At 46.5% G+C, this 461,373-nt stretch carries 377 protein-coding genes, 4 tRNA genes and 3 pseudogenes; 180 read left to right on the plus strand and 204 right to left on the minus strand.

What is annotated here, in order from left to right; all coding sequences use genetic code 11:
- Positions 1-432: 432 nt before the first annotated feature.
- Entirely contained in the window at positions 433-978 is a 546-nt protein-coding gene (locus tag ACO08K_RS20505; protein WP_421798334.1) for a hypothetical protein, read from the minus strand.
- A gap of 149 nt (positions 979-1,127) precedes the next feature.
- Here ACO08K_RS20505 and ACO08K_RS20510 point away from each other — a divergent pair, with 149 nt between their 5' ends.
- Entirely contained in the window at positions 1,128-1,478 is a 351-nt protein-coding gene (locus ACO08K_RS20510) for a HesB/IscA family protein (protein ID WP_421798335.1), read from the plus strand.
- A 135-nt stretch (positions 1,479-1,613) separates the two neighbouring features.
- On the opposite strand, the gene ACO08K_RS20515 is transcribed toward ACO08K_RS20510, so the two are convergent.
- The 3 genes from ACO08K_RS20515 to ACO08K_RS20525 all read right to left on the minus strand — a co-directional run bounded on the left by ACO08K_RS20515 (position 1,614) and on the right by ACO08K_RS20525 (position 4,317).
- Positions 1,614-2,498: a hypothetical protein gene (locus tag ACO08K_RS20515; protein WP_421798336.1), complete on the minus strand. Its 885-nt coding sequence runs from the start codon at positions 2,496-2,498 to the stop codon at positions 1,614-1,616.
- Positions 2,499-2,545: 47 nt separating this feature from the next.
- The gene (locus ACO08K_RS20520) at positions 2,546-2,983 is read right to left on the minus strand and encodes a MarR family winged helix-turn-helix transcriptional regulator (RefSeq protein WP_421798337.1); all 438 of its coding nucleotides are present in this window, start codon (positions 2,981-2,983) and stop codon (positions 2,546-2,548) included.
- A 68-nt stretch (positions 2,984-3,051) separates the two neighbouring features.
- Positions 3,052-4,317: a YeiH family protein gene (locus ACO08K_RS20525; protein WP_421798338.1), complete on the minus strand. Its 1,266-nt coding sequence runs from the start codon at positions 4,315-4,317 to the stop codon at positions 3,052-3,054.
- 254 nt (positions 4,318-4,571) lie between these two features.
- Between ACO08K_RS20525 and ACO08K_RS20530 the strand changes: the two genes are divergently transcribed.
- Positions 4,572-5,090 (plus strand): hypothetical protein, encoded by a 519-nt coding sequence (locus ACO08K_RS20530; RefSeq protein WP_421798339.1) that lies wholly within the window; start codon positions 4,572-4,574, stop codon positions 5,088-5,090.
- A 236-nt stretch (positions 5,091-5,326) separates the two neighbouring features.
- On the opposite strand, the gene ACO08K_RS20535 is transcribed toward ACO08K_RS20530, so the two are convergent.
- From ACO08K_RS20535 to ACO08K_RS20570, 8 genes are all read right to left on the minus strand, one after another.
- Positions 5,327-8,422, minus strand: a complete 3,096-nt coding sequence (locus ACO08K_RS20535; RefSeq protein WP_421798340.1) for a VPS10 domain-containing protein — start codon at positions 8,420-8,422, stop codon at positions 5,327-5,329.
- A gap of 113 nt (positions 8,423-8,535) precedes the next feature.
- Entirely contained in the window at positions 8,536-9,888 is a 1,353-nt protein-coding gene (locus tag ACO08K_RS20540) for a flavin monoamine oxidase family protein (RefSeq protein ID WP_421798341.1), read from the minus strand.
- A 35-nt stretch (positions 9,889-9,923) separates the two neighbouring features.
- Positions 9,924-10,373: a nucleoside deaminase gene (locus ACO08K_RS20545; RefSeq protein WP_421798342.1), complete on the minus strand. Its 450-nt coding sequence runs from the start codon at positions 10,371-10,373 to the stop codon at positions 9,924-9,926.
- A 257-nt stretch (positions 10,374-10,630) separates the two neighbouring features.
- Positions 10,631-11,755, minus strand: a complete 1,125-nt coding sequence (locus tag ACO08K_RS20550) for an aminotransferase class I/II-fold pyridoxal phosphate-dependent enzyme (RefSeq protein WP_421798343.1) — start codon at positions 11,753-11,755, stop codon at positions 10,631-10,633.
- Between the two features lie 9 nt (positions 11,756-11,764).
- On the minus strand, positions 11,765-15,031 hold the full coding sequence (locus ACO08K_RS20555; RefSeq protein ID WP_421798344.1) for a S41 family peptidase: 3,267 nt from the start codon (positions 15,029-15,031) through the stop codon (positions 11,765-11,767).
- A 125-nt stretch (positions 15,032-15,156) separates the two neighbouring features.
- The gene (locus ACO08K_RS20560) at positions 15,157-16,125 is read right to left on the minus strand and encodes an alpha/beta hydrolase family esterase (protein WP_421798345.1); all 969 of its coding nucleotides are present in this window, start codon (positions 16,123-16,125) and stop codon (positions 15,157-15,159) included.
- A gap of 166 nt (positions 16,126-16,291) precedes the next feature.
- Positions 16,292-17,188 (minus strand): alpha/beta fold hydrolase, encoded by an 897-nt coding sequence (locus ACO08K_RS20565; RefSeq protein ID WP_421798346.1) that lies wholly within the window; start codon positions 17,186-17,188, stop codon positions 16,292-16,294.
- A 144-nt stretch (positions 17,189-17,332) separates the two neighbouring features.
- Complete coding sequence (locus ACO08K_RS20570; protein ID WP_421798347.1) at positions 17,333-19,441, minus strand: T9SS type A sorting domain-containing protein; 2,109 nt, start codon at positions 19,439-19,441, stop codon at positions 17,333-17,335.
- Positions 19,442-19,764: 323 nt separating this feature from the next.
- Here ACO08K_RS20570 and tyrS point away from each other — a divergent pair, with 323 nt between their 5' ends.
- Positions 19,765-21,060 carry a tyrosine--tRNA ligase gene (tyrS, locus tag ACO08K_RS20575; protein ID WP_421798348.1) on the plus strand — a complete coding sequence of 432 codons (1,296 nt, stop codon included), beginning with the start codon at positions 19,765-19,767 and terminating at the stop codon, positions 21,058-21,060.
- A gap of 243 nt (positions 21,061-21,303) precedes the next feature.
- Here tyrS and ACO08K_RS20580 read toward each other — a convergent pair whose 3' ends face one another.
- Positions 21,304-22,941 carry an aspartate:alanine exchanger family transporter gene (locus tag ACO08K_RS20580; protein WP_421798349.1) on the minus strand — a complete coding sequence of 546 codons (1,638 nt, stop codon included), beginning with the start codon at positions 22,939-22,941 and terminating at the stop codon, positions 21,304-21,306.
- Between the two features lie 640 nt (positions 22,942-23,581).
- Between ACO08K_RS20580 and ACO08K_RS20585 the strand changes: the two genes are divergently transcribed.
- A complete protein-coding gene (locus ACO08K_RS20585) occupies positions 23,582-25,081 on the plus strand; it encodes an MFS transporter (protein ID WP_421798350.1) in 1,500 nt (499 codons plus the stop codon).
- A gap of 170 nt (positions 25,082-25,251) precedes the next feature.
- Positions 25,252-28,047 carry an outer membrane beta-barrel protein gene (locus tag ACO08K_RS20590; protein WP_421798351.1) on the plus strand — a complete coding sequence of 932 codons (2,796 nt, stop codon included), beginning with the start codon at positions 25,252-25,254 and terminating at the stop codon, positions 28,045-28,047.
- A gap of 78 nt (positions 28,048-28,125) precedes the next feature.
- Here the strand turns inward: ACO08K_RS20590 and ACO08K_RS20595 are convergent, their stop codons facing one another.
- Positions 28,126-28,917, minus strand: coding sequence for an alpha/beta hydrolase (locus ACO08K_RS20595; protein WP_421798352.1), 792 nt, complete (start codon positions 28,915-28,917; stop codon positions 28,126-28,128).
- 73 nt (positions 28,918-28,990) lie between these two features.
- On the opposite strand from ACO08K_RS20595, the gene ACO08K_RS20600 reads away from it, so the two are divergent.
- The 5 genes from ACO08K_RS20600 (at position 28,991) to ACO08K_RS20620 (ending at position 34,278) form a co-directional block, all read left to right on the plus strand.
- On the plus strand, positions 28,991-29,695 hold the full coding sequence (locus ACO08K_RS20600) for an esterase family protein (RefSeq protein WP_421798353.1): 705 nt from the start codon (positions 28,991-28,993) through the stop codon (positions 29,693-29,695).
- Positions 29,696-29,750: 55 nt separating this feature from the next.
- Positions 29,751-30,770, plus strand: coding sequence for an ATP-grasp domain-containing protein (locus ACO08K_RS20605; RefSeq protein ID WP_421798354.1), 1,020 nt, complete (start codon positions 29,751-29,753; stop codon positions 30,768-30,770).
- Positions 30,771-31,069: 299 nt separating this feature from the next.
- The gene (locus ACO08K_RS20610) at positions 31,070-32,176 is read left to right on the plus strand and encodes a carboxylate-amine ligase (RefSeq protein ID WP_421798355.1); all 1,107 of its coding nucleotides are present in this window, start codon (positions 31,070-31,072) and stop codon (positions 32,174-32,176) included.
- A gap of 64 nt (positions 32,177-32,240) precedes the next feature.
- The gene (locus tag ACO08K_RS20615) at positions 32,241-33,077 is read left to right on the plus strand and encodes a type 1 glutamine amidotransferase (RefSeq protein ID WP_421798356.1); all 837 of its coding nucleotides are present in this window, start codon (positions 32,241-32,243) and stop codon (positions 33,075-33,077) included.
- Positions 33,078-33,087: 10 nt separating this feature from the next.
- Positions 33,088-34,278: a hypothetical protein gene (locus ACO08K_RS20620; protein WP_421798358.1), complete on the plus strand. Its 1,191-nt coding sequence runs from the start codon at positions 33,088-33,090 to the stop codon at positions 34,276-34,278.
- 124 nt (positions 34,279-34,402) lie between these two features.
- Here ACO08K_RS20620 and ACO08K_RS20625 read toward each other — a convergent pair whose 3' ends face one another.
- The 7 genes from ACO08K_RS20625 to ACO08K_RS20655 all read right to left on the minus strand — a co-directional run bounded on the left by ACO08K_RS20625 (position 34,403) and on the right by ACO08K_RS20655 (position 44,265).
- Entirely contained in the window at positions 34,403-35,650 is a 1,248-nt protein-coding gene (locus ACO08K_RS20625; protein ID WP_421798359.1) for a hypothetical protein, read from the minus strand.
- A 160-nt stretch (positions 35,651-35,810) separates the two neighbouring features.
- Positions 35,811-36,041 carry a hypothetical protein gene (locus tag ACO08K_RS20630; protein WP_421798360.1) on the minus strand — a complete coding sequence of 77 codons (231 nt, stop codon included), beginning with the start codon at positions 36,039-36,041 and terminating at the stop codon, positions 35,811-35,813.
- Positions 36,042-36,104: 63 nt separating this feature from the next.
- Positions 36,105-37,376, minus strand: a complete 1,272-nt coding sequence (locus ACO08K_RS20635; RefSeq protein ID WP_421798361.1) for a tetratricopeptide repeat protein — start codon at positions 37,374-37,376, stop codon at positions 36,105-36,107.
- A gap of 142 nt (positions 37,377-37,518) precedes the next feature.
- On the minus strand, positions 37,519-38,862 hold the full coding sequence (locus tag ACO08K_RS20640; protein ID WP_421798362.1) for an AAA family ATPase: 1,344 nt from the start codon (positions 38,860-38,862) through the stop codon (positions 37,519-37,521).
- A gap of 145 nt (positions 38,863-39,007) precedes the next feature.
- Positions 39,008-40,219, minus strand: a complete 1,212-nt coding sequence (locus ACO08K_RS20645) for a tetratricopeptide repeat protein (protein WP_421798363.1) — start codon at positions 40,217-40,219, stop codon at positions 39,008-39,010.
- A gap of 111 nt (positions 40,220-40,330) precedes the next feature.
- Positions 40,331-42,376: a DUF4331 family protein gene (locus tag ACO08K_RS20650; protein WP_421798364.1), complete on the minus strand. Its 2,046-nt coding sequence runs from the start codon at positions 42,374-42,376 to the stop codon at positions 40,331-40,333.
- A gap of 179 nt (positions 42,377-42,555) precedes the next feature.
- A complete protein-coding gene (locus ACO08K_RS20655; protein ID WP_421798365.1) occupies positions 42,556-44,265 on the minus strand; it encodes a DUF4331 domain-containing protein in 1,710 nt (569 codons plus the stop codon).
- A gap of 484 nt (positions 44,266-44,749) precedes the next feature.
- Between ACO08K_RS20655 and ACO08K_RS20660 the strand changes: the two genes are divergently transcribed.
- Complete coding sequence (locus ACO08K_RS20660; RefSeq protein ID WP_421798366.1) at positions 44,750-45,769, plus strand: acyl-CoA thioester hydrolase/BAAT C-terminal domain-containing protein; 1,020 nt, start codon at positions 44,750-44,752, stop codon at positions 45,767-45,769.
- Positions 45,770-45,778: 9 nt separating this feature from the next.
- Here ACO08K_RS20660 and ACO08K_RS20665 read toward each other — a convergent pair whose 3' ends face one another.
- Genes ACO08K_RS20665 through ACO08K_RS20675 form a run of 3 tightly spaced genes read right to left on the minus strand, consistent with a single transcriptional unit; the run spans position 45,779 to position 47,128 of the window.
- Positions 45,779-46,441 carry a hypothetical protein gene (locus ACO08K_RS20665; protein WP_421798367.1) on the minus strand — a complete coding sequence of 221 codons (663 nt, stop codon included), beginning with the start codon at positions 46,439-46,441 and terminating at the stop codon, positions 45,779-45,781.
- Positions 46,431-46,952 (minus strand): RNA polymerase sigma factor, encoded by a 522-nt coding sequence (locus ACO08K_RS20670; RefSeq protein ID WP_421798368.1) that lies wholly within the window; start codon positions 46,950-46,952, stop codon positions 46,431-46,433. Before ACO08K_RS20670 ends, ACO08K_RS20665 begins: the two co-directional genes overlap by 11 nt.
- The gene (locus ACO08K_RS20675) at positions 46,940-47,128 is read right to left on the minus strand and encodes a hypothetical protein (RefSeq protein WP_421798369.1); all 189 of its coding nucleotides are present in this window, start codon (positions 47,126-47,128) and stop codon (positions 46,940-46,942) included. The genes ACO08K_RS20670 and ACO08K_RS20675 overlap by 13 nt, the downstream gene beginning before the upstream one ends.
- A gap of 185 nt (positions 47,129-47,313) precedes the next feature.
- Here ACO08K_RS20675 and ACO08K_RS20680 point away from each other — a divergent pair, with 185 nt between their 5' ends.
- Both ACO08K_RS20680 and ACO08K_RS20685 read left to right on the plus strand, forming a co-directional pair.
- Positions 47,314-48,732, plus strand: a complete 1,419-nt coding sequence (locus ACO08K_RS20680; protein WP_421798370.1) for a CotH kinase family protein — start codon at positions 47,314-47,316, stop codon at positions 48,730-48,732.
- A gap of 371 nt (positions 48,733-49,103) precedes the next feature.
- On the plus strand, positions 49,104-50,624 hold the full coding sequence (locus ACO08K_RS20685; RefSeq protein WP_421798371.1) for a DUF1593 domain-containing protein: 1,521 nt from the start codon (positions 49,104-49,106) through the stop codon (positions 50,622-50,624).
- A 122-nt stretch (positions 50,625-50,746) separates the two neighbouring features.
- Here ACO08K_RS20685 and ACO08K_RS20690 read toward each other — a convergent pair whose 3' ends face one another.
- On the minus strand, positions 50,747-53,962 hold the full coding sequence (locus ACO08K_RS20690; RefSeq protein WP_421798372.1) for a glycoside hydrolase family 3 N-terminal domain-containing protein: 3,216 nt from the start codon (positions 53,960-53,962) through the stop codon (positions 50,747-50,749).
- 266 nt (positions 53,963-54,228) lie between these two features.
- On the opposite strand from ACO08K_RS20690, the gene ACO08K_RS20695 reads away from it, so the two are divergent.
- The 3 genes from ACO08K_RS20695 to ACO08K_RS20705 are packed head-to-tail and all read left to right on the plus strand — an operon-like array spanning position 54,229 to position 55,643.
- Complete coding sequence (locus ACO08K_RS20695; RefSeq protein WP_421798373.1) at positions 54,229-54,522, plus strand: hypothetical protein; 294 nt, start codon at positions 54,229-54,231, stop codon at positions 54,520-54,522.
- Between the two features lie 10 nt (positions 54,523-54,532).
- A complete protein-coding gene (locus ACO08K_RS20700; RefSeq protein ID WP_421798374.1) occupies positions 54,533-54,895 on the plus strand; it encodes a hypothetical protein in 363 nt (120 codons plus the stop codon).
- Between the two features lies 1 nt (position 54,896).
- The gene (locus ACO08K_RS20705; protein ID WP_421798375.1) at positions 54,897-55,643 is read left to right on the plus strand and encodes a hypothetical protein; all 747 of its coding nucleotides are present in this window, start codon (positions 54,897-54,899) and stop codon (positions 55,641-55,643) included.
- A 376-nt stretch (positions 55,644-56,019) separates the two neighbouring features.
- On the opposite strand, the gene ACO08K_RS20710 is transcribed toward ACO08K_RS20705, so the two are convergent.
- Positions 56,020-56,916 carry an IS630 family transposase gene (locus ACO08K_RS20710; RefSeq protein WP_421798283.1) on the minus strand — a complete coding sequence of 299 codons (897 nt, stop codon included), beginning with the start codon at positions 56,914-56,916 and terminating at the stop codon, positions 56,020-56,022.
- 4 nt (positions 56,917-56,920) lie between these two features.
- Positions 56,921-57,220, minus strand: coding sequence for a hypothetical protein (locus tag ACO08K_RS20715; protein ID WP_421795433.1), 300 nt, complete (start codon positions 57,218-57,220; stop codon positions 56,921-56,923).
- A 735-nt stretch (positions 57,221-57,955) separates the two neighbouring features.
- Here ACO08K_RS20715 and ACO08K_RS20720 point away from each other — a divergent pair.
- The 4 genes from ACO08K_RS20720 (at position 57,956) to ACO08K_RS20735 (ending at position 62,778) form a co-directional block, all read left to right on the plus strand.
- Positions 57,956-60,112, plus strand: a complete 2,157-nt coding sequence (locus ACO08K_RS20720; protein ID WP_421798376.1) for a TonB-dependent receptor — start codon at positions 57,956-57,958, stop codon at positions 60,110-60,112.
- Positions 60,113-60,170: 58 nt separating this feature from the next.
- A complete protein-coding gene (locus tag ACO08K_RS20725; RefSeq protein WP_421798377.1) occupies positions 60,171-60,821 on the plus strand; it encodes a hypothetical protein in 651 nt (216 codons plus the stop codon).
- 149 nt (positions 60,822-60,970) lie between these two features.
- The gene (locus ACO08K_RS20730) at positions 60,971-61,996 is read left to right on the plus strand and encodes a sensor histidine kinase (protein WP_421798378.1); all 1,026 of its coding nucleotides are present in this window, start codon (positions 60,971-60,973) and stop codon (positions 61,994-61,996) included.
- On the plus strand, positions 61,993-62,778 hold the full coding sequence (locus ACO08K_RS20735; protein ID WP_421798379.1) for a LytR/AlgR family response regulator transcription factor: 786 nt from the start codon (positions 61,993-61,995) through the stop codon (positions 62,776-62,778). The genes ACO08K_RS20730 and ACO08K_RS20735 overlap by 4 nt, the downstream gene beginning before the upstream one ends.
- A 93-nt stretch (positions 62,779-62,871) precedes the next feature.
- Here ACO08K_RS20735 and ACO08K_RS20740 read toward each other — a convergent pair whose 3' ends face one another.
- The 3 genes from ACO08K_RS20740 to gyrA all read right to left on the minus strand — a co-directional run bounded on the left by ACO08K_RS20740 (position 62,872) and on the right by gyrA (position 68,862).
- On the minus strand, positions 62,872-64,677 hold the full coding sequence (locus ACO08K_RS20740; protein WP_421798380.1) for a serine hydrolase: 1,806 nt from the start codon (positions 64,675-64,677) through the stop codon (positions 62,872-62,874).
- A 189-nt stretch (positions 64,678-64,866) separates the two neighbouring features.
- Complete coding sequence (locus ACO08K_RS20745) at positions 64,867-66,183, minus strand: hypothetical protein (RefSeq protein ID WP_421798381.1); 1,317 nt, start codon at positions 66,181-66,183, stop codon at positions 64,867-64,869.
- A gap of 177 nt (positions 66,184-66,360) precedes the next feature.
- Complete coding sequence (gene gyrA / locus ACO08K_RS20750; RefSeq protein WP_421798382.1) at positions 66,361-68,862, minus strand: DNA gyrase subunit A; 2,502 nt, start codon at positions 68,860-68,862, stop codon at positions 66,361-66,363.
- A 204-nt stretch (positions 68,863-69,066) separates the two neighbouring features.
- Between gyrA and ACO08K_RS20755 the strand changes: the two genes are divergently transcribed.
- From ACO08K_RS20755 to ACO08K_RS20775, 5 genes are all read left to right on the plus strand, one after another.
- Positions 69,067-70,233, plus strand: coding sequence for an AAA family ATPase (locus ACO08K_RS20755; protein ID WP_421798383.1), 1,167 nt, complete (start codon positions 69,067-69,069; stop codon positions 70,231-70,233).
- The gene (locus ACO08K_RS20760; protein ID WP_421798384.1) at positions 70,220-71,461 is read left to right on the plus strand and encodes a DUF2201 family putative metallopeptidase; all 1,242 of its coding nucleotides are present in this window, start codon (positions 70,220-70,222) and stop codon (positions 71,459-71,461) included. The genes ACO08K_RS20755 and ACO08K_RS20760 overlap by 14 nt, the downstream gene beginning before the upstream one ends.
- 5 nt (positions 71,462-71,466) lie before the next feature.
- Complete coding sequence (locus ACO08K_RS20765) at positions 71,467-73,185, plus strand: hypothetical protein (RefSeq protein ID WP_421798385.1); 1,719 nt, start codon at positions 71,467-71,469, stop codon at positions 73,183-73,185.
- A complete protein-coding gene (locus ACO08K_RS20770) occupies positions 73,182-74,966 on the plus strand; it encodes a HEAT repeat domain-containing protein (RefSeq protein WP_421798386.1) in 1,785 nt (594 codons plus the stop codon). Before ACO08K_RS20765 ends, ACO08K_RS20770 begins: the two co-directional genes overlap by 4 nt.
- 206 nt (positions 74,967-75,172) lie before the next feature.
- Positions 75,173-76,717: a DEAD/DEAH box helicase gene (locus ACO08K_RS20775; protein ID WP_421798387.1), complete on the plus strand. Its 1,545-nt coding sequence runs from the start codon at positions 75,173-75,175 to the stop codon at positions 76,715-76,717.
- Positions 76,718-76,839: 122 nt separating this feature from the next.
- On the opposite strand, the gene ACO08K_RS20780 is transcribed toward ACO08K_RS20775, so the two are convergent.
- Positions 76,840-78,036 (minus strand): carboxypeptidase-like regulatory domain-containing protein, encoded by a 1,197-nt coding sequence (locus tag ACO08K_RS20780; protein WP_421798388.1) that lies wholly within the window; start codon positions 78,034-78,036, stop codon positions 76,840-76,842.
- Positions 78,037-78,215: 179 nt separating this feature from the next.
- Positions 78,216-78,845, minus strand: a complete 630-nt coding sequence (locus tag ACO08K_RS20785; RefSeq protein WP_421798389.1) for a hypothetical protein — start codon at positions 78,843-78,845, stop codon at positions 78,216-78,218.
- Positions 78,846-79,018: 173 nt separating this feature from the next.
- Between ACO08K_RS20785 and ACO08K_RS20790 the strand changes: the two genes are divergently transcribed.
- From ACO08K_RS20790 to ACO08K_RS20800, 3 genes are all read left to right on the plus strand, one after another.
- On the plus strand, positions 79,019-79,420 hold the full coding sequence (locus ACO08K_RS20790; RefSeq protein ID WP_421798390.1) for a BlaI/MecI/CopY family transcriptional regulator: 402 nt from the start codon (positions 79,019-79,021) through the stop codon (positions 79,418-79,420).
- Positions 79,417-82,152 carry an ankyrin repeat domain-containing protein gene (locus tag ACO08K_RS20795; RefSeq protein WP_421798391.1) on the plus strand — a complete coding sequence of 912 codons (2,736 nt, stop codon included), beginning with the start codon at positions 79,417-79,419 and terminating at the stop codon, positions 82,150-82,152. Before ACO08K_RS20790 ends, ACO08K_RS20795 begins: the two co-directional genes overlap by 4 nt.
- A 185-nt stretch (positions 82,153-82,337) precedes the next feature.
- Positions 82,338-83,459, plus strand: a complete 1,122-nt coding sequence (locus tag ACO08K_RS20800; protein WP_421798392.1) for an amidohydrolase family protein — start codon at positions 82,338-82,340, stop codon at positions 83,457-83,459.
- A 193-nt stretch (positions 83,460-83,652) separates the two neighbouring features.
- Here ACO08K_RS20800 and ACO08K_RS20805 read toward each other — a convergent pair whose 3' ends face one another.
- A complete protein-coding gene (locus tag ACO08K_RS20805; protein WP_421798393.1) occupies positions 83,653-85,818 on the minus strand; it encodes a DPP IV N-terminal domain-containing protein in 2,166 nt (721 codons plus the stop codon).
- A gap of 309 nt (positions 85,819-86,127) precedes the next feature.
- Here ACO08K_RS20805 and ACO08K_RS20810 point away from each other — a divergent pair, with 309 nt between their 5' ends.
- The 4 genes from ACO08K_RS20810 to ACO08K_RS20825 all read left to right on the plus strand — a co-directional run bounded on the left by ACO08K_RS20810 (position 86,128) and on the right by ACO08K_RS20825 (position 88,936).
- Entirely contained in the window at positions 86,128-86,610 is a 483-nt protein-coding gene (locus tag ACO08K_RS20810) for a PA2169 family four-helix-bundle protein (protein WP_421798394.1), read from the plus strand.
- A gap of 19 nt (positions 86,611-86,629) precedes the next feature.
- Positions 86,630-87,334, plus strand: coding sequence for an OmpA family protein (locus ACO08K_RS20815; RefSeq protein ID WP_421798395.1), 705 nt, complete (start codon positions 86,630-86,632; stop codon positions 87,332-87,334).
- Between the two features lie 99 nt (positions 87,335-87,433).
- Positions 87,434-88,030: a porin family protein gene (locus ACO08K_RS20820; protein WP_421798396.1), complete on the plus strand. Its 597-nt coding sequence runs from the start codon at positions 87,434-87,436 to the stop codon at positions 88,028-88,030.
- A gap of 48 nt (positions 88,031-88,078) precedes the next feature.
- Positions 88,079-88,936, plus strand: a complete 858-nt coding sequence (locus tag ACO08K_RS20825) for a universal stress protein (protein ID WP_421798397.1) — start codon at positions 88,079-88,081, stop codon at positions 88,934-88,936.
- Between the two features lie 164 nt (positions 88,937-89,100).
- Here the strand turns inward: ACO08K_RS20825 and ACO08K_RS20830 are convergent, their stop codons facing one another.
- Positions 89,101-89,256 carry a lmo0937 family membrane protein gene (locus tag ACO08K_RS20830; protein ID WP_421798398.1) on the minus strand — a complete coding sequence of 52 codons (156 nt, stop codon included), beginning with the start codon at positions 89,254-89,256 and terminating at the stop codon, positions 89,101-89,103.
- Between the two features lie 245 nt (positions 89,257-89,501).
- Here ACO08K_RS20830 and ACO08K_RS20835 point away from each other — a divergent pair, with 245 nt between their 5' ends.
- The 28 genes and pseudogenes from ACO08K_RS20835 to ACO08K_RS20970 all read left to right on the plus strand — a co-directional run bounded on the left by ACO08K_RS20835 (position 89,502) and on the right by ACO08K_RS20970 (position 119,430).
- Entirely contained in the window at positions 89,502-90,173 is a 672-nt protein-coding gene (locus tag ACO08K_RS20835) for a porin family protein (protein ID WP_421798399.1), read from the plus strand.
- A 10-nt stretch (positions 90,174-90,183) separates the two neighbouring features.
- The gene (locus tag ACO08K_RS20840) at positions 90,184-90,597 is read left to right on the plus strand and encodes a hypothetical protein (protein WP_421798401.1); all 414 of its coding nucleotides are present in this window, start codon (positions 90,184-90,186) and stop codon (positions 90,595-90,597) included.
- Positions 90,598-90,673: 76 nt separating this feature from the next.
- A complete protein-coding gene (locus ACO08K_RS20845; protein WP_421798402.1) occupies positions 90,674-91,780 on the plus strand; it encodes an AI-2E family transporter in 1,107 nt (368 codons plus the stop codon).
- A gap of 93 nt (positions 91,781-91,873) precedes the next feature.
- The gene (locus tag ACO08K_RS20850; RefSeq protein WP_421798403.1) at positions 91,874-92,281 is read left to right on the plus strand and encodes an Ig-like domain-containing protein; all 408 of its coding nucleotides are present in this window, start codon (positions 91,874-91,876) and stop codon (positions 92,279-92,281) included.
- Positions 92,282-92,311: 30 nt separating this feature from the next.
- Positions 92,312-94,369 (plus strand): OmpA family protein, encoded by a 2,058-nt coding sequence (locus ACO08K_RS20855; RefSeq protein WP_421798404.1) that lies wholly within the window; start codon positions 92,312-92,314, stop codon positions 94,367-94,369.
- 84 nt (positions 94,370-94,453) lie between these two features.
- Positions 94,454-96,076 (plus strand): Na+/H+ antiporter, encoded by a 1,623-nt coding sequence (locus ACO08K_RS20860; RefSeq protein ID WP_421798405.1) that lies wholly within the window; start codon positions 94,454-94,456, stop codon positions 96,074-96,076.
- Positions 96,077-96,178: 102 nt separating this feature from the next.
- On the plus strand, positions 96,179-99,409 hold the full coding sequence (locus ACO08K_RS20865) for a T9SS type A sorting domain-containing protein (RefSeq protein WP_421798406.1): 3,231 nt from the start codon (positions 96,179-96,181) through the stop codon (positions 99,407-99,409).
- A gap of 202 nt (positions 99,410-99,611) precedes the next feature.
- On the plus strand, positions 99,612-105,206 hold the full coding sequence (locus ACO08K_RS20870) for an ice-binding family protein (protein WP_421798407.1): 5,595 nt from the start codon (positions 99,612-99,614) through the stop codon (positions 105,204-105,206).
- Positions 105,207-105,381: 175 nt separating this feature from the next.
- Complete coding sequence (locus tag ACO08K_RS20875; protein WP_421798408.1) at positions 105,382-105,672, plus strand: YtxH domain-containing protein; 291 nt, start codon at positions 105,382-105,384, stop codon at positions 105,670-105,672.
- An 81-nt stretch (positions 105,673-105,753) separates the two neighbouring features.
- Positions 105,754-106,095: a hypothetical protein gene (locus tag ACO08K_RS20880; protein WP_421798409.1), complete on the plus strand. Its 342-nt coding sequence runs from the start codon at positions 105,754-105,756 to the stop codon at positions 106,093-106,095.
- Positions 106,096-106,103: 8 nt separating this feature from the next.
- On the plus strand, positions 106,104-106,511 hold the full coding sequence (locus ACO08K_RS20885; RefSeq protein ID WP_421798410.1) for a hypothetical protein: 408 nt from the start codon (positions 106,104-106,106) through the stop codon (positions 106,509-106,511).
- A gap of 36 nt (positions 106,512-106,547) precedes the next feature.
- A complete protein-coding gene (locus tag ACO08K_RS20890; protein WP_421798411.1) occupies positions 106,548-107,210 on the plus strand; it encodes a PIG-L deacetylase family protein in 663 nt (220 codons plus the stop codon).
- A complete protein-coding gene (locus ACO08K_RS20895) occupies positions 107,188-107,316 on the plus strand; it encodes a hypothetical protein (RefSeq protein WP_421798412.1) in 129 nt (42 codons plus the stop codon). The genes ACO08K_RS20890 and ACO08K_RS20895 overlap by 23 nt, the downstream gene beginning before the upstream one ends.
- A 19-nt stretch (positions 107,317-107,335) precedes the next feature.
- Positions 107,336-108,532 carry a glycoside hydrolase 100 family protein gene (locus ACO08K_RS20900; protein WP_421798413.1) on the plus strand — a complete coding sequence of 399 codons (1,197 nt, stop codon included), beginning with the start codon at positions 107,336-107,338 and terminating at the stop codon, positions 108,530-108,532.
- Between the two features lie 33 nt (positions 108,533-108,565).
- On the plus strand, positions 108,566-109,366 hold the full coding sequence (locus ACO08K_RS20905) for a DUF305 domain-containing protein (protein ID WP_421798414.1): 801 nt from the start codon (positions 108,566-108,568) through the stop codon (positions 109,364-109,366).
- Positions 109,363-109,546, plus strand: a pseudogene (locus tag ACO08K_RS20910) (Thivi_2564 family membrane protein). The gene ACO08K_RS20905 and the pseudogene ACO08K_RS20910 overlap by 4 nt, the downstream one beginning before the upstream one ends.
- A gap of 105 nt (positions 109,547-109,651) precedes the next feature.
- Positions 109,652-110,296, plus strand: a complete 645-nt coding sequence (locus tag ACO08K_RS20915) for an OmpA family protein (RefSeq protein WP_421798415.1) — start codon at positions 109,652-109,654, stop codon at positions 110,294-110,296.
- Positions 110,297-110,479: 183 nt separating this feature from the next.
- The gene (locus ACO08K_RS20920; protein ID WP_421800573.1) at positions 110,480-111,016 is read left to right on the plus strand and encodes a porin family protein; all 537 of its coding nucleotides are present in this window, start codon (positions 110,480-110,482) and stop codon (positions 111,014-111,016) included.
- A 15-nt stretch (positions 111,017-111,031) separates the two neighbouring features.
- A complete protein-coding gene (locus ACO08K_RS20925) occupies positions 111,032-111,886 on the plus strand; it encodes a universal stress protein (protein WP_421798416.1) in 855 nt (284 codons plus the stop codon).
- A 36-nt stretch (positions 111,887-111,922) separates the two neighbouring features.
- Positions 111,923-112,447, plus strand: a complete 525-nt coding sequence (locus ACO08K_RS20930) for a ferritin-like domain-containing protein (RefSeq protein ID WP_421798417.1) — start codon at positions 111,923-111,925, stop codon at positions 112,445-112,447.
- A gap of 22 nt (positions 112,448-112,469) precedes the next feature.
- On the plus strand, positions 112,470-112,937 hold the full coding sequence (locus tag ACO08K_RS20935; RefSeq protein WP_421798418.1) for a PA2169 family four-helix-bundle protein: 468 nt from the start codon (positions 112,470-112,472) through the stop codon (positions 112,935-112,937).
- 214 nt (positions 112,938-113,151) lie between these two features.
- On the plus strand, positions 113,152-113,715 hold the full coding sequence (locus ACO08K_RS20940; protein WP_421798419.1) for a helix-turn-helix domain-containing protein: 564 nt from the start codon (positions 113,152-113,154) through the stop codon (positions 113,713-113,715).
- Between the two features lie 91 nt (positions 113,716-113,806).
- Entirely contained in the window at positions 113,807-114,274 is a 468-nt protein-coding gene (locus ACO08K_RS20945) for a hypothetical protein (RefSeq protein ID WP_421798420.1), read from the plus strand.
- 146 nt (positions 114,275-114,420) lie between these two features.
- Positions 114,421-114,942, plus strand: coding sequence for a cupin domain-containing protein (locus tag ACO08K_RS20950; RefSeq protein WP_421798421.1), 522 nt, complete (start codon positions 114,421-114,423; stop codon positions 114,940-114,942).
- 168 nt (positions 114,943-115,110) lie between these two features.
- The gene (locus ACO08K_RS20955; RefSeq protein WP_421798422.1) at positions 115,111-115,284 is read left to right on the plus strand and encodes a hypothetical protein; all 174 of its coding nucleotides are present in this window, start codon (positions 115,111-115,113) and stop codon (positions 115,282-115,284) included.
- A 313-nt stretch (positions 115,285-115,597) separates the two neighbouring features.
- On the plus strand, positions 115,598-116,641 hold the full coding sequence (locus ACO08K_RS20960; protein ID WP_421798423.1) for a pesticidal protein Cry7Aa: 1,044 nt from the start codon (positions 115,598-115,600) through the stop codon (positions 116,639-116,641).
- Entirely contained in the window at positions 116,634-119,000 is a 2,367-nt protein-coding gene (locus ACO08K_RS20965) for a glycosyltransferase (protein WP_421798424.1), read from the plus strand. Before ACO08K_RS20960 ends, ACO08K_RS20965 begins: the two co-directional genes overlap by 8 nt.
- A gap of 4 nt (positions 119,001-119,004) precedes the next feature.
- The gene (locus ACO08K_RS20970; protein ID WP_421798425.1) at positions 119,005-119,430 is read left to right on the plus strand and encodes a hypothetical protein; all 426 of its coding nucleotides are present in this window, start codon (positions 119,005-119,007) and stop codon (positions 119,428-119,430) included.
- Positions 119,431-119,441: 11 nt separating this feature from the next.
- Here ACO08K_RS20970 and ACO08K_RS20975 read toward each other — a convergent pair whose 3' ends face one another.
- The gene (locus ACO08K_RS20975) at positions 119,442-120,002 is read right to left on the minus strand and encodes a helix-turn-helix domain-containing protein (protein ID WP_421798426.1); all 561 of its coding nucleotides are present in this window, start codon (positions 120,000-120,002) and stop codon (positions 119,442-119,444) included.
- Between the two features lie 120 nt (positions 120,003-120,122).
- On the opposite strand from ACO08K_RS20975, the gene ACO08K_RS20980 reads away from it, so the two are divergent.
- The 3 genes from ACO08K_RS20980 (at position 120,123) to ACO08K_RS20990 (ending at position 125,562) form a co-directional block, all read left to right on the plus strand.
- On the plus strand, positions 120,123-122,270 hold the full coding sequence (locus ACO08K_RS20980; protein ID WP_421798427.1) for a prolyl oligopeptidase family serine peptidase: 2,148 nt from the start codon (positions 120,123-120,125) through the stop codon (positions 122,268-122,270).
- 229 nt (positions 122,271-122,499) lie between these two features.
- A complete protein-coding gene (locus tag ACO08K_RS20985; RefSeq protein ID WP_421798428.1) occupies positions 122,500-123,000 on the plus strand; it encodes a dihydrofolate reductase in 501 nt (166 codons plus the stop codon).
- Positions 123,001-123,123: 123 nt separating this feature from the next.
- On the plus strand, positions 123,124-125,562 hold the full coding sequence (locus ACO08K_RS20990; protein ID WP_421798429.1) for an outer membrane beta-barrel protein: 2,439 nt from the start codon (positions 123,124-123,126) through the stop codon (positions 125,560-125,562).
- Positions 125,563-125,685: 123 nt separating this feature from the next.
- Here the strand turns inward: ACO08K_RS20990 and ACO08K_RS20995 are convergent, their stop codons facing one another.
- Positions 125,686-126,231 carry a hypothetical protein gene (locus ACO08K_RS20995; protein WP_421798430.1) on the minus strand — a complete coding sequence of 182 codons (546 nt, stop codon included), beginning with the start codon at positions 126,229-126,231 and terminating at the stop codon, positions 125,686-125,688.
- Positions 126,232-128,014: 1,783 nt separating this feature from the next.
- Between ACO08K_RS20995 and ACO08K_RS21000 the strand changes: the two genes are divergently transcribed.
- Both ACO08K_RS21000 and ACO08K_RS21005 read left to right on the plus strand, forming a co-directional pair.
- Positions 128,015-128,734 (plus strand): sensor histidine kinase, encoded by a 720-nt coding sequence (locus ACO08K_RS21000; RefSeq protein ID WP_421798431.1) that lies wholly within the window; start codon positions 128,015-128,017, stop codon positions 128,732-128,734.
- 48 nt (positions 128,735-128,782) lie between these two features.
- Positions 128,783-129,421: a response regulator gene (locus tag ACO08K_RS21005; RefSeq protein WP_421798432.1), complete on the plus strand. Its 639-nt coding sequence runs from the start codon at positions 128,783-128,785 to the stop codon at positions 129,419-129,421.
- A 748-nt stretch (positions 129,422-130,169) separates the two neighbouring features.
- On the opposite strand, the gene ACO08K_RS21010 is transcribed toward ACO08K_RS21005, so the two are convergent.
- Positions 130,170-132,068, minus strand: coding sequence for a KUP/HAK/KT family potassium transporter (locus ACO08K_RS21010; RefSeq protein WP_421798433.1), 1,899 nt, complete (start codon positions 132,066-132,068; stop codon positions 130,170-130,172).
- A 190-nt stretch (positions 132,069-132,258) separates the two neighbouring features.
- The gene (locus ACO08K_RS21015) at positions 132,259-133,566 is read right to left on the minus strand and encodes an NAD(P)/FAD-dependent oxidoreductase (protein ID WP_421798434.1); all 1,308 of its coding nucleotides are present in this window, start codon (positions 133,564-133,566) and stop codon (positions 132,259-132,261) included.
- Positions 133,567-133,994: 428 nt separating this feature from the next.
- Between ACO08K_RS21015 and folE the strand changes: the two genes are divergently transcribed.
- From folE to ACO08K_RS21050, 7 genes are all read left to right on the plus strand, one after another.
- On the plus strand, positions 133,995-134,675 hold the full coding sequence (gene folE / locus ACO08K_RS21020) for a GTP cyclohydrolase I FolE (protein ID WP_421800574.1): 681 nt from the start codon (positions 133,995-133,997) through the stop codon (positions 134,673-134,675).
- Between the two features lie 113 nt (positions 134,676-134,788).
- On the plus strand, positions 134,789-135,442 hold the full coding sequence (locus ACO08K_RS21025; RefSeq protein ID WP_421798435.1) for an ABC transporter ATP-binding protein: 654 nt from the start codon (positions 134,789-134,791) through the stop codon (positions 135,440-135,442).
- Positions 135,443-135,536: 94 nt separating this feature from the next.
- Positions 135,537-136,154, plus strand: a complete 618-nt coding sequence (locus tag ACO08K_RS21030) for a tRNA-(ms[2]io[6]A)-hydroxylase (RefSeq protein ID WP_421798436.1) — start codon at positions 135,537-135,539, stop codon at positions 136,152-136,154.
- A gap of 10 nt (positions 136,155-136,164) precedes the next feature.
- Positions 136,165-137,700 carry a sulfatase gene (locus ACO08K_RS21035; RefSeq protein WP_421798437.1) on the plus strand — a complete coding sequence of 512 codons (1,536 nt, stop codon included), beginning with the start codon at positions 136,165-136,167 and terminating at the stop codon, positions 137,698-137,700.
- 158 nt (positions 137,701-137,858) lie between these two features.
- Positions 137,859-139,748, plus strand: a complete 1,890-nt coding sequence (gene yidC / locus ACO08K_RS21040) for a membrane protein insertase YidC (protein ID WP_421798438.1) — start codon at positions 137,859-137,861, stop codon at positions 139,746-139,748.
- A 101-nt stretch (positions 139,749-139,849) separates the two neighbouring features.
- The gene (yajC, locus tag ACO08K_RS21045) at positions 139,850-140,194 is read left to right on the plus strand and encodes a preprotein translocase subunit YajC (RefSeq protein WP_421798439.1); all 345 of its coding nucleotides are present in this window, start codon (positions 139,850-139,852) and stop codon (positions 140,192-140,194) included.
- A complete protein-coding gene (locus ACO08K_RS21050) occupies positions 140,148-141,128 on the plus strand; it encodes a hypothetical protein (protein ID WP_421798440.1) in 981 nt (326 codons plus the stop codon). Before yajC ends, ACO08K_RS21050 begins: the two co-directional genes overlap by 47 nt.
- Here the strand turns inward: ACO08K_RS21050 and ACO08K_RS21055 are convergent.
- The 5 genes from ACO08K_RS21055 to ACO08K_RS21075 all read right to left on the minus strand — a co-directional run bounded on the left by ACO08K_RS21055 (position 141,121) and on the right by ACO08K_RS21075 (position 147,480).
- A complete protein-coding gene (locus ACO08K_RS21055) occupies positions 141,121-141,549 on the minus strand; it encodes a hypothetical protein (protein WP_421798441.1) in 429 nt (142 codons plus the stop codon). The genes ACO08K_RS21050 and ACO08K_RS21055 overlap by 8 nt on opposite strands.
- Before the next feature lie 170 nt (positions 141,550-141,719).
- Positions 141,720-143,165 (minus strand): thioredoxin-like domain-containing protein, encoded by a 1,446-nt coding sequence (locus ACO08K_RS21060; protein WP_421798442.1) that lies wholly within the window; start codon positions 143,163-143,165, stop codon positions 141,720-141,722.
- 60 nt (positions 143,166-143,225) lie between these two features.
- On the minus strand, positions 143,226-144,641 hold the full coding sequence (locus ACO08K_RS21065; RefSeq protein WP_421798443.1) for a redoxin family protein: 1,416 nt from the start codon (positions 144,639-144,641) through the stop codon (positions 143,226-143,228).
- Positions 144,642-144,781: 140 nt separating this feature from the next.
- Complete coding sequence (locus ACO08K_RS21070; RefSeq protein WP_421798444.1) at positions 144,782-146,785, minus strand: tetratricopeptide repeat-containing sensor histidine kinase; 2,004 nt, start codon at positions 146,783-146,785, stop codon at positions 144,782-144,784.
- On the minus strand, positions 146,782-147,480 hold the full coding sequence (locus tag ACO08K_RS21075) for a LytR/AlgR family response regulator transcription factor (protein ID WP_421798445.1): 699 nt from the start codon (positions 147,478-147,480) through the stop codon (positions 146,782-146,784). The genes ACO08K_RS21070 and ACO08K_RS21075 overlap by 4 nt, the downstream gene beginning before the upstream one ends.
- A 180-nt stretch (positions 147,481-147,660) precedes the next feature.
- On the opposite strand from ACO08K_RS21075, the gene ACO08K_RS21080 reads away from it, so the two are divergent.
- Genes ACO08K_RS21080 through ACO08K_RS21105 form a run of 6 tightly spaced genes read left to right on the plus strand, consistent with a single transcriptional unit; the run spans position 147,661 to position 154,897 of the window.
- On the plus strand, positions 147,661-148,689 hold the full coding sequence (locus ACO08K_RS21080) for a cupin domain-containing protein (protein WP_421798446.1): 1,029 nt from the start codon (positions 147,661-147,663) through the stop codon (positions 148,687-148,689).
- 32 nt (positions 148,690-148,721) lie between these two features.
- Entirely contained in the window at positions 148,722-149,261 is a 540-nt protein-coding gene (locus ACO08K_RS21085) for a hypothetical protein (protein WP_421798447.1), read from the plus strand.
- Positions 149,262-149,303: 42 nt separating this feature from the next.
- Positions 149,304-150,935 (plus strand): right-handed parallel beta-helix repeat-containing protein, encoded by a 1,632-nt coding sequence (locus ACO08K_RS21090; RefSeq protein ID WP_421798448.1) that lies wholly within the window; start codon positions 149,304-149,306, stop codon positions 150,933-150,935.
- Between the two features lie 27 nt (positions 150,936-150,962).
- Positions 150,963-153,167 carry an RICIN domain-containing protein gene (locus tag ACO08K_RS21095; protein ID WP_421798449.1) on the plus strand — a complete coding sequence of 735 codons (2,205 nt, stop codon included), beginning with the start codon at positions 150,963-150,965 and terminating at the stop codon, positions 153,165-153,167.
- Positions 153,168-153,170: 3 nt separating this feature from the next.
- Entirely contained in the window at positions 153,171-154,229 is a 1,059-nt protein-coding gene (locus ACO08K_RS21100) for a hypothetical protein (protein ID WP_421798450.1), read from the plus strand.
- Between the two features lie 50 nt (positions 154,230-154,279).
- Positions 154,280-154,897, plus strand: a complete 618-nt coding sequence (locus ACO08K_RS21105) for a hypothetical protein (RefSeq protein ID WP_421798451.1) — start codon at positions 154,280-154,282, stop codon at positions 154,895-154,897.
- Between the two features lie 144 nt (positions 154,898-155,041).
- Here ACO08K_RS21105 and ACO08K_RS21110 read toward each other — a convergent pair whose 3' ends face one another.
- Positions 155,042-158,311, minus strand: a complete 3,270-nt coding sequence (locus ACO08K_RS21110; RefSeq protein WP_421798452.1) for an AAA family ATPase — start codon at positions 158,309-158,311, stop codon at positions 155,042-155,044.
- Between the two features lie 246 nt (positions 158,312-158,557).
- On the opposite strand from ACO08K_RS21110, the gene ACO08K_RS21115 reads away from it, so the two are divergent.
- Positions 158,558-161,194 carry an AAA family ATPase gene (locus ACO08K_RS21115; protein ID WP_421798453.1) on the plus strand — a complete coding sequence of 879 codons (2,637 nt, stop codon included), beginning with the start codon at positions 158,558-158,560 and terminating at the stop codon, positions 161,192-161,194.
- 504 nt (positions 161,195-161,698) lie between these two features.
- Positions 161,699-162,013, plus strand: coding sequence for a hypothetical protein (locus tag ACO08K_RS21120; RefSeq protein ID WP_421798454.1), 315 nt, complete (start codon positions 161,699-161,701; stop codon positions 162,011-162,013).
- Positions 162,014-162,094: 81 nt separating this feature from the next.
- On the opposite strand, the gene ACO08K_RS21125 is transcribed toward ACO08K_RS21120, so the two are convergent.
- Complete coding sequence (locus ACO08K_RS21125; protein WP_421798455.1) at positions 162,095-162,691, minus strand: tetratricopeptide repeat protein; 597 nt, start codon at positions 162,689-162,691, stop codon at positions 162,095-162,097.
- A 135-nt stretch (positions 162,692-162,826) separates the two neighbouring features.
- Here ACO08K_RS21125 and ACO08K_RS21130 point away from each other — a divergent pair, with 135 nt between their 5' ends.
- From ACO08K_RS21130 to ACO08K_RS21145, 4 genes are all read left to right on the plus strand, one after another.
- Complete coding sequence (locus ACO08K_RS21130; RefSeq protein WP_421798456.1) at positions 162,827-166,078, plus strand: amidohydrolase family protein; 3,252 nt, start codon at positions 162,827-162,829, stop codon at positions 166,076-166,078.
- 127 nt (positions 166,079-166,205) lie between these two features.
- Entirely contained in the window at positions 166,206-166,640 is a 435-nt protein-coding gene (locus ACO08K_RS21135) for an aspartyl protease family protein (protein WP_421798457.1), read from the plus strand.
- A 21-nt stretch (positions 166,641-166,661) separates the two neighbouring features.
- The gene (locus tag ACO08K_RS21140) at positions 166,662-168,314 is read left to right on the plus strand and encodes an endonuclease NucS domain-containing protein (protein WP_421798458.1); all 1,653 of its coding nucleotides are present in this window, start codon (positions 166,662-166,664) and stop codon (positions 168,312-168,314) included.
- Positions 168,315-168,420: 106 nt separating this feature from the next.
- The gene (locus tag ACO08K_RS21145) at positions 168,421-168,813 is read left to right on the plus strand and encodes a DUF4260 domain-containing protein (RefSeq protein ID WP_421798459.1); all 393 of its coding nucleotides are present in this window, start codon (positions 168,421-168,423) and stop codon (positions 168,811-168,813) included.
- On the opposite strand, the gene ACO08K_RS21150 is transcribed toward ACO08K_RS21145, so the two are convergent.
- The 3 genes from ACO08K_RS21150 to ACO08K_RS21160 form a co-directional block, all read right to left on the minus strand.
- Complete coding sequence (locus ACO08K_RS21150) at positions 168,805-169,329, minus strand: hypothetical protein (protein ID WP_421798460.1); 525 nt, start codon at positions 169,327-169,329, stop codon at positions 168,805-168,807. The two genes, ACO08K_RS21145 and ACO08K_RS21150, sit on opposite strands and share 9 nt — an antisense overlap.
- Positions 169,330-169,341: 12 nt before the next feature.
- Positions 169,342-170,559, minus strand: a complete 1,218-nt coding sequence (locus tag ACO08K_RS21155; protein ID WP_421798461.1) for a saccharopine dehydrogenase family protein — start codon at positions 170,557-170,559, stop codon at positions 169,342-169,344.
- 103 nt (positions 170,560-170,662) lie between these two features.
- The gene (locus tag ACO08K_RS21160) at positions 170,663-172,801 is read right to left on the minus strand and encodes an alpha-amylase family glycosyl hydrolase (RefSeq protein WP_421798462.1); all 2,139 of its coding nucleotides are present in this window, start codon (positions 172,799-172,801) and stop codon (positions 170,663-170,665) included.
- A 172-nt stretch (positions 172,802-172,973) separates the two neighbouring features.
- Here ACO08K_RS21160 and ACO08K_RS21165 point away from each other — a divergent pair, with 172 nt between their 5' ends.
- Complete coding sequence (locus ACO08K_RS21165) at positions 172,974-173,987, plus strand: agmatine deiminase family protein (protein ID WP_421798463.1); 1,014 nt, start codon at positions 172,974-172,976, stop codon at positions 173,985-173,987.
- Positions 173,988-174,024: 37 nt separating this feature from the next.
- On the opposite strand, the gene ACO08K_RS21170 is transcribed toward ACO08K_RS21165, so the two are convergent.
- Positions 174,025-174,990, minus strand: coding sequence for an FISUMP domain-containing protein (locus ACO08K_RS21170; RefSeq protein ID WP_421798464.1), 966 nt, complete (start codon positions 174,988-174,990; stop codon positions 174,025-174,027).
- A gap of 135 nt (positions 174,991-175,125) precedes the next feature.
- Between ACO08K_RS21170 and ACO08K_RS21175 the strand changes: the two genes are divergently transcribed.
- A tRNA-Ser gene (locus ACO08K_RS21175) sits at positions 175,126-175,212 on the plus strand.
- A 96-nt stretch (positions 175,213-175,308) separates the two neighbouring features.
- Positions 175,309-176,358 (plus strand): tyrosine-type recombinase/integrase, encoded by a 1,050-nt coding sequence (locus tag ACO08K_RS21180; RefSeq protein WP_421798465.1) that lies wholly within the window; start codon positions 175,309-175,311, stop codon positions 176,356-176,358.
- Positions 176,359-177,098: 740 nt separating this feature from the next.
- On the opposite strand, the gene ACO08K_RS21185 is transcribed toward ACO08K_RS21180, so the two are convergent.
- The 23 genes from ACO08K_RS21185 to ACO08K_RS21295 form a co-directional block, all read right to left on the minus strand.
- A complete protein-coding gene (locus ACO08K_RS21185; RefSeq protein ID WP_421798466.1) occupies positions 177,099-177,758 on the minus strand; it encodes a hypothetical protein in 660 nt (219 codons plus the stop codon).
- Between the two features lie 9 nt (positions 177,759-177,767).
- Positions 177,768-179,381, minus strand: coding sequence for a S8 family peptidase (locus tag ACO08K_RS21190; protein WP_421798467.1), 1,614 nt, complete (start codon positions 179,379-179,381; stop codon positions 177,768-177,770).
- A complete protein-coding gene (locus tag ACO08K_RS21195; protein ID WP_421798468.1) occupies positions 179,378-179,632 on the minus strand; it encodes a hypothetical protein in 255 nt (84 codons plus the stop codon). Before ACO08K_RS21195 ends, ACO08K_RS21190 begins: the two co-directional genes overlap by 4 nt.
- A gap of 51 nt (positions 179,633-179,683) precedes the next feature.
- Positions 179,684-180,247, minus strand: a complete 564-nt coding sequence (locus tag ACO08K_RS21200; RefSeq protein ID WP_421798469.1) for a hypothetical protein — start codon at positions 180,245-180,247, stop codon at positions 179,684-179,686.
- Between the two features lies 1 nt (position 180,248).
- Positions 180,249-181,724, minus strand: a complete 1,476-nt coding sequence (locus ACO08K_RS21205) for a hypothetical protein (RefSeq protein ID WP_421798470.1) — start codon at positions 181,722-181,724, stop codon at positions 180,249-180,251.
- 3 nt (positions 181,725-181,727) lie between these two features.
- The gene (locus tag ACO08K_RS21210) at positions 181,728-182,258 is read right to left on the minus strand and encodes a hypothetical protein (RefSeq protein ID WP_421798471.1); all 531 of its coding nucleotides are present in this window, start codon (positions 182,256-182,258) and stop codon (positions 181,728-181,730) included.
- Positions 182,259-182,260: 2 nt separating this feature from the next.
- Entirely contained in the window at positions 182,261-182,875 is a 615-nt protein-coding gene (locus ACO08K_RS21215; RefSeq protein ID WP_421798472.1) for a hypothetical protein, read from the minus strand.
- A 3-nt stretch (positions 182,876-182,878) separates the two neighbouring features.
- Positions 182,879-183,412 carry a hypothetical protein gene (locus ACO08K_RS21220; RefSeq protein ID WP_421798473.1) on the minus strand — a complete coding sequence of 178 codons (534 nt, stop codon included), beginning with the start codon at positions 183,410-183,412 and terminating at the stop codon, positions 182,879-182,881.
- A 2-nt stretch (positions 183,413-183,414) separates the two neighbouring features.
- The gene (locus ACO08K_RS21225; RefSeq protein ID WP_421798474.1) at positions 183,415-183,885 is read right to left on the minus strand and encodes a hypothetical protein; all 471 of its coding nucleotides are present in this window, start codon (positions 183,883-183,885) and stop codon (positions 183,415-183,417) included.
- Between the two features lie 6 nt (positions 183,886-183,891).
- Positions 183,892-184,107, minus strand: a complete 216-nt coding sequence (locus ACO08K_RS21230; RefSeq protein ID WP_421798475.1) for a hypothetical protein — start codon at positions 184,105-184,107, stop codon at positions 183,892-183,894.
- Position 184,108: 1 nt separating this feature from the next.
- Positions 184,109-184,459, minus strand: coding sequence for a hypothetical protein (locus ACO08K_RS21235; protein ID WP_421798476.1), 351 nt, complete (start codon positions 184,457-184,459; stop codon positions 184,109-184,111).
- The gene (locus ACO08K_RS21240) at positions 184,456-185,022 is read right to left on the minus strand and encodes a peptidoglycan DD-metalloendopeptidase family protein (protein WP_421798477.1); all 567 of its coding nucleotides are present in this window, start codon (positions 185,020-185,022) and stop codon (positions 184,456-184,458) included. The genes ACO08K_RS21235 and ACO08K_RS21240 overlap by 4 nt, the downstream gene beginning before the upstream one ends.
- Complete coding sequence (locus tag ACO08K_RS21245; protein ID WP_421798478.1) at positions 184,994-185,119, minus strand: hypothetical protein; 126 nt, start codon at positions 185,117-185,119, stop codon at positions 184,994-184,996. Before ACO08K_RS21245 ends, ACO08K_RS21240 begins: the two co-directional genes overlap by 29 nt.
- Positions 185,120-185,130: 11 nt before the next feature.
- Complete coding sequence (locus ACO08K_RS21250; RefSeq protein ID WP_421798479.1) at positions 185,131-185,460, minus strand: hypothetical protein; 330 nt, start codon at positions 185,458-185,460, stop codon at positions 185,131-185,133.
- A gap of 3 nt (positions 185,461-185,463) precedes the next feature.
- Complete coding sequence (locus ACO08K_RS21255; protein ID WP_421798480.1) at positions 185,464-185,634, minus strand: hypothetical protein; 171 nt, start codon at positions 185,632-185,634, stop codon at positions 185,464-185,466.
- Positions 185,635-185,656: 22 nt separating this feature from the next.
- Positions 185,657-185,791 carry a hypothetical protein gene (locus ACO08K_RS21260; protein ID WP_421798481.1) on the minus strand — a complete coding sequence of 45 codons (135 nt, stop codon included), beginning with the start codon at positions 185,789-185,791 and terminating at the stop codon, positions 185,657-185,659.
- Complete coding sequence (locus ACO08K_RS21265; RefSeq protein WP_421798482.1) at positions 185,784-185,912, minus strand: hypothetical protein; 129 nt, start codon at positions 185,910-185,912, stop codon at positions 185,784-185,786. Before ACO08K_RS21265 ends, ACO08K_RS21260 begins: the two co-directional genes overlap by 8 nt.
- Before the next feature lie 27 nt (positions 185,913-185,939).
- On the minus strand, positions 185,940-186,071 hold the full coding sequence (locus ACO08K_RS21270; RefSeq protein ID WP_421798483.1) for a hypothetical protein: 132 nt from the start codon (positions 186,069-186,071) through the stop codon (positions 185,940-185,942).
- 4 nt (positions 186,072-186,075) lie between these two features.
- Entirely contained in the window at positions 186,076-186,315 is a 240-nt protein-coding gene (locus ACO08K_RS21275; protein ID WP_421798484.1) for a hypothetical protein, read from the minus strand.
- Between the two features lie 20 nt (positions 186,316-186,335).
- Entirely contained in the window at positions 186,336-186,647 is a 312-nt protein-coding gene (locus tag ACO08K_RS21280; RefSeq protein WP_421798485.1) for a hypothetical protein, read from the minus strand.
- A 9-nt stretch (positions 186,648-186,656) separates the two neighbouring features.
- Positions 186,657-187,244 (minus strand): hypothetical protein, encoded by a 588-nt coding sequence (locus ACO08K_RS21285; protein ID WP_421798486.1) that lies wholly within the window; start codon positions 187,242-187,244, stop codon positions 186,657-186,659.
- A gap of 213 nt (positions 187,245-187,457) precedes the next feature.
- Positions 187,458-187,886, minus strand: coding sequence for a hypothetical protein (locus ACO08K_RS21290; protein ID WP_421798487.1), 429 nt, complete (start codon positions 187,884-187,886; stop codon positions 187,458-187,460).
- On the minus strand, positions 187,883-188,164 hold the full coding sequence (locus ACO08K_RS21295) for a hypothetical protein (RefSeq protein WP_421798488.1): 282 nt from the start codon (positions 188,162-188,164) through the stop codon (positions 187,883-187,885). The genes ACO08K_RS21290 and ACO08K_RS21295 overlap by 4 nt, the downstream gene beginning before the upstream one ends.
- Positions 188,165-188,221: 57 nt before the next feature.
- Here ACO08K_RS21295 and ACO08K_RS21300 point away from each other — a divergent pair, with 57 nt between their 5' ends.
- From ACO08K_RS21300 to ACO08K_RS21315, 4 genes are read left to right on the plus strand one after another with little or no spacing between them, the layout of a single operon-like run.
- The gene (locus ACO08K_RS21300) at positions 188,222-188,503 is read left to right on the plus strand and encodes a hypothetical protein (protein WP_421798489.1); all 282 of its coding nucleotides are present in this window, start codon (positions 188,222-188,224) and stop codon (positions 188,501-188,503) included.
- Positions 188,493-188,729: a hypothetical protein gene (locus tag ACO08K_RS21305; protein ID WP_421798490.1), complete on the plus strand. Its 237-nt coding sequence runs from the start codon at positions 188,493-188,495 to the stop codon at positions 188,727-188,729. Before ACO08K_RS21300 ends, ACO08K_RS21305 begins: the two co-directional genes overlap by 11 nt.
- Position 188,730: 1 nt before the next feature.
- Positions 188,731-189,258, plus strand: coding sequence for a hypothetical protein (locus ACO08K_RS21310; protein WP_421798491.1), 528 nt, complete (start codon positions 188,731-188,733; stop codon positions 189,256-189,258).
- The gene (locus ACO08K_RS21315) at positions 189,258-189,872 is read left to right on the plus strand and encodes a hypothetical protein (protein WP_421798492.1); all 615 of its coding nucleotides are present in this window, start codon (positions 189,258-189,260) and stop codon (positions 189,870-189,872) included. Before ACO08K_RS21310 ends, ACO08K_RS21315 begins: the two co-directional genes overlap by 1 nt.
- 306 nt (positions 189,873-190,178) lie before the next feature.
- On the opposite strand, the gene ACO08K_RS21320 is transcribed toward ACO08K_RS21315, so the two are convergent.
- The 11 genes from ACO08K_RS21320 to ACO08K_RS21370 form a co-directional block, all read right to left on the minus strand.
- Positions 190,179-191,120: a S1 family peptidase gene (locus ACO08K_RS21320; protein WP_421798493.1), complete on the minus strand. Its 942-nt coding sequence runs from the start codon at positions 191,118-191,120 to the stop codon at positions 190,179-190,181.
- Between the two features lie 175 nt (positions 191,121-191,295).
- The gene (locus tag ACO08K_RS21325) at positions 191,296-191,895 is read right to left on the minus strand and encodes a hypothetical protein (RefSeq protein WP_421798494.1); all 600 of its coding nucleotides are present in this window, start codon (positions 191,893-191,895) and stop codon (positions 191,296-191,298) included.
- Between the two features lie 262 nt (positions 191,896-192,157).
- Positions 192,158-192,853, minus strand: a complete 696-nt coding sequence (locus tag ACO08K_RS21330; protein ID WP_421798495.1) for a DNA cytosine methyltransferase — start codon at positions 192,851-192,853, stop codon at positions 192,158-192,160.
- Positions 192,850-193,266 (minus strand): hypothetical protein, encoded by a 417-nt coding sequence (locus tag ACO08K_RS21335; protein ID WP_421798496.1) that lies wholly within the window; start codon positions 193,264-193,266, stop codon positions 192,850-192,852. Before ACO08K_RS21335 ends, ACO08K_RS21330 begins: the two co-directional genes overlap by 4 nt.
- A gap of 420 nt (positions 193,267-193,686) precedes the next feature.
- The gene (locus ACO08K_RS21340) at positions 193,687-194,415 is read right to left on the minus strand and encodes a hypothetical protein (protein WP_421798497.1); all 729 of its coding nucleotides are present in this window, start codon (positions 194,413-194,415) and stop codon (positions 193,687-193,689) included.
- 75 nt (positions 194,416-194,490) lie between these two features.
- Entirely contained in the window at positions 194,491-195,966 is a 1,476-nt protein-coding gene (locus ACO08K_RS21345; RefSeq protein ID WP_421798498.1) for a DUF3987 domain-containing protein, read from the minus strand.
- Between the two features lie 25 nt (positions 195,967-195,991).
- Positions 195,992-196,345 (minus strand): hypothetical protein, encoded by a 354-nt coding sequence (locus ACO08K_RS21350; protein WP_421798499.1) that lies wholly within the window; start codon positions 196,343-196,345, stop codon positions 195,992-195,994.
- A gap of 488 nt (positions 196,346-196,833) precedes the next feature.
- Positions 196,834-196,906 (minus strand) — tRNA-Thr (locus ACO08K_RS21355).
- Positions 196,907-197,117: 211 nt separating this feature from the next.
- A complete protein-coding gene (locus ACO08K_RS21360; protein ID WP_421798500.1) occupies positions 197,118-197,435 on the minus strand; it encodes a hypothetical protein in 318 nt (105 codons plus the stop codon).
- A complete protein-coding gene (locus ACO08K_RS21365) occupies positions 197,432-197,659 on the minus strand; it encodes a hypothetical protein (protein ID WP_421798501.1) in 228 nt (75 codons plus the stop codon). Before ACO08K_RS21365 ends, ACO08K_RS21360 begins: the two co-directional genes overlap by 4 nt.
- A gap of 20 nt (positions 197,660-197,679) precedes the next feature.
- Positions 197,680-197,964 (minus strand): hypothetical protein, encoded by a 285-nt coding sequence (locus ACO08K_RS21370; protein WP_421798502.1) that lies wholly within the window; start codon positions 197,962-197,964, stop codon positions 197,680-197,682.
- Between the two features lie 59 nt (positions 197,965-198,023).
- On the opposite strand from ACO08K_RS21370, the gene ACO08K_RS21375 reads away from it, so the two are divergent.
- The 5 genes from ACO08K_RS21375 (at position 198,024) to ACO08K_RS21395 (ending at position 200,800) form a co-directional block, all read left to right on the plus strand.
- A complete protein-coding gene (locus ACO08K_RS21375; protein ID WP_421798503.1) occupies positions 198,024-198,521 on the plus strand; it encodes a helix-turn-helix domain-containing protein in 498 nt (165 codons plus the stop codon).
- Positions 198,522-198,565: 44 nt separating this feature from the next.
- Positions 198,566-199,294, plus strand: a complete 729-nt coding sequence (locus tag ACO08K_RS21380) for a hypothetical protein (RefSeq protein ID WP_421798504.1) — start codon at positions 198,566-198,568, stop codon at positions 199,292-199,294.
- Position 199,295: 1 nt separating this feature from the next.
- Positions 199,296-199,562, plus strand: a complete 267-nt coding sequence (locus ACO08K_RS21385) for a Txe/YoeB family addiction module toxin (protein ID WP_421798505.1) — start codon at positions 199,296-199,298, stop codon at positions 199,560-199,562.
- 260 nt (positions 199,563-199,822) lie between these two features.
- Positions 199,823-200,023 (plus strand): hypothetical protein, encoded by a 201-nt coding sequence (locus ACO08K_RS21390; protein WP_421798506.1) that lies wholly within the window; start codon positions 199,823-199,825, stop codon positions 200,021-200,023.
- Between the two features lie 213 nt (positions 200,024-200,236).
- Entirely contained in the window at positions 200,237-200,800 is a 564-nt protein-coding gene (locus ACO08K_RS21395) for a hypothetical protein (RefSeq protein WP_421798507.1), read from the plus strand.
- Positions 200,801-200,829: 29 nt separating this feature from the next.
- On the opposite strand, the gene ACO08K_RS21400 is transcribed toward ACO08K_RS21395, so the two are convergent.
- Positions 200,830-201,060, minus strand: coding sequence for a hypothetical protein (locus ACO08K_RS21400; RefSeq protein WP_421798508.1), 231 nt, complete (start codon positions 201,058-201,060; stop codon positions 200,830-200,832).
- A 141-nt stretch (positions 201,061-201,201) separates the two neighbouring features.
- Here ACO08K_RS21400 and ACO08K_RS21405 point away from each other — a divergent pair, with 141 nt between their 5' ends.
- A complete protein-coding gene (locus ACO08K_RS21405) occupies positions 201,202-202,560 on the plus strand; it encodes an amidohydrolase family protein (protein WP_421798509.1) in 1,359 nt (452 codons plus the stop codon).
- A 94-nt stretch (positions 202,561-202,654) separates the two neighbouring features.
- On the opposite strand, the gene def is transcribed toward ACO08K_RS21405, so the two are convergent.
- Together def and ruvX are read right to left on the minus strand one after the other, a co-directional pair.
- Positions 202,655-203,206: a peptide deformylase gene (gene def, locus ACO08K_RS21410; RefSeq protein WP_421798510.1), complete on the minus strand. Its 552-nt coding sequence runs from the start codon at positions 203,204-203,206 to the stop codon at positions 202,655-202,657.
- 110 nt (positions 203,207-203,316) lie between these two features.
- Entirely contained in the window at positions 203,317-203,736 is a 420-nt protein-coding gene (gene ruvX / locus ACO08K_RS21415) for a Holliday junction resolvase RuvX (protein ID WP_421798511.1), read from the minus strand.
- A gap of 272 nt (positions 203,737-204,008) precedes the next feature.
- On the opposite strand from ruvX, the gene ACO08K_RS21420 reads away from it, so the two are divergent.
- The 6 genes from ACO08K_RS21420 (at position 204,009) to ACO08K_RS21445 (ending at position 209,556) form a co-directional block, all read left to right on the plus strand.
- Positions 204,009-204,809 carry a class I SAM-dependent methyltransferase gene (locus ACO08K_RS21420; protein WP_421798512.1) on the plus strand — a complete coding sequence of 267 codons (801 nt, stop codon included), beginning with the start codon at positions 204,009-204,011 and terminating at the stop codon, positions 204,807-204,809.
- A complete protein-coding gene (gene manA / locus ACO08K_RS21425; protein WP_421798513.1) occupies positions 204,806-206,011 on the plus strand; it encodes a mannose-6-phosphate isomerase, class I in 1,206 nt (401 codons plus the stop codon). Before ACO08K_RS21420 ends, manA begins: the two co-directional genes overlap by 4 nt.
- Before the next feature lie 9 nt (positions 206,012-206,020).
- Positions 206,021-206,509, plus strand: a complete 489-nt coding sequence (locus ACO08K_RS21430; RefSeq protein ID WP_421798514.1) for a TlpA disulfide reductase family protein — start codon at positions 206,021-206,023, stop codon at positions 206,507-206,509.
- A 54-nt stretch (positions 206,510-206,563) separates the two neighbouring features.
- Positions 206,564-207,181 (plus strand): thioredoxin family protein, encoded by a 618-nt coding sequence (locus tag ACO08K_RS21435; protein WP_421798515.1) that lies wholly within the window; start codon positions 206,564-206,566, stop codon positions 207,179-207,181.
- 84 nt (positions 207,182-207,265) lie between these two features.
- The gene (locus ACO08K_RS21440; protein ID WP_421798516.1) at positions 207,266-207,985 is read left to right on the plus strand and encodes a pseudouridine synthase; all 720 of its coding nucleotides are present in this window, start codon (positions 207,266-207,268) and stop codon (positions 207,983-207,985) included.
- 38 nt (positions 207,986-208,023) lie between these two features.
- Positions 208,024-209,556, plus strand: coding sequence for a hypothetical protein (locus ACO08K_RS21445; RefSeq protein WP_421798517.1), 1,533 nt, complete (start codon positions 208,024-208,026; stop codon positions 209,554-209,556).
- Positions 209,557-209,609: 53 nt separating this feature from the next.
- On the opposite strand, the gene ACO08K_RS21450 is transcribed toward ACO08K_RS21445, so the two are convergent.
- Together ACO08K_RS21450 and ACO08K_RS21455 are read right to left on the minus strand one after the other, a co-directional pair.
- Positions 209,610-209,768, minus strand: a complete 159-nt coding sequence (locus tag ACO08K_RS21450; protein ID WP_421798518.1) for a hypothetical protein — start codon at positions 209,766-209,768, stop codon at positions 209,610-209,612.
- A gap of 94 nt (positions 209,769-209,862) precedes the next feature.
- The gene (locus tag ACO08K_RS21455; RefSeq protein ID WP_421798519.1) at positions 209,863-213,021 is read right to left on the minus strand and encodes a WD40/YVTN/BNR-like repeat-containing protein; all 3,159 of its coding nucleotides are present in this window, start codon (positions 213,019-213,021) and stop codon (positions 209,863-209,865) included.
- A 544-nt stretch (positions 213,022-213,565) separates the two neighbouring features.
- Here ACO08K_RS21455 and ACO08K_RS21460 point away from each other — a divergent pair.
- Both ACO08K_RS21460 and ACO08K_RS21465 read left to right on the plus strand, forming a co-directional pair.
- Entirely contained in the window at positions 213,566-215,713 is a 2,148-nt protein-coding gene (locus ACO08K_RS21460; protein WP_421798520.1) for a sensor histidine kinase, read from the plus strand.
- Complete coding sequence (locus tag ACO08K_RS21465; protein WP_421798521.1) at positions 215,710-216,327, plus strand: response regulator transcription factor; 618 nt, start codon at positions 215,710-215,712, stop codon at positions 216,325-216,327. Before ACO08K_RS21460 ends, ACO08K_RS21465 begins: the two co-directional genes overlap by 4 nt.
- A 65-nt stretch (positions 216,328-216,392) precedes the next feature.
- Here ACO08K_RS21465 and ACO08K_RS21470 read toward each other — a convergent pair whose 3' ends face one another.
- Both ACO08K_RS21470 and ACO08K_RS21475 read right to left on the minus strand, forming a co-directional pair.
- Positions 216,393-218,306: a DUF5689 domain-containing protein gene (locus ACO08K_RS21470; RefSeq protein WP_421798522.1), complete on the minus strand. Its 1,914-nt coding sequence runs from the start codon at positions 218,304-218,306 to the stop codon at positions 216,393-216,395.
- A gap of 150 nt (positions 218,307-218,456) precedes the next feature.
- Entirely contained in the window at positions 218,457-221,279 is a 2,823-nt protein-coding gene (locus ACO08K_RS21475) for a TonB-dependent receptor plug domain-containing protein (RefSeq protein ID WP_421798523.1), read from the minus strand.
- Between the two features lie 92 nt (positions 221,280-221,371).
- Here ACO08K_RS21475 and ACO08K_RS21480 point away from each other — a divergent pair, with 92 nt between their 5' ends.
- The 3 genes from ACO08K_RS21480 (at position 221,372) to ACO08K_RS21490 (ending at position 236,934) form a co-directional block, all read left to right on the plus strand.
- Positions 221,372-222,430, plus strand: coding sequence for an endonuclease/exonuclease/phosphatase family protein (locus ACO08K_RS21480; RefSeq protein WP_421798524.1), 1,059 nt, complete (start codon positions 221,372-221,374; stop codon positions 222,428-222,430).
- Positions 222,431-222,599: 169 nt separating this feature from the next.
- Positions 222,600-232,730, plus strand: a complete 10,131-nt coding sequence (locus tag ACO08K_RS21485) for a T9SS type A sorting domain-containing protein (protein WP_421798525.1) — start codon at positions 222,600-222,602, stop codon at positions 232,728-232,730.
- A gap of 217 nt (positions 232,731-232,947) precedes the next feature.
- Positions 232,948-236,934: a T9SS type A sorting domain-containing protein gene (locus ACO08K_RS21490; protein WP_421798526.1), complete on the plus strand. Its 3,987-nt coding sequence runs from the start codon at positions 232,948-232,950 to the stop codon at positions 236,932-236,934.
- Positions 236,935-237,008: 74 nt separating this feature from the next.
- Here the strand turns inward: ACO08K_RS21490 and infC are convergent, their stop codons facing one another.
- The 3 genes from infC to ACO08K_RS21505 all read right to left on the minus strand — a co-directional run bounded on the left by infC (position 237,009) and on the right by ACO08K_RS21505 (position 240,803).
- Positions 237,009-237,674 (minus strand): translation initiation factor IF-3, encoded by a 666-nt coding sequence (gene infC, locus ACO08K_RS21495; RefSeq protein ID WP_421798527.1) that lies wholly within the window; start codon positions 237,672-237,674, stop codon positions 237,009-237,011.
- Between the two features lie 121 nt (positions 237,675-237,795).
- Entirely contained in the window at positions 237,796-238,125 is a 330-nt protein-coding gene (locus tag ACO08K_RS21500; RefSeq protein WP_421798528.1) for a hypothetical protein, read from the minus strand.
- Between the two features lie 77 nt (positions 238,126-238,202).
- Positions 238,203-240,803 carry an ATP-dependent Clp protease ATP-binding subunit gene (locus ACO08K_RS21505; RefSeq protein WP_421798529.1) on the minus strand — a complete coding sequence of 867 codons (2,601 nt, stop codon included), beginning with the start codon at positions 240,801-240,803 and terminating at the stop codon, positions 238,203-238,205.
- A gap of 393 nt (positions 240,804-241,196) precedes the next feature.
- Here ACO08K_RS21505 and ACO08K_RS21510 point away from each other — a divergent pair, with 393 nt between their 5' ends.
- Complete coding sequence (locus ACO08K_RS21510) at positions 241,197-241,601, plus strand: STAS domain-containing protein (RefSeq protein WP_421798530.1); 405 nt, start codon at positions 241,197-241,199, stop codon at positions 241,599-241,601.
- Positions 241,602-241,686: 85 nt separating this feature from the next.
- Here the strand turns inward: ACO08K_RS21510 and ACO08K_RS21515 are convergent, their stop codons facing one another.
- Both ACO08K_RS21515 and ACO08K_RS21520 read right to left on the minus strand, forming a co-directional pair.
- Positions 241,687-242,376 (minus strand): Crp/Fnr family transcriptional regulator, encoded by a 690-nt coding sequence (locus ACO08K_RS21515; protein WP_421798531.1) that lies wholly within the window; start codon positions 242,374-242,376, stop codon positions 241,687-241,689.
- A gap of 168 nt (positions 242,377-242,544) precedes the next feature.
- Positions 242,545-244,896: a TonB-dependent receptor gene (locus ACO08K_RS21520; RefSeq protein ID WP_421798532.1), complete on the minus strand. Its 2,352-nt coding sequence runs from the start codon at positions 244,894-244,896 to the stop codon at positions 242,545-242,547.
- A 456-nt stretch (positions 244,897-245,352) separates the two neighbouring features.
- Here ACO08K_RS21520 and ACO08K_RS21525 point away from each other — a divergent pair, with 456 nt between their 5' ends.
- The 7 genes and pseudogenes from ACO08K_RS21525 to ACO08K_RS21555 all read left to right on the plus strand — a co-directional run bounded on the left by ACO08K_RS21525 (position 245,353) and on the right by ACO08K_RS21555 (position 254,383).
- Positions 245,353-247,491 (plus strand): sigma 54-interacting transcriptional regulator, encoded by a 2,139-nt coding sequence (locus ACO08K_RS21525; protein ID WP_421798533.1) that lies wholly within the window; start codon positions 245,353-245,355, stop codon positions 247,489-247,491.
- A gap of 942 nt (positions 247,492-248,433) precedes the next feature.
- A pseudogene (locus tag ACO08K_RS21530) lies at positions 248,434-248,628 on the plus strand (GntR family transcriptional regulator); the annotation flags it as partial.
- An 81-nt stretch (positions 248,629-248,709) separates the two neighbouring features.
- Positions 248,710-249,162, plus strand: a complete 453-nt coding sequence (locus ACO08K_RS21535) for a UTRA domain-containing protein (protein WP_421800575.1) — start codon at positions 248,710-248,712, stop codon at positions 249,160-249,162.
- On the plus strand, positions 249,159-250,634 hold the full coding sequence (locus tag ACO08K_RS21540) for a CoA-acylating methylmalonate-semialdehyde dehydrogenase (protein WP_421798534.1): 1,476 nt from the start codon (positions 249,159-249,161) through the stop codon (positions 250,632-250,634). Before ACO08K_RS21535 ends, ACO08K_RS21540 begins: the two co-directional genes overlap by 4 nt.
- Positions 250,635-250,837: 203 nt before the next feature.
- Positions 250,838-251,884 carry an alcohol dehydrogenase catalytic domain-containing protein gene (locus ACO08K_RS21545; RefSeq protein ID WP_421798535.1) on the plus strand — a complete coding sequence of 349 codons (1,047 nt, stop codon included), beginning with the start codon at positions 250,838-250,840 and terminating at the stop codon, positions 251,882-251,884.
- A 4-nt stretch (positions 251,885-251,888) separates the two neighbouring features.
- Entirely contained in the window at positions 251,889-253,358 is a 1,470-nt protein-coding gene (locus ACO08K_RS21550; RefSeq protein WP_421798536.1) for an aldehyde dehydrogenase family protein, read from the plus strand.
- A gap of 26 nt (positions 253,359-253,384) precedes the next feature.
- Complete coding sequence (locus ACO08K_RS21555) at positions 253,385-254,383, plus strand: class II fructose-bisphosphate aldolase (RefSeq protein ID WP_421798537.1); 999 nt, start codon at positions 253,385-253,387, stop codon at positions 254,381-254,383.
- Positions 254,384-254,400: 17 nt separating this feature from the next.
- On the opposite strand, the gene ACO08K_RS21560 is transcribed toward ACO08K_RS21555, so the two are convergent.
- The 5 genes from ACO08K_RS21560 to ACO08K_RS21580 form a co-directional block, all read right to left on the minus strand.
- Positions 254,401-255,978: a DHA2 family efflux MFS transporter permease subunit gene (locus ACO08K_RS21560; RefSeq protein WP_421798538.1), complete on the minus strand. Its 1,578-nt coding sequence runs from the start codon at positions 255,976-255,978 to the stop codon at positions 254,401-254,403.
- A gap of 22 nt (positions 255,979-256,000) precedes the next feature.
- Positions 256,001-257,152 (minus strand): HlyD family secretion protein, encoded by a 1,152-nt coding sequence (locus tag ACO08K_RS21565; protein ID WP_421798539.1) that lies wholly within the window; start codon positions 257,150-257,152, stop codon positions 256,001-256,003.
- 155 nt (positions 257,153-257,307) lie between these two features.
- Positions 257,308-258,645 (minus strand): TolC family protein, encoded by a 1,338-nt coding sequence (locus ACO08K_RS21570; protein WP_421798540.1) that lies wholly within the window; start codon positions 258,643-258,645, stop codon positions 257,308-257,310.
- Between the two features lie 66 nt (positions 258,646-258,711).
- On the minus strand, positions 258,712-259,377 hold the full coding sequence (locus ACO08K_RS21575; protein WP_421798541.1) for a TetR/AcrR family transcriptional regulator: 666 nt from the start codon (positions 259,375-259,377) through the stop codon (positions 258,712-258,714).
- 128 nt (positions 259,378-259,505) lie between these two features.
- Positions 259,506-261,011, minus strand: a complete 1,506-nt coding sequence (locus ACO08K_RS21580; protein ID WP_421798542.1) for a sodium:solute symporter family transporter — start codon at positions 261,009-261,011, stop codon at positions 259,506-259,508.
- Positions 261,012-261,309: 298 nt separating this feature from the next.
- Between ACO08K_RS21580 and ACO08K_RS21585 the strand changes: the two genes are divergently transcribed.
- Both ACO08K_RS21585 and rbsK read left to right on the plus strand, forming a co-directional pair.
- On the plus strand, positions 261,310-262,305 hold the full coding sequence (locus ACO08K_RS21585; RefSeq protein ID WP_421798543.1) for a GRP family sugar transporter: 996 nt from the start codon (positions 261,310-261,312) through the stop codon (positions 262,303-262,305).
- A 12-nt stretch (positions 262,306-262,317) separates the two neighbouring features.
- Entirely contained in the window at positions 262,318-263,217 is a 900-nt protein-coding gene (gene rbsK, locus ACO08K_RS21590) for a ribokinase (protein WP_421798544.1), read from the plus strand.
- 149 nt (positions 263,218-263,366) lie between these two features.
- Here the strand turns inward: rbsK and ACO08K_RS21595 are convergent, their stop codons facing one another.
- From ACO08K_RS21595 to ACO08K_RS21630, 8 genes are all read right to left on the minus strand, one after another.
- Positions 263,367-263,819: a 3-oxoacyl-ACP synthase gene (locus ACO08K_RS21595; RefSeq protein WP_421798545.1), complete on the minus strand. Its 453-nt coding sequence runs from the start codon at positions 263,817-263,819 to the stop codon at positions 263,367-263,369.
- 20 nt (positions 263,820-263,839) lie between these two features.
- Positions 263,840-265,057: a proline dehydrogenase family protein gene (locus ACO08K_RS21600; RefSeq protein ID WP_421798546.1), complete on the minus strand. Its 1,218-nt coding sequence runs from the start codon at positions 265,055-265,057 to the stop codon at positions 263,840-263,842.
- Between the two features lie 5 nt (positions 265,058-265,062).
- Positions 265,063-265,860 (minus strand): shikimate dehydrogenase family protein, encoded by a 798-nt coding sequence (locus ACO08K_RS21605; RefSeq protein WP_421798547.1) that lies wholly within the window; start codon positions 265,858-265,860, stop codon positions 265,063-265,065.
- A 61-nt stretch (positions 265,861-265,921) separates the two neighbouring features.
- Positions 265,922-267,109 (minus strand): nitric oxide synthase oxygenase, encoded by a 1,188-nt coding sequence (locus ACO08K_RS21610; protein WP_421800576.1) that lies wholly within the window; start codon positions 267,107-267,109, stop codon positions 265,922-265,924.
- 75 nt (positions 267,110-267,184) lie between these two features.
- The gene (locus tag ACO08K_RS21615) at positions 267,185-267,883 is read right to left on the minus strand and encodes a 3-keto-disaccharide hydrolase (RefSeq protein ID WP_421798548.1); all 699 of its coding nucleotides are present in this window, start codon (positions 267,881-267,883) and stop codon (positions 267,185-267,187) included.
- Between the two features lie 30 nt (positions 267,884-267,913).
- Positions 267,914-268,810, minus strand: coding sequence for a hypothetical protein (locus ACO08K_RS21620; protein ID WP_421798549.1), 897 nt, complete (start codon positions 268,808-268,810; stop codon positions 267,914-267,916).
- Between the two features lie 42 nt (positions 268,811-268,852).
- On the minus strand, positions 268,853-269,464 hold the full coding sequence (locus tag ACO08K_RS21625) for a hypothetical protein (RefSeq protein WP_421798550.1): 612 nt from the start codon (positions 269,462-269,464) through the stop codon (positions 268,853-268,855).
- 2 nt (positions 269,465-269,466) lie between these two features.
- Positions 269,467-269,997, minus strand: coding sequence for an RNA polymerase sigma factor (locus ACO08K_RS21630; RefSeq protein WP_421798551.1), 531 nt, complete (start codon positions 269,995-269,997; stop codon positions 269,467-269,469).
- Positions 269,998-270,298: 301 nt separating this feature from the next.
- On the opposite strand from ACO08K_RS21630, the gene ACO08K_RS21635 reads away from it, so the two are divergent.
- Positions 270,299-272,224 carry a carboxypeptidase regulatory-like domain-containing protein gene (locus ACO08K_RS21635; protein ID WP_421798552.1) on the plus strand — a complete coding sequence of 642 codons (1,926 nt, stop codon included), beginning with the start codon at positions 270,299-270,301 and terminating at the stop codon, positions 272,222-272,224.
- 71 nt (positions 272,225-272,295) lie between these two features.
- On the opposite strand, the gene ACO08K_RS21640 is transcribed toward ACO08K_RS21635, so the two are convergent.
- On the minus strand, positions 272,296-273,954 hold the full coding sequence (locus ACO08K_RS21640; protein ID WP_421798553.1) for a choice-of-anchor B family protein: 1,659 nt from the start codon (positions 273,952-273,954) through the stop codon (positions 272,296-272,298).
- A gap of 5 nt (positions 273,955-273,959) precedes the next feature.
- Entirely contained in the window at positions 273,960-274,607 is a 648-nt protein-coding gene (locus ACO08K_RS21645) for an IMPACT family protein (RefSeq protein WP_421798554.1), read from the minus strand.
- Positions 274,608-274,824: 217 nt separating this feature from the next.
- Between ACO08K_RS21645 and ACO08K_RS21650 the strand changes: the two genes are divergently transcribed.
- Positions 274,825-275,370 (plus strand): DUF1599 domain-containing protein, encoded by a 546-nt coding sequence (locus ACO08K_RS21650; protein WP_421798555.1) that lies wholly within the window; start codon positions 274,825-274,827, stop codon positions 275,368-275,370.
- A gap of 96 nt (positions 275,371-275,466) precedes the next feature.
- The gene (locus ACO08K_RS21655; RefSeq protein ID WP_421798556.1) at positions 275,467-276,924 is read left to right on the plus strand and encodes a MauE/DoxX family redox-associated membrane protein; all 1,458 of its coding nucleotides are present in this window, start codon (positions 275,467-275,469) and stop codon (positions 276,922-276,924) included.
- An 81-nt stretch (positions 276,925-277,005) separates the two neighbouring features.
- On the opposite strand, the gene ACO08K_RS21660 is transcribed toward ACO08K_RS21655, so the two are convergent.
- From ACO08K_RS21660 to ACO08K_RS21670, 3 genes are read right to left on the minus strand one after another with little or no spacing between them, the layout of a single operon-like run.
- Positions 277,006-279,930, minus strand: coding sequence for an SDR family NAD(P)-dependent oxidoreductase (locus tag ACO08K_RS21660; RefSeq protein WP_421798557.1), 2,925 nt, complete (start codon positions 279,928-279,930; stop codon positions 277,006-277,008).
- Between the two features lie 59 nt (positions 279,931-279,989).
- A complete protein-coding gene (locus ACO08K_RS21665) occupies positions 279,990-281,336 on the minus strand; it encodes a TlpA disulfide reductase family protein (RefSeq protein ID WP_421798558.1) in 1,347 nt (448 codons plus the stop codon).
- Between the two features lie 2 nt (positions 281,337-281,338).
- Positions 281,339-281,872, minus strand: a complete 534-nt coding sequence (locus ACO08K_RS21670; RefSeq protein ID WP_320030418.1) for a hypothetical protein — start codon at positions 281,870-281,872, stop codon at positions 281,339-281,341.
- Between the two features lie 179 nt (positions 281,873-282,051).
- Between ACO08K_RS21670 and ACO08K_RS21675 the strand changes: the two genes are divergently transcribed.
- Positions 282,052-282,414, plus strand: coding sequence for a hypothetical protein (locus ACO08K_RS21675; protein ID WP_421798559.1), 363 nt, complete (start codon positions 282,052-282,054; stop codon positions 282,412-282,414).
- Positions 282,415-282,618: 204 nt separating this feature from the next.
- Here ACO08K_RS21675 and ACO08K_RS21680 read toward each other — a convergent pair whose 3' ends face one another.
- From ACO08K_RS21680 to ACO08K_RS21695, 4 genes are all read right to left on the minus strand, one after another.
- Positions 282,619-284,199 (minus strand): protein adenylyltransferase SelO, encoded by a 1,581-nt coding sequence (locus ACO08K_RS21680; RefSeq protein WP_421798560.1) that lies wholly within the window; start codon positions 284,197-284,199, stop codon positions 282,619-282,621.
- A 332-nt stretch (positions 284,200-284,531) separates the two neighbouring features.
- Entirely contained in the window at positions 284,532-285,410 is an 879-nt protein-coding gene (locus tag ACO08K_RS21685; protein WP_421798561.1) for a glycoside hydrolase family 16 protein, read from the minus strand.
- 21 nt (positions 285,411-285,431) lie between these two features.
- Entirely contained in the window at positions 285,432-288,575 is a 3,144-nt protein-coding gene (locus tag ACO08K_RS21690; RefSeq protein ID WP_421798562.1) for a glycoside hydrolase family 2 TIM barrel-domain containing protein, read from the minus strand.
- Between the two features lie 48 nt (positions 288,576-288,623).
- The gene (locus ACO08K_RS21695; RefSeq protein WP_421798563.1) at positions 288,624-289,895 is read right to left on the minus strand and encodes a DUF2264 domain-containing protein; all 1,272 of its coding nucleotides are present in this window, start codon (positions 289,893-289,895) and stop codon (positions 288,624-288,626) included.
- A gap of 143 nt (positions 289,896-290,038) precedes the next feature.
- Between ACO08K_RS21695 and ACO08K_RS21700 the strand changes: the two genes are divergently transcribed.
- Positions 290,039-290,728 carry a hypothetical protein gene (locus tag ACO08K_RS21700; protein WP_421798564.1) on the plus strand — a complete coding sequence of 230 codons (690 nt, stop codon included), beginning with the start codon at positions 290,039-290,041 and terminating at the stop codon, positions 290,726-290,728.
- Here ACO08K_RS21700 and ACO08K_RS21705 read toward each other — a convergent pair.
- The gene (locus tag ACO08K_RS21705; RefSeq protein WP_421798565.1) at positions 290,725-291,609 is read right to left on the minus strand and encodes a nucleoside phosphorylase; all 885 of its coding nucleotides are present in this window, start codon (positions 291,607-291,609) and stop codon (positions 290,725-290,727) included. The genes ACO08K_RS21700 and ACO08K_RS21705 overlap by 4 nt on opposite strands.
- Positions 291,610-291,842: 233 nt before the next feature.
- Here ACO08K_RS21705 and hemF point away from each other — a divergent pair, with 233 nt between their 5' ends.
- From hemF to selD, 3 genes are read left to right on the plus strand one after another with little or no spacing between them, the layout of a single operon-like run.
- The gene (hemF, locus tag ACO08K_RS21710) at positions 291,843-292,766 is read left to right on the plus strand and encodes an oxygen-dependent coproporphyrinogen oxidase (protein ID WP_421798566.1); all 924 of its coding nucleotides are present in this window, start codon (positions 291,843-291,845) and stop codon (positions 292,764-292,766) included.
- 10 nt (positions 292,767-292,776) lie between these two features.
- The gene (gene mnmH / locus ACO08K_RS21715) at positions 292,777-293,808 is read left to right on the plus strand and encodes a tRNA 2-selenouridine(34) synthase MnmH (RefSeq protein ID WP_421798567.1); all 1,032 of its coding nucleotides are present in this window, start codon (positions 292,777-292,779) and stop codon (positions 293,806-293,808) included.
- Entirely contained in the window at positions 293,792-294,838 is a 1,047-nt protein-coding gene (gene selD / locus ACO08K_RS21720; protein ID WP_421798568.1) for a selenide, water dikinase SelD, read from the plus strand. Before mnmH ends, selD begins: the two co-directional genes overlap by 17 nt.
- A gap of 51 nt (positions 294,839-294,889) precedes the next feature.
- Here selD and ACO08K_RS21725 read toward each other — a convergent pair whose 3' ends face one another.
- The 8 genes from ACO08K_RS21725 to trxA form a co-directional block, all read right to left on the minus strand.
- Entirely contained in the window at positions 294,890-295,549 is a 660-nt protein-coding gene (locus ACO08K_RS21725; protein ID WP_421798569.1) for a hypothetical protein, read from the minus strand.
- 270 nt (positions 295,550-295,819) lie between these two features.
- Positions 295,820-296,311, minus strand: coding sequence for a nuclear transport factor 2 family protein (locus tag ACO08K_RS21730; RefSeq protein ID WP_421798570.1), 492 nt, complete (start codon positions 296,309-296,311; stop codon positions 295,820-295,822).
- 73 nt (positions 296,312-296,384) lie between these two features.
- Positions 296,385-296,774: a nuclear transport factor 2 family protein gene (locus ACO08K_RS21735; protein ID WP_421798571.1), complete on the minus strand. Its 390-nt coding sequence runs from the start codon at positions 296,772-296,774 to the stop codon at positions 296,385-296,387.
- A 139-nt stretch (positions 296,775-296,913) separates the two neighbouring features.
- The gene (locus ACO08K_RS21740) at positions 296,914-297,327 is read right to left on the minus strand and encodes an RNA-binding S4 domain-containing protein (protein WP_421798572.1); all 414 of its coding nucleotides are present in this window, start codon (positions 297,325-297,327) and stop codon (positions 296,914-296,916) included.
- Positions 297,328-297,330: 3 nt separating this feature from the next.
- Positions 297,331-298,068: a PPK2 family polyphosphate kinase gene (locus ACO08K_RS21745; protein ID WP_421798573.1), complete on the minus strand. Its 738-nt coding sequence runs from the start codon at positions 298,066-298,068 to the stop codon at positions 297,331-297,333.
- A 92-nt stretch (positions 298,069-298,160) separates the two neighbouring features.
- Complete coding sequence (locus ACO08K_RS21750) at positions 298,161-298,646, minus strand: cytochrome P460 family protein (RefSeq protein WP_421798574.1); 486 nt, start codon at positions 298,644-298,646, stop codon at positions 298,161-298,163.
- A gap of 97 nt (positions 298,647-298,743) precedes the next feature.
- Positions 298,744-299,670 carry a DUF58 domain-containing protein gene (locus tag ACO08K_RS21755; RefSeq protein WP_421798575.1) on the minus strand — a complete coding sequence of 309 codons (927 nt, stop codon included), beginning with the start codon at positions 299,668-299,670 and terminating at the stop codon, positions 298,744-298,746.
- A 154-nt stretch (positions 299,671-299,824) separates the two neighbouring features.
- Entirely contained in the window at positions 299,825-300,151 is a 327-nt protein-coding gene (gene trxA, locus ACO08K_RS21760; RefSeq protein WP_421798576.1) for a thioredoxin, read from the minus strand.
- A 175-nt stretch (positions 300,152-300,326) separates the two neighbouring features.
- On the opposite strand from trxA, the gene ACO08K_RS21765 reads away from it, so the two are divergent.
- A complete protein-coding gene (locus ACO08K_RS21765; protein ID WP_421798577.1) occupies positions 300,327-301,397 on the plus strand; it encodes a DUF3810 domain-containing protein in 1,071 nt (356 codons plus the stop codon).
- A gap of 106 nt (positions 301,398-301,503) precedes the next feature.
- Here ACO08K_RS21765 and ACO08K_RS21770 read toward each other — a convergent pair whose 3' ends face one another.
- Together ACO08K_RS21770 and miaA are read right to left on the minus strand one after the other, a co-directional pair.
- Positions 301,504-301,863: a translation initiation factor gene (locus ACO08K_RS21770; RefSeq protein WP_421798578.1), complete on the minus strand. Its 360-nt coding sequence runs from the start codon at positions 301,861-301,863 to the stop codon at positions 301,504-301,506.
- A gap of 65 nt (positions 301,864-301,928) precedes the next feature.
- Positions 301,929-302,867 carry a tRNA (adenosine(37)-N6)-dimethylallyltransferase MiaA gene (gene miaA, locus ACO08K_RS21775; protein ID WP_421798579.1) on the minus strand — a complete coding sequence of 313 codons (939 nt, stop codon included), beginning with the start codon at positions 302,865-302,867 and terminating at the stop codon, positions 301,929-301,931.
- Between the two features lie 102 nt (positions 302,868-302,969).
- On the opposite strand from miaA, the gene ACO08K_RS21780 reads away from it, so the two are divergent.
- Entirely contained in the window at positions 302,970-304,244 is a 1,275-nt protein-coding gene (locus ACO08K_RS21780; RefSeq protein WP_421798580.1) for a 1-acyl-sn-glycerol-3-phosphate acyltransferase, read from the plus strand.
- On the opposite strand, the gene ACO08K_RS21785 is transcribed toward ACO08K_RS21780, so the two are convergent.
- The 5 genes from ACO08K_RS21785 to rseP all read right to left on the minus strand — a co-directional run bounded on the left by ACO08K_RS21785 (position 304,218) and on the right by rseP (position 308,330).
- Positions 304,218-306,011 carry a S46 family peptidase gene (locus tag ACO08K_RS21785; RefSeq protein WP_421798581.1) on the minus strand — a complete coding sequence of 598 codons (1,794 nt, stop codon included), beginning with the start codon at positions 306,009-306,011 and terminating at the stop codon, positions 304,218-304,220. The genes ACO08K_RS21780 and ACO08K_RS21785 overlap by 27 nt on opposite strands.
- 101 nt (positions 306,012-306,112) lie before the next feature.
- A tRNA-Leu gene (locus ACO08K_RS21790) sits at positions 306,113-306,194 on the minus strand.
- Between the two features lies 1 nt (position 306,195).
- Positions 306,196-306,282: transfer RNA gene (locus ACO08K_RS21795), tRNA-Leu, on the minus strand.
- Between the two features lie 56 nt (positions 306,283-306,338).
- The gene (gene hscB / locus ACO08K_RS21800) at positions 306,339-306,860 is read right to left on the minus strand and encodes a Fe-S protein assembly co-chaperone HscB (protein ID WP_421798582.1); all 522 of its coding nucleotides are present in this window, start codon (positions 306,858-306,860) and stop codon (positions 306,339-306,341) included.
- Positions 306,861-306,995: 135 nt separating this feature from the next.
- Positions 306,996-308,330: an RIP metalloprotease RseP gene (rseP, locus tag ACO08K_RS21805; protein ID WP_421798583.1), complete on the minus strand. Its 1,335-nt coding sequence runs from the start codon at positions 308,328-308,330 to the stop codon at positions 306,996-306,998.
- 219 nt (positions 308,331-308,549) lie between these two features.
- Here rseP and ACO08K_RS21810 point away from each other — a divergent pair, with 219 nt between their 5' ends.
- Both ACO08K_RS21810 and ACO08K_RS21815 read left to right on the plus strand, forming a co-directional pair.
- The gene (locus ACO08K_RS21810; protein ID WP_421798584.1) at positions 308,550-309,263 is read left to right on the plus strand and encodes a 16S rRNA (uracil(1498)-N(3))-methyltransferase; all 714 of its coding nucleotides are present in this window, start codon (positions 308,550-308,552) and stop codon (positions 309,261-309,263) included.
- Between the two features lie 10 nt (positions 309,264-309,273).
- Positions 309,274-309,927, plus strand: a complete 654-nt coding sequence (locus ACO08K_RS21815) for a DUF4159 domain-containing protein (RefSeq protein ID WP_421798585.1) — start codon at positions 309,274-309,276, stop codon at positions 309,925-309,927.
- Positions 309,928-309,975: 48 nt separating this feature from the next.
- Here the strand turns inward: ACO08K_RS21815 and ACO08K_RS21820 are convergent, their stop codons facing one another.
- Positions 309,976-310,689 carry a hypothetical protein gene (locus ACO08K_RS21820; protein WP_421798586.1) on the minus strand — a complete coding sequence of 238 codons (714 nt, stop codon included), beginning with the start codon at positions 310,687-310,689 and terminating at the stop codon, positions 309,976-309,978.
- A 101-nt stretch (positions 310,690-310,790) separates the two neighbouring features.
- Here ACO08K_RS21820 and ACO08K_RS21825 point away from each other — a divergent pair, with 101 nt between their 5' ends.
- The 7 genes from ACO08K_RS21825 to ACO08K_RS21855 all read left to right on the plus strand — a co-directional run bounded on the left by ACO08K_RS21825 (position 310,791) and on the right by ACO08K_RS21855 (position 324,148).
- Positions 310,791-312,581, plus strand: coding sequence for an SGNH/GDSL hydrolase family protein (locus ACO08K_RS21825; protein ID WP_421798587.1), 1,791 nt, complete (start codon positions 310,791-310,793; stop codon positions 312,579-312,581).
- Positions 312,578-315,610, plus strand: a complete 3,033-nt coding sequence (locus ACO08K_RS21830) for an exo-alpha-sialidase (RefSeq protein WP_421798588.1) — start codon at positions 312,578-312,580, stop codon at positions 315,608-315,610. Before ACO08K_RS21825 ends, ACO08K_RS21830 begins: the two co-directional genes overlap by 4 nt.
- 25 nt (positions 315,611-315,635) lie before the next feature.
- Positions 315,636-317,153 (plus strand): sulfatase, encoded by a 1,518-nt coding sequence (locus ACO08K_RS21835; protein WP_421798589.1) that lies wholly within the window; start codon positions 315,636-315,638, stop codon positions 317,151-317,153.
- A 157-nt stretch (positions 317,154-317,310) separates the two neighbouring features.
- Complete coding sequence (locus tag ACO08K_RS21840) at positions 317,311-318,780, plus strand: sulfatase (protein ID WP_421798590.1); 1,470 nt, start codon at positions 317,311-317,313, stop codon at positions 318,778-318,780.
- Positions 318,781-318,886: 106 nt separating this feature from the next.
- Positions 318,887-319,966, plus strand: coding sequence for a Gfo/Idh/MocA family protein (locus tag ACO08K_RS21845; RefSeq protein WP_421798591.1), 1,080 nt, complete (start codon positions 318,887-318,889; stop codon positions 319,964-319,966).
- A 127-nt stretch (positions 319,967-320,093) separates the two neighbouring features.
- On the plus strand, positions 320,094-321,557 hold the full coding sequence (locus ACO08K_RS21850; RefSeq protein WP_421798592.1) for an adenosine deaminase: 1,464 nt from the start codon (positions 320,094-320,096) through the stop codon (positions 321,555-321,557).
- Positions 321,554-324,148 carry a glycoside hydrolase family 95 protein gene (locus ACO08K_RS21855; RefSeq protein ID WP_421798593.1) on the plus strand — a complete coding sequence of 865 codons (2,595 nt, stop codon included), beginning with the start codon at positions 321,554-321,556 and terminating at the stop codon, positions 324,146-324,148. The genes ACO08K_RS21850 and ACO08K_RS21855 overlap by 4 nt, the downstream gene beginning before the upstream one ends.
- Before the next feature lie 141 nt (positions 324,149-324,289).
- On the opposite strand, the gene ACO08K_RS21860 is transcribed toward ACO08K_RS21855, so the two are convergent.
- The 4 genes from ACO08K_RS21860 to ACO08K_RS21875 form a co-directional block, all read right to left on the minus strand.
- Positions 324,290-325,579, minus strand: a complete 1,290-nt coding sequence (locus tag ACO08K_RS21860; RefSeq protein WP_421798594.1) for a phospholipase D-like domain-containing protein — start codon at positions 325,577-325,579, stop codon at positions 324,290-324,292.
- 64 nt (positions 325,580-325,643) lie between these two features.
- A complete protein-coding gene (locus ACO08K_RS21865) occupies positions 325,644-325,991 on the minus strand; it encodes a XisI protein (protein ID WP_421798595.1) in 348 nt (115 codons plus the stop codon).
- A complete protein-coding gene (locus tag ACO08K_RS21870; protein WP_421798596.1) occupies positions 325,979-326,392 on the minus strand; it encodes an element excision factor XisH family protein in 414 nt (137 codons plus the stop codon). The genes ACO08K_RS21865 and ACO08K_RS21870 overlap by 13 nt, the downstream gene beginning before the upstream one ends.
- An 86-nt stretch (positions 326,393-326,478) precedes the next feature.
- Complete coding sequence (locus ACO08K_RS21875) at positions 326,479-327,297, minus strand: S41 family peptidase (RefSeq protein WP_421798597.1); 819 nt, start codon at positions 327,295-327,297, stop codon at positions 326,479-326,481.
- A 401-nt stretch (positions 327,298-327,698) separates the two neighbouring features.
- On the opposite strand from ACO08K_RS21875, the gene ACO08K_RS21880 reads away from it, so the two are divergent.
- Genes ACO08K_RS21880 through ACO08K_RS21890 form a run of 3 tightly spaced genes read left to right on the plus strand, consistent with a single transcriptional unit; the run spans position 327,699 to position 330,074 of the window.
- Positions 327,699-328,973, plus strand: coding sequence for a hypothetical protein (locus ACO08K_RS21880; protein ID WP_421798598.1), 1,275 nt, complete (start codon positions 327,699-327,701; stop codon positions 328,971-328,973).
- Positions 328,974-328,978: 5 nt separating this feature from the next.
- Positions 328,979-329,467: a TFIIB-type zinc ribbon-containing protein gene (locus ACO08K_RS21885; protein ID WP_421798599.1), complete on the plus strand. Its 489-nt coding sequence runs from the start codon at positions 328,979-328,981 to the stop codon at positions 329,465-329,467.
- Positions 329,468-329,507: 40 nt separating this feature from the next.
- A complete protein-coding gene (locus ACO08K_RS21890; RefSeq protein WP_421798600.1) occupies positions 329,508-330,074 on the plus strand; it encodes a MarC family protein in 567 nt (188 codons plus the stop codon).
- A 9-nt stretch (positions 330,075-330,083) separates the two neighbouring features.
- Here ACO08K_RS21890 and ACO08K_RS21895 read toward each other — a convergent pair whose 3' ends face one another.
- The gene (locus tag ACO08K_RS21895; protein WP_421798601.1) at positions 330,084-330,662 is read right to left on the minus strand and encodes a LytTR family transcriptional regulator DNA-binding domain-containing protein; all 579 of its coding nucleotides are present in this window, start codon (positions 330,660-330,662) and stop codon (positions 330,084-330,086) included.
- A 183-nt stretch (positions 330,663-330,845) separates the two neighbouring features.
- Complete coding sequence (locus ACO08K_RS21900; protein WP_421798602.1) at positions 330,846-333,056, minus strand: S46 family peptidase; 2,211 nt, start codon at positions 333,054-333,056, stop codon at positions 330,846-330,848.
- Positions 333,057-333,128: 72 nt separating this feature from the next.
- Between ACO08K_RS21900 and ACO08K_RS21905 the strand changes: the two genes are divergently transcribed.
- A complete protein-coding gene (locus ACO08K_RS21905) occupies positions 333,129-333,659 on the plus strand; it encodes a DinB family protein (RefSeq protein ID WP_421798603.1) in 531 nt (176 codons plus the stop codon).
- Between the two features lie 99 nt (positions 333,660-333,758).
- Here the strand turns inward: ACO08K_RS21905 and ACO08K_RS21910 are convergent, their stop codons facing one another.
- Positions 333,759-334,994: a DUF418 domain-containing protein gene (locus tag ACO08K_RS21910; protein ID WP_421798604.1), complete on the minus strand. Its 1,236-nt coding sequence runs from the start codon at positions 334,992-334,994 to the stop codon at positions 333,759-333,761.
- Between the two features lie 126 nt (positions 334,995-335,120).
- The gene (locus tag ACO08K_RS21915; RefSeq protein WP_421798605.1) at positions 335,121-335,969 is read right to left on the minus strand and encodes an aminotransferase class IV; all 849 of its coding nucleotides are present in this window, start codon (positions 335,967-335,969) and stop codon (positions 335,121-335,123) included.
- Between the two features lie 148 nt (positions 335,970-336,117).
- Between ACO08K_RS21915 and ACO08K_RS21920 the strand changes: the two genes are divergently transcribed.
- From ACO08K_RS21920 to ACO08K_RS21930, 3 genes are all read left to right on the plus strand, one after another.
- Complete coding sequence (locus tag ACO08K_RS21920; RefSeq protein WP_421798606.1) at positions 336,118-336,846, plus strand: DUF697 domain-containing protein; 729 nt, start codon at positions 336,118-336,120, stop codon at positions 336,844-336,846.
- Positions 336,847-336,996: 150 nt separating this feature from the next.
- Positions 336,997-337,863, plus strand: coding sequence for an acetyl-CoA carboxylase, carboxyltransferase subunit beta (accD, locus tag ACO08K_RS21925; protein ID WP_421798607.1), 867 nt, complete (start codon positions 336,997-336,999; stop codon positions 337,861-337,863).
- Positions 337,864-337,986: 123 nt separating this feature from the next.
- Positions 337,987-339,006 carry an XdhC family protein gene (locus ACO08K_RS21930; RefSeq protein ID WP_421798608.1) on the plus strand — a complete coding sequence of 340 codons (1,020 nt, stop codon included), beginning with the start codon at positions 337,987-337,989 and terminating at the stop codon, positions 339,004-339,006.
- Positions 339,007-339,090: 84 nt separating this feature from the next.
- On the opposite strand, the gene ACO08K_RS21935 is transcribed toward ACO08K_RS21930, so the two are convergent.
- From ACO08K_RS21935 to ACO08K_RS21955, 5 genes are all read right to left on the minus strand, one after another.
- Positions 339,091-340,137, minus strand: coding sequence for an isoaspartyl peptidase/L-asparaginase family protein (locus ACO08K_RS21935; RefSeq protein WP_421798609.1), 1,047 nt, complete (start codon positions 340,135-340,137; stop codon positions 339,091-339,093).
- 33 nt (positions 340,138-340,170) lie between these two features.
- Positions 340,171-341,607, minus strand: coding sequence for an alpha-L-fucosidase (locus tag ACO08K_RS21940; RefSeq protein ID WP_421798610.1), 1,437 nt, complete (start codon positions 341,605-341,607; stop codon positions 340,171-340,173).
- Between the two features lie 146 nt (positions 341,608-341,753).
- A complete protein-coding gene (locus ACO08K_RS21945; RefSeq protein WP_421798611.1) occupies positions 341,754-342,254 on the minus strand; it encodes a hypothetical protein in 501 nt (166 codons plus the stop codon).
- A 112-nt stretch (positions 342,255-342,366) separates the two neighbouring features.
- Positions 342,367-342,930, minus strand: a complete 564-nt coding sequence (locus ACO08K_RS21950; RefSeq protein WP_421798612.1) for an HD domain-containing protein — start codon at positions 342,928-342,930, stop codon at positions 342,367-342,369.
- A gap of 608 nt (positions 342,931-343,538) precedes the next feature.
- Positions 343,539-345,068, minus strand: a complete 1,530-nt coding sequence (locus tag ACO08K_RS21955; protein WP_421798613.1) for a TROVE domain-containing protein — start codon at positions 345,066-345,068, stop codon at positions 343,539-343,541.
- 180 nt (positions 345,069-345,248) lie between these two features.
- On the opposite strand from ACO08K_RS21955, the gene ACO08K_RS21960 reads away from it, so the two are divergent.
- Positions 345,249-346,277 (plus strand): helix-turn-helix transcriptional regulator, encoded by a 1,029-nt coding sequence (locus ACO08K_RS21960; protein WP_421798614.1) that lies wholly within the window; start codon positions 345,249-345,251, stop codon positions 346,275-346,277.
- Here ACO08K_RS21960 and ACO08K_RS21965 read toward each other — a convergent pair.
- From ACO08K_RS21965 to ACO08K_RS21990, 6 genes are all read right to left on the minus strand, one after another.
- On the minus strand, positions 346,267-346,812 hold the full coding sequence (locus tag ACO08K_RS21965; protein ID WP_421798615.1) for an NADPH-dependent FMN reductase: 546 nt from the start codon (positions 346,810-346,812) through the stop codon (positions 346,267-346,269). The genes ACO08K_RS21960 and ACO08K_RS21965 overlap by 11 nt on opposite strands.
- Before the next feature lie 28 nt (positions 346,813-346,840).
- Positions 346,841-347,098, minus strand: a complete 258-nt coding sequence (locus ACO08K_RS21970; RefSeq protein ID WP_421798616.1) for a hypothetical protein — start codon at positions 347,096-347,098, stop codon at positions 346,841-346,843.
- Between the two features lie 52 nt (positions 347,099-347,150).
- On the minus strand, positions 347,151-349,685 hold the full coding sequence (locus ACO08K_RS21975) for a DUF5686 family protein (RefSeq protein WP_421798617.1): 2,535 nt from the start codon (positions 349,683-349,685) through the stop codon (positions 347,151-347,153).
- 90 nt (positions 349,686-349,775) lie between these two features.
- Positions 349,776-352,985, minus strand: coding sequence for an AAA family ATPase (locus ACO08K_RS21980; protein WP_421798618.1), 3,210 nt, complete (start codon positions 352,983-352,985; stop codon positions 349,776-349,778).
- A 108-nt stretch (positions 352,986-353,093) separates the two neighbouring features.
- Positions 353,094-354,425 (minus strand): Gfo/Idh/MocA family protein, encoded by a 1,332-nt coding sequence (locus ACO08K_RS21985; protein WP_421798619.1) that lies wholly within the window; start codon positions 354,423-354,425, stop codon positions 353,094-353,096.
- A 128-nt stretch (positions 354,426-354,553) separates the two neighbouring features.
- Positions 354,554-355,498, minus strand: coding sequence for a formylglycine-generating enzyme family protein (locus tag ACO08K_RS21990; RefSeq protein ID WP_421798620.1), 945 nt, complete (start codon positions 355,496-355,498; stop codon positions 354,554-354,556).
- 260 nt (positions 355,499-355,758) lie between these two features.
- Between ACO08K_RS21990 and ACO08K_RS21995 the strand changes: the two genes are divergently transcribed.
- The 6 genes from ACO08K_RS21995 to dnaK all read left to right on the plus strand — a co-directional run bounded on the left by ACO08K_RS21995 (position 355,759) and on the right by dnaK (position 363,869).
- On the plus strand, positions 355,759-357,381 hold the full coding sequence (locus ACO08K_RS21995) for a CotH kinase family protein (protein ID WP_421798621.1): 1,623 nt from the start codon (positions 355,759-355,761) through the stop codon (positions 357,379-357,381).
- Between the two features lies 1 nt (position 357,382).
- Entirely contained in the window at positions 357,383-358,933 is a 1,551-nt protein-coding gene (locus ACO08K_RS22000) for a CotH kinase family protein (protein ID WP_421798622.1), read from the plus strand.
- A gap of 219 nt (positions 358,934-359,152) precedes the next feature.
- Complete coding sequence (locus ACO08K_RS22005; protein WP_421798623.1) at positions 359,153-359,980, plus strand: LexA family transcriptional regulator; 828 nt, start codon at positions 359,153-359,155, stop codon at positions 359,978-359,980.
- A 3-nt stretch (positions 359,981-359,983) separates the two neighbouring features.
- On the plus strand, positions 359,984-360,214 hold the full coding sequence (locus tag ACO08K_RS22010) for a hypothetical protein (protein ID WP_421798625.1): 231 nt from the start codon (positions 359,984-359,986) through the stop codon (positions 360,212-360,214).
- Positions 360,215-360,431: 217 nt separating this feature from the next.
- Positions 360,432-361,652, plus strand: a complete 1,221-nt coding sequence (locus tag ACO08K_RS22015; protein WP_421798626.1) for a pyridoxal phosphate-dependent aminotransferase — start codon at positions 360,432-360,434, stop codon at positions 361,650-361,652.
- A 300-nt stretch (positions 361,653-361,952) separates the two neighbouring features.
- Positions 361,953-363,869: a molecular chaperone DnaK gene (gene dnaK, locus ACO08K_RS22020; protein WP_421798627.1), complete on the plus strand. Its 1,917-nt coding sequence runs from the start codon at positions 361,953-361,955 to the stop codon at positions 363,867-363,869.
- A 116-nt stretch (positions 363,870-363,985) separates the two neighbouring features.
- On the opposite strand, the gene ACO08K_RS22025 is transcribed toward dnaK, so the two are convergent.
- From ACO08K_RS22025 to purL, 15 genes are all read right to left on the minus strand, one after another.
- Positions 363,986-364,699 (minus strand): polyprenol monophosphomannose synthase, encoded by a 714-nt coding sequence (locus tag ACO08K_RS22025; RefSeq protein ID WP_421798628.1) that lies wholly within the window; start codon positions 364,697-364,699, stop codon positions 363,986-363,988.
- A 169-nt stretch (positions 364,700-364,868) separates the two neighbouring features.
- Positions 364,869-365,279 carry a 2TM domain-containing protein gene (locus tag ACO08K_RS22030; protein WP_421798629.1) on the minus strand — a complete coding sequence of 137 codons (411 nt, stop codon included), beginning with the start codon at positions 365,277-365,279 and terminating at the stop codon, positions 364,869-364,871.
- Positions 365,280-365,384: 105 nt separating this feature from the next.
- Complete coding sequence (locus ACO08K_RS22035; protein WP_421798630.1) at positions 365,385-365,756, minus strand: 2TM domain-containing protein; 372 nt, start codon at positions 365,754-365,756, stop codon at positions 365,385-365,387.
- A gap of 104 nt (positions 365,757-365,860) precedes the next feature.
- Positions 365,861-367,150, minus strand: a complete 1,290-nt coding sequence (locus ACO08K_RS22040; RefSeq protein WP_421798631.1) for a serine hydrolase — start codon at positions 367,148-367,150, stop codon at positions 365,861-365,863.
- A gap of 83 nt (positions 367,151-367,233) precedes the next feature.
- Positions 367,234-367,812: an NAD(P)H-dependent oxidoreductase gene (locus ACO08K_RS22045; RefSeq protein ID WP_421798632.1), complete on the minus strand. Its 579-nt coding sequence runs from the start codon at positions 367,810-367,812 to the stop codon at positions 367,234-367,236.
- A gap of 69 nt (positions 367,813-367,881) precedes the next feature.
- The gene (locus tag ACO08K_RS22050; RefSeq protein WP_421798633.1) at positions 367,882-368,454 is read right to left on the minus strand and encodes a Crp/Fnr family transcriptional regulator; all 573 of its coding nucleotides are present in this window, start codon (positions 368,452-368,454) and stop codon (positions 367,882-367,884) included.
- 46 nt (positions 368,455-368,500) lie between these two features.
- Positions 368,501-368,848 carry a hypothetical protein gene (locus ACO08K_RS22055; RefSeq protein ID WP_421798634.1) on the minus strand — a complete coding sequence of 116 codons (348 nt, stop codon included), beginning with the start codon at positions 368,846-368,848 and terminating at the stop codon, positions 368,501-368,503.
- Between the two features lie 24 nt (positions 368,849-368,872).
- Positions 368,873-371,320, minus strand: a complete 2,448-nt coding sequence (locus ACO08K_RS22060) for a penicillin acylase family protein (protein WP_421798635.1) — start codon at positions 371,318-371,320, stop codon at positions 368,873-368,875.
- Positions 371,321-371,824: 504 nt separating this feature from the next.
- Entirely contained in the window at positions 371,825-372,256 is a 432-nt protein-coding gene (locus tag ACO08K_RS22065) for a DUF1573 domain-containing protein (RefSeq protein ID WP_421798636.1), read from the minus strand.
- A 129-nt stretch (positions 372,257-372,385) separates the two neighbouring features.
- Positions 372,386-373,168 (minus strand): polysaccharide deacetylase family protein, encoded by a 783-nt coding sequence (locus tag ACO08K_RS22070; protein WP_421798637.1) that lies wholly within the window; start codon positions 373,166-373,168, stop codon positions 372,386-372,388.
- Positions 373,169-373,252: 84 nt separating this feature from the next.
- Complete coding sequence (locus ACO08K_RS22075) at positions 373,253-374,464, minus strand: MFS transporter (protein WP_421798638.1); 1,212 nt, start codon at positions 374,462-374,464, stop codon at positions 373,253-373,255.
- A gap of 29 nt (positions 374,465-374,493) precedes the next feature.
- Positions 374,494-375,513, minus strand: a complete 1,020-nt coding sequence (locus ACO08K_RS22080) for a zinc-dependent alcohol dehydrogenase (protein WP_421798640.1) — start codon at positions 375,511-375,513, stop codon at positions 374,494-374,496.
- Positions 375,510-376,832 (minus strand): MFS transporter, encoded by a 1,323-nt coding sequence (locus tag ACO08K_RS22085; protein WP_421798641.1) that lies wholly within the window; start codon positions 376,830-376,832, stop codon positions 375,510-375,512. Before ACO08K_RS22085 ends, ACO08K_RS22080 begins: the two co-directional genes overlap by 4 nt.
- Before the next feature lie 346 nt (positions 376,833-377,178).
- Positions 377,179-378,300, minus strand: coding sequence for a peroxiredoxin family protein (locus tag ACO08K_RS22090; RefSeq protein ID WP_421798642.1), 1,122 nt, complete (start codon positions 378,298-378,300; stop codon positions 377,179-377,181).
- A gap of 6 nt (positions 378,301-378,306) precedes the next feature.
- Complete coding sequence (gene purL / locus ACO08K_RS22095) at positions 378,307-380,550, minus strand: phosphoribosylformylglycinamidine synthase subunit PurL (RefSeq protein WP_421798643.1); 2,244 nt, start codon at positions 380,548-380,550, stop codon at positions 378,307-378,309.
- 241 nt (positions 380,551-380,791) lie between these two features.
- Here purL and ACO08K_RS22100 point away from each other — a divergent pair, with 241 nt between their 5' ends.
- On the plus strand, positions 380,792-381,325 hold the full coding sequence (locus ACO08K_RS22100; protein ID WP_421798644.1) for an SRPBCC family protein: 534 nt from the start codon (positions 380,792-380,794) through the stop codon (positions 381,323-381,325).
- 125 nt (positions 381,326-381,450) lie between these two features.
- Here ACO08K_RS22100 and ACO08K_RS22105 read toward each other — a convergent pair whose 3' ends face one another.
- A complete protein-coding gene (locus ACO08K_RS22105) occupies positions 381,451-382,581 on the minus strand; it encodes a Gfo/Idh/MocA family protein (RefSeq protein WP_421798645.1) in 1,131 nt (376 codons plus the stop codon).
- 147 nt (positions 382,582-382,728) lie between these two features.
- On the opposite strand from ACO08K_RS22105, the gene ACO08K_RS22110 reads away from it, so the two are divergent.
- A complete protein-coding gene (locus ACO08K_RS22110) occupies positions 382,729-385,110 on the plus strand; it encodes a LamG-like jellyroll fold domain-containing protein (RefSeq protein ID WP_421798646.1) in 2,382 nt (793 codons plus the stop codon).
- 82 nt (positions 385,111-385,192) lie between these two features.
- On the opposite strand, the gene ACO08K_RS22115 is transcribed toward ACO08K_RS22110, so the two are convergent.
- The 11 genes from ACO08K_RS22115 to ACO08K_RS22165 form a co-directional block, all read right to left on the minus strand.
- Positions 385,193-386,662, minus strand: a complete 1,470-nt coding sequence (locus ACO08K_RS22115; protein ID WP_421798647.1) for an acetyl-CoA carboxylase biotin carboxylase subunit — start codon at positions 386,660-386,662, stop codon at positions 385,193-385,195.
- Between the two features lie 360 nt (positions 386,663-387,022).
- Positions 387,023-387,892 (minus strand): amidohydrolase family protein, encoded by an 870-nt coding sequence (locus ACO08K_RS22120; protein WP_421798648.1) that lies wholly within the window; start codon positions 387,890-387,892, stop codon positions 387,023-387,025.
- 82 nt (positions 387,893-387,974) lie between these two features.
- A complete protein-coding gene (locus ACO08K_RS22125) occupies positions 387,975-389,792 on the minus strand; it encodes a feruloyl-CoA synthase (RefSeq protein WP_421798649.1) in 1,818 nt (605 codons plus the stop codon).
- Positions 389,789-390,559, minus strand: coding sequence for a crotonase/enoyl-CoA hydratase family protein (locus tag ACO08K_RS22130; RefSeq protein WP_421798650.1), 771 nt, complete (start codon positions 390,557-390,559; stop codon positions 389,789-389,791). Before ACO08K_RS22130 ends, ACO08K_RS22125 begins: the two co-directional genes overlap by 4 nt.
- 5 nt (positions 390,560-390,564) lie before the next feature.
- On the minus strand, positions 390,565-391,332 hold the full coding sequence (locus ACO08K_RS22135; protein ID WP_421798651.1) for a 3-hydroxyacyl-CoA dehydrogenase: 768 nt from the start codon (positions 391,330-391,332) through the stop codon (positions 390,565-390,567).
- Between the two features lie 17 nt (positions 391,333-391,349).
- On the minus strand, positions 391,350-392,666 hold the full coding sequence (locus ACO08K_RS22140) for a spinster family MFS transporter (RefSeq protein WP_421798652.1): 1,317 nt from the start codon (positions 392,664-392,666) through the stop codon (positions 391,350-391,352).
- Between the two features lie 314 nt (positions 392,667-392,980).
- Positions 392,981-394,009 carry an alpha/beta hydrolase gene (locus tag ACO08K_RS22145; protein WP_421798653.1) on the minus strand — a complete coding sequence of 343 codons (1,029 nt, stop codon included), beginning with the start codon at positions 394,007-394,009 and terminating at the stop codon, positions 392,981-392,983.
- A gap of 134 nt (positions 394,010-394,143) precedes the next feature.
- The gene (locus ACO08K_RS22150) at positions 394,144-395,145 is read right to left on the minus strand and encodes a sugar phosphate isomerase/epimerase family protein (RefSeq protein WP_421798654.1); all 1,002 of its coding nucleotides are present in this window, start codon (positions 395,143-395,145) and stop codon (positions 394,144-394,146) included.
- Between the two features lie 56 nt (positions 395,146-395,201).
- Entirely contained in the window at positions 395,202-395,735 is a 534-nt protein-coding gene (locus tag ACO08K_RS22155; protein ID WP_421798655.1) for a DUF3237 domain-containing protein, read from the minus strand.
- 5 nt (positions 395,736-395,740) lie between these two features.
- A complete protein-coding gene (locus ACO08K_RS22160) occupies positions 395,741-396,979 on the minus strand; it encodes a flavin-dependent oxidoreductase (RefSeq protein ID WP_421798656.1) in 1,239 nt (412 codons plus the stop codon).
- A gap of 5 nt (positions 396,980-396,984) precedes the next feature.
- Positions 396,985-398,799 carry an acyl-CoA dehydrogenase gene (locus ACO08K_RS22165; RefSeq protein WP_421798657.1) on the minus strand — a complete coding sequence of 605 codons (1,815 nt, stop codon included), beginning with the start codon at positions 398,797-398,799 and terminating at the stop codon, positions 396,985-396,987.
- Positions 398,800-398,971: 172 nt separating this feature from the next.
- Between ACO08K_RS22165 and ACO08K_RS22170 the strand changes: the two genes are divergently transcribed.
- Together ACO08K_RS22170 and ACO08K_RS22175 are read left to right on the plus strand one after the other, a co-directional pair.
- A complete protein-coding gene (locus ACO08K_RS22170; protein WP_421798658.1) occupies positions 398,972-399,421 on the plus strand; it encodes a MarR family winged helix-turn-helix transcriptional regulator in 450 nt (149 codons plus the stop codon).
- Positions 399,422-399,425: 4 nt separating this feature from the next.
- Positions 399,426-400,379: an alpha/beta hydrolase fold domain-containing protein gene (locus tag ACO08K_RS22175; protein WP_421798659.1), complete on the plus strand. Its 954-nt coding sequence runs from the start codon at positions 399,426-399,428 to the stop codon at positions 400,377-400,379.
- A gap of 210 nt (positions 400,380-400,589) precedes the next feature.
- Here ACO08K_RS22175 and ACO08K_RS22180 read toward each other — a convergent pair whose 3' ends face one another.
- Positions 400,590-401,714, minus strand: coding sequence for an alpha/beta hydrolase (locus tag ACO08K_RS22180; protein ID WP_421798660.1), 1,125 nt, complete (start codon positions 401,712-401,714; stop codon positions 400,590-400,592).
- Positions 401,715-401,735: 21 nt separating this feature from the next.
- Positions 401,736-402,845, minus strand: coding sequence for a 5-methyltetrahydropteroyltriglutamate--homocysteine S-methyltransferase (locus tag ACO08K_RS22185; protein WP_421798661.1), 1,110 nt, complete (start codon positions 402,843-402,845; stop codon positions 401,736-401,738).
- A gap of 174 nt (positions 402,846-403,019) precedes the next feature.
- Here ACO08K_RS22185 and ACO08K_RS22190 point away from each other — a divergent pair, with 174 nt between their 5' ends.
- Positions 403,020-404,021: a S1 family peptidase gene (locus ACO08K_RS22190; protein ID WP_421798662.1), complete on the plus strand. Its 1,002-nt coding sequence runs from the start codon at positions 403,020-403,022 to the stop codon at positions 404,019-404,021.
- Positions 404,022-404,036: 15 nt separating this feature from the next.
- On the opposite strand, the gene ACO08K_RS22195 is transcribed toward ACO08K_RS22190, so the two are convergent.
- The 11 genes from ACO08K_RS22195 to ACO08K_RS22245 all read right to left on the minus strand — a co-directional run bounded on the left by ACO08K_RS22195 (position 404,037) and on the right by ACO08K_RS22245 (position 417,829).
- Positions 404,037-405,398, minus strand: coding sequence for a methyltransferase RsmF C-terminal domain-like protein (locus tag ACO08K_RS22195; RefSeq protein ID WP_421798663.1), 1,362 nt, complete (start codon positions 405,396-405,398; stop codon positions 404,037-404,039).
- A gap of 2 nt (positions 405,399-405,400) precedes the next feature.
- Entirely contained in the window at positions 405,401-405,994 is a 594-nt protein-coding gene (locus tag ACO08K_RS22200) for a D-sedoheptulose-7-phosphate isomerase (RefSeq protein WP_421798664.1), read from the minus strand.
- Positions 405,995-407,263: a glycosyltransferase gene (locus ACO08K_RS22205; RefSeq protein WP_421798665.1), complete on the minus strand. Its 1,269-nt coding sequence runs from the start codon at positions 407,261-407,263 to the stop codon at positions 405,995-405,997.
- Between the two features lie 114 nt (positions 407,264-407,377).
- Positions 407,378-408,415: an NAD-dependent epimerase/dehydratase family protein gene (locus tag ACO08K_RS22210; RefSeq protein WP_421798666.1), complete on the minus strand. Its 1,038-nt coding sequence runs from the start codon at positions 408,413-408,415 to the stop codon at positions 407,378-407,380.
- A 14-nt stretch (positions 408,416-408,429) separates the two neighbouring features.
- Positions 408,430-409,401 carry a glycosyltransferase family 2 protein gene (locus tag ACO08K_RS22215; RefSeq protein WP_421798667.1) on the minus strand — a complete coding sequence of 324 codons (972 nt, stop codon included), beginning with the start codon at positions 409,399-409,401 and terminating at the stop codon, positions 408,430-408,432.
- 24 nt (positions 409,402-409,425) lie between these two features.
- The gene (locus ACO08K_RS22220; protein ID WP_421798668.1) at positions 409,426-409,935 is read right to left on the minus strand and encodes a DUF4199 domain-containing protein; all 510 of its coding nucleotides are present in this window, start codon (positions 409,933-409,935) and stop codon (positions 409,426-409,428) included.
- Positions 409,936-410,027: 92 nt separating this feature from the next.
- The gene (locus tag ACO08K_RS22225; RefSeq protein ID WP_421798669.1) at positions 410,028-410,594 is read right to left on the minus strand and encodes a DUF4199 domain-containing protein; all 567 of its coding nucleotides are present in this window, start codon (positions 410,592-410,594) and stop codon (positions 410,028-410,030) included.
- Positions 410,595-410,604: 10 nt separating this feature from the next.
- Complete coding sequence (locus ACO08K_RS22230) at positions 410,605-411,876, minus strand: dihydroorotase (protein WP_421798670.1); 1,272 nt, start codon at positions 411,874-411,876, stop codon at positions 410,605-410,607.
- A gap of 8 nt (positions 411,877-411,884) precedes the next feature.
- Complete coding sequence (locus ACO08K_RS22235; RefSeq protein WP_421798671.1) at positions 411,885-413,915, minus strand: BatA domain-containing protein; 2,031 nt, start codon at positions 413,913-413,915, stop codon at positions 411,885-411,887.
- A 256-nt stretch (positions 413,916-414,171) separates the two neighbouring features.
- Entirely contained in the window at positions 414,172-416,721 is a 2,550-nt protein-coding gene (locus ACO08K_RS22240) for a YfhO family protein (RefSeq protein ID WP_421798672.1), read from the minus strand.
- A 67-nt stretch (positions 416,722-416,788) separates the two neighbouring features.
- The gene (locus tag ACO08K_RS22245) at positions 416,789-417,829 is read right to left on the minus strand and encodes an NAD(P)H-dependent glycerol-3-phosphate dehydrogenase (RefSeq protein WP_421798673.1); all 1,041 of its coding nucleotides are present in this window, start codon (positions 417,827-417,829) and stop codon (positions 416,789-416,791) included.
- Between the two features lie 162 nt (positions 417,830-417,991).
- Here ACO08K_RS22245 and ACO08K_RS22250 point away from each other — a divergent pair, with 162 nt between their 5' ends.
- From ACO08K_RS22250 to ACO08K_RS22265, 4 genes are all read left to right on the plus strand, one after another.
- A complete protein-coding gene (locus tag ACO08K_RS22250; RefSeq protein WP_421798674.1) occupies positions 417,992-418,507 on the plus strand; it encodes a hypothetical protein in 516 nt (171 codons plus the stop codon).
- Positions 418,508-418,628: 121 nt separating this feature from the next.
- Entirely contained in the window at positions 418,629-419,687 is a 1,059-nt protein-coding gene (locus ACO08K_RS22255) for an alpha/beta hydrolase (protein ID WP_421798675.1), read from the plus strand.
- A gap of 148 nt (positions 419,688-419,835) precedes the next feature.
- Positions 419,836-420,597 carry a hypothetical protein gene (locus tag ACO08K_RS22260; RefSeq protein ID WP_421798676.1) on the plus strand — a complete coding sequence of 254 codons (762 nt, stop codon included), beginning with the start codon at positions 419,836-419,838 and terminating at the stop codon, positions 420,595-420,597.
- Positions 420,598-420,603: 6 nt separating this feature from the next.
- Positions 420,604-421,710, plus strand: a complete 1,107-nt coding sequence (locus ACO08K_RS22265; protein WP_421798677.1) for a hypothetical protein — start codon at positions 420,604-420,606, stop codon at positions 421,708-421,710.
- A gap of 6 nt (positions 421,711-421,716) precedes the next feature.
- Here ACO08K_RS22265 and ACO08K_RS22270 read toward each other — a convergent pair whose 3' ends face one another.
- Positions 421,717-422,586 carry a helix-turn-helix domain-containing protein gene (locus ACO08K_RS22270; RefSeq protein ID WP_421798678.1) on the minus strand — a complete coding sequence of 290 codons (870 nt, stop codon included), beginning with the start codon at positions 422,584-422,586 and terminating at the stop codon, positions 421,717-421,719.
- 163 nt (positions 422,587-422,749) lie between these two features.
- Here ACO08K_RS22270 and ACO08K_RS22275 point away from each other — a divergent pair, with 163 nt between their 5' ends.
- The 9 genes from ACO08K_RS22275 (at position 422,750) to pcaB (ending at position 432,652) form a co-directional block, all read left to right on the plus strand.
- A complete protein-coding gene (locus ACO08K_RS22275) occupies positions 422,750-423,928 on the plus strand; it encodes a 4-hydroxybenzoate 3-monooxygenase (RefSeq protein ID WP_421798679.1) in 1,179 nt (392 codons plus the stop codon).
- 14 nt (positions 423,929-423,942) lie between these two features.
- Positions 423,943-425,103 (plus strand): 3-oxoadipate enol-lactonase, encoded by a 1,161-nt coding sequence (gene pcaD / locus ACO08K_RS22280; protein WP_421798680.1) that lies wholly within the window; start codon positions 423,943-423,945, stop codon positions 425,101-425,103.
- A 70-nt stretch (positions 425,104-425,173) separates the two neighbouring features.
- Entirely contained in the window at positions 425,174-425,869 is a 696-nt protein-coding gene (gene pcaH, locus ACO08K_RS22285; protein ID WP_421798681.1) for a protocatechuate 3,4-dioxygenase subunit beta, read from the plus strand.
- A gap of 2 nt (positions 425,870-425,871) precedes the next feature.
- The gene (locus ACO08K_RS22290) at positions 425,872-426,405 is read left to right on the plus strand and encodes a protocatechuate 3,4-dioxygenase subunit alpha (RefSeq protein WP_421798682.1); all 534 of its coding nucleotides are present in this window, start codon (positions 425,872-425,874) and stop codon (positions 426,403-426,405) included.
- Positions 426,406-426,487: 82 nt separating this feature from the next.
- Positions 426,488-427,834, plus strand: a complete 1,347-nt coding sequence (locus tag ACO08K_RS22295) for a 3-oxoacid CoA-transferase (RefSeq protein WP_421798683.1) — start codon at positions 426,488-426,490, stop codon at positions 427,832-427,834.
- Between the two features lie 99 nt (positions 427,835-427,933).
- Complete coding sequence (locus tag ACO08K_RS22300; protein ID WP_421798684.1) at positions 427,934-429,316, plus strand: AAA family ATPase; 1,383 nt, start codon at positions 427,934-427,936, stop codon at positions 429,314-429,316.
- Positions 429,303-430,004: an RloB family protein gene (locus ACO08K_RS22305; protein ID WP_421798685.1), complete on the plus strand. Its 702-nt coding sequence runs from the start codon at positions 429,303-429,305 to the stop codon at positions 430,002-430,004. Before ACO08K_RS22300 ends, ACO08K_RS22305 begins: the two co-directional genes overlap by 14 nt.
- Before the next feature lie 7 nt (positions 430,005-430,011).
- Complete coding sequence (locus tag ACO08K_RS22310; RefSeq protein ID WP_421798686.1) at positions 430,012-431,217, plus strand: acetyl-CoA C-acyltransferase; 1,206 nt, start codon at positions 430,012-430,014, stop codon at positions 431,215-431,217.
- 88 nt (positions 431,218-431,305) lie between these two features.
- Positions 431,306-432,652, plus strand: a complete 1,347-nt coding sequence (gene pcaB / locus ACO08K_RS22315; RefSeq protein ID WP_421798687.1) for a 3-carboxy-cis,cis-muconate cycloisomerase — start codon at positions 431,306-431,308, stop codon at positions 432,650-432,652.
- 19 nt (positions 432,653-432,671) lie between these two features.
- On the opposite strand, the pseudogene ACO08K_RS22320 reads toward pcaB, so the two are convergent.
- Positions 432,672-433,041 (minus strand): annotated as a pseudogene (locus ACO08K_RS22320) (DMT family protein).
- A gap of 48 nt (positions 433,042-433,089) precedes the next feature.
- On the opposite strand from ACO08K_RS22320, the gene ACO08K_RS22325 reads away from it, so the two are divergent.
- A complete protein-coding gene (locus tag ACO08K_RS22325) occupies positions 433,090-433,557 on the plus strand; it encodes a GNAT family N-acetyltransferase (protein WP_421798688.1) in 468 nt (155 codons plus the stop codon).
- Here the strand turns inward: ACO08K_RS22325 and ACO08K_RS22330 are convergent.
- Entirely contained in the window at positions 433,554-435,008 is a 1,455-nt protein-coding gene (locus tag ACO08K_RS22330) for a hypothetical protein (RefSeq protein ID WP_421798689.1), read from the minus strand. The two genes, ACO08K_RS22325 and ACO08K_RS22330, sit on opposite strands and share 4 nt — an antisense overlap.
- 186 nt (positions 435,009-435,194) lie before the next feature.
- Here ACO08K_RS22330 and ACO08K_RS22335 point away from each other — a divergent pair, with 186 nt between their 5' ends.
- Together ACO08K_RS22335 and ACO08K_RS22340 are read left to right on the plus strand one after the other, a co-directional pair.
- Positions 435,195-440,543, plus strand: coding sequence for a T9SS type A sorting domain-containing protein (locus ACO08K_RS22335; RefSeq protein WP_421798690.1), 5,349 nt, complete (start codon positions 435,195-435,197; stop codon positions 440,541-440,543).
- 384 nt (positions 440,544-440,927) lie between these two features.
- Positions 440,928-442,298 carry an AGE family epimerase/isomerase gene (locus tag ACO08K_RS22340; RefSeq protein ID WP_421798691.1) on the plus strand — a complete coding sequence of 457 codons (1,371 nt, stop codon included), beginning with the start codon at positions 440,928-440,930 and terminating at the stop codon, positions 442,296-442,298.
- A 111-nt stretch (positions 442,299-442,409) separates the two neighbouring features.
- On the opposite strand, the gene ACO08K_RS22345 is transcribed toward ACO08K_RS22340, so the two are convergent.
- From ACO08K_RS22345 to ACO08K_RS22355, 3 genes are all read right to left on the minus strand, one after another.
- Positions 442,410-443,279: an inositol oxygenase family protein gene (locus ACO08K_RS22345; protein ID WP_421798692.1), complete on the minus strand. Its 870-nt coding sequence runs from the start codon at positions 443,277-443,279 to the stop codon at positions 442,410-442,412.
- A 41-nt stretch (positions 443,280-443,320) separates the two neighbouring features.
- Positions 443,321-444,934 carry a sodium/sugar symporter gene (locus ACO08K_RS22350; RefSeq protein WP_421798693.1) on the minus strand — a complete coding sequence of 538 codons (1,614 nt, stop codon included), beginning with the start codon at positions 444,932-444,934 and terminating at the stop codon, positions 443,321-443,323.
- A gap of 123 nt (positions 444,935-445,057) precedes the next feature.
- Positions 445,058-446,266: an aminotransferase class V-fold PLP-dependent enzyme gene (locus ACO08K_RS22355; RefSeq protein ID WP_421798694.1), complete on the minus strand. Its 1,209-nt coding sequence runs from the start codon at positions 446,264-446,266 to the stop codon at positions 445,058-445,060.
- 260 nt (positions 446,267-446,526) lie between these two features.
- On the opposite strand from ACO08K_RS22355, the gene ACO08K_RS22360 reads away from it, so the two are divergent.
- Complete coding sequence (locus ACO08K_RS22360; protein ID WP_421798695.1) at positions 446,527-447,723, plus strand: molybdopterin molybdotransferase MoeA; 1,197 nt, start codon at positions 446,527-446,529, stop codon at positions 447,721-447,723.
- Positions 447,724-447,751: 28 nt separating this feature from the next.
- Positions 447,752-448,177: a Fe-S cluster assembly sulfur transfer protein SufU gene (gene sufU, locus ACO08K_RS22365; protein WP_421798696.1), complete on the plus strand. Its 426-nt coding sequence runs from the start codon at positions 447,752-447,754 to the stop codon at positions 448,175-448,177.
- Between the two features lie 6 nt (positions 448,178-448,183).
- Here sufU and ACO08K_RS22370 read toward each other — a convergent pair whose 3' ends face one another.
- From ACO08K_RS22370 to yihA, 5 genes are all read right to left on the minus strand, one after another.
- Positions 448,184-448,783 (minus strand): zeta toxin family protein, encoded by a 600-nt coding sequence (locus ACO08K_RS22370; RefSeq protein ID WP_421798697.1) that lies wholly within the window; start codon positions 448,781-448,783, stop codon positions 448,184-448,186.
- Positions 448,770-448,967 carry a hypothetical protein gene (locus ACO08K_RS22375; RefSeq protein WP_421798698.1) on the minus strand — a complete coding sequence of 66 codons (198 nt, stop codon included), beginning with the start codon at positions 448,965-448,967 and terminating at the stop codon, positions 448,770-448,772. The genes ACO08K_RS22370 and ACO08K_RS22375 overlap by 14 nt, the downstream gene beginning before the upstream one ends.
- 53 nt (positions 448,968-449,020) lie before the next feature.
- Entirely contained in the window at positions 449,021-449,563 is a 543-nt protein-coding gene (locus ACO08K_RS22380) for an exonuclease domain-containing protein (RefSeq protein WP_421798699.1), read from the minus strand.
- 168 nt (positions 449,564-449,731) lie between these two features.
- Complete coding sequence (locus ACO08K_RS22385) at positions 449,732-451,444, minus strand: 1-acyl-sn-glycerol-3-phosphate acyltransferase (RefSeq protein WP_421798700.1); 1,713 nt, start codon at positions 451,442-451,444, stop codon at positions 449,732-449,734.
- A 124-nt stretch (positions 451,445-451,568) separates the two neighbouring features.
- A complete protein-coding gene (gene yihA, locus ACO08K_RS22390; protein WP_421798701.1) occupies positions 451,569-452,192 on the minus strand; it encodes a ribosome biogenesis GTP-binding protein YihA/YsxC in 624 nt (207 codons plus the stop codon).
- 246 nt (positions 452,193-452,438) lie between these two features.
- Between yihA and ACO08K_RS22395 the strand changes: the two genes are divergently transcribed.
- The 6 genes from ACO08K_RS22395 (at position 452,439) to ACO08K_RS22420 (ending at position 461,242) form a co-directional block, all read left to right on the plus strand.
- Positions 452,439-453,086 (plus strand): porin family protein, encoded by a 648-nt coding sequence (locus ACO08K_RS22395; protein ID WP_421798702.1) that lies wholly within the window; start codon positions 452,439-452,441, stop codon positions 453,084-453,086.
- A gap of 177 nt (positions 453,087-453,263) precedes the next feature.
- Positions 453,264-456,449 (plus strand): AsmA-like C-terminal region-containing protein, encoded by a 3,186-nt coding sequence (locus tag ACO08K_RS22400; protein ID WP_421798703.1) that lies wholly within the window; start codon positions 453,264-453,266, stop codon positions 456,447-456,449.
- Between the two features lie 151 nt (positions 456,450-456,600).
- The gene (locus tag ACO08K_RS22405) at positions 456,601-458,202 is read left to right on the plus strand and encodes an OmpA family protein (RefSeq protein WP_421798704.1); all 1,602 of its coding nucleotides are present in this window, start codon (positions 456,601-456,603) and stop codon (positions 458,200-458,202) included.
- Between the two features lie 80 nt (positions 458,203-458,282).
- The gene (locus ACO08K_RS22410; RefSeq protein ID WP_421798705.1) at positions 458,283-458,954 is read left to right on the plus strand and encodes a hypothetical protein; all 672 of its coding nucleotides are present in this window, start codon (positions 458,283-458,285) and stop codon (positions 458,952-458,954) included.
- Positions 458,955-459,095: 141 nt separating this feature from the next.
- Positions 459,096-460,520, plus strand: coding sequence for an alginate export family protein (locus tag ACO08K_RS22415; protein ID WP_421798706.1), 1,425 nt, complete (start codon positions 459,096-459,098; stop codon positions 460,518-460,520).
- Positions 460,521-460,822: 302 nt separating this feature from the next.
- Entirely contained in the window at positions 460,823-461,242 is a 420-nt protein-coding gene (locus ACO08K_RS22420; RefSeq protein ID WP_421798707.1) for a TIGR03067 domain-containing protein, read from the plus strand.
- Positions 461,243-461,373: the final 131 nt, after the last annotated feature.

Raw genomic sequence — 461,373 nt, forward strand, 5'->3', positions numbered from 1 at the left:
CTTTGTTTGCAACTTCGTTGCCAAAGGAACCAGACGCAATTTGTAAAATGGCACTCGCTCGCTCTCGAAGATAGGGCTTGGGTGAACGTTTCAAGAGGCCTTCCAAGGCTTCTTTTTCCCCTTCGCTCAAGGTTAGATAGATTCTCATCTCTCCTCTTTTTGATGCTAAGTTACCAATATTTCAAAGATCGTTTTTTACGAAAAACTTCATAAGCCCAAAACTAGAGTTCGCTGCTTATCCACCAGCTAAAGCTGGAGGCAATTCATGCGCTTCGAACCTAAGATTGGAGAACGGTTATTTCAAAAAACTTCATAAGCCCAAATTCTAGCGATTCCTATACCCCCAGGCTGAAGCCAGGGGCAATTGATGTCCTCCGAGCAAAATGTCCAGTAATATGGGGCTACCTTAAAATTCGTCATTCGTCATTCATTTTATCCCAAAAAGCTAGCCACCTCGGTTTTCAGAGCTTGCAAAGCTTTTTCAGAAGCACCACCACCACGTTGGGACGAAATACTGATGATGTTGTCGTGCAATTGGCGTGCATCAGCTTTGTTGTCCAAACCTTCGGATGCATGGGCAATTACATTTAAGGTATCATCCCCAGCCATTTTGATGATTTGCCACAATTGTGGCGAGAGGTAAATTTGCTGGGTGACATTGTGCTCGTATTCCTGCCGAATGTTCAACATCAACGCCAATTTGTACTCGGCAACGTTTACGCCGTCAGGGCGAAGGCGCATCAGCAGGTTTTCGGGGGCAATGCGTTCGCAATAAAGGGCCATGCGTTCATAAGCTTGTAAACGTATGGTAAGCAGGTTATCATTGATGGGAAGTGCTGCTGGAGTTTGTTGAACGGGGAGGGGTAGTGCTGCCTTGGATTCAAAGTAACTTTTTAATAAATCTTTGAAAATGGCGTACACAATCAAGGCTGCAATGGCAAATTTCAAAACCTCAAGCAAAGCGGGCATCAAATCCATGGTGGTATTTTTTCTGATAAAAACGGATACAAAGGTAGCGGCTTCAAACGATTTTCCTGAAATTTTTCTTGTACACACAACCAAAAAAGCAATGCTGGTGTTTCAAAAATTGTATCTTTGCACGTAGATTCAATCTAAATAACTACAGCATGAGCGAAGTTTTGACTGAAGCAAAACCGATTACCCTAACCGCTGGCGCCGTTAAACAACTACAACGCATCAAAGCGGAACAAAATATTCCTGATCACTACGCCCTACGCATTGGCGTAAAAGGTGGAGGCTGCTCAGGTTTTTCCTATATGTTGGGATTCGATGAACCCAAAGACAACGATTCCACTTACGAGATCGCAGGCATCACCGTATTGATGCAAAAAAGCCACGCCATTTACCTGCTGGGAATGGAAATTGACTGGCTGGATGGTTTGCAAAACCGTGGCTTTGCCTTCAATAATCCAAATGCCAAGGAAACTTGTGGCTGTGGAACTTCGTTCTCGGCATAAGGGGAACACTAAGTATTTAAGCACAAAGGACACAAAGGCAGCACAAGGAACACAAAGTTAGACGTTGACGACGCTTTGCTTTGTGTTCCTTGTGCTGCCTTTGTGTCCTTTGTGCTTAAAAGTGTCGCTTTTGATTCATTCAGATTCATTGTGTCTTTTCAAAGCCTTCCCCAAAAGTACCCACCCCACCAAAAATCCCCAAACAAAAGTAGAACTCGCCGTTTCCAACAAATGTGGGTAGCGAATCTCTTCAGGCATATAAGGATTGGGCAGCAACAATTGTGCGCAATGTAAAACGCTGAACAATGCTCCTAGTATCAGCCCGCCTTGCAAGTGGCTTCCTCTAAAATAGAATAAAAAAGGCCAGGCCAAGAGAAACCACAAAAAGCCTCTTCCCACTTGAAGAAAATACAATCCATATTTAAAAAATCCTAAAAAACCTGCTGCAATGCCCTCGTTGCTGGCCGCACCTGTATAATAGTGACGAATGGACTGGAACTGCCAGGCAATAAAATAACCGGCCAACCAATAGAGCAGGGGATATACCGCCACAACCAGAAGCAAAACTTTAGCTACATTAAGATGGATCAAAGACCCATTTGAAGCTGCCTGAACTTGACCCTTTTGAGTAAATACCAACAGGGCTGAAAGCTGCAATGCAAACAAAAAACCACCCACCACCGTTTGTGCCATCTCTTTTGAGCTCATTCCAACGGCTGACTGAAATGCCCAGGCTTCAATTTGACTCATCACAAACTGGGTCCCAAACAACAAACTGAAAATTGTCAAAAACCGCTGAACTTTATTGCCCTCCACTGAGCGAATTGCCCAAAGTAATACCCCAGTTTCAAAGAGCAACATCACTAATAAAAGACCCAGTGTTTTACTGGGATCTTCTCCCGTATCAGGAAGCGGAGCTTTAAATAATGCCTGACTCAGGCCAAAACCCAGAATCCAGCACAGCATAGCACCGATGCTCATCAGTAGCCAGCGGCCTATCCTTGATAATAATGTTTTCATGTTTGCAAAATATTTAGTTGTATATGCAACTGTTGTGGTAAATTTTTTTAAACCTGTTTGAGCATTTGAGCCAGGGTATTGCAAGCCAATTGCACTTGCTCCGTTGGAATGTCCGCCAAAATTTCAAAATACAAGGCTCCTGAAATTTGGACCATTTCTTCTTGCTTCTGTTTGCCCAAGGCAGTAAGGGCTACCCTTTTGCTTCGTTTGTCCAGGGCATCATCAGCTCGTTCTAGCAGCAATTCTCTTTCCATAATGTGCAAAATGCGGGTGATGGTCGCCTTGTCGCGTCCCAGTGCTTCGGCAATTTCCTGCTGGGTCAAGCCATCCTGGTAGTAGAGTAGAGCGAGTACGCTGAATTGCTCGACGGTGACACCCACCTTGGCTTTACGAAATGCATGGGTAAGTCGCTTGTGGAAGCGATGGGTCAATTCACCAGCGAGGTACAAGGGGTTCTCAGAAAGGCTGTTTGGGTTTTGCAGCATAAATAGTTGTATATGCAACCAAAATTAAGGTATTGTTTTTGCAAATGCAAATCGTATTTTTACATTTTCTACCGAAACAAGAGATAAGCCAAAATCAGGGTAACTATAATGTTGAAGAATTGAGCGATCAAAAAGGCCCAAAACGGCTTCCTAAACCCATCCTTAAACAAGTCCGAAAACTTCGTTTCCAAACCAATACTCGTAAAAGCCAAACCAAACCACAAAGTTTGTATATTCTTTAAATGACCTTTTACTTCCTTGACCGTATCGGGCTCCAACAGGAAAGAAAAGACCATAGAGGCTACCAGAAAACCCAATACAAACTTGGGGAAACGATCCCAAATTACCTTAACAGTAGGCTTCTCAACTGCCATGCCTTCGGATTGTTTGCCCGTCAAAGTCCAGTACAAGCTGATGAAAAAGGCGGCAATACCCAGCAATACGTTTTGTGAAAACTTCACGATGGTACTTACCTCCAGCGCTTTTTCACCGACCATGGTGCCCGAAGCAACCACTGCACCCGAGGTGTCAATGGTACCGCCCAACCAGGCCCCGGTGATTTCTTGCGACAACTGCATGTAATTGGCCAACATCGGCATAAAAATCATCATGGGGATGGCTACAATGAGTACTACCGACACCACGAAGGACAGTTTCTTGCTGTCGCCATTGATGGCACCCGCCGTAGCAATAGCAGCTGACACTCCACAGATGGACACCGCACTCGACAACATAAAGGACATTTCTTCATCAATTTTCCAACGGCGGCACAACCAATATGAAAAGTACCATACGCTAAAAACCACTACCAGCGACTGGATCAAGCCCAGGGTACCGTTTTTGAGGATATCAGAAAAAATGACACTACAACCCAAAAGCACCAAACCGATTTTGACAAATAGTTCCGTAGTTAGTGCTGCACTGAACCAGGCTGGTAATTCAAAAACCTGCCGAATGATCAAGCCTAGGAGCAAACTAAAAATCACGGCCTCCAAATTGAGGGATTTGATAAAACCATTGCCCGCAAGGACTTGCGCAACCAGGGTCAGTAAAAATAAAAGTGGAAATCCCTTCAAAAATGCGCTCAACTTCCCGCCGGTCAGCAACACGCCAAGCATTCCTCCAACATAGACGAATAAAAACTGGGCAGCTATTTTGCCCAAATTGGCTCCCGAAAAAACTCCAGTGAACAATTCTGACCCAGTTTTCCAGCCATATTCTGGTGCGGGTAGAACAAACAAACCTATGGCCAGTGCTATAATGGTGAATCCGATGGCGACAGAGGCCCAATCTTCGTGGAGAATTACCCGTTTCGGAGCGCTAGAAACTTCCATTGAACTTTTTTTGTGAAGGATTGATAGATTACGATTTGACAGATAAAGCTTTGACAAATGCTAAGTTCAAAGCTAGTTTATTTTTTGAAGGCAGGAAATTAATGTAGAAAATATTTGGATCAGGCGCTTGATTTCCCACTTTGGGCAAAAAAAGCCCCAATCTGGCAGGTAAAAAACCTTATTGCTGCCGGAATGGGCCATAATTACCCTGGAACAACATTGGATGTGGTGTCATAAACCAAAAAGCACTACTTATGAAAAATTTACTTTTGGGATTGCTGGCAAGCATGGTGATTTGTGGCAATTTATCCGGGCAGACAGATGAAATCAATAAAAATAACTCCTGGCTGAAATTTGGTGTTAACCTTGGTGCCCCTACTGGTTCAATTTCCAACATTAGCAATTTTGTAGGCGGACTTGATCTAAAAGCCCAATTTATGGAAACCGACCACGTGGGGATTGGTTTTGGCTTAGGGTACAACCACTTTTTTGGCAAGGGCGTTTTAAATGATTTCGGCACCGTTCCACTCGGGGTATTTCTCCGTTTGTATCCCGACCGGGAAGGCTTTTTTGTAGGAGCGGATGCTGGTCACAGTTTTGTTACTGGCGCGGGTAACTCAGAAGGAGGCTTTTTTATCAAACCACAGTTGGGGTATCACAACTACGATTGGAACCTCTTCGCTTTTTACAATGAGGTATTCCGCAAGCCGCTCAATGGTGGGAATATCCCACATGTAGGGCTTGGAGCTACCTATAATATTCACTTCAAATAAGAGTGAATAGTGGTTTCTTCGAATGTTACCACTAAGGACAAAAATTAGCACAAAGAAAAAAAGAGGACACAAAGAATACAAAGTGAAGCGTCGTCAACGTCTAACTTTGTGTCCATTGTGTCCTCTTTTTTTTCTTTGTGCTTAAAAAATACCGCTTTGGTTAATTCCTGAAAAACAGGGGATTTAGTGTCGAAATTAAGACGATTTCCCCAGGTTTCCCCACTTTGAGCAACTGTTTATTTTTCAGCTTTATCCTTGATCTCCTTCAATTGCAAAGCGGTCAACTGCTTATTCAAGCCCGGTAGCGCTCCCGAAATGGTAGTCTCCAATTTACTTAGATGCCCCTCTAGTTCTTTGCTCAATTCTGCAAAAACCTTGTGAACACCCGCGGTTGGTTTGGCATCTCCAGATTCCAGGCTACGGCGCACTGCTGAGATGCGGTTGCCCAACTTGATTGGGAAGTTCAGGGGATCTTGCCCGCTCTGGTTTTTGGTTTGATACAAATCCTCCTCAATGACGGTGAGTTTGGCATTCAAATCCTTGGCAGCAGCTGTAAAATTGGCATCAGTCGTTTCCTTCATCCGCGCTTCCATTTGTTTGCGCAAGTTGCGGATGCGGATCACTGCTTCGTTGCCTGCACTTTCCTTGTCCCGAATTTTCATGGCTACCTCAAACTGCTCCTGCAAATCCGCTGCAGTGATGCCTTTCAGGTTCGGGTTCATCAGGATTTGGAAAGGGTAAGTCTGGCTGTAAGTGCCAGCGGTGAATTGCACCTGGTACTGACCCAATGGTGCTTTAGGCCCATTTTGTGGGCGTGCTCCCCAGAGGATCATACCTTCAAAGACAGTAGCCCCCGGGTAACGCAGGTTCCAGGAAAAAGTGTTGAGCCCGGCTTCAATACCCGGCTTTTGGCCAGTGCCAGGGCCTCCACCACTACCTCTTGGAGCATTGTCTCCTTTGAATGCCTGGATCAATTTCCCTTGCGCATCCAGGATTTCAATTTTCACAGAGTCCATTTTTTCCTGCAAGTAATATTGGAATACGGCAGGAGTTACTCCCCGCATGGCATCGGCTGGTTTGAACAATATTGCTGCCTGCTTGCGGTTCTCGGGCGTCAGTTGGCGGAAAGGATGGATGTCGTCCAGAATCCAGAATCCGCGTCCATGGGTACCCAGTACCACGTCATTGTCCTTAATCACCAAATCGCGAATGGGTGTATCAGGCAAGTTCAATTGCAAGGGTTGCCAGTGATCGCCAGCATCAAAGGATACATACACACCGTGCTCAGTGCCCAAAAACAATAGCCCTGGCCGCACATGATCTTCCCGTACCGCCCGGGCAAAGTGCCCATCGGCGATGCCGGTGACGATTTTGGTCCAGGTTTTGCCGAAGTCGCGGGTGCGGAACACGTAAGGCTGGCGGTCGTCTACCTGATAGCGGAAGGCGGCTACATAAGCGGTACCTGGCTGGTGTTTGGATTCGTCAATGATGGCCACAACGGAATTTTTGGGCAAATCCTTTGGTGTGATATCCTGCCAGGACTTACCTCCGTCGCGGGTGATGTGGATTTTGCCATCATCAGAACCAGCCCAAATGGTGCTGATGTCGTGGTTGGAAGGGGCCAGGGCAAATACGGTAGCGTAAATCTCTGGCCCATTCATGTCCTTGGTGATTTCACCACCAGTTGGCCCTAGGGTTTCCGGGTCGGCGTAGGTCAGGTCAGGACTGATTTTTTCCCAACTTTGCCCGTCATCTTTGGTGCGCCACACGTGCTGAGAGCAAGTGTAAAGCACGTTAGGATCTTTGGGTGAAAAAACGATGGGGTAAGTCCATTGCCAACGCTCAGGCAATGCACTGGCTGGTTCGCCAGAAAAAAAGCGAGGGTAGACTTGAATGTCCCGAACTTGCCCGTTGCTGCGGTCGTAGCGGGTGAGTAGTGCCCCTTGGCTACCCGCATAAAACAGATCTTTGTTGGTTGGGTGAGGTGCGATGTAACCACTTTCGCCTCCACCTACTTCATAATACCAGCCGTGATTGGGCCCTCCCCCTTGCATAAAATCCCAGCCGTCGCTGGGCATGGCCAGGGTACTGTTGTCCTGCTGCGCCCCGGTTACATGGTAGGGAATGTCGTTGGTAACGGCCACGTGGTAAAACTGGGTGGTACAATAGTCTTGTTCCGTCCAGCTTTCGCCCCCATTGACAGAAACTACACCTCCGCCGTCGTCGGAGATGATCATGCGCATGGGATTATTGGGGTCAATCCACAGGTCGTGATGGTCCCCGTGTTGGGTGTTGATTTGTTTGTCAAATTTGACCCCACCATCGGTGGATTTGAAAAAATCAACGTTGAGGCAATAAACGCCATCCTTATCAAATGGGTCGGCATAGATGCGGGAATAATAAAAGGCACGTTGGCGCAGTTTGCGTTCATCGTTGACCTTTTTCCAGGACCAGCCTGCATCGTCGGAGCGGTAAACGCCACCATCATTGGCTTCGACGATGGCCCAAAGGCGGTTGTTGTCTACGGGAGACACCGTAATGCCGATTTTGCCCAAGGTTCCTGTAGGCATACCCGGGTTGCGGCTCAGGTCAATCCAGGTATCGCCACCGTCGACCGATTTCCAGAGTTTGCAGTCGGGCCCGCCGCCCCACATTTTCCAGGTTTTGCGGTATACTTGCCAGGTTGTGGCATAAATGATTTTTGGGTTTTTGCGATCGATGATGAGGTCGGCTACCCCGGCTTTTGGACTGACGTAAAGGATCTTTTTCCAGGTATTGCCTCCGTCCATGGAGCGGAACAAGCCCCGTTCTTCATTGTCGCCATAGGGGTGGCCTAGTGCGCCCACGTACACGATGTCGGGATTGGTGGGGTGGACCCGAATGCGGGAAATGGCCTGGGTTTCTTTCAAACCCAAATGCCGCCAGTTTTTACCACCGTCGGTGGATTTGTAAACCCCGTCGCCCTGGGTGATGCTACCCCGCAACTGGGTTTCGCCGCCTCCAATGTACACCACATCGGGATTGGTTTCGGCTACGGCCACCGCGCCGATTGAGGAGCAAGTGATTTTTCCATCGGTAACAGGGGCCCATTCCTGGCCGCCATCGGTGGTTTTCCACAAACCGCCGCCTGTAGCGCCAAAATAGTACTCATTGGGTCGCCCGGGACTTCCGGTACAACCCAGGGAGCGCCCGCCACGTAGGGGGCCAATGTTGCGCCATTTGAATTTTTCGAAGTATTTGGCTTCGTAAGGATTGGAATACGTACTTGGATTTTGAGCCTGAAGGCTATTGCACAGCACCAGGACAAAAATCACCCACAACAGTTTTTTCATACTAAAATGGTTAGGATAGAGGTGAGTTTCAAAACTAGCAGGATTTTTTGGATTGGCAAAAAAGGGGAGGATTGTCTTTGTCGAATGTTTGCGGTATTTTTAATCATAAGGATTCACTGCAAATCAATGATATTACCCGCCTCCCTCAATCCACTCAAATAAGCACCGTGTACCGTTGAAAAATAATCAACTTCGGTGTGCTCGCCTGCAAAGAACAACTTGTCGTCCAAAGAAGCAGCCAAATCTTCAAAATGGCGCATTTCAGTGCCAACAGCGGTGAAAGAATAGGCACCGTAGGTGTTTTCGTTGCTGTTCCATTTGGTGCGCAAGAGATTGGTCGGATTGGGTATAGCGCTGCCGTACATGTCCTTCAAATGGGCCATGATGGCTTCCGTAACCTGTGCATCCGTCATGGTTTCGGTTTGCCTTCCGTAATCAGCATAAGCAAAGGTCATCAAGGCATTGCTGGCAGGATGAAACTTTTTGACATTTACGAAATAGTTGAATTTGTCGGTAGCTTCAGGCGTATAAGACAGGTATTGGACATCGTCCCAAAAGGCAGTTTGCCAGGTCAGCAAAAACTTGTTGACACAGCTCATTCCAATCTTCTGGATGGCGTTTTGTTTGGCGCTGGGCAAATTAGGCACAAATTGGATCACTCCTTTTTTTAATACACCCAGGGGTACGGTCAGGATCACGTAATCGGCGGTACTGGTTTGGCCATTGTGCGTTACCTGGACTTTGGTGCCAGTGTAATCAATCTTGGTAACCCGTTGATTCAGTTGTACACTCAGACCACGGGCTAAATAATTGGCGATGGTATCGTACCCATTGGTCGCTATTTTTTCAATGCCTTTGAATTCTTCACCTTCGTTGTAAAGCAAAGACGACAATTGATTCAGGTCTCCGGTATCGAAAGTAAGGTAAGTGGACAAAAAGAACCTCCAAAGGCGGTCTTTGGCCTGTGTGGGGTATTGGGCATTAAATACCGTTTGAAAACTTTGGGTGGCGCTGCCTTTTTTCATCAGGGTATCGAGCATGTCGTAGAATTCATCTTCCACTTGGTCATACACAGTAGTTTTGCGCAATACGCCGCCAACATCGTAGGACTTCCGACTCGAATCATCGGTATAAAAAGACTGCATTCCCGCCTTTTCGGCCAGATCTGTAATTGGATTTTTGGTGATGCCATGAATCCAACTCGCTCCCTCATCGAAGGCGATGCCCAGGCTTCGGTTGCTCCGCAATCGTCCACCCACTTTTTCTTGTGCTTCCAGAAGGGTTACAGTAAAGCCCTTGCTTTTGAGTTGTTGGGCAGCGGCCAGTCCTGCGATTCCCGCTCCAACCACAATTACCGTTTTATTGATGCTCGTTTCTTCCTTTTTGCAAGAGGAAAGAATGGACGGAGTTGTCCAGAGTACTGGTACAGTTTGTAGGGATTTTTTCAAAAACTTCCGGCGCTTCATTTTTTTACTTTCGATTTTAGCAAAACTTCGCAAAGTTAGAATAATGCTCGGCACTCCTCCTCCAAAATCCCTTCAATAATCTTCGGGGGCTCAGCCCATTTGCTGATGCTTTTGTCCAATAACAAGGGTAGCGCTGAGCTATAACCCCCAATTTCTCCCGTGCTTAATCCCACAATGATCAGTTGTATTTTATGGTGCCGGATGAGATAGGAGCACATGATACAAGGTTCGTGGGTGGTCACCAAAATACAGTCGGATAGGTCGGTTTTTCCTAAATTAGTCCGCGCATTGCGGATGGCTTCAATCTCAGCGTGAAAAGTGATGTCACGATGGGTCTTTCCACCTTCAATGCCTTCACCTACTATTTTTCCGTTTTGCACCAAAATGGAACCAACCGGGCTGTCTCCTCTGGCCTTGGCAATTTGGGCAAGTGCGAGGCATTTTCGCATGTAGGCTTCGTAGGCGGCTTGTTCCGCTTTACTCATGTCGGGAGTTATTTATTAGCTTGGAAACAATTGGTTATCAATAAGTTAAAAGCTTGGGGGCAACGACCAGCGGCAGAGCCGCCAAAACGTCTGTAGCATTTAGACCGTGCAATGCTTTTAAGGTGCAGAGCACCGAAACAAATGGCAACAGTTGCGGTACTACGTACCTTAAAATATATCTTCGTTCCTTGAGCTACAGACGTTTTGGCGGCTCTGCCGCTGGTCGTTGTGCCTAAGATTAACCAATTGCTTGGTAATCAAATCGCCTCAAGCCTATTGATGTATTGCTCTAAAATACCCAGAATTTCCGCAAAAGTTTCCCGTCCAAAACCAATTCGGGTATGTTTGCTGCCAAAGTCAAAGGTTTCTGAAGGCAAGATCATGATACCGGTTTCTTGAACCAATTTTTCCGCAAAGTCCATCGCTGTCTCCTTTATTTTCAACTCTACAAAAGCGGTTGAACCAGAGTTGGGCATTGGGAGTTCGAGGAAATGGGCATTCCTTGTGCAGAAGCTTTTGAAAAGCTCCAGGTTTTTGCTTATTTTCTGGATATTGGACTCGACGAATTTAGCTTGGTTGTTCAGTGCAATGGTTGCCAATACCTCACTTGGCGCATTGTTGCAAATGGACAGATAATCCTTAAAGGCTTCGACTTTGCTGAGGATCTCGGTATTGCGGCTGGTCAACCAACCCAATCTTAAGCCAGCCAGGCCAAAGGTTTTGGCCGTTCCCCACAAACTGATGGCGTTTTCATACAAATCACAAGCAGAACGGGTGTCGTTGCCGGGATCGTGGATGAGAAAACGATACATTTCATCCGAAAACAAGGCGATGCCATGTTTCCTGGCAATGCCGATGATGGCGTCCCAATCCTCAACACTTGGGGAATAGCCCGTTGGATTGTGTGGAAAATTGGTAATGATCAATTTCGTTTTGGCCGTGACCAGACTTTCCAATAGAGAAGGATCAAAATACCATTGCTTGTTCTGGTTTTCCGCTTTCCAAAAAACCAGCTTACACCCAATACTTATGGCCACTTGGTACAAAGATTGGTACATGGGTGACATACAAATCACCTCGTCACCTTTTTCTAGCAAGACATTCATCAATGCAAAATTGGCCTCACCGGGAGAACTAACCACTACATTGTCAACCGTAATGTGCTGATAATGCTGCGTGATGGCCTTCCTCAATGGCAGGCTACCCCGGGTTTCAGTATAGCCCAATTTTAAGGTCTCCCAGCTTTTTCGTTCTTCATCTGAGGCCAAATCGAGGACATACTGCATGGGGAACCCATCACAATCCGAACTCGATAAAAGGTACTTTGCCGTAAATTCATATTTGGCAAAGTACCTTTCGATAGAAAAATCTTTAATGTTCATCGTTTTCTGTCAATGCTTGGCAGGCGTGGAATAAGGAGGTACCGTCACCTTGATTGGCCCTTGTTGTTTGAGCAAATCCAGGACTTCTTTCACTGCCCTTTCCAATTGCAAATCACGCCCCTCCGCAGTAGATTTTGCGGTGATTTTTACCTCAATATCCGGGGCAACGCCTTCGTTTTCGGCAATCCAGCGCTTGGCATTGGGGTCAAAGATGCCATTGTCGGGAGCGGTTACCCGGCCACCATCGATCAAGGCATAATGCACCGAAGATTTTACCAATCCGCCCCAAGTGCGTACTCCGATGAGCGGCCCGGCTTGCTGGTGCCGGAAAACCCACGGAAAAAAGTCCCCGCCAGAGCCAGCCAATTCATTGATGAGTAGTGCTTTGGGGCCGAGGATGCCCGCTGGCAAACGACCTGGAGCGCCATTCGGCACTTCATTCGTATAAGCTGCCCGCAGTTTGCGGGTCATCAGGTCTACCATGTAGTCATCGAGCAAACCACCACCATTGAAGCGTTCATCAATGACCGCTCCTTCCTTGTCTTGCTGCGCAAAAAAGTACCGATTGAAGGAGACCAGACCTGGTTCACCTGTGTTCGGAATCCAGATGTAGGCCAGTTTCCCGCCGGATAGTTCATCTACCTTTCTGCGGTTGTCTTCCACCCAAGCGCGTTGCCGCAAGGCATTTTCGTTGGCGATGGGTTCGACAATCTCTTTCCAGGCCCCATCCATGGAGGGGCGGTCGTTGATTTGGAGGACGGTTTGCCGGCCAGCAGTGCCATCCAACCAGCGGTAGGGATCATCGGCAGCGGTGAGGGGTATCCCATCGACTCCCATTAGATAATGCCCTTCCTGCACCTTGAGGTTGGGGCGATCGAGTGGTGCACGGAGCCCCGGGTTCCAGCTTTCTGCCGTGTATATCCGTTTGATGCGCCAAAAACCATTCTCGGCAACCAAATCCGCACCTAGAAGTCCAACCCGAACGGTATCCACTGCCGGAAAATCGCCACCAGAGACAAAACTATGGCCAACCGACAACTCTCCATTCACCTGATCCAACACATAATTCAGGTCGCTGCGGTGCCGGATGTAGGGAATGAGCGGCGCATAACGGGCCTTGACCTGCTGCCAATCCCGCCCGTGCATATTCGGATCGTAGAAATAGTCGCGTTCGTAGCGCCAGGTTTCGTTGAACATTTGTTGCCACTCGGCCACCCGATCCAGTTGCATGCGCAAGGTAATGGCCAGGCCACCTTCGCCAGGGGTAGGGGCTTTGGCCGTGCCAACCACCCGCCAGGAACCACCCGATTGCAGGAGGATCTTTTCACCATCCGCGGACACGGAGAGCCTTTGCACGCCACGCGCAAACTCGCTGGCTTTTCGGTCTTCTATTGAAAATTTATGCAACAGCATGCCTGAAGAATTGGGTATCTCCTCACCGATGAACACGGAGCCTTTAGGTCCAGCCTGGACGGCACCGTAATTGCGTACCGGCATGGGCAAAGCGAGGATGCGGCGGTCGATTTTTTCCCAATCAATGCGTACCAATTCAACCGAATCTTTGCTGGGTTTTTTCTCCGGTTTTACTGCTTTTTTTTCAGCACCAGTGGTGTCAGGTTCTTCGTCACTTTTTAGGGGAAAAGGAGAAGGATCGTCCTTGCGCAAAACAACGACATAGGCACCGTAGGCCGGATTGGACTGGGTGGAGCTGGTATTGGCCCAACCCGAACCCAGCGCAACTTCGGTGCTCGCTAAAAAGTACAGGTAGCGACCCCCACGATCCCAGGCTGGTGCAAAACCATCGGCAAGGGGATCGGTCAGCGGGCGGCTGGTGCCAGTAGCCACCGACCACAGCATGATGCGCCGGAAATTGTTGGCTGCTGTTTTGGCATAGGCCAGCCATTTGGAATCAGGCGACCAATTGAGGCCCAGGGAGCCACGCTCAATGTTGAGCCCACCTATGTCGGCGGTAATGATTTTTCCAGATTCTACTTCCACTACCCGAATGCGCACATCGTCATCACAAAAAGCGATGCGTTTGCCATCGGGCGACCAAGTGGGTTCCCAGGCCATTTTTGATTCCCCAATCGAAATGCTGCGCGGAGCAGACAGGCCATCCTGATTGGCAATGAGCAGTGCATAACCCTCGCCACTGGCGTCTGAAAACCAGGCAACCCGATTGCCATCGGGCGACCAGATTGGTGCACGATCGGCCACCGCAGTGCTGCGCGTGAGGTTGCGGGCGTCGCCATTGGCCACGGGGACGGTGAAGATTTCGCCGCGGGCTTCCATGGCTACTCTTTTACCCGTTGGAGAAAGGGCCGCATTACTGACCCGTTTGTTGACGTTTTCCCAGCGGGTTTCCGCCCAGGGGAAATCGCCGCACACGGTGATCTCCAGTTGTTTAGGGCTTCCTGAGGAGGCGTCCAGGGTGTGTAGGTAGCCATCCCGTTCAAAAATCAGGGTGCCCTTATCACCCGAGAGCCACTTTACATTGCTACCCGTGAACTTGGTTTTTTGAACCAAAGCACCTGTACTGGGGGTGTAAGCCCAAATGTTGACAGTCCAGTCACGGTCTGACAAAAAGTAGATGGTATTGCCGAGCCACAAAGGTTGGGTATCGGTGCTGCGCTCACAAGGAATGGGTGTCTCACTCAGATCATCCAGATTCAGGATGGATAAGGATGTGTTTTGACCGCCGCGGTATTCGCGCCATTCTACGTCCCAGCGGCTCATGCGATCCACCACAATGCGGTTTTGATTGGGGGCATAGGAGCCATCAAAGCCCCAGGGCGCAGGGATTAGGGTAGAGGGGCCACCCTGAGTTGCAACGGTCCAAAGGCGGTTATATGCGCTGGGGGCGGTTTCGCGGGAAGAGGCGTAGAGTACCCGTTTTCCATCATTGGTCCAGCCTCGGGCAAAAGCAGCGGATGGATGCCAGGTCAGACGGGTAGGAGTGCCACCATCGATGGAGACGATGTACACTGAATTTGAGCCAGTACGATCAGAAGTAAAAGCGATCCAGCGACCGTCGGGAGAAAAGTGAGGGTCACTTTCTACCGCCGCGGTACTGGTCAAGCGGCGGGCTTCACCTCCCGTGCGGTCGGTTATCCATAGGTCGCCGCCATAAACAAAGGTTATGTGTTTTTCGCTAAGGCTGGGTTGGCGCAAGAGGCGGGTGCCCTGAGCATGACTATTGTTGAGGAAAAATCCGGCCAGTAGGAAACAAACTAGCCAGCGAAAATGCTTCAGGTGTCGAGGAAAAACAGGACTCATTTTGAACTTGGTTTTATGGTTTGGTGCATTGAAGGCCTACAAGTATAGGAATGGAACGATGAAATACCAAATTGTAGCTTGGCTTTGTTGCATTTCACCCCAATCCTCAACGCGCCTCCATAAAACTAAGGCAAGCTGAATTGTTTGAACCAGGCCCAATGGAAAACGGCAGCTTTCATTGGGTGGTTAATCCCATTCGGGTATTCATGTTCTAATCCTTTAACTTCAACCATTTTAAAGACATGGTCTGCTCGACCGGACAAGCCTTGGTAATCTGCAACTACCACAGAATTTGGGTCGCCACTAGTGGTATAACTGGATTCCTTGAGTTTAAACGTATTGATATAGGGTTTAGGCTGGACTGCATAGAGGTAGGGATAATCTTTGTACAATTGGGTAAAGCCCATCGGTACCGCGCTCCCTGCCGGTAACCCCACTCCTTTGATCATTTTTCCGTCCATATTGCCAAAAAACAACATCGTTGGCAGCAAACGCACTGGGGTATAAACAGAATCTCGGGGCAAGGCGCCACCACCTCCACAGGATATCGCTGCGGCAATGAGGTCGGAAAGTTTAACGGCGCAGGTCGCGCTGAACTGGCCACCACTGGAAAACCCTACGGTGTAAATGCGTTTGGCGTCTACTTTGAATTTGGCACCCAAATCGGCAAACATGGCCCGCATAAATTTGAGGTCATCTTTGAGTACCGCATTGGGGCAAAAATCGGCCCCGCCGGGCAATGAATTCCATTTGCTGATGGTCTGAGTGACTCCATCTTCTGTAACGCAATAGACTAGTGCAGAGGGGTAAACCGTAAGAATGTTTTCGGATTCGCCCACTTCCTTCCAGCCTGAAATGTTGTAAAACTGTTCTCCACTTTGGTTGCTTCCGTGAAACATGATGACGACCGGAGTGGCACTCGTTCCGGTGTAGCCCTTCGGAACGTGGACATAATATTCACGTTCTACACCATCCGCAATAAGGGTGAAGCGGTTTTTTCCGGTTTTGAAGCTTTGGGTAGAGGTTCCCTCTTCTTTTTGGCAGGAAAATAGCAGGGACAGGCTTAGCATTAAAAGAAAACTAGACAATTTCATGATTTGTAGCATTTTAGGTGAATGCTACAAATATGCAGGGGCTTGGCCCCAATGGTGTAGAACCAGAGGGTGATTTTGGGCTTAAACCAAAAGGAAGAATTTGAAAATGAGTAAAACGAGATCTATACTACAGTTTTGGGATTACGTTTTTCCTAAATCGCAGGGGTCAGCTAAAAATAAAGTTGTTCAAAATTGTATTAAACTCAGCGTAATTCTCCATCCAGGCAAAGTGAGAGCTTTTGGCATTTGTAAAGAGATGAATTTGACTTTTTTTATAAAACTGTTGTTGAAAAAATACCGATTGGTAAGGAACTACACTGTTTTGTCCACAAAATAAATAGGTTGGAATGTCGATTTGGTGGTTGAGTAATTTGTAAATCCAATTGTTGGTTTGGTTTGAAAACAGGATTTGGGCCGTAGATGTCAAACTATACCGGTTGACTTTTTCGAAAATCAAGTCAATGATACCTGGCTGTTCTGTATGAAATTCATCTGAAAACTGGAGCTTGATTTGTTCTTCCCTAAACTGCTGAGAAAAATAATCCCCCTTGATCAGTTTGTTGTACGCATCGAATAAACCATTTAAAGGTACGATGGAGCCATAGTCAAGGTTTTGATCAGGAGTGTTAGTGGGATTTTGCAGCAAAACCGTCATCTCGTCGATTAAGACAAATTTTGAAATCCTGCTTTGCCCGTAAATCAACATGTATTGCCACCATATGGCTACACCAATAGAATGGCCCATCGCGATGAAATTCCCAATTTTACAATGGTTGATGAATTCCTGTAAATCAACAGCACACCTGTCTACAGAATTTCCATAAGTAGAATTTGTTTGATACCCACGGACGATAAAGATGTACACATTGTAATATCGCTTGATCAATGCATTGGTCAAAAGCAATGGTGAACATACATCGGGCGACATGTTCCATGCCAAAGTTATGACAACTGATCCCTTAGGCTCAGTTGCGGGTTGATGGTGATAAAAAAGGGTTGCGTTGTCGGAGCTGGTGAATTCGGAGAGTACTAAACTGCTCCAGGGGAACGCATTTTCTGCCATGATGGTAATAATTTTAAATACCATCAAATATAATAATCTCCCTTCATTTTGAGAGATGAAAGGCACCCATCAGCATCGTTTTTATTGTCAGTTTTTAACAATGAAAACCAATAGGCCTTTCATCTCTCATTTTACAATTCTCTCTTAAAACCTCAACATCTTCTTTGTTTCTCTACCACTCGCCGTCTGTAACGTGTAGTAGAACAAACCTTTCACATTTCCCAGAGCTTGTGCATCAAGTGAAATTTGATGACTGCCTTCCGCCAAAACAGCGGACTGTTTATGGATCAATTTGCCTTGTAGGTCCCAAACGGTAAGGGTGATCGGGCCAGTTGCGGGAAGCGAAAAGTTGATGAGGGTCTCTTCGTGGAAGGGGTTGGGCTGGTTTTGTTCCAGTGTCAAACCACTTCTCAGTTGTTGATCAGCACTGAGATTCAAACCACTCAAGTTCGCCAACTGGCCATCTTCCTGGAATTGACTGGCGGTAGGGACATAACTTCCATCCAGGTCACCCAATTTGATGGCTACGAAGTCGGCAATCACCCCGGTTTCCAACTTGTTGATGGCCACTGAATCGGGATATTTACCGGGCTTCAAGGAGCGGGGCACGGTGTATCGGGCATCAACAAAACGCCAGCAATTGCCCTGAGGGAAAGAGTCCCGTTGGAAAATGATTTGCCTCAATTTGGCAAAGTCTTCGGTGTTGATTTCTCCATTTTGGTCGATGTCAGCGGCCAGGATTTGGTAAGGGCTGAACTTGTCCAGTTTGTTTTGCAACATCTCCAACATGACGTTTAAGTCGCGGGTGTTTACCCCGTTGGCGTCGCCTGCCTTCATTTTGGGACGAACCACGTAACTTTCACCTTCAGGCAACTCTTTGAAGCGGTAAAAGCCGTCCTTGTCCGTTTTGGTTTGATAGGCTGCTATATCCTGGACTGCATCCAGCGGAATATTGCGCATCCGGGTTCCCTGTGCCGTAGCAATCGTACCCGTGATACCAGGTAAAACTGGGCAAATCCCCCGATTGTCCTGTACCAAAAGGTAAGTAACACAATAGCCATGGTTGCCCAGGTTGTCCCAGGCGTGCAATTCGATGTCTACTTTTTGACCCGCCTCAGCACAAGTGAAAGTCAATGAAGTGCTGTCGATATGAGCCTTTTGGCCGACTCGATTGATGGAATAACGCGTGATTTTTTTCAAACCATTCTTATCCACCTCGGGTCCTTGACCATTGCAATCGTACGCCGGGCTGGCTACATAATCGCTGGCCCACACCGTATTCATCGCTTCTCCGAGCCCGTCGGGCATGAGTGCCATAGCCAAACCTTGCTTGCAGGTTGGAGCAGGGGCACTACAATCGCGCACTTCAAAGGGTATGCGGGTCGGCAAGGATAAGTTACCGCACTGATCCCGTACCACCACAATCAGATCGTGTTTGCCTTCAGGCAGGTTGGCGATTTTGATGGTGAAAGTCCCGTTTTTATTGTCTTTTGTGCTCCATCGGGTGTCGAAATTGACAGGCATCCGCATGTTGCTAAGGCTTTGGAATGGGGCGATCATGATGGACGGGATTTCCAGACTTACCGTTTCGGAGCAGTTGTCACTCGCTCCAAAAGTCACTTCGATGGCGCCTTTGCAGGTGTTCAAATCCGTCTGGAATTTTGGCAAAACGGGTACCGTAACCACTGGCCGAACGTCGTCATACACCTTGATCACCTGGGTGTACATAAAAGCGCGGTAGTGAAAGCCGCCATTGTCCAGGCAGATGGGGCTAAGTTCAATTTTGCGGTCGTCGGATGAGATCACCCGGTCGTGGCTGAGGTAAGCGGTATTGTTGCGCACCAACACACAAACTCCTTCGCCATAAACCCCGTCAAAATCTGGGGCATCCCGATCAATGACTACGGGATTGGACATGGGGTCGAGTTGGCACCTTTCATTGTACAACTCCCAGTTCATTACGGTATAGGTCCGGAAAATCTTGTAGCAGGCGTCCGCATCAGTGCGGTAAATTTTGTCGGTTATATTGACGGCCAGTTTGTCGTCGCCTAATTCAATCATTTGTACACCAGGAATATTGCTAGGCGTCTTGCAGGTATTGCTGGATACATCCGCCGGGAAACAAATGTCGTAGTTGTGTACTTTAGGGGGCGGCATTTTGGGCCACCAGCCCGGCATGTAGCCACCTTGGGCGTTTAATAAGGATAGTTGGCCCAGGCAGAGTGCCAAAAACAGGTAATACTTAAAGTTCATGGTTCTCCGTCTACGCAATGACGGTTGGGTCGAATTGAGCATAACTCGATTGGGTTACTGATTAATTAAATAGCCTGATACCGGGCGGGAGGATGTATAAACCTGAAGGAAATGAGGGACAAAAACGGAACACATTCAGCTCAGGGAACCCACGAATTTATTGGTAGGTTATCAGCTACAATACATGACATAAAATTCAGCATTGTGGTTGGAAAAACCCAGCTAAATTTTTCGCAATATACAAGGTTTTTTTGATTCAGGGCACAATTCTTTTGCACACTATGCGACTAGCGTCTATTTTTGCGCCGATTTAATCCAACACGATGAAGAACTTTTTGGAAGAACTGGAATGGCGCGGCATGCTGCATTCCAAAATTGACGGGATAGAAGAGAAACTAAATACCGGAAAAGTGGTCGGCTACATTGGCTTTGACCCCACGGCACCCTCGATAACCATTGGCAACTATGTGCAAATCATGTTGCTCAAGTTGTTTCAACTCAGCGGTCACCAACCGATCGTATTGATGGGTGGTGCAACCGGGCGCATTGGTGACCCTTCGGGCAAAGACAAAGAGCGTGAGCTCAAAACCACCGACGAGCTGGACAACAACCTGGCCCATCAAACCACCCAGTTCAGAGGTTTGTTGAACTTTGATGAGGGCGAAAATGCCGCCATCCTGGTCAATAACCTGGATTTTTACAAAGACATGAACGTGTTGGATTTTTTGCGCGTAGTGGGTAAAACCCTGACGGTGAACTACATGTTGCAGAAAGATTCCGTACAGAACCGCCTGGAAGGGGGGATTTCTTTCACTGAGTTCAGCTACCAATTGCTGCAAGGTTACGATTACCAGTGTTTGTTCAATCAATATGGTTGTATCCTGCAAATGGGCGGCTCCGATCAGTGGGGCAACATCACTTCGGGTACGGAATTCATTCGTCGGAACTTGGGAGAGAAGGCTTATGCCATCACCACCCCTTTGTTGACCAAGGCGGATGGCACCAAGTTTGGTAAATCTACTGCGGGTAATATTTGGCTGGATGCCAAAATGACCTCACCCTATAAGTTTTACCAGTTTTGGATCAATGCGGATGATGCGGATATTCCCAAGTTTACGCGTTATTTCACCCTTCATTCCAAGGAAGAGATTGAGGCGCGCGAGCAAGAATTTGCCAGTGACCCACGCGAACTCAAGCGCTTGTTGGCCGAGGAGTTGACCAAACGTATCCATGGCGAAGCTGCGTACCAGAGTGTACTCAAAGTATCCGAATTGTTGTTTGGTCGCAATGCGGATCGGGAGATGCTGTTGAGCTTGAGTGGGGAGGAACTGGAAACAGTGGCGAACGAAATTCCTACTTTTCAGGTGAAAAAGGAGTTGTTTGAAGAAGGGATCAATATTGCAGACCTCCTGGCGCAACATACGCAGATTTTGGCTTCTAAAAGTGAGGTGCGCAAGGCGATTCAGAATAATGCCATTACGGTGAACAAGGAAAAAATTACTACGCATGAAGCGGTGGTTTCTGCCGAAGCCTTATTGCATGGGCAATATGTGATGGTGGAGAACGGCAGGAAGAATAAATTTATTCTAGTAGCGGCAGAGGAAGCCAACGCATTATGATGATCAATCTTAATCGAACCTCGAAGAGGTGACATGATTATAGAATTTAGGATTGCGTCTATTATTCAAAGAGAAACCCCGGAGGGGGTGGCATTATTTCAACTTCAGATAATGCCACCCCTCCGGGGTTTCTCTTTGAATAATACCCTGGGATACAATTCTATAATCATGTCACCCCTTCGGGGTTTTGCTTTGGAAAACTTTCCGGGATACAATGCTATAATCATATCACCCCTTCGGGGTTTATTTCAATAAGAGGTACAACAACTGTGCATACACAATCTTCACCACAATCGACATCGGCGTCATCAAGGAATACCCTACATTTGGCAACTTATTCTTACTCCGGCGAATGTTGAAATCCAGGATCGCCGGGTGATTGGAAACCAGCCCAATCAAAATGCTGAAGGGTATTTTCAAAATTTTATACCCCACCAATAAAGTAGCACATACCGTAAGAATACTGATCAGCGCACTGCTGGTAAACACCCACAGGCCAATTCCTCCGCCCGTAATGGTTTTGACAAATTGGTGCCCTGAGTTGACGCCCACTCCGGCGAGCAGAAAAATCAAACCGATTTGGCGCAAAATTAAGTTAGCACTATAAGGCAAAGACCAGTTGATCGGTCCACTGCGGCGCAAACCGCCCAAAATCAGCCCAACAATAATCGGTCCTCCGGCGAAACCCAATTTAAAGTCAATGCCTCCGGGCAACTGGAAAGTTACCATTCCCAAAATCATCCCCATCGCCATCCCCAAGCCAAAGGACAACAAATCGATTTGGCTCAGTTCTTCGTAGGAATCGCCAAAAAACTTGGCGATCTCCGCCATGTCTTTTCTTCTGCCGATTACCCGCACCCGATCACCCAATTCCAGCACGGTGTCTGCATTGGCCATCATGTCGACATCGCCTCGGCGTACTCGTGAGATCAGCACGGCGTATTTCTCACTCAAATTCAGGGCTGCAAGTTTTAGGCCAGCTACTTTGGAGTTGGATACAAACATTCGGCGGGTTTCGTATTCGGTTTGGTCGAAGGAGAGCTGATGGGGGAGGATGGTACCAATTTCCTGGGCTACCTGTTCTACTTCTTCCCGGTCTCCAACCAGAGCTACTTTGTCGCCTAGCTGAAATTCGGTGTCCCAAGAACTGAGGTGCATGCGGTCACCTCTTTCGTAGCGCCCGAATAAAACGGTCCAGGTCCTTTCTTGACGCAAATCGCGGATGGATTTGTTGATGACCTCTTCGTGATTGACTTCAACGGTGAGCGTGAGGATGTCCTGGCGCACCGGGTAATCCTTGCGGAGTTCCCGTTCCTCTTTTGGAAAATCAATTTTGAGCAATTTTTGCATCAAAATAACCGCCAGCATGGGGCCTAAAATTCCCATAGGGTAGGAGAGAGAATAGCCAATGACGCTGTTTTCGGCATCCAGCTTACTGATGTTTTCATCCAGTCCCATGTTGCGAATCAAATCCAATAAACCCGCCAGAGCAGGCGTGTTGGTGGTGCTACCAACAAACAAACCCGCTGTAATGCTGCCTTCAAATCCAAGCAAATAATGCAGCCCAACCGCCACACTTGCCGAAAAACTGAGCATCACAAAAACAAAGATCAGGTCTTGCCAACCCCTGCGTTTGAAGGTGCTGAAAAAACTGGGCCCGCTGCCCAAACCCACTGTATAGACAAAGATGGATAGCCCCAGAAAAGTAATGATTTCGGGAATGCGCAGGTCTGGGCTGAAACTGCCAATGAACAAACCCACAAACAATACGGCAGCCACGCCCAAACTATTGCCTTTAATGCTGATGCTCCCCACCCCGTAGCCTAAGCCGGCGACAATGAAAAGCAAAAGAATCGGATTTTCGGTTAATGCCTCGACCATATTGATTGTATTTTGTGCACGAAAAGTACAACTTCGATGAGAAATGTAGAGGATAAAAAAGATCATGGGACTGCATTACAATTGTCAGTGCAATCACAAGTGTTAACACCAGCCAAATTATAATTGGTGGAAAGGGGGTAGAACAAAAAAATCACCCTTTAGCTAAAATTTTTAGTAAAATTTTGTGAGTATTCATAAATTGCCCTATATTGCCCTCAGATTTAAGGTTTCCTTAACAAAGTTGTTAATTTTATTAACGACTTACAACTTGCTTTTTAGATCCTTCATAATAACAGTCGGGTGATTTCTTACAAGAGCGGAGCAGTGGTGCTTGCGCTCTTTTTTTTTATGCCCAGGCATAAAAAACCCACGGCTAAAGCCATGGGTTGGTTTTTTGGAGTGGCCTCCCACGGATAAATCCATGGGTTGGCGATGGGCTTGGAGGAATGAAAAACGGCCCTATCAAACCTTCATTCGACAAGGGCAGCCACATAGGACTGCCCCAACACTTCTTTATTCTCTCCGAACTATTTTTTTCTTTCGGAAAAAAATAAATATCATTACAAAAATTTTTTGAACTACTTAGATTAGCAAATAACGCTTGTTTGGGAAACGCCAGCAGGTGTTCAAAACGATTACTGTGAAGAACAAACCGGATCTTTCTTTTTGGCAAATCTGGAACATGAGTTTCGGGTTTTTGGGCATCCAATATGGCTTTGGTTTACAACAAGCCAACATGAGTCCAATTTATCGCTATTTGGGTGCTGAGGAAAGCAGCATTCCAGGACTTTGGCTGGCTGGGCCGCTCACGGGGCTGTTGTTGCAACCGATCATAGGTACTTTGTCCGACCGGAGTTGGTCGAATACCTGGGGGCGACGCCGTCCTTACATCTTTATTGGCGCCATAGTAGGTAGTATTGCCATGATTTTGATGCCCAACTCTAAATCAGTTTTTATGGCAGCTTGCCTGATGTGGTTGCTGGATGCAGGGTTGAATTCCTCAATGGAGCCATTCCGGGCCTTTGTAGGTGATTTGTTGAATTCAAAACAACGCCCAACCGGGTTTGCGGTACAATCTTTTATGGTCGGTTTTGGCCAAACCTTATCCAACTTAATGCCACTTATTTTGCCGATCATTGGCATGTCCATGGCAATCGGTGGCGACTTTAGCAATGGCATTCCAGATTCGGTACGTATTCCATTTTACATTGGAGCAGCTGCTATTTTGCTGACGGTATTTTGGACAATGTATACCACCAAGGAATATCCACCTGAGAATGAAGACTATAAAATCAAGCCAACTTTTAGTGATGAACAAAAGAAAAGTATCTCCTTTTGGCATTTGGCACTCACCATCGGTGCTGCCTTGATTGGTGGCATGTTTGCCATCCGTTTGGGTGGGCTCACCAACGGACTGATCTGGGCTGGAGGGATAGCAGTAGGTTTGTATTTGATTTTGATGTTGCCAGTGTTTAAAGAAATTTTGGCTTCGCTGTCAGAAATGCCAGTGGTCATGCGCCAATTGTGGTGGGTGAAATTTTTTACCTGGTACGGCCTGCCTCTGATGTGGCAATATCTATCTCTTGCTGCCGCAAAATATGCTTTTAACGCCCCAAGTCCTGCTGCTAACCCTGAAGGATTTGAAGCTGGGAAAAACTGGGGTAGCTTGTGTTTTGCCATGTTCAGCATCTCCTGCTTTGTGATTTCGATCTTTTTGCCTGCCATCGCCAAACGGATGGGGAGCCGTAGAGCAACCCACGCCTTGTTTTTGACAATCGGGGCACTGGGCTTCTTCAGCGTGATCCTGAGCAATGACAAATGGATTTATTTCACAGGAATGACTTTGATCGGCCTGGCTTGGGGTTCTATAATGTCCATGCCTTATTTGATGTTGGCCAACGCTGTTTCCTCTTCCCGGATGGGGGTCTACATGGGGATCTTTAACGGGTTCATTTGTGTGCCACAATTCATCGGTATGTTGACCGTTCCGCTGTATTACAAACCATTGTTGGGCGATGATCCCCGCAATGCTTTGATTTTGGCCGGATTTTGTATGCTTTGCGCTGCTGCCTCCTGTTTCCTGGTGAAGGAAATTAAAGGAAATGACGAAGCGCCCGCACAAATGTCGGCGGGGCATTAGAAGGTAAAAAAACGTAGTAAAAATGGGGTTCGGAGCGCTTGCTGCGAGCCCCATTTGTATTAAAATAGCTTTGTTAACAATTTTTAACCTTATATCAAGACAGATTAACCTCTTTCCAAAAAATGCTCAGGTATCTTTGTAGCAAGAAATAACCCGATTAACTTTTTATTATGAAGCATATTTTTACCCTCGTCTGTGCACTCTTCCTGACCTACGCAAGTACACAAGCACAAACGAAAATTTTTGGAACCGTTGCGGATACTACCGGGCAAACGCTCACAGGTGCAACGGTGATGGTCCTGCAAGCAAAAGATTCACTCTTAAGTGGTTTTGCACTCGTTGATCCGAAAGGTGCCTTTGAAGTTGTTGGGGTTAAGCCCGGCGATTACATCGTGCAATTGAGCTTTTTAGGCTACGGGGTCAAAAAAATTCCAATTACCCTGGCGGGTGAGAAGGAAAAAGACCTTGGCAAAATCATCATGAAGGAGCAATCCGAAATGTTGAATGTGTATGTGGTGGAAGGGGAAAGATCACCCATGACCATCAAAAAAGATACCGTCGAGTTCAATGCAGCAGCATTCAAAACTCAACCCAACGCTACCGTTGAAGAATTGCTGAAACGCCTGCCTGGGGTGGAAGTAGAAAAAGACGGCAACGTAAAAGCGCAAGGGGAAAATGTAACCCGGGTATTGGTCAATGGCAAGGAGTTTTTTGGCCGTGACCCCAAAACTGCAACCCGCAACCTACCTGCTGATGCAATTGACAAGATACAAGTGTTTGATAAAATGACTGACGTAGCCGAGTTCACCGGTGTGGACGATGGTCAACGCGAAAAAACCATCAACTTGACTTTGCGCCCAGACCGGCAGAACGGCGTTTTTGGCAATTTCCGCGTAGGTGGAGGTGGCCCGGAACAATTTGACCTGGGTGGCAACATCAACCGTTTTTCCAAAACCGGTCAATTGTCTTTCATCGGCTCAGCCAACAACGTCAACCGCAACGGCTTTTCGATGAACGAATACCTTGACTTTTCTGGCGGCGGCGGTGGCGGCATGAATTTTGGTGGTGGCGGCGGCGGTGGCCAAGGCGGCGGCGGCAGTGATATTCCGATCAACTTTGGTCGCAACTACGGATTTACCACTTTTTATTCTTCTGGTTTGAACTTCAGCAAAGATTTTGGCAAAAAAACCAAGATCAATGGCAGCTACCTGTATAGTGGTTTCAAAAAAGAAACCGACCAAAAGAGCCGTACCGAAAATTTCCTGCAAAATTCTGCTTTCATCAAAAGTGATACTTCTGAGCAAGACGAGCGCAGCGATGTACACCGCCTGAACTTTACCTTGGATCACAACCTGGATTCTACCCAATCCATTCGTGTAGTAGGCCGTTTGTCTTTGAGTGCCAATGGTAACGATGTTTTGTCTCGTTCATTTTCAACCAATGAGGTGTTTGTACCACGCAACTCCAGTAACATAACTAGTGCTTCGGATGGTGACAATACCAATTTGAACACCACCATGTTGTACCGCAAACGTTTTAGCCGTCGCGGCCGTAGTTTGAGTACAACCTTTACCTTGAACAATGTGGATGGAAATACCGATGGAACAAACTTGTCTCGGAACCTGTTTTTTGGTACCGATGGCTCCATCCTCAATACCCAAAATTACGATCAACAGACCAATAACCTTAGCGACCGGATGAGCTACAATGCTCGTTTGTCCTATACTGAACCATTGGCCAGAGGCAAGTTTTTGGAACTCAATTACTCTTACAACCACCGGGGCAACGACAACAACCGCGAGGTGTACGATGTAACGCCAACAGGGCAGTTGGTACTCAACTCACAACTAACCAACCGCACCCTTAGCGATTTTAACTTCCACAATGGGGGCTTCAATTTCCGGATTTCCAATCCTAAGTTGAATTTCTCTACTGGTTTGGCTGTACAGCAAGCAGTGTTGGAAGGAGACATTCGGTCAAGTGAGCAAAAGGTAAGACAGGAGTTTTTGAATTATTTGCCTAGTCTGCGGGTACGCTACAATTTCACTCAAATGCGTAGCTTCAACTTTGACTATAGCACTGACATCAACGAGCCTTCAATTACCCAATTGCAACCAGTTCGTGACATCAGCAACCCACTGAACATTTACGTTGGTAACCCGAATCTGAAGCCGGAATACAGTAACCGTTTCACCATGCGTTACAACCACTTCAACCAGTTCAACTTCACCAATTTCTTTGCGTTCACCAACTTTACCTATACCCACAACCGTATTCAAACTGCACAAACCATCAATGAAGAAACCCTGGTCACCGAGCGTACGCCCATCAACGTAGCCGATGATTACCGCTTCTTGAGCCGCTTGAACTATGGTGGTCGGTTTAAAGGTCTAAAAATGCGGTATAGCTTGTCGGCAGGCTTCAATTACAACCGTGGAATCACTTATGTAAACGCGGTTCGTAACTACACCAATACGACCAATCCAACGGTAGGGATCACTTTCGAAAACCAGAAAAAGGAGAAATGGGACTGGAATTTGGGCTATACCCTTAACTATTCCAACACTGCTTACTCTCTGAATAGCGAGCGCAACCAGGATTACAACACCTATACTTACTCTGCTGGTTTGAGAAAATTCTTCTTCAAGGATAAATTGAACATCGAAACGGACCTGGATTACAGCCAATTCCGTGGCTTGGGTGAGGAGTTTGATCAGGATATTCCAATCTGGAATGCTGCGGTTTCCGCTTTCTTCCTGAAAGGCAACAAAGGCCAGCTGAAATTTGGGGTTTATGATATTTTGAATCAAAACCAGGGCATCAGCCGGACCGTTCAGTTGAACTACTTCCAGGACCAAGATGTCAACTCTCTGGCACGTTATTTCATGTTCAGCTTCATCTACTCCATGAAAGGTTTCCAGAAAGGAAATGCCAATGGAGGGAATCAGATTCGGATGATGCGATAACAGCATAGTGATAAGTGATGAATGATAAATGATGAATTGCTACCGCAGAGGCATTGACAATTCATCGCTTATCATTCATCACTCTTTAAAAGCCCACTCCAAAAACTCCCCCATCACCCTTCCCCAGGTCGTCTGATCGTGGCGGCCTCCTTTCACCTCACGGTACACAATATCTTCATTGAGGCGATAGCCTTTCAGTTTTAACTCTTCAATCAAGCCGAGGGTGTCGTCGATGGAATCGATGATACCATTGTTGTTTCGGTCGGATACCTCATCTTCAGTTCCCGTTTGGAGCCAGAATTTGATACTCGGTTTATCGGGGGTTTCGCGCACGAGGGCGTGCATGATGCGGTCTGTAGCTTCGTTATAACCTTGGTCCAATGCCTTGGAGCGCCACCAGAAGGACCCGGAAAAAACGCCCACTTTGGAAAAAATATCGGAATGGTGCCACACGATATCTATGGCGGACAAGCCACCCAGGGAAAACCCTGCATAAAAATTATCTTGAGGCTGAGTCTTGGCGCGGTAATGGCGCTCGATGTATGGCTTGAGCTCATCGATTACGAAATGGGTGAAATGTTTGGCTTTACTGCCTCTGCCTGCGTAATCCGCCTGATTTGCAGTGCCGTACTCCTGGATACGTTGCTCATTGGCATGAATCCCTACCACGATGAAAGGGCGAAGATCATGCTCGGTAAACAAGGTGTGCAAGGTTTCTTCCATCCGCAAACTCGGTAAATCCTGGCCATCGTTGAGGTACAAAACGGGATAATGCCGAAAGCTAAACGCGTAATGTGGGGGTAAAATGAGCGTCACCTTAACCTTACGTCCCAGATGAATGGAGGATAAAACGAGTTCTTTTTTGTGCATATCGAGAATAATGTTATTTTAGTCGCAGGCAAAAGTAATTATTTTGCGATATTACCATTAAAACCAAATAAACTTGCAAGAGACTTACCACAAATTCTGGTCACATAGTTTGGGAAGAGACATTGAAATGTTGACTTTTGGGAATTGGGGCTACCCAATCCTGCTTTTTCCCACCTCCATGGGGCGCTACTACGAAAACAAGGATTTTAAACTCATCGAATCCGCGCGTGGGTTCATTGAGTCAGGCAAAATCAAAGTCTACTGCATCGATAGCATCGACAGTGATAGTTGGTACGCCAAACACCTGCACCCTGCTACCAGAGTGTACAACCATACCTGCTACGACCGAATGTTGAATGATGAATTGGTTCCCTCCATTCGGCAGGAATGTAATGTAGATAAAATTGGGGTCGCGGGTTGTAGCTTTGGCGGGTACCACGCCTTGAATTTCGCCTTCAAACACCCGGATAAAGTAGCTTACATGTTCAGTATGGGTGGCGCTTTTGACATCAAACAGCATTTGGGCGGCTACTACGATGACAACGTGTTTTTTAACAATCCACCTGACTTTATTCCCGACGCACAGAACAACCATTTCTATGATATGAAGATTGTGCTCGGTACTTCCGAACACGATTTTTGCAAGGGAGAAAATGAGTGGATGTCACAAATTTTGCAACGCAAGGGCATCAATCATTGGTTGGATATCCGGCCCTTTGCCAATCACGATTGGCCGATCTGGCGGGATATGTTCCCCGATTATTTGTCTAAAATTTAATCTGATTTAATTGAATGGCTATTGCCACCATTCACGAACAAGAAAACGTTTACATATGAAAAAAATCGGTATTTTATTCGGAAAAGAGAACACTTTCCCCTGGGCATTCATTGAGCGGGTCAATCAAAAAGAAGGCAAGGACATCATTGCCGAGCCTGTTTCGATTGACAAAGTGACTCAGGGTGGCGATAGTGGTTACGCGGTGATCATTGACCGCATTTCTCAGGACGTCCCTTTTTATCGGGCATTTCTCAAGAACGCAGCACTTTGTGGCACTGCAGTAGTCAACAACCCATTTTGGTGGAGTGCAGATGAGAAATTTTTCAACAACTGCCTGGCCTTACAAGTTGGCGTACCGGTGCCGAATACGGCTCTGATTCCCTCCTTTGAACTGCCAACTGATACCAGTGGGGAGTCCTTTCGGAACCTGAAAATGCCCCTGGATTGGAATGCCATTTTTGATTATGTCAAATTTCCGGCTTATATGAAACCACACGCAGGTGGTGGCTGGAAAAGTGTCTATCGGGTGGAGGATGCAGAAGATTTGTGGAAAAAACACGCGGAAACCGAGCAATTGGTGATGCTGCTACAAGAAGAAATCGTCTTTGACGACTATTTCCGTTGTTATTGCATTGGGCAAAAACATGTGCGCATCATGCCTTACGAGCCCCGCAATCCGCACCATTTGCGCTACGATTCTCAAATCAAGGCACAAGGGCCCGCAGCGAAAAAATTGCTGGAAACGGTTCACGATTACGTCATGCGTTTGAACCTGGCCTTGGGCTATGATTTCAACACCGTTGAATTTGCAGTGCGCGATGGCATTCCATACGCCATCGACTTCTGCAATCCAGCACCTGATGCCGATGTGAATTCAGTCGGTCAAGATAACTTTGACTGGGTCGTAGAAGCCGCTGCAACCATGGCAATCGAGCGTGCCAAAGCCGCCAAACCTGGGCAAACCAACCTCACTTGGGGAACTTTTGTCGGTGCAGGCGTGAACGACAACATGGCTGCCTTGACCGGACTTGCAGGCAAAAAGCCCGCTGCGAAAAAGACAACAAAAACGAAGTAAACATAAGTTATCCCGAATTTTTGAAAAGCCAAAATCGGGCTAAAATCTAATCGCGGAGCGATTGAATTTTGAATAGCCCCGGTCGTCTGGGGTAAATAGTAGGCCAAATTGCTTGCAACCACGGCAGTGGTTGAACTCAATTGAGTAATAAATTCAACCGTGTCCGCGGTTGTGAAACATTTTGGTGCCGAAATGACCCCGGACAACCGGGGCTATTCAAAATTCAACCGCATCCGCGGTTCGTTTTTCCAAAAAATCGGGATGACGAATGTTGGGAACCCATAAAAAACCTTCAACCTATGGATCTTTCTGGTTTTACCCTTGGCATAGAAGAAGAGTTTCAAACCATCGACCCCGTAACACGGGAGTTGCGTTCGCACATGTCGCGGATAGTAGATGAGGGGCAAGTAAAGCTCCAGGAACAAGTGAAAGCCGAAATGCACCAGGCTGTAGTGGAAGTCGGTACAGTCATCTGCAAAAACATCCATGAAGCGCGTGAAGATGTGATCAACCTGCGCAAGTACGTGATGGAGATTGCCGATAAGGTGGATTTAAAAATTGCCTCATCAGGCACCCACCCTTTTTCGCATTGGGCCGATCAACCGATCACACCCAATCCGCGTTATGACCAGATCGTAGAAGAATTGCAGGAAGCTGCCCGCTCCAACCTCATTTTTGGCTTGCACGTACACGTGGGCATTCCCAGCCGGGAAGTCGGGGTACAAATCATTAATGTAGCACGGTATTTTTTGCCGCACATTTTTGCGCTTTCCACCAATTCTCCTTTTTGGGAAGGCCGCAATACGGGCTACAAGTCCTTCCGAACCAAGGTTTTTGACAAATTTCCCCGCACAGGTTTGCCCGAATCCTTCACCAGTGCCAGCGAATACGAGCAATACCTGGATTTGTTGATCAAAACGGGTTGCATCGACAATGGCAAAAAAATCTGGTGGGACATGCGCCTGCACCCATTCTTTGAAACCGTAGAATTCAGGATTTGTGATGTCCAAATGCGCGCTGAAGAAACCATCGCCCTGGCCGCAGTGATGCAAGCCGTGGTGGTCAAATTGTACAAATTGATGAGCAGTAACCTGAGTTTCCGCATGTACGGCAAACCACTCATCAACGAAAACAAATGGCGGGCGGCCCGTTATGGCATCGATGGCAAGTTGATTGATTTCGGAAAACAGGAAGAAGTTCCTACTAAAGCTTTGATCTTAGAGCTGCTTGATTTTGTTGATGATGTAGTAGATCAATTGGGAAGCCGGGAGGAAGTTGAGTACATCATCAAAATGATGGAAAATGGCACTGGGGCTGATCGTCAACTCAAAGTATACAACGAAACCAAGGACTTTAAGGCGGTTGTAGACTTCATTATTGGTGAAACCGCCTACGGACTTTGGTAAATCCGGCTACATTGACTAATTTTAACGCTTTTTAATCAAAGCAATGGTTTAAATTTTTACTGTGATGAAAACGGACGAAACGATCAAGATTGCGGTACTGGACATGTACGACAACTGGGCCAATGAAGGCATGCGTTGTATTCGGCAAATAGTAGCCCGCTTCTTGGAACAAGATGGGATGGGGGGAAGTTTTGAAGTGTTCAACGTGCGTGCAAACAACGAAATTCCAGACCTGGAAGCCTTCGATATTTTTATCTCCAGTGGTGGCCCTGGTAGCCCACTAGCGGCCAATACCCAATGGGAAAAGGATTATTTTGCCTTTGTAGATGCCCTTTTTGCTTACAATCGCCGAAATGCCCGCAAGAAGTTTATGTTCCTCATCTGCCATTCTTTTCAAATGGTCTGCCGCCATTTGGGACTGGCCGAAGTGACCAGAAGACAGTCTACTTCCTTTGGGGTAATGCCGATCCACCGCATGGGCGATGGTTATGCCGAGTTTTTATTCCGCGGATTGCCTGAACCTTTCTACGCCGTTGATTCACGCGATTATCAGGTGACTCAGGTCAATGAGACCAGGATGTGTGAATTTGGAGCACAAGCCCTGTGCCTGGAAAAAGAACGCCCCCACATTCCGCTGGAGCGTGCCGTAATGGCGATTCGTTTTTCACCAGAAGTTTTTGGTACCCAGTTTCACCCCGAAGCAGACTCACGGGGGATGCTGCGTTATTACCTGATGGACGACAAGCGCAAATGGGTCATCGAAACCCATGGCGAGGCCAAATATTTCGAAATGATTGATCGACTTGATGATCCCGATAAAATCATGTTGACCGAAGCGGTGATCATTCCTTCATTTTTACACCACGCTGCCGAACAGCTCCAGGGAGTGATGGTAGCTTGATCCTGAACTTATGTTGCCAGAAATACGCCAACGATACAATGCCTCTTTTACTGAAGAGACTTACCAGGCCTTTGTAGCGCAAATCAAAGAGGATTTCCCGAATACCCTGGAGTTTCGCATTGCGGAAACCCCTGCTTTCATACCCAAAGCCTTGACGCAAAGATTGGTTCAAGCCGGAGAGGACATCATTGACGTGATGATCCAACCTGACTTCAAAGCCAAAACCGAGCGGGCCATTCCCGCCGATCAGCGGGTGCCCAACGAGCCGGATACTTGCACGTTATTGACTTTGGATTTTGCAGTCTGTAAGGATGAGCAGGGCGAATATACGCCGCAATTGATTGAAATGCAGGGTTTTGCTACCTTGTATGGCTACCAGGCGTACATCGGTGACATGTACAAGCGTTTTTTTTATTGCCCTAAAGGCTTTACTGAATACTTCAATGGCCTGGATCGGGATGGGTACATCGCAGAGCTGCACCGCTTATTTATTGGCGAAGGCAACGCTGAAAACACCATCCTGCTGGAGATTTACCCCGAGATTCAAAAAACCAGAATTGATTTTGCGGTAACCAAAGACCTCCTGGGCATCGAATCTGTGTGTCTCACCAAGGTGCGCAAGGACGGCCGGAAATTGTACTACGAAAAAGATGGCCGCCGCATCGATATTCAGCGCATTTACAACCGGGTGATTTTTGATGATTTACAAAACTACCCGGATCTGGTGACGGAGTTCAAACTCACCGATAACGTGGACGTGGAATGGATTGCCCATCCCAATTGGTTTTATCGTGCCAGCAAGTTCACCTTGCCCTTATTGAACAGCCCTTTTGTGCCCAAAAGTTATTTCTTGCACGAATTGGTGGAATATCCGGCGGATTTGGAAAATTATGTACTGAAGCCACTGTTTTCCTTCGCGGGTTCTGGGGTGAAGCTGCACATCACCAGGGAAGATCTAGACGCTATCTCTGATAAAGAAAATTTTCTCCTACAACGCAAGGTCAATTACGAACCTGTAGTTGAATCGCCTACGGGTGGGGTTAAATTGGAAATTCGTTTGATGTACTTATGGCATGAAGGGGAGGCCCGACCCAAGTTGATCACCAATCTTTCGCGCATGAGCAAGGGGGAAATGATCGGGGTAAGGTTTAACAAGAATTTCGATTGGGTAGGGGGGAATATTTGTTTTTTTGAGGAGTAAACTTAGGTGTATCTTAAGTGCCTTAGGTTTCTTAGGTGGTGAAAAAGAAAAAGCCTGCGTAGCAGGCAGCGTATTTTCACCACCTAAGAAACCTAAGGCACTCAAGGTTCACTTAAGCAGGTTTTTACTGGCACATCGTCCCCGCCTGCACAAAATACCGCTTTCCATTCAACAAGATCTCATTTCCTGCTTTCCCTGGGCTCATGGGAAACTCCCAAACTCGTCCATCATTAAAGCGCAGAATCAAAGTTGGCTGAGCACCCTTGGCTACTACCTGCCACTTGCCTGCATCCGCGCCTGCACTCGCGTAGGAAAAATCAGTATAAGCATTATTTGAGCTGTAAGAATTGTCGTTTTTGTACACAAAAGTACCTTCCGAACAGATGTGGATGATGTAATGGTCGGCCATTCCATTGCCGGTGTAATAATAATCCAGTCTCTTTCCTTTGATCTTTTGTTTCCATTGTTCAGCCAGGCTGGAGGTTTGGGGTTTGCTGAATTGGACACTATTGGCCATGGATTTGATCAGCGTGGTATATTCTGCACCGTATTGATCTTTCACCCCTGTGGCGGCTACGGTCACGCCACCACCGTTTGGCGACAGCAAGCTGATCATTTCGATGACTACCGCTTTTCCTTGGGCTGTTCCATCAAAGCGGATGAATAAACCATTGCTGCCGTATTCCTTGGTTTGGGCTTTGAGGTAGGTATTGCTGGCTGGGTCGTTGGCATCGAGCACTTGGGCGCGCATTTCGGCCAGGGTCTTGTACTCATGCGGGCTTACACTCATCGATACCTGAGTGCCTACTTTGCTCAATACAAAACCTCCTCCTTGTTCCTGGCTATTCCAGGCGGCCGGCGTTTGGAATGAATAACCGATATAAGGGTCTGCAATTCGGGTACCGGTGGCTGCGGGAGCAGTTGTTGTTGCTTTGGTTCCCGTCCCGCTGGAAATGGTAGTTGGGCTCGTAGCGGTATTGGTTTTTGAGGAGTTGCCCGTATTCGCCGTTGATTTGGTAGCTGCCACTGGTTGATTGGCGGTTTTTACCACGGGGATACTTACACCCTCACTGGTTACGTAGTATTCTCCGATCAAACGAGAGAGGGAAAACGCAAAAGCCTGGCCATTGTATTGGTACTCTGCATTGATCATACCCAGAAGCTTGGTCCCTTTGCTAAAGGCGTATTGTTGACCCTGCAATTGAAAAAACCCTTGGTAAGTGCCGTCAGCAGCCTTATCCATTGACAAAACCAGACCCGATTGGCTATTGCTGAAGGTGCCCACGTAGTGGTCTTCGCTGTTACTTTGCCCACTCAGGGTTTGGAAAAGTGCCATCGCAGTAAAAAGTGCCATAATCATGTGCGTCTTCATGGTTTTGAATGTTGTGCGTGAACAATCAAGTTGATGACTCAAAGATCAGGCTTTCTACCTTTTAATACTTCACCATTGCAGAGGATTTGAAAAATCTCCCCATTTATGAGGAGAAAAGGATGGGAATAGCAAAATGGAGAAGGCTAAATCCAAGTCCTAACTAATCGCTAGAAAGCATACTGAGCACAGCCGATGTTATTCTTGCCCGCTCAATGCCAGCAGTTCCATGATCAATGGTACCCAAACGTTCCTGCCTTTCCAATCCATTTAATCGACTTTGTAACAAAATTACATCATTTTGCAGGTGCTCTGCAACAACTCCAGGCAGCCCTTTGATGGCTTCACCCAAATTACCATTGGCAATAAGGTCAATAATTTCTTTTTTAGTCATTGTCAACAATCTTTACCTCAAATATAAATTTCTTTCTTGATTTTTAAAGTCGGGATCAACTGATTAAAATCTTCTAGCTGCCCGATGTAAGATGTAGTTCGCCACAAAAGCATACAAAAAAATCCCGATCCCATATACATAGATCATCATAAATGCTATAGGGAATAACACAGGAACCAGGCCAAAAATACCCAGAACAATAGCATACCAGGCCAATTGTTTGCGGGCTTGACTGCCCTCGGGAGCCAGGAAGGACCCACTTACTGGAATCAGCATAGTGCCAACTACCAGGACGGCAAAAAGCAGTCGGTCTTTGGTCCAGCCAATCCAACCAGCCTCAGGAGCCAACCAATACAAGACTGCTACGCCCAGCAAAGCCAGCAATTGAATACCTACCCAATTGGCAGCCCGATTTTCATCCGCACTCAAAGCGTGTTTTCCGAGCGGGTGGAAGCGTAGGAAAAAATTGGAAACGGGTTGCCCAATCCAGGTGGAATAAGCAAAAAGAATGTACATGACAATCAAAGGGGTGAGCAAAAAACTCAGCGCTGGAAAGTTTTTGTTCAAACTCAACACGATGCGGTACACAAAATACAGACCAATGATGAACCACCACTGTTTGTCACTTTGCAACTTGCTCATCCACAGGAAATAGTTCAAAATCCAGCGATACAAGGGATTTTTGGCCTTAATGGCCTCTTTTAAACCTGCTCGGGCATGTCCATTTTGAGGATTAAGTCGTAATGCTTCTTTAAAAGCAGCAATGGCCGGCTCAAAATTGTTCTGGTGCACGGCTACCCAACCCTGATTGGCGTGGGACATGGAATTGTGCGGGTCGGTATACAGGGCATAATCCATGGTGGCTTCTGCCTCGGCGGTACGATTGAGTTTGAGTAAGGCCCGGGCGCGCAGGTTGACCAACTCGGTATCTTCAGGGTCGATTTCCAATCCTTTTTCGGCCTGATAAAGGGCTTCTTCCCACTGGTCTTCCTGCATGGCAATCTCCCCAGCCAATTCGAACATCGAGGGCATGTAGGGATTGAGGTTCAAACCACTACGAATCAAGTCTTTTGCTTGCTGATTCTGGTTGTTGTAGAAATTTGCTACTGCCAGAATGTAGTGATTACCGGGGTCATCTGGATCGATGGCCAGGGCTTGCTGTGCAGGAGACAAGGCGGCAGGGTAGTTTCTGCCCATTACTTTGCACAGGGCCAACAAACGGAAGGCAAGTCCATTATCGGGAGACTCCTGCAAGGCAAGTGCTAGTTCTTTTTCAGCATCAGCAATGCGCCGTTGTTCCATGAGGAGTTGGGCGCGTTCAAGGTGGCGTGACATGGAGATAAGTTGCGTTGAGGAAGGTTGAGAAAGTTGAGGAAGGTTGAGGCTACCGCAGCGACTTGCACACTTTCACACGCACACATCACACTCAAACCCATTCTTGCGGTAGCCTCAACTCCTCAACCTCTCAACTCCTCAATTATTTTTTTACATTCAAGTACTTCAAAATTTCATCATACTGCCCGCTTTCATTTGAAAACAGGGCGTAGTTTTTGGCGGTGCTGAACCATTCGCTGGTCGTTGCCCGGTGTTGATTCAATGCCTTGAGCAAGTCAGCAGTGTCAAGTGGAAGCGGAACCCCTTTGCGCATACTTTCCTCCAGCTTGTTTTCAATGGCAATATCGATCACTGCTTCGAGGTCGGCACCTGAAAAGCCGTTGGTTTTTTGGGCGATTTTGGCGAAATCAATGTTCGAAACCGGTTTGTCGCGCAAGTGAATTTCCAAAATGGCTGCCCGGCCGGCTTCATCTGGCGGGGGTACAAAAATGATGCGGTCAAAACGACCGGGGCGGCGGAAGGCGGGATCGAGGTGCCAGGGGGCATTGGTGGCGGCCAGGATCAAAACCCCATCGTTGGACTGCTCAATGCCATCAAGTTCGTTGAGGAATTGGTTGATCAGGTGCCGTCCTGCGCTCATGCGCATGTCGCTGCGATTGGCACCCAGTGCGTCAACTTCGTCAAAAAACAGCACACAAGGCTTGATTTGCCGGGCTTTTTGGAAGATGGCATGCAGGTTTTTTTCACTCTGTCCCAGCCACATGTCCAGGATTTCGTTGATGCCCACCGCCATAAAATTGCTCTTGATTTGGCCTGCCGTAGCCCGGGCTAAATGAGTTTTGCCGCAACCGGGAGGGCCATAAAGCAGGATTCCACCACCGATTTTTTTCCCATAAGCCTTGTAGATTTCGGGATGTTCCAGGGGGTGGATGATTTTCATCCGAATTTCCTCCTTTACTTTTTCCATGCCTCCTACATCGTTGAAACTCACCTTAGGTCGCTCAAATTCTAGGATGCGTTCTTCTTCTCCTTCTTCTTCGCCAAATCCGCCCAGGCGTACTTTGCTTGGCTCGGGTGTTTGGTCGAGTTTTTGATTGATTTCGCTGTTCAGATAGGCATCGGCCAGATTGGGATCGAGCGTGATGGCATTGTCGTAGGCCTCTTGAGCTTGTTGGGCTTGGCCAGCCTTCAACAACAGGCGCGCCTGAATGATCCAGGCCTGCGGTGGTGGCGTATCATGCGACAAGATATCTTCCATGATGACCATCGCCATGGCGGTTTTACCCTGCTCCAAAAAAGCAGTAGACAGACCCATTTGTAGGTTCAAATCTTCCGGTGCCATGCGCAAGGCTGCTTTGTACTCTACTTCGGCTTCTTCAAAACGGCGGTTTTTCAATAGCGCCGAAGCCAGTAGTTTACGCAATGGCAGGTTGTCGGGTGAAGCTTTTACGGCTTCCAATAAAAAATCAAGATCGTTCAATTCCATTTGCCTGGGTATTACATCCATAGTAGCGGGGCAAAATGAATACTTACTTTTTTATCGCCCCAATGGGCCAAATGTAACAATAAAAAAAAAGCAGTTGAGCGAAAACTGCTCAACTGCCTGGTATAGCTCAAAAAAAAAATGTACTCTATCCTTTTATAGCCAGTTGTTTCAATTCTGGGTGTTTGGAATTGGTTTTGGCCGCTTTGGTCATGTGTTCCAAGGCTTTGGAGCTATTGCCCATATCCTGATAGATCAGTGCCAATTTGCGGTTAACGTCTATGTTCTCGGGGCGGATTTCGTATTCTTTTAGTGCATATTTCAGCGCTTTATTCAAATCGCCAACGATGTCGGCATAAATGCTGGCATATTCCAGGTTCATGTTGTGGCCATGGGCTTCGTCATCAGCGAGCATGGGCCAGATTTCATTCAGGGTTTTTTTACAAGCTTCATCATTGCCTTGAGCTTTGTACAACCTGGCGAGTTCTTCATAAAAGCCTACTTCAGGGATGATGTTGGCCGCATCTTTAAACAGTTTTTCAGCTTCTCCGTATTTCTTGCGTTCCACGGCAATTTCAGCCAGCGCAGCAACTGCAAATGGATATTTAGGGCGTTCTTTTAAAATGGTGTTGTATTCTCCTTCCGCTGCATCTAGGTTGCCGTACTGTTTGTACAAATTGCCTAGGGTAAGTCTGGCCCAACAGGTTTGTTCCTGTCCCGGAAAACCTGCCTCTACCGCCATTTTCATGGCTTCAATGGCACCATCTACATCTCCGTGAATTTCACGCAGGTAGGAAACCCGGGCATAAGAACGCAGGTCAGGGCGAATTGAAACCATTTTATCCGCCATCTTGACGGCTTCATCATAATTGCCCAATTCAACGTTGGCATCCACCAATACCCCATAATTCTGGGCGTTGTAGGGATTAAGGTTCATGGCTTCGGTGCCGGTTTTGAGGGCATTTTTGAAGTCGTGCAGGGATAATTGTACACCCGCTTTGGCGGCCAGAGCACGAAATTGGAGGTCTTTTTCCAGTTCTGGTTTTTGTAAAATGTAATCACTCATTTTCAGTGCAGCCGGGTAGTAATGTCCGTGCTCGCCGGTGATACGGGCTTCGTTGACAAATACGTAAACCAGTTTGAGGGCTGCTTCGTAGTCTTTGGGATTATCCAGGAGCGCCTGGCGTGAAGTACCGTAATAACTTTGGACGTCCGACCATTCCTGGCCGTTTTGGATGGCTTCGTTGCGGTCAAGCAGCAATGGAATGTCTTTGACCGTCAGGGTAGCTGACTCAGTTTGCTTCTTGGCACAAGCAAAAGTGAAAGCAAGGATAAGGATAAGGATGGAAATGCGGTGCATGGCTATTTTGTTGAGGAGTTGAGGAGTTGAGAAGTTGAGAAGTTGAGGCTACCGCAGCGATTTTGACAGTGGCGACCTCAACTTCTCAACCTCTCAACTCCTCAACTACGTTTAGTTGACTTTTACTATTTTCACATTCTGCAATACGGCACCATTCTTGTCGATGATCCGTGCGAAGTAGTTGCCTTTGGCCAGGCCTACCGGAAGTTTCGCCTGAATGGCGTTTTCGCCTTCGAATACCGTAGTGGAGATGATGCTGTTCAGTTTGCGGCCATTCAAGTCGTACAGATCGATTTGAATTTGGTTCTCACCCTGAGACCGTACATTGAAGTTGATCTCGTCCCGTACTGGGTTTGGATAAACCGCTGCAACAACTTTTGGGGCTTTCAACAAGCTACTTTCTGCTGCTGCACTTGCAATGGCTGCCGTCGCTGGGCTGCTCACCTCTACACCACCACATTTGCCGTCACCAGCCCATGGTAATGCTACATATGGGAAGCTTAGTCCAAATTTTGCATCATTTTTTTCTACCCCGGTGGTGTAAGACAATACATCGATCAAATCCGTACTGACTGGATTTTTACCATCAAAATCGTCATACCACAACCCAACGGCAGCCAAAACCACACCAGCTACTGCTTGTAACTCAATCCGGGTAACGTCATCCTCTAAGCGGCGACCATTCGGGAAACCATCCATATTCGGGATGAACTCCAAGCTGCGGTTGCCTTTGTATTTTGGATGCGTCAAACCCATCACTGCGGCTTGAACCAAGCCCAGTGAGCTGAAGTTAGGATCGCTACGGCGGGTAGCAGGAACGGCCATGTTCAAACGCAACATGTCGCCACCGTTGGGGAGGAAGTTGTGGATGAAAGGCTTACCTGGCGCCAGGGGATTTCCACCTTTGCCCGTTGCCAATTGGTAAGGGGGAAGGTTTGGGGCACCCGTGTGGAAGATCGGCCAAAGATCTACAGAGCGAGCCTTCCCTGGGCCAGGAAGCAATAATGTACCAAACACCTTATCATCAAGCGCTGTTCCATTCAGCGCAGGATTCCCTTTAAGTGGATACAAGCCATCTTTTCCATAACCGAAGTCAAATGAACCCAATGACTTGCGTTGAATACGCAACTGCTTGAAAGCTGGTACAGCAGTACCGAACTGAGAATCGTCCATGTACAAGGCCAATTCTGGGTTGTAGAAGAAATTGTCCAAAATGGTGTCGCTGATTTCAGCGTAAGGACTGAGTGCATTCCAATAGTCTTTGTAGCCAATTGGAATTACCGCTTCGTTGGTCAAGGGCATACCTAGGCGAGATACCTGAACCCAATCGCCAGAGTGGGTTTCTTTTCCTTTGGACAAAGTACGGATGGCACGACGGCTGGAAGAAGCCCATACCCCAATCACGTAATCTGGGTCCAAAATGCTCTTGGGTAAATAGAATGCTCCCTTTTTCAACAAGGTGCGAATCGGTACTTGAATGGCAATGGTGCTTACATTCAAACACTTGACGCCATCGCGGGCCTTGCCACTTTGACGAGGTGAATCACCCAGGTCAAAAATACCACCCAGGTCTACAAAGAAAGGATCATCGGCTGGGCCGCAAAATACCTTTTCACCAGTAGAAGAAGTGGTGATGGAGTTTTTTACCAAATCGGCATAACGGGTATCCAAACCTACGCCACTGGTAATCGAACGGGTTCCCACATTGGTAGGGGGTACGATCCCATTTCTGATCACCATCTGGAAACTTTTACCTCCATCGATGCTGCGTTCGAGGGTGTAAGTGGCTTTCAGGTTTTGTTTGCCCAAGCGGATGTTGAAGAAAGTAGTAGGATCTTCATTCACCAGTTTGAACGTAAAGCGGAAGGTGATTTCATCGCCAGGTTTGGAGGCATCGTTGTCGATGTGGATCTCGTAGCGGATGTTTTCACCAAAGTTGTAATAGTTCGGTCCACCTTGTGGCAATTGGAAGGGAATGAAGTTGGCGATGATGGTGATCATGCCAGGTTCATCCGGGCTGCGGAAGGCGTACAAATCGGTGTTGTCCGCCAAGGGGTCGTCCGCAATCAGCGGTGCTTCCCGGTGACTGGAGGCAAACAGCGAGGCGCTGATGGCCAACAGACTTAGACAGAGTATGGTTTTAAAAAAGTTTTTCATGTTTGTGCTTTGTGCTACAAGGTTGTAGCTTGATGATGATATATAGTCCCACGAATCTTCCATGGGACGTCCCACGAATAAATTCGTGGGGTAGGGCTTGGTTGTAGCCTCCCACGGATAAATCCGTGGGTTGGCGGGGATTGTGCAGGAATGAAAGTCCAACACACCCACACTCAAACCTAGTTCGTTTCAGTGCCTGCCCAAGGAGCCGCCACGTAAGGGAAGCTTGCCTGGAAGGCTTTGTCGTTTTGCTCTACACCAGTGCTGTAGGTCAAGACGTCCAACAATTGTTTGGTTACTGGGCTGCCGCCAGTTTTGAAGTCATCGTACCACAGACCCACTGCGGCCAGAACGATACCAGAAACTGCTTGCAATTCGATACGGGTTACATCATCCTCCAGGCGACGACCATTAGGGAAGCCATCCATGTTGGGGATGAATTGCAGGTTGGCATTGCCAGCGTAAGTAGGATCCGTCAGACCCAATACTGCGGCTTGTACCAAACCAAGTGGACTGAAATCTGCACTGTTGCGGCTGGTGACTGGCACTGCCATGTTCAAGCGCAACATATCACCACCATTAGGCAGGAAGTTGTGGATGAATGGTTTGCCAACTGCCAATGGGTTGCCGTTTTTGCCGGTAGCCAATTGGTAAGGTGGCATGTTGGGTGCACCTGTATGGAAAATTGGCCAAAGGTCAACAGAACGAGCCTTACCTGGGCCAGGCAACAACAAGGTGCCAAACACTGCATCGTCCAGAGCGGTACCAGCGAGTGCTGCATTACCTTTCAGGCCGTAAAGACCGTCGCGGCCATAACCGAAGTCAAATGCGCCCAATGATTTGCGTTGAATGCGCAGTTTTTTGAAGGCAGGAACTGCACCACCAAAACGGGAATCGTCCATGTACAGGGCCAATTCTGGATTGTAGAAAGACTCATCCAGGGTTACATCAGCCAATTCTTCGTACGGAGTCAAAGAGTTCCAGTAGTCTTTCATTCCGATTGGAATTACTGCTTCGTTGGTCAGTGGCATACCCAAACGAGATACCTGAATCCATTCTCCATCCTCAGCAGGGGCAGAGCCATCTGCTTTCAGGGTGCGCATGGTGCGGCGGCTTGCCGAAGCCCAAACACCAATTACATAGTCTGCATCCAGGATGTTGCGAGGCTCGGCAGGAGCACCTGCCTTTAGCAAAGTAGCAATCGGAACCTGAATGGCAATGCTGTGTACGTTGGTCATGCCTACACCGTCACGGATTTTTTGACCACCTTGACGTGGCAAGTTGCCAAGATCAAATACTCCGCCCAAATCCACAAAGAAAGGATCGTCAACGGGGCCACAGAACACGGTTTCGCCGGAGCTGCTGGTCATTACTGCTTTCTGCATCAGTGCAGCATAAGTAGTGTTCAAGCCCGCAGCGCCACCAATTGAACGAGGGCCGATGTTGGCGGGTGGCACATAGCCGTTGCTCAACACAACCTGGAAAGATTTGCCACCATCGATGCTGCGCTCCAGCGTGTAGGTAGTTTTGAGGTTTTGTTTACCCAAACGAATGTTGAAGAAGGTGGTAGGGTCTTCATTCACACGCTTGAAGGTAAAGCGGTACACGAGCTCGTCGCCGGGTTTTGAGGCGTCGTTATCGATGTGGATCTCGTAGCGGATATTTTCCCCAAAGGTGTTGTAGTTGGGACCACCGTGAGGCAATTCCGCAGGAATGTAGTTGGCGATAATGGTGATGGTGTTAGGCTTGTCCGGGCTACGGAAAGCGTACACATCCGTGTTATCCGCCAGCGGATCGTTGGCGATCAATGGTGCTTCGCGGTGGCTGGAAGCCTGCGCGAACCACGACGCCAAAACGAATAGTAGTGATAAAATGGAATAACGTCGCATAATAGGTTATGATTAAATGAAAAAACTCAGTTGCGATTTTCCTGGACAAAGCATTGGCTAGTAGCAACATGTCGTGCATGTGCCCTGGTGAGAATGCTAAATCGAAGGATGGGAGGTAATTAAGTGAAAAGTGGTAAGCCAGAGGCTGTTAAGATTTTAACCGCCTTCAATGGATCTGTTGTAAGCTGCCAGTTTAAACACAAAAACAAAAGAGGTTGGAAGTAATGATAGTTTCATGGTGGTGTTGGTTGTTGGTGCAAAGGTTCGAGAGTAATTACGAGGTGGGTGGAAAATCGGATTGGATATAGGTGGTTTTTTTTTGAGATGAAAATTTGAAAAAAGATAAGTTGCTGAAAATTTGCTGTTTATAAAATAAATTTTGTTGTTTTGTTTTTGAAAAATTTTATTGATGTTCCTTGTAAAGGAGCTGAACAGTGCAACCCATTGCATATCGCTTTGTCCTTAAGGGTCTGAATCCAAGACCATGAAACCATACATTACCTTTACTCTATTTGTGTTGTGCAGTATTTTGGCGCAAGCTCAAAGCTACCGGGACACGCTATTCCAACACCATACCCTGACCCACCCAAAACTTAAAACCTTTGAAATTCACGTAACCAAATCCAGTTCAGCCAAAAAAAGACCACTCATCCTTTATCTGGACGGCTCGGGCACTTATCCCATTTTTTACCAAAATAAAGCTGGGCGTTTCTCCACTTCGGTGCCCCTTGATGTTCGACGTTATTCCAAAGATTATTATGTTGCATTGATCAGCAAACCGGGCACTCCCTTCAAGGACAGTTTGCGTTATACCACCTCTGGTCGGGCTTATTACCCAGAAAGCGAGCTGTACAAAACCCTCTACAGCTTGGATTGGCGGGCGGAAGCGGCCTCTGAGGCTATTGATTATTTGCTCAAAAAACTACCCATTGATGTCGATAAAATCATCGTGATGGGCTACTCCGAAGGTGCTCAAGTGGCACCCAAAGTCGCAGTGTTGAACAAAAAAGTAACCCATGTAGTGTCTTTGGTGGGCAATGCTTTAAATCATCTTTTCGATTTTATTCTGGAAGCAAGATTAAAAGCCGAACGACAACAAATCTCTCCTGAAGAAAGCCAGGCTATTGTAGATTCTTTGTACCGGGAATACGCAAAAATTTACCAGAACCCTCAGGCCATTGATCAATCCTGGTACGGTGCAACCTATTTAAAGTGGAGCAGTTTTAGCAAAACCACCCCACTAGAAAACATGTTAAAACTGGATATTCCCATCTTGTATGTTGCCGGAGGAAAGGACAACAACCAAACCATTCTCGGGATGGACTATGCCAAACTGGAATTTTTAAGGCAAGGCAAAAACAACCTTACCTATAAAGTGTACCCCAGGTGCAATCACTTTTTTCAGGAAGAAAACGATGTTGACGGCAACATCAAAAGGATCGATCGCATTGATGAGGTGCATCAGTTTGCGATTGAGTGGATTAATGGTGTTTCAAAGAAATAGGTATTGTCCTTAAACATATTCCTCCTCAAGCTCTTCACGTCGAAATCCACGAATTTCAGCCAATAATTCCATTGCCTTCAGCACTGGCGTCCATTCTCGGCCTTCAAAAATGAGGCGAAACCATTTTTTGTCGCGATTTTCGTACTTGATGTTGAAAAAGAGCCAAAAGGCCAAAAAACTGAAGCTGGCCGTGATAACGATTTGTACAAACAAGCCGGGGCCAGGTTGGAGCATATTGGGGTGCACAAAAAAGGTAGTCCAAACGGGAAATTGTAAAAACATCAGGCGAGCGCACCACAAGGTGGAAGCTTTTAGGGCAGCAATCTTTTCCTGGATTTCCAATACTGAGCCGCTAATGTCCATTTGCCCAATCAGGATTAGTTGGTAGAGGTAAATGCCAATGGCTAACTTGGTCAAAATTACCTGAATCAAAGCCGAAATCAGGAAAAACCAGGTAGCGTATGGCCACAAACCAATGATCAATGAATCCACAAATACCACCCAAAGTATCCCTATCACAATGGTGAAAATTTTGGAGGGGCGCATCGAAGCCAGCGTTGACTTTATTTTGAGCTGACTGATGGCTTCGGCATTTTTGCGCTGCAGCACGAGGCTTTCGTCCAGTTTTTCTTCAAAGCGTTGCCAGAGGGCTTTTAAATCTTTATCTTCCATTGGATTGATTTTGATGTTGTGAAAAACGTTGTTTGAGTTTGTCTTTAATGCGGCCAACTTTAGTGGCTACATTGCTGATGGAAATGCCTAAAATTTCCGCGATTTCCGCATGGTTGCGATCTTCAAGGTAGAGCACCATGAGCGCTCGATCCAGCTCTTTTAATTCGCTGATGAATTGCTCGAGGAGGCGAAACTGTCGTTCTTTTTCGCTGGAATCTGCCTCTACTCCCTGTAGTGCTTTTGCATCGAGTGCTTGTTGTCGGCGTTGCTGCGTGGTTGTTTTGCGGTAGTAAGAAATGGCTACATTGAGGGCAATGCGGTAAATCCAGGTCGAACTTTTGTACTGCGCGTTGTAACGCGGCAAAGCCTGCCAAATCTGGATCATCATTTCCTGGATCAGGTCTTGTCGTTCTTCCTCCAAAGAGCAATAAGCTCGGGCTACCTTGTACAAAATGCCCCGGTGTTGTTCGATGAGTTCCTGAAAAGCCGCACTGTTTCCTATTCCAGACATAACGCAATCGCTTTACACAACAGCTGACAGTAGATGACTCGAATCAATTGCTGTATTTCATCCTGGATGAGCCCTGGATAATTTTTGTAAAAATTGAGCAGGTTTTGTGGTTGCACATTGCTCAACACATCCAGTAGCAGGATAAAGATGCTTAGAAAAAACTTCGGTGTGTACATGCTGCGAATGATTTGTGTGAAATGCTTTTATAGATTATTCGCAGTGGAGAGGAAAAAATCACAGGCAGGAAATAAAAACACCCAAGTCTTTCGATTTTTCAATTTTTTAACACCAACTGAGTACAATACCCGGCACCCCGGCTTATCTATAAAATCATTCGTATACCATCTCAAGCTCGCAACCTATGAAGTACTCAGCATTTGCAACAGCCCTCTTTTTCGGCATACTCTTTCTGAACTCCTGTTCCAAAGACGCAGCCATTGACAACCCCGATCCTGATGTCGTCGAAGTAAACCCACAATCCTACAACGCTGATTGGACGGAGCTGACCCACGGAAATGTTACACCCGATTATGCCACCGCTTTTCCCCAATCCTCCGTCAACCAAATTGAAATCACCCTCGGGACCGATAAGTGGACGGCCATCCGCAACAACATGAAAGCGATTTACGGCTTCGACTTCGGTGCTAGGGCCAATGCGGGCGGAGGCATGGTGAATAGCGAATCGGAATATGTGGATGCAACCCTGAAATTCAACAACAAGACATGGAAAAACGTCGGTTTCCGCCTGAAAGGCAATTCTACCCTGAACCAGGCTTGGGGACAAGGCAACTACAAATTACCCTTCAGGTTGAATTTTGATAAATTCGAAGACGCCTACCCGGGCATCAAAAACCAACATTTTTACGGCTTTGAAGAGCTTACTTTTTCGCCAGGAGCCAAGGATCAATCCCTGATTCGGGAAAAAGTAGCGGCGGATATCTTTCGTTTGGCAGGGGTACCTGCGGCTCAGACCGCTTTTTACCGGGTCTACATCGACTTTGGCGCGGGTTTGAAATATTGTGGGGTGTATACTGCGGTGGAAATTCCCGAAGACAACATGGTCAAAAGCCAATACGGCGAGGAAAAAGGGAACGTGTACAAGCCGGAATCCCGTTTGGCTACTTTTATCCAGTCGGAATTTGAAAAGAAGAACAACGAAGAAACTCCAGACTATTCCGATGTGCAGGCCTTCATTTCTGCCTTAAACAACGGTTTGCGTACCAGCAACCCCGCGCAATGGCGGAGTGCCTTGGAACAAACCTTTAATGTGGACCAATACCTGAAATTCCTTGCCGTAAACAATGCCATTGTCAATTGGGATGCTTACGGAGCTATCGCGCACAACTACTATTTGTACAACCACACGACAAAAAAACTTTGCTGGATTCCCTGGGATCACAACGAAGCTTTGACGGGCAGTCCGGGGATTTCGGGTTCTTCCGGGACCACCAATGGAATGGGACGAAATGCCGTGTCTTTGAGCATGAGCGAGGTCGGTAGTACCTGGCCATTGTTGAAATTCGTTGCTGAAGATGCGACCTACATGGCCACCTACAAAATTTACCTTAAATCATTCAAAGACAACGTCTTTACGGAAAGTGCCATGAATGCCCTGTTTGACAAATACCACAACCTGATTTCTCCTTTTGTAGTAGGTGCCAATGGCGAACAGGGTGGCTATACCTATCTTACCAGCAGCACTTCTTTTACCAATGCATTGTCGGATTTAAAAACCCACGTGAGCAATCGCCGGACCTTGATCAGCACTTACGTACCATGAATCCTATTTTTAACTTCAATCAAACCGCTATGAAAAAGACTCCCAGCGTCGCGCTGCAAAAAATAAACCCGGAAGTGGTGTTGACCATTACTTTCCTTTTGATGATCTTGATTTTTATTGTAACCTTTTGACTGATAAATGTTTAAATGTTGTTTCATCGTTTTGTTTCAGGAGGGTCGCTAGGGATTAGCGACCCTTTTTTATTATCTATCAACTTGAACATTCAAGAACCCGGACATTCCATTGCTTTAAGGATGTACACTCGGTCATCTTTTCTTTTTGCTCAAGTTGTACCCATTGTGGGCCACGGCGAAAATTAATTGCTTTTGTATAGTTTTGTGAAGGTATATTTTTAACTATATCAGGCAAAAATGAAAACGAAGACATTATTGGGGCTTTTGATTGCACTGTTTTTGATTTTTGGAAATCAGCGTGCATTTGCACAAGTCAAATCCAGCACAAACAAAGTTCGTACCGTAGTAACCACCGATGGGGAAGTAGACGATATGGATTCATTCGTCCGGCTCTTGTTGTATGCCAATGAATTTAAGCTGGAGGGCTTGGTGTACAGCAGTTCCCAATGGCATTACAAAGGGGATGGCAAAGGCACCAAGTTTACCTCCGAGCTGGAAATGACTGCTAAACTCTACGGAGAAAGAACCGATTTGCGTTGGGTGGGCACCGACTGGATTCAAAAATTCCTGGATGATTACGAAAAAGTGCAGCCCAATTTGTCCAAACATGCAGCAGGTTATCCCTCAGCATCTGAACTGCGAAAATTGGTGAAAGTTGGCAATATCAATTTTGAAGGGGATATGGCTGAAGCTACCGAAGGATCCAATTGGATCAAAAACCTCCTGCTCGACAATAACCCACAACCCATTTACTTGCAAATCTGGGGTGGTGCCAACACAGTTGCCCGTGCGCTCAAATCCATCGAGGAAGAAAACAAAGGCAAAGCCAACTGGCCGGAGATTTATCAAAAGGTTTCGCAAAAAGCCATTTTATACAACATCCTCGATCAGGATGGGACCTACCAAAAATACATTAAGCCCAATTGGCCAGATATCCGCATGTACAACAATTTTAAACAGTTCTGGTGCCTGGCTTACCCCTGGCCACGGGTGGTACCTGCTGAGTTGCAGCCTTATTTGCGTGGTGAGTTCATGTACAAAAACATCATCCACAACCACGGCCCCCTTACTGCCAATTATTATTCCTGGGGTGACGGCAAACGGATAGCAGCAGACTCCGACCACATTCAAGGTACTCAGGAGGAAATGGCGAAACAAAAGATGACCCAATACGACTTTATCTCAGAGGGGGATTCGCCATCCTATTTCCAGTTGATTGATGTGGGTTTGATGAACCTGGACCATCCTGAATATGGAGGCTGGGGAGGCCGAATGGTGGTTTCAAAAAATAACCCCAAACATTGGGAAGATGGCAATGATGTCAAAGATTTTAACCCATTTACCCAAAAAGACGATACGGCTTTCCCGCAAACCCGCTGGATTGATGCCCTACAACTGGATTTCGCCGCCAGAGCAGGTTGGTGTGTGAAATCTTATGCTGATGCCAATCATCCGCCAGTAATCAGTGTCAAAGGAGGCAATTTCCTGAAGGTCAAGCCTGGGGCAAGCATCAAATTGAAGGCCATGGCCAGTGACCCTGATAAAGATGCTGTGCAATTCAAATTCTGGAATTACCTGGAAGCTGGAACCTGCCCGGATCGGGCCAATGTTGTTGAACAAGAGAAGGGAAATGCTACGGTTGTGGTGCCTTCAACTGCCAAAAAAGGAGATACGATTCATATTATTGTGGAAGGAAAAGATGGGGGTAGCCCAGCCTTGATTCGCTACCAACGCGTGATCCTGGAGGTTCAACCCTAAGGTGTTTCTCAAGTGCCTAAGGTTTCTGAGGTGGTGAAGAAAAATGTGCTCTTCGCGCTTGCGCGCAAGAGCTTTTATTGAACCACCTCAGAAACTTTAGGCACCTTAGAGTCACCTTAGGATTACTTAATGCTTTTGTAAATCGCATCTCCGATTCCCGTCCGAATGTTCAAACTACTCACCTTTCCATTGTCCCGGGTTGGATATACCCGGTTGCACAAGAACACATACACCGTTTGTGTCTTCGGGTCGATCCAGGTAAATGGCCCAGTAAAACCGGAATGCCCATAACTATCAGGTGATGCCAAACGTGGCCCATTGCTGACGCTGGGATTCAAATCCAGTTTGTCAAAAGCAATGCCCCGGCGGTTGTTCAATTCCGGGAACTGGTAGCGAGTGCAGGAATCCACCACTTCGGGCTTTATGAATTGTTTACCGCCGTAATACCCTTTTTGCAGGTACAGTTGCATCAGTTTCATCAAGTCGTTGGCAGAGCCGAACAAACCCGCATGCCCGGATACCCCATTCAACTGTGCGGCAGCCTCATCGTGTACGCGCCCATGTACGAGGGTATTGCGGAAAAGGGAATCAACCTCGGTAGGTGCAATGCGGCTTTTGTCGTAAAAACGCAGCGGATTGTAAGTCAGGGTATTGGCACCAATTTCGTGATAGGTCTGTTTCAGGAAGCTTTCCCACTCCATACCTGCAATCCGCCCCATCATGGTGGGGTAAAGCATGTAGTGCAAATCGCTGTACACATAGCCCTGTTCGGGTTTGATGGGCGATTTTTTGATGGCCTCAAAAATGCTTTGCTCGTAGTCTTTGCGCAGGTAGAGGTTTTCGGTGAGTTGGATGGGGTATTCCTCTGAGTGTGTTTCGGAATAAATGCCTGGTTTCCAGGTTTTGGAGGAGGCATTGAAGCATTCTTTCCACATGCCCTTGTCCGTCCGGATGGCGGTAAGAATTTTTCGATCCAGTTTCTTTTTGCCACCAAACAGGCGTTGGAAAAAGTTCAGGCGCAGTTGTGCCGCATATTTGTCCCGGTAAGCCTGGCTGTTTTTGACCGTTTGCACCGAATCAATGTCGGAAGTCCAAAAAGGAATAAAAGCACGAAGCCCAGCCCGATGGGTCAACATATTGCGGAAGGTCAAGTTGGCCTTGTTGGAGTTGGCAAATTCAGGGTAATAATCCGCAAAGGTTTTGTCCAGGTCAAATTTGCCAGCACTCATCAACTCCATTACGGCCAAAGCGGAGGTACTGATTTTGGTGACGGAGGCCAGGTCGTAAAGGTCATTGAGTTGCACTTCCCCATTGCTGGCCCCTTTGCCATTGGAAAGGACGGAACCAGTATTGTTGTTGAGCAGCACCTTTTCGTCCATCACATCGTTTTTGTTGCTGGCCTGAAAACTAATACCCTGAGTGATGGTACTACGGGCTTTGGTGGCGTCTTCGTAAGTATGGAAGCCGTAATTTTTCTGGTAAATGACCCGGCCTTCTTTGGCAATTTGCACCACTGCACCGGGGTAAGCTTTTTCGCGGAGCCCCAGGTTGATGATTGAGTCAACCCGGCCAATCAATTCCTTGCTGCTGATCCCAACCATTTCCGGGATGCCATAAGACAAACGCCCAAGGGCTTGGCTGGAAAGGCCCATGGCCAGGGGGAATTTTTCATTGACCGTCACGGGCAATTTACCCTTGAATGGGATGGCTCCAAACACTGCCTGTGCCGCTGCTTCTTCCAGGTAATTGGTGAATTGGTAAGCCATGACCACTGCCCTGGCGTTGTCCAATGCCGGGATTTTATCCAAAGTATAAGGGTTGCCAAAAAGTACAACGATGCCCTTGCCACTCCCGCACAAAACGTTCAAGGCTTTAAGGTTGCTCTCGGTGATGCCGTACTTGGCCCCCGGGCGGATGTTTTGCAGGTGCACCCCAATTACCAGGAGATCGTGGTTTTGGGTCGCTTTTTGTACGTTTAAAATGCTGGTATCGTTCGCATTGATGGGGATCAAAAAATGGTCGACGTTGGTGTAGTTGCTTGCCATTTTTTGGAAAGCCGTGGTTTGGCTGGCGTCGATGGAGACCACCGCAATTTTTTGGGTCAAATCGCGGATGGGCAGGGCCTCGTTTTGGTTTTTGATCAAAGTCAGGGCTGCTTCGGCCATTTGCCGGTTCAACAGATCAGATTCGATGGTATTCAGGTCCTGGATCAGGTTTTTGAGCTGGATGGGTCGGTATTTGTCGAGCCCAACCCAGGACTTGGCCATCAAAATGCGGCGTACCCTTTGGTTCAGGTCAGCCTCTTTCAACAATCCATCAGCAATGGCTTTTTTGATGGCCCTAAAAGCATTGGGCACATCTTCAAAAGTCTCGATCAGCTCATTTCCGGCCAATACCGCTTTCACCAGCGCTTCCCCATTGGGGTAATACTTCACTGCCCCCTGCATGTCCATGGCATCGGTGAACACCAGACCCTGGAAGCCGAGGTCTTTTCGCAGCAAGTCCGTCACAATGCGGGAGGATAGGGTAGAAGCCAGATTTTTGGTGGAATCCAGCGCTGGAATGCTCAGGTGGGCGGTCATGACGCCGGAAAGGCCATTGTTGATCAGTTCCCGGTAGGGGTAAAGCTCCAACTCCTGCAATTGTTGTTTGTTTTTGCTGATCAGGGGCAAGTCGTAGTGGGAGTCTACTCCGGTATCCCCGTGACCAGGGAAGTGTTTGGCGCTGGCCAAAATGCGTTGGCTTTGCATGCCGCGCATGTAGGCAAGGGCCTTGCGGGTTACATTGTATTTGTCTTCGCCAAAGGAGCGGAAATTGATGACCGGGTTGTTGGGGTTGTTGTTGATGTCCACTACGGGGGCGTAGTTGACGTGGACGCCCATCCGTTTGCACTGGCGGCCAATCTCGCGACCCATGGCTTCAACGAGTGCTTCATTGTACTCCATGGCACCCAGCGTCATTTGGTAAGGAAAACGCACGGTGCTGTCCAGACGCATGGCCAGGCCCCATTCCAGGTCCTCGCCGATCAACATGGGGATTTTGGAGGCGGCCTGGAGCTCGTTGGTGATGCGGGCTTGTACGCTGGGTTGTCCGGCAAAAAATACGATGCCACCCAGGTGGTATTCCTTTACCCAGTTCATCAGCTTTTGAGGGTCATAACCCCTGCCGCTGGTATTGCCGCGGGGCATGAACAATTGACCGATTTTTTGGTCGAGGCTCATGGTAGCAAGGGTGCTATCCACCCAGCGGGCATTGTGGACGCTAAGGAATTCGGGGGCTTTTTGGGCGAAAAGTACGCTAGCCAGCAACAGGCAGCCAATGCTCAGGATAATGCGCATGATGGATGAGTGATTTGGTTTTCAAAAATGGTGGGGTGGTCTTTTGTAGAGATAACTATTTGCTGGCGATAAATTATATGATCTCGGCCAAAACTAGTGATTTTTTATGATTTGACCTTAAAACTTTATGATTGGCCACTATGATAAAACCAGCGACTTTTTGCCTACTTGAGGCACAAAAAAGTGTCTGAATACATATCAAGAGGCGATGAGAAAGGGTACCTTTGTTCGCCGGATTGTTTTTACCTAAAACCAAACAAATAGCCATGTCCAGAAGGATCAAATGCCCCGCATGCCAGACCTGGAATGAAGATCGGGACTATTGCAGCAACTGCAATGAGCTACTCAGCCACGAACTGAAAATGGAACAAGCGCGTGAAAAACTGCGCGAGGAAGAAAAGCAGCGCCCATTGACCCAATTCAACAATTACCTGAAGCGATTGAAGGACTCCGACGCACCGATCGACAAGGTGAAATTTACCATCTTGAACTCTGCCTGGTGGATTTTTTTAATCGTTGTTACGGCTATGATTGCCTTGGTGGCACTTGCACCGGGGTAATGGGCTAGATATGATGCGACGTTATCCCTTGTTGCGCTTTTTGCTGGCTTTATACGTGGTGCACCTGGTTTTGAAGTTTGGCCAGGTGCCTGTGCCCTTGTTTTTTAGCCATTATTTTGCCGATTTGTTGTGTATGCCGCTATTGCTTTCCAGTGCTGTGTTGTTTATGCGTTGGCTCAAAGCAGATGCGGGCTTGTACCTGAGTGGGGCGATGATTTTGGTTGCGACCTTGTATGTAAGTTTGGTTTTTGAATACGTACTTCCATTGTTTTTTCAACGTTATACAGCTGATGTTTGGGATGTGGGCATGTATGGAGTAGGAGGGGGGCTGTTTTTTGTTTTTCAGAAATATTTTTTACCAAGAGATTTATAAGATGCACAAAATATACATCCTGGCTGAAGACCAAGATTTCCCATTGCTTAGCCAGCTAAAATTGGCCTTGGTACAAATAGAAGGTGGTAGAATAGACGCTGACTCAAATTTTGTTTATCGGGGCAAAAATTATGGCTTCTGTTTTGCCCAAGATCTTCACCAGAGATTTATTCACGTCGAATTAAGTACGCATGAAAGCCATGAAGACCTCTGTGCGATTGCCTGGCAGATTTATGTGCATTTAACTCGTGCAAAAATTGGGGTTGAAAGTGGTTATTGGTACTATACAATGCTCAATGAAGATGGATTTAACGCTTATTCCAGGTTGTTTGAAAAAAGAGCTTTTTCCAAACTTGATTTCTCTAGTTTTATTGAAAAACCATTTGTTCTCAAGCCTTTTTACCTTAATTATGACCCTTTAAATAGTTATGGATCATATGCGCTGCGGGCAAAAAAAGGGCAATTTGATGGTGCGCTTGATTTTTGGGTTAATGCAATTAAAAAGGCTTTAGCTGATCGAAAAGATTTAAATGCTGACCTGTCTGGCGGGAGTTATAATCCAGTTGACTTCGAATTATTAGAAACCCTAAGTGTTGCCGCGTGTTGCCCAATTTCTTCAGTTCTGGAGCCAACAACCTTTATTTCTGCAATGGAAATGAGTCATGAAATTAGAGAGAAGAGCTGGTCCAATTGGTTTTTTGTGGAAACTACGAATGAATACCTTTTAGTCGATTTATGTTGCCCGTGACGGGAAATGAGTACAAAAGAGGCGAAATTGCATATCCAGTTTTTGCTCAAAACGAAATTTGATTCCGATTTAATGTACTTCTCGCCATGCATGCCACTGTACATTTTTGTTTTTCAGACGCGGAGGGTTTGAATAGCCCCAGGCTGATGAAGTTTTTAAAATAAAGCGTTCCTAAATGAGCCGAAAATTGAGAAAAGCTGGCAGCTACAAAAGATGGTTTATTTCCAAGGTTCCGATCTGACAATTTAAAACCTCCAGGCTTCAGCCTGCAAGGGATTGAATAGCCCCAGGCTTCAGCCTGCAAGGGATTGAATAGCCCCAGGCTTCAGCCTGGGGATTACGGTAATCGCTCTCTTTTGGGCTTATGAAGTTTTCTTTAAAAAGCGTTCTTTGACATATTGGAACTAACATCAGCGAAAGGGCGATAAAAAGGCGACTGTAAAGCCCTTAGGCCCACATATTGAAGCAAAGGCTGGTTTTGATGACCAGGTTGTGCAAACCATTGTTCGACTTTAATTTTCAATGCATCCCATTGATCGACCAGGCGATGATTGTGCAAAAGATCTTGCTTGAGCCATCGCCACATTTTTTCAATGGGATTGAGCCAAGAAGCATAAGTGGGCAAAAACAACAATTGAACGGGTAAATTTTTACCCTTGAACTTTGCTTTAGGCTTGAGATGTTGCCATGATTTGGGTAAAATTATGGGGAATGGAGATTGCTGAGGAGCTAAAGCAGCAAGGACGTCGGGGTGAAAATGAACCGGCCAATTATCCAGGATGACCCAAATGGTTTTTTGAGGATGCTTCAGGGTGAGTTCCTCAAAAAATTGAATGATGGTGGGTACCTTGATTTTATGACGAATCAAATAGTGGGTTTGGCCCGTTAGTCCATTTAAAGCGCCACAGATTCTGAACGTTTTATTGGAATAATGACCTAATCTACACAAGGGTTGCTTTTGCGAAGCTGGACTCCAGTCATAGCCAATCGTGGGCTGGAGATATACGGTGAGCTGATCCAAGAAATAAATTTCCTGCTCTCCAGGATTATGGCTTCGGATTTGCTGTAGCAGGTACTCTACTTTGGCCTGATAAGCTGGATCAGGGCTATGTACATATTGGCGTGCTCGTAAATGGCGAACCCCAATTTTTTTGAGTACTTGCCACACTCCACCCAGGGAGTAGTCCTTAAATGCCTCGATCTTTTCCCTCAATGCCTTTAGCGTCCACCGACTTTGATCTAAACCAAAGTTAGTTGGACTTTGACCTACCACCAACTCAACCTGGGTTTGTAGTTGTGGGGGGCTTAGAGGGGGAAAACCCAGGCTTACGACCGCGGCCTGCCTTTTGTTCTAAGCCTTTGATGCCTCCTGCTTTGTAGCGAACCACCCAGTCATAGACCGTGTTCTTGCGCCGACGTCGCAGTAAGCCTTTGTTTGCAACTTCGTTGCCAAAGGAACCAGACGCAATTTGTAAAATGGCACTCGCTCGCTCTCGAAGATAGGGCTTGGGTGAACGTTTCAAGAGGCCTTCCAAGGCTTCTTTTTCCCCTTCGCTCAAGGTTAGATAGATTCTCATCTCTCCTCTTTTTGATGCTAAGTTACCAATATTTCAAAGATCGTTTTTTACGAAAAACTTCATTAGCCCAACTCTTTAAATGCCTTATGAATATTGGGCTAAAGCCCAGATCGGGGGGCATTACGCCAACCCCAGGCTAAAGCCAGGGGCTATTCAATCATTATTCAGGCTGAAGCCTGGAGGTTTTCGATTATTTTCAATGCTGATGGAGTTTTTGAAATATAGCGTTCCTAAATGAGCCAGAAATTGAGAAAAGCTGGCAGTTCCAAAAGACCGTTTATTTCTAAAAACTCCATTAGCCTGGGGACTATGGCAATCGCTCTCTTGTGGGCTTTAGCCCAAGATTTTGGCTTTATGAATATTGGGCTAAAGCCCGAATTTGATGGCATTCCTCTAACCCCAGGCTAAAGCCAGGGGCTATTCAACCATTATTCAGGCTAAAGCCTGGAGGTTTTCGATTATCTTTCAAGCTGATGAAGTTTTTAAAATAAAGCGTCCCTAAATGAGCCTGAAATTGAAAAATGCTGGCAGCTACAAAAGATCGTTTATTTCAAAAAACTTCATTAGCCAGGGGCAATTTATGTCCTATGTGCAAAATTCCGACTAGTATTGCTTCACTCCCGAGTTCCCACAGCTCAGTTGACTCCTTCTACACTTCAGTTCATTATTTTTTCAAGATAACAGCTCACCCTGCATCTTTGTAGCGTTCAACCCAAGTTCGTTGAACCTACTGCCATGAAAAAGGGATTACTCAGTGTCGTATTTGGTCTATTTTGTTTGTTGGTGCAAGCTCAAAGTATCACCATCAAGGGCTCCGTTAAAAGCAGCACGGGTGAAAACATCATCGGTGCCAACATTGTCCTGCTGGGCACTTACGATGGCGCTTCTTCCGATCTTGATGGCCAATTCAGTTTCAGCACTGAGGAAAAGGGGAAACAGGTTTTACAAATCACTTACATCGGTTTTGATACCCTCAGTATGCCACTGGAGTTGAATGGTCAAAATCTGGAGTTCAACCTCAAACTCAAAGAAACCGTCAACGAACTCAATGCGGTGACCATCGTAGCAGGGGTATTTGAAGCCAGCGATACCAAAAAAAGTGTCGTCCTCAAATCGGTCGACATTGCCCTGACCGCGGGCGCAGTGGCCGACATCACCGGAGCGATGCTGACCTTGCCCGGAACAGTGCGCAATCAGGAAAGTGGACAACTCTTGGTGCGGGGTGGCGCGGCCTATGAAACCCGCACCCTGATTGACGGCCTATATGTCCAAAACGCCTACAACAGCACCACTGGAAACCTACCTGCCCGCAATCGTTTTTCGCCCTTTATGTTCAAGGGCATGATGTTCAGTTCGGGGGGCTATTCGGCGGAATACGGCCAGGCTTTGTCTTCGGCCCTGATACTCAACAGCAGCGATGTAGCAACTCAAAACACCACCGGAATTCAATTGCTGTCAGTGGGCGGCGGCCTATCCCAACAAAAAAGCTGGGGCAAAAGCTCTTTGAGTGCCAGCGGTACCTATAGCAACCTCAGTCCCTATTTTAAACTGATCAAACAGAATTTCGACTGGAAACAAGCACCAGAATCGGGTAATGTCGAACTCAATTTTAAAACCAAAACCAGTTCAACGGGCATCTTCAAATTTTACGCCACCGGGTTGAGCAATGGCTTCAACATGAACGTGGCGGTGGACGGTGATGAAAAGCAAAAAATGCCCCTCAAACTGAGCAGCGAAAACCTGTACCTCAACACCTCTTACCGCGATGTGGTATTTAAAGATTGGACACTCTTTGTTGGTAGCGCCTATACCTGGAACCGCGATAAAATCCGCCAAAACTTTCAACTCAGTACTCTGCAACAATCAGCTCAAACCCGCTTCACCTTAACCAAATCCTACAGCGAAGCGGTTAAACTCAAATTTGGCGCCGAACACATTTGGAGCGTTTTTGATGAAAATTACACCTCAGGCGAAACCTTCAAAACCCTGCATAAGGACAATTACCTGGCCGCTTTTGCTGAAAGTGACCTCAAGTTTAGCGAAAAATGGCTGGCCAGAGTGGGCGTTCGGGCAGAACATTCCAGCCTGCTGGGGCGAGGCAATGTGGCCCCCCGCTTGTCCACTGCCTACATTTTAGGCAAAGGAGAACAATTGGCTTTTTCCTTTGGCCAGTTTTACCAAACTCCCGAGCATACTCAAATGCGCCGTAGCACCGCGGTAGGATTTGAACAGGCCGACCACTACATATTGACCTATCAAAAACAGGTGGAAGGCTACGTGTTTCGGGTGGAAGGCTATTACAAAAACTACCACAATTTGCTCAAAACAACTGCGGAATTGCCCCAAAATACAGGCTACGGCTATGCCCGGGGCATCGATTTGTTTTGGCGGGACTCCAAAAGCATCAAAAATGGCGATTATTACGTGTCGTATAGTTTTTTGGATACGGAGCGCAATTACCGGGATTTTCCGGTACAGGCCACGCCTTATTTTGCGGCCAAGCACAATTTTGCGGTAGTTTACAAACATTGGATCCATGAGTTGAACACCATGTTGAGCACTACATACGCCTTCCAATCGGGGCGACCTTACAATGATCCGAATAACTCGGTGTTCAATGGTAGCCGAACACCGGTATTTCAGGACTTGAGTGTGACCGTGTCTTACATCACCAATTTCAAGGACAATTTCACTGTGGTTTACCTGGCCGCCAATAATGTTCCCGGTTTTCGGCAGGTATCGGGTTATCGTTTTGCCAGTACGCCGGATGAGCAGGGGCGTTTTTCGGGTTCGCCGGTTTTACCCCCAGCCAAACGATTCATTTTCCTGGGTTTGATCATGACCATTGGGGAAAAATTCGTGAAAAACCAGGGCAATAATGATGACCTGTAGGGGCAACCCTATGTGGGTGCCCTTGAAAAAAATCAATCAATTGAAAAACCATATCACCATGAAAAATCTCGCATTTTTTCTAATCACCTTTTCCCTTTGCATCACTAGCCTGAGCGGCCAAAACGAAAAATTCCAAATGGCCATGGGTAAAGCGCTTGGCCAGATGTCGGCAGCCAAAGGGCCTGAAGACCTAAAAAACACCGCCAATACCTTTTCCCGCATTGCCAGCGCCGAGGCAGCCGAGTGGTTGCCCCAATACTACGCTGCACTCACCCACCTGTGGGCTGGATACAGCATCATGGAAAGCAACATGGCCGAGGCGCAGGCATTGGCCAAAACGGCCTTGAGTGAAATCCAGGCCGGTCAAAAAATTGCTCCAAACGAATCAGAATTGGTAGCCCTGGAAGCCTTTGCCTATCAGCTCCAATTGTTGGAAGACCCCATGACCAAAGGGGCTGAAATGAGCGGGAAAATTTTTGCCACCCTGGGAAAAGCCGAGTCTTTAAATCCCGCCAATCCCAGAGTTTATTATCTTCGGGGCAATTTCACGCTCAATATGCCCGAGTTTTTTGGTGGCGGCCCGGCCAAGGCTTCGCCCGATTTACAAAAGGCAGTAGCGGCTTATGCAGCGTTTAAACCAGCGTCTCCATTCCATCCGACCTGGGGTGCGGAAGAGGCTGGGGAACTGGCGGAGAAAGTGAAAAGATAAATTAGGAGTTGAGAAGTTGAGAAGTTGAGAAGTTGAGGCTACCGCAGCGACTTAGATGTCAACACTGTCTAAGTCGCTGCGGTAGCCTCAACTTCTCAACTCCTCAACTCCTCAACTTCTCAACTCCTCAACTTCTCAACTCCTCAATCGTGAAATACCTCAAAGAATTCATCTTGGTCTTCATCATCCTTGGCGGCTTCCTCAGCGGCCTGGAATTACTTTTTGACGATGAAAGGAGCCTGTGGGTTTTTTTTCGGCAATGGATCATGAACGGCACGGGAAGCGTATTGATGTGGAGTGGAAACTCCTATTTGGCCGATGCCCTGAGTATTCATTTTCCCTGGACAAAAAATTCCACAACACGCTTGATCGTCACGGTGCTGGCTACAATTGTTTACACTTTTGTAGCCTGGCTGATTTTGGTGTGGCTATCCAGCGTGTTGTACCCCTGGGTGTTCAGCTGGGATGGACTCAAGCATGAAATTGTACACGGATCATTTTTCGTCACATTGATCATCACCGTCCTGGTCTCAGCTTTTATGCACGGACGAGGCTTTTTGTTGGCCTGGAAAGAAACCCTGATTGAGGCAGAACAGCTGAAAAAAGAACAAATGGCGGCGCGTTACGAAGCCCTTAAGAACCAGGTCAATCCCCATTTTTTATTCAACAATTTCAATGTACTGGCTACTTTGGTACACAAAGACGCAGACCTGGCTGAACGTTTCATCAAACAATTGGCCAATGTATATCGCTACGTACTCGACAGCCGGGAAAAGGAAGTGGTCTCCCTGGAAGAAGAGTTGAAACAGCTGGAAGCTTATGTATTTTTGATGAAAATTCGCTTTGGAGAGAGTTTGAAGATTGAGATTGATCCGGCATTGAGCCAAATTGAGGGTAAAAAATTGGCACCACTGACTTTACAAATGTTGGTTGAGAATGCTTTGAAACACAATGAAGCTTCCAAATCCCATCCATTGTCGATTGAAGTCTTTTTGGAAAATGAGGACTATGTGGTAGTGCGCAACAAATTGCAAGCCAAATTGAACGTGGGAGAATCCACCGGTGTAGGCTTGGAGAACATCAGTGCACGCTACAAGTTTTTGAGTGATCACCCTGTAATTACCACCGAAGAAGCTGGTCTTTTTACCGTTAAAATCCCTTTGATCCACGCATGAGAGTAGTAATTGTTGAAGACGAAGAGCTGGCTGCCGAAGGATTGATCCAGGCTTTGCAACGCATTGAAAAAGATGTGGAGGTACTGGCCGTTTTGGACTCGGTGCGGGAAGCAGTAAGTTGGTTCAGCGAAAATGACCGCCCTGATCTAGCTTTTTTCGACATTCAATTGGCAGATGGACTGAGTTTTTCCATTTTTGAACAATGTACCATCACTTGTCCGATCATTTTCACTACTGCCTACGATGAGTATGCCCTACGCGCCTTTAAAGTCAACAGCATTGATTATTTGCTGAAACCTTTTGAGCTGACCGACCTGCAAAAGGCGCTGGAAAAATGGCGTTTGTTAAAGGCTGATTCCCCATCGATTGTGCCAATTCCCGATGCTGAAATGATGCGCTTACTGATGCAACAAATGAGCAGCCAAATCCGTCAGCCAACCTATAAAACCCGCTTCATGGTTAAAATAGGGGATCACTTGCACAGCATCAATAGCGCTGAAATCGACTACTTGTACAGCGAAAACAAAATTGTCTGGCTGCGGCATCAGAATGGCCGCAAATACCTGATTGACTATACCTTGGAGCAATTGGAAGATGTACTCGATCCAACCAATTTTTACCGCATCAACCGCAAGTACATCATCTCGATTGGGGCCATTAAATCGGTGGCTAGCTACACCAATAGTCGACTGAAAGTACTGCTGAATGAGCCCCCGGACAAGGAGGATGTGTTGATCAGTCGGGAAAAGGTGGAGGCGTTTAAGGGATGGTTGGGACGATAGGCAGGTGCTTTTTTTAGCCACAAAGGCACCAAGACACGAAGCGAGTTTCTCTTTTCTCCTTTGTGTCTTGGTGCCTTCGTGGCCAAAAAACAACTACTTCCGCTTTGCCGTAAACTTCCCATTCGGCTGATCAAAAGTAGCACTTACAATTTTACCATTTTCCTCCGCAAAAACAAGTTGGTAACCTTTGGCGATTTTCAGATCGAATTTGAGGGGGGCAACTGGCACTAGTTCGTAATCAGTTTGCCCAGGCACATTGACATATAAAACATCGCCTTTCAGGAAGCATTTTATCGGAGTACCCATCAAATCATATTCTCCAACAAATTTTTGCAAGTCATTTTGGGTCGTTTTTAAAGCTTCATTGAACCTTTCGAAACGGATGGGTTTCACCCCTGCCTGTAACTCAATCTCCAGCGCTTCAACGTCGCCCCGCAAATTGCTCAATACGGCAAAATTGATGGATTGATCGTTGGCCTTTTCCAATGTCGCTGAAAAAATGTCGTAGTGGTAGTGGCTGATTCCAAGCTCAATTTCATTGAATTTTCCAGTTAAAGTATCCCCACTGGCAATGATTTCAAAAATGCCGTAAGCTTCATTTTTGTATTTGCCAACGTAATCAGCCATTGGGTGGCTGGGTTTGGTGCCTTTTTTGCGGCTGTCTTGAACTTTTTGGGCGGCTTCTTCACCTGCTTTAAGCGCTTTTTTGAGGGCAGTCAGTTGTTTGTCGCTCCAATCCACCATGGATAAGCCCAGCAACTTGTCGGCAACATAATTGCGCACCACTCCGGGTAGCCCCGTTCCATTCATGTTGGTCAAAACGATGATGCCCAAAGAATCCCGCGGATAAAGCGCTACGTTAGCTGAAAAACCATCGATATTCCCACCGTGTTCATGGCGAAGGTGCCCCCGGTAATCCGTGATGAACCAACCCATACCGTATAAATTGTGAAAAGAGTAATAGCTGGAATCCAGTTCAGTGGAGACAATGCTGCGCGGTTTAAACAACTCCTTGTGCAGCTCTGGCGACAATAAGGTTTGCCCTTCATACTTGCCATTACGCAGCAACATGGTCACCCATTTGGCCATTTCATTGGGGCTGGAATTGATGGAACCTGCTGGGCCCATGGCATCGATGTTGCGGAAATCCAGTTTTTTAACCTTGCCCATCGGTTTGTCTTCCCAACCATAGGGTAGGGCATAGTCGGCGCTTTTTTGCATGTCCTTCACCGAAAAATTACTTTCCTTCATGCCCAAAGGGCCCAGTATTTTGGCTTTGGTATAAGCCTCCCAGGGTTGACCCGACAATTTTTCGATCAAATAACCGGCAGTCATGAACATAAAGTTGTTGTACTGCCACTGTTGCCGAAAACTCACCGTGGGTTCAAACAAACGAATGGCTTGATACAATTCCTCCCGGTTGCGGGTCGAACCATACCAGACCAAATCATGGCGAGGCAAGCCCGATACATGGCTGAGCATATCAATGGGCGTCAACTTTTCACCTGCATATTCGTCTTGAAGTTTGAAGTCGGGGAGATAAGTCTTAAGTGGGCTGCCCAAATTCAATTTGCCATCCTGAGCCAATTGGCACACACCGAAGGAGGTAAACGCTTTGGTGCAAGAGCCGATTGCAAACTGTGTGTTAGCAGAAACCGGTGTTTTTTGCGCTACATCTTTATACCCAAAACCCTTAGCGTAAATGACCTGACCATTGCGTACCACAGCTAACCCAATTCCTGGAACCTGCCAGTCATTGCGGGCTTTTTCTATGTAGGTTTCAATGTCCTTGAAGGGATCTGTAACGACGGCTACTTTTGCCTTTTTTTGTGCGAATACCGCAGAAGGTGTAAAGGCCAGATTGCAAAAAAGAAGGAGAATAAAGGAGAGGGCTTTCATACAATACATTTTGGTTTAGGCTAAATAAGCAAGAATGCACTTATTCAACAAATATAATCCCAAAAAGTATTGCAGAAAAAATAGAGAGAGGATGGAGAAGCAGAGGCAAAAAGAAATGAAAATCAGGGGTGAGTGTTTGAGGTTTTCGGAATCCCACCCTTTTTCAGGCAGGATTCCGAAAATCGTTGCTTACTGCTGGTAGTAAGATTTTTCATTCTTACCTCCGCCTTGGATTACATCCAGACGACGCTTAAACTCTTTGGAAGCCTCCAAATCGTTTTTCTTAGCGTGGATTTCTTTCAAGGCAATCAAGGTGTTGGTATCGTTTGGATCCAGTGCTTCAGCGCGTTTGAAAAATGGCAGTGCCTTTTCAAACTGGGCAAACACTTCATCCTTCATTTCCTTGTATTTCTTCAAACCTTCTTTGGAATAATCGTTTTCCAAAGTGTTCATTTTTTGCGTGGTTACCGCAGCTTTGTTGTAGTACAATGCACCCACACTGTATACCGCATCAACGTTTTTAGGGTCTTTTGCCAAAGCCTGGTTGTAATAATCCAGCGCTGCGTTGAAGTATTCTTCTCCTTTTGCTTTATCACCACCTGCATCCATTTTTTGGTACAGGTTGTCAAAAACACTGCCCAAAACGGTGTACAAAGAAACGTTGTTTGGTTCTTTGGCAATGGCTGCTTTCAGTTTGTCAATCAACACATCTAGTTTACCCAATTTCAGGTGGTGGTTGATGTCGGCGAAAAGCAGGCTGATTTCGTCAGGGTAGCGTTGGCGACCTTCTTCGAGGTATTTGTAGGCTGCATTTACGTCTTTTTCGGCGTTCAGCGTATACAAACTTTCGTAAATGGCTGCCTTGTCGTATTTGGCTGCATACAATTTCTCCAACAATGGCTTGGCTACATCATTTTTCTCTGCCAACTGTGCAGCAGTTGCAGTCAGGAAAACGGCGTAGTTGTATGAATCTTCAGTTTCCAGAATACTTTTGGTTGCATTCTTTTTCAGGTCCTCATGAGAGGCGAGCAGGTAGTTGAAGTTTTCATAAGCCAGTTTGTACTTTTGATCTTCAAAAGCCATCCGACCAAAGTTGTCCAAATTACCCTGTACGGCTTGTAAGCCTGCAAGAATATCTTTGGTTTCAAACTTTTTGGTCACCAATGGTAAGGCTTTGGTGTAAGCAGTGTAGGCCTCAATTGCTGGAGCTTCAGCCTGAGGCAGTTCTTCCAGTTTACCCAAACCAGTGGATTTGATTTGGAGCACTTGGGAAGCAATTTCATTGTAAATTTTGCCTTTGGTTACCCAGGCATCCAAAATGGCCTGGTTTTCGGCAGTACCCATTGCTTTGTCGATGGCTTCTTTGGCTTCTTTCAGTTTGGGCTTGTTGTTAAAAGCATCCAGCGTGAAAGTATTGTAAGCTTTTTTTGCATCTTTATAGTCCTGTGCATTTACCGTAGAGAGGACCAGTAGGAATGACAGAGCCAGGAAAAACTGTTTTTTCATGTTAAAGATGATTTTGATTGAATAAAGTCACTGTTATGACGCAAATGTTCCCCCATGGAACGGTTGATTGAGCTAATGTAGGGATATTTAACAAAAACTTAAAGGTATTTCCATGGTTTCAGGATTCCAGAGTTCCAGTATTTACTGACTAATACCCTGAAATCCCACCATTGGAGCTTATTCGGTTACTACGGTTTCAAGCACTTCACCTTCTTCACCTTCTTCGCCGTTTTCATGTTTGACCACAGTTACATCTGCAATGTCGTCGTCGTCGTCCAAACGGATGACCCTTACACCTTGAGTGGCGCGGCCCATTACCCGCATTTCGTTAACAGCCATCCGAATGATGATGCCAGAGCGATTGGTGATCATGAGGTCATCTTCGTCCTTTACAGACTTGATCGCCACCAGATTTCCGGTTTTATCTGTAACCTGCATGGTTTTAACCCCTTTGCCACCCCGGTTGGTCAGGCGGTATTCATCCACTTCGGAACGTTTGCCATTGCCTTTTTCGGATACCACCAGAATGGTCGATTCCTTGTCATCGGGAGCGATACAAACCATACCTACTACGGCATCCTGATCCTCATCGGATAAAGTCATGCCCCGTACCCCGGCAGCACTACGGCCCATGGAGCGTACGGCAGATTCGTTGAAGCGTACGGCATAACCCCGGCGACTGGCCAGGAATACTTCGTGGCTGCCACTGGTCAGGCGGGCTTCCAGCAAATGGTCACCTTCGTTGATCGTGATGGCATTGATGCCTCCGGCGCGTGGGCGGGAGAAAGCTTCGACCGGTGTTTTTTTGATTACCCCGTGTTCAGTACAGAACATAATGAAGTGGTTGTCCACAAACTCCTTGTCTACCAAACTTTCAATGATGATGAAGGCTTTGACCTTATCTTCTTTCGGGATCGCCAAAATATTCTGGATGGCTCGACCCGTCGCATTTTTCGCTGCTTCGGGAATTTCGTAACCTTTTAACCAATAGCAACGTCCTGCGGAAGTAAACAACAGCAGGTAGTGGTGAGTATTTGTCACGAACATGTGCTCGATGAAGTCTTCGTCACGGGTTTTACTACCCCGTGAGCCTCTTCCACCACGGCTTTGCTGACGGAATTCAGAAACGGGAGTACGTTTGATGTAACCAAGGTGGGAAATGGTGATCACCACTTCTTCTTCCTTGATCATGTCCTCCATGTTGATTTCGCCGTCGGCAGCTTCAATGGCCGTACGGCGGGCGTCGCCAAAGTTAGCTTTGATTTCGGTCAGCTCCTCCTTAATGATCGAACGACGCAGTTCATCGCTGTCCAAGATCGAATTCAAATAATCGATCAGCTTTTTAATCTCCTCGTATTCGTTGCGCACTTTATCGCGTTCCAGGCCAGTCAGACGCTGCAAACGCATGTCGAGAATGGCCTTGGACTGAATTTCGGAGAGCCCAAAACTGCTCATTAAGCCATCCCGTGCTTCATCCACTGTACGTGATGCGCGAATCAGGGCGATGACTGCATCCAGGTGATCCAAGGCAATCAGCAGACCTTCCAGGATATGGGCGCGTTCTTCCGCTTTGCGCAAATCAAAACGGGTGCGGCGAATCACCACTTCCAAACGGAACTTGATGAACTCCTCAATCATGTCCTTGATGTTGAGCGTATAAGGACGCCCATCCACCAGAGCCACGTTGTTGATGCCGTAAGAACTTTGCAGCGGAGTGTATTTGTAGAGTTGGCTGAGCACCACCTTGGCGATGGCGTCGCGTTTAACCTCCACTACAACCCGAATCCCCTCACGGTTGGATTCATTGGAAATAGCGGAAATGCCGTCGATGCGCTTGTCATTGACCAGCTCGGCAATTTTTTCTTCGAGGGAAGAAATATTGACCTGATAAGGTACTTCAGTAATGATGATCTGCTCTTTGCCGGTGCGGGTGGTTTCAATTTCCACCTTACCCCGTAAAACAACCCGGCCACGACCAGTACGGAAACCATCCCGAATGCCCGACATGCCATAAATGATGCCCCCAGTAGGGAAATCGGGTGCCAGGATGTACTTCATCAGGTCATCAATAGTGATCTCTGGATCGTCAATGGTAGCAATGACCCCGTCGATGACTTCGCTGAGGTTGTGTGGCATCATGTTGGTGGCCATCCCGACCGCAATACCCGTAGCACCGTTCACCAAAAGATTGGGGAAACGAGTCGGCATCACGGTGGGTTCCTGAAGGGTATCGTCAAAGTTGTTGGCAAAATCTACGGTTTCCTTGTCAATGTCCGCCAACATCTCATCCGTGATCTTCCGCATCCGGGCTTCGGTATAACGCATGGCCGCTGGGCCATCACCGTCAATGTTGCCAAAGTTCCCCTGGGGGTCGATCAAAGGGTAACGCAAGGACCAATCCTGGGCCATCCGCACCATGGTATCGTACACAGAAGTGTCACCGTGGGGGTGGTACTTACCGAGTACTTCCCCTACAATACGGGCTGATTTTTTGTGCGCTTTGTTGTAGGTGACACCCAGTTCGGACATCCCGTACATGACCCGGCGTTGCACGGGTTTAAGGCCATCCCGAACATCTGGCAAAGCACGTGAAACGATCACCGACATCGAATAATCGATGTAGGCAGACTTCATTTCGTCTTCAATGTTTACGGGAATTATGCGCTGATCTAGAGGCATGCAAAATGTGATTTTAAAAAATGCTTTTGAGCAAAAAAAAATGGTAGGCAAAGATACGGTTTTTTTTGAGACCAAGACGCTTTAAGGACATAAAAGAAATGCAAAAACGAGGATAAAAGCTTATTTTTTTCAGTATTTAACAAACACAATGCTACCAGCTTCTTCATTCGTTTTTCTACCTTTAGCGCGCTAAATTTTTGTTTTATGACAACTTTGCCTAGTGGAGCTCAATCCCTTTTAATTGCCTTGAATACGCCTGGACCAAAAGGTTTGATTGGTATCCCGGTTTTGCTTTGGGGGCGGCCTGGAGTTGGCAAGTCCAGCTTTATTGAGGGTTTGGCCTCGGATGATTGGAAAGTATTGACCATCATTGCCTCCATTCATGATCCTACAGATTTTTCGGGTCTGCCTATTTATGAACAAGGTGGAGTTCATTATGTGGCACCTTCCTGGATCGATTCTTTCGTGGATCACCCAAATGGGATTTTGTTCCTTGATGAACTCAGTACTTGTCCACCTTCGGTACAAGCGGCTTTGTTAAGGGTGATTTTTGAACGCCGGGTTGGATTTAAACCATTGCCTGAGCATGTTCGTATTGTGGCAGCAGCCAACCCACCGGACTTGATGGTGGGAGGTTGGGAATTGAGCCCTCCGATGCGCAACCGCTTCGTTCATCTGGATTGGGATATTGCTGCTGATTTATTTGTTCGGGCCTTGGCTGAAGGGTGGCAAAATGCAGTGCTTCCAGAGGTAGACCCCGTTTTACATCAAAAAGTATTACCTGCCTGGAAAGATAAAATAGCTGCTTTTTTGAAAATTTCGCCCGACGCCCTTCACGGTGATCCCGGTAAAGAAAATCGAGGTTACGCCAGTCCGCGTAGTTGGGAGTATGTCATTCATTTATTGGCAAGTTGTGAAGTATTGGGCCTGCCACCCAACCTGGAACTGATGATGGGCTGCCTGGGTGAAGGCATTGCAATCGCCCTGGCGGAGTACCTTAATTCCTTGAAACAACCCGACCCAAAAGCTGTATTGAGCAAACAAATCCAGATTAAATTGAGTGAATTTAACGATGGCGAAATATTTGTGCTTTTTAATGGCATGGAAAGGGTGCTGCAAGACCCTGGAGAAAAGGCCAATTTTTTAACTTATGCCGATACTTTTTTGAACCTGACTCAACAACTAACACGAGATGGCAAGCGTGATGTCGTTTTTGTCAGTTTACAACGCTTGGCAAAAGCAGGTTTTTTAACCAAAGTCATCACCCAGGCACGCATAGAAGCGCCCAACCGATACACTGATTACATGAACAAAATTACCCAACTCTTTACGGATGAGGGTTTAGTAGAATTCATCGATGTCCTCACCTAAAGTAACACAAGTAGAGGCCGATTTGCGGCTGGCCAGAGCCTATGCAGTTAAACACCTGCCCTGGTTTGCTCCTGCTTTATTTCGGTGCAGGATGATCGTGACGCCCCTGGTGCCGGTCGCAGCCATCGATATTCACTACAATGTTTATTGGAATCCAGATGCTGTACAACTTATGCTCAACAGTACCAGCGAGCGCAAACGGGCCTTGGAGGAGTTGGCCTTTATTTGGATTCATGAAATCTGCCATGTTTTGCGGGACCATTCAGCTCGAGCCTCCAACCTTGGGGCAGAGCCTGTTCGCTGGAATTGTGCAGCTGACCTGGAAATCAACGACAGCGATTGGCCAGGAACCCGACATCCCACTTTATTCCCACCCTTGTTACCTCAAGATTATCAATTGCCAGTAGGTAAAACTGCGGAGTGGTATTACAAACAAGAGGCAATGGAAAAAGAAATGAGCGAAAGTTGGGATGATGGGAGTGCTGTGCACGGGCATTCCCGCCCCTGGGAAGGTTTGGATGCTGGGAGGCAGACGATACCAGAAATAGGCAGGACCATTATTAAACGGGACGTAGCCCGACAAATGAGGCAACACATGCCAGGCCGTTTGCCAGGAGGCTGGGAAATGTGGGTAGAGCACACCTTGGAGCCAAAAGTGGATTGGCGACAAATTTTACGCAAACGACTCGCGACTGCCATAGCGGTGGGCATGGGTAGCCGCATCGACTATTCCTACCTTCAGCCCAATCGTCGTGCCAGTATTTTTGCACCGATTGTATTGCCAAGTCTGACTGGTTCCCAGAGCCATCAGCTCGCTGTAGTGGTAGATACCTCCGGGAGTATGTCCGGCCAGCCATTGGAGCAAGCTGTCGCTGAATTGTATGGTATCTTGCGACAGGTACACCAACAGGTTAATCTTATTCCTTGTGATGCTGAAAGTTTCGAACCCATTCTTTTGCGCTCAGCAGCGGACTTGCGCAGGTTGTTGCAGCTGCCTGGAGGGGGCGGAACCAATATGATCCGGGGCATAGAAGCATCCCTTGGCCTGAATCCCAGTCCAGATGCCATTCTGGTATTGACCGATGGATATACACCCTATCCATACGAACGTTATGCGATTCCGGTGGTATTTGGTATCATTGGGTATGATGTTTTGCAATCATCCTGTAGGCCACCGAACCCACCCTGGGGAGGGGATGCAGTTGTGTTTATTGATCTGAATCATTGAAGATTATGATTGCCGCCAGCAATTTCAAGCCATTCCAATTCCCCGTTCAAGTCACCATTGATGGTCGAACGTTGGACTATTTGCTTACTGTGGATGAAATGGGCCAGGTGTTTGATGCTATTCCTACTGTTTTTGAGCTGCCATTGACGGCTCAAAAATTGATATTGGGTGAAACGGATGGGCAGTTGGAGCGAAAAATACGGGCTTATGCGGGTTTGCTCAAATACCTTGTGCCGCTTGTATTGGCGGGTAAACTACCTGATTACCAAGAGCAATTGCATCCTCTGGTTGAAGAAATAAAACAACGGTTAAAAAACAGAGGCTTGCAGTGGGCCGAATTGCCCCTACAGTCAGTTCCCTTTTCATTGACCAGAGAAATATTAGAGGTGTATGGGAAAGGCACTGCATCTTCAGCATTGAAAGCACGTTGGGAGAAATTGGTGTTCATTATTGAAAACCAAGACGGACGGCCTCAGGACGAAGTCCGATTTCTTGGGCTCCACCATGTTAAACTGGCGGCCGATTTTTTTCCAGCTATTACCCCTTTTTTCCAACTTGGTTTTCAGAATGAATTTTATGCCAATTTACGGCATGTCCAATCTGAATCACTAAAAAACTACTTGTTGAAAGAGCTTAATGAACCTTTCAGTAATCCTTATGCAAGTAGCATCATATTTACTTTAGAAAAATACGATCCAGCAGATTTATCCATTTATGAGGCAGTATTAAATTTTTACAAACGAATTGAAAAAAATTTTGGAGAAGGTAGCAATTCTTGGTCCGTTTTGAGCTTCCTCAAACATTATCCACTTCCGCGAACCAAAGAAATATGTTATAACATCCTTCATTTAAACCAATGGCAATCTTCGGTCGACGCAGCGGAAATATTGATGGCCATGGGGGTAAAACAAGAAGAAATTGTAGCACTGCTACTGCCAAATTTTCAATCCGGAAACCCAGATCTTTCTCGTGTAGCCTTTGCCATTTTTGAGGAGCACATTGCTAGTGAATATTTGCCCAGTGCCACTGAAGTACTAGACGTATATGTGAAGGAACTCAGCGCTTATGAGAAATCGTATAGTGTTAACCATATGCCAGCCATCGCCGCCAAAACCGGGGTTCATTTCATAAGCAATCGTTTGTATGACTTGTTAGAACATGAAAACCAACATGTCCGCTTTGGCATCCTTGGCATCATCAATGGTTATTTCGACAAAAGCAATGACCATTTTTTCGATTTTTTGGCACCCCATATGATCGATCGATATTGGAATTTAACTGCTGATCCCGAGGGGAATGTAGCGTGGAGAGCGATAACTTTAGTAGGTAAAATCGGGTTTATGCACAAAAGGGCGGATTACATTGATTATTTGCTAGATATTGGCCTTAATACTGATGACAACAATATCAAAATTACCGTAATAGAGGCCATTAATTTAATATTGAATCGTATTCCTTATCCACACCAGATCGAACCCTTTTATTTGGATGTATTGGAAAACAGTGATTATTATGATTGGGGTTATGCGCTCATTGGGCTGCGGTTTTCGCCTAATCGGGCCTTAAAAACAGACTTATGGAGTAAATACAAAGATCATTCATATCATCACGTTCGCAAAGCTGCGGCAGATTTACGCAGAAGACCCCTGCGTGGGTTACGTTTGCTATTGCGTAGGATTATAATCACCATTAGTAGAATCTGGAGGCCAAATCCTCCTAAATGAATACTTTTCTCATGCAAACCCTTGATTCATTTATTCCTTTCCAATACCCCGTTCAAGTCACCATTGACGGTCGAACGCTGGACTATTTGCTTACTGTGGATGAGACAGGGCACGTGTTCCAAGCTGTACCTGTAGTTTATGATTTACCTCCCGTTGCGCAGAAACTGATTCTGGGAGATTCTCGTGATCTGCTCAACAGGAAGATTCGGGCATATGTCCGTTTGTTTAAGTATCTGGTGCCGCTGTATTTGGCACATAAATTAAGTTTACCGGAAGTAGATATGCTTCCTTTGGCCACTGAGATTCAGCAGCGTTTGCAGGCCAAGAGTTTGACTTGGGCAACTTTGCCCTATGACCCATCAATTTATAATCCTGCAATGAAGGCCATTAGTGTCTTCGGAACCAACAAAAACAATGCGCAGTCATCTTACTGGATTGATGCGTGGGAGGCCATAATCCAGATTTTTAAAAACCTCAACTCAAGGGATAATGACGAATACTTAAGTAGTTTTGGGACTAGGTTTTTTGATGTTGCCAGTGACTTTTTACCAGCAATCACTCCCTTGTTGAATAAAGACGCCCAATACGGTATTTTCAACCAAATTGCATACAAACGTATACGGACCAGCATGATCAAGGAATTTTTGCTGGAAGAACTTGATAACCCTGCTTGCTTCGAATACCTGGATGGCATTCTTAGTGCATTGGCTATTTTTGGATCTGGTGATAAAGATATTTTTGAGGCAGTAGTAAAATTCTATGAACAAAAAAAGGGAGTGATGGGTAGTGCTTCAGATCGCCTGATGGAAGTGCTTATGCATCACCCTTGTGTGCGTACAACAGAAATCGGCTTTGAGATCATTCATCAAAACCATAGCCAGCATGCCTATTACGCAGCGAGAATTCTGATTGAAATGGGGGTTAAACAAGGCGAGATATTAAAGATCATGATGCCTCATTTTGTGGCAGCGGAGCCTGATTCCGCATCTGCAGTATTTTATGTTTTGCGCAATTGTATTACCCCAGAACTCCTTCCAGACTCGGAAGATCTCCTGGATGTTGCTGTACGCATTTTATCTAAGCAAAGAGTAAGTAGTGTTGTTCACAGTGTACCTATAATAGCTAGACAAAATGAAACTTATTTAAAAGTTGATGAATTGTATCAGTTATTAAATCATGAGGCTACCGGGGTCCGGGAAATGGCATTGTTGACCATCCAAGAATTTCACCAAAGGTTAAAGATTGAATTTTATGGAGAAGCGAGATATCTGAATAAGCGAACAAAAATTGATTTCAAACCGTTCACCACACCCCGCTTCACTGAGTGTTATTGGAAACTGGCCCAAGACTCGGATCGAGAAGTAGCCAGAGCCGCCATTCGGGTCCTGGGTATGGTTGGATTTGAACAAAAGCGCAAGGATTACATTGATCTTCTCTTAGGTTTGGCTAAACCAGATTCCAGAAAAGACATTCAGGAGGTAGCAATTGGAGCCATCAACTTCATATTGGAACGTATTCCTTATGCTGCACAAATAGAACCACTTTATCTGTCGATATTGGAAAGTAATCTATATTATGTCAGATCGAGTACGATCTATGGGCTGAGATTTTCACCTGATTTGAACTTTAAAAATGCGCTGTGGATGAAGTACAGAGATGATCAGAATACCAGTGTCCAAAGTGCAATAAAAAATGATCTTTTTAGGGTCCCCAAAAGGAGTTTTCAGGTGAGATTTTACAACATTATCAATTTACTAACCCAATCAAAGACCAGAAAGTAAATAAAAAAGAATTTTGAAAAAATAAATTTGCAAATCCAAAAAACAGTTGTACTTTTGCGCCGCCTTTAGGGCTTAGTGTAACTTTTTGTCTCCTGTACAATTAGCCTACCAATAGCCTGCAAATTCAACAGGCATAATATGTCCAATGGGTCGCGCGACAACTTAGAGAATCACGGATAGTGCGCCCCGGACAGTAACACAACTTAATGAAACAATTGAATTTTTCTGAACTGGCACTGAGCCAGGAAGTGCAAAGCGCGATCAATGACATGGGCTTTGCTACGGCTACGCCTATCCAATCTGAAGCCATTCCTCACTTGCTCAATGGGAAAGACCTGATTGGTCAGGCTCAAACGGGTACGGGCAAAACCGCAGCCTTTGGTATTCCTCTTTTGGAATCCATCGATTGTAGCTCTCGTGAGGTAGCCGCAATTGTATTGTGCCCAACCCGCGAATTGGCGGTACAAGTAGCTGAAGAGCTGCGCAAATTGGCCAAGTACAAAAAAGGTTTGTTCATCTCCACAATCTATGGCGGTGATTCAATCCAGCGCCAATTGAAAGAGCTGAAAAGTGGCCCACAGGTAGTAGTTGGTACACCTGGCCGGGTGATGGATCACTTGAAGCGCAAAACTTTGCGCCTGGAAACCATCGAAATGGTGGTACTGGACGAAGCCGATGAAATGTTGAACATGGGTTTCCGCGAAGACATCGAAAGCATTCTGGCTCAAATGCCAGTAAGCCGCCAAACGGTGTTGTTTTCAGCGACCATGCCTAAACCAATCATGGACATCGCGCGCCGTTTCCAAAACAGCCCGGTGCACATCAAAGTGGTGAAGGAAGAACTGACCAACGCCTCGATTGACCAAATTTACTACGATATTCCTGTTCAGGCGAAAGAACCAGTGATTGCTCGTTTGATCGAATACTACGATTTGCAGCGCGTGATCGTTTTCGCCAACATGAAAAAAACGGTTGACGATCTGACCGAAGGGCTCAACGTACTAGGCATCAGTGCCAAGGCGATCCACGGCGATTTGAACCAAAACCAACGCAACGCGGTATTGACTGCTTTCCGGGCTGGTTCCGTAAATGTACTGGTTGCTACCGATGTAGCTGCCCGTGGCATCGACGTGAGTGCAGTAGATGGGGTGTTCAACTACGACCTACCTTACGACGCTGAGTACTATGTACACCGCATTGGCCGTACTGGTCGTGCTGGAAAATTGGGCAAATCTTTCAGTTTCGTGACTGGCCGCAACGACCGTTACCGCCTGCGCGACATCGAAGATTTCAGCAAAGTACGCATCGAACGCCGCAACGTACCTACGGTACAGGATTTGGCAAAGCAACAGCAAGCCAAATTGTGGGAAAAAGTACTCGAAACGATTGCTGAAGGTGATCTGGAGTCTTATGAAATCATGGCCCGCGATTTCTGCAAAGCCAATGGTTTGGACAGCCGCCAGTTGGCGATGGCCCTGGTGAAAATGGCCATGCCAAACGTAAACGCAGTTGAAATCCCCAACCTGAACGCTGAACGTGAAAGACGCCCAGCCAGAGAAGGTGGCGAACAACGTGAGTTCCGCGGTGGCAATGGTGGTGGCTACAATGGCCCAAGAGGCAACAACAACAACGGTGGCGGTGGCTACAAATCGGGCCCACCAAGAAAAAAAGAATACGGCTCCCCAAAGGGAGATAGTTATGCAGGTAAAAAGCCAGGCGGGAGAAAAAAGTACTCTCGTGAAATGGTGTAAGCCTTAGTGCATACAGAATAAAAGAACAGAGCGGCATTTAACTACGGTTGGGTGCCGCTCTTGTTTTTTAGGAAATCTAAACAATGACACAATAGCAGATTCATTACTTCATGCTCGGGTCACTAGGGAATAAAAGGTACATAGTCGAACGGCAACATGTCACCTAAAAGCTGGGAAGCCCAGTAGCCCTCAAAGTGTACGTGCCCAGGTTCCAGGATAAGCCCAATATGATCCAGTTTTGCCTCTGGTTCTAGCAGCTGCACATAAGTATTCACTGTAACTTTCTGCTCGGCCCGATAGGGATGTGCTTTTTCAAAAGACACCATTAGATAGTCCTTAAAGCGCAAGGATAATTTTGAGGAGCTGGGACTTGTATAAGCCTTTAGGGGCAGTAAGGCCGGCTCAATTTTTTCAATATACTGATCCCGCTCAGCCCGCATCAACAGGCGTTGATGTGGACTGTTTTTATTAACTGCCTGGTAATAGGGCATTCGTTTGAGCGCATTGCGCGCAGTAATTATTTTCTCTTCATCCTGATAGGTAGTGTCAGGCAGCCGTTTGACGCTGCGCACTTCAAATACAGCACGAGCCAGGCTATCCTGATGTAAGGTGCGGATAAAATGCAGCAAGGAGCCTTCGTAGGCCATCCGACGGTTCCTGTCCCAGCGTATATGCTTAGCTCGGGTACCTATCATTGGCGTAAAATAAGGATATCCACTGATGATGAATTCGCGGTTAAGTACATTGTAGCGATACTCAATCAGGGCATAAGTGATCATGTAGCCAAAGGCCTTGTTTTCAATTTTGAGCAAATCGCTGGCACGGGCGCTCATGACCAAGGTGGTGGTGTCGTAAAAAAATTGCAGAACTTCTGGATTCAAAATTTCGCAATCTTCCGCAAAATGGCTGCCCCCAATGACATGACTGATAAACATGTCCAGATTCTTGTACCAGGTTTCACTACGAGGGGCACTTATAGCGAATTCCTTAATGTTTTTGACGATTGGAGACAATTTAAACAGCAAAGTCCGATCGTCTAAAGCCTGGGTGATCGGATATTTCAAGGTTTCATAGCCTACATAAGAAACCACGAGTTCAACATTCAGCCCCAAAAAAGGCAAACTAAAGTAGCCGTTTACATCACTCTGAGATCCCATCGTGGAGTTGTTGTAATACACACTGGCAAAGGGAAGTGGCTCATTGGTTTTTTCATCAACGATACGACCTTGTAAAACTTGATTTTGGGCTTGGGCAGATTCCGGGGTAAACCAACAGATAAGGAGTATAAACAGTAAGAAGGAGTGATGTTTGGTTTTCATAATTAGAAGTTTAAATGTATTCTATTTCAACTCCTAACTATGGGTGACTGTTCGTGTTTTTTAAAAATGGATCGAGGAAATGTAGATTAAAAACCAAAACAACCTGGGGTGCAGAAGTTTGAATGGGACGAAAATAAAAACGAGTCAAATCAGCGAAAGCATAAAATTTCTTTTGACCTTCACTTTTTCATTTCCTTGGCCCCCCTCAAGACATTGTCATCCAGCTTTTCAAAATTTTCCAAAAGGAAAGTTTTTTTATTTTTCTGGTCGTAAACCAGCAAATCACTGTCTGACCAAGAGCTGGTGGTGTATTCATCGACTCTATTCCCTTCATAATACATGTAATACTTGTTGCCTCTTTGCTTCCAGTAAGCTTTTTCCAGCCCCAGGTCTTTCGCAAGCCTTAACTTGTTGTCGTTTCGATTTTCAAAATCTTCAAAAAGGTAAGTTCTTTTAGTTTTTTGATCGAAAACCAGCAAATCCTTACCCGACCAGGCGCTATTGGTGAATTCATCTATTCTCTTGCCCTCATGGTACATAAAGTAATGGCCCTCTTTCTGCTTCCAAAAGACTTCATTGCCAGAGGATGCAGTGTCGGTTTGGCTTACCTCTTCAGTAGAACTTAGAGGGACTTTACTGGTAGAACTGAGATCCGGTTGTCCATCCGGTATTTCTTTCGTTGAGGTTTCCTTTTGTACACCCAATCTATTGATCAGATAAAGCCCTCCAAGGGTTGAAAATGCACCAATTACTGCAGCGATTACAACAGCAATAATGAGGTATCTTCGAAAGATATTAGAGTGGGCCATTTTGATTTCATTTAAGTACGCCTACAAATATATCCTGCAAAGATTAAAATGACAAGTTCAAGTAAGAGTACAACATGGCCAGGCAAAAAAAATATTACGATTGTAATCGTAGTAGCTCTTGCATTATTACGATTGTAATCGTACATTTGCTACGATTACAATCGTAATATCTTATGAGTTTAGAAAATCCACTACCACATCCATCTCAACTTGCTGTTTTACAGTTGCTTTGGGAGAGAGGGCCTCTGACGGTTAAAGAGGTACACGAAGCGCTGACTGCAAACAGCGAAGAACCCATCATTTATACCACTGTCCTTAAAACGATGCAGGTCATGCTCGAAAAGGGCATGGTAGAAAGACAATCATCGCTAGGACGAAAGCACATTTATGCGGCGATCCTAAGCCAGGAAAGTACCCAGGACAAACTGTTGGACAGCTTTCTACAACGTTTTGGTGGTTCTGCCAAAAGCCTGGTAATGCGTGCCCTTGGTAACCTTACAACAACCAAGGAAGACATCGACGAACTAAAGAACCTTATCCAAACGATTGAAAACAATCAAAAAACCGAGGAATGATCGAGCACATCTTCTCTCCCGAAATGATTTACGCCCTGGGCTGGACGCTCATTCATACGCTGTGGCAGGGAGCATTATTTGCCTGTTTGCTGGCGGTTACTTTGATCGCCTTGCGGCGTTACAGTGCAGAAGCACGGTATGTAGTAGCCGTTGGTTTGTTGTTCGGATTTTTTATAACCACGGTTTTTACCTTCGTCAATTTGTACAGAAGTAGCACCAGTCCAGAGTTGGCCATACTCCATTTTCAAAAGCAGGTTGAACCTAAAAACAATATTGGTAAAGATCTAGCGGCTAAAGTGCAAACTGAACTAGCCCAGGAGCAAGGAGACAGCAGAATAACAATTTCCTTCCAGGAGCGCATGGTTAACTACTACAATGAAAATCTACCCTTGATTGTGACCCTTTGGTTGCTGGGCGTGATGGTCTTGTTTTTGAGATTGTTGGGGCAATTGGCCTACGTGCAACGCCTGAAGGTATACGGAGTTGCACATTTTCCGGCCAGTTGGCAAGACAAATTGCGGGAATTGGAACAACAGCTGGACTTGCACCGGGTCGTACAATATTTTTTATCCTATCGTGTCGATTCTCCCATGGCCTTTGGCTGGTTGCGCCCGGTGGTGCTTTTCCCAGCTGGCCTTTTTAAAACCCTTGATGATACCCAAATTTATGCCATTCTCGCGCATGAGCTTGCCCACGTAAAGCGGAACGATTTTTTGGCCAATTTGCTGCAACGCCTCTTGCTTACCTTATTCTTTTATCATCCTGGACTGTGGTGGATGTCGGCTCGAATCGAGGAAGAACGAGAACACAGTTGTGATGATTTAGCTGTTCGGATGACCAAACAGCCCATCGGATATGCCAAAACATTACTTCACCTAACTGAAACACAAATGAATAAATCATCCGTAGCGATGGGGTATCAAGGAGCGAACCCATCGAATCGCAAAAGTTTTAAAGCCAGGATCACCCGGCTGTTGTCCAATTCTCTAACCAAAGCTTCCTTTAGTGAAGGGATTACAACTGCCTCTATTTTGGGACTGACACTGGTCATTGCCGTAATTGCCAGCGCCTATTCTCCGTATACTTCCAATTGGATAAAAGTAGATATCAATGGCCGTGAGAGCAAAGTTGCCAGTACTGAAAACTTTGATCAAAAGCCAAAATCAGGCCAATCTACAGTGATAGCAGATCAAAAAAACCGAAGTACGTCGGCGGCTGATCCAGAATTTGAATTATTCATGGAAGCCATCAACGACGGCAATTTAAAGCTGGTCAAGCATTTTTTGGAAAAAGGCGCGGATGTGAATGGATTGGATGATAACGGCTTTACACCACTAATGATGGCCGCCAGCGAAGACCAACCCGAAATAGCTCAGTTGCTCATTGACAAAGGTGCGAAGGTCAATTTTGTGAACGCACAAGGTTGGACCGCCCTGACTGAAGCCGCCGATGAAGGGGCTTACGCTACGGCCAAAGTGCTGCTCAATGCCGGTGCAGATGCCCATTTAAAAATCAACAATGGAGTCTCACCCCTTAAAATGGCCGCTTCAGAAGGCCATGCTCAAATCCTGCAATTGCTCATCGACAAAGGGGCAAAACTCTCAACCATTACCGAGGGGCAGCCTCCCTTGCATGCAGCTGCCGAAGAAGGTCAACTCGAAGTGGTAAAAATGCTGCTGGGCATGAATGCGGACCTTGGCCAGGTGGATGAACACGGTCGTACTCCCTTGATGTACGCGGCAGAAGAAGGCCAATTGAGTGTGGTTCAGTTCCTGGTAGAAAAAGGTGCTAAAGTCAATCAACAAGATAAACAAGGCCGCACAGCACTTTCCTACGCTGCAGGTGAGCGCCAAACCGAGGTCGTACGCTTTTTACTGGGAAAAGGGGCAGATTTGGCTTTGTTGGATGAAAATGGAAATTCTGCCTTGGATTTCGCCGCCCGGGAAAATGCGGGAGAAGTGGTGAAAATCCTGTTGAACACCAAAGAAGGCGCCAAACAACTAAATGGGAACGCGAGCATCCTGGTAAATGCCAGTGAAGAAGGAGCCTTGCCCGTAGTGCGCCAATTGAAAGACGCAGGAGCAAATGTAAATGCTCCTGATGAAAATGGAACGACGCCTCTCATGGCAGCGTCTGAGGAAGGGCAGGAACAGGTGGTACAATACCTGCTGAGCGTAGGTGCTGAGGTCAATGCAAAAAACAAGGAAGGATGGACTGCACTTGCGTTTGCAGCCAGAGAAAACCAACCTGAAGTGATTCAGTTTTTATTGGCAAAAAAAGCCGACCTTGAAGCTCATTGCACCTATCGCTCTATAAGCTCCTACGGCAACCGCAACAAACCGACCAACCTTACCTTTTATCAAGGCTCCACACCTTTGATGATTGCCGTAGAGGAAAATGCTGCGGAAAGCGTCAGAATTTTACTGGAAAACCGGGCCAACGCCAATATAACCATTGGCAAGGCGAAATTGGAAATTCCAGCCAATTATGATTGGAAAGCTGCCTACGCCATTAACCCTAACGACCCCAACTCGGTACTAAAGCCCGAGTACAATACCCAGGGCTGGACGCCACTTATGGAAGCGGCAGAGCGGGGTAATGAAACGATCATTAAACTATTACTGGCAGCAGGAGCGGACGCCAATGCCAAAACCAGCACCGGTATGACAGCTGCTTCGGTGGCTCAAAAGGCGGGCAATGCGGCGATTGTTCAATTGTTGCAGAAACGTTGATACAAACTACACTATTGGGCATTTTGCTTCTAGAAAACAAAAATTTCCTGTAGGGTGAATAAAAACTTATTTCAATGCCACTAAAAACAGCATCCTTAACCACTGCATTCATTTTACTTTTACTTGTAGTAGCAAATGCTCAAAATCAAAAACCCACAAACAGAATCGCTGTAACTGCAAAAAGGATGATTGACGTCCGTTCCGGCCAGGAAATTCCAGATGTAGTTGTATTTATTGAAAAAAATAAAATTACCGGAGTAGGCTCCAGGCTCAAAATCTCAGACACGGTACAAGTTATTGCTCTGGGCGATGTCACCCTTTTGCCAGGTCTAATTGATGCGCATACCCACCTGTTGCACCAATATTACACCAGATATGGCGACGACAACTCGAACAGGCTACTGGAAATGATTCAGCTCGGGCCGGCCAAAAGAGCATTATTGGGGGTAAGGTTAGCCCGAGAAATGTTGGAAGCTGGCTTTACCACTGTACGCGATTTGGGAAATTCCAGCATCAACGCCGACATCGCCTTGAGAGATGCCATTAACAATGGTGATGTGCCTGGGCCACGAATGTTTGTTTCCACCAGGGCGATTTCTCCGGTGGGTGGTCAATTCCAGGCGGTGACACCAGAGGCTCAACAGTTGTTAAACCAGGAGTATGTGCAAATAAGTGGTGTAGAAGAAGCCCGGAAGGCTGTACGACAGGCGATTTATGATGGTGCCGATTGTATAAAGGTTATCGCCAATTCGGGTTCCCGCAGACTGTCCTTAGAGGAAATGAAAGTGATTGTAGAGGAGGCGAAACGGGCCAACTTGCCCGTAGCCGTGCATGCCACGGATGGGGATGGCCCTGCAATGACCGCGGTTGAGGCTGGAGTGAGTTCTATTGAACACGCCTATACCGTTTCGGAAACGGTCCTAAACCTAATGGCCAAAAAGAATATTTTTTTGGTTCCAACTGATGCAGCTGGTGTGCCAAAATATCAGGAAAGAATCAAAAGAGCCCTCAAAGCTGGGGTGCGGATCGCCATTGGTTCAGATCTGTATTATGAATATCCAAGCAAGACCCGGGGTCAAATGAGTGCCGGAATGTATAAAACATATGTAGCCTCTGGAATGAGTGCTATTGAAGTATTGCGTGCTGCAACCCTTAACCCTGCTGAGTTAATTGGCAACAGCTTCATAGGAGCCATTGAAGTGGGGCGTTTTGCAGATATAATTGCAGTGAAGGGAAACCCAATCACGGACATCAGCGAGTTGGAAGAGGTGGTTTTTGTGATGAAGGATGGAAAGGTGTATAAGTAATCAGGTATTAGTCGCTTTGGAAGAATGGAAATAAGAAATAAAAATGAGCATATGCACGATCTCAAACCCCTCCCCGAAAGTTTTAGACTTTCGGGGAGGTAGAGCAATGTAACGCTGCTTGACCTCTCCGAAAGTCTAAAACTTTCGGAGAGGGGCTCTATGATTGTGCGCAAATCCTTGATTTTCAAATCACCTACTCCACCCTAATCTTAAACTCCTTCGGAGGCTCCGCCCCCAGCAAATGTTTCACAAAATAATCCCAACGCTTCCGCATCATGTAAAAGCTATCCGCTCCATAACCATGCCGGGCATTTGGGAAAATCACTAGGTCAAAATCCTTATTCGCTTTGACCAGAGCATCCACCACCAGGTAGGTATTGTATGGCGGCACGTTGTCGTCCATACCCCCGTGGGCCAGCATCAGCTTGCCTTTGAGATTGGCTGCAAAATTTTGATTGGCTTGGTTGTCGTAATTGGTTTTGCCTTGGGCATCCTTCACCAAAAGGCCGATGTAGCGTTCGCCCCAGTCGTCTTCATAGTTGCGGTTTTCGTGGTTGCCCGATTCTGAGATACCTACTTTGTAAAAATCTGGATAACGGAATAGTGCGGCAGCTGTAGCATATCCACCGCCCGAATGCCCCCACATGCCTACCCGGTCCAGGTCCAGGAATGGATGTTTGGCGGCCAATTGTTTGAGCCCGGAAATTTGGTCTTCCAAGGTGTTGTCGCCCATATTGCCATAACACACATCGTGAAAAGATTTGGAGCGGCCGGGGTTACAAGTGCCATCAATCACCACCACCACAAAGCCCAACTCTGCCAGAGCTTGGTGATCACTGCGGGAAGCACTGAAAGAACGGCTACCTACACCACCACCTTGGGGGCCAGGATAGATGTAATTGATGATCGGGTACTTTTTGCTTTTATCCAGGGTAGTTGGCGTAAACATCAAACCGTACAAGTCCCACTTGCCATCGCGGGATTTTACCGTGATGGGTTCAGGCGCTTTCCAGCCGCTGGCCACCAACTTGGAGAGGTCGGTTTTTTCCAGGGTAGCAATCAAGGCTCCGCTCATGTCTCTCAACACACTCACTGGCGCGACATCCGGTTTGGAATAATTGTCGGTAAAGTATTTGCCATCGGGCGATAAAGTGACGTTGTGGTTGCCATCTTCGGGAGTCAGCAAGTGGACAGTTTTACCTCCAAAATCAACCTTGTAAAAATGGCTGAAATAAGGATCTCGACCTTTCTCCCGGCCATTGGCCAAAAAGTAGAGCATCCGGTTTTTTTCATCCACTTTCAACAAACGGGTAATCACAAATTCCCCTTTGGTGATTTGTTGCTTCAGTTTTCCGGTAGTGGCGTCGTAGAGGTACAAATGGCCCCAGTCATCCCTTTCGGAATACCAAAGGATTTCATTGGAGGCAGGCAGAAAACGCCAGTTCACGCTTCCCTGACCACTTTCAAATTGGGTGGCTACTTTTTCTTCAAAAATGGTTTTTACCTCGCCAGTTGTGGCGTCGGCAATGCGCAAGATTGCTTCCTTATGGTCGCGAGAGCTGGATACAAAAGCCAATTTGCTCCCATCCGGGCTCCATTCGTTGTCATCAAAAGAACCAGAGCAAGCAATGTCATCACAGAGGGTGCCTCTGCGTGCATCCGCAGGCATTTGTAAGCGAATGATTTTGCGATTGTCCACTTCAATGATGACCCGCTGAATTCTGATGATGTCTTTATCCACCGGAAGGGGGTATTTCCAGGCCTCCAGTTTTGGCGTACCCACATTGGTAGACACCAAATACATGTCGCTGACATGCCGCTGATCCTGCTGGAAAGTGGCTATTTTTTTGGAATCGGGCGACCACAATACCACAGGGCGCTCACTGTGCCGCCATCCAGCGTTGTCGGTGGCATAGCCAAAATCTTTGATGCCATCGGTGGTGAGCTGGGTTTCTTGCTTGGTAGCAACGTCTTTGACCCACAAATTCCAGTCTTTGATAAAAACGGCTTTTTTCCCATCTGGTGAAAGTACTTCCGGGCCTCCACCTCTACGGCCCATACCCATGGGGCGTTCGGTGGCATCAGGCACCAAGGACTTCAAATCAGCGGCAGTTTTTCGGCTGCCATCAGCAGGGTTGATCAGCACGTACTGATTGCCACTTGCGGTATTTGTGGAGTACCACAATTTGCCATCGGGCAACCAATTCGGGTTCACATTGCTGTTGTAAACCAATTTGGAGGTGTTACCCGCTAAAAATTTGACGGCCTGCTCGTAGTTGGCCGCGGTTACATTCTGCTGGGCAAATCCGGCTATTGCTATAAAGCTCAGGATTGCCGTAGCAAATAGACTTTTGTTCATTGTTATAGCTGGTTTTATTCTGTTTGAGGCGAACTGCTTTAAAAGGTAAGGGCAGATCGGGCGTGAATTTAGTGATTTTTATTAGTGAGGTAAATTTAGCGTCAAGGTTTGACCGTGATCTGCCATTTAAAAATAGGTCAATTGTGCTGTTTTTGCTCCATAATTCCCCAAAATGGGGAAAAGCTTCCCGCCCTTTGCCTGAAATCCCCTCTTTTCCACCCTGGCTTCATTTTTTTACTTTCCTCATCGAAGCGTGTAATGCGTGAATGTTTAACGGGCTGGGAAAGACCCAAGCAAAAACTAAACACGATGAGGCAAAAAAGGAACTGGATTGATGCGCTGAATGAATTGGTTCGCGTCAATTACGATCGGGTATCTGAATATGAAAAGGCTATTCAGGATGTTGAAAACGAAGATGAACGATTGGTGACCCTCTTCAATCATCACGCCAGTATGAGCCGCCTCAATGTGCACGGATTGCGCCAACTTATTTTTTCATTTGGTGGGGAACCCATTATGGACCCAATCATGCGTGGCAAGTTGCTGCGGGTTTGGATGGACTTCAAAGCTTCCTTGTTTGGCAAAGACCGAAAAGTGGTTTTGGCCAACCTGGAAACCAAAGAACTGAAAGTACAACAAGCTTACGATGATACCCTGGAGCAACACCCTGAGTTCCCTTACCGGATTCGCCTTGAATTGCTCAAACAACGGCAATTGTTGAGAAGCGCCTGGTTCAGTATTCTAGACGCTTCATTGGCACAAACCGATGTTGAAGAAATAATCCATCATTAAACCAAAATACCCTTGTGTGATGAAAAAAACGATCTTTTCTGTAGTGCTTGCAGGTGTACTATTGGCGGGATGCAGTAGTGCGCAAAAGGCACAAACCACGCAGAATCAAAAATCCAAAATGAATAAAACTGAAAAAGGCGCCGTCATTGGTGCTTCTTCAGGAGCAGTAGTTGGAGCCATCATTGGCAATCGCAGCAGAAATACAGTAATGGGCGCCATCCTGGGAGCTGCCGCCGGAGGTGCAGTAGGCGCGATCATTGGCAACAAAATGGACAAACAGGCCGAAAAAATGAAGCAAGCCCTGGGCAATACTGCTACCGTTGAACGGGTTGGTGAAGGCATCAAATTGACCTTCAACAATCAAATCTTGTTCGATTTTGGCAAAGATGACCTCAAAGCAGCCAATAAAGACAACTTGAGGGAATTTGCCGAAACCTTGCAAGCCAACCCAGGTACCGACCTGCTCATCGTAGGCCATACCGACAATGTTGGTTCGGACTCCTACAATCAGGCCCTATCAGAAAAACGCGCCGCCGCAGTTTCCAATTTCCTCGCTTACCAAGGTGTGAAAAACAATCGCCTCAGCATCATGGGTCAAGGTGAAAACCAACCCGTAGTGGCCAATGACACGGAAGCCAATCGGGCCAGAAATCGTCGCGTGGAAATTGCCATCGTTGCCAATGAGCAAATGAAAGAAGAGGCGAAAAATGAGATACGGCAATAATTACCAAGGTTTTACGCCTTGTCTAGATAGATTTTATAGGTATAGGTTTCCTTTTAAACTAGACCCCACCTTTTTTTTAACCCACTAAAACCAACAAACATGCAAACAGCAGCAAAAAATATCCTGTTGAGCCTGACTTTGGGCTTGATGGTTTTCACAGCAGTGAATTTAGGTGCACAAAGTACCTTCGGTATTCGTGGTGGTTTAAACGCGAGCAACATTTCCTTCGACAAATTGTCAGAAAGAGGCGAACGTCTTGGTTTTCATGTAGGTGTATTTGCGGATGTACCCGTAGTACCCGATTTCTTTTCCTTACAACCTGAATTGAGCTATTCGACCAAAGGAACAGCCTACGATGTGTTGAATGAGCGCCAGTCCCTGAACATGAGCTATGTCGATTTTCACTTACCCGTAGCATTCAAATTGTCTACCGTCGATTTGCAGGTGGGACCATTTGCTTCTTACCTCATTTCCAAGCCCGATTTTACCGTATTTGATGAAAATAGGGTAGTGGTCGATGCTTTTAATGCCTTTGATGCCGGACTTACTGCTGGACTCAGTTTTAACTTCAACAAGGTACTGTTGGGGATTCGGTACAACCAGGGTTTTGTAAATGTGAGCAAAGACAATGCCGAGACATTGTTGGGCAAAGGCAAAAACGCGGTTGGCCAAGTGTCTTTGGGCTATCGGTTTTAATGCATTGGACTACATGTATACCATTTTTCTTCACCAAAAATTGCCAGCATGAAAAAGATCAGAAATATCCTGGTGCCAACCGATTTTTCGGTCAGTGCACGCAATGCTTTCCACTATGCCCAAGGCCTGGCGGAAGCACTGGACGCCCAACTCACGGTGGTGCACGTCAAGGAATATTTTCTTCCTACATCTGAATTGAGTATAACGCCTCTTTTTGAACTCGAAGAGGAAAAAATACTCGCGGAGGCCATTGATAGCTTCATTAGTGAAGAAAACACCCCGGAGGATGCGGAGGTTATGACCGCTACAAAGGTTCAAACTCGAATTTTGAGGGGTGATCCGGTGACCCGCTTGATTGAATTGTCGGAGGAAGAAGACTGCGATTTGATGGTTGTTGGCACTAGCGGGGAACACGATTTTTTTTCAAAAATCTTTGGTACCACTTCGCTTAGCCTCGTCAATAAAGCCCATTGTCCGGTTATTCTGGTACCTGTCGACGCAGCATGGACACCGATCAAACGCCTGATGTACGTCAGCAATTACGACGCGATGACTCCGGAAATGATTCGGGATGCAGCCACTTTTGCCCTGGGGGTCAAGGCCATGATTCACTTTGTGCATGTGCCGGATTCGGGTTCAGAACAAGAAAGTAATGCTGCCCAAATTCTCTGGGAACAACTGTTTACTTTAACCGGGCCAAACATGCCTTATCAGGCTACTTGTGTGTTTGGACAAAATCTTGTTGCTGAATTGGCCAGTTACAGTGAACGGCAAGGGATAGATTTGATGGTTTTTGTGAGCAAGCAGCGCAGTTTTTGGGAAGCTCTTTTGAGCAAAGATATGGCTCAAAACATGGCGCTGGCCACGCATACACCCATGATGGTGATGCATTTGAGTGAGAAGTAAGCAAAAAAATAGGAATAGGAAGTAAACTAAGTGTTCAACATTGGAGGCCAATCAATAGAATTGTTACAACGAAAGACAACCGTATGCAAAAACAGTGCTCAATTAGGAACCCCCTCCTTCTGTCTTCAATTCGGTCGCTTCCATTGCAACAATTCTATTGGTCTTTATATCGCTTTATTGCCACTGATGAGTCGCAGGATTATTGCAATCACTGCAATCACCAACAGTACATGGATCAGACCCCCGGCGTTAAAACCGATGAACCCAACCAACCAGGCAATGACTAAAATTATCGCTACAGTATAAAGTAGGTTTCCCATGATCTTGGCACATTTAATGATGTGTTGAGAAAAAGATTACGCTGCAAAGTTGGGGCTTATTGAATTCCGATGCATTACACAATTCTCGGTATTAGTTACATAATTCACAGAGTATCAAAACCAAAAAAGTAAGCAATGCCAACCAAAATGTGTGAAAGATGTAACACTCCATCACCATTGTGTAACACATAAAGCCTAAAAACAGCCCACCTTTGTATTATAAACTCACCATAAAATTTATGAACATGAATAACTTAAGTAAAAAAATTGCAACAGTAGTGATTGCCCTACTGCTATTGATTTTTAGCAAGCTTGAGGCTCAAAAAATGGAATTTGGTTTGCGTTTTATGCCCACTTTCTCTTCTTTCGAGGTCTTTACGCCGGGCAATGGCCGACAAGTTGGAGATTACACCAATGGCTATGGATTTGGTGCCATTCTGGGCTACAATTTCACGGATCATGTCGGTATTCAGGGAGAATTGATTTACAGTGCTATTGGCCAGAAATACACCGAGGTTGATGTAGAACGGAAGATCAACCTGAGATACGTCAACATCCCTCTTTTGCTTTCAATCAATACCGGGAAATCAAAGGTGGTCAATTTTAACCTGGTCGGAGGCCCACAGATCGGAATCAGTGTTGGAAGCGGCATTTTTACCTCCAATGATGGTGTTGACAATTCGGACGCAGTACTGGCGGTAAAAAAAGGGGACCTGGGAGTTGCCTATGGAGCAGGCCTGGATTTTGGGGTAAACTCGGAGCGTACCATCCGGATAGGTTTAGGATTCCGGGGTGTTCAAGGTTTGTTTGACATCAGTGACAACAACGCTACCCTTTCAACGAATGGGTACTACCTGCTGGATCGCTCTAAAGTAAAAACATATGCTGTATATGCGGGGCTTTCCCTGTTGTTTTAAAGGCATAAACATGGGACAATCACCTCCTTCAGTGCACAAACTATACCAGGACTACGGCGTAAGGCTTTATGTCGTAGCCCTGGAAATTGCACCGGATCAAGCCGCTGCAGAAAAAATACTCACTGAGACCTTTGTCAAAATCCACGAACAGCAATTGGTACAGCTGAACGAACACCCACCTCCCATTTATATCACGTTGATCAAGTTGCTTTTACAAATCGCACACCAGCACCTTTACACCGATCAAACGAAGTGCAGTTTTAAACTAAAACAGTTTGAACATACCCCCTTGTTGCAAAAATTGATAGGTGAGCAAATCAGCCTGGAAAACTATTGTCAAGAAAACCAACTCAGCCGAGCAGAAGCTGCCAAAGAGATACGTAAGGAAATGCTGTCAATACGTAAAGTAAAAAGTGAAAAGTAAAATGCATACTTCGCAAGAGCACCAATAAATCCATAAAATAGGAACCTGCTCAACTCAACTACTACTCAAAATGGAAATGAATACCTTGATTAGATTGCCTTTTTATGCGAAGGCTTCTTTGCTTTTGATCGGTTTGTACCTTTTTACCAGCATTCTTTTTATTGCACAAGACATTATTCTCCCCCTAGTTTATGCCACCATTATTGCCATCTCGATTAGCCCAGGCGTCAATTTTTTGGCCAGAAAAAAAGTCAATCGAACCCTGGCTATTTTTGTCGTGCTGATTGTGGCAATGCTGCTGATCGTTGCATTGATCCTATTAATCGTCACTCAAGCCAGTCTGATGGGGCAAGCCTGGCCCCAATTGTTGGATAAATTTGAATCCTTACTCAATCAAGGCATTGCCTGGGCTTCAGGCTTTTTTGACATCAGCATTCAACAAATCAATGCCAGGATTGCCAAATCAAAAGCAGAACTTTTGAACAACAGCGGTGCGGCAATTGGACTTACCCTAACCACCATGAGTGGGGTATTGGCTTCCATTTTTTTGACCCCGGTGTACATCTTCATGATTTTGTATTACCAGCCCCATTTGATCGAGTTTATCCATCGCTTATTTGGCGTAGACCACGACAATAAAGTGAGCGAAATCCTGAGCGAAACCAAGGGTATTATCCAGGGTTATCTCGTGGGGCTTTTTGCCGAATTTGCCATAATTGCGGTGCTCAACACCTTGGGATTGCTGGTGCTTGGGATGCAATATGCCATTTTATTGGGCATTCTTGGTGCTCTGCTCAATGTCATTCCCTACCTCGGTGGGATCATTGCCATGGCGCTCTTTGCGGCAATTGCCCTGGTGACCAAATCTCCGGTGTATGTGTTGTATGTCATCCTCCTTTATACGCTGATCCAATTAATCGACAACAATTACATCGTTCCCAAGATAGTAGGCTCAAAGGTCAAACTCAATGCCCTGATTTCGATCATTGTTGTCATTGCCGGAGCTGCCCTTTGGGGGATTCCGGGCATGTTTCTTTCGATTCCACTAACCGCGGTTGTCAAATTGATCCTGGACCGGATTGAACCCTGGAAGCCCTGGGGGTTTTTACTGGGCGATACCATGCCTCCCTTGGTCAAATTGGATTTGAAATTTAAAAAAAAGGCAGCCAAAATGCGTGAATGATGTAACTCTTGTAAGGATTTGTGTAAGGTGTTTTAACTGAAAATCAATGATATTTGTATTGTGAAAATTCTTTCACTATTAAAGTTTATGAAATTGAAAAAGAGAAAACTACTGACCATTTTAGGCATAGTTTCGGTTTTTTTATTTGTGGGTTGCCAAAAAGATGATTTTGAAGAAATCGTCGGACTATGCCCAAGCATCACGACTAGCAACCCTCTGGCGGGTGCCGTTGATGTGCCACTGGACAACAGCATCACAGTGAAATTCAACGAAAGAATGGACCCCAGCACCATCAACACTTCCTCATTCACTTTGCTGCAAACCTTAAGCCCGGTGGCTGGAACGGTGACCTACACAGATTCCACGGCAACATTTAATCCCTCCAGCAGCTTATTGGCGAATAACAGTTATACTGCGCGCTTGACCACGGCAGTTAAGTCGCTTAAGGGCAATGCCTTACAAAGTGATTATGTGTGGAGTTTCAGAACGGGTGTTTTGTAGACCAGTGTACCCTAAACCAAAAAAATGCAAATGAAAACGAACAATAAAAAGAGAGGCTGCAAGTCAGCGTTAGACCAAAGGCTGAGTATAAAAGAGTTGATCTTTAGCACGGTTTTATGGATTGCCATACCCATGCTGGTGCAGGCTCAAGAAACAAGCACCTTTTCACCATCCCCAGTGCGGATCGGGATAGCAGCAGGCGCCAATTTTAATTTTTACCGGGGCTCGACCCAAATGTTGAATCCAAATTTTACGGCACCAGTTGCTTTTAATTATGCGGATGGAGTTGGCTTTTTCATCGCCCCTTTGATCGAATATGTGCACCCAACCAGTGGTTTGGGCGTTGCGCTACAAGTCGGTTTTGATGGCCGTCAAAGTGCGTTTAACGAGGAGATTACCCCCTGTAATTGCCCGGCTGGTCTGACCACCAAGTTGAATTATGTGACAGTGGAACCCACTTTGCGGGTTGCCCCATTCGCTTCTAATTTTTACTTGTTCGGCGGCCCCCGCATGGCTTTCAATGTGGACAAGTCTTTTACTTACAAGTTGGGGAAAAATCCAGCTTTTCCCGATCAGGCCCCAACACCAGATGTAAAAGGAGATTTGAGCGATGTTACGCCTACCCTGGTGTCGATGCAAGTAGGTGCAGGCTACGACATTCCGCTCTCTGCTGCTGAACACCCCATGCAAGCTTTCCTATCTCCCTTTGTTTCGTTCCAACCTTATTTTGGTCAAAAGCCACGCTCAGTCGAAACCTGGAACATCACCACCTTGCGGGTAGGCGCAGCCCTGAAATTTGGCCACGGCACCAGGAACCCAAGTTCTACTACTACCATTACCTCGCCTCTGCCTGCTACGGAAAATGTGGTCGCGGTTGCGGACCCACAGATTCAGTTTTTTGTGAATTCACCCAAAAATATACCCGTAGAACGCCGGGTGAGAGAAACCTTTCCCCTGCGTAACTATGTGTTTTTTGATTTGGGTTCAACCGAGATTCCTGACCGCTACATGTTGATCCGGAAGGACCAGGTCAAAGACTTTAAGGAAGATCAATTGGAAGTTTTTACCCCTAAAACGCTGGACGGCCGTTCTGCTCGTGGCATGGCGGTGTATTACAATCTTTTGAACATCCTGGGTGACCGGATGGGCAAAAATCCAGGTTCCGCGATTACGTTGGTCGGTTCCTCAGAAAAAGGCCCGGAAGATGCCCGAATGATGGCAGAATCGGTTCAACGCTATCTGGCTGATGTATTCAACATCAACAATTCCAGAATTGGCATCGAAGGCCGGAGCAAACCCAGCATCCCCTCCGAACAACCTGGTGGTACACTGGAGCTCGAATTGCTCCGGGCAGGTGACCGCAGGGTCTCCATCGTGAGTACCTCACCAGCGTTGCTGATGGAATTCCAAACCGGACCAGAAGTTTTTTTGAAGCCAGTGGAATACACCGCAGTTCAGGAAGCCCCCTACGACAGCTACGTTACCTTTTATGTGATGGGTGGCAATGAGGCTTTGAATTCCTGGTCGATGGACATCAAAGATGACAACAATAGGGTGCAAAGTTTTGGCCCTTATACCCGTGAAAATGTAAGTTTACCCGGGAAAACCATTCTGGGTACTCGCCCCAGTGGTCACTTCAACGTTACCATGACCGGGAAAACCAAAACGGGCAAAACCGTCACCAAAGAGTCCGCGGTAGACATCGCACTTTGGACTCCCCCTACCAATGAAGAAGGCATGCGCTTCAGCGTCATTTACGAATTCAATGAATCAAAAGCCATCTCCATTTATGAAAAATACCTCAATGACGTAGTCATTCCCAGAATACCCCAGAATGGAATGGTGATCATTCACGGCCATACCGACATCATTGGTGACGATGCTTACAACCAAAAATTGTCCATGGCCCGCGCCAACAATGTCAAAAGTATCCTTGAAAGTGGTTTGCTGAGAGCAGGCAGGAACGATGTAAAGTTCCAAACCTCTGGCTCTGGCGAGGACGAAAGTTTGTCCCCATTTGCAAACAAATACCCCGAAGAACGCTTTTACAACCGCACCGTAATCATTGACATCATTCCCCGGAACTAGAAGCTATCCTTGGAGTTTTGAGATAGCTTCTTGTCAATTGATGAAAATGCCTATACCAGGAGGTTGTCTACAATTTAGGTGTAGATGGCCTCCTTATTTTTTAACTATGTTATGCTGTTGAATAACTTACTGCTCATTATTGTGCTGTTGATGGTGGTTTCTCTCTTTTCCATGTTGAGCGAGAAATTGCGGATTTCCTATCCCATTTTTTTAGTGATTTGTGGTTTGTGTATCGGGTTTATCCCCAAAGTATTAGACATTGCCCTGGAACCAGAGCTGGTGTTCCTCATTTTTTTACCTCCACTACTTTACGCTGCTGCCTGGAACACCTCCTGGAAAGATTTTTGGGCCTTGCGCAGGCCCATTGGCTTATTGGCCTTGGGCCTGGTGATTTTTACTTCCTGTGCAGTCGCCGTTGTAGCTCATCTTTTGATTCCTGGTTTTTCCTTAGCCTTGGGCTTTTTATTGGGCGGCATTATTTCACCACCGGATGCGATTGCCGCGACCTCAGTGCTGGAGAAATTAAGCATTCCCCGGCGAGTAGTCAATATTTTGGAAGGAGAAAGTTTGGTCAACGATGCGGCGAGTTTAATTGTGTTCCGCTTTGCTTTGGCGGCTGTATTGACGCATAAATTTGTTTTACTCGAGGCTGGGCTTGATTTTGTAATTGTGGTCATCGCCGGGATTTTGGTCGGCTTGGCCATCGCCATATTCATATATGCAGTCCACCGTTTTTTACCTACCACCGCAAGCATCGACACGGCCATTACCCTGATTACCCCTTACCTGATGTACGTTACAGCTGAGCATTTTCATTTTTCGGGCGTATTGGCGGTGGTCAGTGGCGGCCTTTTTCTCAGTGCACGTTCCACCGAAGTGTTTTCATTCAGCACCCGACTACAATCACAAGGGGTATGGGACACCCTGGTCTTCTTGCTCAATGGGGTAGTTTTTGTACTGATTGGCCTTCAGCTTCCCTTAATTTTAAAGAGCCTGGACCCAGCCACCATACATCATGCCATTTATTACGGTGTCACCATCAGTATCGTGACCATATTCGTGCGCATCATCTGGGTTTTTCCAGCTGCTTATTTGCCCCGATTGTTGAGCAAAAAAACTAGGGCAAAGGAGGCCGCCCCCGACTGGAAACCAGTTTTTATCATTGCCTGGAGTGGGATGCGTGGCGTGGTATCCCTAGCTGCGGCTTTATCGATACCGCTTACCCTGAGTTCTGGCCTCGCTTTTCCCCAACGCGACCTGATTCTCTTCATTTCCTTTATTGTCATCCTTTGCACTTTGGTATTACAAGGTCTGAGCTTGCCACTTTTAGTCCATGCATTTGGCATGGAAAGCAATGACGATAAAACCGAGCAGGAATTGGAAATTCAAATGCACCTGGTATCCAGTGTTTTGGCATACATCAAAACCCGCTATAGTGAAGAAATTGAAACAGATCATGCTTTTGGCGTGCTGAAAAGGCGCTATGAACACTTAATGAAAACCCAACAAAAACAATTGTCGGTGGAGGAAGATATGCCCTCTTACATATTTGCCTATCGGGCTGCGCTGTTGGAATTAATCGAAGTTCGCCGAAAAGCTTTGGAAGAAATGAGTGCTGATAAAAAGTACCCCGACGAGCTGATCCGCAACATTGAAAAGAGAATTGACCACGAAGAAGCGAGCTTAAGTATCGCTTTAGAAAAATAAGTGGGATATATATAACTCTTCTCTTGGATAGTGTAATGCTTTCGGTTTCTAATTCACTCACCTTTGGGGACAAGAATAACTCACATTGTAAAATTTAAAAATTTGAAAACTTCACTACCCAATGCACTAACTGTTATTGCATTATTGTTAATCCCCCTTCTTAGCTTTGGGCAGGCACCAAACCTGAGGGCCTCTTCCAGTTTTGCCCATTTCACCGCAGCTGATAATGCGTTGATTTCTGGAAGCATTGAAGGTACTGAGAGCCTTCAAGACACCTGCCTCATCAAGGGCAATTCCTTCATTTGCCCGGGGCGTCCAGTTCAACTTTGTGCACCCGCACTTGCAGATGCTTATTCGTGGAGTAATGGAGATACCACCAGATGTACCTACGTAAGTTTACCTGGTACCTATTCGGTTACCGTCACTTTTGTTGGCGGCACGGTCAGCACTTGCAGCAAAACCGTCACTTTAACCGAGGAAACCACTTGTGAGATCACCGGTAACACGGCGATTTGTCAAGGACAAACAACCAAGCTCTGTGCCGCGGTTGATGGCGCAGTTGACTATTGGTGGAGCACAGGTGAACAAACCCAATGTATTAACGTGACTGCTCCCGGTACCTATTCGCTTACTGTCACTACTGAGGGTGGCTGTACTAGTGTTTGTAGTAAAACGGTTACGCTCAGCCCGGCATCTTGTGAGATCACCGCGAGCAATAGCTCGCCGTGTGTTGGACAAAGCACCGATATTTGTGTGCCCACTGGCGCGTTGAGTTACCGCTGGAATACGGGTGCGACGACGAATTGCATAACGGCAAACACCTCCGGTAACTATTCCGTAACCGTTACCTATGCAGCTGGTTGCACCAGCGTTTGTAGTAAGACGGTCACCATTGGCCAGGTAGCCACCTGCCTGATTACCGGCCCTGACGTCATCTGCCCAGGCCAAACTGCAAAACTTTGTGTACCCGCAGGTGCTAGTGACTATTGGTGGATCACGGGGGCACAAACCCAGTGTATCGATGTGACCACCGCGGGTACCTATTCGGTGACCATCACCGACGCCAATGGCTGCAAAAGTGAATGCACCAAAATCGTCACACTGAGTGGACCAGATACCTGTTTGATCACTGAAACGGTCATTTGCCCAGGCCAAAGCACCCGCCTTTGTGTACCACTGGCGGGCGCAAGTGACTACTGGTGGATCACCGGAGCACAAACCCAGTGTATCGATGTGACTACGTCAGGCACCTATTCAGTAACCGTGACAGACGCCAATGGCTGCAAGAGCGAATGCACCAAGATTGTGACCATGGGTGAAACAGCCAACTGCCAGATCACTGAAACCGTCATCTGCCCTGGCCAAACGACCAAGCTTTGTGCAGACCTGGCGGGTGCTACAGATTACTGGTGGATCACCGGAGCACAAACGCAGTGCATTGACGTGACGACAGCTGGCACCTATTCGGTAACCATCACCGACGCCAATGGCTGTAAGAGTGAATGTACCAAAATCGTGACGATGGGTGAAACAGCCAATTGCCAGATCACTGAAACGGTCGTCTGCCCTGGCCAAACGACCAAGCTTTGTGCAGACCTGGCGGGTGCTACAGATTACTGGTGGATCACCGGAGCGCAAACCCAATGTATCGACGTGACCACAGCGGGCACTTATTCGGTAACCATCACCGACGCCAATGGCTGCAAGAGCGAATGCACCAAGATCGTGACGATGGGTGAAATAGCCAACTGCCAGATCACTGAAACCGTCATCTGTCCTGGCCAAACGACCAAGCTTTGTGCAGACCTGGCGGGTGCTACAGATTACTGGTGGATCACCGGAGCGCAAACGCAGTGCATTGACGTGACCACAGCGGGCACCTATTCGGTAACCATCACCGACGCCAATGGCTGCAAGAGTGAATGCACCAAGATCGTGACGATGGGCGAAACAGCCAACTGCCAGATCACTGAAACTGTGATTTGTCCCGGCAAAACGACCAAGCTTTGTGCCGACTTGGCGGGCGCTAGCGACTACTGGTGGATCACCGGAGCGCAAACCCAATGTATCGACGTGACTACAGCAGGCACCTATTCGGTAACCATCACCGATGCCAATGGCTGCAAGAGCGAATGTACCAAGATTGTGACGATGGGTGAAACCGCTAATTGCCAGATCACAGGAGCGGATGTTATCTGTCCCGGCCAAACAACCAAGCTTTGTGCCGACCTGGCGGGTGCTAGTGACTACTGGTGGATCACGGGTGCACAAACGCAGTGCATCGACGTTACTACGGCGGGCACCTATTCGATAACCATAACCGATGCCAATGGCTGCAAGAGTGAATGCACCAAAATTGTCACCATGAGTGAAGGCGCCACTTGCGTGATCACTGGTGATGAAGTCATCAGCCCAGGGCAAAGTACTCAACTTTGTGTAGCAAGCGGGGCTTTGACTTATCGGTGGAGCACAGGCGCAACTACGAATTGCATCACCGTAAATGCAACAGGAACATATAGCGTGACCGTCACCTATGCAGGAGGCTGCACCAGCGTTTGTAGCAAGACAATTGCAATGGTTTCAGGGATTAATTGCATCATCACGGGCAATGATTTTATTTGTCCAGGTCGATTGGCTCAACTTTGTGCACCAGCTCTTGCTGAAGCTTATTTGTGGAGCAATGGAGACACAACCAGGTGTACTTACGTAAGTGCTGCTGGTACCTATTCGGTTACCGTCACTTATGTGGGAGGCATGGTCCGGACTTGTTTCAAAACCATCGGTGTAAACGAAAATACCACTTGTGAAATCACGGGTGATACCATCTTTTGCCCAGGCAAAACTACTCGCCTTTGTGCAGCAGTTGATGGCGCAATTGACTACTGGTGGAGCACCGGAGAACAAACCCAGTGTATTAACGTCACTGCTCCAGGTACCTATGGGCTTACCATCACCACCGAGGGGGGCTGCATGAGCTTCTGTAGTAAAACAGTTACACGGTGCCCCGATCCCATTAATTTTACAGAAAAATCCATTGTAGAGAAGCAAGTTAATCAAAGCGATGGCAACATTCGGGTGAGAATATACCCTAACCCAATTTATGCCAAAACAATGATTGAATTTCAAAACACGGATTCAGATGCCGATGTCCTGATCGATATTTATTCCTCAACCGGAAGTAAAGTCGCCACTGTGTTTAATGGCGAGGTTGAAAAGAATGTACAGTACAATACTGAATGGAATGGTGAAAGTCTGGTCGGTGGAATTTACTATTGCCGAATTGTCAATGGCCGCCAAATTACCTACAAAAAGCTGATTCTAATCAAGCAATAATTGTTTTCTTTTCTCTTCTTAGGGTTGGAGCCAAACGAGGTTCCAACCCTAATTATCAAAAAAAGGTCAATGATTTAACTTCTATCTTTAGAAAGAATAAGTGTGATATATGTAACTCTTTCCTGGAATAGTGTAACGCTTTCAATTTCAGATTTATAAATCTTTGGAACTAATAATAGTTCACTTTGTAAAATTTTTAAACTTGAAAACTATACTACCCAATGCATTAACAGTTATCGCGCTATTGTTAATCCCACTTCTTACCTTTGCGCAGGCACCAAATCTGGGTGCTTCCTCCAGTTTTGCACTTTTCAGTGCTGCTGGATCCTTTACCAACGATGGAGCTACCGTAGTTACAGGCAATATTGGCACCAATGTTGGCGCATTTTCTGGCTTTCCGCCTGGAATTGTGATCGGTGGCATTCATGTAGCCGACGCGCTTACTGCACAGGCAGCTGCTGATCTAGCCACTGCATATGGTGAATTAAGTACCGTACTTTGTGGGCAAGTGATCGGAACTACACTGGGTAGCGGGCAAATCCTTACCCCGAACGTGTACTGTCTGGGAGGTGCCTCATCCTTGAACGGCGAGTTGATCCTGGATGCGCAAGGAGACCCAGGCGCCATCTTCATTTTTAAAATAGATGGTGCCTTATCCACCACGACATTGTCAAGGATAACCTTAATCAATGGTGCCTCGGTTTGTAATGTCTATTGGCAAATAAATGGAGCAGTTGAATTGGGACCAGGGTCCAGTTTTGCGGGTACCATTCTTGCCGCAGGAGCGATCAGTTTTTTGGAAGGCGCATCATTTACTGGCAGAGGCCTTACCACCGAAGGTGCGATTTCATTGCATAATAACATGATTACTGGATTGTCACCAGTCGCTTCAATCATTACCAGCAGTGGAGCAATCACATTCTGTGCAGGAGGTAGTGTAACCCTTTCAGGAAACATTGGCGGTATCTGGAGTACGGGTGCGACGACACCTTCGATCACAGTGACTACAAGTGGGGACTACTATGTGACCAATAGTGCTCCTTGTGGCTCTGTACAATCCAACCACATAGTGGTTATGGTTAATCCCCTGCCTAGTTGCACCATTTCAGGCAGCGATGTCATCTGTGGCGGTCAACCTACGGAATTATGTGCACCAGCTGGTGCCGCAAGCTATTTATGGAACACGGGCGCAAGTACCCGTTGTATCACTGTAACTACGGCCGGGACTTATTCGATAACGGTTACCAGTGCAAGCGGCTGTGTAAACATTTGCAGCAAAATTTTGGTCGACAGCCCTTTGCCGATTTGTGCCATCACGGGCAATGCCGCGATTTGTACAGGCCAGTCCACCCAACTCTGTGCCAGCGGTGGTACCGGTTATTTGTGGAGCACGGGTGCCAGTACGACTTGTATTGATGTAAGTGCGGCAGGTACCTATACGGTTACGGTGACCAATGCCAATGGTTGTAGCAGCACTTGTAGCCAGGTCGTCACCGTCAACCCTCTGCCGATTTGTGCGATTACGGGCAATGCCACGATTTGCGCAGGCCAGTCCACCCAACTCTGTGCCAGTGGCGGTGCCAGTTATTTGTGGAGCACGGGTGCCAATACCAGTTGTATTGATGTAAATGCGGCTGGTACCTATACGGTTACGGTAACCAATGCGAGTGGCTGTAGCAGCACTTGTAGCCAGGTCGTCACCGTCAACCCAGTGCCGATTTGTGCCATCGCAGGCAATGCGGTGATTTGTGCGGGCCAATCCACCCAACTCTGTGCCAGTGACGGCACCAGCTATTTGTGGAGCACGGGCGCAAGTACCAGTTGTATCGATGTAAGTGCAGCTGGAACATATACGGTTACGGTGACCAATACTAGTGGCTGTAGCAGCACTTGTAGCCAGGTCGTCACCGTCAATCCCTTACCCATTTGCCTGATTACGGGCAATGACGCGATTTGCCAGGCAGGGCAATCCAGCGAACTGTGTGCCAGTGGAGGTGCCAGCTATTTGTGGAGTACCGGAGCAAGTACCAGTTGTATCACCATCAATGCCGCCGGAACCTACAGCGTTACAGTGACCAATGCAAGTGGTTGCAGCAGTACTTGTAGCAAAACCATCACCATTAATCCACAGCCAGTTTGTACGATTGCGGGCAATGACGCGATTTGTGCCGGCCAATCTGCTCAGCTCTGTGCAACTGGAGGTGCCAGCTATTTGTGGAGTACCGGAGCAATTACCAGTTGCATCACGATCAATGCCGCCGGAACCTACGGGGTGACGGTGACCAATGCCGATGGTTGCATTAGCACTTGTAGCAAAATCATCACGATCAACCCGCTACCCGTTTGCCTGATCACGGGCAATGACGCGGTTTGTGTAGGTCAATCGATCCAGCTGTGTGCCAGTGGCGGTACCACTTATTTGTGGAGCACTGGTGCGAGTACGAGTTGCATCAACGTAAGTACCGCCGGAACGTACAGTGTTACAGTGACCGATGCGAACGGCTGTAGCAGTACTTGTAGCAAAATCATCACCTCCAACCCGCTGCCCATTTGCCTGATCACGGGCAATGATGCGATTTGTATAGGCCAATCCACCCAACTCTGTGCCAGTGGCGGCACCAGCTATTTGTGGAGTACTGGCGCGAGTACCAGTTGTATCAACGTAAATGCGGCTGGAACCTACAGCGTTACAGTGACCGATGCGAATGGCTGTAGCAGCACTTGTAGCAAAATTATCACAGTTAATCTGCTGCCCATTTGCCTGATTACGGGCAATGATGCGATTTGTGCCGGCCAGTCCATCCAACTATGTGCCAGTGGAGGTACCGGTTATTTGTGGAGCACTGGTGCAAGTACCAGTTGCATCAATGTCAATGCTGCTGGAACGTATACTGTTACGGTGACTAGCGCTAGTGGTTGTATTAGTATTTGTAGCAAAACCATCAATGCCAGCCCATTGCCCATCTGTGCAATTACGGTTAATAATTTAGGTTGTGAGGGTCAATCCACCCAATTGTGTGCTAGCGGCGGTACCAGTTACCTGTGGAGCACGGGCGAGACTACGAGTTGTATCAACGTAAATGCCAGCGGAACCTATACCGTTACGGTGACCAATGCCAGTGGCTGTTTTAGTAGTTGTAGTGAAACCATCACGATTACCCCGCTGCCAGTTTGCCTGATCACTGGCAACGATGCCATTTGTGTCGGCCAATCGACCCAACTATGTGCCAGCGGCGGTACCAGTTATTTGTGGAGCACGGGCGCGAGTACGAGTTGCATCATTGTAAATGCCGCCGGAAATTATTCGGTCACCATAACGGATGTAAATGGTTGTACCAGTACTTGTAGCAAGTTGGTCACCGTCAGTCAGGTGGCTTCTTGTTTGATCACCGGTCAAGACGCGATCTGCGTTGGACAAAGCACTCAGCTTTGTGTGCCCCCGGGTGCGACGAGCTACCTGTGGAGCACCGGTGCGACCACGAATTGCATTACTGTCAATGAGGTTGGTACCTACAGTGTTACCGTGACCAATGTAGGAGAATGTACGAGTGTTTGTAGCAAAGAAATCAGACGCAGTCAATCAAGCACTTGTCTGATTACTGGTGAAGACCTGATTTGCGTTGGCCAAAGCACTCAGCTTTGTGTGCCAAGCGGCGCAGTGCGCTATCTCTGGAGTACGGGAGCGACTACGAACTGCATCACTGTCAATGCGGTGGGTACTTATAGCGTGACCGTTACCGAGGCAGAAGGTTGCACAAGCGTTTGCAGCAAAACAATCAAACTAAGTCAAGAAACCAATTGCCTCATCACCGGCTACAATACAGTTTGTGATGGCCAAAGCACTCAACTTTGTGTGCCAACAGGCGCATTGAGTTACCTCTGGAGTACAGGAGCGACCACGAATTGCATCAGCGTAAATGCTGCTGGAACTTATAGTGTAACCCTTACCTATGCGGGGGGCTGTTTCAGTACTTGTAGCAAAACAATTACGCTTAGTCCAGCCGTCAGCTGCGTAATTACTGGCAATTCATTCATTTGCGAAGGGCGTATAACTCAGCTTTGTGCACCTGCGCTTGCGGATGCTTATTTATGGAGCAATGGTGCTACGACCAGATGTCTCTATGTAAGTTTACCCGGTACGTATTCGGTTACCGTCACTTATGTCGGAGGCTGTGTCAGTACTTGTAGCAAAACCATTACTTTGAGCGAACAAACCACCTGTGAGATCACTGGCAACACGGTGCTTTGTCAAGGACAAAGCACCAAACTCTGTGCAGCAGTCAATGGCGCAATTGACTATTGGTGGAGCACTGGAGAACAAACCCAATGTATTAACGTGACCACTCCTGGCACCTATTCGCTTACCATTACTACTGCGGGTGGCTGTATGAGTTTTTGCAGTAAAACCGTTACACTTAGTCCGGCATCCTGTGAGATCACGGGCAATAGCGCCTTGTGCGTGGGACAAAGTACCGAGCTTTGTGTGCCAACAGGCGCATTGAGTTACCGTTGGAATACGGGTGCAACCACGAATTGCAACACCGTGAATACTGCGGGCAACTATTCCGTAACTGTTACCTATGCGGCTGGTTGTACCAGCGTTTGTAGCAAGAGGGTTACCATAGGCCAAGTAGATACCTGCCTGATCACCGGCCCCGACGTCATTTGTCCAGGCCAAACCGTTCGGCTTTGTGTACCACTGGCGGGAGCGATTGACTATTGGTGGATCACCGGAGCACAAACCCAGTGCATCGACATAACCACAGCGGGCACCTATTCGGTGACCGTAACCGACGCCAATGGCTGCAAGAGTGAATGCACCAAAATCGTCACGATGCGTGAAGGCACTCCTTGCCTGATCACCGGAGCAGATGTCATTCGCCCAGGTGAAAGCGCACAACTTTGTGCAGCAAGCGGGGCTTTGGCGTATCGCTGGAATACCGGCGCGACTACGAATTGCATCACCGTAAATGCGACAGGTACTTATAGTGTAACCCTGACTTATGCGGGAGGCTGCACCAGCGTTTGCAGCAAGACAGTTGGAATGCTTTTAGGGATTAACTGCATCATTACGGGCAATGCATTTATTTGTCCAGGGCGATTGGCTCAGCTTTGTGCACCTGCACTTGCTAAAGCTTATTTGTGGAGCACAGGAGACACAACCAGGTGTATCTACGTAAGTTCCGCTGGTACCTATTCGCTTACCGTCACTTATGTCGGAGGCATGATCCGTACTTGTTCCAAAACAATTGGGGTAAACGAAGATACTACTTGTGAGATCACTGGTGATAGCCTGCTTTGCCTGGGCAAAACTACCCGACTCTGTGCCCCTGAAGGTGCGATCGATTATTGGTGGAGCACTGGAGAACAAACCCGTTGTATAGACGTGGTTTCTCCGGGGACCTATTCACTTACCCTTACTACTTCGGGTGGTTGTGTCAGCTACTGCAGTAAAACAGTTACACGTTGTCCCAATCTCCTTAATTTTTCAGAAAAATCCATTGTGGAGAAAGGAATTCAAAGTGACGGCAATGTACTGGTAAGGATCTATCCTAACCCACTGTATGCCAAGACGATGATTGAATTTCAAAATACGGATTCAGACTCCCATGTGTTGATCGATATTTATACCTCGACAGGCAGTAAAGTCGCCACTGTATTTAATGGTGATGTTGAAAAAAATGTACAGTACAATACCGAATGGAATGCAGAAAGTCTGGCCAGTGGAATTTACTATTGCCGAATTGTCAATGGCCGCCAGATTACCTACAAAAAACTAATTCTGATCAAGCAATAATCATTAGGGTTGGAGGCAGATCTGTCTCCAACCCTTACCTACCAAAAACCAATCAGTGAATGATGTAACTCTTGCGAAGAATTGTGTAATGCTTTCCCAAGAGGAATACTGCACCTTTGTAGAGAGAAGTTAGTTCACTTCTAACACGTTTATAATCAATTTAAAAACGAAAAGCATGAGTATAGGTAAAGTTTTGATGGGTGTAATGGCTGGAGTTGCAGTTGGTACCGCCATTGGTGTTTTGTACGCACCTGACAAGGGCTCTTCTACCCGGCAGAAAATTTCTAAAAAAGGGAATAAGTATGCTGAAGATCTGGGCAATAAGTTCAACGCGTTTGTAGAAAGTGTCAACAAAAAAATTGAGACCGTCAACAACGAAGTGCTGCGGATGACCCAAAACGGCAAAGCCAAATTGGAAGAAGCTGAAAATGACTTGCTTGCTAATTCCAGCAGACAAGCGAAATAAACCAACCCAATCAACAAAATCCAATAGGCGCCTAGTGGTGCTTATTGCTTTTTGTTGGAGCCACACCAAACACAAGCAAGTATGGAAACACCAATCGACTCAGTAGAACTGCTTTTTGAAAGTTTGGAAACCTATAGTAAAACAACTTTTGAGCTTGCCAAACTCAAAGCATTGGAATCCTTTAGCAAAGGTATTGCGGCATTATTTGCCAAAATAGGAGTAGTGATTATGCTTTTACTGTTTGGGGTGCTTTTGAGCATTGGTGCATCATTGATGTTGGGAGAGTTACTGGGGAAAACCTACTACGGTTTTTTCGTCGTGGCAGGTTTTTACCTCATTTTGGGGCTCCTGGCTCATTTTTTCCTATACCATTGGATCAAAGGTCCAATCGGCAATACCTTGATTAACCAAGTCTTTCAATAAAACCAGTGATGCAAAAAATAGATTCAACAAGTTCGCTGAGTGAGAATATCCTCGAATTGGAAGCCCGTCGGGCTGAAGAAGGAAAGATGTTGAAGGAGCACGCAAATCAAGCTTACGAAAACATCAAACCCATCAACCTCATCAAAAATACTTTTAAAGAGGCCCTTGCCGCGCAGGATTTGCGGACGGACATCATCAATCTGTCGCTTGGTTTGATTGCTGGTTACGTATCCAAACGGGTGTTTTCTGGCCTGGAGGACAGCCCTTTGAAAAAATTACTGGGTACTTCCTTGCAATTTGGCATTACGCTATTCATTCTCAAAAACCCAGAAACCATTCAGGCGATTGGCAATGGGATTGTAAATTTTTTCAGTGGTGATCAAGACCAGGATCAGCAGATTGAGGCTGGTGATTGAGGATTTAGTTCCAAAATTTGACCACAACTTTTATCCATGATCCAAGTACCCCGAAAACGGGTCGCTCTTATTGTTGCGCATCCAGACGATGAAACTTTATGGGCGGGCGGAACCATCCTTACTCACCCCAACTGGGAATGTTTTATTGTGTGCCTTTGTCGAGGTAGTGATCCCAAACGGGCACCCAGATTTGAACAAACCCTGGTTTTGCTCCGGGCAGAGGGAATTATGGGTGACCTGGATGATGGGCCTGAACAAATACCGATCCCCGATTTTGACCTTCAACAAGCTATACTTCAGCTCTTACCTGCCATCCATTTTGACCTGATCATCACCCATCATCCTGCTGGGGAATACACCAGACATCTTCGGCACGAAGAAACCAGCAAGGCCGTAATTGAACTTTGGTATGCGGGCAAAATAATGGCTACTACACTTTGGTTTTTTGCTTTTGAGGATGGAGCCAAAGCCTATTATCCCAAAGCAGTCCCGAATACCTCGATCTGCCACCGACTATCACGCCTGATTTGGCTCAAAAAATACCGCCTGATTACCAAAACCTACGGGTTTGATCCCAAGAGTTGGGAAGCCTTAACCACCCCTTCTACAGAATCATTTTGGCAGTTTTCTGATCCAAAACGGGCTGTACATTGGCTCAACAACAAAGGTGTTCACTATGAAAGTACTCTTACTGTATGAATACCCCCCTTCGCCAGGTGGGCTGGCTACGCCAGGTGACCTCCTTTACCGGGTAGTTGCCCGGCGCTTTGTACAAATCATGCAGGACAGACTAGGTATTGCTTAAACCCGGCTTAATATAAAACATGCAAACAATCAATTGGCAAACGATCGAACTAGCAAAAAAGGCCGCACTGGAAGTGCTGCTTTACAATGCCAAGGGACCCCACTTTGGTTTGCCACGTACGGCTGCCTGGGGTTTTCCCGAACCCTATACCCGGGATTTGATGATTTCGATTTTGGGCATAGCGGTATCCAAGAATGACCAATTGTTTGAAAGCATCCGCAGCGTATTGCACGCCTTGGCCCTGAACCAGAGCGATCGAGGGCATATTTCTTCTTTGGTTCACAATCCCGACGATAGGGGCTCAAGTGACACAACCCCCTTGTTTTTAATCGGGGTAGCGGTGTTCCGAAAAATGACCGGGGAGCACGAGTTTTTGCATGAAGCAACTCAGAAAGCCCTAACCTGGATGGAGTACCAAAGCCCTTCTGATTTTTACCTTGTTGCTCAGCAACCCACCAGCGATTGGCGCGATGAGCAATGGGTACTTGGCCACGGGCTATTTGTCAATACCCTCGTGTACACTTACCTGCGCCTCTTGGGGCAACCCGAAAGAGCCGAGCACTTGCGCGAGGAAATGCGGCATTTTGCCATCCGTGAAGCACCCTGCCATCAACACGTCCATGAAAGGCTGGTTTTAACCAATAAGCCTTACTACGCTTTGTGGTCTTTCAAAATTCTTAGCAGTGAACGTTTCGATCTACTGGGCAATAGCCTGGCGATTCTTTCGGGCATCGCTTCGCCCTCAAGGGCCTGGGAGATCATCTCCTGGATTGAGAGCGAGTGCATCGGGATGCAACACCGCGGTGAACTAGCCTTGAATTTGCCGCCCAACTTTTTCCCTTTTGTTCAACCCGAAGATCCCGATTGGAATTGGCGTTACCCCGAGTTTAACCAACCTGGGAACTACCACAATGGCGGCATTTGGCCATTTGTTTGTGGTTTTTACATTGCTGCCTTGGTTGCGGCCAAAAAATACGAATTGGCCGAGGAAAAACTAATGGCACTGACCGAGAGTATCAAACTGGCCCATACCGCCAATGTAGACCATGGTTTTAATGAATGGATCAAAGCCCAGGATGGCCAACCCATGGGACAAGACTGGCAGACCTGGAGCGCCGCCATGTATCTCTATGCGGCCCATTGTGTGGAGCATAGAACAACCCCATTTTTTGAAGAAATGCGGCAGGAAACTGCCATTGAAGCAACTACCTATTGATTTACCGCCAAGCGGTTTATAAAAAAATACAACATGAATACGAAAATATCTATCCCGGCAATTGTACTGCTCCCCATTTTTTTGCTGTACGCTTGTGTGAACAACAATTCAAATGCAAGTGAAGTGGACGCCACTACACAGCCCGAGGCACCCAAAGATTCACTGGGCAACCCCAAAATGATCATGGACAATGACCTGATGCATGCACTGAGCGGCACTATGGCAAAAATGAACCAACTGGAGATGAGCGGAATTTTTGATCTCGACTTTGCCAACATGATGATCTTGCACCATCAGGCGGCCATTGACATGAGCAAAATAGAAATTGCTCAGGGCCGTGACGAACAAATCATCGAAATGGCGCAAAATATCCAGACCCTTCAAAGCGCTCAGATTGGACAAATGGAGCAGTTCATCGCCAACTACAAAATGCCCGTTACAAAGACGGGAACTACTGGAAACCAGCCGATCCTGGTTTTGATCATGAAAAGTATGATGAACAAAATGAACAACATGGCCATGACCGGCCATACCGATCAGGATTTTATCGCCATGATGATTCCCCATCACCGGTCAGCGGTTACGATGGCTGAAAATGAACTGAGGCACGGAAAGAGCCCGGAATTGAAAAAAACTTGCCCAACAAATGATCCAGGATCAAAAACGGTGAAATCGAAGAGTTCAAAGCCTGGCTCATCAACCATAAATAGCCCAATTTACCCAATTCTATCCCCTCAATCTGTGAATGATGTAACTTATTCCAACTACAGTGTAACGTGTAGGATACCTAACAGCCCTACCTTTGTGTACATCCTTTCAAAATCTTCATTATGACTCTCTTGAATATTATAATTGTCCTGGTTGTTGTTGGTCTGGTGCTTTGGTTGATCAATAACTACATTCCTATGGATCGTAAAATCAAAAGCATCCTCAATGTGGTGGTTTTTGATCGCAGTGGTGATTTGGTTATTACAGGCATTTGGGTTGCTAGGCGCCCTGAATGTCAAAATCTAATACCATTACACTGTGTAAAAATATTGTAGAGACGCACAGCCGTGCGTCTCTTGTCTTTGGTTTGAAGACCCACTCTGTGCGTCTCTACCTCAAATCTGAATTGTTATGAAAAAGATACTCCTATTCTTGATGTTGTTGAGCGTGTTTTTTGTGGGCTGCAAAAGTGCCCAAAAGGCCCAGACGACCGGAAAAACCAAATCCGGCATGAACAAAACCACCAAAGGTGCCGTCATTGGTGCTGCTTCTGGTGGGGTCATTGGCGCCATCATTGGCAACAAAAGTAAAAACACCGCCATTGGTGCCATTATTGGTGCTGCCGCGGGTGGTGCTGTTGGCGCAGTGATTGGTAGCAAAATGGACAAACAAGCCAAAAAGCTGGAAGAAGAACTGGGCAACGCCGCCACGGTAGAGCGGGTAGGAGAGGGGATCAAGCTGACTTTTAACAGCCAGCTCCTGTTTGACTTTGGCAAAGCCAATTTACTGGAGGCCAACAAACAAACCCTACAAACTTTTGCCACCACCCTGAATCAAAACCCCGACACTGATGTGCTCATCATAGGGCACACCGATAACGTAGGCTCCAATGCCTTCAATCAGAGCCTCTCGGAAAACCGCGCTGCTATGGTTTCCAACTATTTGATTTCCAATGGTGTGAGCACTTCCCGCTTGCGCACCCAGGGCTTGGGCGAAAACCAGCCTATTGCGGCGAATGATACTGAAGGGAAACCGTGCCCAAAATCGTCGGGTTGAAATTGCCATTTCAGCCAATGAAAAAATGAAGGCAGAAGCCAAACAAGAAGTTGGACAATAATTACCGGCGATTAGACTAGATCACAGTTAATGAATTTAAACCACTCAAAATAAAGTTTATGCAAATCTTGAAACTAAAAATCACCCTCATATTGGGCATCGGATTTATCCTCCTGATTCCCGCTGCTTCCTCAGCTCAAGTTAAATTTTGGTGTCCGCGCTGGCTTAAATGCCAGCAATGTTGCCTTTGGAGAGCTACCTGATCGCCGCGAGCGCTTTGGTTTACACGCAGGTGTGTTTGCCGACGTTCCGGTAGTATCAACTTTTATGTCGATACAGCCCGAATTGAGTTATTCCATCAAAGGCGCTGCTTTTGAATACCTGGGCAATAAGCAGAACCTGAAAATGGATTATGTGGATTTTTTGCTCCCCCTTGCCTTTAAACTAGGTGCAGTGGACATCCAGGTTGGCCCATTTGCTTCCTATTTGCTGTCTAAGCCAAATTATACCTCTTACACCGACAATGCACTTATAACCGATGCTTTTAACAAAATTGACGCGGGTCTTACTGCCGGTTTCAGCTTTAATTTTGACAAACTATTGTTGGGTATCCGCTACAACCAAGGCTTTGCCAATGTAAGCCAGGAAAATGCGCAACTCCTTTTGGGCAAAGGCAAAAACGCAGTAGGGCAAGTTTCTCTTGGTTATCGGTTCCAGTGAACAAGCAAAACATCCATGAAAAAGATCAAAAACATCATTGTTCCCACTGATTTTTCAATCACTGCCCGCAATGCATTCCAATACGCGCAAGGCCTGGCCGAAGCGCTTGATGCTACCTTGACCATCGTGCATGCCAAGGAGTATTTTTTTCCTACCTCGGAAGAGAACTTTGAGCCCTTCGCTGCATCGGAAGAAACCCAACTGGATGAGGCCTTTGCCATCTTCATCAAAGATAATGACACCATCGGCGCTGGGGTCATGACCAAAAATAAAGTAAAAACCCAAATTCTGCGGGGCAACGCAGTGGATAGTTTATTGGAATTGTCGGGCCAGGAAGATACCGATTTGATCGTGATTGGTACCACCGGACTACAGGATTTTTTATCCAGAATTTCTGGGTCTACTTCCCTCAAGGTGGCTACCAAAGCGCATTGCCCGGTTATCCTGGTACCCCGCGAAGCATCCTGGATGGGCATCGAGCGGATCATGTACACCAGCAACTACCGCTCGATGACCGCCAGTATGATTGGCGAGGCCACTGATTTTGCCCTTCAAGTTGAGGCAGCTACGCATTTTGTGCACATTGATAGCGCTGGTTATGAAGGTGATAGCAGTGTGGAAGCAATTCATTGGGACAAGCTTTTTTCCTCAATCAGCCCTCACTTGTCTTACCAAACGCATTCCCTGTACGGTACAGACATCATCAAAGAATTGGAAAAATACAGCAATGCGCATCGAATCAATCTGACGGTGTTCGTCAGCAAATACCGTGGCTTTTGGGAAAGTTTACTTTACAAAAGTGTCATTCAAAACATGGCCATTTCTACCGATATCCCCATGATGGTTCTCCATTTGGAGGACCAATGGTAGTAACATTCTATTCTTCATTCCCAATAAAAATTAACCATGCAGGATTCAAAAAATGCTAAAACGAAGTCGGCTAATGGTCTACGGACTTTGTTGATCGATCAACTGAAAGACATTTATTGGGCTGAGCAAGCGCTTACCAAGGCTCTTCCCAAAATGATCAAACATGCCAGCGATGAAAAACTGGTGAAAGCGCTAACCAAACACCTCGGGGAAACCGAAGGACAAGTAGTGAGGCTTGAAGCTGTTTTTTCTTCCATTGGTGAAAAACCAGAAGCTAAAAAGTGTGAAGCCATGTCTGGCCTCATCAAAGAAGCCGAAGAAATAATGAATAGCACCGAAGCGGGAGTAGTGCGCGATGCAGGGATCATTTTAGCTGGCCAAAAAGTCGAACATTACGAAATTGCCACCTACGGTACCCTTTGCGCCTTTGCCCAAACCCTTGGGGAGAAAAAAGCCTGTGCGCTCTTGCAAGAAACCCTGGACCAGGAAAAAGCCGCCGATGCCACCCTTTCTGCCATTGCTGAATCCTCCATCAACGCCGAAGCGGTCATGGTAGATTAGTTAACCACTTTAAATCCACAAAATGAAGCAAGATAAAGCGGTTGAGGTGTTTAACGCACTCATCAAGATCAACAACAACCGGATGGAAGGATATGAAACAGCCTCCAAAGAGACCACTGATGCTGATTTAAAATCCCTGTTTTTTCACCTGGCCCAGGCCAGCCTCAAATGCAAACGGGAACTCATTTACGACATTCGCAAGATGGGGGGAGAACCCCTTGAAGGCGAGGGCACTTTCAGCAATACTTTCTCCCAGGTCTGGAAGGACATCAAAGGTGTTTTTACCCAAAATGACCGCATCAGTCTCCTCAATTCCTGTGAATACGACGAAAATATTGCTGTAGATGCCTATTACGAAGCATTGAACAACAACCTCGAAATTCTGGGCTCAGAGCAACAAACGCTATTGAACAAGCAATACTTGTCGATCAGTGCCGGGCTCAGCAAGATCAGAACATTACGTGACAGTTTGGTAGAAGTACATAGCTGATTAGCTTAGAAATTGTTTTTAACAAGGTGTGATTTCGCGATTCATTGTGTGGGCGATTTCTTGCTTGCACAATGAATTTCATTTGAGTAAATGAATGACTAAACCCGGGCAACACAAAAAATGGTGGATGATTCCGGGTAGAGACGCACGGCCGTGCGTCTCTACTGAATGTTGAGGTAGGCTCCGAATTTGTAATGAAAAACCAACTAATAGCATGACTATCTACATCCAATATATGGTATCTACCCGCTGCAAAATGTTGGTGAAATCCGAACTAGACAACCTCGGCATTCCGTACAGCAAAGTGGATTACGGGGAGATAGAAATGCAGGAGAACCTTAGCACCGAACAATACGCTAAACTGGATCGAGCGCTCTTAAAATCTGGCCTGGCCTTGATCGATGACAAAAAAAACATCCTGATTGAAAAAATCAAACTCTGTGTCATGGATAGGATTCATCATTCTGAGGAGCCCCTCCTGATCAATTTTTCGGATTACCTCAGCGGTGAACTGCACTACAATTTCAATTACCTCTCCAAATTGTTTGCCGAGGTAAAGGGGACTACCATTGAGCAATACATCATTTTGCACAAAATAGAACGGATCAAAGAACTACTGCTGTACGATGAATTGAGTTTGAAAGAAATTGCCAATTTATTGAATTACAGCAGTGTAGCTCATTTATCTGGACAGTTCAAAAAAATGACCGGGCTCACCCCAATGGATTTTAAAAAAATGCGAGCATTTAAAAAACGCATCGCTTTGGAAAATGTGTGAATCGTGTAACTCTCTTCGGGAATTGTGTAACGCCTTATCTATTGAATAACTGCACCTTTGTACAGTGATAAAATTCAAACAACAACCTACTATGAAAAAACCAATTTTTAACCTCGCTATAGTAAGCGCCCTGATGCTCGGGCTCGTTTTTACGGGCTGCCAGACGCCAGAACAAAAAGCAGACGCAGCAGAAACCAATGTAGAAGAGGCAAAAAAAGACCTGGCCGAGGCCAAGGAAGATAAAATGACTGCCGATCAAAACGCAGTAGATGCAGCAGAATGGCAAAAATTCCGTACGGATACCGAAGCCAAAATCAAAGCCAATGAAGTCCGCATCGTTGAACTCCGCGAGAAGAAAAAAACCTCAGGCCAAAAGATGGATGTGGTTTATAGCCAGCGCATTGATACCCTGGAGCAAAAAAACATCGGCATGCGCACCTGGATGAACGATTACGAGAACTCCAATACTGACTGGGCTTTGTTCAAACGAGAATTCAATCACGATATGGATGAACTCGGCAAAGCCTTGAGAGACCTTGCGGTTGACAACAAGAACTAGGTCCAAGGTTATAAACATGAGTCATCCCAAATTTTTGGGATGACAAACCGCGGATGCGGTTGAATTTATCATAGCCCCGGTCGTCCGGGGTCATTTGGGTAGCAAAAGGTTTCGCAACCGCGGATGCGGTTGAATTTTTTGCTCAATTGAGTTCAACCACTGCCGTGGTTGCTGCCAATTTGACCCAACTATTTACCCCGGACGACCGGGGCTATGATAAATTCAATCGCTCCGCGATTAGGTTTATGCCCGACTTTGACTTTTCAAAAATTCGGGATGACTCATGTTTCACCTGGCTGAAAACCAATTGGGCCTTAAAAAGTAAAACTATGGACGCTCCTGAAATTGAAAAATCAAAAGTATTCATTACCGTGGAAATCATCGAATACGTCGCCAATGCCGTAGTCATCAAAACGGTACTCAAAAAATCAACAGGGAACATCAGCGTGATGTCGTTTGACAGTGGAGAAGGTTTGACGGAAAAGACCACGGCCTTTGATACTTTCGTACAAATCATCGATGGAACCGCCGAAATTGTCATTCGAGGTACGTCCCATTTTTTGACCACCGGACAGTCCATCGTTATCCCGGCCCATGCTCCCAACTATGTAAAGCCCAATGGTCGCTTCAAAATGATCTTAACCGTCATTAAAAGTGGCTATGAATAGCCCATAGAGAAAAAACAAATCTGTGAATAATGTAACTTATTGCCGGATTTATGTAATACTTTCTCCATACAAACCCCGTACTTTTGATTATCCCCAAGGGGCAAAGCCACAGGCCAGGCCCCGAATCAAGGACCCCAGTATTCACATACCAACCAAACACGAACCGAGATGAGTAAAGATAAAGGAAGTAAGAACCATAAAAAGAAACCAGCGGATAAGTCTGCTGGAAAAACAAAAGCCGGGTCTGATTACAAGTCGGAAGGCAGTAAGGAAAAAGACCCCAAGCTTGACGTATTTATTCCCAAACCCAATCCTAAGACCGGGAATAGCCCTAAGTCTTAAGTAAGCTCCCAAGGCTTGTTTGTTCTAGAGTGTTTTAGTGTCAGTGTGTCAGGTGTCTTGATCCGATGAGCTAGAAATAATGTGTGGCTGCACTGCACTGGTCTTTCGAAGCTAGGAAGATCAAGACCTGACCATTTTAAGCGCTGTTCGAAATTACCCCAAATTACCAACTGGTCACCCTATGTCCAATGTGGTGACGCAGTATAACCTTTGTAATCCCAATCATTACAGCACTCGGCCCAAGACTATCAAACTAGCCATTTGGTAGCCTTGGCTGTTTGTTGCTCCCTTTCCTTTTTCCAATCCAGTACCCATGGTAAACGTGATTAAACACGGAGTGATTCTGAGTAAAACTGAGCACACATTTGAAAATGAAGGGGTCCTGAACCCCGCCGCCATCCGCGAAGGCATCTTTGTTCACCTGTTTTACCGCGCTGTTAGCAAAGGCAACCACTCCAGCATCGGGTATTGTAAATTGGAAGGGCCAACAACCCTGATAGAAAGATGGGAAACCCCAGTGCTTAGCCCTGAATTTGATTATGAATCACATGGAGTTGAAGATCCCCGGATTGTCAAAATTGAAGAATTGTATTACCTTACTTATACGGCTTACAATGGTACCAATGCATTGGGTGCCTTGGCGATTTCCCGCGATTTGCAACATTTTGAAAAGCGGGGTTTGATCGCACCGAAACTCAGCTACCCTGAATTTAAACTCCTTGCAGAAGACAAGGGGCGAATCAACAAAAAATACCTTCGCTACAACGAACACCTGCATACCTCCGAAAATCAGGCGGATGAAGCATATCTGTGGATTAAGAATCTGATTTTTTTTCCTAGAAAAATCAACAACAAATTCTGCTTTTTGCACCGCATCAAACCTGAAGTACAAATTGTAGCAGGAGTTGAGGACTTGGCTGAACTCACTCCAGAATTCTGGCACAATTACTTTTTGAATTTTGATGAAGGCATCGTGCTCACCCCCAAATACGCCCACGAAGTCAGTTACATCGGTGGCGGATGCCCGCCCATTGAAACCGAGCAGGGTTGGTTGTTGATTTACCATGGAGTCCATGATACCCTGAAGGGATACGTGTACTCGGCCTGTGCTGCATTACTTGATCTGGAGGACCCACGCAAAGAAATTGCCCGCTTGCCCTACCCCTTGTTTGTACCTGCATACGCATGGGAGCTCAAAGGGGAAGTAAACAACGTGTGTTTCCCTACTGGAGCCGCATTATTCGAAGATACTTTATACATCTATTACGGAGCCGCCGACGAGCGTATAGCCTGCGCCTCGGTTTCTTTAACCGAGCTCTTGCAAGAGTTGTCGCTCAACTTAACTAAACATGAGTAATGAAATCGTTTTTGATGTTCAGGAGGAATTAACCAATACTTTATTGCCCACTTTTACGCCAAAAATAGCTGCAGAAATCCTGCTTCCAAAGGTGAAAATACCCGAAATTTTATTCATCACGACCTACCCTCCGCTGGAGTGTGGCATTGCCACTTATTCACAAGATCTCTTAAAAGCCCTGAAAAACCAATACCAACAGTCTTTTTCAATTAAGGTGTGTGCCCTGGAACCCGGTGCAGACATCCACGATTATCCCAAAGAGGTCAAATTTGTACTCGATACCAGCAACCCTGCGCAATACCTGGAAATGGCCCACGCCATCAATATTGACATGCAGATCGATCTGGTATTGGTGCAACACGAATTTGGCCTTTTTCAAGGCAAGGGAGAAGCCGCATTTTTGCAATTTTTATTTTGGTTGACCAAACCCGCTATTGTGGTTTTTCACACCGTATTGCCTCAGCCCGATGCCAACTTTAAAGGAAAAGTACAAAAAATAGCCAATGCCTGTGCCGCAATGATTGTCATGACCCAAAATGCCGCACATATTTTGATTGAGGATTATGGCATCGCTGCCGAAAAAATTGAAGTGATTCCCCATGGTACCCATTTGGTGCCCCACCGGGACAAAACCCTGCTGAAAGAAAAATATGGCCTCTCCAACCGCAAAGTGCTGTCCACCTTTGGCCTGCTCAATTCAGGGAAAGGCATCGAAACCACCCTCAGTGCCCTGCCCGCCATCATTGCTTTAAATCCTGAGATCGTTTTTCTGGTCATTGGCATCACCCATCCGGGTGTGATCAAAAGTGAAGGCGAGAAATACCGCAACATGCTGGTTGACAAAGTGCGGGAATTGGATCTTGCTGACCACGTCATCTTCATCAATCGCTACCTTCCTTTGGCGGATTTATTGGAGTATTTACAATTGACCGACGTTTATTTGTTTACCTCCAAAGACCCCAAACAGGCGGTGAGTGGAACTTTTTCTTACGCCATGAGCTGTGGTTGTCCGATCATTTCCACCCCAATTCCTCATGCCTTAGAGCTGCTGCGTGAAGACACCGGCATCATCATCGATTTCCAAAACCCGGTTCAATTGGCCGCGGGTGTGAATCGTTTGATGGGGGATGAAAATTTGCGTTTGGCCTTCCGTTCCAATGCCCTGCAACGCATTGTGCCTACCGCCTGGGCGAACTCAGCGATTGCCCATGCCCTCTTGTTGCAAAAAGTAGCCGGCCCTATGAATGGCATCAACCAACTCATCAAAGCACATCTGCATACCCCCCATCAAACCAACAAAATCGTTTTGAACAATCGTCTACCCCCAATCAACCTGGAACACATCCAAAAAATGACCACGGATTTTGGCATGATCCAGTTTTCCAAAATCAACCAACCCGATTTGGAATCGGGTTACACGATTGATGACAATGCCCGGGCGATGATTGCCCTGTGTATGCACTTTGAAGCTACTGGTGAAGTGTCGGATTTAAGCTATCTACAAACCTATTTGAATTTTATCCAGTTTTGCCAGCAGCCGGAAGGGGACTTTTTGAATTACGTGGACAAAGATTATCATTTTACGGCCCAAAACAGTGCCACCAACCTGGCGGATGCCAATGGTCGGGCCATTTGGGCTTTGGGTTACCTGATTTCACGGCGGGGCCTTCTGCCCGTAGCTTTGGTGGCTCAAGCTGAGGGGATTTTACAGCGCGCACTGCTGCAGGTGGAAGGAATGCACTCCACGCGGGCCATGGCTTTTGTGATCAAAGGTTTGTATTACAGCAACCTGCAAAAAAAATCCCTCCGCCACACCCGTTTGATCAAAACCCTGGCCAACCGCCTGGTGCAAATGTACCGCCATGAATCCGAACAACACTGGCAATGGTACGAAGGCTATTTGACCTACGCCAACAGCATTTTGCCCGAGGCCATGCTTTGTGCCTGGATGGCAACAGGTGGGCAGGTGTACAAGGAAACCGCCCAGGCCTCTTTTAATTTTTTGTTGTCGCGCACCTTTACCCCAACCGGCATCAAGGTGATTTCCAACCAAAGCTGGTTGTTCAAAGGTCAGGAAGCCGCCGTATACGGAGAACAACCCATCGATGTAGCCTATACCATTTTTACCCTCAGCAAATTTTACACAGTATTTAATGACGAAAATTATTTGCAAAAAATGCAAAGTGCTTTTGATTGGTTCCTGGGCAACAACCACCTGCATCAGGTTATCTACAACCCCTGCACCGGGGGCTGTTACGATGGCCTGGAAGAAACCCAGGTGAACCTCAATCAAGGGGCAGAATCTACCCTGAGTTACTTGATGGCCAGACTCACTATTGAAAAATACCTTAACCCATAGGCAAATGATCCGTTCAAAAAAAAACCGCAGCGACCGGTTTGATGAAATCCAATCGGAAAAACTCAACACCGCCAATCTGTTAGAAAATAATTTTGAGGACATCGAAATGTATTCCAAAACAGAAAAAATACTGCCTCCGATGATGCCTTTTTACATGGGGCAAACGCCGTACATTTCCCTGGGTAGTCTGCACAAAACCCACAAAATAACCGACCTGGGGCAAAAGGAATTACTCAATGAAATCATTGAAGTGACCGAAACCATCCGCGAAACCTTTGTAGAATTTTATGAACTGCTGAGTGAAACCCCCTTGTTTGTTGATCAGCAAAATAGAAACATCAATACTTTAGATTTTGAGCAATACCTCGAATCCTTAAAAACCCAATTGGATCATTTAAAGCGCATTCCAGCGCTTAAGCCGATAGTTTAAGAAGCTAAATTTTACAAATTTTCCAGATTCCCCTGGCGCTTTTGCTTCAGTTGTTTGTAAAAGGAAGGGGAGAGCCCCGTCACCTTTTTGAATTGATTGGACAAGTGGGCCACGCTGCTGTAGTGTAGTTTGTAGGAAATCTCAGTCAGGTTGAGCTCGTCATAAAGCAGCAACTCTTTTACCTTTTCAATTTTATGGTTGATGATGAATTGTTGGATGGTGATGCCTTTCACCTCTGAAAAAATATTGGACAAATAAGTATAGTCGTAATCCAGCTTTTCACTGATGTACTCCGAATAATTGGTGGTGGGCAACTCATCGCTATAGTGAATCATCTCAATGATCACATTTTTGATTTTTTCAATCAAAATGGCTCTTTTATCATCCAACAGCTCCAGTCCCGAGCGCAAGAGGTTTTTTTTCAACACATCGTGCTGCTCTGGGGTCATCTCTTCCATGATTTCCACCATGCCTAGGTCGACCGACACGTAGTGCAGGCCCATATTTTTCAGTTCTTCTTTCACCATCATTTTGCAGCGTAAACTGACCATGTATTTTACGTACAGGTTCATTGTGTTGTGTTTAATGAGGTTGAGTAAGCGTGTAGGGAAGTAAAATGCTTCGTGAATTCAAAAAATTATTATTTTAGGACTTTTCAGAAAAACTCAATTTACAAAAAAATCGCCACGACTATGAAACCAATTTCATTCTTAGCTATTTTATTACTGACCTTGAGCGCTTGTGGCGCCAAAAAAGAAAAAACTACCATGGAAGAACAGATCAAAGTCACTTATCCAGTGACCGATACCGTAGCGCAAGTAGATGATTACCACGGTAATAAAGTGGAGGATCCCTACCGTTGGTTGGAAGCAGACACGGCGGAAAACGTGAAAAAGTGGGTGCAGTCTCAAAATGCGGTGACTACCGATTACCTGGAAAAAATTCCTTATCGCAAAGCAATTGCGGATCGATATACCGAATTGTACAATTTTCCCAAGGTAAGTGCACCAAGCAAGGTTGGCGACTACTACTTCTTCACCAAAAACGATGGCCTGCAAAATCAGTCAGTGATCTATCTTCAAAAAGGACTGAACGGAGACCCCGAAGTATTCATCGATCCCAATCTGCTCTCCAAAGATGGCACCGTCACAGTTGGGTTGCTCGAAGCAGACCCCAGCAACAAGTACATGGCCATTGCCCGCAATCAGGCCGGTTCGGATTGGCAGGAAATCCGTGTAGTGGACATTGCCACCAAAAAAGAGTTGAAAGATGTGCTAAAATGGGTGAAATTCTCCGGCGCTTCCTGGTACAAAAATGGCTTCTTTTACAGCAGGTACCCCGAACCAGCCAAAGGGCAGGAACTCTCCGGTAACAACCAGTTCCATTCGGTGTATTACCACCAACTAGGCGATGACCAATCCAAAGACAAACTGATCTACGAAGACCGCAAAAACCCCAATATTTACCACAATGCCGGGGTGACTGAAGATTACAAATACCTGATTTTGTACGCGGCTCCCGGCACGGATGGCTATGCCACCTACATCAAAGACTTGGAAAAAGACGGCCCATTTCAAGCGCTTTTTCCGGGCTATACCAACAAAAGTGGCGTCATCCAACACCTCGGCAATGGGCGCTTTTTGGCCCTAACCGACATCGATGCGCCGAATTACCGGGTGATTGAGATTGATGCCGCCAAACCTGACAAAAAGAACTGGAAAGTCATTATCCCCGAATCGGAAAACCTGCTGCAAAGTGCCAGTACAGTGGGCAAAAAACTCTTTGCGGATTACCTGCAAAACGCCACCACTCGGTACTACCAAATGGACTACGACGGCAAAAACAAAAAGGAAATCAAGTTGCCTGGTGTGGGTTCGGCTGGTGGTTTTTATGGCAAAGAAGGCGACGACCTTACCTTTTATACCTTTACTTCCTTCATTTACCCCAGCGTCATCTTCAAATACGACCTCAAAACGGGCAAATCAGAGCAGTTTTTCAAAACGCCCCTGAAGTTCAATCCAGAGGATTACGAGGAAAAACAGGTTTTTTATCCCAGCAAGGACGGCACCAAGGTATCCATGTTTGTGGTGCACAAAAAAGGCCTCAAACTGGATGGCACAAACCCAACTTACCTTTATGGATATGGTGGATTCAACATTAGTTTGACTCCCAGCTTCAGCACCGCGCGTTTGATTCTGCTCGAAAATGGTGGGGTATACGCCATGCCAAACCTGCGGGGTGGGGGAGAATACGGCGAAAAATGGCACCAGGCCGGGATGTTGCTCAAGAAACAAAATGTCTTTGATGACTTCATCTCCGCCGCAGAATACCTGATCAAGGAAGGCTATACTTCCAAGGAGAAACTGGCCATTGCGGGTGGCTCCAATGGTGGTCTTTTGGTGGGGGCTGCCATGACGCAACGCCCCGACTTGTTCGCGGTTGCTTTTCCGGCGGTGGGCGTAATGGACATGCTGCGCTACCACAAATTCACCGTTGGTAAGGGCTGGATTCCCGAATACGGTTCAGCAGATGACCCCAAGTATTTCAATTACCTGAAGTCTTACTCGCCACTGCACAACCTCAAGCCTGGCGTGGAGTACCCCGCTACCATGGTCACTACTGCTGACCACGATGACCGGGTAGTGCCTGCACACTCCTTCAAGTTTGCGGCTCAATTGCAAAAAAGCCACAAGGGTGATAATCCTGTTCTGATTCGCATCGAAACCGACGCGGGCCACGGAGCTGGAAAACCAACCTCAAAAGTCATTGAAGAACAGGCTGATATGTGGTCGTTTTTCTTTTACAACACCAAGTCGCCAGTGAAATACTTTAAGAATTAAACAAGGTGCATCTTTTGGTGTTTTCTGCCTTTGCTTAGGTGAATCTATGGTTTCTGAGGTTTCTTAGGTGGTAAAAAGAAAAATCTGCGTAGCAGGGCACTCTTTCACCACCCAAGAAACCTCAGAAACCATAGATTCACCTAAGCCAATAAATGCAAAAAACGGGATGACTCATATTTGGTTGTACTTTAATGAACCTAGGATAACTCAATACGGAAACGTGTAACCCATGCAAAAAACCATCATCGCCGCAAAATCCGACAACCACGTCATTGGAAACCAACAGAAATTGCCCTGGCACATGCCCGCCGACCTGGCTTTTTTTATGGAGCAAATCCAAAATGGCTACCTGCTCACGGGGCGAAACTCTTACGGAACCCCCGAGGGAATGGGGGTTTTTGCCAATCGCCAGGATGTGATTCTGATCACCCGCCAAAAGGATTACGCACCCAAGGGAATCTATGTCGCCCATTCCATTGCCGAAGCTTTTGAGCTGGCTGAAAAACTAGAGGTCCAACAATTGAATATTCTAGGCGGGGCAGAAATTTATGCCCAAACCATGCACCTCGCCGATGAACTCATCATCACAGAGATACATGCGACTTTTGAGGGAGATGCCTTTTTCCCCACCATTGACCCTACTCTCTGGAAAGAAGTGAAAAGAGAGGATCATCCGGCCGATGCAGAGAATCCACATGCTTATTCCTTCGTTTGGTATGCCCACATTTAATCCGTTTATTTTTAATGCTCAGCGAAAAAAAATGGGTCTTGGTCGGGTAAAGCCTTTTTGCTTGTAACTTCCTTCCGCCCCTTGCTCGTCCTTTCGGCATCAATCACCGAAAATGATGTTGTTATGAGCAAGCCGACAAAAATTCTCTCTTTTTCTTTGTTTCTCTTGTTGGGGGCATTTCAAGTATTAAATGCCCAAACCCTCCTAAAAGGCCGGGTATTGGATGAACAGCAAAAACCATTGCCCTACGCCAATGTACTGTTGCTGAAAGCACAAGACTCCTCGCTGGTCAAAGGTGCAGTTACCGATGATGCTGGCCTTTTTGCCATTGAGGCAGTTGCTGAAGGGCAATACCTGATCTCCGGAAGTATGATCGGGTACGCGCCCCACTTTTCCCAAACGGTGCAAATCAAAGCTGGGCAAGCAGATTATCAATTTGGAGACATCCTGATGCAATCCGCCTCGGTGAAATTGGGTGAAGTGACCGTAAAAGGCCAAAAACCTTTCATCGAATTGCAGCAAGACAAAATGATTGTCAACGTAGACGCCAGCCCGGTTGCAGCCGGCAACAATGCCCTGGAATTACTGGCCAAAAGCCCCGGTGTGATGGTTGATCACAACAGCACCATTAGCCTCAAAGGCCGTTCCGGCGTTATGGTGATGATCAACGGCAAACAAACCTACATGTCGGCTGAAGAAGTGACCCGCCTCCTCGAAAACACCCCCGCCACTAGCATTGAAGCCATTGAAATCATCAGCAACCCTTCCGCCAAATACGACGCTGCTGGCACTTCCGGCATCATCAACATCCGGATGAAAAAGGAAAAGGGCCTGGGTACCAATGGCAACTTGACCCTGGGCGCTGGTTATGGAGAAAACCCACGTGGTAGTGCTGAATTGCGCATGAACAACCGCAGCAAAAAAGTCAATGTTTTTGGCTCTTATGGCAATTTTTACAACAAACGTTTCCAAAACATCGACATCTCTCGCCGCATTCCCTTCGAAAATACCTTTACCGAAATGAACCAATACGACCGCAAAATCATGTGGTCGGACAACAACCGCATCAATGCTGGCGCAGACTGGTTTTTGAGCAAAAAGACCACCCTCGGCGTTTTGGCCAACGCCTCAATCGGCGAGTGGGTGCCCCAATCTAGCGGTCGCAACCTGCTGAGTGGTGCCCTGCCCGGGGATTTCAACGAAGTGCGCAGCGACAACACCGGCGGCGACAACTGGCGGGATTACACCACCAATTTCAACATGAAACATGCTTTTGACAACAAAGGCCATGAGTTGAGCTTCGACGCCGATTATTCCACCAATAGCGCGGACAAGTTGCAAACCAACTCCAACCGTTTTTTCAATACCGCTGGACAGGAAATAGACGTACCAAACATCGTCCGGACCAATGCTGGCTTACAAGTCGATATTCTGGCTTTTAAGATGGACTATTCCCGTCCATTGGGTGAAAAATCACGCATTGATGCGGGCTGGAAAAGTAGCTTTGTAGATACAGACAATGATTTGTTGGTAGAGACCTTTACCGAAAACGTGTGGCAAAATGACCCTCGGCGCAGCAACCGTTTCATGTACGGCGAAAACATCCACGCGGGCTACCTCAATTTTAGTACTCAACTCAAAAAAGTGAGCATTCAGATGGGCTTGCGTGGAGAATTGACCGACGCCCTTGGCCAATCGCCTACCTTGTCGGAGCGTTTCACCCGCAATTACTTCAACTTTTTCCCAAGTTTGAGTATTTCTCACCCGCTTGGTAAAGACAATAGCTTGAGTTACAACTACAGCCGCCGCATCAACCGGCCTTCTTACGACGACCTCAATCCTTTTGTCTATTTTATTGACCAGTATACTTTTGGCAAAGGAAACCCTTACCTGACCCCTGAGTTTACGAACACCTTGGGTTTGAATTTTTCGCTGAAAAACAAATACGTTCTCAGCCTTAACTACAGCCATACCACCGACAAAATCACCCAGATCCTGGAGCAGGACGATGCGCTGCGCCAAACCTATCAAACCACGGCCAACCTGAGCACCTTCAAAAACTATAGCGCGACCATCTCAGCGCCCTTTGAATTGGCCAAATGGTGGAATTCTCGGGTGAACGTAGTTGGTTACATCAATGACATTGATTCGCCATTCAACAATGGCACCATCAACCAGAGCCAGTTTACTGCCCAGTTTATGAACATGAACACCTTCAACTTGCCAGGAAAGATAAAGGCTGAAATGACGGTGTTTTACCAAACCAAAATGCTGGATGGTATCTTCCAAATTGACCCACTGTGGGGCATGGATATTGGTGCTTCTAAGCCCATCTGGAAAGGAAAGGGCAACCTAAAATTGAACCTGAGCGACGTGTTTTTTAGCCGCCGCCCCCACATCATCGTCAAACAAGGCACCGTGGATGTCGTGGTGGATCCAACCAACGAAAGCCGCCGCTTGAACGCAACGTTGACCTATAAATTTGGGAAAAACGATGTAAAACCTTCGCGGAGACGTAGTACGGCGACGGAGGATGAATTGGAGCGGGTTTCACGGCAGTAATTCATGATCACCAAAGCGGCATATTTTTAAACACAAAGGAAAAAAAGAGGGCACCAAGAACACAAAGTTAGGCGTTGACGACGCTTCGCTTCGTGTCCTTGGTGTCCTCTTTTTTTCTTTATGCTAACATTTCTTTAATGCTAAACTGTGTGCTTTGATTGGCAGAATAAATTTTTTTGATATGCTCCAATCAGCTTGGTAGACAAGTGTTTTTTCCTTTCTAAGCGTAAAACATGCAGATTTAGGCGCAAAAAACATCAAGTATGTAGGTGCAAATGAACCTATCGTGTAGTGAACGAGAGTAGAATCCGTGTTTGTTTTTTTATTTGAGAATTGAAGTAATTTCGTCTTGTAATAATTAGGAATTAGTTCGTACCCAGTTTTGAAAGATAGTGATTCCAATCGACGAGGGACTATCATACACATTAGGCAATTCACCCAATTTCTTTTTGCTAAAGCCATCAATAGAACAATGAACACTATATTGTAATTTTTGCTTTTAAGTTTGCCCAAGTTTCCCATCATGTTATCCATGAATTTATTCCTGTCCAAGCCAAATCCTGATGGATTTGGTTTGGCTGGAATATTGTTGAGTCTTTTTGCACCAACCTGCTTGAAATAAATGCCAGAGGGTGTCCTTCGAGGCTGCTTTGATTTATTAAGGTGCATTACTGGAAAAGTTGAATCCGACTTAGAATAAGCAATTGGCCAAAGAAGGTTACGCGTAGGCCATTCAATTGGCGCCAGAGTTTTTAATGGGTAAAAAACTGGCGGACCTCATCTCCAAATTTTTATCCTTGTTGCACTAAAATCAATTGTTCACATTTCGTAGCAAAAAGCATGTAGTTATTGTTTGCGGTTCATGTCGTAGCTTAAGCTTTGGCATGTAAAATTTTATTATTCAAATTTAGGGGCATATTATTGTAAATCGAAATGATAATCAGCAATTGTTTTATTCAATCGATTTTGTTTCGAGGATTCAATGCCACTTTGTTGTGGTGTTCAGTGGATTCAAAAAGCTGCCAAGCCCCAGAAAGAGAAAGTGATTATGATTCATATGGGAGAGTTGTCTTCGTGAGGAGGCAGCTCCTTTTTTATTTTTATGTTCATAAAAAAATATATTAATTCTTTAAACATTGATCGAAAACCTCTTCCTTTATAATTGGCCTAAAATCACAGCTGTCCGGTATAATTAAAAATCGTAAGCGAACGTTGGTCAAAACTCAAATTTGGGTTGCGGTATGTCGCTACCTGATGGTCAAAATTTTGGAGGAAAAATTGCAAATTCCCAAAACCATGAATGAAATTTTCCAAATTTTAAGTGTGTCAATTTTGGATGAAATGACTGTTTGCCAGTTACTTGGAGTGTAAGAAATTGAAAATATTGACACCTGCTGACTCTAAATAGTTGAATATTTGTTGATTAGAACCGGACACTAATGGCTTAAAATAGAAAAAAGGTGAAGAATAGAATTACCCTTCACCGAATTAATATCTCATGAAAAAAAAAACAATTCTTTTTTGAGGCATGGTCGATCTTCTTGAACTTTGAATTGATTACGCTAGCTCTCAAAATGGTTTTACAAAAATAACGCGACCAACATTCTTTAAATAGTATTCGGGGAATTGTAGAAACAGACTACATCTAGGATAGAGAGGGTTTGCGTTTTTGAAATTCATACTACATTAAATATGTCTTTATGGTGAAAAATGATTGTGCTTTGGAAAAATTATGCAACATCTATTGCTTTATGTTGTTACATTTGCGCTGAAAATTTATAAACAGGACGCTCTGATAAACTCCTGGCTTTTAGCGAAAATTCGCAATGAGGTTGGTTCAGTAAAGCTTTCCCACCCTTCTATTCCCCAGTTGACTCGACTACATTCATACCACTAATCACTTTTATTTCTTTTTAGGGCCTTGAAGACAGCTTGCAGAGCTCTCATCTCTGCGAGCTTCAACAGCGTTCTATGTCCTGACTTAGTTCCTATTCCTAAGTTAAATTAATCTTCTTCAAAAAAGATTGAAAAAAAACTTATGTGTATTTCTAGTTCTGGGGCCTGGTTGAACCTGTTTTGTATCATTGGATGTTTGGTTTGCCTCGATTCATCACTGGCCCAACGCCCAACTGATAGGTTAGCGTACAATAAAAATGGACAGAAACTGCTTGGGCAGTATGATTTCCAGGGGCATTTATGCTACTATCTTTCACATGCGGATCATTCTCCGGAGAACCCAAATCAACATAATTCTTGTGCGTCCGACAATCATACGGACAATACTGGAAGTACTTCTCGGCAAGTTGCCATCAAGCGTATAAGTCCTGCGGATAAATGCCTGTTTTTATACCGGGTAAATGTTCCTCCATATAGACAGAATTCTCCATTCAATCAGCCAGCCAGGCTCAACAACATAATGCACCGAGAGTACAGCCTTAATCTAAATTTCAGGTTGCTTGATTTACTGGTTTTGTGGTTGCCCGTTTGTTTAGGTATTATAGCACTTCTGGCCTATGGTATTTTCCAATCCCGCAAGGCATCAAGGCTACGGGAATACAATTTTCGCGCGCAAGTGGTATCTGATTTACACGATAATCTTAGTAGTCGGCTTTATGCCCTTAAAATACTGTCTGATCAGTTGACTACCCCTGACAAATGCCCCGAAAGGCAGGCACAACGCAGTGTTCGATTGAGTGAATTGGCCTTGGACTGTATGCAGGTTATCGGCAACATCATTTGGGCTTTTGACCCCAGCCACAACAATGTAGATACCCTCTTTGCCAAAGTCCAAAATTTTACTCAAAAGGCCATCAGTCCGCTTGTGCCTTTTGAGCTAAACATCCTAGATCGGAAACGCTGGCCGCATCAGGTCATCAATCCTCAAACCAACCACCTGGTGCTGATGATTTTTCAGGAACTTCTGACCAATATGATCAAGCATACCTCTTCAGAAAAGATTCAGGTCGACATCTTTTGGAAGGACTCGCGTCTGATCTTCAATATTCACAACTTTTTTTCAAAAACCCCAACTACCTCGATCTCCAAACCTGAGGATGCCGATGACCACTATGGGCTTGACAATATTTCGAGCCGCTTACTCAAAATTAAGGGTGAGTTGGATTTTAACCAGGACTCTAATTCTCAGCATGTTCATTTGGTTGTTCCTTTTTAAGCAGAATTGATTAGTTGATTATTTCCACCAAACTTATATCTCCTCGTTATGTACAATATTGCCATTATTGAAGATTGCCCGGTGTTGCGCAAGGAGTTTTCAGAATTTTTTCAATATTCTGAAAAGATCGACTGCGTGTTAGCTGTAGACACGGTCGAGAAATTTGTTAAATTTCACCGCGATTTTTTGAAAATCGATCTTGTTTTGCTGGATATTATCCTGTACGATAAGTCAGGCATAGACGGGATTCCGCTGATTCGACAGCGCATACCCGAATCAAAAATCATCATTTTTTCGGTGCTGGATGATGAAGAAGCACTTCTTCAGGCGCTAAGTTATGGGGTGACCGGATTCTTGAACAAAAACATCTCTCCGGCTGAACTGGAAACCAAACTGGTGTTTGCGTTGGAAAACAATGAAAATCCGCTGAGTCCGGTAGCCGCTCGTCATTTGGTGAACTATTTTCAGCCTACTGCAATAACCTCACAGTGGGATCTCAGTACCCAGGAACACAGCATCATGCGGATGATTGCGGATGGAATGAGCTATCAAGCCATAGCAGATTTATTGTCAATGAGTATCAATGGAGTACGATACCACGTGAAAAACATTTATAAACAATTGAAAATCAATAGTCGTCAACAGCTGAAACGCTTCCTCAATCAACGCAAGAGTCAAGAAAATTGAATGGTTTCTCGTTTTGGAGATACCACATGGATTCCCTAAAACGAAGAACAAAACCAGATTTCAACCCGTTCTGCTTTAGGTACAATGGGGTAATCCTCTAAGTTCAATTGTCAAACTTTTCATGTTTAAAGCTTGACAGATCTTCCTAGTGGCACTCCTGGGCTCCTCTAAACGGAAGAAGCCATTATTAAAGCAATGCTTCCAGGTCGGATCGGTAATGGCAGATTTGTGTAAGCTCAAAACAAGCAAGCGTTTTTCAGGGTCATGAATAGACTGGCCCAATGCACTGTGTGCAGATGAACAGATCTGTAGGGTATATGACGCTTACATATACTCTACAGATTCCTTGTTCTGTATATTTAGGATTTATCGTGCCAAGAACTACTTCTGCTGCTAATGCCCTTATTTCGTCGCGGTGATAATGCCTTGATCATCGAATAATCGCTTACTTATTGTAGCCATCTTGTTCAGTTGAAAACGAGATAATGCACGTATTTTTCACTAAGCTATTTTCACCAAAATAAAGTTTACCTCAACATTGCAGCGCTTGTCTCAAGTTGGCTGCTGATAGAAGACTGATAGACGGGCATCTGATTTGAACATATTCCTAACGGCGCTATTTTTCCTTTCAGCAGCACCCCGTAAAGAAGTGAGGCGCTGTTGAAAAGAAAATAGCTACTTTTATGGTCGGTGCTCCCAAGTGCTTCTGGCCGAAAATTTTTTTTCCCCTTTGTGCTAATTTTTTTCGTTAATCATTCACAATCACCTGTTCCTTCACCCAGGTCCCGGGTTCCAGTACAAAGTGAGACTCCGCCGAAACCCCGATTTTTTTCAGCAACAAATACCCCTTAAGCAAGAGCTGTTCGCGAATTGGCATCACCGGTGAAATCAGGAAAGCCGTATCCAGTAGCACAAAACGGAAGTCCGGCCCCACGTTGTGCTCTTGCAGAGTAGGGTAGTGGTTTTTCAATTGAATTTTGCCCTGTGCCGCCAATTCATTCACTGCTCGTGGGAAAAACTCACTGACATCCGGGTGGATTTTATAGCCCAGGTGAAAATCGAGCCGATAAATCAAACCCGCTTCCAACTCGGTGAACTTGTAATAATTGGTATACGGCTCATCCTCTTCTGAAAAGTGCAGGAGCCAGTACACATCCGCACGTTTGGGCTGGCCTTGGTAGATGGATTGTGGAATGGCTTCTTCGATCAGGTCTTTTTTGCGGGTTGAAGTCAGAAACACCAGATGAGAAGAGAACAAGGGAATCCCTTCATCCTGGCTTACCGCTCTAATGGTCGGCAATACCCGGGAAAGCATGATCACATTTCGCTTTTGTTTGGTGATGAGTTTGGCGTTGTAAACCGTAAACATCACGAGGAAGAACACCCCACCCAGAATCAGTGCAAATTCGGCACCATGCCCGATTTTTTGAATGTTGGCGCTGAAGAAAACCCCTTCAATGGCCAAAAACAGTAAAATGAGCAGGTAGATAGCTGGTTGGGGCATGGCCTTGCGGCTAGTCAGGTAGAAATACAAGAGTAAGGTAGTGGACAACATGGCAATGGTGATCGCGATGCCATAAGCCGCTTCCATGGCTGCTGACTTTTTAAAAAAGATTACCACAAATACACAGCCAGCAAACAACAACCAGTTCACAAAGGGGATGTACATCTGTGAACGGTGTTTGGAGGGGTGGTACACCACAATCCGAAACCAGGTTTTGATGCGCAATGCCTCATGTATCAGGGAGAAAGACCCCGTAATCAAAGCCTGACTGGCAATGATAGCTGCTATTGTGGAAATGGCCGATCCAAAAGGGACAAACCACTGGGGCATGATGCCCGCAAAGGGGTTGGCATGAAGCTTTTGGCCCAAATGATCCATCATCCAGGCCCCTTGGCCCAGGTAATTCAGCATCAGCGCTACTTTGACGAAAATCCATGAAATCTGAATGTTGCGTTTGCCTACGTGGCCCAAGTCCGAATACAACGCCTCCGCCCCGGTTACGCAAAGGAAAACAGCACCCACTACCCACCAGGCATTGTGGTGGTTCTGGAACAATTTGACCGCGTAATAAGGATTTAAGGCAAAAAATATTTCGGGATGCCCAACGATTGCGCCAACTCCCAACACAATCAGCATGGTAAACCAGATTAACATCAAAGGACCGAAAAACTTGCCAATGGTATCGGTTCCAAACTGCTGAAACATAAAAATGGCAATCAAAATGGCAATGACTCCAGGGACAATTGGTAGTGAGGGCAATGCCTTTTGGGCGACCTCCAACGATGAGGTCAACGAAATGGCCGGGGTAATCATCCCGTCGGCAATCAAGGCGGCACAACCAATCATGGCCACATAAATCGTCCACTTCGGCGCACGCCTACGGACAAGCGAATACAAGGCAAAAATACCACCTTCCCCGTTGTTGTCAGCATTTAGCGTAATGAAGATGTACTTAAAGGTAGCTTGTAAGGTAAGGGTCCAAAAGATCAGCGAAATCCCCCCGTAGATGAGCTCTTTTGTCAAAACATCATGACCAGCAATGGCATTAAAAACATAGAGAGGAGAGGTTCCGATATCGCCGTAAACAATGCCTAATGTTACGATAAGACTGGCAAAAGTTACTTTGTGTTGTTGTTCTTTCACGGGTTTTTCTACTTGGTTTACAAAATACTTTGTGAGTGAGGCAAAGGTAAACCAAATGAGATATTCACCTAAAAAATTGCTGGAAATAAAATAAAGGGTTGAGAGGAGTTGAGGCTACCGCAGCGACTTAGACAAGGACGTGTCTAAGTCGCTGCGGTAGCCTCAACCTCTCAACCTCTCAACTCAAAACTTAAACTTCCCCATAAACCTTAGGACGATTGCTCTTGGCAAAAGGCCGGATAATCAGCCGCAGCGCCCGGTCATAAGTCACGTAATTGTATACCCAACCCCAGAGGGTAGTAATTTTGTTGCGGAAGCCCACCAGATACATGATGTGAACGAACATCCACATCAACCAGGCGACGATGCCGTGAAAGGTTTGGCCCAAAAAGTTGACTACGGCTTTGTTGCGGCCAATGGTGGCCATGGTGCCTTTGTCAAAGTATTTAAAGGGTTTCCAATCCTGGCCTTTTTTTAGCCGAATCAGGTTAGCCCCCAATTGTTCTCCTTGTTGGATAGCTACCGGAGCCATCATAGGGTATCCACGAGGTGTTTCGGGCGTAATCATGGCCGCTGCATCGCCCAGTACGTACAGGCCATCGTAGCCCAAAACCCGGTTGAAAGCATCCACTTGTACCCGATTGCCACCTACAATTTTGTCACTGGAAATGCCTTCCGGAAACTGACCTTTCACGCCGGCTGCCCAAATCAGGGTTTCGGTAGGCAATTTGAAACCATCTTCAGTGATCAGCACCGCCCCATCGTAGAAGGATACTTTGGCATCCAAATTGACCTCTACATCCAAGGCTTGCAGGTCTTTTAAGGCCCGGGCACTGGCGCTTTCGCTCATGCCACCCAGGAGTTTAGGGCCTGCTTCGAGCAATACAATCCGCATGCGGCTCATGTCCAGATCGGGGTAGTCTTTTGGGAAGACGAATTTTTTCATTTCTCCCAGTGCACCCGCCAGTTCCACCCCGGTGGGGCCTCCACCAACGATGGCGATGTTGATCAAGGAATCCTGAGCCAGGCCATCGGGTATAACACTGGCCTTTTCAAAGTTTTGCAGAATAAAACTCCGCAAATTCAGGGCTTCCGGAACTGATTTCAGGCCCATCATGTGTTCTTCCTGTTGGGCAAAGCCAAAGAAATTTGTCTGGCTGCCAGTGGCTACCACCAAATGATCGTAGCTGATGTCACCGATATTGGTTTCTACTTTTTTCTGCTCAGGGACAATCCGCTCAACTTCGGCCATGCGAAAGGAGAGTTTAGGGTTGCCCTGGAATATTTTGCGGATGGGGTAAGCAATGCTGTCGGGTTCGAGGCCTCCCGTAGCCACCTGGTACAACAAAGGTTGGAAAGTATGGTAGTTGTTGCGGTCCAACATGACAACCTGGAATTGTTGCTTGCGCAGCTTTTTTGCCAGTGCCAATCCTGCAAAACCGCCACCAACGATGACTACTCTGGGGTGGTCGGGGATGATGGGAAGGTTAGCGTCCATATGATGATGTTTTCTTTGTTTGGATTTAAAACTAAGTCAAAGGTAGGCCAAATGCTCGTACAAGTCAACCAATATTTTCAATATTTTCAATTTGAATTGAAAATAGATTGAATCAACGGATTTTGACTAAAACTGTACAATTCTGTTGCTTTCACGCCCAAACCAACCAACTTATATTGCTCCATCGACGCTAAAATGGATATAACAGATTGTACCAAGCAGAAAAATTTTACTATTATTGTTTTATTTGGCGAATTGACAAACCAATTTGATTCTATTTTTGTTAGCTACCTGATAATTGATTTTCTCATCCAAATTGGCGTAACTTGAATACTTCGAACTTCAATTGAACCAACAGCCCAAATTTGGGTTTTGTTACTTCGATTGACAAGAACGTCAAAATGCACGAAAAAAAATCACACGCCAATATGGTGACTACCGACAACTCTATCGACCTTATCTTGAGCAACAAGGCTCAATCCATGGGCGATAACCACATCAGTACCGGAATAGAAACCCCTTTGCGCCCCGATGCCTTTGAGTTGAACGATAAGGAAAAGATGGAGATCATTGCTCACCACTTTGCGGCGATCATGGATACCCTCGGCTTGGATTTGAATGACGATAGTTTGCAGGATACCCCCAAGCGGGTAGCCAAAATGTTCGTTCAGGAAATTTTCCAGGGTCTGAATCCGGACAACAAACCCGAAATCTCTGCCTTTGACAATAGCTACGACTACAGCCGGATGTTGGTGGAAAAAAACATCACCGTCAAAACATTTTGCGAACACCACTTTTTGCCAATTGTTGGAAAAGCCCATATCGGTTATGTTTCCAACGGCAAAGTGATTGGTTTGTCCAAATTGAACCGCATTGTCGACTATTATGCCCGTCGCCCGCAGGTACAGGAGCGCATGACCAAACAAATTTTGCTGGCATTGCAAGATGCTTTGGATACCCAGGACGTGATCATCGTAGTGGATGCCAAACACATGTGTGTCAGCCACCGTGGGATTCAACACGATGAAAGTACCACCCTTACGCTGGAATACAGCGGCTGCTTCGAAAACCCGGAAACGCGCCGGGAATTTCTCGACTGTCTGAAATAAATTTTCTGACAATAGGGTGATAAAAAAATAAGTGCTCATTTTCGGATCAGGAAAAATGAGCACTTATTTTTTTATCACCTCACTGCTATTGCTTTTTGTTTATTTTTGCCCGCATGATTACTGCAAAGCAAATTAAAAAATCATACGGCAAATTACAGGTGCTCAAAGGCGTTGACCTGAGTGTGCAACGTGGAGAGGTAGTGAGTATCGTGGGGAAATCGGGTGCAGGCAAAAGCACCTTGCTGCACATTCTGGGTACCCTGGACAATGCCGACAGTGGTCAGATTCTGATTGCTGACGAAGAGGTCTCAAAATTGGATGCCAAAAGGCTGGCTGATTTCCGCAGCAGAAGCCTGGGATTTATTTTCCAATTCCACCATTTATTGCCCGAATTCACGGCGCTGGAAAACGTTTGTATTCCAGCCTACATCAACCGCACACCTGATGCAGTGGCTAAAAAACGGGCTTTGGAATTGTTGGACTATCTAGGCCTAGCTGCTCGAACTACCCACAAACCCGCTCAACTTTCGGGAGGGGAACAACAAAGGGTGGCTGTAGCCCGGGCTTTGATGAACCAGCCTGCGGTTATTTTTGCGGACGAACCTACCGGAAACCTCGACTCGGCTTCTTCCCAGGAACTCCACCAGCTGATTTTTAACCTGCGCAAAGATTTTCAACAAACCTTCATCATCGTTACCCACAACGAAGAGCTGGCGAAGATGAGTGATCGGCGTTTGGAAATGAAGGATGGATTGCTTCTGAGTTGAGAGGTTGAGGAGTTGAGAAGTTTAGGCTACCGCAGTGACTAAGGCGCAGGCTCCTCTCAACTCCTCAACTCCTCAACTCCTCAACCTTAAATTCATGGATCAAGAAACAAAAGAACTCTATACCGTACGCATGCTCGGCCTCAAGTTGCCTACTGACCCACGATGGGTCAATCTGGCGGAAATGGACCTGGCGGAAATTCTGACCGATCACGCTTATTGTGAACAAAAGGCGGCAACTTCATGCATTTCCCTGATTCAGGCTTATCCTGACAAGGAGGAACTGGTACGAGAAGTAGCTCCCATCGTGACCGAAGAATGGGGCCATTTTCGCATGGTGCTGAGTGAACTGGACAAACGTGGCCTCAAATTGGGCCGCCAACGCAAAGACGAATACGTCAATGAATTATTGGCCTTTCAGAAAAAGAGTGGCTCTCGGGAAGAACGTTTGTTGGAAAAACTTTTGATCTGTGCCTTGATCGAAGCGCGGAGTTGTGAACGCTTCCGGCTATTGTCTTTGCACATCGGCGATGAAAAACTGCGCGATTTTTACTATAAATTTATGGTGTCGGAAGCAGGGCATTACCGCCTGTTCATCGATTTGGCCAAATTGTACAACGATGAAGAAGTGGTAAAGGCGCGTTGGCAGGAATACCTGCACAAAGAGGCCGAAATTATGGATGGATTGGAGCTAAGGGGGGATCGGATGCACTAAATACAAGTTTATGTTCAAGAAAAACACCTTTACATCCTACTTTGCCTGGTTTTCCTTGCTGTTCTTTCTGGGCAATACACCCTGGGTGCAGCCAAAGCAGGTGGAAAAAACAGCGACCCAACCCAATATCCTGATCATCTTCTCCGACGATCACGCCCTCAATGCCATCAGTGCCTACGGCAGCCCCTACATCAAAACCCCCAATATTGACCGAATTGGCAAGGAAGGGGCCATTTTCCAGCACATGTTTTGCACCAACTCCCTGTGTGCACCCAGTCGGGCAGCCTTGCTCACTGGTAAATTGAGTCACATCAACGGCCACCGCGACAACCTCTCCCGTTTCAATGCCGGGCAGGATATGTTCCCCAAACGACTCCAGGCCATTGGCTACCAAACCAGCTGGATCGGGAAATGGCACCTCGAAGCAACCCCGCAATACTTCGATTATTGGACCGTTCTGCCGGGCCAGGGCCAATATTACAACCCCGATTTTATCGAAATGGATGGCCAAACCCGCCGCTACGAGGGCTATGCGACCACCATTACCACCGATAAGGCGATCCACTGGTTGGACAAAGACCGCGATAAAAACAAACCTTTTTGTATGGTGGTGGGGCAAAAAGCACCGCACCGAAATTGGTTGCCCGATACCATGGATTTCCACGCTTTTGATGGCGTGAAATTCAAAATGCCACCCACCTTTTATGATGATTATGCTGGCAGGGTTGCTGCCGGAAAGCAGGAAATGAATGTATACCGGGACCTGCGCATCCTGGAAGACCTCAAGGTCGATTATGACCTCAAACGGATGACTGATGCTCAACGCCGCGCCTGGCAGGCTTATTACCAGCCCATGTCGGAGGATTTTAAACGGCAGAATCTCAGCGGTAAAGCGCTGGATGAATGGAAGTTCCAGCGCTACATGAATGATTATTTGGGATGTGTCATTTCCCTGGATCGCAACATTGGTCGGTTACTCAATTACCTGGATGAGCAAAAACTGAGTGAAAATACGGTGGTGATCTATGCTTCTGATCAGGGTTTTTACCTGGGAGAACACGGCTGGTTCGACAAACGCTTCATGTACGAAGAGTCCGAACACATGCCTTTTTTGATGCGTTACCCTAAATTGATCAAGCCGGGAACGAGGGTGAATGAGTTGTTGATGGGTATAGATTTTGCACCTACCTTTTTGGATTTGGCTGGTGCCGAGATTCCTACTGACATCCAGGGCAAATCCATCTTGCCCTTGCTGCGCAAAAAACGCAGTAAAGACTGGCGGCAACAAGTGTACTACCACTACTATGAAAAGGCGGAGCACAATGTGATGAAACATTTTGGCATCCGGACCAAACGCTACAAACTGATTCGTTTTTATGGGGAAGGGGATTTTTGGGAGTTGTTCGATTTACAAAAAGATCCACAGGAGATGCGGAATGTGTACACAGATCCAGCCAACCAAGCCCTGATAGTAGAACTGAAGCGGCAGTTGAAAGAAATGGCCGCTGGGTATCAGGATGTGGAGGCGCTGGAAATCATGAAATAGGCTATATACAGTCGCTCATCGAAGGGAATCGAAGAATTATCCATCATTTGTGCAATTAGAGGTACAAAGTAATTACATTTGCAGCGATTTTTACACCGCACTTACTTAACTGAGACAAACGCTGTCTCTAAGGATTTTGTAATCTGTACGTTTGAAACATGGATAGAAATAACATCATCGGGATAGCCCTGATTTTCATTCTTTTTTTGGCATGGCAATATTTCCTGACTCCTTCAAAAGCGCAGATTGCCGCGCAGAAGCGCACCCAGGATTCCATCGCCAGAGTAGAACGACTCCGCGACAGTTTGACCATCGTTAAGAAGCAGGAAGCAAAGAAAAAACTGGAAGCCGCCGCCGAAGTGCCTGATACCCAGCGTACCAAAATTTTAGGTGGCCAATTCGGCGCTTTTGCTACTGCTGCCGTTGGCAAAGAGGAAACAACTGTGCTGGAAAACGAACTCATCAAGGTTACCTTCAGCAATAAAGGTGGATACATCAAGGATGTTTTGTTGAAAAAACACTTCAAGATGGTGCACGGCAAGGATCGCAAAGACCGCAAAATCCCCTTGCATTTGTTGGAAGACAGCAAAAACCGCTTTGAGTACACCCTACCCGTACAAGGCCTGCGCAATGGCGTCAACACAGCGGACTTGTACTTTACCCCTGAAAAAGACGGGAATTCAGTTACGTTCCGGGCAGATGCTGGCAATGGCCAATATTTTGCACAGACCTATACCCTGACTGCCAATTCCTACAAACTGGACTACGCGCTGGATTTCAAAGGTATGGATAAGGTGTTCGCCACCAATGCCAAGACTATTGAACTGAAATGGGTGAATTACCTGGATAAGATTGAAAAATCCACCCAGTACGAACGCCAGTATTCCACCCTGAATTTCAAACCAGTGGATGCTCGCGCCGGACGTTGCTCGCCGACCAAACAGTATTCCGAAAAAGACGCAGAAGGTGCCCCCATTCAGTGGCTTGCGAATACCAATCAGTTCTTCAACAGCTCGCTGATGTCGGAAAAAGGCTTTGCTAGCGCAAAAATGAGCAGCAAAAACCTGGCTGAAGAATCAGAAGACTTGAAGGAATTGAGCAGCACCATCCAGATTCCATTCGGTGGGGGGAGCAATGAGCAGTTCGCCATGCATTTTTACATCGGCCCTAACGAATTTGACCGCTTGCACGATATGGGCTATAGCATGTCTGACATTGTACCATTCGGTCAGAACATCATGGGTACGATCAACCGTTGGGTGATTCGGCCACTGTTTAGTTTCCTTACCGGCTTGTTCAGCAGCAAAGGTATTGTCATTTTGATGTTGACACTGCTGGTTAAGCTCTTATTGTATCCGCTGACTTACCGCATGATTTACTCTCAGTCAAAAATGACGGCCCTGAAGCCCGAAATTGACCGCCTGAAAGAACGCCATGGAGATGATCAGCAAAAGGTACAAATGGAGACCATGAAGATGTACCGCGAATTTGGGGTCAACCCCTTGGGTGCTTGTTTCCCGATGTTGTTGCAATTGCCCATCTGGTTTGCCTTGTACCGCTTCTTCCCGGCATCCATCGAGTTCCGCCAGGCGAACTTCCTGTGGGCAGGCGACTTGTCTTCCTACGACGAGTTTTTCCAACTCCCTTTCAGCATTCCTTTTGGATTTGGCGATCACATCAGTTTGTTTGCACTCTTGTGGGTGTTGTCTACTTTGCTTTATACCTGGTACAATTCCAAAAACATGGACTTTTCAGCTCAGCCAGCCATGTTGTACATGCAATACATCATGCCAGTAATGTTCATGGGCTTTTTCAATAGTTCTGCCTCTGGTTTGTCGGCCTACATGCTTTTTAGTAACTTGCTGAACATTGGGCAAACCCTGGCCACCAAGTACTTCCTCATTGATGAGAAAAAGATCAAAGCTGGCATGGATGCTTACCGCAAAAAGCCCAAGAAAAAAAGTGGCTTTGGTGAACGAATGGAAACCATGCTGAAAGAGCAACAGAAAATGGCTGAAGAAAAAGCCAAACAAGGAAAGCGCAAATAATTTTTAGTTGAGAAGTTGAGGAGTTGAGATCGGCCACTGAGCGAAGTCGAAGTGTAATCTCAACTTCTCAACTTCTCAACTCTTCAACAAAAATACAACACATGTTACTTTTACAAGCAGCAACCGGAGCATCAGGAGCAGGTTACATCAACCTACTTTTTATCGGTTCCATGTTTTTGATCATGTACTTGTTCATGATCCGCCCACAGCAGAAAAAACAACGCGAACAAGCCAACTTTGGCAAAAACTTGTCCAAAAACGACGAAGTAGTAACCAATAGTGGGATGCTTGGCCGCATTAGCAAAATCGAAGACGACGTGATTACCCTGGAGGTAGGCACCAAAGTATATGTTCGGGTATTGCGCAATGCTATTTCAAAGGAATTGACCGACGCCGTTTATGGAGCAGGCAAAAAGCCACAAGTGGTTACGACTACCGAAGAATAACCTGATCCCTCGGGCACGGGAAGACCGGGCTATTCTGATGCAGTGCATTGGAATAGCCCTCATTTTTTGGATAGGTGTCCGTATGTCCCAGACTTATGTGGCGACAAAAAAAATCGAACTTCATTTTTTACTTCCCCCTGATCAGGCTTTTCACAAGGCTCCTCCGCGCAACATGTCCATTCAAACCAAAGGCCAGGGTTGGGATATGTTGTATGATTTTTTATTGGGCGCAAAAATCCACCTCACTTACGATCTTACCAAACGCAGCAGTATTCGTTTAGATGAAAAAAGGCTGCTAAATGACATTCGGGAACGTACAAATGCGGAGGATTTAACTTTTTCCAACCTTACTCATACCGATATTCGGATCAGTCTGGAGCCCAAAATGCAAAAATGGGTACCCATCCGGCCTATTCCAGATTTAAGTTATTTATCTGGATATTACCTCTCCGGCAATTTAAAAATAGATCCAGATACTGTCAAAATCTCCGGACCAGTGTCCAAAATTGCTCCAACCTATGAATGGCCAACCACTAAACTTACCTTAGTCGATCTAAAGGACGATTACGAAGGGTACCTGGCCCTTAAAACTCCGGCTCCGGAAATCAACTTAAACCTTCAGCGGGTTAAGGTCAATGTGCCTGTAGAGCAGGTGACGGAAAAAACCTTGTTCGTTAAAATTCACGTGAAGAATGCAGATCGCGAGTACCGCTTGTTTCCCAGCCAGGTACGTCTGACTTGTAATGTCGGTTTGAGTCATTTTAACTCACTCAATTCAGCGGATTTTAGAGCCGAGGTAGATCTCTCGGACGCGGCCATTCAAGCTGGAAACACCGTTCCGGTGATGGTGAACCTACAACCAACCATTGTAAGCAATGTGCGTTTTGTTCCCAAGGTGGTGGAGTACTACGCGATAAAAAAGGAGATCAATTGAGGTGACTTGGGTCCTTTTTAAATTCTTCGATCAATTCAGCTTCTACTTCTGCGTCAAGTTCAATAATGGCATCCTCTTCCTTCAATTTTTTAAACACGCCCCGAATTTGTGATGGCAAGAGGCTGACCTTGTGACCCAACCAGGACTCTAAAGTAACCGCCAAAACCACATACCCTTCGGTGACTCCAGGGAGTGGAACGGCAATACACATAAAAAACGGCAAAAATTTAGGCAAATCTTTGAGTTGCTCCCGCGCTTGTTGTAATTCTTCAGCGGTAGGCCCATCTTTAGATCTGGAACGAATGATTTTACCCCTTCCATGTTTTACGAAAGTTTTGACCATTTGTTTGGTCTCGACACCTTCCATCCAGAAGGCCCAGAGCATCATTTTGGGGAAACGGGCAATTTTGCGTAATCTCATAGGAAATAGAGGTATGGTGTGAATGAGGGGTAACACAAAATTACGGTAAAAAGGTTCCCGCTGCAATTAAATCGACTACGGCAACCACAAATCCGATGTAGGGGCGACCCTATATGGTCGCCCTTTACTGTCGGAAATAGGGGCGACCACGCAGGGTCGCCCCTACCTGGTTATTTGTTCCCTGCGCTTTCTTTTTCTTTTTTGTTCATCTCGATGATCTTATCCATCACATCTTCCAGCTGATCGGCGGGAACCTGCTTGGAAATGATCTCTTTTTTGCTGTCCAGAATGTACATCTGTGGCGTGGTTTCTACATTGTACTGGACATAATAACGCCCGGTTGGGTCAAAGGCATTGTACCAGCCGGTGAGGCCATTTTCCTGGATGTATTTGAGGCATTCAGGCTGATCCTGGGCGGGTTTCACACAAATGGCCACCAGGGTGATGCCTTTGTCCTTGAATTTTTCAAAGAATTTTTTCATCGCAGGCATCGACTCTTTGCAGTGCCCACAATCGTAGCGCCAGAAGTAAAGCAGCGTGTATTCCGACTTGACCTGGCTCAACATGGTACGAGCGCCGTTGCGTTCCAGTACAATGTCGGGTGCTGTTTTGCCAATCAGAAGGGGCTTGAGCTTTTTAGCATTGTCCACAATTTTTTTCACCTGGTCCTGGTTGGCCCAATTGGCTTGGCCCGTGGCGTAATATTTTTCGGCCATGTGTACGTATACTGCGTCCATACCCACAAATTTGGAAGCCGCGAAGCTGTTCAAAAAGTGGATCAGGTAAAACTTAAATGCCTCATCAGCAGGACGCAGACGTTGCAACACGGTGTCAATGGCCACGCTGATTGAATCGGGGTGTTGTACACTGAGTTTATTGACAAAATAATCCAGGCGTTGGAACAAAAATGGAGTGCGCAGCATCCGATTATCCCCCAGATTGATGTTGTCAAAAAAGTGTTTGCGGGTCCACAACCACAGCTGGCGATTTTTTTCCTCTTCGGGTAAGTTGTCAAAGGTTTTGGGGGGCTCAGCATTGATATTGGCATTGATAATGGCTGCGGCCAGGGTGCCTTTGAACTTTACGACATAGTCTTTTTGGTATTTCTCCACATCCTGATTCAGCTTGTCCATTTTTTTCTGGGCAGCCTCTTTTGCCGTGGGATTGTCTTTTGCCGCTTCAATTTCTTTACCCAAGGCTTCGGCTTCAGGGCGTTTGCCATTCAGGTAATTGACGTAGTCGTAGAACAAGGTGTTTTCCTTGCTGCCCTCAAACTTGACGTTTTCGCCAGGTTTGTCTTTGGTGGTGCGCACAAAAAAAGACTGTTCTTTATCGGTCAACAAGATTTGGAAAAAATCGTTGTTGGGAGGCAATACCACGATGTACATCCCCCCTTTGAGGGCTTCAGCGCCGCTGAACACAAACTCTCCTTTGGCGTCCACCAAAGCGGTGTCCATGACGTATTGTTTGTCGCCCATGTAGTAGCCCAGGTAGAGTTGTTTTTCGGTGAAGCCATCAATTTTTACCCGGATTTGGTAAGCGTTTTTAGCCGTTGTCTGCGCAAAAGCACTTGTGATCAAAAGGCTGGCAAAAAGTGAAAGAAAGTATTTTTTCATCTTGTCTATGAATTAATGCAGTTCAAACAATGTGATGAGATAAAGGGTTTTATGCAGTGTTTACAACTTGCTTTTTTTACGGGTTTCAATGATTTGGTTGACCACTTCCTCCATTTTTTCATCCACAATTTGTTTGCCGATGATGACTTTGTTGCGGTCCATCAAATAGACTTGCGGAGTTGATTCCACGTTGTAAGTTTTGATGTAGGCCAATTTGGGATCATAAACGTGTAGCCAGGAGCCCAAACCATTTTCATCCACGTACTTCCAACAAGCCGGGATTTCATTTTCAGTAACGTGACAAAGCGCTACCAGTTTTACCCCCTTGCTTTTGAAATTTTCATTGAACTTTTTCCAGTAAGGCACCGAATGTTTGCAATGTCCACAATCGTAGGCCCAAATAACCAGCAAAGTATATTCCGATTCCAGATCGTGTAGGTTAAAGGTTTTGCCCTGGCGATCCTTCAAGGTCAGATTGGGAGCCACTTTACCAATCAACAAGGGTTTTTGTTTGTGGGCCATTTGGATCAACTTGTTCTGTTGCTCCACACTTGCCAATTTCACCTGTCCTGTTTCCAGGTAAGTTTCCACCAGGTGCACAAACACGGCATCCATCCCCATCACCTTGGGTTGTAAATACTGCCGCAGCAACAGCACCGTGTAATATTCAAAAGCTTCGGGATTGGGCCGCAATTGGTTCAATACATAATCTATACCCACTTTCAACGAATCGGGGTGCTGGAACAGCAACTCGTTGACATAGGTAGTAATGGCCTGGTAGTAATGCGGGGTGCGCAAGAGCCGAAACTCCTGCAAAGGCACATTGTCAAAACAGTGCTTGCGAGCGTAGTACCAGGTTTTGTACATTTTCTCCTGATCGGTACCCGTAAAATTGGGGTAACGAATGGGCAAACTGGCTTTGATGACCAGAGCAGTGTAAGTACTGCGGTTTTCGCTTAAAAATCGTTGTAAGTAGTTTTGCACCGTTGAATCGGCCTTGAGCAAGTCCTGTTTGAGTTTTTCCTTTTTGGGGCCTTCCGGGCTGCGTTTGTACTGTGCGCGGAGGGTATCTAGTTTGGGGTTGCTTTCACTGACGTAATGGATGTAACTTTGAAACAACTCATTCTCTTTGGAGCCAACAAATTTCAAGCTTTCAAATGGACTATCCTTTTTGGTGAAGACACTGAATTGTTGCTCTTTTTCCGAAACAATGATGTCGATGCCCACATTACTGGGCATCATGACCAGGGTATAAATGCCAGGAGTTAATGGAGTAGCCCCACTGAAGGTGTAAGACCCATCGGTTCCCATCTTTACTGTGTCCTTGATGTATTGTTGATTCCCAAAATAGTAGGTCAAGGTTAGTTTTCGTTCCCGATAGCCATCAATTTTCACCTTGATGTTGTAACCAGCACTGGCGAATACACTCAGCGTGTGAAAACAAAAAAGGACCAGCGTAGTAAATGCTATTTTCATGGATAAAGATTGCTTTTGGGACGAAGGTATAAATCCCTGGTAACATCACCGGAAGCACAAAATTCGCAACTCTTTTGTAATTGCTTCCAATTGCCGTCAAAATTAACGAGCGCTTAACAGAATTAAGTGTGGAAAGCAGATTAAGAAGGCATTTTCAAGGTGACTTTGGCCCCCGCTTCCAGGGTATTTTCGAACTGCAATTCGATTCCCAACTTTTGGGCAAAATCGTGCACCACCTGTAAGCCAAATCCACTCAGAAACATTTCCTTTTGTGGCGCCATCGAACCACTTAGGATGTTGGGGGGAAAGCCAGGGCCATTGTCGGTGATGCTCAAATATTTGTGTCGTCCCTCGCTCCAGGCTTTCCAGGTGATTTTGCCGTCGCTTTGGTTCTTCAGCGCCTTGCTGGCATTGGAGCTCAGGTTTTGGAGCACAATCCAGAGGTAATTGGGGTCAGCATGAAGGGTGAAACCAACAGGGCAATCAAATGCCCACCGAATTTTATCCTGGGTTGAAAAATTGAGCGACAAACGTTGAAATAGATCATTCACCGGTACTTCTTGCAGTTCCACACTGGCTTGATTCATTTGTTCTTTGCTCCAAAGCAACATGTTTTCCAGGTTTTCCAGGAGCACTTCGGTATTGCTGGTGATTCTGGCCTGATTCTCGCTGGCCATTTCCGGGGTTAACAAGTCCGGCGCATTTTTTTGCAGGTGCAACAAACTGATCAAGTTGCTTAGTGGATGCCGCAAATCGTGGCTCAATACGGCCAACAATTGGGCTTTTTGTCGATTGGCCAGATCGAGCGATTGGTTGAGTTCCTGGAGTTTTTGATTGGATTTGCGCCGAATCTGGCTTACCCGATAAAACAAAAAGGCAATCAGCACCAGCAAAAGACTCCCTAGTGCAAAAGCCCACTGTACCTTTCTTTGATTGCTGATGGTGAGTTTTTGAATGGCAATTTCAGCGTCTTTTTTTTCCAGAAAAAAATTGCTTTCCGCTTCGGCCAGTTTGTTTTTGCTCTCCTGGGAATAAATGGAGTCGTGCTGGGCATGATAATCATACATGGCCTGAAAAGCCGCGGCGTAGTTGCCTTTGGCTGCTTCCAGTTCCGCTTTTAAACCCAATAAAAAATGTTGGTTGCTCTCGTCTTTTGCCGCAGTTGCCAGCTCAGTCGCTCTATTAAGATAATGCGTAGCCTGTTCCAAGGCCTGTTTTTTGCTGGTTTTGTTGAATTTTGCACTGTCCAGAAAGGACCAGCCAATATTGCCCAAATTGGTAATGGACAACTTATATGCGGGGTAGGTCTGATCCCAAATAGCCTGGGCATTGAGCTGTAACCTAAGCCTTGCTTTCAATTGTTTCACCAACAGAGCCTGATTTTGGTAAACCTCGGCTATTTTGATTGCTGCGTCAATGGATTGAAAAACCTTCAGGGCTTTTTGGTAGTAACGAATGGCTTGTAGGGTATCTGCTTTAAGGTGAAATTGATTGGCTATGCCGGAATAGGCTGTGGCGACGCCCAGCGTGTCACCAATTTCACGATACAATGCCAAGGCTTTCCAGGAGTATTGTAGTGATTTGTCAAAATGTTTTTGGTCAAAATAAACGGTTGAAATATTGTTGTAAATCACGGGCACTAAAGTCGTTAGCCCTGATTTTTCAGCTGTTTTTAACGCAATCAAATATTCATTCAATGCTTTACTGTATTGGCCTTGCCTCAAATAAAGGGTGCCCAGGGTAATTTGACAACTGGCAAGGTTAAATTGGTCCTCATTTTTTTGATGGATTTTCAATTCTGCGATCAAATAAGGCTTTGCCTTGGCGTAAGCCCCTTGGTCGCTATAAATTCTTCCAATCAGCCCATTCAATACCCCAATTCCTTTTGCCCAAGCCATTTTGTTTACGTGCTTCAAGCCCAAATTGGCATAATGCAGGGCTTTGTCTGGTTGGTCAACTGATTCATCCACAATGGCTTTGTACAAACGTGCGCGAGCCGTGTCCTCGGTTGTTTTGGGGAGAAGTTGGATCAGGGAATCCACAACTGATTGCCCTTGAGCCTGGACATTTTGAATAAACCCGAGAAAAAACAAACACAAGAACAGTAGATTTTTCGGCATCATAGGCAAGTGGAGTTTGGTCATTGCAAGGACAGATTTTGCTTGTATTTCCTGCCGATGGGAAGCGAAATGCCTCGTACCACGATTTCCGAAGCGCTTATTTTTTCAATAAAAAACTTCTGAATCGCATAGCTGCGGTGAATGCGGGTGAAATGACCAAACTCGGGCATCGACAACATAGTGCCAAGGGTAGACAATACGCAGTGGTTTTTCTGGGTTGTCACTATTTTGGTGTAATCACCCAAGGCCTCCAGGTACAATACATCCTTAAAGTTGATGCGCTGCTGTTCGTGGCCTTCTTTGATGAAAAAACTTTCCGAGCCGATAAACTGGTCGAACAAGCCCGATTTTTCCTTCAGGGTAAAATGTTCCTGCAAACGCAGCACGCAACGCTCAAAACGTTCCGATTTGAGCGGCTTTACCAAAAAGTCAAAAGCGGAGCTTTCGTAACTGTCCAGCGCATATTCAGGGTGGGCGGTGATAAAAACACAGAGCGGCTTAGGGTCGAGGCTTTGCCAAAATTCCAGGCCGGATTGTTCAGGCATGTCGATGTCCAAAAAAAGGACTTCAACCTGTTTTTTCTGCAAAAACTGAGCCGCCTCCAGGCTGGAAGAAAAGGTACCCAGCAAATCCAAAAAGGGCACCTTCCGTACCATCGATACATTCATCAGTAAATCAACAGTGTCGTCATCAACAATGATACAAGTGTGTTTGAGCATGTTTCTCTTTAGGTTTTCCCATTTGTGATGCCAGGTTAGCAACGCTTACAAAAGTAACCATCCGAGTTCGCTTTTGCTGTCGTTTACCGATAAAAAAAGTAGTTCACCGAGTGGAACTTGAACAAGGGGCAACATCCCGCTACATTTGAAGCATCAGTTAACGCATTTAAATGGATTACGATGAATCGCCGCGCTTTTTTATACACCAGTCTGCTATCTTTTCCAGCTTTTGCTACCGCCAGTGAAGCCTGGTTTAATGCCTCGCCTCAAAAAGCACTGGTGATCAAAGCAAAGGCAAGTCGTTTCAATAAACCTACACCTTTTCAGGGGAAAAACCCCAATGATTTGAAGTTGTCCTCCAAAGACAGCAAAGGCAAGTTGTCCACCTTTGATTACGTAGGAGTGGAAAAAGTGGGACCGAGTTACCATTCACACCTGTTCCAGGACGAGATGTTCTTTGTCGTGGAAGGAGAATATGTATTCCAAGTTGGAGCGGAAAAAACCTTGTTGAAGACTGGAGACTTGATCTTTTTGCCCCGCACCATACCCCATACCTGGGTGCAGACCTCGGATCGGGGGCAAATGTTCTACTTTTTACAGCCTGCGGGCAAGATGGAGGAATTTTTTCTGCAATTGACCAAATGGGACGGCAAAGCCACTAAAGCCCAGTACGAAAAATTGGGCAAGGACTGTGGCATTCAGAACCATGGGCCATCTATTTCCGCTACTGATCAGCACACGCTGGTAGATCAGCCTAAAAATGGTTTTGTGGTGAGAGCTGGCAACAGCCGCTTCAACGAAAGAACCCTTATCGATGGCGTAAATGCGAATGACATCAAGGTTTCTGGCAAAGACACTTCCAACGAGCTCTCCATTTTTGAATACCATGGAGTGACCAAAGGAGGCCCACCCTTGCATGTTCATCCCCATCAGGATGAAGTGTTTTACGTAACCGATGGTCGGTATATGTTTCAGTGTGGCGACGAAAAATTTGAACTGCAGAAAGGCGACATGATTTTTTTGCCCCGATCAGTGCCCCACACTTTTGCCCAACTTTCAGCCACCGGAAAATTGCTCTTCTTTTTCACACCTGCAGGCAAAATGGAAGATTTTTTCCGGGCAGTTGGTGGAAATAAAGCCTTACCTGCCGGAACGGATCCTTTTGCTGCGCATGACATGAAAGTTGTGGGTGACCCACTAAAGTTTTGAATCATCATTTAACACTTAAACCTTAATGAGATATGAAAAATCGATTTCCTGCACTACTGCTTGTATTGGCTTGTAGCTTTGTTTTCAGTTCTGCCTTTATGTGCAGCAAAGAGGACAATGCAATCGCTCCGGTTAAACCAGAATTCACCTCCTTAATCGGGTATTGGAAGCTAAAAAGTGGTGCTTCCTTCGGCATCAACGAAAAGGGTGAAAAGAAAAAAACTGCAACCATGAAAGAAGGCACAGTTGCCTACGAGTTCTTTGCGGATGGTACTTTCATTAGCCATGCGTTGGTTGGAAAGCTTTCATCCGAAAAAGGCAACTGGAAACTAGAAGTCAAAAAATTGGATGGCAAGGACATTGAAGAGGGCGTTTTGGCACTCACCTCGCCTGCGCTCAAAGAAGCTGCTGGACAGGTATTTATAGACAAGGATGGTTGGATGCGACATCAAATCACTTCGATCAATTCCTCTGCCGCCGACGGAAAAGCGCACATCTACCTCAGTTCCAAACGCGTTGAGAGTTATCCCTACAAGGAGGCTTGGGTGGAGACAATATATGAAAAGCAATAGGCTTTTAAATAAAAACCAATCCAATAACCTTAATCCCTAAACATGAAACCTATTCTGCTTTTTTTGCTTTTTTCATTGCCTCTGCCCCTCTCTGCTGCAACTTTTTATGTAGCGACAACAGGCAATGACAACAACCCTGGCACTTTGGCTGCCCCTTTCAAATCCTTGACCAAAGCCATTGCTGCAGCATCCCCTGGGAGCATCATTGAACTACGCGGAGGCAAATACACTTCCAACGAAATCCGCATCAACAAAAGTAACCTGACCATTCGCTCTTATGCCAATGAATGGGCCATCATCACGGCGGTAACCAATGTGGAAGACATCAGCTCCTGCCTTTGGTACAACGAACCTGAAATCGATGGTGGCACTCTCGAACGCCTGGAAATTGTAGGTGGTTACTACTACGGTCTTAAATTCGAAAGCAATTGGGATTGGGACAATTCCGTACCCTTTTCCAAACGCCGGGGTACCAGCAACATCACCGTGCGCAACTGCATCATCCACGATACCGGGCGGGATGCCATCAAACTTACCCCGGCTTGCAAGGGCATCAAAATCCTCAATTGCGAAATTTACAACAGCGGCAAAGGCCCAGGTGCCCAATTGGACTTCAACGCCGAAGGCATCGACAATGTCAACGCCCCCGATATGCTGGTCAAGGGTTGTAAAATTCATGACATCGCCACCACGGGTATTTACGCCAAGGGCGGCGCCCGCAATTGCCGCATCGAAGGCAACACCATCACCAACTGTGGGGAAGGAGGAATTTACCTGGGTTTTTACACCGACGCTGAGTGGTTCGATACCCAATCCAATCCCGACTATTACGAAAACCTCGACGGCATAGTGATCAACAACCTGATCATGAACACCAAGCACGCCGGAATCGGCTTATGGGGGGCCAAAAATGCCCAGGTTTACCACAATACGGTCGTCAATACCGGGCAAGATGAAATGGCCACCCTCTTTTTTAATGTTGGAGATGTATGGCTGAGTGATACGAAATCGGCTCATCCAGGTAACATCAACGCCAAAATCCAGAACAACCTTTTTGTACAAACTTCCACCCAAAACCTGCCTATGTTCCGCATCCGGGACAATGCGGGCTCAAAAACCAACGTCATCGACAACAATGTATATTTCCGCAATGCCAGCAAACCTGTCTTTATCAATGACGCGATTACCTGGGAAGACCTGACCCTGGCTCAATGGAAAACCCAAAACGGAACGGATCAAAAGAGCCTGGAACTGGACCCCAAGATTGACGCCAAAGGCCGCTTGATTGCGGGCAGCCCTTGTATTGGCAAAGCCATTCCAATCCCGATGATTACCCACGATGTGGATGCAGGTTTGCGGGACAACAGCCCGGATATTGGAGCGGATGAATTTGGTATCGCTTCGGGGCTAAAAAATGCAGCAAACAAAACTGGTCTACAACTCCGCATCAAACAAAACCCCATCCAGGGCGAAACCCTCTATTTTGCCCTAAACGCAGATCAAAAACTCAATGCCAACCTGCACATCCTGTCTACTAGTGGCCAGGTAATCAAAAGCAGAAACATGAGCCTCCCTTCTGGTGAAACCACCCAACAATGTTCGGTGGCTGAACTACCTGCTGGAACCTATATCCTCAATCTTTACGGTCAAAGTGCCCTTTTTGTAAAACCTTAAAACACCTAAACTTAACTTCATACTAACATGAGAAATCCAATCTTTCGATTTTGGATAAGCCTCTTGCTGTGCTTATCTCTCAACACTTTTCTGGATGCCCAACCCGTTAAAATCCAAACCCAGGTACCCAGAACGACCAACGCTATCCTCCAACGACAAAGCATTGCCGACGGGGTCTATTACCTGAAAGTGCTCAATACGAGTAAATACTTAGGGGTGGCGGGCATTGACACCCGTAATGGAGCGGCCCTGATCCAATGGGACTTTGTGAATGCTGCCAATCACAAGTTTGAACTCAAAAACATCGGCAACAACGTCTTCACCCTGAAAGCCATGCACAGCAACCGCTTCCTGAATGTAGCCGGACAATCGCAGGACAATAATGCCGCCATCATACAATGGGATTATGTGAATCAGGCGAACCTGCATTTTTCCCTGATCGCTAAAGACAATGGATTTTACATCCGTTGTGAACAATCGCAAAAATACTGGAACCTCTATGGGGGAAATGACCAAGCGACCAATGGCATTGCTGTTGTTCAATACATCGGAGCCGGAGCCATTTTTGCCCTGGAACCCGCTGAATCCGGATTCAAGGTGAACAAAGACCAACTGGAAAAAGTCGGCTCAGCAATATCCCGGAGCTTTGAAAAAACACGCCGGACTGCGGATGGTGTTACCCTGACTTCGCGCTATCAAATTGCCCCACCAATGACCACCACCGCTGGAGTTAAAAGCAACAAAGCCCGGATCATCAGCAACAAACCTGCCCCTTCCTCTGAGGTCAATTGCGAGTCCTCGCTCATCCGCATCAGCCTGGACGACAACTCCTTTATGACCGCAGATATCGCCTCCCAGGTAAGTGAAGTGGTACCCGGCTCGGTATTCAACATCATGGATTACCTGAGTGGCTCCTGGAAACGGCAAACGGATGCCTTAAAACCCATGGTGCTTTCCGCGGATGTCAAAAATGTGATTGCCGGAGGAACAGTAATCCAGGAAGTTCAAAATCCCCTCAAGCACAACCTCCAGCAGGCTATCGCCAATTTGTACGGTCAATTTTCAAGCGACAAGGAAAAACAAACCAACCTGACTTACAATGCCACCATCAAAGAGGTGCACAACGAAGCCGATTTTCAGTTGCAGATTGGAGCGGGTGCCCATTACCTGACTTACAGCATCGACAATCTTTTCAACTTCCAAAGGGGCTCCAAGAGCACCTACTTGTTGGTAGACATCAGTAAAATCATGTTTACCATCGAAGCCAATGCACCTCAAGGTGGCTTTTTTACCGACGATGCCCTCAACCAGGATCCCAATTTGGTGTACTTGAAAAAAGCTGATTATGGTTTGCGCATTCTGGCAAGTGTGGAAATCAAAGAATCGCTGGAGGTGATTGCAAACAAACTCAAGGTTAAAGTAGAGGCTTTTGTGGCCGGTGCCAACGTAGACCTGGACCTGATGAATCGGGAATTGAACCAGGAAATGACCATTAAAATGTTCGTGGTGGGTGGTCAATCCCGTGATGTGGTTTCGGCATATAGCCTGAGCGATTTGAAAAACCGGGTGCAAAGCATCGAACGGAACCTCAATTACCACACCTGTCAACCCATTCGCTACACCATTGCGACTACCCGCGACAACTGGATTGTGAGTTACAACACCGCTACCGACGAGTTCATCAAACAAACCTGCACTCCGCCTGCCGTAAAAGCTGCCGGAGCTGCCGTGGAACTCAGTGGCCTGATGCTCAAAGGAGGCCCCGAAGGTGGTGACCTGAACATGTATGGTAAAGTTTGGGCGATGGCTTACCAAGGGAACAACGCCGAAATCCCCGCCGAAAGAGGCCAAAATATGTTACTGGACTTACCCGGCGAGCAAAGTGTTGACCTCGACAACCAGGGCAATTCCATCGTTCCAGGCAGTACTGTAAAGTTCATTTTCCCTCCCGGTACCGCAGATGGTGGCTACATTGACATTTATTTTGCTCTTTTTGAAAAAGATGCCAACCCCGATTATGCCTACGGAGATGGAGACGATGACCATTTTACCTTTCGCTACCTCGACAATACCAAATCCTGCGAAACAGGCAAAACCAGCCGTCGACTTTGTCGTAAACGGTTTTATCTCAACGAATTGCCCAAATTCGACTACCGTGAAGAGTTTTCCGAAGCTGGGGAAATGATCAGTCTTACCCGTTTGAGTATTTCTAAACTACCTGTAAATCAATAAATCATGCGTCTGCTATTGCTATTTTGCATAGGTGTTTTGTTCTTCAATACCGGATTCGTTCAAGCACAAAAAACACAGCCCAAACCGGAATGGGGAAACCTTGGCGGTGGCCCTGGGCAGAAATTCCCGGTTAGCGTCGCTTATGGACCGGATAAACTGGCCGTTTTTTGGGATGCTGGGGAAACCATCTTTTGTCGGCGTTGGCAGGACAACACCTGGTCAGCCTGGGAACCGATCCCCTGGCCACATGGTGATGGTGACGAAAGGGGTAAGCTCAAAGTTATTTCTTGGGGACCAGGACGTATGGATGCATTCACCACCCTGGAAGGCCATTTGTACCATACGTATTGGGATGGGAAAAAATGGAGCGCCTGGGATCACCGCGGTGGGGGCGACCTGGATGGAGAAGTGGAATTGGTGAGTTGGGCGCCGAATCGCCTGGATATTTTTGCGGTCACCGAAGGGGGAGGCCTCAAACATACCTGGTGGGACAACGGCTGGGGCAACTGGGAAGAACTGCGCAACGGTAAATTACCCATCGATGAGGGTTTTGTTCGGGTTACTTCCTGGGGGCCGGGTCGTTTAGACATATTTGCCCAGGTCAGCAAACGAATGGAGCACCTTTGGTGGGACAATGGCTGGAGCAACTGGGAAAACCTGGGCGGAATGACCGAAGGCCGCTTTACGGTGGTTTGCTCAGATGTCAATCGAATCAATTTGTATGCTCCGGGACTAGATGGAAAAATTTGGGGTTTGCACTTTTACCCTACTGGGTGGAGTAAATGGTTTGAACTACTTATTGCAGCCAAACCGGGTACCCCACTGTATACGATAAGTCGACAAAAGGGCAGTGTAGATTTGTTTTACACCGAATTGAACGGCTCCCTGGGATATCGGGAAACAACCGCAGAGGGCGCAATCAATATCCTGAACCTGGGTGGATTGATGTTGGGAGGTTTGTCCGCAAGCTCCTGGGGTCCCAATCGATTGGATGTGATTGTATTGGGTGGCGATCGACAGTTTTACCACCTGCCTTGGAATGGCCAGAAATGGGGCTATTGAGTTGGCCCTAATATCATTTTTTAAGTCATATTGCTCCAAAATTTACTTATATGAGTACCCAAAACAATCGTGGTCGCTGCCTTCTGTTTTTCCTTGGAATGGTCTTGCTCAGCTGGGGCGTGTACGAATGCCAATACCAGTACAGCTACTGGCGCGACTACCAAACCCGCCCCTGGGCCTATAGCAAGGACAAAAACGCCAAATTGTTGGTAGGAGAGTGGCAAGGCACTTTCACGGACCCCGATGGGATCAGCAAATCCATCAAACTGGAAATTTTTGAACCTTTATCCGATCAGGAACGCCGTAAAAAGGCTGGTCGGGCCTACCGTCGCCGTACCCGTGGTGGCCTGGGCTCTCGCAAAGACACCCGCTTATTTGACGGAATCGCTACGGTAAGCAGTCGATTGGGGCAAGAGGATTATGTACTGCATGGCTCTGTTGGTGAAGATGATTTCCACCAATTGAAATTGCAATTCGGTTCAGCCGATGAGGCCAAACGCCTGCAACCCAACTTTGCACTCAACCTCAGTGAATCCGGGCAATGGGCCGAAGACGAATTGACCTTAAAGATGGGCTTTGCCTATTTCAAAGCAGATGGCTCCAGTTTTTCGGACAGTGCTGATCCACGTTATGACCATATTGCAACCCTGGCTCTGAAGCGAAAATAATCGGATGCAATTCTAAGGTGATCCCTAAGGTGCTCTAAGGTTTCTTAGGTGGTGAAAAAGAAAAAAGCCCTGCGGAGCAGGGCAAATTTATTAACCACCACCTAAGAGCAGCTTAGGGGGCACCTTAGGACAGAAGTGCTGTCATCAGAACCGCATCAATTCCCGGCGTAACTCCGTAGGCAACCCAGCATACACCAACAACTTAAACTCCTGCCCGCTCATGTTCATCACGTTGGTGAATTGAGTGCGCAAGTCGGTCAAGGTGCGGTTGCCATCGTACAAGCGAATCACCTGCCAGGTATTGGTTTTTTCTGCTACAGGTTTGATGTGTACCCGGATTGGAAGAGGATTCTGATGTGCGAGGTAAAACAGATGAATGCCTGCTTCACTCTGCAGGAGTGGCGCAATGCCGTAATCTTCGGCGACAATGAGTTGCTCTTCCGGGTAATAATCAAATTCAATATTGAGGTGATCGAGTAAATCCTGATAACGATCCACGAGGTACTCAATTTCACGTTGCCCTTGCCCGGCAACCAGAGACTCCATTTTGATCTCCACCTTATCCAGCTCGCCGCGCAAAAAGGCCCGACCAGCCAAACGCAGCAGCGCCACATTGAGGTAATGGTCCACAAATTCGGTATCCATAGCGTCGTAAACCCCATTGGCAAACTGGTAGGTCTCGCTCACTTCCTTTAAAGCGGCATCGTGGAACAAACGCGCTTTGACATCTTCCAGGGATTCGGGATTGCGCGAATTGCTGCGGTCCCGGAACAATTCGGATTGTTTCAACCGCAGTGGAGTTGGCAAATTGCGCACAAAATTATTGTTGTTGAACGCAATCATGATCGTGGCAATGTTTTCCTTCATTTCATCCAGGCGGGTGATGAAATGGTAATAATGCCAGTCGTCCTGAATGCTGCGTGCGTCGTAATAATCCGGGCCAGTGTTGCGATTGCTGACTTGTTCGTTCAGTTCATCCACCAAATGGAGTAAGCGGCGGTAAAAACTCCCTCCACTTTCAGGCTTAGGAGGTTTAGGGAAATAGGTTTCACCACTGGCAATGGCAAATTCCAAAGGAAAAATGCGGGGAATCAGACGGTCTTCATCCAGGTGAATGTCCAGAATGATGGGCCCTGGAGTGCGGATTTTTAACAACTGATCAGCCGACAAACTGGTCAAGTCGCGCTCAATTTGCCGCCGCAGCGCCCTGCCACCCATTTCGGGATCATATCCACGGTTGGCTACCCATTCCAGGGCTTCTTTCTGGATGTTCAAAATGGTGGTGCGGCGTACAAAACCATCCCGTTGCAACAATTCCTTGATTTGCAATCGGGCGATGCCCAGAATGTGCTCTCGCTCCAGGGGGCGGAATATGACGATTTGTTCAATCCGGTTGACAAATTCAGGGCGGAACTGTTTTTCCAATGCGCTCCGATACACCTGAGCCTGCCCCTGGTGTTGAGGGTCATTGCCCAAATTGATGCGAAAACGGTTGTCATCGGCCCCTACATTGGAAGTCATGATGATGATGCAGTTGGTAAAATCCACCGTTCGCCCGAGCCGATCCGTCAAACGACCGTCGTCCAGTAATTGTAAAAAGAGGTCGTGGACCTTGGGATGGGCTTTTTCAATCTCATCCAGCAAAAGTACACTGAAGGGGCGATACCTGATTTTGCCCGTCAATTGCCCTTCTGGGTTGTATTCGTCGCCAATGAGCCTATCAATCGCGTAGGGGTCCAGGTACTCGTTCATGTCAAAACGCACCAGGGCCTCTTCGCCGCCAGTCAGGTAGCGGGTCAGGATTTTTGCCGCATGCGTTTTGCCTACCCCGGTTGGACCGATGAACATCAGGGAACTAATTGGTCTGCGTGGGTTATTCAACTTGGCTTTGTACAACTGGATCACGTTGTTCAGGGCCAAGGCAGCCTCTTGTTGCCCAATCAGCTCCCGCTGTAAACTATTGAGTACTTCGTTTTTTTCAAACCAATGTCCTGAACTAAAAATTTCTTCCCTCAACCCGCTAACCATTCCAAACTCCTCGCGTACAGTTTGAGCATCGACATATCCGTAGCGGTGTTTGATCGCCATCTGCCGCAAAAGGCGGATGACCGCCCCTGGCAAGGCCTTATTGGACTGAAAGATGCGGTGTACATACATCAATTGGCTGATGGCCGAGATGGAAATGCGCAGCCCGTTCTCCTGTTCCAGGATTTTACGTTGCTCCAAAATGATCTTCAAGGCCGTTGAAGGATCTGGTTCATAAACCCGGATAACCTGAAACAAATCGCTGAAAGACCGGTCTTTTTCCTGAATCAATTGCCATTCCTGGGGCGTGGCGATGAGGATACTTTGTAAGCTACGTTTTTCCAAATAAGGCTTGAGTACATCGCTCAAGGTCATGGAGTTTTGCCCCGATTTTCCAATGCGCAGAAGTGCCACTGGATTGTCGATCAATAATTTATGCCCTATTTTGGGTTTGATCAAATATTGAATAATGGCTTCCGTGCGTTTTTGCCATTGCCCCACGATGGACATGCCGCTGATGATCCGGTTGGGATCGAGGCTCCATACACTTACAGGCGACTCCTTTTCGTCCTCCGATCTTTGGGACAAGTAGCGGTACACCGCGTTTGAAATTAAATTGTGCCTGCCGACCCCTTCTTCACCTACCAGCACAAAAGGAATGGGGTCGCGTTGGTACATCAAATCATAAATTTCTGCGGCCAGCTCGTCGCGAAAAAAAGTTTGTTGCAAGGCATGGGGGAAACTTTCATTGAGGTCGTTTCCTGTTTTGGCGGCTTCTTCAGCGCCATCAAACTCGGTTTCCTGAAAAAATCGGAAAAAAGGGTTGGTATCTTGAACCTCTTCAAAGCGATTTGGGCCAGACTTTAGGTCGAGTTTAACGGGTACATCCACCAAATAATCGCGGCGATTGGCATAATATTCCTCCGGTTGGAACTCTGCACCCTGGAATTCTCGTTCTTTATGCAACAATCTTTTGATCACTTTTTCCAACTCCTGGTCACTAATTGGTGTTTCCTCTTTAGCCAATAGTTGCATGGTGTTGTTAAAAGCGGGCAAATACAGGATGGGCAAATCGTTTACGGTGAATTGTAGCACCAAAAACAAGCCGTCAACCTGGTGTTTACCAAAAGAAAATTGAACCTTGCGTTTTTGAAAGAGGGGTTTGGGCTGGAACATCAACCAAAGGGTCTGATCCAGCGTATGACGACTGGTGGGGTAAGCAGATAAGTGGTGCCTTACTTCCTTTCGGAAACCCACAACTGCCTCCTGATACCGACGATGAATGGAGATCGGTCCCGGCCAAAACAGTGGCCTTAGGCTAAAATAGGGCCTACCATCTACTTGAATATGTTGGACTAAGGTGGGTACTTTAAATTCTTGCTGGGACATTAGATGACGTTGTAGTGGGGCAAAAATAAGTGTTCATTTATTTTCAGGCCAAAGAATTAGCTAAGGCGCTTGAAATGAAACGTTTACTTGTCTAATCCTCTGACAAAATGAACACTTATTTTTTTGTCACCCCTTTAATGCAAGAAAGTTAAAAACTTTGTACAAAAAGCAGCATATTAGCAGAGCGAAAACAAAAAACTAAATGTGGGTTTGCGTTCTGCGGCGGAAATAACCCAGAGTGATGTTATGACGGAAGAATTTTCAAAACCAGGATTTAAGCGGCATAAATTCAAAGAATTGAAGGTTTATGCCTCAACGGAGTGGCTAGCTGATAACAAAAAGAAGTATCGGCAGGTGTTTGATCGTTTGGAAACTACTTACATCTATGCAGAACTCTCTTTTTACAACAAGTACTTCGACATTGAAGATTGGGAAATCGACGTAGAATTGAAGTGTTTTTCCCTAAAAAAAGGCCGGAAAGAGATTTGTGATTTACCCCTGCGCAAAAAAGTGAGCAAGTACGACAATGTCGTGTACATTCGCGAAGGCTGGGGCAACAAAACCGAGGGCTCTTTTTGGAAAAATGGCACTTATTATTGGGAGGCCTGGATCGAAGGTGAAAAGGTCGGCACCAAATATTTCTACATCGAAGACGCTGGCCAAGACTTTTTGCGGGGCGAAAATCCCTACCTCGCGGTACACTCCTTGCGTTTGTACGAAGGCCCTTACGATGATGTTCCAGAACTGGATCGGGTCTATTACAAGTCCTTTAGCGGAGAAGAAACCCGCTACATCTACATCGAAGTCGTTTTGCAAAACCTGCACATTTCCAAAGCCTGGCAGTGCGAGTTGTTTGCCAAGTTCTACAACGATGCTCGAGAGTTGAAGGGGCAAGTCGTACGTTTGCATCGCGTGGAGAAAAAAGATGAATTCATCAAAATTACAACGGGCTGGGGCTCCAATGTCAAAGGATCCTGGCGCAAGGATCGTTATACCGCCGAGTTGGTCTTTATGGATCGGCTAATTGCAGTGATTCCATTCGAAATCGACGAAGATTTTGTCGAGGGCATCTCACCCGTGTGGTTGCCTGACCGGGGTCAACAGATTATACCCAGCATCCAACCTGATGATCGGCAGAGTTTTGACGATGCTATGGCCCAGTTCGACAACCTGATTGGCCTTACCGACATCAAACAACAAGTCCGCAACCACGCGGATTACATCAAGTTCCTGCAATTGCGCAAGGAAAGAGGTTTTGATGAAAAAGAAAACGTCAACGTCCATTCCGTCTTCATTGGTAACCCTGGTACCGGGAAAACCACGGTAGCAGGCATGATGGGCCTCTTGTACCGCAAAATGGGCCTGCTCAGCAAAGGGCACGTGCACGAGGTGGATAGGGTAGACCTGGTGGGAGAATACATCGGCCAGACTGCTCCCAAAGTCAAAGAAGCCATTGAAAAGGCCCGGGGAGGTGTACTGTTCATCGACGAAGCCTACGCATTGGCGCGTTCAAGCGACGATACCAAGGATTTTGGTCGGGAAGTGATTGAAATCTTGGTGCGGGAAATGTCGAATGGAGTGGGTGATTTGGCCATTATTGTAGCGGGTTACCCCAAGGAAATGAAGCAATTCCTGGATTCCAACCCGGGCCTGAAATCGCGTTTCCAATTCAATTTTGAGTTTGCCGATTACTTGCCGCAGGAACTCTCCCAAATTGCCCGTTTTGTATGCAAACAAAAAGGGGTCAAACTGGGCGAAGAAGCGGAAAAGAAAGTCGACGAAGTCATCATCGATGCTTACCGCAAACGCGACCGAACCTTTGGCAACGCCCGCTTTGTGAACGACTTGATTGAAAAAGCCAAGATCAACTTGGGCCTACGGATCATGCGCAATGAAGACCCACGGCTCTTGTCGCGCGAAAACCTTGAAATGCTCGAATTGGCCGACATTGCTGGAATTGATTTGAAAAATCGCCGGCCATTGCCCAATATCCCAATTGATGAAGTGCTGTTGCGCGAGTCCATCGACGAGCTGAATCGCCTGATTGGCATGGATAAAATCAAGGCCCAAATTCAGGAAATGGTGCGTTTGGTGCGTTTTTACCGGGAAACGGGCAAAGATGTATTGAACAGCTTTTTCTTGCATACCGTCTTGATTGGCAACCCTGGTACGGGTAAAACTACGGTCGCCCGCATTTTGACCAAAATCTACAAGTCATTGGGCATGCTGGAGCGGGGTCATATGGTGGAAACCGACCGACAAGGGCTGGTTGCAGGTTATGTGGGTCAAACGGCCATCAAAACCAACGAAAAAATCGAAGAGGCACTGGGCGGAGTACTCTTTATTGACGAAGCTTACGCACTGACTGCAAAGACTGGCGGTGCCCACGGCGACTTTGGTGATGAAGCCATCCAGACCTTGTTGAAACGGATGGAAGACATGCGGGGGCATTTCTTTGTCTTTGTAGCAGGCTATACCGACAACATGGAAACCTTCCTTAAGGCTAACCCAGGCTTGAATAGCCGCTTCGACAAGATGTTGCGTTTTGATGACTACCTGCCTCAGGAACTCCTGGAAATTGCCATGTTCATGCTGGATCAAAGTGGTTTGATTCCAACGCCGGAAGCGGAGGAATACCTGAAGAGTTACCTGACCTTCATCTACGATTGTCGGGACAAATACTTTGGCAACGCTCGTACGGTGCGCAACATCGTGAATGAGGCGATTAAAAACCAGAACCTGCGCCTGGCCGCACTGTCCCTGGATGAGCGCCAAAGTTTACCCAATAACTTGTTGACTTTGGATGACCTGGAGACATTCAAGTTGGATAAGAGCACTTTTGCGTTCAATCGGCAAACAATTGGGTTTAAATCAAGGGGCTAAGGCCTGAACATAAGGCTCAACCCCGAAGGGGTGACATGATTATAGAAAGAACAAATTTGACCATGATTTTATGAGAAAAACCCCGAAGGGGTGACATTTTTCCTGGAATAATGCCACCCCTTCGGGGCAGGGCCGATCAGTTCTGTTTTAGCTGGTACAAGTCTCCAGACTTGTACCAACATCTTCGCGTCTCCAGACGCATGAGCAACGCGAAAATACTGGAAAAACACACGTCAGACGTGTTGATAATGGTACAAGTCTGGAGACTTGTACCAGCGCCAGCGCCTAAAGTTAGAACTGATCGACCCTGCCCTTCGGGGGGTCTCATAAAATCATGGTTAAATTTGTTCTTGCTATAATCCTGTCACCCCTTCGGGGTTCTAACCACCTACCTGCGCTTGTGAAAATCTCATGGGGTTGTGTCTCCTTACGTAGGAGTGTACAGTATTTTCGACTTTACCTAGATCTATTAATGCCCTTGTTTTTTGATAAAAAACCAATTATATGGATTATAAAATAACAAAGCCAGCTTTAATCTTTGACGATCAACGCCTATATGTACTAGCAGCTGAAATTTGTAATTTAAGTTTGAATCAACTTAAATCGATTTTGGAAGATTTTGAAAACATTTTTAAAAAGAAGTATACTTCGTCTTCATTTGGATATCATACCTCTTTAGTATCATTTGACGAAAATGTTTCTAGCGTTGAGTACCATGATGAATTTATTATGGAGCTCAATAGCAAAGAATTATATGACGTTTTGATTGATTGGTATGATAAATACTCGAAATGGGAGTTGATAATGAACCAATCTTAAAGCTCTACTTCTACCCCAGACTGCAAAATCAACCGTAATTTCACAAGTCTTGTTATTTTTCGGCCAAATCAAGCTTTATTGTTACCCCTTCAACAACGCCTTATCATACTTCTTAAACCCACTTTCAAAAAATCCCTCGAAGGCATCGTGCAGGCGCAAAAACGCCAACATATCGTGATTGAGGATCATTTCGGTGTTCTGCAAATTGTTAGCCACTGCCTTTTTCAAACTCTCAAATCCTTCCAAAGGCTTTTCCAACACCGAGTAGGCACAGGCCATGTGGAAATAAACCTCGGGATCTTCGTCGTTTTCCTTCAGTGCTTTTTTGAAATCTTCCAAAGCCTCGTTCAACTGATAGGCCTTGAGCTTTTGAATCCCTTCTTGTTTGGCCTTGTTGGTGTTTTTGGGTAAAAAACCATACGCAACGCGTAGGTCACTGACCACCAGCTTGTCATTCCGTCGCAAATCGAGCAACACCTCTCCGTTGGCATTTAATTTGGTTGTCAGAACAAACTTTACCTTTTTGCCCTTTTCCAGGACGGTGAATGGATGATCGGTGCCCAAAATCGAAGATTTTTTGGACACAACCTGCCCTTTAACGATCACGGTTTCTTCGCCCAACCAGTTGTTGTGGAATTCGATGGTGGTTGCTTCGGAGGTGATTTTTTGGTATTGCATTGGTGAAATTAGAAATGCTTGTAAGTGTAATGTGTTGTTACAAAAGTAGACAAATTCGACAATTACCACTAGGGTTAAACCGCATAATTTGTAAGTTTACGACTCATCACTTCAAAACCAAGTAAGCCATACCGTATGAAAATTTTTACAAGGCTTGGGGCAATTATCCTACTTGCTCTCACATTTTCGACTGCCTTTGCGCAGGATACTAAAAAATGGGACGTCAACAATCCGCCCGGCACCTACAAAAACGTGTCCTTCAGCACCAACGAAGGCACCTGGATGAACCTCGACGTTTCGCCCGATGGCAAAGAAATTGCTTTCGACCTTTTGGGCGACATCTACATTCTGCCCATCCAGGGTGGGGAAGCCAAGGTACTGCGGGCTGGCCATGCCTTTGAAGTGCAGCCCCGTTTCAGCCCCGATGGCAAAAAAATCCTCTTTACCTCCGATGCCGGTGGAGGCGATAATGCCTGGGTGATGGATCGCGACGGCAAAAACGCCCGCCAAATCACCAAGGAAGACTTCCGCCTGGTCAACAACAGCGTGTGGACTCCCGATGGCGAATACATTATTACCCGCAAGCACTTCACCTCTTCGCGCTCCCTGGGTGCTGGGGAGTTGTGGATGTACCACCTGAGTGGCGGCAAAGGCATCCAACTCACCCCCCGCAAAAACGACCAGCAAGACCTCAACGAGCCCAGCGCCTCACCCGATGGCCGCTACGTTTATTACAGTGAAGACATTTACCCGGGTGGTTTTTTCCAATACAACAAAGACCCCAACAACCAGATTTTTGCAATCAAACAATTCGATCGGGAAACTGGAAAAATGGAAACTGTTACCGGTGGTGCCGGTGGGGCAGTACGCCCACAAATCTCCCGCGATGGCAAATTGCTGGCCTACGTGCGGCGGGTGCGTACCCAATCGGTCTTGTACATCCGCAATTTGGAAACCGGGCGCGAATGGCCGGTTTACCACAAGTTGTCAAAGGATCAACAGGAAGCCTGGACCATCTTTGGGTCTTATCCCGGCTTTGCCTGGTCGCCCGACGACCAATCCATCATCATCTGGGCCAATGGCAAGATCAATAAAGTGGATGTGAATGGCTTTAACCAGTCCGTTGAAATTCCCTTTACCTGCCAGGTCAATCAAAGGATTTATGATGCGGTCCGTTTCAAACAAGCCCTGAATCCCGCCAACTTTGACGCAAAAGTGATCCGGAATGCGGTGACCGCTCCGAATGGCAAATACGTGGTGTTCAACGCAGTGGGTTACTTGTGGAAAAAAGACCTGCCCTCCGGCACTCCGCAACGTTTGACTAAAGGAAGCGATTTCGAGTTCGAACCTGCTTTTTCGCCCGATGGAAAATCACTGGTTTTTGTGACCCACAACGACAGTACTTCCGGCACCCTGCAACGCCTGCAATTGGATGGGGGTGCCCTCACTAAATTGAGCAGCGATCCTGGCAATTACCGCAATCCAGCCTATTCCAACGATGGCCAAATGTTGGTGTTCCGCAAAGACGGTTCCAGTTCCGCCATGGGCCCAGCCAATACCGCCAAGCCAGGGATTTATGTGATGAAGGCCAGCGGCGGCCCAGCTACTTTTGTCAAAGCCCAGGGTGAAGACCCCCGTTTCAACCTCAAAGGTGACCGTCTCTACTACAACGCTGGCAGCATGATGGCCAGTTGCAAACTGGATGGCTCCGACGAACGCATCCACCTGCGCAGTACTTATGGCAGTCAGTTTACCCTCTCACCGGACGAAAAATGGATTGCTTTTGTGGACTTGCACAAGGTGTACATTGCGGCCTTTCCTCATTCGGGCACGACCCTCAATCTGGGCAGCAGTACAGCGGATTTTCCGGTCAAACAGGTGGCTAAAGACGCGGGGATCAACCTGCATTGGAGTGCGGACAGCAAGTCACTGAACTATACGTTGGGCAACCAATACTTCAACATACCGCTGGAAGACCGCTTTGAATTCATCGCAGGCAAGCCCGATTCAACGTTCAAAATGCCCGAAAAAGGCATCGACATTGGTTTAAAAGTGTCCATGGACAAACCGACCGGCCTGATTGCCTTCACCAATGCCCGCATCATCACGATGAAAGGGGAGCAGGTGATTGAAAAAGGGACAGTATTGGTGGAAGGCAACGTCATCAAGGCAGTGGGATCGGCATCAGCTGTGAGTATTCCGAAGGAAGCCAAAGTCATCAATTGTGCTGGCAAAACGATTATGCCGGGTCTGATCGACGCCCATGCCCACCCTGGCCATTTCAACTCGGGTTTGACGCCCCAGAAATACTGGCCTTATTACGTGAACCTGGCATATGGCGTCACCACGGTACACGACCCTTCGGCGAATACCGAATGGGTTTTTGCGATGAGCGAATTGCAAAAAGCGGGGGCCATTGCCGGGCCTCGGGTGTTTTCTACGGGAACCATTCTTTACGGTGCAGAAGGCAATTTTAAAGCGGTGGTCAACAACCTGGAGGACGCGCGAAGTGCCATTCGCCGGACCAAGGTGTTTGGGGCTTTTTCTGTAAAAAGTTACAACCAGCCGCGCCGGGAACAACGCCAGATGATCCTGCAAGCAGCCCGGGAACTGGAAATGGAAGTAGTGCCCGAAGGTGGCTCTTTCTTTTACCACAACTTGTCGATGATCCTGGACGGACATACCACGCTGGAGCACAACCTGCCCATTCACGTACTGCACAACGACGTGATCCAGCTTTGGAAACAGTCCAATACAGCCTACACGCCCACCTTGATCGTGGCCTACGGCGCGGTCACCGGGGAATATTACTGGTACCAGCACAGCAATGTTTGGGAAAAACAACGCCTGCTGACTTACACTCCGCGGAGTGTGATCGATACGCGTAGCCGCTACCGCACCATGATCCCCGAGGAGGAATACGAAAAAGGCCATATTCTGATCTCCCAACAGTTGAAAAAACTCATGGATGTGGGGGTAAAAGTCAACATGGGCGCACACGGCCAACTTAACGGACTTGGTGCGCACTGGGAAACCTGGATGATGGCGCAAGGTGGCATGAGCAATCACCAGGCGTTGAAAACCGCCACCATCAATCCGGCGCTCAGCCTGGGCCTGGATGAGCACATCGGCTCCCTGGAAGTAGGCAAACTGGCCGATTTGCTGGTGCTGGACAAAAATCCGCTGGAGAACATCCAAAATACCGAATTTATTCGCTACACCATGGTCAATGGCCGCTTGTACGATGCTGAGTCGATGAACGAGGTGGGCAATCAGCCGAAAAAACGCAGCAAGTTTTTCTGGGAATTGAATAAAAATGCGCAGTATGAGCCGCTGCTGCATGAGGAGACGGAGAGTATTGGAAGGTGTCTGTGTGGGAGACATTAAGGAGTGAAAAGTGAAAAGTGAAAAGTGAAAAACAGGGGTATTTCGCTTGTTTTTTGTTTTTCACTTTTTGTTTTTTGGGCTTGCTTTCTTGTGTTCTTTTGTTTAATTTTGAAAAAAACTGAGCACTATGGGACTTGTACATGCGGATATAGAACTGATTAATGGTGACGATTGGTCTGATTTTCGGAGAAAACGTATCCCGGAAAGCGAGGTACGACGCATGACAGTCAACATGAACGTTGATTCTGGTGCTTTGATGATGGCGATCAACGAGAACATTCAGGGGCAATTGGGTTTGGAAATCGTGGAAGTGCGTCGGGCTCAATTGGCGGATGGCACCTTTATTGAATTACCCGTTACGTCACCGATTGAAGTGCGTTTTGCCAATCGCCGCTGTACCACTCAAGCGGTAGTTTTGCCAGGGTCAACTCAGCCTTTGTTAGGCGCTATCCCGATGGAAGATATGGACGTGTTGATCCATCCAGCTAAACAGGAATTGGTGGTTCATCCTGATCATCCTTATTTGGCGCAGTTTGCGATGCGGGGATTTCGCTTAGGTTAAATTAAGAGCACAATCATATCTATGAGAAATAATGTCGAAGACCTGATAAGAGATGATTTAGCACTGAAACTCCACCTAATATCACCTGATTTAAAGCTGTATAAAAAGGAGTTTTTTCTTAAAAACCCACATGGAACCAGGGGATTTATTGACATTCTTGCGCAAGACGGCAATGGAAATTACGTTGTTATTGAAGTAAAAAGAAGCAATCAGGCTGCAAGAGAGGCCATCCATGAGCTAATCAAATATGTTGAAGGATTAAAAGAACAGTTAAGTGTGCGAGAGAGTGAAATTAAACTAATTGTAGCCTCTACTGAATGGACAGAATTAATAGTACCTTTTTCTGCTTTGTATCACAAAAATAGTTTTGATTTAAAGGGCTTAGAAATCAGAATCAACGAGTCTCATGAGGTTGAAAAAGTTTTAGCTGTTGACCCCTTAAGTGCTACCAAACAGAGGGTGCTTTCTCCGATTCAGGGGGTCATTTTTTATTCAACTGAAGAATCTCTTCAAAAAGGGCTTGATAGCCATATTCAATCATTTGAATCAAAAAATCTTTTTGATTTTGTACTTGTTGTGTTGAAGAATGAAAAGATTTCAGATTTTGATTATAGGCAAGGGATAAAAAATGCAATTAAAGCTATGAAAAGTAAGTTTGATTGGAATGAAAATGATGACGAAGTAGATATTAATGAAGATACCCTTTTTTTTAATAAGTATGCTGTTTATTCAGCATTCCAAAGAAAGAACAGTATAGAGGAATACAACGAGATTCTCCGTATTGAACCAGAAATATTTTTAGATGCTAAAAGAAACATCTCATTCACTGATCAATCAGAAGAGAAAGTTTTTGAAGTTTTGGAGGATGCCGTTTTCAACTCGCTTCCTCCATTGATTTATGGTGAAGACTTTGAAATAGGATACCCAGGTAAATTCATTTCTATGACTTCGGAACAGAATTGGGAAATCCTAGAAGTGAAAAGATATGGTAAACTTAAAAATAATCAATTTTTAAGTGATGAAGTTTTACTGAGTGAAATTCAAGGGCTTAATGGTGTTACTGCAAACAGATTAGATATAACATTTGCTGCAGACGAAAAGGTTAAATTAACAGAAGCTATACAGAATGTTAAAAGTGCACTCAAGTTTAATATAGTATGGAGTAATCAAATAGAGTTTGTTTTGAATCAGTGCATGGCTCTAGGTCAAAAAGACGATTTTCTTGTTACGGTAAGAATTTTTACACTTAACAACTTGCTGTATTCCATGTATCTGGAAATAACGAAAGGTGAAAGATATTTGCCTTTTTTTTGCGTGAGGGTTCAAAGTAAGGATATCTACAAGGATTATGTTGGAATTATTGAATGGAATAAAAAAAATATTTCCTTGGAAAGTGTTATCAACGAATTTTATCATGGTGATCCATTCAGTTTTGCAGCTCCTTTGATTTGGGGAGGGACGGAAGAAAAAGATTTTCAAATAATTAGGTATTTAGGTCTTAAATATAATATGATCTTGATTGAAAATGGTGAAGACTATTTTTTGTTTGAAGATTACGAATTCAGAAAGATAGATAAAGGTTCTCTAAAAAATGGGCCACAGGAAATGATTATCCAAAATCCTAAGTTTATGAGAGATTTAATAGAATTGTTTGACTCTTATTTGTGCGTATGAAAAAATGAGTTCTTGATTCCTTCACTTTCTTGATTTATGTCAAGCGCACTCCCCCGAATCCCCTCCATCTTTGTGTCATTCAATCACCACACAAAAATCGAGTGCGATGAAAAACGTATTGAAGCTAGAAGAATTGGCCCTGTTGCTGTTGTTTTCAGTAGTTTATTTTCAGTACCTGCAAGGCGGATGGGGTTTGTACCTGGGCCTGTTTTTTTTACCCGATTTGGCCTTTTTCCTGTACCTGATCAATCCCAAATGGGGGGCGATAGGTTACAATTTTTTGCACCACAAGGGCGTCATGGCGCTGGTCATCCTGCTGGGTTTGTACCTGCAAATCGATCTGATTACCCAGATTGGCCTCATTTTTATGGCGCACAGCAGTTTTGACCGGGTGGCAGGTTATGGCCTGAAGTACTTTGACAGTTTTGACCATACCCACCTGGGCTGGATTGGGAAGAGTAAGGGTAAAAATGAGACCCAGCAAGAGGTGTCACTTTAACGGAAGGTTCATTTCCTTATAAAGCCTTTCGACCAATTGAGAATATTCCATGGGGTTTTTGATCGAAACCAAGGGAAATTCCTTTCCACCACTGGAAACCCGGATCAGGTAAAAGGGCTCAAACAAAAAACTCTCGTACTGTTTGGAACGAATGTAGCTAGGGTTGCTAATGGTAATGTGCTCTTCGGGGAAATCCAAAATGTCTTGATCCAGGCGAATATCCCGGCTTTTGTATATGCTGATCAATTTTTGTTCAAAATCAAAAACGACCGTATTGTCCCAGCGCAAAGGATAATCCGGGAAAAACAAGATGCTGATGGCGATACAACACAATAAAACCTGGAGGATAGTCGTCACTTTCCCCCAATTAAAGGGCGAAAGGATGGGCTCACCAAAACTGAGTTTTAGGTAAAAATAGAGCACAACGGCCAGGCAAAAGGGCACAACTTTAGACAAAAAGCGCATCCAAAGGCCTTTGGTATCCGAGGTCAATACGATTTGCTTTTTTGCCGTCATTGTTTTGGACATTTATTTCAACTCAAAACTCAAGCCTGCATTGTTCACCAATCGTTCCAAAAGTACGTCACCCATCGCCGTGGAGGGAGTCAAGAGGCCATAATTTTCAGGTAAAGTCGATCCATCTTTAGCCAAACACACGGCGCATTCCGCAAGCATTTTGGAGGTAGATCCATAGCCCGGGTCCCGGTCCCCTTTGACACTAGCAGTGACCACCTGTCCATCCGGCAATTTGCCAAAAATCAGGAAATAAAAAAAGCCGGATTCGCGAGCTGCCTGACTGGGGCCTTCCCCTGGTTTGGGCATGCGGCGCAACAGGAGTTTGTAGAGCAAACTACCCGGTTTGGCGGCCATGACCAAACCCAGGCCCAGGAGAATTGTCCAAGCCTTGAGTCGTCCTTTGAGCCCCTTTCCACTGAGCATGGCTTCTTCGTAAGTGAAGTTTTGACCGTATGGAAACCCCAAGAGGGCATGGCTGCGCCGCACCACGCGGGTATTGATGCTCGCCATGACAAAGGGCGCAATCCAGGATTTTGCGACGGGATCATAAACAACCTTTTGCAAGTCCGCCACATCCGGTCCCGGGAATTCAGGATCAGGGTTGAGCGTGTAGGGGCGGGCAATGCTGCGTGCATAAGCCCGATCCTTGCGGGCTTCTTGCAGAATGGCCAACATGCTGTAAAAAGTACCTCCGCTAAGGCCTCCCTTGGCCGCCTTCAACCGCATACCAATGTGCTGGGCGTATTGGCCAGATTTGGCGTGGATTTGTTTTTGCAAAAAATACACCCCCATATCCGAGGGAATGGAGTCGAAGCCACAGCAATGCACAATTTTGAGTTGCTTTTGCGCCGCTTCGATGTGGTGCTGATCGATCATTTGGCGCACCCAACCCGCTTCGCCGCAGAGGTCGCAGTAATGGGTGCCCGTTTCTACACAAGCTTCTACCAATAGGCTGCCGTATTGGGAGTAAGGCCCAACGGTGGTACAAATGACCTGACTTTGGGCGGTCATGGCCAGTAAGGAGTTTTTGTCAAAACCATCGGCAAGGATGACTGGAATTTGGGGTAGCCCCAATTCGTGGAGGACCCCTTTCAACTTCTCTTCATTGCGCCCGGCAACTGCCCAGCGCAAATCCTGACCTGGGTACTTTTGCCCCAAATATTCAGCAACCAGGCGTCCCGTAAAACCAGTGGCACCCCAAAGAATAATGTCGTATTGTCGATTGTGCATGAAGACGGTTGATTTTTGAAAAACAGGAGTTAGCTGTTCTCGGATAAAAAAAATGAATGAGTTCAGCCCTCACTTGAACGTTTCGATCACCCAAAACTTAACTTCAAATCGGCATTACCTCCCGATCCTCCTCGGCCCACATCACCACCTTTCCATTCCGTACCCGCACCCATTTCCAGGCAAAACCTTGTCCGCTTGGCACTTCAAATCGCACCTTCCAATTGGGATAATCCTTGGGATCAGCGGCCAGGCCTTTGCTCCAATCCCAATTGCCTAATTCGGGCAAACTTCCTGTGACGTAGATTTCTTCCCCGTATTCAGCGGGTACATACATGCTCAGTTCGACCTCGGTCGTTTTGTTGGACTCCAGTTGCAGTGCAGGCCGCAACCAATACACCCCATAAGGCCCAATCGACAAATGATTGTTGACAAAACTCATCCCTTGTTGAAGCAAGGCATCGAAGTAGACGCCATTTTGCCATTCGGCAGGTAAGCCAGAAATACTCAATTGCTGAGGATTGCGACTCAGGTTGGCAACCAGGAGCATTTTTTGCCCCTCGTAATTGCGTTCACAAACAAAGAGGGAATCATTGTCGACAATGATGATTTGATCACGAGAACGACCATGTAAGGCCGGGCTTTGCCGACGCGTTTCGATGTAGCGACGGTGCATCGAAAAGACCCTTTCCTCCGGTGTGCCCGCCTCGTGAATCCGGGCCGCCTTTGCCCAGTTCATCGGAGGGCGGTGTACCCAGCGGTTGTCGCCCGCTTTGAGTGGGTCGAGCAGGTAGTGGTAATCATTCAGTTGAGCCACTTCGTCGCCAGAGAAGATCAGCGGAATTCCTTTCATAAAAAAGATCACCCCGTTCAATACTTCCAGGCGTTTGATGGCCAGGTCAATTTTGATGGGGTCGGCTTCCACCAGGGCTTTTTGCAAACCCGTCAGAGCAGCTGCGGTGCCGGAAGTACGTGCTTCGCCGGTTTGGCGATCGCGTTGAAAAACATAACCTTCGGAATAACTCTGGGGCAGTACTCCTGCATAAAAGTCGGTGCAGAAATTGCGGGTTCCCCGTCCACTTTGGCCCACCGCCGCCGCGTTTTCATCCGAAATCCCCCAACCAATATCATCGTGGCAGCGGATGTAGTTGATCCAGGTAGCTTCTTTGGGAATGGGGGGCAGTTGGGACAAAGTATTGCGCAACAACTGTGTATTTTCGGAAGCCAGGGCGTGCCAGAGGTGATTCATCATGGTGGCGTTGTAGCCGATCTCACAAGCTTTGCCTTCCAAACCACCGCTGCCCAGGTAACGAATGATGTCGCCGGGAGCTACAATGGCTTCGGATTTGAACAACATGCCCGGCGCAACCATCCGCACCAGGGCGCGGTAAGCGGCCAGAATGTGGATGGCTTCCTGTTGGTTCTGGCAGTTGGTGCCCATATTTTTCCACAAAAAAGGTACAGCATCTAGTCGTAAAACGTCTACCCCCACGTTGGCCAGGAAGAGCATTTCTTCCAGCATGGCCTCAAATACGTTGGGGTTGCGGTAGTTGAGATCCAATTGGAAATCGTAAAAGGTAGTCCAGGCCCATTTTTGGATTTCTGGCTGCCAGGTGAAGTTGCCAGGGGCGAAATCGGGGAAGACCTCAGGCAGCGTTTTTTCATAGGCGTCTGGCAAGGTTCGGTCCTCAAAGAGCAGGTAAAAATCCTGGAAAAAAGGATCACCTTGCAAGGCGGCCTGGGCCCACTGGTGCTCGCGGGCGGTGTGGTTCATCACGTAGTCGATCACCAACATCATGCCTTCTTCGTGCAGGCGGGTGGCCAGTTCGCGCAATTGGGTCATGGTACCCAGGCGGGAGTTGACTTCCCGATAATTGGCTACGGCGTAGCCCCCGTCATTGGGACCAGAGCGAGGCTGAAGCAGGGGCATCAGGTGCAAATAGGTAATGCCCAATTCCTTGAAATAATCAATGCGGTCGATTAAGCCTTGAAGATTCCCGGCAAACAAATCAACGTACAGCATCATGCCGACGTGTTGCGGCTGCTGGAACCAATCAGCTTTCCATTCCCGATCTGCGTCAATTTGTTGGAGTGCGGCAGGGCGTTCCTTGTCCACCTGGGCAAGGATGTCCATCAAGCGTTGGATTTGTGCTTGACTGGCGTCAGGATACAATACGCGGTAGCTACTCAGGAAATCGTCCATATAGAGGCGAGTCCTGCGCTCAATTGTTTTTGCTTGTTTCATACATTATTAAAATACGACCGATAAGGTCAACAAAATTAAGAAGTGGACTGGGTTGAGAAAATTTTTTTAATTATTTGTGCGCAGTTTTTATTCAGGAAAGCGGTTTTCATGCGGATAAATATTCCCCAACAGCGTAGATTTGCGGCCTTGTTCAATTTTTAGCCACTACACTATGAATCGTCGTTTACCCGCTGAATGGGAGCCCCAAAGCGCCGTCCAGTTCACTTTTCCACACGCTGAGACGGATTGGGCGGATATTTTAGAGGAGGTTTTGCCCTGTTTCATTGAGGCCATTGAGATCATTAGCCGCTATGAAAAAGTGCTAGTGGTTTGTCGGGACCAAAACGAGGTCCGACCACTGCTGGAAAATGCCGTGCAGGAGAATTTGATCCTCGTAAACATTCCCAGCAACGATACCTGGGCTCGCGATCATGGGGGCATTGCGATTTTTGAAGACGATAAACCCTTGATTCTGGATTTTGTATTCACGGGCTGGGGTTTGAAATTTCCCGCTTTTTTGGACAACCTGATCACTGGGCGCTTGCAGGCCCAGGGTGTATTTAAAGCTCCCGTTCGGCATGGTGGTTTGGCATTGGAAGGAGGAGGAATTGAAAGCGACGGGCAGGGCACCTTGCTCACAACCTCGGAATGTTTGTTGTCTCCTAACCGCAATCCACACTTGGATCAAGCGGCTACTGAGGCCAAATTGAAGGAGCTCTTCGGCCTAAAAAGAGTGCTCTGGTTGCACAATGGATATTTGGCTGGCGATGATACCGATTCACACATCGATACCCTGGCGCGTTTTTGTAGCGTAGACACCATTGCTTATGTGCAATGCCTGGATACCAATGATGAGCATTATGAAGCGCTGCAAGCCATGGAAAAGGAATTGCAGTCATTTACCACTGCAGAAGGCAAACCCTACCAATTGATTCCACTGCCTATGGCTACGGCTTGTTTTGCAGCTGACGGCCACCGACTCCCGGCCACCTACGCCAATTTTTTGATCATCAATCAAGCCGTTTTGGTGCCTACTTATCAGGTGCCTGAAGATGAACAAGCATTGGTGCAAATCAAAAAAGCCTTTCCGAATCATGAAGTAATTGGCATCAATTGCCGGGCTTTGATCGAGCAACACGGATCATTGCATTGCATCAGCATGCAGTATCCAGAAGGATGCATATAACCGTAGGGGCTGCCACAAAGGGCAGCCCCTACGGCCATCAATTCCGCACACAACGACAGGAAAGCGCATACGCCCGTTCCGCAATCGCCTTAAACGTTCGTTTTTCGCGCCCTAAAAAAACTATCTCATACGACTCCAAGCCATTGGCTGGGCTGCTCGTCCAATAAGCAGCATCAAAATAAACCCCAATGAAACCACCTTCCGGAGTGAAATACCCTCCACCACGGGCTTCCAGGCCACTTTTTCCACCTTTGAGCAAGGCCTGGAATACTTTGCTACTACCTTTGTCCAGATTGCCCGCGGGGTCATAATTGAGGCACAATGCCTCCCATTCTTCCAGACTGGGGAGTCGCCACCCTTCCCCCAATTTTGCGCAGGCATCCTGGGCCCCAAGCCAATTGTACAATTTGCCAAATCGATCGCAGTAAGCTTCATGGTTTAAAAAGCAGGAGGAAGCCCCATCAACATTCAAATTGAGGTTGTCTGCCAACCAGGTGAGTTTTCCAATTTGAATGCTGCGGTAGGTATGGCCTTCCGAATCTACAACCTTGCCGTAATTCAATCCGGCCAAGCGTTTTTGCTCATTGTTGTAGACTGTTGCTGAAATGCGCAATCGGTTCACATTGAATCCCTCCGCTTTGGCTTGACTTCCTTCGGGGAACTGTTTGAGGTATTCCGCATAAACTGCGGGATCGCGTAATTTTTTAGCAGCAGTCCAAAGTGCCAATTCCCGCTGGGGGTGTTTGGGGAAATCTGCAGCAAAATCCAGGTATAAAACCGGATCATTTTTTAATCTGGCTCGTCGCCAACTGGCTTGGTCGAGGTAGGGGCTATTGGGATAATTCTGGATGTAATTGTCATAACCCTCTGCAGAGTTGACCAAAGTGCGGGCAATGAACCATTGGCTTTGATTTGGAAAGCTCCCAATTAGAATAATGAGCCCCAAAAGGATACAAAGCAAGACCACTAAGGGGCGTTTCAGCGCATTGTCAATATTGGGCATCGTGTTTTTGTTGTGGAATTTAGAACAAAACCCCAGCAAGAGGAACTTTTTTTAGACTAAAATCCTTTTCCTCTAGTTTTTTCCCAGGAAAAGCTGCTAAAACTAAACCCCAATTTGTATTTTTGTTCCCCATTCGGAGATGTGCCAGAGTGGTTGATCGGGCTTGACTCGAAATCAAGTGTACTCGCGAGGGTACCGGGGGTTCGAATCCCTCCATCTCCGCAAAACGCGCTGGAACCCTTGATTTTATTGGGGTTTCAGCGTCGAATTGTCTACAAGTCGGAATAAAATTGTCTACGCACACTTACCAAAGTCAAAATGGTAAGTGAAAAAAAAGTTTCCCGCCGAGAGCAATTCCGCATTTATTCTCCTACAGATTTGGAAAAAAAGTGGTTTGTTGAATTCTACACTGACCAGGGTAGGCAACGGACCTATGGTAAGATCAATCAGGCCAAAACCTTTGAAGAAAGGATGGTACTGGCGAAAGCACTGGTGAAGGAACTGAAACAATCAACTCCAGATAAAAAGCCTACCCTGGTCGAAAGCGATTTTGAACGAGCAAAAAAGTGGATGGATGCTCAAGGATGGAGGCCTAAAAGCTATTCTACTCACCTCACCATTGTAAATGCATGGTATGAATTTTTGGGCACGAAGAAAGCAACCCCGGAACTAGCCAAAGAATTTTTCCAAAACCTACAGGCTACCAAGGCTCCAACTACCTACAACAAATATTTGCATTTGCTAAACGCCATCCTCGATGGAATAGGGCAGGGGAGTGTTTGTGCGGGGATCAAAACGATCCGGCAAAACCCTTCGCCAGCTCGATACTTCCAAACATTCCAGATAAAAAAACTTTCCAAAGAAATCAGCTCCAGGGATCCGCAATTGTGGATGTTCGTGCAGTTCATTTATTACTGCTTCATCCGGCCCAGGGAGCTGGTTTTTTTGCGGGCTGAAAATGTGCTATTGGAGAACAATCAGATTTACATCCCAGGGCATATCAGTAAGAATAAAAAAAGTGAGTACGTGACCATTCCAGATGCCTTCAGGCCCGTGCTGGAATACATCAAGGAACTTTCACCGGATCGGTTACTTTTCCCTTCACCGCTGGACGTTACAAAGCCACTTGGATTTGATAAAATGTATCGTAGGCACCAGAAAATAATAAAAGCACTGGGCTTCGGGAAAGGCTATGTGCTGTACAGCTGGAAACATACAGGCGCAGTGCAGGCAGTAAAGGCAGGGATACCACTAAAAGAGCTTCAGATACAATTGAGGCACCACAGTTTGGACCAGGTGGACCAGTATTTGAGGCAGATGGGCGTTTTTGATTTGGTAAGGCTTCAGGCTAATTTTCCGGCGATCTAAGTAGAGAATAAAGCGCCGAAAAGCAGCGTTGATATTCTTGAGAAATCGATTTTCTAATTCGTTTTAAAATGAAAATATCGATAAAATTTAAGTTTCAGCTTGCAAAAACCGGATATTTTAATCAGCTTTGTGAGGCGAGAATTAAAATATTTTAATTTTTCGACAAAGAAAAAGCCGCCCCCAAAGGGAGGCGGCCGATCGTGACTATTAAACTGGAGATTTAAAAAGTCACGGATGAAGCAGGAAATTACCACCAATCGTTTAATATCTCAATTCCCAACCTGAGATAGAAAAAAAGGTTGTTACCTGCTTTAAAATAGTCCACCCATGTTAATTGGGGCTTTCTTCGCTTCACCGGGAATCTTTTTAGACTCTTAAACCGGTAGCGGTTCTTTGTTCTATTCATAAAAAAAATTTAATAATGCCAAGGATAGTGTGGATTATCCTTGGCGTTTTTTTTGCATTTCATATTTAGGTGTCGTTTTTTAAATCGCCGATTAGATGTAAGGCTAAATCTAAATTTCTAAAAGGCGTATTGTTAGTTAATTAAACTGTTTTCAAAGTTCCGGGATTTTTTACACTAAAACAAAACAAAACTGTGGAAAAGACTAACAACTTATCCACACTCGGGAAAAAAATATTTGACGGAATCAGAAAAAAGTGTATGATTTTTAATTAAATAATAAAGGCGAGCACAAGTACTCGCCTTCATCATCTTCATTATAAAACCAAATCAATTACTAGGCTGCAATTCTGGTAAAAGTACCTACACGGCCACTAGGCAAAGTGATAATGGTCACATCTTCCAATTCTTCAGTCAAGACTCCCAATGCCATTGCCTGGCTCTTATTCACGATGGCATCCCAACCAATTTCAGCGGCTTCGATAAAGAACGCGATAAGGTCAGCATTCAAACCCGCTTTAGCTAAGTTACCACCGCCAAATTCCCGAACCACTAGATGTTTGGTTTCTGGTTTGGCTGCTTCAGTATCGATAAAGGCATCAATCTGCTCGCCATCTGGCTTAATGTCATCGGTCAAAAAACCAGTAATACTTTGGGCGAAATCCTTCAAGTACTGCAACATCTTTTTGTTGTATTCCGCTTTGATTCGATCCACAACGGGTTGAAACAAGCGAAAAAGCCATGGAGTCATAAAGCTGTTTAGCCACTTTAGCCACAAAGCCCGTACTTTTTTGTTGTTGTCTGGTTCAGCATCGGAAAACTCATTGATGGTGCCAATAAGCGGTTCAGCAATTGCTAAAACCAGTTCTTCCTCTGGAGAATCATTTTCCAATCGTTTTTCCAAGGCAGCTTTTGCACTGTTAATACCCAGCTTGGCCAATAGTTGCAGCCATAAGGGCAAAGCTTTTACCTTCAGTTCGTTGATAAACTGTTTCATAGCGCTATATTAAATTTTAAGTTTACGAGATTTTTTGTTTGCCCAGGTGATGGACTCACCTTGCACCGCCGCCGCCGCCGCATTCAACTTTGCTTTAGGGTTTGGAATATCAAAGCAGCGTTGCTGTTCGTCGAATCCTTCTACGTTCGTTACCGCGATTTTTAGCCCTAACTTTTGAATACTGGCATCCTTTTGGAAAAAGAACAATAAAAAGTGCTGTGCCCAAATAGCTGCCTGTGGGTAGTCGGTTTCGTCATTGGTTACGAGGTATTGGTTTTCAAAGTTCCTGCGTAGGGCATCGTTCACGACTGGCCAGATGTCTTCCGCATATTTGTCGGAAGTGATTTCCAGTTTGAACCGGATATGCAGCTTTAGCATATTTTCCATGCCTTGGGTTTTCCAAGATTGGATGTAATAGGCCGGAAAGTATAGGTTTACGATAGCTCTAGGTTTGACCGGTATCACCGGATCAGTTGGCGGTGGTGGTGGACCTGGATTACCTGGATCAGGATTATAACCAGGCATCTTTACAGGGTCCATATCCAAAATGCGCTGCACGTAGATCAGGCCATTGCCATAAAGATCATCGCGGCCAGCTTTGCCCAGGTCTGAAGCAATCCAACCTAAGTACTGTTTCATCTGCGCGGTGCCCTTTATTTTGGGTCCCCATTTGCTTTTGGCGATCACAATGCAGGCCATCACAAAGGGACTCGCCATGCTGGTACCGCTAATGGTGGCGTACTTCCCAGCTACCCAGGTAGATTGAATAAGGCTGCCAGGCGCGGCAACGGTGATTTGAGGCCCATAGCAGCTGTAGGATGCTTTGGTAAGACTTTCATCCAGCGCAGCAACCGAAATGCCGTAGAGGCTCGATCCTGGATAGCCTGGTGAACCGTTGTGGTTGCCAGCAGCAAAGGCAAAATAAACGTCGCCTTTGGTGCTTTCTGCTAGTTCCTTTTCGGTATCAGGTAGGAGTGTGCTCGATGTGGTGCCAAATGAGCCATTGTACACCACTGCAATGCCTTGTTTGTTCAGGGCAATATCTTCAGGGCGTTCACTTTGGTAGGCATTGTTCACCCAGGTAAATGAACCGCTACCATTGTCACCAAGGAATTTGAGGTGATCCTGCGTGTATACCCCTGATTTGACTAGTTCCGCAAGAATGCCGAAATCTTTTGCCGCAACTATGCCAGCAACGTGGCTGCCATGCCCTTGCATATCGGTTACGCTGGTGCTGGTGGTGTAGTTGCGGGCATTACCTGGAACCTGGATCAGGTCCGGGTGTGTAGGCCTGCCAGTATCGCAGATTTTGCCGCGAACTTTGTAGGTGCATTCTTTAGCCAGACGGGCATGAATGTTGGCGGGCAAAATGAGGCGTTCACCCCAATTGCTAATAGCGGTGCCAAAAAGGTCGCGTGCAGTGGCTACCTGTACGGGTACCTCAATGGGGGAGGGTAGAATTTCCCAACCATCCTGCTTCAGATCGGCAATGGTTTTGCGGGCCTGCTTCAGTGTGTCGCGGTAGTCTTTGCGTAATTCTTCTGGCAGGTCGCGGGGTTTGATTTGGCCAAAAGTTGGAATGGCCAAAAAGATGGCCAATAAAAGTGCAAAAATGGTTTTCATAGCTTTAATTCTTTTTTTGCTTTGGCCTCTTCGATTTCGTTCATTACCCTTTGGTGGCGTAGCTCTTCATTGTGCTTTTGCCAGCTCATGACCATTGGGATCACAGAGGCTACAACAAAGCCTAAAAAAACATACCAGTTTTGAGCCAACCAACCTCCAACAACTCCAACCAAATTGGCTCCAAAAGTTACTTTGATCCATTGTAGGCTATCATGGTCATGAAAGTTTGTGAAGAGGTTGGAAAGCTTCATGGTTTCAAGATTAAACAGTTTCATAGTGTTCTAGCGGGGGCGCTGTGGTGATCAAACAAGTGCTGGTATTCCATTTACCCAGCGGCGTATGCGTGTAAAATCAAAATCCATGTCTTGCGTAGCGGGTAGTTGACCGCCTGCCCAGGCTCCAACCTGCCAGCTGATGCGCGGTAGCCGGTTGAACTGCTGGACCTGTACAATTTTACGGCCTCTGATGAAAAAGACCTGGGCAACGGTTTTGTTACCATAGTCGATTTCGAGCCACCAGGGGAATGTTTCGTCAAATACTACAGCATCCAGCGGATCGCGACCAATACCGTTGTCGGTTTGGCCGTCTTTGTGCCAGTAATCTAGCACCTCAATGCACTGATCATCTGGATTGTGCCTGAAGCCACCCAGGGCACTATTTTCATGCTTTTCAAATGGGTTCAGGTCGAATGATAGGCCACCCCATTTGAGCCAGCTTTTTTGGTGCTGGGCATTTTCGGGAGGGTGGATGTAGTTGCAGTTTTGTGAAAAGGTGATCCACCAACCGATTTTCAAGACGCTTAGGCGTGGGGTGAAAAAATCGGGGGTGAAGTTGAATTGGCCTTGCTTGACTTTTTGTAGGGGCATGTTAGTAGTCTTGGATATGGTAAGAACAGGATACTGAAGTAGCGGTGACGGCTGCACCTGTAGCCGGGTTGAAAAACCTTACTTTGAAGCTTGTAGTGGTTTTGGTGTGGACTGATACAGTGTAGGACGTAGTGCCTTCTACGGTTACGTTTGTAGAGTAGGTTGCATCTGGCATGGTTGGGACGGTTACGGTTAGATCACCTGATCCGTCAGTGCTGGCGCTGGAAACTCCATTTTGGATGCGTAGCAGCGCTGGCGTAGTGGTGGTTCCATCGCCGGTTAAGAGGTGGATAGTTTTTGCACCGATAGTGGCTGATGGAGTGGCGTTAGCAAAATCATATTTACCATAAAACCGAATACCGTTAGTAGTTAGATCACTATATGGCATGGTGATTTTCAACCACTCCATAACTGAGTTATCTATATTAGTCTGTCGAACTGCAAAGGTCGGAATTTGATAATCTGGCATAGATTGGAATACTCCTATTCCACCCCAGGAGTTAGTAGAATCTCGACCAAGAAAAACCATGTATTTTGAACTGCTAGAAGAAAACGGGTTATAATTTTCGGTAAATCTCATTGCTACTGATGCACTTCTTTGGCCATTTGAAGTTAATTGTAAACCTGCTAGGGCATCAATGTTATCTCTACCATAAATTTGTGGACCCATGTAAGAACGTACATTTATTCCACTGGTTGCGTCCTTGGCAGCAACCGCCTCAATGCTTCTTCCAACTACAGCTTTTGTGGTGTATCCGGGATCAGATGTAGAAACCCAACCTGATACGGATGCAGAGAAAGGGGACAATTCGATCATTGTTCCTCTACCTTGATCTGCATTTAAAATTCCAACTGTCCCCCAATTCCAAGGACTGCTGTAGAAACCACTGGCCTTCCATGTGTTATTAAAGGGCCAATCGTTTGCCCTTGGGTGTGTACTTGCCCCAATAAAAATATCTTGATCAGCACTATATGCTTGTTTTATGTGTAATAAGTTACCATAAATAGTGTCTGTTTTGTATCGTGGCCACAACCCCTCCAAAATCTTCGCATTATGAACCCCGACCCGACTTGCCAGCGGTGCACTAATTCCATTACTGTTTTGTGGTGGAATCAGCGCCAGGCCATTACTAGTTTCCCGGCTAACAAATCCTGCACCCTTTGGTAAATGTGTTCCACCTCCAATTCGGCTAAGGTCTACTACTGCTTGTGTGCCAGTGCTGCTAATCACTCCAACTACAGCGTAACGTTTGCCGTTGTTGTCCCATGCAATATCACCAGTGTCGATGTTGGAAATAACGTAGAGCCCAGTTTGATCGGCAAAATTTTTGAGCGTCCCACGAATGTTTGGTCCATTGTTGGCGAAGCCGCTGAAATCGATTCGGCCATTAAATCCAGTAAGCGCTACGGACTGTGCTGAAGCGATAGATAGGATAAAGAACAAGCCCAGGAAGAGCGTAAATATTTTGGTTTTCATAGCTTAGAAAATCAATTTTATGGTGAATGGAGTTGGTAAAATATTGTTGATCCCAATTTCAGTGCTGGTGAGTCCACTAGCCGCTGAATTTGTTACAGGAATGCCCAACTCAGCAGCCGTGAACTGGTTGCCATCACTATCCAGGAAAAACACAAAAGGGCTAAAGGCTGTAATTAGTCCCTGGTTATAATCACTTGTATTCCAGGCGATATTCACCCTCATGTTTCCATCTTCATCCAACTCAGTTTCTGGGTCTACGATGCGAGTTTGTAGACTGGACAGGCTTTTGCCTTCAGGTACAGTAATTAAGTGGGTGCCAGGAAGAGACACGCCAGCTTCAATGCCAGGGCTTCCTTTAATGATCCAATCAAAGTCGATATAAATTGAATCACCGCTGCCACTTGCTGCGCTTTCGGTAAGAAATTGAAGAAGTTCCAGGATAGACACATCACCTTCAACCCCCTGCACCTTAAATTTCATGGCGTAGGCTCCAGCAATATTTCCGGTTATTGTTACAGGTGCAGTTAGTGGCATGGTTAAGCGTGTTTGATGCGTAAGATGGTTGGCTCGGTGGTGATGGTGTACAGGCCACCAATAAGTAAAGTGCCGTCTGCCTGTGCTGCTGCGGTATTGGCGTAACTGCGAACACCTTTTGCTACTACTTGATCCACATAGCAGGTCAGTGAGCTGTTTTCTGGATCACCATTGATGGGACCATGTGAGATTTGCGCATTGTCGGGACTGGCAGCAAATTGCCCGCCTTCATCTGATGTCAAGTCTAATACCTGGATCACTACTTCGTCAGGAAGGCAGGAAAGGAATTGACTGTTGGCTGCATTCGCGTTACTAACTGCAAAGTTTTTGCCTAGGCTGTCTTGTAGCATCCAGGCTTTATTCACAGTAGTGTCTAGGCCAATTTTTAAGAATTTATTAGTGTTGTCAATGGTGGTATCTTCAATCAATAGTCCACCTAAATACACCTTACTATCCTGAATGCGTAGGCCATTTTCAGCTTCAACTACCAAGGCTTCGCCATTGAGCAGGCGTTCTAAAATGTACAGCAGGCTGACTGGTTCGCTTTTGCCTTCGATCAAAAAACCGTCGTCTTTGTAGGCTCCACGAATAAGGCCCGTTATGGTAATTTCTGCCATGGCTTAAGGCGTTTTATCGAGGCCCAAATTCCTCATGGTTTTCAAAATCTTCATTTTCTTTTCCAGCACCGTTACCCTGGATTGTCCAACCACTTCAGAGTTGATGTAGTCGTACATGTTGCGACCAGGTGGAAAGATTTCACGCCATGCGCTATTCACTGCAATAAGCTTTTCAGTGGTATAACTCAGTAGAATGTCAAAAGCTTCTTCATCCTCATCGTACCAATCCCACAGCTTATTCAATAGGCTGTAGAGCTTGTTTGCTTGTTCTTTTGGGTTGAATCCTGGAATGTTTTTTGGCTTTGGCGTAGTGCCTGTGGTGGTGCCTCCAGTAGTGCGCGGTACAGTAGTGGTTCCCGTTCCGGTATTGGTTGGCGTGGTTGTAGTACTGGTTCCAGTGGTTCCAGTAGGTTCAGCTGGATTATCGCTTACCTTATTGCCAGTTGGCTTCATTTTAAACCACCCTTTTTCCTTACCTACCAAAAAAAGGATCAGCGCAAGGGCCAGCACTACCGTTAATTTCATCCATTTGCTCATGGTCAGAGATTTAAGCGGTCAAGTTTTGCAATGACCTTTTTCTTTTTTGCAATTCCATCTATACGGTACCAGGCCAATACTTCAGCATTGACCTGTTGGCGAAGGGTGGATTTTACCCCGGCCCAAAAATCGCCACCAGCGTATTTTTTGCGCCATTCATTGTGTACGAGGCGGGTTTCGTTGTCGCTGTAGTTTAGAATGGTATCAAAAGCTTGTTCATCTTCGCCACCAGCATCCCAGGTCATACTTAGCAGGTCAGCTAATTTGCTCGCTTCGTTGGCCGGGTTGAATCCGCTGCGCGGTTTTGGGGCACTTGGATCGAGATCAACCTCATCCCCTTCCATTTTTGGACGGTCCCAAATTTTCAGGCGTTTGCCGATCAAATAAACGGCCACAATCAGCGCCAGGACCAGCACCACGTTAAGCGGCTTACGGTAGTTCATCGGCACGAAATTGGGATATTGTAGCTGCATGGTTGCTTACTTTTTGCGGGTAATGCTGAAGATGATGGCACCCAGGATGACCACAAAAACCACAACCCCGGAGATGATCACCGTTTGGGTGCGTTTGTCCTGATCCTGGAAATCTTTTGGGCTCAAGTAATCCGGCAAACGGCCATATTTGGCGGCTTTGCCAGCTGACAACCAATCAAAGATGCTTCCAATGCCCTGGGCTACTGCGCTTACTGGGTCCATCTTATTTGCGGTTTACAAGCCAAAGAATGAGCAGGCCCGCTACAATGAGCACACCAAGCCCAATGAAAATTGGCTGTGTTTCTTTGAAATCCTGGTTGTTTTCTTCACGGCTTTTGAGTGGGTCCAGCACATCGATCATGCTCGATCCTGTTTTGGGGCAAGGATCAAAGCCATACATCAGCATGACTTGGCTTTGATCAATCCATTTGCCACTGCACAGGTATTCTTCTTTGCTGATGTTGGAATTGGAATCACAGGCTTTTCCAAAACCTCTTTCCAATTCCGGCAGGCCAGAAAAATAACCTTTGCCCCTGCGCTTGCACTTGCATTTTTCTCCACAAAAAAGGCTCATGATTCTGTTTTTAAGTACGGTGCAGGGTCCACTTTCACCCAAACGCCCAATTGATTTTCATGCACTTCTACGTGCAGATGTGCCGGCACAGCGGCCCCGTATTTGAGGCTGATGTTTTGGCAGGTGCCCAGGGCTTCACCTGGTTCAACCATCTTCCCCACTATGCCCGATTTGGGCTGCATGTACATGATTTTTACCAGTAAAGCGGGGTTGACTTCCAGGACTACGCCAGAAAAGCGGCTATCATCTTCGTAGGGCACAGATAGGCGAATGATTTTACCCGCAAATGGGGCTGTGACCAGGGCACCAGGGGTGCACAATATGTCTTGACCTTTGTGTGTGCCTACTCCGCTGGATCGGTTGCGTGTGGCACCAAAGTGCCCACAACCGCCTGTATCGCATTCGCGAAGTGTTTGTTTGCCGTTGAAAAGTGTAATGGGCTGCATCCCTTGAGTTTTGAGCTTAAAGAGCAAAAAGCCAAGTTTGCGCACAAGGATCAGCAGGAAGAGTACCACCCCGCCAATGATCCACCATTTATTCACCTTCCTGGCAAGTACACTCACTTTTCTTTTTGTTGTTCTTGTAGTTGTTGTAGTTGATCCACAGGCCAGCTACAGCAATTGCAATCATGATGTACGGATAGAATTTTTCGATTTTCATGATCCGGTAGTTTATGATGCTTCGTCAGCAATGGTCAAATCAGGCAGGCCCACAAAGTTGTTGCCGCTGTCTTTTACCATGTTCAGATCGGCACCGGCCAAACCCGTTTTGATTACCCGGCTACCTTTGGCGCGGTAGTAATCAGCCAACTCGATGAGGGCACCAGTTGTGATCTGAATCAAAGGATTGCCAGCACCTTTCAAGATGCCAGTAATGGTGGTGCTCGCAGGCGTTTTGATGTGCTCTGCCAAGGTCACAATGCTATTGTTAGAGCGTTTGACCATGATCTGATTTGCGCCCTTCAGTGGCACAGTGATCGTTCCAGAGGATGCGGAAGCCATAGGTTATGCCAGTTTGCGCAGCAGTCCGGCAGCTTCACCGGATGGCGTGGTTTTGGTAATGATGTTTCCAGCGTCATCGACTCCCACAGCATCAGCATCTTTTTTCTTTTTCTGCTGATAGTAATAAACTGCGGCGCCGATCAATCCGATCACCGCTGCGATGATCAGGATCATTTTTGTTTTTTTGCTCAACATGCTATTTGATGAGTTTGGCATGTACAGTCAGTGCGGCCAGCATTGCCAGGAAGATGGCCACAAAGAGGATAATGCTGATTTTGATCCCACTGTCGATCAATTCACGCTTGATGGGATCGAATAGGATGTTACCCATTTTCTTTGAGTTTCTTCTGATAGCGTTTCTCCAGGTAGGTATCGGCTACGATTACGCCCAGGGCTACACTCACTACCAGGAGCAGGCCAAATACGGCCCAATGCATTTTGGTGAATTCCATGTGATGCGGATTTTGTAGGAGAATGAATTAAGAGCCTTTTTTATCCTGGCCAATAAAGGCGTCAGGGTCAAAGCCCATCCAAAGGATAATCAACACTCCTGCGAGGATCAGCACCACATTGATGCTTATGCTTACCCGTCCGGTTACTGCCTGTGCCATGTGCTTAGATTTTGATCCATTTGAGCTTCAGCGCCAGCACCAGCAGTGCCGCTACCCCTACCGAAATCCAAAAAGCCTGCATGGCCTGCTTTTTATTGGCAGGGTCTACTTTTTGTTCTAATACAGTTGTGGGCCGGGCTTCTGATGTAGAGGCTGCAACTTGTCGAATGTCTGGTTTTTCGCGTACCGTCAGGGTTGCGCCAGCTTTGTAGTTGCTTACTACGCCCAGGGCGTTGTTTTTCATTACGTTTCGTTGCGCAATCATTATTTTTTCTTCTTAAGGATGAAAAAAACGGTTACTGCGATCGCCACCAGTGCCAGTACCAGCAGCAGCATGTTATTGCGGCGTTGTTGCTGGATGTATACGGTTTCTTGGTAGCACCCTGGTCGATTTGGATTAATGGTGCAAAGCGTTTTGTTGACTACATCCAGGGCGTTGCTTGCGCCGCCGCCATTGATGAAATCGCCCACATTTTTGCCTGCATTTTTAAGCCAATCGCCAAACCCGCCTCCCTTCTTGGAAGGCGGGTTTTCGTTGGGTTCACCAAAAGAAAGTGGTTCGTCGTAGTAATACATGGCTGTTGATTAGCGCTGACGCCCAAATTCAGCGTTTTGATAGAAACTCAAGGTGCATTTGATGCCAGGTTCTTGAGTGTACACAAAGGCAGTGCGGTGAGTCACGATCATGTTCACATCAAAGGTGTTGATGTTCTCCTGATACTGCTGCTCAGAAACGCCCATTTCCGGGAAGATGGTTTTGACCAGCTGGCAACCAGTACCACGGGAAGATTCAAAAATTTCCAGCTTGCGGCCATACTGCGCGCCTGCTTTGGTTTTGTCATTCACCGTCATTTTCATGATGTCGATGCTGGCACCTACGTGCGCAATATCGTTCAAGGTGAATTGGTAATGATCGGTAAGGCTGTCGATTTTAACTGCCAATGGCATTGCATAGCCATTGATCAGTTGGTAGCCCTGCGCAGCATCAAAAATCACAATCTTGGTGGGAGTGGTAATGCCTGAATCAGTGGTATCAACCAGGATCGAGAAAAAAGGTGAGGTTTCAATCACTGCCTGGTTTGCTCCGTTTGGGCTGCTGATTGGCGTTACAGTCGGTGCATTGACCATATTTTGAGGCTGCACCATAACAAGTCCACGACGATTTTGTAACATGGTTCTTTTTTTTGGTAAAAAATTTGCGTCTCGCTTTAGGTCACAATGTTAGCGTGGTGTGGAACGGATTAAAATAAAGTAGCATAAGGGCTACCGCTATTAAGTATGGGCGCGGTAAAGTGCACAGCATCGAGGGTGCCGGACACAAAAAAGGCCAGCAGTGCGCACTGCTGGCCGAATGGTGACACCTCCATTGGTTTCACTCCTTCATAATCACTTTTCTTTCTGCTGCTGATCCTTCAGCGCTTCGTATTTCTTTAAGATGGCATCATAGGTTTTACCTGCTTCCAGTACATTCCTTTGCTGGTCCTGAATGATGACCAGGCCACCTTCGCGCAGCTCCACGAAGTAGGTTTTTTTATTGTGTACCATTGGCGTCATGTTAAGCACCTTATTGCGGGGTGCTGGCGCGGCTCCTGGTTGGCTATTGTGGGCAATTGGTCCATTTTGCTTCAAGTACTCATGTACAGCATGAAACATTTCGTACAGCGTAGCGGTGCCAGGCGTTTTGAGACTGGGCAAAGTGATGGTTTCTCCAGTATCCACCACCTGCACTGTAAGCGCCAGGTGAACAGGTAATGGCTGATCATTTTCACCGACAAAGTGCCGATTGAAAAAGTCGCGGATTTCGTCAGCGCTCATAGGATACCCTCTTCAATGGTTTCGTAATTCAGGATGTACCCAGTGGCATTGATGCCAGTTAGGGAAAGCACCTGATTCTTTTTGCCTTGCTTCCATTCCTTTTTTCGCTCCGTTATTTGCTTAAGGAAATCCTCTTCTTTATCCAGGGGCATTGGTTCCCGGCATAAAATGCGAAGATGTGCTTTCCAGTCTTCACCAAACACTGCGGTTTTGGTTACGTCGGCATCGATGCGGGTACGTGCTTCATTGATAATCAGGTTTTCAATCTTAAGTGCCATAGTGTGGTATTGTTGTTTGTAACTATTTTGATTACTTTTGTTACAAATGTACGCAAAATGGTGATGTATGGCACTTATTTAAGTTATCGTGTTTTTGAATTTTTTCTTAAGGAGAAAGGCAATTACACTGTACAAGAACTAGCGGCAAAACTGATGCCTGATGAGCTGGCCACCAAGCGCCAGCGTACCAATGCCTACAACCGGGTGCGCAGGTGCTGCGAACAGCTGGTATTTGAGCAAAAATTGCTTAAGGAATCCACCCACATTGACAATAATCTTTTTGCTTATAAATACTCAATCCATAGCTATGAATCTAAGCGCACTGAAGATGGTGATTAAACCATTCATGCCAGCTTTCCGGCAGTACCTTGATCAGATGGCAGCGCCAGTAGACCAAGGGGGCTACCTTCAACCAGGTGACAACATGGTAGGCATTACTTTGTATCAGGACTCCAAAGGGGTAAAAATCGCAGCAATGAGCTACAGATTTGACTCCAGTGGAGAAACGCCAGTGATCACCGTGACCAGCATTAATAAGATTGGCAACTTTGAAAGCTTAAAATAAAATGGACCAGAACGACATCACCACCAACCCAGCTGGTGGCACTGAGGGCTTGGGCGATTTCATCAGTGATATGAAGCGACCACGGGAGCAGATCGATGCACCGGATTTTGAGATAGAGGATGCCGAAATAGAGGGCGAAGAAGGTGGCGATGCTGGAGCAGGTGACGACCAGGGTAGCGAGTACCAGAATGAAGCGCTGATGGCAATCCTGTTGATCGATTCTGGCGTGGGGATCCTGGGAACCCTGATCAGTGGATTGCCTGCGGACCGTTACCAAAAGTTTACGGAACGCAAGCCACCAAAACACTACCTGAATGCCACAGCGGCATTGATCGAGAAATACAGCCTACAAGGCGCATTGAGTCCCGAGATGGTATTTTTGATTGCGCTGGTGAGCGTATACAGCGGATCAGTAAGCAAAGCGATGGCAGATAGGGCTGCTGTGGTCAAAAAAGCCAAGCAGGAAGCTGAGCAGCAGGAAAAAGAACGGCTAAGGGCTGAGGTATTGGCAGCTAAAGAAGCACGATAATGAGTAAGGGTAAAGCGGTAAACCATCGAGATGCACAGGTGACCATCCTGATGGCCAGGAACGGGACAGGAAAGAGCACCCTGGTCAAAACCATAGCTGATGCCCTGGGTGGAAAAATCGTGGTAGTAACCATGAACGGCATGCCCGAAATATGGCGGCCCTACCCTGCTATAGATGTGAGCAAAAAGGAAGATTGGGCCAGCTGGGAAACGGGCATCAGGCAGGTGTACTACATGCAGCATGAAAAGGACACATTCCGGTACATTCACCGGTATTTTAGAAACGGGATTTTGATTCTGGATGATTGCCGCAACTACATATCGAGCAACCTGGACAATCAGGAGCACCTTAAGCACTTATTAATCGACTTTCGCCACAAAATGATGGACTTGTTTTTTGTGGTGCATAGTCCTGGCCAGGTGCCCAGGCAGGTGTGGACCTTTTACAGTAATGTGTGGGTAGGTGCTACAGATGCGCTCCTATCTAAGTCGATTGGAATTGATAGTGGAGAAAGGATCATTGCTGCGCAGCGGGAAGTGAATGAGCGGTACAGGCTGGCGCTGGAGAAAGCGGATGGCAGCCACTACGGAATTTTCAAATTGATTCGTCCTTAGGTTCTATCTTTTAGACGTGATATTTTTGTGTGAGCCTGGTCACTATCTTCTGACCAGGCTCTTTTTTTATGTCCTTTCCCTTTCTCTTTTATTCTTTATAGTGGCAAATGTGGCATTATTGGCCAAAACTCGCTGTAAGCCTTTTAAATACTGGGTTTTTTGAGTGCCACATGCTTGGCCAAGCGGTGGCCAAATGGCCAAAATTCTTGTGATTTAGACTTGTGGATAATCAAAGCTGTGACCTTTGACCCCGTAATCTGAATAGTCAATAATAATGTTTCTTTTATTGAGAAACTTATTAGGGCATTAGTATTTATTGGTTTCAATCAACATTTTGGTTTTGTCTAGTAAGATTTTAACGTTATGTGCGGTTTCAATAATACCAATTCCGACAGATTCCATCGTGAAAAAGTTATTCCCTAATGTATCTAAAACCACCTTGCCATTTTGATCAATTAATACAGTAGGTGCTTGTTTTTTTGCTGAAACTATTCCAAGAAATTTTGGAGTTTCACCTACGACAATGTTTCCAAACTTATCCATTGGCGAAGGCACTTTAATAACAGGTCCACCACTATTTCCCGGATAAAGATCACTATCGACTAAAATGATATTACTTTCTGGAGAAGAAGGAGATACCCATGAAACAATTCCGTTCCTAACCAAAGCCTTTGTCTGAAAACTAGGTTCAACAATGCCCGGGTATCCAAAAATAAACAATTGGGCTCCTTCAAAATAATCATCTTTAGAAGCAAATAACCTATATGGAAAAATAATAAGATCTGAAATTCCTAACTTTTCCTCTAAGTTTAAAAGTGGTAAACATGCAAGATCGGTAGATTTGTTATCCGGTTCTATCCATAATTTTTTTCCGTTTTTTCTAAGAGGTATTTCTACCCCCAAATTTTTATGAAGTTCTTCATTTTGAAATCTAAACAATCGCAGATTGATTTTATCAGGGGTCCATTTGTCAGGAACATTTTCCAATACATGTTTAGCTGTAATTAAACATGGAATTGTCTTGTTATGGGCGTTAACATAAAAAATCATTCCTGAACCAACAACACTGAAATAATTTATTGATTGGTTGTTGCCGATATCAGCTTTTGCTATTTTGCCTAAAGAAACGATTGACTCTTGATATGAGCTGAGCCATGGCTTTTTTTGGTCTTGGTTTGCAATTTGAGCAGTCATGGAATACTGAATGAAAAAAAAAGCAAACATAGATGCTAATGAAATTTTTTGCATATAAATAAATTTAAATAAATTTTTTTATTAAAATGTGTTTGCTTTTATCGCAAACGTTCTTTTAACAAAGTTAACTCTTATGAACATTAATTACAACTTAAATTCAGAATAGAAAAATAGTTGGGTTTATGGCCTTTTGTATTTCTCTCTTAGAGAGGACAATAAGTCAATAATTTCATAAACGTGGATTAAAATCATGTTGCTCAAATAGCGTGTAACTGAACTTATTCCCCCACTCCTTTGCCGCGAAATTCACAATGGCCATAAAACGGTTAAAATCGCTGTCTCTTTTGAAGACCTGGCACAAGTATGACCATTCGTTTACAAGTGGCGTATCTCGCAGCGCCTTGTGGATATTGGCTCCAAAGAAGTCTTCTTCGATGGTGGCCGGATCGAGGTCAAAAGCATTGTCGCGGTCGTTGTCTCGATAGGCGCGCACTTTGCCCAGGCGCTGGCAAAGCGCATCGTACTTGCCTTGGTGTTTATCGATCTTGTAAGCGCCCAGGTATTGATCCGGAACCAGGATGCCAGTGCCCTTCACGTTTTTGGGCATCCGCAATGCTGGTCCACCTGGTTTGGTGGTGCCTGGCCACTGGTATAGCTGCCATTCGTTCCATTCATTGCGGTATAGGACGCAAAGGAAGTCACTGAAGGTGTTCACAGGACCGTTGTTGCGCACTCCGAAGATGTTCAAATTGAACTTTTTGCCGGAGTCGAAAAAGCGGTAGTTCTTTTGCTCGAAGGTGGTGGCGATGGTTTTGGCTACGGTGTTCATGGTTTATTTATTGACTTGTTGTGCGCAGAATTCTACGCTTAAAATGTACTGTTCTGATTTCCCTTTTTCATCGATCACATCTACCACCATTCTCGGTTGTCTCAACAATTCCCATGCATCTGTGATGTGTATCCATTTCCTTATTGCGTAGCCTCTTGCGGCATGCCAATGCCCTAATCCATGCACTTTGTCTTGAATGCTTGTTTCGCATTCGATTACGGTATAAACTGGCCTGCATGCTTCGCTTTTAGGGTGAAAGTCTTTACAGTTTGTACATTGCTTGAGGTCCATAGCTTTTGGCTTTTACTTGTTCAAAAATGGCCTCACCTATCCATTGGGTGTAGGCTGGTGGAATGGCTTCGCGCATGCCTTCACAGTCCATCCAGTCAATGTCCATGGCATAGGCCCACGTGGCTTGCACTGATTCTTTTTTAAAGTTGGGCATGGCATCACCAGAGGATTTACGGTAGGCACCTTTGCCAAAGATGCTTACTGCTTCGCCCCTTCTCACAATCCCTTTGCTGATTGTTGGTTTGTATGGATTCATGATCCAGAGCCCGCCACCTAATTCAAACCAGCGCCAGCGAACCACATGCAGGCCAAACATGCGGCCAGATAGTTTCACGTCGGCGCGCATTGGTGATCCAGGTACGTTTTCGATGATGTAAGGCTTTCCAGACTTTTCGAGCAGTTCCCGGGTAATGGGCAATAGGTCGGCGTATTCCTTGGTGTCTCTGAATTGTGCGGTGGATCGGCTGTAGCCCTGGCATGGTGGCGATGCTGCAATAACGTCGTATTCGTGGCCATGGGCTTGTAAGAACTCCAGGGCATCGGCCTGGTGGAATTCGTAGGGGTATCGAGGTTGTGGGTCTTTGTCTACACCGGTCACGGTGAAGCCTGCGCGGTGATAGCCTACTGAGCAGCCACCTTGTTTGCAGAAGAGGTCCAATAACTTCATACTGGATTCACTTTAGCCGCATGTTTGCCCGTTGCGCTCACTCCTTTCAACGAAGTCAACAAATCCTGATCCACCAACTCAACATCACCAAGGATGTAGTTCAAGAACTTGATTTGATGCACCAGCACATCCGGTTTGAATTCTTTTTCGAGTTCTTTCTGCTTAAGCTTTCGGTAGTCTGCATACTCGATTTTGGCCACTTCTTTTTTGTAGCCCAGGTATTTGCTGAATTTTGTGGTGGTATCTTCAAGTTGCTTTGCCAAAAAATCAGCTTTTGCATCATTGATCACCGATTTTGCCGAAAAACAAAGCTCTCTGATTTTGGAAAGCTTCGCGATTTCTCGCTTACTTCCCAAAATCATCAGAGCTTCAATTCTCGCTATATCGGTATCGATTTGAGCGATGGTTCTCATGGTAGCATCATTAGCAAGTCATCCCAATACTGAATCAATGCGTACACAATTAGTACAAAGTATAGCACTTGTCGACGTGCCTGGCGCTGAATTGCGCTTATTTCATCGGCTGTATAGCGTTTATCGTAAGCCATGACGGTGATGTTTTTTGGAAGAAAAAGAAGCGGCACTACACCGCTTCCAAACTTATAGAGGTTTCAAAATCAATCTTACTGTCGTTCAATAGTCCTTTGTAGTAGGCAATCCATGTTTGATTGTTCTGGATTGCGTCCAAGGTCCGTTGGTTCGTTGGTCGTCCTGATCGATCATTTGCGAGCTGGATTTGGACGTGGCGCGCATGGCGTTTTAGGTACAGTTTCAGGCGTTGTTTTAGCTGCCTTTCGTCCAAAATTTCGTGTTTTTCGTGTGCTATAAAGGGTACTAAGGGTTGTGGTGATTCAGGTTGTAGCCGTTCGTGCCGTTCGTACTGTGCCCCATGTTTGCCGTCGCTTGTTTTGGGCGGATAGGGGCTTGGCCGTTTCCCTGTTTCAAAAACTTCACCTGATTTCTAAGCTCTTCAGCTTCATCATCCATAATGATCATCATCCTTCTGATTTTCTGAAGTTCATCTTTGAGGTTCTCTGCTGGATCGGGTAGGGGATTAGCGTTTTGGTTTTGCTGCTGCTGTGCAATCTGCTGCACCAATGCCCCGGAACTACCTTGCTTGTGGGTCATGCCGAATGCCTTTGCACCTTCATCGATAAAGCCCATTTCCAGGATATACCCAAACGCGATCACCATGGTGCCAAATAGAAATACACTCCAAAAGCCAGAATCTTTGAGGCCCATGTTTTGCAAACTGTAGGCCAATTCTGCCACACTGACCACTGTGGCAAGGGTGGCAATCGCTTCAGGAATCCTGGACCTGGTGCCCAGTGGATTCAGGAAGTTTTTGAACACCACTGCAAAGCGACCATACTGGATAGCCAATGCCGTTGGAATACTCACGTACAAGGGCAGATGGATGGTGTACACATTCAGCCCAGCGGTGATCAAGTAGGTCACAATGATGCCGTAGAACGTTATCCTTGGCATGCGGGCAGTGATCCCGTCAAAAATTTCAGCAAATGCCGGGTTGACAAATTGCTGATTTGTTGTAATTTGTGCCATGATTGACATTTTAATGTTGGTTAAACAATGCCCTCGATGGTTGCCGCCAAGCATGACCGTTGAGGGTTTTTTATTTTAGCCCAGGTGGTTTTTCCAGTACACACCTTGTCTTTGTCGCTTGAATAGGACCGGATTTTGCAGCAGCCTGGACACCGTGCGCGGGCTGATCTTCGCCACTTCGCCCATGTCTACAGCTACAGAGCGCTCGAACTCTTCAGGGAGGTTGGAGTACCATAGCTTTTGTATTTCCGGCAGGGTGTCAATAGGGGAGGATATGCGGCCAACTACCTTAAGCGAAGTGTGCCTGAAGTATTTGGCCAATCTGATAGCGCCCTGCATGGCTTCCTCACTGATGCGCATGCTTTCCAGTTCATCGATGGTAATGCCTGCGCTGTCAATCCAGCTGTCGTGGGTACGTTCAGCCCAATTCAGAAAGTGGAGGATACCCGCCAGGCGCAACACATGGCTATCGTATTTGGTCAATACGCTTTGTTCCACTTCATCATCGGAGTTGTTCACCGATTCAGCAATGGCGTTGTAGTAGTCTTGGTACAAGCGTTCAGCACCGCTGGATAGGGGAATCATCACCGGATCGAGCCGCCACTCGTCAAACTCGTCAGCGGGTGCCGTTTGGCGGCAGGGTAGGGCGTAGAGGGCTTTGATCATCTTGCTCCAAAACTCGCGGTAGCTGCCATCCACTTTGCGGTTGTTGTAGTTCTGTTTGGTGGTGGTGTCTGGATAGCTCCAGAGCATCCGAGCCAAAAAACCGTTGTGGGCCTTGTCGCCTTCTACGAACTTTTCCAAAATCTTGGGTTGGGTGCCACCGATCACCGCCACAAAGCTATTGTACACCATCAGTGGGCGCTCAGTCTTTTGGCGGTTGATTTTCACCATGCCGGAGTTATAATTCTCCAGCCAAAATTGTTCCTCGCTGCCTTTCTGCTTATACTGGTTCATGCTGTTTACCCATCCTGCTACCTCGTCACGGGTAACGATCACCCCGCGGGGGCTGGCCTGAAGTACCCGGTACACACTTTCGAGGGTGAAGTCATAAAGCACCAGTTCTTTGCCGGATGGTGGGGTAGGGTGTTCGCCATCTTTGCCTGCTTCCTGGGCTTGTTTCTTCCATTCGCGCAGTGCCTGGGCGTGTTGTTCGCGCATTTCGCGTTCAATGTCGATCAGTGGGCGAAGGATCGTACGGATTATGGGCGTTTTGCCCCTTCCTGGTTGATCCACAATTACCCCATAGATCAGGGGAGGGTGCCCAGTGCCCCGCTCTTCTACCCATGCGGCATTTCCGATCACTGCACCGGCAACGGTGAGGATACCCAACCCATAGTGCCCGGGATCGCTGCCAAAGGTCCAGCAGTAAGCATCCACCATTTCCTTCAATTTGGCCGGGAACACATCGAGCGGAAAGCTGGTAGTTACGTGCCCGCCTGCACTGGCCTTCAGTGCCGCTTTCATGCGGGTGATGTTGTTTTCGCGTTCGTTGCGCTTGTCTTTTAGCTGCTGATCCAGGGAGTTGAGCGAGTCTAAAGGCTTCGTCATGGGTCATAATCATTTACAGGTTCAATCAATAGAGTTCTGGCCAGGTGCGACGGCTGGCGGCAATGCGGTCATAGCGGGCACCTTCGCGGTCGTAGTGGCGTTGCTTGCTGAAGCTGGTGTGTCCGCTGTTGTCTACTTGCGCGGCTTGGTAGCCTTGCTGGTAGCCATTTTTAAAGGCGTTTTCTCGTTCAGCTTCTAATAGGGGTAGTAGGGCTTCAAGTGCCAGGATGTACCTTCTGATGGCCACCAGCTGGTTTACCTTGTCTTGGTAGTAAGCTTGGTTGGCGTTGGCTTTGGTAGCGTACTGATCCAGGTTGCTTTTTATGCTGCCTAAAGCAGTTTCTGCATCGTACTTGATTATTTCAATTTCGTGTGTCATGTGTGTAGGGATAAAAGGCAGAGCTGAATGATCAGCCCTGCGCCTGATATAATTATAATCCCATGAAAATCGCGGTAAACGAGCGGGCCACTTTGACCCGCTCGTAGCATTTTGGCTATGCCCTACGCCACCAAGGCATCCACACTATCGATACTGGCCACATTCTTGGCCTTTCGTTCGTGAAAAGTGGGTTGGTAGAGTTCCTTTCATTCCCATTCTCGAAAGCCTTACGCTTGCGCTGCTTTCTGGCTTTTGCTTCCCACACAAAAGCTGGTCATCCTCTCGCCAAAGTCAGTGCTTTTTCGCCTTAAAAGCACAAAAATCGGTTGATCTTTAGTTTTCAAGGAAAACAACGGGTCTTACCCCAAACCCCCAATCTTATCGGATCAATTACCGCCTGGATCAGTTACAGGTGTTTTGTGTCTCACTGCCATTGACGAATTCACCAAAAGGCTGCCCAGCACTAGGGCTCTAACATGGTTTCATCGAGCCAGGAGCGGGAATCGAACCCACTTCAACCGCTTACAAAGCGGCCCATCATCCATTAAATGTTTCCCCGGCAATTTGCCACTACCGTTTGCAGCGGCAATAAAGACTTGATCTCAAAAACAATTAATTATGCGTGGGGTAGGGGGGATCGAACCGCCTGAAGAGCCAAAACTAAACCCCAGCAAAAAAAGCTCTTCATTGCCATACCACCCCGGTTTGGGTTGGCGGTCCCCATCTTTTTGCACTCACAGGGAACCGCCAGGAAATACACCTAAAACCCAAATTATTCTTGTGTGGCTACCACATCCACGGTGTAGCCTTGCCTATGTTCCTCGTAGTATGCTTTGACCTCATCAATTCCTATGCGTTCGATGCCAATGCCCAATTTGAAGATCAGGTGCCAAAAGTCCGTGTTAGTTATTTTGGCCAGATCAGCTACTTGTTCAGCAGTGAATCGGGCATAATCGGCTTTGTTGGTGCGGTAGTATCTCCAAAAATCCCCATCGCTTAGTTTGCGGTACATCCAGCGTTCAGCAGCGGGCATATCTGATCCTTTGCCTGTGGTTGTAAGTTGTTTTGGTTTGATGGTTGTTGCCGTCATTTTTGTAAAGGTTTGATTGGTGGTGTATTGATTCCAAGTATCTTCAGTATCCAGGCCAGTTCATTCAAACGGGCTTGTAGTTGTGCACGATACCAGCGCAAAGCGGCGTCGTTTGTTTCGGCAAAATGGCCGGGTTTTGGTGTCGTCAGTAGCATTTTTTCGATGCCACTTAAGCGGGTAGTAATCATGTTGGTGATGCGGGTAGGGAGGTGTACCGTTGTCATTATGGAATAGTGTTGGTTACTTAGGTAGCCATTACAGGTTCACGGTTTTGCTGTTTCATCAGGAATAGCACTACCCGTGCGCTTAGTGTGTCGCGGCCCAAACTGAAATCATTCAGCAGGGAATAGGGTAGGGTGTTGAGCAGTTCGGCAAAAAACAATACCTCATCGAGGGATGCAGTCGATGGTATGCGAAAAATGTAATTCAGCCGCTTGTGGCTTTGGATTTGTCCAACTCCAACCAAGCTTTCCATTTGGTTGGCGGTGAGGTTGTTTAGTAAGTAGTCGTGAAATGTGCTCAGTGCCATAGTTTTAACTTTTTTTTCACACATAGCACTGGAAAGTCTGGACGCAAAGTGTTTACTTTGTGCCTAATGTATTTGACTTCGTGTCTTATGTGCTGTACTTCGAGTACAAAGTAATGTACTTTAATTTGAAAATTCAAGTGGTAGTTGAATTATTTTTCAACTACACTTACAATTTTTATTTAATAATGTTTTTAGGCAAGAATATCAAGTACTTAAGGAAAGCAAAGAAGTTGACGCAAAAAGACATTGCGGATGTGCTTGAGGTTACTCATCAAATGGTAAGCCATTATGAGAGTGGAAGCACAAGCCCTCAAATTGATGTCGTTCAAAAAATAGCGGACTTTTTAGAAGTTGAATTGAAGGATTTAATGTTCACCAACCTGGAGACAGGTGAAAAGACAGAGGGTAGGGTAGTAGAAAAGGACCGTGTGACCAGGTTATTGGAAAAGGAATTGGATAGGCTGGAGGCGTTGGAAAAGAAGATCAAAGCGAATAAAGAGGTGATGAATACGATCAGGAAGATTGATCCTGATTTGGCGAGGGATTTGGAAGGGTAGCGCGTTATGGGAATAGCGTTTTTCTTTGTTCAAAAAAAATGATCATGTTAGCACAAGCAGATTTTAGCAAAACAGTACTACGAATAGCCCATGTAGCCAAGCCTAAAACCCCACTAGAGCTAAAGGTGGAGCTCGTTATAAATCTGATCAAAGTTAGGATCAAAGAAATGAGCATAAAAGATGCAGCGGAAAGCTTGCGCCTTCATGTAGTGGATTTACGTCAAAGCATTATGTATTTTTTTGATGAAGAAGAGGTTACTGCTAAACAATATTCAGAAGGGTTAAATACCTACGTAGATAAAGCTCCTTTGGTAAGGCATAAGGCCCTGAAAGAAAGTACAAACGAAGTATTGATTGCTCATGAAAAAATTTTTATGGCCATCAGTAAAAAAATTGAATCAGAAATAGTTGTACAAAACATGGGAAATTCTGCATTTGAGCTACTTAATAATTACCCACAAGATGCTATTCAGCGCTGGATTAATTCATCAATTGACATTGAATTTTCGCTTATCGCAGCAGATTTATTGATGGATGGCGAACTATCGCTCAGTCGGTTTAAGATTACAGAATTAATCAAGTTCATGGAACAAAACATATGTATATACGGAGCATTCACGATATTTTTTAAACTATGGGAAACTGACTACGAAAAAGACCAATCCAGATTGACTAACAACATGCGAATACTTGCATCCAAGTACAGCTTCGATTACGGCAAAGACATCACCACATATTCCAAAGAAGAATTTTATAACTTTTTGCATAATTAGCATGAGGGCGATAAAATTAAGTGAACATGCGAAAAAGGGTCTAAAGCTATTGAGAAAGGAGAGCCCAAATCTTGCTGCAAAACTTTGGGATTTCATTTTGAATATCGACGATACACCATACGATGGATTGGGCCACCCAAAACCATTGCGCAATAATTTATCCGGTGCTTATTCCAGGGATTTGGATAAAAAACACAGATTGGTGTACCAGGTCACAGAAGACGAGATACAAATAATCAGCTGCTACGGGCATTATGATGACAAGTAATGGCCAAAAGTGTGGCACTTTTGGCCAAAATTATATTGTTATGGCTAAACGTGGCCAAAAGTGGCCAAACCGTCTAAGAAAGATAAATAAATAATAATCAAAGCTTTGTTTTATTATCTATGTCCATTTAGACACCATTTGGCCATAATTGTCATTTTTTTTTATCTTTTTGATTGTTTGTTATTGTAGTTCATTTTGTTTTATCTTCGGAACAAATACGAATAATAGAACAATTTGTTTTACTACTTTACAAACATCCTATGAAAACGAAAGGAATTTGGGCGCAACTGCGCGAAATAGCTACCAGTGAACCAGGTGATGAGGATGCAGAAACAGAAAAGGGCATGGCCATAGCGGCGTTGACAGCGGCTTATCGGTTTTTGCTCAAAAAAAGGAAAAGAAAGGGTAGGGTAGACAGCATAGACAAAAAAGCGGCGTCTACGTCGACAAATGACGGTTAAAAAAGATTGATAATGAAAGGAATAGGTTTTTGTGGGTACATTCCCTCCATCTCCGCTTAGCCGCTTCAAACCCTTGATTTTATTGGGTTTGAAGCGGTTTTTTTGTTTATATACCAGATTGATAGGAGCGACTCGAAAAGATCATAAAAACACCAGAGGCATTATCAGCGTTGAAAAGCTAGGCTTGAGTTGGCCAAAGAAAAGTAAACAACCATGAACACAAGCAAAGAGCAAAAAAAGTACCCAAAATTACTGCTGTATGGGTTAATTGCACTAGGGCTGATCCTTACCTTTTTTTACCTCAAACCAAACAAACCAATTCAGAACATTCATACACCAGAGGTCACTTGGGACACTACGAGCACCACTGCGCTCAAAAAAGCTTATGATGAGGAAGCCAAGCAGATAGAAGCAGAAAAAGCGGCCAAGGAGAAGGAAGAGCTGGCGGAATACATCGATTTTTTTGGCAAGAATTGGGAAACACTAATCTATACAACCCTCGTAAAAGGAGCAAGACGTGGTCTGGGAGGAATGAAAGGATTGGTCGTTGAAGTGAGCAATGATTCAAAACTAGTTGTAGATGAGGTTTTCCTGGATGTCTACTATATCCAGAGCAATGGAAACGTTTATAAAACGGAGCAGCTGAGGCTGGAAAGTTTTGATCCAGGTGAAAAAAAGCAAAAGGTAGCACCCGATAGTGAAAGAGGGCGGAGTGTTAAAATAAAGCTGGTTGGGGTGAAAACCGAGCATACTGGGTTTTTGACTAATAAAAATTAACTTTTATTTTATACCCCGAAAGGCTACCCTCATTTTTTAATTTCACCCCTACTTTTATACACCTCCACCTTAGTCCTGCCTCCAGTGATGCTGCAAGAGAAAACTAGCTCATCCTCAGCGGGCTGGTAGTCATATTCGACCTCTTTGCAATTTTTTCCATCGGTGCAGATGTAGCGAAACCAGTTATCGCTCACATTATCCGGCATACTTTCGAAAAGATAATAGCCCGTTACCAGGTTTTCATAAGCAGAGATGTCCATATTGATCTGTGTTAAGAATTAAAAGTGGCTAAAAATTGCTTTAAGTTAGTCTTTTTACGGTTCTGCCGTCCAATTCTGCTCACTTTTTCGGTGCATATCGTTACATTTACCTACCACAATCACCTGTAAAATCCTTGTGCCATGCGGACGATTTTTACCACCTTTTTTATCGTTTCAAGCCTTTGTTTTTGTGCGGCTCAAACAAAAATTAACGCCATCACGCACGTCAATGTGCTGCCGATGACATCGGAGGAGGTACTAAAAGACTATACTGTACTGCTTAAAGATGGTAAAGTGCTCAAAATGGGACCTTCCCACAAATTGAAAGTCAAAAAGAAGAATCAGGTAATCGACGGAACCGGCAAATACCTGATGCCCGGCTTGACCGAAATGCATGCACATATCCCAACGCCCGAAAATGGAGACGATACCTGGGTACGCCAGGTTCTGTTCCTTTATGTTGCCAATGGGGTGACTACCATTCGTGGGATGTTGGGAGATCCTTATCTTTTGACCCTACGGAAAAATGTAGAGAATGAACTGCTCATCGGCCCGCGCATTTTCACTTCCAGCCCCTCGATGAATGGCAATACCATCAAAACACCCCAGGAAGCCCGTGAAAAAGTGGTCCAGTACAAAAAGGACGGCTACGATTTTTTGAAGGTGCACCCGGGAGTGAAGCGGGAAGTGTTTGATACCATGGTCAAAATAGCTCAGAGCCTGAACTTGCCCTTTTCCGGCCATGTTCCGGTGGAAGTTGGCATACGGCATGCCCTGGCCTCCCGTTATGCCTCGGTAGACCACCTCGATGGATACCTGGAGGGAACGGTGGCTGCGGATATTTTGGCCCAAAACCCCAATGGCGGATTTTTTGGTTACACCTACGTCCCCAATGCGGATGAAAAGCTACTGGATGCCTTGGCTGCTGAAACCAAAAAGCAAGGCGTATGGGTGGTGCCTACCCAAAGTTTGTTCACCCGCTGGTTTTCTCCTACGGATGCCAATGCCTTGGCCAATGAACCCGAGATGCAGTATATGCCTTCTAAAACCTTGTTCCAATGGCGCCAAAACAAAAGCAACCTGACCGGAGGGAATTACAGTGAAGTCTTGTGGCAGCGCTTCATTTTGTTCCGCCACAAAATCCTGCAAAGTTTGTACAAAGCCGATGTTGACCTGTTGTTGGGATCGGATGCGCCCCAGGTATTCAATGTACCCGGCTTTTCTTTGCGGCACGAAATGAAAAGTTTGGCAGCTGCCAATTTATCACCTTATGTCATTTTGCGGAGTGGAACGGCCAACCCGGCGCGTTTTTTTGGAAAAAGTGGGGCGTTTGGAACCATCGTTCCAGGGGCTTCGGCTGATTTTATTTTGCTGGAAGCCAATCCATTGGAAAATGTGGGCAACACCTCGAAACAAGTTGGAGTGATGTTGAGGGGAAAATGGTTGTCGAAGGAATTTATTGAAGCAGAATTGGAAAAAATTGCCGAGAAGAATAAATAATAAGAAAGGATCACAAGGTGAAGCTTTGGATTGGGGCAAAACAAGTGTTCATTTTTCTTGAGTCAAAAATGAACACTTATTTTTTTATCGCCCCTTATGCGAACTTCATCTTGTAATCCACCTTTACTTTGCCTTTGCGGATGTTCTCCAGGCGACCGCGGATCATCGCTTTTTTTACTGGTTTCAGGTATTCCAGGAACAGGATACCTTCGGTATGGTCGTATTCGTGTTGGATGACACGGGCATTGATGCCGTTGAAAGTTTCGGTATGTTCTACAAAATTTTCGTCCATGTAGCGGAGGGTAAGGGTGTCCAGGCGATCAACATCCCCCCGAATGTCGGGAATGCTCAGGCAACCTTCTTCATAAGCCCAGATTTTCCCTTTTTCTTCCACCTTTTGCGCGTTGATAAACACTTTTTTAAAACCGACTACGTCTTTGCCTTTTTCTTCCAACTGAACGGTGTCGATGACAAAAAGACGGATGGCACGGCCAACCTGGGGAGCGGCCAGGCCCACCCCTTCGGCATGGTACATGGTTTCCCACATATTCGCAATAAATTGACTCAACTCAGGGTAGTCAGGAGTTATTTCTTCGGCTTTTTTGCGCAAAACGGGATGCCCATAGGCATAAATGGGTAACAACATGGTATTACAAAAATTTGGGTTGAGAAGTTGAGAAGTTGAGGAGTTGAGAATATGTTGCTCCCGTATTTGCTGCGGTAGCTTTAACTTCTCAACTTCTCAACTCCTCAACTTCAAGAATATTTGTATTTTTCAAGGTATTCCTGCAAAATAATGATGGCGCTGACTTTATCGATCAGCCCCTTGTCGCGCCGTTTTTGGCGGCCTGGCACACTCTGAAGGATGGAACGGCTTGCGTCTTTGGACGTAAAGCGTTCGTCTCGCAGAATAACCGTTTTTTCAGGAAAAAGGTTGCCCAATTGTTTTACAAAACCCATCACCAAATGATGAATTTGGGCCGGGCTGTCGTCCAGATTTTTGGGTTCGCCCACCACAAATGATTCCACCTCTTCCTCCTGACAGTATTGGCGTAGAAAGTCCAGCAATTTTGCAGTAGGGACCGTATCCAAACCTGTTGCAATGATTTGCAGTGGATCACTTACCGCGATGCCTGTACGTTTTGTCCCGTAATCGATTGCCATTATTCTTGCCAAGAGCACACATTTAGAGCATTAAAGAAATAACTTTCTAATGCTTGGGCGGCAAAGATAGGTAGGATTTAAGAAAAAAAAAAGTTGTCAGGTCTGAGCACCTTTTCCGGGCTTGCTCCTGACAACCGTTCCCCTTTATTTACTAGAACGCTGTTAAAAAAAACAAAAAAACAAAACATATAACAGAGATGCAAATTTTTGGAAAAATAATTTAGAAATAAATGCGTTGCCATAGCGTTTCAGTAGCTTTACTGCCTCAAAGCTGACTTAACATTATGTTTGAATTTCATCAGGACAAACGCACGTATTTTGACTACCAGTATCGTACCGCAAAGGAATACATTTTGCCCTACGTACGCCAACACCACGCCTTAACTGCAGGTGCAAAGGTGTTGGAAATCGGGTGTGGCGAAGCGGGTGTACTCAAGGCTTTTTTAGAAGAAAATTGCCACTGTGTAGGCATTGAATTGCACGAAAGCCGCATAGAAACGGCCAAGTCCTTCATGCCAGAACCCGTTGCGAGTGGGCAACTCCAACTTATTGCCCGCAACATTTACGACATTGACCCGGAAAAAGAGCTGGATTTTCGCTTTGATTTGATCATCCTTAAAGATGTGATTGAGCACATCCCGGACCAGGATCGCTTCATGCACTTTTTGCAAGCTTTTTTAGCCCCGGGTGGGGTTGTTTTTTTTGCTTTTCCACCCTGGTACATGCCCTTTGGCGGGCACCAGCAAATTTGCCGCAACAAATGGTTGTCAAAATTACCCTACTACCATCTTTTACCTACGCCACTCTACCATCAGGTTTTGCGTTGGGGCGGTGAATCGGCACAAACGATTCAGGAATTGCAGGAAATCAAAGACACTGGAATTTCTATTGAACGTTTTGAACAAATTTTACACAAACGAAACTACGCGGTACTGCAGCGCAAGATTTTTTTGATCAATCCAATTTATCAATTCAAATTTGGCTGGGCGCCGCGCACCCAAAATGCCATTTTGAGCAATTTACCTTATGTGCGTGATTTTTTGTCAACAGCCGTTTATTTTTTGGTGACTAAAAAACAACTATGAATCATACTGTGCCCTATTTGCTCGAAGGAGTAGTCCAGCACTACGCTTGGGGAGGCTTCCATTACATCCCTGATTTATTGAACCAATCTAATCCTGAACAAGAGCCTTGCGCCGAATTGTGGCTGGGGGCACACCCCCGCGGCATGGCTAAGGTAAAACGAAATGGGGAAGCAGTCCAGCCCTTACAAAGCCTGATTGAACAAAATCCGGAGGGAATTTTGGGGCAGGCTACTGCTCAGCGTTTTGCCAATCAAATTCCTTATTTGTTAAAAATCCTGGATGTAGACAAAATGCTCTCCATTCAGGCTCACCCCAACAAAGCTGAAGCCGAGCGTGGTTTTGCGGCAGAAAATGCGGCGGGTATTCCCCTCAGTGCTTTCAACCGCAATTTTAAAGACGACAACCACAAGCCCGAAATGATGACGGCTTTGACGGATTTTTGGTTGCTGCACGGCTTTGCTGCGCTGGACAAGATTCAGCAAAACCTACAGCAAACCCCGGAGTTGCAAAGTTTGTCGGCCTATTTCGACGGCCAATCCATTCGACCCTTGTATGCTTTTGTCATGGGCATGCCCCAAGCGGAGATTGATGACTTGTTGGAACCATTGGCAGCGCGACTTCTGCCTTTACTGGCTGCCGATCAATTGCCCAAGGCATCAGCGGATTATTGGGCGGCAAGGGCTTTGCGTGACTTTAGGATTCCACAGGGTCGTTACGATCGTGGGGTTATTTCCATTTACCTGATGAATGTGGTCAATGTGCAGCCTGGGCAGGGGATTTTTCAGGATGCTGGAGTGTTGCACGCCTACCTGGAAGGAGTCAACGTAGAATTGATGGCCAATTCAGACAATGTTTTTCGTGGAGGCCTCACCGATAAATATGTGGATGCGGATACCTTGATTCAGCACCTTTCTTTTGAGCCGATTGAACCGAAAGTCTTTTCCGGAGAGGCAATCAGTGATACCCTAATTCAGTTTAAAACTCCTGCGCCGGATTTTGAATTGAGTTTGATTCGATTGAGTGCTGGCAAAAAACACACCCAGGTTTCTGCTGCTGGCCCGGAAATTTTGTTGGTATTGAAAGGAGAAGTGCTAGTCAATGACAATTTGCAGGTTAGCAAAGGGCAAAGTTTATTTTTTCCTGCTGGGAGCCATTATATTTTGAGTGGAAATGCCGAAATTTACAAAGCAGGCATGCCCTAAATTACCTTTATGAGAAAACTCACATTATTGGCCGCACTCATGCTGGTATTAGGCATTGGTAAGGCCCAAAAGGTTTACGAATCGTTTGACGACTTTGCACCACTCCTGGCGCAAACCCAGAACGATACAACCTATGTGATCAATTTTTGGGCCACCTGGTGTGCCCCTTGTGTGAAGGAATTGCCTTATTTTGAAAAGCTACATCAAGCAGCTGCTACGCAAAAAATAAGGGTTATTCTGGTCAGTTTGGATTTTCGTAAAGATTTGGAAACCAAACTGAAACCTTTTTTGGAACAAAGACAATTTTCTGCTTCCGTCGCAGCGTTAGTAGACAGCAGGCAAAACCAGTGGATCGATAAAGTGGACCCCAGTTGGAGTGGGGCTGTACCTGCTACCCTGGTGTATCGAGGACGTCAAAGGCAGTTTAAAGAGGGGGAATTTGAAAATTTTGAGGATTTACAGCAGTTTGTACTTCATTTTTTTGACCCTAAAAACTGATTCCTGCGTCATAATGCTAATTTAGATGTACTCAAAATATGAAACTCGACTGCGATGAAAACAAAAACAGGTTTTGGAATTGGCTTCTTTGCCAGTGTTTTTTTCCTCCTGACTATTTTCTCATTTGGGCAAACTAATCCCGGCCTGAAAGTAGGGGACATTGCCCCCGATTTTCAGTTAAAAAGCACTTCCGGTAAGTTGGTTTCCTTGAAAGACTACAAAAATGTAAAGGGGTACATAGTTGTATTTACCTGCAATACCTGCCCTTACGCACAGGCTTACGAACAACGCATCATCGATCTACACAATAAAATGGCACCAATGGGTTGGCCAGTGGTGGCCATCATGCCCAACAACCCCAGCGTACAACCAGGGGATGGCTTTGACAAAATGGTGGAACGCGCCAAGGAGAAAAAATACCCTTTTGAATACGTGCTGGACGAGGGCCAAAAAGTCTTCCCAGTATATGGTGCTGTACGTACGCCCCACGTCTTTTTGCTGGACAAAGACCGCAAGGTCCGCTACATCGGTGGTGTAGATGACAACAGCGAAGACGAAACCCTGATCACTCGCCGCTATGTGGAAGAAGCCATTGCTGCAGTGGAAAAAGGAGGGGAACCTGAACCGAATTTGACCAAAGCGGTGGGCTGTATGATTAAAGTGAAAAAATAAAGCTTGGTTTTAGTATTTGGCCTGTGTCTGGATTTGTGCTAGTTTTGTGGTGCGATTCAAACACAGGCCAAGTCGTTGTACAGCATGGACTCCATCAGTTTAAACAAATACATCTCGGATACGGGAATCTGCTCACGCCGGGAAGCAGACAAATTTATAGAAACCGGACGGGTACTGCTCAATGGGGTAGTGGCCATCAAAGGCAATCGGGTAGAGGAGGGGGACGAAGTTTTACTCGATGGGAAACCTCTCCGCAAGAATCCCAAACGCATCTACATCGCTTTCCATAAGCCGCGTGGCCTCACTTGTACGACCGACCTGCGCGACAAGACCAACGTCATCAGTTACATCAACCACCCACAACGGATTTTTCCGATCGGCCGTCTCGATAAAGACTCCGAAGGTCTGATCTTTTTAACCAATGATGGCGATATCGTCAACAAAATCCTGCGCTCCCGCAATGGCCACGAAAAGGAATACATTGTAGTGGTGGACAAAGAGCTGGCACCTGATTTTGTAAAGAGAATGAGCAATGGCATCCCCATTTTGGGCACTACCACCAAAAAATGTATGGTGGAGAAAAAAGGCCGCGCCATTTTTAGAATTATCCTGACCCAGGGCTTGAACCGCCAAATCCGGCGCATGTGCGAATACTTGGGCTACGATGTAGTCAAGCTGAAACGTACCCGGATTATGTCTATCAAATTAGACGACCTGGCCCCAGGGAAGTGGCGGTATTTCAGCGAAGCGGAGATGCAAGAGATTGAGACCTTGTTGGAGGAAAGTACGAATAATTATGAGTGAAAAGTGAAAAGTTGGCATAAACATAAACCCCAAGGAATATGCGTGTTATTATTCTCGTCCTAAGCGCTTTATTCCCATTATTTCTGTTCAGTCAAAATATAGAATTTGCCATTTTTAGTAGAGATACCCTGCATTTTTGGGCGGACGCCCCTGGTAATGAATTTTTTAGCATGCTTAAATCAGTTGCCAAAAGTGACCCCCATTGGCCAGTGATTACACCTATCAAATACTATTCCAGTAGCAATTGGCCACATTGCTGGACTTTGACTAGAAATGGGCGATTGGTCACAATGAACGTATCCGAGCGAACCAGAGAGGCAAAATTTGTCATGTATCAAACCATGCTGTTGCCTCAAGATGCCAAAAGGCTTGCTCTGGAAGATTCTTTATTTTTTGAAAAAATCAAGAGAGACGAAAAATTGCAGCGGTCATTTGCTGCGCTTTACCTCCAATCCAGAAACATCCAAGCAGAGCCCTTATTTGAGGTTAAACCTTTGTCCGATTGGAGCTTTTTGTGTAAATACCACCCTTGGATGGAAGATTCCAGCCACCCTCAAATTAAGGCCAGTTATCAATTTATTCACCAGAATCCTCCTGTCGATGTCGATTTTCACCTGAATGAATCAACGCAAGAATACCATTTTTACCTGCATACGGCCAGAAGTTTGATGATTTGGAAGTGGAAGTACCCTCAACTTTACACCGATGAAAAAAGTGAGAAAAATTGGCAGATTGAGCGTTTTTATGGTTTGGACAAGCAAGTTTTTTTACCACTACCCGGCATTGCGTTGGGCAATCCAATTTTACCAAAGGCTGCTCGATTTTCACCTCAATCCATAGTGGATACGGCCTTTTTCAGAGGCCATAATCATGTCGTTTGGCAGGGGAAACACAGCTGGTTGGTCAATACCAATCATGGCGCAATTTATTACCTGGCCAAGAATAGGGTAGTGAAAGTCGCTCAAATAGAATATTTTAAGGATTACCCAGCTATTTTTTTAGGAAAGAGACTTTTTATAGAAGACCGTGATAAGGGTGAACTTTTGTTTTTTAATAACATCACTCATCTTGTTCCGGACTTGCCTCTGTTCAAGCATCGTTGTTTGTTGGATGAAAGGGAGTTGCGGCAGACTTTTGGTGCTTTGAGCACTTATTCTTCAATAGATCCAAAGCCATTAAACGAAATTATAAATTTGGGCAAACAGGTTAAAGCTGGGAACCTTGAGCGTCTGGTGCAATTAGAGGAACAAATTACTTGTTTGCAAAGGCAAAACAATCATGCGGCAGTGATCGATATTGTTCGTGAATTGACCTTAATAGGGGGAAAAGAATTGACCCATTTGATTATTGATAAAATACTCATGAGCGATTATAAACTAAGCTCAGTTGACTATGAGGAAAGTGATTTTTTATTGGGTTTTTCAGCTTTGTGCGAACTGATCCTTGATTGGCGAGATGATCCTGTTCTGGTCGGAGGTTTTTTTGATGATACCAAAGATGAAGAGACTATCAAAAAAAGGGTAAGAGAATGGATCTTAAAAAATAGAAACTTCCTTCGGATAAAGGAATAAACAATCATTCAGAGATGTAGAGACGCAAGATCTTGCGTCTCTACATCCTCGGATTACATCATCTTAATTGCCCGTACGAAAAAGGTCAGTACAAAAGGCAGTGCCAGCCAGAACCACTCGTCGGCAACAGCAAAGAGGATGATCATTGCTACCAAAGAGATCAAAAAGAGCAACCAGTCTTTGGTTGTGGAGGTATTTGTAGCTTCTTCCATTTTTCAATGTTTTAATATGCGAGGCGAAGGTAAAAAAAGCTTCTTAAACTCGCATCATCACACCCCCACTTCTTGCACACATTCATTCCCACACCTAATAAGTGTTGGTAGGGGGGGCAAAAAACGGCGCCATGTCCTTCTCCTTAAAACTGCTCATAAAGCTCAGCATAGCCTGATTGATGGCTTCGTTGGCCGGTTTTTTGCGGTTCCAGATTTTGCGGATGTCGTTAAAACGGTCGGTTACACCTTGGGTAAGGCGTGGATCGAGCGCATCGGCGCGCATTTTGAGGTCGAGTAATTCGGCATGAAGGCCATGTTTGTACACAATGGCGTCCTGAGTACCCTGATGCGCAGGTTGCGTAAGCCCTTTTTCCCAATCGTTGATTTTGGCGATGATGTCGCGGGCTGTCCCGACCATTTCGCTGTGTTCGCTGGAATTTTCGTACAATTCCAGAAGTCCACTCAACCAATTGCGCCATTCCCTGCGGTTGCTGATGGTCCGATGCATTTCACGGATGACGTTTTCCATTTCCTCCAATTTCAGGCTTTGGAGGGCGTAATCCTCAGCTGTACCTACAATTTTGGGATTGGCCATCACCATCGCCTTGGCTATCACGGTATCCTTGGCGCTGTACAATACGATGGAGTATTCACCAGGAGGAACCATACTGCCCCGGAGGTCACCCATGATGAAAAGCTCGGGAATCCCCGGCAACATATTGCGCCGCAAATCCCAAACCAGTCGATTCAGTCCTTTTTGATGTGGAAGATTGGGTTGCCCCAACGCCGCATTGGTTTGTTCGTGCATAACATCCACCCAACTGGTGTATTTGCGCATCACCATGCCCTGGGGATTGCGGATTTCCAGGCTCAGGCTGTCGATTTCTTCAGGCAAAATAAAACTGATGGTCATACCCTCAGCGGAGTTGCCCACACTAGAAGCCAGGGTGGGGTCGTCTTGTTGCTCCCCCGCAAAACGGTATGCAGTTTTAGGCGGGCAAAGGGCAATGCCTGTTTTGCCCATGATGGTTTGGTTGTAGTGAAAACAAGCCAAATCGTCGAGTACCCAAATTCCACGCCCTGCGGTAGAGGCAATCAAATCATTGTCATGGATTTGGAGGTCGGTAATGGCACAAACCGGCATGTTGAGCTGGAAAGGATGCCAATGTTCGCCGCCATTGATGGAAATGAAAAAACTCGATTCGGTACCTGCGTACAACAAATCTTTTTGCTTGGGGTCTTCACGAACTACCCGCACAAAATCATTGATGCCAAATCCAGATGTGATCTGTGTCCAATTGCGGCCATTGTCTGTGCTGCGGTAAACATAGGGTTTGCGGTCTCCAAAACGATACCGACACGCAACGATGTAAACAGTATTGGGATCGTGTGGAGATACTTCGATGGAATTGATCAAGCCTTCGGGCAAGTTTTTGGGGGTACGGTCTTCCCATGATTTTCCATCATTGCGTGTAAAATGTACCCGGCCGTCGTCGGTGCCTACCCAAATTACGCCCTCTTTATGTGGTGAAGGAGCAATGTAACTGATGGTATTGTAGTTTTCGGCACCAGCCCCCTCGTTCAAAAACGGGCCACCGCCTTCCGTCTGGTGAGTAGTATCGTTGCGGGTTAGATCGGGGCTGATCTCAGTCCAGCTGAGGCCTCCATTTTCGGTTCTGAGCAGCAACTGTGCCCCGTGGTACAGGACCTTGGGGTTTTGCGGAGAAACGACCAATGGTGCATTCCAATTGAACCGGTATTTTAAATCACGGGGGCGGGTAGCCAGCGCGATTTCGGGATAGGCCATGATGTCTTTGCTGGTCTCAGTGGCACGATGCCAGGCACTGACGTTGCCCTGGTAATTGGTGCCATAGATCCATTCAGGATGATTGGGATCAAGTGCCAAAAACGCACTTTCACCACCGGCTACCTGATACCAATTGTTGCCCAATACTTCCGAGCCGCTTACCCGACTCGGGATACCCATAGCTCCATAATCCTGTTGGGCGGTATAAATATGGTAAGGAAAGCCATTGTCGCAGGTAACTCGATAGAACTGACCAGTAGCCTGATTGTTTTGTGATGTCCAGGATTTACCGCCATTGAAGGAAATACAAGCTCCACCATCGTTGGCCAGGATCATGGCTTGGGGATTGCTTGGATTGATCCACAGATCGTGTTGATCGGCGTGTGGGCTTGGCAGGCTAGTAAAGGTTTTGCCCCCGTCCATCGACTTGAGCAAGGGAATATTGAGTACGTAAAGAAGGTCTTGATTTTTAGGGTCAGCTACTATTTTGTTGAAATACCAGGCTCTGGCATAGGTTTGACGGTCGTTGCTGGTTTGCTGCCAGGAGTTACCGCCATCTTCCGAGCGAAAAATCCCTCCATTGTTCGCTTCAACCACTGCATACAAACGATCTGAATTGCTGGGGGCAACACAAATTCCAATTTTGCCCATATTTTCTGGCAACCCTTTTTCCAATTTTTTCCAACTTTCGCCGGCGTCAGTTGATTTATACAGTCCGGAACCCTTACCTCCGCTACGTACGTACCAGGGGCTGCGTTGATGGTCCCACATCGAAGCATACAAAACACGTGGATTTTGGGGGTCGATGACCAGATCAGCAGCACCCGTACTGGCGTTGACGGATAAAATGTTTCGCCAGGTTTTCCCACCATCCGAGGATTGGTACACGCCTCGTTCTTTACTGTCTTTGTACAAGGCACCTTGCACAGCTACGTACACCAAATCGGGATTATTAGGATGGATACAAATGTCGGCAATGTGTTCCGATTGTACCAGGCCGGTATGTTCCCAGGTTTTTCCACCATCAACAGACTTGTAAACGCCATCACCAGTGGAGGTCATTACTCCTCTCACGGCGTGTTCGCCCATGCCGACGTACAATACGTTGGGGTCGGAGGGGGCAATGGCAATGGCACCTACTGATCCACTTTGGAAAAAACCGTCCGATATATTGAACCAACTCCAGCCTGCGTCTTCGGTTTTCCAAAGACCACCACCAGTTGAGCCAAAATAATAGACCATTGGATTGTTAGGAAGCCCTACAGCAACAACACTGCGCCCACCCTGGTAAGGGCCGATACTGCGCCATTTGAGCGCTTGATAAAAAGCGGCATGAAAAGGGCGGTTTAGACCCCCTAAGCCTTGGTACTTGTTTTGAGCCGACGCAACTTGGGAATAAAGTACAACGTATACTATTGCGATGCCGGCTACGAGCAATTTTCTCATAGTTGTCGCTTTGCCTTCCCTGTTCATGGGGGTAATGAGTCAAGGTTTATTACAGTGTGAAAAAATTAGGTTTCGGGAACAAATAACCCTGAACAGATACGATTTGTATTAGCTTGAACGATAAATAAGTACAGTTGCCTAGAGGGGAATAAAAAAACAATTGTCAAAAGTAGGTAAAGTTTTACAAAAAACCTAGCATTCAACTCCATGAAAAGCAATATTTTGATGAGTTGCCATTATTTAACGGTAGTTTTTAGGGCGCAAACGGAAATGGTGTTTTGTGGGAATTTTTTAGATGTGAACTGGAAATGAACTTGTAGCACCAAAGTTTACGTCTGGTTTTATATACGTAAAACTTAGATTTTTGATACACGAATGGATCATTTATTTTTGTTGAGGGGCGAAAAAAAAATAAGTGTTCATTTTGCCAAAGGATTAGATGAGTAAAACGGTTCATTTCAAGTGTCTCATCTAATCCTTTGGCTCAAGAAAAATGAACACTTATTTTTGCCCCACTACTAATGTTTTTCTCATTGCTGACAATATGACTAAACACTTCCTTTTTCTGATCTGCTGCTTTGGATTGACCAGTTTGCCAGCTCAATCCAGATTGGACATTTTGCTGAATCAAGACCCCGTTTTTGCATCGGCAATGGACAGTTTGAACGCTGGAAGCCCACACGCCGCCATAACGATGCTGAATCAGGCCAAAGCACAATTCAAAGCGGAAGAAAAATGGGGCAAATATGCAGGTTCTCAGTTGGTTTTAGGTAAAATTTATTTTGAACAACAACTATTGGATAGTGCCTTGCTGGTTTTACAAGAAGCCCTTGCAGTAGGGCGGCGGGTAGGCAATGAGCGACTTGCTGCAAATACGGAGGAAGGTATCGCCAGGGTATACATGGCCAAACGTGAATACCCCCAAGCCATGCAACATTACCGCAGTTTTGCCTCATGGTGTTTGGTAGGAGGTATCCCTAAAGCCAAGGTGGAAACCTGTTTGCAGATGATTCAAATTTATTCCCGAACCATTGAACCGGATAGTATTCGTCGCTACCTACGTTTGGGGCATGGTTTTGCCAAAGGCCACAATTTTCCCGTTTTACAATACAAACTCAATCAATTGGCAGGTATTGGCTGGAACAATTGGGGCCGACCTGACTCTGCATTGTATTTTTTTCGGAAAAGTTTGGCCCTACTAGAGCAATTTCCCCGAGACGGTAAAGAAACCAATGTCTACCTGAATATTGCGCATGTTTTTTTGGACAATCACAACCCCAAAAGGGCCAGGAAATACCTTGATTTGGCGAGACTGTCGGCGAAAGAAAGCAGTCGGCCCTTTTTTAAGGCCATGATTTTGTATTACGAAGGCTTAACCTTGATGGCAGAGAGAAAAGAGGCTGAGGCAATACCCATGTTGGAAAAGGCTCTAAAAGCCTTTAAAAAATTGCCGAAACCCGAAAAGCACCATTTGATGCAGGCCCGTACGCTCAAAGCTTTGGCCGAAGCCCATCATGAGTTAGGCGAAGATGAAAAAGCATTGGAACTCATTCGAGCGTCTAAATCATTGAATGTTAGAGTTTTTAAGCGTTATAACGACATGCAAAGCGAGTTGATGGAGGCTGCCATTTTGAGTGAGCAGGATGCAATTAGTGCCTCTGACGAATTGTTGATGGAAAACCTGATTTGGGCCAAAAAATCTGCCAACCTCAATTACCAAATCAAGGTATATGAAACCCTGGCTGCCAATGCGCGGAAAAGCAACAACCTGGAAAAGGCCATGGATTATCAGGATATAGTCAATGATTTGAGAGAAAAAGCAGACCCCCTTCAACAGGCCAGCCTGCTCAGCAATACAGAAATAGAAAAAGAGGAAAAATCTGTTCAGCATTTGGCGGATTCAAACATGGACAAAACCAAACGTTTACAACGGACTCAAATCCGGGCGGCAATTTTAGTAGGAATCTTATTGCTACTTACCCTTGCTTCAATTTGGTTTTACCGACACAAACGCAAACAAGCAGCACAGTTGGCCTTGGAAAAACAACAAGTCGAAGCGTCACTGCAAGAAAAGGAACTGTTGCTCAAAGAAATCCACCACCGCGTGAAAAACAACATGCAAGTGATCTCTTCCTTGCTCAATTTACAATCAAAAGGAGTGCAAGACCCCGTGGCGCTCAAAGTAATGCGTGATGGTCGGGATCGGGTGCGCTCCATGGCTCTGATTCACCAAACTTTGTATCAAAACAATGATTTCAGCAACGTAGCCACCGCCGACTACTTCCACAAACTGGCCGAAAACCTCTTTCATACCTATAATATCGATCAGCAGCGAGTGCAACTGGTATCCCAAATTCAACCCCTGAAGTTCAATGTCGACATCATGATTGCCCTGGGGCTCATCCTTAACGAATTGATTAGCAATACCCTAAAATACGCCTTTCCCGATGAGCAAGCAGGTGAGGTGCGGATATCCCTGTCCGCTGATGCCGATCAGGTGGAGCTTAAGGTGGAGGACAATGGTATTGGTTTTCCAAGTAATTTTGCACCAGATACCTCACGTTCTATCGGCTTTTCCCTGATTCACGCTTTTACCCAAAAACTGGGTGGTTCACTGCAACTGAACAATGCGGAACGAGGAGCCAGGGCCAGTCTGATTTTTCCAATCAATAATGCTATTTTAGCGGCATGAGTAAGTTTTCCGTTTTAATTGTAGAAGATGAACCAATGATTGCGCACGACCTGGAAGCTGCGCTCAACAACCTGGATTATTCCGTTTGTGGAATCGCCTACAATCCCACCATGGCCCTGGATAAACTGGCCCAACGCCAGGCCGATCTGGTCATTCTGGATGTACACCTGGGCAGCGGGCTGGCCGATGGCATTTCGATCGGGCAAGTCATCCACGACAAATACCACCTGCCTTTTATCTATCTGACTTCTTTCACTGACCGCGCCACCCTGGATCGCGCCAAACAAACTTACCCCATGGCCTATTTGGTCAAACCCTTTGAAGAAGATGAACTTTTCCGCACCCTCGAAATCGCCCTGCATACCTACAGTCGCCTCAATCCAAGCACCAGCAGCGACCTGCAACGTTTCAATGCCCAACTCAGTGACCCATTAAGCACCAAAGAAATGGAAGTATTGGCCGATTTACTGGCCTGTATGACCAATCGGCAAATTGCGGAAAAACATTTTTTGAGTGTGAATACGATTGGCACCCACGTGAAGAATATTTTTGGAAAATGTGGGGTGAATGGAAGGATGGAGTTGATGAAGCGGGTAGGGGAAAGTGAAAAGTGAAAAATAATGAAGGACTCTCAAAGGCCAAAGTCTTTGACAATCCTTCATTATTTTTCACTTTTCACTTACTTCGTCACCTTCACATTATCCAATCTAAACGTCGTCGTATTCGTCGTCTTGTCTCCCTTGTGCTGGAAACCAATATAAATCGTCCCACTATACCCACTTACGTCGATATTGCCCGATTGTACCCAATCGTAGTTGGCATCTGCGGAGCTAGGCATTTTGTAGGTCAGTTTTTTCCAGGTCGCTTTGTCGATATTTGTGCCATCGAAGTCGTTGGAAATGTAAACGGTCAAACCATCATGCTTGTAAAAAGCCTGGGCGCTTTCAAAGCTTAGCGTTTTGGCATCAGCCGCCTTGATGCCCGGGGTGATCAGCCACATTTCATTTTCGGTATCGGTGCTTTGGAAAGCGGTCGCTTCCGCAAAGAAGTTGCCAGAGAAAGACTTGGTCAACCAGGTACGGGTGCCCGTCACCGATTTGTTCACCCAGCCTGTCACTTTTACGGCTTGGTTAGCCGTACCACTGCTGAAGGATTCATCCAGCAAGTTGTTGGTGCTGGTGCCACCACCGCCGCCAGTTACCACGATGTCGTTCAGGTTGCGGGGAGTAATTTGAGCAGTATTGAACTGGGAAACGATGCCTACCAAATCCAGGTTTTTGCCCACGGGTAGTGCTGAGCCAGAAAAAGTAGCCTGGCTGCGGGTGAATACCACCACCTGGCCCGTAGAATCCGTCAAGGTTTTGGAACCGCTGTAGGTCCCACTGGCGCTAAAGCTGCCTTTCACTATTTTCACTAGCGTAGATTCCCATTTTTCCAAATTGGCCACCACCTGGGCCGCACTCGCTATCCTGGGAGTGGGCAATTGCCCGGCGCCATTGAGTTTGGCGAGGTTGTTGTCCACATTGTTGATTTGGAGCAGGCCATTAAAAGCGGAAAGTTCCTGGCCGGATACGGTGACTTCAATTTCCTGACCCAGGTTAAAGCTGTGTTCGTTTTTAAAACGCACCACAATACCTGCATCCCCTTGTTGGATGATGGCGTTGCGTGGGTCGGTATTGCCAGCCCCTTTGTCGGAAATGACGACCCCTTTGATTTTGCGATCAGCGGGCGCACTGGTAGTTGTGCCTTTAAACAGGTCGCGCAAATCGGCAATGCTCATCAACTGGCCACCACCGCCGGTACCCGCTCCACCACAACGTACGCCAGTCATAGCGGCATCCCTAGGGTCGCGGATGATCAATTGTTTGGTGCTGCCGAACACGGTGTATATGGCGGTTAGGGAACCTTTTTTACCCGGCGTTTTATCCTTGGCAAAATCGGCATATCCGCTGCTGCGTACAATGATGGTACCCCCGTTGCAATCCTGCAAATTGCGGTTGACCGAAAACAGTTTCACGGCGTCTGCCCAGGTTTGGTTGGTGTCCGCTGGAGCAAATTCCACGTTTTCCAGCTTGATCAGGGTATTGATGTGGGTTTGATTCAGGTCTTTGATACCCAGTACGGTTGGTGTAACGGTTTGGTCTTTGGCCGTTACCAGAACGTGTTGAGGAATCAACAAGTCCTCAATGGCATCGGTCACACTGCCGTTCAACTGGTGCACACCGTTGTAATCACCGATGTAGAGGTTTTTACACTTCACCGCCACCTTTGCGCCAATTGGGAAGGTGTTGTACAATCCACTGGCGTTCATACGCACCGAGATCCCTCCGGTGCCATCCTGGATGACGATGTTTTCAAAAAAGTTACCCGAGCGGTCGTCGGCTACCACGATGCCTTCGATGATCAGGTCTTCCGTGATTTTGGAAGCCGTGGCACCAATGACGTGTTTCTTTTTGAGCACATCGATGGTGGTGTTGCCTTTCAATTGGGGAAGGTCCGTAACCGGTGGCTCGTCAAACATTTGATCCACACAACTCACCATACCAATGGCCAGCAATGCAGTTAGGGCTATCAGGAATGAAAACTTTTTCATGTTCAAAAATATAAAGGTTGAGAGATATTGAATTTGGGTTGAGGAGTTGAGGGGTTGAGGAGTTTAGGCTACCGCGAGAAATTTTGACAAAGTCCTTGTCCAAGTCGCTCGCGGTAGCCTAAACTCCTCAACATCTTAACTTCTCAACTTTTACAGGCGCAAGGCTAAACTCACAAAGTAGTTGCGGCCATAGCTGTAGAAATAGTTGCTGGGAAAACGGTTGATATCCTTGGTCTCATAATCGAAGCGGTATTGTTCAAAACCACCCGTGATGAAGTCCTTTTTGTCCAGGATATTGTTTACGCCCACGTTCAGGTACAAGTAGATGTCACGGATTTTCCAGGATTTTCCACCAAACAAGTCCAGGGTGTATGCCGCTGGCGCCTTCTCTTGTTCGATGATGCTTTTCCAAAGCGGCGAACCGGGCTCAACCACCTGATTCGAAAACTCTGGCGTCGCCACATAGGATACCGCTGTAACCGTACGTCGATCGGGGTTAAAATCCAGGTAAATGTCGTCGAAGTAGTTGAAGTTGATGTTGGCAAACCAAAACTTCGGCGAATTGTAGCTGACGCCAATGGTACCTGCCGTTTGGGGCATATTGGGCACATAGAAGTTTTTGATGTAGGCTACGTCTTCGCGCAGTTTGGAAGCCAGGTTGTCCAGGTACACCCCGATGGTAGGGCGGGAAGTGTAGATGTATTGACCTGCGGCCAACGCTGTGCTGGCTTTCCAACCCGGTGAAAAGGCCCATTCCAGGCCAAACTCGATCCCGGCGTGCTGGGTATTGATGCCTGACATGGTATAGTTGACAAAACCACCCGAGGCGGTACCATCGTCTTCGATCAGAGCATTATCCAGGTAGAAATTGTTGATGCGGTTCTGGTTTTTGATTTGGGTGTAATACCCGACCAAACGCCCCTTGAGGTAGGGTGAGCGCAACAAATAACCACCTTCAATACTGGTAATGTTTTCCGTACTCAAGCCTGGCAAAACCTGATCACGCGTCCGTGGGGACACATAGGCGTTGCGCACCTGCGGGGCTTGCACCATGTAAGCCGCGTTGAGCATGAAGTAGTTGCGGCCATCGGCTTTGAAGGTCAGGCCAGCTTTAGCCGCGTATTCCAGGAAACTCTGTTTAGGTGCTTCTCCGCCGGAATTTTCCGGGAATTTACCATTGGTAACATTGCCTTTGCGCCAGAAGGTCGTATTGCCCAAAGAACCACTTACAAACAGATCCAGTTTGGGCAAATAAAACTCCATCTGCGCCCAGGAGTTGTAGCGGCGGTGTTCATTGGTGTAGTCCCAACCAAATTTGTCTCCTGCTTTCAAGATGCGGTTGGGGGTATTGATGTCGTTTTGGATAAAAGAGCCACCCCCGGTGGTATCAATAAATTCGGCGAACTTGTCGATGTCGAGGTAAAAGTCGCCACCGAGTAGGTCATTGATGGTTTTGAAGTTGTGGTTGCTTTGCTGCTGGTAACTGACCCCGCCAGAAACCTTGGCCAACTCGCTGATGGTGCTTTCAATGTTGGAATTGAAAGACAAGAGGCTGCGGTCGAAGCGACGCTCTTCAATCACGTATTGGGAGCGTTTGCCAGTAACGGAGTTGCCAGGGATACCGTTGGCATTGTTGACAGTGAGGGTGTTGCCCCGATTGGCATTGTACAAATAGGCCCAATCGATTTGTCGCAGAGCTTCGTTTTCCCTTAGCAGGGTTTCTACTTCGCCAGCCTGATCACTCTGGATATAGCTGGGCAAGCGGCGGTAGTAGTTGGGACGTGGGTCACGGGCCTGGTACCAATCCAGAGCGGTAGTACCGTTGCGTCCGGTTTGGTAACCGATTGCGGTAGTCAGGCGAGTTTTTTCCTGGATTTGCCAGTCATGGCGCAAGACAGCCAATGGCTGATGGGTGTTTTGCACCCGAGCATTGCGTTTTTCCCCTTCCTGGTAACCCCAAAAAGAGTTGTAATAGTTGCTGCCTGCCAGGTCGTACATTTCTTTGGTAGCAGGGGCGCTGCGGCCTCTTTTTACGGGTGAACCCAGGGCAGTGAAACTGAGGAAATGGTTGTCGTTCAGCTTTTTTTCGACCCCAATAAAATAGGCATTGGCGTCGTAAAAAGTACCATCGATGTACCCTTCCTGCGCCCAACGACGGGAAGCGGACACCGTAAATGCCCAGCCACTCGCGGTTAAGCCCGTGCTATAAGTGGCCATCACCCGGTTCCGGTAAGCGCGGTTGGACGCCGCGTAGGATACCCGCAACTGTGGGCGGTGGTGTGAAGCCCGCACATCCAGAGCGGTAATACCACCCAAGCCGCCAAAACCGTTGGCATTAGGGGCCAGACCTACGGAAGCAGTTCGGCTGCGCACAACATCGTTGAGGCCGCTCCAGAGGTTCCAACCCGGGAAACCCGTTTCCACGTCGTTGATGGGAATGCCGTTGAAAAACAGTTCGTTGTGCTGGCCATCGTAACCGCGCATTCGGAAATTGGTAAAACTGAACTGGAAAGAGGCGGCACTGACAAAAACGTCGTTGGAAGCGGTCAACAGACCGGATACGTTTTGGTCGCCGTCGCTGTCCAGGTCGTTTTCGCTGAGGGTAACGACGGGCACAAACTCTTCAGCGGAAAGGGCATCAGTACCTTCACGGCTTTCCAATTTGACTGTGCCCAGGTTGACCCGATTGCGGCCTTGAGGCTGTACGGTGATTTGTTTTTCCTGGAAACCAGATTTAAAGACCGTAATGACCAGTTCGTTGGACTGGCCGATGTTGGCTTTAAAATCCACAAAACCTTCAGCATTGCTAAAAAAGGTCAGGGTAGGGAGGCGGATTTCTACGCCGGAAAGTCCTTTGCCCGTTTGTGCATCCAGAATTTGTCCGTTGACTTGTACTTCTTGAGCGAATGCTCCGAGTGGGAAGAACAACAGCAATAACAAGCGGATGAAACCACGCTTGGTAGCTTTGTGCATGTGAGTGTATTTTTAACTTTTATTTTACCGGTTAAAGCTCGGATTTCCACAATTGTGCATTTCCTTTGCAAAAGTAATAAAACGACCAAAACATGAAGGCCACGGTATCATTTCCCAGCGTTATTTTAGCATTAATTTTTTGTACAGTCGCAAATTCATCGATTTGGGGGCAAGACCGCTACCGGATTGCGGTGATCGGTTTTTACAATCTGGAGAATCTTTTTGATACCGTCAACGACACCACCATCAACGACGAGGATTTTTTGCCCACTGGAGCCAACCTCTGGACGCCCGATAAATACCGCGAAAAACAGGGCAATATGGCCCGGGTTATTTCTGAAATTGGCACTGAAAAATCGCCAGACGGCGTAGCCATTTTGGGCGTTTCCGAAATTGAAAACCGCAAGGTGCTGGAGGATTTGGTTAAAGAACCCGCCATTGCTGCCCGCAATTACCAAATTGTGCACCACGAGTCGCCAGATGAACGGGGCATTGACGTAGCGATGTTGTACAATCCCAAGTATTTTAAAGTGACCTCTAGCAAGACACTTCCGGTGATTATTTACCTCGATGAACAAGGGGATCGCCAATTTACCCGGGATGTATTGCTGGTAAGTGGCGTGTTTGATGGTGAGCCCATTTATGTGTTTGTCAACCACTGGCCCTCACGTAGGGGAGGGGAGAAGGCTTCCGAACCCTGGCGGGTCAAAGCTGCTTCGGTGTGTAAAAAAGCCTGTGATTCCCTGTTGGCGCAAGATCCCAAAGCCAAATTCATCATCATGGGCGACTTGAACGACGACCCCGTCAACAACAGCGTCAGAGAGGTTTTGCGGGCAAAAAAGGAAAAAGAGGAAGTACGCAAAGGAGACATGTTTAATCCTTTTTACAACCTCTATAAAAAAGGCCTGGGCACGCTGGCTTACCGGGATGCCTGGAGTTTGTTTGATCAAATCATCCTATCTCCCGCCTGGGTGCAGCCCGAAGTAGGTGGCTATCAATATTTTCAAGCTAATGTGCACGGTCCTAATTACCTGCGCCAACAGTCGGGGCAATTCAAGGGCTATCCGCTGCGCACTTTTGTAGGCACGGAATACCAGGGGGGCTTTAGCGACCATTTTCCAACCTATTTTTATTTGGTAAAGAAAATTTGAATGGGATTAAAATACCCTACCTTGAATTTGGTATTTGAATAAATCCAAGGTTAAGTTTTTGTTTTTTCGGAAATTAAGTGCTGGTGATTTGCCCGGTTTGTGAAAAGGGAGTGGTACATTTGTGTGACGACGACCTTTTTGTATTAAATACGGACAAATCACAATCTCGATGGACAACCGCTACACTGGCCTATCCCTTAGGAATTTTGTAATTCTCTCAACTTTCCTGACATTCACCTTTTTACTTCAAGCCCTAAGTGGGTATGCACAATGTGTATCACTCACCACCATGGGGTCGGCAGTCACCCAAAATTTTGACGTACTGTCAAATACTGCTGGATCTACCACCAACAATTTGACGATAACCGGGTGGTTTATGAGCGAAACTGGCACCAGCGGCCTTGTCAATCAACAATATGCAGTAGGCACGGGCAGTTCCAATTCTGGGGATACCTGGAGCTTTGGGGCAACGGGATCTACAGAGCGAGCCTTAGGCGGATTGCGATCGGGAACCTTAGTTCCCGTTTTTGGAAGCTGTTATACCAATAATACGGGTGCAACTATAAATTCTATATCGGTAGCCTATACAGGAGAGCAATGGCGTTTGGGTACTATATCCAGAACGGATCAACTCACTTTTGAGATGAGTACGAATGCTACTAGTTTGACTACCGGCACCTGGACTCCCCACAGTTCGCTGAATTTTGTTTCTCCATTTACAACTACTGCAGGAGCATTAGATGGCAACGCCGCCGCAAATAGAACAGCACTGACGTATACCATTACTGGCTTATCCATCGCCAATGGCGCTACTTTTTGGATTCGTTGGAGTGACGTAGATGCTACTAATGCCGATGATGGCCTGGCGGTAGATGATTTTTCACTTACGCCTAATACTAATGTAGTCCGTAACCTGTCTATCAATGATGTAAGTTTAAATGAAGGCAACGCAGGGACTACCAGTTTCACTTTTACTGCATCTCTTTCTGCTCCTGCGGGCCCTGGTGGAGTCACCTTTGACATTGCTACAGCAGACAATACGGCTACAACGGCAGGTAATGACTATACTGCTAAGAGCCTTACTGGTCAAACCATCCCCGCAGGCTCTAGTACCTATAGCTTTACCGTATTGGTCAATGGAGATCTCGATATTGAATTCATTGAAACTTTCTTTGTCAACATTACCAATGTTACTGGTGCAACAGTAACAGATGGACAGGGACAAGGTACCATCGTCAATGACGATATCTGTCCCACCCCCAACATTACCGTAGCTGATGCTTCTGGCGATGTCACCAATGACGGCAACATTTGTCTAGGCGAATCAGCAACCTTGACGGCTAGTGGAGGCGGCACTTATGCCTGGAGCAATGGCGCAAATACCACTTCCATTACCGTAGCCCCAACCATCACTACACTTTACACCGTAACAGTGACCAATGAAGGTGGCTGCGTAGGGACGGACACGCTGACCATCCACGTCGGCCCCAAGCCACTATTTTTTGATGTAACGGGTGGCGGTTCTTATTGTGGCACTGGCCCAGGAGTGACCATAGGTTTGAGTGGATCTGAAGCCACAGCGCGTTATTTTTTATATAGAAATAATTTGTATGTGACAGATATACCAGGTACGGGCAATGCCCTTTCTTTTGGCACGTTTACCCAGCTTGGGACTTATGCTATTGTTGCAGCTTACACTAGCACCGGGTGTTTTAACCTGATGACTGGCACAGCGGTGATCAATACGGCTGGCCCCAGCTTCACGGCTACCCCTACCAATGGTGCCTGCCCGGAAAGTAATCCCTTTGTTACGCTAGACGTGCCCGCAGACTCAGGTTATAAGTACGACATCACTATTGGGGCAACTTATACCGGCTCCATGACTGCTGCTTCAGGTGGCACCGCCATCAATGCGGACCCATTGGAAGTATACACTTTTCCTATGCCTCCAAGTTTGGCTGGAACGCAGTACACTGTGCGGGTCATTGATGTGGCCACCGGATGCTACAGCGATCAGACCTTTACCCTGTCTGCGATTCCCGTGCCTTGCGACTGCGAAGCACCACCTTTTGTCAATTTTACACCACTTAATAGCACTTCTTGTGATGGGGCTATGGTAACCATTGGGTATACCGTAGAGAATGGACCAGCCATTATCAACACCACCGGATTTTTGGGCACTTTTTCTGAAACTACCCTCAACGATGGTACAGGGACCTTTACTTATACACCTGCGCCAGCAGAAATAGGTTTAAATCTGACCATTTTTGCCAGCATTGCCGATCCTGATGGTGGCGATCCTTGTGAGGGTGATACGGCTTCGGCTTCGATTAACGTAGTGCCACTACCCAATCCTACGATTATTATATCCAATGAATCTTCAGGAGTAGCCGTCAATGATGGCATTACCTGTGCAGGTAGTAACGCTACCTTGACCACCAATGGAGGTGGTACTTATGCCTGGAGTACTGGTGCCAATACCTCCTCCATCAGCGTTGCGCCAAATATCACCACAACTTATACGGTGACGGTCACGAACAATGGTTGTTCTGGTACGGCTACCCAAGTGATCACTGTTAATCCATTACCTACACCGACCATCACGGTAACGGAAAACTCGGGCACCACCCCCAATGATGGTACCACCTGTGCAGGCGCTACCGTGAACTTATCAACTTCAGGAGGCGGAACCTATGGCTGGAGCACTGGTGCCAATACTTCCTCCATCAGTGTTGCGCCAAATATCACCACAACTTATACGGTGACGGTCACGAACAATGGTTGTTCTGGCACCGCTACCCAAGTGATTACGGTTAATCCTATTGTAGAACCAACATTCACAGCGGTAGGCCCCTATTGTCAAGGTGCAACACCTGCGGTTTTGCCCACGACCTCCAATAACGGTGTTTCGGGTATTTGGAATCCTTCCACCATCAGTACCAGCACAGCAGGAACAACTACTTATATTTTTACACCTGCTGTTGGTGCGTGTGCAGATACTGCCAGCATCAAGGTGACCGTGAACCCCAAAGCAGAACCTGTCGTCACGGGAATCAAGATTAGCTATTGCCAAGGTGAAACACCAGAAGTTTTACCTGATGAATTACCCAGCAACATAGATGGTACCTGGAGCCCAGCTACTGTAAATACTTCCACACCAGGCACAACTACCTATATATTTACCCCGGATAGTGGGGAATGTGCGGATACGGCTTCGGTTAAAATTACCATCAACCCAAAAGTTGAACCTACTTTTTCGATACTCAGTACTTATTGCCAGGGGGAAACTCCGGTGAGCCTGCCCGGTACTTCCAGTAATGGCATTTCAGGTGTTTGGAGCCCCTCGACAATCAATACTGCTGCGGCAGGCATCAGTAGCTATGTATTTACGCCCAATGTCAGCGGTACCTGTACAGATACGGCCAGCTTAAAGGTAGAAGTTAAAGCATTGCCAGCGGCACCAAGTTTAAACAACATCACCGTATGCGAAGATGAAGGTGGAACCCGTATTTCAGTGGCCGCCAACGGTATTGGAGCACCACAGGCAATTACAGTTACCTATGGTTTTGATGGTGAAGTGAAAACTGGTGTAGTAGCTGGTGCAGGCATGGCTGGCTTGACGGCAAGCAATGCCTCGATTGGTGTAGGGCTTGGAAACGAAACATTCCCTGGTGGTACTGCGCCAACTGCAGTGGATGCCTACTCTGCCAGTGGCTGGACTACCAATAGTTCCGTGGATGCCAACGACTATTTTGAGTTTTGTATTACAGCAAATGCAGGTTATGTGCTGGATTTGAGCAACTTCCGCTTTGATGCTCAGCGTTCCGGTACTGGAGCAATGAGTTATCAGGTTGCTGTTTCAACCGATGGCGGAGCATTTGTTAATGTAGGAGCCGCAGGATCGGTGGCTACTTCTTTTGGTGCAAAAACGCAGACACTGAGTGTCAGCAATGCTTCTACAGTTTGTATCCGCATCTATGGTTTCAGCAGCACGGGAGCAACTGGTACTTTAAGGGTTGACAACGTCGTCCTTACCGGCGCAGCTAAACCTCTGCTTCCGGCCAATTGCAAGTTCTACACTGTTGATCCTGCTACTAATCCGGGAGCGGTTCCAGTAGCAACCGGAGACAGCTACGATCCTGAAACCACTGTGGCTACCAGCCCAAGCAACATTTGGGTGACCTGTGTTGGTCCCAATGGTTGCGAAAGCCCAGCTACTTTGGTTATTGTAACGGTTAACCCGGTTCCAACCTTGAATATCATTCAGCCAGAACCTGCTTGTTTGCCTACTACGGTAAATGTGCTGGAAGTTGACCTGGAGCCAAGCATTGAGGGAGGAACGACCAGTTATTTCAATACACTTGAAGATGCAATTGATGGCTCAAATGCGATCAATCCAAATACCTTGACCAGTATTGACGAAATTCGCACCATTTATGTGCGGTACACTTTGGAAACAGGCTGTTTTGCTACCGGGCAAATTAATGTTGCAGTAAGTGAAACCCCACCTGCTCCAATTGTTGAAAATATTTCGGTTTGTTTGAGTGAGGATACTTCCATTAAACCTACTACAGCTACCAATGGAGTAGTTTCCTGGAATTTCAATGCCAGTACTACCGTAGGTCAAAGCAGCAATGCTAGTTTTGTAGCGGCCAATAATGCTGCTCTTGGCATTGGTGCAGGTAATCCTACATTCCCATCAGGTTGTAATAATACCTCTAACGCTTTCTCAGCCAACGCATGGACTTCTACTACTGAAAGCCAGGCTGTAGCCAATAGTGATTACTTCGAGTTTCCGGTCAGCACATTGTCCCCAGCCAGGCTGACCAAGTTCTCGTTCTTTGAGCGTGCTTCGACTTCTGGTCCCCTTTCCTGGGCCTTGTACGTCAATGGCACCAAGTATGCAAGTGGCACCACATCAGATCCCTGTATGCAAGAAGTACGTGATCTGGATGTGAACATTTGTGGCGATCAAGCCGTCATCAGAGTTTATGCCTGGAGAGAAACTGGCACGCCTAATGCGGATGGAACCTGGCGTTTGGACGAAGTTGAAGCGACTTTTGAATCAGCTGTATTGTACAATTTCTACACTGATAATACCCTGAGCACCAAATTGGCAGGTCCGGTAGCGGCTTACGTGCCTGAAGACCTGGAACCAGGTGTGCCAACCACATTCTATGTAACTGCAATTACCACTTGTTCTGATTGCGAAAGCGAAGCAAGCCCAATTACCGTTACAGCAGTTGAATGTAAGGTTGAAATCACCGACCCTTGTATTTGCCAGAATGATGCGGGAATCATCGAAAATGGCACCTACTCTAACGATGGTTCTTTTGTAGACACCATTGCTGTAACGGCTCCAGCGGATCAAAACTGGATTGTTGTTGCAGTCGAAGGTTTGTACTTTGATGCTGATGGTACCAATCCTGTTGACAGCGGGGCCGCATTGACGGAAGTGAAACCAGGGGTGTATGTCCTGGCTGGTTATCATCTTGACAGTTTAGGTTATACCATCACGGTGAGCAATGGCCGGGGTATCGAATTATCCATTGGCAATACTTGCTACTATCCCGACCCAAGTTTCACTGGTTTGCCTCTTTTGGTGGCACCAACTGCCGCACCATTTAAAATTACAGGTACGGTTGCCAATGGTGCTTCGGGTGTTGGAACCTTCAGCCTGAATGGGGTTCCGCAAGCTGGAGCAGGCCCAGCGCCTACCATGTTGACGATTAACCCGGCAACCTTGCCTTTGGGTGAAAATACGGTGACTTATACTTTTGATGCTGGAGCTGCTGGATCTAAAAACCTGAGTGATCCAGGTTGTGCCAAAACGGTTCGTCAAAGCTTCCGCGTTGCTCACTGCGGTTGCCAGGACCTGACGGTCAGTTTGGATGCAAATTGCCAGTTCAAGCTTACTGCCAATGTCATTTCTGATGGCAATTGTAATGGAGCTACTGTGCGCGTAATGGACAATGACCCTTCCAATGGCGACACGATCGACTGTGCCGGGGTTTGGACTTATGGCCTGTTTGATGCCTTTAACAATGTCATTTGTTGGGGCAAAGTAACTGCCGAAGATAAATCAGAGCCAATTTTTGTTTGTGCCGATTGGTTCAAAGGCACCCTGGATTGTTATGATGTGGACTTTGTGTTGAACAACCGTCTGACTATTGGAAACGTTGGTGCAACGAGCTCCCCACGACCTTCCAGCAGCAGCCCACAAACAATCAATAATGCCGAAGGTGTAGCGGGTACTGGTACTTGTAACCTGGTGCCACCAAGTTTGGTAGCTGACAACATCAACAACCTGGGTTACACTTATTTTAAAGACAATTGCTACAACTGCGGTTGCCGCACTACATTGAAATGGAGTGATCGGGTAGTGTTCTACAATTGTGACCAAATGAAGGCAAATGGTGGGATTTATGCCCGAATTTACCGAACCTGGGTTGCTACGGACTGCAAAGGGATGAGCAGAGATACCGTTCAGGAAATTCCTTTTGCTCGACCAGCACTTGAAGATTTCGTGTTCAATGGCGACGGTGATGGTGGAAAATACGACCGAGTAGTGGAATACAGTTCTTGTGTACCTGATAAAGAACTGATCCAGAAATCGGACGTGATGCCTTTCGTGTGTAGCTACTTCAACCGTACAGCTGCACCTAGATTCTCACGTTGTTTGTACCTGGATGAAGTAGAATGCAACTATTCCGTATCGATCAAGGACACCGAATTCCCGATTTGTGGGGGTAAAGGTTTGAAAATCGATCGGGAACTATATGTACTGGATTGGTGTGCTGGTGGTATCGTTGATACTTTCCATATTCTGATCAAAATCGGCGATTTTGAAGCACCTTACCTGGAATATGCGCACCATGCACCACTTGACATCTCCACAGGCCCAATGGATTGTACTGCAGCCTTCCCGATCTCGGTGGCAGGTATTAAGGCTGCCTTTGGAGTTGACATCAAAGACAATTGCAGCCTGGGCAACATCAGTGTTAAACTGAAAACCAAAGACCGCTACGTCAAAGGCATTTTGGTTGCTGAAGATACCTGGGATGAGGTTAGTTATTCGATCATGAACGGTATGATGCTGGGTGTTCCAGTGGGCCGCCACCGTATGATCATTGATGCTTTTGATGGCTGCTACAATGCGAAAAAGGATTCCTTCGAATTCGAAGTGAAGGACAAGATCGCACCAATCATGAAGTGTGACGATGACCTGCATGTAACCTTGAGCAATGCCAATGGTTACACTAATGGATATGCCCAAGTGAGTGCGGCAGACATCGATGAAGGCTCTTGGGACAACTGCAAACTGGCCTGGATTGCGGTACGCCGCAATGTACCAGATGGCTGCGCAGCTAGCTTCATTGCCAAAGGTTACGACACGAACGGCAACGGCAAATTGGATGCTCTACCTGCAGATGGTGATGTAAGCAAAGCCGATGGTTTTGACCGGAACGGCGATGGCGACATTGCCGACTTTGGTGAAACCTTCATCCTGAAAGGCGGCAAATTGATGACGCCACTGTTGGACTTTGTAGAGTTCTTCTGCTGCGATTTGACCGAAAGAGTGACAGTTGAATTGTGGGGAGGTGACATCTACGGCAATACGAACTACTGCTGGATGGATCTGCTGATCGAAGACAAGGTGGCACCAACTTGTTTGGCACCCTGGGATGTGACGATCTACTGCGATGACAAAAACATTGCTTCTATCGACAGCAAAGTAGGTTCTGCTGCTGCATTTGGTGATGTGATCATTCCTTCTGGCAACGATTGTGCTGCGCTGGATACGACCTATACCACCGAGAAGAAGTTGAAGTGTGGCGCAGGTTACATCGATCGGATCTGGACTTTGACCAAACAAACGGCGAAAGGCCCAATCAGCGTGACTTGCAAGCAACGCATCCACATTCTACCCGTTCACGAATACAACATTTGTTTCCCTAAAGATGTATCGACGGATTGCAAAACCCCAATTATCGACACGGTAATCACCGACGAATTGGGCTGCGATATCCTGGCGGTGAATGTACACGACAAACGTTACGATGCCTCGGATGATGAGTGCTACAAGATCTTCCGGACTTACTCGGTGATCAACTGGTGTACTTACGACGACCGTTGTGGTGATCCATTGCTGCAAACCAATGTCTCGATCATCGATCGGGCGGTGTTTGGCAACTATGGCAAGGCACCAATCTATGTATTGGTTCGTGACCGCAAAAACAACCGTCGTGATGGCATCGAAGAGTTCTGGGTTTCCAAGGACCTGGTTGCTGGCAACGCAGACGATATTGACTTTACCGAGGAGGTTCCCTACTGCGAAGTAGCCGGAGAGTTCTACCACAGTTTCATCTATACCCAAATCATCAAGGTGTACGATGACACTCGTCCAGTGGTAACAGGCACCCGTGATACCTTCTGCACGAGCCCAACGGCATGTACTGCAAACATTACCAAGGTGGTGACTTTGAAGGACAACTGCACCGACAAGGTGGAATTGGAGACTCAGTTCCTGATGATTGCACCATTCCAGACTTTGGAAGCAGGCAAGATGATCCTGTACTCGACTCCACGTTGGAGCACCAAGGACTTGGGCAATGGTCAGTTTGAGATCAAGGTATCGAACCTTCCCGAAGGTACCCACGACTTGATTGTGGTGGGCCGCGACGAATGTGGCAACTTATCACTTCCAACCCGGATCCCATTTGTGGTGAAGGATTGCAAGGCTCCGGCGCCAATTTGTATCAACGGCCTGAGTGTCGACCTGATGCCTGATGGCAACGGTGGCGGCATGATGACGGTTTGGGCAACGGACTTCGTTGCATCCAAAATCTACGATTGCAACGGTCAAGGTCCAGAAACCAAGGATGGTCTGAAACTGATCACGAAATACTCCGTGAACCGTGTACAACAACCAGTTGATCCAAACCAGACAAGCATCAGTGTGAACTGTGCAGACCTGGAATTGGGCTTCATTCTGGTTGAACTCCACGCCTGGGATGAGGCGGGTAACCACGATTTCTGTGTCACTTTTGTAGAGGTACAAGACAATCGGAAGGTATGCCCAGCTCCAGCGGATAAAGTGAAGATCGCGGGTACCATTGCAACGGAAGGAGCAGGCAACCTGCAAGGGGTGTCGGTGACTTTGAGTGGCAGTGGCACGCAGAGTGACATGACGGGTACAGATGGTAACTACGAGTTTGTGAACATCAGCAAAGGAGGCGACTTCACGGTGACGCCACAACTGGATAAAAACCACCTGAACGGAGTATCGACCTTCGACCTGGTGTTGATCCAAAAGCACATCCTGGGAGTACAGGCTTTGAACAGCCCATACAAGATGATTGCAGCGGATGCGAACAACTCCAAATCGATCTCTACCTTGGACATGATTCAGATCCGGAAGTTGATTTTGAACATCGACACGCATTTTGCGAACAATACAAGCTGGAGATTCGTGGATGCAACGTACCGCTTCCCGAACCCAACGAACCCCTGGTCAACTGCCTTCCCTGAGGTAGTGAGTGTGAATGACCTGGTGACGAATGTTCGGGCGAACTTTGTAGCCATCAAAGTGGGTGATGTGAATGCGAGTGCGAGTGTGTCAGGAGCCGCGAGTGCAGAAATCCGCACGAGAGAGGACTTCAAACTCAAGACGCAGGAGCAAAACCTGAAGTCAGGCAATGAATACAAAGTGAGCTTCACAGCAGAAGACTTGAAGGACATTCAGGGTTACCAGTTTGCACTGAACCTGGATCAAAGCAAGGTGGAGTTGGTAGACATTGAATACGGAGTAGCCAAGGCGGAGAACTTTGGGGTGTTCAAAAACGAAGGGATCATCACCACATCGTGGAACAGCAAATACGAACTGGGAGCATTGTTTACGCTGGTATTGAGAGCGAAGGCTGATGCGAAACTCAGCCAAAGCATCAATCTCAACCGCTTGGTATCTCCAGAGGCATATGACCAAAACAATGAGAACCTGGGGATCGCCTTGAACTTTGAGGGTATCCAGGCCACTGAAGCCTACGAGCTCCGTCAGAACACCCCGAACCCCTTCAGCGATGAAACGGTGATTGGGTTCACCTTGCCCAAGGCCCTGAAAGGAACTTTGACGGTGCGAGATGTGAAGGGTGCCACGATTTACAAAGTGGAGGGCAATTATGCCAAGGGCAGTAACCAAGTCACGCTCAAGAAGAGCCAGTTGGGGGCCAGTGGGGTGTTGTACTACACTTTGGAGACGACGGACTTTACGGCGACGAAGAAGATGGTGATACTGGAATAAAAAGATTGTACGTTAATGCATAGAGGGCAGCTATTCCATAAGGGAGTAGTTGCCCTCTTTGTATTAAAGTACAATAGTTAGGTAGATTGATTTTAATGGTATTTTTCTTTTATATTTAAAAAAAAAGTGAATAAAAAAAGAAAAAAAAATTCATTTCTTTGTAAGTACTTAATTCATGAATCATAATCATATGTCCCAGAAAAAAAACCTCTGTACAATGGATCAGACCTTGTTTCTGCATTTAAGGAGAAGCTTGATCCTATGTTTCTCCTCTCTCTTGATCACTCAGGTCGCGGCTCAATCTCAAGAAAATACCACTAGGAATGTAACTTACGCAGGAATGCCCTGCCCGGAAAAATTCGCCTCAGTTACAGGAGATACGATCCTATGTTTGGGCAACAATGTGAATACCATTACCGAATCGGTTACTTTAACCGCCCATGGAGGTGGCACCTACGCCTGGAGTAATGGACTTACAACTAAATCAATCACGGTAAATGTTGCACAAAAGTATACGGTAACGGTCACCTCAAGTGTAGGATGTGTGGAAGTGTTGTCTAAAGAGGTGGTTCGGGTAAAAAAGTCCTTCGCCTCCATTACCGGAGATGCGACCCTGTGTTTGGGTGAAAATGTGAATGCGATTACTGAATCGACTACTTTAACGGCCCACGGTGGCGTTGCCTATGCCTGGGATAATGGATCTACGACCAAATCAATTGCGGTTAATGTCGCAAAAACCTATAGTGTAACGGTTACTTCAGACGAAGGATGTGAAGAAGTGCTGTCTAAGGCTGTGGTTCGGACTACCAAATCATTTGCTTCCATTACCGGGGATGCGATTCTGTGTTTGGGCAAAGATCCCAATTCAGTCACAGATTCGACTACCTTAACGGCTCATGGTGGTATTGCCTACAAGTGGGGTAATGGATCTACCACCCAATCAATTACGGTTAATTCCCTCCAGGTTTATTTTTTGACCGTCACCTCCGACAAAGGATGTAAACAAGTGTTGTTCAAAGAAGTAGTTGGGGCGAAAAAGTCATTTGCCTCCGTTTCGGGAGATACGACCCTGTGTTTGGGCAAAGATGCGAATACGATTACCGAATCAACCACTTTAACTGCTTACGGTGGCGTTGCCTATGCCTGGAGTAACGGATCTAAGAACCAATCAATTACCGTAAATGTCCCCCAAACCTTTACCGTATCGGTTACTTCAGATGAAGGGTGTGAAGAAGTACTGATTAAAAAAGTGATTCGGGGGAAAAAAGAAATAGCTTCTGCCGGTCGGGACACCACGATCTGTAGTGGCGCTAATGCTACCTTAAAAGCCAGTGGGGGAGGTTCCTACAGGTGGAGTAATGGATTTACTACCCAATCGATTACGCCATCCACCCAAGGACGTTATGTTGTGACGGTGACTAGCCCGCAGGGATGTATAGACGAGGATGATGTGACGGTCAATGTTCGCCTCAAAACCAAGGTGACCTGCCTGACCTGCCTGAGTAAAGTGACCGTAAGTCTGGACAAAAACTGTCAGCTTTTAGTCAAACCCGAACAGGTAATGGCCGGTTTCAACCAATGCGAAAACGCTGAATTGCTGAAAGTAGCTTTGGAGGTAATCATCAGTGACGGTAATAATGACAGTTATTTGAATTGCCCTGGAACATACGATTATGTAGTAGTACTGAAAAAAGAATACGAAGGTTGTTTTGAGTTTACACCTTGCGGAGGAAAAATTACTGCTGAAAACAAAACAGCGCCAGAACTGGTATGTGCACCAAAGGATTTTACCCTGGATTGTTATGATGTAGACTATGTGCTGAACAATTATAAGACGATTGGCAACTTAGGAGCCAGTAACTCTCCACGCCCGGCTGATACCAGCAACTTTACGATTTACAAAGCTGAAGGTGTTGTTGGAACTGGCGATGCTTGCAACATTGGCCTGCTTCCTCCGGATTTGCTTGCTGACAACATCAAAAACCTTGGCTATGCCTACTTCAAAAGTACCTGCAACAATTGTGGCTGCCGGATTACCCTAAAGTGGAGCGACAAAGTGGTGTTCTATTCTTGCGATAACCTGAAGACCAATGGTGGTATCTATGCTACAATCTTTCGCGAGTGGGTGGCCACTGATTGCAATGGGTTGAGATCCAATTATGTACAAAAAATCCATTTCGCCCGCCCCGACCTGGATGATTTTGCATTCAATGGCATTGGCGAAGGCAAGTATGATCGGGTGGTTGCCTACAATTCCTGTACTCCTGAAAAGAGCCTGATCAAGAAAGAAGACGTAACTCCGTATGTATGCAGTTACTTCAACACTTCTGGCAACCCGCGTTGTTTGTTCATCGACCAGGTTGAATGCAATTATTCGGTATCGATTAAAGACATTGAGCTTCCAGGTTGTGGCGGTAAAAGTTTGAAAATCGATCGTGAAATGTACGTGAATGACAAATGTACTGGAGGCATTGTAGATACTTTTCATATCCTGATCAAAATCGCGGATTTGCAGGCTCCAGGGGTAACTTTTGCGGAGCAGGCACCTTATGTGATTGATACGGACTCAATGGGGTGTACAGGAAGCATTCCAAAAACGCTTGCAGGTATCAAGAGCACTTTTGGTGTAGCAATTAACGACAATTGCTCATTGGCGGAAATCACCGTGAAAGTGTACACCAAAGACCGTTATGTCAATGGTATTTTGGTAAAAGAAGGAGACGATTCTCCTTTTTGTAACAATGTGATGCGGAATCCAGCAGCCGAATTGCGCGATGAAATGACTCATGGACTATTGGGCCCGAATGAGCTTCACCAAAAAGAGGACATCTGTTGGGAACCAGTAGAATATACTGTGGTCAACGGAATGATGGTTGGTCTCCCGGTAAGCAAACACTTGATGGTGATAGATGCTTATGATGCTTGTAACAATGCGCGTTCTTTCTACTTTGTATTCGAAGTGCAAGATAAGCAGAAATTATGCCCAAGTTCAGCAGACACCCTAAAGATAAGGGGTACGATTGCAACGGAGGGATCAGGCAGCCTACAAGGAGTGTCAGTAACCCTAAGTGGCAGCGTCATGCAAAGTGATGTGACGGACCGGAATGGTAACTACGAGTTTGTCAACATCACCAAGGGAGGAGACTTCACGGTGACCCCACAAATGGACAAGAACCACCTGAATGGGGTATCAACCTTTGATCTGGTCCTCATGCAGAAGCATATTTTGGGAATACAGCCTCTAAATAGCCCCTACAAAATGATTGCGGCAGATGCAAACAACTCCAAATCGATCTCGGCCCTGGATATGGTCCAGATCAGGAGGTTGATCTTGAATATAGGCACCCATTTTGTGAAGAACACGAGCTGGCGTTTTGTGGATGCCTCTTACCGCTTCCCGAACCCAACGAATCCCTGGTCGACCAAATTCCCCGAAGTGATAGGTGTGAATGACCTGGAGACAAATGTTCAGGCCAACTTTATGGCAATCAAGGTAGGGGATGTGAATGCAAGTGCGAGTGTGAATGGGGCTGTGAGCGCAGAGATAAGGACTGCTGAGGACTTCAAACTCAAGACGCAAGAACAAAACCTAATGTCAGGCAGTGAATACAAGGTGAGCTTCAGCGCTGAAGACCTGCAAAACATCCAGGGCTACCAATTCGCGCTGAATTTGGATCAAAATAGGGTTGATCTCTTGGACATTGAGTATGGAGTAGCCAAGGCGGAGAACTTTGGCGTGTTCAAAGACGAAGGGATCATCACCACTTCGTGGAACAGCCATTACGAACCGGGAGCTTTGTTCACACTACTGCTACGTGCTAAAGTAGATGGCAAGCTGAGCCAAAGCTTGAGTTTGAACCGACTTGTACACCCTGAGGCCTATGACCAGAACAATAAAAACCTTGGAATTGCTTTGAACTTTGAAGGCATCAAGGAAAGTGAAGCCTACGAACTTCGCCAGAATACCCCGAATCCTTTCAACGATGAAACGGTAATTGGGTTTTCCTTACCCAAAGCCACGAAGGGGAACTTGACGGTGAGGGATGTGAAGGGAGCCACGATTTACAAAGTGGAGGGCAATTTTGCTAAGGGTGAGAACCAGCTGAGTTTGAAAAAGAGTCTGTTGAGGTCCAGCGGAGTTTTGTATTACACTTTGGCGACGCCAGGCTTTACGGCCACCAAGAAGATGGTGATTTTGGAGTAAATCGATGAACGCACCACGAAAAAGGGAGACACTGGCGCACCAGCATCTCCCTTTTTTATCTTTCAAAAGAAAAATTACTTCTTCTTTTTCGGAGCAATCATTACAATCATCCGGCGACCTTCCAATTTGGGCAGGGATTCCGGCGATCCGAACTCTTCCAGTTCTTTCAAAAACTTCAACAGCAACAATTCCCCTCGATCCTTAAACACGATGGTACGACCCCGGAAGTTAACGTAAGCTTTTACTTTGGAGTTTTCCTCGAGGAAGGTTTTGGCGTGACGTACTTTAAATTCAAAGTCGTGATCGTCTGTATTGGGACCAAAACGGATTTCCTTGATCACCGTTTTAGCCGCTTTGGCCTTGATCTCTTTCTCCTTCTTCTTCTTCTCGTACAGGAATTTGTTATAGTCGATGATTCGAACTACTGGCGGGACTGCGTTAGGTGAAATCTCAACCAGATCCAACTCTGATTTTTCAGCCCAAAGCAATGCATCGCGGGTGTTGTACACTTCCCCCGATTTGATTTCTGTTCCAACCAATTCGCTGATTTGTTCCATGTTGTCACCAACCAAACGAATTTGGGGCACCCGAATTTGATCATTGAGGCGGAATTGACCTTTGTCATCCTCACTGGGGTACCTAGAGTCTCTGCGATTGTTGCGGTTGCCGCCACCACCACCACCGAAGGGAGGTCTGCTTCCACCGCCGGGACGATTACCGCCAAATTGATTCTTTGCCAAATGAAATTTATTTTGTTAAAAAAATAATGAAAAATGGGACTTTTTGGTTCCACAAACTTAAAAAAAATAGAGACGCATAGTAATCCGTCTCTATAGATTGAAACAAAAATACAATATTTTTTTATTCCTTGACGTCTGTGTTGACTTCTTTTGCAAGAACGATGCGCAAATTGTCTTTTTCATCGGTCAAAATCGCCTCCAACAACGCACCTTCTTCTGGCTGACCATTCAAAATGAAATCGGCAAGTGGATCTTCGAGGTACCTTTGAAAGACACGAGGAAAATAATGGGCCACTAGTAGATGCCCCTCTGCTTTTTCAGCGATAAACTGTTTAGCTTCTTCGCCGATAAAGAGAGTGAAATTGATATTCGCCAAACGTCTCCGTAAATCTTGCAGTGAAATGTCGAGAATTTTGAATACTTCTTCTTGTTCTAGGCGGTTGAAAAGCATAAGTTTTTTTTGCTTCAACCATTAGAGACGCGTTTGTGCACGTCTCTAACAGGTTGAAATAAAAATACGAATATTTTTTATTCTTGAGAATCTGCGCTCAATTTTGGCACATCAGGATTGTTATCCTCAGTTCCAGTTCCTAGTTCAGCAGCAGTAGTAGCCAGTACAACGCGGAGGTTGTCTTTCTCATCGGTCAGAATGGCCTCAAGCAGGGCGCCTTCTTGTGGTTGGTCATTCAAAATGAACTCTGCAAGGGGGTCTTCCAGGTACTTTTGAATGGCACGATTCAAGGGGCGGGCACCAAATTGAGGGTCGAAACCTTTTTCGGCAACAAAATTCTTCGCTTCATCGCTGATCAGCAGTTTGAAGTTCATGGTCGCCAAACGACGGTGCAAGTCCTTCAGGGTGATGTCAATGATTTTGAAGATTTCTTCTTTGCCCAAGCTGTTGAACACCACTACATCGTCGATCCGGTTGAGGAATTCTGGCGAGAAGGTACGTTTCAGCGCGTTTTGAATCACCGCTTTAGTATTGTCTTCGGCAGCTTCCTGACGCGATTTGGTCGCAAAACCAACGCCCTGACCGAAGTCTTTCAACTGACGAACCCCAATGTTGGAGGTCATGATGATCAGGGTGTTTTTGAAGTCAACTTTACGGCCCAAACCATCGGTCAACTGACCATCATCCAATACCTGTAGCAGGATGTTGTATACATCGGGGTGGGCTTTTTCAATTTCGTCGAGCAAAACTACCGAATAAGGCTTGCGGCGCACTTTTTCAGTCAATTGGCCACCTTCTTCGTAACCCACGTATCCTGGAGGCGCACCGATCAGGCGGCTCACCGAGAATTTTTCCATGTATTCACTCATGTCGATGCGGATCAGGGCATCCTCTGAGTCGAAGAGGTAACGCGCTAAAGCTTTGGCCAACTCCGTTTTACCAACCCCGGTTGGACCAAGGAAAATGAAGGAGCCGATTGGTTTGGTGGGATCTTTCAAACCCACCCGGTTGCGCTGGATGGCTTTGGTGATTTTTTTGAGGGCTTCGTCCTGACCAATGATCGATCCTTGCATGTCTTTTTCCATGCTCACCAATTTTTTGCTCTCGCTTTGAGCTACCCGCATTACCGGGATATTGGTCATCATGGATACGACTTCGGCGATGTCTTCTTCGCCTACCGGATATCGTTTGGTTTTGGAATCCTCTTCCCACTGTACTTTTGCAAATTCCAGCTGGCGTACCAGTTTAGATTCGCGGTCGCGCAGATCTGCAGCTCTTTCGTACTGCTGGTTTTTGACAGCCTGGTTTTTGTGTTCTTTCAGCTCTTCGATTTGTTTTTCCAAATCTTCGATGTGCTTGGGAACATGGATGTTTTTCAGGTGAACGCGAGCACCCACTTCATCCAGTACGTCGATGGCCTTGTCGGGCAGGAAGCGGTCGGTAATGTAACGATCGCTCAGGCGTACACAGGCCTTGATCGCATCATCGTCGTAAATGACGTTGTGGAATTCTTCGTATTTAGACTTGATGTTGTGCAAAATGTTGATGGCTTCTTCCGCAGAAGGTGGATCTACCATTACTTTTTGGAAGCGACGATCGAGTGCACCATCTTTTTCGATGTGTTGGCGGTATTCGTCCAGGGTAGAAGCACCAATACATTGGAGTTCACCACGCGCCAGGGCGGGTTTGAAGATATTGGAGGCATCCAGCGAACCCGTTGCGCCACCAGCACCAACAATGGTATGGATTTCGTCGATGAACAAGATGACATCGCGCGATTTTTCCAATTCGTTCATGATGGCTTTCATGCGCTCTTCGAACTGACCGCGGTACTTGGTGCCAGCTACCAGGGCAGCCAGGTCAAGCATCACAATGCGTTTGTTGAAGAGGGTGCGGGATACCTTGCGCTGCATGATCCGCAGGGCCAGGCCTTCCACGATGGCGGTTTTACCAACCCCTGGTTCACCGATGAGGATGGGGTTGTTCTTTTTGCGGCGGCTAAGGATTTGTGAAACCCGTTCGATTTCATTTTCCCGGCCAATGATGGGATCCAATTTGCCTTCTTCGGCCAATTTGGTTACATCACGACCGAAATTATCGAGCACCGGAGTGCGGGATTTGGCGTTGCCTTTGCGCTGCTGGAAACCACCCTGACGGTCGTCGTCGTCGTAGGGGTCGTCACTGTCTTGCGGTGCCTGGTTATAAGGCGGCTCGATGCTGGAGAAATCTTGCTCCTGCTTGACGTACTCGAGCTCAGCTTTGTAAATTTCGTAGTCCACGTCGAATTGGTTGAGAATTTTGGAAGCTGGATTCTCCTTGTGCTTTAAGATGGAGAGCACCAGGTGTTCTGGACTGATCTCCTCACTTTTAAGCATTTTGGCCTCCAAAAAGGTGACTTTGAGTACTTTTTCAGCCTGTTTGTTCAGTGGCAAGGTACCTACACTTAAGCTGGTATTGCTAGCAGGTATTTTTTGCACTGAATCTTCCAGGGTTTGTTTTAATTCAGCGAAATCTACATCCAAGGATTCAAGGACGCGAACTGCCAAACTGTCTTTTTCGGATACAATGCCCAAAAGAAGGTGCTCTGTACCGATAAAGTCATGTCCTAAGCGGAAAGCTTCTTCCCGGCTCTTTTTGATGACTTCCTTTACCTTGGGTGAAAATCTTCGGTTATTCATAGTGTAGAGAAATTCTAGAGTGCAATCAGAATTACCATTTTGCTGCAAGAATCGAGCCATCTTTTGACGCTGTCTGCTGTAGAAAGTCATCGCGGATCGTTCGTTTAATCCATTTGAGCAATAATAAGCTTTCTGTTCAAAGTGTCCAAATCAAAAATTTGGCAAAATTTAATCCTATTTGAACTAAAAAACAAATTCTCTTTAGGACAAAATGCAAAATTCAGAAACATTAACATGCTAACAGCAAAGGAAGGAATCTGGTTTAAAAACTTGTAAGCAGCAAGCGAAACTTTTATTTATGGCCCTGCTTTTGGATAAATTCCAAATAACGGCTGATGCTTTCAGAGGTAATGCTTATATTTGCCCGGAAAATAGATCAACTACCCTAAGCACATGAAATATTCAGTTGATAAACAAGACCGTTATACGGTTTTTCAGTTGGAGGAGGAGAACCTGAATTCAGTTGTTGCTCCAGACTTGAAGTCGGAAATTGTTATTCTGCACAATGAAGGTGTAAATAATTTAATTTTTGACCTTTCTAAAGTCAAGTATGTCGATTCTTCAGGTTTGAGTGCCATTCTGACAGCCGACCGACTGATGAAGACCAATGGCAGCTTCGTTTTGACAGGTATCGAACAGGCAGCAGTTAAAAAGTTATTCGAAATCTCTCGCCTTGACTCTGTTTTGTCGATGGTTCCTACCAAGGCAGAGGCGGTTGAATACGTCTTCATGGAGGAGTTGCAACGAGAACTCGAAGCAGACGGAGATGAAGGGGATGAGGGAGACGAGGATGAATAAATAAGTCCCAGGAATCAAGATCGGTCTTGGTCACTGAGCTAAGTCGAAGTGACCAGGACCAATCTTGATTCCTAGAATTTTAACCTTACCCCAAGCGCTCCAAGTCCCTGATCAGAATACTTCTGCGATTGAAGTAAATGAGGTTGGACTTGCGCAATTCATTCAAAACGGAAGTAACCGTTTGCCTGGAGGTTCCAGTATAATTTGCTATGTCTTGCTGGGTCATGCTGTGCTTTATCAGCAATTCAAACCCGATCTTTTTCCCTTGGTGTTCTGCAGAATCTTTCAAAAAATCAATAATTCTTTCGCGGGCGTCTTTAAACATCAATGCCTCCAAACGGGCCTCGGTACGCCGTAGCCTGCTGCCTAGCCAGTCCACAATGTCCATCGACAATGCGGTGTGTTTGCGAATCAATTTACGGAAAGCTTCATTGGGAATGCGCAACAATTGAACATCGTCTTGCATCGTAAAAGCATTTTCCTGCCGTTCTTTTTCACCCACTATGCCCAGGTCACCAAATAATGTGACAGGCCCCAGCATTTCTTTGATGATTTCCCGGCCATCTTCAGAAAAGGAGCAAATCTTCACTGAACCGCGCAACAATAAAAACAAATGGCTTGATGTGTCCCCTTTGTGGTAAATGGGACTATTGCGTTGGATTTGTTCCGACTGGCAAAGCATCGCCAATTCAGTCAGGTCGGAATGAGGAAGTGTTCCCAAAAAGGGAATTTGCCTTAAGAAAGCCAGCGCTGATGTTTCCCGCGTCGTTGTCATTGGCTTGAATTAGTTTTATTGCTAGCTAAATGTTACTTAAGCCTTAGAGCAGTATTAAGACTAAAGAGTAAATAATGCAAGCAAATAAATTGTTCGCTTCTTTAAAGCACTGAATGCCAGACTACGGAACTTCGGCGGTATACGCCGTTTTTTTGATGCTAAATGTTTTTAGAATTCTACCCGATAACTCAGAATCGGAATGATTCCTAACTGCTTTTTCTCCAAAATCTGTTTTTGAAGGTGGTCATAATAGAAGAATCCGGCGTTTTCCTGGTTGCTGGCATTTTGAATGTCCAGGGCAAAGGTGTTGTTCCGGCCAGCCGTATTCCATTTGAAATACAAACGAGTATCCAAACGGAAATAAGTACTGCTTTTTAAAGAAAACGCAGGATCAACTCGTTCATTGCCGCTCAGACTGGTAAAGAGAGGGACGGTGATGCCTTCACTTTGGGATAGGGTGGCATCAATGGGGGTTTGGCGCAAATTACCCATCACAACTACCCGGCCATTCAAGCCCCAGAGTTTGACCTTGCCCACTTTGCGTTCCTTACGCCATTCCTTACCGGCAGTGGTGTTGAACACAAACTTGCCATTGAAATGGCTGTCACGCCAATCGTTGTTGCCAAAAGTTTGCAAATAAGCACTGCTGTTGTTGCGGTATTCTGATTGATAAATGGAGCTGTTGGCCAGGAAGTAGAATCCCTTTTCCAGGTAGCGACGTAGGTTGAGTTCCAAACCATAATTCCGGGCTTCACCATCCACATTAATGGTTTCGGTGCTGTTAAAATCGCTGAGCAAAACCGGAACCCGTTCATTGCTAAAATTACTGGACAAAGTTTGGAAAGAGTAGGGGAGTACGGCTACATTTTTTTGTTTTTGGTAGTAAGCTTGCACTTCTACACTCGTGGATGGGCTGGTTTGAATTTGAATGCCAATGCTGCTTTGCTGACTTCTAACGAGGGCAGTTGGCATTTGTTCACCACCATAAAGCGGCAAGATTGGCTTTTGGCTAAAGGCCCCAAAAGACAAGGTGAGTTTTTTATTGGCATCCAGGCGATAGGCCAGATTCAGGCGAGGCTCCAGGTTACTGATTTTGCCATCTTCCAACGCGACAACATTGATCAATTTGATGTAGTGCAGTCCAAGTTCCCACTCCAGATTGCCAAAATCCAGCTTCGTAGAAGTATAGGGCTGAATCAATTCTCCACCATTGTAGATGACCCCGGCTTTGATGGTTTGCCGAGGATTGGGCTTGATGTACCAGTAAGAGTTTAAACTACGTCGGGATTGACTGATTTGGTCTTCCAAAGTGGGTCCAACTCCGGTAAAATAAGTCGAAAGACGGGTGCTTTTGTAGCTGGAATAAGCGAATGCGGTATGCCACATGCCTTTTTTACCCGTAGGCAAACGGAAAGTACCCCCCAAAACCTGGGTCGAAGATTCAAAATCAATATCCTGCCGATCTTTATCAAATTCCCAGGTGGTAGAGTCGCGATCCCCGGTAAAGACATTGGAGCTGTTACCTGCCATACCGAACAAAGTGAATTTTCCTCCTTTCGCAAATGGAAAAACCAGATTGACCGCCAAGTCCTTAAACCCAATCACTTCGCCACCTACATCCACACCCAAATCACTCAACAAGCCAAGGGTGGAATAACGGGCATTGACCAGATAGGAGGCTCCCCCGGCTTTGCCAATCGGGCCTTCAGCAGCAACATCTAAGCCCAATAAGCTTGCTTGTAAAGTATATTCTTGTTGCTCATTGTTTCCGGTACGCAGGCGCATGTCAAAAATCCCCCCAAGGGCATTGCCATAACCAGCAGCATAATCTCCTGACAAAAATGCCGAATTGCCTAGCATCTGAGTGCTCAACATATTGACCCCTCCGCCGGTAAAGGTAGGTAAATCACTTTGTGAACCCGCATTGGGGGTGTGATTGGGGTTGAGAATGTCCACTCCTTCCAAACGCCAGAGATTGGCATTAGGGGTGTTGCCGCGTACGGACAAAAAATTGGCCTGGTCATTGGTATTGACTACCCCGGGGAACGCACTGGCCGTACGTGCTGGATCGAAAAATACTCCGGGGAAACGCAAAGTCGTTTCATTACTGATGCTGCGTACCGATGGGTTGAGGGACTCAATTTCCAGTGGTGCAGCGGTGATGCTGAGCTCACTTAAAGTGGTGTAAGCAATATGGAGGGGCAATTGCAAAACAGTTTCACGCCCGGCTTCAAGTAGTACCTCAGGAACGACCAGGGTATCGTAACCCACATAGGAAATCCGCAAACGGTATCTTCCTACCGGGAGGTTTTCAAAGCGGAATTTTCCTTGCTCATCCGTGCTGGTACCGTTTGTACTTCCTTCCAAAAGTACGGTAGCGCCCGCAAGGGCTTTTTGCGCCACTGCATCAAATACCTGCCCCCGTAGGGTTTGCTGAGGATTTTGAGCTTGAACTAAACTGAAATTTATTAGGATACAGCTGAAAAATAATAAAACTTTAAAGGTAGTAATGCTTCTCATGTAGCTCCAGATTTTGGCGGAGAACAACTCCGCGGGCCAAATATACAGGACTGCAACGAAAAAAAAAGAGGAAGCTAAAAGAGGATTAAATATAGGAAAATGGAATGTGTTGATCTGAAGACGGCAATAGAATATACAATTGTTAATTTTGCTGAAATATCAGAAAAAAAACGTAGGATGCCTTACTTTTTTGAAAAAATTATCTACTTTTGAACGTCTCGTCAGGATGAAGTTTTTAATCACTGATCTATAAACAGCTGTGAGAGCACTGAGCCAGAATTCCCCCGGCTCTATACCATGTGGTAATCTTGCTTTTTTACAAAAAATGTGAACCTTGTTGTGTGTTCAAAGACCTGCTTTAAGCAAGCAAGTTTAGTGGCTTGAGTATGTCAATTGCACACAGCGGAAAAATTTGTTTTGGGTATTTGTTTCATCTATCCATTAAGCATCATTTCTATGAATGAATCTAAAATGCTAGAGGTTTATTTGAACGCCTCTGAATTGCTACAAGCAGCTGCGGTATGGTTGGCTTCAGATGGGCGAATTTTGGGGGTTAATACCCTGTTTTCAAAAGAATTAGGCTACTCTCAGGAGGAATTAAAAGGGAGATCCATTTTCCAAATTAACCCACACATCAACTTGATGGAGTGGAAAAAGATTTGGAAATCGCTGGAAGTTACAGGGTCATCCGATATCGAATCGGATCACATTACCGCTGATGGAAAACTTTACCCCATCAAAATGACCGCAGTATTGGTGGACATCGGTGAGGAAAAAGTTTGTGTGGGGATTGTCAAAAACCTGCTGGAACTCACCCGCTACAAGGATATGTTGGAATTGGTGACCAGTATGACCAAAATTGGCTCCTACGAATTGGATTTGGTTGCGGATGAATTGATTACCACTGAAGAATTTTATCGGGTGTTGGGCATCAGCAGGTCAACACTTCCGGTGACCAGAGATAATTTTCGCCAATTGATTAAACAATACCTTCCCGAAGAAGACCTTGATAATCTCGATAGAATCACAGATCATTCCATTCGAGAAGGTATACCTGCTCAAGCCGATTTTACGATTGTCAGCAAAACGAAAGGAACCAAACATCTGCGCCTTTATATTTATCCACTGGCTAAAGAAGGGGTTACTTACAAGATATACGGAGCGATACAGGACATTACCCAGGAAAAAGAAATCGCACAACCGCTTGAATTGACAAAGTATTTGATTGACAATGCTTCCGAAATGATCTATTGGGTGAAAGAAGACGGAAGGGTTCGTTATTCCAACCAGGCATTTTGTACCCGAATGGGCTATACGGAGGAAGAAATCACTCATTTACACATTGAAGATTTGGTTCCTGACGTGCGGGAAATTGGTTGGAGCAACGTATTTGCACTCTTGAAGGAAAGCAAATCTTTGGTTCTGGAGCGCAATAAAAAATGCAAAGATGGCTCCTTGTTCCCCGCCCAGGTTTTGGCCAACTTTGTAGAGTTTCAAGGAGATGCTTTTATCTGTAAGTATGTAAGAGATTTGAGTGAAATCAGAAAAGCTGAAGCGGAATTGCGACAGGCTTTTGATGAAATCTCAGCATTGAAAGCGCGACTTGAATTAGAAAATAGCTACTTGCAAAGTGAGATAGAAGTTGAGTACAATTTTAATAACATCATTACAACCAGTGAATCTTACAAGGCTGTTTTGCAGCAGGTTCACAAGGTAGCCAATACGGATGCTACAGTTTTGATTACTGGAGAAACTGGTACAGGGAAAGAATTGCTGGCCAGGGCTATCCACAACAACAGCAACCGAAGCAAAAGGCAAATGATCAAGGTAAACTGCGCCGCATTGCCTGAAAACTTGATTGAGAGTGAATTGTTTGGGCACGAAAAAGGTGCTTTTACCGGAGCAATCCAGCGAAAAGCTGGAAGGTTTGAGCTGGCCCACCGCAGTACCATTTTTTTAGATGAGATTGGTGAAATGCCGTTGGAATTACAAACGAAACTCCTTCGGGTATTGCAAGAAGGGGAGTTTGAACGGGTAGGCGGCTCCGAAACCTTACATTGTGACGTACGGGTCATTGCTGCAACCAACCGTAATCTGGAGCAAATGGTCCAGGAAGGGAAATTCCGGCAAGACCTTTTTTATCGAATCAGTGTTTTCCCCATCCACAACATTCCCCTGCGGGAAAGAAAAGAAGACATTGCTTTGTTGATCCGGCATTTTGTGAAGAAATTCTCCATCAAGACCGGTAAAAACATCGAAAAAATCCCCCGAAGGGTATTCGAAATATTGGAAGCATATTCCTTTCCCGGCAACATTCGGGAATTAGAAAACATCATCGAGCGTTCGGTCATCCTGAGTCACCAGGATGTATTGAATTTTGATGCCATCCCATTTAAGGCCAAAGAAAAACTAAATTTCGAAGGCAACGGCAATGGCCATTTCAAATCCCTGGAGGAAATCCAACGTGAACATATCCTGAACGCGCTTAAAAAGACCCAAGGCAGAGTCAGTGGCCCATCAGGTGCGGCCCGATTGCTGGGACTGAATGATAAAACATTGTTTTCAAAAATGGCAAAATTGGGGATTCACGAATAAATAATTTTTTGAGGCATACAAAGTGAAATTTCTTTCATGTAATCATTTTCTTTTATTTAGGAAAAAGCAACATCACTGCGATGTTGCTTTTTTTGTTGTAAAAAACTGATTTTCAATTAAATAAAAATAAAAAAAGATTTGGCACGGGGATTGTAATATAACATGTAGTGTATCATTCACTTAATGGTGCCATTAGAATCAAATAATCACTTTCCTAGGTATTGGAGACATTGCTTAACTAACCTTATTATGTGGTCAACGTAAAGGTTAGTTAGTGTCGCTAATCTCAAAACCACATTTTCACAACCCTCAATAGGGGCACTACCAATTGTTGCAATTGCTAGATGTGCTGTGCACAATACCTTTTGGAAAGAGAGGATGTTAAATGCAAAATCTACAAATAGGTAAAAATGTACAGTTACTACTAGCCGCCTTGATGTATAACCGGTGGTAGCCAACAGAACTGTAATACTGTATTGTTATTGACACTGAACACTCGCCATGGTTATCCATGAGCAAAAACGATGCCAAAAGAGGGCATTTCAGAACACTATGTAATTGCATGTAACTCCACCACGTATTTTTTAGGTACGTGGTGGAAGTTCTTTCACTTACTAGGTTCAATCCAATTTGACAATTCATGTTCTAACCGATAATCCGTAACAGGTATTTAATAGGTACATCTTTTGGATCACATTAGAACCATTGTTTTCCTCTCGACCAAAGTTGTATGGGAATGTGGATGGTTCTTTTGTAGATCTATCACCTCTTGCGGATATCAAATTGCCATGATTAAAGGACGCATTTTAGTTTATTTATAAGGTTCACATTTTCTTATGAGGTTGTCTTGTAGGTCTTTGACAGCCTCTTTTTTTTATTTCAAACTAAACTTGTACGTACAAGTTGAATTTTGTAGCTTTGCTATGCGAACAAACGAATCGTATGGAAAGCAGTACACAATATCAACTTTTGTACCTACGACTTAAAAAGGAAATCCTGGCAGATGTATATCCAATCGGGAGTATTTTGCCATCTGAAAATGACCTATGTGCCGCTGCAAACCTATCAAGATCAACAGTTAGGCAAGCCTTAAGCCAATTAGAAACAGAAGGATACATTACCAAGCAAAAAGGCAAAGGTAGCATTGTCAAATCCAAAAGCCGATCCTTAAACTTACTTTCCTTCCACGGTTTTTCAGCAATGGTTGACAAAACGAAAATGTCAACCTTGTCCGTACAAGAGCCAAGTTATTCCTCCTGGCCTGAAGACTTTCATTTTGAATTGAGCGAACTAGAAAAAGCAGCGGCCTGTATCCATTTCGCTAGGGTACGTGCAGTGGAAGGGCGCCCCGTGATGTATGAACTGACCTTTGTGCCCAATCTAAATTTACCCAATTTTGTCCGTCGCTTTAAACTCAATCAATCTTTTTTTGACTTTTTAGCTAAGGAATACCAACTGGAAGTTGTAGGCATGGAACAACAAATCTGGGCAGTGACGGCTAGCCCTTTAATGGCCCAACATTTGGATCTTGAACTCAATAGCCCTTTACTAAAAATCAGTCGAAAATACCACAGTAACCGCAGTCACCTCAATTTGTACAGCATCCTTTACTGCAACACCGAAAAGTATGCGTTAGGCAATACAAGTGGCTTAATAAATCAGTCCATATGAGCAGCAAACCCATTCCCGTACCCCAAATTCGTGGTCATTACACATCCGGTCATGAATGGATTCCTGTCGGGGAACCCACCCTCGAAGTATTTTCTCCATTGGATGGTTCTCATTTGGGAGGAGTGCCCATCGCAACTTCATCAACCATCGATCAGGTGGTGGAAAATGCCAATACTGCATTCAAAGCCTGGTCAAGCACCCCTTTAAAAGAAAGAGTTCAAGTTCTTTTTCGCTTTAAAACCTTGCTTGAGAGACATCATGCGGAATTGGCAGATTTGATTCAGGCCGAAAACGGCAAAACCTGGACCGAAGCCAAAGCTGAAATAGATAAGGGTATAGAAGTATTGGAGTTTGCCTGCGCTTTGCCCCAAATTTGGGATCAAGGCCTTTTGGAAGTCAGCACCGGGGTGAGTTGCCAATACGAACGGTATCCTCTGGGAACGGTTTTGTCGATTGTACCCTTCAACTTTCCGGCTATGGTGCCTATGTGGACAATCCCAATTGCCATTGGCTGCGGCAACACTTTTATCCTCAAACCTTCTGAATTGGTGCCCCTTACTGCAGTCCGTTTGGCGGAGCTGTTCACCGAAGCTGGCTTGCCACCCGGAGTTTTTAATGTAGTACACGGCACCCGCGAAACAAGCGAGTACCTCATCGACCACCCTGGTATCACCGCCCTGAGTTTTGTAGGTTCTACCAAAGTGGCGCGAATGGTGTATCAGCGTGCTGCCAATTTGGGTAAAAGAGCACTGGCATTGGGCGGTGCCAAAAACCACCTGGTAGTCGTCCCGGATGCTGACCCCGAAATCACCGCTAAAAATGTAGTGGCCTCGGCCATGGGTTGCGCTGGCCAACGCTGTATGGCGGCAAGTGTACTCATTTTAGTTGGAGATACCGGAACCATCCTGGATCGAATTGTGGAAGAGGCTAAAAAAATCAAAGTAGGAGAGGAGCTAGGTGCCGTAATTAGTGCTGCTGCCAAAGAACGGATTGAAGGCTATATCAACAGAGCTGAAGCGGCCGGTTACAAAATTTTAGTGGATGGTCGAGGCGCCACGGTAAAAGGTAAAGAGGCTGGTACCTACGTAGGTCCAACCCTGATCGAAGGGGTTCCTCCTGGAGCTGAGTGTGCCTGTGATGAAATTTTTGGCCCGGTTCTCTCCATCATCCGCACCCAAACCCTGGATGAAGCCATTGCCATCGAAAACAACAATCCCTACGGCAATGCCGCCGCCATTTACACCAGTTCTGGTGCCGTAGCCCGTTATTTTAGTGAGAGGGCGAACTCGAGTATGGTCGGCATCAACATCGGAGTCCCGGTTCCCCGCGAACCCTTCTCCTTCGGTGGCTGGAACGACTCCAAATTTGGCCACGGCGACATCACCGGCATGGACGGTGTCCGCTTTTGGACCAAACTCAAAAAAATCACCACCAAATGGACCGCCTCCGCCTCCCAGAACTGGATGAGCTAGGAGGGGTAACCCTCGCGGTTACCCATTCTGAGTAAAAAAATCAACCCCTAAGCTTAAATAAAAAATCCTGCGTTACCCGCCAACCCACGGATTTATCCGTGGGAGGCCACCCCACCGCCCCAACCCATGGATTTATCCGTGGGTCTGATATCTGTGGGAGCGATATCCGTGGGAAGGGATATCCATGGAAAAAAACAAACAAGATGAAAGCAGCCACCTACCACGGTAAAGAAGACCTCCGCGTCGAAAACATCCCCGACCCCAGCCTCGCCGAAGGCGAAATCCTCCTCGAAATTGAGGCATGCAGCGTCTGCGGAACCGACCTACGCACTTACCGCAATGGCGATAAAAAGATCACTCCACCCCGCGTTTTAGGCCACGAGTTTTGCGGCAAAGTCATCGAATCCCGCAATCCTTTTGCCAATGTCCAGGTTGGTGACCGGGTAGTCATGTACATTGTTCTCTCCTGTGGCGAGTGCAAATATTGCCGGGCCGGGCGCGAAAACCTGTGCATCAGTCGTACCACCATGTCTTACCACTACGATGGTGCCTTTGCGCCCTACGTGAAGGTACCAGCTCGGGCAGTACAACGTGGTAGCCTCTTTAAAGTGACCACCGACCAAAGCTCCCAACAAATGAGTCTGGCTGAACCATTGGGTTGTGTAACCAACGCCCATACCCACCTGGGCATTGGTTTGCAAGATCGGGTGGCCGTTATTGGTGCAGGCCCGATTGGAGCCATGCACGCGGTATTGGCGCGCCTTCAGGGCGCTCAATCGGTACATCTGTTCGACATCAATCAGAAGCGCCTGGATATGATGACCCGTTTTGACATCGATGGTACCGTCTTGAGCAATCAGGAAGGCACTCATCTAGCCGAGGCTTTAGAGCTTACCGAAGGAGATGGTTTTGATGTAGTCATTGTCGCGGTGAGCAGCGCCCTGGCCCAAGCCGATGCACTGGAAATTGCTGGGAAGGGGGCTAGGGTGGAGTTTTTTGGTGGCTTACCCAAATCCAATCCTACCGCACTGTTGAATACCAATCATTTGCACTACAAAGAATTAATGGTCAGTGGCTCCTACTCTGAAAAAATCAGTGACTTTCGGACGGCTTATCACTTGATTCAAAGTGGCCGTTTTCCTGCTGATCGTTTCATTACCCACGAATTGCCCCTGGAGCGCATCCACGAATCTTTTACCATGATGGAATCCGGCGAAGCCCTCAAAGTATGCATTAATCCTCAATTGTAAACCCATGAACCAAAATACAATCGATGCTTTAGTAGGAAAAGAATGGGGACTTTTTATCGATGGGCAGGTCGTGCCTGCCTCCAACGATGAATTGCACCCTATTTATTCCCCGGCCAACGGCGATCTGATTGCTGAAGTGGCGGTAGCAAGCCCTGGCGATGTAAACACAGCTGTACAAAGCGCTAAACAGGCGTTCAAAAGCTGGTCCGCACTGCCTGCCCAGGATCGAGAGAAAATCATGCGCCAGGCCAGCGCTTACGTGCGCTCCCAGGCGGATCGGATTGGTGCTTTGATGGCTTTGGAGCAAGGCAAACCCTTTACCCAAAGTCGCAGTGAGGTCATCTCTTCTTGTGATTTATTGGATTATTATGCCGCTGAAGCAGTGCGTGTAGAAGGTTTCGTCAACCCTACCGAAAAAAGCAACTTATATTCCTGGGTGACCTATCAACCAGTCGGTGTATGTGGCCTGATAACGCCCTGGAATTACCCGGTCAGTTTGTTGAGCTGGAAATTGGGGCCTGCGCTGGCTACGGGTTGTACGGTTGTGGTTAAACCTACCGAGGTAACTCCATTGTCACCCTGGGCATTTTGCCAGGCTTTGACGGAGGGCGGAATCCCAGCTGGCGTCATCAATGTTATCACGGGTGGAGCGCAGGTAGGTGCTGTTTTGATAGAACACCCCGATGTAGCCAAAATTGCCATGACGGGCTCGACTGAAACTGGCAAAAAAATTATGCAGGCGGTAGCCCGACAACTCAAAAAAGTATCCCTGGAATTGGGCGGACACTGCCCCGCGATCGTTTGTTCTGACGCTGATTTGGATCTCGCTGCAGAAATCATTGCCTACAAGGGTTTTCGCAATATGGGGCAGTCCTGCAGCAGTGTCAATCGGGTTTATGCCCACGTATCGATTCACGACGAGTTATTAGAAAAAATTTGCGCCAAAGCCCGAAAATTCAGCATCGGTGATGGTGTGACCGAACCTAATTGTGACCTTGGGCCTATGACTACCGCTGCCACGCTGCAAAAAGTGGAACTGCATGTTGCTGATGCCCTGGCTAAGGGCGCAGTATTGCATGAAGGTGGGAAAAAGCCCGAAGGAGAACAATACCCAAAGGGGCATTATTACTTGCCTACTGTGCTTAGCAAAGTCAGTTCCAATATGTTGATGATGCGGGAAGAAACTTTTGGGCCAGTTGTACCCTTGGATACCTTTGATACGCTGGATGAAGCCATTCAAAAAGCCAACGACACTGCCTATGGCCTTTGCGCGTACCTGTTTACCCGTGATTTTGCAATTACAATGAAAGTAAGCCAAGCCCTTGAATCTGGCACAGTCTGCGTCAACAATGGCGCGGTTAATACGCCATATGCACCTTACGAAGGTTGGAAAGACAGTGGCTTTGGTCTGGAACTTTCCCGCAAAGCCATTTTTGAGTACCTGAAAACCAAACACATCAAAGTCGCTTTCTAAAGGACTTTGAATCAAAAAACAAAATAATGCTCCTTTCACCCACCCAATCCCGCCAACTCCTCAACCATGCTTTTGAGCGACAATACGCCATTCTGGCCGTCAACGCCGATAGCCACGCAGCGGTGACCGACTGCCTGGAAGCCGCCCGTTTGGCTGATGCGCCAGTGATTATTGAAACCAGCCTCTGGCAAATCAAAGGGCACAGTTACGGTTTTGGCGATCCTATCCTCGGGGTGGCCCGCTATCTGGCCGATTTAATGGTTCTGGCCAACAGCGAAAGGTATCGACATATCCCGGTTATTTATCATACCGACCACATCAAAGGGCCAGAGACAATTGGTATACTTCAGGCTGCCATTAAGGGTATTGAGGTGGGGCTGCATGGTCAAAACTTGAAACTTTGCGCTTCCACCATTTCTCTGGACGCTTCAGACATGAGTGAAGATCAAAACATCCGACACATGCTGCAATTGTGTCAATTCGCTGAAGAAGCAAGAGTGGATGTGACCCTGGAAATGGAATCCGCGGTAGATGACCGAATTACTCCACCAGATGAAACGGAGCGTTTGATCGGTGCGGTAGAGGCAAAATACCCTGGAAAAATTGCTCTTTGGGCACCAGGGGTGGGCACTCAACACGGCTTTACTTCAGATGATGGCTATTCAGGTTTTCAAACCAAAACCATCGAAGACAATGTGCGTTTGTTGCACAGGTTGACTGGTCGGAACATTGGCATTGCGCTACATGGCTCTACCGGATTGTCTGCTGAGAAACTAAGCGCTGCGGCCAAATGTGGGGTGACCAAGGTGAATTGGTCTTCGGAGTCACTGTACCTGCGTTCTATGGCCGCGCGGCAATACTACCTGGAAAACGAGGACAAACTGGATCGGAAACATCCCGACTGGAAAAATACGGTGATGGATAATGGGGTGAGTGGGTTTGTGTCGGAGCGGTATGTGTCCATGGTAGTGGAGCGAATGAAGTTGTTGGGAGGGGAGGGGATGGCGAGCAAGTTTCAAGTTTAACCTGCTCGCCACTCCTTTTAATGCGCCTCCATCGCTGCCTTCTTAATTGCTTCCAAATCCTGAGTTTTCTTTTTCCCTTTCACAAAAAAGATCAATGGAAAAATGACGATAAAAAACACCGAAATCATCCGAAAAGTATCCAGATAACTGAGCAAATAGGCTTGTTTGTTCACTGCAGCATTGAGTAAGTATAAGGCTTGATCCCCTGCTTTTGCAACATCTCCCGATCGAGCTGCCAAACCTTGGGTGAGCAGGTTAAGCCGTTCGGTTACTGCCGGATTGGTCGAATGCACATTGGCAATAAGGTCGCTGCGATGTTGGGCAAAATGGGTAGCCACAAAATTATTCGCCAGGGCAATCCCAAAGGCGCCGCCCAATTGCCGAATCATATTGTTGATGGCAATTCCTGATGCATAATCCTTAGGCTCCAAACCAGCTACCGCCTGATTAATCAAAGGCAATTGCATCATCGAAATCCCAAAAGTGCGCAATACCAGTACATAGAAAAAATCCGCCCGGTTGGCTTCACCGGTCATGGTGCCTCCGTATAAGCCAAAAGCAATAAACATGATGCAGCCCACTACAATAAATGGAGTGGGTGGAAAACCTTTGGACATCAATCGACCCAAAACCGGAAAAATGATTACCCCGACCAAGGTTGGAAATAAAATGGCTAAACCTGTTTCCATGGCGCTAAACCCATTGATGCGTTGCACCATGACCGGGAAAACATAAACCGAAGTAAATAACCCAATGCCCACCACAAAGGAAAAAATATTGGTAATGGCCAAGGTCCGGTTTTTCAACACGCCCAATTTAACCGCTGGATGGGGTATCGACAACTCCCTCCAGATGAATCCAATCAATCCCAATACCGCTGGTACAATCAGGATGCGGATCAAAGGGGAAGCAAACCAGTCTTCGGCTTCGCCGCGCTCCAACACGTATTGCAGGGAGCCAATGCCCACCGCAAGCAAAGCGATACCTAAATAGTCGATCTCAATATTGGCTTTATTTTTGCCTTCACCTGGTAATCTGTCAATAAAATTCCAGGCCAAAATAGTGGCAATCAACCCAATGGGCAAATTGATGTAGAAAATCCAGGGCCAATCCAGGTGCTCAATCACCCACCCGCCAACAGTTGGCCCCAAGGTGGGTCCCAAAATGATCCCCATCCCGAATAATCCACCAGCCAGGGCACGGTCCTGAGGTTCGAATGCGTCAAAAAGAATCGCCTGTGAGGTCGACAACAAGGCACCACCTCCAATACCTTGGATAAAGCGCCAAAACACTAAAGACCACAAACTGCCTGCGGCACCACACATATAGGAGGCCAGCGTAAACAGGATCATGGAGCCGATGTAATACGTCTTGCGGCCAAAGTATTCACTCAAAAAACCAGTTAGCGGAATGATGATGACGTTGGCTATGGCGTATGAGGTGATCACCCAGGCCATATCCTCAATATTGACACCCAAACCGCCAGCCATGTTGAACAAGGCAACATTGACGATAGAGGTATCCAAAAGTTCCATAACCGCAGCCGAAACTGTGGTCAGAACGATGACAAATTTTGCCAAACCTTTTGCGGCCATAACACTAGGCTTTAATCGCTTGTTAATTCACCGGAACCACTACATCTACACTCATGCCCGCTCTGAGGGGCATATCGGTAAGGGCACTGTTTGGAATGGTGATTTTGGTTGGGATCCGTTGTACCACTTTTACAAAGTTACCGGTGGAATTATCTGGGGGAAGCAGGCTAAACCGTGCTCCGGTTGCACCCGCAAAACTTTCGATGGTGCCTTCAATTTCTTTTTTGCCATAAGCATCGACCTTGATGGTTACTTTGTCACCGACATGCATTTTGCCCACCTGGGTTTCTTTAAAATTGGCCACTACCCAAACATTGGTGTTGTCGACAATGCTCATCAGAGGCTGACCGGGGTTGACCAATTGGCCAACCTGGATGTTTTTCTTGGCGATTTGCCCATTGGAAGGTGCTGTTATTGCAACATAGCTCAATTGCAATTTAGCCAAATCTAGCTCGGCCTTTTTTTGTTCCACCTGGGTGCGGGCCACTTCAATTTGCCGTTGGGCTGCACTGGCCTGGGTTTGGGCTACATTTTTTTGACTGCTGCCGATTTGGCTTTGTTTTTTACTGACACCCAGCTGGGATTTTGCCGCATCTTCCTGCTTTTCAGCTGCGTGTAATGCTGCTTCGGCAGTTTCTTTATCTGCTTTTGCCGCATCAAACTGCTGTTGGGTCGCTGATTTCAGGTTGTACAATTGTTGGTAGCGATTGAAGTCTTGAGTGGCTTTCCAAACCCGAATTTTGGCCGATTCAACATTGGCCTGAGCGGTAGCATATTGTGCGGAGGCCGTTTCTATACCTGCGTTTTGTGCCTGAAAACTGGCGTCACTGGTACCGACATTGGCTTGTGCTGTACCTGCATTTGCCACGATGAGTGCGAGGTTGGCCTCGGCATTTTTTACCGCAGCTTCGGCTTGTAGCACCTTGATCTGTAAATCGCGGTCGTCGATTTTGACCAGGGTGTCGCCAATGTGAACGACTTGATTGTCTTTTACCAATACCTTCGTTACCCAGCCACCTACCCGGGGCAATACGGGGACAATATTGGTTTCGAGTTGAGAGTTTTCGGTTTCTTCGTGGTGCAACATGTAGCTTATTTTGTTCGCACCTACCACAACCGCAACAATGAGCAGTGTGCCCAAAATGAGAAACCGGATTATTTTTTTCTTTTCCATGGTTTTATCCTTGCTTTGGATTGTTTTAGTAACGCAGAAAAATTAACTTCCCGATTTGGGTTTTGAATAGGAAGTCGAATGCTTCATTTCAAATGAGCTTCCTATTCAAAAGCCTCAAAAAAATCGGGAAGTAATTTTTTGCGTCATTCATAATGTTATTGACCAATGGCTTTTTGTAGCCTCCAATAGGCAAGTTCTGCCTCAATTTTAGCCGTTTCGAGGTTCAACTGGGATTGGATCACCTGAAAATCTGCTTCCAGCAATTGGGTCAAAGAGGTGACCTGCGCATCGAATTGATTCTTGGTGATCCGTTGATTTTCCAAACTTTGTTTGATGGCTTTTTCAGCCAGTTCAATTTTATTCAGTGCGGATTGCTGGGCATAGTAGCTGCTCGCTATTTCCATTTGGGCGGCATCACTCAACAGCTCTTTTTGAACACCCGATTGCACCAGATTGACTTTGGCTTCCTGCACCTGAAACTTGTTGGTGTACAAATTGGACAGGTTAAAACTCAGCGTCAGGCCAGCATCCCAGGTGCCTTTAAAAGCATCTTGCTGGGGAAAAATGCGTTGATTGGGACGGTTTTCGTAATAATTGGCACCAATCGAGATCAATGGTAAGTAGCTCCCTTTTGCAATAGCCAGGGATTTTTCACTGGCCTGTTGGCGGTAGGTGGCCGCGTTGAGGTCCGGTCTTTTTGTCACTGTTTGCAGGTAAGCGTCCAGGCTCAGCAGGTTTTTGCTGGCAAAAAGGCTTTTTTGATCCAACTCTATAGTCGCATTTTTGTCCAAACCCAACATGAGTGCCATATTGAACTTAGCCGTGGCAATGCCATTCTTCAACTCTTCAAGGTTGCTCTCCACCTGATTGATAGCCAGTTCTGCTTTGAATTGGTCATTTTCCAGGGCAGTGCCATTTTGTACGAAGTTTTGAACATTGCGGAGTCGACTCTGTAAAACAGTGCGATTCTCCTCTAAAATCCGGGCAGCTGTTTGTAACTTGTACAAGTTCAGTGCCGCCGCGATGATGGTGTTTTTAATTTCGATCCGATCCTTTTCTACATCCAGGGCGCTGGCTTTTTCCAACAGCTCGGCTGAACGGAAAAAATTGATCCCACGACCGCCAGCGTACAAAATCTGCTGAACCGAAAGGCGATTGGTGAACTGGTTCAAAATTTGCGGGTTAAGGGCTTGCTCAGTGTAGCCCCCGTTTCCGTTGGGAAAACTTACGGTGTAGGGCGTAATGTTGTTGCTCAGGCGGCTGTAGCCACTGTTCAAGCTTACATTGGGGATGACTGCTGCGTTCCAGTATTGGCTTACCTTGGCTTGCATCACCTCGTGCTTCGCCTGGCTGACCTTCAACTGATTACTTTGGGCCAAACCCAATCGAACTGCCTCTTCCAAAGTGAGCACAGTACTCGTCGACTGGCCCTGTACAAGTAGAACCGAGCACACCAACAGGCCTAGTAGGGTGATTAAATGTTGTGCTTTCATCAAATTTTATTCAAACGATTGATTAATTTATTGAAGCAAAGTAGGTTACCACAACCACCTGCTTGCTTAAGTGCTTTGAATCAAATAAGCGCCAAACAATTCTTTGAAGTAACTTTTCACCATCTGCTGGAATTCAAGGGTGTGCACTTCATCCCAGTTTTTGATGCCGAGAAAATGCATGGCCATACTGCGAGAGTTGACCATTTGTGCAATGGTGGAAAAAAAGGTAAAAAAGACCATCCGGGGATTGACAGACTCGCGGAAAATCCCTTGTTCTTTGCCTTCATTGACCAATTGATAAAGGATGGACCAGTTTCGTTCCAGCCCTGCCAATAGGAACTCTTTAACCTGGGGCCGATGTGAAAAAGACATTTCGCGGAAAATCAATTTAGTCATGGCACTTTGTGATAAAATACGATCAATATACAAATCAATGGCCAGGCAAATTTTTTCCCAGGGAGAGATATCCTGGTTTTGCAATTGCTCCAGGTGGCTGCGCATTTGAGGAAATTTTTCCGCAAAAATGGCCTTCAACAATTCTTCCTTGGAGCCAAAATAGTAGGCAATCATGGCAATGTTGACATCTGCTTCTTTGGCCAATTGCCGGGTGGAAATGGCTTCAAAACCCTGGTCAGCAAAAAGTCGTGCTCCTGTTTCCAGTAAGCGTTGCCGGGCGTCCAGGCTATTTCCAGTAGTTTCTTCGAATGAAGGGCTTTTTTTCCTTCCGGGCATAATGACTTAATTGAGATTGTGGGGCAAAATTAATCACTTGTTTAATTAAAATCAATCGATTGATTAATTTTTTTGCTTAAAACTTTATAACCCTATTTTAATAAATTGAAAAATAATTACTTAGGACATTAATTAATATGCGAAAACGCAGCCTTTTTTTTCTTACTCAGTGCATACCCCACCAACCCCACACTTAGCGCCCCCAAAATCCCAAACGTCGAAGCCACCGCCGGGTTCCTTACCGTCCCTTGCAAATACGGGCTGATTCCCCCAAAGTATGTCCCAAAATGCAGCACAAAAGCCGTCAAAGCCGCCATGACCACCACCCAGCGGGGAACATCCTTCAAAAAAATCCCAAATAGCACCGGAATAAAGGCTGTGGAAAAAAAGCCATACACCCCCAATTGCGCAAAAATGCCTACGCTCAAATTGGGGTGTTGCAATTGTTGCCAGGAAACGGTAATCGCCACCGCGGCCAGACCAACAATCACCAGCCTGTTTAGAAAAATGTAGGCCCGATCGTTAGGAATAAATTGACCAAACAACGGTTTAATGATATCGGAAGTTACCGTCGTCGACAATGCCTGAATCAAGGCCTCCAAAGTAGAAAGCCCTGCGCTCAACAGTCCCAATATCACAATCAACCCCGCCCATACCGGAAACTCCCGCACCACATAAGCCGACATAATAGCATCCATTTTGATGGGCTGCCCATCAATTTGCAAATCGGGGAACATCAAACGAGCATAAAACCCTGCAAAAACCACCAGGAAAAAAGTCATTTGTGCCAAAGAACCTACCCACAGGTAGCGGTTCACATCTTTGTCGTCGCGCAGCAGTAGCGACTTGGTGATGAGGTGCGGTTGACAAACAATGGCCACCCCAATCACAAAATTACAAATGACGATCTCAAAAAAATCGCGGTAAAGCGGGCTGCTGGCGTTGGGAAACTGGGCCAAGGCTGGTGATATCGCTCCCAACTGTGCCCAAAAATCATTGACTCCTTTGGACAGGTGCTCATACCCAGAAAACAACAACATCACCGCCACCAACAACTTAATCAAAGCCTGCACCGTATTGGTATATACCATCGAATTGGCGCCACCAAACATCATGTAGCTGAATACAAAAACCACCATGCCAACCAACACTTGGAATTCACCCATCCCCAGTGCCTGAGCCAATACTTTGGTAAGCCCCACACATATCAGCACAATGAAGCTGAGCAACAACAAAGACAAAAAAGCAAAAAACAGTGCAAAACCTTTGCTTTCATAACGTTGGCCGATCCATTGTGCCATGGTCAAAGCCTTCACCGTTTTACCATAGCGTCGAAAACTTTTGGTCAAAATGATTTGGGACAAAAATAAACCTGCCGGCATGCACAGACCAAAGGCCACAAAAGCGCTCCAGCCGTACAAGGAAATAAACCCTGGATTGATGATAAAGGTAGCTGCACTGGTCGTAGCAGTAGCCAAAGACAAGCCAACCGCATAAGGAGAAAAACCTTGGCCAACGGCATAATCGGCCATGGATTTGGTGCGCATGGCCCCACGAATCACAAAGAACAAAATGACTGCAGTGTAAGCCAACAATAGGCCAACAGTGGCCATAAACCAGGAACTATTGTGCATAATGGCAATTTTTTTAGGTCAAGTCGTATAAAGTCTAAATTTTATTGGGCTGATTACCGACTTTTCCAAATCAAAGAAAGGTAAGGGAGGAGGTATTCAATAGGTAGGGCAAAAAATCACTGCCCTTGACTTAAACTTTTATCAGGAAAAATGACGAATTAAAATATTGATCATTAATGCTTTGTGTTGGTGTTTTTGGCTTGAGACCCAGATTCTTTGAAACGGAGATTAACAATAGCCTTCGAAGAATTGGTGAATAATTTTTACTTTTAGTCAAACACTCCTTAAAACCTGCGTCATGTTCATCATTGAAACCTATCCAATTGCAGTATTTTTCTGCATCATTACCATGTTGTGCTGGGGTTCCTGGGCAAATACCCAAAAATTGGCAGCAGCCAACTGGCGTTTCGAGCTCTTTTATTGGGATTATGTCTTGGGTATTTTGCTCCTGTCCCTTTTGTTTGCTTTTACCTTAGGCAGTGTGGGCAACGAAGGCCGTTCCTTTGTAGCAGACGTACAGCAGGCCGATTCGGCTAGTATTCGTTCGGCTATCTGGGGCGGCATTCTATTCAATGCGGCCAATATTCTGCTCGGTGCAGCTATTGCCATTGCGGGTATGTCGGTTGCTTTTCCAGTTGGGATCGGTTTGGCGCTTGTAGTGGGGGTGATCGTCAATTACCTGGATGCTCCTGTAGGTAACGCCCTGATGTTGTTTGGAGGCGTAGGCCTGGTCGCCTTGGCAATTTTGCTCAATGCCAATGCTTACCGCAAATTGTCGAGCACCACGGGCGGAGTATCCACCAAAGGTTTAGTACTGTCGGTGATTGCAGGGGCTTTGATGGGCTTGTTTTACAAATACGTTGCCAATTCCATGTTTCCCGATTTTACCCAACCGCTCCCGGGCAAGTTGAGCCCTTATTCCGCTGTAGTCCTTTTTTCAGTTGGCATTTTGCTGAGCAATGTTGTGTTCAACAGCCTATTGATGTGGCGCCCCTTTGTAGGTACTCCGGTGACTTACGCAGATTATTTTCGGGGCAACCTCAAAAATCACCTCACGGGAGTGCTGGGTGGTGTAATTTGGTGCATCGGCATGTCTTTCAGCATCATTGCCTCGGATAAGGCCGGGCCAGCCATTTCTTATGGTCTGGGACAGGGGGCTACCATTGTGGCAGCCTTGTGGGGCATTTACATCTGGAAGGAGTTCAAAGGAGCCCCTGCTGGAACCAATATCCTGTTGAATAGTATGCTTTTGTGTTACATCATTGGACTGGGGCTGATCATTGCAGCCCGTTAAAATTGAAATCACATGCCCAAAATACTCGTTATTGGCAGTTCGAATACCGACATGGTGGTCAAAACCAGTCGTTTTCCTCAGCCTGGAGAAACCATTATCGGTGGGGAGTTTTTCCTTTTTCCGGGCGGCAAAGGAGCCAATCAGGCAGTAGCTGCTGCACGGATGGGCGGCCAGGTGGACCTTATCGCCAAAGTTGGACAGGACATTTTTGGCCAACAGGCCATTGAGGGATTTGCCCACGAAGGCATCAATGTGGCTTACGTGATGAGCGATCCCAAACTGGCTTCCGGCGTGGCCCTCATTACCGTAGACGCTACGGGTGAGAACGAAATTGTGGTTGCTCCCGGTGCCAATGCTGCGTTGATGCCGGGCGACCTGGATCGTGACGACGCAGCTTTTGCAGAGGCTGATTTGGTCTTGATGCAATTGGAAACACCACTTGAAACGCTGCTGCATGCGGCTCAAAAAGCCCATGCATTGAATAAGAAATTTGTGCTCAATCCAGCACCAGCTCAGGATTTACCTGCCGAGTTGTATTCCTTACTTTTTTTAATTACGCCCAATGAAACCGAAGCCAGTCTGCTGACCGGAATCGAGTTGGACAACGAAGCAGCATTGCCAAAAATCGCGGAAGCTTTGCTGAAAAAAGGAGTGGCTAACGTCATTATTACCTTGGGTGCCAAAGGAGCCTATTTTCACAATGCGAGTCAACAGTTTAAAATCCCTGCACCCAAGGTACAAGCAGTGGATACTACCGCCGCTGGTGATGTGTTTAATGGTGCCCTGGCCGTGGCCCTGGCAGAAGGTATGGACTGGCCTCAAGCCATCGACATGGCCTGCCGGGCAGGTGCCATTGCGGTGACCAGGATGGGCGCACAGGCTTCGGCACCTTTCCGGGAAGAATTGGGTTGAAAGTGTATTTTTTGCTTAAGGAGATTGCGGACGGTATAACATACAATCTCTGAGGTGTTCCTTGAGTGCCTTAGGTTTCTTAGGTGGTGAAAAAGAATATTAACCACCTAAGAAACCTAAGGCACTTAAGGAACACCTTAGTTATGACATTACCACAGTTCTAATATTTCAATGTTGCGGCCTTGAAAGAGGATTTTATCACCAAGCTTTTTTCCCAAAAGAACCTGCCCGAGTGGAGCGGCGGCAGATAAAACGTAGACCGCTTTGCCCTCATGCATGATTTTGCCCAAACTTACCGCCAGGTAGTAGCAGCCTTCATTGCTGCGCAACAAAGAACCTAGTTGGATGGCCGGATAAGTGCTCATTGGATTCAATTGCTCCAGTTGTAAACGCAGCTCCTGGGATTGGGCCAATTGCTGGGCGAATTTGTCCTTTTCCAATTGCATCATCGCCCGGCCAGTTTCGTATTTATCCCCTGCGCTGCTTTTGGTCTCCTGATTGGCGGAGTTTTGAGCATCCTCCATAGCCTGCGTGGCGGCAGCAATGCTTTGATCGATGCGCGCCAGGCAGGCTTGATGCAAGGTGTTTTTGAATGTGGACATAGCCGTAAGTAGTCGGGCAATTACATCTTCAGTCCCCGGCGTTTGATCTCATCCGCTACCAGGCGGTACTCACGGCTCATGTCGCCTGTAACAGAACTGTTTTCCTGAGCTCGGCGAATCAGATAAGGAACCACTTCACGCACCGAACCGTACACCACATATTTGGCCGCGTTAAAACCAGCTGCAGCCAGGTTGAAAGTGAGATTGTCGCTCATGCCGTACAATTGGCAAAAATATAGATTAGGGTGATTGCGTGGAATACCGCGTTCTACGATCAATTGGGCTTGTAAATGAGCACTCTCAGCATTGTGAGAGGCATTACAGGAGGCAACCCGTTCATAATGCTCAATACAAAAACGCAAAGCTGTATTGTAGGCCTCGTCTGTAGCTTCTTTGGTGGGATGAATGGGGGAGGCGTAGCCCATTTCTTCGGCGCGTTCCCGTTCTTTTTCCATATAGGCACCTCTGACCAGTTTAACGCCTAAAAAGTACCCTTCTTTTAAAGCCCGCTCAGCCAGATCGTACAAGTATTGCAAGCGATCGTGGCGGTACATTTGACAAGTCGTATACACCACAACCCGTTCGCTATTGTAGCGCTTCATCATCATTTCCGCCAGATGATCAATGGTTTCCTGAATCCAGGATTCTTCCGCATCAATAAAAACGGCCATTCCTTTGCTGGCAGCAGCATGACAGATGGCATCCAAACGACGCAAAATATTTTTGTATTCGGCTTTGGTTTCGTCTGTAAAAGCAACGCCAGCCTGGATGCTCTCCAGGAGCTCAAAGCGCCCCAGCCCACTAACTTTAACGCTGATGATGGGCACGGCATCCTGCGTAGCTGAAAATTCGATGCTGCGCAGGTTTTCGTTCATGGTATGGTTCAGTTCTGATTCTTCCTCTTTAGCTTCGGCACCATAGTCCAGGATGGATTTGATGTTGGAGCGTTTGAGGCGATCGATGGTTTTTTGGGCTTCGAGTAGGGTAGTGCCACCGCAAAATTGCTCGAAAATGGTATTTTTAATGGCACCGGTCACAAATGGAAGATGGAGTTTAATGGCGGCCAATCCAATTTTGGAGCCAATTCCCACCAGCCATTGTTTGTTCATCAGGCCAAACAACCAGGCAGTTTTATTCAATTCTTTGTCGCTACGGTCGGCAAAGGCAATTTCGGTATTGGAAAAATCCAACTGTAAGTCTTTGGTTAGGTTGAGCATATCTTTTATGAAATTTGGCATTTGGTCTATTGATTTGCGGGTTGGTCCGCTGGAGTGTTCCATATTTCCCACGCTTTTTCGGCCTGACCGTAAAGCATTTCCAGTCCATTTTTGACCGGAAGCCCACTGGCCAGTCCACGTTGCATAAATTCAGTCGTTTCAGGATTGTACACCAAATCGTACAGTAAGTGTCCACGTTTTAGTTGATCGTAGGGCAAATCCGGGCAACTCTCCACTTTGGGGGCCATTCCGAGTGGGGTCGTATTGATGATGAGCGGAAAGCGCCCAATGTGTGTGTACACCTCCTCATAACTCACTTGGCCATCTTGTGGTTGGCGGGAAGCTATGGAATAAGGTATATTTAACTTTTGCAGGACAAAAACAACGGCTTTTGCTGCTCCACCAGTACCCAGGATCAATGCATGCTCAGGTGTTGTCCGGTTTTCCTGTAAAAAAGACAACAGGGAAGATTCAAAACCAAAAACATCCGAGTTGTAACCAATGAGTTGAGTACCGGAAAACTTAATAACGTTTACAGCCCCTACTGCCGCTGCGCTCTCATCCAAAGAATCTAAAAAAGGGATGATTTGTTGCTTGTACGGGATGGTTACATTCAGCCCTTGCAGGTTGGGATATGCTGCCAACAACTCGGGGAGTCGTTCGATGGTCTCGATTGGAAACAACTCATACTGGGAGTCGGGAATGCCCTCCCGGACAAATTTTTCAGAAAAATACTTGCGGGAAAAAGAATGACTCAATGGATAACCAATTAAGCCATACAGCTTTGGAATGCTGCGGAGATTTGGATCAGGTTGCCAGTGCATATTTGTTTGGAATACGGGCTAAAGGTAGTGCTTTTTTGTGAATATGCAATTTTAGGCGTGATTAGCTAAGTTCCAGTTCTTTGGATTGATTGGCCATTTCTTTTTGACTATTGATGTGAAAAGGGCAGATTTTGCTGGAGGTTTCTGCTGTAGTTGCAGCCTTCCAAATTGGTGTATTGTAGAAATAATTGGGCGTCAAGACCTCATTGTCCCAATTCTTATGGAAGACAGTCATGCTTGAACCAGACATGGGGGGCACAATCCAGGCCCAGTCGGCTTGAACTTGCCGCCCTTCTTGCTCTTCTTGTGCTGTAAATCGGATAAACTGTTCAGCTGCAGTGTGGTGGTCAACCAAACTGACCCCAACACTTTTAAAGGAATGCAAAACCGCGATGTTTAACTCCAACATGGCCCGGTCTTTCCACAAATGCTGATTGGAGTGAGTATCCAGATTTAGCTTTTTTGCAATGAGGGGCAGCAAATTATAGCGATGGGCGTCGCCCAGATTGCGTGCAGCAATTTCCGTCAGCATGTACCAGCCATTAAAGGGGGCACAGGTGTAATGCAATCCCCCAATTTCCAGTACCATGTCGGCAATGAGCGGTACAGCGTACCATTTTAAGCCAAGCTGGGCAAACCAAGCATGTTCGGGATGAGATAGCGGGACTTCAAGGACGGCTTTGGGAGGAATGTCAAAGAGTTTGGGTCTTTGTTCATCCATTTGGATCACCAGTGGCAGGATATCAAAGGCAGTACCAGCCCCTTGCCACCCCAATTCCTGGCAAATCTTGGTGAATTCAATTTCGGCTGGATCACCTAACACTTGTCCGCTTTGCTCATAGCCTGCGTAATGGATGATTTGGGAATTCCACAAGCGGATGGATTTTCCCAGATGCGGCTCCTCAGCCCTAAAAATACTGATGTAAGGTCGGATTTTACCCTGGTTGCTGGCCAAGTGCAGGTGTTCAACAATGGCTTCGAAGATATCCTGTTCCTCATTGATGTGCCGCAAATCACGCACTTTTAGTGATTTCCAGAACAACCGGCCAATGCAGCGATTGCTATTCCGCCACGCTATTTTGGCCCCATATTCCAGTTCAGCATAGGTTTGCCAATAAGTGCCCTTAGTGTCAATTTCGGCTTTAATTTGAGCCAGGCGAAACCCAGGGTCACCCAGGCCCTTTTCCAGATAATAATCACGATAAAAGTTTTCCGCCTTCGCCCAAAGTTTTTCCAGGTATTCTACCATTGTTCCTCCACTACATGATTCAATCGCCAAGCATAACGACGCTGGAGTGTAGATTGTTTACCAAATCAGAGGAGATTATTCAGATATTTTTCGGATGGGCGTCAACATAACCTTGCGGAATTCTACTTCGGAGCCTTCGGCTTGTAATGCAATTTGACCTTTGGTAGCGGTGGAATTGAAACCGTGATTGACCAAATCGCCATTTACCCAGACTTTGACTTCGGCATTGAGGCATTCAATGGTCATGCTGTTCCATTCACCAAGTGGTTTTTCGGAGCCATCGGTCAGGTTCACAATGCGCCGCTCCTTACCTTCGGTAATGCCCCATTTTTCTTTGGGTCCACGCCTTTTTTCCATTTCGGGCACACTGATGTCTTCTACAATGCACCAGAAGTCGCCGGCATTTTGGTGCATCATTTGCACTTCAATGGATTTGGGAAACATGCTGTACAGTGCGCGTGGAGTAGAGGCGTGAACGAGCGCGCCACAATTGCCGGGTTTGCCTGCAAAGCGGTATTCTATTTCCAGTCGATAATTTTGATGAATGGCGTCGGTGATGAGGTGCCCACCCGGGGTGCCCATGCTGACCAGCAAGCCATTGCGCACCAGAAATGGGCTTTTAAGATTGGGATCCTTGTCCATGTCGGGCACATCGGCGTGCCAACCACTGAGGTCTTTACCGTTGAACAGGCTTTGTGCTTTGGAATGGGAAGTATTGGCTGATTTGCAACAAAACAGACCAAAGGCCAGGGCGATGATGATGAAAGGTTTCATAGTGCGTTTTTTCGGATGAAAAGTAGCACTTTACTTGCCAATGAACAAGTCTCCGAAAGTAATACTGATCGTGACGTTGGGGTAATATTCCTTGTTGGGTTTAAAGGTGATTTTTTTGATGCCTGTATCCTTCATGTCCAGGAGTTTGAATTTCAACTCGTTGGGGTAGTCTACGCGCCCGTTTTGTACACTGAGGTTGTACGAAAAGGCACCCGGTTGGAGGGTATGGATAAATACGTTTGATTTGTCTGCTTTGAGATTGAAATCGCGGAGTTGATCGGTTGCAAAAAAATTGAGAATGCCGTATTGGGCATTGATGTCGTAACGGCCACGCATGTGTTTGAGGGTCATGTCAGAACGGCGAGAAACGATTTTGATGTTGCCGTCCAGATTGTCAGCAAAAAGATCCCCAAAACTGGTATTAATGTCAATGTCTCCAATGATGTTTTCCAGGCCAATGCGACTGAAACGGGTATTCAACTTCAAACTACTCATCAGGTCTTTGGCATCAATCAGCCCGTAGTTGTTTTTGATGTAAATGGGGCATTCTTCTGGCATCATGATGACGTAGTTGGCAATCAGTTGTGATTGCAATTCGGGGCTACCTTCGGGCACATCGAGGTAATTGCGCAGGTAAATTTTATTCTTCTCCTTATTGGTGATGTAGCGCATTTTTTCCAGGTCCTTCTCCGCCTGTTCCTTTTTGCTGTGTTTGGCGGTGAAAATGATTTGGACCTTGATTTCCGGTTTACTCCAGGTTTCAACGCGCACTTCGGCCCGTTCACCTTCTATGTTCAGTGAATACCCCTCCCGGTAGCTGAACGTTTTGTCGATGCGTTTGGTAACCACCTGCATTGTTCCATTTTGGGCAAACCCCAAATGCAAAATGCTCCAGAAGCTAAGGCAAAGAAAAATACGGAATTTCATGAACTGCATATTTTTTCTTAATGGACTTTATGAACAAAATAGTTAGGAGGTTTGAATTTTTTCTACCATTGCTTTGACCACCCGACTGCGATCTTGCTCCAGTTCGCTGAGTTCGCGGATCAAATTCGGGTCTTCACCGTAACGGGCCATTACATCTTTGAGTTCAGCTTTGGCGGCATTGAGTTCTTTTAACTCGTTCTCCAAGGCGCAATCTTCATCGCTTTGAGCCTGGTATTTGCAAAAATTGGCAAAGAGAGCTTGCACCTCCTGCACGTCGGCTTCGGCATCGTCCCAATCGCGGGGAGAATTGACCGGTGTAGCTTTTTCCTCACTGTAGGTGTAGCTGATTTGGCCACGGTTTTGATTCCATTGGTATAGTCCCAAGGCCGCAGTAACCACGATGGCCACACCCGCAGCGACACTCCAGCTCCAGGTAGACAATTTCCGGATTTTACCGCCGCGCCCCAATTCAGCCTCAATGCGTCCCCAAATGGCATTGGGGGCAGTATAAGTAGGCAACTCCGCGATGGCTTGATGAAGGTACCCTTCCTGCTCGAGGTGTTGCTCGATGCGGTCCCAGATGAACTCTGGTGCCCGGTGTTGGGGCAAGTGCCGCAAGGCGTCTTTTAGGTTTTTTTCATTCAATGACTCCATCGTTATTCAGGTTTACCCAGGGTTTCCCGCAGGCGTTTTTTGGCATAAAACAATTGCGACTTGGAGGTGCCTACCGTGATGCCCAATAAATCGGCAACTTCCTGATGGCCATACCCTTCTACTTCGATGAGGACGAAGACCGTGCGATAGCCAGTTGGCAATGCCAATATGGCTTTTTCGAGGTATTCGGCATCCAGGCGATGGCTCCAACTGATGCTCGTGTCGGGTGGAAGTTGATCCAGTGAGGCAGTGTATTGCTCTTTTTTGATCTTACTCAAGGCGGTGCGTACCACAATGGTTTTGATCCAGGCCCCCAAAGTTGATTCTTGCCGGAAACCACTGAGGTGCCGAAAAACCTTAATGAAGGCGTCCTGAAGAACATCTTCGGCGAGATCGTAATCACCCGTCACGCGATAGGCCACAGTGTACATCGCGTTTTTGTAACGCTCGTACAGTGTTTTCTGCGCCAGGCGATTTTGCTCCAGGCATCCTTGAATGAGGTCGGCTTCCGTCATACTGATTGTGTAGGGCATCGGCTCGGTATCCTTTTGTTTTGTGGTTAAAGAGTCGATCGATGGAATGATGGTTGTATATGAAGGCTAAAAATAGCGAGATTTTACTTTGTTTAGATACCAGGCCTTCAATCTATCCGTTCATTTGCCATCTTCCTTCCCAAATTTCTCCGTTTACAGACCCACAATAAATTTTGTACAAGCTGTATATTTAACTACCTTTACTGTACGAAATTCAATACACTGCGTTAGGAACCTGCACACAAGTCATGATGGAAAACCTTTAAATAATAGTCTACAGGGTTTACTTAATTTTATCGCTATGCTACGCAAGGTTTTGGCAGTATGTTTCAGCGCGCTGGCGTTGATGATGACGACGACCGCACTATCCGCTCAAGAGCGCTTGAACAATGCCCCTATGAGTGCCCGTTGGGCAACAATTACTACGGAAAAACTACCACGCTTTTCACTGAAAAAAACGCTGAAAGAAGATCGCCTCAAGCCAGGAAATCGCTTTGCAGCACCCTTACTTGTTGATTTGGGTTTGGAAAATTCAGGCACCTGGGCCAGCAACCCCGATGGCAGCAACGTTTGGCGGATGAAGGTACAGTCCAAAACAGCATTGGGTTTGATGTTGCTTTTTGACGATTTTTTTATCCCACCTGGAGCACTGCTTCACGTTTACCATGCTGATGGTCAATTGATGCAAACCTACAATGGGCTGGACAATCAGGCCAATGGCAAATTCCTCATCGGCTTGGTCCGCGGAGAATCGGCGCAATTGGAATACATTGAGCCACCTGAGTTTAAGGGTCAGGGGCGTTTACACTTGTTTCGGGTCGATCACGCTTACCATCAGGACAACCTGAAAGCGGCCAATTTTGATGTTTCCGGAAAACTGAGTATTGAGTTGGGTTTTGGAGCCTCCGCACCCTGTAATGTAAACGTCAATTGTGAAGAGGGAAGTGATTATTCGACTGAAAAACGTGGGGTTTGTCGCATTGTTGTGATTGTGAAAGAAGGAACCGGAGTATGTACCGGCAACCTCATGAACAACACCAAGCAGGATGGACGGCCACTGTTACTGACCGCTTTTCACTGCCAGGATGGATATACCCCGCTTTATGAACTATGGCGTTTTGACTTCAATTACGAGAGCAAAACCTGTGACAATCCCACCAAAGAACCGCAATGGCAAACTTTATTGGGGGCAAAACTGCTGGCTGGACGGCAAATGAGTGATTTCCTTTTGCTCGAATTGTCCAATAGCATTCCTCAATCCTTCAAAGCTTATTTTTTAGGCTGGGATCGCCAAAAAGAAGCACCAAGTTCGGCCGCTTTTATCCACCATCCGCAAGGTGACATCAAAAAAATCTCGATCGATAAGGACCCACTTATCGTGAACCCCAATGCTATTCAGTGGAACAATGATGTTACTACGCCTGCCAATTTCCATTTGCGCATGGACATTGATAAAGGTACTTTTAAAGTAGGATCATCCGGTAGTGCCTTGCTGAATGAGAAAAAAAGGGTAGTGGGCCAGTTGCACGGTGGAAAGGACACCTGTGATCAACCCATTGGTTATTTTGGGCGATTGTTCATCTCCTGGGATGGATCGGATCAGGCCAATGCTCGCTTAAAAGATTGGTTAGACCCATCAAACCTGGCTCCGGAAACATTGGATGGCATCGAAAACCCGGTTAAAGGTGGTGGTACCATCAGCGGCACAGTCAAAACTGAAAAGGGCATCGCCATTGCCAATGCGCGGGTTCAAATATTGGGCTCCAGTGGGGTGACAATTACCACCCTGACCGACGACCTGGGCAACTTTTCCATTGACAACATCCCCATGGGTGAGGCTTATGAAGTGGGTGCAGGTAAGGCAGATGTATATGAAAATGGATTGTCTACACTGGATATTATCAGGGTGCAAAAACACATTTTGAATCTTGAAGCCCTGTCTACTCCTTATCAAATGATTGCTGCCGATGTCAACAATTCCGGCTCCATCACTACATTGGACTTGATTCAAATGCGTAGGGTGATTTTAAATCTGGATACTAAATTCCCAGCCCCAACCTGGCTATTTGTTCCAGCTGCCAAGAACTTTGTTGACGAAAAAGACCCTTTTAAAGGCTTTGCTGCTGGTATTTATACGATTCCTGCTTTGGTCAATAAAAATACCACCTTTGATATCATTGGCATCAAATTTGGAGATATCAATGGGACTGTGGATGGAACGTATTGAAGCCATCAGCCGTGAGCTATGGGCAATCAGCTAGCTTGGCTGATTGCCCATAGCTCATGGCTGATAGCTGATCATTGTTTCACCACACTCACTGCCTTACTACTTCCCTCTACACTTTGTACCTGCACCCAGTATTGCCCTTTGGGCAGGTTTTCGCCAATTTGAATCTGGCCATTCCCAGGCATCAACTGATATTTTTCAACAATCTTACCGAGGGAATTATACACCCTCAATTCAGCAGCATGCCCCTGGTTTTGCCAAGTATAATTCAAACGCAAAGACTCGTAAAAGGGGTTGGGGCTCGCACTCAGTTGTAAAGGCAATTGTTTGAGGTCATTCAGGCCAGTGGTAAAGCCATCCGGGCGCAACTTTACATTTTGAATGCTTACTTTTCCATTGGCCAGAACTACGGATAGGGTGTCGGGCTGGTAACCTTCCTTGTAATAGACGACTCGGTAGGTGCCACTTTGGGCGATACCCGTAGCGTATTCTCCGGAGGTTTTGGACCGTTCAAGGTTCACTTGTGGCGCCAATATTTTAACTTCTACTTCTGTCACCGGGTTGTTGGTGCGGGCGTCGGTGATCAAACCTTCCAGAAAGCAGGCTTTTTGATAGTTCGGTTTGAACACCCACAAGCCTGTTTGAATATCCGAAGCAATCAACAAACCACTAGGGAAATAGGGATAGATGCCCCAAACCCCGGCGAATCCTCCATCAGGCCCAGGGTAGGTATCATAACTGCCCACTTCAACGAGGTTGCTTGGGCGACTGGCATCCACTATTTTTACCCCATCGGTGTAATAGGCCGTCGGTAAAAACCCCTTCAGGTAATGGGTATTGTGTGGAACTACCCCGCGCCCCCGCGTAGCAGCTGCGGTGAAGACGTCCAGTAATTCAATGTTGTTTAAATCACTCACTTTGTAGGCATCGATACTGGCGTTAAGGCGTTCATCGGTGGTAAACAGGTATTTGCCATCATCAGATAACCAACAGTTGTGCGTAAAGCGGGAGGTAGTAGTGATGGAGTTTAAGAGCACTGGATTGGCTTTGTTTTTGGCGTCTATAATGTTTACTCTGCCACTGTAGATGTCTGAACTCCACACGGTATCCCCACGGGTGAAATTGTCATGGGAGTAGAGGCCTGTTTTGACGGCGCCCAGGTATTTCGGGACTTCCGGGTTAGCCTTTAGGTCGTACATGACCACAGCACCATTGTTTACATTGCAACCGGAGAGGTACATCACTCCATTTTCATCAATCCAAATGGTATGGCAACGTTCAACTAGCCCGGGCATGAGGGGATCAATTGGAGCTTGTGGTTTGATGAGTTTCCAGGTAATGGTGTCCGGGGCATTTTTCATGTTGATGACCAATAATCCGTCGGGAACATTGTCAATGGTAACGTATACATAATCCTTGTACGCTTTCATTTCTCGCCAAATGCTGCGGGAACCCGGAATGAAGGCCACTTTTTTGGGCTTTTTGGGGTCGGTCAGCAAATAAATGGCCGTGCCAATGCGGGTGCCTAAAACGGCGTACTCCCGCCCCTGGCCATCCACGTACCCCCAGATGGCACTATAGAGATCATTAGGGTATTCATCGACATTGGACTGGAGTTCCAGATTGAAGTTGGGTTGTTGGGTTTGGGATAAACCCTGGTTTGGTCCCAAAATCACCACTCCAACAATCAACAAAAAAGGAATAAGAAAAGTGTACAGCGGGTATTTCATTGGTATTATTTTATTTGTTCAATTTCAAGACCTTCCACATTTTCCAGGTCCAGGGCTTCTTCAAGGCGGAGTCCAGCCACCCAGGCTTTGAGTTTAAATAGACTGTCTTTTACCTCACTTTTAGGAATGGCAATGGTAACCTTGCCCAAATCACCAAAGTCTTGTTCCAGCATCGGCAGGCCCAGTTTTTTGATGGCGTTCATCACGTCACTCATGATGGCGTAATCAAAGGTGAGGCGGTAAAAATCTTCTACCGTTTTTTCAATGATCTCGGCTTTTTCGAGGGCGTCGACGGCACAGAGTCTATAAGCATTGATGAGCCCGGAAGTACCCAGCAAAGTGCCACCAAAATAACGCACCACCACGATGAAGACATTGGTCAGGCCAAAACTGTCGATTTGGCCCAGGATAGGTCGGCCAGCGGTACCGCTGGGTTCACCATCATCGTTGGCGCGGTAATTGTTTTTATCCAAACCCAATCGAAAGGCAAAACAATGATGGGTAGCCTTGGGATGTTCCTTGCGGATGGCTTCCAGGTGGGGTGGCCAGTCTTGTTCCGAAGATATTGGAAAGGCGTAGGCAATAAATTTACTACCTCTGTCTCTGAATTCACCTACACTCGCCTCCTTAATCGTCAAATACTCATCACTCATTTCAACTACTCGTAACTCGTTGTCAAATATTCACAAGCCATTAACAGGCATTCTCCGCGCCGCTTTTGATCTTTGTAACGCACAAACCAGGAATTGCTGTTTAACCTAGACCATCTATTCGTGTCAATTAAACGTCGATTCTCTGGTACAGCAAGCAGATCAATGGTTTCAATTTACGGCATTTGTTTACTTTTGTGCCGGAAAACCATCAAGTACAATGGATACTTTAGCACAGTACGATGCCGTAATGGCGAAATGTAAGGAGATTTTTTTGAAAAAAACGCGGGATTATGGCACTGCTTGGCGGATTCTGCGCCCTACTTCGCTAACGGACCAATTGTACATCAAGGCCAAACGTATTCGCAATCTGGAGGAAACCAAAACCCAAAAAATTGCCGATTCCATTGATTCTGAATACCAAGGCATCATCAATTACGCCATCATGGCGCTGATTCAACTGGAGCTGGACGAAGCCGCCGGATTGGAATTGGAAGCCATCAAAGTAGAAGCCCTATACGATGCGCAGACCCAGATCATCCGGGACTTGTTGGCACTCAAAAACCACGATTACGGAGAAGCCTGGCGCGACATGCGCATGAGTTCTTTTACGGATATGATTCTGATGAAGTTGTTGCGCATCAAACAAATCGAAGAAAACGAGGGGAAAACCTTGATTTCGGAAGGTTTGGATGCCAATTATCAGGATATTGTGAATTATGCGGTATTTGCATTGATTAAAAAAGTTGAGGAGTTGAGGAGTTGAGATCGGTCACTGAGCCGTTCGCTGAGCGAAGCCGAAGCGAAGTCGAAATGCCGATCTCAACTCCTTAACTCCTCAACTCCTCAACTACAAACAACCATGACCATTTTTACCCTTGTCCTTTACGTCGCCATTGTAGCGGCAGTGTTTACCGGGATCACCCAATTTGTCTTGAAAAAAGTGAACAATCTTTTGGTGAGCTTTTTACAACACTTTTGTGGAGTGCTTTTTGTGTTCTCTGGCTTTGTTAAGGCCATCGACCCATTGGGTACTGCTTATAAAATGGAGCAGTATTTTGCCAAATTTGAAAGCACTTTTGAAGGCACCTGGTTTTCTTTTATTGCACCCATGTTTCCATTGCTGACCAAATACGTCAATGGGTTTTCGGTGTTCATGATTGTATTTGAAATCCTGTTGGGTGTCATGTTGATCATTGGATCCAGTCGTCGTTTTACGGCTTGGGCTTTTTTCTTGCTGGTACTGTTTTTTACCTTCCTGACCGGATTCACTTACTTGACTGGATTTGTATCCCCTGAAGACAATTTCTTCGCCTTTAGCAAATGGGGGGCATTTGTAGAAACCAACATGCAGGTAACCGATTGTGGTTGTTTTGGCGACTTTTTGAAATTGAAACCCAAAGTTTCTTTTTTTAAAGACCTCTTGCTGATGATTCCAGCGATCATTTTTATCGTGGGCTTCCGCAAGATGCACCAGTTGTTTACTATGCCAACACGCAGCATTTTGAATGCAGCAACGGTTGTGGGGATTACCCTGTACTGCTTCAATAACTACATTTGGGACATCCCAGCCATCAACTTCCGTCCATTTAAACCGGGCGTAGATGTGGTGAAACAAAAAGAAGCAGAAGAAAAGGCTTTGCAGGAAGTGAAAATCCTGGCTTATCGCCTTACCAATAAAAAGACCAAAGAAGTCATCGAAGTGCCTTATGAGCAATTCCTCAAGGAGTTGGACAAATATCCTGGCGAGAAATACGAATTTGACCAGGTTAAATCTGAACCAGCCATTCCGATCACCAAAATCAACGATTTCGACCTGACAGGCCCCGATGGCAGCAGTGTAACGGAAGATTGGAAAGGCATCAAAGGCTACCACTTTATGATTGTGGCCTACAAGCTCTACGGGGAGGAGTCTGGAACCAGAACGGAAACGGTACAGGATACCATTTTCAAAATGGGAGCAGATTCTACCAAAGTGGTGGATTCTATCGCTACGCGTACCATCACCCACAAATTGTATACCTGGGATGAGCACTACGTGACCAAGTGGAAAAAACTGGTAGCGGAAATGACCAAGGCCAAGGAGGCTGGCGCTACAGTGTATGCCATCACGAGTCCTTACGACCCGGCAATGATTGATGCATTTAAGGAAAAAACGGGCTTCAACTTCCTGACGCTCCGTGCCGATGATATTTTGTTGAAGACGATCATTCGTTCAAATCCAGGGGTACTGTTGTTCAAGGATGGAACGATTGTGGAGGATTGGCACATCCGGAAATTCCCGAGCTTTGAAGAAGTGAAGGCGAAGTATATGAAGTAAAATGGATTGAAATAAAAATAAAATGGGGTGCGCAGAATTTATCCGCGCACCCCATTTTATTTTTATTTCAATCCATTTTATTTACGCACGCCCCGAACGATCAATCACCGTCGCACTCGCCTGTTGCGTCCCATATATCACAACATCCTGAATATTGACATGGGATGGCTGGGTAGCCATGTAATAAATGGTATTGGCCACATCCTGCGAAGTCAGCGGTTGGAAGTCATTGTAAATTTTGGCCCGATCCGCGTCTCCATCAAAACGCACCAGCGCAAACTCCGTTTCTTCCACATGACCCGGTGCAATTTGGCTCACCCGGATGTTGTATTTGTGCAAGTCCAGGCGCATGGTCCTGGTCAGCATATCCACTGCGGCTTTTGAAGCGCAATACACATTACCCATTGGATATGGCTCCTTGCCCGCAATAGAACCAATGTTGATGATATGACCACTGTGTTGGGCCACCATCATCGGGCTGATGCAACGGGTGAGGTAAAGCAAGCCTTTGATGTTGGTATCGATCATCTCTTCCCAGTGCTCCAGTGAGCCTTCCTGAATTTCGGACAAACCTTTTGCTTTACCCGCGTTGTTGATCAGGAGGTCGATGCTGTGCCATTCCTCAGGTAAATTCTGGATGGTTTCAGCTACACTGTGGTAGTTGCGCACGTCGAAAACGAGCCCCAATACTTCAACTCCGGCCTCAATCAATTCTTCTTTTACTGCTTCTAAACGATCTTCCCGGCGCCCGGTAAGGATCAAGCGCCAGCCTGCCTGGGCAAAGGTACGCGCAGTGGCCAGACCAATCCCAGAAGTAGCGCCCGTAATCAAGGCCGTTTTGGCGGGGGGCATTTCAATGGGCTCCTCCACAACGGGTTCTTCCTCGACGGCCGCTTCTTCCACCTGGGCTGCTTTGGCTTTCAGCAATTCTTCCAGGCGCAGAATGTTTTGTTTTAGTGCCTCAATGGTGTCGTGTTCGATGGAAAGCAGCGGTGAAAGAGCAGGAACGCTGAGCTCCTCGGCTACTCCTGCAAGCTCTTCCAACGCAACAGGCTCTTCGGGTGCATCGGATTCCCCCGGCGCAGCAGGAACTTCCTCCGCGATTTCTTCAGCTACTTCTTCAAGTACGGGCTCGGCAGGAGTGCCTAATCCCCGGAATGCAATTTCATTTTCCGGCGTTTGTAACTCTGGATTGTTCAGAATTGCAGCTTCGTAATATTCCAGGGCTTTGGCGGCATCACCAGCAGTGTGGTAGATCAAAGCCAGGTCGTAATTGGCAAAAGGGTGTTTGCTTTGAATGTCTAGGGTTTTGAGAAACCACTCTTCGGCTTTGGCCGTTTTTCCCATCACATCGGCCAGGATAGAGGCATACTGGTAATGGGCGTCAGCATTGCCCGGATTGCGCTTGGCTGCTTTTTTGAAACATTTGGCCGCGTACTCCACTTCTTCCGGAAAATTGGCTTGTAGCACCGTTCCCAGGCGATAGTAAACATCGGTGAATTCATCGTTGATGTCGATCAAGCGCTCGTAGTGTTTGCGGGCGGCGTTGAAATCGCCCTGAAGCTCGGCCAATTCGCCAAGCAGGAAGAAGGCAGCTTCGTGATCGGGATCAATTTCGGTAGCCAGAGCCAATTGTTCCAAGGCTCCGTTGAGGTCGCGAGTATTTTGCGCCAAAATCAAGCCATAGAAGTAGTGCAATTCAGCACTGCCCGGATACATTTTGATCGCTTGTTTCATATAATTGATGCCCGCTTCCACCTGACCAGATGCAACCAAACCACGAGCTTCACGAATGAGGTCACTTACCTTGTCATTGCTTTCTTCCTCCTCGTCATCGTCGTAGTCATCATTCTGTTCTTCCTCCTCGTCATCATCGTCGTCATCATCATTCTGTTCTTCCTCCTCTTCTTCAGCATTGGCTGCTTCAGTGGCTGGCTCCTCATGCGCTTGTGCGTCGGGAGCATCCAGCGGAGTGTCGGTCTGGGTGTCCGCAACTTCGGCAGTTTCGGGTTCCACTACTTCGTCAATGCTTAATTCGGCGCTGACTTCTATTTCTGGTTCCAGTGGAGGAATTTCCAGTAGAATTTCTTCGTTGGCAAGGGCAGCATGTTCGGCAATAACTACGCCGAGGTCTTCTAGGTTTTCGGCCAATTCGGCACCAGTCCATTCCTCCTGGGTTTCGGAGGGCTCGTGGCTGTGTTCTACCACTTCGACGGGCTCTTCCACTGGAACGACAGGCTCTTCTGGTGTGGCAGCTACTTCTGGTTCCTGGATTGATTCAACAACGGGTAAATCTCGTGACTCAGGTTCAGCTGGCACCTCTACCACATTTGTTGTTGCTTCGGTTTCCAGTTCTGCTGCTCCATCGGTCTGGAAACTCAAATTGGGCACATTGGCTTTGAAAGCAGACCACTCAGCGGAATCTTCCACAAATTCAAAGAAAGCCCGCAGGTGGTTTTCGATAAAATCACTGAACTGGTAGTAGCGCATATTGCGCAGTACCCGTAAGAATTCGCTGGCCTCACTGGAAACCTGGCGGAGTACCCGCAAGTTTTCGTTCAATTCTTCACGTTTGTCGGCCTCATTTTCGGCTTCAAACTTGCGCTTTTGGCTGCGCAGGTCCAGGTATTTGTTTTGCCAATAATTGATATAGGGAATGATGTCGCCAATGCGTTCAAATTTGGTAGGAGTACTGACCCACTCCCCGGAAACTTCATCTTTGGTGCGGCCATCGATGACAAGGGGCAGAATGTTGCTCGCTTTTTGTTGCACCAATTGCAGCGCGCGATTCATACAATGTTCCGAGCGCAGGAAATTATCGCTAATGAGCAGTAAGATAGTGCCATCAAAGTCGCGTAGTTGTTCAGCCAGGGTAGCCTCATCCGCATTTTTTTTGCAATAGTAGTGGCTTACACTATAAGATGTTTGGCTCAATGCCTTATACAGCGATTCTGCAACCGGGAGGTTGTCGATACAGTAAGCTAGTGCTATTTTTTTAGTTGCCATGGTTTTCTTTCGGTTTCTAGGTTGTTTGGTTTTGAAAAAAGGCTAAAAACTCCGTTTCGCTATTGCTGTACGGATTTATTGGTCAAAAGTTGCGATATGAAACGGCTAAATTCCGATTTAAATTGCTTGTATTCGCTGGTAGCTGGCCCTGAAAAGCCCGTATGAATCAGTTGTACCCGATCATTTTGGTCAACCACGATCATGGTCGGAAAGGCCAACACGGCGTTGAGCATGGGCAAAACCTGCGAGGCTTCGGCTTTATTCGAGTTCCCAGCAAGGAGTAATTCATAATCCATTTTGAAATACTCCTTGTAGGTACGCAAGGCACCCATGGCCTTTTCTTTGTCTTTGTAACGTTCAAAGCCCAGTGCAATGACCTCTACATCCTGATCGGGGTGTTCTTTTAGGTATTCCACCAAAAACTCGGTTTCGTCGCGACAATTGGGGCACCAGGTGCCCATCAACTGGATGATTTTGACCTTGTTTTTGTAGCGGGCATCTCTAAGGCTTACTTTTTTGCCATCAGGGTTTTCAAAGGAAAAATCAAAACGGTCGTAGCCGGATTTGAGGTAAGTCAGGCTATTGGCATCGGCGAGTTTGGCCTTGGGGTTGAATTTGGCCTCCCAACTGGTTTGGTACAAATGCCCGGAGCGGAAAGAGCCGATCATACTGCTATCCTTGGGGTCAATTTTGCCCTCAAATAGAAAAGCATGGGTGCCATCGAAGCAGGAAAGGTACAATTTATTGGCTTGTACGGTGCCTTCCAAATAGCGGTAATCGCCCGTTTCAGTCAGAAAAGTGCCAGTCAGGTGATTGCCATTTTGTTTGAACTCTCCAACGCCTTTGTACTCGTCTGGGGTGCCGATTTCGAAGGTAGTTTCCCAACGCCCACTTACGTCCATAACGGGCTCTTTGCGCAGATTGGTGAAACGATAATCGCGCCCGTGTCGAGCCACAAAGGGAATGCTGTAATTCTCCTTGTTGCGCACCACCCATTGGCCATCGATGGCATTCTCCAAAAAATAACCTTTGATGTAGGAATCGAAAACGGGGAAGTTGATCAGGATGGTGTCTTTGGCCTGGCTCTTGTCACGTCCAATCTTGATGTCATTCACCACAATCCGCTCCTCACCATTGATGATTTCGATGTAAAAGCTATCGGGCGTCACGTACTTTACTTCAAAAAGAAAAGGCAATTCCCCATTGGTGATTTCTTCAAACTTTAAATTAACCTTGTCGGGAAGGGGCTCACCACGAGGGTTGGGGTTGATGGGGTTGTTTTCCAATTTCAGTACCGCCCGCCAAACGCCAGGAGGCAAACCCGTGTAAGGATTTTCTGCCGAAAAAAAACAGGAATTCAATCCAAAAACTACCAATAAATAAAGAACCGAATGGGCGATTTTCATTGTTAACTTTTTTCTCCAGTAAAGTAATGCTCTTTATACCGAAAAAGGACATTGAAAGTTGTCAAACTGCCGTAAATTTTAGTGATGTACTGCTGCAGGTTGACTTTTTCGGCGTCGCTAAGTTGAGCATTGCTGTTGATGCGTTGTTCGAGTACACGTAGGCGGTCGCGGGTCATCACGATTTTGTGGAAAAAATCTTCGATGGGCAGCTCCTTGGCTTTGAGGCTTTTGTCGGCAGGTTGCAGGATCAGGGTGCCGCCTTCCCAGCGGTCGCCAATGGGTACTTCCTCCATGCCATCAAGGTAGGTGCGCAGGATTTTGATCAGGGATTTTTCGGCAGCACTAAAACTCACCGGGTCTTCGGCGGGAATGGCTTCCACAATTTCCATTTTATCGTAGTCTTTGCCCACCAGTTTGATGCCGTAAAGGCTGAAACAAATGTCGTAGGCCACGGCGTGTAGGCGAATCACCACCCCGTCGCCGTATGCAGGGTGTTTTACACGGGATCCCACTCCCAGTAGCGTTTGCTCTGACATGGTACTTTGTATTTGCGGCGGAAATTAAGGAAGAATTGTGGAAAATGGTGAAACTGAGGGGTGTTGATTTGAAAGATTTCTTATATTTTGTTTTTGGTATGGGTGGGGGTGAAAGCCAAAACTTTCATCTATTTAAACAAACCCCTAAAATGTCATCAAAAACACCAATACCTACAAGCATGAAAAACATGATTCTTCTTCTGCTGAGTCTTAGTTTGAACCTTTCCATTTTTGCCCAACAGTCCCTGTCCCAAAAAATTACCAACATCACCTGGACCCTGCAAAGTGATGAAATGAGTGGCATGGGCACCCATCAAAGCCTGCCCACTGGAACGACTCTTGTTCTGGATGCAGCAGGGCAATGGAAATGCTCCAATCCGCTCAACGGCTTGAGCAACGGAATGTGGAAGGTGGACAAAAAAAGCCGTTTAATCCTGCAGTTGGACAAAAAGAAACGGGGCTTTTGTGACCTGGAAGGTGCCTTATTGGTGGTGACCATTCCCGGGATAGGGAAGGAGCGGAGGATGGTTTGGGGAAGGTAGGATTACCTGAACATTTGGCTCGGAGGACATGAATTGCCTCCAGCTTCAGCTGGTGGATAAAGGGTAGACTCTAAATTTTGGGCTTTAGCCCTGGGCTAAATACATCAGGGCTAAAGCCCATAAGAAGTGGCGAGCCTGGTCCACGCGCTAAAGCACGTGGCAATTCATGTCCTCCGAGCCAAATGACAAGTAGTTTGGTATAACCTACGAACTACACGACAACATCGAGCACCCCACCTTATTCCGCGCCCATTCTGGCCGCTTCACGAACCATTTTTCTTCCATCTCCGGCTGCTCATCATAAGGCTTTTTGAGCAATTGATACAGTTCATCTACCAAACTGAAATCCCCCAAATCGGCCTGATCGATGGCCAATTGAGCCATGTAATTGCGGAGGACATATTTGGGGTTCGCGTGGTTCATTGCGGTACGCCGTTCCTCATCGCTGGCCGTTTCGAGCTGGAGCCTTTGAAGGTAACGCTCGAGCCAGCTCTCCCATTTTTGCTGCAAGTCTGCATTCAGGTCTTCGGGCTGGTACATGGCATTTTGCAGGTGCTCGAAGAAAGCTTTATTTGCAGGGAGGCCACCATTTTTTTGTACCAATGACAAGTTCCGGAAAAATAGGGTCATGTCCGTCTCGGCATACATCAACAACTTTTCCAATTCCTCGGCCAGTTCGGCGTCGGCTTCGTCAGGAGTCGCCAGACCGAGTTTACGGCGCAGCATGGCCAAGTATTTTTTAGGGAATTTTAGTTGAAAGTCGGCCAGAGAGGCTTCCAAAAGTATTGTGTCTTTGACCAATGGCATCAGCGCATTGGCCAATTGCACCAGATTCCATAAGATGACCCCTGGCTGCTGGCCGTAGCGGTAGCGGCGCTGGGACCGATCGGTGGTGTTGGGCGTCCAATCCGGTTCGTAACCTTCCAGCCAGCCGTAAGGGCCATAGTCTATAGTCAGCCCAAGAATGGACATGTTATCGGTATTCATCACGCCGTGTACAAAACCCACCCTTTGCCACTCGATGACCAGATCCAGGGTGCGTTGCGATACTTCCTTGAAAAATTCGGCATAAGCCTCGGGCGTACCCGGCTCAATATGTGGAAAAAAATGACGAATGGTATAGTCGGTCAAACTCCGCAAGGTCGAAATTTCATCCCGGGCAGTGAAAATTTGGAAACTCCCGAAGCGGATGAAACTCGGCGCTACCCTGCATACCACCGCCCCTTTTTCATAGGCGGTATTGCCATTGTAGAGCATGTCCCGCATCACCTGATCGCCAGTGAGTACGAGGGAGAGTGAGCGGGTGGTAGGTACGCCCAAGTGGTACATTGCCTCACTACACAGGTGCTCACGGATAGAGGAGCGCAAAACAGCCAAGCCATCGGCGGTGCGGGAATAAGGGGTTTCGCCAGCGCCTTTCAGTTGGAGCGCCCAGCGTTGGCCTTCATGAACGACCTCGGTCAGGTTGATCGCCCGGCCATCGCCCAATTGCCCCGCCCAACTACCAAACTGGTGCCCACCATAACACATGGCGTAGGGGCTAGTGCCTTCCAGCGTGGCCGCGCCAGAAAAGATGCGCAGGAATTCCTCGGATTGGGTATCGCTTGCCGCCAGGCCTATGGTTTCGGCCATTTCTGTGGAAGCATGAACCAGAACCGGATTGGAGGGCTGTCGCGGCGTAACATAGGAAAAACACGCTGCCCTTACCTGCCGACGGGTATTGCTCAGATTTGGGTCGGCGGGCAGCTCCTGATTGAAGGTATCTTGTATATTGAGTTTGTTCATTGCAATTTTTTTAGAAAACGCTTCAATTGGCTGCTTGTTCAATGAGCATAAACCACTTATCAATTTAGTTTTGCTTTGAACTGCTATCGCGCAGCTCCGCTGCTTGTTTTTTGTAACCGCGACGACGCGACGGCGCGACGGTATGTGTGCTTCGCACACGTTTACGTCGTTTCACGTCATACATTTGGCGCAGCCAAATGAATCGTCGCGCCGTCGCGTTGTCGCGGTTACAAAACATTTGGCGGTAGCCAAATCAAAACAAGGTATTGTCATGTAGGGCTCGAAACTAAAGGCGAACCCGAAGCCTAGAGCTTCTAATTTTTTCCCTTCACCTACTCCCGCTGATACACCCGCACATAATCCACCTCATAAACAATCTTTGAAGTGCTAGCTCTCGGTGTTCCACCATTCCGTCCCACAGCCAGATTCAGCAACAAAAATTGTGGTTTCAAAAAAGGATTGCTACCATCTGGATTCAGGGATTCTTTGAGGGATTGACTATTCAACAATTCATCATCCAAATAAATTTCGATACTCTCTGCCGTCCAATCCATGCGCCAAGTGTGGAATTTTTTGACCCAATCCTTGTCTCTATCCGTGAAATGAGTGAGTGGTATTTTTTTCTCATTCCATTTGGTTTTCCTACTGGCTTGATCGCCCAACCAGGCAAAATTGGCCAAAATGGTCGGTGTTTCTTTGACCTGATAAAACTCCATGATGTCGATTTCTCCAGCTACGGGCCAGGGGCCATTGCCCAAGGTCCAGATGGCGGGCCAGGAGCCATAAGTGGTATCAATGCGCGCCCGGATTTCGAAACGGCCGTACTGCCATTGCTGTAAGCCCCGGGTTTGAATACTGGCTGAGGTGAATTCCGAGGCGGGGCGATTGGTTTTCCAGTTTTTGCTGCCCGCCTGGTAGTTGGGGTTAGGAATAGCCTCTCGGCGGGCTTCGATGAGCAAAACGCCGTCTTTGCAGTTGGCATTGTCACTTTGGTACCATTGTAGTTCCTCGTTGCGCTCGAATCCTGTTTCGTAGCGCCAATTGGCTGGATTGGGTTTGCCCGTTTCATTGAATTCATCATGCCAGACCAGTTTCATGCCAGGGATGATTTTAGGCGTTGACCCATCGGGTCGCCTAGCATCGACCTGGCCTGCTCTTGGGGAAGAGCAGGCCAGCAAAAAGGTCAGCAATAGCGCGCAAAAGATTCTCATGTTTTTGATTTTCCGCGATGTTTAATCTTGTTGCCCTGTTTTGGTTTCGATTGCCCTGATGGTGAAACCATAACTGTATTTTTTGGCAAGGAGCCGATAAACATCGTGCGTTTGAGCGCCCCAGCTGTTGTCTCCACCAACACCACGCTGTGCAAGGTCGACGTGCAAGGTCACGAACCGCCGTTTGACAATATCCGTTACGTGTCGATTCTTTTTGATGCCTCCTTCGTCAAAATCTTCCGACAGCTGGGACATGGCACTAAATGACAAGGGCTGAGCACCCTCCACTTGTAAACCAATCCCTTCGGCATTACTCAATTTAACCCAGCGGGTATCGGTGCGGTAACCACTTTCTTGTGGGCGAACGTAAGTGCGCTCCCAACCCTCGTCAGTGTGCAGGTTATGAATGCCCAACAGTGCAGCAGTATGGCGGTCATTGTAATTTTCGAAAGGCCCGCGCCCGTACCACTGTACCTGATTGTAGTTGGACGGTAGGGAAAAACGCATCCCCATCCGCGGCAGTTCGGGCGCTTCGCTGTTGGGTGACAATTCAAGCGCGGCGTTGACCTTGATTGAACCATCGTTTTGGATCAAATAATCCAGGGTATAATCAGCCTGAACATCGGGCAGGTGATAAACAACGGTGAAGGGCAGCCCTTCTGCAGTTTGTTCACCGACTTTGGTGCTTTTTACACTGCGGCGTACATGAGCGCTGGCCCATACCCGGGCATAGTTGGTAAAATCGTTCCCAAAATCATTGTCGGTAGGCGCACGCCAAAAATAGGGCTCGGGGAAAAAGCCTTCTTTGAGGTTTTTTCCATTGATTGAATACTGATTGATCTGGCCATCGCGGAGGTTGATTTCTCCAGCTATGGCTCCAGACTTGAACTTGAGGGAGTTGTTGGTTTTTTCAATGCTCAAGGTTCCCGCAGGGCTACTCAGGTTTTGGGCAAAACCATAAGGACTTAAAACCATTTGCTCCCGGGCGAGTTCATGCCCGGCCGGGATGGAGGTGCTAGCCGTACGTTGGAGTGCATAAACATTGAGCACGAGTTCGGCCCCTCCGGCCAATTTATAAGCAGGCAGGTTGAGATTTACTACTTTAACTTCTCCCGGATTGGCCTCAACGCTAAAGCTGCCTTCAGTCAGTTTTACCCCATTGTTGAGCATTTCCCAACGGAAGTCGAATTCGCGCAAATTGGTAAAAGAGAACTCATTTTGCACCTTGATTTGCCCCCAGGCACTATTGTCCTTGCTGAACTGGATGTTTTGGTAGAGTTTTTTTACTTCGTAAATGCCAGGATGGGGAAAACGATCAGCGTTGACCAATCCGTTGCACACAAAGTTCTGGTCGTTGTAAAGGTCCTGACTACCCAAGTCACCCCCATAGGCGAAGTAACTGCGCCCATCAGGGGTTTTGGTGCGGATACCCTGATCGACCCAATCCCAAATGCAGCCCCCTTGCATGTTATCCGAAGTGCGGATGATGTCCCAGTATTCTTTAAAATTGCCATTAGAATTGCCCATTGCGTGGCTGTATTCGCACATGATGTAAGGCCGGGTTTTGGTCTTGTCAGCCGCATAGCTTTTCATGTTGTCGATGGAAGGGTACATCGGAGAAACCACATCGGTGTTGCGCGCCTCGCCCGATTGCTCAGAGACCACTGGGCGGGAGTTGTCGCGTTGTTTGATCCAGTCGTAGGTTTCAAAAAATACTTCACCGTTGCCACATTCGTTGCCCAGCGACCACATCACCACACAGGCGTGGTTTTTATCGCGTTCAATTAGTCGACGGGTACGGTCGTGGTGAGCAGCTTTCCATTGGGGATCGTAGGCGGTATGTTTGCTTTTGGGTACACTAAAAGACTGAAATTCTGCACCCAAACCATGCGCCTCAATATTGGCTTCATCGATAACGTACATGCCGTATTCGTCACAAAGGCGTAGCCACAATGGGTCATTGGGGTAATGCGAAGAGCGGCAGGTATTGATGTTGTACTGCTTCATCAACACGATGTCCTTGATCATCAAATCACGAGTAGGTACTTTGCCCAAATCTGGGTCATGCTCATGCCGGTTCACACCCTTGACCAGTACCCGCTTGCCGTTGATGAGGAAATTTTTGCCTTTGATCTCGCTGCGGCGGAAACCGATTTTACTGCCAGTAGCTTCAATGGTTTGTCCTTTTTCATTTTTTAATACCAGGATAGCCGTGTACAGATTTGGGCTTTCGGCCGACCACTGAGCAGGAGCGAGCACTTTTCCATCAAAACTAATTCTAGCTTGGCCAGGCTTGGTTTGACTAAAAACCATTTTTTTATTCTGATCAAAAATGCTGAGTTCAATGTTGAAAGACCCTGTGGCAGGGGAGGGGACTTTCAGGTCAACAGTAGCAGCAATTGTACCATCCCGATAAGCGTCATCCAGCCCGGCTTTGACCCAAAAATCGGCAATATGGGTTTTGCTTTTGGAAGTCAAAAATACGTCTCTTTCGATGCCCGACAGACGCCACATGTCCTGGTCTTCGAGGTAAGAACCGTCGTGCCAACGGAAAACCTGCACAGCCAAGGTGTTGCTTCCTTTTTTCAGGAATGGGGTGATGTTGAATTCGGCAGGCGACTTGGCTACTTTCGACAAGCCTACGGCCTGGCCGTTCACCCACACGTAGGCACAACCCGAAATTGAACCAAAGTGGAGGAACACCTCCCGCCCGTTCCAGTTATCAGGCACTGTAAAGGTGCGTCGATAAGACCCAACCGGATTGTAAGCGTGGTTGATAAAAGGTGGATTGACTGGGAAAGGATAAATTACATTGGTGTAGATCGGGATACCAAACCCCCTCATTTCCCAATTGGAAGGCACCGTGATGTCTTTCCAATTCCAGTCATTGAAATCGGGCTTGTAAAAATCCTGAGGCCGCTCCTCTGGACGGTTGACGTAATAGAATTTCCAGGAACCGTTTAAGGGCTGGTAATAGGGCGATTTGGAAAAATCATTCTCAAATAGGTCCACAGCGTTGGGGTAAGACATGGCATAGGTATGCGCTGGTTCCTTGCCCAGTTCAACAATGGCGGGGTCTTCCCATTCTTTAAAGGTGAATTTTACCTGGCCCCAGATTTGAGCACTAAAGGTGCAAAAAAATATAAGTAACAAATTGAATTTCATTGGTTTGAATTTATTGTTGCAGAGAAGTGTTGTCCATCAAAAATGGGTTCAATAATCCACCTTGTAATCCTTTTTGGTGACTTGCCCCGACCAGACTTTTTTTGCTGTCCAATCTGCTGCTGGATCGGTCCAGAAGCGGTGGGTGGCAGGAAGCCCCAAAGGTAAAAAGCCTAAGGTAGTCAGGTACAAACTTCCGGTAGAGGTGTATTGATCCGCAATCGCAGGTTGGCGTCCATTAAAACCAAGTGTCAACCACCCCTTTTGGTCAAAATTATTGGAATGATCAAATAGCGTGTGCAAAACCTTGGTCAAGCCGCAGCGTACCTGGGCAGGGCTAATGTATTCGGGCAATTGCTCCATCAAAGCCACCTGGGCCAAAGCCTGAAAAGCACCTGCCCGATAGGTCATGGAACGACCATAAACAGGGAATGTACCTTCGGGTGAGATCAATCGCTCCAGGTACTCAGAGTGGCGAACCATTCGTTTGAGAGCCTCCGTATATTCCGCTTTGGGCGAGAAATTCTTTTCGGAGGTGACTTTCAAAATATCTACCAGCATCGGCTGGATCACAAAGGAGTTGTAATAATCCATACAAAATTTGGGCCCATCACTGTACCAACCATCACCCACGTACCATTCGCGGGTTTTGCGGATGGCAATGTCGATGCGCACCGGGTCGTATTGCTCGCCAATTTGCAGTAAAAAACTCTCAATGATGCCCGAAAACAACAACCAGTTGCTGTAATGGGCTTTGCGGTCGCGCAGGGCTTTAAATTCTTCGATGTAGCGTTTTTTGGTCAGTTCATCCAAGGGGTGCCACAACGCATCGGGTGCACGAAGAAAGGCATGGGCCAAAAAAGCGGCATCTACAATGGGCTGTAGTTCAACGCGGAAGTTCAGGTAATCGGGGCTTTGGGGGTCAACGCAATGGGCCAAACCTTTCAGTGCATCTTTGCGCAATTCGGCCCGCCACTTGCCTTCTTTGGTGTCGTCGTCAGGCAAAGCCAACCAGGGAGCAACACCCGCCAGGGTTCTGCCTACTGCCTCCAGATAAGTGACCTGTTCGGCTTTTAGGTAGTAGCCCGGCGCCAATTCCAGCGGCATGTTCTTTTTTAATTTGCCCACGGCGAGGTTGGAGAGCACGGGTTGGGCAATTTTGTACAGGGTGCTGGCCCAAAAAAGACGGTCATCGGGGCCGGTGTTGGTAACAGTTGGACTTGGTTTGGTAGCTTGGGCTATGGCCGCGAAGGGGAGGCCTAAAGTGCTTAGAATTCCTGTTACAGAAAGGCTTTTTAAAACTTGACGCCGTGAGTTTTTCATGGTGCTTGCGATTGATTCAGTTTGTTGGGCTGAAATTTACGATTTAGTCTGCTCTTAGGATTTGTTTTTACCCGTGATCTGCTACTTATGTGTTAAGGTAATATTCTAACAAAATAGTTTAGTGCATTTTCCGTGTTTATACCATGAAAAAAGAATACCTCATTTTTTTAGGCTTGATGTTATTGGTTCGAGTGCCTGTTTTGGGACAATTGTATCTTCGAGTCGAAACGGCACCAAGTATGTATTTGCCTCTTCAGAACTTAGGATCAGTATCTTATCTTAATCCCTACCAAATTTACTACCGCAATGGGCAATTTTTAAGATACAGAATTGACAAGCACGTTTATCTTGGAATTGGAGTTCAGCAGGAGGCCCTCACTGGCTGTATAGAATGCCTCAAATACCAGAAACCAACTCGGCTTTTACAACTTTCATACGATTCGTTCTACGTTAAAGCCCAGGATTCTTGTGTAGCAGCATCGAGAGGTACGACTTCACAGCTAAATGTTCCCCTAGAAATTGGATATAGTTATCGGCGCAAAAAGAGTCCGTGGGGAATTGACCTTAGTACAAGGATTAATGTATACAGTTACGGTGAACAGCACACAAAATTCCGGGGTGATACCGTAATGATCGATATTGACTACAAAAGGCACGAATGGATAACGTCTCATTCCATTGACTGGAGTATGGCACTAGGAATATCCTATCGAGCCAATAAACGGGTGTTTTTATCGGCTGATTTAATTTCCCGATTCATTCGTCCTTATAATTTCCAACCACGTTTTATTGGTCTAAACATTGGCTTAGATTACGCTCTGATAAAGCCTTAAACTTCAATAATCCTCGGCAATATTACCTCAATCATCTTTTCCACCACCCCAGCGGTGCTCCCCGTAAAATTGCCATTCAAACGATTGCCCAGGATCACATTGCAGGACACCGCCCGGTGCCCCAACAAGCGAGACAAGCCAAAAATGGCTGAAGTTTCCATCTCGAAATTGGTCAGTCGTACCCCTTTGTATTGCAATTGGCTCCAAGCTTCCATCGTGGCAATGCTCATGCGGGCAGGGGTGCGCAGGCTACGCGCCTGGGGAGCATAAAAACCCGGGCAGGTGATGGTGATGCCTTGCTCGATGTTTCCTTGACTCAGGTGGTCGGCCAGCGCGGCACTTCCCTCGCAGATGTAGGGCTGTACAGGGAATTTTTCGATGTGCTGCTCCAACTCCAAAACGGCATCCATCAATTCTGCTTCGGCCAGATTGGGTTGGTATTGGTAAAAATGCATCAGGTTATCCAGGCCCATGCCAAAACGGGAAACGATCAATGCGCCAGGTGGAATGTCGTGCTGCAAAGCCCCTGAAGTGCCCAGACGGATGATGTTGAGGGAGCGGTGTTCCGCTTTTGGCATCCGGGTTTGAAAATCGATATTGGCCAGGGCGTCTAGTTCATTGAGGCAAATGTCGATGTTGTCGGGGCCGATGCCAGTGGAGAGGACGGTGAGGCGTTTGTTGCCAATCCTACCCGTATGGGTGACAAATTCGCGGTGTGATTCACGAAATTCAATGGCGTCGAAATGTTTGGAAACTTCGGCTACCCGCCCAGGATCTCCAACCGTAATGACCGTATCGGCCAGTTCATCAGGATGCAAATCCACGTGGTAAATTTTACCAGCGGGGGTTATGATCAGTTCGGTATCGGCTAGTGCTTGCATGTCACAATTTGGTTTTATTTTAACAAAGCTTTCATGGAGCGAAGTAAAAGGAGGAAAAAGTAACAATTATCATTTTACTTTGCAAGTATTTAGTAGTGGGGCAAAAATAAATGTTCATTTTTCTTGAGCCAAAGGATTAGAAGAGACACTTAAAATGAAGCGTTTTCACTTCTAATCCTTTGGCAAAATGAACACTTATTTTTTTCGCCCCTCAAAAGTACAAAGTAGAATAAATGGATACTTTTTCCGCAAACAAGTTACAGGTAGATCGGGATTCCATTGGGGAGTATTTCAAGGCCCTGCAAGATGACATTTGCCAGCAATTGGAAGCAGCCGATGGAACGGGCCGGTTTCAGGAGGATGTTTGGAGCCGGGAAGGCGGCGGCGGTGGCCGCAGCCGGGTGATCATGGGGCAACACATTGAAAAGGGTGGGGTCAATTTTTCGGCAGTGCACGGTACTTTACCCGATAAAATCGCTCAGGCTTTGAAACTGGAGTCTGCCAATTTTTTTGCTACCGGGGTATCCATCGTGTTGCATTCCAGCAATCCCTATACCCCCATCATCCACATGAATGTACGCTATTTTGAAACGGATGGTGGCAACTGGTGGTTTGGCGGAGGTATAGACCTTACCCCACATTATATTTTTCCGGAAGACGCTGCTTTTTTTCACCAAAGTTTAAAAGAAGTGTGCGACCAACACCATCCCGATTATTACCCCAAATTCAAAACCTGGGCGGATGACTATTTTTACATCCGCCACCGTGGCGAAACCAGAGGGATCGGAGGGATATTTTTTGATCGCTTGCAGGGGCAAAATGGACAAAGCAAGGAACAGCTTTTTGCCTTTGTACGAGGGGTAGGAGAGACCTTCTGTAAAGTTTATGTCCCTCTTCTGCACAAACACAAGAATGATCCTTTTACTGAGCGGGAGAAAAACTGGCAATACCTGCGTCGGGGGCGTTATGTGGAGTTCAACCTGGTTTGGGATAAAGGCACCAAGTTTGGCCTGGACACCGATGGCCGTACGGAATCCATCTTGATGAGTCTGCCTCCAACGGCCAATTGGGTGTACAATCATCTGCCGGAGCCGGGAAGTCACGAAGCACAAACCTTGGCTTGGTTGAAGGATAAGGGGAAAGATTGGATTGAGTAAACTCAGCGAAATGCACAAAATTACTGCCGATGTTTTATTGGAAAACACCCAAGACCGGGTACTGCTCGATGTACGTACCCCGGCTGAATACGCCATCGGGCATATTCCCGGAGCATACAACTTGCCCCTGTTTTCCAATGAAGAAAGGGTAGTGGTAGGCACCCTGTACAAACAACAAAGTCCGGATAAAGCTTTTCTCAAGGGCCTGGAATACGCTGGTGCACGAATGCCCGATTACGTCAAGGAAGCTCGTTTGTTGGCACCTAGAGGCAAGGTAGTTGTCCATTGCTGGCGGGGAGGACAGCGCAGTGGCAGTTTATCCTGGTTGTTGTCTTTTTCCGGGATGGACGTACAGGTATTGCAAGGCGGCTACAAAGCCTATCGCCAATACATCCATCAGCAGTTTGGGGAACGTCGATTGCGCATGTTGGTTTTGGGTGGCCCAACCGGTAGTGCCAAAACCAAAATTTTACACGAACTGGCTGCTTTGGGCGAACAGGTCATCGACTTGGAAAAACTCGCCCAGCACAAGGGTTCTGCCTTTGGCGCTTTGGGAGAGGAAGCCCAACCTACGGTGGAACAGTTTGAAAACGAGTTGTATGCCTCCTTTACCCAAATCGACCCTCAACGCCGGGTTTGGATTGAAAATGAAAGCCGTGGCATCGGCAAAGTTTTTATGCCCCAAGGTTTTTGGGAGCAGTTTCGCCAGAGTCCACTGATTGATTTGGTGATGCCTTTCGATCAACGGGTTCAGTTTTTGGTAGAAACTTATGCCCGTTTTGCCGCAGCAGATTTAATGACCTCGTTTTATGCCATTGAGCGCCGTTTGGGTGGACAAAACCTAAAGTTGGCGCTGGCTGCACTACAAGCAGGTGACTTTGCCAGTGCAGCCGCCATTGCATTGCGGTATTATGATAAATCGTACCTACACGCCAATCAAAAATGTAACTTTCATCCGGTTTGGCCGTTTGAAATTGGAAACCAATCACTGCGCGAACGCGCTGAACAATTGATTCTATTTGCCAATGCTCAGCAATTATAAATTGACCCAATACAGCCACGGTGCGGGTTGTGGTTGTAAAATTGCACCCAGTGTGCTGGATAAAATCCTGCATCAGGTTGGTGCCAAAATGCATTTCCCCACCTTGTTAGTCGGCAATGAAGAGCGCGACGATGCTGCCGTGATGGACCTCGGCGACGGGACTGCCATCATTTCCACGACGGATTTTTTTATGCCCATAGTAGATGACCCGGCAGATTTTGGCCAAATCGCTTCCGTGAATGCCATCAGTGACATCTATGCAATGGGGGGGACTCCCTTGCTGGCCATTGCCATTCTGGGCTGGCCAGTGAATAGCCTACCCCCGGAAGTTGCCAATCAAGTAGTAGAAGGCAGCCGCAAAGCTTGTCAGGAAGCGGGAATCCCCCTGGCAGGAGGGCATAGCATTGACAGCCCGGAGCCCATATTTGGCCTGGCGGTTACAGGGCGGGTTAAATTGGAACATTTGAAACGAAATGGCGGTGCAAGGGAAAAAAGTAAGTTGTTTTTGACCAAACCGCTAGGTGTAGGTATTTTGACAACTGCACAGAAAAAAGGATTATTGCTCGATGAACACGCTCACCTGGCCCGCAACTCGATGTTGCAACTCAATAAGGCGGGTGCTGCTTTTGCCACATTGCCTTATGTTCAAGCAATGACCGATGTAACCGGATTTGGCTTGATGGGGCATCTTTTGGAAATGTGTGAGGCATCAGGGACGAGTGCACGAATTGAATTGTCTAAAGTGCCCTTGCTGGATTCAGATGCCATTGATTATTATTTATACAACAATTGTGTACCAGGTGGGACGAATCGCAATTTTGATAGTTATGGGCACAAAATGGGCCCGCTAACGGATGTACAAAGAAATATTTTATGTGATCCACAAACTTCTGGAGGCCTGCTGCTTGCGGTAGAGCCCAGTCAGGTTCAAGCTTTTTTAAGCTATGCGGCAGGTTTAGGTTTGAGAGAATTGGAGCCCATCGGCGAGATGGTAGTGAGTGTGGGAACTAAACTGGTGGAGGTCTTTTGAAATTAGGGTTAAAAGAACCCTGGGGGGTGGGGATTCTTTTAACCCCAGCATTTACTTCAAGCTGTACATAAACCCTTTGCCTTCAAAAGGTTGCTTGTTCAAAAGGTCGAGCTTATTGCCCAATTTGACCAATGCTTGGTTGAGACGAACTTTCAATTGGGCTTTTCCTTCTTGGACCTTGTCGCGATCGGCTACCAATTGCATTGCGTCCATCAAATCCTCATTCTTTAGTGGTTGTTTGGCATTCCGCAGCATTTCCAGAATTGCTTCTTCCCAACGGTTAAATCCAGGAATACGGCCACGTTTGCCTTTCTCACCATTCACTTTAGCTGCCTTTGCTGGCTTTTCCGCTTTTGGTGCTTTCTCTTTTTTTACCGTCTTTAACGGTGGAAGATTAGGGTCAACTTTGATCTGATCGAGAGGAATTAGGCGGGGACGACCAGGACCCTTTTTTCCAGTTTTTTCTGGATTAGCAGCTTTAGGCTCTTTTGCGATTGCAGGAACTTCAAGTGCTTCTTTTTGTTTAGGAGGCCTTCCTGCTTTGCCATTTTTTTTCTCTTTTGCAGGTTTTACTCCTTCCAGCATCTCTTCCAGTGCTTGAATGTTGGATTTGATCGCTTCAGCCTGAAAGTCAAGTAATCTGAGATCCGTAGAATACCTATCCAGTAGAGTACGTATCTCAATTGTTGTTAAATTCACCAACTTTGCCATTTCTATTTTTGGTTTGAGGGGATAAAGATATTGTTTATATTCAAAATACCAACGAATACTGATAGAGAAAATTGCCTTGAAGCAAATAAATGATCAATTAGGGACAAATTTGGAGGAAATGTAAAGTTATATTAACTAGGCTTAAAAAGCAACGATTATCGAAAAAAAAAATGTTGCTTTAGGGTAATCAAATAAAATAAGTAGAGATAAGATATCACCATGAAACTATATTAACTAGATAGGTAATATCATTTTTTTTTGAAAGGGAATTTAACGTGAGATTCTACTAATGTGTGAATTCTCTAGTAACCAACCGTTTCCTGGGCTTTTTACGTATAAATCCGTGTAACGGAAAGTCAGGGCAATTACCCCTCGGGTTTCTCTTCGCTCAATAATATACATGCCTTTGGTTATAACAATATTATTGCTAGTTATCGGCCTTACTTTTGTATACTTTGTATAATGCTTTTCCTGAATTTGAGTTAGGCTTCTTTTTTTTAAAATCTGTAATAATTGTTGAGTATTTAGCAATTCGCCTTGCGCTGTTGTCATCTCAAATTCTGGGGCCAATAACTGTTTTAATTTTACACTATCAAATTGGACTGTAGCTTCCAGGCGTGTTTTTTCCAAAGCCAAAATCTCTGCAACAACTGGATCATTTTTTTGCTGCTGGGTTATTTTTTTTGCTGGCTCTTTTGTCTCACAGGAAAAAAAACAGAATATTTGTAAAATGAATATAGGAGAAATCATTAAAATTTTCATCCAGCGAAACTTTTTATACAATTCATACGCATACATAAAAATAGCTGGATTTTGCTAGTAGGAAAATAGATGCTTAGTATTTTTCGGCATATTTTAAATTGGCACGCCAAGTAGGTGCTTCGCCATTTTTTGACCAATACTCCAAAATTTCTATTATTTTCTCCCCTGCAAAGTTGAAGAAGGAGGTGATGAAATAACTTTCTGGAGTAGTATTGGAGTAAGCTTTGACGACAGTTACAATAGTTCCTTCTTTTATTTCCGAGAGGATATCAATTTCTTCAATGCGCCAAGGCTGAGGATTTGCCTCGTGTGTTTTTATAAATGCATCCCGAGAACGAAATACTTCACGGCAATTAGGCTCCCATACCACTGCATGTTCATGCATCAGGGTAGCTGCGGCTTTGAAATTAGCTTGGTCGAAATGATCCCAATATTTTCGGACTAATTCTAGTTTTGATAACATTCTGCTTGTGTTTTTTAGTACTTGATGTGCTGCATTGATTTTAATGAGCTACCAAGGCGGCATAAAATTAATGCTATTTGCTGATGAAATATTACTTCGACCTGCTTTTTGTTTTAAGAACGGGTTTGAAATTTTACGTTTATTCCATCCCTTCTTCAAACTCCACATCAAACCAGTCATCCTTGAAGCCGTCAATTTCGCGACGATCTTTTTTGGTGGGGCGACCAGTACCTCGATCGCGAAATTCGGAGCCACTTTTCCCCACAAACCAATCGTTGTACTTGTTGAGTTCCGCCTCGGGTGTAATGTTGTCGTAACAGGTGATGGCGATGGGGGCTGCAACCCGGTTTTTGAGCAATTCCAGTACTTTGAATTGAAAGTTGAAGCCATTTTTTTTCAATTCAATGATTTCTCCACGGCTAATGTTGTAGGATGCTTTGACGGAGACGCCATTGATTTTCACCCGTCCACCTTTGACGGCATCATTGGCCAGGGTACGTGATTTGAACATCCGCACGGTCCAAAGCCATTTATCAATGCGAATTTTATCCATGTGTTATTGTTGCAATGGTGGGTACGCCAGGTCCAGTTTTTCGAGGGTTTCCACCATGGTTTTGGCAATGAGGTAATCGCGATACCAGCGCTGATCAACGGGCACTACCGTCCAGGGAATGCTACTTTGGTTCAGCGCGTCTTCGTAACAACGCATGTATTCGTCCCATTGTTCCCGTTCTTTCCAATCTCCGGCGTTGTGCTTCCAAAATTTTTCAGGATCAGTCAAACGTTGTTTGAGTTCAATTTCCTGTTGTTCTTTGGAAATGTGCAACATAAACTTGAACAGAACAGTATTGTTGTCGTATACCAATAACTCCTCGAAGGCGTTGATGGACTCGATGCGTTTTTTTACCCGATCCTCGTCAATCCATTTGTGCACACGTTGAATGATAATATCCTCATAATGAGAACGATTGAAGAGGTGGATCATGCCTTTTGGCGGAGCATTTTTATGAATACGCCATAAAAAATCGTGGGCAAACTCCTCCTCAGTGGGTTTTTTAAAGCTGATGACACTTAAACTATTGGGGTGGCATTCCTTAAATACATTTTCCGCTGCGCCATCTTTTCCACTTCCATCCATTCCTTGCAGAACCACCAATACGCTGTATTTCTTTTGGGCTGTGAGCATTTTTTGCAATTCACCCAAACGTTCGACATAAGCCCTGGTTTGGTCTTTGGCCTCCGATTTTTCTAAATCAGAGGGAGCATCCGTAGAAATTTTATTCAGCTTGATCATTGAGCAAAGGAATGAAGTGAAAAATTAAGACCTGCTGGAGGCGTTTGCCCCAAGCAGGTCCGTAAAAATAGAAATTACCCCTAATAAACAAACTAATTTTTTGTAAACGCGTAATCGAGGTCTTTTACTTGAGCATGGCAACTATTGCACAAATTGGAGCTATTACGGGTCGTAATTTTGCCGGCACTATCCAGATGAAACCACTCCCAACCATTGTGATTGGAGTTGTAAGTGCCACCGCGTTTAACCATGGCTACAATACCGTACCCACCCTGGACTTCTTTGACTAAAATGGTACCGTTTGGATATTGCCCATTTTTGCTGCGAGTGGCATCAGCTTGTTTGATCCAAATGGTTCTGGCTGCATCGGTATGGGCTCGGCCGTCCTCAGATAGCGCTTTATTCAGTTGTTTGACTACAGTCCAATTGCGGAAATTTGCAAAATCGGCATCCGTGGCCACGTATTCCACTTGTGGGGTAGGGTTGGGGTCATCGACGACCTTTTCGCTCTCACAAGCACTCAGGACGAGGATGGCACCAAAAATCAAAAGGGCATAAATAGAAATGGATTTGGTCATGATTGATTAGGTTTTACTGCAAAAAAACAGTAAAACCTCTTAGCAGAAAGTCGGCACAAAGACGCTTTGGACGGAGCCATTGTCGCCTGAAATACTTTTAAACTTTCATTCTGGCCCGTTTCACCAGATAGGTCTGCAGGATATTTCTGAAACCCTGGTGGATGTCCGCTTCAACGAAATCAATTTGATACTGCAGGCAGCGCATCTTGAGTTCGTCCATGAATTTGGTCATTTGTTCCAGGTAATGTTTTTTGATTTGATTGGTTTGCAGGCGCAATTTTTCACCCGTTTCCATGTCAATAAACAGGTAAGGACGGTTTTCAAATTCGAACTGGATTTCTTTGGATTTGTCCACCGTATGGAAAAGTACAACCTCGTGTTTGTTGTGCTTGAGGTGTTGCAAGGCGGAAAACAGCGTTTCCATTTCCGCGTGGTGCTCGAACATGTCACTAAAAATCACGACTAAGGAGCGCTTGTGGATAGAATCAGCGATTTGATGCAAGGCATCAGCAGCAGCAGTCGTTTTGTTGCGTTCGGGGTTGTTAAGCAACTTATCGAGGTGCGACAACAACAAGCGGTAATGGGTAGTACTGGATTTACAGTGGGTATGGATATTTACATCGCTGTCAAAAAGGGTGAGACCAAAAGCGTCGCGTTGTCTTTGCAACAAATTCATCAGTGCGGCAGCTGCCAGCGCCGAAAAATTCAATTTGTTGACATAGGGTTTTTGGCCAGTATCTTCCGGAAAATACATCGACGAGGAGCCATCAATTACGATTTGACAACGCAGGTTGGTTTCTTCCTCAAAACGTTTGGAAAACATTTTATCGGTACGGGCGTACACTTTCCAATCGATATTGCGGGTACTTTCGCCCTGGTTGTAGAGCCGGTGTTCCGCAAACTCTACTGAAAAACCGTGGAAAGGGCTTTTGTGCAAACCAATGATGAAGCCTTCCACTACCTGTTGGGCCAGCAACTCAAGGTTGCCCAAATCACGTACTTCGTAATTGTCGAGTAATTTCATGGTAGATTTTAATAAAAAACGCAGAAAAGCCTTTAGTGTTTTGAGGCACTAAAGGCTTTAAAGAAAAGCATTATTTGCGGTATATTAAAAGATGCTGGATTTTTTTTGTTTAAACCACTCCAAAAAGCGATTTAACCTGAAACATCCGCCATACTTATGCTACAACCGGAGCCAATGCGGCATCGAGTTTGTTTGCCAAAACCTGTTTGGTAGTCAAACCGACGTGTTGGTGAATTACCTGGCCATCCTTGAGGATCAGCAGGGTTGGAATGCTACGAATGCCATACTTCATCGCCACTTCTGGGTTGTTGTCGACATCCAATTTGCCTACCAACGCTTTATCTTTATAAGCATCATACAACTCTTCGATGGTTGGAGCAATAGCACGACAAGGTCCGCACCAGGTAGCCCAAAAGTCAACCAATACTACGCCTTCCGAGGCCTTTTCAGTGAAGTTTGAATCCGTGAATTCGAATGCCATGTTGTGACAGTTTATTGATTTAAAATTTATTTCGTTTGATAACAGTTCAGACGTTGATTCGGTTCCAAAGATACTCAATTGGCTTGACTTAATGTCCGCATATCGACAAGTGTAAATGTTTTATCTTTGAAAAATTTTAGTGCCAAAAGGTGGTTGCTTTTGTAAAATGTAGAAAATGAGGAACTTGAAGTGGAATTTGTTTTGGATGATTGCGGGTGTATTTGCCTTGCTGCTCAAAACTTTTTTAGGCAATGGTTCGAAATGGGTTGAACTGTGGTACAGTCGTGGATTCTTTATTGGCGTAAGGTATTTCTTTGATTTACTGTCTTGGATACCTTTTCCACTGATGTATTTGTTTTGGGGGATAGTCCTTTGGGCGGCATGGAGGAAAGTGCAAAGCTGGCGTAAAGCTGGTTTTAAAATCGGTCAATTTATCCTTGGAACTTTCTCTTTTATAGGGGCGCTACTGTTTTTTTTCTTTGTACTCTGGGGCTTCAATTACGGCCGCTTACCCATTGAGCAACAACTTGGCTTGAGGTTAAAACCCTTGAGCAAAACCGAGCTGGGGGAAGCATTTAAAAAAGAAACGAGCAATTTGATAGCTCTCCGGGCCAAAATTCCCCAAGCCCAAAACCGAGCGCTGCGCCGCTCAGATTTCCCGGTAAAACTGGAAAATACCTTGCGCGAAGGATTGGAAGCCTGGTTGGCTGCGCACCAATTTCCTACGGCAGGTAAGGTGAGGGGGCGTTTGTTGTACCCTCCTGGAGTGTTTTTGCGCTTCAGTACCGCTGGCCTTTATTTCCCGTACACGGGGGAGGGTCATGTAGATCCCGGCTTACACCCCCTGCAATGGCCTTACACCATAACCCATGAGATGGGGCATGGCTATGGTTTTGGTGATGAGGGGACCTGCAATTTTTTGGCACTCATAGCTTGTGATGGGTCCAAAAATCTGGCAATTCGATATTCCGGCCGTTTGAACTACTGGCGCACTCTCGCCGCACAATACCGTCGTTACGACCCAGATGCTTTTGGCCTCACCAGGGATCAGCTTCCCCTAGCCATTCAATACGATTTGGATGCGGTCAATGAAGCCATGTTGCGCTTCCCGGACTTGATTCCTAACCTACAGCCACGCATTTACAATGCCTACCTTAAAAGCCAGGGTATTGCGGAGGGCGTTTTGAATTATGACCGGGTGGTGATGCTGGTGGAGGCGTATGGGAAAGTGAAAAGTGAAAAGTGAAAAGTTAATGGTGATGAGTGAGAAGTGATGAATGATGAATTGCTGCCGCAGCGAGATTGTCAAAGTTACTGCGGAAGCAATTCATCATTCATCACTTCTCACTTATTTACCCCCCCGCCTTTTTCGTCTGCGTATACCCTTTTTCCAATAACAACTGCACTACCCGGTCGCGGTGATCGCCCTGGACGATGATTTCTCCATCTTTGGCAGAGCCACCTACACCACATTTGGTTTTGAGGTACTTGCCGAGCTCCTCGAGGGCCGACTGGGGCCCAGAGAATCCCGTGATCAAGGTGACCTCTTTGCCACCCCGTTGTTTGCGGTCGATAAAAACGCGCAATTTTTGCTGGTTCGCAGGGGCTTCTGTAGCTTCTTCCTCTTCTTCGTATTCGTATTTGAAGTCAGGGTCAGTGGAGAAGACTACACCGATTCGGCCTTTGTTGTCCTTGTTGTCTTTTTTGCCCATGAGACAAATTTTTTAAAGTGAAAAGTGAAAAGCAAATAGTGAAAAGCGGCTACCCCATTTGAGTTTCATTGCTTCACTTTTCGCTTTTCACTTTTCAAGTATTGAATGATTGCATCAAATTGATCAGGAGAAAAAGTTTTCCAAAACCCATCTCGACGCATCCAGGTGCCCTGGCGTTTGGCGTAGCGACGGCTGTTGCGTTTGATGAGTTCAATGGCTTCTTCGCGGTTTATGTCGCCTGCAAAATAATCAAACAACTCTTGATAGCCTACAGTTTGCAAGGCATTCAAATGGCGCTGAGCATACAGGCTGCGTGCCTCTGCCTCCAAACCCGCATTGAGCATTTGATCAACTCGCTGATTGATTCGTTGATACAACTCCTCGCGAGGCAGTTCCAACCAAAGGTAAATCGGCTTGAAAAAACGAGGTTCGGCCTGTTGGGTGCGGAAGCTGGAAAAGGGAAGACCCGATGCCCGATAGACCGAAATAGCCCGAATCAAGCGTTGGGGATTGGCGCGGTCTACTTGTTCAAAATAAACAGGGTCTACTTGTTCCAACTCCTGTTGCAAAGCAGCAATTCCTTCATTTTGATACAATTTTTCTACCTCGGCACGAATGAGATCTGGAACCTCCGGAAACTCGTCCAGGCCTTCGCACAAGGCTTTGATGTACAAACTTGAGCCACCAGCGAGGATCACAACCTGATGTTTCTGGTACAAACGAGCCAATAAAGCCAGGGCATCCCGTTCAAAATCGCCAACACTGTAGGTCTGCTCGACCGAAAGACTATTGATAAAATGGTGGGGTACTGCCTGCAATTCTTCCGGACTAGCTTTGGCCGTACCAATTGACATTTCCTGAAAAAACTGCCTGCTGTCTGCAGAAAGTATCTCCGTTTGAAAATATTGAGCCAAACGAATGGCCATAGCCGTTTTGCCGCTGCCAGTAGGTCCACCTACCACGATGAGGTATTTTGGTTCCGAAAAAATGTGCTTTGGCTCCACCGTGCTTGACTTTGAGGATGCAAGTTGGAAAAGTTTCCTCATTTTCAAAAATCAAAACTATTTCATAGCTGTTCTTTAACTTTGCCCAAAACCTGATCGCAGATGTTTTATTACCTGGTGCGTCCATTAGCCCGTTTGGGAACCTACCTGTTTTTCCAGAAGATCTACTTTGCCAACGAGAACCGGATTCCTCGGGATAAACCGGTTATTCTGGCCATCAATCATCCCACGGGATTTATGGAACCCATCATCATGGCGGTATTGTTGAAAAAACCACTACATTTTTTGGTAAGAGGTGATTTTTTTTCAAAAAAAATCTACGGTGCTTTGCTGCGGGCACTTCACATGATTCCAATTTTCCGCATGCGGGATAACACGGGATTTAGTGGGGTGAAAAGTAATTTCTCCACTTTTGAAGCTTGTTACGCAGGTCTTAAATCTGGAAAAATCATCATGATTTTTCCAGAAGGCCGCACCGTACTCGAAAAACGGCTGCGCCCCTTGCAGCGGGGCTTGGTGCGCATTGCATTTGGAACGCTGGAGCGATACCCTGAGTTGGAAGATCTCTATATTGTACCAGTTGGAGTCAATTTCACCGATGGAGAAAGGCCCAGAGGTAAGGTAATGATCAATTTTGGAGAACCCCTTTCAGCCCGCTCTTTTTACCGGAACGGTGCTGCTGTGGAAGGTGATCAACTGTTGGAAGCATTGGCCCAGGCGATGGCGAAAAACATCATTATTGTAGAAGATCCTGCCGATGATGGTTTGGTTGAACAATTATTGATCCTGGATCGCAGTGAACGCAAAGAGAAACTTTTTCCAATGGTCGAAGACGCTACTGATTGTTTGTGGCGGGAGAAAAACATTGCTGATCGCATCAATTCAATGGAATCTGGAGAAAAAACGACGCTCAAAACCCAGACTGAAACCTATTTTAAAGCACTAAAAGCTGCCCAAACGAATGATAAAGCGGTTGCAAAATCTGGCTACACTCAATTTGGTATAGGTTCATTGCTGGGGCTGATTCCAGCATATTTGGGGTATGTTTTTGGGTTTTTACCTGCACAACTGGCTTATTACATCAAACACAAACAAGTACGCCGGCTGGAATACAAAATGCCAGTTTGGGCTTGTGCTAGTTGGGGTGCTTTTTTGGTCTACTATCTTTTTTGGCTAGTGCTTGCAGCTACTACTGGGCAGTGGCTGATCCTGCTTGGCTCAGTTTTGCTAGGTGGGTTGGGCTGGTTTGCCTTGTATTATTTTGAACACCTCGTGCAATGGCGCAACGAACAAAAGTTTAAAGGCCTTGAGGAGAAACTTCAACAACAATTGCAAGACCAGCGCCAGCATTTATTGCCATTCATTCAAAACAATTGATCCCAATGGATGCGTTGCGATAAGTGAACGAATCGAATTGATGCTCCAGATAAAGACCTGGCTCTTTTCCGGATCGTAGTAATAAGCGTTGCTGCTACTACCTGGAATCGGTCCTTTAACAATACCAATTAGCTTTCCTTGCTTATTGACTACCGGGCTACCTGCATGACTTTCTACGAGATGCGCATTGCTCAACCAATAAGCAGAATCAACACTGGAGGCCCGCAAATGGGTTCCATAACTCAAGCGCAAACTATGATCCGCTTCAGGATAAGCTGGATAATTAGGAAGGATTTCACTCATGGCTCGGGCCAATTCATTAGCTTTTTGAAAAGCAATTTGCCGGGCTTTTTCCATTTTGGGTACCACTTTCTCAGCGTAAAAATGCAGCATACTGTCTACCAACTGTACTGCCGGGTCGGTAGCGATATGGTCGATGTTTTCTAAAAAATCCTGGTTCAATAGGCCTGCAATTGCTTCGGGTTGGCCAAATTTACTTTGAATCAATAAGGTTTCGCTCAGTTTGGCATAATCCTTTTGAGCATAGATGGCCTGCCGGATGGCGTAGGGTGAAAGATGTTCGGCGGGTAGTTGCGTAAAATACCTTTGAAGCAACTCCGGTAACAAGAGTTCATTTTCGGTGGCGGGCAAACGTTTAAAAACTTCCGGGAAATACTGACTTTCCTGATAAGTAGGCAATCGATGTGTCGAAGTGCCCATCCGTCCACGCCACATGGTGAACAAACGTACCGCTTCGAAAAAACTACAAGGACTATAAATGATCCCCTTGGTATAGACTTGTGCAGGTGCATAGCGCTGCAACTCTAAAAAAGCCTTTCTGCAAGAATCCAGAACTGGACCATAACGCGTTTTAAGCTGAGGGTTGCTGCTCAACTGGTGTCTGAATTCGGCATCCCACAAAGCACGTTTAGGTAGGCTTTGTTCCAAGGGGCTGATGGCTTCATAACGCCGAAAGACCCCATCTTCGGTAATAAAGGGTGGGCGGGTTAAATAAGCCCCCAAAGCGCGATCCAAATCCTGATGGCATTTGCTCAAGGAAAGTGCGTATTGCAATTCAAAACTCGGGCGGTGAATAGAAGAACTCTGAGGATAACCCAACACCAAATGTGGTTCGTCTGATGGTTCGGCCTGCTCCCTTGGAATAAAAGTCAGGTAACTTAAAAGATCTTTATTTTGCAGTGGATTGTCCTCGAAGCGGAGCAAGACAGCGACCAGGGTTTCTATTTCTCCCGTTGGAGGAAAACGGACGACTCCAATGATTTCGGCATTACTCAATAATTGATATACCTGCTTGTACCATTTTTGCCCTGTTGCATCGACAGAACGGGAATATTCGTTCAACGAAAAGTGGGATTCAAAGCTTGGGCGATCAGGCTTGGGGATGGAGTCCGATTGTAAAAAAACTTCCGGAAGCCCATTTAAAAAAATCGCCTCCCCAGGCTTGGCCAGCCAAACTCCATTTTTCATGAGTGACCATATGCTATCTGGTATCAAATAAGTAGGCAAAACCCCTAATGCGAGGTTTTGGTCATTAACAAAAACGGCATTTCCTTCTGGTAGATGTATAACCGCTTCTGCCAATCCGCGATGCTCTGCCGGGCGGATGTTTTGGGCTGAAAAAGGCAAACCAACTACCGCCAACTTTGGCTGAAGTAACGCCAATTGGTCGATGCTCCAGAAGCCTTCCTGTGCGTTTGAAATGATCGAAATGGCCAATAGTAAAATGAGAGAGAAAAAATCCTTCATGTTTTGCTGCGCTAGATAGGATAACAACGCAATTTTTAGATTTTTCGCCAAAGCAGAAGTATAAAAATAAAAAAAGCCAGCTCAATGAAGAACTGGCTTTGTGCCGAAGAAGGGACTCGAACCCCCACGCCCGAAGGCACACGCACCTGAAACGTGCGCGTCTACCAATTTCGCCACTTCGGCATGGTACCGGAGGCGGGACTCGAACCCGCACACTGTTGCCAATACTGGATTTTGAATCCAGCGCGTCTACCAATTCCGCCACTCCGGCCTCCTATCAAGATTATGCAAAAGATCGGTATCTCTTGCTTTGCCCGCCTTTTTTCATCAGCGGTGCGCAAATGTAGAAAGGTTTTCTTTTATGCGCAATAGGTAGCGTTTTTTTAAGTAAAAATTTTTGATCTGATTTAGTTCCTCAGGGCCTGATTTTTCTTCAGAATAACCTTGAATGAGGCCTTCAATCGTGTCAAAAAGTTCCTTTTCGGCGCTTTCAACTTCCTGTTTTACAGCGTCAAAAACCGCCTGGTCGAAATCAAATTCCAGTTCCATCAACTGCTCGTTGATGTCCATCATTTCGAGTAAAAAATTTTTTGGAATTTCGTTCTGACCTTCCACCAAAAGTCCTTTTTCTTCCAAAATGTACCTCATCCTTTGATCAAAATCGCTCAAAGTGCGATAAGCTTCGTTGTTGAGACTGGACAATTGGAGGATCTCCGCTTGTTTGGCATCCGATTCCAGCGTGTAAAAATCTGGGTGGTACTTTTTGCTGTTGCTCAAGTAGCGTTTGCGCAAGTCAGACTCGTCGAGTACGAAACGGACGGGGAGATCGAAGAATTGAAAGAAACGCATGAGGGAATTTGAAAGGGTTTAGGGAAGTTGAGGGAGGTTGATAAGGTTGAGGCTACCACAGCCACTTGGACTTATCCTTGCCTAAGCCGCTGCGGTAGCCTCAACCTTCTCAACCTCCCTCAACCTCCCTAAACTTTATTTAAATATTCTGAAAATATCCAAGCCATTCGCAAACAACACCAAACCGATTACGATGACGAAGCCCACGATTGTGGCGTACTCCATAAATTTATCGCTGGGTTTGCGGCCAGAAACGATTTCGAAGAGCAGGAACATCACATGTCCACCGTCGAGGGCCGGAATGGGCAGGAGGTTCATAAAGGCCAGGATAAGCGATAGAACCGCCGTCATGCGCCAGAAACGTTCCCAATCCCAGATGTCTCCAAACATGGTGGCAATGGAGGCAAAGCCACCTAAACTTTCAGAGGCCTTGATTTTTCCACGGAACATCTGGCCAAAGGCTTTCATTTGATCGCCCAAAAAGCTGACACCTTTTTGTACGCCCATCGGCATGGCTTGAGCCAGGCTGTATTCTTTACGCTCTACCTTGAAGTAATAAGCCGGTTCGTACGACTGAACGCCGATTTTACCTTCGGCAGTGGTAGTCAGCGGAACATTCAGGGTATCCTTGCTACGGATCACTTTTAGCTCAATCTTCTTGCTTTTTAAAGGCAACACCATTTGAGAAAACTCGTGGTAGTAAGGCGTAGACTTGCCATTTACCCCAATCACCTGGTCTTTTTCCTGCAATCCTGCTTTTTCAGCTGGAGTTTTAGGTGCAACTTTACCGATCACAAAAGGCATCCGTACGGTGTACAAGCCCTCATCTTTACTTTCGTAGCTCGACAAAATTTGGACAAACTTGGGATCGATAGGCAAGGTCATTTTTTGACCTTCACGCTCAATCTCCAGATTTTTGGCGTTGTTGATTACGATTTCGCGACGCACCTGATTGTCACCAAACTCGGTCAAAGCTTTACCGTTGATACCCAAAACGTTGTCACCATCCTTCAAACCCATGTCTTTACCTAGCTTACTCACAGCAATTCCGTATTTGGCATTTTGAGTAGGCAGATACACTTCACCCCAGGTCCAGAGTACCATCCCGTAAAGGAAAAAGCCCAGGATAAAATTGACCGTAACGCCGCCCAACATGATGATCAGGCGCTGCCAAGCTGGTTTGGAGCGAAATTCCCAGGGTTGAGGAGGCCCGGCCATCTGTTCACGATCCATACTTTCGTCGATCATGCCCGAGATTTTGACGTAGCCACCCAAGGGTAGCCAGCCAATGCCGTATTCAGTCTCGCCTTTTTTTATTTTGAAGAGGGAAAACCAAGGATCAAAGAAGAGGTAGAATTTTTCGACGCGGGTTTTGAACCAGCGTGCTGGAAAAAAATGCCCCATTTCGTGCAACACTATCAAAATGGACAGGCTCAAAAATAATTGACCCGCCATAATCAAATACCCCATAATTGTTTTTTGATTTTATTTTCGCAGTTGTTTAACATTGTGGGGGAAGTTAAGGTTTGCCCCATTTGGGCAAATGTAAGAAAAAATAGACTTGTGAAGCCTCTACGGGTTGGAGCAAGTCTTATATTTGGACGAAATGCCCAAATTTTTCGAACTAGGCCCAATGCCCAAGCGCCCTTGTATTCATTAGTCTGTCAAGTTTAACTTTTATTTCGCCGTATGAACATTTTTTTTGCTTCGAATATTGTAGGAGACTTATTGGAGTTTGATGAGGAAGAAATTCGCCATCTGCTAGTGCTGCGCTATAGTCGCCTGGATCAAATTCAGGTGGTGGATGGCAAGGGCAATTGGTATGTTGCCGAATTGGTAGACTTGGGTAAAAAACGGGCTGTGGCTAAAGTGATTGAACGTACTTCTAGTTCCCAGCGCAAGCCCTATCACCTCCACCTCGCCATCGCGCCGACCAAAAACATAGATCGGCTGGAATGGTTTTTGGAGAAAGCTACGGAAATTGGCGTGGATGAAATTACGCCCATCCTTTGCCGGAATTCAGAGCGCACCCAGGTACGACTGGATCGTTTGGAAAAAATCCTACTTTCGGCGATGAAGCAGTCGCTCAAAGTTTTTTTACCGAAATTAAACCCTTTGACCCCGCTCAAAACGTTTATACAGGAGCAGGAAAATTTTGCCGGGCAAAAATGTATTGCTTGGATCAGCGACCCGCCTGGAAAATTGTTGCAACAAACGTATATTCCAGCGCAAAACGTGATCGTTGTTATTGGTCCGGAAGGTGATTTTTCCCCCGACGAAATTGAATTGGCGCAGCAGCACAATTTTGTACCTGTAAGTTTGGGACAAAGTCGACTGCGCACCGAAACTGCGGGTGTGGTGGCGGTCCATACGATTGAATTGATGAATGGCTATTTGCCCTAAATAATCCATTATGTTCCTATTGATCTTGTTGTTGAGTCTTTTTACACCAGGCCAAACTGGCCCCGGTCCGGCAGGTATGAAACTGGCATTGTTGAAGTACAATGGTGGCGGCGACTGGTATGCCAACCCTACTTCGTTGCCCAATCTGGCGCGTTTTTGCAATCAGAATCTGGGAACCGCTCTGGACATCGAATACGCTACGGTGGAAGTGGGTAGCCCTGAATTGTTCAATTTCCCCTTCCTCCATATGACCGGGCACGGCAACGTGGTTTTTTCCGACATGGAGGCACAGAACCTGCGACAATACCTGCTCGCTGGCGGCTTTTTGCACATTGACGACAACTATGGGATGGATCCTTTTGTGCGGGTGGCAATGAAAAAGGTGTTTCCTGAACTGGAGTTCACTGAGTTGCCTTTCAACCACGAAATTTACCGCCAGAAGTACGCCTTCGCCGGAGGCTTACCCAAAATCCACAAGCACGACGATAAACCCGCACAAGGTTTTGGCCTCACCTGGCAGGGGCGCTTAATTTGCTTTTATTCCTTTGAATGCGACTTGGGTGACGGCTGGGAAGATCAGGATGTACACAATGATACCCCGGAAGCACGTGCCAATGCCCTGAAAATGGGTGCGAATTTGGTGCAGTATGTGTTTCAGCAGTAGGAGAGGATTAGGATGCAAAAACATTGCATCCTAATCTCTAATTATCCTTTATCCGGTTGCAGGCTGTTTCCGGGCAATTTTTTTAATCAAAATAATCGAAAGCCAAATTAAACCACCCCAACCTGCAATCAATAAAGCATAAGCCAGACCTTCCTGACCCGAGCAGGCAATTCCACACGCCAGGGCGGTAATGATGTAGCCTAAAACCAAGGCCCCAAGAATGGTCAAAGCAATCAACCAGCCTTTTTTGCCTCCCGCAGCACTATTGCCCGCTGCTTTTTGTTCTGATTTATAAGTTTTGATGGCTGTTTTCAACTCCTGAAAAGAAGCTTTAAGATCCGTGATTTTATGCTTTTTGGCTGTTTTTTCATCTAACCCGATTGGTTTTAGGTGCTGGGCGATTAAAACGCTATTTACAGTTGTTTGCTTGCTGCTGTCTTCAATGTTGGAGTTCAACCACACATTCAAACCTGTAACAATGACCAAGGCATAACTGGTGCTCAGCATAAAATCATGGGATTTTTGGCGGAGGTACGAAAATTTGAACCAGCCTTGGGTATTTCCTTTTTGAGGGTAAAAAAAGTAGGCGAGGAAAAAACTATTGGCCAAAAGAACTGGCAGCCAGTCTGGCACTGCAATATCTGCAAAATAGGTCAAAAATCCACAGGTCAATGCGCCAAAGGCGATACAAACATGGGCCAACACGAGGATGAGCCTGGCCTGACGTGGATGGGTTTTAGCCCATCTTGATAAGTTTTTCATAGCAGAGTGGTTTTGGACATTAGGTGAATAATCCTGTGAATTTATCAGTTTTTTCTTTATCGTTGCAAGGAATTGCCTACGGCCTACAAACGATCATGCCAATGAAAAACATTCTTTATCCGCTCACCTTCGGTTTGTGTTTTCTTCTTAGCCCTTTGTTTTCACCCAATTTATCCGCTCAAAACCTCCAATGGTGGAAACCAGCTGACGCTGCTTTCCCCGTCATCGATGGCCGAGCCTGGTCCGCTGAACTAAAAGATACCCTGCAACGCCTACCTGGCCGTGCCAAAAGCCTGGTTCGACCAGCCGTTTGGGGCTTGTCTCAACAGCCTGCTGGTCTTTTCCTGCGTTTTTTCAGCAATGCTACTCAAATCAAGGTTCGGTATCAAATTGCTGGCAGCCCCGGGATGCCACACATGCCTGCAACAGGGGTGAGTGGAGTAGACCTTTATGCCATTGATAGCGATGGGACCTGGCATTTCTGCACAGGTAAGTACAGTTTTAAAGATACCGTAGAATACAATTTTGACAAACTGAGCCCATCGGACAAATACCACCAATTGGGACGTGAGTTCCGCCTGTATTTGCCTCTGTACAAAGCCATTTCTGGGTTGGAAATTGGAGTGGCTGAGGGCAGCAAGTTTACTCCCTTACCACTGATGCAGGAGAAACCCATCGTGGTCTATGGTACCTCCATCGCCCAGGGCGCCTGTGCTTCGCGCCCGGGAATGGCCTGGACCAATATTTTATCACGCAAACTGGATCGCCCGGTGATCAATCTGGGGTTTTCTGGCAATGGTCGCCTGGAGCCTGAATTGATTGATTTGATCAATGAAATTGACGCCAGGGTAATTGTGCTGGATTGTTTGCCAAACATGACCACTGAACGTTTTACTCAGCCGGAATTGCAAACACGCATCATTGAATCGGTCAAAAGTATTCGGGCAAAACATCCTACCACGCCCATCCTGTTGACCGAACATGCAGGATATTCAGAAGGATTTATGGTGCCTACTCGCCAAAACTTTTACCAGGAGGCCAATCAGAGTTTACAAACAGCGGTAGATCAGCTGAGGTTTCAAGAGGTTAAAGGCCTGTACACCCTGACTTTCAGTGAAATCAAATTTGATTTGGACGCAACCGTGGATGGCACCCACCCCAATGATTACGGTATGATGGTACAAGCCCAGGCCTACGAAAAAAAGCTGCGCTTGATCCTGCAAGAACCTAGTGGAAGTCTGGTTACCCAAATCCCGGTGCGCCAAAGCCGGGAACCCGGTAGCTACAATTGGGAAGAACGGCACAATGCTGTTAAAGCCTTACACGCGACTGAACCAAGTAAAATCCTCTTCATCGGCAATTCCATTACCCACAACTGGGGCGGGAAACCCCTGAATAACCGCATTAAAGGGGCAGATTCCTGGGCACAATACCTGGAACCACTCCAGGTCCGCAACCTGGGTTTTGGTTGGGATCGCATCGAAAATGTACTTTGGCGGGTATATCACGACGAACTGGCGGGCATCCAACCTGAAAAAATTGTACTCAACATCGGGACCAACAACCTTTTGATCAATACGGATGAAGAAATTGTGGCGGGCCTGGCCTTTTTGCTGGAAGCCATCAAAACGCGCCAACCGAAGGCAAAAATTTATGTGCTTGGCCTTTACCCCCGCCGGGAACAAGAAACCCGAATTCAGCAATTGAATGCCAAGATTCAACTGATGACCAAAAAACAGGCGGTGAATTATGCCAATATCGGCACCGTACTTTTGCAGCCTACTGGCAAAATTGATGAAAAACTCTTTTCGGATGGCCTTCACCCCAATGCCGAAGGGTACCAACGTTTGGGTAAAACATTGCTGACCGTGCTTAATCCTCCCAAGAAATGAGATTTTTGATTTTATGCTTCGCCTACTTGCTGGCCAATTGCCTCTTGAGTCAGCCCAACACCGAGACGGTCGTTTTCCAAAATGGTGACGATGGTTACAAATGCTATCGAATCCCTGCTATTGTCAAAGCACCCAATGGTGATTTGCTCGCCTTTGCTGAAGCCCGCCGCAACTCTTGCAGCGATCACGGCGACGTACGCATCGTGCTCAAACGCAGTACTGACAATGGCCAAACCTGGACCAACTTTCAAACCGTAGCCGAAAATGGCGACCTGCAAGCTGGTAACCCAGCGCCTGTTTTTGACCTTAGCGACAAACGTTTCCCCCAGGGCCGCCTCTTTTTGTTCTACAACACTGGCACAGGCTCCGAGGCCGAAGTGCGTGAAGGCAAGGCCATGCGTGATGTATGGTACAAAACCAGCACGGATGCGGGCCAAAGCTGGTCGGCACCCGTCAATATCACCCGTTTTGTGTCTAAACCCAAACAGCCGCAGATTCATCCTGCTTACAATTTTAAAGAGGACTGGCGGCATTATGCCAATACCCCTGGGCATGCTTTGCAATTGAGCGCTGGCCCTTATCGCGGTCGGATTTTTGTGGCGGCCAATCATTCTGCTGGACCACCTCAAAACCAGGGTAAAGACTATTGGGCCCACGCCTTTTACTCCGATGATCATGGCAAAACCTGGAAACTCATGCCCAATGTAGCCTATGCTGGCAGCAATGAAAGCACCGCTGCCGAATTGTCAAATGGCGGAATTTTGTTGAACTGCCGCAATCAATCCGGGGATACCAAACACCGCATCATGGCCAGCAGTAAAAGTGGGGGTGCCAAATGGGACTCGGTCTATGTGGAACGCCAATTACCCGACCCGGTTTGTGAAGGAAGTATGCTCAATTATACCACCAAATCGGGCCAGAAATGGCTGTTTTTTAGCAATTTGGAGCATCAGAACAAGCGAGAAAACCTGGTGCTCAAGGTTAGCATGGACGAGGGGCAAAGCTGGTACAAGGCCAAAACCATTTACACAGGCGCTTCTGCTTACTCGGATCTAGTCATTCAACAAGATCAAAACATCGGAGTCCTGTATGAAAAGGACGGTTATGCCAAAATCGTTTACGCTCACATTCAGGTAGAAAGCCTTTTTGACTTACACCAGGTTACCCAAACCGACCTTTGGAAGGGCTTCGAGCGGGTTCATTTTCAATTGGATCAGCAGCGAGCCTATTACGTAAAACCAAAACAGGCACTGCCTGGGAATCCCTGGGTTTGGCGGGCTTCATTTCCAGATTGGCATACCGAAATGGATAGTTTGTTACTGGTTAGAGGGTTTCATGTCGTCTTTGTACATGTAGATGATCAATACGGCAGCCCGGCAGCCATGCAGGCCTGGGATAAGGTGTACAATCATTTGGTGGATAAACTGAATTTTGCCCCCAAAGTTGCCCTCGAAGCCGTCAGCCGCGGTGGGCTTTACGCCTATGCCTGGGCCAAACGCAACCCGGATAAGGTGAGTTGCATCTATGCCGAAGGCCCGGTTTGTGACATCAAAAGTTGGCCTGGCGGCAAAGGAAAGGGGGTAGGGGACCCCAAGAGTTGGACGCAATTGTTGGAAGTGTTTAAGCTGAGCGAAGCAGAAGCTCTTGCTTTTAAGGACAATCCCGTCGATAATCTGGAAGGGTTGGCGTCGTTCAAAGTGCCCATTTTGCACGTCATTTCCAATAGCGACAAAATTGTGCCTTCGGATGAAAACACTTACCCCCTGGTACAAAAATACACCGCCCTGGGAGGCCCGGCCACCATTTACCCGGTAACAGCCGGCCCCCAAACCCTGGAAGGTCATCATTACCCCATCCAACGCGCGGCAGAGTGGGCCGATTTCATCATGGCCAACACCTACCCAGTCAAAAAGCCCTTGCCCAATCGGGATTATTTCCAGACCCGCAATGCACTGGCAAATTTTCAAAGGGTAATTGCCCGGGATAAAAAGGCAACCGTAGCTTTTTTAGGCGGCTCAATCACCTTCAACAAGGGCTGGCGAGACAAAACTTCTGCCTATTTGCAAGAACGTTTCCCCGAGGTGCACTTCACCTTTATCGCGGCGGGTATTCCTTCCTTGGGCAGTGTGCCGCATGCTTTTCGGGTACAACAAGATATCCTGGACAAGGGCAATGTTGACCTTCTGTTTGTAGAAGCAGCCGTTAACGACCGGGGCAATGGGACCGATAGCCTGACCCAAATCCGAGCGTTGGAAGGCATCATTCGCCACGCCAAACGCAGCAATCCTCAAATGGACATTGTCTTGATGGCTTTTGCCGACCCCATCAACATTCAACAATACGAGCAGGGGAAAATACCACTGGAGGTCAAAAACCAGGAGTTATTGGCGGGGCATTACAATTTGCCTTCCATCAACATGTCCAAATTGGTACGAGATAAAATTGCGGCCAAAGAATTTAGCTGGGAGTATGATTTTAAGGATTTGCATCCTTCGCCCTTTGGGCAAGAGTTGTATTATTCGGCGATCAAAAGTTTATTCACCACTTGTTTCCAACAGCCTCAAACGGCAGCATCTGCCTTTCCACCTGCTTTAAACAAAGGCAGCTTTGAACAGGGAAAATACCTGGGGATTGAAAATGCCCAGTTGGACAACAATTGGAAAATTGATCCCAATTGGACACCCACGGATGGTTTGCCTACGCGGGATGGTTTTGTCAAGCGACCTATGTTAATTGCTACCACAGCAGGGAGCCAGTTCAGCCTGCCTTTTAGCGGGACGGCCATCGGGATTGCCATCGTATCTGGTGGGGATGCGGGCATGCTGGAGTACTCTATTGATGGAAAACCTTACGCCAAGTTGGATTTGTATACTCGTTGGAGTGGGCAACTTCATTTGCCCTGGTATCTGGTACTGGGGGCTGATTTGAAGCCTGGAAAACATACTTTGAATTTGAAAATTAGTGGGGATAAAAATGCCAACAGCAAGGGAACTGCCTGTCGAATTGTGTATTTTTTGCTGAATGAGTAGCAGTCAAATAAAACCAAAAAAACCAATGAAAAAGAGCTTTCTCCTAATATTCCTGTTGTTCAACAGCTTTATCGCTTTTTCTAAACAACCCAATATCATTATCTTCTTTGTGGATGATATGGGCTGGCAAGATTGTTCCCTTCCTTTTCACAATCAAAAAACCAAGTGGAACGAAATTTACCACACCCCCAATCTGGAAAAACTGGCCGCTGAGGGCATGAAATTCACCCATGCCTACGCAGCCCCCGTTTGTTCACCCTCCCGAGTGAGTTTGATGACCGGCATGAACGCCATTCGGCACAAGGTGACGAACTGGACTTTGTGGAAAAATCAAAGTACCGATGGAAAGTCAGACCGTCTGATTCCGCCAACTTGGAATCTCAATGGCATTAGTCCGGTTGCCGGGGTTGAAAACACCGTTCACGCTACAACTTTGGCCCAAGTCCTTCAGCAAAACAACTATCGAACCATTCATGTGGGAAAAGCACATTTGGGTGCAGCCGGGACCCTGGGCAGTGACCCTCGTAATCTCGGGTTTGACGTCAACATTGCCGGGCATGCCGCTGGAGCGCCGCAGAGTTATTACGGCCTGGACAATTTTGGAAAAAACAAAGGACGGGATTCCATCTGGAATGTACCTGGACTGGAAAAATACTGGGGAAAGGACATCTTTTTAACGGAAGCGCTTACCCTGGAGGCCATTGCGGCGATGGAGCAGGCAAGATTGGCTCAAAAGCCTTTTTTTCTCCACATGGCCCATTATGCAGTGCATGCCCCCATCCGGGCTGATCCACGTTTTGTCCAAAAATACTATGCCATGGGGATGGATAGTATTGAGGCCAAATATGCTTCTTTGGTCGAAGGCATGGACAAGAGTCTGGGCGACATCATGCGTTACCTGACGGCTCAGAAGCTGGATCAAAATACCATCATTCTTTTTTTATCTGACAATGGAGGCCTAAGTGCGAATGCTCGCGGAGGTACCCGCCATCAGCACAATACCCCCTTGCGCAGTGGCAAAGGTTCTGCTTACGAAGGAGGAGTTCGGATCCCTTTTGTCCTGAAATGGCCAGGCATGACCAGCCCCAATTCCATTTGTGCAGAAAACATCATTATAGAGGACGTCTTTCCCACCGTACTGCAAATGGCCGGAATTAAAAAGGCGCAAACTTTGCAAAAAATCGATGGCGAAGACATCTCTCCACTCATCCGGCATACTAAAACCGCTGATAAGCGCTTTTTATACTGGCATTATCCACACATTTGGGGCCCCAAAGGGCCAGCTCTGGAGCTGTACAGTGTAGTCAGGCAAGGAAATTGGAAGTTGATTTATTTCCATACCGATCAGCATTTTGAGTTGTACAACACCGCCACCGACTTGACTGAAAGTCAGAATTTATTCACAAATCAGCACCCCATGGCCTTGAAATTAGCCAAGGCACTTGGCAAAGCCCTAAAAAGTGGACAATGTGAAATGCCCAAAATGATTGCAACCCAAAACAATATTTTATTCCCCGATGACCAAATTAAGGAACGGAAATGAAATAAAGTAAAAGAGTTGACTCAGCTATTTTTTGATTTGGCAAGGCACGAGGAAGGCGCATAGTGTACTACGCAACTGACGAGTAACGAAGCAAAATAAAAAAAGAGCCAGTCAAGTGTTTACTTTATTTTATTTCCGTTCCTAAAACATTGTCTCAATGAACTACTTGAAAAAGCCTTTTCAATCCTTATTCTTTCTCTTCCTGTTTGTTATGATCACTGCCTGCAAACCCACAGTTGATCCGGCAGCAAAACCAAACATCCTCTTCATCCTCGCCGACGACTGGAGCTACCCCTTTGCCAGCGCCTACGAAGACTCCCCGATCCACACCCCAAATCTGGAACGCTTGGCCACGATGGGGATGGTTTTTACCCATGCCTTTTGTGCTACGCCATCCTGCACCCCTTCGCGTTCAGCCATTTTGACGGGGAAATACCCCCACAAATTGGGCGAAGGAGTCAACCTGGTAGGCAAACTGGACACCGCCGAAACCACCTATGTCAAATTGTTGCGCCAACACGGCTATGCAGTTGCCTTCGAACGCAAAGGTTGGGCCCCCGGCAAGTTTGAAAAAATGGGTTACAAGGAAAACCCGGCGGGGCATCAGCAAGAATTTGGTGCCTTCCTGGATAGCCTCGACAACAAAAAGCCCTTTTGCTTCTGGTGGGGCACCAACGATCCGCATCGCCCTTATACCCGAGGCCATGGCCGAAAAGTGGGCATCGACTCCACAAAACTAAGCGTACCAAAATTTTTGCCCGACTTACCTGATGTACGCGGAGACCTGGCCGATTATTACGCTGAAATAAAACGGGTAGACCGGGAAATAGGGGCTTTGTTAAAAAAACTGGAAGACAAAGGCCTTCTGGAGAATACCATGATCGTGGTTACGGGAGACAATGGAATGCCTTTTCCCCGGGCCAAGGCCAACATGTACGATTATGGCACCCGGGTTCCATTGGTGATCAGTTTCCCCAAAAAATTCAAACGAAACCGCCGCTCAGAAACCTTTGTCAACCTCATCGACCTAATGCCTACCTTTTTGGAAGTGGCCGACGTGCCGCTGCCAAAAGACCTGGATGGCATCAGTTTGGTGCCCGTGTTAAAAGGCAAAAAGAAAGCGCATCGGGAGGAGGTGTTTCTGGAAAGGGAACGCCACTGCATGTGTCGGAAAAATGAGCTGGGTTTTCCGGGTTACCCCATGCGGGCCATTCGGACCAAAGAATACCTTTACATCCTCAACTTACGTCCTCAACGGATGCCCGCAGGCGACCCAACCATTCCCGGCACACCCTCTGAATACGGCGATGTAGACGGTGGCCCTACCAAAGCCTACATGATGGATCACGCCATGGAAGACAATGTGCGTACTTTTTTCCAAATTGGATTTGACAAACGCCCCAGAGAGGAATTGTACGATGTCAATGCTGATCCTTTCAACGTCAACAACCTCGCTCAATATCCCAAATACCAGCGACTCAAAAAGAACCTGCAATTGAAACTGGACATCTGGATGTCGCAAAATGAAGACCCGCGCTGGCACGGTGGTGGTGATGAAATTGACCGTTATCCGACTTACGACAAAGCCTGGATTACCAAATGGGACATCGTTTTTTTTGATGAATAAGTCCTTTGGAGAGGGCAAAATGAACACATATTTTTTTATCCCCCCTTTTCTTCCATTTTGTAACTACAGAAGAATATTTTTACCCCAAAAATAACACATCGGATCAATGAGCAATACTTCCATTAAAGTCCTCGTCGTAGGCTGTGGCAACATGGGCGCTTCGCATGCCTTTGCCTATCAACGCCTGGACGGTTTCGAAATTTGTGGCATCGTATCTACGGGCAAAAGTAAAGAAGTGCTGAATGAAAAACTGGGCGGCGGCTATCCACTTTTTTCAGATTATACCCAGGCATTGGCCACAACCAAACCTGATGCGGTGTGTATTTCAACATACCCCGATACCCACGAACAGTTTTGCATCCAGGCATTGGAAGCAGGGTGCCATGTGTTTATCGAAAAACCCATTGCGGATACGGTGGAAGGTGCCGAAAGGGTAGTGGCTGCCGCGCGAAAAGCTGGTAAAAAAGTGGTAGTGGGTTATATTTTGAGGCACCATCCTTCCTGGGCCAAATTTGTAGAAATTGCCCAGGAGCTCGGCAAACCACTGGTCATGCGCATGAACCTCAACCAACAAAGCCATGGCTACATGTGGGATGTGCACCGCAATTTGATGAAAAGCCTCAGTCCCATTGTGGATTGTGGTGTACACTACATCGACGTGATGTGCCAAATGACGCGCTCCAAACCCATCCGGGTAAGTGCCATCGGAGCCCGTATGACTAACGATATTCCAGCGACCAACTACAACTATGGCCAACTCCAAATCCATTTTGAAGACGGCTCAGTGGGCTGGTATGAGGCTGGCTGGGGCCCAATGATGAGTGAAACGGCCTTTTTTGTAAAAGACGTGATTGGCCCTAAGGGTTGTGTGTCTATTGTGGCTAAAGATGCGGGTGCAGCGGGTAAATCGGATAATGTAGATTCGCACACCAAAACCGAATCCTTGCGTTGGCACCACGCCGACATTGATGCCAGTAATGAGTTCACCCGGCCGGATGAGTGGATTGATCTGCAGGATGAGCCCGATCACCAGGAGTTGTGCAACCGGGAGCAGCGCTATTTTTTGAAAGCGATTCAGGAGAATCTGGATTTGACCGATCACTTGGCGGATGCAGTAAATAGTTTGAAGGTTGCCTTCGCTTGCGATGAATCCGTGCGGACGGGGGAGATGGTACGGCTGGATTAACCTTAATGCACTAATTTCTAAGGTGTATCTTGAGTGCCTGTGGTTTCTTAGGTGGTAGATAAAGACATTTTCACCACCTAAGAAACCACAGGCATTTAAGACACACCTAAGCAAAAACACCTAAAACATGCTCAAGTCTACTTTCATTTGGCTATTCTTGGCCTTAATTGTTTTACCTGGAGTTACTTTATCTGGCCAGGTGAGCGCCGAAAAATACATCTCCGATTACCTCAATTCCATCCGGGACAACCGCGCGCTGCTCACCGCATTTTTCCAACAAATGCCCAAAGGCGGTGACCTGCACAACCACTTTTCCGGCTCCATTTACGCCGAAAGCTACTTTGACTACGCCCTCAAATCCGATTTTTGGGTCAACCTCAAAACCCTGGCCTTGTACGACAAAGCCCCCGCCCCCAACGAAGACATCAAACGATTCAGCGAAGTCAAAGCCGCCGGCGGCCTCGATGCCCTGCGGTACCAACTCCTGCGTTTTTGGTCCATCAAAGACTATTTTGAAGGCGATGAAGCCAGTGACAAACACTTCTTTGATGCCTTTGATAAATTTGATTTGCCTAGTAAAGGATTGGTGCGAGAAGGGCTTCTTGAACTCAAACAACGCGCCAAAGCCGAGAATGTACAGTACCTCGAAGTAATGTATCGCTCAGCCAAACATGGACTGGATCTTTCTGATCTGAAAGCTTATGCAACTGTGTTCGATTCCCTGCAACGACAAAAAAACAGTGTTGCACTTTCCCGCGTATTGGACACCTTGTATGCCCAATTTTTGAAAAAAGGCATCGAGGCCAAAGTCCTTGATTATGCGCAAGGCTTTGAAAAAGTACACCGGGAACTGATGCTGGACGACAGCACCTTTACCATGCGGTTTCAAAGTTTTGTTATTCGGGTATTGGAAGACCAGCTTGCAGTGTTTGGTAATTCAGTAGCCGCCTTTATGTCGGCAGAGCGCAGTAACCTGATCGTTGGCGTAAACCTGGTAGCGCCCGAAGACAATGCCAATTCCATGCGCAATTACTGGCTGCACATGCAATTTTTCAAATGGTGTAAAAAACAATTCCCCACAGTGAAATTTTCCATGCACGCCGGAGAATTGACCCTGGGTTTGGTGAAACCTGAAGAATTGAACTGGCACATCAATGCAGCAGTACGAGAAGCTGGGGCTCACCGCATCGGGCATGGAGTAGATTTGGCCTATGAAAACAAGGTGTACGACCTCCTTAAATTGATGCAAACCCAACAAGTAGCCATAGAAATCAACCTGACCAGCAACGATTACATCCTTAAAGTCAAAGACGATCGGCATCCCATCACAATGTATCGTTCCGCCAAAGTACCCATTGTCATTTCGACCGATGACGCGGGCATTCTGCGCAGCAACCTTACCGAGCAATTCGTGTTGTTGGCCAATCGCTATAAGAACATCTCTTACGCGGAGATCAAACAGTACATCCTGAATAGCATCAAATTTAGCTTCATTGAGGAAGAAAAAGTAAAACTGAAGTTGACCCACAACCTGCAACAACAACTGGCCAAATTTGAACAACAACTCCAACTGAGCTTGGTTAAAAAATGAGGAACATCCTGCGAATTCAGCTTTGGGCTTTGCTGATCCCAATCAGTGTTTCAGCACAAAACAATACACTGCAATTGTGGTATGACCAACCCGCTAAACTTTGGTCGGAAGCCCTACCACTCGGCAATGGCTACATGGGCGCGATGGTTTTCGGTGGCCCCATGCGTGAGCATCTGCAACTCAACGAAGGCACCCTCTACTCTGGAGACCCTCGTGGTACTTTTACCAATATCAATGTACGCCGGGCTTATCCGCAGGTGATGGAGTTGCTCAAAGCCAAAAAATACCAGGAAGCCCAAGCCATCATCACCAAGGAATGGTTGGGCCGCAACCACCAGATGTACCAACCGATGAGCGATTTGTGGCTGGATTTTGCCCACGATTCAAGCCAAATCAAAGCATACAAACGCAGCTTGGACCTCAATACTGCCACCGCTCACACGGAATACAAAATAGGTGCAACTACCTATCGTCGCAGCTATTTTGCCAGCTACCCTGACCACATTGTTGTGCTGAAAATCAGCGCAACGGGACCAGATAAAATCAACTGCACCGTTCAACTTTCTACGCCACATCAGGCTACTGCTCAGCAACGAGGCAATGGGAATGTCTTGCGGCTGTTGGGCCGTGCTCCAGGATTTGCCTTGCGCCGCAATTTTGATTTGGTGGAAAAACTGGGCGATCAACACAAGTACCCCGAGCTATATGAAAAAAGTGGAGCGCGCAAGCCCCAGGCCGCCAACTTTTTGTACCAGGATCAGGTCAATGGCCTAGGTATGGCATTTGAAACCCGCCTGAAAGTGCTGAATACGGGAGGCACTATTAGCCAGCAAGGTGAAAAAATCAAGGTGCAAAATGTTAGCGAATTGACCATCGTCTTGAGTGCGGCAACCAGTTACAATGGTTTTGACAAAAGCCCAGCTACCGAAGGTAAAAACCCGGCTGTGCTGCTGAATGCATTTTTTAAAGCCATTGAAGCAAGGTCTTTTGCCAATTTGTACCAACGGCATTTGTTGGATTACCAAAACTTGTTCAAACGAGTCGAACTCAGCCTGGCAGCAGAAACGGAACAATCCAAGTTGCCCAGCGATCGTCGGGTGGAATTGTTTGCAAATGGGCAAGACCCTGCTTTTGCGGCGCTCTATTTTCAATATGGGCGGTACTTGATGATTGCTGGCTCTCGCCCTGGTGGACAACCACTCAATTTGCAAGGCATCTGGAACGACCAAATGATCCCGCCCTGGAATGGTGCCTACACCATCAACATCAATGCCCAAATGAACTACTGGCCCGCCGAGATTACCAACCTCGCCGAATGCCAAGGGCCTTTTTTTCGCGCCATCAAAGAACTGGCCATCAATGGTCGTGAAACAGCGCGCAACATGTACGGCAACTCCGGCTGGGTGGCCCACCACAACATGGACATCTGGCGGCATGCTGAACCGGTGGACAACTGCGCTTGCTCCTTTTGGCCAATGGGTGCTGGCTGGTTGACCAGCCATTTGTGGGAACACTATTTGTTCAGTGGCGACCAGCAATTTTTGAAAAACGAAGTGTTTCCACTGCTCAAAGGGGTGGTGGAGTTTTATCAAGGCTGGTTGGTCAAAAACGAACAGGGTTACCTGCTGACTCCGGTAGGGCACTCGCCTGAACAAAACTTTGTTTACGAAGACAACAAACAAGCCACCTTCAGCCCCGGCCCAACGATGGACATGGCGATTGTACGTGAAGCTTTTGCCCACTACCTTGAAGCCGCGCAATTGTTGCAAATGAAAGACCCCATGGTAGATTCGGTGCAGCAACAACTGAGCCAATTGTTGCCCTATCAAATCGGTAAATACGGCCAACTCCAAGAGTGGTCCGAAGATTTTGAAGATGGAGATGTGCAGCATCGCCACATCTCTCACCTCTATGCCATTCACCCCAGCAATCAAATTACCCAACAGAGTTCGCCTGAATTGATGGCAGCGGTGCAGCGGGTCATGGAACGGCGAGGCGATTTTGCTACAGGCTGGTCGATGGGCTGGAAAGTCAACATTTGGGCCAGGCTCTTCGATGGCGATCATGCGCTAAAACTGATCACCAACCTGTTTAAACTGGTGCGTACCAATGTTACGACCATGCAGGGTGGTGGCACTTATCCTAATCTCTTTGACGCACATCCTCCTTTTCAAATCGACGGAAATTTTGGGGCTACGGCGGGTATTGCCGAGATGCTGCTGCAGAGCCATGCCGGTGAAATTCACTTATTGCCAGCTTTGCCAAAGGCCTGGCATACCGGGAAAGTAAAGGGTTTGCGGGCCAGAGGTGGTTTTGAGGTGGATATGGAATGGAAGGATGGGGTGCTGGTGCAGGCAACGATCCGGTCGACTTTGGGGGGGAATTGTAGGTTGCGGACAAATACACAGGTAGCGGTGCAAAATGTACAAACCTTAGAGGTGAAGGGAGAGAACGGGAATCAACTATTTAGAGTGGTTGCACCGGGGAAAATGTTGATTAAGGATTCTGGGGCGGCGGATAAAATGATTGTAAATGAAGGCTTTGCAGTGGATTTTGAGACGAAGAGGGGAGGGGCGTATGAGGTGAAGTGAGGAATTAATTGGGAAAATGTAAAAGGAACCTATTGAGTGTGAGTATGGTTATGTATTTTATTTTCAAAAAATAGGATCAAGTGGAATAAAAATTGATTTAATGCTTTACTAATTCATCTGAGAATTAAGAAGATCAAAAAATTAAAATGGAATATCTTCCTCATCTTTAAATCGAGAAGGCATTTTAATTAAGTTATCATCTGTGAAATTTGAATTGCTATGCTGATTTTCAATAAGATCAAAAAAGTTATTTGTATCAGGATCATAGCTTAAATAAGCATTTCCAACACAGCCCAAATAATTTTTTTGCATATACACATGTTTAACAGTAGACTTGGAGTCTACGTCATCATAAGAGTAATTGTCATTATGAACAAATATAATTGAATCAAAAAAACCTTCAAAATTATCTAGTTCTGCTATATTAGGCACAGCAGTTTGCCTATTTGACCCTTTTGGGGTTGGTAAATCGGCAACTAGAAAAATAGTGAGCCTGAATTTTCTTGCTATTGACTTTAAGCGACTTAGGATGTTAATACTTTCAGAGGTATTACTTCTGTAAAAATCTACATATTCATTTATGTTGTTAATTACAACCAGTTTTCCTCCTATTAAGCTAAATCTTTGACACTCTATTTCGATATTGTTGATGGTTGAAGAGAGGTCCTCTATTTTAAGGGGGGCTTTGGATATCATGTTAGCTTCATTCTGGAATTCAATAGACTGAAAATCTGCATATTTGGGCGAAACATTACAACGTGAAGCAATGAAACGTCTGAAAACTTCGCTATGTGATTGATATGTTGAAACATAGTATGTATTGTTCTGAAAATCAACAGCATTGTTTAATGCAATTTTTTGGGCGAGATATTCTTGCCCCATGCCAATTCTTCCAGCAATAAGGATTAACTCTCCAGGATAAAATCCTTGAGAAATTCTGTCTAAATCTATAAAGCCTGAGAAGATTTGATATTCCTTCCAGCCATTTTGTTCAATTGAAAATTCCAGTATGATTTTTGAGAACTCCTTTTGAAATGAATCGACACAATCTTTATCATTTATTATTACAATGTTTTCAAGGTTATAGGTCGACGCTCGAATAGTCCAATTATAAGAACCATTAATAAGAACTGAATCATCAATGATGCAAAATTTATGATGCATAAAAGAATCACTGGTAGTTCTACATGCTAAATACAATTTACCACCACTTTCAATAAGATGTCTAAAATTAATCTTTGCGTTTAAAAAATTAGAAGGATGATCAGATATAATCAGTTGCACTTGAATACCCTTCTGAGATAATTTACATAATATTTCGAATAATTCGTGGTCAGAGAAAAATGCACTCGCAATTTTAACCGTTTTTTGAGATTTAAAAAGAAATTCAGAAATTTTTGATTTTATATTTTCAAATAAAGGAACGATCATAAAATAAGTTATTAAAGATTGAATTTGGTTTTAGGCTCGAATGTAGAATAGACTTAAAAAATTATCACCCAACCCCAAACCCCAGCACCCCCCTCACTGCAGGCGGCTGAAACCCCAGCACAATTTCCTCTTTTGCCACACCAGCCTCTAGTAGCTGCTCTGCCACGTTCAGGTCGGTGCCATCGTGTTGAATCCAGATTTTGCCGTCGGAATGGATGTCGATGTGCAAAAAGCAGCCATAATACCTGCGGCCATCTTTCCAAGTATTGTTGAACAAGAGGTAGTGGCCACCTGCTTCATCCAGAATTTTGATGGTTGCATCGGCTGGCTCGCTTGAGTCAACTTGTGCAAGTTGCTCTATAATTTGCCGGACGATCAATTTTTTACTTTTTACATCGATTAAGGTATCCATAGCTCAATTTTTTCGAGTTCAGGATTAAAAATCAAGAGTTTTATTCCCAGACGCCTCAAAGTGTTTTGAATAAATGGCTCCAGTACGAGTTCATCATAAGCTCCAATAGGAAGCGCTATGAATAAAATCCGTGAGGGATCGTTTTGGTTTAACGCATCCCAATATAATTCATATTTTCCAATGGCGTCATAAAAATCATTGAGTAGAGAAGGACCTAAAAAACTTTTAACTTCTACCGCTATTTTACTTCCTTCTCTTTCCGCAGTAATTATTTTCTCGGCAGCAAAATCAATGTGAATTTTTCGGGTTAATCCACGGATGGTTAATGGATCATGAGTCACGACCCAACCATCTTGTTCAAGTAAAATTTTAACTAGGTTGTGGTAAATGTCTTTAAACATGTTTGTTTTTGCGTAAAAATAAGAATTGTAGTATAATTATTTAAAAAACAACAAATAATTAAAGAACAAACAAAAACGCATCTCTATCACTTCTTTATTTGTGTCCCTAACCACTGCTTTGCCGACTCAATCACCAAATCCACTTTACCACTATTCAAACCGGCCCCAATTACCTCGTCTGGATGGATTTTTCCGCCATAAATTTCCCGTTCCCGATCCGCATAAATAGAGGTGGTTAAAACAAGCATCGCACCATCGCGCAAACGAAATTCCTGATTGCTGGTCGAAAGCCCAGCGGTTGCTTCGCCGAAACTCCGAGTTTTGGGGCGTTTCCGAAAAGCCACCGTTACCACCTCCCCCGAACTTGCTGTATTTGGCCCCGTAAGCACCGCAACCCAAGGCATGCTCTGGCGCAATTGGTAAGGCGTTCCGCTGACTTTGGTGCTGATCGAGCTGCCTTCCAGTGCTTGGCCATCCCGATAAGACCAGGCAACTGGGGGGGCTTTTTTATACGGATCAACAAAATAACCACAAACGCCTTCCCCCAGCAAAGGCCCTATCCCTGCCAGCATGGGCCAACAATTGCCACCGCGGTTACTTCGCAAGTCCAAAATCCAGGCTTTGGGTTTAGAACGATCGAGTTGTTGTAGCAAAAGGTGTAGTTGATCTGCGAAATAGGTAGCTGCACTTTCATTCCCTCCAAATACAAAAGGCATCCGCAAATAGGCAATTTTACCATCCATAATCTCACCAGTTGTTAATGGCATGGTTTTATACGCATCTGGATTGGCCACTGCTTTGCCAATAGAGGCTGAGATTAAAAAACTGTGGCGGTCACCTAGAGCCTGCAAGAGGAAGCGAAGGGCTGGATAACAATCTTCGTAGGTGCGTGCTGCAGCAGCCATTGTAAAGATTTGTTCTTCCGTCTTGAACCAATTTATTGAATCTCGATGCAGTGCGTTGTTTTTGACAATTTGAATGGCTTCGATTAGGTAGGACTTTAAACTATCTGGGAGCGTTTGTGTACTCGAAGCTTGGAAAAAAACTAACGGACCAGTCGGTTCAGCTGCAGGAAAATTGTTCATTTCTCCTACGCTAAAAAAAAACAATGCGAACAAAAGCACAGACGTAAACATTTTGACTATTAATTTGGTGAAAGACAATCACAAATCAATGAAGGATATTCTGACCATTCTATTCCATCCACCAGTTTTTTTAAAAAAACAGAAAAAATAGCAGGACAAAAAAGGGGACATTATCTTGCAATCCAACACAATGGAACGGAAATTAAATTCAGTACAAAAAAATGAGAGTAGCAATTTTTCTGGCTTTAATCGCCGCTTCAATATTGCTTTATCTGAGATTCAGCAAGCGCGCCAATGCTAAATCCACAGAAAAGGTATTTACTTATGGCCCCTTTACCATTAAAGCAGCCGCAAGTACTAGTTTTGCGGCTGATTTGAAACATGGTTATGTCAAACAAACGGATGTAGCCTACTCCATCTTTTATGAAGGAAAGTCCATTCAGTTTCCAAAAAAGCTGGAAACCAACACAGGCTTGCCTTTTTTATGGAGCGTTTATGCATTGCCGGGAGCGCCTACGCCAAGCCTCATCGCTGGCAGCCAAAGCTTGTACCTCATTTTTGTACAGGACAAAACGCTGGTGGTAAAACCACTGGTAGAACAAAGTTCAGAATTCGCCTCTTTACAATTTTTGGACAGTGAAAATGGACAACCCGGGCTTTATAGGGAAGTTTTTATGGATAGTGATCCAGCCAAAATGGAAACCCTTGATCAATTGGAAGGTGGACGTTTTTTGATGATTTCTGAACACGCTGTTTTGGACGTAAAAACCTTAGAAATCAAACGATTTAATACTCAAAACGAAAGCGTGGACAACTACTCTTTCCCCTCACCTCACGGAGCTCTTGCCTTTTCTCCAGATCAGACCGATGTGGTTTTTCAAGCAGAATTTCAAAGCTGGAATGCTCAGGATAATGAGTTGCCAGAAACAGAGCATGCCCTGGTGGTGTACAATTTTTTGAATGACCATGGCTACGTGGTGCCCTACAATGACACTGAAACCCGGATGATCAATGTCGAAAACAATAATGCTGCTTGGCTTAATACCTATTTTGAATGGAAACAGGACAAAAATGGCAAGCCAAAATTGCAATTGCGTCAACTCGAAAAAGCACCCCCCTGGGTTGGTACCTACAACCCTGAAGATCATTATTACACCCTTTACCCGGTTAAACTTGGCATGTTACCCGTGTTTTTAAATTTTGTTTTGCAACAAATAGGGGGCTCGGAGGCCAATATTTTAGAAGACAAAACTGGCGAATACACCGGGAGGGGCTTGATTCTGGCTTCGGGTGAGCTAAAATTGGACATCAACTTTAAAGAAGATGAACAAAAACTGACCTTTAGCAAACACCTTTATGCTGAAACCAGTCCTGAATACATTCAATTGGTTGAAAAAATAGCTGGCGCATTTGACCAGGAACTAAGCGCTGGAAAACACCAGGAGCACTTCGGACGCATCATCAGCCTTACCTGGCAAATTCGCGGAATAAACTGAATACCATGGAAGAGCGCAGCAAACATACCTACCAAACCCTCCTCTACCAATTTGCCAAAAACATACTGGTGGTTTGCCCTCAGTGTTCAGAACAGGCAATCGTACACACTGGAGATTTTGAAGCCTTGAAAAAAACGCAATACGAGATCAAGGTAGTTTGTACAAACTGTGGCTACAATAAAATCTTGGAAAAGATCTCTCCCCGTCAGGAACCCAAGCAGAAAAAAGGCAATGTGTTGATTTTTGGTCGACCCATCGATCCATTTTTTCATTTGCCTGTATGGCTTCAAGCCGATTTTTCTGGCCAAACCCTTTGGGCTTACAACCTCGAACACCTGGAGTTTTTGGCGGAACATGTAGGGGCTAAACTGAGGGAAAGAAACACCAGCCCCCGCATGAGTCGAAGTATTGGGGCGCGATTACCCCGCTGGATGACCGCAGCAGACAAGCGGGAGGCCGTATTGAAGGCGATTGAAAAATTGAAAGGGAAATAGTATCTTACCTCTCAATTCAACCTTTTCAACACCTGCCCTTATGAACTTTGACCATGTCTTTACCGTCACCTTTACTCTTTTTGCCATCATCGACATGTTAGGGAATATTCCCATCCTCATTTCGATCAGTGAACGTTTTGGGCAAATTCAGGCTTGGAAAGCGACCACCTTTGCTGGTTTATTGATGCTGGTTTTTTTATTTGTTGGTGAAGCATTTTTGCACGTTTTGGGCGTAGATTTAAAATCTTTTGCGGTAGCTGGTTCCATCCTGATTTTCATCATGGGACTGGAAATGACCTTGGGGATTGACATTTTTAAATCTGAAGACGAAAACCAAACTGGGAGTTTAGTCCCCGTAGCTTTCCCCCTCATTGCGGGTTCGGGGACTTTGACCACCGTCATTTCCCTTAAAACCAATTTTGATTCTTTTACAATTGTAATTGGCATTTTACTCAACCTACTGATCATTTACATCGTTCTGCGCTCTTTACGTCTACTGGAAAAGTTGCTGGGGCGGGGTGGATTGCTGGTCATTCGCAAATTTATGGGCGTGATTTTATTGGCAGTGGCTGTGAAGATTTTTAAATCGAATTTGGGGCTGGGATAGTATTGAAATTTAAGGTTGAATCGAAACTCGTTCAGACAAAGCCTGTAATGATTTAGAAATATCGCTACGGTACTTATTGGACACTGGAATGGGATCATCTACATTGCGCAGGTAAAGTTTTAAACCATCTGCATGACCTCCAACAAAGCGTACCTGGGTGAGGTTAACCAGGTAGGAAAGATGGCATCGCTGTACGGGGAAGCTTTCTAATTGTGCCTCAAAATATTTCAAACTACCTCGCAATAATTTTTGATCTACTAGCCCCTTGTTCAGGTAATAAATGCAGGTGGATTTGTCTTTAGAAGTCAAAAAAAGCAAGTGTTCCAAATCAATGCTTAAATGCTCCAACTGATCTTGTGTGGTGAAATGGATCAAGGAACTGGAGTAACGCTTGGATTTTCGTTTGAGCTGAACATACCCATACAAACTTAAAACACCTAGCGGGATGACCCCTAACAGCCAGGGTTTCCCCAAAAACAGGAGTATGGAGACAGGAAAAAGCGCCATAAATAGCGCAAATGGTGATTTGATCCCTAATTCGTTGCCAACTGTCATCATCCCGGAAAATTGATAAAGCTCTATTTCCAAGGACGAATAAGATTTGCAAGGGTTGCAGCGAGGAGCGTTAATCGGGGATAAAAAGCAAAAATCCTCAACAGCACTTACTTGAGTGTCCCTTCAGTGCTTTAGGTTTCTTAGGTGGTGAAATAGTAGTTTTTTCTTTTCACCACCTAAGAAACCTAAGGCACTGAAGAATCACCTAAGAAGGAATTACTTCGCCAACTTCAATTCATCGATGATGTGCTTGGCACCGCCCAGTTTTTCGATGCACCACAGCACGTAACGCACATCCACACAAATGGTGCGGTTGAGGTCTTTGTCGAAAGCTAGTTTGTGGCTAAGCGCTTCGTAATTGCCATCAAAAGCCAGGCCCAACAATTCACCCTTTCCATTGATTACTGGTGAGCCAGAGTTACCACCCGTGATGTCGTTGGTCGTGATGAAACAGACCACAATGTCCTTGTACTTGGCATCGGCGTACTGGCCAAAATCTTTGGCTTTGTACAGATCCAGCAATTTTTGGGGCATGTCAAATTCATAGTCGCCCGGCTTGTATTTGGCCATTGCGCCCGAAAGTGTACACACGTAGTCATACATCACCGCATCCTTGGGCTTATAACTTTTTACTGCACCGTAAGAAACCCGCATGGTGAAGTTGGCATCAGGGTAGGTGCTGTTCATGCGGTTGGGGTCCATTTCAAACAAACCTTTGAGGTAGCTGCGGCCCAGGTCTTCATTGCGGGTGTTGAATTCTAAAAATTTGGATTGGTAGTTTTGATCCCAGTTTTTAATAAAGGCATTGACCACTACAAATGCCGGATCCGCAGTCAATACCTCCAGACTTGGTTTTTCCTTAAAGGCCGCCCATTTTTTATCATCCACCATCATGGAGTTGGTGAACACGTCGTCGGCAAAGGCTTTGAAGGGGCTATTGTCGATGCTGCTGTATTTGCGGAAAAGCATGTCGTAAAATCCTTGCGGGTGCTGGCTGGTCTCAATGTCAGTCAGGAACATCATTATTACCGACGCGAGTATATTTTTATCTGCTTTTTGGTTGAAGTTGGCCAGATATGCGCTGCGTGCGCCCTCTAATGTTTGCAGCAATCTCTGCGGATTATCTCCCTTTTTCAAGAGTGATTCCAGCTCAGTCCAACGGGCTGCGGCACGCACCAGTCGGCAGCCAGTGATCCCTTCCACGATGTACTGCCGATGCATGGCATAAGGCCGCCAATCGGCATACATTTTTTCCACTTCAGCGAACAGGTTTTCGTATTCAGGTTTACCCTTCGCCCAGGCGGTAAAGGCATCTTCCACCTTTTTCTTTTGTCCAAAAATATCGTATTTGACCAACTGCTTGGTTTCACCATCATAAAACTTCCAGTAGTTGGCCACACTGGCGTATTCGGGGGCCAATTGCAATTTGGTAGCTGGGCTTTTACGCATTTCTTCAAACATGAACTTGAGGCGCATGTCCCGCAATTTGACCAGGGTTGGGTTGTTGATGTCGATGCTCAATTTGATGCCTGCAGAAGTTTCATAGCGGTTTGTACTGCCAGGATAGCCATAAGTCATGGCGTAATCACCATCAGCAAAACCCTTGATGCTTACCGGTAGGAAATACTTGGGCTTGTAGGGTACATTGTCCGCCGCGTAATTGGCGGCTTTGCCACTTGCGCTCATGTATACGCGGAAAACCGAAAAGTCGCCGGTATGGCGGGGCCATTCCCAGTTGTCGGTATCACCCCCAAATTTGCCAATGCTTTCAGGCGGTGTACCCACCAGGCGTACATCTTTATACACATCGTAGCTGTACATCAGGTATTGGCGGCCTTTAAAAATAGGAACAATGACTGCAGCTTTAAACTCGTCATCACCTACGTTGGTTTTGATGATTTCTGCGGCTACCTCGTTGATTTTGCGGATGCGTTCCATCCCTTTCAAACTCCCCGCGGCGTCCAGAATTTTTTGACTCACATCATCGATGCTGCGCAAAAAACGCACTTGAAGCCCTTGGGAAGGAATTTCTTTACCTTTGTCCATGGCCCAAAAGCCGTCGCGCAGGTAGTTGTTTTGTACACTGGAAGCTGCTGCAATCGCCCCGTATCCACAGTGGTGATTGGTGAAAACCAGGCCTTGTTCGCTGACAATTTCACCCGTACAGCCACCTCCAAAAATGACAATGGCATCCTTGATGGAGGCTTGATTCATGCTGTAGAGTTGCTCTGGCTTGAGTTTCAAACCTTTTTTGACCATGTCCTGGTATACTTGTTGGCCCAAAAGCATGGGTAGCCACATGCCTTCATCGGCATAGGCACGCACCAGGATGAGTAGAGAAAAAAGGAAGGAAAGTTGCAGTTTTTTCAACAAACGCAAAGCCGATAGCCTGGCGCTGGTTCCATTTGGTTGAAACAAAGGATTCATCTGAGTTGAATTTGGTTTTGAGCGCAAAAATTACATTATTTTACCCACTCTATGCATGATTAAACTTATAAAATGAACAAACAAGAAATCATACAAAGGCTTCATGCGCAATACACTCAGTTTTGCGAAGTGGTGCAAAATCTTAGCTCAGAGGCTTTTATTTTTCATCATGAAGGAAAATGGTCGGCTGCGCAGCAACTCGATCACTTGATTCGCAGCGTGCGGCCAGTGGTATTGGGACTAAGTTTACCGAGTTTTTTGTTGCGCCTGGTTTTTGGACGTGCCAAACATGCTTCCCGAGATTATGATACCCTGGTCAAAACCTATCAAGATGCCTTGGCAAAGGGTGGAAAATCACCCAAGGCTTATGAACCCAATGTTCCCAAAGAAGGTTTTCAAAGTTTTGGAAGCGAAAGATTGATTCAAATGATTGCTGGCCTGGATCGGTTGTTGGAGTCATTGAGTGAGGCGGACCTGGATACTTTGCAGGCACCGCATCCGCTGTTGGGGAAATTGACTTTGCGGGAGTTGATGTATTTTACGATTTACCATGCTGAGCACCATCAGCGGAATGTGGAGATGGGCTTGGCTCAAAGCCACTAGGGTGATTCTTGAGTGCCTGAGGTTTCTTAGGTGGTAAAACCTTTTCACCACCTAAGAAACCTCAGGCACTCAAGAATCACCTTAGTTAAGAGACGCCTATTAATTCGTAGCCATTTCTACTGGAGCTTCTCGCCGTAAAGGTGCCCAGCGGAATTGTGTTCCACTCCTCCACAACCATTCCAATGGCCCGTACTGGTATTTTTTTAGCCACCATTTGCAGAACTGCACTTGCAAAATGTACACAAGAATAGCAATTCCAAAGTTGATGCTGGCGCCCCAGACTCCAATTTGCCCCAATCCCCAACCAAAAAAGATGAAGGTGCCAATCAAGGACTGCATCACGTAATTGGTCAACGCCATTTTGCCGTAAGGGGCCAATGCCCCAATCATACCTGGGCCTCGTTTGCCCAAACACAACAATAGAAAAATACTCACTTCGAATACCGCAATCAGGTAATTGCCAATATCGCCAAGCGACATCCCGATCATGGCTGGTAAACTATTGTAATCTTTAATGTTGTTGAACATAAAAATCAAACCAACTGCCAAAACAACAATCACAATCAAACTGCCCCAAATCATCCGGATCAATAAACGACGATGTTCCGATAGCCTTTCAAAAAAGCCGGTTCGACCTACCCAAATGCCCAACAGAAAGAGCCCAAAGGTCATGTAACCCCGGCTATTGGTGTCAAACTGAAAAAAGAGTTTCATGCTAAATCCTCTGGTGGCATTGGCTTTAAAGATTTCCCATAATGAGCCATTTTTTACCGTGTCAAAATACCAGGCATTCTGAGGGTCGAGGGAGTCCCAATCCGTAGGCGGAATGTCATAAGCTGCCCGGACTGCCCAGAGGATCAACCTGGGGACGCCGCACATAAAAATGCCCGCAAAAATCAACAAGGTTCGATTGGAAGCGCGGTAAAAAAGGACCAGTCCCAAACCAACCATGGCGTAAATACTCAAAATATCACCTGCATAAAACAAGCTATGGATAAAACCGATGACAAACAGTAGCAACAACCTCCAGACAAAACGACCAATAAAAGGCTCGGCTTTGCGGCGGGCAGTCTCCATTTGCAAGAAAAAACTCAGGCCAAAAAGGAAGGAAAAAATAGCGAAAAATTTCCCCTGCAACAGAATGCCGGAGATGGCCATAAAAACCTGATCAATACCACTGTGTACGGCGTAATTTTGGTGCTCCTTTGGTGCTCCAGAACCCAGGTATTGCTCGATCATGTGCACGATCATAATGCCCAAGAGGGCGAAACCGCGCAAGGCGTCGACGGTCAAAATCCGTTTTGTAGGTGTGGGAGTAAGTGTGTTGTGGGTCATCAGGTATTGCTTTGTTTTGCTTCAAAGATGTAAGAATCCCCTAATGACCCCTATTTTTAGAAAAAGGTTACATGGATCAACACATTTTTACGATTTAGTATTGAGGCAAAACGACCATTTGTTGTTTTATCGGCCTGTAGCTAAGGTTTCATTGACCCACTCGTGGAGTTTTTTACTGGTTTGTTTGCCAAAATTGCGGTCACCGAACAGTTTTACCCAACGAATTCCTCGAACCGCATTGCTCAAAAAAACCTCCTCCGCCTGCCGCAAATCAGCGGGGCGGATGGGCCGTTCCTGGATGTTCCAACCTGCTTTAGGCATTTCGCGGAGCAAAAACTTGCGGAAAACGCCGTCCACACAACCCTCGGATAGGGGAGGGGTAACAATCATTCCTTCACGTACCAGATAAAGGTTGGAGCTGGAACTTTCTACCAAACGTTCGTGCTGGTTGAGCAAAAGACTATCGCCCAACTGGTGCTTGCGCGCAAAAATGGCTCCCAATACATAGGGTAGCGCATTGCAGGTTTTTAGGTTGGACAGCAATGAACCAGCATGGATTTGGGCAATATTGCAGATGGCTACACTTATTCCATCCTTATTCCATTGGTATTGTTCTTCGTCCAGTTTTTCGGCCTCGATCAAAAAGCGAGCGTCGTGGTAATTGGGCGTGTATAAACCACCTTCGGTGCGGAAAACGGTAATCCGAATGCGGGCATGGGACCACTTGTGACAAACCTTGGCGATTTGTTCCTTCCAAAACTCCAGATTCCAATCCACTGGAGGTTTGATCTCCAATGCAGCCATGCCGATGTGCAGTCGCTGCAAGTGTAGTTGGAGCAGGGGAATTTGTTGATTGATCATACGAATGCTTTCAAATAAACCATCTCCATAATGGAAGGCTCGGTTGTTCGCATTCAGACAGGCTTGATTGGATTCAATCAGCTTGCCATCCAAATTGATGTATTGCTTGCTCAATTGCTACAGATATTAGGGCACAAAATTAAGGAAGACTTTAGAAATACATGCTTCATTCCCGGTTTTATCTCAGAACTTTCTCCACTTGTCGATATTTTCAGCATCTGGGAGTGGAAAGGCTTATTTTTGAAGACAAATTTTTACTACTGTGAAAAAGCAATTGTTCGATTTTGCCAAAAACACGCTAAAAAATAGCTTTATGAGTGAACAAAATGTAGAGCGTTCAAAACACGCTGAAACCGTCATTCGTACGCACACCTTAGCTGCCGCCGCCGCCGGTGGTTTTGTTCGCCTTCCAGTAGCTGATATTCTGGCTATTGGCGCGGTTCAACTGGATATGATTCGGCAACTGTGCCGGGTGTATAATATTGAATTTGCCGAGGCTCAAGGCAAGGCCGTGGTTTCCTCCATCACCAGTGCAACTCTTGGAAAAGCTGTTGCAGGTAGTGCCATCAAATTTATTCCGATCCTCAATCTGGTGAGTGCAATACCCAACGCCATTTTTGCCGGAGCATCCACTTATGCCGTTGGTGAAGTGTTTAAAATTCATTTTGAAAGAGGCGGCACCATCCTGGATTTTGAAATGGAAAGAGCCAAAAAGCTCTACAAGGAAAAATTCGAAAAAGGCAAAAAGGTAACTGAGGAGTGGGCGAAAGAAGAAAAAATTCGCAAAAAAGGCCCCGCTGAAAGTACGGATGTGCCTCAGGAAGCAAAGCCAAACGAGGCAGCAGCACCAGTAGCTGAAAAAGCGCCACAACCCAACGGGCAGGAAATTCTGGCCAAATTGAAAGAATTGGCAGAAATGCGCGATAGCGGGGTGCTTTCCGAAGAGGAATTTGCCACGATGAAAAAGAAATTGATCGATATGTTCGGTTAATCCGTAGGGGCAGCCCTACGTGGCTGCCTTCCGTAGGGGTCGCCACATAGGGCGACCCCTACGATGCCCCAACGAAAAGCAATTCTTCAAACTTGTCCCATTCAAATTTTTTCCTACCTTTACCGCCAGCCAAAAAAGTAACGATCGCTCATGGGTTGGTTCAAACGATTGAAGGACGGTATTCAGACCGCCACCCGCAACAAGAAAGAAGCTCCTGAGGGGCTTTGGCATCAGTGCGTACGCTGCAAGGAAGCAAGTACGATGAAGGAATTGCGGGAGAATTTTTACAAGTGTCCAAAGTGTAATTATCATACCCGGATTGGGTCCTACGACTATTTCGATCTGCTCTACGATGAGCAGGAATACGGTCTGCTCTTTGAGGAATTGCGCTCAAAGGACATGTTGCACTTCACCGATCTCAAGCCTTATCCAGATCGCCTTGCCGATGCGTACAAGAAAAATCGCGTAACCGATGCCATCACTGTCGCGGTGGGAAAAGTAAACGACTTACCTCTCGTAGTTGCGGCCATGGATTTTAAATTCATTGGTGGGTCGATGGGTTCGGTAGTTGGCGAGCGCATTTCCAAGGCCATCGATTTTTGTATCGAAGAAAAAATTCCTTTTATGATCATCTCCAAAACCGGAGGTGCGCGTATGATGGAAGCTGCTTTTTCCTTGATGCAAATGGCCAAAACTTCGGCTAAACTTACCCGTCTGGCCAAGGCCCAATTGCCATTCTTTTCCATGCTTACAGACCCGACGACGGGTGGCGTTACTGCCTCGTTTGCGATGTTGGGAGATGTAAACTTTGCGGAACCCGAAGCTTTGATTGGTTTTGCTGGCCCCAGGGTCATTAAAGAAACCATCAAGCGCGAGTTGCCCGATGGTTTCCAAACCTCCGAGTTTCTGCTCGAACACGGTTTTCTCGATTTCATCGTTGACCGCAAAGATTTGAAAGATCGAATGGCAGAATTGCTTCAATTGTTTGCAGTGGTTCACCCACAAACTGAAGCATAAAGAACCAAGTTAAAACTAAGGTTGAACTTTATCTTTCCGAATGCCATTTATCATTGTATCCTGCACCACAATTGCTGTTAATTGTGCATGGAACTTATTTGCATCTGATCAAAAGACAAGAGCATGCGCGAATACATCACCGAAATAGATCGCTGGATCACGGAAGGTAAAACCTTTAGTGCAGCAACCGTCATCAATACTTGGGGTAGTGCTCCACGCCCCATTGGTACCATGATGTTTATTGGACCGGAACTGGAAATGTTGGGCTCGGTATCCGGGGGCTGTGTGGAAGGGGTAGTCCTTAAAGAGGCAGACGAAACCAGCCAAAGCACCAAAATTAAAAACCTCAAATTTGGGGTGTCTGACAACGACGCTTGGTCGGTCGGGCTCACTTGTGGCGGTACAATTGAGATTTTTCTGGAAAAATTCGTGGCATTTGACGCTCCCCTGATTTGGCAAACCTTGCGCAGCAATCTGTTGGAAAACAAAAGTTGTGTGTTGATTTCCAAATTGTCTGGTGAAAAGGCTCAGCATTACCTGGTGCATCCAAATGGCACAACAGTGGGTGAAACACCTGCAGAACTGATAGCTGCGGCGGAAAAAGCCTATCAGGAGCGCAAAAGCCAGTTGGTAGAAGTAGCTGGTGAAAAGTGGTTCCTCCGCGTTTTTCCCAAAAAGCACCAACTTTTTATCATTGGTGCAGCGCACGCAGCGGCAGAGTTGGTACACTTGGCCAAATATTTTGACTTCGAAACCATTGTCATAGACCCCCGGGGGACCTTTGCCCAAAACACCCATTTTCCAACTGCTCCGGATAAAATGTACGAGGATTACCCAGCTGAGGTATTGCCCGAATACGAAATCGACGAATACACTTTTGCCGTAGTCATGGCACATGACCCCAAAATTGACGATCAGGCACTGCATCTCTTATTGCGTTCCAAAGTAGCCTATATCGGTGCCTTGTCCAGCAAAGGTTCCAATGAAAAGCGCCGGGAAAGACTTTTGGCAGCTGGTTATAGCGAAGAAGAATTCAAACGGATTCACGCGCCAGTAGGTATCTCGATCAAGTCCAAAACGGCGGCAGAGATTGCTTTGAGTATTCTGGCACAGATGATTTTGGTAAAAAATCAGTATCTCTAAGCGATCAGCTATGAGCTATCAGCCATCAGCGATGGTAGTACCCAGTTGCTGAAAGCTGACTGCTCATAGCTGACAGCTTTCAGCTTACAAGTAACTATCCGCCATATACACCTTCCCGCCATCTTCAGCCATCGTTACCGAATAGCTGAAACCAGGCTGCAAGGAATAAGCACCGTACTCACCGGCCTTATTGATGGCGATGAAGCCAACTTGAAAAGTTTTGGCCTTTTCGGGGTTGATTTTTACAATCCTTTCGATAGCGACTTTGCAGGCCTCTTTAGGCGATTTACCCATTCGCATCATCTCAACAATCAGTGCAGCTCCCGCTACCCGGATAACCTCTTCACCTTGGCCAGAACCCGTTACCGCACCCACTTCATTGTCTACAAACAAACCAGCACCAATGATGGGCGAATCGCCCACCCGGCCGTGGAGTTTGAAAGCCATGCCACTGGTGGTACAGGCACCGGAGAGATTACCCGCCGCATCCAGTGCAATGGTACCCATGGTATCGTGGTTGGGGCTACCGTCTTCAAACTTGTTGGGTGCAAAAGGCCCATTACCCTTGGTCTTCTTGGCGTTGATTTGCTGCTGCTCAATATTGATGATGGGCTTGTACTCTGATTTTTTTAGCCAGGCTTTGTAGGCTTTGTCGGCATCTTTCGACAATTTCCCCGATTCCTTCGGGAACCCATTGGCCAGAGCAAATTGCAAAGCCCCATCGCCCACCAACATCACGTGAGGCGTAGTCTCCATGACCTTTCTTGCAACTGAGATGGGATGTTTGATATAAGACAAGCCCGCAACTGAGCCACAATTGGATTTTTCATCCATAATGCAAGCATCTAAGGTGACGATGCCATCGCGATCGGGGTTTCCGCCTAAACCTACACAGCAGTTGATGCTGTCCTCGATGGAACGTGCCCCAGCCTCTACCGCATCCAGAGCTCGTCCGTTTTGTTCGCGCAGAATTTTCCAGGCTACAGCATTTACGGGCAGTCCACTGTCCCATGTAGATACTACGATGGGCTTGGTAGCAACTGGCATTTTACTTTTGGCCAGGATTTGGCTAAAGGAAACAAAAGGCAGTCCAAGTGCTGACCACCTCAAAAAATTTCTTCTGGTTTGCATTGGTTAATAGAGTTTTATGGTTCACAACTCGCGCTAAAAATCGGTGATTTTAAATACGTAGGCGTAGCTGTTAGGCACAAGTTTAGCAGTTTTTTCAGGAACCGCAATACTCGTTGTACCATTTTCAGCACTCCAACGCAAGGTATCCTTGCTACCGAGGAGATTGATGGTGGCCTTTTTTCCCAGTGTCAAATTTTTAATGTCGATTTTTGACGGTAAAGCCTCTCCTTCGTCGGCCCGGTAAATGGCATAGACGGTTTTGCCTTTATGGGTAAAAACCAATTTGCCCTGTGGGCCCAGGTCTTTGTCGCCCGTAGTTCCATAAATGGCTTCGGAATTGACATTCATCCAGTTGCCAATTTCCTTTAAACGATCATAAGCCTCGGGGTGGAAATCCCCTTGAGGACTTGGGGCGATGTTGAGCAGGAGGTTGCCATTTTTGGAGACCACATCAACCAGAATGTGAATCAGTTTGCGGGCAGGCTTGAAGTTTTCTTTGGGAATGTAACTCCAGGAATCGCCCATAGTCAGGCAAGTTTCCCAGGGAATCGGCATGTAATGGCTGGGAATTTGTTGCTCTGGCGTTACGTAATTTTCATAAGGGCCGGTCACAGTGCGGTCGACCACCAACAAACCCGGTTGATGGGTTCGCGCCATGGCCGCAATTTTGGGCATATCAATGTCCTGATCAAAAGGAATGGTTTTTTGCCAGGATACCGAAGTATCGATTGTACTGAAGGGACGCACCCAACCGCCATCAAGCCAAAGGATGTCCATTTTTCCGTAATCCCGCATCAGCTCTTCGATCTGGTTGTAGGTGAAGGTTTTGAACTTCTCCCACTTTTCAGGATATTTTTTAGGCGGATAGCTTGAATTGCGATCCTTTGGTGGAAAGTAGGGCCACCAATAATCAGGCGTGTGCCAATCGGGCTTGGAAAAGTAGGCTCCAATCATAAAATCCTGGTCGCGAAAAGATTTAAACACCTCTTTGGCAATGTTGGCTTTGGGGTTTTTGCCAAATGGACTATTCATCACGCTGTAATCGGTCTGCTTAGTATCAAACATGCAAAAACCATCGTGGTGTTTGGTGGTGAACACCAGGTATTTCATACCCGCTGCCTTGGCTGCAGTAGCCCATTTATCGGGATTAAAATCGGTAGGATTAAAAGTATTTTGCAGGTTTTCGTAAGCTTTTTTGTAGCCGTACCAATCATTGGCATAAGGACCACGGCGTTCGCACCAACCTTCATCCTCGGGGCAAAGGCTCCAACTTTCTACAATGCCCCATTGGCTGTAGGTGCCCCAATGCATCAGGAGGCCGAATTTTACCGTTTGCCATTGTTCCAGTTTTTGTTGCACCTGTGGGTCAGTAGGAGGGACGTACTTAGAATGGTTTTGTTCGGCGTGTTGTTGGGAAAATACAACTTGGCTAAATAGCAAAGCCAAGCTAAAAGTGAGCAGCTGTTTCATCAGGAATAAGTCAATTTTAAGCAAATGAAATCATCGCTGAAATTAGTACATTTTTAATTGATGCAAAAAAAAATGCACTGCGGGCAAGCAAAATGCTCTCGCAGTGCATGGATATGCAAATGGGATAGGGAATAAGAAGTTTGGGATTATCTGGCTATTGTAATTCCTCCGATGATGATTTTGTCACCAGGACGCATTACAACCTTTAGGGCTAAAGTAGTAGTGCCGTTGACAGGGTAGGCAGCTTTGGTAGAGAAACAGGTGGGTACCGTGGAGTTGAGATCAGTTCCATCGTCCACTTTTACCGCAGCAGCATTGGGGGTCATCATTTCAGTAAGGCGTACTTGAGAAATGTAGGAACCACCTGCTCCTTGAATTTGATAACAAACCACCAGTTTGCCAATCATCCCTGCATTCAGGCCATCCAGTGGAATATTGATCCATTGGAAGTCGTTTTCGCCAACTGGAACGTTGGTTGAAATTTCAAGGGCTGTACTTGGGCAGCAAAAAGCATTCACTTTTACCTTGTTGGAAGCAGGGCCATTGGGACCTACAGGAACAGCGCCCAATGGGCTGAAAAACTGCGTTTGAGCAGCTAAAAAAGTGGCACTGCAAGCCAATACAAACAAGAAAAAAAGCTTTTTCATTTCAACAGGTTTTTAGGTTAATGATTTGAGCAGTGGGATAAATCTGCATTCATACCTAAGTGTGTTGGGTCCGAAAAAGCGTTCCATCGAAATGAAAAAAAAACTGAAAATTTTATAAAAATTGTTGGTAGGCTTCAATTTTATGGGCCAAACGTTCTGCCATAAGTTCATCAGCCGGGGCCAAATGATCATAAATGACCTGGCCTTCGCTGCGATAAGCGGCAATTTTGCTTTTGTCCCAATAATAAGGCGGGTGGTAGAGGTTGGTGATGCGATCGGCCATTTTGACCATCCAGATTTCTTTGGGCTGGGCCTGAATGCGTTGAAGGCTGTCGAGCATCTGGTACTCTTTGGCGAGGTCTTTATTTTTGGTCAAGGCTAGTACACCCGCAGCTACGCTTGAACCAAAAGTATTGTTTAATGCTTCAAAATCAGTGGACGTATCCTCCAGCGTATCATGTAACAAGGCGCATTGCACCAAAAGGTCAGCGTTGTAACTTTCCGTAGAATGGGCTAAAACCCACATGACTTCCATAGCCACACTGCTGAGGTGGTTGATGTACTCGATTTGTTGTTCAGGAAGGCGCCCACCATAAGTTTGGCCGCTGTGTTGGAGGGTAACGAAGTGCCAGGCTTTGGCGTAAAGGTCGCGGTTCCAGGAGTTGGATGCTTGCATAGCTTTAGGATTGTTTGGGGTAAAATACGAAAAAGTTGAGAAGGTTGAGGAGTTGAGAAGTTGAGGCTACCGCAGCGACTTAGACAAGGAATCTGTCAAAATCACTGCGGTAGCCTCAACTTCTCAACCCCTCAACTTCTCAACTTTTTTAAATTATTAGAAAGGCAAAAAGCGAAAAGAGTACATATGTGCTCTGCCCCTGAGCTACACGCTGATGTTGCATTGGATTGGTCAGCGTGACGGGACTCGAACCCACGACCCCATCGTCCCTAACGAAGTAACTCTATTCTACGGCACTTTCCTATCATAAAAGCAGTAACAAACGTTTAGCGTGGTCTTGTTTTGGATCGAAGTAACGCTGAACTACGACATGCTTTTATTTCTCTTGGTTAAAAATAAACTGGCAAAAAGCGAAAAGAGTACATTATGTGCTCTACCGTTGAGCTACACGCTGGGATTAATCAGCGTGACGGGAGTCGAACCCGCTTCCCCATCGTTAATAGCGAAGTAACTCTATTCTACGGCACAGTTCATTTTTTCTGGGGGTTAACCTTAATTGCTACCAGAGGCAAACCATTTTTCGCCTGCCCCTGGTAGAGGTTTACAGTTTACAATTCAATGTTGTTGATGACTTCGATGGCCTGTTGACCACGTTCCAAAGCCGCCAAAACATCGAAAATTTTATCAGACCAACCTGCGATCAGGTACACACCCTGATCTTGTTTCAGATCAATTGGTGTTGTTCCCAACCCGGCCAGGTCAAACAGGTACAATTTTGCGTTTGGTGCTACCGTTTCGCGGTATTGCTGCCATTCCTTGGCGATGTGGTAATCATGGCCGGTCGACCACATTTGGACATCAGTGAAAATCATCACTTTATCAACTACCTCGCGGCGATTGATCAAGTCACGAATCACCAAATAGCCATTGGTGGAATAACCCACTTCTCCTTCACGGCGGTAAAATTCCTGCACATTGGCTAGGATGTTTTTGGTCGATACGTTGATGATTTTCCAGGTGTTGCCGAACATACCCGTTTGGACATAACGGCACTTGGACTGCAACAACATCCCCAGCATCAAACCAATGTCATAGTACAAAATTTTACTTTTTGCCGAGATTGGTTGCTGCATCGATCCCGATACATCACAAGCAATCAGCACGCTGGTATCGGTTCCAAAACCACGCAAGTTCGCTACGCTGGCTTTTACTGCCAGTTCCAAAGCTGCCAAGGCTGAGGAAGTGTATTTACTTTTTATCAACAACAATTCGCGGTAAGCAGCCAGGAAGCGGAAAGGCAATTGTTTGGCCTTGGCCACCTGCACGGTGTCGGACAAAGTTGAACAAACCTGTTCAAAATGATACGCCGATACTTCAGCTTCGATGATATTGCGCAAGTTGCGCAGCAAAGCCATATAACCCACTTTTCCACTTTTGATCAGCTCTTCCCATTTTTGGCGGAAGGCAGCCTGTTTTTGCTTTTCGTTTGCGAATTGGGTTTGACCCAATGCCGACAACTCGGTTTCCCAGGTATAAGGCACCGCCAATTCGCCGTTAGCGATTTGGTCGAAGATCAATTGCTGTGCTTCGTCTTTGGCTTTTGGGTGGGTCAAAAACAAGGCATCGCGCAATTTGACTTCGGCGCTGTTGCGGTTGTATTTTCCAAACTGGTAGGCATCAAATTTATTGAATGCTTGCGCCAAGCCTTTTTGTACTTGTTTGGACAAGCGGTTCAATTTTTTGTTTCCTATCCGCTCATTGGCCAATTGGTAATAAGCCAACAGTTCAGTTATTTCATCGGCGCGCTGAACAACCCGTGCAATCGTTTTGCTCACCAGGTTCAAGCCATATCCTTCGTATCGTTTGGCCAATTCAACCACCAAAACCAAGGGAACGTTCCGCAAATACATGCTTTCACGGGCATAAACGGCCAATTTTGCTACGAACTCTGGATCTACCTGCGCAACCAATTCGCGGATGCGCTCGATTCGTTTTCCAGTTTTTTCATAAAATTGGTCACTTAAAGCTGCGGTCACCACAGTACTGTACAATTCCAACTCGGGACTCATTTTCCAAGCCTTTGCCCCTTCGTGGTTGGTGGTCAGGTTTTGATTTTTGGTTTTTCGATTGAATAACATGATAAAAGGCTTTGGATTAAATAATGAATTTCTAGCGTTGTTCGCTTTTGATGACACAAAGTTGGAAGGCTACTGCGCAATCTTTTTGCGTAGTAAAAAAATAGGCTGTATTTTTGTGAAAAAAATTTTCAAAAAATTTCTATCACTTTGATTTTTAATTTTTTAGCGTAAAAAATAATTATGCCCGTAAACCGCAATGCCCTGATTCGGTACAAAACCATTGACGCCTGTTTGCGCAGGCGGAACCGCAAATGGACCCTCGAAGACCTTGAGGAAGCCTGCTCTGATGCCTTGTATGAATACGAAGGTATCCGCAAAGGAGTCAGCCGACGATCCATTCAATTGGACCTGCAAATGATGCGTTCTGAAAAACTGGGCTACAACGCGCCCATTGTTGTAGTCGACAAAAAATACTACACTTACGAAGACCCTGACTACAGCATCGCCAATATCCCTTTGACCCAACAAGACTTGGGCACCCTCAACGAGGTGGTGACCATTCTTCGACAATTCAAGGGGTTTACCCATTTTCGAGAGGTGGACGACATGGTCAACCGCTTACAGCATAAGATTCAAATGGTGAAAACCCAGGAACGAGCCTTGATCGATTTTGAAAAAAATGAACTGCTCCAAGGGTTGGAGCATCTAGAAGGTTTGTATGCCGCGATTACCGCAAAACGACCATTAACCTTAACTTATCAGTCTTTTAAATCGAAGAGAGATCAGGTATTTACGCTGCATCCTCACTTTTTGAAAGAATACCGCAACCGCTGGTTTGTCATTGGCCTGCGGGATGAACAAGAAAAGCCGCAGATTTTTGCCCTGGATCGGATTCAAACTTTTGAAACCAATGATCATACTTCCTTTCGTTGGGACCAGGATTTGGATGCCGAATGGTTAAAGGACACCATTGGAGTGTCCAAAACGAGTGGGCAGCAAAAGATGTTGGTGAAGTTTCGGGTCAGTAAGGATCAAGCTCCTTATGTATTGACCAAACCCTTCCATCACTCACAACAACTGTTGGAGCAGTCCGAAGATGGCAGTGCTATTTTTACCATTGAAGTAATTCACAACCTGGAATTGGAGCGAGAATTTCTGGGCTTTGGGCAAGATATTGAGGTGTTGGAACCACGCTTGCTGCGCAAAAGAATTAGCAAGCGATTAGAATGGGCTCGGGCTTTGTATCAGGATAAACCCCTTACTCAGTAGGATTGATCATCAAGTTAGAGAAGGACTGAATTAAGGTTTTTACCTCGTTTAAAGTATCTGAATTGGTAATCACCCCCTCCGCGTTGATTTTGGTTTTGATAAAGGGGATCAATAATTTGCTTTCCTCTATCATTTTGGCTTCAATCACCATCAAGGTCTCCAATAGTGCAAGGTGTCCTTTTTGACCAACCGAAGAGGCGGTAATCAAGGCAGTAGGTTTTTGGTGAAACTCCATGGAAGACACCGTCCAATCGATGGCATTTTTGAGGCTACCCGGTACCCCCATGGCGTATTCCGGGGTACAAATCAGAATGCCGTCCGCTGCTTTTAATTGATTGCGAAAGGCAGTGACTTCAGGTGCAGGGCTTTCCGTGTCCAAATCGGGATTGAAATGTGGAAGTTTGGCTAAGCCGGTAAATATATCAACTTCAAATAGGCCTTTAGCCAATTCTGCAAAGGCTTTGATCAGGTTTAAATTGCTGGACTGAGCGCGGGTACTGCCGCAGATGGCGAGTACAGTTTTGGAAGTAGGCATGGTATTTTTACTTAAAACAGCTTAGGATCTAATTGGCCTTAGCATCCTCTCGTCGCTTCAATTCATTGCTGACTTTAGTCCGCATCATATTTACGGGCAAGGATGTGGTGATGAGTGCCACCATAACTACCACCAGCACGGTATTTACTTTACCGGTGGAGACAGAATAAAGCATCGCTGCGATGTAAACGATGAAGGCCCCAATGTATATGCCTGAAATGGTTTTATACGTCTTTGCTAACTTTTCCAATTCAGCAGTCGTTTGTTCTTCAATTGGCTTGGCCATGATTTTGGGTTGAAAAGTGAATAATTCTTGAGGCCAAAATACATATACTTGCTTATAAGGTGAAGTAAAAATTCACCTGATAGGCAAAATTGCGCCGTTCATTTTCGAGGCTATAGGGCCCCCAGCGGTAAAAAGCACCTACGCCGGCGCTGAACTTGGCCGCTTTCAGGATAGGAATCAACAACAAATTTCGCAAATAAAGGCCGGTTTCGTAAAAACCTTTGTCCAGGGTTTTGAAGTCAAGTCCTTGATGGGCCTCAGGATTCATCAAATCGCCCCAGGCGATGTTTTGGGCCAGGGCAATTTCAGGTTGGCTGTATTTGGAATTGATTTTAAGCAACAGTTTACCAAAGTTGTGTTCAAAAAAGAGATAGGCAAACCGATCTCCGGCAAACTCATACAAGCCCATCGTTTGAAACACGTGGTAGCTAAAAATGGGCGAACCCGCATCACGCCGTACGCCGGGCGCATTGAACAAGTAAGGGTAGGGGACATTGCCCAACATCATTCCACCCATAATGCGGTACACAGTGCGACCCAAGGACTTAGAGGTGTTTTGGCCTTCCATGCTCAGGATCAGGCGCGTGTAATTGATCGGGTCGGGCACACCCGTGATTCTACCCTGGGCCACCTGAAAGTCGAATACAGGATAGGTAAAATAATAGATCGTTTCGGTGATGCCGTCTTTGTGCAACCATTCCTTGGGGGCAAAACGCAGATTAAAACCTACTTCCTGCATTTGGAAAGTGCCTTTGGACACACTTTCATCTTGCACAAAAGAGTAGGGATAAGTGGTTTGTCGACTCTCGCGCCGCCAATATGGATTGAGTTGCAGGTGTGCACTGGGGCGGTAAAACAACTCGGCGCGGAAAGACTCAATGCTGTCCATCCGATTGCGAATCCAGTTGCGGGGTACAATGCGGCCGAGCAGTGGCGTTTGGTCCGAAAGGATGTTAAATGACCCTGGCTCGTTGACATCTCGACGATAGGACAAACGCATGCGTAAGTCCTTGTTTTGGCTCAACAACACCTCCGTGCGTAGTCCATATTTCCAGGCTTCATCCTTGAGGCCATAAGCCACATAACCACGTAGTTGTAGCCAGGACCAATCTTTAAAATTACTGCGGAGCGCCAAACCTACACGATAACCCTCATACCCATTTAACCCTATCACATCGCGCAGGGGGATTTCAAACTGGCCAATCGGCAGCATTCCGGTGTAATAGGCTTTGGCAGTATTGCCCAATGCTTTAAAAAGATTGCGTGGCCCCTTCAATTCGGGGATAGAATCCCACATGGAATAGGAATTTTGCTCTCGCTGACTAAGAGTATCCAAGCGTAACGCTTTCCATTCTTCATCACTCAAGCGTTTGGCGTCAACTTCCTGTTCGCGGGTGGCGTAGTTGAACACACTGGCCGGAATATCTTCATTCACCCTCGGGTTTTTGACCTGGGTGCGGTTGCGGATTTGTAGTTCAAAAGTACTGCCCTCATTCCCAACTGGCATATTTAGCTCGGTTTGTAGGATTTCCGGAAACCAAAACTTGCCGTTGAACTTGTATTGTTGCTGTACCCTAAACTGGATGTTCAGACTGGTATCGGCTGGGCTGGCAATCACATTCTCCATTGCGTACCCATTGGAATTGATGTGGAGCACACCGCGCAAGCCATCAAAGTTTTTCCCTTTGAAAGGTTGGTAAAAAATAACAAAGGTGCTGTCTTCCCCCTGATAGATAGTGTCCCGAATCTGGAAATCGTAGCGGTTGAAGGTGCCGTCGCTGATGGGGTTGACAAAGTTCAAACTGGCCAGGGTCAGAGACATTACTTCTTTGTAAAAACCAAAGGGCTGGAAATCGCTGGCCGCAAAACCCATGGAAAAATCACCCGGCAAGGAGGACTTACTGGCGATGATGCGCTCTTTATCCTGGGTTGGTTCTTTGTGGAATACCTCCACTACCGACTCTTTCACCCAGAGGTACATTTTGTTCAGGAGCGCATCGCTAATGATGGAGTCACGGCGAATGGCCTCCGGCGAGCGTTGTTTAGGTTTTTCACTTTTCTCTTTTTTGTCTTTTTTGAGTGATTCTTTAAATTGCCGAAAATCCGCTACGGTAAAGGATGATTTGTTGTAGGAGGTGTATTGGTAGGTTTTGTATTCTTCGGGATTGTTTTGCGGACGATTCGCTAACACTTTGCGGATGATGCCCCAGGCGGGATTTTCTTTGGGGCGAATGGTAACTTCGGGCAAACTCAGCACATCTTCACTTAATGAGATCAACAAAAAAGAACCCGCATCCTTAAGTGGCACTTCTTTGGTGCTGTATCCGACATAACTGATGACCAAAATACCGGTGCTAGGTGCGGTGATGGTGAAATTTCCATCGAGGTCGGTGGTGGTACCCTGGGTATTGCCTTTGATACCTACACTGACAAAAGCCAATGCTTCCAGACTTTTGGCATCCTGAATTTTGCCAACGAAGGTTTTATTTTGCCCCTCCAGATTATACAGAGAAGCTACAAAAATTACTAAGGTGCTAAAAATGTGGACATACTTTCTCCACACAATCATATTCAACTCCAATCTCATTGCAATTCTTTTAGATCCAGTTCAAATAGGGTGTTCCGGGGTAACACGTAGAACAAATACGAAACAAACCAGGATTAAGACGCACAAAGGTCAAAATTGGTTGTCTAAATTCAATTTAAATTGCTGTTCGAGTTGAAAAAGGAGGTAACTGATGTATTGATCTTCGACTATTTGGCGGTTAATGCGCCAAACATTGTCTTTAACTTGTGGAAATTCCAAGGTACGGCGTATAGGCAAACGGCTGAAGTGATTTTTCAAATGCACCCCACGCGGAGGCGTATTTTTTTGCTCACTCACTTTTACCTCACCAATAAATTGCTCTTTGCGTTGAATGTTGTGCCATTTTTGGACTCCTTCTTCACCACTAAAAAACAATTGCACTGCCGGGCCATTGATTTTAAGGATTAAGCCAACCAATCGATCGTTGTACTCAGTAGTGAATTGAGATAAATCTTCCTGTTCGACAAAAAGATACTGTTCGGCCGGTTTACCTTCTTCATTCAGACCAAAATACAAAGATTCCCGGAACCATACTTCCGTGTAAGCCACTTCGAAGTTTTTTTCAGCGCAGATTACGGCATAGATTGGCCGCATTTTTTCGCAAGCATCGCCATAAATACTCAGGTAAGCAGTATTCGTCGAAGGGTTGGCCTGCTGATAAATCTCAATTTTGAGGCGGAAAAACTTCTCTTCCCATTGGTCCACCTGTTCCAGTTCTTCTTCGCTGGTACTTCCGCCCAATACCGCCAAACACAAGCGTTGCTCCAGGCTCTCGACTTCGCTCACCAAACTTTCCACCTTGTCCCGAATTTCGATTAGCTGCATTTTGCGAATTTCAGCTTGGGCAGAATACGCTGGATCTTTGCCCTCTTGCTCCTTGTTTTCTTCCTCCAAATCATCATATTCCTGCAACAACAAGGTATACAAATGGCTTTCTTTAAAAGCAATAGCGGAAGCCCGCAGGGCAGAAACCTGATCGGCTGCATCCTGGAGGTTGAACTCATCGAGTAACTCTTCCAATGGGGTAGGTTCCGGATCTACTTCGACCTTCACCTTTCCCTGGCTGCTTTTAACCCGGACCTTGAGTTTATCCGTAGGGTCGTGTAAGTTCAGTTGGTTGGCCAATGGCAAGGCAATCAGTTCCCGGATGGCGCGCTGCAATTGGCGCCCCCCGTACTTGGGATGAAAACCTTCTTCGGCCAGTTTTTCAAGGGCATTGTCCTGAATACTCAATTCCAATTTCCGATAACGAACCCCGTCCCGGTTTTTGAACTGCTCTAATTCCCGGGTAACAATGGCGCGGATGAGGTCTTTATCCAAAGATTGAAAAGCAATGATTTGATCGATCCGGTTGACCAATTCAGGCCGGAAATACCGGCGAATGGCTTCCTGGTACAACTCCTGGGTAGATCGATTGGAATTGCCAAAGCCTAATTTTGGGCGTGTTGAATCGGCTCCCAGGTTGGTGGTCATGATGATGATGGCACTGCAAAAATCAGCTACCCGTCCCCGATTGTCACTGAGACGGCCTTCTCCCAGCAATTGCAACAGGAGGTCGAAAAAGTTAGAATGGGCCTTTTCAATTTCGTCAAAAAGCAGCACCGAAAAAGGTTGTTTGCGAATTGCTGAGGTGAGTAAACCTTCTACATTTCCGGCTCCGGCCAAACGCAATAGGGCGCTCGGGTTACCGTATTCACTCATGTCGAAGCGTACCATGCGGTCTTTGTCGCCAAACATAAAAGTGGTGAGTACCTTGGCCAACTCGGTTTTTCCTACTCCCGTCGGGCCTGCAAACAGAAAGGTAGCAATTGGTTTATCCGTACGGGCCAAGGCGGTTTTGATGGCCACCATGGCGTCCACTACGGCATCTACTGCCATGTTTTGCCCAAAAACCTGATGGTTAAAAAAACTGCGCACCTCAGTTGGTACCAGTGGGATAGCTGGATCTACGATCATGGGCGGCATGCCGCTTTCCGCACAAAAATAACGGATAACCTCATTGCGGTCGATGATGGTAAAATCATCTGGCACCCCTTGGACTTTGGTCATTCGCAGGGTCATGCCTTCCAAAAAACGGATGGGTTTGCCCGGCATACCGGCGTAAGGCATAAAGCGGCGATGCAAACGAATCACTTCGCTTACAGCTTCCTCTGCAATGAGTACATTGGCCTGTTCCGATAGGCCTTTTACTTTGTCCAGGATGATTTGTTCCATGTGTTCACCCCGGGGCTCCTGCATCTGCAATACCTGGAAATAAGCGGGGTAACCCGGAGAATTGAGTTCGATGCGGGCAAACTGGTCACCACTACACTCGGCAATCATGCGGATTTGGCCCTGGCTGAGGTAGGGGATTAAAAAGTCGGCAATACTGGAATCATTGCCTTCATATTGGCCAACTTCAAATAAATCCATCAGGTTGCGGAGATAGAGCACATGGGGTGTATTGGCGATCTCCTTGAGCAATTCAGACAAATTGAATTCCCAGCCGCGATCCTGTGATAGTTCTTTGATCAAGGTGGAAGCGGTCGTCTCCCAAATGTGCAATTCACCCGGATTTTGTAACTCCAATTGGCGGGCAGCTTCCCAGATCAGGGCAGTTTTACCTACTCCTGACGGACCGACCAGGAGCAAATTATTGGGGTACCCACCTTTTAAAATGCGTAGGACTTGATTGAGCTCTTTTTCGCACCCATAACTCTCCTGTCGGGTAATATTGAGCTTGTTGGCTACTTTGTCTAGCCAAACAAATTGGCCTAATTCTTTGGTGGGGCGTTTTTCTCCAGGGTCGAGCGCTTCAAGGTTGATTTCTTTTTGAATCAACTCCACTCCTTTGTACCAAATGGTGGAAATAATGTCTTGTACAGAAAACAAACGTTCATGCCGCCGAAAGTCGATGCGTACCAATTCCCGCAGGTTTTCTTCTAAATCTTCGGATTGGGTAGTGGAGGTCTCCAGGCCCAGTGCGGGTAAAATGGCCCGCCAGGCATGTTCCTGTTGTTGGAAAAAATAATCAAAACTAAGGGTAAAGGCTGGAGTACCTGCACCAGTTGCTCCAGCGGGAAATTCTACCTCCAGGCTAGCTGCATAATAAGTGCTTGGCCGCAGCAAATCCATCAAAGGTAAAAGGGGAGTGCGATTGTACAATTGCTCCTGTAAGGCATGTTGGTATTCCTCGGCAACCTCGCTCAAGGTTTTGCCCAAACGAATTGCTTGAGCGTCAGTCATAGGATTCAGCAAGCTGATGTTGTTGCTGAAATTGAGGCGAAAGGCGAAAAATGGGATGGAGATGGGTAAGGCCATGAAATGGGGTGTGGGTTAGTGTGTGTTGTGTGGGTGTGAAGGGCGTTGCCCGAAAGATGGTTTTCCATCCGCACGAATCAACGCCCTTCAACTTATCTATCAAACGAATTAAATCACCACAGATTTGCCCGGCATAGCAATGGGATAAAATCCATCCTTGTCTGGCAATACTTTTGGTAAGGCATCCCAGGCCAATTTGTCGGGGAACAAACTGATGTTGGAATTCAAAGCTTTGTCCCACTCCACAACCTGACCAGAATAAGTAGCCATCCGGCCCAGGATCGCGGTCATGGTTGCTTTGGCACCATTTTCGGCATCGGCAAATTTGTATTCACCTTTGGCAATGGCTGCAAACAATACATCATGCTCAACTTGATATGGATCTGGATCGTCTTTGCCGCTGATGCGCATGATGGTTTTGCCCGAATGATCCTGGATGATACCGGGTTTTGGTGCCTTGCCTTTAGTGCCTACAAAGGCCTCGGTTACCTTACTTGGTGTACCTGGCTGGTGGCGGCACTGGCTGTACATCATTGAGCCATCGGCATATTCGTACTCTACAAAGTGGTGGTCAAAAATCTCTCCATATTCCTTGCCCGTACGTACCTGGCGGCCACCCATTCCGGAAGCTCTTACTGGATAACCTTTTTTCACCCAGTTGCCTACGTCCAGGTTGTGGATGTGTTGCTCTACGATATGGTCACCACAAAGCCAGTTGAAGTAGTACCAGTTGCGCATTTGGTACTCCATCTCGGTTTGTTTTTCTTCGCGCTTTCTCACCCAAACACCTTCGTTGTTCCAATATACGCTGCTCATGGTAATGTCACCAATGGCACCTTCGTGCAGTTTTTCAACCCACTGCTGGTAAACGTTTTCATAGTGGCGTTGCAAACCAACCACCACGTTGAGTTTTTTCTGCTTGGCAATCTCTGCTGCTTCCAAAACTTTACGAACCCCAACGGCATCTGTGGCCACTGGCTTTTCCATAAAGATTTGTTTGCCAGCGGCAACTGCTGCGACAAAGTGATCGGGGCGGAAACCCGGAGGACTGGCCAAAATAACTACGTCACAAAGAGGAATGACCTTTTTATAGGCATCAAAACCGACAAAACGGTGCTCCTTGGGCACATCCAGCCTTTCCGCTTTTTGCTTGGATGCCATTGCTTTTTCGATCTGCTTATAGCTGCTCTCCAGCCGATCAGAGAAAGCGTCGCCCATAGCGACGATTTTTACGTTTTGAGTAGTAGAGAGGGCTTGTACTGCTGCACCTGTACCCCGGCCACCACAGCCAATCACACCAATTTTAATGGCATCATCAACACTGTTGAATGCCTTGGCGCTGAGTAATTCAGGTACTAGGAGCAAACCTCCAGTAACCGCTGCCGAAGTCCTTACGAAGCGGCGGCGATCGAAACCCGTCTTTTTGTTTTTTGTGCTCATGCTGTATAGCGATTGATGTTTATAATTTTAGTAAAAATAGGAAAATTGAAGTGTTAAGGTGTTGAGAAATAGAGAAAGTCGACCATTGGAGTCGCCAAGCTCCTCAAAACCACTTAGAGACCTTTCAACTAATCCACAATTGCTTCTTTAAAATAGGCCTCTACCTCGGCCGCTGTAGGTTGTTTGATCGGACGTACCAATCGGAAACCCAGCCAGGACGAATCAGTATTCCACCAGCGGCTTCTGGGAATTTGCGGATCCCGTTTTTGCAAGCTGGCCAAGGATTTTACCCGTTTGGAGCAGGAGCAATCTTCAGGATTGTCGTCGAAGGAGCCTCCTCTGATGGTATGGGGATATTTGGCGCTTGGTTTGAACCAGGGATTCTTGGGATTTTTGCTGCTTTCGCCAAAATAGTCGTCTACATAAGCATCTGCAGTCCATTCGGCTACATTGCCGAGCATATCAAAAAGGCCCCAAGCATTGGCTTTTTTCTGACCAGTTGGGTGGTATTTTTCGGTGCTGTTGTCGTAGTGCCAGGCGTAATCGCCCAAATTACTTTCCGTTACCCCTTCTGGTTCTGGCCCTTTTGACCCCGCACGGCAAGCGTACTCCCATTCTGCTTCAGTGGGCAAACGGTAAAATTGCCCGGTTTTTTGGTACAACCACTGGCAATAACGCAGGGCACCTTGTTGGGTCATCGCAACGGCTGGCACCCCACCTAAAGTACCCATTCCCCAGGTGTAATCCATGTATTGGGGGGTAGGACGGGTAACCGCATCGGCACTGTATTTGCCGTCTTTCCAGTTGCTACTGTTGTTGTCGTTTCTGCGGTATTGGAACTGGATAAACTCGTCGTAAGTGACTTCTCGAGTACCAATCCAGAAGGCATCTAACTGGATATCCAGGCTTTTGCCATCAGCAGACTGGATACTGAGCTGCCCGGCTGGGATGTAACTCAGACTAAACTCTGCCTTACCACCCGGAATGGTGACTTTGCTGATCTCGCCGACCTTTTGGGCTTGTAAAGCTTGAAACAAACCGAGGCTGGCTAAAAAAAGGAAACAATTTTTCATAGTAATGTAGGATAGAATTTACAGAGAACAGAAAGCTTAGACTTTATATTCAGAAAGTCTGGATATCTGGCTGCTAAAAACGGACAAAAAATGGAAAATAGTGCCATTAGTTACCAGCTATTTTTGGCATTTAGTTAAAAAACAATGCACCTTGCTTAACAACTTTACTGATTTTTCGCGTTAATGCGATAGAAATGCTGATTTCGCGCTTCATAAATTTATTTTGCTAATATTGCAAGGAATTTGATCTCTTAGCCATCATGAACAGAACCTTTACCTTTTTCTTTACGTGGGTTGTGCTCTGTGCATTTACTCATTTGTATGCACAATCTTCTAGCAACAAGGATTTTTTTGATCCACAATCCATTCAGGAAATCAACCTTACTTTCAAAGCCAACAACTGGCGTTTCTTGCTGGATTCACTCCGTTTTAATGGTGATAAAATGCTGGCCGCTGATTTGAAAGTGAATGGTGCTTCGCTCGGGCGCGTAGGTGTACGCATCCGTGAAAGTGGAGGTTTTCAACCCGGAAACCAGCGCAATAACCTGCACATTCAACTGGATTATGCTTCGGCCAATCAACAGTTGCAAGGCTACCGCACCATCCGATTGTCAAGTGCGCTGCGGGATCCAAGTATGGTCCGCGAAGTATTGGCCACGGACATTGCCCGCAAATTTATGCCTACTCCCAAGGCCAATTATGCAAATGTGACGGTAAATGGCCAATATTATGGCCTGATGGTCAACCTTGAGCCATTTGAAGCACCATTTTTTGAGCGTTATTTTGAATCCAGTGCGGGTAGTTTTTATTACTGCCCAGCCATTCGAAAAGATACGCTTGTCAAATCGGGTTGTCTAAACGGTGGTTTTGGTACCCTGCAATTGGAAAAATCGGAATCTTGTTATGGCGACAACTTTGTGGTCGTGCAAGGTGCAGGTTTGCGGGATTTGGCCGAATTGTCACGGGTACTCAATCAGGCACCTGCCCAAATTGAATCCATTCTAGACGTAGACCGTACCCTATGGATGTTGGCCTTCAACAACGTTTTGGTCAATCTCTACAGCTATAGTGGTGGCAAAAGCACGGGTTACTACTTGTACAGGGATGCAGATGGCCGCTTTACGCCCCTGATTGGCGACTATAATTTCACCTTTGGTTCTTACAAATACACGGGTAGGGGTTCAGACTTGAACCTTTTGCAGTTGCAACAAATGGACCCTATGCTGAATGCGGACAATCCGCTGAAGCCCTTGGTCAACAAATTATTGAGCAATCCTTATTACACCAAAGTATACTTGGCACATTTGCGTTCTATCCTCTTTGCTGAATTGCTGACCGGGAGCTATGAAACCAAAGCAAAGCAATGGCAAGAACTGATCAAACCTTCCTTGCTGAACGATGCCAATAAGGCTTATTCGGGTACAGATTTTGAACGCAGTTTGATCGCCACCATTGGCCGTACCATCCAGGTGCCAGGCATAGTTGAATTGATGAATGAAAGGGTACGTTTTCTTAAGCGGCATCCTGCATTGGCCGTATTGCCTCCTATGATTTCGGAGGTAAAAGCCAGACACCGCGATAAATATGCCGCCAATGCCATGGAGGACTTCCAGATCAATGCTAAAATCGGAGAGTTTGCCAACAAGGTTACGGTATTTTACCGTTTCAGCCCCAGAGAAGCATTCAAGTCTGCAATGATGTCCGACGATGGTCAGCACCAGGATGAAAAGGCAGGAGACTTCATCTACGGGGTAAGTCTGAAAGCTGGAGGCAGTCGCATCGAATACTACATTCAAGCTGAAAATGTAAAAGCCATCGCTTATTCACCCGAACGCTACATGTTCGAGCGGCACGCCGCTACTTTGGAAGAAATCAACAAATAACATGAGGTTTAATCTAACGCTGCTGGTTCTGTGGGTATTGGTGCCCTATTGTATCCATGCCCAGGACATTTATGATCCCAAAAAACTGGTGGAGATCAAACTCTACTTCAAAAATCCTAAGTGGAAACTAACCATGGATTCATTGAAGGACGAGAAACAGGAAGAACGCCTGGTGGCCGATATGGTGCTTAACGGGGTAAAATACCCTGGGGTGGGGGTGCGCTACAAAGGCAATAGTTCCTATGCCAATGTACGTAAAAGTGGACAGGTGAAATTGCCACTCAACATCAAGGTGAACCATACCGATCGCCTGAAAAAATTGCCAGGCGGATACACAACCTTGAAATTGTCCAATGGGTTTCGCGATCCCAGCATGGTGCGTGAGGTGTTGGCTTATGAAATTGCCCGAAACTATATGCCGGCACCCAAAGCCAACTTTGCCAAGGTGTATGTCAACGATGAATTACTGGGCGTTTATACCAATGCAGAGTCCATTGACGGGCCTTTTTTAGACCGCTTTTTTGGCGACCACGATGGATCCACCATCAAAGCTGACCCAAACTGGACCATGTCCAAACCTCCCAAATGCCCGGAAGGGGATAAGTGCTCACTCAATTACCTAGGTGAAGATACCTTGTGTTATCGTTACCTCTACGAATACAGTTCACCACAGGCAGCACAAGACTTGATCAAATTGACCCGCACTTTGCAGGACAAACCTACCGATATCCCCCAAATGATGGACGTGGATCAGGCATTGTGGCTATTGGCATTCAACAATGTGATGCTTAATTTGGATAGCTACATTGGCGCTTTTTCCCAAAATTATTACCTCTACCTCGATTCACTTGGTGGCTTTCATCCGGTAATTTGGGATTTAAACCTCGCCTTCGGAGGCTTTCGCCTGATGAATGGAGCTAAAAGGTTGACCAATGATGAGATGAAGAACCTGCATCTGTTTGTGCATTATAAGGAGTCAAATGCAAAAAGACCCCTGGTGACCAAATTGCTGGCCAATAACCTTTACCGCAAAATGTACCTGGCTCATTGTCGAACCATTTATCGCGACTATCTGGAGAATGGCTTGTATTTACAACGAGCGAAGGAGTGGCAAACTTTTATTGCCCCCCACCTGAAAGAAGACAAGTACAAGCTATACTCTGAAAAATCTTTTACAAACGCATTGACCGAATCTTTTGATGCCAGTGGTGAATCGGTGCCAGGGATCCAACCTTTGATGGATGGCCGCCGGGACGCGCTGAAGGCAGTCCCTTACCTATTTGTTGAAGAGGCTGTGGTGAGCAAGGTCCAACACCAAAAAACGGGGAATAAACTCAAAATCAATATCCAGGCAACGGGTGCCCAACAAGTTTGGGTCTTTTGGCGCAAGGGAAATGTAGGCATTTTTAAAGAACAAGCTGCCAATAAAACGGCAGATGGAGTATACGAACTGGAATTGGAAGCAGGAATACAATATTATGTAGTAGCCGAAGGTGAGCGTTCGGCTACGGTATCACCGGTGAAAGCTGGAATGGAATTGTACAAGGGGTAATAAAAAATAAGTGCTCCTTTTGCCAAAGGATTAGATGAGTGAATGCTTAAATTTATGGGCCTTATCTAATCCTTTGGCGCAATAAAAATTTGCATTGATTTTTGCCCCTCTATCAAAGCAATGTAGATTTTCAATCAAAAAACCTAGCCAATCTAAACCCAATTCCCTACATTTGTTTAGATCAGTGTTTTTGCTCAAATCGCTGCTAAACCGCCCCCGATGAATAGTATTGTTACTCAGCGCTTTATTCAGTGCCATCACCAGCTTAAGCAAGAAAATCGAGTGCGTTCCAGTCGGCAATTTGCACAATCGCTGGACTATTTACCGCAAAGTTTAAGCGAAATATTAAAAGGGCGGCGAGATGTAACCATTGAATTGTTGCGGAAGGCGGTTGAGGTTTATCAGGTGAATCCCATTTTTTTGTACACCGGAGAAGGCGAGATGTTTTTAAAACCGGGAGAAGACAAAGAATTGCGGATCCTCACCATTGTCACTGACCAGCAAAATGACGAACGTATCTTGCACATACCTTGCTCAGCGCAGCCGGAATACGCGCAAGAAATTGGAAATCCTGTTTTTATTCAATCATTGCCGTCGTATTCCCTGCCCGCCTTAAACAATAATGCCCCTCAACGTTCTTTTGACATTAATGGAGACCACATGGTACCTACTTTTTTTGAGGGGGATAAAGTTGTGTGCACCTTTATTGAGCCAAGCCAATGGGAACAAGGTATTAAAAACCAGCACGTCTATGTGGTGGTTTCGAAGGAAGCGCTTGTGGTCAACCGAGTACACAATGATTTAAAAAACAATAAACATTTGACTTTATACTCCGACAACACCTTCTACGAGGCATTTAATATACACTTGTCTGACATTCAGGAAGTTTGGCAAGTGCATACCCACATCAGTCCATTTTTACCAGCACGGCATCACCATCAGTCTCCTGTGCAGGAAGATGTCAAAGCGCTACGCCAGATGATTGGTGAGCAGCATCAAATGATTCAAAATTTGCACAATACCATTGAAAAACTAGTAAATCCGTAAAATATGAGAAAGAAAAAAATCAAAGGTAAGGTAGTCTATCTCGAGTTAGAGGGTGGGATTTGGGGGATCGTAGACGACAAAGGTGGGGACTGGCTACCAGTCAATATGCCCTTTGAACTCATGAAAGACGGCTTGGTTGTTGAAGTTGAAGCTCATAAAGTAAGTGATTTTCTGTCGGGAGGAATGTGGGGTACCCCCATCGAAATCTCCGATTTTCGAATTTTGCCATCGTAAATTAATCTGGAATTATTCCAGCCTAGTGGCAAAAATGCACTAATTTTCCGCCCTAACCAGATTACTCACCAAATAGTTTAGGAGTTCAGAAGTTTAGAAGTTGAGGCTATCGCAGTCATTTTGACAATGATATTGTCTACATCGCTGCGATAGCCTCAACCCTTCAACTTCTCAACTCCTAAACTTTCTTGATCAATTGCTAGCAAACTAACAAGCAATGCCGAATATTTCACAGCGGGCTCACAACGTCCCGTTATCACCCATCCGCAAGCTAGCAGGCTCTGCGGAACGTGCCAAGGCCAAAGGGCGGCACGTGTATCACCTCAACATTGGCCAACCGGATATCGCAACTCCAGAAGCGGCGATGGCGCGTTTGCGTGAGGTGGATATTAAGGTACTGGAATATAGCCCAACGGAAGGTTGGGCGAGCACCCGAGCGGCATTTGCGGCGGCAATGAAAAAATTTGACGTACACATCACCAAAGACGAGGTCATGGTGACCACGGGTGCCTCGGAAGGGAATCAGTTGTTGTTTTTTTCCTGTTTCGATAAAGGGGATGAAGTCATCATTCCGGAGCCTTTTTACGCCAATTACAATGGTTTTGCGCAGATTGCCGATGTGGTGGTACGTCCAGTGACAAGCACCATTGAAACGGGTTTTGCCATGCCGCAGATTCAGGATTTTGAACGGGTAATTAACAGCCGTACCCGCGCCATTTTCCTGAATAACCCTAGTAATCCTACAGGGGCTTTTTATCCCCGTGAATTGCTTGAACAACTGGCGCTATTGGTCAAACAATACGATCTGTACCTGATTGTGGATGAAGTCTACCGCGATTTTTGCTACGATGGACAAGAGTTCTTTTCGGTTTTACGGCTGGAAGGACTCGAAGACAATGTGATCGTATTGGATTCAATTTCTAAAAAATTCAGTGCTTGTGGTGCCAGGATTGGTACCATCATCACCCGCAATCCTGATGTGATGCAGGCAGTGAGCAATTACGGCAAACTGCGCCTGAGCCCACCTGCATTTGGACAATGGTTGTCGGAATTCCTCTGTGAGCTGGATGACGACTACATGGACAATGTCCGCGAGGAATACCACCGCCGTCGGGATTTGGTGTACGAACGCCTGACCAAGATGTCAGGTGTAGTATCCTACAAACCAGGGGGTGCCTTTTATTGTTTTGCCAAATTCCCGGTAGAAAATGCCGATCATTTCTGCCAATGGATGTTGGAAGAGTTTGAATACAATGGGGCTACGGTTATGCTGGCTCCAGGTGAAGCATTTTACGCCACCCCTGGTCTAGGAGTTGACGAGGTTCGGATCGCGTATGTGCTCAATACCACTGCCTTGAATGCTGCAATGGATTGTTTGGAGCAGGCACTTGCTGTCTATCCGTACAAAAAAGTGCGGGATATGGCGGTAATAGGATAATACCATTTTTTGCTATTCGAAAAGGGGCCGCTAATTTCTTTGATTTTAGCAGCCCTTTTTAGTTGGCAACAGATTGAATTTTTTATGCCATTTTGACCTGCAACTCAAACTGGAGTCACCAATTTGTCCGAAAAAAGATTCTTGCCGCCCTGCTGCCTGCCCAAATGTCAGTTCCCTTACTGCCAGCCCTCTTTTGGCACATCCCTTGCTAACAGAAAACCGTAAACAAGAATTTCAGGGCCAGATCGAATACTACAATTTGCGAAAAGGCTCTTCATAAAAATCATAAAGTACAAGAACATGGGAAAAATTATCGGAATTGACCTTGGTACCACTAACTCTTGTGTGGCGGTAATGGAAGGGAACGAACCGGTGGTAATTCCGAACGATGAAGGTCGGCGGACTACGCCATCCGTTGTTGGTTTTCAGGACAACGGAGAACGTAAAATTGGTGACCCTGCCAAACGCCAGGCCATTACGAACCCTAAGCGCACAATTGCTTCCATCAAGCGCTTCATGGGTCGTCGCGCTTCGGAAGTACAAGGCGAAATGAGCCGCGTTGCCTACACTGTTGCCAAAGGTGACAACGACACCTTGCGTGTCGACATCGACGGCCGCATGTATACGCCCCAGGAAATTTCTGCAATGGTACTGCAGAAAATGAAAAAAGTAGCTGAGGATTACCTCGGCCAGGAAGTAACTGAAGCGGTAGTTACCGTTCCTGCCTACTTCAATGACTCGCAACGTCAGGCAACCAAAGAAGCAGGTGAAATTGCTGGCCTCAAAATCAGCCGGATCATCAACGAGCCTACGGCAGCTGCTTTGGCTTATGGCCTCGACAAGCGCAATAAAGACATGACCATCGCAGTATATGACCTGGGTGGTGGTACCTTCGATATCTCTATTCTGGAAATGGGCGAAGGTTTGTTTGAAGTAAAATCTACCAATGGTGATACTCACTTGGGTGGTGACGACTTCGACGGCGTGATCATCGATTGGTTGGCTGAATTGTTCAAACAACAAGAAAACATCGATTTGCGCAAAGACCCTATGGCTTTGCAGCGTTTGAAAGACGCAGCTGAAAAAGCAAAAATCGATTTGTCTTCTTCAACTGAAACGGACATTACTCTGCCATATATCACCGCTGTAGACGGTGTGCCTAAGCACTTGACCACCAAGTTGACCCGCGCACAGTTCGAAAAGATGATCGATGTACTGGTACAACGTTCTCTGGATCCATGCCGTAAGGCTTTGCAGGATGCTGGTTTGACCAAAAACGACATCGATGAGGTCATCCTTGTTGGTGGTTCTACCCGTATCCCTCGCATCCAACAGGCGGTGGAAGAATTCTTTGGCAAAAAACCAAATAAAGGGGTTAACCCGGATGAGGTTGTAGCCATTGGTGCTTCTATCCAGGGTGGTGTATTGAGCGGCGACGTGAAAGACGTTCTTTTGCTCGACGTAACGCCACTGTCACTGGGTATCGAAACCATGGGTAACATGTACGATGTGGTCATCGAGTCCAACACCACGATTCCTACCAAGAAATCTAAAGTGTACTCTACTGCTTCGGACAACCAACCAAGTGTAGAAATCCACGTACTGCAAGGAGAGCGCCCGATGGCTAAAGACAACCGCACAGTTGGTCGCTTTATCCTCGGTGACATTCCACCCGCTCCACGTGGGGTACCACAAATCGAAGTGATTTTCGACATTGACGCCAACGGTATCCTGAGTGTAACCGCTCGGGACAAAGGGACAGGCAAAGAGCAAAGTGTTCGTATTGAAGCCTCTACTGGTCTTGACCAGAAAGAAATCGATCGGATGCGCGCTGAGGCTGCTGCCAATGCCGATACCGACCGCAAGGCTCGCGAACGTGCTGAAAAGTTGAATCAAGCCGATGGATTGATCTTCAACACTGAAAAACAGCTCAAAGAATACGGTGACAAGATTCCAGCTGATAAAAAAGCTGCCATTGAGTCAGCCCTCAGCGAACTCAATGAAGCCCACAAAGCTCAGGATCTGGATGCCATCGACAATGCTTCGCAGAACCTGAACAATGCATGGCAGGCTGCTAGCCAGGATTTGTACCAGGCTGCCAATGAAGCCGGTGTAGATGACAATGCACCAAATGCCAATGAAGCAGGAGGTTCCAGCAGCAAGTCTGGTGCTGACGATGTGACCGATGTTGAATACGAAGAAGTAGACAAGAAATAATACTCGTAGGGGCAATCCTACGTGATTGCCCTTTCACACAATAAATATTGTAATGGTAACCCTTTCGGTTGCCATTTTTTTTGGAAACTTTTAGGGGCAACCACGCAGGGTTGCCCCTATCGTTTTTGCCAACGCATTTGAAATACCCCCACAATTGCTTCCTGGATAATATTGGCCGACATTTTTGATACACCAGCCACTCGGTCTACAAACGTAATGGGCACTTCGGCAATTTTGAAGCCCAGGAGATGGGCTGCATATTTCATCTCAATCTGGAAGGCGTACCCCACAAAGCGGATGTTATCCAAATCAATACTTTCCAATACTTTGCGACGGTAACAAATAAAACCAGCAGTAGGGTCTTTGACTGGCATCCCGGTCATCAGGCGCACATACATGGAAGCGCCATACGACAACACAATACGATCCCAGGACCAGTTGCTTACCTTGCCTCCACGAGTATACCTAGAGCCTACTGCCAGGTCCGCACCTTTTTGAGCACAGGCCTCATATAAACGAGGCAAATCTTGAGGGTTATGTGAAAAATCAGCGTCCATTTCAAAGATGTACTCATACCCATGGGTCAAGCCCCATTTGAAACCTGCAATGTAAGCCGTTCCCAACCCTAGTTTGCCACTCCGTTCCAGTAAGTGCAATTGACCAGGATAAACTTGTTGTAAATTCTTGACAATCTGCCCAGTACCGTCTGGTGAGCCATCATCAACGATCAAAACGTGGAAAGCACGAGGCAATGAAAATACCGTATTGAGCATGCGCTCAATGTTTTCCAGCTCATTATAGGTGGGGATAATAACCAGACTATCTGACAAAACCTTGAATTTGGGTGATGAACAATGTTCTTGATGGAACGCTAAATGAGTTGATTTAGGTTCGGCAAAGATAAGTTTATTCAATAAATGACGAATTTTTCGAATGACGAATAACGAATTTTAGGTGTGTTTCCTAAATTCGTTATCCGTCATTCGAAAAATTCGTCATTTAGACCAGTTCATTATCGTCCCAAGATTCGCGCTTACGCTTTTCGATTTCCTTGAGTTCCAAAGGTGGCTCTTCCTTTGGTGTAGGGCGGGAAATATCCATTCCTTTTTTCTCCAGGCGGCGTAGCTCAGCCTGGATTTGTTTTTCTTCCCATTCGGGGGACATTTCTTCAACAATGCCGGGGATGCCAAATAGATTCACGTAGTGAAAAGCAAGACCTACTCCCCAACCCAACATTGGCCAATAAAACCACCAATGGCCAGGGTTGCTTAAATAATTGATCATGTAAAAAAAGATGCTCATCACCACATAAGTTGAGAGGTGTCGATAAAACTTCTTTTTTTCTTCTACCCGTTTTTTGGCAATATCATATGCCGTAAGCGGCTCTTTGTTTTTACGATTTCTTCCCATGGGTTCTCCAGTTCGCGAGTAATAGGGCCGAGATGTGGCAATACCACAGCTCAACTGATGGCAAATCTACACAGATAAGTTGAAATCTAAATCTCCAATCAGGCATTAAACCAGATCCTTGTCCGACCAATTTGGGCCTTTGTCTTCTGGTTCATCCTCAATGTCATCATCCTGATTTTGCACATCTGGTTTTTGCTCGTTCGGCCAACCAAATACGGCGAAATAATGCATTGCGACCCCAACACCCCAAAAGAAAGCAATTGGGAAGAAACCAAACACATTACCATGGTTTTTGTACAAAAAGAAACCCATAATGGCGATGTACCAGGTCAGGTGTTTGTAAAACTTAGCCTCCGGGCTTTCTTGTCTACGTTTGTACCGTTTAAACTCGCGCCATTCCTTTTTACTAATGGGCCCACGGTTAAAAAAATCGGCCTGTTCGCTGTAGCGATTTTTATAGCGTGATTGTCCACACATAGCTTTTGATTTTATACTGAATTGATTTTGTTCAAAAATCCCTTCATTTCTGGCAGGGATCAATTTTTATAGACGAGTTTCTTGGAAAGATCGGTCAATATGCTTCAACTTTTGAGGATGATCACTTTTGAAGTGCCCCAGGCTGATTTTAAAAAATAAAGCCCGGCGGGCAAATGCTGAACATTAACGCCCGAGTTTAGGGCTTCTACTTTAAAATGCATCACTATTCTGCCCACGGCATTGACCAAAATGGCTGGCCCATTTTTCGTTGTTTGGCTGTACAACTGCCCCGTATAGGTCGGATTCGGGAAAACGGTAATCTCTTCTTTTATTAGAATATCCTTGGTGTCAGTTGTAAGGCTTACCGCCTCCCGGATGGCATCCACAATCTGAAAAGTAGCATTACGGGTGATTGCACCGAGGGAAGATGTAAAAACCACCCCGCTAAGCCCACGTATCCGATCCATCCAAAAGTAAGTGCCGAATGCACCGGCTCCGCTAATCTGTTCTTGGTATTGAGTGTTTGGGTTGTAAATATCTTGCCAGGTACCAATGCCGTAATAGATGATTGGAGCGCCGTAGGGATTGTTGTATCTAGGATTTATGGGATAGGGCGACTCAAGTTGAGGTGCTTTGTTGGTTTGATCTTTCCACAATTCTTCCATGGTATTGGCACTGATGATTTGTTTACCCTGGTGTTTTCCTTTGTTGAGGATAAATTCAGCCAGAATCATCAAGTCTTTGGGCGATGTACAAGCACCTCCAGCAATGCGCGGATTGCTGGCACTATTGAGGCAAAAAGTAGTTTGAGTTAAGCCTAGCGGATCGGCAAGGTATTCCCGAAAGGCTTGATTCCAGGATTTTCCAGTCACTACCTCGGCTATTCTGCCCGCGATTTGCATGGACACCCCGCCATAGGCGAACCCTTTACCAGGCTCGTATTCCAACTCTTCTGTTTGTGCAATGGTGTTGGCTACTTCTTCCAGGGTCATCGTTCTGCTGCTTAGGTAATCTTCTGTTTCACTGCCTGGAAAACCGCTGCTATGGGAAAACAACTGCCGAATGGTCGGTTTACCTTTGCCGTATTGGGTGAATATGGGGATGTGTTTACCCAGGCTATCGTCAAGACTGATGAGCCCCTTATCGACCAGTGCCAGGATCAAAATCCCACTGAAGGTTTTACTCACCGAAGCCACTGCCGCAACAGACAGAGAGTCATAATCACCCAAACCTTGGTAGTAAATTGGTTTGCCTTGCTGCTTGACCATTACACAAACAGAATTGCGGTACAAGCCGAGGCCTTTTTGCAAAATAGCGTCTACTTCGCTGAAATTTTGAGCGTGACCACAAATCGCACCTATAAAAAACGGGAACAAGAAGTAAGTATATTTCATAAAAAAAGGTTTTAGGCTTGGACTGCCCAAAACCTTTGAGGTTTATTCCAATAGGGAAAAACTTTAATGGAAACTACAGATTTCTATTTCTGTGACTTACCTAGTTTCGCCACTCTTCTTAACCACATCTCCAATTTTTCAGGCTTCGCGTCGCGAATTGGCCCGATGTAGCTCACTTTTTTGACCTTGACCCCGCAAAATTCCAACGTTGCTTTTTTGAGCTGATTTACACTGGGGTTTCCAAAAAACCAATAATAGAACCAACCCGGTTGATCCAAAGTAGTGATGATGTGTGCCGATTTTCCGTGTAATAACTTGTCCCACCACACCGAATTATCCCGGTATTTAAATGCCATACCGGGCAAGAATAGCCGATCGATAAACCCCTTGGTCAGGGCAGGTAAACCACCCCACCACACCGGATGTAACCACACCAGGTGATCAGCTGCCTGAATTTTTTCCCAGGCCTGCAAGAGGTCGGGTTCAAGGTCCATTCGTTTTTGGTAACCGTATTGAAGGTTGGGATTGAATTGCAAGTGGGCAATGACGAGTTCTTCTACCCGTGCACCAGCCAATTTCGCCCCTTGAAGGTACGCCTCAGCAAGGGCTGCATTATAACTTGATGGATTGGGATGCCCGTTGATGAGCAGGATATTTTTCATATTTTACCTTTTGAGGAGGTAAAACTAAGAGGGTAGGAGAGCGATTTAAAGGACATTTGTCCCAAAAAATTAATTCGCCCTTTCCAGGAATTCCCTCCGGATTCGACTCAGGTGCCGTCGTGTAATTCCCAAATAGGAAGCTAAATATTGCAGTGGAATCTGCTGTAAATAATGTGGTTGTGCCAGCAACAAATCCTGATACCGCTCACTTGCCCTTTCTTTTTGATAAGAAAAAACCCGTTTTTCAAGTTCCACATACTGCTGTTCTGCCAGGTGTTTTTGCAGCAACACCCAGTTGATGCTTTGGTGGGCAAGCGCTTCTAAATCCCTTTTTTGCAAAACCCACAATTCCGTGGGCATCAGCGCCTGAATGTTTTCCGGACTGGGCAACCCTGTGATCAAGGAAGAATAAGCAGTCATCAGGGTATTTTCGAAGGTAAAACAATAAGTGATCTCCTCCCCGTCATCCTTGGTGTAGTAGGATCGGAGCAGTCCGCTTTGCACAAATGCAATTTCCGTACAAATTTTTCCAGCCTTGATTAAAAAATCGCCCTTTTCCAGGCGACGGAAGCGCAGGAAAGGGCCAATTGATTCAATTTCCGCTTCACTGAACAATTGGTAAGTGCGGAGGAAATTCTGCATGGTGGTGGAATTGAGCATAAATTGTTAAACCTTACTCATTTATTACTCATTTACTCATCACCCGTTTGAATGAATATCCCAAATACCCAAACAGTCCCCCAATCAATCCCCCTAACGCAGCTGTAATGAGTACCAATTGAATCGCACTGATGCCACCAAATAAGACTCCAATTTTGCCAGCTAGTAATCCTCCGTTGGGCACGTTTTGCATTTGAACCCAGATACCCCATACCAAGGCCAGAACACTACTGGCTTGTGAAAACGCCCGGAAGCCATTACTAGCAAGATACCCAAAAACAAGTGCTGCAATAGCAACACTCCACCAGGGCAAAAACAAAGGCAGCACCACATAAGCCAGGGCCAGGGCTAAATTTGCAAGGATATTTTTGATCATGATGATTGCATTTTGAACAGGCGTCTAGCGCCCTTTAGGACTAAAAGACCATACACTTTTTTGAGCTTTGCGGGTATCCTGTGCATTGCGCATAAAAAACAACTCATTGTATTCTCCCTTGGCCCACTGGTCAACCATATGGTCATAAAAAGGACTGCCCGGATTGCCGGATGAACCGCCAGGATAAACGCCCCATGCCTTCACCTCATCCTTGCCCAATTCAACCACCATGCGCCAGGAAGGGCCGTGGCCATTGCGGATGGCATTAGGTGCTTGTGCATAACCACTAATGGGTAGGTTGGTATGGGAGAAAGCTGGAATCCGTGCTAGGTGATTGACCGAAGCGTTGTTGAGGGTACGCCAGGTTTGTGCCGGTGTTTTGCTTAAATCCTTGCAGACCTTTTGGAAAGCACTCAAGACCAAATCCGCAGCAGTTTCTGTTTTTTTGGTTTTTTGCCAGTCAAAAATGGCATGATTTGGTGTTTTGTCCAACAAGTCCAAATAGCGCCAACTTTCTACGTTCAGTACTTCCACGGAATCACGCCAACGGATGATTTCATCAAAACTCATCACATAAGTACTGTCAAACCAGGCCTGGAAAATAGCGGGTTCCGTTTTTTGGTATTGGTAGTTGCCATCCCATTTTTCCAGTTTTTTGAGTACTGCTTTTTCAGACTCCTTGAGCTGATCACGGGGCAATAATTTGAGCAGCAAGGGTAGGGCTTCTTCCGCCTGCAAACTGTGCGGATTGTTTTGCAAGGCCATCAAGTCTTTCACCGTAATGCTATCCATAGCTTCCAGGCTGCGGTTGATGAAACGGCCCCGGTAATCGTCAAAACCTCCATTGTAATAGTAGGGGTAGGTCTCGTCTGTGGAATGCTGATTGGCAGAAGCGACGAAGCCTCTGCTGGGATTGCGTACCTGTGGAATTTGCTCACGCGGGATATAACCCTGCCAGGCGTTGTTGGACAAGGAACCATCCTGAATGAATCGACCTTGTTCCTTGCGTTTGATCGGGAATTTTCCGTTGACCTTTAAAGCAATGTCGCCGTCGCGGGCAGCAAATACAAAGTTTTGGGCCGGAGCGTCGTAGCCGGTCAGTGCGGCATCATAATCGGCATAATTTTTCGCCTTCATCAAACGGATAAAACTAGCCAATTCATAATGGTCCCGTTTGTCGGGGCCTTCCGAAGGTAGCCAGTGCATGGCCAAACTATAATAAGGTGAGTTGGTGGAGTCGCCAAAAACCAGTGGCCCCCAATGGGTGTATTTAACCTGGATTTTAACGGGCTCCTTTCGTCCCTTTACCTGGATGATTTCCTCCCGCTGCTCCACTTGCCGGGTGCCGCCATCAAAATGGTAACTTTGTTTTTCCTGGTCAGCCCATTTGATGGCGTACCAGTCCAGCACATCCTGGCCAACATTGGTTTCACCCCAGGCAACGTTGTCGTTAAATCCAATCGCAATGCCGGGTAGACCGGGTAACGAAACGCCGTAAGCATTAAAATCCGGGCACTGCATTTGAATTTCAAACCATATTGAGGGAAGGGTCAAGCCCAGGTGGGGATCATTGCACAAGATCGGATTGCCATTCAAGGTTTTTTGTGCTCCTACTGCCCAGTTGTTGCTGCCGATGCCTTCAAAGGGTTGGGGAATGTTTTGATCCGGGAACAAACCACTGAGGATACTTTCGGCCACTTCAACCCGTGGCTGTGGCTTGACAGGCGCAAAATTCCATTTCACCTCACTTGGAATAATTGGTGACTGTTTGGGATTGTATTCCGGAAACAGGTCCTTGAAACGTTCCTCACCCAGGATTGTGCGGGTGTTGGTAGCTGCCAAGTCTTCATTGCGAGCACAAAGGTCTTCAGCCATCGCTTTGATGAACAAAACCGAACGAAGGGCTGACCAAGGCTCTGGTTTAAAACCCATTAGTTTGTATTCCAGAGGGTATTGGGCAGGCTTGAGGGCACTGATGTAGGCATTAACGCCGGCTACATAGGCGTGGAGTGCTTTGCTGTCTTCTGGGGAGTTTTCCCAGGCTTTGAGCATGTTTTCCGCTGCTTTGACAATGCCCTTGCGGCGCTGCAACAAATCGGAGGCCAGGGCGCGTTCACCTACCACTTCCGCCAAACGACCACTGACCTTTCGGGTCGACATGTCCATTTGCCACAAGCGATTGTAAGCTGTGATGTAGCCTTGGGCAAAAAACGCATCTTCGGTGTTGTCTGCAAAAATGTGTGGTACCCGGCGCTCATCAAAAACCAGTTTAACCGGATTGTTTAAACCAGAGAGCTGCAATTGCTGGTCAGGGAATCCCAACTGGGCTTCGGCGTTGGCCCAAAAGCCAGTGACCGGATTGAGTAAACGTCCCATTGCTGGTACAGGGCTGCCAAATGGATTGTGGGTATCCAGCACCCAGAGTAAACCTACGCTAAATAGTGTAAGAAGACCCAAAGTCAAAAAACGCATGGCTTTATTGATTACAGGTAAAGATAAAATTTGAACTTTCGTTCAAAAAAACGCAGAAAAATGATCACTTTTTTTTATCGCCCTTTATTCAAAAGCCTCAAAAAAAATTGGGAAGTAATTTTTTGCGTCATATGAGGATCACAAGGTAATAAAGAATTTATAAAGAGTAGAAAAGGGAAGTTATTTAACTGAAGTAGGAATGCTGTTTTTCAAAATTTACTTTTGCGGAATAAAATTTTGATAAAATATTTGATTGCTTGAAAAAAGTACTGTAACTTTGTTGAATCTTAAAGTAGTTTTTGTGTTTATTTGTTTGGGTTAGAGGCCCTTGCTGGAGTGGTTCAGCAAGGGTTTTTTTGTTTTATCAGGTAGAGCCTTTGCATGCAAAGGCTCTACCTGATAAAACACCTGAATTCGAAGCACAAAAAAAGCCTTACACTTCGAAAAGTGCAAGGCTTTTGGGCATTTTTTTCAACAAATATTCTTTGGTGAAAAAAAGCTCAATTAGTTATTGAACACGCCACCTTGTTTGGTTGGAACTCCTTGTTGCTCTTCAGCTTTCAGGACTTCACCCTTGATGGTCAGCAAGTGGGTATTTTCTTTTTCGTTGGTAGTTACCGTTACGTTTTTGGTAAATGGACCAACGCGCTTAGTGTCGTAACGCACTTTGATTTCGCCGCTTTCACCTGGCTTGATTGGCTTCTCAGTGTAAGTAGGAACTGTACAACCACAGCTACCACGAGCAGAAGTGATGATCAGTTCGGCATCGCCAACGTTTTTGAATTTGAAGACGCGATAAGGCTCAGCACCTTCCTTAATTTTGCCATAATCGATGGTTTCGGCCTCGAATACCATCTTTGCCGCTTTAGTATCTTGTGCTTGTACAGCAAAAACGGCACCCATCAGCAGTACGGCTACAAAGAACAATTTCTTCATCACTTTATGATTTTGGTTTTTTAAATCTTACACAAATTTAGTTCGATTTACGAGAACAAAACGCAATGGCTCTTGTAAAATTTTAAATGAAATGTTAATGGCATTCACACGGCTGCCAATTACTGTAAATTACTGCAAACCTTTGATGTGTTCGGCCACTTCAACCATCGGGGCAATCCAGATGTCTTTTTCATTTCGTTTTAAAAATTGCAACAAAGTCCGGTGGGCAGGAATGGACACATCCAGGGAATTGCCACCGCCTACCCCGTGAAACAACAAAACCAGCAATGATTGGGTTTCCATTGCTTTTTTGACCCATTCGATCATTTGTTCAGCGCTATGACCATTGACCATATAACAATCCACGTTATAGAGGTCAATTTCGTTCAACTTGTGCATTTCATTGCGCACAGCCCGGGCAGCTATAAAATCATTTTTGAGCGGTTTGATGAAAGCGGAATCGCCAACTTTCATGTCGCCACAAGTGAAGGCAAAGGTCCGTTTGGTTTTGCCATCCAGGGCTTGTAAAAACAGGTTGGTCATGCGCACTTCATTGAGCATACGTTGTACCGAGTAGTTGCGCAGGTCGTTTTCGGCCTTGACCCATTCGCGGCCCGGGCCACCAATGCAGGGATGGTACAAGGTGTGGTTGCCCAGTTCATGACCATTGGTCGCCAAATTTTTCCACTCATTAAGCCTGGTTTGGATTGAAGAGGAAAAGGCGGTGACATAAAAGGTGGCTTTGAGACCAAGGGAATCCAATACCGGGAGGGCATTGTCCAGGTGTTGGTTAATGGCGTCGTCATAGGTGATGACTACGCTGCATTTTTTGCCCTTCCAGGCTTGATTGGATTGAGCGATGGCTTGCCCTGTCAGGAATAACAGTATAAGCCCGAAGAGATGCTTTTTCATGTTGTTTGTTTGATATAGTTGAGTCAGGTTGAGAAATGAAGATTAGTGCAGCTATCCTGACAAGCGCTCTAACTGCAAATTAATTCATCGCGATCTTCTTTGCAACAAAAGCATCAAGCCAATCGCAACAATCATTAACCCCAAACCCACCAACAATGAAAATTGATAAGACCCCGTTTTGTCAAAACCTACCCCAAACAACATCGGCCCAAATGCCGCTCCAATTGTATACGCCGAAAAAACAAAACCATAGACCGTACCCATAGACCGCATGCCAAAAAAACGGCTGACCATGTAAGGCATGATGTCGGATTCTGCACCCATGGCCAGGCCAATCATCACAGTAGCCAAGTACACTGTAAATCCGGTGGGATACAACCAAAGCAGCAAAATCCCGATTGCTGCGCCACCGAAAATCCCGGCGGCTACCAATGGCGCAGAAAAACGATCCGCCAGGAAGCCATTGGCAATGCGCCCCAACAAGGACGCGCCACCAAACAGGGAAATGGCCAAGGCTGCAATTTGTGGTGTTAAGCCCCGGTCGGTCAGCATTGCCGAAAGGTGGGTCATGATTCCAGTACAACTAACCGCGACACACAAAATAGACAAACTCAGGAGCCAAAAAGTCCGCGTTGCGGCTGCTGCGCCAATGCTCATGGCGCTACTATCGGTGTTGGAAATTTCAAGATGCCCCAGTGGCTGCATGCCCATGTCTTCAGGACTGTTTTTTAGAAAAAAATGCACCAGTGGCAAAGCGATCAGCACACAAGCCAGGCTCAAAAGGATGTACACTTGCCGCCAATCGGCGGATTGAATGAGAAATTGCGCGAGGATCGGGATCAACAATGCCCCCAAACCCACACCCGCATTGCCCAAACCAATGGCCAGTGCCCGGTTTTGATTGAACCAGTTGGCCACGATGCGAGAGTAAGCCAATGGCGAGTTACCCGACCCGATGAAACCACCTAAAAAATAACAAATGTAGAGTGAAATAATGGGGGCCTGAACCCGCGAGAGCGCAAACAAACAAATCGCCATGCCAATCAAGGCAAAGGAAATGACTTTTTTCCCACCTAGTTTATCGATCAAACGCCCCGAAATGGGCGAACCCAGCGCAACGCCCACACTCACCAGGGAAACTGCCAGTGAAATAGCCCCTCGGTCGGTTTTAAACGTTTCCGCCAAGGGTTTGACAAATACGCCAAAACAATAAACCAGCAGCGAGCCTACGCTCAAAAACTGCCCAATCAGCGCAATGAGGACGATGCGCCAGCCGTAAAAAATGCCTGATTTCATAGCGATCAATGTAGGTGTTTGAATGTAGCTTATACTGCCAGAATAATCTTACTGTCTTGTCCTTTGCTTGCTTTTTCCAATGCAGCAGGCAATTGCTTAAAGGTAGTGCTTTGGGAAATAATTTTACTGGGTTGGATAAACCCTTGTTCCAAAAGCCGGATGCTCCGTTGAAAATCCAGCGGGTGTTGGTAAATGATGGAACTCAACACCTGGATGCCTTGGCGGGTAAGGGTAAACTCAGTCAGGGAACTGGCTTGATCCGCCAAACCTACGACTACCACATTGGCCCCACGTGGAGCAGCAGCTATGGCCATAGTCAAGGCAGGTGCGGCCCCAGCGCATTCAAAAATGGTATTCACCCCAGCTTTTTGCCAACTTTTCGCCAAATCTGCTTCGCTGCTGTCTGCCAATATTGGGATTGCCCCCAATTGTTCAGCCAATGCAATTTTTTCGCTAACCCGATCATAAGCCAGCACCCGATATCCCATGCGGCAAGCCAATTGGGTGAGCAACAAACCGATGGCACCCAAGCCAATCACCGCCAATACATCCCCAGGGCGGGCAGGAGCGGTGTACAGCGCATGCAGTGCCACCGCCATTGGTTCAATCAGCACGGCGTCTTCATTGCTGATGCTATCTGGAACAGGCCATACAAATTGCCCCGGCACCAGAGCATATTCCGCAAAACAACCGGGTTCTAATACTCCGAAGATACGTTTGTGCAGACAAATATTGCTGCGGCCACTCCAACAGAGGGAACATTTCCCACAAGGAAAATTAGGCTCAATGACCACCTTTTGGCCTAGTTGTAATCCAGTAACATTGGCTCCCAACTGCTCAATTCGTCCAATGCCTTCATGCCCGATAATTAGGGGAAATGGGGTGTTTGAGCGATGACCGAGGTACAAGGAAACATCTGACCCACAGATGCCCAATAGGTCCATTTTTAGCAGAACTTCTTGTGGTCCAGGGGGTGGAACAGGCCGAGTTTGTAATTCCAATTGTTTGGGCTGAACCAACACACCCGCGTTCATTTGTCCTGAATTCATGGCGCTGCCTTAATTTTGGTAAAAACGGGTAAGGTCAGATGCATCATCAACAAACCAAGCAAATAAAAGGAGCAGGCAAAAATAAACATGGGACGGTAGCCCCAATATGCTACGATGTAACCGGTAGCCGCCGCCACGGTCATGCTAATGCTACCACCTAAAAAACCACCTAAACCCGTGGCAGATCCAACCGATTTTTTGGGAAAAAGGGTAGTGGATAAGGCATAAACATTCGTCGACCAACCTTGATGCGCTGCCATTGCCAGTGCAAACATGCCGACGATGACGTTAAAACTATGGATTTGTGGAATAAACCAGATGGGTAAAACCAAACTGCCACAAATCAAAAGGGTCAACTTCCTCGCAGCATTTTCACTCCAACCGCTTTGCATCAAACGAGTGGCTAACCAACCAAAAAAGATACTGCCTAAATCCGAAACGAGGTAAATGATCAAAAAAGGAACGCCGAAATTTTTTAAATCCAGTTTGTGATCTAGTTGCTGATTGGTGGTCAAAAAATCTGGTAACCAGGTTAAGTAAAAAAACCAGACTGGATCGGCGAAAATTTTGCCAAAGACAAAGGCCCAGGTTTGGCGATAACCCAGCAATTGTAGCCAGGATAATTCGGGTTCACTAGTATCTTGTTCAGCATTGCCTTCGTTTTGACCTTGAATGTATTGGTATTCTTTGGCTGAAAGCGTGGGCGTTTCAGCGGGTTCCGAGTACGTGAAATGCCAGATCAAGAGCATCAAAAAGCCCAGAATGGCCGATACAAAAAAGGACACCCGCCAGCCAAATTGCACAACCAAGAAGGGAATCAAAACTGCCGTAACGATGATGCCCATGTTGGAACCAGCATTGAGGATACCCGTAGCGGTAGAGCGCTCTGCGCGGGGAAACCAATTGGAGATGGCCTTCATTGCAGCTGGAAAATTGGATGACTCGCCTAGTCCCAGCAGTGCCCGTACCAATTTGAACTGAACAGCACTGGCACAAAAGGTGGACAAAACGCTGGCAATGCTCCAAATCAACATCCCGATGCTGAATCCCCGTTTGGTGCCAATTTGGTCGATTATCCAACCGACAACTAAAAAGCCTAGTGCATAAGTAGCTTTGAATGCGGCATCGATCCAGCCCATCTGGATGCGGAATTGTTGCAAATGTTCGTCGGTGAGCAGGGTAGAAGGCGAAAGCCCCAGAATGGTTCTTTTAAAAAAGTCGTCGGTCATGACAAACGACAAAACCTGACGGTCGACGTAGTTGATGGTTGTAGCCAAAAAAAGTAAGGCGATGATGCGCCAACGGTAATTTCCAGACATGGCCCTGCGATGATGTGCAGGTGAAGGTAGATTTTTTTCTAAAGAGAACAAAAAATATCTGGTTACCTGACAATAAAAAATGGCTTTATTACCTAATTCACCAAGCGTAAACCAGCCCTGAAAGGGCAATATCTCTTCAAGAATGGGCATTGCCCATTCTAAGTAACGCGTAATCTATGAAACTAAGAAGCCCTGAAGGGGCGACATCATTCGGCATGATTATGTCGCCCTTTCAGGGCTTGTCGTGTGAACACAGGCAGGCTGCTTAGCCGAAAAGGCTGCACCCTTTCTTGATGATATGCCGCCCTTTCAGGGCTAATCACCAAAATGCATAATCCTGATTTTCTTACAAATGCTTCAACAATTCTGCTTCGATATTCGCAGCACCACGGACTTCCGTAGCAACGATCAAACCTTCTTTGTTGATCATGAAGGCTCTCGGAATGCCCTGCACTCCGTACATCGCAGCTGGAGCAGCACCCCAGTGTTTGAGGTCGCTTACATGGTATGGCCAAGTCAGGTTGTCTGCTTTGATGGCTTGTACCCAAGCCTCTTTGCCTCTTTGGCGTGCTTCGCTGATTTGAGCAGGGGTAGCACCCTGGGACCGACGTTCGTCAAAACCATCCAATGATACACTAAAAATGGTGAATCCTTTGTCTTTGTATTTGTTGTAGATCGCTACCACGTTCGGGTTTTCACCCCGGCATGGTCCGCACCAACTGGCCCAAAAATCCAGCAAAACTACTTTACCTTTCAAATCGGACAATTTAAGTTTTTTGCCACTGGGATCGGGTAGTTCGATATCTGGAGCAGGTTTGCCGATTTGCACCACCTGGTTGCTTTGTTCTGCCTGATATTGCGATTCCAACACCGTAAGGTATTCGTTGTATCCTGCCGCAATGTCCGAATTAGGATCAGCTGCTTGCAGTTTTTCCACAGCACGTCTTTGGGTACTTAGGTAAGGGCCAGCGTTGCCTAGCGACAAATAGGCCAGGAATGCGCCTACCAATGGGCTTTTAGTGGTATCCACAAAAGTGCCTACGTCATTAGCCGACATACTGCGTTCCATGATGCGTTTGGCGCAATCCGCCAACATTTTGCTTTCTTTGGAACCTTCAATTTCTACGGCGTAGTCCTGAAAGGTATTCAAATCGCCATTTACCGTCACCACTTTTTCAGCGCCAGTCATGATCAGGTTGATGCGTTTGGCACCCACCCGCAGGTTGTAAATCCCCGCCTTTAACCCTTCGGGAAAATTGATCGAGTATTTTCCACTGCCATTGATATCAGCTTTGGATAGAACGGTACTCGCTCGGCCAATGGCTACCTCGTCGATGAAGACTTGTAAATTTTCCGCACCCTTAATGGTGCCTTCAATGGTGGTGCCTTTAGGTGTACAACTCCAGAAACCCAGAGACAACAACGCAAGTGCCAGGACTTGAATGAAGCGGTTCATGCGATTGATCATTTAATTTTAAATTGCATTTTCCATTTTTTGACCCAAAGTTTGGTCGTAAATGGTTTTCCATTCGTTCAGCGGGCCGTAGTCTTCGCCATCTACCACGATACGTTTCCCCGTCACCTCACCGATTCTGGTAAAAGGAACATTATGGGTATTGAGGTAGTTGACCAGGTCGTCTTCTTTTTCAGCGGTAGTGGTCACCACGATCCTGCTTTGGCTTTCGCTGAACAGATATACGTCCTTGCGGAAATTGTCGTCGGTTTCTACTTCGAAGCCAATATTTCCCGCCAATGCTGATTCTACCAAACAAGCAAAAAGGCCTCCTTCTGAAATATCGTGGGCGGATTCGATCAAGCGGCGTCGAATCAATTTGGAGATATTCAACTGGATGTGGAACTCTTCGTCCAAATCGATACCGGGCGCAGGGGACAATTGCACCTTGTGCACCAAACGCAGGTATTCCGAGCTATTGATGTCGTTTTGAGGAGTACCGATCATGTAGATCAAATGGCCATCTTTTTTGAAATTGAGGGTCATTTGGAATTTTACATCCTCCAGAATCCCCAACATACCAATAGTGGGAGTAGGGTGGATGGGTTCGGTGCGGTCCTTAAATACCGACTGGTTGTAAAAACTCACGTTTCCACCCGTTACTGGGGTATCAAACTTGCGGCAAGCATCGCCCATACCTTTGATGGCGTTGACGAATTGCCAGTATACTTCCGGGTTTTTAGGGCTGCCGAAGTTCAAACAGTTGGTAATTGCTACGGGGGTGCCTCCAGAGCAAACAATGTTCCGGGCAGCTTCTGCCACTGCAATCATGGCACCAGTATAGGGATCGGCGTGTACATAGGTCGAGTTGCAATCCACCGTAAGTGCCAGCGCTTTATTGGTGCCTTTGACCCGGACCAGGGAAGCATCCGAAGGAGCATTGGTACCCATGTTGTTGGTGCGCACCATGGAGTCGTATTGCTCGTAAATCCAACGTTTGGACACAATATTGGGCGAAGAGAATACCGTCCGCGCAATCTTTTTCAGGTCTTTGGGTTGGTTGATGCTTTTGATATTGAACTTGTTGACCTGATCAATGTATTTGGGCTTTTGGTAATCGGGTTGGTAAACGGGTGCGCCGCCACCCAAAACCAGATTATCTGCTGGTACATCGGCAACCAGTTCGCCGTGGTGGTAAAATTCCAAACGACCGGTATCGGTTACTTCACCAATTTGTTCACACTCAAGGTCCCATTTGTCAAATACATCCAGTACTTTTTGTTCCTGGCCCAAGTGTACCACGATCAACATGCGTTCCTGGCTTTCGGACAGCAATATTTCCCAGGCTTTCATATTGGCCTGACGAGTTGGGACCTTGCTCAGGTCGATGCGCATGCCACACTTGCCCTTGGCACTCATTTCGGAAGTAGAGCAGGTGATGCCCGCTGCGCCCATGTCTTGCATGCCCACTACAGCACCGGTTTTGATCACTTCCAAGGATGCCTCCAAGAGGAGTTTTTCCTGGAAAGGGTCGCCCACTTGAACGGCTGGCAGGTCGTCTGCTGAATCTTCGGTTAGGTCGGCAGAGGCAAAAGTTGCGCCGTGGATGCCGTCTTTACCTGTTGCGGAACCGACGATGAATACCGGATTACCCACTCCTTCGGCAATGGCCGAAATGGTTTGGCCTACCCGGACGATGCCCGCCGACATAGCGTTCACCAGGATATTCTGATTGTAGCAGTCGTTAAAATACACCTCGCCACCGACAGTAGGCACCCCAAAGGAGTTGCCGTAGTCGCCAATACCTTTGACCACCCCTTTGATCAGGTGTTGGGTATGGGCATTGTCGAGGTTACCAAAACGCAGGGAGTTGAGCGCGGCAATTGGCCGGGCACCCATGGTGAAAATATCGCGGTGGATACCCCCTACGCCAGTTGCAGCCCCTTGATAAGGCTCAATGGCGGATGGGTGGTTGTGAGATTCTATTTTGAAGGCACACGCCAGGCCATCCCCAATGTCGACGAGGCCGGCATTTTCTTCACCAGCACCCACCAAAAGGCGTTTGCCGTCGCGGGGTAAGGTCTTGAGCCAGTGGATAGAATGCTTGTAAGAACAGTGTTCAGACCACATGACGGAGAAAATACTCAACTCCGTAAAATTGGGCGTACGCCCCATGACTTTGACAATCCGGTCAAACTCGTCCTCAGTGAGTCCCAGATTTTGGGCCACTTGGGCATTGATTTCCGGTTCGGATACGTGCTGCATCAGCAATTGGGTTTAAAAGCGCAAAGATATAAACCCGGTACTCAAATAGCCATAAGCTTGTTGAAATTTTTCGGCTTAATGTAAGATTGAAGTATCAAAGCAGCAATTCGTGAAAAATTGGCCAAACTTGGCGGAATCACCCCGCTATTTTGGCGAAATTTTCCATTTTTTTGTTTTAAAAATTAATCTATCTTTGTTTTTGTATTTATTAAATCGATAATTGTTTTAAAACGCTGGTTACATGAAAGCACTTAAAAAAATCCTATTGGGCATTGTCGCCTTGATTACTCTGGTTTTGATCATTGCACTTTTTGTCAAAAAAGATTTTGCGGTCGAGCGCTCCATCACAATCAACAAACCAAATCAGGAAGTTTTTGACTATGTAAAAATGCTCAAAAACCAGAAAAACTGGAGCAGCTTTAGCCAGGCTGACCCCGAAATGAAAGAATGGTACAAAGGCACGGATGGGACTGTAGGAGCGGTTTATGGCTGGGAAAGCAAAATGATGGGCAATGGTGAACAGGTGATTACCAAAATTGCAGAAGCAGAACGTGTGGACATTGAGATGCACTTTAAAGGCATGATGGGCTCTACTTCACCAGCTTACCTTGCTACCAAAGTACTCAGTGATTCCACTACGCAGGTGACCTGGGCAATGAGTGGAAAAATGAACTATCCGATGAATTTTATGGGCTTGTTTATGAGCATGGATGATATGATCGGTACGGAGTACCAGAAGTCTTTGGAACAGTTGAAAGGCGTACTCGAAAAGTAAACCCTTCTAAAGTGCCTCTTCGGTGCCTTAGGATTCTTAGGTGGTGAAAATAATGCTCCGGTACTCAGAGCTTCTTTTCACCACCTAAGAATCCTAAGGCACCAAGGAGACACCTAAGAGGTAATTTATCTACCCAATTGAATTGGTTTAGCCATGCTCTGCGCTTTCAAAGCCAGCTCCGTAGCCAATAAACAATGCGCCTGCGGCATCGCTGTTTCTGTCCGATTGAGCACATCATCGACCAATAAAGTACCGAAAGGCAGCGGTTCCTTATTGCAATCGATGTATTGGGTCTCTTTTTGATTCACTAGATAAAGGTGATTGCCATTGTCATGGCTGGCGATGTCGATGTTTTTGCGGATTTCAATGTAGCCTTCAGTGCCCAGAATGGTTAGGCGCCCGTCGCCCCAGGTTTTTAGTCCATCCGGCGTAAACCAATCCACCCGAATGTAGCCCGTTCCCTTATTTCCTTTGATCATCACATCGCCGAAGTCTTCGAATTGGGGATATTGGGGGTGATTCACATTACCTACCTGCGATGCGACAATTTCTGCCTGTGTCGAACCAGTGAAAAAAAGGAATTGGTCAAACTGGTGCGAAGCAATATCTGTGATGATACCCCCATAGTTTTTGACATCAAAAAACCAGGGCGGACGGGTCGATGCATTCATGCGGTGTGGGCCCATACCAATGGTTTGAATCACCTTGCCAATGGCACCTGCTTTGACCAACTCACCTGCCTTCACCGTGGCCCGGTTTTCATGCCGTTCGCTGTACATGATGGAATAGATGCGTTTAGTAGCCTGTTGTACTGCGCGGACCTTTTTCAGCTGAGCCAGACTGGTCACGCCTGGTTTGTCCACCAAATAATCCTTGCCATGCTCCATAACTTCAATGCCCAGGGGGGCCCGTTCAATGGGGATACCTGCGCTCATAATGAGTTGGATGGAGTTGTCTTCCAGGATTTCTCGTTTGTCCTTGGCCTGTTTGGCGTTGGGATATCTTTTGGCAAAAGCGGCGGAAAGGTCTGCTTCCTTGGCGTAAAAAGCCACCAATTGGCCACCGCCCCGAGTCACCGCATCGACCATGCCGTAAATGTGGTTGTGGTTGATGCCGATGACCGAAAATTTGATGCGGGGTTCAGCAAATGGTTTGGCGAAAGTGGTTTGTGGCAAAGAAGACAGGATGGCCATCCCGGTAGCGGTAGTGGCAGTCTCTTTTATAAAGCGGCGGCGGTTGAAAAGGGTGGTTTTCATCGGTTGATGTTTATAGTGTTAAACCTGATTTTTAACTGAAGTAAAATTAGAAAAAAACCAGTGTGCGGGTATTCCCAAAAATCCCCTCTTGCCAATCTCCCCACAAATTCCTAACTTTCCCCAATTGTCCCACTAACCGATTCGCAAATGCGTCCCCAAATTCTGTTTTTACTCTGCCTGCCTCTGTGGCTGGGCGGACAAACTGCGCCTATTGGCTATTATCCCTTTGAAGGCACTGCACAGGATAAAAGTAGCCTGCGCAATGATGCCCAGATTTTTGGCAACCCCCGTTGTGTGCCGGGCATCAAAGGCTCTGCCTACCAATTGGATGGCAACGACTATTTTGAATTGCCCAATGTGTCGGCCATCAATAACCTGACCAGCGAGTTTACTTTTGCCTGTTGGGTTTTTCCCACGGCCACCAGTGGCAACACGGTCTCGATCATCACCAAATCCAATTCGAATTCCTTGAACACCCCTTTCAACATGGCTTATCAGGGTGGGAGTTTGATTCCTTATGTACGCTTTACCCAACCGGGGCTACTCGCCAATCCGACCCAGGTTTTTGTGAACCAGGCGCCTTTTGCGGTCAAACTCAATGAATGGAATTTTGTGGTTTGGCGCTTCAATCGGGGCAAACTGGACATTTTTTTGAATGGCCAGTTGGTGGCCAGTGTTACCTTGCCCTTCACCTCGGTACGCCAAAACAATGCTCCATTGGTAGTTGGGCACGATGAACCCGGCGCCGAAGAGTTTTTTATTGGGATCATCGATGAGCTCTACATTTACAACAAAGCTGTATCTGATCAGGAATTACTGGATTTGTACAATTCTTATACCTTACCTGAAAAAATAGCCAAACCGGTCAGTATTTGCGATGGTGAAGTGTATCACAAACGCAGCGTTGCCGGATTTTATGCCGATACCATCCGTACTGCTCGAGGCTGTGATAGTGTGAGTTATTTTCAACTGACCGTAAATCCCAGCCCTCGCTATACCGTTGATACTGCCATTTGTAATGGCCAAAGTGCTTTTGGCTACACCTATACCAGTACCTATTTTGATACCTTCCAAACCCGTTTGGGTTGTGACAGTATCCGCACCTTAAACCTGAAGGTATTACCGCATTCGGCATCAAATATTCTCAGGGGAATTTGTGCCGGGCAGTCATTTGAAGGTTATACCAAAGCTGGTACTTATGTGGATGTTCTAAAAAATGCCGTAGGTTGTGACAGTGTCCGCACCATTCAATTATTGATTTTTAATCCAGACACAACTACCATCGAACGCAGTATTTGTCAGGGTGAATCTTTTTTAGGCTACACGGTCACAGGCACTTATCAGGATACATTCAGGAATTTTCGAGGTTGTGACAGCTTGCGTATTGTGCGGTTGACAGTGCTCAAACCGGATACTACCCGTGAAACGATGCAAATTTGTTCCGGTAAAAGTTTTGGGGGCTATAGCAGTTCTGGAACTTATACCAATACTTTCCAAGGCAGTGATGGCTGTGATAGTGTGCATATTTTGCGACTTACAGTTTTGCCACCAGTTAGTTCAGTAGCGAGCTCAACTATTTGCTCTGGTCAATCTTTTGAAGGGTATTCTCGTAGTGGGACTTATCGAGATACTTTTCAAACCTCGACGGGCTGTGATAGCTTACGAACCTTGACGCTTACGGTGTCTCCTCCATTGAGCGCCCAGCGTTTAGAAAGCATTTGTACTGGTGAAACTTTCGAACGCTATACCCGCAGTGGGATTTACCGGGATACCTTTAAAACTGCCAAGGGCTGCGACAGCATTCGGATTCTGCAATTGGCCGTATTGCCTCCGGTCAGTCGCAGCATCAGTGCCAGTATTTGCCCTGGCGAGGTGGTGGAAGGTTATAACCAACCGGGTACCTATGTGGACACCCTGGTGTCGAGGATTGGCTGTGATAGTGTTCGCACGTTGATCCTGAGTGCCACCGATGCTAAAAGATTCAGTTTAGACAAACGGATTTGTGCAGGAGAATCCTTCCTGGGGTACAATGCTACGGGAACCTACATTGATACCCTTCGTGCCCGCGGTGCGGGTTGTGATAGCATCCGCACCTTAAGACTTACCGTGAACGCTATTGCCGAAAACACCCGTGAAGTGAGTATTTGTGCGGGCGGGAGTTTTGAAGGATTCAACCAATCCGGGACATACACAAAAACCATTCAACGCCCGGGTTTATGCGACAGCATCTATACCCTTAAACTCAATGTTGGTGCCGTTTTTGTACCTAATGCTTTTTCGCCCAATGGCGACCGCATCAATGATTCTTTTAAAATCATGGCAGCTGCAGGTAGTGAATTAAAGGTGCTCCGCTTTTTTATTCGCGACCGCTACGGCAGCCTAGTCTTCCAGGGCACTGATCTGAGCAGTGAATGGGATGGCACTATCCGAGGTGAAAAAGCCAATCTTGGCGTGTACTATTACGCTATTGAATTGGAATGTGGCGGAAAAAGGTCAGTTTTGAATGGGGGGGTGCATTTGATGAGGTGAGAGATGAGTGATGAATGATGAGTGATGAATTGCTGCCGCAGAGGCGTTGACAACTCATCACATATCACTCATCAATTATCATTTACCTTTTCGTATACCATTCCACTCCTCCCGGATCAGGCACTGCCAATTGCCGTTTGTGTTGGTACAGTAATTCCAAGGCCAACTTGGCGGCTACTTCCGCTTCAGTTTTTTGTTGAGCGATAATGCCTTCGGGCGAGTAGTGGTTTTTGACAAAGCCAGTATCAAATTTGCCACTGATAAAAGCTTCATGCTGACAAACAAAGCGCCCAAAGGGTAGGGTAGTGGCTACACCTTCAATTTGATACAAACTAATGGCCTCCAACATTCGCTGAATGGCCGCATCGCGATTGATACCCCATACCACCAATTTGGCCAGCAAGGGATCGTAATAAATAGGAACCTCAGATCCTTCCTCTATACCATCGTCGACCCTGATGTGTTCCCCTACAGGGCGGCGGTAACGATGTAAGGTTCCTACACTGGGCAGGAAGTTATTGAGGGGGTCTTCGGCACAAACCCGCAGTTCGATGGCGTGACCATGAATGCTCAAGTCATCCTGGTTAAAAGCGAGCACTTCGCCCCGGGCAATCCGAATCTGTTGTTCCACGAGGTCTAAACCAGTGATGTATTCGGTTACCGGGTGTTCCACCTGCAGGCGGGTGTTCATTTCGAGGAAGTAAAAATTCAAACCAGCATCGACCAGAAACTCTACGGTTCCCGCACCCAGGTACTGACAGGAACGGGCCACGTTCACTGCTGCTTCTCCCATTGCTTTGCGGATTTCCGGGGTCAAGACTGCCGAAGGGGCCTCTTCTACTACCTTTTGGTGCCTGCGCTGCACACTACATTCGCGTTCGAACAAGTACACAACATTACCATGTGCATCAGCAAGTACCTGGATTTCAATATGCCGAGGTTCCAGGACGTATTTTTCTATGAACACTGAACCATCGCCAAATGCGGATGTCGCTTCACTAATGGCGCGGGTCATTTGTTCAGCCAGTTCTGCTTCGTTTTCTACCACCCGCATTCCTTTTCCACCACCTCCCGCCGAAGCTTTGATCAGGATAGGGTAACCCACCGTTTGGGCAATGGCCTTGGCTTCATTCACGTCGCTGATGGAGTGGTCTACCCCGGGTACCATAGGAATATTGTATGCTTTTACTGTTTCCTTGGCGGCCAACTTACTGCCCATAACATCAATGGCATGGGGAGTGGGGCCGATAAAGGTCATGCCTGCATCAGTCACCGCCTGGGCGAAGCTGGCATTTTCACTCAAAAAGCCATAACCCGGATGGATGCCATCTACGCCCAGTTTTTTGGCAATTTCAATGATTTTATCTCCTTTGAGGTAGGATTGGTTGGAGGGGGCAGGCCCTAGCAGTACTGCCTCATCTGCAAAACGAACGTGGGGTGCATTGCGATCGGCGTCAGAATATACAGCTACCGTTTTGATGCCCATCTTTTTGGCACTACGCATCACCCGCAGCGCGATTTCGCCACGGTTGGCGATGAGTATTTTTTTCATGTGTTGGTGCTTCTTTTGATCGGGTGTAAACTAAGTAAATTCTCTTTTTTGGCCAAATGACACTTGTCATAAGTAGGAATGAGAGAAGTTTTTTAGATTTTTTAAAAAAATTTAAATAAGAACGTATAAAATAAAAAGCTGATAATCAGTTAATTTAATTCTTTTATTGGTGATAGCAATGCTTTCAAAGTGTAAAAAATACACAAACATGCAATTTTCCTATTGACATTTTAAAATCCTTATTCTATTTTTGTGTTACAGTATTTTACAGTGTTCTATTGGGGGCTGTCCATTTGAGGGCAGCTTTTTCTTTTTATACCGTTTTTATTTAGACCAGTCCATTATTTTATTCTCCTTTTCTCAGATTAATTTCAACATCTTCACCGCGTTCTCTTTTAAAATAAGCGGTCTTACTTCCTCCTTAAATCCAGCGGCTTCAAAATCTTTCAGCCAGCGCTCCGGCGTGATCAGGGGAAAATCAGTGCCAAATAGCATCTTGTTTTTTAGCTGAGTGTTTGCATACTGGATCAACTGTGGGGGAAAGTATTTCGGCGACCAGCCTGACAGGTCAATGTACACATTTGGCTTGTGTAAGCACACGGATAAAGCCTCATCTTGCCAGGGCCAGGAGGGATGGGCAATGATGATGGGAGCATCCGGGAAATCGATGGCTACATCATCGAGGTGGATGGGGTTGGAGTATTCCAGGCGTAGTTTTCCACCTGCTCTTACACCTGTGCCAAAGCCCGAGTGGCCACTGTGGAACAACATCGGCAGCCCCGCCCCGGCGATTTCTTCGTACAGGTGATAGGCCATGCGGTCATTGGGGTGAAAACCTTGTACAGTAGGATGAAATTTGAAGCCCTTTACCCCAAATTCTTCAATCAAACGCCGGGCCTCGCGGGCACCCATCCGCCCCTTGTGTGGGTCAATGCTGGCAAAAGGGATGAGTACGTCTGCATTTTCAAGAGCGGCTTCGGCGATTTCTTCATTGGGGATGCGTCGACGGCCCAATTCATATTCAGCGTCAATGGTGAACATTACGAAGGCCATCTTGATGGAGCGGTAGTAGTCCGCCGTTTCCTGAATGGTTGGCCGATGACTGGATTTGAAATACTTGGCGAATGCCTCGTCAAACTCCGGGCGGTAATCGTCGTGGGGTTGGCGACAGGATACTTCGGCGTGGGTATGGACGTCGATGGCGATGATCTCGGATAGATTGATGGACATGTGTTTGTTTTTTACCACCTAAGAAACTTAAGGCACTCAAGGAATCACCTCAGGAGAATGCGCAAACTGTGTAAAGTTTTTGTCAATGCAAATCTGAATAAATTTGCTCAACCAAGTCCGGGTGATTGGCCAAAACCTGGCGTTGATTGATTGAGCCCTTGTCCGTAATTTCACCCTTGTCCATCGACAATTGGAAATCAGCAAAAATAGCCCGTTTGATCAATGTCGAACTGCCCGTACTCTGTATTGCAAAACGCTCCAGCAAATCATCTAATGCCGCTAAAACGACTGGATTGTTGACGATTTGCTCTAGGCTTGTGCCCATTTTCAACCCCGCCAAACGCCGACAATAATTCAACTCCGGAAAAACAATTGCGCCTACAAAAGGCCGATCGTGTCCGGTAATGACCACATCTTGAATCAAGCCCTGAGCTTCGGTAATGAATTTGGCCCGAAGAACACCCACACTCACCCAGGTGCCTGTATCCAGTTTAAAGTCTTCGGAAATCCGGCCATCAAAGACGAATCCAGCATTGGGATTGTTTTCATCCACAAACTTCAAAGCGTCGCCAGTACAATAAAAACCTTCTTCATCAAAAGCTTTGGCTGTCGCCTCTGGATTCCGCCAATAGCCGGGCGTAAGATTGGGGCCCCGGAAACGCACCTCGGTTTTTCCGGCATTGGGAATTAACTTCATTTCCAAACCAGGCACTGGTGTACCCAACATCCCCGAAAAGCTGCCGTAATGGATGTTAAACATACAGGAAGGGCTCGCTTCGGTCATTCCAAGGCCAGTAGATATCAACAACCGTTTTCCAGTTGTCTGGTAAGCCAATTGCTCCAGCGCGTCCCAAACGTGCTGGGGCATTCCTGCCCCAGCGTAAAACAGCAATTGTAAACGGCTGAAAAAGAAACGACAAAGTTCTGAATCAGCCTGTAAGTAATGCACCAGTTCTTCAAAGCCTTTGGGTACATTGAAATATACGGTAGGCGCTATTTCTCGCAGGTTTTGTAGGGTGAGTTGTAGCCCAGCAGGGGTGGGGTTTCCTGCATCAATGTACAGCGTTCCTCCGTTGTACAAGGTTAGGCCAAAATTGTGATTACCACCAAAAGTATGGTTCCAGGGCAGCCAGTCGATCAGGGTCAGGCCGCCATTTTTGAAAAAAGGAAAAGTTTGAGTGATTTGCCGCCAGTTGCTGCTGATGTTGCCGTGGGTGTTGATGACGCCCTTAGGTACCGAAGTTGACCCGGAAGTAAACAAAATTTTGGCAACGGTTTCGGGTTTGATTTGGTGATGAGCTTCCTCAACTGAAGGACTGACCGGGGTTTGTAAAACTTCGGAAAACAAGAGGTTCCCTGGTCTAGCGTCATTAACCGCCACAACTTGTATGTTCGGGCAAACCGCTGCAATTGCCGGAGCAAATGCACCTCCGTTTTGTACAAAAATCAACCCAGGAGTTAAGGTCTCCATCACATGCCTGAACTTGGCATAATCCGTAGAACGCAAAGCGTAGGCCGCAGTAACTACCGAATAAGGCACCCCAATGTGCAAAGCAGCCAGAGCCATCAAGCCGTGTTCAATGCTGTTTTCGGATAAAATGGCCAATGGCCGCTCAAGCGAAACCTCGGTTTGTTGTAAAAAAGAAGCCAAGCTGCACACCTGATTGTAGGTATCCCGATAATTCAGATGCTCCCATTCGCCATGTTGGTTTCTTTGGGCAATGAAGGTGCGTTCGGGCGTTTGTTCTGCCCAGTATTGTAGTCGCTCGGTGAGGCGATACGGCCCTGCTTCCAGTTCAACCCGAGAACGAAGCCGGATGCTGCCATCCGTAGCCTCTTCACGGTGGATGTCGACCTCGACCATTGGTATTTCCAAAAAGGGTGTTTCTTTTAGGTTCATTCGCCTACTTTTTTAGCTCGGCCTTCCAGGAAATCAACCAGACGCTGCTTGGCTTCCGGAGCATCCTGGGCAATGGAAGCCATTAACGCCTCCATCATCAAACCATTGTCGTGACCAGCTTCAACGATTCGGGGCAGCACCTGGACCAGAGCAAAATTGGTCATGCCCACATTGCTACATATTTTCTGCGCCAGTTCCATTGCTTTGTCTAAGCCAGTTCCTTCCTCAACGAGGTACTGGGATAATCCAATCTGGTAACCCTCCTCGGCTTGATAAACCCGCCCGGTCAGCATCATGTCGGTCATTCGGGCCATACCAATGAGTTTGGGGACCCTCACCGCTGCACCTCCTCCTACAAAAATGCCTCTTTGGCCTTCCGGTAAGGCATAAAAAGTAGAGGAATCAGCCACCCGGATATGACAGGAGCTGGCCAGTTCCAGCCCTCCACCCACACAAGCTCCGTGGATGGCGGCAATCACCGGGACTGGCCCAAACTGCACCTTGTCCATCACCCGATGCCACATGCGCGAGTGAAAAACACCCTGTGCTGCGTTGCGTTCTTTGATGGAGGAAAGATCCAGGCCAGCACTAAAATGTTTGCCTTCCCCATAAATGATGGCACATTTGATGCCAGGGGGCATTTGGTCAAAGACTTGTTCGAGCGCTAAAATGGCTTCGTCGTTCAGCGCATTGCGTTTTTCAGGCCGGTTGAGGCCAATAACCAGGATCTGGCCCTGGAGTTCAATTTTTAAAGTGTCGCTGTACATACGATTTATTTTGCAGCCATTCGAATGGCGCCATCCAGACGGATAACGGTGCCATTCAGCATTTGGTTTTCAATGATGTGTTGAACGAGTGCGGCAAATTCCGAAGCTTGCCCCAGTCGGGAAGGAAAAGGCACTTGTTGGCCCAGGGAAACCCGAGCTTCTTCTGGTAAATTGGCCAAAAGTGGGGTTTCAAAAATTCCCGGCGCAATGGTCATTACCCGTATACCGACCCGGGCAAATTCTCGGGCCAGAGGCAAGGTCATGGCCACGATGCCTCCCTTGGAGGCGGCATAGGCGGCTTGCCCGATTTGCCCTTCAAAGGCAGCTACCGAGGCAGTATTGATGATGACGCCACGCTCGCCGCTTGCTCCGGCAGGGTTGCTCTGCATGTGTTCAACCAAGAGCCGAATCACATTAAAAGCGCCAACCAAATTGATTTCAATTACTTTGGAAAAAGAAGCGAGCGAATGAATTCCATTGCGACCCAAAACCCGTTCCGCAGGCCCAATCCCGGCACAATTGACCACTCCATCGAAGCGACCAAAATGCTTCAGTCCTTCTTCCAAAGCATTTTTTACACTCTCTTCATCGCTGACGTCGGTGGCCACAAATTTTGCTTTGGGGCCAAGTTTTTTTTCAGCCTGAGCACCCGCCTCTGCATTGATGTCCGCCAAGAGCACTTGCCCGCCCTCCTCAATGACCATTTGAGCGGTAGCCAGGCCGAGGCCAGATGCTGCGCCCGTGATGAAAAATGTATGGTTTGATATGGTCATGTTCTAAAATTTAAAGGCTAAACAGCTGCCCTCGCAGTTAAAATCCGCTGATAAGGCTTCAATCCCAACCAAAAGCAAAGAACCGTAGCGACGCCACCAATCAGGTACAATGCCACGAGTGAATAGCGAATCATGCTCTCATCGTGAAAGACAGAATCTGTAAAAAAGGCCACCACATACGGGCCGCCACCCATGCCCACCATGTTGATAAAAAACAAGAAGATGGAGGACGCCAGCGCTCTGACTCGATTGGGCATCAATTCCTGAACTGCCGCTGCCGCCGCGCCCAAGGGGAATGCCATAAAAAATGCTGGAATGGCCAGGCTCAGCAAAATCAAGTCAGGATTGCCCAACAAAAAATTACCTGCGGAAATCAGGATGCCTACCCCGGAAATGATCCCCACGTACACGCGTCCAGCCTTGACGCCCTTGCGCACATAGCGATCTGCCAACCAACCACCGACGAGCACACCTAAACCAGAAAAAACCGTCACAATCAAACCAAATTTTAACCCTATCACAGGCATGGCCCAATCAAAAGTGCGGTTAAAAAAAGTTGGAACCCAGGCGGAAGTACCATAGTTGGCAAAGGCGGTAAAAGAAGTGCCCAACACAATGGCGGAATAAGCGCTGCGGTTTTGCCATATGATTTGTAGTGCTTCGCTTAGGCTTGGTTTCGCTATTTTTTGCTGTTCCAGGCTTTCTTTGCGGTCCGGTTCTTTAATGCTCATTACCAACAATGCAATCAATAATCCAGGAAGGCCGATGTAAAAAAACATCAATTGCCAAGGGTAAATGGATCCAAAAATTGGAATGTGCACCATGCCTTCGGTAGGCAGGGCACTGATCAAACCTGCACCGACCACTATCGCCAAGCCCATTCCCAAAAACACGCCCATGGAATAGGTACTTAAGGCTCGAGACAATTTGCTGGGCGGAAAATAATCTGAAATCAGTGAATAAGCCGAAGGGGATAAAGTCGCCTCGCCCACACCTACCCCCATTCGTGCAAAGAAGAACTGGGTGTAATTTTTGATCCCACCACAAAGTGCGGTCATCAAACTCCATATCGTCACCCCCGCAATGATGATGTTTCGGCGATTAAATTTATCAGCAAAATGGCCGATAAAGATGCCAAAAAGGGTATAAAACAAGGCAAAGCTAAAACCCATGAGCAAACTCATTTCGGTATCGGATAAATGTAAATCTCGCTTGATCGGCCCTACCAGCAGTGCTAAAATCTGGCGGTCGATAAAGGAGGACACATTGGCCAGCATGAGTACGATGACAACGTACCAGGCATAGCGCAACTTTGCAGGTTGAGGGTCAGACATGGTGTAGGCGATTGGTGATGTAGGTTATTGACAAATATAAGGAAACCTGATTCTCTGCCTAGCTTTGTGCCGCTTTTTTATCAAGGGGTAAGAAAAATTTTTACCAGAGATTCAATAACTAATTGTTAAACCAAAGTTAAACCGGGAAAAAAAAGCAAAGCAGAGTGGATTGTTTAGGGAAATAATTGTAGTTTTGACAATTATAAAATAAATGTACATTTCACTATTGTACATTTTTCAGCGTGGAATTTAAGATTGGTTTTATACATTATTAGTGTTTAATGTGGAGCCGGAGAAGCGCCGGCTCCTTTTTTTTACTCAAAACTGAGGTAATCGTTGAAGAAGGGCAACAGGTCATTGAGCACCCGACCATCTTTGCTCCAGATTTTATTGCCATGATCACCAATGTACTCTTCGACGTAGTGGTTGATACCCAGATTTTCCAGACGCTGACTGAGCATTCCGATTTGAATGGGGAAACGTGGGGCATCGTTGCGCCCCCAGTCCATCTTAATGGCCGTCAATTTACGCAGGTTGTCAGCATATTTGTCAACTATATAAACGGGCATATTTTGCTCCCATTTTTCCAATACGGCCTGATTGACCACCATCTTTTCTCCCTCGTAAGTAAAAGGTAGATCGCAATAAAAGGGCGCTTTGGCAGGATTGGGTGACCATGCCCGGGCTACAGCCACTAAAACTTTGGGGTAATACGTTTTTTTCAATTCTTCCTGGGTCTTGATGTTCTGTAGCTCACGATAAGAGGTGCTATTTGGCCCAAATTCCTTAACAAAAGCCAATAAACCCGGGCTGAGCGCATAAACACTACTGAATACTTCGGGGTGCAACATCCCAATTTTAAAGGCACCATAACCACCCATGGAATTCCCGCCAATGCCCCTGCTTTCGCGTTTGGCCAGGGTACGGAAATTTTTGTCCATATGGCTCACCAGTTCCTGAGCGGTAAAATCTACCCAATTGCCTGTCAGACTGGAATTGCTGTAAAAACTGCCTTCATAGAGGGTGTACTGACTGGCAATAACCAGGATAAAGGGCCGGATTTTTCGGGCATTGATGCCCTGGTCCAAAATCATTTTCATGTTGGGGCTAATGCTGTCCGTGCCCATAAAACCATGCAAGTAATAGATGACTGGGTAACGCTGACCGCTTTGCTCGTACTGGGGCGGGAGGTAAACGGAGATTCGACGATTGGGGTTTTCGCCGCCGGGGTTTTGCAGGGCTTTGGATTGGATGATTTGGGTGATGATTTTGCCACCGTTGTTTTGGGAAAAAGAGGGGAGGGTTAGGCAAAAAATGCAGAGGATGGTCAGCGTTATTCTCATGTCAAGTGGTTTATTAAATTAAGCAGTCTAATTGGTGGTACATGCTACATCATAAAAGCGACATTTCTTTATCACAAAGAAATGTCGCTTTTAGAATGTTTCAAGAATTTTGGGATACTTCAAGTTTACCCAACTTACTCTATCAACAACTTCTTCGCATATTCCACACATTTCGCCACTTCCTTCACCGCATTGGAACCTTCTGGAACGGTATATTCCAACTCCACTGTAGCCGGGAATTTGTATTTTTTGGTTTTCATCAATTGCAACATCTCCTTTAGTGGCGTGTCACCCTTGCCCCATTCCAGGTTGCCAGCACCGTGCTCAGGTGTGGTGCGGTCTTTAACGTGCATGCTGGTGATGCGGTCGTGTTTGGCCTCGATGAAAGCCAAGAGAGTTTCTTTGGTGTTTTTACCACCTGCGGCGATGTAATGGCCTGCATCCAGGTTGATGGAATTGTAGGGAGATTGGCGGAGTGCCTCGTCCCACAGAACGTCAGTTGCCTGCGTATGTGCGTGATAACCAACGTAAACCTTGTTTTTTGCCCCTAGGTCGCCCAAACGTTGGGTCTGTTTTGAATCGGTGGGCATTTCAAGCGTAACCGAAGTGGCGCCGAGTGCTTTAGCCGCCCGCATGCCGTATTCTACTTCAGCATCGGTATTGTTTGGACCAAAAGCATTGGGTTTGAAGGCATAAATGGTGATGCCAGCTTTGTTGAATTTTTTGCGGATTTCCACAAATTTATCCATTGAAACCGTTGCCCGCCATTCTGCTACTTTTTTATTGTATTCCGCAATTTGGGCTCTTTGCTCATCGGTCATTTGAGGGCGCTGACCACCTGCGGGCGGTGGCCCCATGCGTACTGGTGAAGCTGGTTTGCCAGCGTAGGTTTCAGCAGGATCACCCATTAATTCCAGGGCGCTGACATTGGCGTCGATGCAAAATTGCAACAACTGGTCGATGTCGTGTGGCATACTGCGGAAGGAATAGGTGATGGCGCCAATTTGCACACCAGCAAATTTTGACTTGGGCTTGGGTGCCAGCGCGTCCCAATAATTGCTGGTCATTATACCCGCACCAAGAAGGAGCGCAATGCTTAAAAAACTGCGTCTCATGATGTAGTTCATTTGTTTCATGATGTTGTGTTGATTGTGTTGAAGAAACCCTAACAATTTATATAAATATCAGGTAGTTAAAGCACTCGAAAGAAGCGGATGATCACACTATTGGCATTTCGCATCCCGGTCGCCACAAAAACGGACTTGGCCAACCAGGAATACTTTTCACCAGTCACCTCAAAAGTAGCATAAGTGCGCATGTAATACTCGGAAGGGTCAACTTTTTCGCCCTTCCCCAAACGCGCCAGCACCTCCGGTTTTCCAGTCCGAATACCCTTATTGTTGATGTAAATTAGCACCCCATCGTCGGTTTTTAGCGTGTAACGGGCTTCCAGATCTGCGGTGCCATCTGCACGGACCGTCTGCCAATCGGCACCGCCTGGTAGGATGCTCCCCTTGATATTGGGGCCAGCAAAAGTACCACCGGTAATCGGAATGATGCGCCGTTTGCCATAAGCAGTCATACCTAATTCCTGGGGTGGATCGAGGGTGATGGTTGCTTCAAAAGCAAATTCTAGTTTGGGATCGGCAAGGTTCTGCTGGGCCATGCTATTTTGGGTAAAAAAGATGAAGGTGAAAAGGAAAACAACAGGAATGCTTATTTTCATGGTAGCTACATTTTGGCGTTCAAGGATTTGATGTCAAAACCCGCAATTTGTTTGTATTGCTCCATAATTCCAGCCAGTTCTTCCTGCGGAATTTGATCTGGAGTAAAACCCTCCGGGAATCGTTCTTCCATCAAATCCATGATGAAGTCCGGCCCCTTTTGGCGGTTTTGCAAAACCACTTTGGCAGTAGCAGGTACCCGTTCCGCATCGTAGCGATCCAGGGCACTTTGCCAATTGGGTTCTTCGATCAAAGCTGTAGTAAGTGCATCAGCATCTAAAATGGCCTGCGAAGCACCATTGGAACCAATCGGATACATCGGATGCGCAGCGTCACCGAGGAGGGTCACCCGCCCAAAGGTCCAGCGTGGCAGAGGATCACGATCCGACATCGGGAATTCGTAGATGCTTTCCGCCCCGGCAATCATGGTGGGTACATCTAGCCAATCGAATTTCCAGTTTTCATAAATGCTGAGTAGTCTTTCTTTATCTGCTTGTCGATTCCAGTCGCGTACTTTGAGCTGATAATCTGCTCCCTCGCGCAGGTTGCCCACCCAGTTGATCAATTGTAAACCATCGCTGTTGAGTTCGGACTGGATGGGATAGACCACCATTTTTTGTCCCAGGTGCCCAATCATTACCATGGAAGCAGCATTCAGGAAGGGTTTCATTAGGGTGGTGCCCCGGTACAGGACGTTGCCTGAATATTTTACTTCCCCCTCCCTGGGGTACAGAAGTTGGCGCAACACCGAATTAATGCCATCGGCCCCAATCAGTAGGTCGCCGCTAACCTGGGCTTGAAGTTCCCCAGTTTCTCGGTTGATAAAAGTGGCTGTAACTCCATGATCGGTTTCCTCAAAAGCCGACAAATGGTGTTGGGTTTTGATACTATCTGCGCCCAATCTCCTTTCTACCTCTTCCAAAAGCAGCATTTGTAAAGTACCCCGATGAACGGAAAACTGTGGCCATTTGTAGCCAGCAAAACGGCCCCGGGGCTCTTCCCAAAAAATTTGTCCATGTTTGTTGGCATAGACCAGGTCTCGGGTTTCTACAGCAGATTCGGCGATTTTTTCGTCAAGGTCCAGGTTGGTCAATACCCGCACCGAGTGGGGGAGGAGGTTGATGCCCACACCCAGGGGTTTGACACTTTTGACCGATTCAAATATTTCAACTTCGAAGCCTGCTTCATTGAGGCAAAGGGCCGCGGTCAGGCCGCCAATACCCGCTCCGGCAATGATGATTTTCATAGGAATCAGATTAAAAACTCACTTTCTTCATCAAAAATAGTCAAATGGATGTCCTCCTGCAAACGGCTATACAATCCTTGCAGACGGGGCAGTTCGTAGTGGAAATAAAAGCGCAAGGTTTCAATTTTGGATTGGTAAAAGGTGAGCTCTTCGCCCTGAATCCCCACTTTTTTAAGGGCTTCAACCGCTGCAATGCCCTGCAGTAGCCATTGCCAAGCTACATTCAAAATGCCAAATGCTTCCATGTACAAATTGGCATCGGCCAGGAGCACTTCCATGTCACCTTCGGTAGCCAGTTTGAATTGATGGGCGGTGACTTTTTGGAACTGGCGCAGGGAAGCCATCAATGCCTCCCAGTAAGGACCCAAAGTAGGGTCGTGCTCGGCAGGGTGGATGGTTTTGCCAACTTCGTTGTACCAGATTACCAGGGTCTTGCCCTGATTGCCTACTACTTGTCGACCCAATAGGGCTTGGGACTGGATGCCCGTAGTGCCTTCGTAAAGGCTCATGATGCGCACGTCGCGAGCAAGTTGTTCCAACGGGAAGTCTTCGGTATAGCCATAGCCGCCCAGCACTTGTAACCCTTGATTGACCGCTACAAAGCCCATCTCTGCACCATAGGTTTTTGCTACGGGGGTGAGCAATTCCAGCAATTGATTGTAATGCTTTTTGAGCTCGGGCTCCTCGGCGTGTACCTTTTCCAAATCCAGGTACTGGTAACATTGTAGCACCAAGCAAAGGCCACCTTCCACGATGGCCTTTTGCAAAAACAACATCCGCCGCACGTCGGGATGCTGGATGATGGAAACGGGTTCTACCAGTGCTTCTTTTTTGTTCAAACGGCGTCCTTGTGGGCGTTCCTGGGCATATTGGAGAGAGGCATAATAGGCCGCCGAAGCGATGTGGATGCCACCCATACCAACACCCAACCGGGCCCCATTCATCATCAAAAACATATGGGGCAAACCCCGGTTCATTTCCCCCAAAAGGTACCCTACACAATCCCCTTGTGCCCCAAATTCCAGGTGCATGGCGGGGGTGGCTTTTTGCCCCATTTTGTGGTAAATTCCGATGGAAACGACGTCGTTGTCTTCCAAAGCCCCGGCATCATTCAAGCGTTTTTTGGGCACAACAAACAAAGAAATTCCCTTAGTACCTTTGGGCGCACCATCAACCCGCGCCAGCACGAGGTGCACAATATTGTCAGTTACGTCCTGATCTCCGGCGGAAATGAAGATCTTTTGCCCTTTGATTAAATAAGTGCCATCGGGCTGTGGGCTCGCTGCCGTGGCAACATCCGAGAGCGAACTACCCGCCTGTGGCTCGGTCAGGCACATGGTACCCATCCACTCGCCAGATAACATTTTGGGCAAAAACAGAGCCTTTTGTGCTTCATTGCCAAAGGTGTAAATCAGGTTCGCCGCTCCTTTGCTCAGGTCGGTGTACATCACCAAACTATTGTGGGCGCTGCCCATGATGAACTCGGCAGCGGCGGCAATGGTTTTGGGCAATTGCATTCCTCCCCAGGTTTCAGAGAAAGGTGCGGCCATCAGACCCGCTTCGCTGAAGGCCTTGATGAAACTGTGCACACTGGCATGAACCTTTACCTGCCCATCGATCAGTTCCGGTTGCTGCCGATCGGATTCCTGGTAGGCGGGTTGCATGATTTGTTTGGCGAGGTCGCTGGCGATGTCCAGTGTAAATCCGTATGTTTCCCGGTCGTGAGCCTTGAAATAATCGAATTGTTGGAGCTTTTCCACCTGTAAGGTTTCAAACAGAATGAAATCCAAGTTGCGGCGTGAGAAGGTTTTTTCCGCCATGCTTTTTTAGCGATTGATGGTGATGTAGAAAATTGTAAAGTAAGTTTAAGGTAGCCTTACAAAACTAACAAAATTAAAAATGCTTTCCGTACTTTGTTTACGCTGTAGGCTATTTTTCTATTTTTGTAGCCTGTACAAAAACAAGCCCATTAAAAGCCCATAACCCATTTGTATGCCTGCTAGAACCATCTATTTAATCAAACGCCTGGAAACGGAAGTTACGGCCAACATGATCAAAATTTTAGGCGCGTACGATATTACTCCCTCCCAGTTCATCATCCTCAACTTTGTGGGGGACAACGAAACCGATTTGTCCTCCGCTCAATTGTCGCGTCGATTTTTGATGACTCCCCAATCCATGAATGAGGTGGTGACCACCTTACAGCGCAAGGATTTGCTGGAGCGGAATACCGATCCCAACCATAAACGTATTTTGCGCATTACCCTAACGGATAAGGGAAAAGAGGTGTTGGAAATCTGCAATGCGGCCATGGATGTGTTTGAAGAAAAATTGCTTAAAAAGCTTAAGGTCAAAGAGAAAGAGGTTTTTCGCGGGTCGATAGGGAAAATTTTGGGAAACATCAAAGAAGAGGGCGAAGAAAAGCCAAAAGCTGCAAAGTGATCAAATGATGATTCGATATCAACTGCTGTTGTTTATTTTTCTGGGCATTAATTCCCTGCTGATGGCACAAGCTCGCGACATCAATGCTGAAAAAACAGCCATTCAATCCTCCCGCTACTGGCTGGATATTGACTATGTGGGCGACGGCCACATCGGCCATCGACTGGATGTGCACCTACCCGCCAAAGGAAAAAAGCCTTTTCCGGTTATTGTTTGTGTGTATGGCAGTGCCTGGTTTTCCAATAACTCCAAAGGAACCGTTTTTAGCACGGGTTTAGGGCAGGTTTTGCTCAATGCGGGTTTTGCGGTGGTGAATGTCAATCACCGTTCCAGTACCGATGGGCGTTTTCCTGCCCAAATTCAGGATGTTAGGGCGGCGATTCGTTTTATTCGGGGTAATAGTGAAAAATTTGGAATAGATAACAATTTTGTGGGCATCACCGGTTGGTCCTCAGGCGGCCATTTGTCGGCTTTTACCGGGACGAGCAGTGGGATTAAAGATTTTGAAATTGAAGGCAGTAAAATAGATCTGGAGGGGAACCTGGGCAAATACACTCAGGAAAGTAGCGCGGTGGATGCAGTGGTCGACTGGTTTGGCCCTACTGATTTCCTGATCATGGACGAATGTGGAAGTTCCTTTGCCCACAATGAAGCCAAATCACCAGAATCTTCGCTGGTGGGCGGCCCGATTCAGGAGAACAAGGTGCAATGTGCCTTGGCGAATCCAATGACTTATGTTTCGGCCAAAACGCCACCGTTTTTGATTTTTCATGGGGACAAGGACAATTTGGTGCCTCACTGCCAGAGTGAAAAATTGTATGAGACCCTACACAAGGCGGGAGTACAAAGTGAATTGGTGATTGTTCCGGGCGGACAACATGGGCCGGGGGTGATGGAAGCGGGGTATTATGCGAAAATGGTGGAATTTTTCAGGAAGGAGTTGAAGAAAAAGAAGTAAAGGGCGTCATCACTAATTTTTAATAATCGCAAAAGCGACACTTTTTTTCACAAAGAAAACACAAAGGTGCACAGAGGACACAAAGTTAGACGTTGACAAGGGCTTAAATTATAAATGAAAGCTCCGTCAACGTATAACTTTGTGTCCTTCGCGTCCTCATTTTTTCTTTGTGATTAAATCATGTCGCTTTGGTGGCATGGCGTCTCGGCCTCACTCCAAAAACCTCGCCTGCGCCTTCTTCCCCGTCTTCACCCAAGACCGCAAGGCATCAAAAGCCACTCCGGTTTGCTGTGGTGTAAACTGGCAATGCGCCTGCCCATTGGTGTACAAGACAGTCAAAAACTGACTTTTCCCACGTCCCTGAAGCATGTTTTCGTAGTTGGTCACCGCATAATTCGGTGGGATCAACTGGTCGTACAAGGTATGCATCAGCACGATGGGTTTGTCCACATTCCCGGTGCGGTCATAAGCTACAAACAATTTGTCAGCTCCAGGAGTAGCGGCGAGTCGCTCGGCTTTCAGGTTCACTTCTTTGTCATTGGGAAAGCCACTGTACACCGTATTGGTATTGTCAAAAGGATTGCCTTTGGCTTTTTGGGCCACATCGCGCAAAACGTTTTCACTAAACATCAAAGTAAAGGCCAAGTCGTCAAACTTGAGGTCAAAACGTTTGGCCACAGCCAGCCCCAGTAGCGAATCTTTGGCCACAATGGCTTTGCGAATCGCCGCAACTCTGGGCATCATTTCCCGAAACGACATGGCAGCCACCGGTTTGTTCAAATCAAAAATGTCGGAGAGTTTTGAAGCGATCCCTGGAAATAGGCCATTGAAGGTAGCATATAAGTCAAACTCCTTGCGCACCTGCAAATAAGGCCGGCTGGAAAGGGGACACAAAGGCAATCCCCCCATGTAACTTTGGCCATAATTTTCCATGATCCCCAGTGTAATGCCACCGCCCATGGAATGCCCTACCATGAAGGTTGAGTCGGGTTTCCCGTAGGTTTTGACGAAGTAGTTGCGCAGTGCTTCTGTATCTTCAATTCCCTCGGGCATAGCATACCCTTGTTTGGAATAATCGGAAGCGGCCACGGCAAAGCCCCGGTCGAGAAAAGGTTTCATGTTGGAAATAAAACCTGGATTTTGGCTTTGCCGGGGACTTGCGCCCATAAACTCGTAGCCATGCGCATACATGACCAACTTCCCTTTCCAGTTTTCAGGAAAGAGGATGCGGTATTTGGCGCCTTTGATGATACCCGTGTCAATTTTGGCGACGCCGCTTTGGGCAAAAAGACCGACAGAACTGAGCAACAAGAAAAAGCAGAGCAGGTTTTTCATATTCAGGACATTTTAGGTGGTTTATGGATTCCCCCAAACTTTAATGGCCGTATTCACCACCAATTCCAACTTGCGCCACTGGTCGTCGTGGGTCATTTGGTTGCCATGGTGGGTGGATGAAAAACCACATTGAGGGCTCACACATAAGTTCTCCAGTGGAGCATACTGAGCAGCTTCATCGATGCGCTTGCACAAGTCATCCATGCTTTCCAATTGGGCAATTTTGGAAGATACGATCCCCAAGACCACCATTTTATTTTTGGGCACAAAACGCAGTGGCGCAAAATCACCAGAGCGCTCATCGTCGTACTCCAGGAAGTAGCCGTCTACATTGATTTCGTTGAACAACACCTCCGCTACCGGCTCGTAACCACCCTCCGCAAACCAGGTGCTGCGGTAATTGCCCCGGCAAAGGTGGATGCCCACCCGCAGGTCAGCAGGCCGATTGTCAATTACCGCATTGATTAAGGCCGCATATGTTTTAGGCAACTCATTCGGATCTTCACCCCGTTCGGCAGCGGCAGCGCGCATTTTGGGATCGCAGAGGTAGGCGAGGTTGGTATCATCGAGTTGTAGGTAACGCAACCCAGCCGCGTAAAGATGGTCAATTTCCTCCCGATAAGCTGCTGCCAGATCATGGAAAAATAAATCCATATCAGGGTAGGAATTGATGTCGATAGACTGGCGGCCACCCCGGAAATGCACCATGGTAGGCGAAGGAATGGTCACTTTGGGCGTACGGGTAACGACTGATTGGAGATATTTGAAATCGGCCACCTGGATGTCGTGCTGGTGTTTGAGTTTGCCAGTAACAGTCAAGACTGGTGGTTTGAAGTGGTCCTCCGCTGGCTTGGCGTTGGGGTTGCTTTCAATACCCCCGGAAACGGTTACCCCATCCAATTCCTTGAGGAAGTCGAGGTGGAAATAATCACGCCGAAATTCACCGTCAGTAATGGATTGGATGCCAGTCGCTTCCAATCTTTTGACTGTTTCGGCGATGGCGGCATCCTCAATGGCGCGCAATTCAGCGGCAGAAATTTTTCCTTCTTTCCAGAGCTGGCGGTTCTCTTTGACTGCACTGGTTCTCAATAAACTTCCCACGTGATCCGCACGGAATGGAGGCGTTGACATGATGAGCGATTTTTGTAGGTGATGCGATTTTGGGTAACCTAATGGGTGTTTTTAATATCAGGTTGCCTGCTAATTTACGGAGATTTTTTTTACTGTCCAATTAATTTGCAAATGTTCCATTACTTTTATGGAAACATACTTGAATTTCCAGTAACTTTATTAATTCGCCTTAACATGAACATCAAAAATCCATTTTTTTATCTGCTTTTTGCCACCCTATTTTTGACTTATTCCTGCCAGGATGACGAAAGTTTTGAAGAAGAAGGTTTTGGCGTGGCATTTGGGATTCGGCAAGATAAAAATTTAGCTGATTATGAAGCTGTTGCGGCAGCTAACAACCCAGCTTTGCCCAATTTTAAGGCGGTGATTGCTTTCAGTTACAGTTTGGATGGCAGCGCCAAAGCAGAGTACATCGCCTCTGGTACTTTGATTGCACCCCAATGGATTCTTACCGCTGCCCACAATTTTTATGATGCCAGCGAACAAAAAAAGCCAGCACTGGCAAAGGGCATTACCATAAAAACCGGGGATGATCCCAACAATCCAACGCAGACTTACACCGTATCCCAGATCGTGATTCACCCAACCTGGTTGCACGGCAATCAGGATTTTCAGCACGCCAACGACTTGTGCCTGGTCAAAGTCTCCAGTCCTATAAACACGATTACTCCGGTTAAGCTTCATACAACCAGTACCGAGCCGATTGGTGGAACCATATGGTTCTGTGGATTTGGTGATTATTCAGGTGCGCCAGGGCAAAACCCCAATCTGGAATCAAAAAAACACGCAATAGAAAACATCCTGGATCGAAAGGTGGAGGGCTTAAAGACCACTCATGAAACCACGGTGTATTCAGGAGGTTTATTGGCTTTTGATTTTGACGATCCTCTTGGCGCCATCAATGCTTTAGGGGATAACATTGTCAATGCAGACGAAGGTATTTTGGGCGCAGGTACCAGCAGTGCCGGAGCGGTGAATTTAGAAGGGGCCACAGTAGAAGGTGACAGCGGAGGGCCTTTGTTTGTGAAAAATGGGAGTGTATGGGAATTGGCAGGGGTACTATCTGGCGGGGCACTGGATCCTGTACCCGGGCACAAAAAAAGTGATTACGGAGACATCAGTGTGTTCACCCGAGTATCTACGGCTTACAGCTGGATTCAATCGGTTATCAAATAAGGTAACACCATCACCCTACACACTCCCACCCATTCTTATCCTCCATTCCTTCGGAAAATAATTATTAACCCGGCCTTTGATGTTTTTGACCCAGCCGAGGTTGATGTTTTCGTAATTGACGAGGCCCCAACCATCAGGGGAATCAGGCAGTTCGATAACTTCTTTGCGTAAGTATTTTAAGGCAGTGGGCAGATCAAGACTGGTATTAGGTAAATCGGGATGAATGACTGTGCTCAAAGCCAAAGCCGGAGCAGGGATAAAATCCTGGTGTTTTAATGCCCCTAATTCCAGGACAGGGTCCCAACGCCGTATGTATGGACTGAGCTCCTGGAAAAAATCAGCGCATGCCTGCGGAATGGCCGCTAATTCTCCATGGGGGCTTTCCAGAACCAACAGCTTAGCGTCAGATTTGACCCATTTTTGTAAAAAGTCCACGTTTTTGCGGGGCGCATTTTTCCAAAATCCCTTCGTTGGAGTCGATTTAAGCACCGGGTAATGCTTTTCCTGGCGCATGGCCGCAATGAAAAAACCTTCTCCTTGCACGCGGTGGGGATAACATTGGTAGCCAAAATCGCGAGCCTGAACACCCCATTCGGCTGGAAAAGACAGGGGGATTGGGCTCAATTCGAGGTTATCTTGGGACCAGGCTATGTTCAAAGCGTTTTCGAACTCATTGTAGGTACAGGTGCAATAGATGAGGATCCCACCCGGTTTGAGCAAGGGACTGGCTTCGGCCAGGATGCGCCGTTGGCGCGCTGAGCAATGTTGCACGTGTTCGGGCGACCACTCGTTCACAGCATTGGGGTCTTTGCGGAACAAACCTTCGCCAGAGCAGGGTGCATCGAGCAAAACCAGGTCAAATTGGCCTTGCAGGGGGGCGAATTCCCGGCTGTCCTGATTGGCACACAACACATTGAGGTAGCCCCATTTGCACAGGTTTTCTCGCAGGATTTGGTAGCGGGACTTGATGACCTCATTGCTGATCAACAAACTATCGGGCGATATGGTGGCAGCTAAAAGTGTACTTTTTCCTCCTGGCGCAGCGGCCAAATCCAATACTTTTAAAGGCTGATTTACATCAATGACCTGGGGCAATACTGCCGATAACAACATCGAAGAAGCTTCCTGCACGTAATATGCTCCACCATGCAAGCGTGGATCAAGTGTAAAAACAGGTCGCTCAGCAAGGTAAATTCCTTCGTTATTCCATTTTACTCCGTCTGAATTTTCTGACCAATTTTTTAACTTCAAAGGGTTACGACGAATGCTGACTGGAGTGGGAGAGGAAAGCGCTTGTAGGAATGCCTCGTAATCGGTATCACCCAATTGCTGCAACATTTGGTCAGAAAAAGCGCTGGGTAAAACCGGATTGGGCATGCTTAGCGTTTTGATTGGGCAAATAATTCACTCTCTACGATCTCACACACGATGTGCCCGATCAGCATATGACATTCCTGGATACGTGGGGTGTCCTTGGATGGAATGTTGATGAGGATATCGCACAAATTGGCCATTTTTCCTCCCTCCATTCCGGTCATTCCGATGACAGTCATGGATTGCTCTCGGGCTGCTTCGATGGCTTTAAGTACGTTCGGGGAATTTCCTGAGGTGGACATGGCCACCAAAATATCCCCGTTACTGCCCATTGCGCGCAACATCCGGGCGTAAATCTCCTCGTAGCCATAATCGTTGCCCACCGCCGTCAGATAAGAAGTGTTGACGTGTAGGGCTTCGGCGTACAAGGGTGGCCGGTCGAAATAATATCGCCCGGACAGCTCTGCAGCCAGGTGTTGAGCATCCGCTGCACTGCCACCATTGCCACAAAACAGTACTTTATGTCCAGTTTTAAAGGCTTCCAAAAGGGTACTCGCCATTTGATGGGCACGCTCCAACAGGTCTTCCTGCTCGTGTAGCAGGGTGACCGTGTACAAGTGAGAGGCAATGCGGGTTTGGAGCAGCGGGTGGATGTTCATCTATGCGTGCATTATCACTTTAGCGTAATTGTCCCAACTCAGTTCCTTGGTCTTCTCCCGAATGTTTTCCCTTGGGATTGGCTCGTCTAAGAAGCGCAACATTTGTACCGCCATGGAATCTATGTCACCAGCTTCAGCCAGGTAACCACTGAAGCCTTCCTGGATGGTTTCGGGGAAATGGCCCACTTTGGTAGCAACCAGGGGTAAGGCAAAGTTATAACTTAGAGATTCGATTCCCGATGGGGTTGCGTATTCGTAAAACAGCACGACACAATCGGCTACCTGGAAGTATTTGTGGACGTCTTCGTTGGGGATGAAGGTATTGAACACTGCTACGCGATCGCGCAGGTTCAACTCGTCGATCAAAGCCAGTGGGTTGTACTGCCTCTCGTCGTCGCTTTGGCGCAAAACGATTTTTTTAGCCAAACCAAACAGGGTGTTTTTGATCTTGGTGCTCCACTTGGTATTGTCCAGGGTTTGCCAAAAGGATTCTCCACAAATGAGTAGGGAAACATCGTCGCGCTGGGCAGCTACTTTTTGGAAAGCGGGAATCACATGGTGCAAGCCCTTGTATTTGCGGATGAAGCCAAAAAAAAGGAACACGTGCTTGCGCAGGCCGTGCTCTTTTTTGAAGGCTTCTACATCAAAATCCGCTTTGGGCTGAAACAAATCGTAAATGGGGTGGTATAGTTTGAGTACGGTTTGCACTGTTTTATCGGTGCTGCGCTGCCCCTCGTAACTCAATTCAAAGGGACGATTTGGGTAGAGGGTTTTGAGTTCGTTAAAGGTTTTTAGGGCATGCACGATATAGGTTTTGGCTTTACCAATCCCCATTTTGGTGAAAAATTTATCGATGCTGCTGTTCTCCTTCTGGATGACAAAGTGGAGGTCAAGGATGACTTCGATCTCGGGATGCTGCCGCAACCAACTCACAATCCGCCCAATGGGCAGCCCTTGAATGGCGATGGCCCACTGAAATACCACCTTGTCGGGTTTTAAACTCAGGATGTAGCGGTAAGTTTCGTACCAACTTACCGGATTGTTGTAGTTGGTGATGTATTTGACCTTGATGTTGCTGCCTTCCAACAAATCCATTTGGCTGGACTTGTCTACAAACTCGCGGGGGATGATGGCCGGGTATTGCTGGGTCCAGGACACGATGTGGACTTCGGTGCCCGGGATTTTATCCAAAGCACGGGCCAGGGAGGTATTGTAATTGGAAATACCTCCTTTGAATTTTGGGCCAGGACCGAAACAAACTATTTTCATGTTCTTAAACTTAATTGAACCATCTAAGACATCTAAGGGACATCTTAGAAGGGAAAGGCCCCTTAGATGTCCCTTAGATGTCTTAGATGGTGATCATAAAAGCAGCGAAGCTGCTCAAAGTTTCTTTATCGCCTCATCATACACCCGACGCAGTCCTTCCTCCAAACTGATTTTCGCTTCCCAGCCCAGGGTTTCCTTCACAAAGTCCATATTGCAATAACGGGAATGAACTCCAACCGGTTTATCCAGAAGTGGTTTGATGGTCGGTTTATACCCGGCAAAACTGCAAAAGACTTCAATGATCTCCCGGAAACTACTCAGGCGACCCATCCCGATGTTGATGGCCGTACCGTCATGAATTTTCCCCATCGCTACTTCCACACAATCCAGTACATCGTCGATGTGTACAAAGTCGCGACCTTGATTGCCACTGCCCCATACTTCGAAGGGGTCTTCCTTACGGGCAGCCCGGGCCGCAATGGCGGGAATGGGGTAGGAGAGGTCCTGGTCTTCACCATAACCACTGAAGGGGCGGATACAGGTCACTTTTACTCCATAATATTGAGCCGTGATTTGGGCCAGGTATTCCCCGGTCAATTTGCTCCAACCGTAGGTCATGTCCGGTTTGCCCATGCGGTCGAAGTTGATGTCTGATTCGCTCAGGGCGATGGCGTCGCTTTCCGTTTGCAAATCAACTGGGTAAGCGGCGCTGGAGCTAGGGTACAGCACCCGCTCAGGTTTGTGGCGGCAAATCCAGTAAAAGAACTCGGCATCGATGGACAAATCCAGCGCGACCATCATCGGGTCCCCGTCTATTTTGGCGCGGCCACCTACAATGGCAGCAAAATGGAATACATCGCTGAGTTTTTCTACCTGCCATCCGAAGGGTGCAAAAAAACTGGGCGCATCGTGCAATCCACGCAAGACATTGCGAAAATCATCTTGAATGAACAACAAACGTTCATCAGCACCAAAAAAAGTGGCATTGCCAATGCTGCGTCCTTGCGGAGCAGCCAACCAAGTGGAAGGGTGGGTACCTACCGAGAGGTCGTCGATGAAAATGACTTTATCCTGGGTTTTGTTGAAGAGTCTTTTGACCATGTTGCGGCCTACAAAACCACAGCCGCCACTTACCAAATGTACTTTTTGCATTTGCACTTTTTGTATTATTGTTCGATTTCAAGTGCTCCGAGCACTTTTTCAACGATGTAGTTATTGCGATGAGGGGCACTGCGGCTCACCAGTTCGGCTACAAAACCCGCCAAAAAAAGCTGGGTGCCGATAATCATGCAAGTGAGTGCAAAGAAAAACCAGGGATTTTCAGCGATTAGGGGGGCGCGTTTGACGTTGTTGACGACGTCGTACAACTTAGAAAACCCAATGAAAGCCACCGATACAAAGCCCAACATAAATACGATAAGTCCCGAGGTGCCAAAGAACTGCATCGGCTTTTTGCCGTAACGCCCCACGAACACCACTGAAAGCAGATCGAGAAACCCAGTGAACAAACGGGTCCAACCAAATTTGGAGTATCCATACTTACGTGCGCGGTGCTCCACCACCTTTTCCCCAATTTTTTTGAACCCCGCCCATTTGGCCAAAAGTGGAATAAAGCGGTGCATGTCACCATATACTTCCACATTTTTGACCACTTCGTTTTTATAGGCTTTGAGGCCGCAGTTGAAGTCGTGTAGGTTGATTTTGCTTACTTTCCGTACGACCCAGTTGTAAAACTTGGATGGGACAGTTTTGGAAATGGGGTCGTGCCGCTTTTTTTTCCAGCCCGAAATCAGGTCATAACCTTCATTGGCAATAAGGTTGTACAGCTCGGGAATTTCATCCGGGCTATCCTGCAAATCGGCATCCATAGTGATGACCACGTCGCCATTGGCTGCCTGGAAACCAGAGTGCAAGCCAGCAGATTTGCCGTAATTGCGCCGAAATTTGATGCCTTTGATGTTGGGGTTTTGGGCACGCAATTGCTCAATGACATTCCAAGACCCATCGGTACTGCCATCGTCTACCAGGATGACTTCGTAACTGTAGCCATTGGCATCCATCACCCGCCGGATCCAGGCTTCCAGTTCTGGCAATGATTCTTCTTCGTTGAGCAAAGGGATAACTAGAGAAATGTTCATGACGATGCTTGAGTATTCAAGGGATTATTTGTCTTTACTGAATCCCGATTTTCCATAGGTTGACCAGGCGACGGCCAAAGCCATAATGAACCCACCAATCAAGCCAAAAGCAAAGGCAAAAGCGGACTTTTGGAAAGTGGGGATAAAATCTTCGGCTTTGTACTGGTCTTTCATTTTCCAGGCATTTTCTTCACCCAGAAGGTTTTTGCTGCGTTCGAGGCCCTCACTGAGGACTTCGGCTTGCAAATTTATCATTCCGGGATCAATAAACTTCAAAAGTACGAAGTAAAATACGTGGGCAATCAGGTGGGTAACGACAAAAGTACCAAATGCAGTACGCAATGCCGGTTGCCAGGCGTATAAATCTGTAGTTTGGCGCGCTTCGCTGCGACAAGCCAGGTACATGGCCAAGGCATATATAGGCAATACACCCCACTGCACTCCTGGGTAGAAGTAGAGTTTTTTGTCCATAAAATAAAACAGCAGGAGCCACAGCACAACTGCGGCTCCTGCTACACTACCGAATTTTATCATGGTTTTGGCAAAGTTTGCATGTTGACTGAATCATGCTGCAAACTTAATCAATACTGTTCCATCAAGGGTCACCAAAAATGGAAATGCTGAAATTATTCCATTGGTGGGTTGCGTTTTGCCGCAGCAGCGGCAATCAAACCAAGTACGGCTGCACCAAGTGGGGCAAATGCTAAATTGAGCAATTGGCGGTTGAGGGAAAAACCCTTTCTCATTTGTTCGGTTTGAGCTTCAATCTGGGCTTCGTCCATACCTACTTCGGCAAACCAATCGGACATCCGGGATACCATGTTGTTGGCAAAATCAGGATCAATCACCGTGATGTACAACAAATTGAACAAACTGCTAATCAAGGAGCTAATCACTAAAATCAAAAATGCAACCACAAAAGCTTTACCAAAAGGGATGAGGCCTCCCAATTCAGTTTCGCGATAAGCCCGAACTCCCCGAGTAGCCAGGACACCACTAAGAATGAGGCTAACCAAACCGATTCCCATCAGCGAAAAAGACCAGACCATAGGGCTAAGGCCATTGCCGCCTACATACATCAACATTGTAAGTACAGCACCAATGACGCCGATGATCACACCCCAGCGAATGACATAAGGCCAATAGGAAGCATTGGGGTTTCCTTTTGGTACAGTTGAATCAAGAGTTTCCATGTGCGAAATTTTAATAAGGGTTAATGAATGCCGATCCGTTGTTGACTACCCCGATCACTTTACCTTTCAACTGCACGCCCATCAGGGGAGAGTTACTGGACTTGGAGCGAATGTGCGTTGGCCCGAAAGTCCATTGGTGATGAGGATGAAACACCGTTAAGTTGGCTTTTGCCCCCTCACGCACCGTAATTTCCTCCAAGTTGAAGATTCTGCGGGGATTGGCCGCAAGTTTTTCGACCAACTCAATTTGGGAAAGGACACCCTCTAAATGTGTATTGATTAAGGCATAAGTCGTTTCGAGGCCAATGGCCCCAAAATCGGCATATGGAAACTCCAGTTTTTTGGCTTCTTCTTCTAGTGGAATGTGGTTGGAACCGATTAGGTCAATGGTTCCATCTTTGAGACCCTGTTTGAGGGCTTCGATATCTTCACCGCTTCGCAAGGGGGGAAGCACTTTGAAATTGCTGTCAAATTCCACTAGGGAGCGATCGTCGTAAGCAAGGTTCAGCGCAGCTACTGAACAACTAATCTTGAGGCCCTTGGCTTTGGCTTGACGCACCAGATCCACCGCGAACTGTGAGGATAAATTGGCGAGGTGCAAACGGGAATCGGCGTATTGCGCCAGGTAAATGTCGCGCTGCACCATCAAGTCTTCGGCCAGGTTAGGGATACCCTTCATCCCGAGAGAAGTGCTGACAACGCCCTCATGCATTTGCCCTTCAAAAGCCAGCGTACGGTCCAAAGGTTGATTGATGACGATACCGTTAAAAGCCTTGACGTATTCCAGTGCCCGCAAAATCATACCGTTGTCGGCTACGGCATGGTTGCCATCCGAAAAAGCGATGGCTCCAGCGTGGTGCATATCGATCATCTCGGTGATGTCCTTGCCCTGGCATTTGCTGGTAATGGCTCCGATGGGAAGTATATCTACCAATTTGCCCCGACTGAATTGTTTGAGGTAGGCCACTTCGGTTTTCCCGTCTACTGCGGGTAGAGTATTGGGCTGAGCAGCGATGGTGGTGAATCCCCCAGCAGCAGCTGCAGCACTAACCGAGCGCAGGTCTTCCCGGTGTTCGTACCCGGGGTCGCCCACCTGGACTCCGATATCCACCCAACCTGGCGACACCTGAGCTCCTTCCATTTGAATAACCTGATCGGCATTGCGCTTGAGATCGGTGCCAATGGAAGTAATTTTATCACCTTCAATAAATAGATCAACAACCTTGCCGTGATAAGGGGAGTTGCTGTCGATTACGGTGGCTTTGCGGATTAAAAAATTCATTGCTAAATTTATACTTTCCAAAATCTCAGCAAAAGTATCTCAATCCCCAAAAAAAGCAAAGTCAAAATGATGCACCAACGCCATAATACGGTGCCCTGGTTGTTCTCTTCAATCTGGGCAGTCAAAACTGCCGTATCGAGTGCAGCAATCACATTGACATTTTCGCCAACTTTGGCGCTGAGTTCTTCGGGGCTAAAATATTGCAGGGCCGACTCGCGGCGGTTGTAATTGAATGCGTAACTGTGGTTGACCTGGCCAGGGTTGAGGAAAAGGTCATAAAAGCCGGATTTTTTGATCTGGTTGTTCATGGTTAAAAACACCTTGGCGCCCACTGCCCGTTGTTGTGGAATAAACTCTCCGGCTTCCCCTTTCATTTTGTATACGATCTCGGCACTGTTGGCCTGGTGGTCGGCTTCCAGCAATTCATCCCGGCCAATGATGTAGGCGATGCGTTGGTCGGTGCCTGCCGAAATCGCCATTTTGTACAACATCGGGATAAATACCTCACCACTGTTGACCAGGTTGTTGAATTCCTGGGCCAGTGGCGCCGCACACACGTACAAGTTTCCTTTGCCCTGCTTGTATTTGGACAAATAAGGACTGCCATCCCGGTAGGACAGGAGTTGCTCTTCGGCACGGGAATTGAAACGACCAAAGGTGAAATTGCCCTGGGTGGCGGGTAGGCGCAGATTCGCACTGCGGTTGAGGAAAACGTCTTTGAAGATGAATTCACCTTGATTGACCTCGCCTACATTTCTGTTGACTTGTTCAAAACTTTGAGGCGTATTGGCCGGGAAACTTTGCAAAAAGGCAGCATAAGTCCCCAGGTTAGCATTGCGCCCTGGGAAAACCAAAACGTTGCCCCCATTTTCAATGTATGTTTTTAATTCTGCAGCCATCCCTGAAGAGATGTTGCTTAGGTCGTTCAATACAATCAGCTGATAATCGACAAATTTGGAATAATCCAGGTTTTGGTTGTTTACATCGCTGAGTTTGAAATAGGGCAATCCATTGATAGCCGCTTGTAGGTAGCGATTGGGCGTTGCTTCATTGATGGCCAAGACCTTGATTTCATCCGCTACAAAAAAGCTAAAGAAGTACTGGTCATCAAACTGAATCGGATAGTCGGTCAGGGTTACCTCTGCCCGTTGCCAACCCGTACCGGAAATGGTAATGTTTACGGTGTCTACCCGATCTGCTCCAGCTCCGATGCTGAGCGAGCCCAAAGGTTTGATTTCATTGGCGTATTTGAGTGAAACCCGGGCATTTTCCACCGGGGTAGTGCTGTGGTTGTGGATTTTGACAAAAAGAGGGGTGGTTTGATTGGCCATCCGTACCGGCGCTTCAAACCAAACACTATCAATGCTCAGGTTTTTTTCCTGAACGGATTGCAATGGAATAAAATTAAGGGGCAAAAGGGTATCCTGATAGGTGGTCAGGTCCATTACACTGCGCTGAAAATCGGAAATGATGTAGGAAACCTCGTTATCTGATTTGGCCAATGAAAGGGCCTGTTTTTGCCTGGCCAATACTTTGGACATCAATTGTACCTCAGGGCCCAGTGCAATTTCATCAATCATCGCCAGAGCATCTTCCTTGTTCACCAGCCGCTGCTGCCGGCCACTGAACTCATTGCTCAGGATTTGGAAGCGATCCTCTGGTCCATGAGCAGTAACGATTTCCCGCGCCCGTTGTTTTGCTTTTTCCAGTAGGGGCACATCCTGGCTGGAAGCACTCATACTGAAGGAGTTGTCGATATACACACTGACCGCTTTGATGCCTTTCTTTACTGCCGTTTTTTGGGGAATAAAGGGCTGGGCAAAAGCAAATACCAAAAACAACAAGGCCAACAAACGCGCTGCCAAGACCAAAAAGTTGCGCAGTTTGGATCGCATGCTGGTTTCATCCTTCACCTCTCTCAAAAAGCGCACATTGGTGAAGTACACTTTTTTGAAACGCCGAAAATAAAATAGGTGCAAAATGACCGGGATGGCGAGGGTGGCAAGTGCCCATAAAAACGTCGGGTATAAAAACTGCATGGTCAGGATCGATTTACCAATTAACGTTGGTGTTGGATGGAAGGTTGTGTGGGGCGGGTTTCCTTCTAAACATTACGTTCGTCTCAGAACCCCCGACCCCTAAAGGGGAGTACGTTTTCGGTAAACTTAAGATGCTAATTCCTATTTTCAAAAAGATAGCATTAAGGATTAACGTAGAATGTACTCCCCTTTAGGGGTCGGGGGTTCTGAGGCTTTAGCACAATGTCCAAAGACAAACCCTAATCAAAAAAGACGCCTACCGCTTCCGTTTCTTCGGGTCTCTTCTATCGCTTGCCGTTGGCCGGGGCGCAGCTGGAGTAATTGGTTTCGGTTGCTGCGGCTTGGGTTCTGGCTTGGGTTCTTCAGCGGGTGGGTTCTTCAGGAATTTCCATAATCCTGTTCCTACAATCCCCAAGACCCCTACGAGAAGTGTTAGTGACGAAGCAGTGGAAATGGCCTTACCCTTGGCAAATGAGGCAGGTTCAAAACGGAATTCTATTTCGTGTTTGCCCGCAGGAATCCGCATACCTCGCAAAATATAGTTGACACGAATGTGTTCAGCAGCTTTGCCATCGATGTAGGCATTCCAGCCCTTGTTGGGGCCGTACCAAATCTCGGAAAATACTGCAAACTGCTCGCTAGGGCTATCACTCTGGTACTTGAGTTTTTCAGGATGGTAGCTGGTCAACTTGATGCTACCGCCCACCTTAGGATCAAAATTTTTGATGTAGGCATTGAACTCTTGGTGTACAATGGCCTGTGAGTCCGGCGAGAATGCACTCAGGGCAGCCAACTCAATGTTGTTCGATTCTGCGATCAGGAGGGTATCTACAAACCAGGCATTGCCCAATGCTCCAGGGTTGATCTGGGACATTGGCGTTTGTTGCCCTTCCGGGGTGAAAATGTAATATTTGGTATTGAGCATGTCCAATACCTTTTTATCACCCTGCGCCAGAAAACGCTCGATTACATCGTTGAAGCGTTGCATTTTGGCAGGGTTGTAACCACCGATGGTTTTGTGGAAATACGAAGTCATCGCCCACTGGAATGCATCGGGCTTGATTTCATGTACGCGGTAGTACAGGTCTTTTTCCTTGTTGATGATTTCGAGGTCGACCGGGCGAGGCTGGAAGTTGTTCTGGTAATCCGTTTTGGAAACAAAACTTTTTGGACTCACGTAGCGGCGGCCCACACCCCATACGTCAAAAATGGTCAGGATACCAATTCCCGCAATGGCGATGGTACTGCTGATTTTTTTGGTCACCAAGGCCCAAATCAGACCCGCACAAAGGGCGATCAGGAGAAAACTGCGCCAGGCATCGCCACTGAATAAAGCTTTGCGGTCAGCTACGATATCTGCTGCTACCAAACCACTGCTTGCCAACTGCGCGTCATTTGCGCCACTAAAGCTAAAAAAGCTACTGCCAATCAAGGCGAAAATCAAAGATAAGCCACCCGTCAGACCAGCGGCGATCCACAATTTAGTCAATAATTTTTTAGGTTCTTCATCAGATTTCAGCATCTGACCCAATGCTAAAAAGCCTAGCATAGGAACCAAAAATGCGGTCACACTCAGAACCGAGCTTGGCGCCCGGAAGGAATTAAACAATGGAAGGTTGTCAAACAGGAATTTATTAAGCCCGCCATCGTGTTTGCCCAGAGAGAGGATCATGGTAAAAATGACGCCAAAACCCAGCCACCATTTTACTGGCCCCTTAACGGTCAATAAGCCAAATGCGAACAGAAACAAAGCAATCGCGCCCAAGTATCCTGGGCCACTGGTGAAGGGCAGACCACCCCAGTACATCGGTAATTCTATATCGGTTGGACCTTGATAACCCCGAGCCAATAAGGAAGTCATCGTTTTTGAATCAGCTCCAATTGGCTCGGCATTACTACCTCCCGCTGCTCGGGGAATGAGGGTGGCTAGCAAGTCGATGGTGGTATTGCTCCATTGCGTAGCGTAATCAAATCCTAAACCTTCTGATACCGGGTTTTGAGCTTCAGGAGTTCCAGGTACAGGTGCCTGAATTTTTTTGCCCCGCATGGTGGATTCCTTGTATTCCAGCGTAGTAAGCAGGTTCGAAGCCCCCGTACCGACACCGATCAAACCCGATACAATAATGAAGAAAGCAGCCTTGGCAAAGTGTACAATTTCACCCTTACGAATGGAATCGACCAATTGAGCTACGCCAAAGGCCAGCATAGTCAGAATCAGGTAATAGGTCATTTGCACGTGGTTCACCCACAGCTGCAAGGCCGAACCTATGCCAAAAAGCAAGGCCCCGGCCAGGTATTTTTTATCTCGAAAGGCCAGCAATAAACCTGCTGCCAGCAACGGCATGTAGGCGATGGCCCCCAATTTTGAGGTGTGTCCGGCTTCAAAAAGCACCAGGTTGTTGGTGGTCAGACCAAAAGCAATGGCCCCAATGACGCCCACCCAACGGTTAACCCCCAAAACCACCATCAATATGTAAAAGGCCAACATCGCTGAAATAAAACGGCCAATGGGCCGGGGAATATACAATTGCAGCAAGTTGTCATACAAACCCGTTTGGTTGCCATCGCGTACGCTGGCGATCTGGTAAGTGGGCATCCCGCCAAACATGTTGTTGGTCCACAAGGGCATCCGACCTTCTTTGACTTTGTAGTCGTTCATTTCTTTCATCATGGCCGTAACCTGGGTGATGTCACTCTGGTTCATAACTTTACCAGAGAGTTGCGGCGCAAAATAAAAGGCCGATACACCGGCGAAAATGGCGATGGCGATCAGGTGAGGAATGAGTTGTTTAATCAGGTGGTTCATGAAAATGTTAATTTAAAACTGGCCAATGAGCAATAAGACCTTCAGTTCATAAAGTCCATTAATTGGCTCAAAAATCCACATCTACATCGTATGGATAGGTGATCAAATATTTGATTGCTTTATCGATATTGTACCCCTCAAAAACGATGTTGTACAACATCTGTGTGATGGGCAGGCGCAATTTATAATAATTTGCCAAATGCCAGGTAATTTTCAGGGTACGAACACCTTCCGCCAATTCGGGCATTGTGGCCTGAATATCCTGCATTTTTTCCCCCTGGCCGAGCCGAAATCCAAAGGTATAGTTCCGGCTGCTTTTGCTGGTAGCGGTAGCCACCAGGTCGCCGATGCCCGCGGTGCCGTAAAATGCGGAGTTGGTCGTGCCCATTGCCTGGCCAAATCGTACCATTTCCATCAGCCCGCGGGTGATGAGCATGGCCTGCAGGTTTTTGCCCAAACCCCGCCCGCGCAGGATACCTGAACCAATGGCGATCACATTTTTCAAAGCCCCGGCCAATTCAGCCCCGAGGATGTCGTTGTTGCCAAAAACGTGGAAAGCATCGGAAGAAAGCACTTTTTTACCCAGCTCAATGACTTCTTCGTATACGCTCCCAATTACGGTGGCAGTGGGCTGGCCTTCCAGAATTTCGGTAGCCAGGTTGGGCCCGGATAGGCAGCCGACCCGGCGCACCACGGTTTCCTGGGTAATCACCTGGCTCATGGTGCTCACATGCTGAGGTTCCAGCAGCCCTTCATCCATTTGTTCGGGAGTGATGCCTTGAATGTCAAAACCTTTGGTGCCGTGGATGAGGATATGGTAAGGGCGCAAATGTGGCCCGATGCGTTGCATGGTGCTGCGAAAACCATCAGAGGGGACAACCGGAAAAATCAGGGTGCATTTTTCAGCAAGTTCCTGAACATTATTGATGGCATTGATGCGCGGCGACAGCTTGAGGCCAAAATTCGAACGCTCGCGGTTGATGCGTTCAACCGTTTCTGGATTTCTACTGAACAACAATACATCTACCCGACGGGATAAGAGATTGGCTATGGCGGTTCCAAAGGTACCCGCACCAATTACCCCAACTGTCTGCTGAAAATCTGGCATCCGCTCTTTTTCAATTTGCCGTAAAAGTAAGTGTAATGGTTGGATTGATGCAAAAAAGAGTGGGGGAGTTTGAGGGTGGGTGGAAAAAAGTTTTCTTTGTGGAATGAATCTGACAACTAATGGAAAAATAACCAGGCAAAAGGTGAAAATTCACTACATAGTATGAAAACATTAAGGCTATTAGACGGCTATGGATTTAATGCAATCGCTAATCTTGATCAATACGATTCATTTGTTGCTAAAAACTGGGATTTTGATTTGTTGAAAAAACATTTCTTACAACAAATGAGCTTAAATCGAATCTTGATTTGGACTACAACACCAAGCGGAGGAACCTGGCAAATAAATTTAGTTGATGAAAAATCGGATGAAATTCCTTTTCGGGAAATTAGGGGAGTCATAGAGGTAAGCAACAAACGTTTGTATTTGTGCAATTATGAAACCCTTACCATGGCCGCCCAGTTTGAAACTGTGCAGTTGCCTGAACCTTACCTTAGTTCATTATTCATTGAAATGGAAAATGGTAAGTATGGGGTGACAATCCGGCAAATGAATGATCTCGGAAATTGTGTTACTGAAGATACTAGGATTGATTTTGAGCTGGTTTTTCAAAAGATCAAAAAGTTCCCGGAGATTTATCACAATCAATTCAGTAATATTATTTGGTGGGAAGACTAGTTGTTACCTGTATTATTTTTCTTCAAATTTTATTCATTCCATTCGTTACCAACCATTTCCTGGAATAGTCTAAAAACAAAAATTCAATTGTAAACGTTGCAGAATGAGAAAACAAGGGTAAATGAATTGGCGACTACATAGATATAATTTCGAAGTGCCTAAAATGGGGCCCTGGACGCAGCGCTTGATGTTGAGCAGTGTGCTGGTGGCCGGCCTGTTTGGTTTGTCTACCCGCAAGACAGATGGTCCTGCTTCTCCCAGCCAACCTGCCGATGGTCCTGGTGGTGCCAACTACCTGTACGCAGAAGTCATCATGCAGGACTCAGCCAGTGAGACAGATGGTTACTGGCTGTTTGAACCCGCCAGCCCCAAGCCGGATTCTGCCCGTGTCATTGTATTCATGCACGGTTATGGGGCTTTGAATCCAATGGCCTATGGTGGCTGGATCAAACATCTGGTGCGCAAAGGCAATATCGTCATTTATCCTCGGTTTCAACGGGACATGTGGCTAACTCCCACCGAACAATTCCCGGCCAATGCCGCCAAAGGCATACGTGATGCGCTAAAAGCCCTCAAAACTGGCGACCATGTTCGACCTCTTGATGGCCCCCTGATTATGCTGGGACATTCCTATGGCGCTGCTACGGCTGCCTATCTGGCCGTGAAGTACAAACAATACGGCATCCCGCAACCAAAGGGCCTCCTGCTTTGTGCCCCTGGTACTGGCCCGATGAATGGTGCCAAACTGGACGATTACAGCAAGATGCCTGCTGATACCAAACTGCTCATTGTCAATAGCAATGATGACCAGGTCGTGAAGGAAAAGTTTCAACGTACTATCTTTAATACGGCTGTCAATACACCTAAGCGCAACTTCTTAAAACTATATGCCGATGAATACGGGACTCCAGGAGTGAAGGCGCACCACAATGCCTGTTACAGTCTGGATGTATCGTTCGATAATGGCATCCGCAATCCAACCATTTACCGCAGCTACCTCGTTGGACAAACCAATGCGGTGGATTATTATGGCTTTTGGAAATGGGGTGATGCTTTGATCGATTGTGTGCGGGCGGGGGAAAACTGTGAATTTGTGTTCGGGAATACCCTCCAGCAAAAATCTTTGGGGACCTGGGCGGATGGGAAGAAGATTAAGGAGTTAGAGGTTTGGTTGCCCTAAGGTGTCCCTTTAGTGTCTCAGGTTTCTAAGGTGGTGAGAAACATCCTCTTCGCGCTTGCGCGCAAGAGTTTATTTGAACCACCTTAGAAACCTGAGGCACTAAAGAAACACTTCAGAAGATTTGCACCTAAAACCTAATGAGAATACCATGAATAAGCTGGTCCTCCGTTTTTGGTCAGTTGTCAAGACTCTGGCTTTTGTTTTCCTCATTACTCCCGTTTTCTCCCAAAATTTGGACGCCATTGAAAAAGACCTGGTGGAAGCATTTGCTCCCATTTCTTCCTTTTTTAGAATAGATTATGACTCCGTACAATATTATTTCCAGCGTTTTGATCAAAAAATAAGCGCCTACCTCGAAAAATATCCGGCGACCTTCAAACATCCCTTTACCCAACTAAAAGAGCATTGCTTCATCACCACGGCCGCAGATGGTTTATTGCGCATCTACAGTTGGGATACCTGGTTGGGCGGAACTGCCCATATCTTCAAAAGCATTGCCCAGTTTCAATCGGGAGAGACTATTTTTTTGGAGGAAATTGGTGGCATGGGCTTTTTTTCAGAAATATACACGTTAAAAACGCCGCAAAAAACTTATTACCTCGCCGTCAGCCATGGGATTTTTTCTACTGCTGATGCGGGGCAATCCATCGAGGCATTTTCCATCGTACAAAATCAACTTCAGCCCGTGGAGTTATTCAATACCAAAGGAAAAATGAGTACCAGTATTTCCTTTGAGTTCGATTTTTTCAGCGTAGTTGAGCACCCCGAACGGCCACTAAAGTTGATCAAATACGATGAGCAGAAGAAAATAATTTCTATACCTATGATTGCGAAGAATGGGGCGGTTACGGAACTTTTTACACGATATCGGTTTAATGGTAAGTATTTTGAGGCATTGGAAAGAAAATAACAACCAATGGTACGTCAAATAATCTTGACCATATTACTCTTAAATGCCCAGATATGTTTTGCCAATATGGCCTCGCCTATCACTAAAGGCACCAGTAGTGGCAGTGCTTTTTCGAGCCGGGACATCGATATCTTATCTGAAACTATCCACATTAAGGTGAGCCCTGATTTTAAAACAGCCAGCTTCAAAGTTGACTACCGTATTCAATGTAAAGCAGATGGTCGGCAAATTCCACTCCTTTTTTTGGCACAGCAATACAGCGGCGATTTCAAAGTAAGGGTTGATGGGCAGCATGTAAATGTGCAAGATGTACCAGCAAAATATGATTTTAGTCAAGGATCTCCATTTTTTCAATTTAGTCAGGCTTTCCCTGATCGTATTTCTCATGGTGAAGCTGCAACAACAATCATTCACTGGGATGAACAGAGTGGATCACTTTATCAACTTCGCGATTTAAAATATTTTGAAACATCACTTCGCAAAGGTGTTCACCAAATTCAGGTCGAATACATCGCCAGCACATGGGTCGACCGTTCCGCTTGGGTAAAAGTATACAGCTTGCCTTATGCACTTATGCCTGCGAAATATTGGAATTCATTTGGGACATTAACCATAGCGCTAGATGCTTCGGGTTTTTCAAAGGTATTGCAGAGCAATCTTGGCAAGCCTCAACGTGGTAGGATGGATGCCATCGCCTATTGGTCATTTGACAAGTTACCTTTAGACTATTTGCAGATTTCCTACACGCCAGAAATTAGCAATGTATTGGCCAAAATCTTGATTCAGCTTACTCCTGATTGTTTGAGCCTGTTTCTTGGGTTGCTTTTAATGATTTTACACTTGTTTTGGTTGATTCGTCATAAAAGAGTGAACCCTGGACAGCGTATGAATAGGCATTTGCTGCTGGGAAGCATTATTGTGCCCTTCCTTGGAATCCTATGCTATCTCTATTCGTTTGAACTAATTGATCAGCTGATTGGCCCGGAAGCTAGCCGTTTTCATGGGTATACGTTTTTAGTGTGGGTGATTTATCCTGTTCTGGTATTGGGCTATTGGTTGATTTGCAATGCTTTTTTATTGCTTTTTGCAAAAAAGGGGGAAGTTAAACAATGATAGCAATCACCCCCGCCGAAACGCTTTCGGAGACTTCCCCGTTACGGCCTTAAACACCCGCGAAAAATACGCCGGATCCTTGTAATTCAGCGAATACGCAATCTCTGAAATGCTATACTCAGTATGCAACAAATGTTTCTCAGCCTCCAGTACAAAAAACTGTTGGACCACTTGCGAAGCCGTTTGCCCAGCTACTTGTTTACAAATCCGGTTGAGGTGCACATCCGTGATTCGCAAGTCCCGGGCGTATTCCTGAATGGATTTTTGAGGCGAGCGGGATTGGCGGATGTTTTGCCGAAAGGCATTGTAATAATCGGCACTACGTGAGCCATTGGCCTCTTTTGGACCCGCACTAGAGCTATACATGCGAAAAACCTCTGTCAATAAGAGGGTTAGGTAACTTTGCAGTACCAGTTTTTTTTCTGGCAATTCGTGGACCAACTCGGTGTACAATTGCTGAATGAGTTGGGTGATGTGTTTGAATCGATCAGCGTCTGCCTCTGCCTGCAAGACCAATACTTGATTGAGTGCCAGCGGAATTTGTGGGGACTTGTAAAAAATGGTTTCGATAAAATCTTGTGAAAGGGTCAGCACCATTCCTTGCACATCCGAACTCAAAACAAAACCATGGAGGGTGTTTTCGGGTAAAATCAAAAGACAAGCCTCCCGAAGCTCTACCAATTGATTTTGAAGTTGCAATTGTACAAATCCACTCTCAAACAAAAACACCTGGAATAAATGTGCGTGGCGATGCATATCGATGCGCCAATCATACTTTTTGCTGCGGTATTCAATGGTTTCACAATGCATAAAATTGGGCAAGGCGAAATCACGTTGTTCGCCGTACAAGCCATAGAGTTGCTTTTGTGTTGGCATTCATGTTTGATTTGTACAAAAAAATGGCTCAAAAGCACAAATATAGAGCACTTCTCCATTGTAAGCGAAGCATTAATTTTGTAGTTGAAAACTATTTCAAAAAACTCCTCATTTCGGTTACCATTGGGGTTTTGAAATAGCTTCTAGTTAACGCCTACATCACATGCATCACCACACCCGAATCGGCATCATCGGCGCCGGGCCTGCTGGCCTTACCCTTGCCCTCTTGCTGCAACGCAGCGGCATTCCTTGTGTCATTTTGGAAAACCGCAGCCGCGGCTACGTGGAAAACCGCGTCCGGGCTGGTTTGTTGGAGCAAAACACGGTAGATCTCTTGAGGGACTTGGGTGCTGCCGATCGCCTGAATTTGGAAGGCCTGGAACACCATGGTGTTATCCTGTCGTTTAATGGCCAACGCATCCGGGTGCCTTTTGATGAATTGACCGGAGGCCGTGGAATTACGATTTATGGCCAGCAAGAAGTGGTTAAAGACCTGATCGCCACTGCACTCAGTCGGGGCATTGACATTCTTTTTGAAGCCGATGCGACCCTGATTGAAGGCATTGAAAGCGAGCAAGCTACCATTCATTTTAGCCAAAATGGGTCAACTCATACCTTGTCTTGTGATTTTGTGGCGGGTTGTGACGGTTTCCACGGCCTCTCGCGCAAAACCATGCCCGCTGATTCCTACCGCGAATTCCGCATCGAATATCCTTTTAGTTGGCTGGGCATTTTGGCAAATGTTGCTCCTTCCTCCGATGAATTGATTTACGCTTATCACGAGCGGGGTTTTGCGCTGCACAGTTTGCGCTCTTCTTCAGTAAGCCGTTTGTACATTCAGGTCGACAACGAGGATAAAATTGAAGATTGGTCGGATGAGCGCATCTGGGAAGAATTGTCGATCCGCCTGGGTACGGAGGGTTGGAGCCTGGAACGCGGCCCGATTTTTGAAAAATCCATCACCCCCATGCGCAGCTTTATGATCGACAACATGCAACACGGGCGGCTTTTTTTGGCGGGTGATGCAGCGCATATTGTGCCTCCCACAGGCGGGAAGGGTTTGAACCTGGCCGTGGCAGATATTCGCTGGCTGGCGGATGCCTTGATCCATTTTTTTGAAACCGGTCAGACTGATTTATTAGAGCAATATTCCAGCAACTGCTTGCGAAGAATCTGGCGTGCTCAGGACTTCTCCAACTTCATGACCTATCTCTTCCACAAACAAGCCGAACATGGTTCTTTTGAAAACCTGCTACAAAAGGCTAAATTTGACTACATCGGCATTTCGAAGGCGCAAGCCACCACGATTGCCGAGAATTATGTAGGCCTAAAGCATGTTTAAAATACCATCAACCTATGCAATGGATCACCCTCAACAACATTCCCATTCACTACAAGCACCAAGACCAGCAACAGGCTCGCACCTTTGTATTTGTCAACTCCCTGGGCACCGATTTCCGGATTTGGGACAAAGTAGTGGAAGAACTCAAGCCTTACGGCAATATCCTGCGTTTTGACAAACCGGGGCATGGACTTTCCGGCCTGCCCGATCGCGATTTCCAAATCAAAGACTACGCCGAGCTCACCCTGGCCCTGATGGATGCGCTGCAAATTGAAAAAGCGGTTTACATCGGCTTATCCATCGGCGGGGTCATCGGCCAATACCTCGGGGTACATCACCCTGAACGTTTTGAAAAGCTGATCCTGAGCAATACCGCACCCAAAATTGGCACCCAGGAATCCTGGAATACCCGCATCGAAAAAGTGCAACAAGAAGGCATTGTCAGCATTGCCGACATGGTGATGAAGGTCTGGTTTTCGGAGGCATTTCACCAGGAAAGACCTGCGGAATTGTACGGCTGTCGCAGCATGTTGATTCATTCGCCGCTGGAAGGATATCTAATGGCTTGCATAGCAATCCGCGACAATGACCTGACTCAGGACATTCCCAAGATTGAACTTCCCTGTCTTTGTATTGGGGGCGGAGCGGATGGTTCAACCCCGCCAGCCCTGGTAGAAAGTATGGCTCAGGCTATTCCCGGTGCCGATTTTGTACTCATTCCAGAAGCAGGACATATCCCCTGCGTAGAATCTCCGCAGCGGATGGCCACTGTCATCCTGGATTTTGTGATCTACAGCGAAGTCAAATCCTTGTACGAAAAAGGCATGCTGACCCGTCGCGCTGTCCTGGGCGATGCCCACGTTGATCGTGCCGAAGCCAACAAAACGGCCTTTGACCGCGATTTTCAGGAGTACATCACCAACAACGCTTGGGGTGCCATTTGGTCACGCCCGGGTCTGAGCAAACGGGAGCGGAGCATGCTCACCATTGCTGTACTGGCGACCTTGGGGCATGAAGAAGAACTGGCCATGCATTTTCGGGCCACGACCAATACGGGAGCAACTTTGGAAGACATCAAAGAAACTTTGTTACACATCGCTGTATATGCTGGCGTGCCCGTCAGCAATACCGCCATCAGAATCGCCAAAGGTGTTTTTGGGGACAAAATTTTGTAAATTATACATTCATGGGAAATCCGTAGGGGCAACCCTATGTGGTTGCCCCATAAATGCAAATGAAATAGTTATGGAAAACAAACGAGATTGGAGCGTTCATCCGCCATATTTATCTCCAGGTTACAAATCCACGGTGCTGCGGGCACCAAGCAAGCCCTTGATCCCGATCAAACATACCCTTTCTGAACTAGGAGGTCCTGTGTTTGGCATGGATAGCATCGGTGCGCTGGACAACGACCTCACCAAAAACGGGATCAAAAATGCGGAACCACTCGGCGAACGTATCGTTGTAGCCGGGCGGGTCATTGATGAACTGGGGCAACCCGTGCGCAATACCCTGGTAGAGGTTTGGCAAGCCAACGCTGCCGGGCGCTACATCCACAAAGTAGACCAACATGCTGCCCCTATTGACCCCAATTTTCTGGGCGGCGGGCGTTGTTTGACCGACGATGAAGGCTACTACAAGTTTTACACCATCAAGCCCGGTGCTTATCCCTGGGGCAATCACCCCAATGCCTGGCGGCCCAATCACATCCACTTTTCCTTGTTTGGGCGCAACATCACCAATCGCCTGGTAACTCAGATGTATTTTCCCGGTGATCCCCTTTTGCAATACGACCCAATTTATCTGGGGGTGCCGGAAAAAAGTCGGGAACTGCTGATTTCCAAGTTTATGCTGGATTTGACTGAGCCTGATTTTGCCCTCGGGTATCAATTCGACATTGTGCTGCGCGGTCACAATGAAACACCCTTTGAAAACAAATAACCATGGCCTTACAAACACCTTCTCAAACCGTAGGGCCCTACTTCGCCTATGGCCTTACTGCCGCACAATACGGCTATGATTTTGACCAGATAGCCAATGATGTGCTAGTCGCTGATGATGTACCGGGTGATCGGATTCACATCGTAGGTCGGGTATTTGATGGAAAAAATGAGGTCATTCCAGACGCTATGATCGAAGTGTGGCAACCCGATATCAAAGCCTTTGGCCGCATAGGAACGGGTACTGATCCCAAAAATCGCTTCCACTTTGAGACGATAAAACCTCAAAGTGTGGATGATCAAGCACCACATCTGGCAGTGATTGTACTGATGCGGGGCCTACTGGTGCATGCCTATACCCGCATTTACTTCTCGGATGAAGCGGCAACAAATGCCCAGGATACCGTGTTGAATAGCGTGCCTGCAGAACGCCGTGATACGCTCATTGCGCAGAAGCAAATCGTCAACGGACGTACTGAATACCATTTTGATGTACACATGCAAGGCGAGGCAGAAACAGTCTTTTTTGATGTGTAGTAGTGCAAATTTACCACGACGAGCATTTATTAGGCGAAGCTGCTTTATGATTTAAGTGTTGAACATACCTAAGTTTACGTCCATGAAATCAGTCCCACAAATCACCCCCCAACAAGCTGCCGCACTCGTCAAAGACGGCGACACCATCCTCGGTGGAGGTTTCGGAATGACCGGCAACCCTGTCCACCTGCTGCATGCTCTGGCGGAAACGACCACCAAAAATCTCACCTTCATCGGCAACAACGTTGGTGAGCCAGGCCTCGGGGGTGGACGTTTACTCCGCAATGGCCAAATCCGCAAAATGATCGGTTCCTTTTTTACTTCCAACCCTGATGCTGTAAAGGCTGCACAATCGGGTGAAGTGGAATATGAGCTTCTGCCCCAAGGCACCTTGGCCGAAGCCATTCGGGCGGGTGGCGCAGGTATTGGAGGTTTTTACACCCCTAGTTCGGCTGGAACATTGATTGCCCAGGGGCGACCAACTATGGTGATCAATGGGGTGGAACAAGTTTTTATCCCTGGCATCAGAGCCAATGTCGCCTTTATTCGTGCCTGGAAAGCGGATACGGCGGGCAACCTCACCTACCGCATGACCGAACAGAACTTCAACCGCGCCATGGCCACCGCTGCAGATATCGTTATCGCCGAAGTGGAAGAAATCGTGCCCGTTGGAGCCATCGATCCCAATTTTATCCATACTCCGGGTTGTTTTGTAGATTACCTGGTGCAAGCCAATCTTTCACTGGAATTGCTTGGCTCCTCAGCCTCGGTTGGTGCGGCCAAAAAAGTGAGCGAAAGCCGCATGAACATGGCCAAACGCGCTTTTGCTGAGTTGCAAAAAGGGGATGTGGTCAACCTTGGCATTGGTATTCCCACCCTGGTTGCCGACCTGATCAGGCCTGAACATGGCATCATCCTGCATACTGAAAACGGAATGTTGGGTGTTGGGCCTTCACCTGCCGATGGTGGTGGTGCGCTGGATTATCCGGTGAATGCGGGAAAAATTCCGGTAACTGCGCTACCTGGCAGTAGCTATTTCGATAGCGCCGATAGTTTCGCCATGATTCGTGGCGGGCATGTCGATGTAGCCATTATGGGCGGTTTGGAGGTGGATGAAAAAGGCAACCTGGCCAACTGGGCCGTACCTGGTAAACCACTGCTGGGGGTTGGTGGGGCCATGGATTTGGCTTCAGGTGCCAAAAAACTAATTGTCACGCTAACTCATGCCGACCCGGATGGAACCTCCAAAATTGTGCCGGAATGTACTTTGCCACTTACTGCCATCGGGGTAGTGGATGTGGTGATTACGGAATTGGCGGTGTTTAAATACCTGGAAGGTCAGCTGACTTTGGTCGAATTGATGCCGGGGGCGAGTTTGGAGGAGGTGAGAGCGAAGACGCAGGCGAAATTTGTGGAGAAATTGAGCTAGGTCTCCAATTTTATCATGTGAAATAACTAAAAATAGATTTTTTGATAATAAAATTTGCATTTTAGGTGAAAAAATCACGTAATTGCAGAAAAAATCATTATGCTTATCACTTTTCGCGTAGCTAATTTTCTTTCTTTTAATGCAGAAGAAGAGTTCTCCATGCTGGCTGGAAAAGTGCGTAAGCCTGTCCGGCCAGCAGTGACGATTGGGACTGGGGTAGACGTATTGAAAATGGCTGTGGTGTACGGTGCGAACGCTTCGGGGAAGTCTAATTTGGTGAGGAGTATTGATTTTGCTAAGAAAGTGATTGTAAATGGGGTTAAAAATGTTGTTTCATTTGAGGATCATTTTCGCTTGGAGAAAGGCAATTATAATCAACCTACTAAATTCGAGTTTGAGTTTAAATTGGGGGATAAGTGTTATGCATATGGCTACGTTTTACAGTTGAACACCAAAATCATTATTGAAGAATGGTTGTACGAGCTAAAGAAAACAACACAAAAGCCAATTTTTGAAAGAACAATTGATTCTTCAGGAATCTCAGTTTTTAAAAGCAAGCCTACTTTATCAGGAGAAAACGAGACTCGTTTTTCAATTTATACAGAAGACCTTCAAAACCATGAATTGCTATTGAGTACTCTAGGGAACAAACAATGGCCTGACAAGTCGTATTTTTTGACTTTCACTTCAATTCTCAAATGGTTTAAACAATCATTAATCGTTTTTTATACTGATACGAAGATCAATCCATATGCGTTTATCGAATCTACTATGCCTGGATTAACAGGAAAAGAATTTATGAGTGAAATGCTGCAACAATTAGGAACTGGAATAGACGCTATTGAGTTAATTGCAGAAGATGCTGAACAGATTATTAATGAACTTCCACATGATCAGCGACAAAGGATAATTGATCGGATAACAAAAGGAGAGAACCCTTATTTAGTTCGTGGAAGGAAGCGTTATATTTTTTCTAAAGAACCTAAAAAAGGTGAAATCATTGTATCAAGGGTAATAACTAAACATGGCGCAAAGGGCGGAGTATCAGACGAGCAATTTGATTATGAAGATGAATCTGATGGTACTAAGCGATTATTCGATTTCATACCTTTGCTTAGAGTATTGACTGTACCCGGTAATCCAGTAACAGTTATTCTCGATGAAATTGACCGCAGTTTACACCCTGAATTGCTGCACAAATTAATAGCCTACTACTTGTCTTTTTCAAAGGATTCAAGCAGCCAACTCATCGTCACAACCCACGAATCCAGTCTCCTTGATCTCAGCCTCCTACGCCGGGATGAAGTCTGGTTCGTAGAAAAAAACAAACAGGGAGAATCCCATCTGTATTCCCTCGAAGAATTTCAACCGCGGTTTGATAAAGAAATTCGCAAAGCCTACTTGCAAGGCAGATATGGTGCCATTCCTTTTATCTCCGATGTGCAACAGCTAAACTGGGAGACCGCCAATGCCGAGGGATAAAAAAGGACTAAACCGCAAAAGTGGTGGGCAACGCAAAGACCCCACTACTTTTTTCGTCATTGCCTCGGAAGGCCGAGAAAGTGAGCCGCAATACTTTGCACATGTGGCCGATTATATCAATACCAAGTCACTAGGGCGTTTGATCAAAATAGAAGCCCTGCGTAGAGGAGACAATGCCAGTGATTTTCGCCGGGTCTTGTCAATGCTGGATGAATACAAGAAAAAATATAAACTTAGTGACAAGGATCAATTGTGGTGTTTGGTGGACGCAGACAAATGGCCAGAGAAGAACATGGCTGAAGCACAGCGGCTCTGTAAACAAAAAGAGTATGAATTTTGTATGACCAACCCCTGTTTTGAGCTTTGGCTTTTGCTGCACCATCTGGATTTTAAGACTCTTGATGAGGCTGCAAAAAATGATTTATTGAAAAATACCAAGGCTAGCTCTTCCAAAAATCATCTTGAGCAAGTGCTCCATGCAATACTTAAAAAAGAGTTTGGTGAAGGTTACCGAAAAGGGGTAATTTCAAAAATACACCTTGAGAAAATACCTTTCGCCCTTCAGCAAGCCTTTGAGTTAGAATTGGAGAAAAACCACTGGACTTTTGATTCTTTGTGCACTCGAATCCACGTTCTCCTCCAACAAATTTTCCAATCTGAACCCCCAGATTATCCATTACCCGAATAACCAACTCATGCAAACCTACCTAATCGACGGCATTCGTACCCCCATCGGCAGCTTCGGGGGCACCTTATCCACAGTAAGAGCGGATGATTTAGCTGCCCATGTACTGGCCGAACTAGTCAAACGCAACCCACAACTCGACCCCGCCAGCATCACCGATGTCATCCTCGGTTGTGTCAATCAAGCAGGCGACGACAACCGCAACGTAGCCCGTATGGCGCTACTGTTGGCTGGACTACCCTTCAGCGTACCCGGGGAGACCGTAAACCGGCTCTGTGCCTCTGGCATGGCGGCAATTGTCAATTCTCATCGCGCCATTGCTATCGGCGATGGTGACGTATATCTGGCTGGTGGAGTGGAGCACATGACCCGCGGGCCATACGTGATTTCGAAAAGCGCCAAACCCTTTGGCACCGATGCCCAGATGTACGACTCCAGTTTTGGCTGGCGCTTCATCAACTCCCGCATGCAAACGATGTACGGCACCGATGCTATGGGAATCACTGCTGAAAACCTGGTTGAAATCCACAAGATCAGCCGGGAAGCTCAGGACCAATTTGCCTACAACTCCCAAATGAAAGCAGCCAAAGCGCAGGCTGCGGGCCGTTTTGCCGAAGAAATTATCCCGGTTCCAATCAGCATTGGCAAGGGCGATACTCAATTGTTTGCTCAGGATGAATTCATCAAAGGAGGAACAACTGTAGAAAAACTCGCTCAATTGCGCCCTGCCTTCAAAAAAGAGGGCGGCTCGGTCACTGCGGGTAATTCCTCCGGATTGAACGATGGGGCCATTGCGGTCATGTTGGCTTCGGAAAAGGCGGTTAAAGAACAAGGATTTGTGCCTAAAACCCGCATTGTTGCTTCGGCAGTAGTGGGTGTAGAGCCGCGTATCATGGGCATTGGCCCGGTACCTGCTACACAAAAAGCGCTGCAAAAGGCTGGCTTGAGTTTGAAAGATATCGATATCATTGAGCTCAACGAAGCCTTTGCGGCACAATCACTGGCTTGTATTCGCAGTTTGGGCCTTGAAGACGATGATCCACGGATTAACCCGAATGGCGGTGCTATTGCTTTGGGACATCCGCTGGGGATGTCGGGAGCTCGAATCACCTATAGCGCTGCGTTGGAATTGCAAAAGCAACAAAAACGGTATGCGTTGGCGACAATGTGTATTGGAGTAGGGCAGGGGTATGCAGTGATTTTGGAAAGAGTATAAAATTAAGTTGAGAGGTTGAGGAGTTGAGAAGTTTGGCTACCGCGAGCGCACCTCAACTCCTCAACTCCTCAACTCCTCAACTTTTATCATGGAATCATTATTCGAAGCTCTTTTTTACAAAGCGGAAGTCAATGCCTTGTTCGGCGCTGAAGCCTACCTCAGTGCCATGCTGCGCTTTGAAGCCGCCTTGGCCCAGGCTCAAGCCGAGCAAGGAATGATTCCACAAGTCGCTGCTGACAGCATCAGCCGCTGTTGTACCCTGGATCACATCGATATCCCCAGCCTGATCCCTGCCATTGGTCTGGCCGGCAATCCCAATATTCCGCTTGTCAAACAGCTTACCGCAGCGGTCAAACAACTAGACTCTGAAGCATCCAAATATGTCCATCTGGGTGCTACCAGCCAGGATGTCATTGATACTGCTTTAATGATACAAGTCAAAGCGGCTTTGATTTTGATCCAAAAAGACCTGGAACAACTCTTAAACCAGTTACACCAACTAGCCGAAACCCACCGCCATAGCATCATGGCTGGGCGCTCCTTTTTGCAACATGCACGGCCCATCACTTTTGGCTATAAGGTCGCGACTTGGATGGACGGTTTAATTCGTTCTTTCCAGCGAATTGACCAGGTTTTGAAGCAAAACTTGGTTCTACAATTTGGCGGAGCCGTAGGGACTTTGGCTGGTTTTGGGGATAGAGCATTGCCCGTTGCCAGTTCTTTAGCCCAAAAACTGGATTTGACTTTGCCACCCATATCCTGGCATACCCAACGCGACCGTTTGGTTGAAATTGCCAGCTCCCTGGGTATATTGACAGGTAACCTGGGCAAAATGGCCAAAGACATTAGCCTTCTCATGCAAACTGAAGTGGCTGAAGTATTCGAACCCAGCGGCGTAGGCAAAGGAGGCTCATCCACCATGCCCCACAAGCGCAATCCGGTGGGTTGTGTAGCCATTTTAGCTGCTGCTCAGCGCAGTCCAGGTTTACTTTCCACCTTGTTTCAGTCCTTGCCCCAAGATCACGAGCGGGCCACGGGGCAGTGGCATGCTGAATGGCTACCTTTGATTGAATTGTGCAAAATAACGGCAGGTGCTTTGCAACAAGCACTGCATATGACCAATGGTTTGGAAGTGGATACCCAGCGCATGTTGTGGAACATAGAGTTGACCAATGGTTTGATTTATGCTGAAAACCTATCTTTGGCATTGGCTGAAAAAATGGGAAAAGCGGTCGCGCACGAGCACGTTGAAGGCTTGTGCAAGCAGGTTGCGTCAACACAAGCGCACCTAAAATCACTTGCTAGTGCCGATCCAATTGTCTCCAAATACCTAAACAGCTCAGGCATTGACCAATTGTTCAATCCCGCCAATTCCCTGGGGGACTGTGATCGTTTGATCGATGCTGTTTTGACTTTATTGCCACAAAGACTCTGAGCTATGAAGCAACTCAAGGCTACTTTTTAAAAATAAAATATACCGACAGCACCAAAAAGGCAAAACCAATGATGTGGTTTACCCGAAAAGTTTCGGTTTTGAATACCAACAAGGTGAATATTGAAAAGACCACCAAGGTGATGACCTCCTGAATGACTTTCAACTCGATCAGCGAAAATGGCCCACCGTAGTTTTTAAAACCTATCCGGTTTGCCGGAACCTGAAAACAATACTCCAGCAAGGCAATGCCCCAACTGATGAAAATAATGGCAACTACTCCTAACTGGCTAAACCCCCTTCATCTGATTGAATTTAAGGTGGCCGTACCAGGCTAGGGTCATAAAGGTGTTGGAAAGAAGCAAAAGCAGGATGGTGTAAACAGCCTTCATTGGTGCATTTTTGGTTCAAGAAAGCGATAAATGTACAAAACCTTACTCATGACCACTCAATTGGATCAGCTGTCTTTTTCCAGGTTTCATCTCGATGATTTTGAGGAATATCTAAGCTGGTTTGCTGACCCAGAACTCGACCAAAATCTAGGCCCGATGGAAGCAAATGACCCATGGCTGGACTATGTAATGAGCGACCAACAGGGAACGGATTTTGCTGTTTATAGGGATGGTGAAATGGTTGCTGAAATAGGGATACAATTCCCCAACGAGGATAACTTCGCTTATTACATTACCAACCTGGCTGTAAAACCAGAACTACGTGGACAAGGAATTGGCTCAATGGTATTGTCAGCAATCACTATATTGTATCCACTTCAAAAAGGAGAGTTATGGCGTTGTTTTGTTCATGAAAACAACCATAAAGCGCGGCTTTTTTTGGAGAAAAACAAATGGAAATGCCAACACGAAATCCCTGATGAAGAGGGTTTTTTCGAATTCGTTTACATCCCCTAAATTTCATCTGCCAATGCATTCAACTGCTCATCCAACCATGCTCGGCTGAAGACATCGTTTGTTTTGATCATTGTTTCCCGGATTCGATTCAGTTCCAGTCGAGCTTTATCTGCTGATAAATAATCCAGTCGGGAGCGCAAGTGCGCTGCTTTGCGCGTGAGCCGGAAGAGGTTGTAGTACCCCTTACGGAAGTTCTCCGACATGGTTTTATCCCGCATCAACAACTGCCGGAAGGACTCGGTGAGCGAAAACAAGGGGTCGTATTCTTCCAGTTCGTAATAGGTTTGCAGCAGCATGGTTTTGGCCCCCAGGTTATAGCGCAAATCGCGGTATTCTACCTCCCGCAGCAGCAACATTGCCTCTTGTGGTTGCTTCAGACTCAGGTGATAACTCGCTAGATTGAAACGGTAGGCATTGTCCTTGAACTCTGGCGCCAACTTATCTTTGTAATCCTCAATGAACTTTCTGACCCATTCGTGTTGTTTGAGCCGCAATCCCGCCGCTACGATGTTTTTGTAATTCCACTCCAACATTACGCCTTCCTCCAACAATAAACCCTGATCCAGTTGATATTGGTACAAACCAAATAAATTATCCAAAAAGGCCTGATCACCTTGATTGATACGAATTAGACAGTAATTTTTGAATTGGTTGTACAAATCGCTGACTTCTACCCGTGAAAAAGATTTTTCCCATTTTTGAAAAACACCTAAAGCTTGTTGGTAAAAGTCCGGGTCATTCCCCGTTAACATGCGGTAAATCATGTAGTGGGTAATGGTCTGGGGAACTTGCTGGTATTTTTCGATATTTTCCTCAACCTCATGCAAGACCGCCTCTAAAAGGCGCGGAGGTTGTTCGTCGCGCTTCATCTCCTGGCGAAAAATAGCTTCACATGCGTCTTTCAATTTTTGAGTGAGGTAAAATTCATCCAGTTCTTCCTGCTTTTTTCGAAAAGAACCCTCAAATTCAGGCTTGTTGGACTGTGACCAATACCGCTCACCCTCGCCCGCCAGCAGGTAACGCATCAGGGTTTGATCAGCCCCCAGACAGGGCGCTGGCTCCGGCTTTTCTTTTAATTCGCTGAACAACCGTTCAAAGGGACCAAAGGCTTGCTGTGCCCTTAATTGACGCAAGTAAAGGTATTGCTGGAAATAAGTGTCTTCTTTGAATTCTTCGTAGGCCCAGAACTGCTCCAACAATCTTTGGGTATAGGTTAGTACCGGAGCCAGTTGTTTTTCATTATATTTACCGCTGTCAAAAACTGATTTATAGAGTAGTTCCTTTTTACACTTTTTTTCGTCTAATCGAGGATAAACCTCAGAAAGGTACGCCACCAGTCGCCGTACTTCCTCGTGTTTATTGAGGTAGGGAGAAAAGACAAACTCCTTAAAGCGGGTCATCTCTTTGCGGGACAATTTTTCCAGGTTGCGGATTAATTTGTTACTGCTCACAAAAAATCAATTTTTGACAATGTTTTTTTGTCAATAAATTGCTGATTGACAAAAAAATACACTGTAAATTCGGCTCAATGATCTTGAATTTTTTCCAAAATTCCAACGATTATGTCAGTTTTAACGTCTGAAAAAAGCAGCACTTTTGTATCAAGAGCAAAGTGTAGTTTAAAAAAATAGCGCACCATGAACAATTCTACACGTTGGGTTTATCTACTGCTTTTTTGTTTTGGTCTGTTTTCGACGCAGTTGGAGGCCCAATCCCAAAAACAAGAGGTCTGTTTTAACTTCAACGACCTAGCCGACGGAACCAAGTTCGGCAACGATGCCAATCAAAAACCTGGCACAGCTATCTTGAAAAAAGACGGCATAGCCGTATCCATCGAATCATTTCTCACCAGCAACAACAGCATTGAATTTGGCTCGATCAAAGTCGAGGAAAAAAAGCTGCTTTTTGACGGAACTTTTAAAGAAGCCGAAGGCAAAGTGCTTTTTGTATCCAATGTCAACCTGAAGTGGATATTCAGCGGATTACCCAAAAAGAAAGCAAAAAGGGTATGCCTCAATTTTATTGATGGAGGTGGGGAAGAAAACTTTTCCATCAATGGCCAAAAGGTTACCATTCTGGAAAATTGGGGATCATTGAACGACAAAGAAGTTGCTAAGGGCGTCAAAGCTGCGGTATCCATCAAGGAGGATTCCGACCTGCTGCAAGGCACTATCTGTTTTGAAGGAGATATTGATTCCATCTCCTTTGGTGGCCAGGAATTTGGCATTGATAATGTTTGTGTCGACTATGAAAAAGACGTTGCGCCCATTGCTTGTATCCGCGATTTGGTCATTTTGCCACGCCCTTGTACGCCCAATGGTGTTTTTTACCTTTCAGCCACCTTTAAAACCGACGCAAAAGCAGATACAGCGACCTACAATGTTTTGATCAATGGCCAAAAATTTGGTCCATTCAAATACAAGGATGTTTTCCCTGCGATTGGTCCTGTAAAACTGGACAGTACCGGGAAGTATTTTTTGACTATTCAGGATAACCAAGACAAAAGCTGTTCCAAAACCGAGGATTTTAAACACGATTGTGGGGTAACTAACGCCTGTGAACTAAAAGAGCTCTCCGCAACCATAAAATATTGTCCCAGAGATACATTCGCCCGTCTTATCGTCAAAATTGGAACAGTACAACCTGCCAATGCCAATATCATTTTGAGCATTGGTAACATTGTTATCGGTGAATATCCGGCTGAAAAACTGCCCTTTGAAATCAAAATTTCCAAAAAATACTTGTCTTCCATAACAGCGCTAGTTCCGCTGATTCAGGCTTGTGTAAGTTTGCCAGGAGGGCGCTGCTGCATCAGTGTTACACCAAAAATTGAATTGGATTTAAATTGTGCCGATGACCCAACTGCCTGTGGTATCAAGGAGTTTGCTGCTCAACCAGTGGATTGCAATAACGATGGCAGCTTCCGCATGGTGTACAAATTCAGTGGCGAAAACAAATGGTTGTCTGGCTACTACATTTACGTGAATGATCAGCGTTTCGGACCATTCCGCTACGCGGTCAATGGAGGCACAGTAGGACCAATCAAGCCAAATAGTGATGGTTACTATCGGGTCGTGATGAGTGATGTGGAAAACACGCGCTGTGCGGATACCGTAGAAATCAAAAAATTCTTCTGTAAGCCTTGTTCGATTCGGGATTTGGCCGCTGCTTATATCATCTGTGAGGAAGAAAAGCAGGACATTTTTACCTTGAACCTGCTTTCAGGGCCAACCGTAGACACTGGTTACGTTCTGACCATCAATGGAATTGAAATTGGTACCTTTTCCTTGAAAAAAATGCCCCTGCGCATCAGCATTTCCAAAGCAATCCCCAATTTGATCAACGATGTACTCAAAGTACAGGTTTGTTTGCCTGGGGTAGATAAATGTTGTCTGGAAACAGTAGCCAAGATCATCCGAGTCAAATCTTGCGCCAAGCCTGAAAACCTCTGCCCCATCAAGGAAGTTCAGGCTGTAGCAACCGGCTGTGGCGTAATCGGCAAATATCAACTCGAGGTCAAAGCTGCTTTTAACCAACAGTTGTTGACTTCAGATAGAGTATTCATCAAGGTAGCCGGAAAAACCTTTGGACCGTTCAAACCTACCAGTTTCCCGGTTAAGCTGGATCCATTGGAGTTGTTGGTAGGTGGAATCGTGCCACTGAAACTCCAACTTTGTACCGAAAGTTTGTTGGACACCTGCTGTGTGGAGATTACCCCTGATATCAACAACAAGGGCTGCGACTGCGATCTCGAAATGAGCGTTGCACCTTTGGAATGTAGTGGGGATAAATATTATGTGACGGTAAAAGTTGAAGCGAAAAATGGTAGCCAGGCTGGTTATTATATCCTAGGCCCTGATGGTAAAAAGTACGGCCCGTACAATTATGACCAACGCTCCAAAGTGCTTGGCCCGTTTACTCGGGCTACGACCAGCCCCCGTCAGGTTTTCTTCGCCTCCGACCTTGAAAAACCTTGTGCAGACACAGTTGTACTGGAATCGGTGGTCTGTGCTTCCGATACCCTTTGTCGGGTTAGAGAACTCAAAGTGGTGGTGCGTGGTTGCAACCCCAAAGGTGGTTATGATTTATTGATCACGCCCTTGCTCAATCTGAACCCATCTAATGTAATCTCGACTTACTACGTCTACATTGGCAACCAAAAGTATGGCCCATTCAAATTATTGAGTGTACCACAATTGATCGAAAATGTGGTCATCAATACGGATGCCCTCACATTTGAAGTGAAAGTGTGTGTAGATGGTCAAAGTGAAAAATGTTGTGTGACTGCCAAGGTCGAAAAACCTAAATGTCCCGCATGTGAACTGGGCGAATTGGTGATCAAAACAGCACCTTGCAACGATAAGGGTGAGGTGTATGCCTACCTGGATTTCAAATACTTCCGAACCAATTCGGACTATTTTGTACTCGTTCAGAATGGCAAGGAAATTGCGAAATACAAGTACTCTGAGTTGCCCATCCGTTTGATCTATCCATCACCCCAAAAAGATACCATTCGTTTGGAGGTGTACGATAGCAATACCCGTTCTTGCAGCAGCAAGGGATACATCAAACCATTTGAATGTAAGCCATCTTGTAGCCTGAGCGACATTAGCGCCACCGAAATCAAGTGTAACACCGATGGTACTTACAGCCTCTTGTTGAAGCTAAAAGCAACAAACGCTGACTCCATCCTTTGGTTACAAACCTCCACAGGCTTTGAAACACGCTTTAAATACATCGGGCAAGCAGTAAGAATTGACAAAATTCCACTGCCTAAGAATAGCAAAACCGATTGGATCGTTGTTTGTGATAAAAACTCACCGGATTGCTGCATCAAGTGGCAATACGAGGTGCCCTGCACCCAAACAACTTGTGAATTTGGTCCATTGAAGCTGGAACAGGTTTGTCTGCCTACTGGTGGCTATTACGTGAACCTGAATTTTGAACGCAAAAATACCAGCGCGTTCTTCAATCTTTATGTCAACGGCAAATTGTACGGAACCTATAATTACAACTTGTTGCCTTTGCGCCTCAGCCAGATCGTAAGTGCCGATGTAGCGGTACTGGAAGTTAAGGTTGAAGACAAAGAAAAGGGCTGTACCCAAGCCGGGCGTTTGGAATTGAAAAAATGTGAATCCAACTGCCCAATTGAAGGCTTAAAAGTAGAGTTGTTGCCTTGTGAAAAAGGCTACTATTACGCCAAGGCACTGGCGGTATCCAAACCAAGTTCTACCTTGCAGAAAGGATACATCATTTACGCCAATGGTATGCTTTTTGGGCCATTTGTTTACAATGGCGAAGCCCAAAAAATTGGGCCGTTCCCAAGCTCCGCAAGCGGCAATATTGAATTCCTGGCCGTGGATGTGACCAACCCAACCTGTTTTGCGGCAACCAAACTTTCTGCTCCACAATGCCCCGACCCCAATCCATGTAAAATTTCCAACCTAGCCATTCTTGGCCTTGGTTGCAACCCGGATGGAACCCGGCGGATGGCCATTAGTTTCAAGTACGAAAATGTTACGAATCGCTTCTTCGATGTTTTGGTAGATGGCAAAATCGTAGGTACATTCCCCTTGATTCGCCTACCCCTGGAAGCCAATTTCAAACTGGCAACTGACAAAGAAGTATTCAAAGTAACGGTATGTATCAATGACCAAAAAGGCTGTTGCGAAACTCTGGAGGTGAAACTCCCCTGTGAGCGGCCCTGTCCTGATCTGGTTGTTGATGTGAAACAAAAACCCTGCAATGCAGGTGGTGCTTTTGGTGCGGAATTGGTGTTCAAAAACCCAACTCCAGGACCACTGCGGATCGCCATCAATGGCAAAATCCTCGATACGCTTGAAGCGGGTAAAAAAGGATTCGACCTGGGTATGCTGCTTGGCGACGGGGTAACCGTGTACAAGGTGGATATCCTGAACCTGAAAGACACTACTTGCAAACGTATGGTGGTCTTCGGCCCAGTGAAATGCCGCAACAACCGTGTGAGTGATGTTTGGCCAGGCGATGTCAACCTGGACAACATTGCCAACCACTTCGACTTGCTCCATATTGGTCAGGCTTATGGTGCCAAAGGATTGAAGCGCTTCCTGGTGAACTCCTGGGATTGGAAACCAACCCCATCTGAGGACTGGCCTGAAATCTTCTTCGACGGCATCAACTACAAAAACGCCGACGTCAATGGTGATGGCGAGGTCAACCGCAAAGACATTGAGGCTCTGGCCTTGAACTTCGGTTTGTCACGTGGACCTTTCAAAATCATCAAGGCCTTACCTGCTACCGTTCACGATCCAAAAATTTTGGTGCAGATGCCAGCTAAGGGTGAATTGGCAGACAGTACCCGTTTTGAAATCCCCATCATACTGGGCGACGACAAACACATCATCAAGGATATTTATGGTACCGCTTTTAGTGTGAAATTTGATCCAAAATTGATTGATCCCAAAAACCTGACCATTGAAGTACCTACTTCCTGGATGGGCCAACCTGGGGTGAATCTGGAATTCATCTACAAAGTGTATCCAAACGAAGGCCGCGTTGACATCGGTATCACCCGTACCGACCAAAACGAAGTTTCGGGTTATGGTACCATTGCCAAAATGAAAGGTATCATCATTGACCTGGTTGGTCGTGCTGAAACCAAGTTACAAACGGACGATGCCATCCTGAACCGATTGGACGGCGAAATCCTGCCATTGAATACTGAAGTTACCGCCTTTAATATCGTAGATGCACCTCGTGCAGTACGTCCTGAAGATTTGTTGAGTGGTGTTACGGTTTATCCCAACCCAAGCAACTCGCAAATCAACATTACGACAGCTACTGGAACCGTTACGGAAGTAGAAGTTATGGGCCTCGACGGCAAAACCATGATCAAATCTTTCCGGAATACCAGTCAGATCGAGATCGATGATTTAAAGGCAGGTATGTATTTCCTTCGCATCAAGGTAGGTCAACAGATCTTCTTTGAGCGGATCATCAAACAGTAGTAGCCGCACCCCTTTGTGGGTGCCTACCTCCGCACCCCTTTGTGGGTGCATAACGGCACCCCTCGCGGGTGCATAACGGCACCCCTCGCGGGTGCATAACGGCACCCCCTCGCGGGTGCCACCCAAAATTCGGAACATACTAGTGAGTGTTTTTTTCATATAATCCCATGTAACTGTTTTTTTTAATCGTTTTCCATGATGCATATCCGGCTGCCGATTCCCACCACGGGGATCGGCAGTTCTTTTTTGATTTCGTTGCTCAACCTCCTCGAAAGTCTGAAACTTTCGAGGAGGAGTTTTAGTTTTTTGCTTGCTCAAAAACAGTAGTAAACATAGCCAAGCATTGAATTTTCTGGTTAATTTTCCCAGCTCAAACACCACATCATGCATCGCAAACACCTAATCCATCTGCTCGTCATTGCCATTATTTTGTCCTTTTGCAAAACGCCAACCCCACATTCCACGGCTCATACCCCCAAAGAACGATTAGCTTTGGCCGACACCCTGGAGCAACTCCTCAAATCCAACCTCGTCGACACCTGGTACCCGGCGGCCATCGATACACAATATGGCGGCTATCTCTCTGCTTTCAATGCCCAATTCAAACCCGTAGGCAACCAGGACAAGATGATTGTATCCCAGGCTCGGCACCTTTGGAACAATGCCAAAGCTTCCCAACATTGGCCAGCGGAAAATAAATACCAAAGCTTCGCCCGCCATGGATTTGCCTTTTTAAAGGACAAGATGTGGGATGCTGAAAATGGTGGATTTTTTTGGCAGGTGGATCGTGCTGGCAAACCACGCGGAGATTCCTCCAAAACTGCTTACGGCAATGCTTTTGGGTTGTATGCGGTATCGGCCTATTACCTGGCCAGTAAAGACCCTGAAGCGCTGGTTTTGGCCAAAAAGTCTTTCAACTGGTTGGAGCAACACAGCCATGACCCGATCCACAAAGGGTATTATCAACACCTGGACAAAACCGGGAAAATCCAACCCAGACTCAAAACCACACCTTCCACCGCTGAGTTGGGCTACAAAGACCAAAACAGTTCTATTCACTTACTTGAAGCTTTTACCGAGTTGTACCAGATTTGGCCCGATCCTTTGGTCAAAACTCGGCTTGAAGAAATGATTTACCTCATTCGGGACAAAATGGTGAATGAAAAAGGCAACCTGATTTTGTTTTTTCAACCCGATTGGATTCCGGTGAGTTTTCGGGATTCTAGCCGAGCTAGTATTCAGAAGCATCACAATCTGGATCACGTTTCCTGGGGGCACGATATTGAAACGGCCTATTTATTGATGGAAGCCTCTCACATTGTTGGTTGGAAAAATGACCAAACAACCTGGCGCATTGCGAAAAAAATGACCGATCAGTGTTTGGCTTTGGGTTGGGATGACCAGGCAGGTGGTTTTTATGATGAAGGCTATTTTTTTAAGGAAGATGCGGGTAAAATCACCGTCACGCAGGACACCAAAAACTGGTGGACGCAGGCAGAAGCGCTAAATACCTTGCTGATCATGGCCGATTTATATCCCAATGACCCATTAGACTATTATGGCAAATTTAAAAAAGAGTGGCACTACATCAACACTTATTTGATTGATCATCAACATGGAGAGTGGTACGATAGTGGTTTGGATAAGGACCCGAAGAGCGCTGAGCGGAATAAAGGGCATATTTGGAAAGCGGGGTATCACCAGTACCGGAGCTTGGAGAATTGTGTGGGGCGGCTGAGGGGGAGTGGGCACTGAGGCTAAGGTCAAAGCGACATTTTTTTACCACAAAGAAAAAAGAGAGGACACAAAGGACACAAAGTTAGACGTTGACGTCACTTTATGTCCTTTGTGGAGTTATCAGTAGATTTAAAACTTCAAAGTACTTGGCAAATACTTCGCAATCAAATCCTCATAATAAGGCTTCAATTCCTTCACATTCGGTGGAACAGGGGCCTTGGAATACAAGTCATAAGGATTGAACAACTTAACGTATTTGAACATTTCCCGATCGTAATCATCCATCAGGTGCTCATACGCGTGCTCGCGGTGCTGGGCATAGAAAGAGTGGTAACGAATCATGTACAGTGCTGAATCAGGTAAGTGATCCTTGACCATTTGGTACAGGTACTCATCGTGCCCCCAGGACATGTGAACATTGCGCAATCCACAGTTGGGCTCGTACACCCCGTAAGTGGTATTGTAGCGCTCGTCCTGGCTATCCGGATTGAATTCAAAAAACTCAGGATAAACGATTTTATCCGAATGTTTGCAGCCAACCGGGAAAGTGTCGCCAACTACTGCCCATTGAGGCTCGCCAAACAAACACAATACCTTGCCCATATCGTGCAATAAACCCGTAAGTACGAACCAATCCGGATGCCCATCGGAGCGAATGGCCTCGGAGGTTTGTAACAAGTGTTGCAGTTGGTCCAACTCGATATCAGGATCGGAATCGTCTACCAGGGTGTTCAAAAAGTCAAAGGCAGACCAGACTGGCATTTCTTTTTTGTCAAACTTGAGGTAGTTGGCCTCTTTTTCCATGACAAAATCGTAGGTCTGGTAAATATGGTTCAAACGATAGAACTCCCGTACTGTATCACGTTTAGGGTCATCGTAGTTGCGAAATTCCTCTTTGGCTTTGGCCGTGGTATTGGGCTCAGGGTATCGGAGCAGCAGGTCATCTTCCCACTCGTCGAGGCTACCCAGGGGCGTATTGATATCGAAGTCCTGGTTCATTTTTGTTTGTTTAATTGATTTAACGTTAAAACTACAAAGGATTACCAAAATACGGTATAAAGTGCTGCTAAAATGCCACAAATCAGTATGGACAAGATAGCAAAGCTACCATTGACCTTAAACATTCCTCTATCCAGCTCCAAACCTTTGGGATTGTGGGCACTTTTTTTGTCCAACAAGGAAATCACCACCATGATGGCCACCAGGATTAAAAAACACCATCCCGTGCGGTGCAAAAAGGGAATAGGTGTATTGGGTATCAATTTAAACGCCACCGCCAATGGAATAGACACAGCTGCTGCCACAATTGCCGCAGTGGAGGTGGTGCGCTTCCAGAACATCCCCAGAAAAAACAGGGCAAATGCCCCGGGGGTCAAATAGTTGGAGTATTCCTGAATGAACTGATAGGCTTGTTCCAGTTGGCGAAGTTGGGGTGTAATGCACAGTGCAACGGCAAAGGCACCCAGTACTGCCCAGCGCCCAATCAGTACGGTTTGTTTTTCGCTTGCCTCTGGTTTGAGGTATTTTTTGTAAATATCCAGACTAAAAATGGTAGAAATACTGTTGCACTTGCCTGCCAAAGATGCGACAATTGCAGCAGTCAGGGCTGCAAAAGCCAGACCTTTAAGGCCATTTGGCAACAAATTCATCAGGGTAGGGTAGGCCCGATCGGGTTTGATGGTGCCCGCAGCATCTACCAGCTCCTGTTGGAAATAACCATTTTGGTACAACACATAAACCGCAATCCCTGGGATTACACAAATGAGTGGAATCAGCAACTTGAGGAAAGCGGCAAACAGAATCCCCGAACGGGCCGTATTTAGATCCGCACCCAAAGCCCGTTGGACAATGTACTGATTACAACCCCAATAATTCAAGTTGTTGATCCACATCCCGCCAAAAAGGATGGCCATACCCGGTAGTTCGTAATAATATTTGTGGCCCTTAGAAAAAATCATGTGGAAATGGTCGTCGGCCTTACTGTGCAATAAACTGAGCCCGTCTAATACCCCAGAACCACCGAAATGGTTCGAAACCATGTTTAGCGCCAAATAAGTCACCACTAAACCACCCATGACCAGGACCACAACCTGGACGATGTCAGTATAACCAATCACCTTCATGCCACCCAGGGTGATAAAAATGGCAAAAACGGCAAGGCCAAGCATACAATACATAAACGGTACACCGGAAATGCTCTCTACCGCCAATGCACCCAGGTACAAAATGGAAGTCAGGTTGACAAAGACGTACAAAAGTAGCCAAAACACGGCCATAATGGTTGCCACAGTGTCGTTGTATCGCTTAGCCAAAAACTGGGGCATGGTGTAAATTTTATTCTTCAGGTAAACTGGAATAAAAAATACCGCTACCAAAATTAGGGTGGCTGCCGACATCCATTCGTAGGAGGAAATGGCCAAACCCATGGCAAAGCCCGAGCCAGACATACCGATAAAATGCTCGGCAGAAATGTTGGAGGCAATGAGGGAAGCACCGATGGCCCACCAGGTCAGGGAACCTTCGGCCAGAAAGAAGTCTTTGGTGTCGGTTTCTTTGGCTTTTTTGCGCTGGTAAATCCAGTACCCGTATATCGACACGGAGACCAGATACACCAGAAAAACCAGGTGATCAAGGAATTGTAGTTGGTTCGTCATTTTGTTTTGCGATTGATGTAACTGTTCGTGGAAGAAGTTTCAAAAAAAATGACAATAAAGTATAAAAAACCATTTTTTTTTTGACCCATATACAAAATTCAATAATGATAAAAGGAACTTAAATTAACTCATGACTTTGAGCACATTGTTTACTCCTTCACCTAATTTTGTTACATCCTCCAATGTGTTGTACACCGAAAAGGAAGCCCGCACAGTACCTGGAATCTCATAAAAGTCCATAATGGGCTGGGTACAATGATGCCCGGCACGGATACAAATGTCCTGTTGTCCAAGTATAGTGGCCAGATCATGCGGGTGAATGCCATCGATCGTGAAGGAGATGATGCCGGATTTTTGGGCTGCTTCGCCATAGAATTGGACGCCTGGAATGCTGCTCAATTTTTCCATACCAGCTGCCAGTAAGGTTTGTAAATGGGCGGCAATGTTATTTTGTCCCAGTGATTCCACAAAATCCAGCGCAGTGGCCAAGGTCGCCACACCCGCAATATTGGGGGTACCCGCTTCAAACTTGTGCGGAATGGGTGCAAAAGTGGTTTTTGCAAAAGTGACATCCCGAATCATTTCCCCGCCAAAACGGTAGGGAGGCATTTCTTTTAGCCATTTTTCCTTGCCATACAAAATCCCGGTACCCGTAGGGCCAAAAATTTTGTGCCCCGAAAAAACCAGAAAATCCACATCCAGTGCTTGCACATCCATTTGATGGGAACTGATGCTTTGCGCTGCGTCCACCAAAACCGGAACGCCCTGTGCGTGGGCCAGTGCAATGATTTCTGCAATCGGATTGATGGTACCCAGGGTATTGGAAATATGGGTGAGTGCCAGGATTTTTACCTTGGGGTTGAGCAGTTCTTGTAATGCCTGCAAGTCCAGTTCTCCTTGCTGATTAAAAGGAATGACCTTCAGTTCTGCTTTTTTGGCTAAACAGACCTGCTGCCAGGGAATCAAATTGGAATGGTGCTCCATGGCACTGATCAAAACCTGATCTCCGGGCTCCAGGCGGGGGAAGGCAAAACACTGGGCCACCAGATTGACTCCATCGGTGGTACCACTGGTGAAAATCACTTGCTTGGCCTGTGGCGCGTTGAGGAAGCGGGCACAACGTTCACGGCTGCCTTCGTACAGGGCAGTAGCTTCGGCAGCCAGTCGGTAAATCCCACGGTGAACGTTGGCGTTGTGTTGTTCGTAGTATTCTCGCTCAGCTTCAATCACTACCTGAGGTTTTTGGGTAGTGGACGCATTGTCGAGGTACACCAAATTGGGGAAGTGTTGAAAAACCGGAAAGCTTTGCCGAAGCTGTTGTGGACTGAACATTGGTAGAGATTTGGGTTTCAATTTAGGGAAAAACAAGTATTATTGAGTCGAGAAAAATGAGCGAACCTGAATATTAGTTATTCTGGCAATCCTCATCCTGAGGTGAATCTAAAGTGCCTGAGGTTTCTTAGGTGGTGAAATATAAACTGCTCCGCTGATTCTTTTTTTCACCACCTAAGAAACCTCAGGCACTTTAGATTCACCTTAGTTGATTATAGACTAAATTACACATGAAACTGAATTCTTCAATCATTTAACTTATGCTGACCGTTGCCCAAGCTGAATCGACCATTTTACGACATGCCTTACCGCTACACATCGAGCAAGTGCCTTTGTCCAAAGCCCTTGGACGTATTCTAGCTGAAGACCTTTTCGCCGACCGCGATTTCCCTCCTTTCGACCGGGTAACTATGGATGGCATAGCCATCAATTACGCCGAATTTGCAGCAGGACGTCGGCATTTTCCCATCGAGGCCGTACAAGCGGCTGGTGCAGCGCAACTCACCTTGCGACAACCTCCCAACTGTCTCGAAGTGATGACAGGTGCCCCCTTGCCTCTTGGCACCGATACCGTCATCCGCTACGAAGATCTGCTGATTGAAAACGGCACTGCACAAATCAATATCGAAGCCATCACCAAACGCCAGAACATCCATACACAGGCCATCGACCGCCACCAAGGCGATTTAATCATCGCTGCTGGCCGTAAAATTGGCCCGGCAGAAATGGCTACGGCGGCAACCTTGGGCAAAGCAGAAATAGCGGTGGCGCGTTTGCCCCGCACTGCGATCATTTCGACTGGTGACGAACTGGTTGAAGTACACGAAACACCCTTGCCCCACCAAATCCGTCGCTCCAATGTATACGCCATTCAAGCTGCTCTGGCCGAATGGAAAATCGAGGCGGAAGCTTTCCATTTTTACGACGATGAAGCGGCCATTCAAAAGGGGATTCAGGATATTTTGAATCAATATGAACTGGTCATCCTCAGTGGTGCAGTTTCGGAGGGCAAATTTGATTTTGTCCCCAAAGCCCTGGCTGCCGCGGGTGTGCAACAGCTTTTCCACAAAGTGAGCCAAAGACCGGGAAAACCCTTTTGGTTTGGGATTTTTGGCACCCAGGCGGTACTTTTTGCCTTGCCGGGCAACCCTGTTTCCGCCTTTGTCGGTACCTATCGGTATATTTTGCCCTGGTTGCGGCAATCGCTTGGACTGAGTAATTGGCCTGTCCAAACGGCGGCTTTGACACGGGAACTCGATTTTAAACCAGATTTGACCTATTTTGTTCCGGTTAAATTGGACAATGGAAGTGCTGGTTTGATCAAGGCAACACCGCTGGAAGGCCACGGCTCAGGTGACTTGGCGAACCTGAACGATGCAGATGGATTTTTGGAATTGCCCCGGGAAAGGTCGCATTTTTCAGCCGGTGAAGTTTTTCCATTGTATCGCTATCGGTGATTTTTGTTAATGTTGTTAATGTGGTAAAATGGAACAAGAATTGAATGAATTGTATTCTCCGGTTATTTTGGATCACAACCAACATCCCCGGCATTATCAAAAGCGGCCAGAGGCAGGGTTGATTTTGGATGCTTACAATTCCTTGTGCGGGGATAAATTCAAATTGTACCTGGATGTGCAAGAGGGTAGGGTAGTGGAGGCTTCTTTTTCGGGCTACGGTTGCGCGGTATCCAAGGCAGCGACTTCGGTACTGATGGAAAAAATCCAGGGCAAAACTTTGGGGGAGGTGCAGGTGATGGTGCGGGATTATTTTAAAGTCACCAAAACAGATCAAGAGTCAACAACTGATGAAGAAATGCAGGCTTTTGCGGTAGCGAAAAAGTTCCCGGGGAGATTGAAGTGCGCGGTATTGAGTTGGGAAGCGGTGGAGGAGTATTTGGAGGAAAAGGTTTAATTAATACTACTTTATACTCTCGTAAATTGGTAAAGCCCAGGGATTTATCTCCCCATATATCTTTCCAATTGCACCACTACTCGCCCGAAAAAGCAATTTGGCTGGTGCATAATCAACAGAGTTATCATACACATACAGCCGATCAACAAAAGAAGCCGCCGGGCAACAATTTTGAATGGACTTATAAAAACGACTGATGATTTTGGAAATCGGCACATCATGTCCACCTTCCATAACTCTGCGGGCGACCCGACTTGCATTAATACTGGGATGGTCAGTACCTACGAAAAAAAGGCGGATAAAAAATCCTGCATCTTTGGCTTTTTTCAAAAAATCAACTTTATCAGGCGCAGAAAAGACGGTTTCAAAAATGAAACTTTCTCCATTTTTTAAGCAATCCTCGCGTTGGGTGGTGGCCAACTGAGCTGCTTTTAACACCGCCTCTGGAGAATTCCAGTCACCAAATTGTTCTTGGGCAATATTATCAGGGTTGATGTAAATACATCCCTCTACCCATTCATGTTTGAGAATTTGGGAAGTAACCGAGGTTTTACCAGACCCGTTAGGTCCTGCAATGACTATCAGTTTGGGCTTATTTTGACCCATTTTGACCCATTTTTAACTTCCACTGCTCCAAGGTTTGTTGGACCTTTTGTGCATGTAAAGTTTTGAACTTTTCCTCCGCTTTAGCAGCCCGCTCCTTGACATCCTGCAAGACGTCCAACATCAATTGTTCCAGTTGTTTTTCGGTAGGCTCTTTGTCAGAGCTGAAACTATAGTGTTTAGTCATAAGTGATCCTTTATTGGTGCAAAAATATAGCATATTTTTTCATCGGTCAATCCTCAAAACTGCCACACATCCAAATACTTCACAAAAATTTTCGCCAGATTCTGCGCATCCGCTAATGCCCGATGCTGGGGCCCGGTGAAATCAAAGCCCTCGGCTTCTACACTCGCCTTTAGCCCGCGGGGACGACGCAGGCGTTTCAGTTCCATGTACTGGTGTTTGATGTTGATGTGAGAATGTACCCAGTCATCCTCGATGTCGTGCAGTTGGCAATCCTGGAGGAGCAAACGTTTGTCCGTTCCACCCCAGGAACAAAGGACATAATCCTCATCCAACATGAGGCCCCAATCTTGAAAAAGCTCTACCACAGTAGGAAAAAGAGCGGCCCGATCCACCTCCGTTTGTTTGATGTTGGTCAATTCCTGGCAATACGCCGATAGGCGGGGATTGAGAATCGGGCGAACCATGCGGCTGAATTCATCTTCTACCTCACCGTAGCCATTCATCAGCACGGCACCAATCTCGATAATCTCCTGCACTTTGGACGGCGGACTACCCTCCCAACAAGTGGCTTCTAGGTCAAAAATGATGAAATTCAAGGCGATTGGGTTTTGAGTTGTTGTGTTTAAAACCGTTCCTATGGGGCGATAAAAAATAAGTGTTCATTTTGCCAAAGGATTAGATAAGTAAATGTTTCATTTTAAGTGTCTTATCTAATCCTTTGGCTCAAAAAAAATGAACACTTATTTTTGCCCCACTATTATGCTTTATTTCGGTTCCAGGGTCAGCAATGCTTCCTTGTTGAGCTCGATCACCTCGTCCAACTGGTAATTGTCCAGGCGGTTGTGGTAATAGTACAACAGCGTAAAATCTTCACTAACGATGGCTTTGTCCCGGTTGTACCTCAACGGTTTTTTCAAGTGAAAAGTGCCAAGGTGGGTCAAACCATCCTTGATCAATTCATCCAAGCCACCGCGTACAATGGTGGACAATTTGATTTTACCCGCATCTTCCAACTGATATAATTCCTTTCGGATTTGCTCGATTACATCTTTGAGCACCGATTCATCAAATACGTAGTCCTCGTTGGGCAAACGCAGCACGCCAAATAAATCGAGTCTGGCGTTTTCTTTGCGCAACATTTGAAAAGCGGCAAAGGCCACCAGGTGACTACTCAAAACGATGTTGTCGGCGTGGTAACGCTCCACGATTTTTTCGGCCAGGTCTTTGGTGTATTCGGATTCCCGCTGTAGGTTTTCAGTAACCCGTCCTTCGGAAACAAAATAATCGCGTACCTGGATTAAATTGCCATATTTGTCATAGCTGTTGCCATCGATGTCGACCGGATTGCCCAATACATCCATGGGTTGTCCAAAGGAAAGAGCAATGTCATTGCCTTCTGAAAGTACCTGCCAAATGAAACGGATGATTTGTAGGGGGTTGTAAAAATCGTCCTTGGCTTTTAAAAAACGCTCTTTGCCCATGGCCCGCAAATAACCCTCAATCAAAAACGGCGCTTCCAGTACGAAGTGATAACCCAAAACCAGCGGAACAATGAAGATTTTTTGGTCCTTTCCCTGCTGGTACAAGGCCCGCTGTGCCTCCACTGTGGTGCTCAACAAACCCAATTTGAGCTTCTCTTCCAACTTGCCCGAACGGGAGCGCGTCCCTCCAGGGAAAAACAGGCTGTTGGTACCCCGCTGAAGCGATAAATTGGACATCGTTTTGAGTGTTTCCAGGTAGATGCCATTTTTCTTGCGGCGGTCCACCCGGTAAGCACCCAGACGATTCATGAAATAGGCGGTGTACCCCGTGTTGTACAAGTTTAAGCCCGCACCATATGAAAAAGAGGGTAGCCCCAATACCAAATCCAGTACATAGCCGATCAAAATCGAATCCAGATTGCTGAAGTGGGTAGGCACCACTACCACCGTACCTTTGGTCATCAAACCACGGATTTTTTCCAATTCCCCCTCCACGATCAACTTTTCAGCCAAGAGCCTTTTTTGATAAGCAAAACGCCAGAAACCCTTCTGCCGGGCTTGCAAAAGACTATTGAAAAAACGAGTCAAGAAACGCCGGGCAAAACGGAAGGTGGAGATGCGAAAAGTACCGACAATTTCCTCTGAATAACGGTGGATGATGGTTTGTAGGATTTCAGCGTTGTTTTTGGCGGCTTCCTGGTCGGGCTTGTCCAGTGAGTATTTGATGAGTTTGCGGCGAACACGGCTCCAAAACTGCCTTTCCTTGGGTGGATCTACTTTCCAGCGCTCCTCTTTGATGCGGATGCGTTCTTGATAAACCGTTTCAGCTATCAGATCAGTAACTTTTTTGGTCGGTTTTCGGGTGAGTCGATCCTGGGTAAATGCGTCAATTTCCTGAATAAAAGCCTTGCGGTCTTCACTCAATTTATAAATCGGCCATTCTTCAATATCGGGAATGACGGGTGGAAATACGGGCGTTTTGGATCGTTGTTTCATGTGAATTGGTTGAGGAGTTGAGAGGTTGAGGAGTTGAGGCTGCCGCGAGCTATTTTGACAAAGTCCTTGTCTAAGCCTCTCGCGGCAGCTTCAACTCCTCAACCCCTCAACTCCTAAACTTTCGTTATTTTTTCTTTTTAATCTCCAATGCCCCCTCAGCGGCTAAACCATCAATAAAGTTCAGGATTTCATCCCGACCAATGTTTTTATTGGCCGAGGTAAAGAATTGTTGAGGCAACTCATTCCAGTATTCCAGCAGTTTGGCCTGCGTAGCTTGGATGTTTGCTTCAATCTCTTGTGGCTTCAAACGATCCGTTTTGGTGAACACCAGCACAAAGGGAATGTGCATTTCACCCAACCAGTTGATGAAATCAATATCCACTGTTTGTGGTGGAATATTGGAATCGATCAGGACAAAAGCGCAACACAAGGTGGGTCGCAAAACCAGGTAATCCTGGATCATCTTCTGCCATTCCTTCCGTTTTATTTTGGAAATTTTGGCATAGCCATAACCTGGCAAATCGACAATGGCCCACTGCTGGTTGATCAAGAAATAATTCAGCAATTGGGTTTTACCCGGTTTTTGTGAGGTGTGTGCTAGCTCTTTTTTGCTACACAACATATTGATCAAAGAGGATTTACCCACGTTAGATCGACCGATAAACGCAAATTCCGGAAATTCCTCCTTAGGGCATTGCGAATGACTAGGAAAACTCCCCTTAAACTCTGTAGTCACTATTTCCATCATTTCTGAACCTCTTTTGTGGGGTAAAAGTAATAAGTACGGGGCGATAAAAAAATAAATTGTTCATTTGCCAAAGGGTTAGATAAGTAAACGTTTCATTTCAAGTGTCTAATCTAATTCTTTGGCTCAAGAAAATGAACATTTATTTTTGCCCCACTAATAATGGTGGTTTGGCGTAAGATTTGCATCTTTTGTAAAGCACGGGATCAAAATATTCATTAAACTACCCGTGGATAAAAACTTAAAACCATGAAGAAGTACGCTTTGTTTTTGTGCTTGGTGACTTTGGCCACAATGGGCTACGGTCAAATTCGTTTTGGTGTAAAAGGAGGCTTGTTGACTTCCAGTTTGAATCAGGAAAACCTGGCTATCCTGGATGACGGTGGGGTAACCCGCCTCAAATTGGCGCTGGAAGATGCCAATTATGGTGTCAATTTCGGTTTTTTGATCCGGGCCGAACTGGGCAATGGGTTTTTACAACCGGAAATCAACTTCCGCTCTAATTCCGTCAACTTCACCCTTGATGACTTGGGGCAGCCAGGTACTACCGGCGATATCTTGAAAGAAAGTTATCAATATTTTGACATCCCGGTGATGATAGGTTTTCGCCTTGGTCCACTGCGTCTGCAAGGCGGCCCACAAGGCAATTTTTTCCTAAATAGTACCTCCGACCTGTTTGATTTTGATGACTACGATCAAAACTTCAAAGACTTTACGGTTGGCTATGCTGTAGGTGGCGGCCTAGACATCTGGAACCTGATGATTGACCTACGCTACCAGGGGAATTTTAGCAAATTTGGAGAGCACATCAACTTTTTTGGTAAACAGTATCAGTTTGACCAAAGCCCGGCGCAGTTCAATTTGACCGTTGGCTGGCTGTTTGGTGGGAGGAAATAGTTGAAATAGTTGGAATGTTGAAGCGTTGAATTATTAACTTTTCAAGCCTTCAACATTTCAACTCATAAAATTGTGCTAATTTTATATGACTTTTTTGAGCTTTCTGCATCCAAAGTAGAGGAATAGCATTTGATGATAGATGCTGCGTCTCCACTTTAATACAAAACCAAGGACCAAATGAAAAAAATACTGAAGAGACTGTTGTTGGCACTCGGTGTGCTTTTGTTGCTATTTGTTGGAACAGCTTTTGCAATCCCCTATTTTTTCAAGGACCAAATTCTGGCCAAGGCCAAGGAGGCCATCAACGCCAACCTGAATGCCAAAGTGAATTTTTCGGATGCAAACCTCAGCATGTGGAGTACTTTCCCCAATTTGGGACTGAGTATGGACAGTTTTACCATGGAGGGAGTTGATGCCTTCGCGGGGGTAAAACTGGCCGATGTAAAAAAAATGACCCTCACCCTCGATTTTTGGTCAGTCTGGAATGGCATGGATCCTATCAAAATTACCTCGGTAACGGTGGATGAACCCAAAATCCACGTGTTGGTGACCAAAGAAGGCCTGGCCAATTACAACGTAACCAAACCAACCGACGATACCACCACGACAGAAACCACCGATTTCAAAATCGATCTTGAAGATTACCGCATCAACAATGGCAGCCTCATTTACGACGATGCCAGTATGGGTGCTTATGTAGCCGCGAAGGGCCTCAATCACAGTGGTTCGGGAGACCTCACTGCAATGATTTACGACCTCGATACCAAAACCGAAATAGACTCCCTTACGGTCACTTATGGTGGCATGAGCTACCTCAGCAATGCCAAAACGGCACTGGATGCCATTTTTCAGGTAGACCAAAACCAAAGTAAATACACCCTGAAAGACAACGACCTCTTGGTCAATGCCCTGCGTTTGCAAGCAGATGGTTGGGTACAATTGCCTGACGAAGACAACGTGCGCATGGATTTAAGCTTCAATGCTCCTGAAAATGACTTCAAAAATTTATTTTCCATTATTCCTGGCGCTTACCTTCAAGGGTATGAGCAGGTCAAAGTCGACGGCAAATTTGCCCTGAATGGTGAGGTGAAAGGCACCTACAATGCAGTGACCGAACAAATGCCCGCCTTCAAAATCAACATTGGTGTGGACAATGGCCGGGTGAAATACCCCGACTTACCCCTGTCCATCGCCAACATCAACGCCAAGGGCAGCATAGCCAGCCCCGGCAGCGATTTGGATCAAATGGTGATTGATTTTTCCAAATTTGCGCTCAAAATCGGCAGCAACCCCATTGACTCCCGCTTTATCCTCAAAACACCCATGTCCGATCCGGATGTGGACGCGAAAGTTAAGGGGATTCTCAATTTGGCTGAATTGTCCAAAGCTTTTCCAATGGAAGGCTTGGAGGATTTGCGTGGCAAAATCACCGCTGATGTGGTGATGCGGGCTCGCCAGTCACAAGTCGAAAAGCAACAATACGAAAGTGTCGATATGCGCGGAAATGCCCGGGTGGAAGGTATGGCTTACCGTGGCGCGGGTTTGCCAGTGGTCAATATCCAGGATGCCCAAATGAGTTTTAGTCCCCAGTTTGTGGATTTGAGCCGTTTTGTGGGTAAGTTGGGTAAAAGTGACATCCAGGCCAGTGGCCGCATCAACAACATTCTGGCTTATTTTTCACCCAACAAAACCATGACCGGTAACCTGAGTGCCCGCTCGCACTACTTTGATGCCAATGAATGGATGCCAGCCGAAGAAAGCAGCAGTACGGTCACCGCAGCATCGCTTTCAGGACCAGGTACAACTACTGCCTCCACCGAGATTTTCGACCGTTTCGATTTTGGGATCGATGCCCAGGTGGACAAACTGGTGTACGACAAATACACCTTGCTCAACAGTGTAGCCAAGGGTCAAATCAGCCCCAATCGCATGAACATCAGTTCTGCAGCCACTCAAATCAAGGACAGCGATATCGCGGTCAATGGCACCATCACCAATGTGTTTGACTACCTCTTCAAAGGAGGTACTTTGGGTGGGAACATCAACCTGAATTCCAATAAACTGGATCTCAACCAGTTTATGACGGAATTTACCGGTACGCCATCTACCACTCCTGCTGCGGAGGCACCGGCCGAAGAATACGGGGTCATTCTGGTGCCCGACAACATCGACCTCAACATCAATGCGAATGCGGGTCAGGTTCAATACACCAACATGACCCTGGAGAACATCAAAGGTAGCCTTGCGGTAGCCGATAAAGCGGTTGAATTGCATGATATCACTGCCAACACCTTGGGTGGAACCATTGGCTTTGAAGGTTTGTACGATACCAAAAATGAAAAAAATCCATTGTACAACATGCGTTTGGGCATGTCCAAAATGGATTTTCAAAAAACCTTTAAAACTTTCAACTCCTTCCGCATCCTGGCTCCAATTGGTGCTTTTATCAACGGGGTGTTCAATACCAACCTGGTGTTGAAGGGCAACCTGAAAGACAACATGATGCCTGACCTAAGTACCGTTGATGCCAAAGGCTTTTTGGAAACCGTCAATGGGGTAGTGAAAGGTTTTAAACCCCTGGACGCCATCGGCCAGGCCCTCGACATTGCCGAGATCAAAAAAGACCTGTTCCTGAACACCAAAAACTGGGTCGTTATTCGGGAAGGAGGAATCGATGTAAGCGCCTTTGATGTTAAAGTGAAAGACATCCAGATGACCATCGCCGGGCGACATACCATCAATCAGGACATCGACTATACGGTTAAACTCAAAATTCCGAAAAAATACCTGGATCAAAACCCGGCTGGTAAGCTGGCCGCAGCGGGTTGGAAACAACTCAAGCAACAAGCCTCCAAAATTGGGGTACAAATGCAGGAATCGGAATTTGTCAATGTGCTGGTTAACCTCACCGGCAACGTTACCAATCCCAAAACCCAGTTCAACCTGCTCGCCAGCGATGGCAAAACCGTAGCGACCGATGCGGTGAAAAACGCCGTAGACCAGGAATTCGACGCGCAAAAGAAAAAGCTCGAAGAAGAAGGCAAAAAGAAACTGGCCGAAGCTGAGGCCAAAGCTAAAGATATGGCGGGTAAAGCAGCTGACTCCTTGCGCAACGCTGCACAGCGGGAGATTGACAAGAAAAGAGCGGAACTGGAAGCCAAGGCCCGTGAAAAAATTGGTAAAGAAATTGGCGGTAAAGTGGCCGACACCCTTGGCAAGAAAGCCCAGGAGAAACTTGGCGATGTGATTGACAAAGGCAAAACCAAAGAAGAAGTGGACAAAGTCAAAAATGAATTGGAGAAATTCAATCCATTTAAAAAGAAAAAGCCAGCTGCGGATACAACCGGAGTGAAGAAAAACTGAGTCTTTCGGCTGCTCAGCTGAGGTGTACCTTTAGTGCCAGTGGTTTCTTAGGTGGTAAAAATAAGTCGTTTTCTTTTTCACCACCTAAGAAACTACAGGCACTTAAGTAAAACCCAAGCAGTAGCATACATTTTACCTGAAACTACAACACATGCGCATCCTTTACTTTACCCTAATCTTTTTTTGCTCCATTCAGATTTGGGCACAAGACACCAAAAAAGCCATCACCTTACCCGATTGGCCTGTCAAACCCACTGCCCTGAGTTCGCTCAATTCTCCACAGCGCGACATCAACCTATCCATAACGCCTAATGGTCGTTTTTTGTACTTCATGAGTGGCCGTGGCCAACAGGCCTGGTCGCAATCCTCTACCAGCTACAAAGGCCGTCCTGAGTTTGATGGCGACATTTGGTTTGCTGAAAAAAAGAACGGCCAATGGGCTGCCCCTAAATGTTTACAAGCACCCATCAATACCCACAGTGGGGAAGATGAGCCCAATATTTCTGCAGACGGGCAAACGGTGTATTTTCAAAGCTGGCGCGATGATTGGGCAGTTACAGGTGGGCCATATTACAAGGCCGAACTTCGGGGTGAGCAATGGGAAAATCCGCGTGGTTTGGGTACTGGTATTACCCGTTTTTTTCGAGGTACCGGATTTACAGCCACTGATGGCATGTCCATTTCCCCCAATGGTCGCGTGATGGTAGTCGCTTGTGGCCGGGTGTACGATGGCCCGATGGATTTGTTCGTCAGCTGGAAAAACGAAGAAGGTGTTTGGAGTGTGCCCGAACGCCTGGATGTTTCTACCCGGGGGGACGAACGTTCTGTGTTCATCGGTGCCGATAGCAAAACCTTATATTTCGCCTCCGATGGCTGGGGCGGTTTTGGCAAACTGGATATTTTTAAAACAACGCTCGAAGGGGGGGCAACTACCGGCGAGTTGATCAACATTGGCAAACCCTTCAATACGCCCAATGAAGATTATGGCTTCATACTGGATGCTCCGCGCAACGATGTTTATTTCGTACAGGAAGGGGACATTTATTACGCCAATTTAGGCAATAACGTAGATGCGCGTATTAAACCAGAAGCGGTAGTCATCATCAATGGAACTGTGCGTGAAAAAGGAAAAGGCCCCTTGGAATCCAACCTGTTTTTCCGCTTCGATGAAACAGATGACATCTTGTCAAAAGCACGCAGCAATGGCCTGAGTGGGGAGTACTCTATGTCACTGCCCCGCTACCCAGGTGAATATACCTTGCGGGTGAATTTTGTGGAAGGTTATCCTTCGATTGAAAAAAAAGTGATCATCGATGAAAATACGCCTGAGGTCCTGGAAATCTCTTTTGAGGTAGATCCGGCAGCTACCAATGAACCCGAGGCAGAAAAACCCAAACCAGTAGTGGTCGCGAAGACGCCAAGCCAATCGATGTCTTACATCGTCCTTTTTGCATTTGACCAGGCTGTCATCAATGAAAGTAGCCGGGCGGATTTATTCGCGATTGCCGAAGCAGCTAAAAAGGCGAGCAATTACACCTTGACCATCATCGGGCACACCGACGATGCGGGCTCCTCCGATTACAACCAAAAATTGTCGGAGCGCCGGGCCAAAGCGGTGGCTGATTTTTTTGCCAGTCAAGGGCTAAGCGCCAAGATTGCGGCAAAAGGAGAGTCGGTACCTGCTGTGGCCAATGACTCGGATGGGAATAAGGCGAAGAATAGAAGGGTAGAAGTGGTGCTGGAAGTATTGTGAAGACTTCTTGTAAATAAGCCCACGGCGAACTAAAATTTCATTTGGTGTTTATTGTGTATTTTTCAACTCAAAAAACACCTATGTCCAAAAAATCCGAACTCATCGCCGCTTATTTCCCCAACATCTACCTCGCTGTCATTTCCTTGCTCCAGGGCATTGCCCTCTCCCAACTGGTGCCTATTTTTTTGACCTATGTTGAGGTAGCTGAAAAGCCCTGGTTGGACATTCATTTGTTGCCCATTCTACTGATGTTGCTGATCATTTTTACAATCTGGCACCATTATGCCATCAGCATTTTTTTCCTACGCTGGTTTCCAAACATCATAGATACCTTAGTGCCTTTTTTGGTTGGCGTGGCGCAGTTTGTACTCATCTCTTATTTGACCATTAAAACGGACTTGTCCGACATGAGAATGGAGGCTTGGACCCTTGGTTTTGCCATTTTTTTGATGTCGGGATCTTTCCCTTATTTGGCTGCCGCCTGGCGCCTGGAAGTGGACTTGTTTGCTGACATCATGAGCAAAAAGAACGCCATCCGGCACGGGGAACTAACGAAAAAATACTACAAGTGGGCGGGTTATTCCATTTTTGTACAGGGGGTATTTGTCATGCTGATTGTGCAGTTAAAGCAGGATTCCTGGTTGTTGTTTTCCTTGATCCTATTGTTGAGCCACCTATTGTTGTTTGAATACTGTCTCTTGTACCGCATCAAGCCGCATTATGTCCAAAGTATGGATGAATTTGAAGGCTAGAATCTGAAATTAAAAAGCTGATTTTCAGGCAGCTCCTCTTTCTGTGGTATTTTTATGATCTCCCCCTTTAGGAGGATGTATTTGGTGTGTCTATTCCTGACCTTTACATCATGAAATTTTAACGCACCAAAACCAATTGCCATGAAAACCATTTTCCTGCTGATCACACTACGCCAATCTTTAAAAAACCGGACTAAATCAATACACAAAGTTTGTATATTAATTCTCGGATTGCTACAAATTTCCATTCAACTGAGGGCCCAAAACCCCAACGAAGCCGCCCACTCCATCTTACCAGCTGATGGCATCATCCAATATCTGCCGAAGGATACCTCTGCGGCATCCACTCCCGCCATCCTTTCCACCAACAAACTTCAATTCACCCCGCAGGTCAATTTTTTCTTTTTGCCCGAAGGTACGCTGAACTATAAGGGTGCTGCTCTGGCCGTTGATACAGGGCATCTCAATTTTTACCTGCGTGGCGATTTTGGAGCCAAACTCTCCTTGCCCAAAAATGTGGATATGGTTTTTAGCCTGCAGTCCTATGGCATTTACACCCGCAGCCTGGGCCCATTGGATCCTAACCTGACCTTGTACGAAGGTTATGTCGACTTGAAAAAACTGGGCCGCAACAGCAACCTGGCCCTGCGGTTTGGCCGGATGTCTTTGGGCAAATATGGCAATGAAATCCTGGTTGGCGATGATGATTTCATCAAAGGCCGCAGTTTTGAAAGTGTGCGGCTACGCTACAAAAAAAATCGGGTAACCAGTGACCTGATGTGGGTACAGCTCTACCAGCCTGCTCCGCCTGCGGCTAACTTCGACTGGAATCACCCCATTTTTCTGGCTACGTTTAATACTTTCAATTTTTCCGAAGCATTCAATATTGATGCCAACCTGCCTTTTATCATCGATCAATACAACAGTGGCTGGCGGACTTCGGTATTTATGCCCGATGTACGTGCCTTCGGCCACTTGGGGAACTTCAAATATTCTGCCGAACTCATCCTGCAAACTGGTACGGCTAAAGACATCCTCAACGAAAACATCACTGGAACCCTCAGCGCTTATGCCGCGGAATTGAGCGCAGGTTACACCTCCACGGACGGCAAACTCAACGCGAGCCTGGCCTACTATCGGGCCAGCGGGGATGACAACACTGCCGACAATGAGTTGAAATCCTACAATGTGTTGTGGCAAAATGAACACCGCCGCTTTGGGTACATTGACGCGTTTAAAGGCTCAAATATTCAGGCTATAACCTTGCACCTGGATTGGAAACTGGGCAGGCTGGTATCGACCGGGGTGCACGGCGTGATGGCACAAGTTTTGGAGTCAAAAGATCGCTCCAGTGGGGTAATCACCCTCGAAAATTTGAATCGGCTCAACACGAGCAATAAATTCATCGGCATAGGTGGCGATTGGTACCTCAATTATTATTACAACCACAACCTGAACTTCCAATTCTCCACTTCAGCCTTTAAAGCAGGGGAGTATTTTACGGCGGTGAATGGCACGGATAAAACGATGATTAGGTTTTATTTGATGATGGCTTTGCGGATTTAGAAGGAGAGAAACTTCTCGGAGATAGAGCTAAAGCGACATTTTATTAAAACAAATGAAAAAAAGAGGACACAAAGGGCACAAAGTTAGGCGTTGATAGCGCTGTGTTTTGTGCCCTTTTTATGTTCAAAATTATTTTTTCCTCCGCCAATTTTTTCTTGCTATTTTTTGTTTATAAAAACGGCGGACTTGCTATCTTGTTTAACAATTCCACTTAACAACAATCAGGATCAAGATGAAGGAAGGGCTGGGGTGAACGGCTCAAAGGTCTAAAATCACTATACTAAAACCTTAAATACCAACACATGCGACTCATTTCCTTCATCATGTTAATTTTGTTAATGGCCGGTTGTGCCAGCACCAAAAACACCAGCGTAAAGAACAAACAGCTCAATGGTACTTGGCTACCCATCAAGCAAGAAATTGGGGGTAAGGCGTTTCCTGCTGCCGTTTACCAAAACCAAAAATTGGTCATCAAAGACAGTACCTACACAGTAGTAGCCGAAAGTGTAGACAAGGGCATTGTCAAATTCAATGGCAATAAAATGGACATTTACGGCAAAGAAGGGGTCAATGTAGGCAAACATTTCACGGCCATTTACAAGCTGGAAAATGATGAACTCACAATATGTTACAACCTGGCTGGTAATGCTTATCCGGAAGCCTTTGAAACCACTGGAAAAATGACCTTTTTCCTTTCAGTGTTTAAAAAGGAAAGAAAATAATACCCCTGAGGTGTCCCTTTAGTGGCTTTAGTTTCTTAGGTGGTGAAAAAACACCCTACGAAGCAGGTTTTCCCCCTATCCCCATCAACTAAATCCGCCCTCATCTCATTTTATCTCTACACAAAACAAGG

The sequence above is a fragment of the Haliscomenobacter sp. genome, from assembly GCF_965225875.1.
In the GTDB taxonomy this organism is placed as follows: domain Bacteria; phylum Bacteroidota; class Bacteroidia; order Chitinophagales; family Saprospiraceae; genus Haliscomenobacter.

Bases quoted from the DNA above. Each gene is read 5' to 3' on its own strand.
- ACO08K_RS20505 (WP_421798334.1), bottom strand. From the start codon at position 978: ATGGATTTGATGCCCGCTTTGCTTGAGGTTTTGAAATTTGCCATTGCA.
- ACO08K_RS20510 (WP_421798335.1), top strand. From the start codon at position 1,128: ATGAGCGAAGTTTTGACTGAAGCAAAACCGATTACCCTAACCGCTGGC.
- ACO08K_RS20515 (WP_421798336.1), bottom strand. From the start codon at position 2,498: ATGAAAACATTATTATCAAGGATAGGCCGCTGGCTACTGATGAGCATC.
- ACO08K_RS20520 (WP_421798337.1), bottom strand. From the start codon at position 2,983: ATGCTGCAAAACCCAAACAGCCTTTCTGAGAACCCCTTGTACCTCGCT.
- ACO08K_RS20525 (WP_421798338.1), bottom strand. From the start codon at position 4,317: ATGGAAGTTTCTAGCGCTCCGAAACGGGTAATTCTCCACGAAGATTGG.
- ACO08K_RS20530 (WP_421798339.1), top strand. From the start codon at position 4,572: ATGAAAAATTTACTTTTGGGATTGCTGGCAAGCATGGTGATTTGTGGC.
- ACO08K_RS20535 (WP_421798340.1), bottom strand. From the start codon at position 8,422: ATGAAAAAACTGTTGTGGGTGATTTTTGTCCTGGTGCTGTGCAATAGC.
- ACO08K_RS20540 (WP_421798341.1), bottom strand. From the start codon at position 9,888: ATGAAGCGCCGGAAGTTTTTGAAAAAATCCCTACAAACTGTACCAGTA.
- ACO08K_RS20545 (WP_421798342.1), bottom strand. From the start codon at position 10,373: ATGAGTAAAGCGGAACAAGCCGCCTACGAAGCCTACATGCGAAAATGC.
- ACO08K_RS20550 (WP_421798343.1), bottom strand. From the start codon at position 11,755: ATGAACATTAAAGATTTTTCTATCGAAAGGTACTTTGCCAAATATGAA.
- ACO08K_RS20555 (WP_421798344.1), bottom strand. From the start codon at position 15,031: ATGAGTCCTGTTTTTCCTCGACACCTGAAGCATTTTCGCTGGCTAGTT.
- ACO08K_RS20560 (WP_421798345.1), bottom strand. From the start codon at position 16,125: ATGAAATTGTCTAGTTTTCTTTTAATGCTAAGCCTGTCCCTGCTATTT.
- ACO08K_RS20565 (WP_421798346.1), bottom strand. From the start codon at position 17,188: ATGGCAGAAAATGCGTTCCCCTGGAGCAGTTTAGTACTCTCCGAATTC.
- ACO08K_RS20570 (WP_421798347.1), bottom strand. From the start codon at position 19,441: ATGAACTTTAAGTATTACCTGTTTTTGGCACTCTGCCTGGGCCAACTA.
- tyrS (WP_421798348.1), top strand. From the start codon at position 19,765: ATGAAGAACTTTTTGGAAGAACTGGAATGGCGCGGCATGCTGCATTCC.
- ACO08K_RS20580 (WP_421798349.1), bottom strand. From the start codon at position 22,941: ATGGTCGAGGCATTAACCGAAAATCCGATTCTTTTGCTTTTCATTGTC.
- ACO08K_RS20590 (WP_421798351.1), top strand. From the start codon at position 25,252: ATGAAGCATATTTTTACCCTCGTCTGTGCACTCTTCCTGACCTACGCA.
- ACO08K_RS20595 (WP_421798352.1), bottom strand. From the start codon at position 28,917: ATGCACAAAAAAGAACTCGTTTTATCCTCCATTCATCTGGGACGTAAG.
- ACO08K_RS20605 (WP_421798354.1), top strand. From the start codon at position 29,751: ATGAAAAAAATCGGTATTTTATTCGGAAAAGAGAACACTTTCCCCTGG.
- ACO08K_RS20610 (WP_421798355.1), top strand. From the start codon at position 31,070: ATGGATCTTTCTGGTTTTACCCTTGGCATAGAAGAAGAGTTTCAAACC.
- ACO08K_RS20615 (WP_421798356.1), top strand. From the start codon at position 32,241: ATGAAAACGGACGAAACGATCAAGATTGCGGTACTGGACATGTACGAC.
- ACO08K_RS20620 (WP_421798358.1), top strand. From the start codon at position 33,088: ATGTTGCCAGAAATACGCCAACGATACAATGCCTCTTTTACTGAAGAG.
- ACO08K_RS20625 (WP_421798359.1), bottom strand. From the start codon at position 35,650: ATGAAGACGCACATGATTATGGCACTTTTTACTGCGATGGCACTTTTC.
- ACO08K_RS20630 (WP_421798360.1), bottom strand. From the start codon at position 36,041: ATGACTAAAAAAGAAATTATTGACCTTATTGCCAATGGTAATTTGGGT.
- ACO08K_RS20635 (WP_421798361.1), bottom strand. From the start codon at position 37,376: ATGTCACGCCACCTTGAACGCGCCCAACTCCTCATGGAACAACGGCGC.
- ACO08K_RS20640 (WP_421798362.1), bottom strand. From the start codon at position 38,862: ATGGAATTGAACGATCTTGATTTTTTATTGGAAGCCGTAAAAGCTTCA.
- ACO08K_RS20645 (WP_421798363.1), bottom strand. From the start codon at position 40,219: ATGCACCGCATTTCCATCCTTATCCTTATCCTTGCTTTCACTTTTGCT.
- ACO08K_RS20650 (WP_421798364.1), bottom strand. From the start codon at position 42,376: ATGAAAAACTTTTTTAAAACCATACTCTGTCTAAGTCTGTTGGCCATC.
- ACO08K_RS20655 (WP_421798365.1), bottom strand. From the start codon at position 44,265: ATGCGACGTTATTCCATTTTATCACTACTATTCGTTTTGGCGTCGTGG.
- ACO08K_RS20660 (WP_421798366.1), top strand. From the start codon at position 44,750: ATGAAACCATACATTACCTTTACTCTATTTGTGTTGTGCAGTATTTTG.
- ACO08K_RS20665 (WP_421798367.1), bottom strand. From the start codon at position 46,441: ATGGAAGATAAAGATTTAAAAGCCCTCTGGCAACGCTTTGAAGAAAAA.
- ACO08K_RS20670 (WP_421798368.1), bottom strand. From the start codon at position 46,952: ATGTCTGGAATAGGAAACAGTGCGGCTTTTCAGGAACTCATCGAACAA.
- ACO08K_RS20675 (WP_421798369.1), bottom strand. From the start codon at position 47,128: ATGTACACACCGAAGTTTTTTCTAAGCATCTTTATCCTGCTACTGGAT.
- ACO08K_RS20680 (WP_421798370.1), top strand. From the start codon at position 47,314: ATGAAGTACTCAGCATTTGCAACAGCCCTCTTTTTCGGCATACTCTTT.
- ACO08K_RS20685 (WP_421798371.1), top strand. From the start codon at position 49,104: ATGAAAACGAAGACATTATTGGGGCTTTTGATTGCACTGTTTTTGATT.
- ACO08K_RS20690 (WP_421798372.1), bottom strand. From the start codon at position 53,962: ATGCGCATTATCCTGAGCATTGGCTGCCTGTTGCTGGCTAGCGTACTT.
- ACO08K_RS20695 (WP_421798373.1), top strand. From the start codon at position 54,229: ATGTCCAGAAGGATCAAATGCCCCGCATGCCAGACCTGGAATGAAGAT.
- ACO08K_RS20700 (WP_421798374.1), top strand. From the start codon at position 54,533: ATGATGCGACGTTATCCCTTGTTGCGCTTTTTGCTGGCTTTATACGTG.
- ACO08K_RS20705 (WP_421798375.1), top strand. From the start codon at position 54,897: ATGCACAAAATATACATCCTGGCTGAAGACCAAGATTTCCCATTGCTT.
- ACO08K_RS20715 (WP_421795433.1), bottom strand. From the start codon at position 57,220: ATGAGAATCTATCTAACCTTGAGCGAAGGGGAAAAAGAAGCCTTGGAA.
- ACO08K_RS20720 (WP_421798376.1), top strand. From the start codon at position 57,956: ATGAAAAAGGGATTACTCAGTGTCGTATTTGGTCTATTTTGTTTGTTG.
- ACO08K_RS20725 (WP_421798377.1), top strand. From the start codon at position 60,171: ATGAAAAATCTCGCATTTTTTCTAATCACCTTTTCCCTTTGCATCACT.
- ACO08K_RS20735 (WP_421798379.1), top strand. From the start codon at position 61,993: ATGAGAGTAGTAATTGTTGAAGACGAAGAGCTGGCTGCCGAAGGATTG.
- ACO08K_RS20740 (WP_421798380.1), bottom strand. From the start codon at position 64,677: ATGAAAGCCCTCTCCTTTATTCTCCTTCTTTTTTGCAATCTGGCCTTT.
- ACO08K_RS20745 (WP_421798381.1), bottom strand. From the start codon at position 66,183: ATGAAAAAACAGTTTTTCCTGGCTCTGTCATTCCTACTGGTCCTCTCT.
- gyrA (WP_421798382.1), bottom strand. From the start codon at position 68,862: ATGCCTCTAGATCAGCGCATAATTCCCGTAAACATTGAAGACGAAATG.
- ACO08K_RS20755 (WP_421798383.1), top strand. From the start codon at position 69,067: ATGACAACTTTGCCTAGTGGAGCTCAATCCCTTTTAATTGCCTTGAAT.
- ACO08K_RS20760 (WP_421798384.1), top strand. From the start codon at position 70,220: ATGTCCTCACCTAAAGTAACACAAGTAGAGGCCGATTTGCGGCTGGCC.
- ACO08K_RS20765 (WP_421798385.1), top strand. From the start codon at position 71,467: ATGATTGCCGCCAGCAATTTCAAGCCATTCCAATTCCCCGTTCAAGTC.
- ACO08K_RS20770 (WP_421798386.1), top strand. From the start codon at position 73,182: ATGAATACTTTTCTCATGCAAACCCTTGATTCATTTATTCCTTTCCAA.
- ACO08K_RS20775 (WP_421798387.1), top strand. From the start codon at position 75,173: ATGAAACAATTGAATTTTTCTGAACTGGCACTGAGCCAGGAAGTGCAA.
- ACO08K_RS20780 (WP_421798388.1), bottom strand. From the start codon at position 78,036: ATGAAAACCAAACATCACTCCTTCTTACTGTTTATACTCCTTATCTGT.
- ACO08K_RS20785 (WP_421798389.1), bottom strand. From the start codon at position 78,845: ATGGCCCACTCTAATATCTTTCGAAGATACCTCATTATTGCTGTTGTA.
- ACO08K_RS20790 (WP_421798390.1), top strand. From the start codon at position 79,019: ATGAGTTTAGAAAATCCACTACCACATCCATCTCAACTTGCTGTTTTA.
- ACO08K_RS20795 (WP_421798391.1), top strand. From the start codon at position 79,417: ATGATCGAGCACATCTTCTCTCCCGAAATGATTTACGCCCTGGGCTGG.
- ACO08K_RS20800 (WP_421798392.1), top strand. From the start codon at position 82,338: ATGATTGACGTCCGTTCCGGCCAGGAAATTCCAGATGTAGTTGTATTT.
- ACO08K_RS20805 (WP_421798393.1), bottom strand. From the start codon at position 85,818: ATGAACAAAAGTCTATTTGCTACGGCAATCCTGAGCTTTATAGCAATA.
- ACO08K_RS20810 (WP_421798394.1), top strand. From the start codon at position 86,128: ATGAGGCAAAAAAGGAACTGGATTGATGCGCTGAATGAATTGGTTCGC.
- ACO08K_RS20815 (WP_421798395.1), top strand. From the start codon at position 86,630: ATGAAAAAAACGATCTTTTCTGTAGTGCTTGCAGGTGTACTATTGGCG.
- ACO08K_RS20820 (WP_421798396.1), top strand. From the start codon at position 87,434: ATGCAAACAGCAGCAAAAAATATCCTGTTGAGCCTGACTTTGGGCTTG.
- ACO08K_RS20825 (WP_421798397.1), top strand. From the start codon at position 88,079: ATGAAAAAGATCAGAAATATCCTGGTGCCAACCGATTTTTCGGTCAGT.
- ACO08K_RS20830 (WP_421798398.1), bottom strand. From the start codon at position 89,256: ATGGGAAACCTACTTTATACTGTAGCGATAATTTTAGTCATTGCCTGG.
- ACO08K_RS20835 (WP_421798399.1), top strand. From the start codon at position 89,502: ATGAATAACTTAAGTAAAAAAATTGCAACAGTAGTGATTGCCCTACTG.
- ACO08K_RS20840 (WP_421798401.1), top strand. From the start codon at position 90,184: ATGGGACAATCACCTCCTTCAGTGCACAAACTATACCAGGACTACGGC.
- ACO08K_RS20845 (WP_421798402.1), top strand. From the start codon at position 90,674: ATGAATACCTTGATTAGATTGCCTTTTTATGCGAAGGCTTCTTTGCTT.
- ACO08K_RS20855 (WP_421798404.1), top strand. From the start codon at position 92,312: ATGAAAACGAACAATAAAAAGAGAGGCTGCAAGTCAGCGTTAGACCAA.
- ACO08K_RS20860 (WP_421798405.1), top strand. From the start codon at position 94,454: ATGGCCTCCTTATTTTTTAACTATGTTATGCTGTTGAATAACTTACTG.
- ACO08K_RS20875 (WP_421798408.1), top strand. From the start codon at position 105,382: ATGAGTATAGGTAAAGTTTTGATGGGTGTAATGGCTGGAGTTGCAGTT.
- ACO08K_RS20880 (WP_421798409.1), top strand. From the start codon at position 105,754: ATGGAAACACCAATCGACTCAGTAGAACTGCTTTTTGAAAGTTTGGAA.
- ACO08K_RS20885 (WP_421798410.1), top strand. From the start codon at position 106,104: ATGCAAAAAATAGATTCAACAAGTTCGCTGAGTGAGAATATCCTCGAA.
- ACO08K_RS20890 (WP_421798411.1), top strand. From the start codon at position 106,548: ATGATCCAAGTACCCCGAAAACGGGTCGCTCTTATTGTTGCGCATCCA.
- ACO08K_RS20895 (WP_421798412.1), top strand. From the start codon at position 107,188: ATGAAAGTACTCTTACTGTATGAATACCCCCCTTCGCCAGGTGGGCTG.
- ACO08K_RS20900 (WP_421798413.1), top strand. From the start codon at position 107,336: ATGCAAACAATCAATTGGCAAACGATCGAACTAGCAAAAAAGGCCGCA.
- ACO08K_RS20905 (WP_421798414.1), top strand. From the start codon at position 108,566: ATGAATACGAAAATATCTATCCCGGCAATTGTACTGCTCCCCATTTTT.
- ACO08K_RS20915 (WP_421798415.1), top strand. From the start codon at position 109,652: ATGAAAAAGATACTCCTATTCTTGATGTTGTTGAGCGTGTTTTTTGTG.
- ACO08K_RS20925 (WP_421798416.1), top strand. From the start codon at position 111,032: ATGAAAAAGATCAAAAACATCATTGTTCCCACTGATTTTTCAATCACT.
- ACO08K_RS20930 (WP_421798417.1), top strand. From the start codon at position 111,923: ATGCAGGATTCAAAAAATGCTAAAACGAAGTCGGCTAATGGTCTACGG.
- ACO08K_RS20935 (WP_421798418.1), top strand. From the start codon at position 112,470: ATGAAGCAAGATAAAGCGGTTGAGGTGTTTAACGCACTCATCAAGATC.
- ACO08K_RS20940 (WP_421798419.1), top strand. From the start codon at position 113,152: ATGACTATCTACATCCAATATATGGTATCTACCCGCTGCAAAATGTTG.
- ACO08K_RS20945 (WP_421798420.1), top strand. From the start codon at position 113,807: ATGAAAAAACCAATTTTTAACCTCGCTATAGTAAGCGCCCTGATGCTC.
- ACO08K_RS20955 (WP_421798422.1), top strand. From the start codon at position 115,111: ATGAGTAAAGATAAAGGAAGTAAGAACCATAAAAAGAAACCAGCGGAT.
- ACO08K_RS20960 (WP_421798423.1), top strand. From the start codon at position 115,598: ATGGTAAACGTGATTAAACACGGAGTGATTCTGAGTAAAACTGAGCAC.
- ACO08K_RS20965 (WP_421798424.1), top strand. From the start codon at position 116,634: ATGAGTAATGAAATCGTTTTTGATGTTCAGGAGGAATTAACCAATACT.
- ACO08K_RS20970 (WP_421798425.1), top strand. From the start codon at position 119,005: ATGATCCGTTCAAAAAAAAACCGCAGCGACCGGTTTGATGAAATCCAA.
- ACO08K_RS20975 (WP_421798426.1), bottom strand. From the start codon at position 120,002: ATGAACCTGTACGTAAAATACATGGTCAGTTTACGCTGCAAAATGATG.
- ACO08K_RS20980 (WP_421798427.1), top strand. From the start codon at position 120,123: ATGAAACCAATTTCATTCTTAGCTATTTTATTACTGACCTTGAGCGCT.
- ACO08K_RS20985 (WP_421798428.1), top strand. From the start codon at position 122,500: ATGCAAAAAACCATCATCGCCGCAAAATCCGACAACCACGTCATTGGA.
- ACO08K_RS20990 (WP_421798429.1), top strand. From the start codon at position 123,124: ATGAGCAAGCCGACAAAAATTCTCTCTTTTTCTTTGTTTCTCTTGTTG.
- ACO08K_RS20995 (WP_421798430.1), bottom strand. From the start codon at position 126,231: ATGCACCTTAATAAATCAAAGCAGCCTCGAAGGACACCCTCTGGCATT.
- ACO08K_RS21005 (WP_421798432.1), top strand. From the start codon at position 128,783: ATGTACAATATTGCCATTATTGAAGATTGCCCGGTGTTGCGCAAGGAG.
- ACO08K_RS21015 (WP_421798434.1), bottom strand. From the start codon at position 133,566: ATGGACGCTAACCTTCCCATCATCCCCGACCACCCCAGAGTAGTCATC.
- folE (WP_421800574.1), top strand. From the start codon at position 133,995: ATGGTGACTACCGACAACTCTATCGACCTTATCTTGAGCAACAAGGCT.
- ACO08K_RS21025 (WP_421798435.1), top strand. From the start codon at position 134,789: ATGATTACTGCAAAGCAAATTAAAAAATCATACGGCAAATTACAGGTG.
- ACO08K_RS21030 (WP_421798436.1), top strand. From the start codon at position 135,537: ATGGATCAAGAAACAAAAGAACTCTATACCGTACGCATGCTCGGCCTC.
- ACO08K_RS21035 (WP_421798437.1), top strand. From the start codon at position 136,165: ATGTTCAAGAAAAACACCTTTACATCCTACTTTGCCTGGTTTTCCTTG.
- yidC (WP_421798438.1), top strand. From the start codon at position 137,859: ATGGATAGAAATAACATCATCGGGATAGCCCTGATTTTCATTCTTTTT.
- yajC (WP_421798439.1), top strand. From the start codon at position 139,850: ATGTTACTTTTACAAGCAGCAACCGGAGCATCAGGAGCAGGTTACATC.
- ACO08K_RS21050 (WP_421798440.1), top strand. From the start codon at position 140,148: ATGGAGCAGGCAAAAAGCCACAAGTGGTTACGACTACCGAAGAATAAC.
- ACO08K_RS21055 (WP_421798441.1), bottom strand. From the start codon at position 141,549: ATGAGATTACGCAAAATTGCCCGTTTCCCCAAAATGATGCTCTGGGCC.
- ACO08K_RS21060 (WP_421798442.1), bottom strand. From the start codon at position 143,165: ATGAAAAAATACTTTCTTTCACTTTTTGCCAGCCTTTTGATCACAAGT.
- ACO08K_RS21065 (WP_421798443.1), bottom strand. From the start codon at position 144,641: ATGAAAATAGCATTTACTACGCTGGTCCTTTTTTGTTTTCACACGCTG.
- ACO08K_RS21070 (WP_421798444.1), bottom strand. From the start codon at position 146,785: ATGACCAAACTCCACTTGCCTATGATGCCGAAAAATCTACTGTTCTTG.
- ACO08K_RS21075 (WP_421798445.1), bottom strand. From the start codon at position 147,480: ATGCTCAAACACACTTGTATCATTGTTGATGACGACACTGTTGATTTA.
- ACO08K_RS21080 (WP_421798446.1), top strand. From the start codon at position 147,661: ATGAATCGCCGCGCTTTTTTATACACCAGTCTGCTATCTTTTCCAGCT.
- ACO08K_RS21085 (WP_421798447.1), top strand. From the start codon at position 148,722: ATGAAAAATCGATTTCCTGCACTACTGCTTGTATTGGCTTGTAGCTTT.
- ACO08K_RS21090 (WP_421798448.1), top strand. From the start codon at position 149,304: ATGAAACCTATTCTGCTTTTTTTGCTTTTTTCATTGCCTCTGCCCCTC.
- ACO08K_RS21095 (WP_421798449.1), top strand. From the start codon at position 150,963: ATGAGAAATCCAATCTTTCGATTTTGGATAAGCCTCTTGCTGTGCTTA.
- ACO08K_RS21100 (WP_421798450.1), top strand. From the start codon at position 153,171: ATGCGTCTGCTATTGCTATTTTGCATAGGTGTTTTGTTCTTCAATACC.
- ACO08K_RS21105 (WP_421798451.1), top strand. From the start codon at position 154,280: ATGAGTACCCAAAACAATCGTGGTCGCTGCCTTCTGTTTTTCCTTGGA.
- ACO08K_RS21110 (WP_421798452.1), bottom strand. From the start codon at position 158,311: ATGTCCCAGCAAGAATTTAAAGTACCCACCTTAGTCCAACATATTCAA.
- ACO08K_RS21115 (WP_421798453.1), top strand. From the start codon at position 158,558: ATGACGGAAGAATTTTCAAAACCAGGATTTAAGCGGCATAAATTCAAA.
- ACO08K_RS21120 (WP_421798454.1), top strand. From the start codon at position 161,699: ATGGATTATAAAATAACAAAGCCAGCTTTAATCTTTGACGATCAACGC.
- ACO08K_RS21125 (WP_421798455.1), bottom strand. From the start codon at position 162,691: ATGCAATACCAAAAAATCACCTCCGAAGCAACCACCATCGAATTCCAC.
- ACO08K_RS21130 (WP_421798456.1), top strand. From the start codon at position 162,827: ATGAAAATTTTTACAAGGCTTGGGGCAATTATCCTACTTGCTCTCACA.
- ACO08K_RS21135 (WP_421798457.1), top strand. From the start codon at position 166,206: ATGGGACTTGTACATGCGGATATAGAACTGATTAATGGTGACGATTGG.
- ACO08K_RS21140 (WP_421798458.1), top strand. From the start codon at position 166,662: ATGAGAAATAATGTCGAAGACCTGATAAGAGATGATTTAGCACTGAAA.
- ACO08K_RS21145 (WP_421798459.1), top strand. From the start codon at position 168,421: ATGAAAAACGTATTGAAGCTAGAAGAATTGGCCCTGTTGCTGTTGTTT.
- ACO08K_RS21150 (WP_421798460.1), bottom strand. From the start codon at position 169,329: ATGACGGCAAAAAAGCAAATCGTATTGACCTCGGATACCAAAGGCCTT.
- ACO08K_RS21155 (WP_421798461.1), bottom strand. From the start codon at position 170,559: ATGCACAATCGACAATACGACATTATTCTTTGGGGTGCCACTGGTTTT.
- ACO08K_RS21160 (WP_421798462.1), bottom strand. From the start codon at position 172,801: ATGAAACAAGCAAAAACAATTGAGCGCAGGACTCGCCTCTATATGGAC.
- ACO08K_RS21165 (WP_421798463.1), top strand. From the start codon at position 172,974: ATGAATCGTCGTTTACCCGCTGAATGGGAGCCCCAAAGCGCCGTCCAG.
- ACO08K_RS21170 (WP_421798464.1), bottom strand. From the start codon at position 174,990: ATGCCCAATATTGACAATGCGCTGAAACGCCCCTTAGTGGTCTTGCTT.
- ACO08K_RS21180 (WP_421798465.1), top strand. From the start codon at position 175,309: ATGGTAAGTGAAAAAAAAGTTTCCCGCCGAGAGCAATTCCGCATTTAT.
- ACO08K_RS21185 (WP_421798466.1), bottom strand. From the start codon at position 177,758: ATGAAACAGTTTATCAACGAACTGAAGGTAAAAGCTTTGCCCTTATGG.
- ACO08K_RS21190 (WP_421798467.1), bottom strand. From the start codon at position 179,381: ATGAAAACCATTTTTGCACTTTTATTGGCCATCTTTTTGGCCATTCCA.
- ACO08K_RS21195 (WP_421798468.1), bottom strand. From the start codon at position 179,632: ATGAAGCTTTCCAACCTCTTCACAAACTTTCATGACCATGATAGCCTA.
- ACO08K_RS21200 (WP_421798469.1), bottom strand. From the start codon at position 180,247: ATGCCCCTACAAAAAGTCAAGCAAGGCCAATTCAACTTCACCCCCGAT.
- ACO08K_RS21205 (WP_421798470.1), bottom strand. From the start codon at position 181,724: ATGAAAACCAAAATATTTACGCTCTTCCTGGGCTTGTTCTTTATCCTA.
- ACO08K_RS21210 (WP_421798471.1), bottom strand. From the start codon at position 182,258: ATGCCACTAACTGCACCTGTAACAATAACCGGAAATATTGCTGGAGCC.
- ACO08K_RS21215 (WP_421798472.1), bottom strand. From the start codon at position 182,875: ATGGCAGAAATTACCATAACGGGCCTTATTCGTGGAGCCTACAAAGAC.
- ACO08K_RS21220 (WP_421798473.1), bottom strand. From the start codon at position 183,412: ATGAGCAAATGGATGAAATTAACGGTAGTGCTGGCCCTTGCGCTGATC.
- ACO08K_RS21225 (WP_421798474.1), bottom strand. From the start codon at position 183,885: ATGCAGCTACAATATCCCAATTTCGTGCCGATGAACTACCGTAAGCCG.
- ACO08K_RS21230 (WP_421798475.1), bottom strand. From the start codon at position 184,107: ATGGACCCAGTAAGCGCAGTAGCCCAGGGCATTGGAAGCATCTTTGAT.
- ACO08K_RS21235 (WP_421798476.1), bottom strand. From the start codon at position 184,459: ATGAGCCTTTTTTGTGGAGAAAAATGCAAGTGCAAGCGCAGGGGCAAA.
- ACO08K_RS21245 (WP_421798478.1), bottom strand. From the start codon at position 185,119: ATGAAAATCGAAAAATTCTATCCGTACATCATGATTGCAATTGCTGTA.
- ACO08K_RS21250 (WP_421798479.1), bottom strand. From the start codon at position 185,460: ATGGCTTCCGCATCCTCTGGAACGATCACTGTGCCACTGAAGGGCGCA.
- ACO08K_RS21255 (WP_421798480.1), bottom strand. From the start codon at position 185,634: ATGATCCTGATCATCGCAGCGGTGATCGGATTGATCGGCGCCGCAGTT.
- ACO08K_RS21260 (WP_421798481.1), bottom strand. From the start codon at position 185,791: ATGGGTAACATCCTATTCGATCCCATCAAGCGTGAATTGATCGACAGT.
- ACO08K_RS21265 (WP_421798482.1), bottom strand. From the start codon at position 185,912: ATGGAATTCACCAAAATGCATTGGGCCGTATTTGGCCTGCTCCTGGTA.
- ACO08K_RS21270 (WP_421798483.1), bottom strand. From the start codon at position 186,071: ATGGCACAGGCAGTAACCGGACGGGTAAGCATAAGCATCAATGTGGTG.
- ACO08K_RS21275 (WP_421798484.1), bottom strand. From the start codon at position 186,315: ATGAAAAACAACGCCCTGGGCGTAGTAAGCAACTACAAAGCTGGCGCA.
- ACO08K_RS21280 (WP_421798485.1), bottom strand. From the start codon at position 186,647: ATGTATTACTACGACGAACCACTTTCTTTTGGTGAACCCAACGAAAAC.
- ACO08K_RS21285 (WP_421798486.1), bottom strand. From the start codon at position 187,244: ATGTTACAAAATCGTCGTGGACTTGTTATGGTGCAGCCTCAAAATATG.
- ACO08K_RS21290 (WP_421798487.1), bottom strand. From the start codon at position 187,886: ATGAGCGCTGACGAAATCCGCGACTTTTTCAATCGGCACTTTGTCGGT.
- ACO08K_RS21295 (WP_421798488.1), bottom strand. From the start codon at position 188,164: ATGGCACTTAAGATTGAAAACCTGATTATCAATGAAGCACGTACCCGC.
- ACO08K_RS21300 (WP_421798489.1), top strand. From the start codon at position 188,222: ATGGTGATGTATGGCACTTATTTAAGTTATCGTGTTTTTGAATTTTTT.
- ACO08K_RS21305 (WP_421798490.1), top strand. From the start codon at position 188,493: ATGGTGATTAAACCATTCATGCCAGCTTTCCGGCAGTACCTTGATCAG.
- ACO08K_RS21310 (WP_421798491.1), top strand. From the start codon at position 188,731: ATGGACCAGAACGACATCACCACCAACCCAGCTGGTGGCACTGAGGGC.
- ACO08K_RS21315 (WP_421798492.1), top strand. From the start codon at position 189,258: ATGAGTAAGGGTAAAGCGGTAAACCATCGAGATGCACAGGTGACCATC.
- ACO08K_RS21320 (WP_421798493.1), bottom strand. From the start codon at position 191,120: ATGCAAAAAATTTCATTAGCATCTATGTTTGCTTTTTTTTTCATTCAG.
- ACO08K_RS21325 (WP_421798494.1), bottom strand. From the start codon at position 191,895: ATGAACACCGTAGCCAAAACCATCGCCACCACCTTCGAGCAAAAGAAC.
- ACO08K_RS21330 (WP_421798495.1), bottom strand. From the start codon at position 192,853: ATGAAGTTATTGGACCTCTTCTGCAAACAAGGTGGCTGCTCAGTAGGC.
- ACO08K_RS21335 (WP_421798496.1), bottom strand. From the start codon at position 193,266: ATGAGAACCATCGCTCAAATCGATACCGATATAGCGAGAATTGAAGCT.
- ACO08K_RS21340 (WP_421798497.1), bottom strand. From the start codon at position 194,415: ATGGCACAAATTACAACAAATCAGCAATTTGTCAACCCGGCATTTGCT.
- ACO08K_RS21345 (WP_421798498.1), bottom strand. From the start codon at position 195,966: ATGACGAAGCCTTTAGACTCGCTCAACTCCCTGGATCAGCAGCTAAAA.
- ACO08K_RS21350 (WP_421798499.1), bottom strand. From the start codon at position 196,345: ATGACACACGAAATTGAAATAATCAAGTACGATGCAGAAACTGCTTTA.
- ACO08K_RS21360 (WP_421798500.1), bottom strand. From the start codon at position 197,435: ATGACGGCAACAACCATCAAACCAAAACAACTTACAACCACAGGCAAA.
- ACO08K_RS21365 (WP_421798501.1), bottom strand. From the start codon at position 197,659: ATGACAACGGTACACCTCCCTACCCGCATCACCAACATGATTACTACC.
- ACO08K_RS21370 (WP_421798502.1), bottom strand. From the start codon at position 197,964: ATGGCACTGAGCACATTTCACGACTACTTACTAAACAACCTCACCGCC.
- ACO08K_RS21380 (WP_421798504.1), top strand. From the start codon at position 198,566: ATGTTAGCACAAGCAGATTTTAGCAAAACAGTACTACGAATAGCCCAT.
- ACO08K_RS21385 (WP_421798505.1), top strand. From the start codon at position 199,296: ATGAGGGCGATAAAATTAAGTGAACATGCGAAAAAGGGTCTAAAGCTA.
- ACO08K_RS21390 (WP_421798506.1), top strand. From the start codon at position 199,823: ATGAAAACGAAAGGAATTTGGGCGCAACTGCGCGAAATAGCTACCAGT.
- ACO08K_RS21395 (WP_421798507.1), top strand. From the start codon at position 200,237: ATGAACACAAGCAAAGAGCAAAAAAAGTACCCAAAATTACTGCTGTAT.
- ACO08K_RS21400 (WP_421798508.1), bottom strand. From the start codon at position 201,060: ATGGACATCTCTGCTTATGAAAACCTGGTAACGGGCTATTATCTTTTC.
- ACO08K_RS21405 (WP_421798509.1), top strand. From the start codon at position 201,202: ATGCGGACGATTTTTACCACCTTTTTTATCGTTTCAAGCCTTTGTTTT.
- def (WP_421798510.1), bottom strand. From the start codon at position 203,206: ATGTTGTTACCCATTTATGCCTATGGGCATCCCGTTTTGCGCAAAAAA.
- ACO08K_RS21420 (WP_421798512.1), top strand. From the start codon at position 204,009: ATGTTTGAATTTCATCAGGACAAACGCACGTATTTTGACTACCAGTAT.
- manA (WP_421798513.1), top strand. From the start codon at position 204,806: ATGAATCATACTGTGCCCTATTTGCTCGAAGGAGTAGTCCAGCACTAC.
- ACO08K_RS21430 (WP_421798514.1), top strand. From the start codon at position 206,021: ATGAGAAAACTCACATTATTGGCCGCACTCATGCTGGTATTAGGCATT.
- ACO08K_RS21435 (WP_421798515.1), top strand. From the start codon at position 206,564: ATGAAAACAAAAACAGGTTTTGGAATTGGCTTCTTTGCCAGTGTTTTT.
- ACO08K_RS21440 (WP_421798516.1), top strand. From the start codon at position 207,266: ATGGACTCCATCAGTTTAAACAAATACATCTCGGATACGGGAATCTGC.
- ACO08K_RS21445 (WP_421798517.1), top strand. From the start codon at position 208,024: ATGCGTGTTATTATTCTCGTCCTAAGCGCTTTATTCCCATTATTTCTG.
- ACO08K_RS21450 (WP_421798518.1), bottom strand. From the start codon at position 209,768: ATGGAAGAAGCTACAAATACCTCCACAACCAAAGACTGGTTGCTCTTT.
- ACO08K_RS21455 (WP_421798519.1), bottom strand. From the start codon at position 213,021: ATGAGAAAATTGCTCGTAGCCGGCATCGCAATAGTATACGTTGTACTT.
- ACO08K_RS21460 (WP_421798520.1), top strand. From the start codon at position 213,566: ATGACTAAACACTTCCTTTTTCTGATCTGCTGCTTTGGATTGACCAGT.
- ACO08K_RS21465 (WP_421798521.1), top strand. From the start codon at position 215,710: ATGAGTAAGTTTTCCGTTTTAATTGTAGAAGATGAACCAATGATTGCG.
- ACO08K_RS21470 (WP_421798522.1), bottom strand. From the start codon at position 218,306: ATGAAAAAGTTTTCATTCCTGATAGCCCTAACTGCATTGCTGGCCATT.
- ACO08K_RS21475 (WP_421798523.1), bottom strand. From the start codon at position 221,279: ATGCACAAAGCTACCAAGCGTGGTTTCATCCGCTTGTTATTGCTGTTG.
- ACO08K_RS21480 (WP_421798524.1), top strand. From the start codon at position 221,372: ATGAAGGCCACGGTATCATTTCCCAGCGTTATTTTAGCATTAATTTTT.
- ACO08K_RS21485 (WP_421798525.1), top strand. From the start codon at position 222,600: ATGGACAACCGCTACACTGGCCTATCCCTTAGGAATTTTGTAATTCTC.
- ACO08K_RS21490 (WP_421798526.1), top strand. From the start codon at position 232,948: ATGGATCAGACCTTGTTTCTGCATTTAAGGAGAAGCTTGATCCTATGT.
- ACO08K_RS21500 (WP_421798528.1), bottom strand. From the start codon at position 238,125: ATGCTTTTCAACCGCCTAGAACAAGAAGAAGTATTCAAAATTCTCGAC.
- ACO08K_RS21505 (WP_421798529.1), bottom strand. From the start codon at position 240,803: ATGAATAACCGAAGATTTTCACCCAAGGTAAAGGAAGTCATCAAAAAG.
- ACO08K_RS21510 (WP_421798530.1), top strand. From the start codon at position 241,197: ATGAAATATTCAGTTGATAAACAAGACCGTTATACGGTTTTTCAGTTG.
- ACO08K_RS21515 (WP_421798531.1), bottom strand. From the start codon at position 242,376: ATGACAACGACGCGGGAAACATCAGCGCTGGCTTTCTTAAGGCAAATT.
- ACO08K_RS21520 (WP_421798532.1), bottom strand. From the start codon at position 244,896: ATGAGAAGCATTACTACCTTTAAAGTTTTATTATTTTTCAGCTGTATC.
- ACO08K_RS21525 (WP_421798533.1), top strand. From the start codon at position 245,353: ATGAATGAATCTAAAATGCTAGAGGTTTATTTGAACGCCTCTGAATTG.
- ACO08K_RS21535 (WP_421800575.1), top strand. From the start codon at position 248,710: ATGTCAACCTTGTCCGTACAAGAGCCAAGTTATTCCTCCTGGCCTGAA.
- ACO08K_RS21540 (WP_421798534.1), top strand. From the start codon at position 249,159: ATGAGCAGCAAACCCATTCCCGTACCCCAAATTCGTGGTCATTACACA.
- ACO08K_RS21545 (WP_421798535.1), top strand. From the start codon at position 250,838: ATGAAAGCAGCCACCTACCACGGTAAAGAAGACCTCCGCGTCGAAAAC.
- ACO08K_RS21550 (WP_421798536.1), top strand. From the start codon at position 251,889: ATGAACCAAAATACAATCGATGCTTTAGTAGGAAAAGAATGGGGACTT.
- ACO08K_RS21555 (WP_421798537.1), top strand. From the start codon at position 253,385: ATGCTCCTTTCACCCACCCAATCCCGCCAACTCCTCAACCATGCTTTT.
- ACO08K_RS21560 (WP_421798538.1), bottom strand. From the start codon at position 255,978: ATGGCCGCAAAAGGTTTGGCAAAATTTGTCATCGTTCTGACCACAGTT.
- ACO08K_RS21565 (WP_421798539.1), bottom strand. From the start codon at position 257,152: ATGGAAAAGAAAAAAATAATCCGGTTTCTCATTTTGGGCACACTGCTC.
- ACO08K_RS21570 (WP_421798540.1), bottom strand. From the start codon at position 258,645: ATGAAAGCACAACATTTAATCACCCTACTAGGCCTGTTGGTGTGCTCG.
- ACO08K_RS21575 (WP_421798541.1), bottom strand. From the start codon at position 259,377: ATGCCCGGAAGGAAAAAAAGCCCTTCATTCGAAGAAACTACTGGAAAT.
- ACO08K_RS21580 (WP_421798542.1), bottom strand. From the start codon at position 261,011: ATGCACAATAGTTCCTGGTTTATGGCCACTGTTGGCCTATTGTTGGCT.
- ACO08K_RS21585 (WP_421798543.1), top strand. From the start codon at position 261,310: ATGTTCATCATTGAAACCTATCCAATTGCAGTATTTTTCTGCATCATT.
- rbsK (WP_421798544.1), top strand. From the start codon at position 262,318: ATGCCCAAAATACTCGTTATTGGCAGTTCGAATACCGACATGGTGGTC.
- ACO08K_RS21595 (WP_421798545.1), bottom strand. From the start codon at position 263,819: ATGTCCACATTCAAAAACACCTTGCATCAAGCCTGCCTGGCGCGCATC.
- ACO08K_RS21600 (WP_421798546.1), bottom strand. From the start codon at position 265,057: ATGCCAAATTTCATAAAAGATATGCTCAACCTAACCAAAGACTTACAG.
- ACO08K_RS21605 (WP_421798547.1), bottom strand. From the start codon at position 265,860: ATGCACTGGCAACCTGATCCAAATCTCCGCAGCATTCCAAAGCTGTAT.
- ACO08K_RS21610 (WP_421800576.1), bottom strand. From the start codon at position 267,109: ATGGTAGAATACCTGGAAAAACTTTGGGCGAAGGCGGAAAACTTTTAT.
- ACO08K_RS21615 (WP_421798548.1), bottom strand. From the start codon at position 267,883: ATGAAACCTTTCATCATCATCGCCCTGGCCTTTGGTCTGTTTTGTTGC.
- ACO08K_RS21620 (WP_421798549.1), bottom strand. From the start codon at position 268,810: ATGAAATTCCGTATTTTTCTTTGCCTTAGCTTCTGGAGCATTTTGCAT.
- ACO08K_RS21625 (WP_421798550.1), bottom strand. From the start codon at position 269,464: ATGGAGTCATTGAATGAAAAAAACCTAAAAGACGCCTTGCGGCACTTG.
- ACO08K_RS21630 (WP_421798551.1), bottom strand. From the start codon at position 269,997: ATGCCCTACACAATCAGTATGACGGAAGCCGACCTCATTCAAGGATGC.
- ACO08K_RS21635 (WP_421798552.1), top strand. From the start codon at position 270,299: ATGCTACGCAAGGTTTTGGCAGTATGTTTCAGCGCGCTGGCGTTGATG.
- ACO08K_RS21640 (WP_421798553.1), bottom strand. From the start codon at position 273,954: ATGAAATACCCGCTGTACACTTTTCTTATTCCTTTTTTGTTGATTGTT.
- ACO08K_RS21645 (WP_421798554.1), bottom strand. From the start codon at position 274,607: ATGAGTGATGAGTATTTGACGATTAAGGAGGCGAGTGTAGGTGAATTC.
- ACO08K_RS21650 (WP_421798555.1), top strand. From the start codon at position 274,825: ATGGATACTTTAGCACAGTACGATGCCGTAATGGCGAAATGTAAGGAG.
- ACO08K_RS21655 (WP_421798556.1), top strand. From the start codon at position 275,467: ATGACCATTTTTACCCTTGTCCTTTACGTCGCCATTGTAGCGGCAGTG.
- ACO08K_RS21660 (WP_421798557.1), bottom strand. From the start codon at position 279,930: ATGGCAACTAAAAAAATAGCACTAGCTTACTGTATCGACAACCTCCCG.
- ACO08K_RS21665 (WP_421798558.1), bottom strand. From the start codon at position 281,336: ATGAAAATCGCCCATTCGGTTCTTTATTTATTGGTAGTTTTTGGATTG.
- ACO08K_RS21670 (WP_320030418.1), bottom strand. From the start codon at position 281,872: ATGTCAGAGCAAACGCTACTGGGAGTGGGATCCCGTGTAAAACACCCT.
- ACO08K_RS21675 (WP_421798559.1), top strand. From the start codon at position 282,052: ATGAAAAACATGATTCTTCTTCTGCTGAGTCTTAGTTTGAACCTTTCC.
- ACO08K_RS21680 (WP_421798560.1), bottom strand. From the start codon at position 284,199: ATGAACAAACTCAATATACAAGATACCTTCAATCAGGAGCTGCCCGCC.
- ACO08K_RS21685 (WP_421798561.1), bottom strand. From the start codon at position 285,410: ATGAGAATCTTTTGCGCGCTATTGCTGACCTTTTTGCTGGCCTGCTCT.
- ACO08K_RS21690 (WP_421798562.1), bottom strand. From the start codon at position 288,575: ATGAAATTCAATTTGTTACTTATATTTTTTTGCACCTTTAGTGCTCAA.
- ACO08K_RS21695 (WP_421798563.1), bottom strand. From the start codon at position 289,895: ATGAAAAACTCACGGCGTCAAGTTTTAAAAAGCCTTTCTGTAACAGGA.
- ACO08K_RS21700 (WP_421798564.1), top strand. From the start codon at position 290,039: ATGAAAAAAGAATACCTCATTTTTTTAGGCTTGATGTTATTGGTTCGA.
- ACO08K_RS21705 (WP_421798565.1), bottom strand. From the start codon at position 291,609: ATGCAAGCACTAGCCGATACCGAACTGATCATAACCCCCGCTGGTAAA.
- hemF (WP_421798566.1), top strand. From the start codon at position 291,843: ATGGATACTTTTTCCGCAAACAAGTTACAGGTAGATCGGGATTCCATT.
- mnmH (WP_421798567.1), top strand. From the start codon at position 292,777: ATGCACAAAATTACTGCCGATGTTTTATTGGAAAACACCCAAGACCGG.
- selD (WP_421798568.1), top strand. From the start codon at position 293,792: ATGCTCAGCAATTATAAATTGACCCAATACAGCCACGGTGCGGGTTGT.
- ACO08K_RS21725 (WP_421798569.1), bottom strand. From the start codon at position 295,549: ATGGCAAAGTTGGTGAATTTAACAACAATTGAGATACGTACTCTACTG.
- ACO08K_RS21730 (WP_421798570.1), bottom strand. From the start codon at position 296,311: ATGAAAATTTTAATGATTTCTCCTATATTCATTTTACAAATATTCTGT.
- ACO08K_RS21735 (WP_421798571.1), bottom strand. From the start codon at position 296,774: ATGTTATCAAAACTAGAATTAGTCCGAAAATATTGGGATCATTTCGAC.
- ACO08K_RS21740 (WP_421798572.1), bottom strand. From the start codon at position 297,327: ATGGATAAAATTCGCATTGATAAATGGCTTTGGACCGTGCGGATGTTC.
- ACO08K_RS21745 (WP_421798573.1), bottom strand. From the start codon at position 298,068: ATGATCAAGCTGAATAAAATTTCTACGGATGCTCCCTCTGATTTAGAA.
- ACO08K_RS21750 (WP_421798574.1), bottom strand. From the start codon at position 298,646: ATGACCAAATCCATTTCTATTTATGCCCTTTTGATTTTTGGTGCCATC.
- ACO08K_RS21755 (WP_421798575.1), bottom strand. From the start codon at position 299,670: ATGAAATTACTCGACAATTACGAAGTACGTGATTTGGGCAACCTTGAG.
- trxA (WP_421798576.1), bottom strand. From the start codon at position 300,151: ATGGCATTCGAATTCACGGATTCAAACTTCACTGAAAAGGCCTCGGAA.
- ACO08K_RS21765 (WP_421798577.1), top strand. From the start codon at position 300,327: ATGAGGAACTTGAAGTGGAATTTGTTTTGGATGATTGCGGGTGTATTT.
- ACO08K_RS21770 (WP_421798578.1), bottom strand. From the start codon at position 301,863: ATGGGCAAAAAAGACAACAAGGACAACAAAGGCCGAATCGGTGTAGTC.
- ACO08K_RS21780 (WP_421798580.1), top strand. From the start codon at position 302,970: ATGTTTTATTACCTGGTGCGTCCATTAGCCCGTTTGGGAACCTACCTG.
- ACO08K_RS21785 (WP_421798581.1), bottom strand. From the start codon at position 306,011: ATGAAGGATTTTTTCTCTCTCATTTTACTATTGGCCATTTCGATCATT.
- hscB (WP_421798582.1), bottom strand. From the start codon at position 306,860: ATGCGTTTCTTTCAATTCTTCGATCTCCCCGTCCGTTTCGTACTCGAC.
- rseP (WP_421798583.1), bottom strand. From the start codon at position 308,330: ATGGGGTATTTGATTATGGCGGGTCAATTATTTTTGAGCCTGTCCATT.
- ACO08K_RS21810 (WP_421798584.1), top strand. From the start codon at position 308,550: ATGAACATTTTTTTTGCTTCGAATATTGTAGGAGACTTATTGGAGTTT.
- ACO08K_RS21815 (WP_421798585.1), top strand. From the start codon at position 309,274: ATGTTCCTATTGATCTTGTTGTTGAGTCTTTTTACACCAGGCCAAACT.
- ACO08K_RS21820 (WP_421798586.1), bottom strand. From the start codon at position 310,689: ATGAAAAACTTATCAAGATGGGCTAAAACCCATCCACGTCAGGCCAGG.
- ACO08K_RS21825 (WP_421798587.1), top strand. From the start codon at position 310,791: ATGAAAAACATTCTTTATCCGCTCACCTTCGGTTTGTGTTTTCTTCTT.
- ACO08K_RS21830 (WP_421798588.1), top strand. From the start codon at position 312,578: ATGAGATTTTTGATTTTATGCTTCGCCTACTTGCTGGCCAATTGCCTC.
- ACO08K_RS21835 (WP_421798589.1), top strand. From the start codon at position 315,636: ATGAAAAAGAGCTTTCTCCTAATATTCCTGTTGTTCAACAGCTTTATC.
- ACO08K_RS21840 (WP_421798590.1), top strand. From the start codon at position 317,311: ATGAACTACTTGAAAAAGCCTTTTCAATCCTTATTCTTTCTCTTCCTG.
- ACO08K_RS21845 (WP_421798591.1), top strand. From the start codon at position 318,887: ATGAGCAATACTTCCATTAAAGTCCTCGTCGTAGGCTGTGGCAACATG.
- ACO08K_RS21850 (WP_421798592.1), top strand. From the start codon at position 320,094: ATGCTCAAGTCTACTTTCATTTGGCTATTCTTGGCCTTAATTGTTTTA.
- ACO08K_RS21855 (WP_421798593.1), top strand. From the start codon at position 321,554: ATGAGGAACATCCTGCGAATTCAGCTTTGGGCTTTGCTGATCCCAATC.
- ACO08K_RS21860 (WP_421798594.1), bottom strand. From the start codon at position 325,579: ATGATCGTTCCTTTATTTGAAAATATAAAATCAAAAATTTCTGAATTT.
- ACO08K_RS21865 (WP_421798595.1), bottom strand. From the start codon at position 325,991: ATGGATACCTTAATCGATGTAAAAAGTAAAAAATTGATCGTCCGGCAA.
- ACO08K_RS21870 (WP_421798596.1), bottom strand. From the start codon at position 326,392: ATGTTTAAAGACATTTACCACAACCTAGTTAAAATTTTACTTGAACAA.
- ACO08K_RS21875 (WP_421798597.1), bottom strand. From the start codon at position 327,297: ATGGCTGCTGCAGCACGCACCTACGAAGATTGTTATCCAGCCCTTCGC.
- ACO08K_RS21880 (WP_421798598.1), top strand. From the start codon at position 327,699: ATGAGAGTAGCAATTTTTCTGGCTTTAATCGCCGCTTCAATATTGCTT.
- ACO08K_RS21885 (WP_421798599.1), top strand. From the start codon at position 328,979: ATGGAAGAGCGCAGCAAACATACCTACCAAACCCTCCTCTACCAATTT.
- ACO08K_RS21890 (WP_421798600.1), top strand. From the start codon at position 329,508: ATGAACTTTGACCATGTCTTTACCGTCACCTTTACTCTTTTTGCCATC.
- ACO08K_RS21900 (WP_421798602.1), bottom strand. From the start codon at position 333,056: ATGAATCCTTTGTTTCAACCAAATGGAACCAGCGCCAGGCTATCGGCT.
- ACO08K_RS21905 (WP_421798603.1), top strand. From the start codon at position 333,129: ATGAACAAACAAGAAATCATACAAAGGCTTCATGCGCAATACACTCAG.
- ACO08K_RS21910 (WP_421798604.1), bottom strand. From the start codon at position 334,994: ATGACCCACAACACACTTACTCCCACACCTACAAAACGGATTTTGACC.
- accD (WP_421798607.1), top strand. From the start codon at position 336,997: ATGGGTTGGTTCAAACGATTGAAGGACGGTATTCAGACCGCCACCCGC.
- ACO08K_RS21930 (WP_421798608.1), top strand. From the start codon at position 337,987: ATGCGCGAATACATCACCGAAATAGATCGCTGGATCACGGAAGGTAAA.
- ACO08K_RS21935 (WP_421798609.1), bottom strand. From the start codon at position 340,137: ATGCAAACCAGAAGAAATTTTTTGAGGTGGTCAGCACTTGGACTGCCT.
- ACO08K_RS21940 (WP_421798610.1), bottom strand. From the start codon at position 341,607: ATGAAACAGCTGCTCACTTTTAGCTTGGCTTTGCTATTTAGCCAAGTT.
- ACO08K_RS21945 (WP_421798611.1), bottom strand. From the start codon at position 342,254: ATGAAAAAGCTTTTTTTCTTGTTTGTATTGGCTTGCAGTGCCACTTTT.
- ACO08K_RS21950 (WP_421798612.1), bottom strand. From the start codon at position 342,930: ATGCAAGCATCCAACTCCTGGAACCGCGACCTTTACGCCAAAGCCTGG.
- ACO08K_RS21955 (WP_421798613.1), bottom strand. From the start codon at position 345,068: ATGTTATTCAATCGAAAAACCAAAAATCAAAACCTGACCACCAACCAC.
- ACO08K_RS21960 (WP_421798614.1), top strand. From the start codon at position 345,249: ATGCCCGTAAACCGCAATGCCCTGATTCGGTACAAAACCATTGACGCC.
- ACO08K_RS21965 (WP_421798615.1), bottom strand. From the start codon at position 346,812: ATGCCTACTTCCAAAACTGTACTCGCCATCTGCGGCAGTACCCGCGCT.
- ACO08K_RS21970 (WP_421798616.1), bottom strand. From the start codon at position 347,098: ATGGCCAAGCCAATTGAAGAACAAACGACTGCTGAATTGGAAAAGTTA.
- ACO08K_RS21975 (WP_421798617.1), bottom strand. From the start codon at position 349,685: ATGAGATTGGAGTTGAATATGATTGTGTGGAGAAAGTATGTCCACATT.
- ACO08K_RS21980 (WP_421798618.1), bottom strand. From the start codon at position 352,985: ATGGCCTTACCCATCTCCATCCCATTTTTCGCCTTTCGCCTCAATTTC.
- ACO08K_RS21985 (WP_421798619.1), bottom strand. From the start codon at position 354,425: ATGAGCACAAAAAACAAAAAGACGGGTTTCGATCGCCGCCGCTTCGTA.
- ACO08K_RS21990 (WP_421798620.1), bottom strand. From the start codon at position 355,498: ATGAAAAATTGTTTCCTTTTTTTAGCCAGCCTCGGTTTGTTTCAAGCT.
- ACO08K_RS21995 (WP_421798621.1), top strand. From the start codon at position 355,759: ATGAACAGAACCTTTACCTTTTTCTTTACGTGGGTTGTGCTCTGTGCA.
- ACO08K_RS22000 (WP_421798622.1), top strand. From the start codon at position 357,383: ATGAGGTTTAATCTAACGCTGCTGGTTCTGTGGGTATTGGTGCCCTAT.
- ACO08K_RS22005 (WP_421798623.1), top strand. From the start codon at position 359,153: ATGAATAGTATTGTTACTCAGCGCTTTATTCAGTGCCATCACCAGCTT.
- ACO08K_RS22010 (WP_421798625.1), top strand. From the start codon at position 359,984: ATGAGAAAGAAAAAAATCAAAGGTAAGGTAGTCTATCTCGAGTTAGAG.
- ACO08K_RS22015 (WP_421798626.1), top strand. From the start codon at position 360,432: ATGCCGAATATTTCACAGCGGGCTCACAACGTCCCGTTATCACCCATC.
- dnaK (WP_421798627.1), top strand. From the start codon at position 361,953: ATGGGAAAAATTATCGGAATTGACCTTGGTACCACTAACTCTTGTGTG.
- ACO08K_RS22030 (WP_421798629.1), bottom strand. From the start codon at position 365,279: ATGGGAAGAAATCGTAAAAACAAAGAGCCGCTTACGGCATATGATATT.
- ACO08K_RS22035 (WP_421798630.1), bottom strand. From the start codon at position 365,756: ATGTGTGGACAATCACGCTATAAAAATCGCTACAGCGAACAGGCCGAT.
- ACO08K_RS22040 (WP_421798631.1), bottom strand. From the start codon at position 367,150: ATGAAATATACTTACTTCTTGTTCCCGTTTTTTATAGGTGCGATTTGT.
- ACO08K_RS22045 (WP_421798632.1), bottom strand. From the start codon at position 367,812: ATGAAAAATATCCTGCTCATCAACGGGCATCCCAATCCATCAAGTTAT.
- ACO08K_RS22050 (WP_421798633.1), bottom strand. From the start codon at position 368,454: ATGCAGAATTTCCTCCGCACTTACCAATTGTTCAGTGAAGCGGAAATT.
- ACO08K_RS22055 (WP_421798634.1), bottom strand. From the start codon at position 368,848: ATGATCAAAAATATCCTTGCAAATTTAGCCCTGGCCCTGGCTTATGTG.
- ACO08K_RS22060 (WP_421798635.1), bottom strand. From the start codon at position 371,320: ATGCGTTTTTTGACTTTGGGTCTTCTTACACTATTTAGCGTAGGTTTA.
- ACO08K_RS22065 (WP_421798636.1), bottom strand. From the start codon at position 372,256: ATGAAGAAATTGTTCTTTGTAGCCGTACTGCTGATGGGTGCCGTTTTT.
- ACO08K_RS22070 (WP_421798637.1), bottom strand. From the start codon at position 373,168: ATGAAAAAGCATCTCTTCGGGCTTATACTGTTATTCCTGACAGGGCAA.
- ACO08K_RS22075 (WP_421798638.1), bottom strand. From the start codon at position 374,464: ATGAAATCAGGCATTTTTTACGGCTGGCGCATCGTCCTCATTGCGCTG.
- ACO08K_RS22080 (WP_421798640.1), bottom strand. From the start codon at position 375,513: ATGAATTCAGGACAAATGAACGCGGGTGTGTTGGTTCAGCCCAAACAA.
- ACO08K_RS22085 (WP_421798641.1), bottom strand. From the start codon at position 376,832: ATGTCTGGAAATTACCGTTGGCGCATCATCGCCTTACTTTTTTTGGCT.
- ACO08K_RS22090 (WP_421798642.1), bottom strand. From the start codon at position 378,300: ATGATCAATCGCATGAACCGCTTCATTCAAGTCCTGGCACTTGCGTTG.
- purL (WP_421798643.1), bottom strand. From the start codon at position 380,550: ATGCAGCACGTATCCGAACCGGAAATCAATGCCCAAGTGGCCCAAAAT.
- ACO08K_RS22100 (WP_421798644.1), top strand. From the start codon at position 380,792: ATGAAAGCACTTAAAAAAATCCTATTGGGCATTGTCGCCTTGATTACT.
- ACO08K_RS22105 (WP_421798645.1), bottom strand. From the start codon at position 382,581: ATGAAAACCACCCTTTTCAACCGCCGCCGCTTTATAAAAGAGACTGCC.
- ACO08K_RS22110 (WP_421798646.1), top strand. From the start codon at position 382,729: ATGCGTCCCCAAATTCTGTTTTTACTCTGCCTGCCTCTGTGGCTGGGC.
- ACO08K_RS22115 (WP_421798647.1), bottom strand. From the start codon at position 386,662: ATGAAAAAAATACTCATCGCCAACCGTGGCGAAATCGCGCTGCGGGTG.
- ACO08K_RS22120 (WP_421798648.1), bottom strand. From the start codon at position 387,892: ATGTCCATCAATCTATCCGAGATCATCGCCATCGACGTCCATACCCAC.
- ACO08K_RS22125 (WP_421798649.1), bottom strand. From the start codon at position 389,792: ATGAACCTAAAAGAAACACCCTTTTTGGAAATACCAATGGTCGAGGTC.
- ACO08K_RS22130 (WP_421798650.1), bottom strand. From the start codon at position 390,559: ATGTACAGCGACACTTTAAAAATTGAACTCCAGGGCCAGATCCTGGTT.
- ACO08K_RS22135 (WP_421798651.1), bottom strand. From the start codon at position 391,332: ATGACCATATCAAACCATACATTTTTCATCACGGGCGCAGCATCTGGC.
- ACO08K_RS22140 (WP_421798652.1), bottom strand. From the start codon at position 392,666: ATGTCTGACCCTCAACCTGCAAAGTTGCGCTATGCCTGGTACGTTGTC.
- ACO08K_RS22145 (WP_421798653.1), bottom strand. From the start codon at position 394,009: ATGAGAATAACGCTGACCATCCTCTGCATTTTTTGCCTAACCCTCCCC.
- ACO08K_RS22150 (WP_421798654.1), bottom strand. From the start codon at position 395,145: ATGAAACAAATGAACTACATCATGAGACGCAGTTTTTTAAGCATTGCG.
- ACO08K_RS22155 (WP_421798655.1), bottom strand. From the start codon at position 395,735: ATGAAAATAAGCATTCCTGTTGTTTTCCTTTTCACCTTCATCTTTTTT.
- ACO08K_RS22160 (WP_421798656.1), bottom strand. From the start codon at position 396,979: ATGAAAATCATCATTGCCGGAGCGGGTATTGGCGGCCTGACCGCGGCC.
- ACO08K_RS22165 (WP_421798657.1), bottom strand. From the start codon at position 398,799: ATGGCGGAAAAAACCTTCTCACGCCGCAACTTGGATTTCATTCTGTTT.
- ACO08K_RS22170 (WP_421798658.1), top strand. From the start codon at position 398,972: ATGCCTGCTAGAACCATCTATTTAATCAAACGCCTGGAAACGGAAGTT.
- ACO08K_RS22175 (WP_421798659.1), top strand. From the start codon at position 399,426: ATGATGATTCGATATCAACTGCTGTTGTTTATTTTTCTGGGCATTAAT.
- ACO08K_RS22180 (WP_421798660.1), bottom strand. From the start codon at position 401,714: ATGAAAAACCTGCTCTGCTTTTTCTTGTTGCTCAGTTCTGTCGGTCTT.
- ACO08K_RS22185 (WP_421798661.1), bottom strand. From the start codon at position 402,845: ATGTCAACGCCTCCATTCCGTGCGGATCACGTGGGAAGTTTATTGAGA.
- ACO08K_RS22190 (WP_421798662.1), top strand. From the start codon at position 403,020: ATGAACATCAAAAATCCATTTTTTTATCTGCTTTTTGCCACCCTATTT.
- ACO08K_RS22195 (WP_421798663.1), bottom strand. From the start codon at position 405,398: ATGCCCAATCCGGTTTTACCCAGCGCTTTTTCTGACCAAATGTTGCAG.
- ACO08K_RS22200 (WP_421798664.1), bottom strand. From the start codon at position 405,994: ATGAACATCCACCCGCTGCTCCAAACCCGCATTGCCTCTCACTTGTAC.
- ACO08K_RS22205 (WP_421798665.1), bottom strand. From the start codon at position 407,263: ATGAAAATAGTTTGTTTCGGTCCTGGCCCAAAATTCAAAGGAGGTATT.
- ACO08K_RS22210 (WP_421798666.1), bottom strand. From the start codon at position 408,415: ATGCAAAAAGTACATTTGGTAAGTGGCGGCTGTGGTTTTGTAGGCCGC.
- ACO08K_RS22215 (WP_421798667.1), bottom strand. From the start codon at position 409,401: ATGAACATTTCTCTAGTTATCCCTTTGCTCAACGAAGAAGAATCATTG.
- ACO08K_RS22220 (WP_421798668.1), bottom strand. From the start codon at position 409,935: ATGATAAAATTCGGTAGTGTAGCAGGAGCCGCAGTTGTGCTGTGGCTC.
- ACO08K_RS22225 (WP_421798669.1), bottom strand. From the start codon at position 410,594: ATGGAAACTCTTGATTCAACTGTACCAAAAGGAAACCCCAATGCTTCC.
- ACO08K_RS22230 (WP_421798670.1), bottom strand. From the start codon at position 411,876: ATGAATTTTTTAATCCGCAAAGCCACCGTAATCGACAGCAACTCCCCT.
- ACO08K_RS22235 (WP_421798671.1), bottom strand. From the start codon at position 413,915: ATGCAGTTTTTATACCCGACGTTTTTATGGGCACTTGCCACCCTCGCC.
- ACO08K_RS22240 (WP_421798672.1), bottom strand. From the start codon at position 416,721: ATGAACCACCTGATTAAACAACTCATTCCTCACCTGATCGCCATCGCC.
- ACO08K_RS22245 (WP_421798673.1), bottom strand. From the start codon at position 417,829: ATGCCAGATTTTCAGCAGACAGTTGGGGTAATTGGTGCGGGTACCTTT.
- ACO08K_RS22250 (WP_421798674.1), top strand. From the start codon at position 417,992: ATGAAAACATTAAGGCTATTAGACGGCTATGGATTTAATGCAATCGCT.
- ACO08K_RS22255 (WP_421798675.1), top strand. From the start codon at position 418,629: ATGAATTGGCGACTACATAGATATAATTTCGAAGTGCCTAAAATGGGG.
- ACO08K_RS22260 (WP_421798676.1), top strand. From the start codon at position 419,836: ATGAATAAGCTGGTCCTCCGTTTTTGGTCAGTTGTCAAGACTCTGGCT.
- ACO08K_RS22265 (WP_421798677.1), top strand. From the start codon at position 420,604: ATGGTACGTCAAATAATCTTGACCATATTACTCTTAAATGCCCAGATA.
- ACO08K_RS22270 (WP_421798678.1), bottom strand. From the start codon at position 422,586: ATGCCAACACAAAAGCAACTCTATGGCTTGTACGGCGAACAACGTGAT.
- ACO08K_RS22275 (WP_421798679.1), top strand. From the start codon at position 422,750: ATGCATCACCACACCCGAATCGGCATCATCGGCGCCGGGCCTGCTGGC.
- pcaD (WP_421798680.1), top strand. From the start codon at position 423,943: ATGCAATGGATCACCCTCAACAACATTCCCATTCACTACAAGCACCAA.
- pcaH (WP_421798681.1), top strand. From the start codon at position 425,174: ATGGAAAACAAACGAGATTGGAGCGTTCATCCGCCATATTTATCTCCA.
- ACO08K_RS22290 (WP_421798682.1), top strand. From the start codon at position 425,872: ATGGCCTTACAAACACCTTCTCAAACCGTAGGGCCCTACTTCGCCTAT.
- ACO08K_RS22295 (WP_421798683.1), top strand. From the start codon at position 426,488: ATGAAATCAGTCCCACAAATCACCCCCCAACAAGCTGCCGCACTCGTC.
- ACO08K_RS22300 (WP_421798684.1), top strand. From the start codon at position 427,934: ATGCTTATCACTTTTCGCGTAGCTAATTTTCTTTCTTTTAATGCAGAA.
- ACO08K_RS22305 (WP_421798685.1), top strand. From the start codon at position 429,303: ATGCCGAGGGATAAAAAAGGACTAAACCGCAAAAGTGGTGGGCAACGC.
- ACO08K_RS22310 (WP_421798686.1), top strand. From the start codon at position 430,012: ATGCAAACCTACCTAATCGACGGCATTCGTACCCCCATCGGCAGCTTC.
- pcaB (WP_421798687.1), top strand. From the start codon at position 431,306: ATGGAATCATTATTCGAAGCTCTTTTTTACAAAGCGGAAGTCAATGCC.
- ACO08K_RS22325 (WP_421798688.1), top strand. From the start codon at position 433,090: ATGACCACTCAATTGGATCAGCTGTCTTTTTCCAGGTTTCATCTCGAT.
- ACO08K_RS22335 (WP_421798690.1), top strand. From the start codon at position 435,195: ATGAACAATTCTACACGTTGGGTTTATCTACTGCTTTTTTGTTTTGGT.
- ACO08K_RS22340 (WP_421798691.1), top strand. From the start codon at position 440,928: ATGCATCGCAAACACCTAATCCATCTGCTCGTCATTGCCATTATTTTG.
- ACO08K_RS22345 (WP_421798692.1), bottom strand. From the start codon at position 443,279: ATGAACCAGGACTTCGATATCAATACGCCCCTGGGTAGCCTCGACGAG.
- ACO08K_RS22350 (WP_421798693.1), bottom strand. From the start codon at position 444,934: ATGACGAACCAACTACAATTCCTTGATCACCTGGTTTTTCTGGTGTAT.
- ACO08K_RS22355 (WP_421798694.1), bottom strand. From the start codon at position 446,266: ATGTTCAGTCCACAACAGCTTCGGCAAAGCTTTCCGGTTTTTCAACAC.
- ACO08K_RS22360 (WP_421798695.1), top strand. From the start codon at position 446,527: ATGCTGACCGTTGCCCAAGCTGAATCGACCATTTTACGACATGCCTTA.
- sufU (WP_421798696.1), top strand. From the start codon at position 447,752: ATGGAACAAGAATTGAATGAATTGTATTCTCCGGTTATTTTGGATCAC.
- ACO08K_RS22370 (WP_421798697.1), bottom strand. From the start codon at position 448,783: ATGGGTCAAAATAAGCCCAAACTGATAGTCATTGCAGGACCTAACGGG.
- ACO08K_RS22375 (WP_421798698.1), bottom strand. From the start codon at position 448,967: ATGACTAAACACTATAGTTTCAGCTCTGACAAAGAGCCTACCGAAAAA.
- ACO08K_RS22385 (WP_421798700.1), bottom strand. From the start codon at position 451,444: ATGAAACAACGATCCAAAACGCCCGTATTTCCACCCGTCATTCCCGAT.
- yihA (WP_421798701.1), bottom strand. From the start codon at position 452,192: ATGATGGAAATAGTGACTACAGAGTTTAAGGGGAGTTTTCCTAGTCAT.
- ACO08K_RS22395 (WP_421798702.1), top strand. From the start codon at position 452,439: ATGAAGAAGTACGCTTTGTTTTTGTGCTTGGTGACTTTGGCCACAATG.
- ACO08K_RS22400 (WP_421798703.1), top strand. From the start codon at position 453,264: ATGAAAAAAATACTGAAGAGACTGTTGTTGGCACTCGGTGTGCTTTTG.
- ACO08K_RS22405 (WP_421798704.1), top strand. From the start codon at position 456,601: ATGCGCATCCTTTACTTTACCCTAATCTTTTTTTGCTCCATTCAGATT.
- ACO08K_RS22410 (WP_421798705.1), top strand. From the start codon at position 458,283: ATGTCCAAAAAATCCGAACTCATCGCCGCTTATTTCCCCAACATCTAC.
- ACO08K_RS22415 (WP_421798706.1), top strand. From the start codon at position 459,096: ATGAAAACCATTTTCCTGCTGATCACACTACGCCAATCTTTAAAAAAC.
- ACO08K_RS22420 (WP_421798707.1), top strand. From the start codon at position 460,823: ATGCGACTCATTTCCTTCATCATGTTAATTTTGTTAATGGCCGGTTGT.